We start from the raw sequence: 456,037 nt of genomic DNA, 5'->3' as shown, positions 1-456,037 counted from the left end.
AGATCGAGAAAGTCGAGCAAGTCGCGGTGGAGTACAACCCGCTGAGCCTGATCGTCGCCGGTGTGGCCATCGCGGCGGCGTTCATCATTCAGCTGCTGCTGGACTCGATGATCATTGGTGCGCTGGCGGGTTTCCTGATCTTTTCGGTGTCGGGCATTGTGAAGTGGCGCGACACTGACGACCTGTTCACCGAAGGCATGAAAATGATGGCGATGATCGGTTTCATCATGATCGCCGCCTCGGGTTTCGCCGAAGTGATGAAAGCCACCGGTCAGGTGCAGACGCTGGTGCAAACGTCGGCGTCGTGGATCGGGCACAGCAAAGGCGTCGGCGCGCTGTTGATGTTGCTGGTCGGCCTGCTGGTGACCATGGGCATCGGCTCGTCGTTTTCCACCGTGCCGATCCTGGCGGCGATCTTCGTGCCGTTGTGCGTGCAGCTGGGCTTCAGCCCGATCGCGATCGTGTGCATCGTCGGCACGGCCGGCGCGTTGGGTGACGCCGGTTCGCCGGCCTCGGACTCGACGCTGGGCCCGACCTCCGGTCTGAACATTGATGGCCAGCATCACCACATCTGGGACACCGTGGTCCCGACCTTCCTGCATTACAACCTGCCGCTGCTGGCGTTCGGCTGGGTGGCCGCGATGGTCCTCTGATTTCACTTCCGTAGGAGCCAGCGGTTCGGCGATCCGATGCCGCTGGCTCCTACAGTTTTTCGTTGGCGTGCCGTTAAAGCCTTAACCACGCCAACAAAATCAAAAGAGTGAACCGTCATGCGCATGAGCCTGAAGGCTAAAGTCCTGTCCCTTGCTGTCCTCCCGGTGTTGCTCTTTGCGCTAGTCATCAGCCTGACCACGCTGTTCATTCTGCAGGAGCAGGCCAGCAAGGAAGTCGAGGAAACCCGCCAGCGCCTGCTCAGCGATGCCAAGGCCACCCTGCAAAGTTACGTGGCCGTGGCCATGACCACGATCAAACCGCTTTACGACGCGGCCACCCCTGGCGATGACGCGGCGCGGGCGCAGGTGATCAAGCTGTTGTCGAGCATCACCTACGGCAAGGACGGCTACTTCTTCGGCTACGACTCCAACACCGTGCGCCTGTTCAAGGCCAACAGCCCGGAAGGCGTGGGCCAGAGCTTCAAGGACAACCGCGACCCGAACGGCGTCTACGTCAACCGCGACCTGGTCAAAGTCGCCAAAGACGGCACCCACTACCTGCAATACAGCTCGCCGTTGCCCGGCAACACTCAAGTGCTGGTGCCGAAACTGGGCTACACCGAATACCTGCCGAAGTGGGACATGGCGGTCGGTACGTCGGTGAACCTTGATGGTATCGAGGCGCAAGTCGCGCTGGTCCAGGCCAAGGTGCAGGAGCGGATGGAAGGCGTGGTGCTGACCATCGTCGGTATCGCCGTGGTGATGCTGCTGGTGATCGCGGCAGCCGGGATGCTGCTGGCCAATACCATTCTGCGTCCGCTGAACCTGATGAAAGCCAACCTCGATGACATCGCGGCGGGCGAGGGCGACCTGACCCGTCGTCTGACCATCACCAGCCAGGACGAACTCGGTGAACTGGCCGGCTCGTTCAATCGCTTTGTCGACAAGATCCACGGCCTGGTGCGTCAGATCACCGAAATGACGTCGCAACTGACCGGCCTGGTGAATCAGGTCTCCGACCAGGCCCAGCGCTCGGATCAGGCCATGGAGCGTCAGCGCCACGAGACCGATCAGGTCGCCACGGCGATCAACGAAATGTCGGCGGCGGCTCAGGAAGTGGCGAAAAGCGCACAAAACGCGGCGGTGGCGGCTCAGCAGACCGACGAAGAAGGCCAGGCCGCCAAGCGTGTGGTGGCCGGTAGCATCGTCAAGATTCATGCGTTGGTGAACGACATCCGCAGCAGTGGCGTGTCCCTCGACAGCCTGCAAAAGGACGTTTCGTCGATTGTCAGCGTGCTGGGGGTGATTCGTTCGATTGCCGAACAGACCAACTTGCTGGCACTGAACGCCGCCATTGAAGCCGCGCGTGCCGGTGAAGCCGGTCGTGGTTTTGCGGTGGTGGCCGACGAAGTGCGGGCGCTGGCCAGCCGCACGCAGATCAGCACCCAGGAAATCCAGGGCATGATCGACCGCTTGCAGGCCGGGACCCAATCGGCGGTGGAAGCGATGCGTCGTTCCAGCGAAGCGGGCGATGGCACCTCGGCCCAGGCCAATGAAGCCGGCGCATCGCTGGACACCATGGCCCAGCTGATCGGCACCATCAATTCGATGAACGCGCAAATCGCCAGCGCGGCTGAAGAGCAGACCGCCGTGGCCGAAGAGATCAACCGCAGCGTGCATCAGATCGCCGTGGCGGTGGACAGCGTCGCCGACGAAACCCAACTCGGTGCCCAGACCTCACGCAGCCTCGCCGACCTCGGCCAGCGCCTGGGCAAACTGGTCGGCCAGTTCCGGATCTGACAAGCGACGCGAGCCTGCTCGCGATAGCGGTCTGTCAGCCAATATTAACGTTGGATGTGCCGGCCCCATCGCGAGCCGGCTCGCTCCCACAGGGTTTGCGGTGTCAGGGTCTGTCCCAGTAGGGCACCGTTCCGAAGCACTCCACGAAGAAATCAATCACCGTGCGCACCTTCACCGACAACCGTCGGCTACCTGGCCACAGCACCGCAATCTGCTGCGGTTCGAGGCTGTTGGACACCTGATATTCCCCCAGCACCGGCACCAGCGTGCCGTTGCGCACCGCCTCGCCGATCAGCCACGACGGAAACATCACCAACCCCAGGCCTTGTTCGGCGGCTTGCGTGAGCGTGTCGGCGTGGTTGCCGGTGATCGGGCCTTTGACGGAGTAGGGCGTCCAGTCCTGCGCGTCCTTGCGGAAAAACCAGCGTTGCTGCCCGGCCACGCCCTTGTAGGCCAGGCACTGATGCGCCGCCAATTCTTCGGGATGGTGCGGCGTGCCATGGCGTTTGAGGTAGGCCGGGCTGGCGGCCACTTGAAAGCGATGGGGCGCCAGGATCCGCGCCTGCATGCTCGAATCGTGCAGCGGGCCAATGCGAAACAGCAAATCGGCGCCTTCCTGCAACGGGTCGACGTAGCTGTCGGTTTGCTGGATATCCAGTTGCAGTTTCGGATAGCGCTCGCACAACAGCCCCAGCCACGGCGTCAGATGCCGTTGCCCGAAGACCACCGGCGCATTGATCCGCACCAGCCCGCCGGGTTCGCTTTGCTGCTCCTGCAAGGCCTGTTCGGCTTCCTCCAGTTGCACCAGCACCAGCCGCGCATGATGACCGAGCATGCGGCCGGCTTCGGTGGGCGTGACGGCGCGCGTGTGGCGGTAGAGCAATTGCTGGTTCAAGGCTTGTTCCATCAACTGGATCTGCCGGGAAATCGACGAGGGCGCCAGGCCCTCGCGGCGGGCGACTTCGGAGAAGCTGCCATGGTCGAGCACCGCGACAAACAGCCGAAGTGCCTTGAATCCAAGCTCGTTGAGGCCATGCATGGTCGATCCTGCTGTGCGAGTTGCGCAAAAGTGTTGTCTGGATGCTCCCATTTATCGCAAAGGATCGCCAGCCGATAATGCCTGCCACAACAGCCCCTTGGTAGGAGCGAAGCTTGCTCGCGAAGGCGGCGTGTCAGGCGCCGGAAATGTCAACTGATATGACGCCTTCGCGAGCAAGCTTCGCTCCTACCGGGGCCGTATTTATCTGACGAGCAGGTTTTCCTTATGCAATCTTCTTCAATCGACATCGCTTCAGTGCCAGCGGCCAAACCAGGGCTGCGGCTGTTGCTGCTGCCTCTGGTGATCCTCGCCGGCATGGGCCTTTCCGTGGAGGCCGGTCTGCTCGGGCCGCTCGGGGTTCAGGTCGGGCATTTATGGGCGACGTTGAGCATCTTCGGCGTCGGCTCGGCGATTCTGTTTCTGCTGTTGTTGTTCAGCGGCAAGCAACAAGGTCCGGCGTTGAACACCTTGCCGCGCTGGCAGTTGATCGGCGGCTTCCTCGGGCCGATCTACGTGGTGGTGCTGACCCTGGCCACGCCGCACATCGGGATCGCGATGACGATGATCGCGATCCTCTCCGGGCAGGTCGGCAAAAGCGTGTTGATCGACCACTTCGGATGGTTCGGCGCTACCCGCAAAAAGGTCAACGGTGAGCGTTGGCTAGCGTTGCTGCTGATTGTCGCGGCACTTGTTCTGATTGCTCGGGGTTGATGATGAATCTGATTATTTTGTTGGCCGTGGTGGTGGCCGCCGGCGCGGTGTTGAGTATCCAGGCGGCGATCAACGGGCGCCTGGGGGAAACCGTCGGCGTGTTGCGCAGCAGTTTGCTGACCTTCGCAGTGGGCGCGGTGGTCACCGGGTTGCTGATCCTGTTTTTTGAACCGGCCCATGCCGTGAGCCTGCTGGACGTACCGAAATGGCAACTCAGCGGTGCCTTGTTCGGCGTCGTCTACATGATGGTCATGGTCGGCGCGGTGCCGCGGGTCGGCACGGCGGTGGCAACCGTGGCGGTGATCGTCGGGCAGTTGGGCATGGGGATGTTGATCGATAACTTCGGCTGGCTGGGTAACCCGGCGATCGAGTTGTCGAGCAGTCGGTTGCTGGCGATGGTGTGCCTGGCGCTGGCGTTGCTGTTCATGTATCGCAGCAGCACCCGAAGCGAGTAACTGCGCGCCATTTTGTAGCTCCTACACTGATGAGTGAAGTGCGCATTTGCCGCACGCGACGACCACACCCAAGGAGTCAGACTCATGATCGACAGTGAAAGTACCTGCGACTGCCCCAAATGCTCCTGCAAACTGGGCGAGCACCCGATAGCGCGCCACGGCAAACACTATTGCTGTGAAGCGTGCGCCAAGCACCACGAACATGGCGAGGAGTGTGCGAGCAAAGGTTGCAAGTGCGCACACGCCAAATAGCTCATCAACATGAAGTGGAGCCTCTCGGGCTCCACTTTCAATGTCGGATGACTACCCCCTGTAATGCTCAGCCCGCCGGTCGCCACGTCACATTTTCGATGCCGAATTTCTCCGCCAGCGGCTTGCTGGTTTTTTGCACCTTCTCTCGGCCAAAGCGGGGTATTCGTCCAACCCCTGCGTCACAACTGGCCCAGTGCCAAGCCTCCGCGTTGTCCATTTTGTCCAGGCGGATAATGAAAGACTTTGGCGCGCCATGAAGGGTGTATTCAATGACGAAAAGTTTTGCGTTGTTCATAAAGCCCGTATTCCTCCCTGTGGTAATACAAGGATCGTTGGGGTTAAGGAAAATTCATTCGGATTGTCAGACGGCTGCCGCCGGTGGCGACAAGGTGAGTGGCCCGTTACCATGCAAGACCTGAAAACCCCAATGATCATTGCCCATGGCCCTTGCCGCCCCGCCAGACCTGAGTGACACCGATGTGCCCGTGCAACCGCTGGCACGCACTTACTCGCGTGGCTTGTACATCGAGCCCCACGAGCATGAATGGGGCCAATTGCTGTACGCCATGAGCGGGGTCATGTGGGTGGAAACGCCCCAAGAGGCGTTGGTGGTGCCGCCGCAACGGGCGGTGTGGCTGCCGCCGGGCGTGCCGCATGGCATCCGCGTGGTCTCGGACCTGCAGATGCGCAACATCTACCTTCGGCCCTCATTGGCGGTCACGTTGGATGACAGTGTTCAGGTGATCGAAGTCGGCGGGCTGCTGCGTGAGCTGATCGTCGGGCTGGTGGAGCAGGGCGATGATGGCGCGCCCGAGTACTACGAGGCGCTGGTCGGCCTGGCGTTGCTGGAGCTTAGACGAGCCAGGCGTTCGCTGTTGAAAATCCCGTTGCCGGATGATTCCGACCGACGCCTGATGAACCTGTGTCAGGCGGTCATGGCCGCGCCTTCGCTGGCCATTCCCTTCGAGCAGCACGCGGAAAATGCCGGTGCCAGCGTGCGCACCCTGGCGCGGCTGTTCAAGGAAGGCCTGGGCATGGGCTTCGCCGAATGGCGGAGGCAGGTGCAATTGGCGACCGCGGCGGCGGAGTTGATTCAAGGCGTGCCGGTCAGCACGATTGCCCGCGAACTGGGCTATTCGCCGAGCAGCTTCAGCGACATGTTCCGCCGGGAACTGGGTGTCGCGCCTTCGCAGTTTGCGGCGAGCCAACACCCCGTCCAGCCATGACGCACCCCTGTAGCAGAGCGAAAACCTTGTAGGCGTGAGCCTGCTCGCGATAGCGGTGTATCAGGTAGCACAGATGTCGACTGACACTCCGCTATCGCGAACAGGCTCACGCCTGCAGGGCTCCGCCGCTACACAATTGGCAGTGCACCCGCCGCGCTTTGGCCGATATTCAGAAGCACTTGGCCGATGCCCGCCGCCAACGCTCTTTAGACTTCAGGCATACCTTGTTTGCCCACGGAGTCTGCCATGAGCTACCTCATCTCGCTGGTCATTGGTCTGGGCGTCGGCCTGCTCTACGGCGCACTGGATTTTCGTTCGCCCGCCCCACCGGCGATTGCCCTGGTGGGCCTGCTGGGCATGCTCGCCGGCGAAAAGTTGTGGCCCATGGGCCGGCAACTGGTGGCGGGCTGGGTCTCCTGAAACCCCTTTCTTTATGCGATGGACACTCCCATGAAAGCACTGCAATTCGACCAGACCGGCGACCTCTCGGCCTTGCGTTATGTCGATGTCCCGACCCCCGTTCCCGGCGCCGATGAAGTGCTGGTGCAGATCAAGGCGGCCGGCCTCAACCCCAGCGATGTGAAGAACGTGTTGGGACGGTTTCCCTACACCACCTTGCCACGGATTCCCGGTCGGGATTTCGCCGGTGTGGTGGTTGAAGGGCCGCAGGCACTGATCGGTCAGGAAGTCTGGGGCACCGGTCGTGAACTGGGTTTCTTTGCCGATGGCTCCCATGCGCAATTCGTCAAACTGCCGGCCAATGGCGTGGCGCTCAAACCCACCCATCTGAGCTTCGCCCAGGCCGCCAGCCTCGGCGTGCCCTACACCACGGCGTGGGATGCGCTGGAACGCAGTCTGGTGACTGCTGCAACGCGGCTGTTGGTGATCGGCGGCGGAGCGGTCGGCAGTGCCGCGCTGGCGTTGGCCAAGGTGCGGGGTGCTCAAGTCCTGGCGGCGGCGCGGCGACCCGAGCAGGTCAAGGATCTCCAGGCGCAGGGGTATCAGACGCTGCAACTGGATAAACCGGACGAGCTGGGGGCGCAGGTGCAGGCCGTGTATACCGGCGGCGCCGACGTGATTTTCGACACCACCGGCTTCTGGCTACCGGCCTCGGTCCCGGCGCTCGCGGCGTTCGGCCGCATCGCGATCATCGCGGCGCCGGTCGACGGCATGGTGCAACTGCCGGCGCTGGCGTTGTATCGCAAGGGCGGTTCGGTGGTGGGGATCAATTCGTTGTTGTATGGCGTGCAGGCGTGTGCGGCGATGCTCGATCAGTTCGGCAAGTTCTTTGATCAGGGGTTGTTGCCGTTGCCGGAAGGGTTGTTTGAATCGCCGCTGGCCGAAGGGCTGGAGCGGTATGAAGAAGTGAACCAAGGTGCTGGGGACAAGGTGATTTTGTTGCCGTAACGCCGATCAAAATGTGGGAGTGAGCCTGCTCGCGATGACGGAGTGTCAGTCGACATTTGTGTTGCCTGATACACCGTCATCGCGAGCAGGCTCGCTCCCACAGGGTTTTGCATTGTCAGATCAAGCCTCGGGAACACCATTCTCCCACGCCGACCAATTGTTCAAGATCTCCAGCACCAACGGATTCCCCGTCCGGTACAGGTTCTCCAGTGCCGGCACAAACCCGCCCTGATCCGCATACTTGAGCAGGTTGTCCACCTCGCTCTGGCCCGGGGCCGGTCGATCAAAGTCGGAGCCCGCGCGCACCACCGCCAGGCGTTGCACATCCACCAGACCCTCGCGACTGGCCCGCAGCAGCGCTTCGTAGGTGGAGTTATCTTCCTGTTGCGTCGTGCAGTATTCGCCTTTGTCGTCGGTCAACAGCTTGGTCCAGACCTCGGCACGTTCACTCAAGCGCGTCCCGGAAAACCAAGTATTACCGGCCAGCGTGTCGCACTTCGTCACCGTCGGTGGCTGATTGGCTGGGGCCGACGGGTATTTCAGGCGCCATGCCGCCGATTCCTTGCTCTCGCTCAACTTGACGTTGTGCGTCAGGGCGAATGCCTTGGCCTGCAACTTCGGATTGAGCTCGAACACTTCGGTCTTGTAGTCCAGCGGCGGTTTTTGGTTCGGGCCTTGGGTGTTGATGCCGATGTATCCGGTTGGCCAGTCTTTCGGCGCGTCTCGCGAATCCAGTTCCCACTGGGTGCCGAACTCCACCAGGTAATGGGCCCACGCGGCGGTGCCAATGGTCCCGTGTTTCGGGCTGATGCCGGCAATGCCGGCGATCAGGAAGTAGCTTTTACGCAGGTCGAATTTCGGCGACAGTGCCAGGGCCAGTGTCGAAGCTGCGGCGTTGGTCTGGCCCATGCCTGTGACCATCAGGCACACCTGCTGCGTGTTGCAGCGAATGGTCGGGTACTCGGCGGACAGGCCCGGCACTCGAACTTCCTGCTTGAGCTCCAGACGATCGATCCAGTTTTGCGCCTCGGGGGCGAACATGGTGATCAGCATCACTTTCGGCTGGATCGGTGCTTCGCTTGCCCAGGCAGTGGAAGAGAGCAGGGCGGCACAGGCCAGGGACATACGCGTCATTGCATTCATAAAACCTCCAGGTTCAATCAAGCCTCAGAACTGATAACCGATGCCGGCGTAGTAACCCCAGCCATCGGAGCGAGCGCGGAAGTCGCCGTCGCCGAAATTCAACTCGCTGCCATCCTCCCAGTTGCCGCCGTTGTGGAAGTAACGGCCGACCAGGGTGAAGCGCAAGTGTGTGAACGAGTACAGCAAGACGTTGGTGGCGACGGTGGCGTTGGCGGTGCGGGCCGGGTTGTCCTTGTGCAGGTCGGAGCCGAAATCGAAGTTGGTGAAGCCGATGTACGTCAGTGACGCGCCGTTGCTGAAGCTGCTGATCGGCACGATGTATTTGAGCTGGGCACGGTAGCCGTCCCACGAATACTCGTTGCTGGCGCCGTAGTTTTCCCACTGATAACGCCCGTAGAAGTTCGCCGACAAGTTGACTCGCGAGTGGGTGTCGATGTCGGTGCCCAGGCCGCTGTAAAGCGTATTGGCGCGGTTGGCGCTGTTGCTGCCGTGGTCGTAGATCCAGTCGAACGCCACGTACCATTCTTTGAACGGCCCGATGGCCAGGCTGCGGCCGGCAAGGTGGTCGATGGAAATGCGCGGTTCGTGCTCCATGAACACCGGCGAACCGTGGTCCCACACGCCTTTGTCATGACTGTTGCCGATGTCGAAGATCTTCGGGATGTCGATGTAGCCGTACAACTCGAACGGCCCTTTGCGCCCGAAGTACTCGTACTCCAGGTAAATATCGTCGGCCGGTTGCGGGCCGAAACTGATGTCTTTGCTGCCGATGACGGTCAGGTCCTGGTTGAACCAGTCCGACAGGTAAACGCCTTTTTTCGGCGGGCTGGCTTCGGGACTCAGGGTTTCGCCCTGGGCGGATTCTTCGGCGGGTGCGGATTGCGCCAAAACGGTGCTGCTGAGTAGTCCTGTAACGCTGGCCAGCAGCAAGGAAACAGCAAGAGTGCGCGAGCAAGTCACGCGGCTGGACGTGCGGTGCATTAAAAGTCCCTTTTCGTGCGGATCAAAAGCCCGATTCTTCGGGCTTGCGCGGTTATGTCGCGAAAACGTCTATATCAGCGACTCGCAAACGTTTGCATAACAGATGCCAATTATTTCAATTCCATGAAAAATCGACGAAATAAGGTTTTTTATTGTCGGGTTGGTCAGTTACGCGAACTGACACTTCTGTAGCTGCTACAAGGCAGGTGGTGTTGCGCCTTGGATTGACCGCCAGTGGTAGACTCGCCCCCATTGTCTTCACGAGGTATTCCCATGAGCGAGCCGATTCGTCTGACCCAATACAGCCACGGCGCCGGCTGTGGCTGCAAAATTTCGCCGCAAGTGCTTGAGGTGATTCTGGCCGGCAGTGGCGCGCAGAACCTCGATCCCAGGCTTTGGGTCGGCAACGCCTCGCGCGATGACGCGGCGGTGTACGCGATCGACGAAGAACGCGGCGTGGTCTCGACCACCGACTTCTTTATGCCGATCGTCGACGACCCGTTCGATTTCGGCCGCATTGCCGCCACCAACGCCATCAGCGATATCTACGCCATGGGCGGTGATCCGCTGATGGCGATTGCGATCCTTGGCTGGCCGGTGAATGTATTGGCGCCGGAGATTGCCCGGGAAGTGATTCGCGGTGGACGTTCGGTGTGTGACGAGGCGGGCATTCCGTTGGCCGGTGGGCATTCCATCGACGCCCCGGAGCCGATCTTCGGCCTGGCGGTGACCGGGCTGGTTGAAAAGCGCCACATGAAGCGCAACGACACCGCCACCGCCGGTTGCCTGCTTTACCTCACCAAACCGCTGGGCATCGGCATCCTCACCACCGCCGAGAAGAAGGGCAAGCTGCGCACGGCCGACATTGGCCTGGCTCGCGACTGGATGTGCACCCTGAACAAACCCGGCAGCCGTTTCGGCAAGCTCGACGGCGTGACGGCGATGACCGACGTCACCGGTTTCGGCTTGTTGGGGCATCTGGTGGAAATGGCCGACGGCAGCAACGTCACCGCACGCATCGAATACAACCGTGTGCCGCGTCTGCCTGGTGTCGAGTATTACCTCGACCAGGGCTGCGTGCCGGGCGGCACCCTGCGTAATTTCGACAGTTACGCGAGCAAGGTCGGGCGCGTGCAGGAACTGCATAAACGGGTGCTGTGCGATCCGCAGACCAGCGGCGGCCTGCTGGTGGCGGTCACGCCCGAAGGCAACGAGCAATTCCTCAAAGTGGCCAGCGAATTGGGCCTGGCCCTTGAGCCAATCGGTGAGCTGGTCGAGCGACAGACCCACGCGGTCGAGGTGTTTTGATGTCAATCGACTTCACCGACTACCGCGACATCTTTCTCAACGACCGGCCGATGCTGGATGCCCGCGCGCCGATCGAATTCCACAAGGGCGCGTTCCCCGGGGTGGTCAATCTGCCGCTGATGAACGACCACGAGCGGCAGCGGATCGGCACCTGCTACAAGCAACACGGCCAGCAAGCGGCGATCACCCTGGGGCATCAACTGGTGTCCGGCGAGATCAAGGCCGAACGCATCCAGGCCTGGGCCGATTTTGCCCGGGCGCACCCCGAGGGCTATTTGTATTGTTTTCGCGGCGGCTTGCGTTCGCAGATCGTCCAGCAGTGGCTCAAGGACGAGGCCGGCATCGACTATCCGCGCGTCGGTGGCGGCTACAAGGCCATGCGCAGCTTCTTGCTGGACACGGTCGATCAGGCTGTTGCCCAGTGCGATTTCGTATTGCTGGGCGGCATGACCGGCACCGGCAAGACCGAGGTGCTCACGCAGCTACGCAACGGCCTGGACCTCGAAGGCCACGCCAATCATCGCGGTTCCAGCTTCGGCAAACGCGCCACCGTCCAACCGTCCAATATCGACTTTGAAAACCGCCTGGCGGTAGATGTGCTGAAGAAACGCGCTCATGGCATCGAGCAGTTTGTGCTGGAAGACGAAAGCCGGGCGATTGGCAGCTGCGCGTTGCCCTTGCCGCTGTTTCAGGGCATGCAGCAGTACCCGATGGTCTGGCTGGAGGACAGCCAGGAAGGGCGGGTCGAACGGATCCTGCGCGATTACGTCGTGGACTTGTGTGCCGAGTTCATCAGCGTGCATGGCGATGAAGGCTTTGCGCTGTTTTCCGAGCGTCTGCTGGAAAGCTTGAACAATGTGCAGAAGCGCCTGGGCGGTGAACGGCACCGGCGGATGTTGATCTTGATGGAAGACGCGTTGGCGGAGCAGGCGAACAGCGGGGCGGTGGATTTGCACCGGGGCTGGATCGAAGGGTTGCTGCGTGAGTATTACGATCCGATGTATGCCTTTCAGCGGGAGAAGAAGGGCGCGCGGATTGAGTTTGCCGGGGAGCGGGAAGCGGTTCTCGAATACTTGCTAGAGCGCATCAATCAGCGAGGGTGAGGTTGTTTTTGCCGGCCCCATCGCGAGCAGGCTCGCTCCCACACTGGATTTGTGTCGCGCCGGAGATCCAATGAGGGAGATCAACCGACAGTGATGTGTTGGTTTTTCTGGCCCCATCGCGAGCAGGCTCGCTCCCACACTGGATTTGTGTCGCGCCGGAGATCCAATGTGGGAGATCAACCGACAGTGATGGGTTGGTTTTCTGGCCCCATCGCGAGCAGGCTCGCTCCTACACTGGATTTGTGTCGCGCCGGAGATCCAATGAGGGAGATCAACCGACAGTGATGTGTTGGTTTTTCTGGCCCCATCGCGAGCAGGCTCGCTCCCACACTGGATTTGTGTCGCGCCGGAGATCCAATGTGGGAGATCAACCGACAGTGATGTGTCGGTTTTTCTGGCCCCATCGCGAGCAGGCTCGCTCCCACACTGGATTTGTGTCGCGCCGGAGATCCAATGAGGGAGATCAACCGACAGTGATGTGTCGGTTTTTCTGACCCCATCGCGAGCAGGCTCGCTCCCACACTGGATCTGTGTCGCGCCGGAGATCCAATGTGGGAGATCAACCGACAGTGATGTATTGGTTTTTCTGGCCCCATCGCGAGCAGGCTCGCTCCTACACTGGATCGGTGTAGCGCCGGAGATCCAGTGTGGGAGCGAGCCTGCTCGCGATAGGGCCCAGACAGGCGCTATAAACTTTAATGCCTGGAGGGTATCGACTGCTTACGTCGGACACGTCTCCCGCCCATTATCGAGCCCTTGCTTGTAGCTATGGCTCTGCAGGCTCGCCTTGCCGTTATGCCAGGTCAGCGTGAGCACAAACAGCGAGTCGTAGTCGCTGGATTCCCAGTCTTCGGTGATCTTCTGTTTCTTTCCGACTGCATCTCCCGCGACCTTGTTGATCAGCTCGGGCAGGTAACCGTGGGACCAGGCGGTGTAGATGACCGAGTTGTGGTACTTGTCGTGGAGCAATTCATCGGCCAGGTCGCTGGTGTCGTTGGCTGAAAAGTTGATGTTCACCGGCAAGCCGAGCTTGATCGCGCTGGGGCTGATGGTCATCAGGGGGCGAATGTAGCTGTAGGAATTGTCCAGTTCGCCTTCCTCGACATTACGTGTCGGGTTGGCGGCAAAGACGTAATTGGCCTTGCCGAATTTTTCCGGCAGCAAGGTGGCCAGGTCGATGGCACGGTTCAGGCCCTGGCAGTTGAGCTGGCCCAGACCACCTTCGGGTTTTTCCGCGTGACGCAGGAATACCAGGGTCTGGGTGCCGTCTGCCGGTTGGGCGCGGCTTTCACTGGACTCCAGCGACAAAAACAACGCGCTCATCGCCAGCAGGGAGGGCAGGACGACATACGCGCGTTGCTTGAAGCGATCGGCAAATTTGAAAAGGTTCATCATTTAATAGGTGATCTTCAGCGCATTCGGTTAAGGCTGACAAACCTTTACACCACGAGCTCCCAGCATCGGGTGTTTTCCATGTCATTGGGCCGGTCCGTTTCCGAAAGGGCAGTTCTCAGAGTCCTCTGAAGCCCATTTGGTTCGATTCCGGCGAGTGCGCCGCAATGTACCGGTAACCTTGCATGGGTTGGAGCAGAGGTTATCGACAGGATGTTGCGGATTTATGGACACGGTACAGGTAGCGGCGCAGAACGATGACTGCAATGTTTTGATCTTCTTCATCAACAAGATTGATACGCAAAAAACCAGTCTCCTCCATTATGATCAGCGCTTACTGTTCACTGTGGATGCTCCCCATGACCGATCTGTCCGCGTTCCCGATTACCCAAAAATGGCCGGCCCACTACCCGGACTGGATTCAGCTGTACTCCTTGCCGACCCCCAATGGCGTCAAGGTCTCGATCATGCTCGAAGAGATCGGTCTGCCCTACGAACCCCATCGCGTGGGCTTCGACAGCAACGATCAGATGTCCCCCGAATTTTTGTCGCTGAACCCCAACAACAAGATTCCGGCGATCCTCGATCCCCACGGCCCTGATGACAAACCCCTGCCGCTGTTCGAGTCCGGGGCGATCCTGATTTACCTTGCCGACAAGAGCGGCCAGTTACTGGCGCAGGAGTCGGCGGCGCGTTACGAGACGATCCAGTGGCTGATGTTCCAGATGGGTGGCATCGGGCCGATGTTTGGCCAGCTCGGGTTCTTCAATAAGTTCGCCGGCAAGGACTACGAGGACAAACGTCCCCGTGACCGCTACGTCGACGAAAGCAAACGCCTGCTGAAAGTACTGGACAGCCGTCTGCAAGGGCGCGACTGGATCATGGGCGAACGCTACACCATTGCCGACATCGCGACCTTTCCGTGGGTGCGCAACCTGATCGGCTTCTATGAGGCTGGCGATCTGGTGGGCATCAAGGATTTCCCCAACGTCACTCGCGTGCTGGAGCGCTTCCTGGCGCGGCCGGCGGTGATACGCGGGCTGGAAATTCCCAAGTAAATATCTTCGACTCTCTCAAGACCAAGGCAGGCAATGAGCTCATTCGATTTCAAACAAGTAGATGTCTTCAGCCAGGTTGCACTCAAGGGCAATCCGTTGGCAGTCGTGTTCGACGCAGACAGGCTCAGCGATGAACGCATGGCGGCGTTCGCAAGCTGGACCAACCTCAGCGAAACCACATTCATCCTCGAACCGCGCGACCCTCGCGCCGACTATCGGGTACGGATCTTCACCACCCTCACCGAGTTGCCGTTCGCCGGTCACCCGACCTTGGGCACTTGCCATGCATGGCTTGAGGCCGGGGGCGTGCCCAAGGGCGAGGAGATCATTCAGGAGTGCGGCGTCGGTCTGGTGCGGGTCCGCAGGCAAGGCGCGGAGCTGGCCTTTCTCGCGCCGCCACTGATCAAGACAGGGCCGGTGGACGCTGACGTCGTCGAGCGCGTGCGCCGAGGGCTGCGACTGGAGCCGGGGGCGATTGTCCGGGCTCAATGGGTCGATAACGGTGCCGGCTGGTTGGCGGTGATGGTCGAGGACCGCCGACAGGTGCTGGATTTGCAGCCGGATCATTCACAGATGCTGGGCCTGGCCGTCGGCGTGATAGCGCCATGGCATCCTGAGCGCGATGGCGATGTTGCGCAGTTTGAAGTGCGCGCTTTCATCTCCGGCGATGGCATGCCGGAAGACCCGGCTACCGGCAGCTTGAACGCCGGGATTGCGCAGTGGTTGCTTGCCGAAGGCTTGGCGCCGGCGTCCTACGTGGTCAGCCAGGGCCTGACCATGGGCCGCGCCGGGCGCATTCAGGTGGAGCAGGTGGGTGATGAGATCTGGATTGGTGGTTCGGTGGTGACCTGCATCAGCGGTGTGCTGGAAATCTAAAACTTGTGGGCGCGGGCTAGCGCGCGAAGGCGGTGCGTCAGATACATCTTTGTTGGATGTGCCGCCGTCTTCGCGAGCAAGCCCGCTCCCACAGGGAACCGCGTTATATCGCGCGATTATTGCGGCCTCGGTAACGCAGTCTTGGGCGATCGAGGTTTGTGCCCCGCGCCTTTGAGGGCATAAGCTTCGCCCCCTACGACTTTCATCTCGACCTCCGTTTTTCAGGAACCCCTCATGTCCAGCCAGTTCCCCGAAGCACGTCCACGCCGTCTGCGCCGCAATGCGAGCCTGCGCAGCCTGTTCCAGGAAACCGAGTTCAGTCTGAACGACCTGGTGCTGCCGATTTTCGTCGAGGAAGAAATCGATGACTTCGTGCCGATCAAAAGCATGCCCGGCGTGATGCGCATTCCAGAGTCGAAACTGGCCGGTGAGATCGAGCGTTACGCCCGCGCCGGGATCAAGTCGGTGATGACGTTCGGCGTGTCCCATCACCTGGACAGCAGCGGCAGCGACACCTGGAGCGACAACGGCCTGGTGTCGCGCATGTCGCGCATTGCCAAGGACGCGGTGCCGGAGATGATCGTGATGTCCGACACCTGCTTCTGCGAATACACCGACCACGGCCATTGTGGCGTGATGCACAACCATGAAGTCGACAACGACCAGACCCTGATCAACCTCGGCAAACAAGCCGTGGCGGCGGCCCGGGCCGGTGCGGATGTGATTGCACCGTCAGCGGCCATGGACGGGCAGGTGCAGGCCATTCGCCGGGCCCTCGACCAAGCCGGTTTCACCCAGACCGCGATCATGGCCTATTCGACCAAATTTGCGTCTGCGCTCTACGGCCCGTTCCGCGAAGCTGGCGGCAGCGCGTTGAAAGGCGACCGCAAAAGCTACCAGATGAACCCGATGAACCGCCGCGAAGCGGTGCGCGAGTCTCTGATGGACGAGCAGGAAGGCGCCGATGCGCTGATGGTCAAACCGGCCGGCGCGTACCTGGACATCATCCGTGACATCCGCGAAGTGTCGCGTTTGCCGCTGTCGGCGTATCAGGTCAGCGGCGAGTACGCGATGATCAAATTCGCCGCGCAGGCCGGGGCGATTGATGAGGACCGCGTGGTGCGTGAAAGCCTTGGCGCGATCAAGCGGGCGGGGGCGGATCTGATCTTTACCTACTTCGCGATGGACCTGGCCCTGGCCGGGATCTAAGAAACACCTCGGAACCCCTGTAGGAGTGAGCCTGCTCGCGATGGCGTCTTGTCATTCGACCCATGTATTGACTGATACGCCGCCATCGCGAGCAGGCTCACTCCCACAGTAAATACTGGGGGCTCAGGGGCTGCCGAAAAACGGCCGGATCCCGTGCTCCTTGAAATACCGCTCAATCACCTTGGGGTCCGCCGAGCTGTCGGCAATCGCCACATACGTATCCGGACGCAGCAGATAAAAGCCGTTACGCCCCAACCCCGCCGCTTCAAACGCCGGCCGCCAGTCGAACACGTGCAACGGCAGGTGATGCTCGTGGCACCAGGCGATCATTTCGTCACTGGTGTCGCCATACACATGCACCTGCCAGGTCAGACACTTCAGCGATTCGAAATTGTCCCCCTCACCGTCGTGAGCCCAGGGCAGGCGGTCGCCGCCATGAACGTGGCCCGCGACCCCCGTGCTCAATGCTGTCCCACGATAGTTCAGGGTGATCTGCGACACCGTGCGAAACAGAAACTCGCGGGACGTTTCGAATGAGGCCATTTTAGGGATCAGGAACGGTGCCAGACGGGTGCGCAACAAATCGGCCATGCGCCCTTCGGCAGTCACGAAGGTGAAGACCCGGTCGGTGGTGGCCACCAGTTTGCGGGCGAAGGTGATGCGTTCGGTTTCGTAGGTGTCGAGCAGCGTGGCTGTGGCGCCGCCGCTCAAGACGGCCGCCAGCTTCCAGGCCAGGTTGATGGCATCGCCGATCCCGGTGTTCATGCCCTGACCGCCCGCCGGGCTGTGGACGTGGGCCGCGTCGCCCAATAGAAAGGCGCGACCGTTGCGAAAGTGATCCGCCACCCGATGATGCACACGATACGTCGAGAACCAGTTGACCTGCTCAATCTGCACCTTCAGGTGTTCGATGGCCCGACTGCTGACGTCGGCAAACCCGAGGGTTTCAGCACGGTCGGCGCGCTCGTCGCGCACGGTGCCGATCAAGCGGGCGCGGCCTTCGCCGGCTAACGGAAACACCGCGAGAAAGTCCGCTTCATCCAGGTCCAGGTGCAGTTCGCCGTTGAACGTCGGCCCGTGAGCCTGCACGTCCGCCACGTAGAAAACCTGCTGGTAGGTGCCGCCGGGAAAACCGGTGTCGAGGGTCTTGCGCACGATTGACCGGGCGCCGTCGCAACCCGCCAGGTAACACGCCTGGCAGATTTCCTGTTGGCCATCGTGCAAGCGCAGCCTTGCACTGATGCCATCGCCGGTCTCTTCAAAACCCTCCAGTTCGGTGCTGCGTTCGACCTTGATACCGAACCCTTCGAGGCGTTCAATCAGCAATTGTTCGTGCTCATCCTGAGGGAGCATCTCGAGAAACGCGTAAGGCGTCAGCCCCTCGCCGATGCCGGTCAATGGCAAGCGCGCTACGGGCTCGCCCTTGACCCAGAAATTCGCTGCGTCCACCCGGTGGCCTTTTTGTACCACGGCATTGCTGAGGTCGAGCTGACGGTAAAGCTCCAGCGTCCGTGCCTGGACCGCCAGCGCCCGGGACGTGGTGCCGGGGGCCGACGTCTTGTCGATAATCCTTACCACAATCCCCAGTTTGCTCAGCCACAGCGCCAATACCAGCCCGGTCGGGCCGGCGCCGACGATCAGCACGTCGCTACGGTTCATGAGCCTGTCCTCCTCGGTGTGTGGCACAAGTATGGTCCAGCGCGGGGATATGAAAAGGCAGGCCGCCCAACGGAAAAGGCCCGCAACCGTGAAGTGGTGGGGGATGAAAGGGGAACGGGGCGTTGCGGCAGCAGTCATAGCCTGCGCCATGCCTTTGATCGTATGGTTAACCCGGTTCAGAAGAGTTGATGGAGCACCATGCAAGCCAATCGATTGATCATGAGTCTCGCGGCGCTGCTGGTGCTGGCGGGTTGCGGCACCCAGCGCACTCAGGAGTTGCCGGCCCGCAAACCCGCCGAGGTCAAGGCCGAGATCGTGCGCCTGCTGCCGGCGAAAACCGTTGACCGCCAAGGCTGGGCCACGGACATCTACGCCGCTTTTGCCGCGCAGAACATCTATCCCTCCACGCAAAACCTGTGTTCGGTGCTCGCGGTCACCGAGCAAGAGTCGACCTTCCAGGTCGACCCACCCGTGCCGGGCCTGGGCAAGATCGCCCGCGAAGAGATCGACCGTCGTGCCGCTAAAGTCCATATCCCCAGCCTGCTGGTCAGCGGTGCACTGCAGGTCAGTTCATCCAACGGTAAAAGCTACAGCGACCGGCTGAATGCGGCGCGCAGCGAAAAAGAACTCAGCGCGATTTTCGATGACTTCATCGGCATTGTGCCCATGGGGCGGACCTTGTTTGGAGGGCTCAATCCGGTGCACACCGGTGGGCCGATGCAGGTCAGCATCGACTTCGCCGAGCAACAGGCACGGGATTATCCGTATCCGGTGGACGGCTCGATCCGTCGTGAAGTGTTCAGCCGTCGCGGCGGCATGTACTTCGGCATTGCTCACTTGCTCGGGTACCCGGTGAGCTACAAACAGCCGCTGTATCGCTTCGCCGATTTCAATGCCGGTTGGTACGCCAGCCGCAATGCGGCGTTTCAGAATGCGGTGAGTCGAGCGTCAGGCATCCCTTTGGCGCTGGATGGTGATCTGGTGCGCTATGACGCGATCATGCCGGGCACCACGGAATTGGCGGTGCGCAGCCTTGGCAAGCAATTGGGCATGCGCAACACGACCATTCGCGATCAATTGGAGGAGGGCAAAAACCTGCAGTTCGAGGACACCCAGCTTTATGCGCGGGTGTTCGACCTGGCCGAGAAGGCGGAAGGTCGGCCGTTGCCTCGTGCAGTGTTGCCGGGGATCGTGCTGCAAAGCCCGAAAATCACCCGCAAACTCACGACGGCTTGGTTTGCCAAGCGGGTGGATGAGCGTTATCAGCGCTGCATGACACGGGCGGGCAAGTGACCGGCCGCAAAAAACAGGCAAAAAAAACCCGGCTGATGAGGCCGGGGTTTTCATTGAGTACCGCGGTAAAACCCTTCATTTATACAGCGCGGCTTTCGATCAGACGATCCGAACCACCTTCAGCGACGCGGTTTTCGATGAGACGGTCGGAACCACCTTCAGCAACGCGGTTTTCGATCAGACGATCCGAACCACCTTCAGCGACGCGGTTTTCGATCAGACGATCCGAACCACCTTCAGCGACGCGGTTTTCGATCAGGCGATCCGAGCCACCTTCAGCAACGCGGTTTTCGATCAGGCGATCCGAACCACCTTCAGCGACGCGGTTTTCGATCAGACGATCCGAACCACCTTCAGCAACGCGGTTTTCGATCAGACGATCCGAACCACCTTCAGCGACGCGGTTTTCGATCAAACGATCCGAACCACCTTCAGCCACACGACTTTCGATCAGGCGATCCGAGCCGCCTTCAGCGACAACCGGGTGAGCAGAAGAAGCGGCGAAAGCGTTAACTGCAAAAACCGAGAAAGCGATGCTGAGAAGGATTTGGCGTTTCATGATGGTGTGCTCCGGGGTGTAGTTGTTTGGTATGGAGGCGATGTTACGCCGCGGATTTTTTATGAGAACTTCATTGAGGTGATGGTGAACATCGACGGCATTGATAGGTGACACTATCCCCCTCACGCGGGCGTGATGGTTCAGTCGTCGGATGGCGGCGGCGGGGTCGATCGGCGCTTCTACACTGGATAGCTGGCGCGTGCCTTTGCCTTCGAGGAGTCGATCATGAGTGCCACTTCCTATGCTCCCGAGCACACCGGCCTGCTGCTGGTGGATCCTTACAACGACTTCCTCAGCGAAGGCGGCAAACTGCATGGCCGCGCTCAACCGGTGGCTGACAGCGTCGGTACGCTGGCCAACCTGAAAACCGTGGTGGCGGCTGTTCGCAAGGCCGGCATCCAGGTTTTCTATGTTCCGCATCACCGCGCCGAGCCCGATGAACTGGCGCACTGGAAACACCCCACTCCCTATCAACAAGGCGCCAGCCGTGCGCAGGTATTTGCCGCCGGAACCTGGGGCGGGGAATGGCACCCGGATTTCCAGCCACAGGCCGGTGACGTGATCGTCAAGGAACACTGGGGCGGCAGTGGTTTTGCCAACACCGATCTGGACTATCTGCTCAAACAGCACGGGATCAACAAGGTTGTGGTGGTGGGGATGCTCGCCAATACGTGCATCGAAAGCACCGCCAGGTTCGCCGCCGAACTGGGCTATCACGTCACGCTGGTGCGCGACGCCACGGCCGCGTTCAGTGCCGAGGCCATGCACGCCGCGCATGAGATCAATGGACCGACGTATGCCCACTCGATTGTCACGACGGCGGAGTTGATCGCGGCGCTCGGTTGATCGCGCTCAGATGACTTTCACTGCCCGACCGATGAATTGAATCGGCCCGGTCGGCTTGCCGATCGGTGAGCCCTGCGGATTTTCCAGGGTCAGCTCGAACAGTTGATTGGGTTGCAGTGGCGGCAATTTGTCGAGCGGAATCGATAGGGTCTGTCCCGGTTTGACCAAGCCCAGAGACACCGGTCCTTGCCAGTCATCGGCCTTGGTCCAGAACTCGAGCGCCTTGTCGGCCGGGACCTCAATGACACCCAGCGGAATCAGCTGGATTTCCCTCGGGTTGCTGGCCTGGATCACCCAGCCAGGTGCCTTGTCCTGAGGACCGACCAACACCACCAGATAGGTAGGCTTGACGGTGGTTTGCGTCAGCATCAATGCGCCGAGCAGCAACGTGGCCGCCAGCCCTGCACCGGCGAGCCCGCGCCAGAGCGGCAACAGATTCCACCAGGATAAAGACTGAGCCGCGATGAGCGACGGTGGCCGTGTCACCTTGTTCACGCTGCGCTCGATACGCTGCCAAAGGTAGGGTGACGGCGGGTGAGGTTCTGCCAGATCGGTCAGGCCGAGCAGGCGACGCTCCCAGGCGTCCACGGCGGCCCGCAAATCAGGTTCGTCGCGCAGGCGCTGTCGGACCTGGGTGCGAAGCTCTGCGGACAGGGTGCCCAACACATATTCGCTGGCCAGTTCGTCGAGTTCTTCCGGGGTTTCATTCGTCAGTTTGCTGATCATCCCATGCACTCCCGCAGTGCCGTCAGGCTCCGCTTGATCCAGGCTTTGACGGTGCCCAGCGGGGTGCCGAGTTTGTGTGAGATTTCAGCATGAGAATATCCGTCGACGTAGGCATGCAGGATACAGGCGCGCCTTGCAGGCTCCAGTTGTTCCAGGCATTGATGAATGCGCCCGGAATGAGCCTGGGCATCGAAGGTTGCCGTGTCGTCCACCCCATCGAAATCACCTTGAATCTCGCGGCTGTTGTCACGGATGAAATTCAGGGCCAGATGCCGCGTCAAACTGAATATCCACCCCCGCGCCGACCCTCGCGCCGGGTCGAACTGCGCGGCGCCATTCCATATCTTGATGAAGGCATCGTGGACGATGTCTTCCGCCAGCGCAGTGTCACGCACCAGGCGTTTGGCAACGCCCAGCAGGCGCGGACTCTCCTGCACATACAAATCACGCAGGGCCTGACGCTCACCGCGAGCGCAGGCGGCGATATGGGCTTCGTAATCGAAAAGAGTTTCGGGTAAGGACACTGAGTTCAGCCGTCAATAATGGGCAGCAGCCCCGGGCCATCGGACCGGGGCCAGTGCTGAGCAGCGTAGACCAATTTCCCGCAGGCCTGGTTTCAGTTGGCCGCCCAGAAAATATAATCCGCCTGGTACTTCACTATTTCTTGCTTGCCCTTGTTGGCCGCCGAGCATTCAGCGCTCGGAGCCACGCCACCTTTGAGGGCGACGCGCTGGATGTAGCTGACGCCGGTCATTGCGCCTTTTCCTTCGGCCGGGTTGGCCTTGACCAATTGATAGGGCAGGTTGCCCGGACTCGAAGGCGCGACAGCCAGTTGAGTGCCGGTGACTTTCGAACCGTCTTTCGCCTGCCAGGTGGCGGGCGGTCCGAAATAGGTGCCGACCTGTTTGCCGCTGCGATCATTGAGTACCGCTTTGGGGCCGACAAAGAACCATTCGGTCTGGCCGGCGGCATTGACCTTGTCACGGCATTCGTAAGTGATCTCGCCGACACCGGTGGTTTCCAGGGCGACCTTGTGCCCGTCCGGGACCTTGATGCTGTCGGGCAGACCTGACTGGGCGTAGGCCATTGGGCCCGCGACGAACAAACCGGCAAGGCAAATCAGCTGTTTGGCATTCATGAATAGCGCTCCGTAAATGAGTAATCTGCTCGGCAGCCTCAGGGGCTGTTACTGGTACTACCCATCGGAAAGCGATTTGGATGCAGTGGCATAAAAAGAAATTTTCCAGCATGGTCAGTATCAGATGCTACAAAGAGACACTCTTGAAGGGGGGTGCTTATGTACCAGCTCTACGGACACCAGAATTCCGGCGCCGCCGCGATAGAGGCCGCCCTCGAACTCTGTGAAATCCCTTATCGTTTTATCGACGTCGAGTCGTCTGCGGAGGCTGCCAAAGCCCTGGAGAAACTCAACCCGCTCAAGCAGATTCCCACCTTGCAATTGCCCGACGGCAGCGTCCTCACCGAAAGCGCGGCGATCCTGATTCATCTGGGGCTCGCGTTTCCCGAGTCAAACCTGCTGTCGAACACGCCCGCCGAGCGTGATCAAGCGATCCGGGGCCTGGTGTACATCGTCAGCAATTGCTATGCGGCCATCGGCATCATCGATTATCCCGAGCGCTGGCTGATCGAGCCGAATCAATCGGCCATGGAAAACCTCATGGCTGGCGCCCGTCGACGGTTGCACTGGAGTTGGGAGGTGTTTGCCGATCAGTTCTCGGGCGAGTTGTACCTGGACGACGAGACGCCTGGGGCACTGGATGTGCTGGCGGCGGTGGTGACGCGATGGGCGGGCAGTCGTGAGCATCTGCGCAATGCCCGACCCGGTTTTTATGCGTGGCTGACGCGAATCGACCGCCACCCGACGCTGGCACCGGTTTTCGCCCGGCATTGGCCAACCTGAAAACCACGCAAATCAAAAGTGGAAGCGAGCCTGCTCGCTCCCACAGGGGAACTGCGTAATTTCAGAGTCACTCGCCGCGAATGTACTGCTCCAACTGGCGAATCAATTCAGCCTGTTCGGCGATGGCTTCCTTGACCAGGTCACCGATCGACAGCAAGCCGATCAACTTGCCGTTTTCCACCACAGGCAGGTGGCGCAGGCGTCTGTCGGACATGATGCCCAGGCAGGTATCAACGGTTTGATGAGTGTCCACTGTGATCACCGGCGACACCATGATGTCGCGAACCGGCGTGCCCACCGAAGAACGGCCATGCAGCACCAGTTTGCGCGCATAGTCCCGCTCGCTGATGATCCCCAGCACTTCGTCATTCTCCACCACCAACAAGGCGCCGACGTTCTTTTCGGCCATCTTCATCAGGGCTTCGAGCACCATGTGATCGGGTTTGATCTGGTGCACTTCCTGATTTTTCTGATCTTTCAACTTGAGCAGTTGGGCGACGGTTTTCATGATGGCTTCTCAGGTGTTGTCGTTGTTATTGAAGAATCGTAGACCCAGGCGCCGAGGGCAAGGCGGAAAGCGGCAGATAACGCGCAAAAAACGTCATTCGGCGGATTTTCTTCGATTAACCGGAAGTTTTTCGCTGATCCATGGGCTGAACTCAGCCCCCTGTGGGAGTGAGCCTGCTCGCGATAGCGCAGGGTCAGCCAATACAAGCGGCGACGGATGCACCGCCATCGCGAGCAGGCCCGCTCCCAAAGGGGTTGCATTCAGCTCAGAGAGGGCTATCCCCCGCGATGACGCGTAGAATTGCCGCTTGAATCAAATCTTGAGGTTGCAGTGGTGGATTTACAGCAGGGCTTCGTCCTGACCCGGCATTGGCGCGACACCCCGGCCGGTACGCAAGTCGAGTTCTGGCTGGCGACCGACGCCGGTCCCCAACGTATCCGTCTGCCACATCAACCGTCGGTGGCATTTATCCCGGCGGCCCGGCGCGAGCAAGCCGAGGCTGTTTTGCGCGGCGAAAAAAATGTCGAGCTCAAGCCATTGGCCCTTCAGGATTTCGAGCACCGCCCGGTGCTCGGCCTGTATTGCCAGCAACACGGTCAGTTGATGCGCCTGGAAACCGCGCTGCGCAAAGCCGGCGTCGAGATGTTCGAAGCCGACGTGCGCCCGCCGGAACGCTACATGATGGAGCGCTTTATCACCGCGCCGGTCCTTTTTGGTGGCACGCCAGGGACCGAAGGCCTGCTGCTCGACGCGCAGATGAAGCCCGCTCCCGACTACCGGCCCAACCTCAGGCTGGTGTCCCTGGACATCGAAACCACGGCTCAGGGCGAGTTGTATTCCATTGCCCTGGAAGGCTGCGGCGAGCGCCAGGTCTACATGCTTGGTCCGCCCAATGGCGATGACAGCGCGGTGGATTTCCAACTCGACTACTGCGACTCCCGAACCGTCCTGCTGAAAAAGCTCAACGAATGGTTCGCCCGCCATGACCCCGACGCGATCATTGGCTGGAACGTCGTGCAGTTCGACCTGCGCGTGCTGCACCAGCACGCCCGTCAGCTGGGTGTACCGCTGAAACTGGGGCGTGGCGGCGAAGAAATGCAATGGCGCGAGCACGGCAGCCGCAACCATTACTTCGCCTCCGCCGCCGGCCGGTTGATCATCGACGGCATCGAATCCCTGCGCTCGGCGACCTGGAGCTTCCCCTCGTTCAGCCTGGAAAACGTCGCGCAAACCCTGCTCGGCGAGGGCAAGGCGATCAGCACGCCGTACCAGCGCATGGACGAAATCAACCGCATGTTCGCCGAGGACAAGCCGGCACTCGCCACGTACAACCTCAAGGACTGCGAGCTGGTGACGCGGATTTTCGCCAAGACCGAGCTGCTGACCTTCCTCCTGGAACGGGCCAGCGTCACCGGTTTGCCGGCGGACCGCAGTGGCGGTTCGGTGGCGGCGTTCACCCACCTGTACATGCCGCTGATGCACCGACAGGGGTTTGTCGCGCCGAATCTGGGCAACAAGCCCGCGCAGGCCAGCCCCGGCGGTTTTGTCATGGACTCGCAGCCGGGCTTGTACGAGTCGGTGCTGGTGCTCGACTACAAAAGCCTCTATCCGTCGATTATCCGCACTTTCCTGATTGACCCGGTCGGGCTGATCGAAGGCTTGCAGCATCCCGAAGACAGCAACTCCGTGCCGGGTTTTCGCGGTGCGCGTTTTTCCAGGACCCGGCATTGCCTGCCGGCGATCGTCGCGCGGGTAGCCGAAGGCCGCGAGACCGCCAAGCGCGAGCACAACGCGCCGTTGTCGCAAGCGCTGAAGATCATCATGAACGCCTTCTATGGAGTGCTCGGTTCCAGTGGCTGCCGCTTCTTCGATACGCGTCTGGCGTCGTCCATCACCTTGCGCGGCCACGAGATCATGCTGCGCACCCGGCAGCTGATCGAAGCCCAGGGGCACACGGTGATTTACGGCGACACCGACTCGACCTTCGTCTGGCTGCGTCGCGCTCACGGTCAGGACGAGGCCGCGCAGATCGGCCGCGCGCTGGTGGACCACGTCAACCAGTGGTGGCGCGAGCATGTGCAACAGGAATACGGGCTGGAAAGCGCTCTGGAATTGCAGTTCGAGACCCACTACAAACGCTTTCTGATGCCGACGATTCGCGGCGCCGAGGAGGGCAGCAAGAAGCGTTACGCCGGGCTGGTCACCCGCGCCGATGGCACTGACGAAATGGTTTACAAGGGCCTGGAAACCGTGCGCACCGACTGGTCGCCGCTGGCCCGGCAATTCCAGCAGGAACTGTACTCACGGATTTTCCATCGCCAGCCCTATCAGGATTACGTGCGCGACTACGTGCGCAAGACCCTGGCCGGCGAGTTCGACGACCGCCTGATCTACCGCAAGCGCCTGCGCCGTACTCTGGATGACTATGAACGCAACGTGCCGCCCCACGTCCGTGCGGCGCGGATCGCCGATGACTACAACGACCAGCAGGGCCGCCCCCGGCAATACCAGAACGGCGGCTGGATCAGCTACGTGATCAGCGTCGCCGGGCCCGAACCGCTGGAGATTCGCAGCGCGCCCATCGACTACGACCATTACGTCACCCGGCAACTGCAACCGGTGGCGGATGCGATTCTGCCCTTCGTGGACGACGACTTTTCAACCTTGATTGGTGGGCAACTGGGCTTGTTTTGAGTCCAGCAGCTGCAGCGTCCAGTCATCCCGTATGCCGTGAAAGTATTGATCCAGTGCCTTATGGAACACGCTGCCCTTGGGGGCGATTTGGGCGAACAGGGTCATCGACGAGTGAAACTTGAGGTTGTCGGGGTGTCCGAAAATCTCGGCGATCGAGCGTTGTTTGATGTCCAGGACCAATTGAGTGCAGGTTCGCAGGCGAGCGCCCAGCGTTGGATGCGCAAGGTAGGCCACGGCTTCCTCGCGGGAGCGGATCGCGTAATGTCGAGACATCTGGCTACCGCCCAATCCGGCGAACTGCGGAAAAACGAACCACATCCAGTGCCGGCGCTTGCGGCCGGCTTTCAACTCTTCCCGGACCCACTCGAACACGGGGTCTTGTGCTTGCACAAAGCGTGGCAAATTGAAGTCGTCGAGCTGATCAGTGCTTCTCATGCAGAAGCCCTCTGACAGTACCGCGATGGCTTAGACCATGGCCAACCGGTGCTTGCGTTGTGGCGCGTGAAACGCGTGGTCCAGCGCCTTCAAGTCCTCGTCGTCGAGCCGCAGTTGTGCGGCCTGCGCATTCAGTTGCACATGTTCAGGAGCGACCGCTTTGGGGATGGCGATCACGCCTGTCTGTCGCAGAATCCATGCCAGTGCTATCTGAGCCGGCTTCGCGGCGTGACGGGCGGCAATCTGGCTGAGCGCCGGATGGGTCAGCATCGTTCCTCCCTGACCGATGGGACAGTATGCCATCAACGGCTGCTGATGCTGTTGACACCAGGGCAGAAGATCAAATTCGATGCCGCGCTCTTCCAGGTTGTACAGCACCTGGTTGGTAGCGCAGGCCGGTGAGTTCAATTCCTCCAGGTCGTCAACGTCGAAATTGGACACGCCCCAACGGCCGATTTTGCCGTCTTCTCGCAGGCGTTCGAAGGCTGCGACGGTTTCCTCGAGCGGATACTGGCCGCGCCAATGCAGCAGGTATAAATCGATGTAATCGGTGTTCAAGCGCCGCAGGCTGCGTTCGCAGGCCTGGGGGATGCCTTTGCGGCTGGCGTTGTGCGGGTAGACCTTGCTGACCAGGAAGACCTTGTCGCGCAGGCCTGTTATGGCTTCACCCACCACTTCCTCCGCGCCGCCTTCGGCATACATCTCGGCGGTGTCGATCAGGGTCATGCCCAGCTCGATGCCCAGGCGCAGCGCGGCGACTTCCTTGTTGTGTTGCGAGGGATCTTCGCCCATGCGCCAGGTGCCTTGACCGATGACCGGTACGTCGACGCCGGCCAGTTCGAGGGTCCGCATGAAAACCTCCTTTTTCGAATCGATAGATACTCTCCAGTTGGCAGCAGAATACCCCGGTGGTTCCGTGGACGTGTAGCAGCTGCTCGGCAGCTGCTTGATTGTGGGGGGATGTTTAGTGGGCCGAAAACTTCAGCACAGTGCTCTGGGTATAGGTCTTGCCCGGGTCAAGTCGGGTGGACGGGAAGTTCGGCTGGTTCGGTGAGTCCGGGTAGTGCTGGGTCTCAAGGGTAAACGCGCCCCAATGCGGATAAACCTTGCCGCCCTTGCCCTTGACCGTGCCATCGAGGAAGTTGCTGGTGTAGAACTGCACGCCGGGTTCGGTGGTGTAGAGCTGCAAGCGGCGCCCGGAGAGTGGGTCGCTGACATCGGCCGCCAGCTTGCCCACATCACCCTTGGCGTCCAGGGCCCAGTTGAAGTCAAAGCCGCCCTGTTTCGGCTCGGCGAATTTCAGTTGCGGGTGATCGGCCTTGATGTTTTTGCCGATGGCGGTGGGTTGTGTGAAGTCCATCGGCGTACCCGCGACCGGGGCCAGTTCGCCGGTCGGAATCAGTTTGGCGGTGACCGGCGTGTAATGGGTCGAATGCAGGGTGACGAGCTGTTTCAGAACATCCCCGTTGCCCGCGCCGGCGAGGTTGAAATAGCTGTGATTGGTCAGGTTCAGTACGGTCGGTTTATCAGTGCTGGCCTTGTAGTCGATGCGCAGTTCATTGTTCTCGGTGAGGCTGTAAGTGACCTCGGTCTTGAGGTTGCCGGGGAAGCCCATTTCGCCGTCCGCCGACAGATAGGTCAGGGTAACGCCCACAGAATCCTTGCCTTTGCTCGGCTGAGCTTTCCACACGTGCTTGTCAAACCCTTGCGGGCCGCCGTGCAGCGAGTTGGAGCCGTCGTTGAGCGGCACCTGATAGCGTTTGCCGTCCAGTTCGAACGCGCCGTTGGCCAGGCGATTGCCGAAACGCCCGATGGTCGCGCCAAAGTAAGCGGTGCCGCTCTGATAGCCCTGAACGTCGTCAAAACCCAGCACCACGTCGTCGAGCTTGCCGTTTTTGTCCGGCACCTTCAGCGACTGCAAAATGCCGCCGTAGGTAATGATCGTGGCTTGCAGGCCATGGCTGTTGCGCAAGACGTATTGCTCGACGGGTGTGCCGTCGTTGGTCTTGCCGAAGGCTTTGTGTTCGCTGGACAGACCAGCCGCTTGAGTGGGGAGGGTAGCGATCATCAGGGACAGTCCGAGGCCGGAGAGCAGGTGTCGGGAGTGCAGCATGGTTGACCTTCCTTTTTGTTGTTTTTGGCATGTAGTCATACTAATGATCGATTTTGATCGTCGATCAAGGAAGGATTTATAGCTGATATGTGAAGTGTTGCAATTAAAAGTATGACTAATTTGTCGGTGTTTGTTATGGAGGCCAGGGTTTACGGACCATCGGCACTGCACTTTTTCAGCTTTGGCGGCTCTATCCTTGGCCAGCCTGCGGCGATCCCCTCCGTCGGCCAATGCCCAAGTTCAAGCACCCATGGCTCGAGTTTTACCCTTCTTCGCTTCACTTCTACGGCGCCGATGCCTGCTGCTGGCCAGCCTGTCGATGCTCTTCGCCAGCGGTTGCAGCCAGCAACAGGGTAGCGACATCGTCAACCAGTTCCGCGAAGGCACGCCCCAGGAATTCCTCCAGACCAGCGTCGACCGCATGGCGACCCTGGCGATGCGCGACAACCTCGACAGCCTCTACTTGCTGATGAGCAAGCTCTACCTGCGTAACCCGGACGAGTTGAAAAAATCCGGCTTCCTCGACGCCCGCACCGCCGGTAAACAAGTGCGCCTGGCCATCGAACAACAGCAGCCGCTGCCGACCCTCGGTGGCAAGAAGGACCTCGCGGCGCTGAGCTACGCCATGAGTCCTGAGTTTCTCGGCGACCGGGTCGGCGCCTTCATCTACGCCATCGGCAGCATGCTGGTCACCGCTCACGGCAACCGTCTCGAGTTCTATATGACCGATGCTATCAACCCGACCTTCGTCAATAACGCCGCCCGCAACATCGAGAAAGCCACCTGGATCCTGAGCCAGCGGCAAAACAAAAACGGCGAGCCCTTGCTGTTCTCCAACGAAATTTCGGAGGAGGGCAGCAACCTGAGTTTTGCCGTGGAGTTCGGCAAAATCGTCGCGCGGCTGGATCTGCTGACGCAGATGCTGGACGAGCGTTATCGGCGGATCGGCCTGAACTACGCGCAGAGCTTGCTGTTTTTGAATTTCCTGCCCGTGCAGTAAATCAACCCCACCGCACTCACTGACACAGCAGATCCCTCTGTAGGAGCGAGCCTGCTCGCGATAGCGTTGGCACATTCAATATCACGTGAATGAAACATCGCCATCGCGAGCAGGCTCGCTCCCACAGGGGGGGTTGAGTAAATAGGAAAAGTAGTAAGTTGTGGAATAACGATAGTTCGCATCGATATAACTGGTTATAAGAAAAATCGCTATGCTGCGGTCCAGTTTTTCCATGCGTTTTATTGCGGGCGTGTTAATGGATTTCGTTAACTTCGGGTTGGTGGTGGCAGGGTTGGTCGTCGGCTTTATCGTCGGCATGACCGGGGTAGGCGGTGGGTCTTTGATGACCCCGATTCTGCTGTGGTTCGGTATCAATCCGGCCACGGCGGTGGGCACCGACTTGCTGTACGCGGCCATTACCAAATCCAGCGGTGTGCTGGTTCATCGCAAGAACAACAATATCGACTGGGCGATCACCGGTTGGCTGACCCTCGGCAGCGTGCCGGCAGTAGCGCTGACGTTGTGGTTCCTGAGCAGTTTGCAGACTTCTCCCGACGCGATGAATGCCGTTATCAAACAAGCCCTCGGCTTCGTTCTGTTTGCCACGGCCCTGGCGATTTTCTTCAAAAAACGCCTGCTCGACTTCGCCCACAAACGGGCTGGCGGCCATTACAACCCCAGCGGTTCGCGCCTGAATGTGTTGACGGTCATCACCGGTCTGGTCCTGGGCACCATGGTCGCGCTGACCTCGATCGGTGCCGGCGCCCTCGGCACCGTAGCGCTGTTCATCCTCTATCCGTTGTTGCCGACCCGACGCCTCGTCGGCACGGAAATCGCCCACGCCGTGCCGTTGACCCTGGTCGCCGGCCTGGGCCATGCCAGCATGGGCAACATGGATTGGCAGGTGCTGGGTTACTTGCTGGTGGGTTCGCTGCCGGGGATTTACCTGGGCAGCCACTTGACCGGTCGTATCTCCGACGAAGTGCTGCGTCCTTGCCTGGCCACGATGCTGGTGTTGATCGGCTACAAACTGGCGTTTTAGCGTGTACCCCAGATAAAAATGTAAATTGTCTAGTCTTGAAGCAGGGCTACGCCTGTTTCACCCGAACGCCCGATGCACCGCATCGGGCGTTTTGTATTTTAAGGACAGGTGTGGGCACTCTTGGTTGTCGATAAAGATCGCTGCCGCACCCTCTGCTCAAAAAGTGCTGCGCAGGTGAACGTCAGTTGGTGACCAACAGTTCCGGGCCGAGGTAGTCGTTGATGTGGTCAATATCGTCGTCGCCCAGACTGCCCACCGAAGAGGCCAGGCGCAGGCGCGACATCAAGTAGCGCAGCTTGGCCTCGAACAAATCGTGGCGCGCATCGAAGAGCAGCTCTTCGGCATTGAGAACGTCCGAGTTGGTGCTGGTGCCGCCTTCTTTGAAGCCTTTGCGTGTCGAAGTCAGTGAGCGTTCGTTGGACTCCACTGCTCTCTCCAGCGCGCGAATACGTTGGGCGCCGCTCTCTACGCCGCGATACTCACGGGTGGTACCGGAGATGACTTCCTGGCGCGTAGCGTCGAGTTCGTCCAGGGCCTTATAGCTATTGGCACTCGCCTGGCGCGTCAACGCGCTAGTGCCACCACCGTTGTACAACGGGAAGTTTGCCTCCAGCCCGATTGAGGCGTAGCGGTTGCGTTGATTCAGCTCGGAGATTGATTGGCTATCGCCCGCGGTGTAGCCGGCAACGAAATCAAGTGTCGGCCAGTGACCAGCCCTGGCGCGCTTCACTTCTTCTTCAGCGAGGTCGCTGCTATGACGGCGCGCATGGATCAGCGGGCTGTCAGTCTGAGCCTTGATTAACCAGTCCTGCAGGTTGCTCGGTAGCAGCGGTGGCGTATTGAAGGTCGGACGCAAGGTGGTAAGGGATTCGGGGGATTCTCCGATGTATTCCTCAAGCTTGCGGCGCGCGTTGACCAGGTTGTCCTGCGCTTCGATCAGCTCAACCGCGGCGAGGTCGCGGCGAGCGATCGACTCGTCGATGTCGGTGACGGTACCGGCCCCCAACTCCATGCGTCGTTTAGCCGAAGCGAGTTGCTCGTCAAAGGCGTTTAACTTGGCTTTGGCAAGGATGATGGTTTCGCTGGCCAGGAGCACGTCGAAATAGCTTTCGGCCAGGCGCACTGCGGCGTCCTGACTCTTGGCATCGAACACCGCGACGCTGTAGTCGGCACGCTGTTTACCCTGGCGGAACTCGGCCATTTTCTGTTTGTTGAACAGCGGCTGGCGCAAGCGCACGTTAGCGCCCTTGGAGTCGTAGTCGAGATCCCTTTCGATGCCGCTCTGGCGCTGGGTGCCATTGACCTTGTTGTCGTAGGCCGAGGCACTGATCTGCGGTAGCAGGCCGGCCTGGCCAATGGCGCGGTTTTCCAGGCCGGCCTCTTTTTCATGTACGGCGGCGCGATAGACGGGGCCTTGGTACTGCAACAGATCCCAGGCTTGCTTGAGGTCCATGGCGCCAACCGGGAAGGACAGCGCAAGCAGGCAAAAGATCAGGCAATGACGGTCCATTTCATTGTTCCTTGAACGAGCTGTCGACACGCTCGAGCATTGGTTTGAGAAGATAGCTCATCAAGTTGCGCTCGCCGGTCTTGATGGTGACGCTGGCGGGCATACCGGGACGAATGTGATTGCTGCCAAGCTGGCTCATGCCATCGGGAGTGACTTCTACCTGTGCCAGATAGAACGGTTGCTTGCTTTCCTCGTCGAGCAGGCGGTCGGCGGAGACTGTCTTCACACGGCCAGGGATGTTGGGCGTCTGGGCATGGTTGAAGGCCGGAAACGCAATGTCCACGGCCAGGCCGGGGACCATCTTGTCGATCGCCTGTACCGGAATCATCGCGTCAACCTGCAGCGGTTCATTGTCCGGAACGATTTCCATGATTTTGAAGCCGGGCTGAATGATCCCGCCGATGGTCGCAATGCTCAGTGAATGGACGATGCCATCAATCGGCGAGCGAATCACCGTGTGGGTCACTTCATAGTCCAGCGCACGCAAGCGGTCGGCCAGGGTGGTATTTTCCTTGGCGGTGTCGGTGAGCTGCGATTCGACTTCCTTCTGGTAATCGTGCTGGCGCTGAAGGATGCGCAGCTTGATTTCGGTGGTCTGGCTGCGTATGCGGGCGATGTTGTTGAGGTTTTCGGCCTGGCCGGCGGAGAGGTCGGAATTGCTGCGTTCCAGCTCAAGCAGGCGGTTGCGTGGCACATAGCCTTCGGCCGCCAGCACGCGGGTACCTTTTAGTTCCTGGTTGAGGAAGTCGATCTGCGAGGCGCGGGCGCCATAGACCTGCTGCAGGCCCTTGAGCTGCACCGCCGACGCCGCGAGGTTTTCCTGAAGGATGCTGATTTCGCCAGCGAGGCCGGCGCGTCGGGTATCCAGCAGGCGTTGTTGCAGATTCATGGCGGCCACCAGGCGGTGGTCATTCCCGAAGCGCTTGAGCAATTCGGGGTCGTAGTTCACCACGTCGCGACCGTCGCGTTCCGCTTCCAGACGGTTTTCCACCGTCTTGCTGACGATGTACTGGGCGCTGACCGCACCCTGTTCGGAGGCGGCGCGCAGCGAGTCGAGGCGGACCAGCTCCTGGCCTTTTTTCACTGCATCACCTTCGCGAACAAGAATGGCCTCCACAGTGCCGCCGGTCAGATGCTGCACGGCTTTACGATTGCTGGTGACTTTGACCGTGCCAGTCGCGACCACGCCGGCATCCAGTGGCGCCAGCCAGGACCACAGGAGGAAGCCGCCGAAGCCGGCGAGCATCAGCAACATGCCCCAGCGCACGGGTTTACCGACGTCCAGATCCACCACGTTCCTGGGATCGGCGAGAATCATCTCGGTGTGTTGGCTCATTTGCATGATCGGTCACTCCCGTGATTTGACGGAGGCCAGCGGAGTCGATGCGCCCGCAGGCATCACACTGGCCTTGCGCAGCGCTGCAAATACTTCGTCGCGAGTACCGAGCATCTGCACACCGCCGTCGCGCAGCATCAGCACCTTATCGACGGCGCAGAGCACATTGGGACGGTGGGAAATCAGAATGACGGTGGCGCCGCGGTTTTTCAGTTGAGCCAGCGCCTCGACCAAGCCCTTTTCACCGACGTCGTCGAGGTTGGCGTTCGGCTCGTCCAGCACAATCAGATTGGGTTCTCCATACAGCGCGCGAGCCAAGGCGATGCGTTGCTTCTGGCCTCCGGACAGCGGGCTGCCATCGGTGCCCAGACGGGTCTCATAACCCTGCGCCAAACGCAGGATCATCTCGTGCACTCCAGTCGTCCTGGCGGCGCGTATGACCGCATCGCTGTCCACTTCGCCAAAGCGCGCAATGTTGTCGGCGATGGTGCCCTCGAACAGCTCCACGTCCTGTGGCAGGTAACCGAGCCAGGGGCCAAGTTCGCCCTTGTTCCAGGTGAATATGTCCGCGCCGTCCAGGCGCACCTTGCCGGCCTGCGCCGGCCAAACGCCAACCAACAGACGAGCGAGGGTGGATTTGCCCGAGGCGGATGGACCGATAATGCCAAGGCTTTCGCCGGGGGAAAGGTTGAAGCTCACTCCGCGCAGAATCGTGTTGCTGGTGCCGGGCGCACCGGCATACACATTCTCCACCGCCAGCATGCCCAGCGGCCGCTGCAGCGACATGCTCGGTGGCCGGCGAGGATAGTCGTTCAGCATCTCGTTCAACCGGGCCCAGGCCGAACGGCAGCCAAGCAATTGCTTCCACGACGCGATGACTTGTTCAACCGGGGCCAGCGCGCGGCCGGTGAGGATCGAGCAAGCAATCATCATCCCCGGGGTGATCTTGCCTTCGATCGCCAGCAACGCGCCGGCGCCGAGGATCAGCGATTGCAAAGTGATGCGCACGAAGCGCCCGGTACTGCTGATCAGGGCAGCACGGTCGGAAGCCAGGGTCTGCATTTCCAGAATGTGCAAATGGCTTTGGTACCAGCGCTTGCCGATCGAAGGCAGCATGCCCATGGCCTCGATAACCTCGGCGTTGCGCAGGTTGTTGTTGGCGTAGCTGGCGGAGGTGAGGGCAGCCTGATTGGCTTCGGCCAGTGGCTTTTGCGTTGCCTTCTCGGTGAGATAAGCCAGGCCCACCAGAATCAGCGAGCCGATCAGCGTGACCAGTCCGAGCAGCGGGTGGATCAAATAGGCGACCAGCAGGTAGATGGGGGTCCAAGGCGCATCAAAGAATGCGAACAGACCATTGCCGGTGAGAAATTGACGCACCTGTGCGAGATCTTGCAGGGCCTGGGCCGGATTACCTCCGGCGCGGCTCAGGTTGCGCTCGAATGCTGCGGTGAAAATGCGTCGATTGAGGTCCATGTCGAGGCAGTTGCCGACTCGGATCAGCACGCGGGTGCGGAACATTTCCAGCGTGGCCATTAGCAAGAACAGGCCTATCACCAGGAAGGTCAGCATCGTCAATGTTGTGACGTTACGACTGACCAAGGCCCGATCGTAGACCTGCAGCATATAAATAGCTGGCGTCAACATCATGACGTTGATGACGCCGCTGAATCCGGCCAACGAGTAAAAACTGCGGCGAAGTCGAAAGAGCGCGTCGGCCAGTTCGGATCGGGTACTTGAGAGCTTGTGCATTTGATAGACCCTCACCGAAAAGCCGGGTGTGCTTGCGGCAAAAAGCAGCAAGGAAAATGTGTGAAAAACCATAGATGTAGTTGCGAATGCTTCTCGCGGACACAAGCCATAGCGTTCCTGGAAAAGTTCCGTAAATTTTTATGTTCACATGCAGCAGCGTAGGTGGCGTTTGTCTCTCTAGCGATACAGTTTGAAATAACATTTCGCTCTAGTAGTTCGTATGAATATTTATATATCGTTTAATAACAGTGAGTTGGCATGTCCAATGACGATGATATTTTTTTACGTCGTAATATTGACAGCGCATTGCTATAGAACTTTAGTCATGTTCAAGGGCGCCCGTCTGAATCTTGCCATCGCTTCGAAAGTGCAGGGCACGGTGGTCCTGAAGGAGCACGGCATGTCGATCATTTTGTTCTGTTGCACCGTGACGGAGCTGTTCAGGAAGTTCGCTTCGACTTCCCGATTCCATGGCCCACCAGTGGCTCGGAATCGCTCTGCCTAAACGCTCAGCGAGCAATTTCATCCAGCGAATTCCAGGCGCGCATTCACCGGCGCAGGGGACGGCTTTGCCTGCCCCACGCCTGCTCTCGCCAAACACTGAACCAACGAACTGCGCAAGCCAGCACGTGACTTGGCGCGGGAGGATTTATTCGTCCCGAGCCTTTCCCATATAGATCGAGGGCAATCGAAATGGCCAATTTCAACAAGTCGGACCTGGAGTTCATTCTCAAGCAAATCTTCATCGCAGAAGCGCATGCCGACGGCGCCAGCCTTAGTGATTTGCTACCCAACAGTCAGGTGCCATACGGCCTGCGAACCGTCGATGGCAGCTACAACAACCTGGTCGCCGGACAAAGCGAATTTGGCGCTGCGGACAATTCCTTCCTGCGCCTGCTTGACGCTTCGTATCGTGCGTCGTACGCCGGGACAGGGACTGTGGTCGATCCGCAGCCACGGATTATCAGTAACCTGATCAACGACCAGACCGCCAACAACCCGGCCGCTGTCGCTGCGAACGGTGGTGCTGACCCAGTGATCAGCCCCGGTCTGGACGGCGTGTTCGGCACGGCCGACGACAAGGAAGTATTCTTCATCCCCAACGAGTCGCCGGACGCCGGCCTGACCGCCGGCTTCAACTCGTGGATGACCTTCTTCGGCCAGTTCTTCGACCACGGCCTTGATCTGCTCAGCAAGAGCAGTACCGACGTTGTGTTTATTCCGCTGCAGCCGGACGATCCGTTGTTTGTGCCGGGCAGCCCGACCAACTTCATGGTGCTGCCACGTGCAGTGCGTACGGCCGGCGCGGACGGAATTGTCGGCACTTCCGATGATGGTCAGCCCAACACCACCTCACCGTTCGTAGACCAGAGCCAAACATACAGCTCGCACCCGTCGCACCAGGTGTTCCTGCGTGAGTACGTCCTCAACGCGGCCGGTGACCCTATTGCAACGGGGCGCTTGATTACCAACCGCGATCTCGGCGCTGATGGCAAATTCGGCACGGCCGATGATGGCGACGGCGAAAGCGGCGGCATGGCGACCTGGGCAGTGGTAAAAGCCCAGGCCCGTGACATTCTCGGCATCAACCTGACCGACCTCGATGTGCACAACGTGCCGTTGCTCGCGACTGATGCCTATGGCAGCTTCATCCGGGGGCCGAACGGTATGCCGCAGGTGGTGATGCGCACCAGTAACGGTACCGACGGTATTGCCGGGACGGCTGATGACGTCACGCAACTGGTCGAAGGCAACCGGGATGCGCCGATCAGTCTGGCCAACGCCGTAAGCACCGGACATGGTTTCCTCGACGACATCGCCCACAATGCCGCGCCGGTCGTCGTCGGTGGGGTTCTGCAAGCGGATGCCGACGCCGATGTCGGCAATGCGCAGCCCGTGGGTGCGGGCGGCAACAACCTGACCTATGACAACGAACTGCTCGACGCCCACTACATTGCCGGCGACGGCCGGGCGAACGAAAACATTGGCCTGACCGCCGTGCACCATGTGTTCCACTCCGAGCACAACCGCCTGGTCCAGCAATCCAAGCAAACCATCCTGGCCGCCGGCGATCTGGCGTTTCTCAATGAGTGGCTGGTGGACGACGTCGCCGCAATGCCTACGACACTCGCCGAAATATCAGCCTTGGTGTGGGACGGCGAACGCCTGTTCCAGGCCGCCAAGTTCGGCACCGAGATGCAGTACCAGCACCTCGTCTTCGAAGAGTTCGCGCGGACCATTCAGCCGCAGGTTGACGCATTCCTTGCCCCCAACGGGTATGACACCTCGATCAACCCGGCCATCCTCGCCGAGTTCGCCCATGTGGTGTATCGCTTCGGTCACTCGATGTTGACCGAGACCGTCGATCGTTTCGACCCCGAATTTAATCCGCTGCTCACTGACCCGAACAACCCGGATTCGCAAATGGGTCTGATCGCGGCCTTCCTCAATCCGCTGGCGTTCGCCGGCAGCGGGGCCACTGCGGACGAAGCGGCAGGGGCGATCATTCGCGGTGTGACCCGCCAGCTCGGCAACGAGATCGACGAGTTCGTCACCGAAGCGTTGCGCAACAATCTGCTCGGTCTGCCCCTCGATTTGCCGGCCTTGAATCTGGCGCGTGGTCGCGACACGGGTATCCCGACCTTGAATGAGGCGCGGCGTGAGTTCTACTCATCAACCGGCGACAGCCAACTCAAGCCGTACATCAGTTGGGCAGACTTCGCGGACAACCTCAAACACCCCGAGTCGTTGGTCAACTTCATCGCAGCCTATGGCACGCATGAAACGATTACGGCGGCGACCACGCTGGCAGACAAACGCGCTGCAGCCCTGGCGCTGGTATTCGGTGGCGATGATGCGCCGGCTGACCGCCTGGACTTCCTCAACAGTACCGGCGCCTATGGCAACGTAACGCTGGCCGGCAAGGATGGGCTGCTGGGTACTGCCGACGACGTGACGGGTGTAACGATCACGGGCGTCGACGATATCGACTTCTGGGTCGGTGGCCTCGCCGAGCAGAAGATGCCGTTCGGCGGTATGCTCGGTTCGTCGTTCAACTTCGTGTTTGAGACCCAGATGGAGGCGTTGCAGGACGGCGACCGCTTCTACTATCTGTCACGTACCGCGGGCCTGAACTTCGGCACCGAGTTGGAAAACAACTCCTTTGCCAAGCTGATCATGCTCAACACCGATGTCACACACCTGTCGAACACCGTGTTCCTGACGCCTACTTACACCCTGGAAGTGAATCAGGCCAATCAGTTCACTGGCCTTGGCGCGGGCAGCGCCGATCCAACTGGCGGCCTCATGATCAACGGTGTGGAAATCGTGCCGCTGGTGATCCGCGATAACCCCGACACCGTGGGGGCGGACAGTAATTATCTGCAATATACCGGCGAAGACCATGTCGTCCTGGGTGGCACCGCTGGCAATGACATCATCGTCTCCGGTGAGGGCGATGACACCCTTTACGGCGACGGTGGCAACGACCGCCTCGAAGGCGGCGCCGGCAACGATGCGGTACTGGGCGGCGCGGGCGATGACATCATCACCGACTCGTTCGGTGACAACCGTCTGGAAGGTAATGCCGGTAACGATGTGATCGTCGCCGGTAGCATGCTGGTTGGCGGCAACCTGATCCTGGGGGGCGATGGCCAGGACTTCATCATCACCACCGAAGACATCAGCACCACCTTCGGCGGTCAGGGTGACGATTTCATCCACGGGGCCAAGACCAACCTGCCAGCTACGGGCAACGAAGGTGATGACTGGATCGAGAGCGGTACCCAGGACGGTGCGCCAGGCGATAACGCCTCGCCGTTGCTCAATGACGACGTGATCGGCAACGATATCTTTGTCGGTGGTGGTGGCTTCGACGAAATGATCGGCGAGGGTGGCGATGACATCTTCGTCGGCAGCGATGCCCAGGACAATATGGACGGCATGTCCGGTTTCGACTGGGTGACCTACAAAAATGACAGGGTCGGTGTGACCGTTGACCTGACCATGGCCACGCTGGCGCAACCACACGGCAACGCGCCAAACCAGAACAACGGGCCGTTCAATCCGGTCGGTGCCTCACCGACCTCGATCCTCGACCGTTTTGCCGAGGTCGAAGGCTTGTCCGGTTCGCAATTTGGCGATGTGCTCAAGGGCGATAATGTTGATGCGGTCACGATTGCCGACCACGGCGGGACCACGGGCAGTGCGCTGACCAATGTGGCGTTGATTCGCGGACTGGAGCAATTCCTGGCCGATGCCGGCTTGCCGACCACTGGTTTTGCCACGGGCAATATCATCCTCGGTGGCAATGGCAGTGACCTGATCGAGGGGCGTGGTGGCGATGACCTGATCGATGGCGACAAATGGATCAACGTCAGAATTGCGGTGTATGGCCCCAACGACGTCAACCATACCGGCCCTGAAATCGCCACCTTCGACAGCATGGTCGATATGATTCCGTTCATGATCGACGGCACCTATAACCCAGGTCAGCTCAAGGCCGTGCGAGAAATCCTGCCCGGCACTTCGACAGGCGGGGCGGCTTTCGACACTGCCGTTTTCTCCGGCCTTCAGTCTGAGTATGTGGTGACGCGTGACACCCGAGGCACGGCCAATGTGGCGGACGATGTCTGGACAGTGACCGATACCGAAGCGGGTCGCGACGGCACCGATACCTTGCTGCATATCGAACGCCTGCAGTTCGCCGATACCCAGCAAGTGCTGGTGCCGGATCTGAACGCACAACCGTTGGGCAGACCGACCGTCGCGGATGGAAACGGCGGCGCGATCACAGTGGGCGACACATTGACGGTGAGCATGGCCGGAGTGCGCGATTCCGACAACATCACGGTGGGTAACCCGCAGGGTTTCGTCAACAATGCCTCGGTGTCCTACTATTGGCAGTTCGAAGCCGACCCCGGCACCGGCGTGTTCGAAGACATCATCCAGCTGCCAGCGGGTGACCTGGCGTTCCAAAGTGCCGACGGCACCACGTTCAAGGTCTCGCCGGATCTTGCCGGGCTGGCACTGCGGGTCAAAGCGATCTACCAGGATGGTCACGGCACGACTGAAGTGGTGTTCTCGCAACCGACTGATGTGGTGGCTCCCGGCGAGCCGGTTGTGCCGACGGCGCAGACACCGGTAGTCAATGCCACTGCGGGGGGCGAGGGCCTTAACATGGTCCGCTCCGACCTCAACTTCATCCTTGATCAGATCAAGATTGCCGAGGCTGATGCGGCCGGTCAGGACATACTCTCGCTGATCCCGAATATCCGCGCGCCGTTGGGCCTGCGTGCGGTCGACGGCTCGAACAACAACCTGATGAACCTCAACGGCATCAACAACACCGAGTTTGGTGCCGCGGATAACACCTTCCCGCGCTTGACCGATCCGGTCTTCAATCCGGCGGAAGGTGCTCCTGCCGGCTTCTTCGGCCCCGGCTCGCCGGCCATTCCGGGATCGTCGTATCAGCAGAACAGCGGCTTTGTGTTTGACTCGCAGCCGCGCACAATCAGTAATCTGATCGTCGACCAGACGTCGAACAACCCGGCGGCCTATGCCACTGCTTACGACCCGGGTGCGGACGGTGTGCTCAACTTCGGCGCAGAGGGGAACGACGACGTGCTCAAGGATGGCACTCGAATAGTCGCCAGCCCCGGCATGGATGGTCAGTTCGGTACTGCCGACGACCATGATGTGTACCTGTTCGAGAACACCGCGTCGGACGCAGGGTTGTCCGCGCCGTTCAACGCCTGGATGACCTTCTTCGGGCAGTTCTTCGATCACGGTCTGGACCTGGTGACCAAAGGCGGTTCGGGCACGATCTTCATCCCGCTGCAACCGGATGATCCGCTGTATGTGCCCGGTGGCAACACCAACTTCATGGTGCTGACCCGCGCGACCAACCTGCCCGGGGCGGATGGCGTTCTCGGCACGGCCGACGACATCCATGAGCACACCAACACCACGTCGCCATTCGTGGATCAAAACCAGACCTACAGCTCGCACCCATCACACCAGGTTTTCCTGCGCGGTTATGAGCTGACCGACAACGGCCCCATCGCGACCGGCAGATTGATCACTAACCGTGACCTGGGGGCGGATGGCAAGTTTGGTACCGCAGACGACACCGAAATCGGTGGTATGGCGACCTGGAAAGTGGTCAAGGCGCAGGCCAACGACATTCTGGGTATCCGCCTTACCGACGCCGACGTCGACAACTCCCCGCTGTTGGCGACCGACGCTTATGGCAATTTCATCAAGGGGCCGAACGGCTTCCCGATGGTCGTGATGAAGGGCGCTGACGGTCTTGGTGGCACGGCTGATGACGTCCTTGTCGAAGGCAATCCGCTTGACCCCATTAGCCTGACCAACGCTGTGCGTACCGGTCACCAGTTCCTCGCCGACATTGCCCACAATGCAGCGCCGGTGTTCAGCGGTGGCGTGCTCGTGCCTGACGCGGATTCGGATACTGGCAACGCAGTGCCGTTCAATCCGCAGACCGGGGCCAACCTGGCCTACGACAACGAGTTGCTCGATGCGCATTACATCGCTGGCGACGGCCGGGTCAACGAGAACATCGGCCTGACCGCGGTGCATGCAATCTTCCACTCCGAGCATAATCGGCTGGTCGCGCAGACCAAGGACACCGTGCTTGATTCGGGTGACGTAGCCTTCCTCAACGAGTGGCTGCTCACTCCGGTGAGCGCTTTGCCCGCCAACCAGGCTGAGATCGATGCGCTTGTGTGGAATGGCGAGCGCTTGTTCCAGGCTGCCAAGTTCGGCACCGAGATGCAGTATCAGCACCTGGTGTTCGAGGAGTTTGCGCGGACCATCCAGCCCAACGTTGACCTGTTCTTTGCACCGACCCAGGTCTATGACGTTGACCTCGATGCCTCGATCGTCGCCGAGTTCGCCCATACCGTGTACCGGTTTGGCCACTCGATGCTGACCGAGACCGTCGATCGCTTCGACGTCGACTTCAACGTGATCGGCGATCCGAACAGCGCTGATCCTGATCAGCAACTCGGCCTGATCGCGGCGTTCCTCAACCCGTTGGCGTATGCCGCCAGTGGCGTGACGCCCGAAGATGCGACCAGTGCGATCGTGCGTGGGATGACTCGGCAAGCCGGTAACGAAATCGACGAGTTCGTCACCGAGGCGCTGCGCAACAACCTGCTCGGCCTGCCGCTCGACCTGCCAGCGATCAACATTGCCCGTGGCCGCGACGTGGGGATTCCTTCGCTCAATGCGGTCCGCCGCGACATCTACAGCCAAACCGGTGATACCCAACTCAAGCCTTACATCAGCTGGGTCGACCTGGTGCAGCACCTCAAGCATCCAGAGTCGTTGATCAACTTCATCGCAGCCTATGGCACGCATAGCACGATCACGGAGGCGACCACACTGGAAGCCAAACGCGCTGCAGCCATGGCGCTGGTATTTGGTGGTGATGATGCGCCGGCTGACCGCTTGGACTTCCTCAACGGAACCGGTACCTGGGCCAACGTCACGCTGGCCGGCAAAGATGGGGTGATGGGAACTGCCGACGATCTGAAGGGAGTGACGATCACGGGCGTAGATGCCATCGATCTCTGGATCGGCGGCCTGGCCGAAGAGAAAACCCCGTTCGGCGGCATGCTCGGCTCGACCTTCAACTTCGTGTTCGAGAACCAGCTGGAAAAACTGCAGGACGGCGACCGCTTCTACTATCTGGAGCGTACGGCTGGCCTGTCGATGAATGCCGAACTGGAAAGCAATTCGTTCGCCAAGCTGATCATGGCCAACACCTCGGCTACGCACTTGCCGGGCCTGGTGTTCTCGGACCCTGGTTTCTATCTGGAAAGGGACCAGAGCAAGCAGTACAACGATGGCCTGGGCAACGCTGATCCGCTTGGCGAGAACGGCGAGCAGGTCGTGTTCCGCGACAACCCGCTGACCGCAGGACCGGACACCAACTACATCAAGTACACGGGTGATCAGCACATCGTGCTGGGCGGCACCAACAATGCCGACATCCTCATCGCCAGTGAAGGCGATGACACGGTCTGGGGTGACGGCGGCAACGATGTCATCGAAGGCGGTGACGGCAACGACCAACTGCGCGGTGGCGCCGGCGACGACATCATCACTGACCGCGGCGGCGACGATAACATCCAGGGGGGCGACGGCAACGACGTGCTGCACGGTGGCAATGGCGTCAACCTGATCATCGGCGGGTTCGGCAATGACTTCATCGTGACCGGCGAGGACGCCTCCGAGGCTATTGGTGGCCACGGCAACGACTTCATTCTGGGCAGCAAAGCCAACGAACAGGACATGGGTAACGAAGGCGACGACTGGATCGAGAAGGGCACGTCGGACGGTGCACCTGGCGACAACTTCGACCCGCTCGGCAACGACCCGATAATCGGCCACGATGTGTTCATCGGCGCTAGCGAAAACGACAAGTTCAACGGCGAGGGCGGCGACGACATCATGGTCGGCAGTCTCGGCCTGGGTGACCGCTATATCGGTGGCTCCGGCTATGACTGGGCAACCTTCAAGGGGCTCGCCCAGGGCGTGACCATCGACTTCACCGATCGCTTTTTCGATGTTCCGCCGGTGCCGGGTTCGGGGGCTTCGGCGCTGGTGCGGTTCGACATCATGGAAGGTTTGTCGGGTTCATCACACGGGGACTACCTGCGCGGTGATAACGAAGATGCCACAACACTGCCCGGCGCCGGAGCAACTGGCAGTGTGCTGACCAACATCAACCTGATCGACGGCCTGGTTGATCTTCTGCCCGCCGGAGCAACGTTCTTCGACGGCGGCAACATCATCCTCGGCGGCAGCGGCAGCGACCTGATCGAAGGTCGCGGTGGTGACGACATCATCGATGGTGACAAGTGGCTGAACGTGCGTATAAGCGTGCGGGAAAATGTCGATGGTACTGGCGAGGAAATCGCCACGTTCGACAGCATGGAGCCGCTGGTGCCGTTTATGTTGAACGGTACTTACAACCCGGGCCAGTTGGTCATCGTGCGGGAGATTCTGACCGGCAATGACAGCTACGACACTGCATTGTTCTCCGGTAATTTGGGGGAATACGGCATCGAGATCGATGGCGACACTGTCATCGTGACCGACTCGGTGGCGGGGCGTGATGGCGTCGATCGCCTGACAGGCATCGAGCGTCTGCAGTTCGCTGACGTGGCGCAATCGTCCGGAGTGGGCACCGCTCAAAACAACGACCCATCGGGTCACCTGGCAATCCTCGATGCTGCAACCGGTGTGCGTGACGAAACGCCTGTTGCCGGCCAGTTGCTGCGAGTCAGTGATCGGGCGGTACACGACGCGGACAACCAAAACGGGACCAACCCGACGGGTGCGGTGACTGGCGGGGTGGCTTACTACTGGCAGGTCGAAACCATTGCCGGCACGGGCGTTTATGATGACATCACCTCCCTCGCTGCGGGCGAGGCAACGCGGGCGATCGGCACCACCTACCGGGTGACGGACGATGTGGCAGGTCTGAACATCCGCGTCCGGGCGGTGTACCAGGATGCCAAGGGCACGCTGGAGATCGTCGATTCGTCCGGGAACAGCACACCGACCGAAGGGCCGACCGTTACCGGGCTTGCCGTGCAGAACCAGCTGTTGACCGCTGACCCGTCGAGCATCATCGACCTCGATGGCCTGAGCAATCCGCAGTTCACCTATCAGTGGCAGGCGAACGACGGGCTTGGCTTCGTCAACATCGCCGGCGCTACCGGTAGCACGTTCGCGCTTGGCCAGGCTCAGGTCGATCAGGAAGTGCGCGTGGTCATCGGTTACGTAGATGCTTTCGGTGTGGCCGAAAGCGTTTCGTCCAACATCCTGGGGCCGGTGGAAAACGTCAACGATGCACCGACTGCAGGGCCAACCTTAACCGGGCTTGCCGTGCAGAACCAGGTGTTGACCGCTGACCCGGCGAGCATCATCGACGTCGATGGCTTGAGCAATCCGCAGTTCACCTACCAATGGCAGGCGAACAACGGGTCTGGCTTCGTCAACATCAACGGCGCTACCGGTAGCACGTTCGCGCTTGGCCAGGCTCAGGTCGGACAAGCAGTGCGCGTGGTCATCGGTTACGTGGATGATTTCGGTGCGGCCGAAAGCGTTTCATCCAACACCCTGGGGCCGGTGGCCAACGCCAATGATGCACCGACAGGCGCATTGCTGATCAGCGATACGACACCGAATCAAGGGCAGGTGCTGACCGCGCTGACGGGCGAGATTGTCGATGCGGATGGGCTGGGCGCCTTCAGCTTCCAGTGGCAGCAAGGTGTCGGTGTGTCCTTCACTGATATCAACGGTGCGACTGCTGCGACCTTCACCCCGGGTGCGGCGCAAGGCAATCTGCAACTGCGAGTGATCGTGCGCTACACCGATGGCTTCGGCACGCTGGAGTCGGTGACCTCTGCGGCGACGGCGGCAGTAACGGTACTGAGTGGCGTGGTCCTGCAGGGCAATGCGTTTGCGAACACCCTCACCGGCACTGCGGGTAACGATGTGCTGATTGGCCTGGGCGGGAGCGATACGCTGAATGGCCTGGCCGGTATCGACCAGTTGTTTGGCGGCACGGGCAACGACATCCTCAACGGCGGAGACGACAACGACGTCCTCAATGGCGAGGACGGCACCGACACCCTCAACGGTGGGCTCGGCGCGGATACCATGAACGGCGGTGCCGGCAACGACACGTTTGTGGTCGACAACGTCGGTGACCTTGTCACCGAGGCGCTGGGTGGTGGTACCGATCTGGTGCGAACCAGTCTGACGAGCTACCAGCTCGGTGCCAACGTCGAGAACCTGACCTATACGGGAACCGCAAACTTCACCGGTACCGGTAACGCGCTAGCCAACATCATCACCGGCGGGGTGGGTAGCGACCTCCTCAATGGCGGTGCAGGTGCTGACCGGTTGGTGGGGGGCGCCGGCAACGATACCTATGTCGTCGACGCAGCCTTGGACGTGTTGGTCGAGGTGTTAGGTGGCGGTACGGACACCGTGCAGACCTCGCTGGCCAGCTACACGCTTGGCGCTAATGTCGAGAATCTGACCTACACCGGAGTCGGCAACTTCGTCGGCAACGGCAACGGGTTGAACAACGTCATCACCGCCGGAGCGGGTAATGACACCCTCAATGGTAACGACGGCAACGACCAACTGTTCGGTGGCATTGGCACCGATACCCTGAACGGCGGCAATGGCGATGACAGCCTCGACGGCGGTGATGGGGCGGATGTCTTGAATGGTGGATCAGGCAACGACACGCTGCTCGGTGGTGACGCTAACGACATATTGTTGGGTGGAACCGGCATTGACTTTATCGATGGCGGAATTGGCAACGATACGGTCACTGGCGGTGCCGGTAACGACATGATGGTTGCCAGCAGTGGCAACGATATCTTCATGTTCGCAGCGGGCTTCGGGGCCGATCAGATCATCGGCTTCGATGCCGACGCGGTGGGAGGCCAGGACCGGCTCGATATTTCCGCGTTCGGCGTCACTGCTGCGACCTTTGCCGGCATCGTTATCATCACCGATATCGGTGCGGATACCTTGATCAGCTCCGCAGGGCCTGAATCCATCCGCCTGGTCGGTGTGGCCGATGCAACAACCGTCACTGCCGCAGACTTCATTCTGGCCACTTGAGGTTCTGATCAGCAATGTCGCAGGGAGCGTGGACATCGGAGGGGAGGGCAATGGATGCCCTCCGTTTTTTTAAAACTCTGGCCGTTTGTTCGGCCGAAAATGCGTGAACCACTCTGCCACGCCGGTATGTCGGTTCGTGGGAAACGCTCGATCAACATTTGACCAGGGAATGGAAATAGGGGAGCCCGACCTTGAACATTTCAACGACCTGCGCCATGAGCAGCCTGTTGGTTTCGCTCACCGCTTCTGCTACCGGGATCATTCCGGTCTTCGAGCTGGACTTCACCCGATCCGCAACAGAAACGCTGCAAAAAATGGGCATCAACGACGCTTGTATTATCGCCGCTTCACATCCCGCTGAATTTACCTACTGCCGAGAAGGATCTTCAACGCTCTGGAAGTATCAGGCGTTGGATCTAGAGCAACAGGCGGCGATCCAAATTGGCCAAACGCGGTCTTCGATGGATCATCAGCGAATTACTGTCGCGCAATTCAATAGCACTGCCTGCGAAGAAGATCACCTTGAGCCAGTGGTAAATCCGGCGATTAGTCTTGGGTTTGTCCTCGGCTTGTTCACCCTGTTTCTGTTGATCGGTTTTCGACGCGCCCGCCACCTGTAATCCAAACGTGATGAATGCTTCCCACGGACTCTTGACTGCTGAACAAGCTGATAAGACGCCGGGCTGTTCCTGTCGCAAAAATCCTGGAGCAACGCAGCCTGGCGTTCCGGCCTTTTTTCACCACCAGGCAAGGTGGCCTGGTGCAGGTCAAGCGGATGATGGAGCGGTGCGGCGGGGTGTTCAGTCGGGAAAGTCGCGAGGGCGACGGCACGGTGTGTCCGCCTGTTGTTCAAGCGAATTCCCTGAATATGGGGAAGAACTTTACCCAGTAGCGGGTGCCATGCCCCAGTCGCTTTCGGGCATGGCAAATTGATGTTGATAAGCCATTGTTCTGCTGGGTATTGATGCTTTGTATAGAACATTACGAATCTGGCGAACTCCTTGCACTCCTCCCATTACCCCCTTCACGATTTAGAGGCGGCTGGTGATGGACAGAAAAGCGCGGCACCCCTGCAAATGGTTTGGTCTCCTGACGCCCCTGAGCGTCCTTCTGACAATGACGCTCGGCACAACAAACCTGCGCGCCAGCCCGATCGACGACGAACGACAGCCCGAACCCTCCGACCCTTCAGCGTACTACGACGAACCGACTGACAAAGTAGGCGCCTTGAACGCCATTTTGACCATGCCCCCGGCTAACCTCGATTCCTTCGACTTGCCGGGTGGCGTCAAAGGCAGCAAAGACACCACGCGCAAGGAAAACATCCTGCCGCCAGCGCTGCAGACCAGTTTCAATTACCCCACCAACGGAAAACCCAGTCCGCTGTATGGTGCTCTGCCGTTCACTCAACCACTGGCGCTGTTCGAAGAATTCGGTGTGGAAAAACTCGACCCCACCACCCCGGCGGCACTGTTGCCGTTTCCACCCGCCGCCATTGGCCCGCTGCCACAACAAGATCCCACCAGCGTCGCACGCAGCGCTCCGCCGAGTGCGGCGCTCGACGCGTTCTTGCGTCAACCAGGCCTGACTCCGTTCCCCAGCCAGTATTCCAACGTGGTCGACCGCAACCCTTGGCAGAAGCAGATTGAATTTTTCCTCAACCGCCGTATCGGCTCGTCGGCTGAAGGCCGTCCGCCAGGAAAAGGCTGGTCGCACCAGCGCTGGAACGAGTTTTACCCGCAGGTGGCCTACAAGACCGTGCAAGCCGGCGCACGGGTGAATACCGGTTTGCGTGACAGTCGCCAGATGCACCGCTATGCCGTGGGTGAGTTCGGTCCCAGTGGTCTCTATTACAATGTGGCGGGCGTGCCAGCGACAGCAGGCACCTCCAAAGGATCTGAACCGCGTTTTCATCCGAAAATGCCGGTGCAGAAACTCAACTCGCTATGGACCTTCGACGGCACCTTGCCGCCAAAATTGCTCATGGTGCGGTACGGGCAACCTGTGTTGATGCGTCATTACAACGGCTTGCCGATCGACCCGTCGGCGAACATGGGGTTTGGTCTGCACACCATCACCACCCACGAACACAACGGTCACGCACCGGCGGAAAGCGACGGTTACACCAATGCGTTTTTCTTCCCCGGGCAATTCTACGACTATCGCTGGCCGATCCAGTTGGCCGGTTACGACAGCATCAACACCAAGGCTGAAGACCCGCGTGCAGCGTTTCCGTGCTCGCCGGGCGAAACCCTGTGGACTAACGACCTCGCCCCCGGCCGCAAAACCTGCGACAACGGGATGATCAAAATCCGCGGTGACTGGCGCGAAACCATGAGCACCCACTGGTTCCACGACCACATGCTCGATTTCACCGCGCAGAACGTCTACAAGGGCAACGCGGCGATGATGAACTACTACAGCGCCCTGGACCGCGCCAATGAATCGGTGAATGACGGCGTCAACCTGCGCCTCCCCAGCGGCAGCGCCTTGCCCTGGGGTAACCGCGACTACGACGTCAACCTGATGTTTGCCGACAAGGCGTGGGATAAGAACGGTCAACTGTGGTTCAACCCCTTCAACACTGCCGGCTTCCTCGGTGACCAGGTGCTGGTCAACTGGAAATGGAAACCAGTCCTGGATGTGCGCGCCCGCAGCTATCGCTTGCGCATGCTCAATGGCTCCGTGTCGCGCTACTTCAAGATGGCGCTGGTGCGCGAGATCAAGGGCACCAGTGGCGAGTTCCAAGGGCCTGTCGGGTCGGGCGTGTCGTATGCCCGGGTGCCGTTCCACCTGATCGCCAACGACGGCAATATCATGGAACACGCCGTGCCGTTCGACGGCACCATGGACCTGGATGCCGACGGTGACAAACAGAACCACAACGCGATCCTGCCAACCCTGGGCATCGCCGAGCGTTTCGACATCATCGTTAACTTCTCGAAAAACGGGATCAAACCAGGCGACAAGCTGTTCTTCGTCAACCTGCTGGTGCACCAAGACGGCAAGGGTCCGGAAGAACCCGTCGCCCTGGCTGACGTGCTGTCCGAGAAGTACCGGGCGATCATCAAGCAAACCAGCAAGGGGCCAAAGTGGGAGGACGGTGATCCGGCGGTAGGCAAGGTGTTGCAACTCAACGTCAAGGCTTACACCGGTCAGGACCTGGCCATGGACCCGGCCGCTTATGAGCCGGCCAAACCGGGCAAGGCTGAAGGCCTGTTTATGATCCCGCTGAAAATCCATCGCGACAATGCGGCCGACAAGGCGCTGCTGGCTCAGGCTCGTCACCGCACCTTTACCTTCGGCCGTTCTGATGGCACCGATGAAGCACCCTGGACGGTCAAGACCGACGGCGGTTTCGGGTTTCGCATGGACCCACGTCGGCTGAACACCTCGACCAAACTGGCCAGCGGTCCGACCGACGCCGGCGCCACGGGCTTCGGCACGCTGGAAGTGTGGCACATCAAGGGTAATGACACGGGCTGGGGCCACCCGGTGCACGTGCACTTCGAGGAAGGGATCATCCTCAGCCGTGGCGGCAAGCCACCACCGGAATGGGAAAAATGGGCACGCAAGGACGTGTATCGCGTCGGTTCGGAAAAGGATGGTACGGACAATGTCGAGATTGCGATCCAATTTCGCGAATTCGCCGGCACCTACATGGAGCACTGCCACAACACTCAGCATGAGGACAACTCAATGCTGTTGCGTTGGGACGTTGAAAAACCCGGGCAAGTGCAGTTGATGCCGACTCCATTGCCGAGCTGGGATGGCGTGCGCTACGTGAACTCCGCTGCGCTGCCAACCTTCCGCACCGGCGACGGCTACGGTACCAAAGCAGCGGTCACACCATGATCCGCAGGGGAGCCGACATGACATCAACTACGCCGCGCTCCCGCGCCCTGGGCATGCACCTGATTTTGCTGCTGGTCACCGGCGTGCTGGCCGCTTGGCTGCTGCTCGCTCATGAAGGTGCACCGTCGCCGACGGAATCGGCGACACCCTGGGGCGGCGATTACTTCCCCAACACCTTGCTGACCGATCAGGACGGTCGGCAGGTGCGTTTTTTCGAGGACCTGATCAAGGGCAAAGTGGTGGTGATCAACTTCATCTTCACCACGTGCAGCGACTCCTGTCCGCTGGAAACCGCGCGCCTGCGCCAAATGCAACAGTTGCTCGGGGACCGGGTCGGGAAGGATATCTTTTTCTACTCGATCAGCATTGACCCGCTGAGCGATACCCCCGAGGTGCTTAAAGCCTACGCCCAGCGCTTCAAGGTGGGACCGGGCTGGCAGTTTCTCACCGGCGAATTCGAGGCCGTTACCGACCTGCGAAAAAAACTCGGGCTGTTTATCGAAGGCGTCGACAACGGACGCAGCAAGGATCACAACCTGAGCCTGATCGTTGGCAACCAGAGCACCGGTCGCTGGATGAAAGCCTCGCCGTTCGAGAACCCGTGGATCCTCGCCGATCAGTTGGCCAATACCTTGCAGAACTGGAAGCAGGCCAGTGCCGAAGGGCGCTACGCCAATGCGCCCGAGATTCGTCCGCCGAGCAACGGAGAAGAATTGTTTCGCACCCGTTGCGCGTCGTGTCACAGCCTCGGGCCGCAAGACGGGCAGGGCATCGGCATGCGCAGCATCGGCCCGGACCTGATCGGCGTGACCCGTCAGCGAGACCCCGTCTGGCTCAATCGCTGGATCCGCGAACCGGACCGCATGCTTGCCGAAAAGGACCCGATTGCGCTGGAACTGTTTGAGCGCTTTGACAAGATTCCAATGCCCAACCTGCGCCTGGATGAAGACGCAGCGCAGTCCATCATGGATTTTTTGCAGGAAGAAACTGACCGTCAACAATCGTTGCAGGCGGCGCAGTTGCAATAGCAGCTGAATACAATCATTGAGCCGTCGGGCTCGATCAATGCCACCTGCACTGATCCGATGAAAAGGCTTCGTCCAGTACTCAGGAGCCACCCATGCAGATACTCCAGCGCCAAAAAGTACCTGCGCTGCCGCACACGGCGGCAGGAGAAGGCACGGGCTTACGTGGCCAGTTCAATCTGCTGCGCTGGTTTTCCCTGGGCAGTTTTTTCATCATCGCCGCCGTGGCGCTGGGGCTGGGTTATATATCTACGCGCTTCGTCGTCGAGGAAAGCATCGAGCGCGATTCCATGCTGACCGCGCAATTCATTCAGGCCATTGGTGATGCCGAAATCCGCCACGCCTCGATTACCCCGAACAGAACCATGGGCGAAATGCTCGATCCTCGAGGTGACAATGCCTATTCCGACGTCGATCCGGGCTCTCGTGCGGCTGCCCGCACAGAGTTTCTCGATCATGTCGCACACTTGCCGGACACGCTATTGGCGGTGGTGTACGCTCTGGATCGCACGGTGGTCTGGTCGACCAACCCGGAGTTGGTCGGCGTGCGCATTGAAAATGATAAGGAACTGGACGAATCCTTTGAGATGAAGGAAACCGTGTCCACCAGCTACCACCAGATCGATGAAGAACGTCCCGAACAGATGCTGCTGCGCGAACCCAAGTACTTGTTCATCGAGAACTACATCCCGATGTTCAATGCCGACAAAAGCAAAGTGATCGCCATGGTGGAGATCTACAAAGAACCTGCGGACCTGGTGGCGCGCATCCAGCGTGGTTTCAAGTCGATCTGGCTGGCGACCCTGCTTGGTGGTGTCGTCATTTACCTCGCGCTATTCTGGATTGTCTGGCGTGCGTCCGAGCTGCTCGAGAGCCAGCAGAAACAGTTGATCGCCAACGAAACCTTCGTGGCGCTGGGTGAAATGTCCTCGGCCGTGGCCCACAGTTTGCGCAATCCGCTGGCGAACATTCGCTCGAGCGCCGAACTGGCCCAGGAAATCGCCAGCCAGAATACGCAAAAGAACATCGGCGACATCATCAATCAGGTCGATCGCATGTCGCGTTGGGTTCGTGAATTGCTGATGTCGTTGCGGCCGATGAATGACGACTATGAGGCGGTGGATCTGGTATTGATCATTGATGACACCCTGGGTGCCTTCGACGCGCTGATCAAACGCTCCGGCGTTGAAGTCCGTTTCACACCCAAGGTCTGCCCGCCAGTGGTTAGTCAGCAGGTGTTGCTGACGCAAATTCTCAATAGCCTGATTGCCAACGCCCTGGAAGCCATGCCCAGGGGCGGCGTGCTGAGTATCGAGATTGAATCGCCGCAGACCGGCCATGTGTGCATGATCCTGAGCGATACCGGCAAGGGCATGACCAAGCAACAGCAACAAATGGTCTTCAAGCCGTTTTTTACCACCAAACAAGGCGGGTTGGGCGTAGGCCTGGCCCTGGTCAAAAGGATAATGGAACGCTTAGAGGGCTCGGTCGAGCTGACCAGCCAGGAGCAGGCAGGAACCCGCGTTTGTCTCAACTTTAAAGTGGCAACGGGGGGAGAGTACTGAGCACAGCATACCGCTGGTCGAGGATGATGGAGCGCTCATGGCGGGTTCTCACGGCGGATCAGGTGTATCGTCATAAGGGATGAGATTAGCTCAGCCTGTTGCGCAATGACCGCCCTGACCTAAGCTTTGGTCAAGGCGGAACACAATTGCGGTGCGTCACCCGGAACGATCGCCGCGATGCGCAATCATTAGAGCGTGGATATCAAAAGGAGATGCGCATGCTCATCAGGTCTTTGACCCTGACTACCTTGCTGGCTTTCGCCGGCCCCTTGCTCGCCGCCGAAGACGGCTCACCGCTGGACAATGACAAAGGCAGATCCCGGCCACTGATTGTGATTGCTTCGAGTACCGTTGACCCGGTCTGGGTGAGCCTGAAAAAGGCGATGGACGATCCGGCCAACAAGGATGGCGTCAAGCAACGCAATATCAGGGTGTACACCGTGCTGAACATGTTCGGTCAGCTCGACGGCAAGGATCTCGGCCAGCAGGACACCATGGCGCTGATCCGCTCGCTGAAACTCGGCGCGGGGGCGTTTCCCAAAGTCATCCTGGTGGGCAAGGATGGTGAGAAGAAGTTCGAGAGTTCGGGGGATGAATCGAAGTCGGTCGACTTGAAGAAGATTTTCGACACCATCGACGCCTTGCCAGCCGCCGAAAAAGAAGCCGCACCGCCGACAGTCGCAACGCCCGTCGTCGCCGAACCGGCCGCTAAAGGCGCCAAGGGTGCAAAACCGGGAAAACCGGCGAAACCGGCCAAGCCTCCTGAAATGCCGGATGATTGAATCCCTATTGACCCCGGGTGAGCAGACTCCGATTCTTGTAAACGTCGCCACCCACTGTGGGCGCGAGCGTGCTCGCGAAAGCGGTCTGGCAGGCAACCTTGATGTTGGATGTGCCAGCTCCTTCGCGGGTAAGCCCGCTCCCACAGGGATGCCCTTTTGGCACAAGGGTTGGGGGCGTTACCAGTTGTAGCGATAGCCGACCGTCAGCGCCCAAGGCTGTTCGATATCGTTGCCTTTGGTGTAGCCCGCTTCGGCGAAGAAGTTGTGTTTTTCAACCGCCGTCACAGTGACGCCACCCGCTACCTCGGCTCGTGAACCCGGCAAGCGGCTGTCGAGTTTTGCCCCGTTGACGTTCACTGTGCTGTCACCTGCATGTTCGGTGATCCAGGCGGCCTTGACGTAAGGTTTCACCGCAACGCCATTGCCTGGCTGCAGATTTCGCCCGAACGCCCCGCCAACACGGCTTTGCAGCGAAACCATCGAATCCTGTTTAACGCTCAGGCCATTGCTCGCCGTGTAGCTGCCGCCACTGATGCGCGCTACCTGCAGCCCCGCTTGGGGTTCAACGAACCAGCCCTGGCTTAGGTCGATAGTCTTGCCGAGTTGAACGTCAGCACTCACGGCGTGGTTCTTGTAGCGCGCCTTGACCTTGTCGCCGAGGTTGCTGGTGATGTCGACGTCATTGTTCAGGTGGCTGTATTTCAGCGCGCCATCGACATACATCCCGCTGCGGTCCAGATAGGCGGCATAACCCCCCAGCGTCGCGCTGTCGATCGTGCCATTGCTGGCCTCGCCAAAGTGTTGCCGCGCCTGACCCTTGCCAAGCAAGCCGCCCACATACAGCGTACCGTCGGCAAAGGACAGGGCCGTGTCGGCGCCGATTTCCAGGCCGTTGACCTGTTGCTGGAACGCGCGACTGGCACCTGTGTCCAGGCGTTGTTCAGTGCCATAGCCACGGATCCACAGACCTCCCTGATCCTTACCCGAACGAAGATCGCCCAAATGCTGGGTCGTCGCATTCATCTGCGCGCCGATCAGCGCAGCGGAGGCGGCGTGGCTGGCGACCGCCGCGTTGGCGCCTTTGCTGAGAACTTTTGCCTGAGGAACAGGGTGAGTCTGGATCGGTTGCGGCGTTTGCGGTGGCGGGGCGATGACTGGCTTGTCTGGCTGTTCAGTGACGGGTGGGGTCACCGGGTTGACTGGATCGACCGTATCGATCGTATCGATCGTATCGATCGTATCGATCGGATCTGCCGGATCTACGGGATCTACCGGATCTGCCGGATCTACGGGATCTGCCGGATCTATGGGATCTACCGGATCAACCGGATCCAGATCAGGTGTGTTTTCGCCTGGTTTGGCCAGGAACCAATCGTCGTCGTGCTGTTGCAGGGTGTAGCGGTAGGCGCCGGCATCGACGGTCCCGCCATGGAGTTTAAAATCACCGCTGCCACCGTTGCCATCCACCAGCATCAGTTGCTGCTGCTGCTCGCCGCTCGGCGCGTTCCCGGAGTCGGCAACCACCAGGGTGTGGCTGTCGCTGATCGGCCCTTGCACCTTGATCAGGTCGCCTTGCAGTGAGGCCAGGTCCGTGTTCATCAGGAAGCTGCCATTGCCGGTCAACGGGCCTTTAATCGTCAGCGTGTGAAAACCGTTGATGGCCGGATCGGCGAACGTGACTTGACCGGTGATATGGTTCGCGCCGCCCAGCACTGCATCACCCTTGAGTCGCAGAACACCACCCGAATTGATCGTTGTGTCACTGGCTTCGGCCAGGTCGCCGAGCACCATGAGGCCACCCTGATTGACGGTGGTGAAGTGGATATGCGGGCCAGCCCCACTATCCATCATCCCGCCCTGATTGACCACGGTGTTGATGACCGAGGCGTTCTCGCTGAGGGAAAGTTCGCCACCGTCATTGACCGTCGTGCGGTCGGCATTGCCGTTTTCGTAAACGGTCATCTGACTGTTGTTGACGAAAGTGTTCTTGGCGGTGGCATCGGTATACACCCACATAGTGCCGCCTTTGAGCTGGGTATCACTGACCACCGCGTTCTGCGCCACCTCCAGGTTGCCGTCGTTGACGATGGTGCGCAGGGCTGTGGCTGAACCGACGACGACCATGGTGCCGTTTTCAACGACGGTGCTGAATGCCGCCGCAGAGTCATAGACACTCAGCCTTCCACTGCCATCGACTGTGGTGCCGTTCGCGCGCCCGCCGTCCAGAAGTTGGATGAACCCATTGCTCACGGTGCTATCGGTCAGAGTGCCGCCCGTACCGACGTAAATCGTCGAGCCATCGTTCACCGCTACATTGGCCTGAGGCGTTGTCAGGCAGTTGAGCGAGTCGCAGCTGGCAGCAAAGGCGCCGGCAGGCGCGCAGCCCAGCATCAACAATGCCCCGGACAGGGAGACACGAGAAAACGGTACACCAAAAGTAAACATAACGATCCGCCGACTGCATGGAAATGAGCGCGGATTCTCCGGGTGTGGGCGAGGCGGATAACGCAGCCGCTTCCTATCTTTTTGTAGGACGCGTCCTACAAAAGTCGACCGTTGAGGTGCTCTTGAAGGCTGTTTTGCAGGCGTTGCATCTGCTTGGCAAAGGCCTGATGCAGGCGACTCAAGGCGTCTAGCGGAATCGACTGGCCACACGCCTGCTCCAGTTCCTCGCAAGCGCTGATCAGCGGCGCCGCGTGGATGATCCGCGCGCTGCCGAGGATCTTGTGACTGCGCCGCCCCATGGCGCTGTAATCGCCAGCGGCATACAGCGCCTGCATGGCGTCGAAGTCTTCCTGATTAGTGCGCAGCACCGTGGCCAGCAACTGCCGAGTCATGGCCGCATCACCCGCCGTAATATCGCTGACCTTCGAGATATCGAAGCAGGGGGCCGCCGCCTGTTGCACTTGTTCGACCTGGCGAAGATAGCGCTCAAACGCCGAGCGGGTGACGGGTTTGAACAGGCAGTCGTTCATGCCGGCATCCAGGCAGCGCTGGATTTCCTGAGGCTGAGCATTGGCCGTCAGTCCGACCACATGGGTTGCAGTTCGTCCTTCCCGGGCCTCGACCGACCTGAGTTGGCGGGTCATCTGGTCGCCGCTCATTTGTGGCATGTTGCAGTCGGTGATCACGTAGTCGAAGATTTCCCGGTCCCACACCCGCAATCCCTCGAGCCCGTTCTCGGCGCACGTCACGCGCATGCCCAGCGACTCCAGTTGACGTTGCAGCACCACGCGGTTGAACTCGTGATCTTCGACGATCAGGATATCGCGCGCTGGCAGCGGTGCCAGGTGTTCAGTGCTGTCCAAAGGCGCCGGGGCGTCGTCAGGCGCCAGGTCCGCGTCGAGTTCCAGGGTAAAACACGAGCCTTGTCCCGGCGCGCTGACGCAGCTCAGTCGCCCGCCCATCAACTGCGTCAACTGCTGACAGATCGCCAGGCCCAGCCCCGTACCGATCTGCAACTCGCTGTCGCTGGATGCGAACTGGGTATAGGGCTGGAACAGCCGCTCGCGCTGTTTATCATCCATGCCGACACCGGTGTCTTGAACACTCAGGCGCACGTGGGCGAGGTCGCCTTGCGGTTCAATCAACAGCTGCACCATCACCGAACCTTGCGGAGTGAATTTGATCGCGTTGCTGATCAGGTTGGATGCAATCTGGCGGAACCGCAGCGAGTCAAGCTCCACTGCGGTATCGAGCCCTTGGTTGATGAATTCCAGCGCGACGTTTTTCTGCTGCGCAAGGCTGGCGAAACTCTGAATCACCGTGCTGACCAATCGCTCGGGATGGCAGGTGCCGCTGCGCAGCTCGAACTTGCCGGATTCGATTTTCGACAGATCAAGAATTTCGCCGATCAGCTCCATCATGCCGCTCGCGGACTTTTGTGCGATGTCGATCAGCTGCGCGTCGGAGCGATGGTCGCGCATCAGTTCGAGCACGCCGATCAAGGCGCTCATCGGCGTGCGGATCTCATGGCTCATCACCGCGAGGAAGTGACTCTTGCCCCGGTTGGCTGCTTCTGCCAGGTCCTTCGCCTGATGCAGTGCGTGCTGCAAATGCTGCTGCTCGGTAAGGTCGATCCAGCCGCCGATCACCCCGGTCATGGTGCCGTCGGAATCGCGGTAGGGCAGTGCCCAGTGGTAAATGTGATACGTCTTGCCGTTGACGGTCATGGTGAAGTTGTCGAAGGACGGCTCGCCGCTGTCGAGCGTCGCGCGATGAATGCGCTTGTAGCTCCAGGCGTCGTCGGGGGCAAGAATGTTTGCTTCGATCAGGCCTTTGCCCTGCACCTGCTCCAGTTCGATTTCCATCACTTGCAGGTAGGCGCGGTTGCAGGTCAGCAGCAAGCCTTGGCGGTCGCGCACGTAAATCGGATGCGGCGTGCCGTCCACCAGCACTTTCATGAACTCCAGTTGGTCATTCAGGGCTTTTTGCGCTTTCTGACGTTCGGCGATTTGCCGGCGCAAGCCGCGGTTCCATGCCAGGATCGCCAGCACTACCACCAGTAGCCCCAGCACCGCTTTATAGAACCAGCTTTTGTAAGCGCTCCAGCCGCCCTGACTCTCCTGCGGGTTCTGCCAGCGGTTGGCCAGGTCGCTGAACTTCTCGGGACGGATATCGAGCAGGGCCTTGTTGAGGATCGAGACCAGTTCGGTATTCTGATGCCCGGTGGCAAAGCCGATCAGCGCGGGTTGGGAGCCGATCACCGAGTCGATTTGCAGTCGGCCACGGAAAAAACGGTCGATCAGGTACGTCGCGCCCAGTTGCGGCTGGATGACGCCCTCGACCCGGCCTTCAGCGAGCAATTCATACGTCTCGATGGGCGCGTCCACTGCGACCTGTTGAATGTCCGGCCACTCGCGTTCCAGCCAGTTGGCGGCGGCCGAGCCTTTGACGAGCGCGACTGGCCGGCCTTTCATGCCCGTCAGGCCCGAATGCTCGGGTTGCGTGCGTGTCACCAGCACAAAGGGGTTGATCACGTAGGGGCGGGAGAACATCAGGCCGGGTTCGCGGCGTTCACTGTAGGTCAGCGCGGCAATGATGCTGACCGGGTCCCGTTGTGCCCGGCTGGTCATGGCATCGACGGAGGTGATTTTGCTCGGACGGAACACCAGCCCCGTTCGGTCATTGATCAGTTCGAGCAAGTCCGCCGCCATGCCGCGGAGTCGACCTTCCGCGTCGAAAAAGCTGAAGGGCGAATACAAGTCGTTGGCCAGCACATCGATCTGCGGGTGATCCTTGATCCATTGCTGTTCCACCGGCGTCAATTGCAGACGGCTGTAACCCAGCCTTGGATTGGCGCCGATGCCCCAGCGCCGGGCAATCACGCCGCGTTCCTGGGGGGAAATGTTCGCCAGGGCACTGTTGAGCAGCGTGCGCAACGGCGTGTTCCCGCGCTGTACCGCAAAGCTGAAGCCCAGGCCTTCGGAGTCGCGCTGGATCGTCTGCTTAAGGCTTTGCTGATAGCTGCGCTCCACCAGGTACTGCGCGGAAATGGCGTCGGTGAGCAGCACCATTCCTTCGCCATAGGCAACCCGGCCCAAACCTTCATCGGTCGAGTGCACCGACTCGACCTGCAACTGCGGGAACAATGAGGCAACCCGTTCCCGCTGAATCCAGTCGGGATCGAACAATACGGTAGTGCCGGCCGGGGGGTGGTCTGCGGGCCAGTGCGTACCGAACTTGCTGATCAACACCGCCTGGTCGTAGGCGTAAGGTGCACTCAGCAGCAGATCGGCACGGACGGCTTCGAGGTGATTGATTCGCGGCACCAGATCGACTTCGCCCTGTTGCAGCGCGGCCAGCGCCTGTTCCTGGCTGGCATAGCGATTAACCTGCAAACGTACACCGAGCCCACGGGCCAGCACGTCGAGGTAATCGGCGGAGAGGCCTTCGTAATCCTTTTGATTGGCGGTGATATCCAGCGGCGGCCGGTCGGGCAGATACACGCCAACCCGCAGCACGGCATTTTGATGGAGCCACTGGCGTTGCGCGGCCGTGAGTGTGAGCGCGACGCTGCTGTCCGCGGCGCGGCTGAGCAATGAAAGCGGTTCTGCGCACGCGCTATAGGACAGGAGCATCAGCACGCCCAGCAGCACTCGGCGGATCGCGGTCATGAGTCAGACCAGATCATTGCGTTTGGCAAATTCGATCAGCTCCAGCAGCGTCGAGACGTTGAGCTTTTCCATCAGGCGGGTTTTATAGGTGCTGACCGTCTTGTTGCTGAGCAGCATGTCGTCGGCGATTTCCTTGTTGCTCTTGCCCAGTGCCAGACCGTGCAGCACTTTGAGTTCACGGCGGGTAACGGCGCTCAGGAGCTGCGCATCGTTGTGGGCGAAATCGCTTTTGCGCACCGAATCGAACGTGCTGACCGGAAACCACGTCTTGCCGCTGGCCACGGCTTTGAGCGCGGCGACGATTTCTGCCGGATCATCGATTTTCGACAAAAAGCCCGATGCGCCGGCCCGCAGGCACTGCGCCGCGTAGGCCTGGCTTTTCAGCCCGGTGTGCACCAGCACATGGGCCTGGCTGCCGCCGATGCGCAGCCGGTCAATGACTGCCATGCCGTCGAGTCGCGGGATGTCGAGGTCCAGCACAATGGCATCCGGCTTCAGCTCGAATGCCTTGCTGAGGGCGTCTACACCGTTGTCGCACTCACCGACAATCTCATGGCCCTCACGGGCCAGAATCATCCCGATTGCCATGCGCACCACAGCGTGATCATCGACCAACAGTACTTTCATGGGTCAGCCCTTAATGCTCTGATTCAGCATAGTCCTGTCGCAGATAAGCGGTATGGAGGGCTGATGCGTGGTGGTGGGGTGAGAAAAAAGAGGGCGATGCTACTTGGTTTGGGTGGGGTATGTAATCTTTAACGAGGGGGCCATTGTGCAGCACCACAGGTTTTGCATTGGTCGACAATCGGGTTCAAATCGATCCTCCACAGCGGCTATAAAAACCGCGTGTACCGCTGGGGGCCTGATTTCATTGGTCTCGGAAATTTCCTGCAAGTCCTGTCGGACTTCATGAACTGGTTTCTGTCAGAGCGCGCCGTTAGCCTTCGTCAGCCACCGCAACCATCGCGGTCGGACGTGGGAGTCCGCAACACTGAGGGATCCAGGGACGAAATAACCAATGGCCAGAAAGGAGCCTCGTCTATGAAGAAGTTCGGCAAAAATGATCCGCAACGCCCAACCGATGCCACTCACCTGAAGCTTGTCCGGGCGGGCGACACGACCGAGCACGACACCCGCATTCGAGTGCGCAAGCCCAGACGTTCCGTCCCGATCAACCAGATCTTGTCTGTTGCCCCGGGCGTCGACACCCTCACTCTCTTGCATCAGGCCAGCGAAACCCTTGCGTCGCTGAATGCGGTGCTTGTGAATTTTGCCGTCAAGCTGGATGGCTCGAACAGGGTGATGCTGGGGGCGATTCAGCAGTTGGCGGGGATTGCAGAGTTGTTGGTGGCTCAGGCTCGGGACAATCTTGATCCGAGGAACGATGCGCCTGACGCTCCAGCGCCGACTCGGCATTGAGCCGACGTAATAACGACAATGGGCGACCCCAAAGAGGTCGCCCATTTTTATTGCCAGCATTGACCCCTGTGGCGAGGGAGCTTGCTCCCGTTGGGCTGCGAAGCGGCCCAAGGCCATTTACCTCGGTGTATCTGATAAACCGTGCTGAATAGTTTTGGGGTGGCTGCGCCACCCAACGGGAGCAAGCTCCCTCGCCACAGATAAGCGGCGAGGATTACTCGGTAAGGGCACTCACTATGTTGTGAGCGATCTTGATTCGCTCGGCGTTCGGGTAATTCTTGTTCGCCAGAATCACGATACCGATGTCTTCCGAAGGCACGAACGCGACATACGCGCCGAAACCACCCGTCGACCCGGTCTTGTTGAACCATGCCGCGTCTTGTGCAGGTTGTGGCGGGTTCAGCCACTGGACTTTGTGCGCCTCCATCGCCATCTCCGTCGAGTTGCCACTCAGTAACGTTTCGAGGCTGGCCGGATAGTGGTAGTGCTCCCAGCCCAAGCCCTGCCTCATCTCGCCCACGGTGTAGTAACCGCTGTGAGTGAGGGCGATCGCTTGTTGCAATGGCTTCTCCAGCGTCGCCGGTTTCAGGTTCGCTTCAACATAACGAAGCAAATCCGCCGCGCTGGTTTTCACCCCATACGCCTCCGAATCCAGCGCTCCCGGGCTCACCCGCACCGGTTTGCCATCCTTGCCGTAACCCTGGGCGTAAAGCCCCATCTGATCCTGCGGCACCTTGAGATAGGTGTGCTTGAGGCCGAGTTTGGGCAGCAGGTTTTTTTCCATCAGCTCATCGAACGGCTGGCCCATGCTTTTGGCCGCCAGATAACCGGACAGCCCAAGGCTGGGGTTCGAATACTGGCGGTGGGTGCCTGCGGCATAAACGGGCTTCCACTGTTTGAAGTAGGCGAGCATTTTGTCTGGATGATCGGCCTCGTCAGGAAACTGCAGCGGCAACCCGCCAGCGGTGTAAGTGGCGAGTTGCAACACGCTGATGGTGTCGAATGCACTGCCGCGCAGATCAGGCCACACCTGGCTGGCCCGGTCAGACAAAGACAGTTTGCCGCTCGCCTGGGCGTAAGCCGTCAACGTGGTGGCAAAGGTTTTACTCACGGAGCCGATTTCGAACAGCGTGTCTTTGCTGACGGGTTTACCGTCCTCTTTCGACGCCATGCCGTAATTAAAGTAATGCTGCTGACCCTTTAAGGTGATCGCGACCGCGACGCCAGGGATATTCTGTTGTTGCATGACCGGCCCGATGGCGGCTTTCACCAGGGCGTCGAGCTGATCGTCGGATTTTGTTGCGGCCATACAGTGACTTGCGCCGAGGAACAGGGCGAAAGCGCTGAGGGACGCCAGTCTTGGCAGTTGAAATTTGAACATGATTGGAATCACTCTCCATGAGTTGCCATTACTTTAACCGCTACACTCCGTCCGGATCCAACACCGGATGGCTGATGGGCGCGCCAAATCTAGGCAGTCGGGCGAGAATCGACAAACGACGATATTTCGGGTTAGCCATTAGAAAAATTTGGGAGTGGGCATGATTCGTCCTCATCTGCCGCTGAACGCATTGCGTGCCTTCGAGGCTTCCGCACGCCATTTGAGCTTTACTCGGGCAGCGGTGGATTTGTTCGTCACGCCGGCGGCGGTCAGCCATCAAGTCAAAAGCCTTGAAGCCCAGCTTAACGTAACGCTGTTCAAACGCTTGCCCCGCGGCCTGATGCTGACCAGTGAAGGCGAAACCTTGCTGCCGGTGTTGCGCGAGTCCTTTGACCGGATTGCCGAAACCCTTGAACGTTTCGAGGGCGGGCATTTTCGTGAAGTGTTGACCGTGGGTGCCGTGGGGACCTTTGCGGTGGGTTGGCTGTTGCCGCGACTGGCGGACTTCCAGTCGAAACATCCATTCATAGATTTGCGCCTGTCGACTAACAACAATCGGGTGGATGTGGCTGCCGAGGGCCTGGATTACGCCATCCGGTTTGGCGCCGGCGCATGGCACGGGATCGAGGCGTCAAAGCTGATCGAGGCGCCGTTGTCGGTGCTCTGCGTCCCGGAAATAGCCGGGCAGTTGCAAGAACCTGCGGACTTGCTCAAGCAGACGCTGTTGCGTTCCTATCGCACGGACGAGTGGCCCGAGTGGTTTCTGGCCGCCGGGTTACCGGCCAATACGCCGGCGCCTAGGAGCATCGTCTTCGACTCCTCGCTGGCCATGATGGAGGCGGCGCTACAAGGCGCCGGCATTGCCTTGGCGCCGCCGCTGATGTTCGCCCGGCAACTGGCGGCGGGGGCGATCGAGCAACCGTTCGACATCGGTATCACCACCGGCTGCTATTGGCTGACCCGCTTGCAGTCGCGTCCTGAAACGTCGGCGATGACGATGTTCAAGGAGTGGCTGCTGCAAGCGGCCAGGACACACTGACGAATACCATTTCCCCTGGAGGCGTGAGCCTGCTCGCGATGGCGGTGTAACAGTCAACGATGAGGTTGAATGTTATGGCCTCATCGCGAGCAGGCTCGCTCCCACAGGGGATTCTTGGTGCTGCGAGGGTTTAGCGCACCAGGCACGGCCGCTTGTTATCGAACTTCCACCCCGGAATCAGAAATTGCATCGCCACGCTGTCATCCCGGGCGCCCAGTCCCATGCCTTTGTACAACTCATGAGCCTTGGCCAGTTGATCCAGATCCAGCTCAACCCCTAACCCGGGCTTCTTCGGCACCTGCACGCACCCCCCGACGATTTGCAGCGCAGCCTTGGTCAGGCGCTGACCGTCCTGCCAGATCCAGTGGGTGTCGATGGCCGTGATTTCACCCGGCGCAGCCGCGGCGACATGGGTGAACATGGCCAGGGAAATGTCGAAGTGATTATTGGAGTGCGAACCCCAGGTCAGGCCCCATTCGTGGCACATCTGCGCCACGCGAACCGAACCCTGCATCGTCCAGAAATGCGGGTCGGCCAGCGGAATATCCACCGATTGCAACTGGATGGCGTGGCCCATTTCCCGCCAGTCGGTGGCGATCATGTTGGTCGCGGTTTTCAGGCCTGTGGCACGGCGGAACTCAGCCATGACTTCTCGACCCGAATACCCGTTTTCCGCCCCGCACGGGTCTTCGGCATAAGCGAGTACGTGATGCTGGTCGCGGCACAGTCGAATGGCTTCCTTGAGTGACCACGCACCATTCGGGTCGAGGGTAATGCGCGCATCGGGAAAGCGTTCGGCCAGCGCGGTGACGGCTTCGATTTCCGCGTCGCCGCTGAGCACGCCACCCTTGAGTTTGAAGTCCTTGAAGCCGTAACGGGCGTGCGCGGCCTCGGCCAGGCGCACCACGGCATCGGCGGTCATGGCTTTGTCATGGCGCACGCGGAACCAGTCATTGTCGGCCTCCGGTTCGCTGCGATAGGGCAGGTCGGTTTCATTGCGGTCACCGACATAAAACAGGTAACCGAGCATCTTCACTTCGTCACGTTGCTGGCCTTCACCGAGCAGGGCCGCAACCGGCACGTCCAGATGCTGGCCGAGCAAGTCGAGGAGGGCGGCTTCCAGGCCCGTGACCGCATGAATGGTGATGCGCAGGTCAAACGTCTGCAAACCGCGACCGCCAGCATCACGGTCAGCAAAGGTCTGGCGCACCTGATTGAGGATCTTCTGATACGTGCCGATCGGACTGCCGACCACCAGCGAACGTGCATCTTCCAGCGTCTGGCGAATGCGCTCGCCCCCCGGCACTTCGCCGACCCCGGTGTGCCCGGCGTTGTCCTTGAGAATCACGATATTGCGGGTGAAAAACGGGCCGTGGGCGCCGCTCAGATTGAGCAACATGCCGTCATGACCGGCCACCGGCACCACTTGCATGCTGGTGATGATCGGGGCTTTGGCGGTGTCTTGTGGGTTCATTGTCTTGTCCTTCAACACAGAGATTCAGGCGTGATTGGGCGCTGGTTTGCCCAAGGCAACGGCGGGTGCGGTTTTCGGTGTGTTGCGCGCGGCGAAGACGATGATCGCGGCGATGATCGATGTCGCGGCCAGGCCATACAGCCCGCCCTGAATCGACCCGGTATGTTCTTCCAGCAGACCGAACGTGGTCGGTGCCACGAAGCCGCCAAGGTTGCCCACCGAGTTGATCAGCGCGATGACGCCCGCCGCGATTCGCGCATCCAGATAAGCCTGAGGAATCGGCCAGAACAGCGACGAGGCCGACTTGAAGCCCAGCGCCGCGAAGCAGATCGCCACGAAGGCAAAGATCGGCCCGCCCGTGGTCGACATGAACATCCCGGCTGCCGCGATCAGCAGGGCGGCGGCGACCCAGGCCTGCTGGTGTTTCCATTTCGCCGACAGCGAAGCGAAGGCGTACATGCCGACGATCGACAGCAACCACGGGATCGAGTTGAAGAGCCCGACCTGAATGTCGCTGAGGTCGCCCATCTTTTTGATGATGCTCGGCAGCCAGAAGGTCGCGGCATAAATGGTCAATTGGATGAAGAAGTAGATCAGGCAGAACAGGATGATCTGGCGATCTTTGAGCAACGTGCCCAACGACGGCTTGATCGGTGTCGCTGCTTCCCGGGCCAGTTGTTCGTCATCGATGGCTTTGACCAGCGCATCTTGCTCGGCGCGGGTCAGCCATTTGGCGTCGTGGGGTTTGGAGTCCAGCCAGAACCACACGAACACGCACAGCCCGACTGAAAACATCCCCTCGATGAAATACATCCACTGCCAGCCATGCATCCCGAATCCGCTGATCTGCAACAGCAAACCGGACAGCGGGCCGGAGATCAGCGAGGCAATGGCCGAACCGCTGAGGAAAATGGCAATCGCTTTGCCACGCTCGACGCCAGGCAACCAGCGCGTGAAGTAATAGATCACCCCGGGAAAGAACCCGGCTTCAGCCACGCCCAGCAGGAACCGCAGGATGTAGAAGTGGGTTTCGTTCTGGATGAAGGCCATGCCGGCCGCGACCAGGCCCCAGGTCAGCATGATGCGGGTCAGCCAGATGCGGGCGCCGACTTTTTGCAAAAGCATGTTGGAGGGGACTTCGAACAGCGCATAGCCGATGAAGAACAGGCCGGCGCCGAGGCCGTAGGCGGCAGCTCCGATGCCCAGGTCCTGCTCCATGTGGGCGCGGACGAAGCCGATGTTCACGCGGTCTATGTAATTGACGATGAACATGATGACGAAGAGCGGTAGGACATGGCGTTTCACTTTCGAGATGGCGGACTTCAGGACCGAATCGGCGCCCTCGTGCATCCCGGATATGGAGGTATTCACTTGGTTTTCTCCCACTGATTATTTTTATGCGGGGTGTGGCTGGATGTTGTTGTGTTGATAGACATCATACAACTACATTTTTTTGTCCTGCAAGCAGTCTGACCTAATAAAATGGCGTTTATTTTCGCTGTGCTCACTTTTTTGCTGATGAGTGGCGCCTTAAATAACGGTCTTTTTTAGCCGATTGTTGAGTGTTGTCATACAAGTTGGTCGTGGTTTTCTTGGGATTCCAGCTGAGCGCAGTGCTACGATTCCGTTAGCCCTGCTTCCGGATGATCGCCATGCAAGAAGACCTCGACGCGCCTGCCCGCAAGCGCACCCACAACCTGGCCCATGACCTGGTGGCCAAACTGAGCCAGAGCATCTTGCTCGGGCAGATGTTGCCGGGAGACAAGCTGCCGTCGGAGAACACGATTGTTCAGGAGCACGGGGTCAGCCGCACCGTGGTGCGTGAGGCGATCTCGAAGTTGCAGGCCTCAGGCCTGGTGGAAACCCGTCACGGCATCGGCACCTTCGTGCTGGAGCGCGCACCGGAGCAGGGGCTGCGATTGAATGTCGATACCGCGCTGGGAGTGCGCAGCATTCTGGAGTTGCGCATGGGCCTGGAAACCCAGGCCGCCGCGCTGGCGGCGAGCCGTCGTACCGATCAGCAGTTGATGCAGATGCGCGAAGCGCTCGACGACTATCAGAGCCTGCTCGCCAACAATGACAGCTGCGTCGAGGCCGACAAGCGCTTCCACCTGCTGATCGCCGAAGCCACCGGCAATGTGTGCTTCACCGAAATCATGCAGCACCTGGGCAGCGCCATGATTCCCCGGACCCGAGTCAATGCCGCCGAACGTGGCGCGGCGGATTTGAGCAAACTCGGGCAACTGGCCAACCTCGAGCACGAGGCAATTCTCAACGCGATCAAACGCCAGGATCCGGACGCTGCGCGGGCCGCCATGTGGCTGCACCTGACCAACAGCCGCGACCGGTTTTCGGCCGGTGCCTGACAACCGTTTGTCCAGTTGATAGCACGCTATTCCCGCACCCGCTTCCAACGAGTATGGCCCGGATTTTCTGGACCTCATCAGTGAGGTGCGTCATGGCAAACGACTCAATGCTCCAGGGTGGAACACCCAATACCGACCCCACCAGACCCATGCCTGGCACTGACGAGCCGACGCTGGATGACGATGCTCCGCCTGGCAGGGACCCTTCACTGGACCCGGCGGCCGCAGACGCCGATCGACCCGAAGACTGGAAGGATCCGGCTGCTGACGAGGACGTACCGCCGGCGGATGAGCCAACCCCTTTATCCGATGACAGGCGATAAAAAGAACCCGGCCACTGTGCCGGGTTTTTCTTTACTGTTCGACCTTGACCAGCCTGACTCGACTCTCGGTGCCCCCTAACGTGGACGAGGACACAAAGAAGTAAGCGTAGTCTTCAAGGTAGAAAATCTTGCTGTCACGTTTGAGCTTCTGGCCAAGGTCAAACTGACAGCGCAGTTCTTTGGCGGGGCCTTTCAGTTCGCTGTTGACCTGGGCTGCGTCGAGCACACGCTGCACGGTGCACTGCACACTTTCCCGTTTCATTGTTTCGTCGTCGAGGGTGCTTCGTTCCCGTTTGCTGGCACGCATTTCCAGTGACGCACCCACCGGCATGCGTTGCCAATCGCCGGTGAAACTCAATTGCTGAGTGTCGGTGACGGTGGATAACGGTGGTCTGTTTCGCTTGCTCTCTGTCAGCGAGTATTGTTCTGCCAGTGGCAACAAGCCCCTGAAACTGACGATGTACCGGCCGACGGGAGCCTGTTCCCGGCGCTCGCGCAATTGTCCGCTCTGAGCGTCGGTGTCGAACACCAGCGCATTTTCCGTGCTTGAGTTTGAAAAATAAAAGTGCGTGTTATTGATCTTCGACACCGTGCGCTTGAGTGTCCGGGTGGGCGGCGCAAGCTTTAAATCGGTGATGGCTTTCAATACCGAAGCGGACACAGGTTCTATCTGGTAGCTCAGCGGAAGTTTGGCGCGGGCGACATACGCAGGCAGTGTCGAGCGCTGCGAGGGTGCGGTGCACGCAGCGCTCAGCAAGGTCTGGGTGTCCGCGCTGCCTTGGACGAAGGCCTGCGACGGGTTGTTCAGTACCCCGCCCATGGACACCCGATCATTCGGGCCAAGCTGGAATGAGCTCAACACTCGATAGGTCTTGCGTGCGCAATCGACTTCGTAGCGCTCGCGAGTCTGTCCGAACAGTTGCAGGTTGGGCTTGTCGGTGAGCAGCACGGGTTCGTCGAATCCGCCCCAGAACCGCCTGACGTTGCCCTCGATTTTCAGGCTGTTGACGTCGATCATCACCCAGCGAGCGGCTTCAGTGCGATGGACAATGCGCCAGTCCGACGCTGCGGTGCGCGTACAGGCTTCGCTGAAGTGCGGCTTGCTGGCCAGTTCGGTTGCCAGTTCCTTGGGAATCAGTACGGTCAGCGGTGTGTGTTGGTGGCTGCCATCCGTCGTCGCGATGGGGAAGTTGTCGAGGAACAGTAGTTTGACATCGGGCACCTTGCAGTCCGCTTGCAGCTGTACAACGCTCGGTAAACCATCGCGAGTGTAAGCCGGTGTGTGGACTTGAAAGCTGAGGGTATCGCCGTTACGCATCACCGAGTTTTCCAGTGGCGTTTTCTTGAACACTTCTTGCACCGTCAGTACCGGCTGCCGGTAGGGAGGTGTGGCGGGAGTCGCGGGTGGCGGGCTGGCGCAACCGGACAATATCCCTAGCACACAGGCAGCAGCGAAACGGTTCATAAGCATTTCCAGGCGATAGCGTCACGTTCATGTGAACAGAGGACGTCGGCATCGCCAGGCGATTCTTTAATTCGCATGGCGTGCAGTCATGGCCGGGCGGGCGGCGCCGCGATGACGGCGGAACGCCGCTCCAGATTCAACGCCAGCACGCTGATCAGCACCACCATCGCACCTATCCCGACCATCAACGTTGGCTGCTCGCCCAAGGCAAACGCTGCAATCGCCATGGCGGTGGGCGGAATCAGATACAGCGTCATGGTCGCGCGACTCAAATCGATGTGGGCCAGTACAAATGCCCAGGCCAGGTAGGCGAGGGCGCTGGGAAACACGCCCAAGGCAACCACGGTCATTTGCACCTGCATCGGCGCGCTGGCGACTTTGCCGGCCAGCCCCGGCAGGTAAATCAGCAACAGCGCCGTGCCCGACCAGACCGTGTAGCAGACCAGCGTCAACCCGTTGTAGCGAGCGCAATGATGCTTTTGCAAGGCGAAGTAGAAACTCCACGACACCGCCGCCAGCAAGATCAGCAACCCGTGCGCATCCATGCTGCCCAGCCCTCGATCACCGGCCACCACAATCACCACGCCGATCAATCCCAACAAGACACACCCCCAGCGCCAGGCGCTGACCCGGTCCTTGAACACGAAACGCGCCAGCAAGGTACTGAACAACGGGGTCGATTGCGCCAGCACACTGGAGGCGCCGGCGCTGACATTTTGCTGGCCGATATTCAAGGCGACGTGGTGAAGGCTCACGGCAAAAAAACCAAGGACGAACAGTAACGGCAGATCGCCAAGCTTCGGCAGACTGATGCCTTTGAAGGCGGCGACGACCGCCAGGAACACCGATGCGATCAGAAAGCGCAGCAGCGCCAAGTGGCCGGGGTCGTACGCCTGCAAGCCGATGTGGATGCCGGTCGGTGAGAAGCCCCAGCAGGCGACGACAAACGCCATGGCCAGGAGAATTTTCAGGGTGTGCGTGGAGGGCTTCATGGTCGATTCCCGGTGGGTTGATGCACCGAGTATCAGAAGTCTGATCATTCGCAACAACTGACTTATACTGCAACAACTGTTCACTTTGGGTGATGTATGGAATTGGCGCAGATTCGCATGTTCAAGACTGTTGCCGAGGTCGGCAGCATCGCCCGGGCGGCGGAGCTGTTGCATTGCGTGCCGTCGAACATCACGGCACGCATCAAGTCGCTGGAAGCCGAGTTGGGGGTGGCGCTGTTTCTACGCGAGGGCCGAGGCTTGCGTATCAGCCCGGCGGGCCAGACGTTTCTGTCATACGCCTCGAAAATTCTGGCGCTGACTGTTGAAGCCAAACGGGCGGTGGACCCTTCGGCCGAACCGTCCGGCCCGCTACGCATCGGCGCCATCGAATCCTCGGCCACCGGTCGCCTGCCGCGTCTGCTGGCCAAGTTTCACAAGCGATATCCTGGCGTCGCGTTGGAACTGACCACCGGAACCTGGAGCCAGCTGCTCGATGACACCCTCAATCATCGGCTCGACGGCGCGATCGTCGCGGTGGATGTCGAGCGCTCGCAACTCAGGCGCACACCGATGTACCGCGAAGAGCTGCTGCTTATAGCCTCGACATCCCTGGGACCGGTGCGCGATATCGCCGACTTGCAGGGCAAGACCGTATTCATGTGGCCGCAAGGCTGTCCTTACCGGGCGGCGCTGGAGCACTGGTTGTTGCGGCAGGGGCAGGCGCTGCCGATTGTCAGTCTGGCCAGTTATGGCGCGATAGTCGGGTGTGTCAGCGCCGGGGCCGGCGTCGCGCTGGTGCCCAAAGGGGTGTTTGAACAGTACGCCAAAGGGGCGGGGTGCGCGGGGTTTGAGTTCCCTGAGCTGACGGCGATCGACAACCTGTTTTACTGGCATGAAAACGCCGGGGTTCACCCGGCGCGGGAAGCGTTTGTGGCGATGTTGCGTGAGGAGTTTGCGTAGGCGCGGGCGCAGACGGCGATCTTTGGTACGGATCTACACGCCCACATCCCGCATCAACAACCCGAACTTCAAATCCACCGCATCCGGAATCGGCACATACACCGTGTGCCCATCCCCCGGCGCCACTTCGATCGCTTCACCTTTGATGTTCTGCAACTGATGCAGATCGAAGTGGAAATTACCCTGGGGCGTCATCAGTTCCATGTGATCGCCCAGGCTGAACCGGTTCTTGACCTTCACTTGCGCCAGGCGATCACGGCGCTCGCCGGTCAACTCGCCGACAAACTGCTGGCGCTCTGAAACCGAGCTGCCGTGCTGATAGTTCTGGTATTCGTCATGCACATGCCGACGCAGGAAGCCTTCGGTGTAGCCGCGCTGGGCCAGGGACTCCAGATCCGTCATCAGGCTGCGATCAAATTCGCGGCCGGCCACGGCATCATCAATCGCCCGGCGATAGACCTGCGTGGTGCGTGCGCAATAGAAGTGCGATTTGGTCCGGCCTTCGATCTTCAGCGAGTGCACGCCCATCTGCGTCAGCCGCCCGACATGCTGCACGGCGCGCAGGTCCTTGGCGTTCATGATGTAGGTGCCGTGCTCGTCCTCGAAGGCCGGCATCAATTCGTCCGGGCGATTGGCTTCCTGCAACAGGAACACCTGATCGGTCGGCGCGCCGATGCCCAGGGTCGGCTCGGGCTGGAATTGCTGAACGATTTCACCGAGCTGATTTTCCGTGGCTTGCGTCGCCGAATACTTCCAGCGACAGGCGTTAGTGCAACTGCCCTGATTGGCGTCGCGCTTGTTCATGTAGCCCGATAACAGGCAGCGGCCGGAATAGGCCATGCACAGCGCGCCATGGACAAAGACCTCCAGCTCCATCGCCGGGACGTGCTGGCGGATCTCGGCGATTTCTTCCAGTGACAGTTCCCGGGACAGGATGATCCGGCTCAAGCCCTGTTGCTGCCAGAACTCGACACTGGCCCAGTTCACCGTATTGGCCTGCACCGACAGGTGAATCGGCATCTGCGGGAAGTGTCGGCGCACCAGCATGATCAGGCCCGGGTCGGACATGATCAAAGCGTCCGGGGCCATGGCAATCACGGGGGCCAGGTCGTTGAGGAAGGTCTTCAGCTTGGCGTTGTGCGGCGCAATGTTCACCACTACATAGAAGCGCTTGCCTTGGGCCTGTGCCTCTTTGATGCCGAGCGCGAGATTGGCGTGGTCAAATTCGTTGTTGCGCACCCGCAGGCTGTAACGCGGCTGGCCGGCGTAGACCGCATCGGCACCGTAGGCGAAGGCGTATCGCATGTTTTTCAAGGTGCCGGCGGGAGCGAGCAGTTCTGGGGCAAGGAGCGTCATGGCAGTGTCGATCGCAAAAGTCCGCGAGGGTAATCGCCTTGCCCGCGAGGTTCATTGATCTGGATCTATGCTTGATGAACAAACGGATGGCACTCGCGCGAACCGTGGCGGACTAAGCATCAGCACGGCTCTTCAATACGAGAGCGCACTGACATGGATCGGACATGAACGAACAGACGGTACACAACAAATCGCTGGTGATCTTGCTCGGGGTGGTCACCGCCGCTTTTATCTGGATTTTGCTGCCGTTCTACGGCGCGGTGTTCTGGGCGGTGATCCTCGGGATTCTGTTCGCGCCGCTGCAACGCCGGATACAACTGAAGTTCAGCTGGCCGCGCAACCTGACGTCGTTGCTCACCCTGAGCATCTGTCTGGTGATCGCGATCCTGCCGGTGATTATCCTCAGCATCTTGCTGGTTCAGGAAGGGGCTGCGTTGTACAAGAGCATCGAAAGCGGCGAGCTGGACATCGCGGGGTATGTGACGCATTTCAAACACAGCCTGCCGCCGTACTTCCAGCATTTGCTGGATCGGGCCGGGCTCGGCGAGCTGGACGGGCTGCGGGAGAAAATCATCAAGAGTGCGGTGACGGGCAATGAGTTTGTCGCCACGCAAGTCTTCAGTTTCGGTCAGGGCACGTTCGATTTTGTGGTGGGTTTTTTCATCATGCTCTACCTGCTGTTCTTCTTCCTGCGAGACGGTGCGGAACTGGCGCGTAAAGTTCGCTCCGCCGTCCCGTTGCAGGAGCACCAGAAACGCCGTTTGCAGCTGAAGTTCAACCGTGTGGTGCGGGCGACCGTAAAGGGCAACCTGCTGGTGGCGATTACGCAGGGCGCATTGGGCGGTTTGATTTTCTGGTTTCTGGACATCCCGAGCGCGTTGCTCTGGGCGGTATTGATGGCGTTTCTATCGCTGTTGCCAGCCGTTGGGGCCGGGATTGTCTGGGCACCGGTGGCGGCGTTCTTCCTGTTCACCGGGGCGATCTGGCAAGGGGTGGTGCTGGGGTTGTTCGGGGTTTTTGTGATCGGCCTGGTGGATAACGTGCTGCGCCCGATCCTGGTGGGCAAGGATACGAAGATGCCGGACTATCTGATCCTCATCTCGACCCTCGGCGGTCTGGCCATTTTCGGCCTGAACGGCTTTGTCATCGGGCCGCTGATTGCAGCGCTGTTCATGTCGAGCTGGGCGATCTTCATCGAAACCAAACCAAGGGTGCAGCTGCCTTAAGCGCTGAGCTGCCCCTGGCCGATTTGTTGCGACAGTGCCTTGGCGGCCGGCAGCGAAGTGAGCGGTCCGCTGATCGGTTCGCCGTCCTGCACCAGATACCAACAGGCGAGCAATCCTAGCTCTCTGAGCGGTGCGGGAACGGCGCTGCCAATTACGGACATGATCTGAACCTGGGACATAAATACCTCCATCAATCGATGGAGCTACCTTACGGACCTGCCTCGCGAACGGACAATCAACGCTTTCGATAGTCGTCATTGACGCCAATGAGTTTTCAGCTCAGTCGACCACCAGGTCAAGCATATGGACCACTTCCTGCTCGTTGAGCAGGCCTTTGCGCACCAGGTTTTCGGCCAGCAGCGAAAGAAACTTGGCACTGCGATGGCCTTCCAGGTGCTTGAGTTCGGTCAAAGCGTTGTACACCTTGCTGGAAGTGCACAAGCCGACAATGCGGTGCGGGTTTTGCGTGGGCATGAGGTCGTCCTTGTTTTTATCAACCTGTTGTTTACGTACAGATCCAAGCTTGCGGAGCTGACATGACATAAATATGACCGTTTTTCCCAAGTCGGGGGAAGGGCGGTCGAGTCAATCTTGCCAACTTGAACCGTCCACACTGTCTCCACAGCGACATTGGCGCGATTTTTCCAGACCTTCGCCGACGAACGGTCACAAAAAAGCCCCGCTGATTAGGCGGGGCCTGATGAGTCTGTTACCAGCGGCCATAACCGTGGGGATGGCCGTAGTAACCGCGCGGTGGACCGTAATAACCACGGGGCGGGCCGTAGTAAACCGGCGGTGGTGCGTAGTAGACCGGTTGCTGCACGTAGACTGGCGCAGGCTGGTAATAAACCGGTGGTGGCTGTTGTATGTAAACCGGCTGAGGCTGGGCGTAGACCGGTTGCTGTACATACACCGGTCGGTTGCTGTTAATGATGGCCGAGCCGACGATCGCCGAACCAACGATCGCGCCAAATACCGCTGGACCCTGCCAACCGTGACCGCCGCCAGCCTCTGCCTGCCCTGTGATAGCAAGAGCACCGAGCAGCAAGGCAACTGTGGGGATTTTACGGATCATGATAATTCCTCGGTTCTTCGACCCGGCGCTTGCGTCTGCAATAGACCCAAGGATCGTCGCGGGGATACCTCTAAGACAGCGTTTTTTTGAAAATCAGCACAGCCGTTGGGTAAATTTTGTGTAAGGTCTGTACCGGCTTCTTTACGGCCGCTGCCACCCTGCGCGGGCACGCCGTTATGATCGATCAGAATTCGATGGAATGGCTCATCCCGTCCATCTGAAAGTGCTTATGAAGGAGATATTTCATGCAGATGAACCCCAACCGAGACACCCAGCTGTGCATGTCGCTTTCCGGGCGTCCCGGCAATTTCGGCCTGCGGTTTCACAATCATCTGTATGAACAGTTGGGCCTGAATTTTTACTATAAGGCGTTCAGCAGTCAGGATCTGCCGGGTGCTGTTGGCGGCATTCGTGCGCTGGGTATTCGTGGCTGCGGCGTGTCGATGCCGTTCAAGGAGGCCTGCATTGCGCTGGTCGATGAGCTGGACGCGTCCGCAGCGGCCATTCAATCGATCAATACCATCGTCAACACCCATGGCCATCTCAAAGCCTACAACACCGATTACATCGCCATCGCCCAGCTGCTTGAAACCCATCAGGTGCCGAAGGAATCGACCTTTGCCCTGCGCGGCAGCGGCGGCATGGCCAAAGCCGTGGCCAGTGCCTTGCGTGATGGCGGCTATCAAAACGGCGTGATCGTGGCCCGTAACGAACAGGCCGGGCGGGCGTTGGCTGAATCACTGGGCTATCAGTGGCAGGCGGAACTGGGCTCTCAGCGTCCGCAGATGTTGATCAACGTCACGCCGATCGGCATGAGCGGCGGTCCCGAGGCCGATCAACTGGCGTTCGACGCTGAAACCATCGCGGCTGCCGAAACTGTCTTCGATGTGGTGGCGATTCCCTCGGAAACACCGCTGATCGTGCGCGGTCGCGCCGAGGGCAAACGCGTCATTACCGGGTTGGAAGTGATCGCGATCCAGGCGCTGGAGCAGTTTGTCCTGTACACCGGCGTGCGGCCGACGGATGAGCAGTTCAAGAAAGCGGTGGAGTTTGCTCGCGGTTGATCCTTCAGATTATTGGTTGGCTGTACCGGCCTCATCGCGAGCAGGCTCGCTCCCACAGTGGATTGGCGTCGTACACATTTTTTGTGTCCGACAGAAAACCCTGTGGGAGCGAGCCTGCTCGCGATGGGCGCAACTCGGTCTCTCAAGTGCATCTGCCGCCTATACTCCCCGCCAGCAATGAATTGCCGCCCCAACCAACAAACCGTGCCCGAGGTTCCCATGCATCCCCCCATTCTCAACCTGAATCAGGTCGAACTCGAACCGTTGCCCGAAGCCCTGGCGCCCACCGGTGATACCGCCGGCCGCTACCAGCAAAGAATGGCCCGTGTCGGCCAGCAGTTGGGGTCGCAAAAGCTCGGTTATCGGTTATACGTGCTGGAACCAGGCATGCGTGGCAGCCCGTTTCACAGTCATCGGGTCAACGAGGAGATGTTTTACGTCGTGGCCGGGGAAGGGGAGGTGCGCCTCGGTGCCGAACGGTTTCCGATCCGCGCCGGCGACGTGATCGCCTGCCCGCCGGGCGGTCCTGAAGCGGCGCACCAGATCATCAACACCAGCAAGGGCGAACTGCGCTACCTGGCGGTCAGCACCCAGCAATCGCCGGAGATTTGCGAGTACCCGGATTCCGGCAAATACGTGGTGATGGACCACTTCAAGGTCGACGCCGAAGGTAATCCCTCAGGCTTCGTCGCCATCGCCCGGCCGGGCGATGGCGTGGATTACTGGGACGGCGAGTAGCACTCCCTTTAGTAGGCGCGAGGCTTGCCCGCGAAGGCGATTTTCAGTTCGACGATAATGTTAAATCGCTTTCGCGGGCAAGCTCCTACAAATCACAACGTTGGTTATTCGAGGCGCGCCAGGCGTTCTTCGAGTGCGGCAATCCGCGCTTCGAGCTCTTCGATTCGTTCAACCGACACACCGCTACCGGCACTGCGTTCGGCCGGGTTTTGCCGGGCGGCGAGGATGACTTCGATATCCGCCGGATCCCCCAGCGCATGCATATAGCGGTCTTCCCGCTGGCCGGCCTGACGCGGAATCAGCAGTGCCAATCCGCGAGCAATCAGACGTTCCAGTTGATGCACAACCTGCTCGGCATCTTCAAACTCATGCATGCGTGCGCTGCGGGTCAGCAGTTCATTGACCGTCTGCGGACCGCGCAAAAACAAAAGCCCCGTCAGAATCACCTGGGCCGGCACCAGTTCAAGCGCCTTGTCGACCTTATGTTCCCAGCGATCGGCACGGCTGCCCATCACCAGTTTGGTAAACCCGCGGCCTTCAAGGGCGCGCAGGCTCTGGCCGACCTGACCCTGAGTGAGGTTCACCACCGGTTCGCGACTGGTTTTCTGGTTGCAGGCAATCACCAGCGCATTGAGGGTCAGCGGATAGGTTTCCGGGCTGGTGGCCTGCTTCTCGATCAACGAGCCCAGAATGCGGATTTCCGTGCTGTTGAGGCGCGGCTCGTCGAAGGTCGTTTCTTGCTCAGTGCTCATCGCGCTTTTCCCTATGCAATCGAAGCATGCAGTCGAAGCCGCCTAGCCTAATCCTTGCTGGATAAAAGACAAGCCGCAGGAGGGGCGGGCATGGCTATAATCGGCCCACGTTTTCCTCCTGTCACCACACGAGACTGTCATGACTATTTCCCTGTATGCCGCTTCCGTTCCTGTTTTCAAACAAATGCTCAACGCCCTGAGCGACGTTCTGAACAAGGCCGAAGCCCACGCCACCGCCAAGAACATCGACCCGAACGCATTCCTGCAAGCCCGCCTGTACCCGGACATGTTCCCGCTGGTGCGTCAGGTGCAGATCGCCGTTGATTTCGCCAAAGGCGTGTCCTCGCGCCTGGCCGAGATCGAAGTGCCGAAGTACGACGACACCGAAACCACCTTCGCTGAACTGCAAGCCCTGATCACCAAGGTTCTGGCCTACATCGGCGAGATCAAGCCAGAGCAGATCGACGGCAAGGAAGGCATCGAGATCGTGACGCGTCCAGGCACGCCAAAAGAGAAGCGCTTCAGTGGCCAGGCTTACCTGCTGACCTACGGCCTGCCGCAGTTCTTCTTCCACGTCACCACCGCTTACGCACTGCTGCGTCACAACGGTGTGGAAGTGGGCAAGCGTGATTACATGGGCGCGTTCTAAACCGCCCGCGCACAAAAAAGCCCCCGCAGCCTGACGTTGCGGGGGCTTTTTCATGGGTAAGTATTATTCAACGATGCCGCAGATCCTGTGGGAGCTAGCCTGCTCGCGAAGGCGGTACATCAACCAACATCATCGTTAAGTGTTGGTCGGCATTCGCGAGCAGGCTCGCTCCCACAGAGATGTGGGTCAGGCCAGGCGTTCGGCTTTTGCTTCTTCACCCAGGCAAGCCGCGGCGGTGAACAGCACATCAGTGGAGGAGTTCAGCGCCGTCTCCGCAGAATCCTGCAACACACCAATAATGAAACCTACCGCTACCACCTGCATGGCGATTTCACTCGGAATGCCAAACAGGCTGCACGCCAGCGGGATCAGCAACAACGAACCACCGGCCACGCCCGAAGCACCACACGCACAGATCGCCGCCACCACACTGAGCAGAATGGCTGTCGGGATATCCACGGCGATGCCCAGGGTATGCACGGCCGCGAGCGTCAGCACGGTAATGGTGATCGCCGCGCCGGCCATGTTGATGGTCGCACCCAGCGGGATCGATACCGAGTAAGTGTCTTCATGCAGGCCCAGGCGCTTGCTCAATTCCAGGTTGACCGGAATGTTCGCCGCCGAGCTGCGGGTAAAGAACGCGGTGATGCCGCTTTCTCGCAAGCACATCAGCACCAGAGGATACGGGTTGCGGCGCAGTTTCCAGAACACGATCAGTGGATTCATCACCAGCGCGACAAACAACATGCAGCCCAGCAGCACGGCCAGCAGATGCACGTAGCCGATCAACGCCCCGAAGCCAGACGTGGCCAAGGTCGACGCGACCAGGCCGAAGATCCCCAGCGGTGCGAAACGAATCACCAGGCGCACGATCAGGGTCACGCCATTGGACAGGTCGCCGAGCACTTCGCGAGTGGTGTCACCGGCATGGCGAATCGCAACGCCCATGCCGATCGCCCAGGCCAGAATGCCGATGAAGTTGGCGTTCATCAGCGCACTGACCGGGTTGTCGACCACGCTGAGCAGCAGACTTTGCAGCACTTCGCTGATGCCGCCCGGCGCAGTCACGGCGACGTCATGACTGGACAGCACCAGACTGGACGGGAACATCATGCTGGCAACCACCGCGACAACCGAGGCGGCAAACGTCCCCAGCAAGTACAAAAACAGAATCGGCCGGATGTGGGTTTCCTGGCCGTGCTTATGGTTGGCGATCGACGCCATCACCAGCACGAACACCAGAATCGGCGCGACGGCTTTGAGTGCCGAAACGAAGACCTTGCCGATGAATGCCGTGGATTTCGCCACCTCAGGCGCGATCAGCGCCAGGGCAATCCCGGCGATCAGGCCGATGACGATTTGCGAGACCAGGCTCAAGCGTTTCAAGCGTTGCAATAGCGAAGGGGATGAAGCAGTCATAAAACGGCATCTCTGATTATTAGGTGCGGGGGTGTCGCGACATCAATGCCAGTGAATGGCCGATGAACAAGGTGTACGTATCGCAGGGCGCGGACTTTATCACAGCGTGGTCTTGATCCTTCAGACCTGTGACGATCTGCCGCCCGCGTGATCAACGAGATCGGCAGGTTCGTGCAACCCTGATCGGAAACACTCTGTTAAGATTGCGCATCCTCATTTTCAAGTCATGCCAGTGGGCCTTCGGGTTATCGCTGGTGTCGTCGTTTTCTGGAGTTCTGCATGCTGTTGCCCATCCTTCTGTTGTCGGCCGCCGGTTTTACCGTGCTGACCACGGAATTCGTCATCGTCGGCCTGTTGCCGGCGATTGCCCGAGACCTTGAAGTCAGCATCCCCCAAGCAGGTTTGCTGGTGACCCTGTTCGCCTTTACCGTCGCCGCGTTCGGGCCGTTCCTGACCGCGTACTTCGCAAGGTTCGAGCGGCGCAAGCTGTTCATCTCGGTGCTGATCATGTTCGGCCTGGCCAACACCCTCGCGGCGTTTGCGCCGAACATCTGGGTGATGGCCATCGCCCGCTTGATCCCCGCGTTGGGGTTGCCGGTGTTCTGGGCGCTGGCCAGTGAAACCGCCGTGGACATCGTCGGGCCGGATTACGCCGGGCGGGCAATTGCCAAAATCGGTTTCGGCATTGTCTGTGCCACGGTGTTCGGCATTCCGGTGGGCACGTTGATTTCCGATGCGTTCGGCTGGCGCAGTGCCTTCGGCATTCTGGCGGTGATCGCCTTTGCCAAGGCGTTGCTGCTGTTTATCTACCTGCCGAAAACCAACCTGCATCAGCATCAGGTGAGCTTCCGTTCGCAGTTCAAGATCTTGCGCAGCCCGTTGATGCTGGGCCATGTGCTCCTGTCGATCCTGGTGTTCAGCGGCATGTTTACCGCTTACACCTACCTGGCAGACATCCTTGAGCGCCTCGCCGGTTTCAACGGTACGGTGGTCGGCTGGTGCCTGATGGGCTTCGGCGCGGTCGGTCTGATCGGCAACTCGTTGGGTGGTCGCGCGGTGGATCGTCATCCGTTGATGGCTTCGATGATGTTCTGCACGTTCATGATCGCCGGCATGGTGGCGTTGGTACCGAACATTCATTCGCCGCTCGGTCTGGCGGCAGCGATGGGCATCTGGGGCGTGACTCAGGCGGCGTTGTTCCTGGTCAGTCATGTGCGATTGATGAAGGCCGCGCCCGAGGCGCCGGCCTTCGCCGCGTCGCTGAACATCGCCGGGGCCAACCTCGGGATCGGCCTGGGTGCGATGGTCGGCGGGCGTGTGATCGACAGCGTCGGCCTGGGCGGGCTGGGTTTTGCGGCTGCCGCGTTTATCCTGGTTTCGATTCTCCTGGCCATGGCGCTGATGACCATGAAACCTCGCGAAATCTGCGCCTGACCTTCACAGCTCGGTAAACAGCTCGCGTCGGGCACCTTCGGTAATCGCCACGATGCCGGGGTGCTTGACCTTGCGTTCCACTGAAATGGCGTAGAACGACTCCGTCACGGCGTCGGTCTGGCCAATCAACTCCACGCCGTATTGGCGTTTCACTTCGTCGGCAATCACGCTCGGGCCGATGAAAATCCCGCTGCCCGATTGACCGAAAGCCTGCATCAGCGCGCTGTCGTCGAACTCGCCGACAATGCGCGGCTGGATTTGCTGCTCGGCAAACCAGCGCTGCAAGCGACTGCGCACCACGGTTTCCGGCCCGGGAATCAGCAGTGGTGCACCGTGCAGGCTGCGTGGGAAATCCTGACCGTACTGTGCCGCCAGTTCGGCGGTGGCGAAGAAGCTGATCCCGCATTCACCGAGTTTCTGGCTGTAACCCTTGATGTCCAGGTGCGAGGGCATCGGGCTGTCGGAAATCACCAGGTCCAGCCGCTGGATCGCCAGGTCGGCGAGCAGCCGTTCCAGTTTGTCTTCGCGGCAGGTGATGCGCAGCGGTTCACTCAGCTCCATGGTCGGTGCGATCAGGCGATAGACGATGGATTTGGGCACCACATCGGCGACGCCCACCCGAAACAGGATCTGCTGTTCATTGGGTTGCGCCCGCAGCATCAACTCCAGTTCGCCGCCCAGCTGAAACATTTGCTCGGCGTAGGGCAGGGTCTGACGCCCGGCCTCCGTCAGCTCAAGCTGGCGACCGACCCGCCGGAACAGCTCGATGCCATAGGTTTGTTCGAGCAGGGAAATCTGCCCGCTGATGGTCTGGGGCGTCAGGTTCAGCTGCTCGCAGGCGCGCACGATGCTGCCGGTCTTGGCCACCACCCAGAAGTAATGCAATTGGCGATAGTTGAGCATGACGGCCTACAGTTCGTAAAAAACGAAGTATAACCGCTAAAAATACGAATTTTCCTGAAGTGTTTGCCTCCCTAGAATGCCTCGCTATCAACGGGCCATCGTTTCGGCCCGTTTTGTTCTATCGAGGAAAGCATCATGAAGCTTAAAACCACGGCACTGTTGATTGCGTCTTTACTGGTATTGGCCGGTTGCGACCAGGCCGAGAAAAGCGCGCAGCAATTGATGGGCAAGGCTGCCGAATCCGCCAAACAGGCGATCGACGACACCCACAAAGCCGCCGAACAAGCGATCAGTGATGCCACCGGCGGCCTGATCAGCAAGAAAGAACCATCGGCCGAAGACCAGCGCAAAACCGAATCTTCGTCCCAGGAAATCTAAACCGTCTACAACGAGTCAGGACTGACCCATGGAATACCTTTTAGAACTTGCAGCAAGCCCCACCGCCTGGGTCGCCCTGGCCACGTTGATCGTCATGGAAATCGTGCTCGGCATCGATAACCTGATCTTCATCTCGATCCTGACCAACAAGCTGCCCGAGCAGCATCGGCAGAAAGCACGCCGCATCGGTATCGGCATGGCGCTGATTCTGCGACTGGGCCTGCTGAGCACTATCGCGTTCATCGTCCAGTTGACCGAGCCTGTGATCGATATTCTCGGCCATGCGTTCTCCTGGAAGGACATGATCCTGATCGCCGGTGGCCTGTTCCTGTTGTGGAAGGCGACTACCGAGATCCATCACAGCATGGACCCGGCCCCGGATGATCCGATGTCGGCGACCTCGACCGTGACCCTGGGCTTTGCTGCCGCGATCGGTCAGATCCTGATGCTGGACATGGTGTTTTCCATCGACAGCATCATTACCGCTGTGGGCATGACCGAGCATTTGCCGATCATGATCATCGCCGTAGTGGTGTCGGTGCTGGTGATGTTGCTGGCGGCTGATCCTCTGGCCAAATTCATCAACGACAACCCGACCGTGGTGATGCTGGCGCTGGGCTTCCTGATCATGATCGGTATGACACTGATCGCTGAAGGTTTCGGGGCTCACGTGCCTAAAGGCTACGTCTATGCGGCCATGGCTTTCTCGGCGACCATCGAGGGCTTGAACATGATGTCGCGTCGGGCCAAGCAGAAGAAAATAGCGGCTGAAGCTTAACCCGCGGAAAAACGAAACGGCCGCCTGCGCTCGAAAGAGCCCAGGCGGCCGTTTTTGTTGGCGAATCCGAAGGATCAGTGCGCGGTCGCGTGGTGGACCGGTGGTTTATCGGTCTTCGCCAAAGGCGCCGATTGAACGGGGTGGTGATGGTGCCGACGGGTAATCCGCAAAACGCCCCACAGCATGGCGGCGGCCACGGCCAGCCAGCCGGAAATCAACATCACGATTGTCATTGTCAGGCTCATCAGTGCCTCCTCTTTGCCCTGCATCGGGCACACACTCTTTGCAAATGACAGTCTAGTCGCTGCTGTGTTTCAGGCTATTGACCAAAGGTCGGCTGTCATCAACCAGTTCGCTCTATCGAATGCACTCAACTGTAGGTTAAGGCTATACCGCCGCCGCGTGGCGTCCTATGATCGACGGCCAAGCCGGGAGCGTATTGACTGGCGTCTGAACAAGAGAGTGATGATCGTGCGGGTATTTTCTCGAATTCGAGCGGCGGCGCTGATTGTCGGCTGCGTTGCAGGTTTGGCCGGATGCGCAGGGAGTGTGGCGCCGGAGATCAAGCGGTTGCCCGAGCGGGTAGAACTCAGCGGCACGTTCTACCGTGGCCAGGACTATCAGAGCGGACCACAGGTATTGGCCAGCATGCTGGCACAGCAGGGCATCGTGATTACGCCCGGGTTGCTGCAAAAACCCCTGCACTTGCCCGGCGCCGAAGCACAACTGCAACAGAACATGCAACACCTGGCGCGTGAGTACGGGATGGTGGTGTATCCCCTCGACAGCCATTTGCCGGCGCTGTTGACCCAGGTCGCGGCCGGTTATCCGGTGATGGTGCGCTTCACTGAAGGCTCGGCGCTCTGGGCTGAGCCGCGTTATGCCATTCTCGCCGGATACAATCGCCAGAAGCAGACGGTGTTGTTGCGTGCCGGGATGAATCGCCGGAATTTGATGAGCTTCAGTTCGTTTGAGTCCTCTTTCAAGGATGCCGGCGGCTGGGCCGTATTGATTCAGAAACCCAATCAGATCCCTGCCAACGTTGATCAGCAGCGCTGGCTGAAGGCGGCGAGCGATCTTGGCCAGGCCGGTCAGGAACAGGCTGCTGCCCGCGCGAAGAAGGCGTTGACCGCACAATAAGCTTCCGTTCGTCATGTGCCCGGCACCGTCGGGCATGCCTGGCCTCTAAAGGACAAGACCCGGTTTCTCCGGGCCAGATCCCAGGAGGCGCCCCATGGCACATTCCAATACCCCCGACGGCCCGCATTCATCCGAACATTCTTCGGGCGACGAATTGGGATTCGACCCCGATTCGCCGGACCTCGCCGATCCTCAGGTCGATCCCATCGGCCCCGCCAAGGCGCCGAGGGATGTAAAGCCGGGCGACAATCCCAAGGCTCCGGCGAAGCCTTACGACCCACTCGCTGATCTGAAACCCTAACCCTTGGTGAGGTGCGTATGTCTACTGATTCGAGTTTCAACGACAAACGTCCGGACAGTGTTCCAACGACCCCTGAAGAGGGTGTTGATCCGGTGATGGATCCGAACGATCCGTTAAGGGATCCGTTGGCCCGTCCGATGGTGGTCCCGACGGAGCATCCCCATGGCATGAAAGATCCAAGCGCCGGGGATGGCATTCCGGATGACGATCAGATGCCGCTGCCCAACGATTAACGCCAGGCGAAAAAAAGCCCCGAATGATCGGGGCTTTGTTTTTTCTGTCGCTGACTTATTTCGAGGCTTCAACCACACCGCTCTGGCGGTGCTTGAGGTTCTTGTCCGACTTGTACTGCAAGGCTACCGACGGCACGTCTGCGCCTTTGCCGGTTTCCACCCAGCTGCGGATGCGGGCGGCATCGGCAAAATGCGTGTACTTGCCGAAGGCGTCGAGAATCACCAGCGCCACTTGGCGATTGCCCATGCTGGTCACCAACACCAGGCAGTGACCGGCTTCGTTGGTGAACCCGGTTTTGGTCAGCTTGATGTCCCAGTTTGGCTTGCGGACCAAATGGTCGGTGTTACGGAAACCCAGGCTGTAGTTGGGTTTGCGGAAGGTGACGGTTTTTTCCTTGGTGGTGCTCAACTCGGTCAATAACGGGTATTTGTGTGCGGCGATCAGCAATTTGCTCAGGTCGCGGGCGGTAGAGACGTTACGCGGGGAGAGGCCCGTCGGCTCGACGAAGTGGGTGCTGGTCATGCCCAGCGCCTTTGCCTTGGCGTTCATCGCGGCAATGAATGCGACGTAGCCACCCGGATAGTGATGAGCCAGGCTCGCCGCTGCACGGTTTTCCGAGGACATCAGGGCGATCAGCAGCATTTCCCTGCGCGGCAATTCACTTTTGAGTTTGACCCGGGAAAACACGCCTTTCATTTCTGGCGTGTCGCTGATGTTGATATTGATGTACTCGTCCATGTTCTGCCTGGCTTCGACCACAACCAGACCGGTCATCAATTTGCTGACCGAGGCGATAGGGACAACCACATCGGGGTTGCTGGCATAGATGACTTTGTTGGTCTGCATATCCAGCAGCAAAGAGCTGCCGGAAGCGAGCTTGAGTTGTTTCGTGTCTCGGGGGGCTGCGGTGGTCTCCGCGGCGCTGGCGATTGGCGTGATGAACGTCCCTGTAAATACAAAAAATAGGCTCAGGATGGAAAGACGGATTTTCACGCTGGCGGACTCATAAGGTGTTGATAAGCCGTTATGTAACGGGTTATTTCGTAAAAAGCGCGACATTCTGGAGTATGGCTGAATAACTGTCGATGGTTGTTCAAGGAGGAGGTGAAAGTCCTTGGAAACATGAAAAAAAAGTCATTTTCCGGCGGATGGTCGATCTTTTACCCCAGGCAAAAAGAACCCCGCCATTGGCGGGGTTCTTTTGTTCATCGCTTATGTCGAAGCGCGCACTCAGCTGTGCAGTGTTTCTGCCGCGTACAGCGTGTTTTCCAGCAGGCAGGCACGCGTCATCGGGCCGACACCGCCCGGTACCGGCGTGATCCAGCCAGCGCGGGGCAGGGCGGTTTCGTAGATGACGTCACCGACCAGTTTGCCGTCTTCCTGGCGGTTGATGCCGACGTCGATCACGATCGCGCCTTCCTTGATCCACTCACCTTTGACCAGACCCGGTTTGCCGGCGGCGACGACAACCAGGTCGGCACGGCCGACGTGGCCGGCCAGATCCTTGGTGAAGCGGTGGGTGACGGTCACGGTGCAACCGGCGAGCAGCAATTCCATTGCCATCGGACGACCAACAATGTTGGAGGCCCCGACAACCACCGCGTCCATCCCGTAAAGGTCGACACCGGTGCTTTCCAGCAAGGTCATGATGCCTTTGGGGGTGCACGGACGCAGCAACGGGATGCGCTGGGCCAGGCGGCCGACGTTATAAGGATGGAAACCGTCGACGTCTTTATCCGGACGAATGCGCTCCAGCAATTTGGAGGCATCCAGGTGCTCAGGTAAAGGAAGCTGAAGCAGAACGCCGTCAATTGCCGGATCGTCGTTCAGGCGATCGATCAGGTCGGTCAGTGCTTCTTGAGTGGTTTCGGAAGGCAGGTCGTAGGCTTGGGAAATGAAGCCGACCTCTTCACAGTCTTTACGCTTGTGCGAGACATAAACCTGAGAGGCGGGATCGCTGCCGACCAGGATCACCGCGAGGCCCGGGGTGCGCAGGCCTTGCTCGCGACGCTCGGTGACTCGTTTGGCGATCTGCTGGCGCAGGCTGGCGGCGATCGATTTGCCGTCGATTAGTTGTGCAGTCATTGCGCGTGATTAACCATCGAGAGGGGAAAAAAAGAGAACGCATTCTCGCATGTCATGAGGTGAGGGCAAAGGCGCTTGGTCTGCAAATTCCTCTAAGCCCTTTAATTAAATGAATTTTTTATAAAAAGCATTTGACGGCCTTCGGGGCGCTCTATACTATTCGTCGCACTTGTCGGGCACAGCCTAGCACTGGATGAGAAGGTCAAGCGGAATTACGGTTCTGCGAGACTGGAAAGCTCTTAGTTTGTAGTCCTCCAAGAGTACAGATTAATAAGGCGCCCGTAGCTCAGCTGGATAGAGCATCCGCCTTCTAAGCGGATGGTCGCAGGTTCGAGTCCTGCCGGGTGCGCCATTAGGCAGCTTTGGCACAAGTAGCGCGATATGGTGGGCGTAGCTCAGTTGGTAGAGCACGGGATTGTGACTCCCGTTGTCGAGGGTTCGATCCCCTTCGTCCACCCCATATTTCAAAAGGCGCCAGATTAACAGTCTGGCGCCTTTGCTTTAACAGCTTCAAACGCGGATGTGGTGGAATTGGTAGACACACTGGATTTAGGTTCCAGCGCCGCAAGGTGTAAGAGTTCGAGTCTCTTCATCCGCACCAAATAAAGCTTCACTCAAGCCGGTTGGCCTGGTTGGGGCGCAGCAAGGGAGTTGATTGGCTTCTTTGCAAGGCAATATGGTGGGCGTAGCTCAGTTGGTAGAGCACGGGATTGTGACTCCCGTTGTCGAGGGTTCGATCCCCTTCGTCCACCCCATATTTCGAGAGGCGCCAGATTTAACAGTCTGGCGCCTTTTTTGTTTTAGCGGTTCGAGTGTCAAGCGGCTGCATGTCCTGGGTCGCAGGGGTGGGGTGTTTCGTCGTATTTATGTTTCTCGATGATGCCGCGCCGCCCGCCGGCTTGCTCGCAAGACCGGCTGTCAGGGAGATGATTGGCAACTTCTTCTATATATAGAAGGATTGGTGCAGAGCCCTGGCGTGACTGGCTGTAATTGCTAACAGGGCGAGGCACAACCGTTTGTCCCCGCCTATAAATTGCCTGCTGCTTTTTTACCCGTTTTCAGTAGGGTGACTTCTTGAGTTTGACCCACTAGAATGCATGCCCTTGATTCTGGGGTCGGAAACGGCCGGCTAACGTCTGTGCAACGAGGAATATCCATGCAAGTTTCTGTTGAAAATACTTCTGCTCTTGAGCGCCGCATGAGCATCACCGTGCCGGCTGAGCGCATCGAGACTCAGGTCAACAAGCGTCTGCAGCAGACTGCCCAAAAGGCCAAGATTGCTGGCTTCCGTCCAGGCAAAGTGCCAATGAGCGAAATCAAGCGCCGTTTCGGCGCTGATGCGCGTCAGGAAGCTGTAGGCGACGTGATCCAGTCTTCGTTCTACGAAGCTGTTGTCGAGCAAAAGCTGAACCCGGCTGGCGCTCCTTCGATCGAGCCTAAATCGATGGAAGCTGGCAAAGATCTGGAATACGTTGCAGTTTTCGAAGTGTTCCCTGAGTTCACCGTTGCTGGCTTCGACGGCATCACCGTAGAGCGCCTGAGCGCTGACGTGGCTGACGCCGATCTGGACAAGATGCTGGACGTGCTGCGCAAGCAGAACACCCGTTTCGAAGTGGCTGAGCGCGCCGCTCAGAACGAAGACCAACTGAACATCGATTTCGTTGGCAAGGTTGACGGTGAAGTGTTCGCTGGCGGTTCTGCCAAGGGTACACAGCTGGTGCTGGGTTCCGGCCGCATGATCCCTGGTTTCGAAGACGGCCTGGTCGGCGCTAAAGCCGGCGAAGAGCGCGTGCTGAACCTGACCTTCCCAGAGGACTATCAGAACCTCGACCTGGCTGGCAAAACCGCTGAGTTCACCGTGACCGTGAACACTGTTTCCGAGCCGAAACTGCCAGAACTGAACGAAGAATTCTTCGCTCAATTCGGCATCAAGGAAACGGGCCTGGAAGGCTTCCGCACCGAAGTTCGCAAGAACATGGAGCGTGAACTGCGTCAGGCGATCAAATCCAAGGTCAAGAATCAGGTAATGGACGGTCTGCTGGCCACCAACCCGATCGAAGTGCCTAAGGCGCTGCTGTCCAACGAAGTTGACCGTCTGCGCGTGCAGGCTGTTCAGCAGTTCGGCGGCAACATCAAGCCTGACCAACTGCCGGCCGAGCTGTTCGAAGAACAAGCCAAGCGCCGTGTTGTTCTGGGTCTGATCGTGGCTGAAGTGGTCAAGCAATTCGACCTCAAGCCTGACGAAGCTCGCGTTCGTGAAATGATTCAGGAAATGGCTTCGGCCTACCAAGAGCCTGAGCAGGTTGTGTCCTGGTACTACAAGAACGACCAGCAACTGAACGAAGTTCGTTCGGTTGTGCTGGAAGAACAAGTTGTGGATACTGTTCTGCAGAAAGCTAGCGTGACCGACAAATCGGTCTCTTACGAAGAAGCAGTCAAGCCGGTAGAAGCTCCACAAGCCGACTGATCGTTTTTGCGGTAAGAAGCACACACCATAAGCCAGCCTTCGTGCTGGCTTATGCGTATTCAAGACATAACTATTTGGGAGTGACTGCAGAGCATGTTCCGTAATTCGTATATTCAGCAGAACTCTGATATCCAGGCCGCTGGCGGCCTGGTCCCGATGGTTGTCGAGCAGTCTGCTCGTGGCGAGCGCGCCTATGACATCTACTCGCGCCTTCTCAAGGAACGAGTGATTTTTCTGGTTGGCCCGGTAGAGGACTACATGGCCAACCTGATTTGTGCGCAATTGCTGTTCCTTGAAGCGGAAAACCCGGACAAGGACATCCATCTCTATATCAACTCCCCGGGCGGTTCGGTGACAGCGGGCATGTCGATCTATGACACCATGCAGTTCATCAAACCCAATGTATCGACCACCTGTATTGGTCAGGCCTGCAGCATGGGCGCCTTCCTTTTGACGGCCGGTGCCGCCGGCAAGCGTTATTGCCTGCCGAATTCGCGCGTGATGATTCACCAGCCACTGGGCGGTTTCCAAGGCCAGGCTTCGGATATCGAAATCCATGCCAAGGAAATTCTCTTCATTCGTGAGCGTCTCAACACGCTGATGGCCAAGCACAGCGGCCACACACTTGAAGAAATCGAGCGCGATACCAACCGCGATAACTTCATGAGTGCAGAAGCCGCGCGTGAGTACGGGTTGATCGATGAAGTGATCAACCAGCGCCCCGCTTAAATTAAGCAGCTCAAAATAGGGTGGGTCGGCTGGTCCGATCACCGGCGGGCTTGAAAAAGCCCGCAATAGCCTTCATCTTGTGTTGCAAGCCTATCGGATTTGGATCGAACGAATGACTGACACCCGCAACGGCGAGGACAACGGCAAGCTGCTCTATTGCTCCTTCTGTGGCAAAAGCCAGCATGAAGTACGCAAATTGATTGCCGGCCCCTCGGTCTTTATCTGCGACGAGTGCGTCGACCTGTGCAATGACATCATCCGAGAGGAGGTGCAGGAAGCCCAGGCCGAAAGCAGCGCGCATAAATTGCCTTCGCCTAAAGAAATCAGCGGCATCCTTGATCAGTACGTGATTGGTCAGGAGCGTGCGAAAAAGGTTCTGGCCGTAGCGGTGTACAACCACTACAAGCGTCTGAACCAGCGCGACAAAAAGAATGACGACGTCGAACTTGGCAAAAGCAACATCTTGCTGATCGGCCCGACAGGCTCGGGTAAAACCCTGCTTGCCGAAACACTGGCCCGCTTGCTGAACGTTCCGTTCACCATCGCCGATGCAACCACCCTCACCGAGGCGGGTTACGTGGGTGAAGATGTCGAGAACATCATTCAGAAGCTGTTGCAGAAGTGCGATTACGACGTGGAAAAAGCCCAGATGGGCATTGTCTACATCGACGAAATCGACAAGATCTCGCGCAAGTCTGACAACCCGTCGATCACCCGGGACGTTTCCGGTGAAGGCGTGCAGCAGGCCCTGCTCAAGTTGATCGAAGGCACGGTCGCTTCCGTTCCGCCGCAAGGTGGTCGCAAGCATCCGCAGCAGGAATTCCTTCAGGTCGACACCCGTAACATCCTGTTCATCTGCGGTGGTGCGTTCTCCGGTCTGGAAAAGGTTATTCAAAACCGTTCCACCAAGGGCGGCATCGGTTTCAACGCGGAAGTTCGCAGCAAGGAAGAAGGCAAGAAGGTGGGTGAATCCCTGCGTGAAGTGGAGCCTGACGATCTGGTCAAGTTCGGTCTGATCCCGGAGTTCGTCGGTCGTCTGCCGGTCCTTGCCACGCTGGACGAGCTTGATGAGGCTGCGTTAATGCAGATTCTCACCGAGCCGAAAAATGCTTTGACCAAGCAGTATGCCAAGCTGTTCGAGATGGAAGGTGTAGACCTGGAATTCCGGGCCGACGCGCTGAAATCGGTCGCCAAACGTGCCCTGGAACGCAAGACCGGTGCCCGTGGACTGCGTTCGATTCTCGAAGGTGTATTGCTCGACGCTATGTATGAAATCCCCTCGCAGTCCGAGGTGAGTAAAGTGGTGATCGACGAAAGCGTTATAGAAGGCAAGTCCAAGCCACTGTATATCTACGAAAACAGTGAGCCGGCTGCCAAGGCTGCGCCAGACGCTTAAGCGTCCGGCAGCTGGAGCAAAGAAGGGGCCTTCGGGCCCCTTTTCTTTTAAAGCGTTTTTAACACCCTCTTTGCGCTTGTTTTTTTTCAAAGCAGCCCCCATCTTGGTTTCAAGCTTACTTCCATCTGTTTACGGCCATATGGCCGCCGTAGAGGCGAAATCATGAAGACAACCATCGAATTGCCTCTCCTGCCATTGCGTGATGTTGTGGTTTATCCGCACATGGTTATCCCGCTGTTCGTGGGGCGCGAGAAATCCATCGAAGCCCTCGAGGCTGCGATGACGGGCGACAAGCAGATTCTTCTGCTGGCTCAGAGAAACCCTGCTGACGACGATCCCGGTGAAGATGCACTTTATCGCGTAGGCACCATTGCGACCGTTCTGCAGCTGCTCAAGCTGCCTGACGGCACGGTCAAGGTTCTGGTCGAAGGCGAGCAGCGGGGCGCCGTGGAGCGCTTCAGCGAAGTGGACGGCCACTGCCGTGCCGAAGTCTCGCTGATCGACGAAGTCGACGCGCCTGAACGCGAGTCGGAAGTGTTCGTCCGCAGCCTTTTGGCTCAGTTCGAACAATATGTGCAGCTGGGCAAGAAAGTCCCGGCTGAAGTCCTCTCGTCGCTCAACAGCATCGACGAGCCAGGTCGCCTGGTCGACACCATGGCCGCTCACATGGCCCTGAAGATCGAGCAGAAGCAGGAAATCCTCGAAATCATCGATTTGTCGGCCCGGGTCGAGCACGTTCTGGCGTTGCTGGATGCCGAGATCGACCTGCTGCAAGTCGAAAAACGCATTCGCGGTCGCGTCAAGAAACAAATGGAGCGCAGCCAGCGCGAGTACTACCTGAATGAGCAGATGAAGGCCATTCAGAAAGAGCTCGGTGACAGCGACGAAGGCCACAACGAAATCGAAGAGCTGAAAAAGCGCATCGATGCCGCGGGCCTGCCGAAAGATGCCTTGGCCAAGGCCCAGGGTGAACTGAACAAGTTGAAACAAATGTCGCCAATGTCCGCGGAAGCGACCGTGGTGCGTTCGTACATCGACTGGCTGGTTCAGGTGCCGTGGAAGGCCCAGAGCAAAGTGCGCCTGGACCTTGCGCGCGCAGAAGACATTCTTGATGCAGACCACTACGGTCTGGAAGAAGTCAAAGAGCGGATCCTCGAATACCTCGCCGTGCAAAAGCGCGTGAAGAAAATTCGTGGTCCGGTGTTGTGCCTGGTCGGTCCTCCAGGGGTGGGTAAAACCTCTCTGGCAGAGTCGATCGCTCACGCCACCAACCGCAAATTTGTCCGTATGGCCCTCGGTGGCGTGCGTGACGAAGCGGAAATTCGTGGTCATCGCCGGACTTACATCGGTTCGATGCCAGGAAGATTGATTCAAAAGATGACGAAGGTGGGCGTCCGCAACCCGCTGTTCCTGCTCGATGAAATCGACAAAATGGGCAGCGACATGCGTGGCGATCCGGCGTCGGCGTTGCTGGAAGTGCTCGATCCGGAGCAGAACCACAACTTCAACGATCACTATCTGGAAGTCGACTACGACTTGTCCGATGTGATGTTCCTGTGCACCTCGAACTCCATGAATATTCCACCGGCGCTGCTCGACCGGATGGAAGTGATTCGTCTGCCTGGCTACACCGAAGACGAAAAGATCAACATCGCCGTCAAATACCTCTCGCCCAAGCAGATTACTGCCAACGGCTTGAAGAAAGGCGAGCTGGAATTCGACGCCGAAGCGATCCGCGACATCATCCGCTATTACACCCGCGAAGCCGGTGTGCGTGGGCTGGAACGCCAGATTGCGAAGGTTTGCCGCAAGGCGGTCAAAGAGCACGCGCTGGAAAAACGCTTCTCGGTGAAGGTCACTGCAGAGATGCTGGAACACTTCCTGGGTGTGCGCAAATTCCGCTACGGTCTGGCTGAATCGCAGGATCAGATCGGTCAGGTCACCGGTCTGGCATGGACTCAGGTGGGTGGTGAATTGCTGACCATCGAAGCTGCTGTCGTGCCGGGTAAAGGCCAGCTGATCAAGACCGGTTCGCTGGGTGATGTGATGGTCGAATCGATCACGGCCGCGCTGACCGTTGTGCGCAGCCGTGCGAAGAGCCTGGGGATTCCCCTGGACTTCCACGAGAAGCGCGACACGCACATCCACATGCCGGAAGGGGCGACCCCGAAAGACGGCCCTAGCGCCGGCGTAGGCATGTGCACGGCCCTGGTGTCGGCATTGACCGGGATTCCAGTACGTGCGGATGTTGCCATGACAGGCGAAATCACCTTGCGTGGCCAGGTGTTGGCGATTGGCGGATTGAAGGAAAAACTGCTGGCTGCTCACCGTGGCGGGATCAAGACCGTGATCATTCCTGAAGAGAACGTGCGCGATCTGAAGGAAATTCCTGACAATATCAAGCAAGATCTGCAGATTAAACCGGTTAAATGGATTGACGAGGTCCTGCAAATTGCGCTGCAATACGCGCCGGAGCCGCTGCCAGATGTGGTTCCAGAGATAGTTGCAAAGGATGAAAAACGCGAGTCTGACTCTAAGGAAAGAATTAGCACGCATTAGTACGCATTTGCCTGAGTGGCTTGTTGACAGCTTTTTAGAGCCCTTGTTATAAAGCGGCTCTTAAGTGTCTGTAGGCCATTCAGCACTCGTTTTTGCTTTCACCAAAAAACTTAGAATCATACTCAAATAGATATAAGGGGACTTAGAGTGAACAAGTCGGAACTGATTGATGCTATCGCTGCATCCGCTGATATCCCGAAAGCTGCTGCTGGCCGTGCGCTGGACGCTGTAATCGAATCCGTCACTGGCGCTCTCAAGGCTGGCGACTCTGTTGTTCTGGTTGGTTTCGGTACCTTCTCCGTTACCGATCGTCCAGCTCGCATTGGTCGTAACCCACAGACCGGTAAGACGCTGGAAATCGCAGCAGCCAAAAAACCAGGTTTCAAAGCCGGTAAAGCACTGAAAGAAGCTGTCAACTAAGTTCGTTTCAGGTTTTTGCCTATCCGGGTCGGGGTCATGCCTGACCTGGCAGCGGAGCGGTAGTCCAGTCGGCAAGTTGCCGGTCCGAGACGCCGAGGGTCGCAAGTTCGAACCCTTGGTCCGCTCCGCCAGTTACGAGAAGGCGCATCCTCGGATGCGCCTTTCTTCTATCCGGATTCTACCCACGCTCCACGGTTGCCTAATTTTGAAGTTCAACCGTTTCTGGGGGACGCATGCTGCAGAATATCAGGGACAATTCACAAGGCTGGATTGCCAAGACCATTATCGGGGTCATCGTTGCACTGATGGCTTTGACCGGTTTCGACGCCATTTTTCAGGCCACCACCAGTCGTAATGATGCGGCCAAGGTTAACGGCGAAGAAATCAGCCAGAACGAGCTGAGCCAGGCGGTCGATATGCAACGCCGTCAGCTGATGCAACAGCTGGGCAAGGATTTCGACGCTTCCTTGCTCGACGAAAAAATGCTGCGCGAATCGGCTCTCAAAGGCTTGATCGACCGCAAACTGCTGCTGCAAGGCGCAGAAGAATCGAAATTCGCTTTCTCCGAAGCGGCCTTGGACCAAGTGATCCTGCAAACACCTGAGTTCCAGGTGGATGGCAAGTTCAGTGCTGAGCGCTTCGATCAGGTGATTCGTCAACTGGGCTACAGCCGCATGCAATTCCGCCAGATGCTGGCTCAGGAAATGCTGATCGGTCAGCTGCGCGCTGGCCTGGCGGGTAGCGGTTTCGTCACCGACGCACAGGTTCTGGCCTTCGCCCGTCTGGAAAAACAGACCCGCGATTTCGCTTCCCTGAACGTCAAGGTTGACCCGGCAGCGGTGAAGCTGACCGACGATGAGGTCAAGGCCTACTACGACGAACATGCCAAGGAATTCATGACGCCGGATCAGGTTGTCATCGATTACCTGGAATTGAAGAAGTCTTCCTTCTTCGATCAGGTCAGCGTCAAGGACGAAGACCTGCAAGCGGCGTATCAGAAAGAAATCGCGAACCTGTCCGAGCAACGCCGGGCTGCGCACATTCTGATCGAAGTGAACGATAAAGTGACCGAGGCGCAAGCCAAGGCCAAGATCGAAGACATTCAGGCGCGTCTGGCCAAAGGCGAGAAATTCGAGGCGCTGGCCAAGGAATTCTCCCAGGACCCGGGTTCGGCGAACAACGGCGGTGACCTGGGCTACGCAGGCCCTGGCGTATACGACCCTGCATTTGAAACCGCGCTGTATGCGTTGGCCAAGGATCAAGTGTCGGCACCGATTCGCACTGACTTCGGCTTCCACCTGATCAAGCTGTTGGGCGTTGAAGCACCGGAAGTGCCGACGCTGGCCAGCCTGAAAGACAAGCTGACCCGTGAGCTGAAAACCCAACAGGTCGAGCAGCGTTTTGTCGAGGCGACCAAGCAACTGGAAGACTCTTCGTTCGAGTCCTCCGATCTGGCCCAGCCGGCGCAAGACCTGAAGCTGACTGTCCACACCTCCAAGCCGTTTGGCCGCGAGGGTGGCGAAGGTGTGGCGGCTAACCGTGCCGTGATCACCGCGGCGTTCAGTCCTGAAGTGCTGGATGAAGGTGCCAACAGCACCGCCATCGAGCTGGACCCGGAAACCGTGATCGTGCTGCGCGCCAAGGAACACTTGAAGCCTGCGCAACTGCCGCTGGAAAGCGTCAATGCCAGCATTCGTGCGCAGTTGGCCAAGGAGCACGCCAGTGCTGCCGCCAAGACCAAGGCTGATGAGTTGATCGCCAGCCTGCGCGATGGCAAGACTCCGCTGGACAAGGCGATTGACGGTCAGAACTGGAAAGTGACTGAAGCGGCAACTCGCGCTCAGGAAGGGATTGACCCAACCGTGCTGCAGGCGCTGTTCCGCATGCCAAAACCTGTCGCCAAGGACAAGCCGACCTACAGCAGCGTGACCCTGACGGATGGTAGTCTCGTGATCGTGCGCCTGAACGGCGTGAACGAAGCCGCCGCGCCGACCGAAGAAGAGAAGGCCCAATACCGTCGCTTCCTCGCCTCGCGCATTGGCCAGCAGGACTTTGCGGCCTACCGCAAACAGCTGGAAAGCCAGGCCGAGATCAAGCGTTTCTGATGCTTGACTGAGTTGCCCGTTCCACAAAGACCCCGGCCGAAAGGCCGGGGTTTAATGAGATGGTCAGCCTGACCGAGAAGCCCTGCAGGTTTACGCTTGCAGGGCTTTTCTCGTTTTCGGCGGAGGATCTCTCATGAACACGATGACGCTTCTCGGTATCGACATTGGCAAACACAGTTTCCACCTGCATGGCCAGGACGCCAAAGGTCATCAGGTATTGCGCAAGAAAACCAACCGCGGCCAATTGCTCAGCACATTGGCCCAGTTACCGGCCTGCACGGTGGTGATGGAGTCGTGCGGCGGCGCCCACTGGCTGGCTCGACAGATCGGTGCATTGGGCCACGAGGTGAAGCTGATCGCCCCGCAGTACGTCAAACCGTTCGTCAAAGGCAACAAAAACGACTTCATTGATGCCGAAGCGATTTGCGAGGCGGCGAGCCGCCCCGCGATGCGCTTCTGCTCGATCAAAACCGCAGAGCAGCAAACGCTTTCAGCCCTGCATCGTGTCCGAGATTCCTTGATTGGCCATCGCACCGTCGCGACCAACCAGATTCATGGCTTTTTACTGGAATTCGGCATCAGCCTGCCCATTGGCGCAACTGCATTGCACCGCGTGCCGGCGCTGCTGGACGATGCACAGCACCCGGTTCCATTGCGTCTGAAGGGCGTGGTGATGCGCCTCCATCATCAAATTCAACTGCTGAATGATGAAATCAAGGACATCGAGTCCGATCTAAAGCAACAGTTGAAAGAAGACGATGCCGGAAGTCGTTTGCAGAGTATTCCTGGCATCGGCCCCATCACCGCCAGTGCGGTATTGGCCGATGTAGGCGATGCGTCGAACTATCGAAGTGGACGCGATTTTGCCGCTTCGCTAGGGCTGGTGCCGAGGCAATATTCGACGGGCGGAAAGACAGTGCTTCTGGGGATCAGCAAGCGCGGCGACAAGCACATCCGCCAACTGCTGGTGCAGGGCGCGCGATCCATCATGCAGCATATCGATAAGCGGGAAGACGCCATTGGGCCTTGGGTTCGGGAGCTGCTGACGCGTCGACACTCCAATGTCGTCGCGTGCGCGCTGGCGAACAAACTGGCGCGAATCGTGTGGGCGGTACTGGCCAAAGGCGGCCAGTACGACCCACATCCGAACGTTTGAACGTACAGCTTTACCACCGGCTTTTGCGACGTCACTGACTGATGACAGTAAACGGCAAACGGCCCGACTGAGAACCTGGCAATAAAATCAGCTTTAGAGGCTGAGGGTTTTTTCAGGACAGTCGGGAGCGGCTACTCATCAAGGGCCGAGCGTTGTTGACGCAACACTCACGACGAGCCCGAATACATTAGCGCAAGCCAGCTTTACCGAAAACAGCCCATGAGGTTGCAGGAGATGGGCTGACCATACATTTTATGTGTGCGATCCAGGCCGCGACTTCCGAGGGGCCCTTCGGTCAATCAGACGGGACTTTTTCCCATAGCTGACAGTCAGTAGCCTTGTAAATGTTTTAAGACACTAATCGATGCTCCGCTAAGCATCGATCTGTTGCACAATACGCCCCGGACCGTTTCCCTCAGGATGTTCAATGTTTAAATCAATTCCCATGCGTGTTGCCGGGCTGGCGTTGTTGCTGGCCGCCGCTGCCGGCTGCTCGTCGAAGAAAGCCCCCATCTACGAGCATGAGAACTTCGATGACTCCGGGACGTTTTCGCGCAATTACCCGGTGACGGATGCGCAGACCTGCGAAGCCGCCCGTCGGGCGTTGCTGAGCCAGGGCTATATCATCACCAGCGCCGACCCGAAGCTGGTCAGCGGACACAAAAGCTTCCAGCAGACCGGCGAGACCCACATGGAGATCAGCTTCAGTGTGGTGTGTGCCGATGATGGCAGTGAGGGCCATCATGCGACCATGTTCGCCAACGCCCTGCAGGACCGTTATGCGCTGAAGAAAACCAATAACTCGGCCAGTGTGGGCGTGGGTGTGTTGGGTTCGGTGTCGATGCCGATCGGTTCCTCCGACGATTCGATGGTCAAGGTTGCCAGCGAAACCGTCTCGTCGGCCAAGTTCTACGAGCGTTTCTTTGCGCTGGTGGAGTTGTTCCTGCCGCCGGAAGCGAAAAAGGCTGCACACATCCCCGAGAAACCCAAGACCGACCTGGGCATGCCGGAAGCCAAGGCTGCTCCGGCGCCTTTGGCCCCAACGCCGGCCCCTGCTGCGGAGCCTGCGCCAGTGCCTGCGGTTGAACCTGCTCCAGCCCCCGCGGCCTCGGAACCCGTCGCACCACCGCCTGAAACAGCGCCGATCACCCCGGTTGAAAACCCGGAGCCGGTTCCGTCCCCGGAAACCGTTACGCCACCGCCGCAATCCAGCCTGCCGCCACCGAGCGAGCCTATTTCGGCCATGCCGGCTGCCAGCCAGTAATCGATGTACATTTCGGGATCGTGTCAGATGGCACCGTTCCCGAAATGGCTGTTAGTTTGATTCGCGTCAACCAGGCTGCAGTCCTACAGCCTTTATCGAAAAAATCCTGTGATAAATTCCTGACCGCCTGCTACGTTTTATAAGTAGCCGCTGAGCGGTGCGCCCGCGTCATTTTTCTTTCACGCGGGCACTTTATGCTCGGGGCGTTGGTCATTTATTCAGGCATTTTTAAACGAGCGGTAGGGGGATTTCACAATGGACGATTATCAAGAAGAGCTGCTCGAGTATCAGGCATTTGAACTGGACCCATTGGAGCCAGCGGAAGACGCTACAGAGCTTTGAGCATCACGCGGATTGGCGATGGCTGCGGCGAAACTCGCCGGGTGTCTGGCCGTTCCAGCGTTTGAAGGCGCGTTGGAAAGCTTCGGCTGAGGCAAAACCCAGCAGGTAGGCGATTTCACCGAACGCCAGTTCCGTGTCGCGAATGTAGGTCATGGCCAGGTCGCGGCGCGTGTCATTGAGAATGGCGCGAAATTGCGTGCCTTCCTCGGCGAGTTTGCGACGCAAGGTCCAGGTCGGCAGCTTCAGACGTGCCGCCACTTCTTCCAGGTCGGGTTCCCGGCCACCATTGAGCAATGGCCCCAGCAACTGAGTGATGCGTTCACGCAGGCTGCGGGTGCGTGTCAGTTGCTCCAGTTCCCGCTCACAGAGTTGCAGCAAGTGTCGCCAGGTACTCGGGCAGTGCTCCGGGTTGCGCTGGGCGAGGCTGGCCAGGCTCAGGCGCAGTTGATTCTGTTCGGCGCCGAACTGAATCGGACAATCGCCCAGCGCGGCATATGCTTCACGATAATCCGGTTCGGCAAACTCAATCTCGATCCGTTCGGCGCGAAGCGGGGCAGGGCTCACGCTGGACAATTGCTGCAACCACCCGGCGATGATCGAATCCACCACGAAGCGGTTGTAGGCGTTGTAGGGACTGATGGAATAGAACCGCAGCCACGCGCCCTGAGCGTCTTCATGAAAGCTCGATTGACCACGGTAGTTGGAGCCATACAGGGCTTCAAAACGAATCAGGCAGCGCGCCGCTTCGCGAACCGTCGGCGCCTGGGCGGCGGTGACTCCGGCCAGGCCGGCCTGACTCAGACGACTGAGCTGGCCCATGCGCAAACCCAGCGCCGGGTTATCGGTCAGTTGAATGGCTCCGTGGCCCAGGCGCATGTAGCGCGGGATCGACAGCCGGGCCCCCGCTTCGGCCAGGCGCGCGGCATCGAGGCCGTATTGCTCAAGCAACGGTTGCGGGTCCACACCGTGACTGCGCACGGCGTCGGCCAGGCTGTGAACAAAGCCCACCGACAGATCCCCAAGGCGCATCGGCAGCGGTTTCATGGGTTACAACCAGAGGTTCAGCAAACGCGCGCCACGGGCGTTGCCGTCGGCGAACTGCTGCCCGTTGTTGCTGAGAAAACTTTGACCCGCGCTGCCCTTGTCCCAGAATTGACCGCGCAGGAACACGCTCATGCCGGCAATGGCCCGGCTGCTGGGCGGCTGGCCGGTCAATGTCAGACGATGCCAGGCCTGGCCTTCACTGAGTTCACCGGCCTTGAGGCTGACCGAGCTGGGCGTCGACAGCCCCTTGTAACCCCGCCACGGTTTGTCCCAGGTGTCGCGGCCAACGACATACGCCGGAACAGCCACCAAATGGGCGCCCTGAGCGTCGAGTTTGCGGTAGTTATCCGGGTACCAGCTGTCGCTGCCGATCAGTACGCCCAAGCGTCCAGCCGGTGTGTCGACAACGTTGAGCGTATGCTCGCCATTGGCCTGGATGACGTCATGGTCAGCAAAGACCGGATGCATCTGGCGTTGCGGCTGGCCGATCGGCACACCGTCGCGACCGAACACCACGCTGCTGTTGTACAACGCACCGCGGCCGACTTTCAGTGTTCCGTCGATGATGCTCGGTTCGGGCAGCACGATAGTGCCGGCCACCAGGGTCACGTTGAACGCCTTCGCCAGCCCCCCGAACAGTGCCTGATAATCCTTGGCCATGCTTTTGGCCTTCATTCGCAAGTGAGCGTCATCGAGACGACTGTCGCCCTTGGCGCTGATCAACGCACGGACGAACTGCACAGGATTGCTCACCGCCAGCCAGTTCATGGCTTCCTCAAGTGTGGTCGCCTGGTACAGCTCATCTTTCTCGCCGCTGACCATCAGCCAGGTGCCGATATGTTCAGGCAGCACGACGATGGTCTTTTCATTGAGCAAGCCTTGGTCCTGGGCCTGCTGCAAATAGGCGGCGAGCTTGCGGTGCAGGCGTTCGGGGCTTTGATAGTCGGTGGGAAACAGCTCGGGCTGGATACCCAGCAGATTGCCGCGATCGGCGGGTGTGCCTTGATCGACCGCGAGTTGGATGCGCAGGTCCGACAGGTAATGACCCACCGGACGGTCCGCGGCCCACATGGCGTAGGTCGTGAGGGCGGCAATCAATGCCATGGAGAAAGTCAGGTACAGAAGTTTGCGCATGGAAAACAGTCGACAGCCGTGTGCAGGGTTCGCGACTAGGGTAGGGCCCATGCCGACGCTTGCCAAGGGGCGCTGCACATTTGGATCAATAAGTTGTCAGTTTCGGTCATTGAGTGACGGGGGCGCGACTCTTAGTCTGTCCAACATGACTGACGGGGGCCGAAGAGCTCCTGCATTTTTTCCGTGATCGCTCGATGTGGAGTTACAAATGGCCGCCGCTCATTACCCGCACCTGTTGGCCCCGCTGGACCTGGGTTTCACCACGCTGCGCAACCGCACCCTGATGGGTTCGATGCACACCGGTCTTGAGGAAAAGCCTGGTGGTTTCGAACGCATGGCGGCGTACTTCGCCGAGCGTGCTCGCGGCGGTGTCGGCCTGATGGTCACCGGCGGCATTGGTCCGAACGATGAGGGCGGGGTGTATTCCGGCGCGGCCAAACTGACCACCGAGGAAGAAGCGCTCAAGCACCAGATCGTGACCCGTGCAGTGCACGAGGCGGGCGGCAAGATCTGCATGCAGATCCTCCACGCCGGTCGTTATGCCTACAGCCCGAAACAGGTCGCGCCGAGTGCCATTCAGGCGCCGATCAACCCGTTCAAGCCTAAAGAGCTGGACGAGGAAGGTATCGAGAAGCAGATCAGCGATTTCGTCACGTGCTCGACCCTGGCGCAAAAAGCCGAGTACGACGGCGTCGAGATCATGGGTTCGGAAGGTTATTTCATTAACCAGTTCCTCGCCGCCCACACCAACCACCGCACCGACCGTTGGGGGGGCAGCTACGAAAACCGTATGCGCCTGCCGGTGGAAATCGTCCGCCGTGTACGCGAAGCGGTCGGCCCGAACTTCATCATCATCTTCCGCCTGTCGATGCTCGACCTGGTGGAAGGCGGCAGCAGCTGGGAAGAGATCGTGACCCTGGCCAAAGCCATCGAGCAGGCCGGCGCGACCATCATCAACACCGGCATCGGCTGGCACGAAGCGCGGATTCCGACCATCGCCACCAAAGTGCCGCGTGCGGCGTTCAGCAAAGTCACGGCCAAGCTGCGTGGTTCGGTGAGCATTCCGTTGATCACCACCAACCGCATCAATACGCCAGAAGTGGCCGAGCAGATTCTGGCCGAAGGCGATGCCGACATGGTGTCCATGGCGCGGCCGTTCCTCGCCGACCCGGACTTCGTCAACAAGGCGGCCGCTGGCCGTGGCGACGAAATCAATACCTGCATCGGTTGCAACCAGGCATGCCTGGATCACACCTTCGGCGGCAAGTTGACCAGCTGCCTGGTGAACCCCCGTGCTTGCCATGAAACCGAGCTTAACTACCTGCCGGTGCAGCAGATCAAGAAAATCGCCGTGGTGGGTGCCGGTCCTGCGGGCCTGTCCGCGGCCACTGTGGCGGCCGAGCGTGGGCACTCGGTGACGCTGTTTGATTCGGCCAGCGAGATTGGCGGTCAGTTCAACATTGCCAAGCGTGTGCCGGGCAAGGAAGAGTTCGTCGAAACCCTGCGCTATTTCAACCGCAAACTGCAAACTACCAACGTCGAGGTGTGCCTGAACACCCGTGTCGACGTGGCGAAACTGGTTGAGGGCGGTTACGACGAAATCATCCTGGCCACCGGCATCGCCCCAAGAACCCCGGCGATTCCCGGCGTTGAAAACGCCAAGGTGCTGAGCTACCTGGACGTGATTCTCGAGCGTAAACCGGTGGGCAAGCGTGTCGCGGTAATTGGCGCAGGCGGTATCGGTTTCGACGTGTCGGAATTCCTGGTTCACCAAGGCGTTTCCACCAGTCTGGACCGCGATGCGTTCTGGAAGGAGTGGGGCATCGACACGCATCTTGAAGCGCGCGGCGGTGTTGCCGGCATCAAGGCTGAACCCCATGCGCCGGCTCGCGAGGTGTTCCTGCTGCAACGCAAGAAATCCAAAGTCGGCGACGGCCTGGGCAAAACCACGGGCTGGATTCATCGCACCGGTCTGAAGAACAAGCAGGTGCAGATGCTCAACAGCGTCGAATACTTGAAGATTGATGATGAAGGCCTGCACATCCGCATCGGCGAAACCGGTGAGCCGCAGGTGCTGCCGGTGGACAACATCGTGATCTGCGCCGGGCAGGATCCGCTGCGTGAATTGCAGGAGGGGCTGGTGGCTGCCGGGCAGAACGTGCATTTGATTGGTGGCGCGGACGTGGCGGCGGAGTTGGATGCCAAGCGCGCGATCAATCAGGGTTCGCGGTTGGCTGCTGAGTTGTAAGCAACTCAATCCCTGTGGCGAGGGAGGTTGCTCCCGTTGGAGTCCGAAGGACTCCCTCTATCAGCGATCGTGGTGTGTCAGGTTAATCACTGTCGCCAGTTTTGCGGCCGCTGCGCAGCCGAGCGGGAGCAAGCTCCCTCGCCACACATTGGCTGCTAAGATGCCGACTCTTCACCCAGAGCCGGCATTGATGCTTCTCCCTCCCAACGACTGGCTACCCCAAGCCCCGCTCCAGCCCCTTGACCTCGACTGGCTCACCACGGCCAGCATCGAAGTCGCCATCCTGCGTCTCGACCGGATCGACCCACTGATCAGCGGCAACAAGTGGTTCAAACTCATCGAACACCTCAACGCCGCTGACCGGATCGGCGCCCAAGGCATCATCAGCCTCGGCGGTGCCCACTCCAATCATCTGCATGCACTGGCAGCTGCCGGCAAACGTTTCGATTTCAAAACGGTCGGCCTGCTGCGCGGTCACCCGCTGGAAACACCGACGGTGAAGGACTTGCAAGCGTTCGGCATGCAGTTGCACTGGTTGGGTTATGGCGGTTATCGAGCGCGGCATGAAGCGGGTTTCTGGCTGCCCTGGCAGGTGCAATATCCCGACCTGTATCCGGTGCCTGAAGGCGGCGGCGGTCTTCGGGGGGCGCGGGGTTGCAGGCAGTTGAAGGCGATGGTCCTCGATCAACTCGGCGACCTGGGCTGGAGCGATTACGACGGTTGGTGGCTGGCTTGCGGAACCGGCACGACCCTGGCCGGCCTGACGCTGGCGGAGGCGGGCGAACACCCGGTGTATGGCGCGCTCGCGGTGCCCGACGATCATGGTGTGGCACAGCAGGTTGAATCGATTGTCCGAGAGGCGGGTAGTCATGACGTGGCTTACGAACTGTTCGATGCCAGCCGTGGTGGCTTTGCCAAAGTCGATCCGCTGCTGCTCAGTTTCATCGACCAGGCGGAACAGGCTTCGGGAGTTCCCCTCGAACCGCTGTACACCGGCAAGGCGCTGCTGATGCTCAAGCAGCAAGTCGAGGCTGGAACATTTGAAAAGGGCACACGGCTGATCTTCGTCCACACGGGCGGATTGCAGGGCTGTCGGGGGGGCAGCTCGAAAACCTGAAGCCCCTCGCCATAGGGATCAGTGTTTTTCACCCGCGCTTGGGCATCATCCGCAGCAGCGTGTTATCGCGCACCACATAGTGGTGATAAATCCCCGCCGCCGCGTGCAGGCCGATCAGCCAATAGCCGATGGTGCCGCCGAGTTCATGCCATTCCTCGATTTGCTTGGCCAGCGTCTTGTCCTCCGGGATCAGCAGCGGTAGGTCAACGCCATAAAACATCACCTGATGCCCCTTGGCGCTGGTCACCAGCCAACCGAGTATCGGCATCGCGATCATGAAAATGTACAGCGCCCAGTGCATCAGTCTGGCCAGCACGGTCTGCCAGCGGGGCGAGGCCGGGAAGATCTGTGGTGCCGGGCCCAGGCTGCGCGCGAACAACCGCAGCCAAACCAATACGAACACCGTCAAGCCGAGCATGAAGTGCGATTCTGTGATCAGCGTCCGGCCACCGCTGCCTTTGGGAAAGATCCCGCGAAATTCGATACAGGCGTAAACCAGCGCCAACAGGACCAGCATCAACCAATGCAGCGTGATCGATACAGTGCTGTAGCGTGATTCGGAGTTCTTCCAGGGCATACGGTGTTCCTCACAGGTCTGGTCAAAAAGCCCACCGTTCTTGTTCGACGGTGTTTTTTAACTGTAAACCGCTTTGGTCGATTTGCCTGTGGCTGTTTGGGCATTCAATGCTCTGGCTCAAGTGATCACCCAAAAAAAGCGCCAGTTCCGAAACGGAGCTGGCGCTTTTTTATGAATCAGTAAACGTTATCAACTGCTTTGTGGCATCTCACCCTTGGCCAGACGCTTGTTGATGTCGGCGATCACTTGCGGCAAGTCGGTGATGGTGTCGATCATGTAGTGCGGCCGCGAACCTTCGAACATCGCGTGGATGCGTTTGCGTTCACTGTCGAGTTGCTCGCTGCCCAAGGCGCGGAAACCTTTGTAATCCAGCCCCAGCGCGTTACCGGAGCAGATCAGCGCCACGGTCCACATGCCGGCGCGACGTCCTTCGAGAATACCCGGCACAGTGTCATCGATCTTCACGCAGGCCGCGACGTCGTCGATGCCCAGCGCAATCACGTTGGCCAAGGCCTGTGCCGGCCATGGACGGCCGTTAGGCACTTCGTCGGTGGCGACCACGTGATCGGCCACGTAACCGTTGGTAGCGGCCAGTTCGACCACCTTGTCCATGACCTGTTTCGGGTAGCCGGAGCAGGAGCCGATCTTGATCCCTTGCTGACGCAGGTTGGCGATGGTGTCGAGTGCACCCGGAATCAGCGCCGAGTGCTCGGCGATTTTCTCGATCTGCAGCGGCATGAAACGCTTGTAGATGGCGGTGACATCATCGTCGGTCGGGGTGCGGCCGAACACGGCGCGATAACGCTTGGCAACTTCCGGCTGATCACACAGGGTGCGAATGTGGTCCCACTTGCCCATGCCCATCGGCCCGCGGGCTTCTTCGATGGAGACCTGGACGTCGAACTCGGCGAAGGCTTCGACAAAAATCTGCGTCGGCGCGAACGAGCCGAAGTCGACCACGGTGCCGGCCCAGTCGAGGATGGCGGCCTGGAGTTTGGTTGGGTTGTTGTAGTTCATGTGTTGTGTCCCTTGTAGGAGCGAGGCTTGCCCGCGAAGAACGATAATTCGGTGTGTTCGAAGAACCGCGTCGTCTGCATTCGCGGGCAAGCCTCGCTCCTACAGGATCAGCGGTGCCTGCTCATTCAGATTTCGAGGACTTCCATCTCGCGCAGTACGTCGGCGACCGCCGCTACCGCTGCGTGCATCTCGGCCTAGTTGACGTGTCCGATGCAGCCGACGCGGAAGGTTTCGACCTGGGTCAATTTGCCGGGGTAGAGGATGAAACCCTTGGCCTTGACGCGTTCGTAGAACTCCTTGAACTGATAGCGCGGGTCTTTCGGCGCGTGGAACGTGACAATGATCGGGGCCTGGATCGCGGCGGGCAGGAAGCTGCGCAAGCCGAGTTTGGCCATGTCATCAAGCAGCACCTGGCAGTTGTTGGCATAGCGCTGATGCCGCGCCGGCAAACCACCTTCTTCGTTGTATTGCAGCAAGGCTTCGTGCAGCGCGGCGACCACATGGGTGGGCGGCGTAAAGCGCCATTGGCCGGTCTTGGCCATGTAGGTGTGCTGGTCGAACAAATCCATCGCCAGCGAGTGCGAATTGCCAGCGGCGTTGGCCAGTGCGTCTTTGCGGGCAAAGACGAAACCCATGCCCGGTACGCCTTCCAGGCATTTGCCCGAGGCGGCGATCAGCGCGTCGAACGGCACCTGTTGCGCATCGATTGGCAGCGCGCCAAAGGAGCTCATGGCGTCGATGATCAGGCGTTTGCCGTGTTGCGCAATGACGTGGGCAATCTCCGGCAGCGGATTGAGGATGCCGGTGCTGGTTTCGCAGTGAATCAGCGCAACGTGGGTAATGCTGGCATCGGCGTGCAGCAGACGGTCGACGTCGGCGGCGGTGGTCGGTTCGTCTTCGGCGGTTTCGAAGGTGCTGAAGGAGCGCCCGAGCACTTCGCAGATTTTCGCCAGGCGTTTGCCGTAGGCGCCGTTGATCAGCACCAGCACTTTGCCGTCGCGAGGCACCAGCGTGCCGATGGCCGCTTCGACCGCGAACGTACCGCTGCCTTGCAAGGGCACGCAGTGGTGGCTGTCGCTGCCGTTGATGATTGCCAGTAATTGCTCGCACAGGCTGGCGGTCAGTTGATTGAAGCGGTCATCCCATGAACCCCAGTCGACCATCATCGCCTGACGGGTACGGGCCGACGTGGTCAGTGGGCCGGGGGTGAGCAGGATTGGCTCGGCAGTGCTCATTCTTGTGTCCTCGCAAAAGCTCTCTGTGGGATGAAGCTACGGGGCATAAATTGCAATTTCGGGTGCTATCAATCAAATTGTTTGTTGTTATGCCAGCCATCAGTGAGAGTTATTCATGAACCTGTTCCAGCTTCGAGCCTTCGACGCCGTGGCCCGCGAAGGCAGCTTCACCCGTGCGGCCGAGCGGCTGTTCATCAGCCAACCGGCGGTCACCGGGCACATCAAGGCGTTGGAGGAGCATTATCAAATCACCTTGCTGCGCCGCACCGCGCGACGCGTGGAGCTGACGGAGGAGGGCACCAAGCTGGCGGCGATCACCCGGGCGATGTTTGGCCTGGCCGAAGAAGCGCAAGTGCTGCTGGAAGCGAATCGACAGTTGCTGACCGGGCGCCTGGAAGTCGCAGCGGACGGGCCGCACATGGTGATGCCGATGCTCGCCAGTCTGCGCGCGCGATACCCCGGAATTACCGTGAATCTGCGCTTGGGCAATGCTCAGGAAACCCTGGCAGCGTTGTTGTCCGAGCATGCCGACGTGGCGGTGTTGACTGAAGTCGAGCCGCGCAAAGGCCTGCATCTGCAAGCGTTGAGCGAATCACGGATTTGCGCGCTGGTGCCTGACAGTCATCCCTGGGCCAAGGCGTCCAAGGGCGTGAAGCTCAAGGAGCTGGATCAGGTGATCATGGTGTTGCGTGAGCCGAGTTCGATTACCCGGCGGACATTCGATGAAGCTTGCGCGTCGGCATCGGTCAACCCGAGGGTGTTGCTGGAGCTGGACAGTCGCGAGGCGGTGACCGAGGCCGTGGCCGCCGAGTTGGGGGTTGGCGTGGTGTCTTCGGTTGAGGTCAGTCATGACCCGCGGGTGGCGGCAGTGCCGATTTTGGGTGAAGGGCTGGTTAACCGGCACATGATCGGGTGCATGGAACGGCGGCGGGATTTGCGTTTGATTCGGGCGTTTTTTGAGTTGGCGCCTATCCGATAAACCGAGGCGCGGCCTTCGCGGGCAAGCCTCGCTCCCACAGGTTATGCGTCGTATACAAGATCTGCGGCCAGCATAAACCCCTGTGGGAGCGAGGCTTGCCCGCGAAGAGGCCAGACCTGCCTACACCAGACTCTCGCGCACCATCTCCAGAAACGTCGCCACCACCCGCCGTGAACTTTGCTCGCGCAAGCACACCAGCGTTTCGGTCAATCGCCGTGTGCAATCGGTAATCGGCAACGCACACACCCGCGAATCCGCGCCAAACTCGGCGGCGGACACCACGCCCACCCCGATCCCCACGACCACCGCCTCACGCGCCGCTTCCCGGCCTTCAACCTGGATCGCCGGGCGGATGGAAAACCCGGCCTGGGCCATTTCCTCTTCCAGTGTCTGACGCGTCACCGAACCGATTTCCCGCAGCACCAGGGGCGTGTCGTGCAAATCCGCCAGGCAAATCGATTCGCGATCCGCCCACGGATGATTGTGTGAAACGAAGGCCACCATCGGGTCATTGCGCAGCGGCAGCGAGATCAGCCGCTCGTCACTCACATCCCGACCGAGCAACGCCAGGTCGGCCTGATAGTTGAACAGGCGAAACAGCGATTCGTCGGTGTTGCCGGTTTCGATTTTTACGCTGATGCCGGGGTAGCGTTCACAGAAACGCGCAATCTGCGGCAGTACGTGCACCGGCGCATCCACCGCGAGAATCAGGCTGCCGGTCTGCAAGGCCCGGGAGTCATGCAAGAGCTCCTGCGCCTCGTCCTCGATGACGAACAGGCGCTGGGTAATGCTCAACAAGCGTTCGCCCAGATCCGTCAGGCGCACCGAGCGTTTGTTGCGGTGAAACAGCAACACCCCGAAGCGCTCTTCGAGCTTGCGCACTTGGTCGGAAATCGCCGGTTGCGTAAGAAAAAGCCGCTCGGCGGCTTTGGTAAAGCTTCCGTGGACGGCCACGGCGTGGAAGGCTTTGAGTTGGGCGTGGGAAACCGACATCGAAACCTCCAGTAACAAGTCGAGCCTATATTGGAAATACGATAAATCGATTTCACTTATTAATCAGTAATTGTTTTTATCGAACTGAGCCCCGGTGACTGATCAGTCGAACAGCGTCGGTGGCCATGAGCCTGCGCGTGCAGTTACAGGCCTCATCTGACCGGTATCGCCTCAGGGAAGCAGCGGTATCGAAGTGCTCAACAATAAAAAAACAGGCGTTATTTCTCAATTTCTGCCGGCACACTCACACCCTGAGGTCAGAAATCACAATGAACAACTCCATCGGCACCATCAAGCGGTGGCGCGTGCAGATCTTCGCGATCACCTGGCTCGCCTACGCCGCTTTCTACTTCACCCGCAAAGCCTTTTCCGTGGCCAAACTGGGGATCGCCGAAGACCCCACCTTCATGCTCGACAAAATGGCCATGGCCAACCTCGACGCCCTCTACCTGACCGCCTACGCCTTCGGTCAATTCACTTGGGGCATCCTCGCCGACCGCTTTGGCCCTCGGGTCGTGGTGCTTGGCGGATTGCTCATTTCCGCGGCGGCCGCCCTGGTGATGGGCAGTTTCGCGACGTTACCGATCTTTGCCACCTGCATGCTGATTCAAGGCCTGGCGCAGTCCACCGGATGGTCGGGGCTGTGCAAGAACATGGGCAGTTTTTTCCCTGCCCGGCAGCGCGGAAGGGTGCTGGGGCTGTGGAGTTCCTGCTACGCCTTTGGCGGTCTGGTGGCCTCACCGTTTGCCGGCTGGTGGGCGTATACGCTCATCGGCAGCTGGCACGCGGCGTTCATTTCCAGTGCGGCGGTGGTTGGGCTGGTCGCCGTGCTGTTTTTTATTTTCCAACGCAATAAACCGCAAGACGTCGGCTTGCCCGCAGTGGAGCCGGAACTGACAACGAAAGAGGCCTGCGCGCAAAGCAAGACCAGCGTGCTTGAACCGTTAAAGGAAATCCTGCGCAACCGCACGGTGCTGGTATTGGGCCTGGCGTATTTCCTTTTGAAACCGGCGCGCTACGCGATTCTGCTCTGGGGGCCGGTGATCGTCTTCGAGCAGATGCCCTCGGTGGGCAAAGTGGGCGCGGCAATCATTCCTACCGCGTTTGAACTGGCCGGGCTGCTGGGGCCGATCCTGCTCGGGCTGGCCTCGGACAAACTGTTCGGCGCCCGGCGCATGCCGGCCTGCGTGATCAGTCTGTTGGCATTGACCGTTTCCCTGGCGCTCTTCATGGGCGCTCTGCACACCGGCAGCGTGCTGTGGGTGGTGGCGCTGCTGTTTGTCATGGGCCTGACCTTGTACGGGCCGGATTCGATGATCAGCGGGGCGGCAGCGATTGATTTCGGCACCGCCAAGGCGGGCGCCACGGCCGCCGGGTTCGTCAACGGTTGCGGCTCGGTCGGGGCAATTCTCGGCGGATTGCTGCCGGGTTACTTCGACTCGGTCACCGTGTTCATCGTCTTCGCCGGCTGCGCATTGTTCTCCGCCCTGGTGCTGATCCCCCACTGGAACAGCCGTCCGACTGGCCTGCGTGTCGAAAGCGCTTCCGTGCCTAACCAGGCGATGACCGTAAAACCCCTGCGTACCTGAGGAAAAACCGATGAGTCCTTTCTGGCTGAAACAGGCGCTGGAGGCCTGGTCCTGCGTGCCGTAAAAACATACAGGAACCTGCAGGAGCGAAGCTTGCTCGCGAAAGCGCTGTGGATGTGCGCCTGACCAGGTTCGCGGCGGCTGGCAAGGCTGACAAGGGCTGATCAGTCCCGACGGTTGACCAGCCAATCGAGCAACAGAAGGCCATCGCTGCGTGGCTGGCGAGTGGGTCGAGGCGCTGGCGGGTTGCTCGCCGCCGCACACAACACAGGACGATCCGGGTCGCTGTCGAGAAAACTGATGAGCACGTCAGTGCCGGCGAGCGGCAGCCTGGACGGATCGATCCGACCGTCCGGCGCGGCGAGGGCCACGGGTAGCCAGAGGCCGGTGGATTCCTTGTCGTCGGCTTGCGCGGTGGGCCACAATCGGACCTCAATCCGCCCTTCAGCATCCAGCACCGCGGGTTGCCCGACAGCGCCCAGCACTCGCGCCTTCTGATAGCCCGGAATGCTCGGTCTGGCCTGTGTGAGCGCTGGCCGGAACACCGTGGACCACGGAATCGCGCTGAACTGATTGCTGTAACGCCGGAGCTTGTCGGCGGTGTCCTCGGCGAGAATCGACGGCTGTCGGCCCTGATGCCGGATCTCGGTCAGCAGCCATTGATCGTTGAAGTTCGCGATGGGATGTTCCGACACTTGCACGATGCATCCGCCGCGCAAATCACTGTGATTGCTCTGCCCCTGAATCTGCCGATGCCGGCAGCGCAGCCGTTCCAGTGATCGACGGCTCGATTGCTCGCGCTGGAGCTGTTGCGGTGCGGGCGAGGCATGGCGCTGGAACAACTCAGTGATCACCGGCACGCTGGCGGGGTCGGCCGTCTCGCCGTGAAAGGGCATCAGCAGCGGTTCCTGGGGAAAGCTCAGGCTGTCATCCGCCAACACCAGCACATGGCCGTCGTGCTGATGTTCGAAGTGATAGTGGATGCCTTCTTCTTCGCAGAGCCGTTGCAGGAACGCCAGGTCGGTCTCATCAAACTGAATGCAGAACGGTCGCACCGCATAGCGTCCGTTGGGCAGTTCAAAACGGAAGCTGTCTTCGGCGATCGCGTTTTCGGTGAGCAACTGGCGCAGGATGGCGGGCGCGTCGAGTTGATGAAAAACCCGACGGCAAGGGTGTCGGTCCAGTTGCTGCAACCAAGGCACCAGCACCAGATGGTAGCCGATTCGGTGCGGGCCACGGTGCTCGCGACTGGCGCTGTGCAAGATGCCGTGAATGCCGCTGTCACCCCTCAGGCTCAGGAACGCCGGTTGCTGCAGCAACTGCTCGAGGTTCATGGCGGGTGCCAGGCCGATTACTTCGATCTCGAAACGATAGGGCTGGTTGAGACTTTCTCGGCCACTGAACTGCAACACCTGCAGAGTCAATCCACTGTCCAGGAGGGTCAGGGTGTAGGGACTTTCCTTGTCGTTGTGCATCGAACGCGCTTCTGCCATGGAATATGGGCGCAGAGGGTACGAAACCACGGACCTTTATGGTCACCGCAAGTGAACATTTCAGAATCGCCCTACAACCGCCGGTGAAGAAGTCGATTGGTCATGCCGGTGAGCCGGGGTGGATTTTTTGGTCGATTGCCAACTTTAGGCCGTATAAACTTGCGCAAAGCGTCGGCCAATAGATGTCTCGGCGCCACAGATAAGAGAGTGAGTAATGGGCGCACAGTGGAAGGTTAAACACAAAGAAGCGGCATCTAACGCCAAGGGCAAGATCTTCGGCAAACTGGTGAAAGAAATCACTATTGCTGCCCGCAACGGTGCCGATACCGCCACCAACGCACACCTGCGTCTGGTGGTCGAGCAGGCGAAAAAAGCCTCGATGCCCAAGGAAACCCTGGATCGTGCGATCAAGAAAGGCGCGGGTCTGTTGGGCGAAACCGTGCAATACCATCGTGTGACGTATGAAGGTTTCGCTCCGCATCAGGTGCCGCTGATCGTTGAATGCGTCACCGACAACATCAACCGCACCGTCGCGGAAATCCGGGTGGCTTTCCGCAAGGGCCAGTTGGGCGCTTCCGGTTCGGTATCGTGGGACTTCAACCATGTGGGCATGATCGAAGCGTCTCCGGACAGCCCTGACGCCGATCCGGAAATGGCTGCGATTGAAGCCGGAGCCCAGGATTTCGAGCCAGGAGACGAAGAGGGCACGACCCTGTTCCTGACCGACCCTGCGGACCTGGACGCCGTTCAGAAAGCGCTGCCTGAGCAAGGTTTTACCGTGTTGTCGGCCAAGTTGGGGTATCAGCCAAAAAACCCGGTAAGCGGTTTGAGCGATGAGCAGATGGCTGAAGTCGAGGCGTTCCTGGAAGGCCTCGATAACCATGATGATGTGCAGGATATGTTTGTGGGTTTGGCGGGTTAAGCCGAACCGGTTGTAATTCTATTTGTGGCGAGGGAGCTTGCTCCCGCTCGGGTGCGTAGCAGCCGTCGTTTTTGGGACGGCTGCGCCGTCCAGCGGGAGCAAGCTCCCTCGCCACAGGTTTTGTACTTGCCTTTAGCTCAGTTGAACGCGGCTAACGCCTGTCCTATCTCACTGAACCCCGGCCGCGCCAGCACCTGCGGCTGGCAGCAGCGCTGCTGTAACGCCTCCAGCTGCAAACGCCTTTCATCACTCAACCCAGAGTCGATCCGCTCCAGCAATTCCCCCAGCAAAACCCCGAATGCCCGCACTTCGATCCGTTGCAGCGCACGGCTTTCAAGGCTGTCGCACGTCGCATGGAAAGACGCCGCGCCAAAGTCCCCCAACAGGCAATTACCGTGCTCGTTGCACAAAATATTGTGGCCATAGAGATCGCCATGGGTGATGCCCTGGTGATGCAAATGCTCGGCCACCGAGGCGATTGCGCGGGCCATGCGCAGTGCTACGTGCGCACTGAAACGGGTGCCATCGGCATAGACGTCACGGGTACAGGACGCCAGGCTCGGCAGCCCGGCCAGGTTGCGATAACTCGGATCAATCAGTTGCATCACCAGCCCTGCCTGCTCTTCGGGATGCCCGACGATTCGGCCTTCGACCCGGATCAGATTGGGGTGAAGACCGGCGGTAATGCAGGCGTTCATTTCGTGCAGCGGTGAACCGTCGCTGGTCATTTCGCCTTTGTAGAGTTTGACCGCAACCTGGGTGGCCGGTTGACCCGGTTGCTCCCACGCCGCCCGATGAATCACTCCCGAAGCACCTTCGCCCAGCTGTTGCTCCAGGCGCAGCTCGGACCACGCAATACTCGCCGTGGCATCGAGGGCTGCGGCATCGGCTTCGGTTTCCAGCGGGTTACCGGCATAGGCCAGCCAGGTCAGGCTTGGCAGGGTCAGCAGCCACTCGGGCAGCTCAGTCAGTTGGTTGGCGGCGATGCGGATCAGTTCGAGTCGATGGCATTGGCTCAGGCTTTCGGGCAGGCGCTGCAAGCGATTGCCGGCAAGCATGAGTTTTTGCAGGTGTGGGCGCTGGCCCAACTCGGCGGGCAATTCACTGAGGCGGTTATCGGTCAGGATCAACCAACGCAGCAATGGCGGCAGCGCAGCGGCGGGCACCGTCTCGATGGCATTGGCCTTGAAGCCGATCATCGTCAATGCGGTGCATTGGCCGAGGCACGCGGGCAGTTCGGTGAACAGGTTGTCCGAGCAAAACAGCACGCGCAAGCGGGTCAGGCGGTGCAGATCATCTGGCAGCCGGCTCAAGGCGTTGCCGCTGAGGTTGAGCACTTCGAGCGAGTCCGCCAGGTCGAAGATTTCTCGCGGAAATTCAGTCAGGCCGCAGGCCAGGTCCAGGCGGGTGATACCTGTCAGTTGACCGGCGCGCAGTTGGGCAAGGGTATCCATGGGCGGGTTCGCTATTGATCGAGGGGAGGGCGCGGGGGCTTGGAAATGGGCGACATGATAGCGGTAAAGGTGTGCAGCCGGTGCTGCAACACACAATTTACGGCGGCCCGACTTTCACCAACCGTGTGCAACAAACCTTCCGACGGATAATGGGCGCTCGCCCTCAGCAGAATGCCCCGTTGGGCTGCTTCGCAGTCCAACGGGGTGATGCGGCGTGTCAGTCACTACCGCTCGATACTGCGATTCCACCGTGCATTCCACGCCGGGCGCTGTTCATTGACCTGATCCCAGTCAACGGCAATCGCGGTGGTCAGATACTGTTTCATCGCCTCGACCTGACCCCGGGTTTTGTCGGTGGTCGGCGTATTCGGGTTGGACGGGATCTGGTCGCCATCCTCCAGCGCCGTGGCCTGGGCTTGCGGCGTCAGCAAAAACGCCGCGAGTTTCTGTGCCAGTTCCGGCTGCGTGTTGTTGGCGATGGCGCACTCGGCCACGTTGAGCACCACGGCGCCTTCCTTGGGCTGCGCGTATTCCACCGGCATGCCTTTGAGTTTCAGCGCAGTGACTTGGGTCGGGGTCAGCGGGAACAGCGCGGCTTCGTCGGTCTGGAGCATTTCGGAAATCTTCGCCGAGCTCGGAATGTATTCCAGCACGTTGCGGCCGACGGTGTTCGGCCAGGCCTTGAAGCCTGGCTCGACGTCGGTTTCGCTGCCGCCCTGAATCCGGTTGAACATCAGGAAGCCATGCAGGCCGAAGGTCGAGGAGGCCATCGACTGGAACACCAGCTTGTCCTTGAAGCGCGGGTCGGCCATGTCCATCCAAGAGGTCGGCGCCGCCCAGCCTTTTTCCTTGAACAGACGCGTGTTGTACGCCAGCCCGGTCACGCCGAGGCTGACCGCCACCGCTTGATCCTTGATGCGACCCTTGGCCGGAATCTGCGCCAGCGGTGCGCTGTCTTCGAGTTTGTCGCACAAGCCCATGGCGATGGCGCGGTACATGATGCCGTCGTCGAGGAACATCACGTGCATCTGCGGGTTGCCTTTGCTGGCCTGGACCTTGGCCAGGATATCGGCGGAAGTCCCCGGTACGATCACCACTTTGACGTTGTTGGCTTTCTCGAACGCCGGCAGCACCTTGTCGGCGTAGAGCCGCTCCATGGTCCCGCCGTTCATGCCGAGATAAAGCGTGGGTTCGGCCTGTGCCTGGGTGACCGTGAGCAGGGCAGTCAGACAGGAGAAACCGAGGAGTGCAGTGCGTTTGACGTTATTCATTGGCGCGACCTTCCTCTATCAAGCAACGGAGATGGAGTGAAACCGGGTGATGGAAAACGCATCCAGTGGCGTCTTGGAGGCGCCACTGCAGATGATCTCGGTGAGCGCCTGGCCCACCGCAGGACCGATCTGGAAACCCGCACCGGCAAAGCCGAAGGCGTGCAACAGACCGGGTTGAGTGCTGCTATGACCGATCACCGGTTGGCGATCAGGCAAGTAGCCTTCGGTACCGCTCCAGGTGCGAATCGCCTGGGCGCCTTGAAGAAACGGGTAGAGTTCGACGGCCTGGCGCAGGATCTCGATCACGGCGTGTTGGCCGGGGCGTGCGCGCGCGTCATCGAGGGCAAAACCCTGGCCGCCACCGAGCACGCAATTGCCACGTGCCACCTGACGCGCATAGATGCCGCCACCCTCGACGCCGGTGCTGGCATTCATCACCCATGGCAACGGCTCGGTGACCAGCATCGCCGGGTGGCCGGCGTGCATCGGCACCGCTTCGCCGAATTGTTCAGCCAGGCGTCCGGCCCAGGCCCCGGCGCAGTTCAGCAGCCAGGGCGCGTGCAATTCGAGGCCGGTTTGCGTGCGGACGCGAAAGCGCTGACCGTCGTGTTCTACCGCTGTGACGGCGCATTGTTCATGGACTTGCGCGCCGTGCCGACGGGCCGTTTGAGCAAAGGCGGGGGACACCAGGCGCGGGTTGGCGTGGCCGTCGTCCGGGCAAAACGATGCGCCGACCGCGACGTCGCCGACCCACGGAAACCGCGCGCGCAATTGATGGCGGTCGAGCAGCTGCAAATCGAGGCCGAAGCCCTGGCTGCTGACGGCATAGTGCTGCAAGGCGTTCAGGTCGTTGAGGCTGCGGGCCAGTTTCAAGTGACCGCTGCGTTGATATTCGCCGTCGATGCCGATCAGTTGCGGCAACTGTCCCCAGAGCTCGTGAGCCCGTTGCGACAGCGGCAATTGCGACAGTGGGCGCCCCTGACGCCGAACACCGCCGTAGTTCACGCCGCTGGAATGCGAGCCGCAAAAGTCGCGCTCCAGCAGTGCAACGCGCCGGCCGGCCTTGCTCAGGAACAGCGCGGCCGAGGCCCCGACAATGCCGCCGCCAATGATCACTGCATCGACTTCGATCATGCCTCGACCTCCAGGCCAAACGGCAGTGGTTTGATCGGCGCCTGCGCCCGCAAGCGACCGATGTCCGAGACCGGGCGCCGGCTTTCGCAGGCGATGATTTCCGCCGCTGCGGCGCCGCACATGCGCCCCTGACAACGGCCCATGCCAATGCGGCAATGCGCCTTGACCCGATTGATTTCCCAGTGACCTTCGCGCACCACCTGGCGGATGTCGCCGGCCAGCACTTCTTCGCAACGGCAGACCATCACCTCATCGGCGGTTTCGCTGGCCCAGTGCTCGGGGAAGGCGAAGGCGCGCTCCAGTCCGTTGCGGAATTCGCCGATGCGCTGCAGGGCGCGTTCAAGGTGGTCGGGATGTTTTGGCGGAATCAGGTAACCGATGTCTTCGAGCAACGCCAGCGCCGCCCGTTCGCCCGCCATTTCAGCGGCGTCGGCGCCCATGATGCCGGCGCCATCACCGGCCAGATAAACCTCGGCGACACTGCTGCGACCGGCGGGGTCACGTTGCGGTAGCCAGGCGCGGTTGAGTGGGTTCCAGGCGAATTCACAGCCGAGCAAATCGGCGAGTTGGGTTTCACTTCGCAGGCCGTGGGCGAAAGCAACGGCGTCGCAATCGAGCAGATGTTCGCCTTTGGCGTTGGACCAATCCACTGATTGCACGCGCTGTTCGCCATTGATGCGTTTGAGGGTTGCGCCCTGATGCACCGGGATGCCGTGGGCGGTCAGCCAGCTGCGGTAATAAATGCCTTTGGCGAGTGTGGCCGGTTGCGACAGCAGGCCGGGCAGGGCGCGGGCCTGAGCGCTGAAGGGTGAGCTGTCGAGCACCGCGAGCACTTTCGCACCGGCCTTGGCGTATTGATACGCCACCAGGTACAGCAATGGGCCGCTGCCAGCGAACACCACCCGCTCACCGATGGCGCAGCCCTGAAACTTGAGCGCGATCTGCGCTGCGCCAAGGCTGTAGACACCCGGTAGCGTCCAGCCTGACACCGGCAGAATCCGGTCGGTGGCCCCCGTGGCGACGATCACTCGGGAGAATTCCAGTCGTGAGGCTCGGCCCTCATGCACCGTGTCCAGCGCACCGTCTTCGGCGTTCCACACCAGCGTCTCGGGGCGGTAGTCGAGTTGCCCGCGTAGCGTGTCGATCGTTTGATGCAAGGCACTGGCCTTGCGCGCTTCAAAGCCGTACAGCTTGACCGCCGAGCGCTTGAAATTCTCCGGCTGACGTCGATAAATCTGCCCGCCACCGCGCGCCGCTTCGTCCAGCAGCACCGGACGAACACCATGCGCCACCAACGTCTGCGCCGCACGAATCCCGGCCGGGCCTGCACCAATGATGACCACAGCCTTCATACCCACCTCATCCATGAGCACTGCAAATCCCCTGTGGGAGCGAGCCTGCTCGCGATGGTGGCGGCACATTCAACAGATGTGTTGGCGGACAAACCGCTTTCGCGAGCAGGCTCGCTTCCACAGAGGATTCCGGTTCTGCGGGTAGTCAATGTATTCATAGGGTGCGTCCCGGTTCGCGGCTTATTTGTTGGCCTGCTTCGAGCAGCGTCGAGCAGGCCCGCACGCGGCGGCCGTCGCCCATGCGGACCCAACAGTCCTGACAGGCGCCCATCAGGCAGAAACCGGCGCGGGGTTCGGCGCTGAAGTCGCTGCCGCGCAGGTGTTCGCTGCAAGTCAGCACTGCGGTCAGCAAGGTATCGCCGAGCAGGCCGCTGGCCGGTTCGCCGTCCAGGGTAAATTCCACAGCCGGGCGATCGCCTTCGGCCAGTCGTTTCAGCAGAGCCATGGCGCCCTCATTGTTTACCCACCAGAACCCGATCCAGGCCGTACACCCGATCGAGCAGAATCATGGTCAGCGCGGTCAGGCCGATCACCAATGCCGACACCGCCGCCATCATCGGGTCGATGGACTCGGTGGCGTAGACGTACATGCGCACCGGCAGGGTTTGCGTGGCCGGCGAGGTGACGAAGATCGACAGCGTGACCTCGTCAAAACTGTTGATGAACGCCAGCAGCCAGCCCCCGGCAACCCCCGGCAGAATCATCGGCAAGGTGATTTCCCGGAACAGCGTGAAGCGTCCGGCACCCAGCGACTGCGCGGCGTGTTCGGCGCTGCGGTCCAGGCCAATGGCCGACGCCAACACCAGGCGCAGCACATACGGCGTGATCACCAGCACATGGGCGAAGATCAGCCAGGCGAAACTGCCGTTGACGCCCATCAGCGCAAACAGACGCAACAACGCCACGCCCAATACCAGGTGCGGAATGATGATCGGTGACAGAAACAGGCCGTTGAGAAAGTCCCGTCCAGGGAACTCGAAGCGCGTGATCGCCAGCGCCGCCGGCACCGCAATCAGCGTGGCAATACTGGCCGCGCAGAACGCCAGGATCAGGCTGTTGTAGAACGCATCGACAAAGTCGGCACGCTCGAACACCGCACGAAACCATCGCAACGAAAACTCGGTGGTCGGCAGGCTCAGGGTGTTTTCCGGGGTGAAGGCCACGAGGCACACCACCACCAGCGGCGCGAGCATGAACAGCACCACCAGGGCATGGAACAGCAGGGCGAAAGGACCGTTCTTGGACATGACGAGTTATCCCAATGACTTCTTGTAGCGGCCTTCGATCATCCGGTTCCACGACAGCATGATCAGCAGGTTGAGCAACAGCAGCGCGACCGCGATGGCCGCGCCCATCGGCCAGTTGAGCTCCGACAGGTATTGGTCGTAGATCAACGTGGCGACCATCTTCAAGCGACGTCCGCCGAGCAGACCGGGAATGGCGAACGAACTGGCGGCCAGACCAAACACAATCAAGGTGCCCGAGAGCACGCCGGGCATGATTTGCGGCAACACCACCTTGCGCATCACCGTGAAGTGGCTGGCGCCCAGCGACAGCGCGGCCTGCTCGGCGGCGGGGTCGAGTTTTTGCAGCGAGGTCCACACCGGAATGATCATGAACGGCAGCATCACGTGCACCAGCGCAATCACCACCGCGAATGGCGTGTACAGCAACTTCACCGGTGAGCCACCAAAGGCTTGCAGGGTCTGATTGACCAGCCCGTCGGCACCCAGCAGCAGGCTCCAGCCGAAGGCACGTACCACCACCGAAATCAGCAGCGGCGTGAGGATCAGAATCAGGAAAATCGAGCGCCAGGGTGCGCCCATGCGGCTGAGGATGTAGGCCTCGGGTACGCCGATCACTACGCAGAGCAGGGTGGTCAGGGCGCTGATCCACATCGTGCGCAGGAAGATCTCGTAGAAGTACGGATCGCCCAGCAAGCTGCTGTAGTGGTCGAGGGTGAAGGCGTCGCCGTTGATCCCCGAGCTGTAATCGAAGACGTTGAACGACAGCACCAGAGTTAGCAGCAGCGGGATGATCAGCAGGCCGAGGTACAACGCCAGGGCCGGTGCCGACAGCCAATACCCTTGGCGTCCCTGGCGAATGGCAGCAAGCGTACTCATGCCGGCACCTCATCCACGCTCAGTACCCGCAGCAAGGTCGCGTCCCAATCGAGTCCGACTGCTGTGCCTTCGGTCAAGGGTGCCGAGCCGTCGTTGCGGCGCACCACGCTGAGTTCGCCCAAGTTCGTCGAGACGCCGTACAACCATTGGCTGCCAAGGAAGAAACGGCTGACGATCTGGCCTTGCAGCCGACCTTGGCCGTGCTCCCGCAGATCGATTTTTTCCGGGCGCAGACTCAGGGTCAGTTCACCGCCCCTTTGCACCTGGACCACGCCCGCGCCATCACGCTCGCCGGGCAGCAAATTGGCTTTGCCGACGAACCCGGAAATGAACTCGGTGCGTGGGTGTTCATAAAGGGTGTAGGGCGCGTCGATCTGGGTGATGCGCCCGGCCTGCATCACCACCACGCGGTCGCTGATGGACAGCGCTTCGGACTGATCGTGGGTGACCATCAACGTGGTGATCCCGACTTCACGCTGGATGCGGCGGATCTCGAACTGCATCTCTTCGCGCAGGTTGGCGTCGAGGTTGGACAGCGGTTCATCGAGCAGCAGCACGGGAGGTTCGATCACCAGCGCCCGGGCCAGCGCGACACGCTGACGCTGGCCACCGGAGAGTTCCCGTGGGTAACGCTCGGCGTGCTGATTCAGGCGCACTAGTTTCAACACCCGATCCACTCGTTGCTGCAACTCGGCGCCTGGCACTTTGCGCATCCGCAGGCCGAAGGCGACGTTGTCTTTGACAGTCATGTGCGGGAACAGCGCGTAACTCTGGAACACCACGCCCAAGCCACGGCTGGCGGGTTTGGCGTGGGTGATGTCGCGACCGTCGAGCAGGATGCGTCCGCTGCTGACTTCGACGAAGCCGGCGATCATTTGCAGGGTGGTGGTTTTGCCGCAGCCGGAGGGGCCGAGCAGGGACACGAACTCGCCTTTCTCGACCGAGAGGTTGGTGGCGACGACGGCGTCGATCTCGCCGTAACGTTTGCCGAGTCCTTCAAGTTGCACAAAAGCCATGACTGCGCTCCACCTGAGATTGTTATGCGTCGCCCGAAGGCGCGCTTTTTTGTATGGGCAGATACGAAAAGATGTTGCGGGGTGCGTTGGCGCTCGACTTCAGTCGGCTGCCGCTGTTGTTCGAATCGCCCCTGTCTGGACGCAGAGTAGGACGAAGAATAGGATGGGCTCAATGGCCTATTTCACTGAAGCGATGACTATTTTCAGTTTCATTCGGTGAGTAAATTTGTTGTCGAGTAATTACATGCCTGATTCCACTGAGCGGAATGAAAACAAAAATGAAGTCGGTGTCGGGGCTGTGTCCAGACTGTTTGCCGTGTTGCGCAGTCTGGGTGACGCCGTCGAGGGCGGGGAGCGTGTGACCCAACTGGCCCAGCGTATCGGCCTGTCGCAACCGACCACGCACCGTTTGTTGCGCAGCCTGATGGACGAAGGCATGGTCGAACAGGACGCTCGCAGCAAACGCTATCGCTTGAGCCTGGATTTTTTTGCGTTGGCGGCGCGGGCCGGCAACACCGGGAATCTGCGCGAACTGGTGCGACCGTCGTTGCTGCGACTGTCGGCTTCGTTGGGGGATTCGTTGTTTTTACTGGCGCGCAGCGGGTTTGATGCAATCTGCCTGGACCGCAGTGAAGGACCGTTCCCGATCCGGACCTTTACCGGTGATATCGGCGGGCGGGTGGCGCTGGGCGTCGGCCAGGGCAGTCTGGCGATTCTGGCGTTTCTGCCGGAAGAAGAGCGCGATACGGTGATCCATTACAACTTGCCGCGGCTCAAGGATTTTCACCTGTACGACGAGGTGTTCCTGCGTTCGGAAGTCGAGAACGTGCGCGCGCTGGGTTACGCCGGGCGCAACACTGGCGTACTGCAAGGCATGGCCGGCGTGGCGGTGCCGATTCTCGATCGGGAAGGACGGGCCGTGGCGGCGTTGAGCGTGGCCACGGTGAGTGATCGCCTGGGGCCGGATCGTTTGCCGACGGTGGTGGAGATGCTCAAGCGCGAAGCGGCGCTGATCGGGCCGCGGATCAATCCGTTTGATCCGCTGCTGCGTAGGCCTTCGCAGGTGTTCGGGCAGGGCTGAGCGCATTCTCCAAATAACCGCCGCTCCCCCTTTAGGAGTGAGCCTGCAGGGGAATGCGGTGGTGGTCAGAATTGGGTGGTTTGCTTGAGCCTCTGCGCCGCTGGCGTATCGCTCGGGCTGACCATCGCATAGTTGTAGCCGGCGCCGGACCAATACTCGGCCTGCAACTCGCCATCGCTGCGACTGCCCCGAGGCAGCAGGTTGTTTTTCGGTCCTGGTGGTCGCACGTAGAAGCTGATCTTGTGACCGCCCTGGTCTTCGTAAACCACCATCGCTGCCGGCCCTTGCTCGGTGCTGAGCAAGCGACCACTGACCGGCTTGTACCCCGAATCCGTCAGGTCCGGCAGTCGATTGGCGCGGGTGAAATAACGGTCGAGCCAGGCCTGCATGTCACCGTCGTCGCTGACCTTGAAGTCGGCCGGCAGAATGCCTTGCTGGGCGATCAAGCGGTACGCCTGCAGGGCATCGGTCATCGGCGGTTGCGCGCTGACCAGTGTCATTTCCCGCGCCTGCCAGCCGCTCAGTCCACCGACGCTGACGGCGATCAAGAGCACCGCGGCGCTGGCCAGATGACGGCGGGACTGGCGTTTGATCCGCTGGCGAATCAGCGCCGGGTCGAGGTCCGGGTTGGCCGTATGGTGCAACGCGCCGCTCATGGCCGCGCGCAGGTGCTGGGCGTCCTGCTGCCAGGCGCGCACTTGCGCGGCGGTTTGAGGGTTGCTGGCCAGGTAAGTCTCGACCAGGCGTCGGTCGGCGTCATTGAGTTGATGATCGACGTAGGCGTGCAGGTCGCGTTCGCTCGGGGGCATGCTGATCATTTGAGTATCCGCAGAGAAGGGCTGGTGATTTCGCCGTCGCTGAGTTGGCGCAGGGCCTGACGGGCGCGGGACAGGCGGGACATCACGGTGCCGGTGGGGACGTCGAGAATCTCGGCGACCTCTTTATAACTCAAACCTTCCACCGACACCCAGAGCAGCAGCGCGCGCTGTTCGGTGGTGAGTTGGTCGAAGGCTTGCAGAGTCGATTGGGCGAGCACGGTACGTTCTACCGACGGTTGCGCATCGTCACGACCGGTAAAGAATTCGAGCATCCGCGCATAACGCCGGGAGCGCCGGTGGGCGTCGAGAAACTGCCGATAAAGGATCGAAAACAACCACGCGCGCAAGTCGCCCTCTGGGCGTTTGTCGCCCCAGCTCGACAGGGCGCGCTCCAGGCTCGACTGCACCAGATCGTCGGCGCTGCTGGGATTGCGGGTCAGCGACACGGCAAATCGCCGCAACCTGGGAATGATTTCTCTGAGTTGTTCGTCGATATCGTTCATGAAGTTCTGACTAGTCACTACGCTGTGGACTAGGAAGACGCCCGGCATTGGAGGTTATTCCACGTCCGGAAAAATAAATACCGGGCGATGGAATAAAGCGCTGTGGCGTACGTCTGCTTGGTTCTTCTCACTTGTGGCCGATGGCCCTGGAGTCATTCATGGTAGATCGTTCATCACCGCCCACCCGGCCACCGCTGAGTGCTGCAAGCCTGACGTTACGCCTGGGCGGCATTGCCGTGGTAGTCGCGGCGCTGGCCGGTGCTTTTGCCTACGTCAACGGCACGCTCGACCCACACCGCCTGACGCCGAAAAAGCTGATCAATGTGCTGGAAACCAACAACGGTGTGCACCCCGGATTTCGCCGTAACCACTCAAAAGGGGTGTGCGTGATCGGGCATTTCGAAAGCAGTGGCGAGGCGCGCAGCTATTCCAGCGCCCAGGTCTTCAACGAGGCGCAGACCCCTGTGGTCGGGCGTTTCGCGTTGCCCGCCGGCAATCCCTATGCACCTGACAGCAGCGTCCCGATCCGCAGCATGGCGCTACGTTTTACCCAGGCCAACGGCCAGCAATGGCGCACCGGGATGAACAGCATGCCGGTGTTCCCGGTGGGTACGCCTGAAGCGTTCTATCAATTGCAGCAAGCGCAATCGCCGGATCCGGCCACCGGCAAGCCCAATCCTGCGGCGGTTCCGGCGTTCTTTGGCGCTCACCCGGAAGCCGCGCCATTCCTGGCCTGGATCAAGACGGCCAAGCCGTCGGCCAGCTATGCGACGGAGACGTACAACAGCGTTAACGCGTTTTACCTGGTGAACGCGGCCGGCCAGCGCCAAGCGGTGCGCTGGAGCATGACGCCGATAGCGCAGGATGCTGCGGGTGCCACGGCGCCTGAAGGGGCTGACTTTCTTGAAAAAGACCTGGTTCAGCGTTTATCCGCCGGGCCGCTGCGTTGGCAGTTGAACATCACCCTGGCTAACCCCGGTGATCCGGTCAACGACGCCAGCAAGGCCTGGCCTGACGGTCGCAAAGTGGTGAATGCCGGCACCTTGGTGCTGGAACGCACCCAGCCGCAACTCGATGGCGAATGCCGCGACATCAACTATGACCCGCTCGTATTGCCGGCCGGTATCGAAGGCTCCGACGACCCATTGCTCGCCGCTCGCTCGGCGGGGTACGCCAGTTCCTATCTGCGCCGCACCAGTGAAGTCAAACAGTTGCCTGCCGCCAACGCTAAACAGGAGGCTCATCAATGAGTGCTCAACCGAATCATTTCGCGCCGTTGGCGCGGCTGCTGCATTGGCTGATGGCGCTGATGGTCATTGCAATGCTGTTTATCGGCGCAGGCATGGTGGCCTCGGTGTCCGAGCGGCATGAGTGGCTGATCCATCTGCACAAACCGTTGGGGATTGCGATTCTGCTGCTGGTGATCGTGCGCCTGGTCGTTCGTTTTTCCACTCGTCAACCACCGTTGCCGGCGGATTTGCCCGGATGGCAGGCACTGGCGGCGAAGGCTTCGCATGTCTTGTTGTACGCACTGATGTTCATTTTGCCGCTGCTGGGCTGGGCGATGATTTCAGCGGCCGGGGATCCGGTGATGCTCAGCAATTCGTTCCAGTTGCCGTCGATCCTGCCCGCCAATGCGCAGATGTTTGCGTTTTTGCGCAAGGCTCACGGGTATCTGGCGTACTTGCTGTTTCTGACCGTGTTGCTGCATCTGGCGGCAGCGTTGTTTCACGGTTGGGTGCGGCGTGATGATGTGCTGGACAGCATGTTGCGCGGGAAGGATCGCGGCTGAAGGCATCATGGCTGCATGCCGGGCATGCAGCCATTGAGGGCGATCAGCGCAGGGTATCGATCATATCGGCAACGGTCGTCAGCACGTCCTTGCCCAACTGCTTGGAGCGCTTGCCCGACCAGCCGGTCAAGGCGTTCGGCGCATCGTTGTTGTCCTTGAAGGGCATCTCCAGGGTCAGCGACAGGCAGTCGAATTTCTGACCGACACTGTTACAGGCCAGCGTCATGTTGGCTTTGCCCGGTTCGTCGCGGGTATAGCCGTGCTTGGTCTGGAAGTCCTTGGTCAGGTGTTTCAGATGGCTGCGGAAATGCTCTTCGAGTTTTTCGATCCGCGGCGTGTAGCCCGGGTTGCCTTCGCAACCGGCGGTGAATACGTAGGGGATTTCTTCATCGCCATGGATGTCGAGGAACAAGTCGACGCCGTACTTTTCCATCTGCTGCTGAACGAACAGCACTTCCGGGCTGATGTCCTGGCTGGCGCTCTGCCAGGCGCGATTGAGGTCCTGGCCCATGGCGTTGGTGCGCAAGTGACCGTGGAAGGCGCCGTCCGGGTTCATGTTCGGCACCAGGTACAGGTCGGCGCTGGTCAGCAGTTTGTTCAGTACCGGGTCGTCGTGCTTTTCCAGGCGTTCGATCACGCCTTCCATGAACCATTCGGCCATGTGTTCGCCGGGGTGTTGCTGGGCAATCATCCAGATTTTGCGCTGACCTTCGGCGCCGCTGCCTTTACGCAGTAACTGGATGTCACGACCTTCCACGCTTTTGCCGGTGGCGAGCAGTTCGGTGCCAGCCTTGGTCAGCGCCTGTTCGATCAACCAGTCGTGACGGCCACGGCTGTAGGGTTCGAAGTAGGCAAACCAGGCGTGGGTGGCCGTCGCTTCGAGGCTGAAGCGCAGGCAATCGCCTTCGAAGATGGTCGGTACGCGGAACCAGTTGACGTGGTCGTAGGACGCCACCGCCTGATAACCGTCCCAAGCCTTGTTGTACGAGGATTTGCTGGCATTGTTCAGACGAAACCAGTGCTCCTGACCGACATGCAGACCGCTGGCCTTGAAATGAAACCACTGGAAATGCTGGCTGCGGGTGTCCGGTTTGATGGCCAGCAGGGCTTGAAGTGGATTGCTGATGTCCAGCACTTCAATGTTGCCGCTGTCGAAATTTGCGCTGATGTCGAATGAGGATTTAGCCACGGTCATAGTCGATTCCTGAATATGATTTTTATGGCTGCTACTTTACACGCTGGGAAGGGAAAAACCGGGGGAAATTGCGGGGTAAAAGGGGGGCGTCTTCCTTGACGCAGACGCAGCTTAGAGACTGTGTGATTGATTCTCAAGCGCTATTTTTCATTAGTTTGGGCCAATGATGCCGGGCTTCTCTTGCCAATGGATATTCTTTTGATATCATCCGCGCCAATCGAATTCGCAACACCTGAAGACTTCATTAGCCTGAAGCCAAAGCCAGAATAACTGGCAAAAAAAGACCCGGCAAAAAGCCGGGTCAAAAACCGTGATTAGCCTGATGAGGAGATAGTCCAGGAGACCGACCTAAGGTCTCTTGGTCCATCGACTGATCTCGCGATCAGCTGCATGCAATAATAATCATTCTCGTTTGCAAGTCAAATGATTTTATCTGCTCGATTGGAAAATTCTTTCCCGTCTTTCCTCAAAAGTGCGTCCGGCTCAAACGCGCTGACCCTGTAAAGAACGATCAATCATCGCCTTGGCCATATCGATCATATGCACCGTCGAAAAGGCCAGGTCCCGACTTGCGCCGTGCAAGTTGCTGGCCGACTCGTAGGCGGTCGCTGCGGCACAGCGCAACAGATCCGACGCATGCACCAGCGCTTCTTCACCGCTGACCGCAGGGTTCACATCAAAAAATCGCTCCTCGACCACCGCTTCTGACACAGTTGGTTTCAAGTAATAGTCCAAGGCTTTTTGCGCGGCGGCGTTGCCTTTGGGCGAGGTGAGGGTAGTGTCCATTTGCATATCCGACAGGTCATTGCGGGGTAACGTCATGGCGATGGCAAGCTCCGTGATAGATTCAGATCCGTGAACCAATCCTAGTACTAACTGTATTTGTGACGAGAATTTAAATACTACAATTTGTGTTTTGTTGCCCGGAGTCCGCCACGTATCGTGCCGCCCATGGATAAATGGATTGAGTTGGTCAAAGCCAAGATGAGTGAGTTGAAAGTCACTCAGGAAGTACTCGCCGATCGCCTCGGGATGTCCCAGGGCGGTGTGGGTCACTGGCTGAATAAGCGCCGTCAGCCGAGCATCGAAGACATGAATCGTGTCTTGCGGGCGCTCGGGATGGATTTTCTGGAAGTGGCGATGGTCATTCGGGAGCCTTTGGTCGTATCGGACGACGAGATGCCCCTGACGCAAAAGTACAACCCGTACTTCCGTTACCCGGTCAGTGACTGGCGCGAGCCTGCGCAGCTGCGTGACGGTGAGCTATCGGTCTACGGCAAGCCGCGTTTCGAACTGACCGATTACCACGCTCAGGGCGCGGCCTTCTGGCTCGAGGTGGTCGGCGACGCGATGACCGCGCCCAGCGGAATCAGCATTGCCGAAGGCATGATGATCCTGGTGGACCCGGCCATTGTGCCGGAACCCGGAAAGCTGGTGATCGCGCAATGGGCGGGCAGTGTTGAAGCGATCTTTCGCAAGCTGATCGAAGAGGGCGGGCAGCGTTACCTGGTCCCGCTCAATCCGACATATCCGAAAGCCCTTTTCACCGAAGAGTGTCGAATCCTCGGGGTGGTGGTTCAGGCAACGGCCAAATTCTAATCAGATCGGTCCTCACAATGCGTAGGACCGATCTTCATTTCACGCTTCTTCCAGTTCGACCAACGCACTGCCTTCGCTGACCATCTCGCCTTCCTGGCAGTACAGCGCCTTGATCACCCCGGCATGGGGCGCGCGAATGCTGTGCTCCATCTTCATCGCTTCCAGCACCACCAGTTGCGCACCGGCCTCAACCGTTTGCCCAGCCTCGACCAGCACGCGCACGATGCTGCCGTTCATGGGCGCGGTGAGCCCACCCTGATGACTGTGACTGGCTTCGACGGCGCTGATCGGGTCGTAAGCCTCGATGCGGCGCAATTCCCCTTCCCACTGCAGATACACAACCTCGCCACGGCGAATGACCCGGTGCTGGCGGCGCACTCCGTTGTGCTCGGTCAGCAGCTGTTCGCCCTTGAGCTGTGCGGTGTGGGCATCAACGTTACCCAGCGTCAGCGCCCGGTCTTGTCCTTCACAACTGAGGTGGAGGGTGATTTCCCTCGGCAGTCCAGCACGAAAACCATTGCCCACAGCCCAAGGCGAGCTCAGGTCATCAGCGCGCGGAGAACCTGGCTGGCTCTGGGCAAACGCCTGAGCAGCGGCTTGCCAGAACTCGTCACTGAGGTCCGCTGGCTCTGGCAACAATTGCTCCTGATAACGCGGAATAAACCCGGTATCAAGTTCTGCCGCAGCGAATGCCGGGTGAGCGATGATCCGGCGCAGGAAGTTGATGTTGGTCTTCAGCCCGCCGATCGCAAACTCATCGAGCATGCTCAACAATCGCAGCCGCGCCTGCTCACGGTCCTCGCCCCAGGCAATCAGCTTGCCGAGCATCGGGTCGTAGAACGGCGAGATCTCGTCGCCTTCTTCCACACCGCTGTCGACCCGACGTCCCGGACCTTCGGCCGATTCGCGATACAACGCCAGGCGCCCGGTGGCCGGCAGGAAATCATGGCTCGGGTCTTCGGCGTACAGCCGCACTTCAATCGCATGGCCGATCAACGGAACCTGCTCTTGAGTCATCGGCAACGCTTCACCGCGCGCCACACGAATCTGCCACGCCACCAGATCGAGGCCGGTGATCGCTTCGGTGACCGGGTGCTCAACCTGCAGACGCGTGTTCATCTCCATGAAGAAAAACTCGCCGCGCGAATCCAGCAAAAACTCCACGGTGCCGGCGCCGACATAGCCGATGGCCTGTGCCGAACGCACGGCAGCTTCGCCCATGGCGCGACGCAGTTCCGGACTCAAGCCGGGAGCGGGCGCTTCTTCGACGACTTTCTGATGGCGACGCTGAATCGAGCAGTCACGTTCATTGAGGTACAGGCAGTTACCGTGCTGATCGGCGAACACCTGGATTTCCACATGACGCGGCTTGAGCAGGTATTTCTCCACCAGCATCCGCGAATCGCCAAACGAGGATTTCGCTTCACGCTGCGCCGAGGCCAGGGCTTCGGCCAGCTGGCTGACGTCCTCAACCACTTTCATGCCTTTGCCGCCGCCACCCGCTGTCGCCTTGAGCAACACCGGATAACCGATGCGTTCGCAGGCATCGCGGAAGGTATCGAAGTCCTGGGCTTCGCCGTGGTAGCCGGGCACCAGGGGCACACCGGCGGTTTCCATCAAGGCTTTGGCGGCCGACTTGCTGCCCATCGCGTCAATGGCCGAGGCGGGCGGGCCGAGGAAGATCAGGCCAGCGTCTTCAATGGCGCGGGCGAAACCGGCGTTCTCGGACAAAAAGCCATAACCGGGGTGAATCGCCTGAGCGCCGCTGGCCTTGGCCGCAGCGATCAATTTATCGATTTGCAGATAGCTGTCAGCGGCTTTGCTGCCGCCGAGGTCGACGCGGATATCCGCTTCGCGGCTGTGCCGGGCGTCGCGGTCAGTGGCGCTGTGCACGGCCACGGTGGTCAGGCCCAACGCCTTGGCGGTGCGCATCACCCGGCAGGCGATTTCGCCACGGTTGGCCACCAGCAGAGAGGTAATCACAGGTGCGCTCATCAACGCGGCTCCTTGGGGGTGGTCGGTGCTTGCCAGCTCGGCGGACGTTTTTGCAGAAAAGCCCGCAGACCTTCCTGGCCTTCGGGGCTGACGCGGATGCGGGCGATGGCATTCTCGGTGTAACGGCGCAGCGCCGGGGTCAGCGCGCCGTTGCCGACTTCACGCAGCAAGTCCTTGCTGACGCGCATGGCGGCCGGGCTGTTGAGCAGCAGGTTGTCGATCCACTTCTCCACGTTCTGCTCCAGCTCAGCGACCGGATAGCTCTCCGACAACAGGCCGATTTCCCGCGCCCGTTGCCCGCCGAAACGTTCAGCCGTCAGGGCATAACGGCGTGCTGCGCGCTCGCCGATGGCTTGCACCACGAACGGGCTGATCACCGCCGGCGCCAGGCCGATGCGCACTTCTGACAGACAGAACTGCGCGTCATCGGTGCCAATCGCCATGTCGCAGCAACTGATCAGGCCCAGCGCGCCGCCGTAGGCCGCGCCTTGCACCACGGCCAGGGTCGGGATTTTCAGCTTGGCGAGGTTGTACATCAATTCCGCCAGTTCCCGGGCGTCGTCGAGGTTGGTGTGGTAATCGAGCTCGGCCGATTGCTGCATCCAGGCCAGGTCGGCACCGGCGCTGAAATGCTTGCCGCGGCCGCGCACCAGCAGAAACCGCAGGCTGGCATCGGTTGATACTTTGTCCAGTGCGAGGATCAGTTCGCGGATCATCTCGGCGTTGAACGCGTTGTTCTTTTCTTCACGGCTGAGCCACAGGGTCGCGAAACCTCGCGGATCGGTCAGCAGTTCGAGGGTGTTGAAGTCGCTCATGTTTGTCCGTCTCCACAACTCTATTCTGTGGGAGCGAGGCTTGCCCGCGAAGGTGGTTTGTCAGTCACATCGATGCTGGATGTGCCAATGCCTTCGCGGGAAAACCTCGCCCCTACAGGGTCGGATCACATCCGGAACACGCCGAAGCGGCTCGGTTCGATTGGCGCGTTCAGCGACGCGGACAAGGCCAGGGCCAGCACGTCGCGGGTCTGCGCCGGGTCGATGACGCCGTCGTCCCACAGCCGTGCGCTGGAGTAATAAGGGTGGCCCTGTTCTTCGTATTGATCGAGGATTGGTTGCTTGATCTCGGCTTCCTGCTCGGCGCTGAAACCCTGGCCACTGCGCTCGGCCTGCTCGCGCTTGACCTGCACCAATACGCCAGCCGCTTGCTCGGCCCCCATCACGCCGATGCGCGCGTTCGGCCACATCCACAGGAAGCGCGGATCGTAGGCGCGTCCGCACATGCCGTAGTTACCGGCGCCAAAACTGCCGCCGATGATCACGGTGAATTTCGGCACCTTGGCACACGCCACGGCGGTCACCAGTTTTGCGCCGTGCTTGGCGATGCCGCCGGCCTCGTATTTCTGGCCGACCATGAAGCCGGTGATGTTTTGCAGGAACAGTAAAGGAATGCCGCGCTGGCAAGCCAGTTCGATAAAGTGCGCGCCTTTTTGCGCGGCTTCGGCGAACAGGATGCCGTTGTTAGCGAGGATCGCGATAGGGTAACCGTGCAGATGCGCGAAGCCGCACACCAGCGTGGTCCCGAACAGCGCCTTGAATTCGTCGAACACCGAACCGTCGACCAGCCGCGAGATCACCTCGCGCACATCGAACGGTTGCTTGGCGTCGGCCGACACCACGCCGTACAGCTCATCGCTGGCGTAGAGCGGGGCGATGGGTGTGCGCTGCTGCAGTTCGCCGAGCTTGCGCCAGTTGAGGTTGGCGACGCTGCGCCGCGCAATGGCCAGCGCGTGTTCATCGCTCTCGGCGTAGTGGTCGGCGACACCGGAAATCTTGCAATGCACATCAGCCCCGCCGAGGTCTTCAGCGCTGACCACTTCGCCGGTCGCGGCTTTCACCAACGGCGGACCGGCGAGGAAAATGGTGGCCTGCTGGCGCACCATGATCGCTTCGTCAGCCATCGCTGGCACATAAGCACCACCCGCCGTGCAGGAGCCCATGACCACGGCAATTTGCGGGATGCCCATGGCGCTCATGTTGGCCTGGTTGAAGAAGATCCGTCCGAAGTGCTCGCGGTCTGGAAACACTTCATCCTGACGGGGCAGGTTGGCGCCGCCCGAATCCACCAGATAGATGCACGGCAGGCGATTCTGCTGGGCGATGGTCTGGGCACGCAGGTGTTTTTTCACCGTCAGCGGGTAATACGAGCCACCTTTCACTGTGGCGTCGTTGGCGACGATCATGCACTCGACGCCTTCGACACGGCCGATCCCGGCAATCACGCCCGCCGCCGGAACGTCTTCGCCGTAGACCGCGTAGGCCGCCAGTTGGCTGATCTCTAAAAACGGTGAGCCCGGATCGAGCAGGCGATTGATCCGTTCACGCGGCAGCAATTTGCCCCGCGAGGTGTGACGTTCTTGCGCCTTCGGACCGCCACCTTGCTGCACTTGGGCGAGCAGGGTGTGCAGGGCGTCGACCTGTTTGAGCATCGCCGCGCTGTTGGCCGCGAACTCCGCCGAACGGGGGTTGAGCTGGGTATGCAGAATCATGGGGCTACTCCGTAGCAGCTTCGAGTTGCAAGCGACAAGCTACAAGTTGAAGCAAGAGCACGGTCCTCTTGCAGCTTGAAACTTGCCGCCTGCCGCTGACGAAATTTATTTCGTTTCGTTGAACAGTTCGCGACCGATCAGCATGCGACGGATCTCACTGGTGCCAGCGCCGATTTCGTACAGCTTGGCGTCACGCAGCAGACGACCGGCCGGGAATTCGTTGATGTAGCCGTTGCCGCCAAGAATCTGGATCGCGTCGAGGGCCATTTGCGTGGCGCGTTCGGCGCTGTAGAGGATCACGCCGGCGGCGTCCTTGCGGGTGGTTTCGCCACGCTCGCAGGCTTGGGCCACGGCATACAGATAAGCGCGGCTGGCATTGAGTTGGGTGTACATGTCGGCGACTTTGCCCTGGATCAGCTGGAACTCACCGATGCTTTGGCCGAACTGCTTGCGGTCGTGGATGTAGGGAACGATCAGGTCCATGCAGGCCTGCATGATCCCGGTCGGGCCGCCGGACAGCACGACGCGTTCGTAGTCGAGGCCGCTCATCAGCACTTTCACGCCGCCGTTGAGCACGCCGAGGATGTTTTCTTCCGGCACTTCGACGTCATCGAAGAACAGCTCGCAGGTGTTGGAACCGCGCATGCCGAGCTTGTCGAATTTATTGCTGCGGCTGAAGCCTTTCGAATCACGTTCGACGATGAACGCGGTAATGCCGTGGGGGCCTTTTTCCAGGTCGGTCTTGGCGTAGATCACGTAGGTGTTGGCGTCGGGGCCGTTGGTGATCCAGGTCTTGCTGCCGTTGAGCACGTAGTGATCGCCACGCTTGTCGGCACGCAGCTTCATCGACACCACGTCGGAACCGGCATTCGGTTCGCTCATGGCCAAGGCGCCAATGTGTTCGCCGCTGATCAGCTTCGGCAGGTACTTGGTTTTCTGTTCGTGATTGCCGTTGCGGTTGATCTGGTTGACGCAGAGGTTGGAGTGCGCGCCGTAGGACAAGGCGACTGACGCCGAGCCGCGACTGATTTCTTCCATCGCGACCACGTGGGCCAGGTAGCCCAGGCCAGCACCGCCATATTCTTCCGCGACGGTAATGCCCAGCAGGCCCATGTCGCCGAATTTGCGCCACAGGTCAGCCGGGAACAGGTTGTCGATGTCGATCTGAGCGGCGCGCGGGGCGATCTCTTTGGCGACGAAGGACTGAACCTGATCGCGCAGCATGTCGATGGTTTCACCGAGGGCAAAGTTCAGGGATGGGTAGCTCATGGGTCACCTTTTGGCTTTTTTGTCGGTTGGTGAGGCCGTCAATTGGCTCTCACCTTTACGTTAACGTAAGCCTGTGACGAATGGCTGTCAATCACCCTTTACGTTAACGTCAACTTGAGCGACAGTAGGGCCAGTTCAAGATCGAACAGCGGCAAATCCTGTAGGAGCGAAGCGTGCTCGCGAAAGCGTCAGATCAGTCGACATCAGTGTTGAATGTACTGGCTTCTTCGCGAGCACACTTCGCTCCTGCAGGTTGGGTCGCCCACCCGCAAATAAAGACAATAGGGGTCGTCATGGATCAACCCAGTGCAAGCCCGCAGCGCAGCTATACCCGTGGTTCCCAGGAAAAAGCCTTACTGGCGATGACCATCGGTCAAGCATTCGACAACACCGTCGCGCAATACCCGGCCGGGGAGGCGCTGGTCGTGCGCCATCAACAGTTGCGCTACACCTGGCAGCAACTGGCCCAGGCTGTCGACCTGCACGCCAGAGCTCTGTTGGCGCTCGGCTTGCAGACCGGTGACCGCCTCGGTATCTGGGCACCGAATTGCGCGCAGTGGTGCATCAGCCAATTTGCCAGCGCGAAAATCGGTGTGATCCTGGTCAACATCAACCCGGCCTACCGCAGCTCCGAACTTGAATACGTGTTGAAGCAATCCGGCTGCCAATGGCTGGTCTGCGCCGGTGCGTTCAAGACCTCCGACTACCACGGGATGCTGCAGGGCCTGGTGCCTGAGCTGGCGGAGCAATCCATCGGAAAGCTGCACAGCGAACGTCTGCCAGACTTGCGCGGCGTCATCAGTCTGGATGCACAACCCCCGTCGGGCTTCCTGCCGTGGTCGCAACTGGGCGATCTCGCCGCCAGCGTGTCCGCCGAACAATTGCGTGAGCGCCAGGACAGCCTGCATTTCGATCAGGCGGTGAACATCCAGTACACCTCCGGCACCACCGGTTTCCCGAAAGGCGCGACCCTCAGTCACTACAACATTCTCAACAACGGGTACATGGTCGGCGAAAGCCTCGGGCTGACGGCCCATGACCGCCTGGTGATCCCGGTGCCGTTGTATCACTGCTTCGGCATGGTCATGGGCAATCTCGGCTGCATCACCCACGGCAGCACCATGATCTACCCCAACGATGCGTTCGACCCGCTGCTGACCCTGACCACGGTGGCCGAAGAAAAAGCCACTGCACTCTACGGCGTGCCGACCATGTTCATCGCCATGCTCGATCACCCGCAACGTGCCGACTTCGATCTGTCGAGCCTGCGCACCGGGATCATGGCCGGGGCGACCTGTCCGATCGAGGTCATGCGCCGGGTCATCAATGAAATGCACATGAGCGAAGTGCAGATTGCCTACGGCATGACGGAAACCAGCCCCGTGTCGTTGCAGACCGGTCCATCGGACGAGTTGGAACTGCGCGTCACCACCGTCGGCCGGACTCAGCCGCAGCTGGAAAGCAAGATCATCGACGAGGCCGGCAACCTGGTGCCGCGTGGCACCATCGGCGAACTCTGCACCCGCGGTTACAGCGTGATGCTCGGTTACTGGAACAACCCGCAAGGCACCGCTGAAGCCATCGATCAGGCGGGCTGGATGCACTCCGGCGACCTGGCGAGCATGAATGATGAGGGTTACGTGTGCATCGCCGGGCGCAACAAGGACATGATCATCCGCGGCGGTGAGAATGTTTACCCCCGTGAGCTGGAAGAGTTCTTTTTCACCCATCCGGCGGTGGCGGACGTGCAAGTGATCGGAATTCCGTGTTCGCGCTATGGCGAAGAGATTGTCGCCTGGATCAAATTCCACCCGGGCCACAGTGCGACAGAACAAGAGCTGCAAGCGTGGTGCAAGGAACGCATCGCGCACTTCAAGACGCCGCGTTACTTCAAGTTCGTGGAAGAGTTTCCGATGACCGTGACCGGTAAGATCCAGAAATTCCGGATGCGCGAGATCAGTATCGAAGAATTGCGCGAAAAGCAGGTCTGACAAATTCGCCCTTGTGGGAGCCAGCAGGCTGGCTCTCACAAGGGACGGTGGTGAAAACCTGGATTGCAGAAAGCACAAAGGGGAGCCGAGGCTCCCCTTTAATTTTCGTCGCACGTGCTCTTTTTTTATTATTGAGGGGCGGTCTGTTGTTGTTTTTAGTGACCGTGACCCTTTACCGCTGTTTTTGTCGATCCCCATCCGGGATCAAGAGCAAACGTATTTTTTTGAGCGCTGATCTACTTTTTCGCTGAGCGATCCAACCAGTTCGGGAGCTACCTGAAGGTAGTTTTATTGTTCTCTGCCCGGTTGCGGGTTACTCCGAAAAGCACCCTGAAAAGCACATCCTCTCCAAAAAAATCTGTTAGCTGCGTCTCTGCCGTGTTGTTTTTGTTATGTCAGAGTCGTTACGTCTTATTTTTATTGGGTTTGCCGCTTTTTTTGTTCTTGTTATGCAGTAGAGATAGCAGAAGCCGTGCCAACTTTAAAAAATCCTTACAAATCAACTATTTAACTTTTTGTGAGATTTTTCCTTCGGATGAAACCAGACAATTTGTTTCCGTGTTACTCGCTTGTGCCCCACGTTTCAGGCACAGCGGTAACACCCGCACGCCTCACTGTGCGCTGCGAGCCTTGGCCACGCGCGAACCGGTCGGTCGCCCCAGCACGGAGCAAATCTGCTGGCCGGCCAAAATCAGAGCGTCCAGATCAATGCCGGTCTCAATACCGAGGCCGTTGAGCAGGTAAACCACGTCTTCGGTGGCGACGTTACCGCTGGCGCCCTTGGCGTAAGGGCAGCCGCCGAGACCGGCGATGGAGCTGTCGAACACCGCGATACCCTCCAGCAGGCTGGCATAGATGTTGGCCATGGCCTGGCCATAAGTGTCGTGGAAGTGCCCGGCCAGTTTTTCACGCGGCACTTGGGCCGAAACCACCTCGAACATCTTGCGGGTCGCGCCGGCGGTGCCGGTGCCGATGGTGTCACCCAGGGAGACTTCATAGCAGCCCATCGCGTAAAGCTCGCGGGCGACGTGGGCGACTTGTTCGGGAGCGACGTTACCTTCGTAAGGACAGCCCAGCACGCAGGACACGTAGCCACGCACACTGACGCCGTGTTGCCTGGCCGCATCCATGATCGGCACGAAGCGCGCCAGGCTTTCGCTGATCGAGCAATTGATGTTGCGTTGCGAAAACGCTTCGGAGGCCGCGGCGAACACCGCGACTTCCTTGACCCCGGCCGCGATTGCATCCTCAAACCCGCGCAGGTTGGGGGCGAGTGCGCCATAGGTCACACCCGGTTTGCGCTGGATTTGCGCAAAGACGTCGGCGGAGCCGGCCATTTGCGGCACCCACTTGGGTGAAACGAAACTGCCGACTTCGATATAGCCAAGGCCCGCAGCGGTCAGCGCGTCGACCAGTTGCACCTTGTCCGCAACGCTGATGGGTTGGGCTTCGTTCTGCAGGCCATCACGGGGACCGACTTCGACCAAACGTACATAAGAGGGTAGGGACATGGGAATCGACCTGCTGTAATTGTCTGAATGTTCAGCGAATCCCGTAGGAGCGAAGCTTGCTCGCGAACGCGGTTATGTCATTCAACGTTGGTGTCGACTGATGTGGCGCTTTCGCGAGCAAGCTTCGCTCCTACAAGTATCCGGAATGTTTATTGAGCGGGTTGCTGGCTCTTGATCGTCTGCTCCAGCGCCTGGGTGCAGCGCTCCTGCGCGGTGTCCAGTTCCAGTTTCATCTGCTCGATGTCGAGCATCTGCTGCTCCAGCTGTTCGCGGCGCTCGGCGATCTTGCTCAGCATGGTTTGCAGCTGTTTCTGGTTGCCGCCGGTGGGGTCGTAAAGTTCGATCAGCTCGCGGCATTCAGCCAAGGAAAAGCCAATGCGCTTGCCCCGCAGGATCAGCTTCAGACTGACCTTGTCACGGGGCGTATACACACGTTCCTGGCCACGGCGCTCAGGGCTGAGCAGGCCTTGCTCTTCATAAAAGCGAATGGCCCGCGTGGTGATGTCGAGCTCGCGGGCGAGGTCTGAAATGCTATAGGTCTGGCTGCTCATGGAAGCGCTCGAAGAAGGTCATGGCGCTAAGCTAATGGCAGGTTGACGTTTACGTCAAGGGGCGTGAATTGCTGGTGTCCTTGCTGGCCTCTTCGCGAGCAGGCTCGCTCCCACATTGGATCTGCAAGGAACACAACATCTGTGTGTGCAGAGATCCCTGTGGGAGCGAGGCTTGCCCGCGAAGAACGATGACGCGGTCCGGAGCCTTACACCTTATCGAGCTTCTTCTCATGCGCCGTCACTTGCTGGCACAACTCGATCATCTGTTCGCGCATCCAGCGGTTGGCCGGGTCCTGGTCAGTGCTTTCGTGCCAGTAGAGGTGCGTTTCCACCGGCGGCACGTCGTTGACCGGCAGGTTCACCGAATACAGGTCATGACGACGGGCGAAGCGCTCCGGCACGGTCATGACCATGTCGGTCTGCTGCAACACCTGGGACGCCATCAGATAATGCTGGGAGCGCAGGGCAATCTTGCGCTGGATGCCCATTTTCCCCAGGGCCAGGTCGACGTGACCCAGACCGCTGCGGCGGCTGGAGATATGAATGTGCGTCAGCGACAGATAATCATCGAGGGTGAATTTCTCCTTGCCCGCCAGCGGATGGCCCTTGCGCATGGCGCAGACGTAGCGGTCTTCCATCAACTTGACGTGACGCACCTGCGGGTCAGTGTTGAGTGGCGCATCCACGGCGAAATCGAGACGCCCGGCCGCCAGTTCCTTGGTGGTCTCGCGGCGCTTGGACAGAAAGCTTTCGATGATCACCGTCGGCGCCAGGCGGCGCAGGCGCTGGAACAGCGGTGGCAGAATCACCGCTTCGGTCAGGTCGGTCATGCTGATGCGATACGTCTTGACCGCTTGCAGCGGGTTGAAAATCCGGCTTTCCTGCACCGACACCCGCAGCAGGGAGAGCGCGTTACGCACCGGTCCGATGATGTTTTGCGCCATCGGTGTCGGCACCATGCCTTGCGCCGTACGCACGAACAATGGGTCGTTGAAGGTCTCGCGCAGGCGGGCCAGAGCGTTCGAGACGGCTGGCTGAGTAATGCCGACAATCTGCCCGGCTCGGGTCAAATTGGCTTCGGTGTAGATCGCGTCGAAGACGATGAAAAGGTTGAGGTCGACCTTGCTCAGATTCATTGCGCTGCACTCTTATTGTTGGTTCTCAATCAGCCGATCATATATCGGTGATGAATGTTAATACACGCCGAGAATAGGCTAGGTAAATTATCAACGCTGTTCTAGCATCGATGCATGACCTAAAACAACCTCTGCCCAAGAAGGTAATTGCTCATGGATTTCGCTTATTCGCCCAAGGTTCAGGAACTGCGTGAGCGCGTGACCGCGTTCATGGACACTTACGTTTATCCCGCCGAAGCCGTGTTCGAGCGCCAGGTCGCCGAAGGCGATCGCTGGCAGCCGACCGCGATCATGGAGGAGCTCAAACTCAAGGCCAAGGCCGAAGGGTTGTGGAATCTGTTTCTGCCTGAGTCCGAACTCGGTGCCGGCCTGACCAACCTCGAATACGCGCCATTGGCGGAAATCATGGGCCGCTCGCTGCTCGGTCCTGAGCCCTTCAACTGCTCCGCACCGGACACCGGCAACATGGAAGTGCTGGTGCGTTACGCCAACGAAGAACAGAAACAACGCTGGCTCGAACCGCTGCTGCGCGGCGAGATCCGCTCCGCGTTCGCCATGACCGAACCGGACGTTGCTTCGTCCGACGCCACCAACATGGCTGCCCGCGCTGTGCGTGACGGCGACGAGTGGGTGATCAACGGTAAAAAGTGGTGGACCTCAGGCGCCTGCGACCCGCGCTGCAAGATTCTGATCTTCATGGGCCTGAGCAATCCTGACGCGCCACGCCACGCCCAGCACTCGATGATCCTGGTGCCGGTGGATGCCCCGGGAGTGAAGATCGTTCGTCCGTTGCCGGTGTTCGGCTACGACGACGCGCCTCACGGCCACGCCGAAGTGCTGTTTGAAAACGTTCGCGTGCCGTATGAAAACGTCCTGCTGGGCGAGGGACGCGGCTTCGAAATCGCCCAGGGTCGCCTTGGCCCGGGTCGGATTCACCACTGCATGCGCTCGATCGGCATGGCCGAGCGTGCGCTGGAGTTGATGTGCAAACGTGCAGTGAGCCGCACCGCGTTCGGTAAACCGTTGGCACGCCTGGGCGGCAACATCGACAAGATCGCCGACTCGCGGATGGAAATCGACATGGCACGCCTGCTGACATTGAAAGCGGCGTACATGATGGACACCGTCGGTAACAAGGTGGCGAAGAGCGAGATCGCGCAGATCAAAGTCGTCGCGCCGAACGTGGCCCTGCGGGTGATCGATCGGGCCATCCAGATGCATGGCGGGGCAGGGGTTTCCAACGATTTCCCGCTGGCCTATATGTATGCGATGCAACGCACTCTGCGCCTGGCCGATGGCCCGGACGAAGTGCACCGCGCGGCAATCGGCAAGTTCGAGATCGGCAAGTACGTGCCGAAAGAGATGATGCGTAGCGGGCAGTAAAACAGCGTCATCGTTCTTCGCGGGCAAGCCCCGCTCCTACAGGGATCACTATTCTCTGTGGTAGCGAGGTTTGCCCGCGAAGGCGTCGACCCATTCAACACAGCAACATCTGACTCAATACACCCAAACCTCAACCCGCCGATTCTTGATCCGCCCCTCATCCGCGCTATTCGCCGCCACCGGCATTTCGGCGCCAAAGCCGCGAATCTCGCGAAACACCACGCCGCTTTTCACCAGTTCCCGCCGCACCGCCATGGCCCGCAGTTTCGATAATAGATCGGCACGCGCCGGATCGCTCTTGGCATCACCAAATCCCACCAGCGTCACCTGCCGATTGGTTTTATCGTGCTGCTTTATATAGTCGAGCACCCGCGACAAGTCTTGTCGGGCCTTGTTGTCCAGCGTCGCGCTGCCTTCCTCGAAACGGAAATTCACCGACAGCCGCTGGGCGTGGCGACTTAGCGCCTGATATCCCTCGGGCATCAGTGCATTTGGCGTAACCGTCATGGCCTGGACGGTCTGCGCGATAAAACCATTGGCTGCGACGATTTCCTGCCCTTTGCTGCTTTGCGCGAACGCCACCAGCGCTTGTGCCCAAGGATTTTTCCCGGTGGGCGGCAGGTAAAAGAACAGCCGCCGGGACAGCGGATAGTCTTCCGTGGCAATAAGGTTGTTGAGCGGCAGCATGGCCTGGGATTGGCCATCGGCAATCGCCACGGCTTTGGCCTGGCGCACGTAGGGCAAACCGATAAAACCGATGCCTTGCCGATCCAGACTGACGGCGTCGGACAATTGCTCGCTGGATTCGAAGCGTTTCGCGGCGCTGTTGAGCGTTTTCCCGCGGCGGCTGAGGACCAATTCCTTGAAGGTGTCGTAGGTGCCCGATTGGTCATCCCGCGCATACAGGTGAATTGTCCCGCCGCTGCCACCGAGCTCTTCCCAGGTTTTTGCCTCACCGCTGAAAATTCGCGCCAATTGGTCGGTGCTGAGCTGGTTCAGCGGATTTTGCGGATGGAGGATGATCGCCAGGCCATCGATGGCGATGACTTGTTCGGCGCCGGGGCTTTTGAAGTCGCCCAGGGTTTTGAGCTCGACTCGTTCGCTGTCCTTGATCGGGCGTGACGAGGCGGCGAGGTCGGCGGATGCGGTTTTGAGGGCGCTGAACCCGGTGCTGGAACCATGAGCCGCGACGTCCACTATCACCCGTCGTCCCTGAACCGTTTCGCCGACGATACGTTGTTCGTTGGCTTTGTCCGGGACTTCACTGCGGACCTTGAGCAAGCCTTGTTCGCGCATCAGTCCTTCGACCAGCGCCGGCCCCAACGCGGCGCCGATGGTGTTGGAACCCTGGATGCGCAGGACGGGGCTGTTTTCGGGCGTCGGCAGATCGCCCGCTGAGGCGGTGAAGGGCAAACAGGCACACAGCGTCAACAGGAACGATCTGCACAGCGTCATGCCGGCACCTTGTTTGGCCAAAGGAAGTGCCGGGAGAATAAGTCAGTGAGATTTCTAAAAGATGACAGTCACTGGATGTGGGAGCGAGCCTGCTCGCGATGAGGGCTTAACAGTCAACACTTGTATTGAATGTAAGTCTGCTATCGCGAGCAGGCTCGCTCCCACAATTTGATCTGTGTAAAGCCTGGGGGAGTCAGCTCAACTCAAGCCAGATCGGCGCATGATCCGATGGTTTTTCCATCCCACGCAGTTCGTAGTCCACTCCCGCATCCTTGACGCGCGGCAACAACCCATGGGACGCCATGATCAGGTCAATCCGCAGCCCGCGCTTGGGTTCGTCTTCAAAACCGCGGCTGCGGTAGTCGAACCAGCTGAACCGGTCGGCCACGTCCGGGTTCAAGTGACGGAAACTGTCGACCAGGCCCCAGTTCTTCAAGCGGGCCATCCACTCGCGTTCTTCCGGCAGAAAGCTGCATTTTCCGGTTTTCAGCCAGCGTTTCATGTTGTCCGGGCCGATGCCGATGTCGCAGTCTTCCGGAGAAATGTTCACGTCGCCCATCACCACCACTGGCTGTTCATTGCTGAACTGGCTTTCCAGCAACTGCTGCAGGTCGCCGTAGAAACGCTCCTTGGCCGGGAACTTGGTGGGGTGATCGCGGCTTTCGCCCTGTGGGAAATAGCCGTTCATGATGGTCACCGGCACGCCATTGGCGTCGGCGAACGTGCCCCAGATGAAGCGTCGTTGGGCCTCTTCGTCGTCGGTGGCGAAGCCTTTATGCAGGGCAATCGGTTCTTTACGCGAGAGCAGTGCGACGCCGTAATGGCCTTTCTGCCCGTGGAAATACACGTGATAACCCAGCGCCTGTACCTCGGCCAACGGGAACTGGTCGTCGTGAACCTTGGTTTCCTGCAGCCCGATCACGTCCGGCTGGTGCTTGTCGATCAGCGCCGCCAGCTGATGCGGGCGAGCGCGCAGCCCGTTGATGTTGAAGGAGACGATCTTCATGGTCGGCAGTCCTGGCAAAAGGGCGATGCTAGCTGACCTGTGGGAATCGGGCCAGTGTTGGGGTGAGGGGATTCACTGTGTTTTGTCAGATCTGTATTGGCAGTCAGGGCCTCATCGCGGGCAAGCCACGCCTGCAAGGTTCTCCAGCGGACACAAATTTTGTGTACGCCACAGAACCTGTGGGCGCGTGGCTTGCCCGCGATGAGGCCCGTCCAGTCGATGAAGAGCCCGCCTTGGTCTATACCTGTGGGGGAACTGTATTGCCACCCAAAGGCTCGTACCAATAAGAGCGCCGCCATTTTGAGCAGCGCCCCGGGGAGATCTACCGTTATGCCCGAAACCTCGACCGCCATTGCCGATATCCACATGCTCGACAGCGGCTACGCCCACGAAGCGCGCTCCCTGCTTTACCACGCTTACCGGCACGAACCGACCTTCGGCTATTTGTTCGAGGCCGAACGTCCCGGCTATGAGCATCGTGTGCGAGCGACCGTGCGGGAACTGGTCAAACAACACTTTCTTCAGGATCTGCCGGCCATCGGCCTGCTGGTCAACGACCGCCTGATCGGCATCGCCCTGATCGCTCCACCGCAACGTCGATTGGGCATCACCGAAAGCTGGGCCTGGCGCCTGCGCATGGTGCTCAGCGCCGGTTTTCGTTGTACCCGTCGTTACCTCGATTACCACGCTGCTGTTGCCGCTTGTGTGCCGTCCGACTCGGTGCATGTCCTGCCGTTGCTGGGGATTCACCCGCAGTTCCAGGGCAAACACTTCGGCGAGCAACTGCTGCAAGCGGTGCATAACTGGTGTGCCGTGGATGAAACCTCCCAGGGTGTGATTCTGGACACCGGGAATCCTCGTTATCTGGAGTTCTATAAGCGTCAGGGCTACGAGGAAATCGGCGAGGTAGCGGTAGGACCGATCCGCGAACACGTATTTTTCCACGCCAATCCCCAGGTGTTACAAACAGCAACGGCATAAACGTAAACTTTCGGTAGAACTTTCACTGCATGCCAGGCTCTATCACGCTCCCAAGCTCGTGATAGCATCCGCGCCTATGAAGTTTCCAGGAAGAATTACCAGTGGCGTGCTGATGCTGTTCACCAGCTGCGCGGCACTGGCGCAAAGTGAATTGGATGTGCGGATCAAACCGTCCAACGATGAACTGAAAGCCAATATAGAGGGCTATATCGGCAGCCTCGGCGATCGTGACGAAGAAGCCTTGCTGCGCTTCAGTCGTGGCGCCGAGGAACAGGCGCGCAAGGCCGCCCAGGCGTTGGGGTATTACCAGCCGCAGATCGACAGCGACGTGAAGGGCGGCGAGACGCCGCGCCTGATCCTCAACATCGATCCTGGCGAGCCGGTGCATTTGCGCAATGTCACGATTCGCGTCGACGGCCCGGCGGCCTCGCTCAAATCCTTTCGTGTCCCCAAAAGCGCTGCGCTGAAAACCGGCGCGGTGCTGAACCATGGCCGTTATGAAGACGCCAAGAAACTGATCCAGAATCAGGCCTCGCGTTATGGTTTCTTCAGCGGCCACTTCACGCATCAGACGTTGTCGGTGGACCCACGCGCCGGTGTCGCCGACATCGACCTCGTCTATGACAGCGGCCCGCGTTATGCCCTGGGCAAGGTCAGTTTCGAGGGAGACACGCCGTTCGACGAAGACTTGTTGCGGCGCATGGTGCCGTTCAAGGAAGGCGCACCCTATGACTCTGAACTGATTGCCGAACTCAATCAGGCGATGCAATCGAGCGGCTATTTCGAAAGCGTGCGGGTGGACGCGGCGCCGACGGCGTCCAAGAACGATGTGATCCCGGTCGACGTCAAGCTCGAAACCCGCAAACCACGGACCATGGGCCTGGGGCTGGGTTATTCCACCGACGTCGGTCCCCGGGTCAAGGCCAACTGGACCCGGCACTGGGTCAACCCGCAAGGGCACAGCTATGGCTGGGAGACCGAAATATCGGCGCCACGGCAGAACGTCGGGGTGTTCTACGACATTCCCCTGGACCCGCCGCTGACCGACAAATTGCGTTTTGCCGGTGGTTATCAAAACGAAGAAATCGCCGACAAGGACTCCCTGAGCAAACTCCTGACGGTTGGCCCCGAATGGCACAGCAAGTTGCCCAGTGGCTGGCAGCGCGTGGTGTCGCTCAAGTGGCAACGCGAGGAATACCGGCTCGGCGATGACTCCGGACTCAGTACCCTGCTGATGCCCGGCGTCAGTTATTCCTACCTGAAAAGCGACAACCGCATCGACCCGCACAATGGCTATCGCCTGGAATTCGAGAGCAAAGTGGCGAAGGAAGGCTTGGGGTCCGACAACAACCTGATCTACGGCACGGCGCTGGTCAAAGGCTTGACCACGGTCTTCGATAAACACCGTTTCCTCGGTCGGGTTCAGGTCGGCGGCAGCGCCACCAACGGCTACAAATCGATACCGCCGTCGTTGCGCTTTTTCGCCGGTGGCGATCAGAGCGTGCGCGGCTATGACTATCAAAGCCTGTCCCCGGAGAACTCCGACGGCGACCGCATCGGTGGCCGCTACATGATCACCGGCAGCGTCGAATATCAGTACTCCGTCGCCGAAAAATGGCGGGTCGCGACCTTCGTTGACCAGGGCAACTCCTTCAATACACTCGAACTGCCGAACCTCAAGACCGGCGTGGGCATCGGCGTGCGCTGGGTGTCCCCGGTGGGGCCGATTCGTCTCGACCTGGCCCACGCGATGGACGACGACGGCGGCATTCGACTGCACTTTTCCATGGGGCCCGAGCTGTGAAGCGTGGTTTGAAAATAACGCTGCTGGCGATTCCGGCGCTGCTGATGCTGGTCGTTCTGGCCGTGACCACGGTGCTGGGCACTGCGGCGGGCAGTCGCTGGGCGCTCGGCTGGGTGCCGGGCCTGACCGTGGAGAATTTCCAGGGCCGATTGGGCGGGCAGTGGAGTGCCGATCATCTGGTGTGGCAGCAGGACACCCGTCGGGTTGAGCTCAGCAAACCGATATTCGCCTGGTCGCCGTTGTGCCTGATGCGCATGACCTTGTGCATCGAGCAATTGAAGGCCGATCAGGTCAGCCTGCAATTCCCGCCGGGCAACGAAGAAGACAGCGGCGGGCCAATCACGCTCCCGGATCTGGATTTGCCCCTGGCGATCGAATTGGGTGATGTGCAAGTCGGCAGTCTGCTGTTCAACGGCAGCGAAGAACTCAAAGGCCTGCAACTGGCCGCGCACTGGACGGTGCAAGGCTTGCAGATCGACTCGGTGAAGTTGCAGCGTGACGAGCTCAGCCTGAACCTGTCAGGCCTGCTGCAACCCAGCGGCAACTGGCCGCTCAAGGCTGAAGGTACGTTGACCCTGCCGGCCCCCGAGCCTTGGAGCCTGGCGTTGAAGGTGGACGGCGACCTGCTGAAAACCCTGAACCTGAAAGCCGACAGCAGCGGTTACTTGAATGGCCAACTGACCGGCGAGCTGCAACCGCTGGTCGACAACCTTCCGGCCAAAGTACGGATCACCGCCGACGGCTTCAAACCCAGCGCCGACCTGCCGGACACCTTGCAACTCAATCAACTCGAGCTCACCGGTGACGGCGACCTGAAAAACGGTTACCAGTTGCTCGGCAAAGCCACGCTGCCCGCTGAAAAAGGCCCGGTGGCGCTGGTGCTGCAAGGCAAGGTCGATGCCAGCGGCGCGCAGATTGCTGCCCTCGACCTGACGGCCAACGACAAGCAATCACTCAAGCTCTCCGGCAACCTCGACTGGAGCAAAGGCCTGAGCGCCGACGCGAAGATCGACTGGCTGGATTTCCCGTGGCACCGTCTCTATCCGTTGATCGACGAGCCAGAAGTGGCGTTGCGCCGCTTCAACGGTGAAGTCTCCTACACCGACGGAAAATACATCGGTCACTTCAAATCAGCCCTCGATGGCCCGGCAGGTGCGTTCAGCCTCGAAAGCCCGTTCAGCGGCGACCTGACGAAAATCTATCTGCAACAGATTCAACTCGAAGCCGGGCAGGGCAAAGCCATCGGGCATCTGAACCTGCAGTTTGCCGATGGCATCGGCTGGGACACCGCGCTCGATCTGTCGGCGATCAACCCGGCGTATTGGGTCGCGGAGTTACCGGGTACGTTGGCCGGACCGTTGCGCAGCAAAGGCGAGATGAAGAATGAAAAACTCAGCCTGGACGCCGACCTCGACCTCAAAGGCAAACTGCGCGGCCAACCGGCGGTGATCCAGGCCAAGGCCGACGGCGGCGGTGAGCAATGGAACCTCAATGCGCTGCAAATCCGCCTCGGTGACAACAGCATCACCGGCAAGGGCAGTCTGCAACAGAAGCTCGCCGGGCAGATCGACATCAAGCTGCCACGTCTGGCCCAACTCTGGCCGCAACTGCGCGGACAGCTCAACGGGCGCATTGATGTCGCCGGCACGCTCAAGGCACCGCAAGGCAAGTTCGGGCTGCAAGGCACGCAGCTGGCTTTCGAAGACAATCGCCTGCAAAGCCTGAACCTGGACGCGACCCTCGATGGCGCGCAGCGGGCGAAAATCGACCTCAAAGGCAGCGGCATCCAGGCCGGCGACACCTCGCTGGGCACGCTGACCGCCAGCGGCCAGGGCGATATCAAAAACCAGAAACTCACCCTCGATCTGCAAGGGCCGAAGCTGAAACTGGCGCTCGGCCTGGACGGTAATCTGGACAAGGGCAACTGGCGCGGACGCCTGGCCAGCGGTGATATCCGGGCCGGCGGTCAGGACTGGAAGCTGCAAGGCCCGGCGAAACTTGAACGGCTGGCGGACGGCAAGATCAACTTCGGCGCCCATTGCTGGATGTCCGGCCCCGCCAGTCTGTGTGGCGAAGACCAGCGCCTGATGCCGGAACCGAAGCTGCGTTATCACCTCAAGCAATTCCCGATCGAAAGCCTCGCGCAATGGTTGCCGAAAGATTTCGCCTGGAAGGGCCGGCTCAATGCCGACCTGCAACTGGACCTGCCGGCCAGCGGCCCAAACGGCCAGATCAGCGTCGATGCCAGCGGCGGTACGTTGCGCATCAAGGAAAAGGATCAGTGGCTGGACTTCCCGTACCAGACCCTGAAGCTCACCAGCAAACTCACGCCCAAACGCATCGACACCGACCTCAATTTCGTCGGCGGCAAGCTCGGCGAACTGAGGGTGCAGGCGCAGATCAATCCGCTGCCGAAAAACAAACCGCTCACCGGCTCGTTCCGTCTCAGTGGCCTGGATCTGTCGGTGGCGCGGCCATTTGTGCCAATGGTCGAGAAACTCACCGGGCGCTTGAACGGCAGTGGCACGCTGTCCGGCGATCTGCTGGCACCGCAGGTGAACGGCAATCTGCTGCTCAGCGATGGCGAAGTGTCCGGGCCTGAATTGCCGATGGAGTTGCAGGGCTTGCAGCTTCAAGCGCAGATCGCCGGCGAAACGGTGCAGTTGAACGGCGGCTGGAAAAGCGGCAAGGCCGGGCAGGGCAGTCTCAACGGCCACATCGCCTGGGGCCAGGCGCTGGTGGTGGACCTGACGCTCAAGGGCTCACAGTTGCCCGTCACCGTCGAACCCTATGCCAAACTCGAAGTGGCGCCGGACCTGAAGATCTCGATAAAAGACGAGCAACTGGCGATCGCCGGCAAAGTGCGGGTGCCCAAGGGTGAAATCACCGTGCGCGAGTTGCCGCCGTCGACGGTCAAGGTTTCCGATGACACGGTGATCGTCGGCCAGCAGACCGAAGAGGGCAAACCGCCGCTGGCCATGAAAATGGACATCGACGTGGTGGTGGGTGAGGACAAACTCAGCTTCGCCGGGTTTGGCCTGACCGCCAACCTGCAAGGGCATGTGCACATTGGCGACAACATGGACACCCGAGGCGAACTCTGGCTCAACGACGGGCGTTACCGGGCGTACGGTCAGCGGCTGACGGTGCGGCGTGCGCGGCTGCTGTTCGCCGGCCCGATTGACCAGCCGTACCTGGACATCGAAGCCATTCGCCGGACCGACGACGTGATCGCCGGTATTCGCCTCAGCGGCAGCGCCGAGCAGCCGACCACGCAGATCTTCTCCGAGCCGGCCATGAGTCAGGAGCAGGCGTTGTCCTATCTGGTGCTGGGGCGTCCGCTAAGCACCAACGGTGAAGACAACAACATGCTGGCCCAGGCTGCGCTCGGGTTGGGGTTGATGGGCAGTTCGGGAGTGACCGGCAAACTGGCCAACGACCTGGGGATTCAGGATTTCCAGCTCGACACCCAGGGCAGCGGCAATACCACCAGCGTCGTGGCCAGCGGCAATATCTCCGAGAAGCTCAGCCTGCGCTATGGCGTGGGCGTGTTCGAGCCGGCCAACACCATTGCCTTGCGCTACAAGCTGAGCAAAAAGGTCTACCTCGAAGCCGCCGGCGGCGTGGCCAGTTCGCTGGACATCTTCTACAAGCGGGATTTCTAAAACCCCGTCTTCTCCCAAACCGAGTCGCTGCCATCGCGAGCAGGCTCGCTCCCACAGAGATCACACCGAACTCTGTGGGAGCGAGCCTGCTCGCGATGGGCGTGCTGCGGTCATCGATCCGGAGCAATTTTTTTCGTAAGCCATTTATCGACTAAATAGAAAGCTTCCTAACTATTACGTTGACATTCGCTGCCTAGGCAGTAACATCTTGTCATACATTCTCTGCCTAGGCAGCTAATTGGTGGCCAGATGAAACACTTCACCCCAGACGAATTCCACACGTGCCATCTCGGCCTCCTGCTCGGGCGCGCTGCGCTGCTCAAGGACCGGATCATCGACACGCACATGGAGCCCCACGGCATCACCGCCGCGCAGTTCAAAGTGCTGATCATCATGGCCCAGTTCGGCGTCGATACCCCGGCCGAGCTGTGCCGTCACCTGTCGCTGGACAGCGGTTCGATGACTCGCATGCTCGATCGTCTGGAACAGAAAGGTTTCCTCGCCCGCCAACGTTCCGAAGCGGATCGCCGTCAGGTGCAACTGGTGCTCACCGAGCAAGGCCAGCAATTGACCGACCGTCTGCCGGAGATCGGCGCCGACGCCATGAATGAACTGGCCGGCGCGATCACCCCGGATGAGCTGAAAACCCTGGAGCAGATCCTCAAGAAAATCCTTGTGGCAGCCGGTGACTCGATCACCTTGCTGCGGGTAGGTGACAAATGAGCAGTAAAACGCTGCGTGCCGGCCTGAGCCTGGTGCTGGCGGCCATGACCCTGGCCGGTTGTGCCAGTTACAGCGGCCTGAACACCGAAGGCGTCAGCCTTGATGCGAAAAACCTCAAGGCCGGGCAATCCCTCAGCGGCGTGACTCTGTCGCCCGCGGCCTGGCCGAAAAGCGACTGGTGGAAAAGCCTCGGTGACCCGCAACTCGATGGCCTGATCCGCGAAGCCCTGCACGACAGCCCCGACATGCAGATCGCCGACGCCCGCGCCCACCAGGCCAGCGCCGCCGCGTATGCCGCCGATGCCGCGCGGATGCCGACCCTCGATGCCAGCGCCGGAGTCAGCCGTTCGCGCCTGGCACGAGATCAAGACCCGAGCGGGCAGGGCGGTACGTATTCCACCGTGCGCAACATCGGCGCCAGTTTCAATTACAACTTCGACCTCTGGGGCGGTCAGCGGGATGCCTGGGAAGCTGCATTGGGCGAGGCCCGTGCGGCGGAAGTCGATCAGCAGGCCGCGCAGCTGACCTTGTCCGCCGACGTCGCCCGAGCCTATAGCGACCTGGGGCAGGCGCACATCGTCTATGACCTGGCCAATGAAGACCTCAAGCGCACCAAACAAATGCTTGAACTGAGCCAGCGCCGCCTGAGCTCGGGGATCGACAGCCAATACCAGTTCCAGCAAACCGAAAGCCTGGAAGCCAGCTCCGAAGCGAGCCTGATCGACGCCGAAAAACGCCTGCAAAGCGCAAAAATCGCCTTGGCCGTGCTGCTCGGCAAAGGCCCGGATCGCGGCAATGAAATCGCCCGGCCGAAGATCCTGCAAGCCAGCGCCGTGGCGTTGCCGTCGGTGTTGCCGGCCGAGCTGCTCGGTCGTCGTCCAGACCTGGTCGCCGCGCGCTGGCGGGTCGAGGCCGCGAGCAAGAACATCGCCGCCGGCAAGACCCAGTTCTACCCCAACCTCAACCTGAGCGCCGCGGCCGGTGCCGAGTCGTTGCTGGGGGATGCGATGTTTGGTTCGGCCAGCCGTTTCTTTAACGTTGCGCCGACTGTCTCCGTGCCGATTTTCGACGGCGGCCGCTTGCGTGCCGACCTCGATTCCCGCGACGCCGATTACGACCTCGCGGTGGCGCAGTACAACAAAAGCCTGGTGAAAGCCTTGGGTGATGTCAGTGACACCATCAACCAGTTGCGCGACATCGGCCGGCAGATCGGGGCGCAGCAACACGCCACCGACATTGCCCAGGATTCTTACAACACCGTGGTCCAGCGGTACGGTTCCGGCATCGGTAACTACCTGGACGTGCTCAGCATAGAGCAGCAATTGCTCCAGGCCCAGCGCCAGCTGGCCAACCTGAATGCCGAGCAGATCGACCTGTCGATCCAACTGATGCAGGCGCTGGGCGGCGGCTTCCAGGGCGAAACCCTGACCGCAGCCAACGCACTCCCAGCCACGCAGCACAATTAATTCAAGGTATTGGTCATGGCCACTGCAGAACACACACAAACCCCTGACAACACTCCTGACACCAGCAACCCGCGCAAACGCAAAGTCATGCTGGTGGTGCTCGCGATCGTGGTGATCCTCGCCGGTGTCGCCGTCTGGGGATATCACGAATTCTACGGGCGCTGGAATGAAAGCACCGACGACGCCTATGTGAACGGCAACGTGGTAGAAATCACCCCGCTGGTCACCGGCACTGTGGTCAGTATTGGCGCGGATGATGGCGACCTGGTCCATGAAGGCCAGGTGCTGATCAATTTCGACCCGAACGACGCCCAGGTCGGTCTGCAAAGTGCCCAGGCCAACCTGGCCCGCACCGTGCGTCAGGTGCGCGGTTTGTACAGCAACGTCGACGGCATGAAAGCCCAGGTCAACGCCCAGCAGGCGGAAGTACAGAAGGCTCAGGACAACTTCAATCGCCGGAAAAACCTCGCCGCTGGCGGGGCGATTTCCCAGGAAGAGCTGTCCCACGCTCGCGACGACCTGACCTCGGCGCAAAACGCCCTGGCCAACGCCAGACAGCAACTGAAAACCACCAGCGCCTTGGTGGATGACACCGTGGTCTCGTCGCACCCGGACGTGATGGCGGCGGCCGCGCAATTGCGTCAGGCCTACTTGAACAATTCCCGCAGCACCTTGATCGCGCCGGTCACCGGGTACGTGGCCAAACGCTCGGTACAACTGGGCCAGCGGGTCCAGCCGGGCACGGCGCTGATGGCGGTCATTCCGCTGGATCAGCTGTGGATCGACGCCAACTTCAAGGAAACCCAGCTGCGTGACATGCGCATCGGCCAACCGGTGGATATCGAAGCCGACCTCTACGGCAGCGACGTGAAGTTCAGCGGCACCATCGACAGCCTCGGCGCCGGTACCGGCAGCGCGTTTGCCTTGCTGCCGGCGCAGAACGCCACCGGTAACTGGATCAAGATCGTGCAGCGGGTGCCGGTGCGGATTCACATCAACGCCGAAGAACTGGCCAAGCATCCATTGCGGGTCGGCCTGTCGACTCAGGTCGATGTGAACCTGCGCGATCAGAGCGGCCCGGTGCTGGCGCAACAGCCGCCGCAAAAGGCGTCCTTCAGCACCAACGTCTACGACCGTCAGTTGGCCGAGGCCGACGCGATGATCACTCAGTTGATCCACGACAACAGCGCGGCGGCCAGTAAAACCGTCCAGCGCTGATACCTCCCCTGTGGGAGCGAGATTTTGTGGCGAGGGAGCTTGCTCCCTCGCCACAAAAGCTCGCTCCCACAGGGTCAGCGGCGCCCTTTGAAAGGCGCCGCGCCTGCCCAGCTTCAAGGGATTCACGATGAGCAATAACGCGTCTTTCACGCCGCCCAGCCTGCTGCTCAGCACCATCGGCCTGTCGCTGGCGACTTTCATGCAGGTGCTCGACACCACCATCGCCAACGTGGCACTGCCGACGATTTCCGGCAACCTGGGCGTGAGTTCGGAGCAGGGCACCTGGGTGATCACTTCGTTTGCGGTGAGCAATGCGATTGCGCTGCCGCTGACCGGCTGGCTCAGCCGCCGGTTTGGCGAGGTGAAGCTGTTTCTCTGGGCGACCATTTTGTTTGTGCTGGCCTCGTTTCTCTGCGGTATCTCGACCTCGATGCCAGAGCTGATTGGCTTCCGGGTGTTGCAAGGCCTGGTCGCCGGTCCGTTGTACCCGATGACCCAGACGCTGCTGATCGCGGTCTATCCGCCGGCCAGGCGCGGCATGGCCCTGGCATTGCTGGCGATGGTCACGGTGGTGGCGCCGATTGCCGGTCCGATCCTCGGCGGCTGGATTACCGACAGTTACAGCTGGCCGTGGATCTTCTTTATCAACGTGCCGATTGGCATTTTCGCGGTGATGGTGGTGCGCCAGCAACTCAAGGCGCGTCCGGTGGAAACCAGCCGCCAGCCGATGGACTACGTCGGGCTGATCACCTTGATCATCGGCGTCGGGGCGTTGCAGGTGATCCTCGACAAGGGCAATGACCTCGATTGGTTCGAGTCGAACTTCATCCTCATCGGCGCGGCGATTTCAGTGGTCGCGCTGGCGGTGTTCGTGATCTGGGAAATGACCGACAAGCACCCGGTGGTCAATCTGCGGCTGTTTGCGTATCGCAACTTCCGCATCGGCACCATCGTGTTGGTGTTGGGTTACGCCGGGTTCTTTGGCATCAACCTGATCCTGCCGCAATGGCTGCAAACCCAGATGGGTTACACGGCAACGTGGGCGGGGCTGGCGGTGGCGCCAATCGGGATTCTGCCGGTGCTGATGTCACCGTTTGTCGGCAAGTACGCGCACAAGTTCGACCTGCGGCTGCTGGCCGGACTGGCGTTCCTGGCGATTGGCCTGAGCTGCTTCATGCGCGCCGGGTTTACCAACGAAGTGGACTTCCAGCACATCGCGCTGGTGCAATTGTTCATGGGCATTGGCGTGGCGCTGTTCTTCATGCCGACCTTGAGCATTCTGATGTCCGACTTGCCACCGAGCCAGATCGCCGATGGCGCGGGCCTGGCAACGTTCCTGCGGACCTTGGGCGGCAGTTTTGCGGCGTCGCTGACCACGTGGATCTGGATTCGTCGGGCGGATCAGCATCATGCCTATATGAGCGAAAGCATCAGCACTTATGAGCCGGCGACACGCGAGGCACTGAATGCCCTGGGCGGGCCGAGCAACCCGGCGTATGCGCAGCTGGATCATGTGCTGACCAGTCAGGCATACATGCTCTCCACCGTGGATTACTTCACGTTGCTGGGTTGGGCATTCATGGGCTTGATCGTGATCGTGTGGCTGGCGAAACCGCCGTTTGCGGCGAAGGCGGGGCCGGCGGCCTCCGGCCACTAAGCCAAACATATTCCCCTGTGGGAGCGAGCCTGCTCGCGAAAGCGTCCTGTCAGTCAACATCTATCTCAACTGACACACCGCCATCGCGAGCAGGCTCACTCCCACAGGGCATTTTTCGGCGACACAGGATTTACGTCTCATGAAGATCAAAAATGTGGGAGCGAGCCTGCTCGCGATAGCGTCCTGTCAGTCAACATCTATCTCAACTGACACACTGCCTTCGCGAGCAGGCTCACTCCACCGGGTATTGTCGGCGACACATAATTTGCGTCTCATGAAGATCAAAAAGTAGGAGCGAGCCTGCTCGCGAAAGCGTCCTGTCAGTCAACATCTATCTCAACTGACACACCGCCTTCGCGAGCAGGCTCGCTCCCACCGGGTATTGTCGGCGACACAGGATTTACGTCTCATGAAGATCAAAAATGTGGGAGCGAGCCTGCTCGCGATAGCGTCCTGTCAGTCAACATCTATCTCAACTGACACACCGCCATCGCGAGCAGGCTCGCTCCCACAGGGTATGGTCGGCGACACAGAATTTGCGTCTCATGAAGATCAAAAAAGTGGGAGTGAGCCTGCTCGCGAAAGCGTCCTGTCAGTCAACATCTATATCAACTGACACACCGCCTTCGCGAGCAGGCTCGCTCCCACAGGGTATGGTCGGCGACACAGAGTTTGCGTCTCATGAAGATCAAAAATGTGGGAGCGAGCCTGCTCGCGAAAGCGTCCTGTCAGTCAACATCTATCTCAACTGACACACCGCCTTCGCGAGCAGGCTCACTCCCACAGGGTATTGTCGGCGACACATAATTTGCGTCTCATGAAGATCAAAAATGTGGGAGCGAGCCTGCTCGCGAAAGCGTCCTGTCAGTCAACATCTATCTCAACTGACACACCGCCATCGCGAGCAGGCTCGCTCCCACAGGGTATTGTCGGCGACACAGGATTTGCGTCTCATGAAGATCAAAAATGTAGGAGTGAGCCTGCTCGCGATAGCGTCCTCTCAGTCAACATCTATCTCAGCTGACACACCGCCTTCGCGAGCAGGCTCGCTCCCACAATGGGGTCTGTGGTGGCCTTTTAGTTCGTGGGGGCTGCGAGTTGTGGCGGTGGGGCGAAGTCGAAGGGGGCGAGGGCAAACCCTTGCTCATCCACTTGCAACGCCCAGCCCTGACGGTCCCAATCCCCCAGCACAATGCGCTTGGCCGCTTGCTCGCCAATCTGCAACTTGTGGATGGCCGGGCGATGGGTGTGCCCATGGATCAAGGTTTTTACGCCAAATTCCTGCATGATCCGCGGCACTTCGTCCGGCGTGACATCGACGATGTCATTGGCCTTCATCCGCGTCTGGGCCCGGCTTTCACTGCGCAGTTTGCGCGCCAGTTTATGCCGCGTGCGCAACGGCAGGTGCCGCAGGATGAACAGGGTGATCGGATTGCGCAGGTAGCGACGCAGCTTCATATAAGCTTCGTCGCGGGTGCAGAGGCTGTCGCCGTGCATCAAAAGCACCGGCTCGCCGTTGAACTGCACGACACTCGGGTCCTTCAGCAACGTGCAGCCGGCCTGTTTGCAGAAGGCCTGGCCGAGCATGAAGTCGCGATTGCCGTGCATCAGAAATATGGCCGTGCCGCTGTCGCTAAGGGTGCGCAGGGCCTGGCAGATGGAACGCTGGAACGGCGTCATGGCATCGTCGCCAATCCACGCCTCGAAAAAGTCGCCCAGAATGTACAACGCACTCGCCGAGCGGGCGCGTCCGGCGAGCAAATCCAGAAACGCCCGGGTGATGTCCGGGCGCTCCTCTTCCAGATGCAAGTCTGAAATCAGCAGTATCACGCTTCGATGATCTCGGCTTTCTCGATGATCACGTCTTCTGCTGGCACGTCCTGGTGGCCGGATTTCATGGTGGTGGAAACACCTTTGATCTTGTCGACAACGTCGGTGCCTTCAACGACTTTGGCGAATACCGCGTAGCCCCAGCCCTGAGTGGTCTTGGCGCTGTGGTTCAGGAAGCTGTTGTCAGCCACGTTGATGAAGAACTGGGCGGATGCCGAATGCGGCTCCATGGTGCGGGCCATGGCGACGGTGTACTTGTCGTTCGGCAGGCCGTTGTCGGCTTCGTTCTGGATGCTTGGGCGCTTGTCTTTCTTTTCTTTCATGCCTGGCTCGAAACCGCCGCCCTGGATCATGAAGTTACCGATGACGCGGTGGAAAACGGTATTTTCGTAGTGACCGGCTTTGACGTACTCGATGAAGTTGGCAACGGTCAGCGGTGCCTTTTCAGCGTTCAGTTCCAGGACGATGTCGCCATGGTTGGTGGTCAGTTTGACTTTGGTCATGATTACTACTCATTCAATGAATTCGTGGGTTTCGGGGCATTTAAGCCCTCAACCGGTCCGGCCAATGTCGGCCAAGGTGCGCAGTTTAGCGTGCCGGGCGCGAATTTCGAGGCTGTTTTTCATTTGCATCCGATTAAATGCACCCGTTTTCGGGCCTGCTCTGTCAGCGACTTGACGGCATCGGCTATGATAAGCCCCTTTGTTTTAACAGCCGCTTTGATTTGGCCAACTGGCCGCGCACTTGTACGTTCAAGGATCCTATGAGCAAGCCCACTGTCGACCCTACCTCGAATTCCAAGACCGGCCCTGCCGTGCCGGTCAATTTCCTGCGCCCGATCATCCAGGCGGACCTGGACTCGGGTAAGCACACGCAGATCGTCACCCGTTTCCCGCCTGAGCCCAACGGCTACCTGCACATCGGTCACGCCAAGTCGATTTGCGTGAACTTCGGCCTGGCCCAGGAATTTGGCGGCGTCACGCACCTGCGTTTCGACGACACCAACCCGGCCAAGGAAGACCAGGAATACATCGACGCGATCGAAAGCGACGTCAAATGGCTGGGCTTTGAATGGTCCGGCGAAGTGCGCTATGCCTCGCAGTATTTCGACCAGTTGCACGACTGGGCCGTCGAGCTGATCAAGGCCGGCAAGGCCTACGTCGACGATCTGAGCCCTGAACAGGCCAAGGAATACCGCGGCACCCTGACCGAACCGGGCAAGAACAGCCCGTTCCGTGATCGCTCCGTGGAAGAAAACCTCGACTGGTTCGCCCGCATGCGTGCCGGCGAATTCCCGGACGGCGCACGCGTGCTGCGGGCCAAGATCGACATGGCCTCGCCGAACATGAACCTGCGCGACCCGATCATGTACCGCATCCGTCACGCCCATCACCACCAGACCGGCGACAAGTGGTGCATCTACCCGAACTATGACTTCACCCATGGTCAGTCGGACGCCATCGAAGGCATCACTCACTCGATCTGCACCCTGGAGTTCGAAAGCCACCGTCCGCTGTACGAGTGGTTCCTCGAGAACCTGCCGGTCCCGGCAAAACCGCGCCAGTACGAGTTCAGCCGTCTGAACCTGAACTACACCATCACCAGCAAGCGCAAGCTCAAGCAACTGGTCGATGAAAAGCACGTCTTCGGTTGGGACGATCCGCGCATGTCCACGCTGTCGGGCTTCCGTCGTCGTGGCTACACGCCGAAATCGATCCGCAACTTCTGCGAAATGGTCGGCACCAACCGTTCCGACGGCGTGGTCGACTTCGGCATGCTCGAATTCAGCATCCGTGACGACCTCGACCACAGCGCCCCGCGCGCCATGTGCGTGTTGCGTCCGCTGAAAGTCGTGATCACCAACTACCCGGAAGGCCAGGTCGAGAACCTCGAACTGCCGTGCCACCCGAAAGAAGACATGGGCATGCGCGTCCTGCCGTTCGCCCGTGAGATCTACATCGACCGTGAAGACTTCATGGAAGAGCCGCCGAAAGGCTACAAGCGCCTGGAGCCGAACGGCGAAGTGCGTCTGCGCGGCAGCTACGTGATCCGCGCCGACGAAGCGATCAAGGACGCCGAGGGCAACATCGTCGAACTGCGTTGCTCCTACGACCCGGAAACATTGGGCAAGAACCCTGAAGGCCGCAAGGTCAAAGGCGTGGTGCACTGGGTGCCGGCCGCGGCCAGCGTCGAGTGCGAAGTGCGTCTGTACGATCGCCTGTTCCGCTCTGCGAACCCTGAGAAGGCCGAAGACAGCGCCAGTTTCCTGGACAACATCAACCCTGACTCGCTGCAAGTCCTCACCGGTTGTCGTGCTGAACCCTCGCTGGGCAATGCACAGCCGGAAGACCGTTTCCAGTTCGAGCGCGAAGGTTACTTCTGCGCGGATATCAAGGACTCGAAACCAGGTGCTCCGGTATTCAACCGTACCGTGACCTTGCGTGATTCGTGGGGCCAGTGATTCAAGGAAACTAAAGTGCTTACGATCTACAACACGCTCACCAAGAGCAAAGAAGTCTTCAAGCCGCTGGATGGCAACAATGTGCGCATGTACGTCTGCGGGATGACCGTGTACGACTACTGCCACATTGGCCATGGCCGCAGCATGGTCGCGTTCGACCTGGTGACCCGCTGGTTGCGGTTCAGCGGTTATAACCTGACGTATGTGCGCAACATCACCGACATTGAAGACAAGATCATCAATCGGGCCAAGGAGAACGGCGAACCGTTCGACGTGCTGACCGAACGCATGATCACCGCGATGCATGAGGACGAGGCGCGCCTCAATATCCTCAAGCCGGACATGGAGCCGCGGGCCACCGATCACATCGCTGGCATGCAGACCATGATCCAGACCCTGATCGACAAGGGTTACGCCTACGCTCCGGGCAATGGCGACGTGTATTACCGCGTCGCCAAGTTCATGGGCTACGGCAAGCTGTCGCGCAAAAAAATCGAAGACCTGCGCATCGGCGCGCGGATCGAAGTCGACGAGTCCAAGCAGGACCCGCTGGACTTCGTGCTGTGGAAAGGCGCCAAGCCGGGCGAGCCGAGCTGGCCTTCGCCGTGGGGCGACGGGCGTCCGGGCTGGCACATTGAGTGCTCGGTGATGTCGACCTGCTGCCTCGGCGAGACCTTCGACATTCATGGCGGCGGCAGCGACCTCGAATTCCCGCACCACGAAAACGAAATCGCCCAGAGCGAAGCGGCCACCGGCAAGACCTACGCCAACGCGTGGATGCATTGCGGCATGATTCGCATCAATGGCGAGAAGATGTCCAAGTCCTTGAACAACTTCTTCACCATTCGCGACGTGCTGGAAAAGTACCACCCGGAAGTCGTGCGTTACCTGCTGGTGTCGAGCCACTACCGCAGCGCGATCAACTATTCGGAAGACAACCTCAAGGACGCCAAAGGCGCACTCGAGCGTTTCTACCATGCGTTGAAAGGCCTGCCGAGCGTGGCGCCAGCTGGCGGTGAAGCCTTCGTCGAGCGTTTCACCCAGGTGATGAACGACGACTTCGGCACGCCGGAAGCCTGCGCGGTGCTGTTCGAGATGGTTCGCGAGATCAACCGTCTGCGCGAGAGCGATCTCAATGCGGCGGCAGGTTTGGCGGCGCGCTTGAAGGAACTGGCCAGCGTGCTGGGCGTGCTGCAGCTTGAGGCCGATGACTTCTTGCAGGCCGGCGCTGAAGGGCGCGTGGATGCGGCTGAGGTTGATGCGCTGATTCAGGCGCGTTTGACTGCCCGTGCCAACAAGGACTGGGCTGAGTCCGACCGTATCCGCGACCAGTTGACCGCGATGGGCGTGGTGCTGGAAGACGGGAAGGGCGGCACGACCTGGCGGTTGGCTGACTGACTGCTTCGAATGCCGCAAAACAAAACCCGCCTTGTGCGGGTTTTTGTTTTTGGGCAGTCCGCGAGGTTATGTGGTGTTTGATCTGGCGCCTTCGCGGGCAAGCCTCGCTCCTACAAGGTCGCGTCGTACACAATATTGGCGAACGACGCGCCCCTGTAGGAGCGAGGCTTGCCCGCGAAGGGTCTCCAGCCGGCCCCAGCCACGACTGCTCACTCGTCAATCAGCCTGGCGCAACCGCTTGTAAAGAGTATTGCGGCTAACGCCAAGACGCCGGGCGAGGTGCGAGATATTCCCCCCAGCCGCCTGCAACAACCGGTTCAAATCCTCGGCATCATTCAAATCCACCGCCAGCGGTTCCGGCGAATCCACCGGCTCCATCTCCAGATCGACAAAAAAATCATCCGGCAAATGCTCCGGCCGCACCGGTTGTTCTTCGGCCATGGCCAGCGCCACCTGCATCACGCTGCTGACCTGCCTTAAATTCCCCGGCCACGGATGACGGCCGAACAACTCCATCACCTCACGGCTCAACCCGGCCCACTGCGATGGCTCGCGATGCTGTTCCCACAAGCGCTTGAACAGCGCCTGTTTGTCGGTGCGTTCCCGTAACGGCGGCAATTCCAGGGTCAAACCGCCGATTCGGTAATAAAGGTCCTCGCGAAACCGCCCGAGCTGCACTTGCTCGCGCAACGAACGGTTGGTCGCGGAAATGATGCGGATGTCCACCGGGAACAACTCGCTGCTGCCCACCGGTTGCACGCACCGTTCCTGCAAGACCCTTAGAAGGCGAGCTTGTGTCGGCAATGGCATGTCACCGATTTCATCAAGGAACAGGGTGCCTTTGTCGGCCTTGCGGATCAGTCCGATGCTGCCTTTCTGATTGGCGCCGGTGAATGCGCCTTTCTCGTAGCCAAACAGCTCGGACTCCACCAGTTCGGCGGGGATCGCTGCACAGTTGACGGCAATGAACGGTTGTTTGCTTCGCGAACTGGCCTGATGCAGCGCTTTGACGAAGACCTCCTTGCCGACCCCGGTTTCACCGTGGATCAATAGCGGAATATCTTTTTCCAGCAAGCGCTCGGCCTGGCGCACGGCTTTTTCCACGCGACTGTCGCCGAAATGCAAGGTGCTGAGGCTGATTGTGGCGGGCATGGTCGCCGCCGGTTGCGCGCTCTTGGCCTCAGAAAACAGTCGAGCCTGAATCGACACCTGTTTCGGCCGCTTCAACAGGCATTGAAAACGGTTGCGCCCGGAGGCTTGCAACGCAAAAGGCAGGCCTTCCGGCTGGTTCAGCAACTCCAGCAACGACACCTTGAACAGGCTTTCGACACTGACCCGTGACAGGCTGATCCCCAGCAGATTGTCTGCCCGGCGGTTAGCCGACAGCACCTGGCCGGTTTCATCGAAGATCAGCAAACCGGCCCATTGGCTGTCGAGGTTGTTCAGCCCGGTGTTGAAGGTCAGTTGAAAATGCTGGCCGTGAAAGAGGTTGAGGATCAGCCGGTTTTCCACGGTCTGGCTCATCATCTTGACCATGCCAAGGGTGTGGGACGGCGGCAGGTAGCTGTCGCTGGACACGTCCAGCACCGCGATTACCTTGCGCTCGGCATCGAAAATCGGCGCGGCGGAACCGGTCATGAAGCGGTTGGCCTTGAGGAAATGCTCATCGTGCTCGATGTGCACGGCCTGCTCGCAGGCGAGGGCGGTGCCGATGGCGTTGGTGCCGCTGCAACGCTCCATCCAACTGGCCCCGGCGCTAAAGCCGCGGGTCAGGCTCGGCTCGATGAAGCGCTGGGTGCCCCAGGACGTCAGCACTTGGCCCTGATTGTCGGCGAGCATGATCAGGCAGTTGGAATTGCTCAGGATGTTTTCGTAATACGGCAGGACTTCCTGGTGCGTGGTCTGCACCAGCGAATGCTGGCTTTCCAGCAACTGGGCGATGCCATCGGCAGGCAACTGATCGAACGCCGGTGCGCTTTGATGATTGAGGCCGAACGCGCGGCAACGGGACCAGGAGTCCTGGATGATGGTGTCGTGGGACAAAACGGGGGCAGGTGCGGCCATGACAGTCAGCCTCTGAATAACGCTTTTATTGTTGTTATAGGTATTCCCTTGTGGGAGCGAGCCTGCTCGCGATAGCGGTGGGTCAGTCAATACTGATGTCGAATGATCCACCGCTATCGCGAGCAGGCTCGCTCCCACAGGTTTTTGCTCGCGGGAAGGCAAAAAGCATCCGTAGAGTGTTGTTCACTATTGTTCATTGTCAACGGCTGGATTGTTCAATTGTTCAGTCGCCGTTGTTCATTTCTGTTCAGCAACGAACGTTGATTTGTCATCACTTCAAACATTTTCAAAGCAGATCAATAGGTTGCATTTTCTGGCATGAAACTCGCTCTACAGCCTGGGTCGCTTGACTCCAAATAATAAAAAGGCCGAGCCATGTCATTAACCCTGGAGCACGTCAGCCGTACCGTCGAGGGCCAGACCTGGATCGACGATGCGTGCCTGAGTTTCGAACCCGGATCCTTCAACGTTTTGCTCGGGCGCACGCTGTCCGGCAAGACCAGTCTGATGCGCCTGATGGCGGGCCTGGACAAGCCCGACAGCGGCCGGATCCTGATGAACGGTGTCGATGTCACACAACGCCCGGTGCGTTTGCGCAACGTGTCGATGGTCTATCAGCAGTTCATCAACTACCCGACCATGACCGTCTTCGACAACATCGCTTCGCCATTGCGCCAGGGCGGTGTCTCCAACGAGTTGATCCAGAGCAAAGTGCTGGAAACCGCGAAGATGCTGCGCATCGAGAAATTCCTCAAGCGCTATCCGCTGGAGCTTTCTGGCGGCCAACAGCAGCGCACCGCGATGGCCCGGGCGTTGGTCAAGGATGCCGAGCTGATTCTGTTCGACGAGCCGCTGGTGAACCTCGACTACAAGTTGCGCGAAGAACTGCGCCAGGAAATGCGCGAGCTGTTCAAGGCCCGGCACACCATCGCCATCTACGCCACCACCGAACCCAACGAAGCACTGGCATTGGGCGGCACCACCACCATTCTTCACGAAGGCCGGGTGGTCCAGAGCGGTAAATCCTCCGAGGTCTATCACCAGCCAAAAACCGTGCTGGCTGCCGAATTGTTCTCCGAGCCGCCGATCAACCTGATGCCGGGACGGATTGCCGGTAACGAAGTGAGCTTCGCCAATTTTGTGCACTTCCCGTTGAACGTCGATTTGCGCCCGGTGGGCGAGGGCGAGTTCCGTTTTGGCGTGCGCCCAAGCCATATCTCACTGGTGCCGAGCAACGACGATGACCTCGAACTCGCGGTGACCGTCGAGGTCGCCGAGATCAGCGGCTCGGAAACCTTCCTGCACGTGCGCAACGAGCATTTCCTGCTGGTGCTGCACTTGCCCGGCGTCCACGAATACGACGTCGACGCGCCGATCCGCATCTATATCCCGACCCATAAACTGTTTGTATTCGATGCGCAGGGGCGGCTGGTCCAGGCGCCCGGTCGCCGCATCGCGAGGGTTGCCTGATGGCCGAAATCCGTTTGCAGAACCTCGCCCACAGCTACACCAGCACGCCGACCGGCCCCGAGGATTACGCGATCCGCGAGATGGACCACGTCTGGGAACAGGGCGGTGCTTATGCCTTGCTCGGGCCTTCGGGCTGCGGCAAGTCGACGCTGCTCAACATCATTTCCGGGTTGCTCAGCCCGTCCCAGGGCCAAGTGCTGTTCGACAGCAAAGTGGTCAATGACCTGACTCCCGAAAAGCGCAACATCGCCCAGGTTTTCCAGTTTCCGGTGGTCTACGACACCATGACGGTGTTCGACAACCTGGCGTTTCCGCTGCGCAATCAGGGCATGGCCGAGGCGAAAATTCACAGCAAGGTGCAGGAAATTGCCGAGGTCCTTGACCTCCAGGCGCTGCTGAGCAAAAAGGCGCGCAACCTCACCGCCGACGAAAAACAGAAAGTCTCGATGGGCCGTGGACTGGTCCGCGACGACGTTTCGGCCATCCTCTTTGATGAACCGCTGACGGTGATTGACCCGCACCTGAAGTGGAAACTGCGGCGCAAGCTCAAGCAGATCCACGAGCAGTTCAACATCACCATGGTCTACGTCACCCACGATCAACTCGAAGCGTCGACATTCGCCGACAAGATCGCGGTGATGTACGGCGGCCAGATCGTGCAATTCGGCACCCCGCGCGAATTGTTCGAGCGGCCGACCCACACCTTTGTCGGCTATTTCATTGGCAGCCCGGGGATGAACCTGATCGAGGTGCAGCCACAACCGGGCGGCGTCGGTTTTGCTTCGACGCATCTGCCTTTATCCGACGCACAACAGAAACGCATCGCCGAGTCCGAGTGGAAAACCCTGAAGGTCGGCATCCGTCCGGAGTTCGTGCACGTGTGGGACGAGCCGTTCGATGACGCGATGCAGGCACAAGTCGTACACGTCGAAGACCTCGGCACCTACAAGATCATGACCCTGAACCTCGACGGTGCGCCGTTGAAAGTGCGCCTGGCCGAAGACAAACCGGTACCGGAAGGCACGGCCTGGATCAGCTTCCCGGCGCAGTGGTTGATGGTCTATGCGGACGATTACCTTCTGGAGGTGCAGCCATGAACAAGGTGCAGAACAACAAGGCCTGGTGGCTGGTCCTGCCGGTGTTTCTGCTGGTGGCGTTCAGTGCGGTGATCCCTATGATGACCGTGGTCAACTACTCGGTGCAGGACATCTTCGACCAGTCCAGCCGCTACTTCGTCGGTGCCGACTGGTACAAACAGGTGTTGCTCGACCCACGGCTGCACGACTCGCTGCTGCGCCAGTTCATCTATTCCGGCTGCGTGCTGCTGATCGAAATCCCGCTGGGCATCGCCATCGCCCTGACCATGCCGACCAAGGGCCGCTGGTCATCGCTGGTGCTGATCATTCTGGCGATTCCGCTGCTGATTCCGTGGAACGTGGTCGGCACCATCTGGCAGATTTTCGGTCGGGCCGACATCGGTCTGCTCGGTGCCAGCCTCAAGGCCATGGGCATCAACTACAACTATGCGGCCAATACCATGGACGCCTGGGTCACGGTGCTGGTGATGGACGTCTGGCACTGGACGTCGCTGGTGGCGCTGTTGTGCTTTTCCGGTTTGCGGGCCATTCCGGACGTGTACTACCAGGCGGCGCGGATTGATCGGGCCTCGGCCTGGGCAGTTTTCCGACATATCCAGTTGCCCAAGCTCAAGAGCGTGCTATTGATCGCCGTGATGCTGCGGTTCATGGACAGTTTCATGATTTACACCGAGCCCTTCGTCCTCACGGGCGGTGGTCCGGGGAATGCCACGACCTTCCTGAGTCAGACGTTGACCCAGATGGCCGTAGGGCAATTCGACCTCGGCCCGGCGGCGGCTTTCTCGCTGGTGTACTTCCTGATCATCCTGTTGGTGTCCTGGCTGTTCTACACCGCCATGACTCACTCTGACGCCAACCGCTGAGGTCCGCCATGAGCAAGAGAAAGCTTATTCCGTTGCTGATCTACATCCTGTTCCTGCTGGTGCCGATCTACTGGCTGCTGAACATGTCCTTCAAGAGCAACACTGAAATCCTCGGCGGTCTGACGCTGTTTCCGCAGGATTTCACCTTCGCCAACTACAAGGTGATCTTCACCGATCCGAGCTGGTACAACGGCTACCTCAACTCGCTGTACTACGTGAGCCTGAACACGATCATTTCCCTGAGCGTGGCGTTGCCAGCGGCTTACGCGTTCTCGCGCTACCGCTTTCTCGGTGACAAGCACCTGTTTTTCTGGCTGCTGACCAACCGCATGGCGCCGCCGGCGGTGTTCCTGTTGCCGTTCTTCCAGCTGTATTCCTCGATTGGTCTGTTCGACACGCACATCGCCGTGGCGCTGGCTCATTGCCTGTTCAACGTGCCGTTGGCGGTCTGGATTCTGGAAGGCTTCATGTCCGGCGTTCCGAAAGAAATCGACGAGACCGCCTACATTGACGGCTACAGTTTCCCCAAGTTCTTCGTGAAGATTTTCGTCCCGCTGATTGGTTCCGGGATCGGCGTCACGGCGTTCTTCTGCTTTATGTTTTCCTGGGTCGAACTGCTGCTGGCGCGAACGCTGACATCGGTGAATGCCAAGCCGATCGCGGCGGTGATGACTCGCACGGTCTCGGCGTCGGGCATCGACTGGGGCGTGCTGGCAGCGGCGGGGGTGTTGACCATCCTGCCGGGCATGCTGGTGATCTGGTTTGTTCGCAACCACGTGGCCAAGGGCTTTGCCCTGGGCCGGGTCTGAGGAGCTGATGATGGAATGGATGAGCTGGACGGTCCCCACTGCGGCGTTCTTCATTGTCATTGGCCTGATTCTGACGGGCATGACGACCTGGGAATTACGTTCGCCGAGTGTCCCTCGGCGTGGTTTCTTGCCGATTGCCACCACCCGTGGCGATCGGCTGTTTATCGGTCTTCTCGGCAGCGCCTACCTGCATTTGCTGGTAATCGGCGTCACCGACTGGAGCATCTGGGTTGCGTTCGCGTTGTCCCTGGTGTGGCTGTTGGCTGTGATGCGTTGGGGCTAGTCGAAATCGATCGGCAATGTTGCTCCGAAAACCAAACAGGAGGTCTCTATGTTCGACAAAAACAATAAGCTGCGACATAGCATTTCATTGGCAGCCATGCTGGCACTCAGCGGTCTGAGCGCTTCGGCCTGGGCCGATGCCTACGAAGACGCCGCGAAGAAATGGATTGGCAGCGAGTTCAAGCCGTCCACCCTTACGCCAGAGCAGCAGCTCGAAGAGCTGAAGTGGTTCATCAAGGCCGCCGAGCCGTTTCGCGGGATGAGCATCAAGGTGGTTTCGGAAACCATCGCGACCCACGAATATGAATCCAAAACCCTGGCCAAGGCCTTCACCGAAATCACCGGGATCAAGCTGACCCACGACTTGCTGCAAGAAGGCGACGTGGTGGAAAAGCTGCAAACCCAGATGCAGTCGGACAAAAACATCTATGACGGTTGGGTCAACGACTCGGACCTGATCGGTACGCACTTTCGCTACGGCAAGACCGAATCGATCACCGACCTGATGGCCAACGAAGGCAAGAACTTCACCTCGCCGACCCTGGACCTCAAGGACTTTATCGGCATTTCGTTCACCACTGCACCGGACGGCAAGATCTATCAATTGCCTGACCAACAGTTCGCCAACCTGTACTGGTTTCGCGCCGACTGGTTCGAGCGGGCGGATTTGAAAGCGAAATTCAAAGAAAAATACGGTTATGAACTGGGCGTTCCGGTGAACTGGTCGGCCTATGAAGACATCGCCAAGTTCTTCAGCGAAGACGTCAAGGAAATCGACGGCAAGCGCGTCTACGGTCACATGGACTACGGCAAGAAAGACCCGTCCCTCGGCTGGCGCTTTACCGATGCCTGGTTCTCCATGGCCGGTGCCGGCGACAAAGGCATTCCCAATGGCTTGCCGGTGGACGAGTGGGGCATCCGCGTCGAGGATTGCCACCCGGTCGGTTCCAGCGTGACCCGTGGTGGCGACACCAACGGCCCGGCGGCGGTCTACGCGACGCAGAAATACGTCGACTGGCTCAAGGCCTACGCGCCACCGGAAGCAGCGGGCATGACCTTCTCCGAATCCGGCCCGGTGCCGTCCCAAGGCAACATCGCCCAACAGATCTTCTGGTACACCGCGTTCACCGCCGACATGACCAAACCGGGCCTGCCGGTGATGAACGCCGACGGCACGCCGAAATGGCGCATGGCGCCATCGCCACGCGGACCGTACTGGGAAGAGGGCATGAAGCTCGGTTATCAGGACGTGGGTTCGTGGACGTTCATGAAGTCCACGCCTGAGAAGCAGAAACTGGCGGCCTGGCTTTATGCGCAATTCGTCACGTCGAAAACCGTGTCGTTGAAGAAAACCATTATCGGCCTGACGCCGATTCGTGAGTCGGACATCAACTCGCAAGCCATGACCGACCTGGCACCGAAACTCGGCGGTCTGGTCGAGTTCTATCGCAGCCCGGCCCGCGTGCAATGGACCCCGACCGGGACCAACGTGCCGGACTATCCACGTCTGGCTCAACTGTGGTGGAGCCACATCGCGGAAGCGGCCAGCGGCGAGAAGACTCCGCAACAGGCGCTGGATGGCCTGGCCAAGGATCAGGACGCGATCATGGCGCGTCTGGAACGCTCGAAGGCTCAAGCCACCTGCGCACCGAAAATGAACCCGGAGCGCGATGCTCAATACTGGTTCGATCAGCCGGGTGCACCGAAGCCGAAACTGGCGAACGAGAAGCCCAAGGGTGAAACCGTGAGTTATGCCGAACTGCTGAAATCGTGGGAGGCGGCGCGTAAATAAATAGCTCGATCGTGTGAAGCAGAACGGCACCGAGAGGTGCCGTTTTCTTTAGCGTCTGATCCATTGCCATCGCGAGCAGGCTCACGCCCACAATGAGATGCGGTGTTCACAGCCTGTGTGACCGGCTCAGCGCTCCACCCCGTCAACCGCAGGAAATCCCAACCGAAACACCGTCATCGCACCCGGCAAGCTCTTCACCTCGGCCACACCCTGATGAAGGCTCATGATCGACCGCACTATCGCCAACCCCAGCCCGGTGCTGCCTTGTGAACGCGAGCGGCTGCTATCGACTCGGTAGAACCGATCAAACAGGTGCGGCAGATGCTGTGCCTCAATCCCCACGCCCGGGTTGCTGACCAGCAACGAAACCTGGGTCGCGCCGCGCTCAATCAGCAGCGTCACGGTTTTCCCGACCGGGCAGTGGCGTAGCGCGTTGGACAGCAAGTTCGAGATCGCGCGTTGAATCATCAACCGGTCACCCATCACCCGCGCACGGCCGACCACGTTCAAATGGATCTGCTTGTCCTGCGCCGACAGGAAGAACATCTCGGCGACTTTCCAGGCTTCTTCTTCCAGGGCAACCGACTCGAACGGCACGAGTGCCGACGGGTGACTGACCTGTGCCAGAAACAGCATGTCCGAGACGATCCGCGCCACGCGCTCCAGTTCTTCAGTGCAGCACACCAGCACATCCTTGTACTCATCCACGCTGCGTTCGCGAGACAACGTCACCTGCGCCTTGCCCATCAAATTGTTGATCGGCGTGCGCAGCTCATGCGCCAGATCATCGGAAAACTGTGACAGCTGCTGCACACCGGTATCGAGGCGATGCAGCATGAAGTTGATGCCCTGCGCCAACTCACTCAGCTCCTGGGGCATATTCACCACCGACAGCCGATGATCCAGATCCTGAGTCGAGACCATCGCCGCCACTTTGCGAAACTCGCGCATCGGCGCCAGACCACGCTGCACCGCACCCCAGGCACTCAGTCCGATAAAGATCAGCAGCAACGGCAAGGCAATCAGGGTCGAGCGCAGGTAGGCGCTGAGCAAGGCCTCATTGTGAGCGTTGTCCATCGATAACAGCACCGGGACACGGGTGCCGTCCTTGAGGCTGATCAGCCTGGACGCCGTGAGGAATTTCGCCCCCTCGGCGTCAGTGCTGGTGGCGTAGGCCAACTCGTCGCTGACGGCCCGCACCACCTTCAATTCAAGTCGTGGATCGGCCATGCCGGTGCCGGACTTGAGCAGTTGCGTGCGCAGGTTGCTGCGGTCGTAAATCGTTAGTGTGAGGTTGTCATGGCCCATGACCTGATCGAGCAGAATGTGCGGTTTCGCACTGATTTCGCCGGTGTCGGTGTACAGCGACAGGCTGTGTTCGACCTGCTCCATCTTCTTCTCCAGACCGTCCCTGGATAACGCGTTCAGCTCATGGGTCAGTGCGAAATACGCCAGGATCGCCAGGGACACCACCAGCAGCGCGCCGAGAATACTGACCGTCAGCCCCAGCCGCATCGACAGGCTGGCCGGCTTCATTCCCGCGACTCCAGCACGTAACCGACACCGCGCAGGGTGTGGATCAACTTGTTGTCGAACGGGTCATCGATCTTTGCCCGCAAACGCCTGATCGACACTTCGACCACGTTGGTGTCGCAGTCGAAGTTCATGTCCCACACCAGCGAAATGATCTGCGTGCGTGTCAGCACCTCGCCGGACTGGCGCATCAACAGATGCAGCAGGGCGAACTCCTTGGTGGTCAGGTCGATGCGTTGCTTGCCACGAAACGCACGATGACGGCAGGGGTCGAGTTCCAGATCGGCGACTTTCAGTACCTGTGGCAGCGGGATGTTCTCGCTGCGGCGCATCAGGGTGCGCACCCGTGCGAGAAGTTCGGGAAACTCGAACGGCTTGACCAGATAATCATCCGCACCCAGATCGAGGCCACGAATCTTGTCCGCCAGACGCCCGCGCGCCGTGAGCATCATCACCCGGGTGGAGTGAGTGCGGCGCAGTTGTTCCAGTACGTCCCAGCCGTCCAGTTCCGGCAGATTCACGTCGAGAATAATCAGGTCATAGGCCTGCTGTTGCGCCAGATGCAATCCATCCGCGCCGGTGGCCGCGTGGTCAACGATATAACCACTTTCGGTCAAACCCTGATGCAAGTATTCGGCAGTTTTAAGCTCGTCCTCGACGACAAGGATTCGCATGATCTATCACCACTTTTATTTAAGGGATATTTAATTAAGTTGAGCGGGAAGTTGTTGTTTTGGTAAAGGGTCCGAATGAGTTTCGATCACTGAATGGCGGATACGGTAAAGGCTGTAGTGGCTACAGGGTCAACGTCCGAGGCCTTTAAATCGGCGGTCTGCGACAGCCTGTCGCAGCAAGAATGCGTCAATAGCCATGTATTGCATCCAGCAAGTGCTGTTCGGCAGATAAGTGCCGAGTATTTGTTTCCATACATTGCGACAAAGCCCTGGTGCACTTCGCATCCTAGAACAAAACAACTTCAGCCAACCGTGGATAACGGATTTGTAATGCTCCTGTCACCTTGTCGATAAGTTCAAAACCCTACCGTGGCGGCATCAAAGATTCTTGAATAAAGGAAGACTTCCAATTGCCCGGTTTAACACACCTGACGGCGCGGTCACGCCTGAAAAAAACAGCCAGCAGCATTCTGTTGTTGGCCAGTACAAGCCTTGCGGGGGCATCGACCCTGACCCTGGATCAGGCCCTGCAAACAGCCTTTGCCGGCAACCCGGATCTGGCCGCGGCCCAATGGGAAATTGGCATCGCCGAGGGTGAGCGCAAACAGGCCGGACTGATCCCCAATCCCGAATTGTCGTGGGAAGCCGAGGACACCCGCCGCGATTCGCGCACCACCACCGTGATGCTCAGCCAGCCGATTGAGCTGGGTGGCAAGCGCGGTGCGCGGATCGATGTCGCCAGCCGCGCCCAGGACGCCGCCGGGATCGAACTGGAGCGCAAACGCAATGCCTTGCGCGCCGATGTGATTCAGGCGTTCAACCGTGCGCAAACCGCGCAGCAAAGACTGCAACTGTCCCGCCAGTCGCTGCAACTGGCCGAGGATGGCTTGCGCGTGGCCAATGGGCGAATCGAGGCGGGCAAGTCGTCGCCGGTCGAAGGCACGCGGGCGCATGTGCAACGCTCGGAAGTACGCCTGGAACTGAGCCGCGCCGAGCGCGATCAGACCAACGCTTATCAACAACTGGCGCAGGTCATGGGCGCACCGTTGCCGACCTCGGCCACCGTACAGACCGCCACGCAAAACCTGCCGACAGTGCCGCCGCCGACCCGTTTGCTTGAGCGTCTCGACGAGACCGCCGAGCTGCGCCTGGCCAAGCTCCAGATCAGCCAGCGCGAAGCGTCGCTGGGGCTGGAAAAGTCCCTGCGCATCCCCGACCTGACCGTGAGCATCGGCAGCCAATACAGCGAAACCGAGCGTGAGCGGGTCAACGTCGTCGGCCTGTCGATGCCGATTCCCCTGTTCAACCGCAATCAGGGCAACGTGCTGGCGGCGGCACGCCGCACCGATCAGGCGCGGGATCTGCGCAACGCCACCGAACTGCGCTTGCGCACCGAAATCCAGACCACCCTTGAGCAGTGGCAGACCGCCAACGGCGAAGTCCAGGCGTTCAATCAGACCATTCTGCCCGCCGCACAAAATGCGGTTGAGAGCGCCACGCGCGGCTTCGAAATGGGCAAGTTCGGTTTTCTCGACGTGCTCGATGCCCAGCGCACTCTGATCAGCGCCCGCAGCCAATACATCCAGGCCGTCAGCGAGGCGACAGACGCTCGCGTGCGCATCGAACGGATCTTCGGCGACCTCGTCGTCAACCCTTGAATTTCACCCTTTTGATCACTGCGCGACGGTACGGCGCAGAGGAGTTTCCATGGATAAAAAACTGATGGGTGTCGTGGTGGCGACGTTGGTGCTGGGCATGGGTATCGGTTCGATGTGGGCGGGCAAGGCACCGCTTGAGGCCCACGCCGATGAAGCGGCCGAACACGCGGATCACGCTGAAGAAAACGCGGCAGCCGAGGGCGAGCATGGCGAAGAAGGGCGCATCAAGTTGAGTGCCGAACAGATTGCGGCGGCGGGTATTGAACTGGCCGAAGCGCGGGCGCAGAGCATCAGTTCCGGCCTGTCGTTCCCGGGCGAAGTGCGCTTTGACGAGGATCGCACCGCCCACGTTGTGCCGCGGGTTCCCGGGGTGGTCGAGTCGGTGGCGGTCAACCTCGGGCAGCCGGTGAAAAAGGGCCAGTTGCTGGCGGTGATCGCCAGTCAGCAGATTTCCGATCAGCGTAGCGAACAGGCGGCCGCGCAACGTCGTTTAGCCTTGGCCCGCACCACCTATGAGCGCGAGAAAAAGCTATGGGAAGACAAGATCTCCGCCGAGCAGGACGTGTTGCAGGCAAAACAGGCGTTGGAAGAAGCCGAAATCGCCGTGAACAACGCCCGACAGAAAATCAGCGTGCTCAGCGGGAGCGTGGTCGCCACCGGCGGCAATCGCTATGAACTGCGCGCGCCGTTCGACGGGATGGTGGTGGAAAAACACCTGGCACCGGGTGAGGTGGTCGATGAAACCACGGCGGCCTTCACGCTCTCGGATCTGTCGCGGGTCTGGGTGACGTTCGGCGTTTCGCCCAAGGATCTGAACAAGGTGCAAGTGGGCAAAGCCGTCACCGTCAGCGCGCCGGAACTCAACGCCGAGGTCACTGGCACGGTGGCCTATGTTGGCAGCCTGCTCGGCGAACAGACCCGCACGGCCACCGTACGTGTGACCCTGGAGAATCCGCAGGGTTCGTGGCGTCCGGGGTTGTTCGTCACGGCGCGTGTAGCGACCGACAGCCGTCAGGCCAGGGTCACCGTGCCGGAAGCCGCTATCCAGACCGTCGAGGACAAACCCACGGTGTTCTTGCGCACCGACGATGGCTTCAAGGCGCAGGCGGTGGAGTTGGGCAGCCGCGCGGCCGGTTTGGTGGAAGTCACTCAAGGGCTGGACGCCGGTGTGCAAGTCGCCAGCGCCGGCAGCTTCGTTCTCAAATCGGAACTGGGCAAAGCCTCGGCCGAGCACAGTCATTAAAAAGCGCGCTGAAGACGCCCATTAATCCGTGGAAGGTTCTCATGTTCGAACGCCTGATCCAGTTTGCCATCGAGCAGCGCATTATCGTGCTGCTCGCCGTTCTGCTCATGGCCGGCCTCGGGATCGCCAGTTATCAAAAACTGCCGATCGACGCCGTGCCCGACATCACCAATGTCCAGGTGCAAATCAACACCGGCGCCGCCGGGTTCTCGCCGCTGGAAACCGAGCAGCGCATCACCTTCCCGATTGAAACCGCCATGGCCGGTCTGCCGGCGCTGGAACAGACCCGTTCGCTGTCGCGTTCGGGGCTGTCGCAAGTCACGGTGATTTTCAAGGACGGTACCGACCTGTTCTTCGCCCGGCAATTGGTCAACGAGCGGTTGCAGATCGCCAAGGAGCAATTGCCCGAGGGCACCGAAGCGGTGATGGGGCCGATTTCCACCGGCCTCGGCGAAATTTTCCTGTGGACCGTGGAAGCCAGAGACGGTGCGCTCAAGGATGACGGTAGCGCCTACACACCGACGGATCTGCGGGTGATTCAGGACTGGATCATCAAGCCGCAACTGCGCAACGTCCCTGGTGTGGCCGAGATCAACACCATCGGCGGCTTTGCCAAGGAATACCAGATCGCTCCCGATCTGAAACGGCTGGCGGCGTACAAGCTGACCCTCACCGACCTGATCACGGCGCTTGAGCGTAATAACGCCAACGTCGGCGCCGGGTACATCGAGCGCAGCGGTGAGCAGTTGCTGATTCGTGCGCCGGGACAAGTGGCGAGCACCGAGGACATCGCCAATATCGTCATGGCCAACGTCGATGGCACGCCGATTCGGGTGAAGAACGTCGCCACCGTGGACATCGGCCGCGAGCTGCGCAGCGGCGCGGCCACGGAGAACGGCCGTGAAGTGGTGCTCGGCACCGTGTTCATGCTGATCGGCGAAAACAGCCGCACCGTGTCCCAGGCCGTCGCCAGCAAGCTGGAACAGATCAACCGATCGCTGCCCAAAGGCGTGATCGCGGTGCCGGTGTACGACCGCACGCACCTCGTGGACAAAGCCATCGCTACCGTGAAAAAGAACCTGATTGAAGGTGCGATTCTGGTGATCGCAATTCTGTTCCTGTTCCTGGGCAACATCCGTGCGGCATTGATTACCGCGATGGTGATTCCGCTGTCGATGCTGTTCACTTTCACCGGCATGTTCAGCAACAAGGTCAGCGCCAACCTGATGAGCCTGGGGGCCCTCGACTTCGGCATCATCGTCGACGGCGCGGTGGTGATTGTCGAAAACACCCTGCGACGGCTGGCCCATGCGCAGCAGCATCACGGACGATTGCTGACCCGTTCCGAGCGCTTCCATGAAGTGTTTGCGGCGGCCAAAGAGGCGCGGAGACCGCTGATATTCGGTCAGTTGATCATCATGGTCGTGTACCTGCCGATCTTCGCCTTGAGCGGCGTCGAAGGGAAAATGTTCCACCCGATGGCGTTCACGGTGGTGATCGCGTTGCTCGGCGCCATGCTGCTGTCGGTGACCTTTGTGCCGGCGGCGATTGCGTTGTTTGTCACCGGCAAGGTCAAGGAAGAAGAGGGCATCGTGATGCGCGGTGCGCGCCGGGTGTATGCGCCGGCGCTGGCGTGGGTGATGAACCATCGCGCCGTGGCGGTGGGCGCAGCGCTGGGTGTGATCGTGCTCAGCGGCGTGCTGACCAGCCGCATGGGCAGCGAGTTTGTGCCGAGCCTCAGTGAAGGTGATTTCGCCCTGCAAGCCTTACGTGTGCCGGGCACCAGCCTCACGCAATCGGTGGACATGCAGCAGCGTCTGGAGACGTTGATCCTCAACAAAGTGCCGGAAGTCGAGCGGGTGTTCGCCCGCACCGGCACCGCGGAAATCGCCTCCGACCCGATGCCGCCGAACATCTCCGACAGCTACGTGATGCTCAAGCCAAAAGAGCAATGGCCGGACCCGGGCAAGTCTCGCGAAACCCTGATGGCGGAACTGCAACAGGCCGCTGCGACGTTGCCGGGCAGCAACTATGAACTGTCGCAGCCGATCCAGTTGCGCTTCAACGAATTGATCTCCGGTGTGCGCAGCGACGTCGCGGTCAAAGTGTTCGGCGATGACATGGACGTGCTCAACGCCACGGCAGCGAAGATTGCCGCCGCGATGCAGAAGGTCAACGGTGCGTCCGAGGTCAAGGTCGAACAAACCACCGGGCTGCCGGTGCTGACCATCAACATCGACCGCGACAAGGCAGCGCGTTACGGGCTCAACATTGGCGATGTGCAGGACACCATTGCCGTCGCGGTGGGTGGGCGTCAGGCCGGCACGCTGTATGAGGGCGACCGACGGTTCGACATGGTGGTGCGATTGTCCGATGCCATGCGCAAGGACATCGACGGTTTGTCGGCGCTGTTGATTCCGGTGCCGGCACCGCTCAATGCCGCGGCCGATCAGATTGGTTTTATTGCCTTGAAGGAAGTCGCCAGCCTTGATCTGGTGCTGGGACCCAATCAGGTCAGCCGTGAGAACGGCAAGCGCCTGGTGATCGTCAGCGCCAACGTGCGCGGGCGCGATATCGGTTCGTTCGTCGCAGAGGCGGGCGAGGTGATCGAGCGAGAGGTGCAGGTGCCCGCGGGTTACTGGACAAGTTGGGGCGGGCAGTTCGAGCAACTGCAATCGGCGGCCAAGCGCCTGCGGATCGTGGTGCCGGTGGCGTTGCTGCTGGTGTTCGGGTTGCTGTTCATGATGTTCAACAACCTCAAGGATGGCTTGCTGGTGTTCACCGGGATTCCGTTTGCGTTGACCGGCGGGGTCATGGCGCTGTGGTTGCGGGATATTCCGTTGTCGATCTCGGCGGGGGTGGGCTTCATCGCGCTGTCGGGGGTCGCGGTGCTTAACGGGCTGGTGATGATCGCGTTCATCCGCAACCTGCGGGAGGAGGGGCGTTCACTGTCTGATGCGATCAACGTTGGAGCGCTGACACGTTTGCGCCCGGTGTTGATGACGGCGCTGGTGGCGTCCCTGGGCTTTATTCCGATGGCCCTGGCGACCGGTACTGGCGCGGAAGTGCAGCGACCGCTCGCAACCGTAGTGATCGGTGGAATCCTGTCCTCCACCATCCTGACGTTGCTGATCTTGCCGGCGTTGTATCAGCTCGCCCATCGCCGCGATGAGGACACGATCCCCACCCAACCGTGAACACAAACCCTGTGGCGAGGGAGCTTGCTCCCGCTGGACTGCGCAGCAGGCCCCGCTTTTCAGATGAAGAGCGGGGGCCGCTTCGCGCCCCAGCGGGAGCAAGCTCCCTCGCCACAGTTCTTTCTCAGGCCTGACCTGCCTACCCCACATAACGGATATGTAATTTGTGCGCCACCGTCACGAAAGGTTCGGATTGTTACCTTGATTCCGTCAGCTACCAAACGAGGAATCAAACATGAAATTTGCACACATCAGTACCTTTGCAGCAGCGTTGGCGATGTCTTCTCTGGCCTTGGCCGAAGGCGGCGGTGACCGAACGTTCCAACGCATGATGACTGCCAATGACCGATCCGTAGAGCTGTTCGTCGCAAAGGAAAAGGCGCGCGACCCGGTCGTCGTCAATGAAAAGAAAGACGACAACACCAACGACTTGTAAGCGCATCGCACTTGAACAGGCCTGTCATCGAGTCCCGATGCCGGGCTTTTTTTTGAGCCAGGATTGGAAGGGAGTGGATATGAAAGTACTTCAGTTGATGACGTTCGCCGGCATGCTGGCGATGTCCCTGAATGTGTTTGCCGAGGGGGGTGGTGACCGGACGTTCGAGCGGGCGCTGAGTGCTAACACCAAAGCCATGGAGCAGTACGCGGCCAACCAGGGAAAACCGGCGCCGCAGGTCAAGGACTACGAATACGGAATGAAGCTGGACGTGGCTAAAGTGGTCAGCGTTGTGCGTCCGCAAGTGGCTTGCGCTGTGGTGCCTGCCGCCATGACCTATGAAGACTCGAAAGGCCAACTCAACACCATCAGATACACCGTGGCGGGGGATTGCCGCAATCGCGGCAGCTGACACCGCCCTGATGGCCAGGGCCGGATTCCCTGCAGGCGCTGCCGAACCTTCGGCAACGCCTGCAGGTTTTACTCAGGCATAAAAAAGGCGCCCCGAAGGACGCCAAAGATTCACCTCTTACCAAAGGAGCAAGGAGCTTCTAAAGGTGAATGTGTATCAGCCGCTTGATCAGAGAATCGCCAACGGGTACTCGACAATCACCCGCACTTCATTCAAATCCGATTCAAATGCCGTGGCGCGCGTCGTGGCCTGGCGCAAACGCAGCGACAGGTCTTTCATCGAACCACTCTGCACCACGTATTTGACTTCGACGTCACGTTCCCAGCGCTTCTGGTCGGTCAGTGGATTGCCGTCAGCATCGCGGCGCATGTACACGGCGTTGGCGTTGGTGTAATCGGCGTCGGTGCCTCGGGCGTAACGAGTCATGAACGAGAGCCCCGGTACGCCGTAAGTAGTCATGTCGAGGTCGTAGCGCGCCATCCACGAACGTTCCTTGGGCGAGTTGAAGTCGTTGTACTGGATGGAGTTGTCGAGGAAGATCGAGTCGGATTGACGCAGGTAATCGAAGTCGTCGTTGCCGTTGTTGCGCTGGTGTGAAAGCGCAACGGAGTGCGCGCCGAGTTTCACGCCGACCCGGCCGCTCCAGATGTTGTTGTCGAACTTGCCGAGCAGTTGTTTGCCTTCGTCGACCGCCTTGTAATAGTTCAGGCCGCCAAACAGTGACAGGTCATCCGATAGCGGATAGGTCCAGGCAGTGCCGGCGTAGTACTGATTCCAGGCATCCTTGAGGCGGCTGGAGTACAGGCTGAAGCTGAGGTTCTTGTTCAGTGCATAGTCGCCGCCACCGTAAGCGATCCATGGCGAATTGACCGGGCCGGCATAAAACGTGGCGAAGTTCTCGCGCATATCGCTGGACACGGGTTGGCTCATCGCATGCAGCCGACCGCCCTGAACCGACAGACCCTCGAGGCTGGTGTTGACCGCCGTCACACCGCGAAAGCTCTCCGGCAGCAATCGCGAGTCACCTGCCGCCACCACCGGGTTGGCCGGGAACACGTCACCGACCTTGACCACCGTATCGAAGGCTCGCACTTTGGCGGCTCCACCGACCTTGGTGTACTCGTCCCGCGCCTCGCCATCACTGTTGACGGGCAGCACATCAAACGAACTACGGCCACCGTTGCGCCCGTCACCGGTGTCGAGCTTCAAGCCGATCATCGCAAACGCATCGACACCGACGCCGACAGTGCCTTGGGTAAACCCGGATTCGAACTTGCTGATCACTGCATGGGCCCAGGTTTCTGAATAACCATTGCCGGTGGGGCTGGACTGGCCATTGCGGTGATCACGGTTGAAGTAGAAATTACGGTTGAGCACCGTCAGGCTGCTGCCCTCGATAAACCCTTCGGCTTTATCATCCGCCATTACCATGGACGGTCCGGAGCCGACCACCACCGCTAAAGCGGCCATCGACATTTTTGTATTGTTAACCATCAATCACTCCTTGGGTTCGGCAGACGGGAACGTGCTTCGGCGTGGGTTTTATTGTTCGGCGGAGAAGGCCCGCCGGCATGGTCGCCGGGTGACATCGTTGCAAGCTGCGGATAACGCCAAGGTGATGGGGGAATTACAATTTCGTTATGTGGCTGGAGTAACAGCCCTGAGCATTCAGGTCAGGGCTGCGAGCTGTTCGATTGTCTGCGGAAAGCGTTCAACCAGACGTATCAGGGTCGTGGCTTGGGCATTGGGTATTGCCCGTCCCTGTTCCCAGTTCTCAAGGGTTCGGGTGTTGGTGCGCAGATACATGGCGAACACTGGCCGGGAGAGGTTGAGCTGTTGGCGTATGGCAACCACTTCCTCGGCCGTGATGGGCATCAGTTTTGGCAGCTGGACCTTGTGGGTGCGCAGAGTGATCTTGCCTTGGCGCTCTTCGGCCAGCGCTTCGAGGCCATCCATCAGTTCGGAAAAAATGTCACGTTTCATAGTGGGATCTCGTGTTGATTTCTCTATCTAGCGCTTGTCTGAAAATGTTTTTCTGGGAGGGCGACAGGTCGTCTTGCTCGTTTTTGCTATACACGGTGAACAGCCAGAATTGATCGAAGCCTGACCACCCGTAATAAATCACCCGCAATCCGCCGCGCTTGCCCTTGCCTCGTCGTTGATCGCAGAAGCGGATTTTGCGCAGCCCACCGGTGCCCTCAATGAGATCGCCCGCTTCTGGATTCTTCAGCAACTCCAGTTGAAAGCTGCGAAACAGATCGTCATCCAGGTACTCGTCTCGATGTTTCTGGAACATACGTAATTCGATGAAAAGAGCATCCATGTTCTGTACGCTACCTACGTATAGTTTTGTCTCGATAAACGAATAGGTCAAGGCATTGAAGCCATCCTTTTCATTCCCGTTTTCAACGGTAGACCCCGGTTGTAAAAACACCTGTAGGACGAATCGACCCGTGCGGTGAGAGCGTTCGATAAAAGAGAGGGGATACTTCGCAGTGGGACTGACCTCTGAGGCGGTGCATAAAACGATGCCTGAACATCACGATCCCACAAACGCAAAAACGGCACCCGAAGGTGCCGTTTCTGTTTTCTACCGAGTGTCGCTATGCGATCAGCCCGCCAGACCCGCCTGCTGAACCAGGGTCAGCAATGGCTGCGGGTAGACGCCGAGGAAGAATGCCACCAGAGCGATGGCCAGCAGCATCACGCCGCCTGCACGTTGTTCCCAGTGCAGTTGCGCATCGTGGCGGCGCAGGTTCGGTTCGATCAGGTACAAGGTGACCATGACGCGCAGGTAGTAGAAGACGCCGATGGCGCTGCCCAGTACCAGGGAACCGACCAGCCACCATTGGTGCGACTCGACACCGGTGGCGATGATGTAGAACTTGCCGATGAAGCCCGCGGTGAGCGGGATACCGGCCAGGGACAGCATCATCACGGTCATGACGGCGGTCAGGTACGGACGGCGCCAGAACAGGCCGCGGTATTCGTACAGGGCATCGGCGTCACGGCCGTTGTACGGCGAGGACATCAGCGTGATCACGCCGAACGCGCCGAGGCTGGTGATGACGTAGGTGACCAGGTACACGCCGATGGCTTCCACGGCCAGACCCTTGCTTGCCACCAAGGCAATCAGCAGGTAACCGAAGTGAGCGATGGACGAGTAACCCAGCAGACGCTTGAGGTTGCTCTGGGTCAGTGCCAGCAGGTTACCGAACAGGATCGACGCAATGGCGATGATGGTCAGCACGTCGCTCAGCACACCGCTGCTTGCCGCCGGGGAGATCTGGAACAGACGCACCATCACCGCGAACACAGCCACTTTGGATGCGGTCGCCAGGAACGCCGCCACCGGTGCCGGAGCACCTTCGTAGACGTCCGGGGTCCAGAGGTGGAACGGAACCAGCGACAGTTTGAACGCCAGACCGATCAGCATCATGCCCAGGCCCAGTTGTGCCAGCGAGCTTGGCAGGCCGGTGGCCGCGAGGGCCTGGCCGATACCGACGAAGCTCAGGCTGCCGGAGTCGGCGTAGAGCAGGGCCATGCCGAACAACAGGAACGCCGAACCGGCCGCCGACAGCACCATGTACTTGATACCGGCTTCCAGCGAGCGCTTGTTGAAGAAGGCATAAGCCACCAGACCGTAGACCGGCACCGAAAGCAGTTCCAGACCGATGAACAACCCGGCCAGGTGCTGCGCGCTGACCAGGACCAGGCCACCGGCGGCGGCCATCAGGATCAGCAGGTAAAGTTCTTCACGGTTGCCCGGGTAACCCGAACCGCCATCGCCAAGGTAGGCGTGGGCGAGGGTTACACAGGCGAGGGTGGCGACCAGGATCAGCGCCATGTACAGGCAAGCGAAGGTGTCGATCTGCAGCAACGGAGTCACGGCCAGGGGCGCGACTTTCAGGGCTGGCAGGATCGACAGCAACGCCAGGTTCAGACCCGCCACGGAGATCAGGAAGGTCTGTGAGTGGTTGCGGCGCCAGGCGATTGCCAGCATCACCACGATGATCGTGGCGCTGGTGATCAACAACGGCGCAAGCGCAATAAAGTGTTGAGTCGTGAATTCCATAGCGCTCTTACCGGGCCGAAGCGAGTTGAGTGAAGGCGGTGCCGAGCCATTGCTGCACGCCATGCATCGTCGCAGCAGAGGTATCGAGGAACGGTTGCGGGTACACGCCGATGTAAATCAGCAGTGCCGCCAGACCGACCACCATGATCAGTTCGCGACCATCCATGCCATGCAGCACCGCGTCCGATTTGGACGGGCCGAAGTAGGCACGGTGGATCATGATCAGCGAGTAGACCGAACCGAACACCAGACCGGACGTCGCGATGATCGTGATCCATGGGGCGGCCGGGAACGTGCCGATCAGGATCAGGAACTCACCCACAAAGTTACCGGTACCCGGCAAGCCCAGGGACGCGGCGGCAAAGAACAGGCTGATGGCAGGCAGGTAAGCGATCTTCGACCACAGGCCACCCATTTCACGCATGTCGCGGGTGTGGGTGCGTTCGTACAACTGACCGCTGAGGATAAAGAGTGCCGCGGCCGACAGACCGTGCGCCAGCATCTGCATCACCGCGCCCTGCAGCGCCAGTTGGCTGCCGGAGTAGATGCCGATCAACACGAAGCCCATGTGGGAAACGGAGGAGTAGGCGATCAGACGCTTGATGTCGGTTTGGGCGAAGGCCAGGAACGCACCGTAGAAGATCCCGATCAGACCCAGGGTCATGGCAATCGGCGCGAACTCGGCCGAGGCATTCGGGAACAGCGGCAGGGCGAAACGCAGCAGACCGTAAGCCGCCGTCTTCAACAAGATACCGGCCAGGTCGACCGAACCCGCTGTTGGTGCCTGGGCGTGAGCGTCAGGCAGCCAGGAGTGGAACGGCACCACCGGCAGCTTCACCGCGAAGGCGATGAAGAAGCCGAGCATCAGGATGTACTCGGTGGTGAGCGACATCTTGGTTTTCAGCAGGTCGGCATAGTTGAACGTGATCACGCCGGTGCTGTTGAAGTTGACCAACACCAGACCCAGGATCGCCACCAACATGATCAGGCCGGACGCCTGAGTGAAGATGAAGAACTTGGTCGCCGCGTAGATCCGGGTTTTCTTGCCGTCCGAAGAACTGTGACCCCAGAGCGCGATGAGGAAGTACATCGGCACCAGCATCATTTCCCAGAAGAAGAAGAACATGAACAGGTCGAGGGCGAGGAACACGCCGACGACACCGCCCAGGATCCACATCAGGTTCAAGTGGAAGAAGCCAACGTGACGCTGGATCTCTTTCCACGAGCAGAGTACCGAGAGGATACCCAGCAGACCGGTCAGCAGGATCATCAGCAGCGACAGGCCATCGAGCGCCAGGTGCACGCTGATGCCGAAGCGCTCGATCCAGATGTGCTTGAACTCAAGCGCCCAGGTCGGATCGGCGCCAGGCGCCGGAGCAAATGAATAATTACCGTGGGCCCACAGCCAGAGGCCGAGCGCGAGTTCCAGGGTCATGGTCAACAGCGCAATCCAGCGGGGGAGGGTAGCGCCGAAGCGCTCACCCATCCAGCACAGCAGGCCGCCGATGAAGGGGATCAGGATTAGCCAAGGCAGAATCATGACGGGCTCAATTCCTTTCGCAAGTTCGCAAGGTTCATATTCAGACCGCTACCAGCACGATGGCGCCGATGACCAGCACGGAGCCGGCTGCCATCGATGCCGCGTACCAACGCAGTTGACCGGTTTCGGTACGGCTCAGGGCGGTGTGACCGCCTTTGGCCATACGCGGGATCAGACCGATGGTCTGGTCGAGCGGGTCTTTGCGCAGTGCGTGGCTGATCGCAAGGTATGGCTTGACGAACAGTTTGTCGTAGATCCAGTCGAAGCCCCAGGCAGCGAACCACCAGGCCGAAAGGAAGCGGCCGATGCCGCTGTTGGCGATTGCAGTGACGAAACGACGCTTGCCGAGGAACAGCAGCGCGGCCAGCAGGATACCGGCCAGGGCGATGGCGCCCGAGGCGATTTCCAGGCTGTGCTTGGCTTCGCCGCCGGCATGGCCGACGCTTTCCGGCAGCACGCCGTGCAGCGGTGGAACGATCATCGCGCCGACGAAGGTCGACAGCACGATCAGCACCGACAGCGGCAGCCAGTGAGCGATGCCGTGACCGGCGTGCGCTTCAGTCTTCGCTTCACCGTGGAACGCGATGAAGATCAGGCGGAAGGTGTACAGCGAAGTCATGAACGCGCCGACCAGACCTGCGTAGAGCAGACCGTGGTTGCCGCTGGCAAACGCTTCCCAGAGGATTTCGTCCTTGGAGTAGAAGCCTGCGGTCACCAGTGGCAGGGCGGACAGTGCCGCGCCGCCGACGATGAAGCTGGCGTAGGCCAGCGGCAGTTTCTTCCACAGGCCGCCCATCTTGAAGATGTTCTGCTCATGGTGGCAGGCAACGATCACCGCACCGGACGCAAGGAACAACAGTGCCTTGAAGAAGGCGTGGGTCATCAGGTGGAAAATCGCGCCATCCCATGCGCCAACGCCCAGCGCCAGGAACATGTAGCCGATCTGGCTCATGGTCGAGTAGGCGAGGATACGTTTGATGTCGGTCTGGACCAGTGCGGCAAAACCGGCGAGTACCAGGGTTACGCCGCCGACGATGCCAACGAGCTGCAGGATGTCCGGCGCCAACGCAAACAGGCCGTGGGTACGGGCAATCAGGTAGACGCCCGCGGTCACCATCGTTGCGGCGTGGATCAGTGCCGAAACAGGGGTAGGACCGGCCATTGCGTCCGCCAGCCAGGTTTGCAGTGGCAGTTGCGCGGATTTACCGACAGCGCCGCCCAGCAGCATCAGGGTGGCCATGACCATCCAGAAGTCGCCGGCCTGGAATTTCTGCGGTGCCAGCACCAGCAGTTCCTGGATGTTCAGCGTGCCCAACTGTTGGAACAGGATGAACAGGCCGATCGCCATGAACACGTCGCCGATACGGGTCACGATGAAGGCTTTGAGTGCCGCGTTACCGTTGTTGCGGTTGCTGTAGTAGAAACCGATCAACAGGTACGAGCACAGGCCCACGCCTTCCCAACCGAAGTACAGGAACAACAGGTTATCGCCCAGGACCAGGAACAGCATGCTGGCGATAAACAGGTTGGTGTAGGCGAAGAAGCGCGAGTAACCGGCTTCACCGCGCATGTACCAGGACGCGAACAGGTGGATCAGGAAGCCGACACCGACGACCACGCCGAGCATGGTCACGGACAGGCCATCCAGGTACAGCGCGAAGTTCGGCGTGAAGCCTTCCACCGCCATCCACTGCCACAACACTTGCGTGTAGTGACCGCCTTCAGGCGGGGCGACGTTGAATTGCCAGATCACGTAGGCCGTGACAATGGCAGACAAGCCGATGGAACCGACGCCAATCAGCGCCGACAGGTTTTCCGAGAAGCGGCCGCGTGAGAACGACAGCAGCAGGAAACCTATGAGAGGGAATACGAAAGTCAGATAGAGAAGATTCATCCGCGCATCTCGCTGGCAGCGTCGATATCGAGAGTGTGGAAGCGGCGATACAGCTGCAACAGAATCGCCAGGCCAATACTGGCCTCGGCGGCTGCCAGGCTGATCACCAGGATGAACATGATCTGTCCATCCGGCTGACCCCAGCGGCTACCGGCGACGATGAAGGCCAAGGCGGAGGCATTCATCATGATCTCCAGGCTCATCAGCACGAAGAGAATGTTGCGCCGGACCATCAGGCCGACCAGACCGAGGCAGAACAAGATGCCGGCGACCGCCAGACCATGCTCCAAAGGGATAGCAGGCATCGTCATTGCTCCTTGGCTTCGTTGCGGCCCAAGTGGAACGCCGTGACGGCTGCGGCAAGCAGCAGCATCGAGGCGAGTTCGACCACCAGCAGATAAGGACCGAACAGGCTGATGCCCACGGCCTTGGCGTCTACGGTGGTGTGGCCGATGGCCTGGCCGCTGGCGTCGCTGAACAGTACGTACAACAGTTCAACCAGCAGCAGGGTGCCGAGGGCGACCGGTCCGAGCCAGATGCCGGGCTTGAGCCAGACGCGCTCTTGCTGAACCGAGGCCGGGCCCAGGTTCAGCATCATCACCACGAACACGAACAGCACCATGATGGCGCCAGCGTAGGCGATCACTTCCAGCACACCGGCAAACGGTGCGCCGAGGGCGAAGAACGTCATGGCCACGGCGATCAGCGAAATGATCAGGTAGAGCAGGGCGTGCACAGGGTTAGTGTTGGTGATCACGCGAAGCGTGGACACCACAGCGATACCCGATGCGAAATAGAAAGCGAATTCCATCTTTCTTCCTTAAGGCAGCAAGCTCTTCACGTTGATCGGCTGGGCTTCATTCTGCGCGGAGCCTTTAGGCTTCCCGGCAATCGCCATACCTGCAACACGATAGAAGTTGTAATCAGGGTTTTTACCGGGGCCGGAGATCAGCAGATCTTCTTTCTCGTAAACCAGGTCCTGACGTTTGAACTCGGCCATCTCGAAATCCGGTGTCAGCTGGATCGCGGTGGTCGGGCAGGCTTCCTCGCAGAGGCCGCAGAAAATGCAGCGCGAGAAGTTGATGCGGAAGAAGTCCGGGTACCAGCGACCGTCTTCGGTTTCAGCTTTCTGCAGCGAGATGCAGCCAACCGGGCACGCCACGGCGCACAGGTTGCAGGCGACACAACGCTCTTCGCCATCAGGGTCGCGGGTCAGGACGATACGGCCACGAAAGCGCGGCGGCAGGTACACGGCTTCTTCCGGGTACTGCAGCGTGTCGCGCTTGCGGAAGGCATGGCCGAAGATCATCACCAGGCTGCGAAGCTGGGTGAAGAAGCCATGCACGATGTCAAATATGTACTTCATGATTCTCTATCCTCACTGAGCCGCGACGGCGGGCGTGTTGAGCAACACGATCGCAGCGGTCACCAGCATGTTGACGAGGGTCAGCGGCAGGCAGAACTTCCAGCTGAAATCCATCACTTGGTCATACCGTGGGCGCGGGATCGAGGCGCGCAGCAGGATGAAGAACATGATGAAGAACGCGGTTTTGAGCGCGAACCAGATGAACGGGATCTGCGGCAGAATGCCGAACGGACCGTGCCAGCCACCGAAGAACAAGGTCACCAGCAGCGCCGAAATCAACACGATGCCGATGTACTCGCCGACGAAGAACATGCCCCATTTCATGCCGGCATATTCAATGTGGTAACCGTCGGCCAGTTCCTGCTCCGCTTCCGGCTGGTCGAACGGGTGACGGTGAGTTACGGCGACGCCGGCGATGAAGAAGGTCAGGAAACCGAAGATCTGCGGAATCACGAACCACAGGTTCTGCGCCTGGTATTCAACGATGTCGCGCATGTTGAACGAGCCGACCTGGATCACGATGCCCATCAGCGACAGGCCCATGAACACTTCGTACGACACGGTTTGCGCCGAGGCCCGCAAGCTGCCCAGCAGGGCGAACTTGTTGTTACTGGACCAGCCGGCAAACAGCACCGCGTAGACCGACAGACCGGCCATGGCGAAGAAGAACAGGATGCCGATGTTGATGTCCGCCACACCCCAGGTCGGGGTGATCGGGATGATCGCGAAGGCAATCAGCAAGGCGCTCATGGCCACGACCGGTGCCAGGGTGAAGATCACCTTGTCGGCGAACGGTGGCGTCCAGTCTTCCTTGAAGAACATCTTGATCATGTCGGCTGCAATCTGGAATGCGCCGAACGGGCCGACGCGGTTCGGACCGTAACGGTCCTGCCAGAGGGCGAGCAGACGACGCTCGACCCAGCTCAGCAGCGCGCCGCACACCACCACGGCGAGCAGAATCACGATGGCCTTGAGGACCGCGATGATCACGTCAATCACTTCAGGCGTGAACCAGGTCATTGAGCTGCCTCCTGCAGACCGTCAACGGTTTTGCCAAAGATCGCTGGCGGAATGCCGGCGATACCGGCCGGCAGTGCGACCAGACCGGCACCCAGCTCTTCGTTGATGCGCAGCGGCAGACGCAAGGTCTGGCCGGCCACGTTCAAGCTGAGCAGGGCGCCGTCATTGACACCCAGGCGATCGGCTTCGGATTTGGCCAGCGACACGTAAGCGGCCGGGATGCGTTCCTGAACCGGCGCGGCTTTGGAAGAGGTCTCTTCGCTGCCGAACAGGTGGAAGAACGGCACAACCTGCCAGGTGCCCGGCGCCGGGTTGAATGCACGTGGAACAGCCGCGAACCAGTTCAGCGAATCACCGGTGCTTTCGATCAGGCGGGTGCCCGGGTCGCCAGCGCGGATGTGACCACCGACTTCGTCCTGGAACTTGTTCCAGGCTTGCGGCGAGTTCCAGCCCGGAGACCAGGCGAATGGCACTTGCTGACGCGGTTCGACCGAGCCCGAGTAACCTTCCATGGAGAAGGAGAACGCGGTGTCGATGTCCTGGGAAGTACGCGGTTCGTGCACGCTGATGTCGGCGCGCATGGCGGTACGGCCGGAGTAACGCAGCGGTTCGCGAGCCAGTTTCAGGCCTTTGATGCGGAACGCGGCGGACGGCGCAGCGTCGACGATGCCCGCCAGTTGCGGTGTGCTGGCGGCGACGGCGGCGGTGACGTGGTCCAGTTGGGTCCAGTCGATCGGCTGGTTCAACAGGGTGGCGCGCAGGGCATGCAGCCAGCGCCAGCCTTCGTGAACCAGGATGCTCGCGTCGAGGTAAGTCGGGTCGAACACCTGGAAGAAGCGCTGGGCGCGACCTTCCTGGCTGACCAACGTACCGTCGCCTTCAGCGAAGCTGGCCGCTGGCAGAACCAGGTGCGCGCGATCGCTGGTGGCGGTTTTCTGATGGTCTGCAACGATCACCACTTTCGCGGCGGTCAGGGCAGCATCAACCTTGGCTTTGTCGGTGCGGGTGTACAGATCGTTTTCCAGCACGACGAGGGCGTCGGCCTTGCCGTCGATCACCGCTTGCAGCGCTGCGTCGACCGAGTCACCACCGAGCATGGCCAGGCCGAGGCTGTTGGCCTCTGGCACGATCAGGCTGATGGAACCGTTCTTCTCGCGCAGCTTCAAGGCTTTGGCGATGTTGGCGGCGGCTTCGATCAGGGCTTTGGAGCCCAGGGAAGTGCCGGCAATGATCAGCGGGCGCTTGGCCGCGAGCAGGGCGTCGGCGATGCGCTTGGCCAGTTCGAGGGCTTCAGCATCGAGGCCTTCAACCGCCGGGGCGCTGGCGTCGAGGGCGTGAGCCACGGCGAAACCGATGCGCGCCAGGTCGTCTGGAGCGGCGTGAACGCATTCTTCAGCGATGTCGTCGAGCTTGGTTTCAGCCAGGCTGGCGATGAACAGCGGGTTCAGCGCGTGCTGACCGATGTTCTTCACTGCCGCGTCGAGCCAAGGCTGAACGCGCATGGCATCGGCCATGTCTTCGGCTTTGCCTTTGACCGATTGACGCAGGGACAGGGCCATACGTGCAGCGGTCTGGGTCAGGTCTTCGCCGAGGACGAAAATCGCATCGTGGTCTTCGATGTCGCGCATGTTCGGGATCGGCAGCGGGCTGTCTTTCAACACCTGCATGACCAGGCGAATGCGTTCCAGCTCGGCGGCTTCGATACCGGAGTAGAAGTGCTCGGCGCCGACCAGTTCGCGCAACGCGTAGTTGCTTTCGAGGCTGGCACGTGGCGAACCGATACCGACAATGTTGCGACCACGCAGCAGGTCGGCGGCTTTATCCAGCGCTTCGTCCAGGCCCAGCTTGGCGCCGTTGGCCAGCAATGGCTGACGCGGGCGGTCTTCGCGGTTGACGTAGCCATAGCCGAAACGGCCACGGTCGCACAGGAAGTACTGGTTGACCGAACCGTTGAAGCGGTTTTCGATACGACGCAGTTCACCGTAGCGCTCGCCCGGGGAGATGTTGCAACCGCTGGAGCAGCCATGGCAGATGCTCGGCGAGAACTGCATGTCCCACTTGCGGTTGTAGCGCTCGGAGTGAGTCTTGTCGGTGAACACACCGGTCGGGCAGACCTCGGTGAGGTTGCCGGAGAACTCGCTTTCCAGGGTGCCGTCTTCAACGCGACCGAAGTACACGTTGTCGTGGGCGCCGAACACACCGAGGTCGGTGCCGCCGGCGTAATCCTTGTAGAAGCGCACGCAGCGGTAGCAAGCGATGCAGCGGTTCATTTCGTGGGAAATGAACGGGCCCAGTTGCTGGTTCTGGTGAGTGCGCTTGGTGAAGCGATAACGGCGCTCGTTGTGGCCGGTCATCACGGTCATGTCTTGCAGGTGGCAGTGACCGCCTTCTTCACAGACCGGGCAGTCGTGAGGGTGGTTGGTCATCAGCCATTCGACGACGCTGGCGCGAAACACTTTCGCTTCTTCGTCGTCGATGGAGATCCAGCTGCCGTCGGTGGCGGGGGTCATGCAGGACATGACGATCCGACCACGCTTGTCGTTCTCGTCGGTGTACTGCTTGACCGCGCACTGGCGGCAAGCGCCAACGCTGCCTAGGGCTGGGTGCCAGCAGAAATAAGGGATATCGAGGCCTAGCGACAGACATGCCTGTAACAGGTTGTCTGCCCCATCGACTTCGAGCTCTTTGCCGTCTACGTGGATAGTGGCCATGGTTCAAAGTTCTTCGTTGGCCCGGTGTCAGCGGGCGTGGCTAATGGAATCTTGTTATTCGCGTGAATCAACACAGCCGTTTACGGCGTCATCACACGACAAAGCGAAGGGCACGGACCCTTCGCTTTTTTAAGCGTTTACGCGCCGACTACGATCGGCCTTGCCAGAGGCGGGACGACGGCGCTGGTGGGCGCGATGCCGGCTTCGAACTCGTGGCGGAAGTATTTGATTGCGCTGCCCAACGGCTCCACGGCGCCCGGTGCGTGAGCACAGAAGGTCTTGCCTGGGCCGAGGAAACCGACCAGACCCAGCAGGGTCTCGATATCGCCGGCTTGCCCTTCACCGTTTTCGATGGCGCGCAGAAGCTTGACGCTCCACGGCAAACCGTCACGGCACGGGGTGCAGAAACCGCACGATTCACGGGAGAAGAACTCTTCCATGTTGCGCAGCAGGGACACCATGTTGACGCTGTCGTCCACCGCCATGGCCAGGCCGGTACCCATACGGGTGCCCACTTTGGCGATGCCGCCGGCGTACATTTGTGCGTCCAGGTGTTCCGGCAACAGGAAACCGGTACCGGCGCCGCCTGGCTGCCAGCACTTGAGCTTGAAGCCATCGCGCATGCCGCCGGCGTAGTCTTCGAACAACTCGCGACCGGTGACGCCGAACGGCAATTCCCACAGGCCCGGGTTCTTGACCTTGCCGGAGAAGCCCATGAGCTTGGTGCCCATGTCTTCGCTGCCTTCGCGGGCCAACGATTTGTACCAGTCCACGCCGTCGGCAATGATCGCCGGCACGTTGCACAGGGTTTCAACGTTGTTCACGCAAGTTGGCTTGCCCCACACGCCAACGGCGGCAGGGAAGGGCGGCTTGGAGCGCGGGTTGGCGCGACGGCCTTCCAGGGAGTTGATCAGTGCGGTTTCTTCACCGCAGATGTAACGCCCGGCGCCGGTGTGGACGAACAGCTCGAAATCGAAGCCGCTGCCCAGGATGTTCTTGCCCAGCAGACCGGCTGCCTTGGCTTCTTCCACGGCACGGTTGAGGTGCTTGGCGGCGGTGGTGTATTCGCCACGCAGGAAAATGTAGCCACGGTAGGTTTTCAGCGCGCGAGCACTGATCAGCATGCCTTCGATCAGCAGATGGGGCAGTTGCTCCATCAGCATGCGGTCTTTCCAGGTGTTCGGTTCCATCTCGTCCGCGTTGCACAGCAGGTAGCGGATGTTGATGGATTCGTCTTTGGGCATCAGGCCCCACTTCACGCCCGTGGGGAAGCCTGCACCGCCGCGACCTTTAAGGCCGGCGTCTTTCACGGTCTGGACGATGTCGTCCTGAGCCATGTCAGCGAACGCTTTGCGCGCTGCCGCGTAACCGTTCTTGGCCTGGTACTCGTCGAGCCAGACAGCTTCGCCGTCGTCGCGCAGACGCCAGGTCAGCGGGTGAGTCTCGGCCGAACGCTTGATGCGGTTGGCTGGACCGAAGGAAGTCAGGGTCATACGTAGCCCTCGAGCAATTTGGCAACGCCGGCAGGCTGCACATCGCCGAAAGTGTCGTCGTCGATCATCAACGCCGGCGCCTTGTCACAGTTGCCGAGGCAGCAGACCGGCAGCAGGGTGAAACGACCGTCGGCGGTGGTCTGACCCAGGCCGATACCCAGATTGCTCTGGATTTCGCTGACCACCGATTCATGGCCGCCGATGTAGCAGACCATGCTGTCGCAGACGCGAATGATGTGACGGCCCACTGGCTGACGGAAGATCTGGCTATAGAACGTCGCCACGCCTTCAACGTCGCTCGCCGGGATGCCGAGGATCTCGCCGATGGCGTAGAGCGCGCCGTCAGGCACCCAGCCACGTTCCTTCTGGACGATCTTCAGGGCTTCGATCGACGCCGCGCGCGGGTCTTCGTAGTGATGCAGCTCGTGCTCGATGGCCGAGCGCTCGGTTTCACTCAAGGTGAAACGGTCTGTCTGGATAAGCGTGCTGTTCATGCTTAGCGGTCCACGTCGGCCATAACGAAATCGATACTACCCAGGTACGCGATCAAGTCCGCGACCATGCTGCCTTTGATCACCGAAGGGATCTGCTGCAGGTGCGGGAAGCTTGGGGTGCGAATCCGGGTGCGGTAGCTCATGGTGCCGCCATCGCTCGTCAGGTAATAACTGTTGATGCCCTTGGTCGCTTCGATCATCTGGAAGGATTCGTTGGCCGGCATGACCGGGCCCCACGAAACTTGCAGGAAGTGCGTGATCAGGGTCTCGATGTGCTGCAGCGTGCGTTCTTTCGGTGGCGGCGTGGTCAGCGGGTGATCCGCCTTGTACGGGCCTTCCGGCATGTTGCGCATGCACTGCTCGATGATCTTGATGCTCTGGCGCATTTCTTCGACGCGCACGATGCAACGATCGTAGGCATCGCCATTGACGGCCAGCGGCACTTCGAATTCGAAGTTCTCGTAACCGGAGTACGGGCGCGCTTTGCGCAGGTCGAAGTCGCAACCGGTCGAACGCAAGCCTGCACCAGTGACGCCCCATTCGAAGGCTTCTTTGGTGTTGTAGGCGGCGACACCGATGGTCCGGCCTTTGAGGATGCTGTTGTCCAGCGCGGCTTTCTGGTATTCGTCCAGGCGCTTTGGCATCCACTCGACGAAGTCTTTCACCAGTTTTTCCCAGCCGCGCGGCAGGTCGTGAGCGACGCCGCCGATGCGGTACCAGGCCGGGTGCAGACGGAAACCGGTAATGGCTTCGATCACCGTGTACGCCTTCTGACGGTCGGTGAACGTGAAGAACACCGGGGTCATGGCGCCGACGTCCTGGATGTAAGTCCCCAGGAACAGCAGGTGGCTGGTGATCCGGAAGAACTCGGCCATCATGATGCGGATGACGTCGACCTTCTCGGGCACCTTGATGCCGGCCAGCTTCTCGACCGAGAGCACGTACGGCAGGTTGTTCATCACGCCGCCGAGGTAGTCGATACGGTCGGTGTACGGAATGAAACTGTGCCAGGACTGACGCTCGGCCATCTTCTCGGCACCACGGTGGTGGTAACCGACGTCCGGCACGCAGTCGACGATCTCTTCACCGTCCAGCTGCAAGATGATGCGGAACGCACCGTGCGCAGAAGGGTGGTTAGGACCGAGGTTGAGGAACATGTAGTCCTCGTTCGCCCCGGAACGCTTCATGCCCCAGTCTTCAGGCTTGAAGCGCGCGGCTTCTTCCTCAAGCTGTTGCTTGGCCAGGGTGAGGCTGAACGGATCGAACTCGGTGGCACGGGCCGGGAAGTCCTTGCGCAGTGGGTGACCTTCCCAGGTCGGCGGCATCATGATGCGGGTCAGGTGCGGGTGACCGGCAAAGTTGATGCCGTACATGTCCCACACTTCACGCTCGTACCAGTTGGCGTTCGGCCAGATACCGGTCACGGTCGGCACGCTAAGGTCGCTCTCGGACAAGGCGACCTTGATCATGACGTCACTATTACGTTCGATCGACATCAAGTGATAGAACACAGTGAAGTCGGCGCCGTTTGGCAGCCCTTGACGCTTGGTGCGCAGACGCTCGTCCACGCCGTGCAGGTCATAGAGCATGACGTACGGCTTGGGCAGGTTGCGCAGGAAGGTCAGGACTTCGACGAGTTTGGCACGGGCAACCCAAAGCACCGGCATGCCGGTGCGGGTAGGCTGGGCGGTGAACGCCTCGGGGCCAAAACGGTTGTTCAGTTCGACGACCACATCCTGGTCGTCTGCCTTATAAGGCGGGATGTACAGAGCACTGCCTGTAGTCATGGTTATTTATCGCTTTCGGTCAACGTAAAGAATGAAGCCAGTTTCTCGTTCTATTAAAGAAGCAGAGCTGGATCAGACTTCGTCGGGGCTGCGCAGGTTGGTGACTGCGATTCGCTGTTCGCGGCGCTGTTCCTTTTGCGAAGGCATCTCGGCGCGGTACACGCCTTGATCACCGACGACCCAGGAAAGCGGACGACGCTCCTGTCCAATCGACTCTTGCAAGAGCATCAAGCCTTGCAAAAAAGCTTCAGGGCGGGGCGGGCAGCCAGGCACGTAGACGTCCACGGGCAGGAACTTGTCCACCCCTTGAACGACGGAGTAGATGTCGTACATGCCACCGGAGTTGGCGCACGAACCCATGGAGATAACCCATTTAGGTTCGAGCATTTGCTCGTAGAGACGCTGAATGATCGGCGCCATCTTGATGAAGCAGGTACCAGCGATAACCATGAAATCCGCCTGACGCGGCGATGCCCGGATAACCTCGGCGCCAAAGCGCGCGATGTCGTGGGGCGCCGTGAAGGCGGTGGTCATTTCCACGTAGCAGCACGAAAGACCGAAGTTATACGGCCACAGGGAGTTCTTGCGCCCCCAGTTGACTGTGCCGTTAAGCACGTCTTCGAGCTTGCCCATGAAGATGTTTTTGTGGACTTGATCTTCTAACGGATCGGAAACGGTTTCCCGTTCGCCAATCGGATACTGCTCGTTAGGAGCATCGGGGTCGATCCTGGTGAGATTGTATTGCATTGCCAAAGCCTCATTGTTTCAGCTTCGCCTGCCGCTTGCGACGAGCTTCCGGAGCCCAGTCAAGGGCGCCCACTCGGAACAGGTAGACAAGACCTGCCAACAGAATTGCTATGAAAACGAGAGCTTCGACGAATCCGGTCCAGCCGCTTTCGCGGACGGACACAGACCAGGCAAAGAGAAAGAGGGCTTCGATATCGAAGATCACGAAGAGCATCGCGACCAGATAGAATTTGGCTGAGAGCCGCAAGCGGGCGCCACCTGTAGGTAGCATGCCTGACTCGAACGGTTCGTTTTTGCTGCGGCCCCAGGCTTTTGACCCGAGGAGGCTGGAGACGCCGAGCATGAAGGCGCAGAGGCCGACAACGCCCAGAAGGAAAATGGCAAAGCCCCAGTTGTGGGCCATGAGTCCTGTCGCTTCGGGCATGCTGGAAATCCTTAACAGAGAGCAAAGGTCTCTGAGCTTGAAAAAGAAACAACGCAGTGACGATATGTCGCAGCAATCAATCCCGCTGATTTTATGGCACAACACCGTGCAAGTAAAATTCCTATAGCGAAATTATTTACAGGAATAAGGACATAGCGCACCTCCAAAGCCACGCAGCCCATGCGTTGCGGGCATTAGCCGGGTTTTCATCAATATTGTTTTGTAGGGAATGTAACGAACATAGTTGCCGCCAAATGACAATCATTATTGTTTGCGATGGTTTTTAAACTGGTTATCCAGGTTGGGGCGGGGAAGTTGTCTTATATGCGCGTTACTACAAGTAGCGGGCGGGGTTGTTTTACCCTGCTTTCCTGATCTTGAAACTGCTCTGAATCAAGGTTTTTGGCTGCACGCGTTCCCCCGTAGGAGCGAGGCTTGCCCGCGAAGAATACGCCGCGGTGCTTCAGACTTACCGCGTCATCGTTCTTCGCGGGCAAGCCTCGCTCCTACGGGGGGGGCGGTGGTGTTTCAAAAAATGCAGGCAAAAAAACGCCCCGAACCAGTCGGGGCGTCAGATGTGCGACGTTGCGGTTAGCTTTCTATTCGGTCCGCAACGGCCGTTTGCTCAGGCGAATCGGATCAGTGGAACTGTTCTTCTTCGGTCGAACCGGTCAGGGCGGTTACCGAAGACGTGCCACCTTGAATCACGGTGGTCATGTCGTCGAAGTAGCCGGTGCCCACTTCCTGCTGGTGAGCCACGAAGGTGTAGCCCTTCGAAGCGTCAGCGAACTCTTGCTCTTGCAGTTTCACGTAGGCAGTCATGTCGTTGCGGGCGTAGTCGTGCGCCAGGTTGAACATGCTGTGCCACATGTTGTGAATGCCGGCCAGGGTGATGAACTGGTGCTTGTAACCCATGGCGGACAGTTCGCGCTGGAACTTGGCGATGGTCGCGTCGTCCAGGTTTTTCTTCCAGTTGAAGGAAGGCGAGCAGTTGTACGACAGCAGTTGGTCCGGGTATTCCTTTTTGATCGCTTCAGCGAAACGACGAGCTTCGTCCAGGTCCGGCTTGGCGGTTTCGCACCAGATCAGGTCGGCGTACGGAGCGTAAGCCAGGCCGCGAGCGATCGCCTGGTCCAGGCCGGCGCGTACTTTGTAGAAGCCTTCCTGAGTACGTTCGCCAGTCACGAACGGCTGGTCGTATGGGTCGCAATCGGAAGTCAGCAGGTCAGCCGCGTTAGCGTCGGTACGAGCCAAAATGATGGTCGGTGTGCCAGCAACGTCAGCTGCCAGACGAGCAGCGGTCAGCTTCTGTACAGCTTCCTGGGTAGGAACCAGTACTTTGCCGCCCATGTGGCCGCATTTTTTCACGGAAGCCAGTTGGTCTTCGAAGTGAACGCCGGCGGCGCCTGCTTCGATCATGCTCTTCATCAGCTCGTAAGCGTTCAGAACGCCGCCGAAACCGGCTTCAGCGTCAGCCACGATCGGTGCGAAGTAGTCGATGTAACCTTCGTCGCCCGGGCCTTTGCCGGCTTTCCACTGGATCTGGTCGGCACGACGGAACGAGTTGTTGATGCGCTTGACCACGGTTGGAACCGAGTCCACCGGGTACAGCGACTGGTCCGGGTACATCGATTCGGCGGAGTTGTTGTCCGCAGCAACCTGCCAGCCCGACAGGTAGATCGCCTGGATACCGGCTTTGACTTGTTGTACAGCCTGGCCGCCGGTCAGGGCGCCCATGCAGTTGACGAAATCTTTATCAGGACGGAAGGATGGCTTGGCGCCCTGGGTGACCAGGTTCCACAGCTTCTCGGCGCCCAGTTTTGCAAAGGTGTGCTCAGGTTGAACCGAGCCACGCAGGCGGACGACGTCAGCAGCGGAGTAAGCGCGTGTCACGCCTTTCCAGCGTGGGTTTTCAGCCCAATCTTTTTCGAGGGCTGCAATTTGCTGTTCGCGTGTCAGTGCCATGGAGATAAACCTCGTCGCATAGGTCTGTGTGGAAAATTCCTGCTCCTGCCAAGTACGCGATTCAATTGGGGCGTAAGAGGCTGCTCGCTGACCAGAAGCTTAGGTGGTCAAGTCGGATTCGGCGGGATTGGCGACGGGATGAACGATGGGCTCGAGGGGAAGTGAGCAGGTAAGGGCGAACTGGCGAGCGCATTCGGGCGTCGTGGGCCTTGGTACGAACTTCAGTGTGGAGCCGGGTTACCTAATTACGCTTCCGTCCCTCGGGACAACTTCGTTCCAGTCGGCAACCTCGTCAAACACACCTTGTGGGCGGTACAGACACGAAGCGGCTCGCGGGGTAGATGCGAGCAGCGCCTCGAAGGCCCTTGCCAGGGCCCCTGATTAGCGGGAGCGAGGCCATCATGCCTTTGCTTTTTTGTATCGTCAAACGTTTTGTAGTGCTTTTTTTCGGGCACTACATCTTTGGTCTAATACGACTAATCAGTCAGTTTTCGGTGGTTTAGTCCAAAGTATCGACTTTCACCCGCAACGTCATGTCATCCCGGCCCTGAGTCGAGTAGCTGCGGGTCTGGCCCTGTTTATCGGCTTGGGTCTGACGGTTCACACCGGCCAGGGTGATCCACTCGCCCAAGCGTCCCGTGACAGTTGTGTCGGTACTTTGCACATTCACTACATCTGGACGTTCCTGGCTCATGCGGTCACGGTTGGTACTGATCGCCAAGTGAACGATGTCGCCGGTAACGCTGGCGGTGACGTAGAAGCCCTGAGTGACGTTGCGGTACTCGGTCTGGCTGCGCAGATCACCATAGGAATCGGTCTGAGTGCTGGTGAGCGGGACGCTTTGGCCGACCTGAATCAGCGCCGGTGTGCCTTCGCTGGCCTGAATCTGCTGGATGCCGCCATCGCGGCTGTCGGTGCTGCGATTGATGATGCGCGTCTGGCTCGGTTTGGCGCCGTTGACCGAGTAGCCTTGGTCGCCCTGGAAGTTGTTTTCGTTGGTGTCGACCGTGATCAGCAGGCGCTTTGCGGCAACGTCGAGTTGTGCGACAAGGGCCTTAAGTTCGTCGATCTTGCGCTGTTCTGCGTTGACAATCAGTTGGTTGCCGTAAGCGCTGACCTGGCCGTCCTTGCCGATGAAATCCTGTGCCATGGGTAGCATGTCGGCGCTGGTGTGGTAATTCAGGGGCACGATCTCGGTGGCTGCCATGACTGAAAAACTGCACGTCAGCAGCAGCGTGGTGAGCAGGGTGCGTAGGGACATATCCGTTATCTCCGACATCTTGAAGTGTTGATATTGCCAGTTTGTCGGCCCGGCGTGGGGCAAGTTGAATCGTAGACAGCAAAACGCCCCGGCATCGGTCGATGGCGAGGCGTTTTGTGGTGTTCTGGTGGGCTTTTGTGGTGAGGGCGGCTGCTCCCGCTGGGCTGCACAGCAGCCCTAAAAATCTTGGGAACGCTTCGCGCCCCAGCGGGAGCAAGCTCCCTCGCCACAGTAATCTCCCATCACAGGGAATTAAGCGGAGTGCCGCACCATGTCCACATGCGGAATCCCGGCTTCCAGGAACTCCTCACTGACCAGGCTGAAGCCCAGGCGCTCATAGAACGCCGTGGCCTGGACCTGTGCGCTCAGCATCTGCTGCTTCAGATCGCGCTTCTCGGCTTCACCGATCACCGCTTGCATCAGCGCATCGCCGACTTTCAAACCGCGCCAGTCTTTCAGCACCGAGACCCGGCCAATGTGCCCATCGGGCAGCAGGCGGGCGGTGCCAATCGGAAAGTCGCCTTCGAAGGCCAGGAAATGCACCGCCGTTGCGTCATCCGCATCCCATTCCAATTCTGGCGGAACGGATTGCTCGGCAATGAACACCGTCTCACGAATGCGCCGGATCTCGGCGTTGTCCTTTTGCCAGTCTGCGACACGAACGTGAATTTTATTCATCGGCAAACCCCAGGCTTCCTTGCTTGATCAGTTCGCACAGCAAGCCGCGGCTGTCTTCGTCGGTCAGCCACTCGCCCAGATTGTCGGCGTGCAGGGAGTCGGCAGCGCAGATCATTTTCAGCAGCTCACGCAGCTTGCCTGGCAGATAACGGCTCTGGCCGCTGGCGAACAACAACAGGTCGTCATCGACTTCGGACCAGGCCAGGCGTGCGCTCGGGTTGCGGATCAGTATTGCGCCTTGCTCCAGGCTGGCAAGCAGGTCGTCTTCTTCGATCTCTTCCGGGCCTGCCACGAGTTCCGGGTAGCGCGGCTCGGTCATGTACTGGCCAAACCAGGTCAGCAGCAGGCGCTCGTCGCTCATGTGCTCGGCCAGCAAGGCTTTCAGGCGATCAAGGGCGTCGTGCTGAATCTGGTGCGGATCGACCGCCGGCAGGGCGTCGGCATCGGTGTAGCGCTCTTCATCGGTCAGGAACTGGCTGAGGAAGTCAGTGAAGTGAGTCAGCACTTCAGAAGCGCTCGGGGCGCGGAAGCCGACCGAGTAGGTCATGCAGTCATCAATCGCAACACCGCAGTGGGCCAGGCGCGGCGGCAGGTAGAGCATGTCGCCAGGTTCCAGGACCCACTCATCGGTGGCTTCGAAATCAGCGAGGATGCGCAGGTCCGCGTGTTGCAGCAACTTGCTCTCGGAATCGCACATCTGGCCGATTTTCCAGTTGCGCTTGCCGTGACCCTGCAGCAGGAACACATCGTAGTTATCGAAGTGCGGTCCGACGCTGCCACCCGGGGCGGCGAAGCTGATCATCACGTCGTCGACGCGCCAGCTCGGCAGGAAGCGGAAGTTTTCCAGCAGCTCAGAAACTTCCGGAACGAACTGGTCAACCGCTTGAACCAGCAGGGTCCAGTCACGTTCCGGCAGTTTGCTGAATTCGTCTTCGGCGAACGGACCGCGACGCAATTCCCAAGGGCGCTCGCCGTTTTCGATTACCAGGCGCGATTCAACTTCTTCTTCCAGCGCCAGGCCAGCCAGTTCGTCGGCGTCAATCGGGCTTTCGAATTCAGGAATCGCCTGACGGATCAGCAGGGGTTTTTTCTGCCAGTAGTCGCGCAGGAATTCGCGCGCCGTGATGCCGCCCAGAAGTTGAAGAGGAATGTCAGGATTCATGTGTAACCTATTGAAAAAATGCACTTTTCAGACGGGAATAAAAACGCCCGGCGCTGCCGGGCGTCTCAAACGGGTAAAACGGTCGATCAGATGCGTTTGGCTTGTGCCACGGCGTTACCGATGTAGTTCGCCGGGGTGAGCAATTTCAGCTCGGCCTTGGCAGCGGCTGGCATGTCCAGGCCGTCGATGAAAGTTTGCAGTGCTTCAGGGCTGATGCCCTTGCCACGCGTCAACTCTTTCAGCTTTTCATACGGGTTTTCGATGTTGTAGCGACGCATCACGGTCTGGATCGGCTCGGCCAGCACTTCCCAGCACGCGTCCAGGTCAGCTGCGATCTTCTGAGCGTTGAGCTCCAGTTTGCTGATGCCCTTGAGGCTGGCTTCGTACGCGATCACGCTGTGGGCGAAGCCGACACCGAGGTTGCGCAGCACGGTGGAGTCGGTCAGGTCACGCTGCCAGCGGGAGATCGGCAGCTTGCTCGCCAAATGCTGGAACAGCGCGTTGGCGATACCCAGGTTGCCTTCGGAGTTTTCGAAGTCGATCGGGTTGACCTTGTGCGGCATGGTCGACGAACCGATTTCGCCAGCGATGGTGCGCTGCTTGAAATAGCCCAGGGAAATGTAGCCCCAGATGTCGCGGTCGAAGTCGATCAGGATGGTGTTGAAGCGGGCGATCGCGTCGAACAGCTCGGCGATGTAGTCGTGCGGTTCGATCTGCGTGGTGTACGGGTTGAAGCCCAGGCCCAGCTCGTCTTCGATGAAGGCGCGGGCGTTCTCTTCCCAGTCGATCTCAGGGTAGGCCGACAGGTGAGCGTTGTAGTTGCCGACAGCGCCGTTGATCTTGCCCAGCAGCGGAACGGCAGCGACTTGAGCGATCTGACGCTCCAGACGGTAAACCACGTTCGCCAGCTCTTTGCCCAGGGTGGTCGGCGAGGCCGGTTGACCGTGGGTGCGCGACAGCATTGGCACGTCAGCGAAACGGATGGCCAGTTCGCGGATGGCTTGAGCGGTCTGGCGCATCAGCGGCAGCATCACGTCATCACGACCTTCGCGCAGCATCAGGGCGTGGGACAGGTTGTTGATGTCCTCGCTGGTGCAGGCAAAGTGGATGAACTCGCTGACCTTGGCCAGTTCCGGCAGCTTGGCCGCCTGCTCTTTGAGCAGGTATTCGATGGCTTTGACGTCGTGGTTGGTGGTGCGCTCGATCTCTTTGACACGCTCGGCGTGCTCCAGCGCGAAGTTCTCCGCCAGGGTGTTCAGCACCGCGTTGGCTTCGGCGGAAAACGCCGGCACTTCGCTGATGCCTGGGTGAGCGGCCAGGCGCTGGAGCCAGCGCACTTCAACCAGAACGCGAGCACGGATCAGGCCGTACTCGCTGAAAATTGGGCGCAGGGCCTGGGTTTTGCCGGCGTAGCGGCCGTCAACAGGGGAAACCGCAGTGAGCGAAGAAAGCTGCATGGGGTGTTCTCGGACAGTCGGGCAACGAAATGGGGCGCGTATCATACATGAAAAAATCCGCCGGTCCGTTGCCAACTGACCGGCGTATTACGCGTTACAGATCTAAAGCGGTGTTGCGGGCGCGGTTCAGCTGCTGCGCATCAGCGGGTAAAGCTCTTTGAGCAACTTGCGACGGCTGATCACCAGCTGCCAGCGATGGCCGCCCAACTGCCGCCACAGGCGCGCCGAACGAATCCCGGCCAGCAACAGGGCGCGGATTTTCGAGGCGTTGCTCGGTTGCTGCAGGTTGCGCATGTCGCCGTGGACCTGAATCCGTTGGCGCAAGGTGCTCAGGGTGTCCTGGTACAGCGCACCGCAGGCCGCAATCACGTTTTCGTGGGCCGGGCCGAAGTGCTCGACCTGGGATTGAATCTGCGGCAAACGCTTGCCGATCACATCGAGCAAGTCGTCGCGCTTGGCCAGCTGACGTTCCAGGCCCAGCATGGCCAGGGCGTAACGCAGCGGTTCGCGCTGCAGGGTGCTCGGGTCGCGTTCCAGGGCGCCGATCAATGCGCGATAGCCTTCGCGCAGATTGAGGTCGTCGCCGCCGTACACTTCCAGGGTGTCCTTGGGGTCGCGGATCAGCAGGCTGCCGAGCATGCAGGTCAGGCCGGCTTCGGTGGTCTGGCCGGTCTTGGCAATCTTGTCGACGAGGACGGCGGCGAGAAACACGCCGCCCAGCGCCGTCAGTTGCTCCTGAGTGGGGTTCATGCCTTGCTGCTCCATGGCTCTGCGACTTCAATCACGCCGCCGCCGAGGCAGATTTCACCGTCGTAGAACACCACGGACTGGCCCGGGGTGACCGCGCGCTGTGGGTCATCGAAGGTGGCGCGATAGCCGGTGGCGGTTTTTTCCAGCGTGCAGGGCTGATCGCTTTGGCGATAACGAACCTTGGCAGTCAACTTGCGCGGCTCGGTCAGATCGATCGGGTTGACCCAATAGATGTCCGAGGCGAGCAGGGCGCGGGAGAACAGGTAAGGATGGTCATTGCCCTGGCCGACGATCAGCTCGTTGTGTTCCAGGTCCTTGATCAGCACGTACCATGGCTCGTCACCGGCGTCTTTCAAGCCGCCGATGCCCAGGCCCTGACGCTGGCCGATGGTGTGATACATCAAGCCGTGGTGACGGCCGATGACTTCACCTTCGGTGGTCTTGATCTCGCCCGGTTGGGCCGGCAGGTATTGCTTGAGGAAGTCACTGAAGCGGCGTTCGCCGATAAAGCAGATCCCTGTGGAATCCTTTTTCTTCGCGGTGGCGAGTTCGTGTTTCTCGGCAATCGCGCGCACTTCGGGCTTTTCCAGTTCACCGACCGGGAACAGCGTCTTGGCGATCTGTTCGCCGCCGACGGCGTGCAGGAAATAGCTCTGGTCCTTGTTCGGGTCCAGGCCCTTGAGCAGTTCAGTGCGGCCATCGATGTCGCGGCGGCGCACGTAGTGGCCGGTAGCGATCAGGTCGGCGCCGAGCACCATGGCGTAGTCGAGGAACGCCTTGAACTTGATCTCGCGGTTGCACAGGATGTCCGGGTTCGGCGTGCGACCGGCCTTGTACTCGGCCAGGAAGTGCTCGAACACGTTGTCCCAGTACTCGGCGGCGAAATTGGCGGTGTGCAGCTTGATGCCAATCTTGTCGCATACGGCCTGGGCATCCGCCAGGTCGTCCATGGCGGTGCAGTATTCCGTTCCATCGTCTTCTTCCCAGTTCTTCATGAACAGGCCTTCCACCTCATAACCCTGCTCGATCAGCAGGAGAGCGGAAACGGAAGAGTCCACGCCGCCGGACATGCCGACAATGACGCGCTTCTTTTGTGTGTCAGAAGGGGCTGGATCACGCATAGGGATTCAATGAGTGTCTTGAAAAAGGACGCGATTCTAACAGGCCGAAGCCCGCAAGGCTAAAGAGAAGGGCGGATCAGTTCGAGACTGTAGTGCTGGCCGTCCAGATAATCATCGATACAGCGGATGATCAGCTCACTGCGCCAGTTTGCGCGCTGTGCCAGCAATTCGTCACGCGTCAGCCATTTTGCGCCGACGATGCCGTCATCCAGTTGATAGTCGGGGTAGTGTTTGAGCGGCTTTGCGGTGAAACAGACCCGCTGGTAGGTCACGCCGTTGCTGGGGGCGGTGTAGAGGTAAATGCCCACCACGCCCGTCGGTTCGACGTCCCAGCCGGTTTCTTCCAGGGTTTCGCGCACGGCGGCTTCGATCAGGGTTTCGTCCGGGTCCAGATGGCCGGCCGGCTGGTTGAGCACCGCTTGTCCGTGCTTGAGTTCTTCGACCATCAGAAAGCGACCATTGTCTTCGACGATGGTGGCGACGGTGATGTGGGGTAGCCAATCCATGAAGCTTCCTCGGTTTCTAATATTGGAATAAAGAACAGTGTGGGAGCGAGCCTGCTCGCGATGACGGTGGGTCAGTCGACATCAATGTTGAATGATATATCGCTATCGCGAGCAGGCTCGCTCCCGCATTGGTGCGTATTTCATAGATGAAAAGTGTGGGGCACAAACAGAAACCCCGGCACTGGGCCGGGGCTTCTTTGCATCCTTACAACCTTAAACCAACGCAGCGATCGCGGCGTTGAAGGTGTTGCTTGGGCGCATGGCCTTGCTGATCAGCTCGGCATTAGCGTGGTAGTAACCGCCGATGTCCACTGGCTTGCCCTGAACGGCGTTGAGCTCGGCAACGATGGTTGCTTCGTTCTCGGCCAGGGTCTTGGCCAGTTCGCCGAACTGCGCTTGCAGTGCAGCGTCTTCGGTCTGGGCGGCCAGGGCCTGGGCCCAGTACAGCGCCAGGTAGAAGTGGCTGCCGCGGTTGTCGATATTGCCGACTTTGCGCGATGGCGACTTGTTGTTGTCCAGGAACTGGCCAGTGGCCTGATCCAGGGTCTTGGCCAGCACCAGCGCTTTCGGGTTGTTGTAAGTAACACCCAGATGCTCAAGGGAAGCGGCCAGGGCCAGGAACTCGCCCAGGGAATCCCAGCGCAGGAAGTTCTCTTCCAGCAGCTGTTGAACGTGCTTCGGTGCCGAACCGCCGGCGCCGGTTTCGAACAGACCGCCGCCATTCATCAGCGGAACGATCGACAGCATCTTGGCGCTGGTGCCCAGTTCCATGATCGGGAACAGGTCGGTCAGGTAGTCGCGCAGTACGTTGCCGGTCACCGAGATGGTGTCCTTGCCTTCGCGGGTGCGGCCCAGGGTGAAGGCCATCGCGTCGACTGGCGACATGATGCGGATGTCCAGGCCGGAGGTGTCGTGATCCTTCAGGTAGGCCTGAACTTTCTCGATCACTACACCGTCGTGGGCGCGCATCGGGTCCAGCCAGAAAATAGCCGGGGTTGCGCTTGCACGGGCACGGTTGACGGCCAGTTTGACCCAATCCTGGATCGGCGCGTCTTTGGTCTGGCACATGCGGAAGATGTCGCCGGCTTCAACCGACTGCTCCAGCAGAGTGCGGCCAGCGCCGTCGGAAACCCGAACCACGCCGTTGGCCTTGATCTGGAACGTCTTGTCGTGGGAACCGTACTCTTCGGCTTTTTTCGCCATCAGGCCAACGTTTGGCACGCTGCCCATGGTGGTCGGATCGAAAGCGCCGTGCAGCTTGCAGTCTTCGATCACCGCCTGGTAGATGGTGGCGTAGCAGCGATCCGGGATCACCGCCTTGGTGTCGTGCAGCTGACCGTCAGTGCCCCACATTTTGCCGGAGTCACGGATCATCGCCGGCATCGAGGCGTCGACGATCACGTCGCTCGGCACGTGCAGGTTGGTGATGCCTTTGTCGGAGTTGACCATGGCCAACGACGGACGAACGGCGTAGACCGCCTGGATGTCCGCTTCGATCTGCGCTTGTTGCTCGGCCGGCAAGGCCTTGATGCGAGCGTACAGGTCGCCGATGCCGTTGTTCAGGTTGAAACCGATCTGTGCCAGCACGTCAGCGTGCTTGGCCAGTGCGTCTTTATAGAACTCGGCAACGATCTGGCCGAACATGATCGGGTCGGAGACCTTCATCATGGTGGCTTTCAAGTGAACCGACAGCAGCACGCCTTTTTGCTTGGCGTCTTCGATCTCGGCAGCGATGAAGCTGCGCAGAGCGTTTTTGCTCATGACCGCGCAATCGAGGATCTCACCGGCTTGCACGGTGGTTTTTTCTTTCAGGACGGTGGTGGTGCCGTCTTGAGCGATCAGTTCGATTTTGACGGCATCAGCGGCGTCGATCAGGGCGGCTTTTTCGCTGCCGTAGAAATCACCGGTGCTCATGTGTGCGACATGGGACTTGGAGTCCGCAGCCCAGGCGCCCATTTTGTGCGGGTGCTTGCGTGCATAGTTCTTGACCGACAGCGGTGCACGACGATCAGAGTTGCCTTCGCGCAGAACCGGGTTCACGGCGCTGCCCTTGATCTTGTCGTAACGCGACTTGGCGAGCTTGTCGGCGTCGGTGGCCACGGTTTCCGGGTAGTCCGGCAGGGCGAAGCCCTGGGCTTGCAGCTCTTTGATTGCGGCTTGCAGTTGCGGAACCGAGGCGCTGATGTTCGGCAGCTTGATGATGTTGGCTTCAGGCGTAACGGCCAGATCGCCCAGTTCGGCGAGGTGGTCGGCTACGGCTTTGTCACCCAATTGCTCGGGGAAGCTGGCCAGGATGCGCCCTGCAAGAGAGATATCGCGGGTTTCCACGGCGATATCAGCCGAAGCGGTGAACGCTTCTACGATAGGCAACAGTGAATAGGTGGCGAGGGCGGGAGCTTCGTCGGTGAAGGTATAGATGATCTTCGAGCGGGTGGGCATATTCGGATTAACTCTCTCTTCTTTGCTAAAGCGTGCGCAGAAACTCGAGGGGCGCCGGGTAAGCGCGTTCGTTCAAAGTCATCCATGAGCCGAATGTCGAGGTTTCTTTGCGGTGATGTTGGGTGCATCGGTCGAGCGTCAAGCGGGTGGGTTGCGGTAACAACCCTGCTTTTTCAGGCCCCAAGCCTCGTAGTAGAGAGGTCGGCCATCGTGACTCTGCGGTCAGCGGGCGGCATTATACATAGGTAGCTGGCAATCTGCCGATGGTTCATATGCAACGATTCTCGTCCATTGGTCTAAAGGTCGCAGGGGCGAGGGGGGCGTAGAGTCTTGCACCGTGCTTGAGTTTGGCGCTTTTCCCTTTGCTTTCAGGCTTGTACGTCGCGAACTGTGCAGCTTTGCGGCAGATGGATGGAACATAGGGTTTGCGTGCCGATTTAACTGGGGTACGCTCGAACGAAGCCAGATGTTCAATCCAAACAATGGAGTTCAGCATGGGATACAAGAAGATTCAGGTTCCAGCAGTCGGCGACAAAATCACCGTCAACGCGGACCATTCTCTCAATGTTCCTAACAACCCGATCATCCCCTTCATCGAAGGTGATGGTATTGGCGTTGATATCAGCCCGGTCATGATCAAGGTTGTCGATGCTGCTGTTAAGAAGGCTTACGGCGGCGAGCGCAAAATTTCCTGGATGGAAGTCTATGCCGGGGAGAAAGCGACTCAGGTTTACGATCAGGACACCTGGCTTCCCCAGGAAACCCTGGACGCAGTCAAGGATTACGTGGTTTCCATCAAGGGCCCTCTGACCACCCCGGTCGGTGGCGGCATCCGTTCCCTGAACGTGGCCCTGCGTCAGCAACTCGACCTTTATGTATGCCTGCGCCCGGTGCGCTGGTTCGAAGGCGTACCTAGCCCGGTCAAGAAGCCAGGCGATGTCGATATGACGATCTTCCGTGAGAACTCGGAAGACATCTACGCCGGTATCGAATGGAAAGCCGGTTCGCCGGAAGCGACCAAGGTCATCAAGTTCCTCAAAGATGAAATGGGCGTCACCAAGATCCGTTTCGACGAAAACTGCGGTATCGGCATCAAGCCGGTTTCCCTGCAAGGCACCAAGCGTCTGGCGCGCAAGGCGTTGCAGTATGTGGTCGACAACGACCGCGACTCGCTGACCATCGTGCACAAAGGCAACATCATGAAGTTCACCGAAGGTGCCTTCAAGGAATGGGCCTACGAAGTGGCCGCTGAAGAATTCGGTGCGACCCTGCTCGACGGCGGTCCGTGGATGCAGTTCAAGAATCCGAAAACCGGCAAGAACGTCATCGTCAAGGACGCCATCGCCGACGCCATGCTTCAGCAGATCCTGCTGCGCCCGGCCGAATACGATGTGATCGCGACCCTGAACCTGAACGGCGACTATCTCTCTGACGCCCTGGCGGCGGAAGTGGGCGGTATCGGTATTGCACCGGGCGCCAACCTGTCCGACACCATTGCCATGTTCGAAGCGACCCACGGTACTGCGCCGAAATACGCCGGCAAGGACCAGGTCAACCCGGGTTCCCTGATCCTGTCCGCAGAGATGATGCTGCGCCACATGGGTTGGACCGAAGCGGCAGACCTGATCATCAAGGGCACCAACGGCGCGATTTCCGCCAAAACCGTGACCTATGATTTCCATCGTCTGATGGAAGGCGCGAAGCTGCTGTCTTCTTCTGCGTTTGGTGATGCGCTGATTTCGCATATGTAAGCGAGTTCCCGCATAACAAAAACCGCCCGATTCAGTGATTGAGTCGGGCGGTTTTTTTATGACTGAATGATGCGTCAGCTCGTTACTGTTTCCTGCGGGGTGACAGCGGCAGTCTGTTCATTTTCGGTTGTCGCAGCCTTGATTTCGACGGCATGCAGCCCCTTGGGGCCCTGAACAATCTGGAAACTCACGATTTGCCCGGCCTTGAGGGTTTTATATCCGTCCATCTCAATGGCCGAGTAGTGGGCAAAGAAGTCGATATCTTTTCCATCTTCGTCACGACCTTCTCTGGCGTCGGTGTTAATGAAACCGAACCCCTTGGCATTGTTGAACCATTTCACCTTGCCGACTGACATACCCATATCCCTCTGCAACAGACTCCATCACTGGAGTATCATCCAGTACATCCGCAGTCGAATCTCGAAATAAGATTGACTCCGCGGACCTTTTTTACCCACTGTGGGCTCTATTGGTTGTAACACCGTTTTGCCGATAGTCAAGGTGACCGGGCGGTCGGAGTTGAAATCGTCCATAGCCGCCCCCACCACTGTATTTGAACAACTGACGAACCTTTCTTTCCATGCATGCAATCAGCCAGATTCGACTAACATTCAATCAGGATCGCCCGGCTCTCCAAAAAGATCACCCGGAGCCCCACGACGACGATTCCGCAGGCATTGCTGTTCAGGAGGCAAAGCCTGCATTACAGGCGCCGCCGATGTACAAGGTGGTTTTGTTCAACGATGACTACACACCGATGGATTTCGTCGTCGAAGTGCTCGAGGTGTTTTTTAACCTGAATCGGGAGCTGGCGACCAAGGTCATGCTGGCCGTCCACACAGAAGGACGGGCAGTATGTGGAGTGTTTACCCGCGACATCGCCGAGACTAAGGCCATGCAGGTCAACCAGTACGCCAGGGAAAGCCAGCATCCGCTACTCTGTGAAATCGAGAAGGACGGTTAATCGCCGACCACTTGGGTATGAGGTGAAGCTATGTTAAACCGCGAGCTCGAAGTCACCCTCAATCTTGCCTTCAAGGAGGCTAGATCGAAGCGTCATGAATTCATGACCGTCGAACACCTCCTGCTGGCCCTATTGGACAATGAGGCTGCCGCCACCGTTTTGCGTGCCTGCGGCGCAAACCTCGACAAACTCAAGCACGATCTGCAGGAGTTCATCGACTCCACCACGCCCTTGATCCCCGTCCATGACGAAGATCGCGAAACCCAGCCAACCCTGGGCTTCCAGCGTGTCCTGCAACGTGCTGTTTTCCACGTACAGAGCTCGGGCAAACGCGAAGTGACTGGCGCTAACGTGCTGGTCGCCATCTTCAGTGAGCAAGAGAGTCAGGCAGTGTTCCTGCTGAAACAGCAGAGCGTTGCGCGCATTGATGTCGTCAACTACATCGCCCATGGCATTTCCAAAGTGCCGGGGCATGGCGATCACTCTGAAGGTGAGCAAGATATGCAGGACGACGAGGGCGGTGAGTCTTCTTCTTCAGGCAATCCTCTGGATGCTTATGCCAGCAACCTCAACGAACTCGCGCGCCAGGGTCGTATCGATCCGTTGGTAGGCCGTGAGCTGGAAGTCGAGCGTGTCGCGCAGATCCTGGCGCGTCGTCGCAAAAACAACCCGCTACTGGTGGGCGAGGCGGGCGTGGGTAAAACCGCGATTGCCGAAGGCCTGGCTAAACGCATTGTCGACAACCAGGTGCCGGACTTGCTGGCCAACAGCGTGGTCTATTCCCTCGATCTGGGGGCCTTGCTGGCCGGGACCAAATACCGTGGCGACTTCGAGAAGCGCTTCAAGGCGCTGCTCAATGAGCTGAAAAAACGTCCGCAGGCGATCCTGTTCATCGACGAGATCCACACCATCATTGGTGCGGGTGCCGCGTCCGGTGGGGTCATGGATGCCTCGAACCTGCTCAAACCGCTGCTGTCGTCGGGCGATATCCGTTGCATCGGCTCAACCACGTTCCAGGAATTCCGCGGGATCTTCGAGAAGGACCGTGCCTTGGCCCGGCGCTTCCAGAAGGTTGATGTGTCGGAGCCTTCGGTTGAAGACACCATCGGCATCCTGCGCGGCCTGAAAGGGCGTTTTGAAGCGCACCACAACATCGAATACAGCGATGAGGCGTTGCGTGCCGCCGCTGAACTGGCGTCGCGCTACATCAATGACCGGCACATGCCGGACAAGGCCATCGACGTCATCGACGAGGCGGGCGCCTATCAGCGTCTGCAGCCGATCGAGAAACGCGTGAAACGCATCGAGGTGCCTCAGGTCGAGGACATCGTTGCGAAAATCGCGCGGATTCCGCCTAAGCACGTCACCAGCTCCGACAAAGAGCTGCTGCGCAACCTTGAGCGTGACCTGAAGCTGACGGTATTTGGCCAGGATGCCGCGATCGATTCGCTGTCGACCGCGATCAAACTGTCTCGTGCTGGCCTCAAGTCGCCTGACAAGCCAGTCGGTTCGTTCCTGTTCGCAGGGCCGACCGGCGTCGGTAAAACCGAAGCGGCGCGTCAGCTGGCCAAGGCGTTGGGCATCGAGCTGGTTCGTTTCGACATGTCCGAGTACATGGAGCGCCACACCGTATCGCGTCTGATCGGTGCGCCTCCAGGTTATGTCGGGTTCGATCAGGGCGGTCTGCTGACCGAAGCCATCACCAAGCAGCCTCACTGCGTGCTGTTGCTCGATGAGATCGAGAAGGCGCATCCGGAAGTCTTCAACCTGCTGTTGCAGGTCATGGACCACGGTACGTTGACCGATAACAACGGGCGCAAGGCGGATTTCCGTAACGTGATCGTCATCATGACGACCAACGCCGGTGCCGAAACAGCAGCGCGTGCTTCGATCGGTTTCACCCATCAGGACCACTCGTCCGATGCGATGGAAGTGATCAAGAAGAGCTTCACGCCGGAGTTCCGCAACCGTCTGGACACCATTATCCAGTTTGGTCGCCTCAGCCATGAGGTCATCAAAAGCGTGGTGGACAAGTTCCTTACCGAGCTTCAGGCGCAGCTGGAAGACAAGCGCGTGCAGCTGGAAGTGACCGACGCTGCGCGAAGCTGGCTGGCAGCAGGTGGCTACGACTCGGCAATGGGTGCTCGACCAATGGCGCGTTTGATCCAGGACAAGATCAAGCGTCCGCTGGCGGAAGAGATCCTCTTTGGCGAACTGGCCGACCATGGTGGCGTGGTGCACATCGACCTCAAGGACGGCGAGCTGACCTTCGAGTTCGAAACCACGGCCGAAATGGCCTGACGTTAACCGCGACAAAGCAAAAGGCGCCGAGAGGCGCCTTTTTGCTGTTCGCCGAATTTGAACGCCTGACACCTCGCCCTGTGGGAGCCTGCTCGCGATGGCGGCGGGTCAGCTTGCATTGATGTTGAATGCAATGCCGCTATCGCGAGCAGGCTCGCTCCCACTGGGGGATGGTGTTGATCCATCAAATCGCAGACAAACAAAAACGCCCGGCATAAACCGGGCGTTTTGTATTGACTTGATTAGCGAGCGCGGTAAGTGATACGCCCTTTGCTCAAGTCATAGGGCGTCAGCTCGACGCGCACTTTGTCACCGGTAAGAATACGAATGTAGTTCTTGCGCATCTTGCCGGAGATATGCGCGGTTACGACGTGCCCATTTTCCAACTCCACACGAAACATGGTGTTGGGCAGGGTGTCGACGACAGTGCCTTCCATTTCGAAGCTGTCTTCTTTCGACATGCAGTAAAGCCCTCGGTGTCCAATGAATGGCCCGGTGCAACTGCGCCAGGCAAAAGCGGCGTGCATTGTGCCCGAAAAATGGGGTTTAAGCCAAGGGGTTCTAGTTCAGGATGACCCAGCGCTGATTAATCAGCAGTTCGATAGGTCGATATTGCGTCTTGTAGCTCATCTTTTTGCAGTTTTTGATCCAGTAGCCGAGGTAGACCGCTTCCAGTCCAAGGCGCCGGGCCTCGCCGATTTGCCAGAGGATCGCGTAGCGACCCAGGCTGCGACGTTCTTCATCGGGCTCGTAGAAGGTGTAGACCGCCGACAGACCGTTCGGCAGCAAATCGGTAACGGCCACTGCCAGGAGCCGGCCTTCGAGACGAAATTCGTAGAATCGGGAGAATGGCAGGTCGCGCACAAGGAACGTCGAAAACTGGTCGCGACTCGGCGGGTACATGTCGCCATCGGCGTGACGCTGTTCGATGTAGCGCTGGTAGAGATCGAAATACTCTTCGCTGAATTTCGGCCGGGCCGGGCGCACTTGCAGGTCGGCGTTACGTTTGAAAATGCGTTTCTGCTGACGGTTGGGCGAAAATTGCGCCACAGGGATGCGCGCCGGGACGCAGGCATTGCAATTCTGGCAATGAGGCCGGTAGAGATGATCGCCGCTGCGACGAAAACCCATTTCAGACAGGTCTGCGTAGACATGCACATCCATGGGCTGGCTAGGGTCGAGAAACAGGGTCGTGGCCTGCTCCTCGGGCAGATAGCTGCAAGAGTGGGGCTGAGTGGCATAAAACTTCAAACGCGCCAACTCGGTCATGATCAACCCTCGGGAATAAGCTTTGGATTAAGTGTAAGCCACACGGGCAAAAGTCGCTCAGCAAACCCAGGTTGCACGGCTGGGTTGATCCAGATGTTGTGCGAGGAAGTTGGCGAAATTGCGCCGAGGAATCGCTCGGGCGCCGAGGCTGTGCAGATGGTCGGTCGGCATCTGGCAGTCGATCAGCACAAAGCCTGAGTCTTTCAGATGTCGCACCAGCGTGGCAAAGCCATATTTCGAGGCGTTGTCGGCGCGGCTGAACATGGATTCGCCGAAAAACAGCTGACCCATCGCCAGGCCATAGAGCCCGCCGACCAGCACGCCATCATCCCAAACCTCAACGGAATGCGCGTAGCCACGTCGATGCAGCTCGAGGTAAGCCGTCTGCATCGCGTCAGTGATCCAGGTGCCGTCGGCGTAGTCCCGAGGCGCGGCGCAGGCGCTGATCACCGAGGCAAAGTCCTGATCGAAGGTCACTTGATAGCGTTGCTGGCGCAGCAATTTATTCAGGCTGCGCGAGACATGCAGTTCGTCGGGAAATAAGACGGTGCGCGGATCCGGCGACCACCAAAGGATCGGCTGGCCTTCCGAGAACCATGGAAAGCAGCCGTGGCGATAAGCCTGAATCAGACGATCGGCGGACAGATCTCCGCCCGCGGCCAGCAACCCGTTGGGGTCGCGCATGGCTTTTTCCAACGGCGGGAACGTCAGGGTGTTGCGTTGTAACCAAGTCAGCATGGCATCCGGGCTTGCAGAAGGGGAGGGCGGTGACGGGCTGGCGGCCCGCCGTGAAGTGTGCCGTCAAACGGTGGGAATGTCGTCGAGGTATTTCTCGGCGTCCAGCGCGGCCATGCAGCCGGCCCCGGCGGAGGTTACGGCCTGTCGGTAGACGTGATCGGCCACGTCGCCGGCGGCGAACACGCCCGGGATCTCGGTAGCTGTGGCATCGCCATCGCTGCCGCCCTTGACCAGCAGATAGCCGTCGCGCATTTTCAACTGGCCCTCGAACAGGTCAGTGTTGGGCTTGTGGCCGATCGCGATGAACACACCGGCCAGTGGCAATTCACGGGTTTCGCCTGTGTGGCTGTCGCGCAGGCGGGCGCCGGTCACGCCACTGGCATCACCCAGCACTTCATCGAGATTCTGGTTCCAGTGCAGGCGGATATTGCCGTTGGCGGCTTTTTCGAAGAGTTTGTCCTGGAGAATCTTCTCCGAGCGCAACTTGTCGCGCCGGTGAATCAGGTGGACTTCCTTGGCGATGTTCGACAAGTACAGTGCTTCTTCAACCGCAGTGTTGCCGCCGCCGACCACCGCGACCACTTGGTTGCGATAAAAAAATCCGTCGCACGTGGCGCAGGCCGAAACCCCTCGGCCGGCAAACGCCTCTTCCGAAGGCAGCCCCAGATATTGCGCCGAGGCGCCGGTCGCGATAATCAGCGCGTCGCAGGTGTATGTGCCGCTGTCGCCGATGAGCTCGAACGGGCGTTGTTGCAACTTGGCGGTGTGGATGTGGTCGTAAACGATCTCGGTGGCAAAGCGCTCGGCGTGTTTTTGCATGCGTTCCATCAGCACCGGGCCGGTGAGGCCTTCAACGTCGCCGGGCCAGTTATCGACTTCGACGGTCGTGGTTAGCTGGCCACCTGCCTGTATGCCGGTAATGACAACGGGTTTGAGGTTGGCGCGGGCGGCATAAACGGCTGCGCTGTATCCGGCAGGGCCGGAACCCAGAATGATCAGGCGGGAATGCTTCGGTTCGCTCATAAAAACACCTCATAAGCCTTTGTCACAAAAGAGAATGCATGCTCAAATTGAAACGCGCGTAACGTGCTTTTGGCTATGCTACACCGAAGGGCTTCAAGCATGGCATCGGGCGAACAAACCCGTACAATGCCGTCTGTAACAGTGATTGAAACAAAATAAGCTGTGCGTACCGTGTTTATAAAAACCGGGGTGCAATGTTAAAAGTAGTCCCAGTTGCGCGTGTTAACTTTTTTACCTGCCTGGATTGGGCAGTTTTTTATAGTCATTCAACAGATGGACGCGCCATGGGCGCAGGAAAAGAAGCGTTTTGAAGAAATCCACCGCAGCACCCAAAACAGTCGTCGTTCCACTCTGGCGCCAGCACTTGCACTACCGGCTCAAGGAAGGTGCATTGATCGCCATCGGTGGCCTGTGCCTGTTCCTGATGATGGCCTTGTTGACCTATGGCAAGGACGATCCGGGCTGGAGCCATAACAGCAAGATCGACGACGTACAGAACTTCGGCGGGCCGGTCGGCTCCTACAGCGCCGATATCCTGTTCATGGTGCTGGGTTACTTCGCCTATATCTTCCCGTTGTTGCTGGCGATCAAGGCCTATCAGATCTTCCGTCAGCGCCACGAACAGTGGCAATGGAGCGGCTGGCTGTTCTCCTGGCGCCTGATCGGCCTGGTGTTTCTGGTGCTGTCGGGCGCGGCACTCGCGCATATCCATTTCCATGCGGCGACCGGTCTGCCGGCCGGTGCGGGCGGCGCGTTGGGCGAAAGTCTTGGCGACCTCGCCAGGAACGCGCTGAACATCCAGGGCAGCACGCTCTTGTTCATCGCGCTGTTCCTGTTCGGCCTGACGGTGTTCACTGACCTGTCGTGGTTCAAGGTGATGGACGTTACCGGCAAGATCACCCTCGACCTTTTCGAACTGTTCCAGGGCGCGGCCAATCGCTGGTGGAGCGCCCGTGTCGAGCGCAAACAACTGGTGGCGCAGCTGCGTGAAGTCGACGATCGCGTGCATGACGTGGTCGCCCCGACGGTCACGGACAAACGCGAGCAAGCCAAGGTCAAGGAACGCCTCATCGAGCGTGAGCAGGCCCTGAGCAAGCACATGTCGGACCGCGAGAAGCAGGTGCCGCCCGTCATCGCGCCCGCACCGCCCAAGCCGGCAGCGCCGAGCAAGCGCGTCGAGAAAGAGAAGCAGGCGCCGTTGTTCGTCGACAGCGCCGTCGAAGGCACCTTGCCGCCGATCTCGATTCTCGACCCGGCCGAAAAGAAACAACTTAATTATTCTCCAGAATCGCTGGCCGCCGTCGGCCACTTGCTGGAAATCAAGCTCAAGGAATTCGGCGTCGAAGTCTCGGTGGATTCGATCCATCCGGGCCCGGTCATTACCCGTTACGAAATCCAGCCGGCCGCTGGCGTCAAAGTCAGCCGCATCTCCAACCTGGCGAAAGACTTGGCGCGATCCCTGGCCGTGACCAGCGTTCGTGTGGTGGAAGTGATTCCGGGCAAGACCACCGTCGGTATCGAGATTCCCAACGAGGACCGCCAGATCGTGCGTTTCTCCGAAGTGCTGTCGACCCCTGAGTACGACAACTTCAAGTCGCCGGTCACCCTGGCCCTGGGCCACGACATCGGCGGCAAGCCGGTCATCACTGACCTGGCGAAAATGCCGCACTTGTTGGTGGCCGGTACGACCGGTTCCGGTAAGTCGGTGGGTGTGAACGCGATGATCCTGTCGATCCTGTTCAAGTCCGGCCCGGAAGACGCCAAGCTGATCATGATCGACCCGAAAATGCTCGAGCTGTCGATCTACGAAGGCATTCCGCACCTGCTATGCCCGGTCGTGACCGACATGAAGGACGCGGCCAACGCCTTGCGCTGGAGCGTGGCGGAGATGGAACGTCGCTACAAACTGATGGCGAAGATGGGCGTACGAAACCTGTCGGGCTTCAACGCCAAGGTCAAGGAAGCCCAGGACGCGGGCACGCCGCTGACCGATCCGTTGTACAAACGCGAAAGCATTCACGACGAAGCGCCGCTGCTGACCAAACTGCCGACCATCGTCGTGGTCGTCGACGAATTCGCCGACATGATGATGATCGTCGGCAAGAAGGTTGAAGAACTGATCGCCCGTATCGCTCAGAAGGCCCGTGCGGCCGGTATCCACTTGATCCTCGCGACCCAGCGTCCGTCGGTTGACGTGATCACCGGTCTGATCAAGGCCAACATCCCGACGCGCATGGCGTTCCAGGTATCGAGCAAGATCGACTCCCGGACGATCATCGACCAGGGCGGTGCCGAGCAACTGCTGGGCCACGGTGACATGCTCTACATGCCGCCGGGCACCAGCCTGCCGATCCGTGTCCATGGCGCGTTCGTGTCCGATGACGAGGTTCACCGGGTGGTTGAAGCCTGGAAACTGCGCGGTGCACCGGAATACAACGACGAGATCCTGGCCGGTGTTGAGGAGGCCGGTAGCGGTTTCGACGGTGGCAGTGGCGGTGGCGACGAAGACAGCGAATCCGATGCGCTTTACGACGAAGCGGTGCAGTTCGTCCTGGAAAGCCGTCGTGCGTCCATCTCTGCGGTTCAGCGCAAGCTGAAAATCGGCTACAACCGCGCCGCACGCATGATCGAAGCCATGGAAATGGCCGGGGTCGTGACGTCCATGAATACCAACGGTTCGCGTGAAGTCCTGGCGCCTGGCCCGGTACGCGACTGATTTGATTTTGAAAGGATGGCGCAGTGATGCGCCACCCGAACTCCCACGAATGTTATGAGGACTCCCATGCGTCTTATCCGCATGCTGTTGCTGCCGGTACTGGCTTTGACCACGCTCTCGGCCCACGCCGATGACAAGGACGTGGCGCGTCTGACCCAACTGCTGGAAAAATCCCAGACCCTGACTGCGCGCTTCTCTCAGCTGACGCTGGATGGCAGCGGCACCCAGTTGCAGGAAACGGCCGGGCAAATGTCCCTGCAGCGTCCTGGCCTGTTCTACTGGCATACCGACGCACCGCAAGAGCAATTGATGGTTTCCGATGGCAAGAAGGTGTCCCTTTGGGACCCGGACCTGGAACAGGTCACCATCAAGACCCTTGACCAGCGCCTGACCCAGACACCTGCGCTGCTGCTGTCTGGCGACGTGTCCAAGATCAGCCAGAGCTTTGACATCAGCGCCAAGGAAGCCGGCGGCGTGATCGACTTCACCTTGAAACCGAAAACCAAGGACACCCTGTTCGACAGCCTGCGCCTGTCGTTCCGCAATGGCCTGGTCAATGACATGCAACTGATCGACAGCGTCGGTCAGCGCACCAATATCCTGTTCACCGGCGTGAAGGCCAACGAGCCGATCCCGGCGTCCAAGTTCAAGTTCGACATTCCCAAGGGTGCCGACGTCATTCAAGAGTAAGACGCAAAACCTGTTGGAGCTGGCTTGTGTGGTGAGGGAGCTTGCTCCCGCTTGAGGCGCGAAGCGCCCCCCGAAATGGGACCGCTGCGCAGTCCAGCGGGAGCAAGCTCCCTCGCCACAGGATTTCGCCAGACTTGAGAACTGCGTAATAAAGCGAGGTTTCAACCGCACGTGATGGACCTGTTTCGCAGTGCCCCGATCGCTCAACCCTTGGCCGCCCGCTTGCGCGCAGCCAATCTGGACGAGTACGTCGGTCAGGAACACCTGCTGGCTCGCGGCAAGCCTTTGCGCGAAGCCCTGGAGCAGGGTGCCCTGCACTCGATGATTTTCTGGGGCCCGCCGGGCGTGGGCAAAACCACCCTGGCGCGGTTGCTCGCGGAAGTCTCGGATGCGCACTTTGAAACGGTCTCGGCGGTACTGGCTGGCGTGAAGGAAATCCGTCAGTCGGTGGAAATCGCCAAGCAGCAGGCCGGCCAGTACGGCAAGCGCACCATCCTGTTCGTCGATGAAGTGCATCGCTTCAACAAGTCGCAGCAGGATGCATTCCTGCCGTATGTTGAAGACGGCACGCTGATTTTCATCGGCGCAACCACGGAAAACCCTTCCTTCGAACTCAACAACGCGTTGCTCTCCCGGGCACGCGTTTACGTGCTCAAAAGCCTCGACGAAGCGGCCCTGCGCAAACTGGTGCATCGGGCGCTGACCGAAGAGCGTGGCCTGGGCAAGCGCCAGCTGACCCTCAGCGATGAAGGCTTCCAGATGCTCCTGTCGGCTGCCGATGGCGATGGCCGGCGGCTGCTGAACCTGCTGGAAAACGCTTCGGACCTGGCAGAAGACAACAGCGAGATCGGCATCGATCTGCTGCAAAGTCTGCTCGGCGATACCCGCCGTCGTTTCGACAAGGGCGGCGAAGCGTTCTACGACCAGATTTCCGCACTGCATAAATCGGTGCGCGGCTCCAATCCCGACGGCGCGTTGTACTGGTTCGCGCGGATGATCGACGGCGGTTGCGATCCGCTGTACCTGGCCCGGCGCGTGGTGCGCATGGCCAGCGAAGACATCGGCAACGCTGACCCGCGGGCCCTGAGCCTGTGCCTGGCGGCGTGGGAAGTGCAGGAGCGCCTCGGCAGCCCTGAAGGCGAGTTGGCGGTGGCCCAGGCCATCACTTATCTGGCTTGCGCGCCGAAAAGCAACGCGGTGTACATGGGGTTCAAGGCCGCCATGCGCAGCGCCACCGAACACGGTTCGCTGGAAGTGCCGCTGCATTTGCGCAACGCACCGACCAAGCTGATGAAGCAATTGGGTTACGGCGATGAATACCGTTATGCCCACGATGAGCCGGACGCCTATGCCGCTGGCGAAGACTATTTCCCGGAAGAACTCGAGCCGCAACCGTTCTATCAGCCTGTGCCTCGCGGCCTGGAGCTGAAGATCGGCGAAAAGCTCAATCACCTTGCACAACTTGACCGTCTAAGCCCCCGGCAGCGGAGAAAATAAGTGATTCCTTTGGTTATTGCGGTCTCCGTTGGCGGTGTCGCCGGGACTCTGTTGCGCTTTGCCACCGGTAATTGGGTCAACGCTAATTGGCCGCGGCACTTCTATACCGCGACGCTGGCCGTTAATATCGTCGGCTGTTTGCTGATCGGCGTTCTATACGGTCTGTTTTTACTACGCCCGGAGGTGCCGATCGAGGTGCGCGCCGGGTTGATGGTCGGCTTCCTCGGGGGGCTGACGACTTTTTCATCCTTTTCACTGGATACGGTGCGCCTGCTCGAAACCGGGCAAATGCCGCTGGCCCTGGGCTATGCTGCCATCAGCGTATTCGGCGGGCTGCTCGCCACCTGGGCTGGCCTGTCCTTGACCAAACTTTGATAACGAGAGACCGACATGCTCGATTCCAAACTGTTACGTAGCAACCTTCAGGACGTAGCGGACCGCCTGGCATCCCGTGGCTACACGCTGGATGTTGCGCGCATCGAAGCGCTGGAAGAACAGCGCAAGACCGTCCAGACCCGCACCGAAGCACTGCAGGCTGAACGTAACGCGCGCTCCAAATCCATCGGCCAGGCAAAGCAGCGCGGCGAAGACATCGCGCCGTTGATGGCCGACGTCGAGCGTATGGCGAACGAATTGAGTGCCGGTAAAGTCGAGCTGGACGGGATCCAGACCGATCTGGACTCGATCCTGCTCGGCATCCCGAACCTGCCGCACGAATCCGTGCCGATCGGTGATGACGAAGACGGCAACGTCGAAGTGCGCCGCTGGGGTACCCCGACCGCGTTCGATTTCCCGGTCCAGGACCACGTGGCCCTGGGCGAGAAGTTCGGCTGGCTGGACTTCGAAACCGCCGCCAAGCTGTCCGGCGCCCGTTTCGCCCTGTTGCGCGGCCCGATCGCCCGTATGCATCGCGCCCTGGCGCAATTCATGATCAACCTGCACACCAGCGAACACGGTTACGAAGAGGCTTACACGCCGTATCTGGTCCAGGCCCCGGCGCTGCAAGGCACCGGCCAACTGCCGAAGTTCGAAGAAGACCTGTTCAAGATCAGCCGCGAAGGCGAAGCCGATCTGTACCTGATCCCGACTGCTGAAGTGTCGCTGACCAACATCGTCGCCGGCGAGATCGTCGATTCGAAGCTGCTGCCGATCAAGTTCGTCGCCCACACGCCGTGCTTCCGCAGCGAAGCCGGTGCCTCGGGTCGCGATACCCGCGGGATGATCCGTCAGCACCAGTTCGACAAAGTCGAGATGGTCCAGATCGTTGAACCGTCGACCTCGATGGACGCGCTGGAAGGTCTGACGGCCAACGCCGAGAAAGTCCTGCAACTGCTGGAACTGCCTTATCGCACGATTGCACTGTGCACCGGTGACATGGGCTTCAGCGCAGTCAAGACTTACGATCTTGAAGTGTGGATTCCGAGCCAGGACAAGTACCGCGAGATTTCGTCGTGCTCCAACTGCGGCGACTTCCAGGCCCGTCGTATGCAAGCGCGTTTCCGCAACCCGGAAACCGGCAAGCCTGAACTGGTTCACACCCTGAACGGTTCGGGTCTGGCAGTCGGTCGTACCCTGGTGGCGGTGCTGGAAAACTACCAGCAAGCCGACGGTTCGATCCGTGTGCCTGAAGTGCTGAAACCTTACATGGGTGGCCTCGAGGTCATCGGCTAAATGGACTATCTGCCGCTGTTCCATAACCTTCGCGGCAGTCGTGTGTTGGTCGTTGGTGGGGGGGAGATTGCCTTGCGCAAATCCCGCCTGCTGGCCGAAGCCGGTGCGCTGCTGCGGGTGGTCGCACCTGAAATCGAACCGCAACTGCGCGAGCTGGTTGTCGGCAGCGGCGGCGAGTGCCTGTTACGGGGCTACGTTGAAGCGGACCTGGACGGTTGCGGGCTGGTCATCGCCGCCACCGACGACGAACCGCTGAACGCGCAAGTTTCCGCTGATTCCCATCGGCGTTGCGTGCCGGTCAATGTGGTGGATGCGCCGGCCTTGTGCAGCGTGATCTTCCCGGCGATCGTCGACCGTTCTCCCTTGATCATTGCGGTGTCCAGCGGCGGCGATGCGCCGGTGCTGGCGCGGCTGATCCGCGCCAAACTGGAAACCTGGATTCCGTCCACCTACGGTCAATTGGCCGGTCTGGCGGCGCGTTTTCGCAGCCAGGTCAAACGCCTGTTCCCGGACGTGCAGCAGCGTCGGGCATTCTGGGAGGATGTGTTCCAGGGGCCGATTGCCGACCGGCAACTGGCCGGGCAGGGTGCTGAAGCCGAACGCCTGATGCTGGCGAAGATCAATGGCGAAGCGCCGGTCGCCACCGGTGAAGTGTATTTGGTGGGCGCGGGCCCCGGTGATCCTGACTTGCTGACCTTCCGTGCCTTGCGCCTGATGCAGCAAGCCGATGTGGTGCTCTACGACCGCCTGGTCGCCCCGGCGATTCTCGATCTGTGCCGTCGCGATGCCGAGCGGGTCTACGTCGGCAAGCGTCGCGCCGATCACGCGGTGCCGCAGGACCAGATCAATCAGCAATTGGTCGACCTGGCCAAGCAAGGCAAGCGGGTCGTGCGATTGAAGGGCGGTGATCCGTTCATCTTCGGTCGTGGCGGTGAAGAGATCGAAGAACTGGCGGCCCATGGCATCCCGTTCCAGGTCGTGCCGGGTATCACCGCCGCCAGCGGTTGCGCGGCATATGCCGGGATTCCGCTGACCCATCGCGATTACGCGCAGTCGGTGCGATTTGTCACCGGGCACTTGAAGGACGGTTCCACCGATTTGCCGTGGGCCGACCTGGTTGCGCCGGCACAAACCCTGGTGTTTTACATGGGGCTGGTGGGCTTGCCGATCATCTGCGAGCAACTGATCAAGCACGGTCGCGGGGCGGACACCCCAGCGGCGCTGATTCAGCAAGGCACCACGGTCAATCAGCGGGTATTTACCGGCACGCTGGCTGATCTTCCTCGACTGGTGGCGGAGCATGAAGTGCATGCGCCGACGCTGGTGATCGTTGGGGAAGTGGTGCAATTGCGCGAGAAACTGGCCTGGTTTGAAGGGGCTCAGGCGCAAGTCTGATCGGACCGAGCCGGTCGAGCGCGACCCCGGCCCATCGCTGGCAGGCTAGCTCCCACAGGGGATTTGAGAACAACACAAGTCCAGTGTGGGAACTAGCCTGCTAGCGATTGGGGGCCTCAAAAACGGCACAAACCTCAGGCCCTGCGCCAAACCCCTTTCCCGCTCAACCGCGCCCGATCATGGGTTGCTGTGAAATCCTGCGCCGGCCCTTTCGGCACAATCCCGGTCGGGTTGATGGTCTTGTGGCTGCCGTAGTAATGATTTTTGATGTGCTGAAAATCCACCGTCTCGGCAACGCCCGGCCATTGGTAAATCTCCCGCAGCCAGTTCGACAGATTCGGATAATCGGCAATCCGCCGCAGGTTGCACTTGAAGTGGCCGTGATACACCGCATCAAAGCGAATCAGCGTGGTGAGCAGCCGAATATCCGCTTCGGTCAGGTACTCGCCGGCCAGGTAACGGTTGGCGCCCAGCAGTTGCTCCAATCGATCCAGTTCGGCAAACACATCATCAAACGCTTCTTCATACGCCTGCTGTGACGTGGCAAACCCTGCGCGATAAACGCCGTTGTTCACGGCCGGATAAATCCGCTCATTCAACGCATCGATCTCGCCGCGCAGGGGGGCCGGGTAGAAATCCAGGTCATTGCCGGTCAGGTCATCGAAGGCGCCGTTGAACATGCGGATGATCTCCGCTGATTCATTGTTGACGATGCGGTTTTGCTGTTTGTCCCAGAGCACCGGCACGGTGACGCGGCCGGTGTAGTCGGCGGTATCGGCGGTGTAGCGCTGGTGCATGAAATCGAAATGATCGAGTTTGTCGCCGGTCGAGCCCAGGTTCTGGTCGAAGGTCCAGCCGTTTTCCAACATCAACCAGCTGACCACCGAGACGTCGATCAGGTTTTCGAGGCCTTTGAGTTTGCGCAGGATCAGCGTGCGATGCGCCCACGGACAGGCGAGGGATACATAAAGGTGATAGCGGCCAGCTTCGGCTGCAAAGCCACCGACGCCCGTCGGGCCGGGCTTGCCGTCGGCGGTCAGCCAGTTGCGACGTTGCGCCTGTTCGCGCTGGAACGCGCCGTCCTTGCTGCTTTCGTACCACTGGTCCTGCCAGCGACCTTCAACTAACAAACCCATGTTCAAGACTCCTCAATCAATAAGCGTTGGAGAGGAGTCTATTCATATAGGTTCGATTAAATAGCGCAAAGGTTCGAGGGTTATGATCGGTTAAATCGATCTGTCCCGAGCGTCCCAATACTGCTGCGCCGTTTCGAAGGCGTGTTCTCGGGTCTGACCGAGGCCACGCAATGCGAGGGCCATGGTCGAGATCAAGGCCATTTGCGGGTAGCTGTCGACCACGTCACCGCGCCAGACGGCTTTCAAATGTTCAGGATCGAGCGAGGCGGGTTTGACGTGGCGTTGACTCGACAACTGCGGCCATTCCTCGTCCCAGCTTTCGCCGCCGGTGGTGCCGTACAGGTGGCTGTCGGCATCCGGGTTGATCTCGATTTCGCCACCGTCGCCCTTGACCACAATCGCGGTGTCGCCGAGCAAGCCGCTGGCATCGCGATGCACCGCCTGGTAACCCGGGTGGAAAATGCTTTGCAGGCCGCAGCGAGCACCCAACGGGTTGAGAATGCGGGTGAGGGAGTGGATCGGCGAACGCAGGCCCAAGGTGTTGCGCAGGTCGATCATGCGCTGCAACTGCGGTGCCCAATCCACCAGCGGCATAAACGCCAGGCCGCCGTTATCGAGCGCCGAGCCGACCTGTTGCCAGTCGCGGCACAACGGGATGTTCAACCCTTCCAGCAGTTGTTCGCTGTAGAGCCGGCCGGCCGTATGGGCGCCAGCGCCGTGCATGAAGATGCGCACGCCGTTTTGCGCCAGGCATTTGGCCGCCAGCAGGTACCACGGCAGGTGACGCTTCTTGCCTGCGTACGTCGGCCAGTCCAGGTCTACCGCCAGGGCTGGCGGATTCAACCGTTCGCGCAGGGCCTCGGTGAAACCGGCCATTTCCTCGGCGCTTTCTTCCTTGTGCCGCAACAGCATCAGGAACGCGCCGAGCTGGGTGTCCTCGACTTTGTCGTCGAGCACCATGCCCATGGCTTCACGCGCTTCGGCCCGGGTCAGGTCGCGGGCACCGCGCTTGCCTTTGCCGAGGATCCGCACGAACTGGGCGAACGGATGTTCGGCGGGGGTTTCGAGGGTCAGCGCTGGAAAGTCAGTCATAAGCAATTCGTCGGTTTGGGCAGGCCCGCCAGTTTTGCGGCGAGTTTGGCAGGGGTGCCTTTGAACAGTCGGTTGAGGTGCAGGCTGTTGCCTTTTTCCGGGCCGAGCTTCAACGCGGTGTACTTGATCAGCGGTCGGGTGGCCGGGGATAGCTGGAATTCGGCGTAGAAGTTGCGGAGCAATTCGAGGATTTCCCAGTGCTCCGGGCTCAACTGGATGTCTTCGGCGGCGGCGAGGGCGCTGGCCACCTCGCTCGACCAGTCACTCAGTTCGACCAGGAAACCGTCCTTGTCCAACTCGATGGCGCGTGCGCCGACTGTCAGGGAATTCATAGCCAACTGTTCACCTTGTCGTAGTGAATCGACAACTCGACGAAGGCGGGGTAATCAATGGCTTTGGCCGCGTCAGGAACCGCCAACGCACGGGCCTGGGCGTCTTCGGCCAGTACGAACAGTTTCAACGGGCGGGCATTCAGCGCGTTGAACGGCGCGGTGCCCGGTTGCAACGCATAGACGGCGTCGCCGGTCAGCAGCAACGCGTCGTTTGTGCCGATCACGCGCAGGCAACTGGTCAGGCGGTCATCGCCGAACGGGGAATGAGACAACACATGCAAAGTCGACATCAGAGGGTGATCACCTGGTCGTAACGGTCAATAAGTGCGGTGATTTCCTGGGTGGCCAGCACCCGGGCTTCTTCAAGCGACCGACCGTTGAGGTCCAGACCTCGTTCGGCAGCGCTGTGGCCACAGACATACAGGTCTTCCACACCGAACATCGGCAACGCTTGCAGGTTGGCGCTCAGGTCTTTTTGTTGCAGGGCCTTGGCGTCCTGTTTCGCAGCGAGCTGGAACACCCCGTCATCGAGAAACAGCAAGCCAATCGGCAGGTCGAACGCGCCACCAGCCAGCACGATGTCCAGCGCTTCCCGAGCGTTCGGCCCGGACCACGGGGCCTGGCGGCTGATAATCAACAAGGATTTAGCCATCTCACGCGCCTCCGAAACAGATCAGGCGGTCAGCGTCTTGCACCGCGTCATGCAACTGGCCGAGGCCGGACAATTCCCACGGCGCGCCCACGGCAACGGCGTCACGCTGATAGCGTCCGGCTTCCTCTGCGTTCAACACGCCACGGCGCAGGGCGGCGGCAATGCACACGACGCCATCCAGCTGATGCTCGGTGACAAAGGCGCGCCATTGCTTGGGCAGGTCCTGCTCATCCTGCGGCGTGACCACGCTGCCGGAGGCGTTGTAGACGCCGTCCTGATAGAAAAACAGCCGGACAATCTCATGCCCGCCGGTCAGCGCTGCCTGGGCAAACAGCAAGGCACGGCGCGAGGAGGGCGCATGGGCGGCGGAAAACAGCGCGATGGCGAACTTCATGACGGACTCGATCAGCAAAACTGCGGTCATGATAAAGCTTTATCGCGAGTGCGGCGAAGGGGGTTTACTCGTAGACCGAGTCGCGGCCATCGCGAGCAGGCTCGCTACTGCAAGGTATTTGGTGGTGCATGACACTGAAATCCACCACAGAACCCTGTGGGAGCGAGCCTGCTCGCGATAGCGGTCTGTCAGGCGACATCAATTCGGAACGTGATAACCCGCTCAACGCGGCATATACCCCAACTGCCATCGCCGCGGAATCTTCAGCGACAGCAATCCAATCGCGCCCGCCAGCAACCCGCTGACAAACAACGCCTTGAGCCCAAGGTGGTGTTCCAGCACCGCGCCGAGCACGGCACCGGCAAACATCCCCGTCCAGGGAATCAACTGAACCCGCCAGCCATTACGCCGCTCACCGAGCATCCGGCGCCCCAGCCCACGCCCGAAGCGCGACAGGGCGCCGGTGACGTAAGTGAGGCCGACCGGCAAGCCGTTCACTTCCTCCACCGCCGCGTTGAGCATGCCCATGGCGATGATTGTCGCCAGCAGTGCCGGTAATTGTTCGTCAAAAGGCCAGGCCGCGGCGCCGCAGAGCAGCATTGCGATGCCCAGCAGCAAGGGCAGCGCCCGGCGGCCACCGAGGCGGCTGACAACAATGCCCAAGGCGTTGCCGACAATGAAGGTGGTCACGAGAATCAGCAGGCGCAGGGTCAGCCCGAGATCGCCGTCGCTGATGGCCACGGCGAGGCGGGTGGTGTTGCCGCTCATGAAGGAGACAAAGTCGCCGCTGGCCATGAAGCCGATGGCGTCAGTCATGCCGGCGAGCACCGAGAGCGCGGCCACCAGCACCATGCCGATGCGTCCGCGCCATTTCTGGATATGAAGATGGCCCGGGCTGGCGCGAGAAGTCGAGAGGGATGGCAACATCGGCGAAAGTCGTCCTCAGGCAGCGACCATCAGGGTCACTTGATCAATCCATGTAGTTCGCAATACTCCAGCCAGTCCATACCGGCCATCTCGGCCACTTCCTTGTGCACTTCAAGACGCTGAGAATCGTAGTCTTCAGGCGTCACGGCGGTCAATTGCAATGTCAGCTCCCAGGCAAACAGACCCAGGCGCTCGGCTTCGGCCTCGAAGGCCTCATGCAAGCGCTCGTCACGATATTGCGCCGCGGTCTCGCCTTTGGCCTGGGCCAACAGCGGGTTGAGGTTGTCGAGCTCATTGCGCAGCTCAGGACGCTCATCGAGAAACTTCTTCAGCGCTTTCTCGTGTTGCTGTTCGGTTGCCGCCATGGTCGCTCCTTGAGGCCCGGGTTTACGAAGATTGCTTCTTGCTGGCCTTGGCCGCAGCCGCCAGGCACTCGAGGGCAAACTGCTCGGGGTAGGTCATCTGGATCGGCGTGGTCTCGCCTTTGACGGTGCGTTCGCCGTCGAGGATGTAACGGATTCGTTTGTCGGTGACGCCAATGCGCTTGGCGATCCAGGACGGCGTCTGACCGATCTGGCTGATCAGCTTGTCAGCGTATTCGGCGGTCGGTTTGTAATACTCGGCGTTGGGTGTCATGACCTTTCCAGAAAATGAGCCCGAAAAAAACGGGCGATGCGACGTTAATGGCGCGACAGGGTGCGCGAATCGTCACGCGATGTCGCGGTATAAATGAAGTAAAGCAGAACGATACGCCGTGCCACGGTGATACAGTCCGCTTTTTCTTGATGAGCGAACACAATGCGAATTCTGATGGTGGCGCTGGCCGTGACGTTGCTGGCGGGATGCGCCGGCTCGGTGATGAACGATGCCCGCACCAAAGCCCCTTACAAAACCCTGAAATCGGACAAGCCGGAAAAAGTCGTCGCCCAGTGCGTGCAGTTTTCCTGGCAGGACGAGGCGGTGTTCGGTGTCGATGCCGGCGCGTATTTGCAGCCGGGAGAGAAGGGTGGGTCCACCGTTTACACGCGTTCTGCGGAGTCCTTTGTCGACGTGACCACCGATGCGTCAGGCACCGTGTTGAGTTACTACGCACAGCAAGATGACTTTGTGGCCAAGCGCCGCCTGGCGGCGCTGGCGACCTGCCTCTGACCTGAGGCGTTGACCTCCATCCCCTGTAGGAGTGAGCCTGCTCGCGATAGCGGCGGGTCAGTCGACATCAATGTTGGATGTCACTCCGCGATCGCGAGCAGGCTCACTCCTACAGTTGGATGGTGTGGATCATACGAGCAGGTTATGCGTCGTTGATCAGGCGCTTCTGGAAAAAGAAGCGCTTATGCCCCGGCGGGTAGTCGACAATCTGCCCCACCTCGCTGTAGCCCAGCTTCTTGTAGAACTCAGGCGCCTGGAAGTCGAAGGTGTCGAGCCAGACCCCGATGCATTCCTTCTCCCGCGCCACGTCTTCGGCCATCCGCATCAACTTCGAGCCTATGCCTTGTCCCCGACCCTGTTCCGGTACCGATAGCAACTCGATGTACAACCACTGATAAAAAACCCGACCATACAGACCGCCAAGAATCTCGTCATGCTCGTCGCGAATCAGCAAGGCAATGGGCTCCTGCTTCGAAACGCCGGCCTTTGAAGCGTTATAGGCGCGCAACGGCAGCAGGATCGCCTGCTCCTCGGCTTCGGTGGGGTTTTGCGACTGTTCGATACGCAGTTCCATCAGCTCAATCCTTATGGCCATGAGGGGCAACAGCCGCAAGCCTAACGCGACCCCCTGCGGTTGTTCCAGCCCCTTGAGTGGAACCCTCGCTCGCGCCCGGATGTCTAGCCTGAAGAGCGTCCTTCCGGAACGCGGCCAATGAGGATCACCCGTGAATATTTTTGAAGCCCTGCGTGAAAGTCACGACCGCCAGCGCACCTATGCCAAAGCGCTCATCAAGACCAGCGGCGACACCGCGGAGCGGGTCGAGGCTTACAAGCAGCTCAAGTCTGAACTCCAGGCCCACGAAACCGCCGAAGAGCGCCATTTCTACATCCCGCTGATGGCGTTCGACAATGGCGTCGATCTCAGCCGCCACGCCATCTCCGAACACCATGAGATGGACGAAATGATGGAGGAGCTGGATGAGACACAAATGTCCAGCCCGGCCTGGCTGGCGACCGCCAAGAAGCTGTCCGAGAAGGTTCATCATCACTTGGAAGAGGAAGAGCAAAAGTTCTTCCAGATGGCCGGCAAGCTGCTCGACGACAAGCAGAAAGAGGCCCTGGCCGGCCAATACGAAAAGGAATACAAGGCACAGCTTCCCTAGTCGGTACGATGCCCCGATTGCTACCTGGTGATGTAATCCTTTTGCTACACAGGACGTAGGACTTGGATCAGGGTACTGGTTTTATATCCAGTATTTGCGAGTGATCTGCGAAGGCGGGTTCATTCGGGGCTCAAATGGGCTGATGGACAAAAAAAACAGCGCCGTTAGGTTGGAGGCCTCTCCTCAGGAAGGAGAGTTCTCAAAATCAACGGAGTGAAAAAATGAACCAACCACAGACTCAACCTCAACTTCGACACGGTCGTGTCACATCCCCCTCCAGCCGCGGTGCGGTCGCCGTAGAGCTGGGGTTGCTGAGTAGCTGGCAAGTCAACGAAATGGAAGGCGGCAAAAACTTCCCTTCGCTGACGGCGGGGCCCTTCGCGGCGCCGTATCAAACCGACAGCGACAGTGTCACGCCACCTGCCGACCGCTACATCCTCAGCGGTGGCAAGACGGATGCCCGAGACTGCATCAACTTCACCAACAAGGAAATGAGCCTCAAGCTCGGCCGCCCCTTCACCTGGCCTTTGTTGAACGTCGATCCGGGCCAGACCTTCAAGGTCACCTGGGAATACACCGCGCCCCATGTCACCCGTGGCTACAGCTGGTTCATCACCAAGGATGGCTGGAGCCCGGAACAGCGCATCGGCCGTGCGCAATTGGAGCCGACATCGTTCTTCGACGACTTCTACACCCAGGTCCCGTACTACAGCCATTCCGCCGAGATGAAAGCCAAGATCAACCACGAAGTGAAATTGCCGGGCAACAAGAAAGGCCATCACGTGATCGTGCTGATGTGGATCGTGGCCAACACCGGCAACGCCTTCTACCAAGCGTTTGACGTGGACTTCAAGTAAGCCCGCAGCGTTAATCCCCCCACACGTTCTGAAGGAATAGAACATGTCAAAATTCGACTTTACGTTATTGAAATCACCACTCGCCGACGCCGCTTCGTTGATGCCGAGCATTGCCGGCAAAAAGATCCTCATGGGCTTCTGGCACAACTGGCCCGCCGGGCCGAGCGACGGTTATCAGCGTGGACAGTTCGCCAACATCGCGCTGCAGGATGTGCCCAAGGATTACAACGTGGTGGCCGTGGCCTTCATGAAGGGCAACGGCATCCCGACCTTCAAGCCGTACAACTTGTCCGACGCCGAGTTCCGTCGCCAGGTCGGCGTGCTGAATAGTCAGGGCAGGGCGGTGCTGATTTCCCTCGGTGGCGCCGACGCGCACATCGAGTTGCACAAAGGTAACGAACAGCCGCTGGCCAACGAAATCATCCGTCTGGTGGAAACCTATGGCTTCGATGGGCTGGACATCGATCTTGAACAGAGCGCGATTGATTTCGCCGACAACAAGAGCGTCCTGCCTGCCGCGCTGAAGCTGGTCAAGGACCATTACGCCGGTGAAGGCAAACACTTCATCATCAGCATGGCGCCGGAGTTCCCGTACCTGACCACTGCCGGCAAATACGTCGGCTACCTCCAGGCCCTGGAAGGCTATTACGACTTCATCGCCCCGCAGTATTACAACCAGGGCGGCGACGGAATCTGGGTGCCGGAAGCCAATAGCGGCAATGGCGCGTGGATTGCCCAGAACAACGACGCGATGAAAGAGGACTTCCTGTTTTACCTGACCGAAAGCCTGGTGAGCGGCACTCGCGGGTTCACGAAGATCCCGGCGGACAAGTTCGTGATCGGCCTGCCTGCCAACGTCGACGCGGCGGCCACCGGTTACGTGATCAATCCGGCGGCAGTGGTGAATGCCTTCAAACGTCTGGATGCCAAGGGGCTTTCGATCAAAGGCCTGATGACTTGGTCGGTGAATTGGGACAACGGGGTCAATAGGGACCACGTGCCTTACAACTGGGAGTTCAGCCGTCGTTACGGGCCGTTGATCAATGGCAAGCAGCTCTCTTCACAGGAAGACAGCGCGATACCTGACGTCATCAGCCAGCAGTAAAAAGAAGCCCGGCAGAGATGCCGGGCTTTTTGGTTTTCGCCTACCATGGGGACCTTCTGACGAAAAAAGGATGCGTTGTGATGGCGAACACAGCCGAGCGGGTCAACATCATCGAGTCCCAGGTGTTGTCCCACGACTGGTACTTGCTGAAGAAAATCACCTTCGACTATCTGCGTAACAACGGCGACTGGCAGCGCCAGACCCGCGAGGTGTATGACCGTGGCAATGGCGTGGCGATTCTGTTGTTCAACCGCGAGAAAAGAACCGTCGTCCTGACGCGTCAGTTTCGGTTACCGGTGTTTGTCAACGGCCACGATGGTTTGCTGATCGAAGTGGCGGCGGGGCTGCTTGAAGGCGCGGCACCTGAAGAACGCATCCGCGCCGAAGCCGAAGAGGAAACCGGTTATCGCGTGCACCACGTGCAAAAGGTGTTCGAGGCCTACATGAGCCCAGGCTCGGTCACCGAAAAACTGCACTTCTTCATCGCTGAATATGACGCGGCGTCGAAAGTCAGCGAGGGTGGCGGGCTGGAAGAAGAAACCGAAGAACTGGAAGTGCTGGAGTGGACATTCGACGAGGCGCTCGAGGCGTTTTATCGCGGGGAGATCTGCGATGCGAAGACCATCATGCTGCTGCAGTATGCGGCGATGAAAAATATCTTCACCGCTACCTGAGACCTGAGTCCCGAGATCTGAACCCTTAACCCTGTGGCGAGCGAGCTTGCTCGCGCTGGGCTGCGAAGCGGCCCCAAAATACTGGCTTAGTCGGAGATTTTTGCCAGTGCTGCGCACTGGAGCGGGAGCAAGCTCCCTCGCCACAGAGATCGGGGGGCAGTCGGCTTAAAACAGCTCGCCCGTCCGGCTAGCCCCGGACCACTCGCAACCTTCCAGCGTCAACAACCGTTCCTTTGCCTCAAGTCCGCCGGCAAACCCCGTTAACTTCCCCGACGCCCCAATCACCCGATGGCACGGCGCAACAATCGAAATCGGGTTCTTGCCATTCGCCGCGCCCACCGCCCGGACTGCGCTTGGATTGCCGATCTGCTCGGCGATCTCGCTGTAACTGCGCGTCTCGCCAAACGGAATGGTCAGCAGCGCCTGCCACACCTTCTTCTGAAAGTCCGTCCCGGCAAAATCCAGTTCCAGATCGAAGCTATTGCGCGTGCCGGAAAAGTATTCCTGCAACTGCTGAACGGCGCGTAGGAGGATCGGGTTATCCGGTGTCTGGCTCATCGGGCCAAGCCGAACCCGGTTCGGCTTGTCGTTTTCCCAGAGGATGGCGGCCAGTCTTGAATCTTTCGCAACCAGTTTCAGCTCGCCGACCGGGGACGCCAGAGTGGTGAAGGTGTAAGTCATGCCGGCGAACTCCTCAGAAGGGGCTGAACAGCGGCCAAGCATACTGCCTCGGCGAGGAGGCGCAAAACGCAATCCCGGCCATACTTGCGTCTGCTTTGAAGCGTTTTCTCCGTTTTTAAACAGAGCCTAAAAACAAAAAGAGACCGACTCATGAAGTTCGAACCTTTTGCCAAATCGCTGATTGCGACCTCATTGGCGCTCAGTTGCCTCAGTGCTTACGCAGCCTCCGTGGCCCCGGTCGCGGCCGAAAACGGCATGGTTGTCACGGCCCAGCACCTGGCCTCCCATGTAGGCGTCGATGTGCTCAAGAACGGTGGCAACGCCGTCGATGCTGCTGTCGCCGTGGGTTATGCGCTGGCGGTGGTTTATCCCGCTGCGGGTAACCTGGGGGGCGGTGGATTCATGACCGTTCAACTGGCGGACGGGCGCAAGACTTTCCTCGATTTCCGCGAAAAAGCGCCGCTGGCCGCGACAGCAGACATGTACCTCGACAAAGAGGGCAACGTCGTGCCGGACCTGAGCACCCGTGGTCACTTGGCCGTTGGCGTGCCCGGCACCGTGTCCGGCATGGAACTGGCGCTGAAGAAATACGGGACCAAACCGCGCAAGGAAGTAATCGCCCCGGCGATCAAACTTGCCGAAGACGGTTTTGTGCTGGAGCAGGGCGATGTCGAATTGCTGGAATACGCCACCGACGTGTTCAAGAAGGACATCAAGGATTCCGGCGCGATCTTCCTGAGTAATGGCGAACCGATGCAGGTCGGGCAAAAACTGGTGCAGAAGGATCTGGCCAAGACCCTGCGGGAAATTTCCGAGAAGGGCGAAGACGGTTTCTACAAAGGTTGGGTGGCCGACGCCATCGTCACTTCCAGCCAGGCCAACAAGGGCATCATCACCCAGGCCGACCTCGACAAATACAAGACCCGCGAACTGGCGCCGATCGAGTGTGACTACCGCGGTTATCACGTGGTGTCGGCACCTCCGCCCAGCTCCGGTGGTGTGGTGATCTGCGAGATCATGAACATTCTCGAAGGCTACCCGATGAAGGATCTGGGCTACCACTCGGCCCAGGGCATGCATTACCAGATCGAAGCGATGCGCCATGCCTATGTGGACCGCAATAGCTACCTCGGCGACCCGGACTTCGTTAAAAACCCGATCGAGCATCTGCTGGACAAGAACTACGCGACCAAAATCCGCGCGGCGATCAATCCGCAAAAAGCCGGCGTGTCCCGCGAGCTCAAACCCGGCGTAGCACCCCATGAAGGCAGCAACACCACGCATTACTCCATCGTCGATAAATGGGGCAACGCGGTGTCAGTGACCTACACCCTCAACGACTGGTTCGGTGCCGGTGTGATGGCCAGCAAAACCGGGGTCATCCTCAACGACGAAATGGACGACTTCACCTCAAAAATCGGCGTGCCCAACATGTACGGCCTGGTGCAAGGCGAAGCCAACGCTATTGCGCCCGGCAAGGCACCGCTGTCGTCCATGAGCCCGACCATCGTCACCAAGGACGGCAAAGTGGTCATGGTTGTCGGCACCCCCGGCGGCAGTCGCATCATCACCGCCACCTTGCTGACCATGCTCAACGTGATCGACTACGGCATGAACATCCAGGAAGCGGTCGATGCACCGCGTTTCCACCAGCAATGGCTGCCGGAAGAGACCAACCTGGAGACCTTCACCACCAGTCCGGACACGGTGAAGATGCTTGAGAGCTGGGGCCACAAGTTTGCCGGGCCGCAGGATCCCAACCATTTGGCGGCGATCCTGGTGGGCGCGCCTTCGCTGGAAGGCAAACCGGTGGGCAAGAACCGCTTCTATGGGGCCAATGACCCGCGCAGGAATACGGGGTTGTCGCTCGGCTACTAAGGCGTAAGTCCATGGCCACCCTCAAGCTGCGAGGGTGGCCCGACCGAGAAAGTTATTCGTCGGGCTTGGTGACGAGGTTATCCGCCTCGTCCACCTGATACGGCACATGCGCTTCCACGCCATCCTTGCCGGTATGCGCCACGACATTCTTGAATCGCTTGCCGTTCCAACATCGGAAAATCAACGTCGCATTCTCGCCTCCGGTCAACGTTGAACCCAGGCTGCCGATGAGCTTGCTGCGGGCGCCGCCCACCAGGATGCTGTTTTTGCCCGCCGTCAAAACGCTTTTATCGCCGCCCATCAACGTACAGTCATCGCCCGCCGTCAGCTTGCTGCGATCACCGGCCGTGAGGTGGCTATTGCTGCCAGCCAGCAGTTTGCTGCGGTCGCCGGCGATCTGAGTGCTGTCCTTGCCGGCGATCAATTTGCTGCGATCACCCGCCGTCTGGACGCTGCCGGCGCCCGCGATGAGGGTGCTGCGATAACCCGCGGTCTGTGAGCTGTCCTTGCCGGCAATCAACATGCTTTTGTGCCCGGCAATTTGCGTGCTGTCGGGACCGGCGATCAATGAGCTTTGATAACTGGCGATCTGGTTGCTGCCGTATCCGGCGGTCAGGGTGCTGTGCATGCCGGAGGTCAGGCTGCTGCCATAACCGGCGGTCAATACACTGCGCAATCCGCTGATCAATGTGCTGCCGTATCCGGCCGTGAGGAAGCTGCGGATGCCGCTGGTCAGGCTACTGCCGTAGCCGGCGATCAGGGAGCTGTCCTGGCCCGCGGTTTCGGTGCTGCCGTAGCCGGCGGTGAGGGTGCTGTTGTGCTGAGCGGTAAGGGTGCTGCCGTAGCCAGCGATCAATGTACTGTCGTAACCCGCTGTTTCGGTGCTGCCATAACCGGCGGTAAGGGAGCTGCTGTCCTGAGCGGTGAGGGTGCTGCCGTAACCCGCCGTCAGCGTGCTGTCGTAACCGGCGGTTTGCGTGCTGCCGTAACCGGCGATCAACGAACTTTCGTAGCCGGCGGTTTCGGTGCTGCCATAACCCGCGGTGAGGGAGCTGTTGTCCTGAGCGGTGAGGGTACTGCCATAACCTGCCGTCAGCGTGCTCTCGTAGCCAGCGGTTTGCGTGCTGCCGTATCCGGCGATCAGCGAACTGTTGCTGCCGGCGGTTCCGGTACTGCCGTAGCCGGCGGTGAGAACACTGCTTTCCCGTGCGGTTTGCGTACTGCCATAACCAGCGGTCAGAGTGCTTTTGTAACCCGCCGTCTGGGTGCTGCCGTAGCCGGCCGTGAGTGAACTGTTTTCCCGAGCGGTGAGGGTGCTGCCGTAACCTGCCGTCAGCGTACTGTCGTGGCCGGCGGTTTGCGTGCTGCCGTAGCCGGCGATCAACGAGCTGTCGCCGCCCGCCGTCGCGGTGCTGCCATAGCCAGCCGTCAGGACACTGCTTTCCCTTGCGGTTTGTGTGCTGCCATAACCGGCGGTCAGGTGGCTTTCATATCCCGCCGTCTGGGTACTGCCGTAGCCGGCGATCAGCGAACTCTCATGCCCGGCGGTTTCCGTGGTCCCGTAACCGGCCGTGAGAGAACTGCCGTCCTGCGCGGTGAGGGTGCTGCCATAGCCGGCGGTCAGACTGCTGTCATAACCGGCGGTCTGAGTGCTGCCGTAGCCAGCGATAAGCGAACTGTCGCCGCCGGCGGTTTCCGTACTGCCGTAACCGGCGGTGAGGGAGCTGCTTTCCTGAGCGGTGAGGGTGCTGCCGTAACCCGCCGTCAGACTGCTTTCATAGCCTGCGGTCTGGGTCGTGCCATAACCGGCGATCAGGGAACTGGCGTACCCGGCGGTTCCGGTGCTGCCATAGCCTGCCGTCAGGGAACTGCTTTCCTGGGCAGTCTGAGTGCTGCCGTAGCCGGCGGTCAGCGTGCTCTCATAACCGGCCGTTTGCGTACTGCCGTATCCGGCGATCAGCGAACTGTCGTGCCCGGCCGTTGCGGTGCTGCCATAGCCTGCGGTGAGCGAACTGCTTTCCTGTGCGGTCTGGGTGGTGCCATACCCGGCGGTTAGCGTGCTTTCATGACCGGCAGTTTGTGTACTGCCGTAACCGGCAATCAACGTACTGTCCGATCCCGCCGTGGCGGTGCTGCCGTACCCGGCCGTGAGGGAACTGTTTTCCTGGGCGGTTTGGGTGCTGCCATACCCGGCGGTCAGGGTGCTTTCGTGGCCGGCTGTTTGTGTACTGCCGTAACCGGCGATCAAGGCGCTATCCGATCCGGCTGTTTCGGTGCTGCCGTAGCCGGCGGTGAGGGCGCTGCCCTCTTGGGCGGTTTGAGTGCTGCCATAGCCTGCGGTCAGCGAGCTGTCGCTTCCCGCCGTTTCGGTACTGCCGTAACCGGCGGTGAGGGTGCTGCCGTCCTGGGCTGTCTGGCTGCTGCCGTAATCGGCGGTCAGTGTGCTTTTCTGCCCGGCGATCTGGGTGCTGCCGTACCCGGCGATCAGCGAGCTGTCATCGCCAGCCATTTCCGTACTGCCATACCCGGCGGTCAATGAGCTGCTGTCGGCGGCCGTCAGGGTGCTGCCGTAACCGGCAATCAATGAGCTCTGACCGCCGGCTGTTTCCGTACTGCCGTAACCCGCCAGCAGATAACTTTGATGCCCACCCGTGAGCGTACTGCCGTACACAGCAGTTTCGAAAGTTTGCGAGGCGTCGGTTTTAGCGCCGATGCCGGAAGGACTGTAACCCTGTGCTCGCCGACTTTCGAATTCGCGACTGGAGGTTTTATTTGGTGATTCAAGTGGGGTGTCGATTAAAGGGATGTTTGCTGATTGATAGTGTTCAATGTGCGCTGCAATGTAATTGATCGAACTGTCTTGAGTGCCCGTGTGAACAACTTCCGCCTCCGGGAACTTGATCATGCCGTCTTCATCAAGTTTTATAATCTGATCAATATGAACTTCGCACACAACCCATTTGGCATCGGCTCGCAAACTCAGTTGAGTAGAGGAACCTTCTCCCCACAATAAGCCGACCAGGCCGTTCTCGAGTTTCTTGCTGGGCTTCCAGTGTTTGCACACCACCAGGCCGGCGTCCGGCCAGACTTGGCCGGCATGGTCCGACATGTCGTTGGCGCAAGTGCGCAAGACAAGGACTTTGTTGTCACTCATATCATATGTGCTCAATGAATATAACGGCATCAGCGGGAATCAGGATTGTAAGTACCCATAGCGTTCAAATAGAACGGTCAGGTATTACTTACACGTCACTGGCTGAAATCCATTAAGAGCCAGCGGCAAAGCCGCAGTCCTGTCATTAAACAGGTCGCAGTCCCTGGCGAAACTTCTCGATATCGAAGATTCACCCTAAAGCAATGACTCGTGTATGACCACACTTATTGTGCTTTGGAAGTGTTTAATGTTGTTCGTTACAATAGATAAAGTAATACCGTAATAGTTGATGTGGTTTAATGAATTTTCAATTCAGCTTAGCGGTGTTGGGGCGGGCTGTGTCCGACTGGATAAATTCGCGGACAGGCAGCGATTTCAAGCTATTCCATCGTAGGTGTTTTGCGGCATTATCGACGGTACGCACTCTTTGCTCGGCCCCAGGGAGCAGGTGGCGTACCCCTTAATCTGAAGGACTACTTTAAGGCCTGAGCCCATGACCACTGCATTGCTGATCATCGACGTCCAGGACGCCTTGTGCACTGGCGAGTACGAATGTTTTAAGATCAAACGCGTCATCGAGAATATAAACGGCCTGAGTGCCAAGGCCAGGGAGGCAGGGATTCCGGTCATCCTCATCCAGCACGAAGAAAAGGGCGACCAGCTGCAACATGGTTCTGAAGGCTGGCAACTGGCCGAAAGCCTGAAGACTTCACCGCAAGACCTTCGGGTGCGAAAAACCAACCGAGACTCGTTCTACCAGACCCACTTACAAGCCCTACTGCAAGATTTTGGCTCCGACCGCCTGATCATCTGCGGGCTGCAAACCGACTATTGCGTCAACGCCACCGTCCGCCAGGCCCTGAAGCTGGGCTATGACGTGGTGCTCGCCGCCGACGCGCATTCCACCGTCGACAACGGCAACCTCGCCGCCGAAGACATCATCGCCCAGCACAACGCGGAGCTGGCGCACTTGACGGGGCCCGTGGCACGGATCGACGTCATCCCGGCCAGCGAGATAGCGATTAAGAACTGAAAATATCGATTAGCTCATTCAGGAACGCACTCACCAGATCCCGCTGCCGCGCCGAATGCCGAACCGCCGCATGAAACCCCACCTCATAACGCAGCAGCTCGGGATTCAGCGGATGCAACTGCCCCAGCTGTTCATGCTTCGCCGCATAGTGCTGCGGCAAAAAGCCCAAATGCTGGCCTGACAGAATGAGCAGTGCCGCGCCGTCCATGCTGTCGGTGAGCACGGTCAGGCGTTCGATCGAGGTGGGTGCAGGCATTTCCGGCAAGGGGTGACTGGGCCATACCCAGTCGTAATCGCGGACGTCATCCCGGGTCAGATCCCCCACGTGCTCAAATAGCGGGTGAGCCGGGGCGCAGTAGGCGATCTGGGTTTCCTGGAACAAGGGGAAGTAATCGATGTTGGGCAAGCGGTGCCAGAAGTAACCGATCGCCAGATCGATATGGCTATTGATGATTTTCTCTTCCAGCAGCGACGAAGACAGTTCCGTGAAGTGGAAATACAGGCCTTCATGACGAGCCCTTAAACGCGCGATGGCCAGGGCGATTTTCTTGTTGGCAAAAGGATCGATCTGGCCGAGCAAACCGATATTGATGTTGCCCGACACTTTGCGATTGATGTGCTGGACCTCAACCCGGAAACCTTCGGCTGCCGCCAGCAATCGGCGGGCCGCTTCGACAAACTGACCACCCTTGGGCGTCACCGAAAATCCGCCGCGACCGCGCTCGCACAGTCGAAATCCCACCCGCGCTTCCAGCGTCGCCAATTGCGCACTGATGGTCGGTTGAGTGGTGTTGAGCGCAGTTTGCGCGGCCGAGATGCCGCCCGCTTCAACGACGGTCAAAAAGACCCGGATCAAACGCAGATCCAGTTCCGATACAGTGCCCAGCATGGGTGTCCCTCAATGTTCATTCACATAGACGCGGATCTATGTAAACAGTGTGCCTGCGATATTTTATAGCCCTGACCCAGGCCCTACATTGCAATGAAACCGGCGCTTTGCCCATAAAAACAACAATCAACTGCATAGGAACAATCGTATGTCAGGGTCTCCTCATTCTGCGCACGCCCTCGAGGCGAGTGGCGGGTTGGCCATCGAAGGCCACTCGATCGATTACATTCCGGAAAACGAACGTCACGCCAAGCTCAGCAGCCAGGGCCCTTTCTGGTTTTTAGGCAACTTCCACTTCTTCACCATCTCCATCGGTTTTGTCGGCCCAAGCCTTGGCTTGTCGGCGCTGTGGACGATGCTGGCCGGTGCGCTCGGGATCATGTTCGGCACCATCTTCATGGCTTTTCACGGCTCGCAAGGTCCCGAAATGGGCCTCCCGCAAATGATCCAGTCCCGTGCCCAGTTCGGGTATCGCGGAGTGATCCTGGCCTTGATGGCGACGATGTTTGTGTTCGTCGGCTTCAACGTGGTGAACATCTCGCTGATCATGAACGGCCTTGAACACGTTTTCGGCATCGACCCGACCATTGTCGCCATCGTCGTGGTGCTGATCGGCGCGCTGCTGTCGATCTACGGCCACGACCTGATGCACAAAGCCTTCAAATGGGCATTGCTGGCGACCTTGCCGCTGTATGCGCTAGTCACCATCGCCCTGATGTTCGGTGCAGGCCAGGAAGGCGTCGCCCCGGCGACCGACCTGGGCTTCAGCTGGGTTGCGTTCGCCACGCTGTTTGCCATCGGCGCGAGCTACAACATTTCCTACGCGCCCTATGTCTCCGACTATTCCCGTTACCTGCCGAAAAACACCAGTCGGCCAAAACTGATCGCCGCCGTGTTCATCGGCGCATCGTTGTCGGGGAGCTGGATGATCGGCCTCGGCGCCTGGCTCGCGCAGCAGTTGAAAGCGGCGGATGCGCTGGTGGCGCTTAACCAGGTCGGATCGTCGATGATCCCGGGCCTGGGCAACGTGTTGGTCATCGTCTCCGTGGCAGGCTTCCTGCCGATCATCGCGCTCAACACTTACAGCGCCATGCTGACGTTATTGACCGGCGTCGACTCGATCAAAAAAATCACGCCAACCCCTCGCGCCCGGGTCATGTCGATCTCCGCGATCAGCGTCATCCTGTTGACCTGCGTGCTGTCGATCAAGGGCGATGGCATCGCGCTGTTGAACACCTTCCTCGTGCTGCTGTTGTACTTTCTCGTGCCCTGGACCGCGGTCAATCTGGTCGACTACTTCTTCGTGCGCAAAGGCCGCTACGCGATCCCGCATTTCTTCACACCGAAGGGCATCTACGGCGCCTGGCAATTCCGAGGGATCGTTTCGTACCTGATCGGATTTGCCGCGATGGTGCCGTTCTTCTACATCTTCGATGCCGCCGCCGGCAAAGAAGTGTTCGTCGGGCCGCTGGCGCGCATGCTCGAAGGCGTGGACATCGCCTGGCTGGTCGGCCTGGTGGTTTCGGGCCTGGCGTATTACCTGCTCAGCCGTTCGATCGACCTTGAATACGAACGCCGAATCATCGACTCGATCACCGAGAGCGACATTGTTGCCATGGCTCATCAGCCAGTGGAGGAGGGACGTTGAACAGCGTGAAAAATACCGTGGTCGCCTGCTGCCAAGTGGCACCGAAAATAGGCGACCTCGCTTACAACCGGACACTGACAGAACGAGCGATTCGCTCGGCGGCGTTGCAAGGCGCCCAAGTGGTGGTGCTGCCCGAACTGGTGCAGAGCGGCTACCTGTTTGCTGACCGCGACGAAGCGTTGTCCCTGTCCGAAACAACCGACGGACCGACCCTGCGCCTGTGGACGGCGTTGGCGAAAGAATTGAATGTCGTTGTCGTGGGCGGATTCTGCGAACGACTGCAAGGCGATGCACTGGCCAACAGCGCGGCGATGATCGACCCCCAAGGCCTGCGCGCCGTGTATCGCAAGGCACACCTGTGGGACGCGGAAAGCGAAATCTTCAGACCCGGCAACGAAGCGCCGCCGGTGGTCGAAACGGTCCATGGACGGATCGGCATGCTGATTTGCTACGACCTGGAGTTTCCGGAATGGGTGCGACTGCCGGCGCTGGCCGGTGCAGAATTGCTCTGCGCTCCCGTCAATTGGCCCGATGGACCGAGGCCACCAACCGAGCGCCCGGCCGAGGTGGTGCGGGTTCAGGCCAATGCGTCGGTGAACCGGATGTTTATTGCCGCGTGTGATCGGCATGGGCATGAACGCGGGGTTGGATGGGTGCAAGGTTCGGTGATTGTCGATGCTGATGGTTATCCGTTGGCGGGGCCGGCGGAGCAGGGGGGAGAGCAGATTTTGTTGGCCACACTTAACCTCGCTGAGGCGCGGAATAAGCGGATTAGTGCGCGTAATGATTTGCATCGGGATCGGCGGTTGGGGTTGTATGGAGGCGGCGAGGAGTGAAGCGGTAGGCTGTGCCTATTGGCTATCCGCCCATACTGCTTCTGGCCGATTTTCTGCCTGGTACGAAGGACAGCAATCGGCCAGACGTTCAAACATAGACCGGGGATGTCTACCAGAGCGGAACAGTTCAAGCAGTCATTCAGTACATCGACAAAAGTAGGGGTGATTCAGCTGGATGAGTTTGTTTGATTTCAAACCCTTGCCAATGCTAATAGATTATTTATTGAACATTTCGTAAAAAAGCGTAGCATTGCCGACCATGATACTCGAACAGCTCAAAGCCCTGGCCAATGACACTCGCATGCAAATGATGGAGTGGCTCAAAGACCCACTTAATAATTTCCCACCTCAGGATCATGGAGATCCTGCGATAGGGGTGTGCGTAACCCATTTGCAGCACAAGGCAGGGCTTTCACCTTCTACCGCGTCTGCACACTTAGCTATCTTGCAGCGCGCAGGCTTCGTGCTAACCACCCGCATCGGAAAGTGGACTTACTACCGGCGCAATGAGCAGGCGATTGACGACTTTGCGGCCAGGTTGATCATCGAATTGTAATTTTTAAACTTTCATTTCGTTATTTCGCGTAATTAGAAAACATAAGGAACCCCCTATGAGCAGCAAAACGATCTTCGTCCAACCCGGTGGCGGCTATGAAAACGTTGTGGTTGGCAGCAGCGAAGTCCAAGCCGCAGCGCTTGGCGAAATCACCGTACGACTTCACGCCAACTCGCTCAACTACCACGACTTCGCGGTGGTCAGCGGTATGTGGGGCCCTAGCGAAAAACGCATCCCCATGGCCGATGGTGCAGGTGAAGTCATTGCTGTCGGCCCTGATGTCACTGAATTCAAGGTGGGTGACTCGGTCGTCAGCACCTTCTTCCCGGAGTGGATCGACGGTGTGCCACTGGTTGAAGGCTTTGTCAGCGTGCCAGGCGATGGCATTGACGGCTACGCTCGTGAGCAAGTGACGGCCAAAGCCACATCGTTTACCCTCGCGCCTACTGGCTACAGCCATGCTGAAGCGTCGACGCTTACCACCGCTGGCCTTACTGCATGGCGCGCCCTGATGGCCGATGACTCACTCAAGCCGGGCGACACCGTGCTCGTCCAAGGCACTGGTGGCGTTTCAATTTTCGCCCTGCAGTTCGCTAAAATGGCCGGTGCTACCGTCATTGCTACCTCTTCAAGCGACGAAAAACTTGAACGTCTGAAAGCTCTAGGCGCCGATCATGTCATCAATTACCGCAAAGACCTTAACTGGGGCGAAACTGCACGCGCTCTAACGGGTGGCCGTGGTGTTGACCACATCATCGAAGTCGGCGGCCCTGCGACGCTTGAGCAATCGATGATTGCAATTCGGGTTGCTGGTCACATTTCCGTCATCGGGATATTGAGTGGCGTAAGCGGTGCAATGAATTTTGTACCGGCACTGATCAAGCAAGTGCGTCTGCAGGGTGTATTGGTGGGTAGCCGCAGCCAGCAGCAAGACATGATCCGGGCCATCAATGCTAATGGCATGCGCCCGATTATTGATCGTCATTTCCCTTTGAGCGAGATTGTCGAAGCGTTCAAGTATCAGGAAACCAACCAGCATTTCGGCAAAATTTGTCTGGATATCTAAGCCCGCATGAATGGGCATGATCCATATGCCTATCTCAAAGAGCCCATTGCTCCCTGTCGCACCGGCAGCTATGTGTAAAAGGGGGCTGATTTATTTGTGATCCAGGTGCCTGAAGCGCTGTTAAAAATAAATCCGTCCCCTTTTTTCAAAGGAAATTACTGGCGTGGGATGAGGTGATTTGTGAGGTAACGCTGTTGTTCCGAAAAGTTCGGGCCCGCCACATTACTTCCTGTCACGCCATCGACTTCGGGCGTGGAGATACGCCGTCAAATCGCTGTAGCCTAGTTGAGCTGCAATCTCCGTTAATGACTCTCCTTGCAATTCAAGATGCAGTTCCAATTCTGCGCGAATCTGATCGAGCAATTGCCTGAAGGTTGTACCTTCCTCTTCCAGTCGTCTCCGTAAGGTCCTTGGCGTCTGGTGCAGCGCCTTCGCCAGATTGTCCAGATTGGGAGTTTCACCTCTCGCTAGAGATCGTCGCGCTCCTTCAGCAACCTTGGCTGACCAACCGCTGAAATTCCGATGCACGGCGATCCGTCGATCCAGTTCCTGGGTCAATAACTCAAGCATCCCGTGATGACGTGTCTGCATCGGCAGGCTCAAGCTTCGAGCATCGAAATAGAAGCAGTTAATCGGACAGTCAAACTCGACACGACCCCCAAACCATTGGGTGTATTGCTTGTAATACGACGGACGAGCGTGAGTAAATCTTGCCAGGACCGGCTGCACCTGCTGCCCTGTTCCACGCCGCAACTGCGCGATGGACATTGCGCCGTAGTGCTCAATGACATAGCGCGCCAGCTCACTGGGCGCATCGACGCACAGCTCGATGCCGACGCCGTTTTCATCATTGAGCAGTCTCACCGTGTCTGTGTCCGCCGCAAGCCGCGCGTACCGGGCCCAAAGCTTCATGGATGATAAAACGTCGGGGCTGTACAAGCACAGATAGGCCAGGACGTGCCAGTCCTGAGGCGTGAATAGCGTGAACAGTTTCAACCCGATCGCCGGATCGATGCGCGCCGCCTCGCGCCAAAGCTGATCCAGCTCGATCAGGCTGTAATCCCTGTTTTCTCTCAGGGCCTGGCTATCCAGGAAACGCTCCAGCACCTGGCCCAGTTTGCCGCGGTGAAAGCGCTGGGGCGAACGATTGACCTGTTCTCGCTCAATTTTGTCCGTTTCGCGCATAGGGACGGCTTACTCGTTGGCTTCTAATGAAATGGCATTGCCCGCAAGGGCCTTAATCGAGAGTGCCATGAATACAATAATGCTCGCCAACAATCCTTCCGTAGTAGTGGCCGGGATATTCCTTGCCTTCATCTTGCTGGAACTCGCGTGTTCTTCGCTCCGACACCCGTTGAGCGGGAAGCGTGACGTACTGATCGAAGTCATAGGCTCCGGGATCCTGGTTGCAATCACGTTCCCCAGTGTCATGTGGCTCAGTGGAAAAATCCTGAGCCTGGCTGTTCCGGAAATGAAAGGCGCCCTGGCCACCATTCCTTGGGTCGCAGGGTTCGTGTTGTTTCTAGTACTGGATGACATGACTCAATACTGGTGGCATCGACTGACACATCGGGTCCCGGCACTTTATGCGCTGCACCGCGCTCATCACTCCGCGCCCTACATGAGTGTCCGCATCGTTTATCGAAACAACAGCTTCTACTACATGCTGATGCCCGGCATCTGGCTGTCCGGCATACTGATCTATCTAGGGCTTGCGCATATTTACTATGTTTATCTGATCCTGAAGATGATCGTCATCTTCGCAGCGCACAGCAGCGTTGCGTGGGATGACAAACTGTATGGCATCCGTGTGTTGCGTCCTATTGTCTGGGTTCTGGAGCGAACGATTTCCACCCCCTCCACTCATTCAGCCCATCACGGCTTGACTGCCGAGGATGGTGTCACGCATTACAAGGGCAACTTCGGCAACCTGTTGTTCTTCTGGGACATCCTGTTCGGTACGGCCAAAATTACCCGCCGGCGTCCGCCCTTATACGGTATCGAACACTTGTCACCGATCAGCTGGAAAGAAGAGTTGTTCTGGCCCATCGTGCGTTCACGCCGTGTCGCCCCCAAAGCACACAAGGCTAAACAGAAGGTGGCGCAATGAGCCGTCATATCGTTCTGCTGTCTGGATCGAATAGATCAAACAGCCAATCACTCAAAGTCGCAAAATACTTGCGCGACCGATTAGAGCAACTTGGTCTTTGTGATTCAGGCGAACTGCTGAACTTGGCTTCCAGTCGGCTACCGCTGTGGCCAGAAGAAGACATTGATGGAATCTGGAATGTCCAGCAAACCATCCTCAAAAAAGCTACCGCACTGATCGTGATCAGCCCGGAGTGGAATGGCATGGCTTGCCCGGCGCTGAAAAATTTCTTTTTGTACGCAGGACTCGGTGAACTTGGACACAAGCCTGCGCTCCTGGTGGGGGTTTCGGCTGGGCTCGGGGGAGCCTATCCAATTGCTGAATTGCGTGCTTCGAGCTACAAAAACAGCCGGATCATGTATTTGCCTGAACAACTCATCATAAGAAATGTTGAATCGATGATGAATAGCGAAATTCCCTCAGACGAAAATGATATTCGCATCCGCACACGTATCGACTGGGCTTTGCATTTACTTTGTCAATACGATGACGCCTTACGCACGATACGAACTGCAATCAAACACCCACCTGAGTTCTCTACGGGGATGTAAAACTGTCGCACCTCAACGAATTGAATAAATAAACCTTGCGCTAATGTGTGCATTTCAACCACGTCGATGCAAAAACATTCAATATTGAGCCAGCAGGGTGTTGCATCGACGGGATGATCTAAGTCAAACGGATACGCGGTTGGCATGGTTAAAAACCACCATCAACGCACCAGCAATTAAGATGCAGCGATTAATTACAAATGCGATTGTTTACAGGCTCTTCGCATTTAAGGGTGTAGCTGATTTCTAAACCCTCCTGACTTCAGCAAGCACCTGGCTATGTAATTGGTTAAATTTCTAAAGCCCAAGGCGGTACCTCGTAAGTGCTCAAGTCGCCCGTTGATAGCTTCTGTTGGACCGTTGCTGGTTCCTGGCCGGTCGAAGTAGGCAAGGATGCTCTCAGCGTATTTTTTCAGCGTTTCCCCCAAGCCTTTCACCTCGATGAGCGCTTTGGGCAAGTCGCTGGCTGTAATGATATTTATGACCTCTTCCATGAGTTTTTTACCACGTTTTCGATCCGGCTCGTTGTAGGCGCTGACCACCCGTTGGTACATGCTCCAGGTGCAATCCACTTCGAGGTGGTGCTCATCTGCAAACAGCTGGAACAGTTGCTTTTTGTTGGCGTCAGACAGGTAGCTGATCCGAGTCAGTAGCGTTCGACGGCTTTTGTAGAGCGGGTCATTTTTACGCCCTCTGCGGCCCAGGATGTCGTGTTGCACACGCCGGCGGCATTCATCCAGCATGTTGCTTGCCCAGCGCACGACATGGAAAGGATCCAGCACGGTTTGGGCTTGAGGCAGGGCTTCTTGCGCTGCAGATTTAAACCCCGTAAAACCGTCCATGGCAATGCTTTCGATCTGGTCACGCCACGATTTGGGGCGACTCTGTAGCCATTGCTTAAAGGCTTGTTTGGAGCGGCCTTCCAGCACATCGAGCAAGCGGGCCGGCCCGTTTTTGTTACGCACGGGCGTAAGGTCAACCACGATGGTGACGTACTTGTCACCACAGCGTGTATGTCGCCAAACATGCTCATCCACGCCCAGCACGGTCACACCGTCAAAACGTGTCGAGTCATTAAAAAGCAGGCGCCGTCCTTCGTTGATAATGGCATTATTAGCGGTGTGCCATGCAACATCAAGCTGGCTCGCAACACGAGATACCGACAGATGATCCAGCACGATGGCAGCTAATGCCCAGCGTATCGCCCCATATGAAAGCTTTGAACGTGGAGGTGCTGCACTGTTTGTATCTTCATGCCAGAAACAGCCGCAAGCACAACGCCAGCGACGGATACGCAGCAGCAATCTGGTTGGTCGTTGTCCGTAAGGTGTGTGAGCAAGATGCCTATCGACAGTACCGCGTGAAACACCAGCAGCCCCGCACTTGGGGCATGGCTCGGGTGCTTTGGTTAAACGACATTCGATGACGGCGCGCTCTGCACAAAGATGTTGTCCAGTGGCAGTCAGGCCGAGGTTATTCAGTTGGCAAAAGCTGGAAAGATCAGGGCTAGAAAAGGTAAGATTGTTCACGTCGGGGGCTTAGTTTTTGTTGGTGTGAGAGCTTACATTTTCTAAGATCCTCGACTCCTTTTCCAGCCGGTCAGATTTTTTCTACACCCTTAAATGCGAAGAGCCTGTTTACAACTCAATCTTAATAGCTCATGACGCTGGAATAACTATTTCGCGACAGACAACCGTCGGCCAATAATTGCCTGTTATGAATGTCCGTTTAGGGCCGTTTTCTACCCGTCGCGAAGGGCAGTTATCGACCCAAAGCTGACCTTCAGATGGGTAAATTTTTGTCACCTCGTGAATGGCATCTTCAAGGACTTCGCGATCCGACCTAAAATTTTTATGCATTTTTCAGAAACAACGAGCGGTGGTTCGTTAATCATGTAAAGCAGGTGTTCGAACGCTACTCCAGCCTCGTTGTGATCGACATAATCCAGAACTATTTCACCACCATTCTCTAAACCTGCCTGAGCTAATGCATGGTCTTCCGGTACAGGGCCGAGCTGGTCGTATGCAATGGACATCAGCGTCGAGATTTCCTCAAGTGCCTCAACGAAATCGGCCCTCAAGTCGTTGTTAAGGTGGCTCATAACAAACATTCCTTCGATTATGGTGACCTGCGTTCCGTTCCCGTCTGGTCGATTGTTGCCCAAGACCTGGTCTTTGCGCACTGAGCCGATGGACCTGCGTGCCGGTACCGAGACGGCATTGGGCCGGGTGATCGCATTCTTTGGTCGCAAGGAGGCGATCGGCAAGTGAACACAGTATTGGCGCAATTGCTAAAAGCCAACGCTGAATCGGACTTGTGCAGTGTCTGGTTGGCTAGCGTCACCGATGAGTGTAATGCTGCTGTATGAAGTCGTGATCGACTTCGACCAGTCGAGGGTATCTGCTTTCGTCAAGCGTTTCGCGAAGTCGCCTAGAGTAGCTTGCCTGCTCAAAGGCAACTTGGCACCTGGCGCTGTCAAAGAATGACCGGAGATGGGCGAGTGCCTGATCAAATGCAGGGCTTTCAATACGCAGAAATAGACCTGTCAAATCTTGCTGGTCCGTGAGTTCTCGATACAAGTCGATTGCGAAAATACTGCCTCCGTTATTTTGAGCATGATACACATGCACGTCGCCGTAGCCGTTGTAAAGGTGGGCGAAATACAACTCGTGGAGTTCGATAATGTTGACGGGAATTTCAAGGGTGGTAAATACCGCCTGCAGGTCGGCGCTGGGAGCCTTCCGGTCACCTTCCCAGGTTACTAAATCTGACATCGAAACACAGATGTCGAATTCTTTGGCATAGATGGTTTTTTTGGACATTCTCATTCCATCGCTGAGTGTTGGAATTTTTAAGGGTGGAGCTTCATAAGGCATCGACTACGGGTTATGCCTGATATCGACCGGACGAAGCATCAGCTCATCACAGAAAGAACCAGCGGTCGCTATTCTATCTCCGCGAGAGGCCGGAAATGACCTATTGCTGCCTCACAAGAGGATCCCCTACGCTTGCAAAAATCGATCGGGCCGGCATGGGCAAAGGGAACTGGACGCCTTGTCATCGATGATCTCCTCGCTGGCCAGACGTCCCACTATTGCCGCCAAAGTAATTCCGGGGTGCATTGCACAAACATAGACGCCACCTACTTTGGGTAGATAACCGATGATGGGGATGCCATCGGCAGGCATGGGCCTGAGTCCGACACAAGCCCATTCCGGATCTATGGAAACAACACCATGGAGTTCGTTCTGGATTGTCTTGGCAGTTCGAAGCGCTATCGCTGCCGGCTGATTTTCCATGGCGTCGTCCAGGTAATCTTCTGCCGCCAGCAACGCACCATCCGAACTTTGCCTCACTTCCATTTCAGGGCTGGAGATGAGGGTGTGCACGAGGTTGGGTTGTGACTTGTAACGGATGAAAATGGCAGGCGAGGCCTCTATCGGCAGGGACACTCCAAGCATGTCTGTCAGCTTCGTGATGCCTGTCCCGGCTGCCAATACGACAATATCGGCATCGATGATGCCTATTGTTGTTTCGACTCCGGTCACCGTTGCACTCTGGGTTACAAAACCGAGCACTCGCGTCTGAGTGAGAATCTTCGCCCCATACGCCTGGGCACCTGCGATCAACGCATGCGTAGCTGCCACTGCGTCCAGCGCTCCTTCTTCAGCCGCATATAGAGCAGACTGGGGAGGGTTCTTGAGATTTGGTTCAAGGTCGAGAATCTGCGATCGAGACACCAGATTTGCCGAAGCTTGGTGACCTGGGATCGGCAGCGCTCCAATCGCCATCACGCTGTAAGACAAGGCACCTGTCCATCGTATCTCCAGACCAGGCAGCTGCGTTTCGAGTCGGCGGTACTCCTTGATGGCAGAACCGCGCAGTTGCGCAATTGGATCAGGTTCGGGGTGTGAGGTATTGAGCCAAGCGAATGAGCTGCCAGTCACTCCCGAAGCTATATCTTCAGCCTCTACCAAGGTGACATTCGCGCCTTTACCGGCCAAGTGATACGCCAATGACGCGCCAACGATGCCTGCACCAATGACAACGATTCGTCTGCCCTGACCACTTCCCATATCAACCTCCGTTCTGTCGATGTGACGATGGTACGACAGCTGGATGATTTCATGACATGAGAACCTGATCGTCCAGGACGCTTTTTGAGTGTCTGCTTTTGGTCGATAACAGGCTGATTCAAGAGACCACGTTGCTATCACACTTGCGACGGTCATCTTGTAAATACGGCAGTGGCTTCCTGAGTTTTTTTCGAAGCTTTCACCGCCTGTAGGAAGCGCGTATCAGCTTTTTCAACACCCCTTGAGCGCGCATGTTTAAACGCCCTCAAGGTTACGTCCTGAAAGCTACAAAACCTTGCGCCGTTGCCTACGGCTGCACCAGAATCCGCCGGCTTGTGCGCTTTTGGGCTGCTCGGTAACTTGATTCCCGTCACTGCCCTTCAGTGATCGGGTTTAGCAGCCCGGGGTTACAAGCAAGCTGCACGAGCTCTTGTCAGTCAGGCATTCCCACGCCTGCACTTGATGGTGGTTGTGCGCAGGGCGCCTTCGGGCGCGCCGGCTTTGCTAGCTTCCCCGGTCTGCTAACCTGCGTACAGCTGCCTCCCTCTCGTTTAGCAGCAAGAAGGTTGGCGCTCAATTTGAGAAGCGAGCTTATGTTCAAAATTACACCTAACCCACCAGACACCGATCCAGTGTCCCCCTACGAACCCGATTCAAAAAAACTCAACGAAGCCGCCGAACGCGCCCTCGATTTCCACTTCCCATCAAGCGCCGATATCAAAGCCACCCCGCGTACCTCCAGCAAACTGTTTTCCGTAGACCCGGAGGCCACAGCCGAAACCCTGGCGGTTTTTTTGGTCGAGACGTTGGCGTCGGTCGACGTGATGGTCCATCAGTTGGTGGATCATCTGGAGGGGGAGTCGCGCTATGCCTTGCTGGGCATTTCAAACAGCATCATGGTGGCGGAGATTACGGCGAACCGGGTGTTGGATAGGGTTGAGCCGTCTAAGTAGTTGCTGACCTGTGGTGAGGGGGATTGCTTGCACTGGGTGGCGAGGCGGCCTTAACAGATGGGCCTGCTGCGCAGGCCAGCGGGAGCGAGCTCCCTCGCCACAGGTTGTTTGTTGTTTGTTCTATTTGTGTTTGTAAAAACGGGACGCTTGGCGTCCCGTTTTTTAGGGCGGTGGTATCAGCCTCCGGCGTGTTTATTTAACGCCTCTGCCGCTGCAGCGATTCCAGCCTGGCGCCTGCGCGAGCCAGCAGTCAAGCAGCGGCAAGCCCGCCATCAATCAGGTAGATCGCAAAGGAGAACGTCACGATCGACAGCACGGTGCTGACCAGAATGGAGGTCGCGGCTTCGCTTTGATAGGCGCCGGTCTGGTTCGCAAACATCGCCGGGATCGTCGCCGATGGAAGGGCGCAAAGCAGGATCATCTGTTGTGCGTACAGGCCATGAGTGCCGAGCAGTACCGTGGCGCCGAACATTAACACCGGGTGAATGAGCAGCTTGAGCCCAAGGTTGCCCCAGACTTCACCGGACATTTTCAGTTTCTCCGACGACATGATCAGTCCCAGGCACAGCAGGGATACACCGGGCGTGGCCTTGCCGAGAAGGGTGAAAGACTCCGCCGCAAGCGCAGGCAACTCGACCTGCAGCACGGACAGTAGAATCCCCAGGGCCGGCGCCCACATCAGCGGACGACGTACCGCCCCTGAAAGGCTCGACAAAAACGCCTGGCCGCCATTGGCCTTTCCATCAGCGATGGTGAGCAACATGGTCGTCAGCGGGATCATCACCAGGCTCGCGACCAGGTTGAGTACCAGCACCGAGTAGATGCTGCCCGCGCCGAACATTGCACCCAGGATAGGGATGCCCATGAAGGCGGCGTCTGGATAACCGTTCACGAAGCCCTTGAGCGTTGCCACCTTGAGATCGCGAGTGCTGAACCAGCCGATCGCCAGCGCTATCGTGTACATGCCCATGATGCCGATGAACGTCGCCACGATGAACTTGAAGTCGAAGAGCTGTTCACGGGGCGTGCTCGCCATCCCGACAAAAAGCAGCGCCGGGAATATCCAGCCCAGCACCAGGCGGCTGATCAGCAGGCTGTCCGAATGGGTCAGCCGTCCGCGCTTGCCGGCGATATAGCCCAGCGCGATCACAAAGGCGACGGGCAAGATGGGTCCTACGATCCTGTCTAACATGTCATCAATCCTCGTATTTATTTTTATCAAGAATGTCGTCATGGCTGATCGAGGCCGACACGTCGGCGTCGATCAACGTTGCAATGAGCCAGCGGCTTATGGGGTCAAGGTTTGAAGCGGTAATCCCGGATGACGTCCTGGTCAGGCTCGATGCCGAGTCCCGGCCCTTGCGGTACGTCGATGCGTCCGTTACGCGGGATGATGGCGTCGCCATAGAGTTGCGCTTCGAGGTCGAAGTAACGCCATTCGACCAGTGACTTGGCGCCGCCCAGGGCTGCACTTCCATGCACCGCCGCCAGCAGGCCGGGGCCGTCATAAAAGGCGTGGACCATCACGGTGACGCCATGGGCGTTGGCCAGTGCATAGACTTTTTGCAGTTCGGTGATGCCGCCCATTTTGGCGGGGCTTGGCTGCACGAAATCCACCGCGCCGGCCTCAAGCAGGTGCTGGAAGTCCATGAGCGTCGAGGCATTTTCGCCAGCCGCAACCGGGATGCCGCCGTGTGCGCGCACCCTTGCCAACCCCGAGTAGTCTTCCGGCGGCCACACCGGTTCTTCGATCCAGCGCAGGTTCAACGGGCGAAGTTTCTCGGTCATGTCCAGCGCTTCGCGCACCGTCCACGGAGCGTTGACGTCGAGGGTGATTTCCACGCCGGGGCCAGCGGCTTCGCACGCAGCGCGGATGACGTCGATATCCACTTCGTGCAGCTTGAGGTGGCGGAAACCGCTGTTGACTGCGCGCTGCACATTGACGCGGATGAGTTCGGGGTCTGCATACCGGATCAGGCTTGCGTACGCCGCAAGAGACGTGGCCTCACTGCCGCCCAGCAACTGGTAAATCGGTTTTTCGGCGGCTTTGCCCGCGATATCCCACAGCGCGATGTCAATCGCCGAGAGGCCATAGATGAACGCGCCGCTGCGACCGAAAACGTGAAACTTCCTCTGCAGATCGCCCTGTAATTTCTCCCGTCGAGTGACATCGCTGCCAATCAGTTCAGGCGCAAGGATGGTGTCGATCACCACTTTTACCGCCGGGATAGCGGTGAAGCCGAAGGTTTCGCCCCAGCCAACGATCCCGTCGTCGGTGGTGATCTTGACCACGAGAGAGTCGACCATTTGCAGGTCTTTCGGCCCCCAGACCCCGCCGGCCGACGGGCCGCCCGTGGTGAAGGGAATACGAAGCGGAATGGTTTCAATGCTGGCAATTTTCATAGGATTGCGCCTCAAGCGGGTTGCGAAGCTGACACGGCAATTTTTTATTCGTCCGTATCAGGTTGAGGGCAACGTACATCACATCCTGTTGTCCTTCAACAGAACAACTGCGGTATTTCAGCAAGCTTTAACCTATTTATTAGATAAGTCCTTGTTTTAATTGGATTAAATGGTTGATGTGTTTTGCGAATTTCAGTTTCAACTGTCAGGAACAAGTCTTCTGATGTAGATTAAGTAGACAAGTAAGGGGAGAAAAAAGAATGAGTGAAATGAATGTGCAACCCGTAACCCGCCGACCTCATCTGGCCGAGCACATCGCCCGCTCGCTGAGCGATGAGATTGCTTCCGGGCGGCTGCGGCCGGGAGACCGTTTGCCCACTGAACAGTTTCTCTCGCAGAACTTCGGCGTCAGCCGCAACGTGGTGCGCGAGGGCATCGCCACGCTGCGGGCGCAGGGGCTGATTCAGTCTCGCCAGGGCGTAGGCGTCTTCGTCTCCGCCACCTCCCAAGCGTCAGAGCCTTTGGCACCGCAGGCGAGTGCGCCGATGCTGGACGGTGACAACACCATCCGAAACATGTTTGAAGTGCGGGCCGTCCTGGAAAGCCAGGCCGCCGCGCTCACCGCCTCGCACATGACCCCGGCCAAGTTGAAAGTCATTCAGGCCGCGGTCTTGCGCATGCAATACGAAGGCGAACCGACCCTGGAAACGGTCAACGCCGACCTCGATTTTCACAGGGCCGTTGCGGCAGCGTCGGGCAACGACTATCTCGAGACGATGATTCGCACAGTGCTCGAGCCAATGCGCGCACTGATCACCATGAACTTCGCGCGGCGCGGCCCGGTGTTCAGCAACATTCCTCACGCGGCGCGCGGGGAGCATGAAGAACTCGTGCAGGCTTTTATCGATCGAAATGCGACGGCGGCACGCCAGATCATGGGGGAACATATCGTCAACGCAGCCTCGCGATTCGGCTACGAGATCACATTTTTCTGATGGTTTGAGCCGAGCGGATCTTGTTTCGTTGTTCTACAACCTGGGCAGGTTGTTCCTTTGGCCTTCCGAGCATCTCGAACGCGTCTGTTCCATCAGGAGAGAAGGCGAGGGAATAGGGATGACTTGTCTCTGGTCAGGCACTCGGCACTCCCGTATCAGACGCAAACATCGGCAAGCGCTGCAACATCCAGTTCAGTAGCTCTTGAGCAGGGGCGGCCAACGGTCGGCCGGATTTCACCAACAGTTTTGCTTCAACCCCAAGAAACAACGGATGGTCGATCGATACCGCCGCCAGGCTGCCGTTGGCGATTTCCCGATAGGCCGCGAATTCGCCGAGCAACGAAGCAAAACCGCCGTCCTCCACCATGCGCTTGAGCGCCGCGAGGGAGTTGCTGACGAGTACCGGGCGGATCTCGATTTTCTCGGCATACTCGAGCATCTTGATCGCATGACCGATACCGAACGTCGTGGGTGTCAGGACCAGTTGGCAGGCGAGGATATCCTCGACGGTTGCCGCCGCGCCCCGCGATGCCAACGGATGATCCGGGCGAACCAGCAGCATCACCGGTTGCGAAAACGTCGCGCGGTAGTCGATGTGCGGATGCGGCGGCGGATTGTACGCAAGGCCGATGTGCGCACGGTTTTCGGCGACTTCGTTGAGGACATCGTCGACGGGCAGAATGTCCAGCCGCACATCGAGCTTGGGGTACTGCTTGCAGAACGGCGCGAGCACGTTGTCGACCAACGCGTCGACATAGCCCTCGCTGATGACGACGCGTACATGGCCTTGCTGCAGGCCCTTGATCGCTTGCAACTGATCTTCGAGTTTCTCCTGGTGCGATCGATAGCCGCGCCAGAACTCCAGCAAGTGCGCCGCGGCCTCGGTGGGCTGAACACCGCGTGCCTGGCGCTCGAATAGTTTGGCGCCGATTTCCTCTTCCAGCAGCTTGATCTGGCGCGTGATCACCGAGGGCGACGTATTGATGTTGTCGGCCGCGCCACGAATCGATCCGTGAGTCAGCACCTCATGAAAATACCGAAGCCGTTGTTGATTGATTTCGCGCATGCCGGGAACTCTCTCCAGAGATGTTGCGTTGTCTGTAGAGCAACACTACACGAACTTAGTTGCTCTTGCTGGTCATGAGGTGCCGGTGCAACATTCTCTGACACGAACTCGGACCAACAAGAATAACGGGAGATTCGCATGTCAATTCTTCAGGCGCCGGCACGAAGTGATGCCATTTCAGCCCTTTACCGCAAGCTCAACTGGCGACTGCTGCCGCTGCTGTTCATCTGTTACGTATTTGCGTATCTGGACCGGATCAACGTCGGCTTTGCCAAACTGCAGATGCAAAATGACCTTGGGCTTTCCGATGCGGCCTATGGTGCGGGCGCCGGTATTTTCTTTCTGGGATACGTATTGTTCGAGTTGCCGAGCAACCTGATGCTGCCGAAGGTCGGTGCGAGGAAAACCTTCAGCCGTATTCTGGTGTGTTGGGGCATCACCTCGGCCTGCATGTTGTTCGTGCGCAACGTGCCGATGTTTTACGCCATGCGCTTTCTGCTGGGTGTGTTCGAAGCCGGTTTTGCACCGGGCATGATTTATTACCTGTCCTGCTGGTACGGTCCCAAGCGTATGGCGCGGGCCATTGCGATCGTGTTTATCGCCGGCCCCATTGGCGGCATTGTGGGCGGCCCACTGTCTGCGTGGTTGATCACCACGTTCGAAGGCGTTGGTGGTCTGGCCGGCTGGCAGTGGATGTTTTTGATTGAAGGCTTGCCGTGCGTTTTCCTCGGTGTGCTGACTTTTTTCATCCTTTCCAATCGACCCGCTGAGGCGCGCTGGCTGAGCCAGGAAGAAAAGGCCTTGCTGGCCAGTGAGCTGGGTGAATCGACCGGGCGCGTCCATTCGTTCCGTGCAGTGTTGCGCGACCCGAAAATCTACATTCTCGCCAGCGCCTATTTCTGCATCATCTTCTCGATCTATGCCATGAGTTTCTGGCTGCCGGCAATCCTCAAGGCCCAGGGCGTCAACGACACCATGCAACTGGGTTGGTACGCCGCGATTCCCTATGTCGCCGCCGCTTGCGGCATGTACTGGATAGGGCGCCGGTCGGACCGTGTCGGTGAAAGACGCTATCACTGCGCAGTGCCGGCGGGGATCGGCGCGATCCTGCTGCTTATGTACCCTTTTGCCGACGGCAACCTGATGGCCGCGCTGGCACTGCTGACCGTGGCAACCGCCATGATGTTCATGGCCTACACCGTGTTGTGGGCGATGCCCTCCGAACACATCAAGGGCGAGGCGGCGGCAGGGGGCATTGCCTTGATTAATACCATCGGTCTTTCCGGCGGCTTCTGGGGGCCGGCCATAATCGGCTGGGCAAAAACCGCAACCGGCAGCGCAAATCTTGGCGTCGTTATCGTGGGTTGCGTATTTTTGTGCGCAGCATTGGTGATCCTGTCGACCAAGCCGAAAACGCGTGACGGCGCGATTCCGGAATACAGTGCGGGTTGATCTGTTGCCACCCGCGTCCTTTGTCATGTTCCGCAAGGAACCCTTTAAAAGAGAGAACTCAAATGCTTTTACACCTGTCGACCTGGGCCGAGATCGGCCAATTTCTTCAACGCAGCCGCACCATCGTGATCCCGATTGGTTCGAACGAACAACACGGTCCTACCGGTCTTCTGGGAACCGACTGGATGTGCCCGGAAATCATTGCCGGTGAAGCGCAAAAAAACGCAGACATCCTGATTGCACCGACCTTCAATATCGGCATGGCCCAGCACCATCTTGGGTTCCCTGGAACCATCTCGCTGCGTCCGTCGACCTTCATTGCGGCGATTGGCGATTGGGTGCGCTCGCTGGCCGCTCACGGGTTTGAAAAAATCCTCTTCCTCAATGGCCACGGTGGCAACGTTGCATCGATTGAGGCGGCGTTCTCTGAGCTCTACGCCGAAGCCAGCTTCGCTCGACGCCCAGCAGGGTTCGCGCTGAAGTTGTGCAATTGGTGGGACCTTGAGGGGGTAGGGGAGCTTGCGCGCGAGCAGTTTCCTACGGGGCACGGCGTTCATGCCACGCCGTCCGAGATTGCGGTCACACAATGGGCCTACCCGGATTCGATCAAATCGGCTGAATACTCGCCGCAGATCGCCCCTTGGGGCCCGATCCGCGAAGCGATGGACTTCCGCGCACGCCACCCCGATGGCCGCATGGGTTCGGACCCGGCGCTGGCGACGCCAGACAAAGGTCGTGAACTGGTCATGCTGGCAGCACAGAGCCTGGTGCGGGAGCTGGACGCTTTCAGCCGCGAATCAATGCCTGGCTGAACAATCACAGTCTTTTCAATTGGCCAACGCCCGGTATTTCCGGGCGTTGGCACGTCCTGTTTGAGGAAATCCCTACGATCGTTGATACGGAGGGTTATCCATGCCCCGGAGTTTTCACCGAGAAAATTTCAACCACAGGCCTAGCACTTCAGCGACAGCAAGCTCCAACTATTGATTACCCAGTGTAATAAGTGAAATTCAATTCAGGGGCTCTATCACTCTCTGCTCTAGTAATAAGATGGCGCCAACAAACCATTGCTACTGGAGAATCGCGTGAAAAAAACCATTATTGCCGCCCTGCTAACCGCTGCTGCTAACTATGCCAACGCCGGCACGGTATTGGTTGTACTGTCGGATCAGGCTCAACTGGACCTGAAAGACGGCAAGGTCATGCAAACAGGCTTCTTCCTGAACGAATTAATGCAACCGGTGCAGACCTTCATCGAGGCGGGTCAAACCGTCGTATTTGCCACCCCTAGCGGCAAGGCGCCAACCGCAGACCAGAAATCCAATGATGTGAGCTTCTGGGGCGGCGATGAAAAGGCCCGTCAGGAAAGTCTTGCGCTGCTGGACACGCTGAAGCTGACCTCGAAGAGCGGCTCGCCGGCAATCAGCTTCGCGCAGGTTCAGAAAATCGGCTACGACAAGTTCGATGCCGTATTCGTGCCTGGCGGTCATATCCCGATGCAGGATCTGCTGAAGGACAAGCAACTGGGCCAACTGCTGACCAACTTCCATGAAAAAGGCAAGATCACCGGCTTCACCTGCCATGGCACCATAGCCATGTTGTCGGCGATCCCGGATGCGCACGGTTTTGTCTCCGCACTGGAATCGGGCAAACAGCCGGCAGCGCCAGCCAATTGGATTTACAAGGGCTACAAAGTCACCGCCTTCACCGACGCGGAAGAGGAGCAGGCCAAAGGTTTCCTCGGCGGCGGCCATATGAAACTGTTCCCGCAGGATGGCCTGACGGCAGCCGGTGCTAACTTCTCCGAAGCCAAGCCATGGAGCGAGAACGTGATCGAAGATCGCGAAGTCATTTCCGGCCAGAACCCACAGTCGGCCAAGGCAGTCGCCGTGGCCATGGTGGCGAAACTGAAGTAATCCTGGGCGGCCGTTCCGGGCAAACCGGGCCGTAGGTGCTGGGGTCGATCTGCATTGGCTCCAGCGCCACCGTCTATCCCGACACGCTGCACGCTAATGTGTCGGAAGACGATACCCGCACATTTCGTCCAAGCCCAAGGGCCGCTCGTAATGCCCTCGTTTAGAGATTTTACCGCCCGATAGTCGTTGTTCCCGCCTTCCAATGCCCTGCATCAAAGGCGGTAACCGCATTCGATCCAACACAACCCCCATCCCATCCGCCGCGTTAATAGAAAGCCTCACCGCGTAGAGCATTCAGAACGAGCGAGAAGGCTGGAGTCGGCAAACGACGGCTTGGGTAGTACAGGTGATAACCCGGGAATAAAGGGCACCAGTCTTCCAGTACCCGCACCAAGCGGCCCTCTTCAATGTGCGGTGCAAATTCTTCCTCCGGTAAGTATGCGATGCCCAAACCGTTAACTGCCGCTGCCGGGACATGTGCGCTGGTATTCACAATGACCTGGCCCACGACACGCACGTTGATCTTTCGACCACGCTTTTCGAATTCCCAGGCGTCAACTCCGCCAAGGGTTGGATAGCGTATGTCGATGCATGTGTGATTCACCAGATCCTGCGGTTTCTTGGGCATGCTGTTGCGTGCGAAATACGAAGGCGATGCCACCGCAGCCATCCGTACTTCAGGTCCGATAGGCGCGGCGATCATATCTTTATCGACGGTGTCGCCGAATCTGATGCCCGCATCGAAGCGATCAGCAACGATGTCCCGGAAGCCATAGTTGATATCAAACTCAACCTTGATATCGGGGTATTCAAGGAGCAAAGGCGTGAGTCGCGGAAGGAGAATTGTCTTCAGGACAAAATCGCCGCAGGTAATGCGCACCGTGCCCGCAGGCTTGTCACGAAGTTCGGTCAAAGCATCCAGTTCAGCCTCGATCTCGTCAAAACGATGACCAATGGCTTGCATCAGGCGTTCCCCCGCGCTCGTCGGCGAAACGCTGCGAGTGGTACGCGTCAGTAGGCGAATTTTCAGGCGCTTTTCAAGCCCGGAAACAGTCTGGCTCAGGGCGGATTGCGTGACACCCAAGAGGGCGGCCGCTCGGGTGAAGCTGCCTTCCCTGGCGACCGTCACAAAGGCCAGAAGGTCGTTCAAATTATGTCGTGGCATCGGAGCCTGCCTATCGCAATTGATTAGCTGTGCTTATAACTTCAACAAGCTTTCATTAGATTATCAAGCACTGCGTATTCCCAGAGAATAGGGCAAGCCTCACCTGTGGTCACAGGCAGAGCCCACACGATCCGCTGATCCAGGCCCGGCAACCATGTCGATCAGCACCTATTCACTGATGGGAGCAGCACATGAGAAAACTCGTTATCTTGCTCGGCCTTCTGATGGCGTCGCTCTCTGCACTGGGAGCCGACATGTCTAACGGAGCCAATAATTTTTACAAAAGTGAGAAGGTCACGATGACGAAGGTGACCTTCAACAATCAGTACCAGATGAAAACTGCAGGGAATCTGTTTGTTCCTAAAGATTTGAAACCAGGCAGCAAAAGCGCAGCGATCATCGTTGGCCATCCCATGGGCGCGGTCAAAGAGCAGAGTTCGAACCTGTATGCCCAGAAACTGGCGGAGCAAGGTTTCGTGACCCTTGCCATCGACCTGTCGTTCTGGGGCGAAAGCGATGGGCAACCGCGCAACGCGGTCTCGTCAGAAATTTATGCTGAGGACTTCAGTGCCGCTGTTGATTACCTTGGCACACAGACGTTCATTGATCGGAACCGGATTGGTGTCCTGGGCATTTGCGGTAGCGGCAGCTTCGTCATCAGCGCTGCCAAGATCGACCCTCGGATGAAGGCCATTGCCACGGTCAGCATGTACGACATGGGCGCGGCCAATCGAAATGGCCTGAAGCATTCCGTCACTGTCGAGCAGAGGAAACAAGCGATCGCCGCTGCTGCCGAGCAGCGCTATGTCGAGTTCATCGGGGGCGAAACCCAGTACACCAGCGGAACTGTCCATGAGCTGACGGACAAGTCCAACGCTATCGAGCGCGAGTTCTACGATTTCTACCGCACGCCACGCGGTGAGTTCACCCCCAAAGGGCAGTCGCCGTTACTGACCACTCACCCGACGCTGGCCAGCAATACCAAGTTCATGAATTTCTATCCGTTCAACGATATCGAGACGATCTCGCCACGTCCGATGCTGTTTATCGCCGGTGAAAACGCTCACTCCCGTGAGTTCAGTGAAGAGGCCTATCGTCTGGCTGGTCAACCCAAAGAGCTTGTCATCATTCCAGGTGCGGGCCACGTGGATCTCTATGACCGGGTCGATCTTATCCCGTTTGCCAAGCTGACCTCGTTCTTCCAAACCAACCTTAAGTGACACTGATCGTTGGGCTATCAGGCCATGCGCTCTCAACAGGCATTGGCGCTTTACGTATTGAAGGAAATCAGATGAGCAGCACTGCCTTACCTATTCAAGCCGCGAGCCGACAGGTATGGGGCGCCGTCCTGGCGATGTCGCTGTGCGCCTTTGCGTTGGTGACATCGGAGTTTCTGCCGGTGAGCTTGCTCACACCGATTGCGACGGATCTCGCGCTGACAGAGGGGCAGGCCGGACAAGCGATTTCAATTTCCGGCCTCTTCGCGGTTGTCACCAGCCTTTTCATCTCTTCAGTCATTCGCCGGCTCGACCGAAGACCCGTTTTGCTTTTCCTGACGGCCTTGATGATTGCCTCTGGCACGCTCGTCGCTTTTGCCCCGAACTACTCGACACTGATGGTGGGTCGAGCCATTTTGGGGATCGCCATTGGTGGCAGTTGGTCAATGTCGACCGCCGTCATGATACGGATTGCTCCCGAAAGTTTTGTGCCTAAAGCCATCGCTTTGATTCAGGGCGGTACCGCACTCGCCACTGCAGTCGCAGCCCCCATTGGCAGTTTCATGGGCGGGCTGATCGGCTGGCGAGGTGCATTCTTCTGCGTGGTTCCGCTTGCCGCTCTGGCGCTCTGTTGGCAAGCATTCACGCTGCCGAAAATGCCTGGGCAAATTGAGTCTGGATCTGCACTTGATGTGTTTCGGCTGTTAGGTAGCGCCAACGTCTCGCTGGGCATGGCCGCAGTGGCATTTTTGTTTATGGGGCAGTTCGCGTTATTCACCTATCTGCGTCCGTTTCTAGAGTCGGTGACCCGCGTTGATGTGTCTGGACTGTCACTGCTATTGCTGATTATCGGAATGGCCGGATTGGTGGGCACCATGGTGATCGGCCCGGTGTTGAACAGAAGCCTTAATCGAGTGCTGATGATCATTCCACTGCTGATGTCGGGGATTGCTGTGGCTCTACTCGTCTTCGGCAACTCGATGTGGGCGACAGCCGTTTTGCTGGGTGTGTGGGGCCTGATTGCTACGTGCGCGCCTGTGGGCTGGTTCACATGGCTATCACGCACGCTTCCCCGTGATGCCGAAACCGGAGGCGGTTTGATGGTGGCGGTTATTCAGTTGGCTATCACACTCGGCGCGACGCTGGGTGGGCTGCTTTATGACGGAGCTGGCTACCAGGCTACGTTCATCGCGAGTGGACTATTTCTTCTGGTGGCTGCCGTGCTTGCACTGTTCGTATCACGATCGGATCTGCCCCCATTACGATGACAATGCCGCTGTTGCGTGGGGGGAAGTGTGAGAGGAAAAAAAAGGCAAAAAAAGGGGACGGATTTATTTTTCCATCGAACGCCCGGTAGATCCGGGCGTTGGCACATCTGCTTGAAGGCATCCCATCACTGAACGCTTTTCCCGTCGCTGCATTGATTTTTGTCAGAAATGCCAATGCCATCTGGTGTTAGCGTTTTGATGAACAATGGCTACGGCCTTGCCCTGATATGGCTCATTACAACCGTGGTTGACTCAATGGTGCCCCAGAGAACAAAGGAGCGGACATGTCTCGCAACAAGCAGAGTCCTATCAAAGGTACGTTGAAGGACGCAAAAGGCATGGAGAACGATGAACCGATTTTTCGCTCGCGCAAGGAACGACTGGAAGCAGGTGAGCGTTTATCCGAGAGCGTGCCGCACGCACTTCACGCCGTTTGGAAGCCGAAGCGTAAACACCGCGACCCTATTGAAATCCTGGAAGCGTCTAACCGATATCGCCTGCCCAATCTGATTCCGGTTCGCTACGGGCGCATGTTACGCAGCCCGTTTACCTTTTTGCGTGGCTCTGCCGGGGTGATGGCTCATGACTTGGCTAATACGCCGAACACAGGCATTCAAGTCCAAGCCTGCGGGGATTGTCATCTTTTGAACTTCGGACTTTTTGCCACTCCTGAACGCAACCTGATTTTTGACATTAACGATTTCGACGAAACGCTTCCAGCCCCTTGGGAATGGGATGTAAAACGCCTCGCAATCAGTTTCGTCGTGGCTGCCCGTGACAACCGGCTCAGCGACAAAGACGCCCAGGCGATAGCGGTCCAGTGTGTTCGTGCTTACCGCGAGCGCCTGCGCAAACTGTCGAAGATGAGCCCGCTGGACGTCTGGTATGACCGCCTGGACGCTCAAACGATCATCGACATGGCCCCCAACGCCAAAATCAAAAAGAACCGAGTTCAGCTGATTGCCAAGGCCAAAGCACGCATCGGCGAATACCTTTATCCGACAATCAGCAGCGTAGTAGCGGGACGTCGACGCCTGCTCGATCAGCCACCGATACTGTTTCATATCTATGAAAAGGACTTTGCACAACGTGTGCAGGTGGCGCTGCAAGACTATCGATTATCGCTACCGCTTGAACGGCGTGTGCTGTTCGATCGTTACCGTCTCGAAGACTTTGTCGTCAAGGCTGTCGGGATCGGAAGCGTCGGCACCTATTGTTTTGTCGGCCTGTTCTTTTCTGCTGAAAATCACCCGTTGCTCCTTCAATTCAAGGAAGCCTGTCCTTCGGTGTTGGCTCCTTTTGCGGGCAAGAGTGACTTTGAGAATCAAGGTGAGCGCGTGGTCACCGGGCAACGCCTGATGCAGGCCTCCAGCGATATTTTCCTGGGCTGGACACAGGGGGAAAATGGCCGGCATTTCTTCGTACGGCAGTTGCGAGACATGAAAATGGCGGCCCCTGTCGAAGGCGCGACGGTCGATCAGATGAAGCTGTATGCCGAGTTGTGCGGTCTCACACTGGCCCGTGCCCACGCCAAATCCGGGGATGCTGCGCTCATCAGCGGCTATTTGGGCAAGTCGGACACCTTCGATCTGGCTATTGGCGAATTTGCCCAGAGCTACGCCAAGCAAAACGCGAAAGACCATGCCTCGTTGGTGGCCGCTGAAAAATCGGGGCGCATCAAAGTGTTGAGAGAAGAAGACTTATGAAACCGATCCAGTGCGCAGATCATTACCTCGCGTGCTGAACCCGATTGCCCAGTGCAACAGAACAATACGTTGTGAGGCAAGGTCATGGATCACGATCTTTCAACGGCGAAGACCAGGCTATTGCCGGGCCGTACTCGTCAAGTAGCGCTCTTCTTCGTTGCCTGCTGCGTGACCGGGTGCACAACGATGGGACCGAACTCGATTCAACGTGACCGTACAGATTACAGTGCAGTTATTGCCTCGACCTGGAAAGAACAGACACTGCTCAATATCGTCAAATTACGCTACGCAGATGCGCCCGTGTTCCTCGAGGTTTCCTCGGTCATCGCCTCCAGTGCGATGCAGAGCCAGGTCAGCCTCGCAGCGAGTTGGTATTCTGGACTTCCCAGCGATGGAAACAGCCAGGCCATAGGGGCATCCGGGGTGTACACGGATCGTCCGACGATCAGCTACACCCCGCTTTCCGGGGAGAGATTCTCTCGCTATTTACTGCAGCCCCTATCGCCGGCTGCCGTGTTTTCCCTGATTCAGGCCGGCTATCCTATTGATCGCGTCCTGCAATTGACCACCAGCGCCGTTAATGGTGTCTATAACCGATCCACATCCCCCTCGCGTTTTCGAGCAGCAGATCCGCGTTTCTACGAGTTACTGGAGGCCTTCAGACGGATCCAGCGCTCTGAGTCGCTAGGGATGCGCATCAATCAACGAAGCAACGATGAAAGCATGCTCGTCCTGATCTCGCGGGACGTCTCCGACGACATCGAGAACGATCGCCGAAAGGTGCGCGAACTCCTTCACTTGAGCCCCGATGCCAGCGAGCTGAATCTAAAGTTCGGCATGGTGCAGCAGGATGATACCGAGGTCGTGCTACTCACTCGTTCCATGTCGGAAATCTTCGTGGAGCTGGCCGCTACCATCGAGGTTCCACCTGCCCATGTGCAAGAAGGACGTGCAAACCCGGCGCCTGCCGCGCCTGAGCATCCAAGCCCATGGGACGAACCATTAGTGCGCATTCACTCAAGCAGGGAGCGGCCAATCGATGCCTATGCAGCCGTTCGCTATCGCGACTATTGGTTCTGGATCGATGACCGTGACATGAAATCCAAATCGGAGTTCTTGTTTATTCTTGTACTGTTTTCGCTGGCCGAAACGGGCGTGGCGCCACAAACGCCTGTGATCACCGTGCCCGCAAACTGAGCGACTAGGGGGGTAGCCTCAAGCCGCTTTTCCATAACGATGGTGTGCTCAGCCCCATGGAACTCGTCGCGGATGTTCTGATAACCCAACGCAGCGTAAAACTCCTCTGCTGTAATCGACGACGGTACCCGCACAGCGCCAACACACCTCGGGATTGCTGCCGGGGAACAGGCTCAGGCGGTAGTGGCTTTGTGGGCGTTGTCGAAGCTATCAGTGCCTGTAGGAAGTGAATGTCAGTTTATTAAACAACTCCTGATCTATCTGTTTTCATAAAACGGGACGCTTGGCGTCCCGTTTTTATGGTGGTGGTATCAGTCTCCGAAACGTTTGTTCAGCGCCTCTTCCGCCGCAGCGATTTCGGCCTGACGCCTGATGATCACGTCGCCCACCGGCGGCCCCTGGAAGCGGCGGGCTTCAAAACCGAACCAGACAATCGCCGTCAGCACCAGAAAGCCGATGGTGATGTACAGCGCCCAATCGTTCGGTGGCTGGATGCCGATGACGAAGATGATCACCATCGACAGGATCGAGAGGAGGGCGAACACGGTGAACCAGAAGCGTCCCATGTTCCACGGTCCCATGGTTGGCCACCTCGAGGTCCCGTAGGTGAACAGGCCGAGCACGATAGGGATGATGAAGGAGAAGAACAGGAAGATCACCGTGCAGGACACGACGATGGTGTAGACCGGTGTTTCACCGATCGAGATCACCGAAGAGCCCCAGACGAACAACACCGCGAGGGTGGCGCCGGTCCAGATTGCCGCCACCGGGCTGCGCAGGGTTGGCGAGACCGATGACAATGCTCTGGAGAAGGGCAGGCCTCCGTCGCGGGAGAAGGCGAAGATCATGCGCGAGACCGAGGTCACGGTCGCCAGTCCGCAGAGGAATTGCGAGATGAAAATGGCCACGTACAGCGCCGTTTTTACCGTCGGGTTCACTTGCGTGTCCATCGCCCAGAAAAACACGGTCCAGCCATGCTTCGCCGCTTCGTCCATGCTAGGCAGCATCAGCACGAACGAGCTGAGCATCACCCAGCCGAACAGCATCGACCAGACCACCGACATGACCATGCCCCGTGGCACGGACAGGGCGGCATTGCGGGTTTCTTCGGAGGTGTGCGCGGAGGCGTCATAACCGGTGATGGTGTAGATCGGCAAGAGCAGGCCGAGCATGAAGATCCAGCCGTTCGAGACCTGCGGCCAGACGTTGCCGCCTGCTTCGCCGGAGTAGTTGCTGAAGGTCCATAACCGGGCAAACTCATAACTGGGCGCCGAGATCAGGCAGACGATGGTCAGCGCCAGTGCAGTGGCGAAGATCAGATAGCCCGAGAAATCGGTGAGCTTCGCGGTCAGGCCAATCCCCAGGTGGTTAAACAAGGCCTGCAACCCCGTGAGGATCGCCAGGAAAATCATCCGTGTCGTGATGGTGTCTTCCATCCCCAATGCGGGTCCGAAAGCACCAAAAAAGAAGTAGTAAGTGCCGACGTTGATCGCGCCGAGCACGGTCACCAGCCCCAACAAGTTGAACCAGGCCGTCAGCCACCCGGTAAAGCGGTTCCCGAGAATCGAGCCCCAGTGATAGAGGCCGCCAGCGGTTGGGTAGGCTGATGAGATCTGCGCCATGGCCATGGCGAAGACCCCGGAGATCAGGCAACCGACCGGCCAGCCGATGCCGATGGACGCACCACCCGCGCCCGAGGTGCCCTGGGCGAGTGAGTTGATGCCACCCGAGAGGATGCAGATGATCGAAAAGGAAATGGCAAAGTTGGAGAAAACGCCCATTCGTCGCGAGAGTTGCTGGGCATAGCCCATGCTGTGCAGCACCTTGACGTCATCGTCGTGCGACGCGTTGGTGCCGGCTTGGCTTGCTGGCTTCATGTTGTGTGCCCCTTCAGGTTTTGATACGCATCCATCCGTGTCCCGGATGGGCTGGCTTTCAACCCCTTGTCGTACTGCTCCTTTTCCAACCGGTACACCCTGTCCATGCCCATGTCTGGACAGACAACTGCTCTAGATACGGCCGTGATAAGCCGCGTCGAAAATGCTTGCCGCGCCAGCCCGGGTCAATGGCAGCGGGTTGCCGCCAGCAGAGGGGTCGACAATGGCCATGTCCGCGATCAGGTCGGCCTGTTGGTCATCCACGCCCAACTCGACCAGCGTGTGCGGCACGCCGATGTCTTTGCGCAGTTTGAGGATGAAGGCCAGAAAGCTGTCGAAGCCGGGCGAGGGCAGACGCAGATAAGCCGCCAGGCGCGTGATGCGTTCTTCGATGGCGGGGCGATTGAATTGCAGTACGTAGGGCATGAAGGTGGCGTTGGTCATGCCGTGATGGGTGTCGTACAGCGCGCCGACCGGATGCGAGAGGGCGTGCATGCCGCCCAGGCCTTTCTGGAATGCGGTGGCGCCCATCGCGGCGGCGGCGAGCATTTGCGCGCGCGCATCGAGATCGGACGGGGTGTGGACTGCCCGCACCAGCGCGTTGGCCACCAAGCGGATGCCTTCCACTGCGATGCCATCGGCCAGTGGGTGAAAACCAGGCGCGCAGTAGGCTTCCAGGCAGTGCGCCAAGGCGTCCATGCCGGTGCCGGCGGTGACTTTGGCCGGCATGCCGACGGTCAGGGCCGGGTCGCTGATGACCACGCGCGGCATCATTTTCGGGTGGAAGATGATGCGTTTGGTGTGGGTGCGTTCATCGATAATCACCGCTGCGCGGCCTACTTCCGAACCGGTGCCCGCCGTCGTCGGCACCGCGATAACCGGAGCGATTTGGCTCTCGTTGGCGCGTGTCCAGTAGTCGCCGATGTCTTCGAAATCCCAGACCGGCCGGGTCTGGCCGCTCATGAAAGCGATGAGCTTGCCCATGTCCAGGCCGCTGCCGCCGCCAAAAGCCACCACGCCATCGTGTTTGCCGGCGCGCCAGGCATCGAGTCCGCCTGCGAGGTTGGCTTCGACAGGATTGGGCTTGAGGTCGCAAAACAGCGCGACGCCGAGGCCGGCGGCACGCAAGGAATCCAAAGCCGCCGTGGTGATCGGCGCGCGCCCCAGGCCGCTGTCGGTGACCAGCAACGGTCGCTGGATACCCTGGCTGCGACAGACCTCGGCCAGTTCGCCGATGCGACCGACACCGAAGCGGATGCTCGTGGGGTAGTTCCAGTTTCCGGTCAGGCTCATGGCTCAGATCTCATGGCGCAAATGGAAGGATTTTGCTCGGGTCAGATGCTCGTAGCCCAGGCGCGATAGCGTCACGCCGCGACCGCTGTTCTTGACACCGGTCCAGGCCAGGGCCGGGTCCAGGTAATCGCAGCGGTTCATGAACACGGTGCCGGTGTCGATCGCGTTGCCCAAGCGTTCGGCGGCGGCGAGGTCCTGAGTCCAGACGGAAGCGCTGAGCCCGAACTCGCTGTCGTTCATCAAGGCAATGGCCTGGTCATTGCTGGTCACCGGCATGATGCCGACCACTGGACCAAAACTTTCTTCGCGCATCACCGACATGTGATGGCTGACATCGACCAGCACCTGGGGCGCGAGGTAGGCGCTGCCGGGTGCGTCGAGGGGAAAGGCCTTCGGATCGATCAGCGCTGTTGCGCCCTTGGCCAGCGCATCGGCGATTTGCCCGCGCACAAATTCAGCCGCGCCCGGATTGACCAGCGGACCGAGTGTGGTGGCTTCGTCCAATGGATTGCCCAGTACGTATTGATTCGTCAGCGCGACGAATCGCTCGACAAACGCCGGGTAGATTTTTTCATCGACATAAATGCGCTCGACGGCACAGCAGCTTTGCCCGGAGTTGAAGAAGCTGCCGTCCACCAGGTTTTCCACCGCGTGGTCGAGGTTGGCGTCTGCGCGGACGTAGGCCGGGTCCTTGCCGCCGAGTTCCAGGCCCAGGCCGAGGAAGTGGCCTGACGCTGCGCTTTCCATCGTTTTGCCACCGCCGACCGAGCCGGTGAAGTTCACCTGCTGCACGCGGCCAGAGGCAATGATTGCGGCGGTCTGGTCATGATTGAGCAGCAGGTTATGGAACAGGCCTTCGGGCAGATTGGCGCGGCGAAACGCTTCGGCGAACCGTTCGCCCACCAGCAGCGTTTGTGAGGCGTGTTTGAGGATGACGCTGTTGCCGGCCATCAGTGCCGGAATAATCGTATTCACTGCCGTCAGATAGGGGTAGTTCCAAGGGGCGACGACCAGCACCGTACCCATCGGCTCGCGCTTGATACAGCGGCGGAAACCGGTGACAGGCGTGGGTTCAATGGCTGCCAACGCTTCGGGTGCAATGGCGATCATATGCCGGGCGCGCTCTTCGAAACCGCGCAGTTCGCCCGCGCCAAAGCGCACGGGGCGGCCCATTTGCCAGGCCAGTTCCGGGACGATTTCGTCCTTCATGGCCAGCATCGCGTCAACGGCGGCACCGCAAAAGTCGGCGCGCTCGTTCAGCGGTCGGTGCTTCCATTGCGCCTGGGCCGCTGCGGCAGCCGCCAGCGCCTGCTCGATCTGCGCAGCATCGGCGCAGCGACGTTCGGCATAGACCCGGCCATCGACCGGTGAAATGAGTTGAATCGTTGCAGTCATGATGGCGGTCTCAATAGCGCTCGAAACCGCGCTGCAATTCCCAGTCGGTGATGCGCCGGTCGTACTCTTTCTGCTCCCACTCGGCGGTGTGCACGTAGTGGTCGATCACTTCATCACCGAATGCCTCGCGCAACATGGTGGAGCCCTGAAGGGCGGCGCAGGCTTCGCGCAGTGTCTTCGACACTTCAGGCAAGTGTTCGTCAACGTAGGCATCGCCTTCAAAGGGCGGCGTGAGGTTGAGCTTCTCGTCGATACCGGCCAGCCCCGCAGCGATCAACGCGGCAAAGGCCAGATAAGGGTTGAGGTCGGCGCCGCCGATGCGGCATTCGATGCGGATGGATTTGCTGCTTTCTGCACACAGACGAAAGCCTGCGGTGCGATTGTCGCGGCTCCAGACCGCACGGGTCGGCGCAAAGGTGCCGGCCTGAAAGCGCTTGTAGGAGTTGATGTACGGCGCGAGAAAGCAGGTGATGTCGTTGGCGTATTTCAGCTGGCCGGCCACCCAGGCACGCATCAACTTCGACATGCCAAACTCGGCCTTGGCGTCGAAGAACAGCGGCTTCTTGGCGTTTTTGTCCCACAGCGAATTGTGAATGTGGCTGCTGGAACCGGCGGCGTCATACCGCCACTTGGCCATGAACGTGATCGCCTTGCCTTGCAGCTGCGCGATCTCTTTGCAGGCGTGCTTGATGATGACGTGGTGGTCGGCCATGGTCAGCGCATCGGCGTAACGAATGTTGATCTCTTCCTGGCCCGGGCCCCATTCACCCTTGGAGTTTTCCACGGGAATGCCGGACGCCTGCAGATGCTTGCGAATCGCCCGCAGCACCGGCTCCTCGCGGGTGGTCTGGAGGATGTTGTAATCCTCGATGTAGTGGCCGGCGGTTTTTGGTTTGAGGTAGTTGCGCTCGTGGATGGCCTCGTAGCTCTCGTCGAACAGATAGAACTCCAGTTCCGAGGCGAACATGCCGGTGTAGCCGCGTTCGCGCAGTCGCTCGATCTGCTTTTTCAGAATCGCCCGCGGGCTGTGCGGCAGGTCCCGCCGATGGTGGTGATCGAGGACATCACACAGTACCAGCGCCGTGCATTCCAGCCAGGGCACCCGCCGCAAGGTCGACATGTCGGGTTTGAGGACGAAGTCGCCGTAGCCTTTGCTCCAACTGGCGGCGGCGTACCCCGGCACGGGTTCCATGTCGATGTCGTCGGCCAGCAGGTAATTGCAGCAGTGGGTTTCTTCGTGGCCGCTGTCGATGAAAAACTCGACCTGGAATCGCTTGCCGACCAGTCGGCCTTGCATGTCGACCATGCAAACCAGAACAGTATCAATCTCGCCGGAGGCGGCAGCACGTTTGAGTTGATCAAAACTGAGGAGGGGCTCGGTCATCACGTAGTCCTGCGTGAATAGGTTGGGCCTGTCTGAAATAGCTGTTGCAGACGCTCTCCAGAACAACCCCAAACCTGCAGACGCGAGCATCGTGTGCAATAAGCTGCTCTAAGCTTAGCTTACGGTTGCTGAACGCAAGTTTTGTTGATCGACGCCGGGTAGAGGGCATTGCCGTGCATGCCCTCGGTGCAGGCTAATTCACTGCCGACCAGAGTTGGCGGTACGCGGCCACCAGTTGGTCCAGGGTGAAGGCGAGATTTCGCCCGCTCGGGTTGGGCAGGACCCAGACCTGGGCATTACCAAAGGTGTGTGCCTGAAGCCCCCAGGCAATGGTTCGCTGGCCGGATAGCGCGCTGTACGCCGACTTGCCGAGAAACGCGACGTAGCGTGGCGCATAGCGAGCGATCTTCTGTTCAAAACTCGCGGCGGCGGCGGTGAATTCGTGCAGGGATAACTGATCCGCCCGCGCCGTGGGCCGATCCACCACGGCCGTCAATCCGCAGTGATAATTCAAGATCGTCCGGTCGTTTTCCGGGCGCACCTCCTCCGGCGTGAAGCCTGCCAGATGGAGCGTGCGCCAGAAACGATTGTTTCGTCCGGCAAAGTGGTGCCCTTGAGCGGCGGCCGTCATGCCCGGGTTGATGCCGCAGAAAATCACCGCCAGATGTTCCGCCAGGATGTCTTCAAGTCCTTCACGCACCGCACATCACCCCGACCGCATTGCGTGCCAGTTCCGTCAATTCCTCTCGGGATTTGCCTGCCCGCGCGCGTATCGAAATGCTGTGCAGCAAGGAAGACGCGAGGACGGCGAGGGCGGCGGCGTCGACGTCGGCTTTCAGTTCGCCGGAATCAATGGCCGTGCGCAGGCGTGTTTCCAGATCGGCATCGAGCCTGCTGAGCCGCTCGGAAAGCACTTCACGAATTTCCGCATCCTCGACCGCTTCGGTGGTCGCCGTGCCAATCGCAAAACAGCCGCGCGGTTGGCCGTCACCCGAGAAGTAGATCGATAGCTGCCCCTCGTAAAAACGCATCAAGGCATCGCGCAGGGGCAGGGTGGTGTCCGTCAGCGCTTCATGCATCGCCGCCGCAGCAAATTCCCAATATTGCTCAAGCGCTTTTATGTAGAGCGCGTGTTTGTCGCCGAATGCGGCATAGAGGCTGGGGCGATTCATGCCCGCTGCCGTGGCGATGCTGTCCAGCGAAGCGCCGGAATAGCCGGTGCTCCAGAACACACCAAGCGCTTGCTGCAGCGCAGTCTGCGGGTCGTACGCGCGAGGGCGGCCGCGACCTTTTCCTTCGGTAATCTTTTTTTGTGCCATGTCGTATAAAAACCTTGATGGAGGGTAGGCGTGGGGATATTCTTACACCATCGCACAAAATTAAGGAACCAGAAATTCCTTGGTTTACGGTTTGTTGAAGCGGAACTCGAACTGAGTGTTGCGGCGACGAAACAGGTGCGGCGGAGCGATCCTCCAGTCCGTGCTCGGGCTTGATTCCTCACAGCAACTATTGACGTCGGGGCCGCCGCATTGTTTGCCGGCCCGATGTCCCGGTGAAAGGTGTATTCGATCATGACTAAACAGTTCGACATCCCGGCTTCGCAGAGCTTCGAGCACCCCGCGCCGAACCTTGGCGATACGCCTATCAAGAAACCCTTCAAACAGAAACTGCGGCCATTGCTGATCATCGGTCTGCCGCTGATTGTCGCCGCGGTTGGCTATGCCCACCATCAAGCGGGCGCGGCGATTGTTTCGACCGATAACGCCTACGCCCGAGTGGCCAAGGCATCGATCAATGCGCGGATTTCCGGGCAAGTGGTCGAGATCGCCGTCGAGGACAATCAGCGCGTACACAAAGGCCAGGTGCTGTTCCGCATCGATCCGAAACCGTTGCAGATTGCCGTCAACCGTGCAGAAGCACAGATCAGCGTGGCGCGCCTGCGGATCGATGGACTCAAGGCCAACTACCGGCAGCAGCAGGCTGAGCTGCAATCGGCGAAAGAGTCCGCCGATTTCGATCAACGTGAATTTGCCCGGAAAAAGGCGCTGGTCGCGACCGAGTTTGTCTCGCGCGCCATTTACGAGCGCGCCGACACGGACCTTAAAGTCGCCCGCCAACGGGTCACGTCAATCGAGCAACAGATCGCCAGCACCGTCGTGGCCTTGAACGGCAATCCAGACATCGACGTTAATGCCCACCCGACGGTTCGCGAAGCCAAGGCGCAGCTCGACGAAGCGCAGCTCTACCTGTCGTACGCGACGGTGTATGCGCCGGATGACGGCATCGTCGCCAAGGTCGACGATCTGCAGGTCGGCAACTTCGTCAACAACGGTGCGCCAGCCTTTGCCCTGCTGTCCGAACGCGATATCTGGGTGGAAGCCAACTTCCGCGAAACCGATGTCACTCACATGCGTCCTGGCCAGGAAGCGACGGTCAGTATCGACACCTACCCGGATCACGTATTCAAGGCCCACGTGACCAGCATGAGCCCGGGTGCCGGCTCGGACTTCGCCTTGCTGCCGCCGGAAAATGCCACCGGCAACTGGGTCAAGGTCGTGCAGCGTGTACCGGTGCGGCTCGAACTCGATCAGACCGACCCCACATTGCCGCTGTTCTCGGGCACCAGCGCCACGGTCAAGATCGATACCGGCTACCGCACGCCGTGGTGGCATCCGCTCAAGGCTTTGCTGACCGCAGGTAACTTCTGATGAACGCTCATCTTGCCGGACCTCAAGGTGCGGGAACGTTAAGGTTCGCTGCGTTGCTTGCAACGTATATGCAGTCGGCGAACCTGCCACTTCCCAATGCCGTGCTCAGGTTGATTCAGGGCAGCCTGTCGATGACCGACGATCAGGCGGGCTGGATTTTCACCTCGTACCTCGCCGCGAGCGCCATCACCCTGCCGATCGCGCAGTGGCTCGCCGGGCGATTTGGCCTGAAGCGGGTGTACCAAGCCGCGCTGGCGTTTTTCGTCCTCGGCTTGCTGCTTGCCACCCAGGCCACGACGCCCTTGGAGTTCGTCGGTGCCCGCATTATTCAGGGCCTGGCGAGTGGGGTGCTGGCACCGCTGTCGATGGCGATTTCGCTGGAGACATTGCCCCTTGAGAAGCGCGCGAAGTTTGGCGCGACCTGGACGGCCATCGTGCTGTTCGGCATCGTCAGTGGCCCGAGCATCGGTGGCTGGATCGGTGAACATTACGGCTGGCGGCCGACGTTCTATCTCAGCCTCCCGTTGTCGGCGTTTATCGGCCTGGTGATGACGTTGTTGCTGGCCGAAAAGAAAGCCGAGAAGCGGCCGACGTTCGATTTCTTTGGTTTTGGCAGCTTCACGCTGGGGTTGATCAGCCTGCAAATGCTCCTCGACCGTGGTGAACGCCTCGACTGGTTTGCCTCGACCGAGATCTGGCTGGAAGCAATCGGCTGTGCATTGGGGTTCTACCTGTTTGCGGTGCATGTGCTGACCACGAAGGTGCATTTCCTCAATAAGCGTTTGTTCAACGACCGCAACTTCGTGCTGTCGACGATCATCTTTTTTGCCGTCGGTTTCGTGCTGTTGTCGACCATGGCGCTGACCTCGCCAATGCTCGACGAGATTCTCGGCTACCCGCCGGACACCACCGGTTCTTTGACCATCCCCCGGGGTATCGGGCTGGTCGGTGCGTTCCTGCTGATGGGCCGTGTGCCTGAGCGTTTCGACCGTCGGCTGTTCGTGGCGGCAGGGGTTGGTGTGGTGATCTATGCCAACTGGCTGATGCTCGGTTATTCGCCGTTGATGGACTGGTCGCCCGTGGCGGTGGCCGGTGCGATCCAGGGGATTGGCATCGGCATCTTGATGCCGTCGCTGACCAACGTTGCGTTCAGCACGCTCGATCCGACGCTACGTCCTGAAGGCACCGGTCTGTTCAATCTGTCCCGTGTGTACGGCAGCACTTTGGGCGTGGCGATTGTGCAGTTGTATTTCTTCAACAACACACAAGCGATGCACCTGGCGCTGGCGAGCAACCTGACCCCGTACCGCGTCGGCCCGATGTCCCTGCAAGCCTTGGCTGGCCTCAACGAAATGATCACCGGCCAAGCGGCGTTTATCGCGGTGGTCGACCAATTCAAGATTTTGATGGTGGCGATGCTGGTGGTGAGTCCACTGGTTGTCTTTCTTCGCAAGCCCGTTCCGACCAACTAGTTTTCGTGGAGTTTGCCCAATGAAATCCTCTGCACGCTTCATCAACAGACAACTGTTCAAGACCACCTTCGGTGCGGCATCGGCGCTGGCATTCCTGACCGCTTGCACCGTCGGCCCTGACTATCAAATGCAGCCGCCGAGTCTGTCGCAGCATTACGATCAACAGGCCGAGCAACGCCTCGGTCAGGGCGGCAACACGCCCGGTGAACAGCATATCGACCTGGGTAAAAAGGTCCGCGGTGACTGGTGGACAGCTTTCCAGTCGCACAAGCTCAACAGCGTGGTGCGTCGCGCCATCGAGGGCAATCTTGAACTCGTGGCAGCGGACGCAACAATCCGGCAAGCCGCGTCTTCGGTAGCTGCCGCGGAAGGTGCGTTGTATCCGCAAGTCGATTTTGGCGCGACGGCAGGCCGCCAGCGGGTACACAACGCCAAGGAGCCTGCCACCTCCAACTTCTATGCAATCGGGCCGCGGGTTGGCTTTGACCTTGACGTGTTCGGCGGCAACAAGCGCGTGATCGAACAGCAAGAAGCGTTTACCGCGCTGCAGAAGCATCGTTATGAAGCGGCGTACCTGACCCTGACCGGCGACGTTGCCAGCCAGGCATTGTTGGTGGCTTCCGCCAACGCGCAGATCGCGGCCGTCGAGAAGCTGCTGGCCAATGACGCCAAGAACCTCGACCTCGTGCGCATGGCCCACACCAACGGCACCACCACGCAGATCGACGTTTCGTTGGCCGAAACCCGGCTCGCCCAGGACCGCACGCTGCTGCCGCCCCTCGCTCAGCAGCGCGATGCGGCACGCCACGCGTTGTCGATTCTGACGGGCAAAGGCCCGGGTGACTGGAGCGCGCCGGACTTTGATTTTGCCGAGTTCGTATTGCCGGCGAACGTGCCCGTCAGCGTGCCCTCGGAAATGGCCCACGGCCGGCCGGACGTTCTGCAAGCCGAGGCCGAATTGCACATGGCCAGCGCGGCCGTCGGCATCGCCACCGCCAATCTTTACCCGCGCGTCACGTTGTCCGCGTCGTTGGCCCAGGCCGCCTCAGGCAATGGCGGCGCTGCACTCTGGGGTTTCGCGGCGGGGATCGCGGGGCCGCTGTTCGATGGCGGAACGCTCAAGGCTGAACGTCAGGCGGCCGTCGACGGCTACAAGGCGACGCTCGCTGGCTACCAGCAGACCGTCATTCAGTCGTTCGGCCAGGTCGCGGACTCGCTGCAGGCCATCAACCATGACGCCGAGCAAAACCTGGCGCAGGAAGACGCGTTACGCGCCGCCGACACCAGTTTGCGCTTGAACCAGCAAGCCTATGCGCAAGGCGAGAACAGCATCCTTCAGGTGCTGGAAGCGGAGCGTGCCTATGAGCAGGCGTTGCTCGGTCAGATCCGCGTGAAGACCGCGCAATACCTCGACACCGTGCGGCTGTACGTGGCGCTCGGCGGTAATTCCGTCGGCGCGTTCGAGCAGCGCGTTGCCAGCCGCGAAGCCCCGAAACCTTCGTATCAATAGCCCCAGAGATTGGAGTACAGACATGACTTACGAGCACTTTAACGATGACCTTCGTGACACGAAATTTCCGTTGAATCACGGCTCCGGCGCAATGCCGGCCGTGGGATTCGGCACCCTGTTTCGCGACCTCAGCGTCACCACCCAGGCGGTCAAGGACGCGCTGGAAGCAGGCTTTCGCCATTTCGATTGCGCCGAGCGTTATCGAAATGAAGAACAGGTGGGCGTGGCCTTCAAGGAAATGCTGGACGCCGGAAAAGTCCGCCGCGAAGACCTGTTCGTCACCACCAAACTGTGGAACACCAACCACCGTCCCGAGCGCGTCGCACCGGCGTTCGAGGCCAGTTGCCGACGCCTCCAAGTTGATTACATCGACTGCTACCTGATCCACACGCCGTTTGCCTTTCAACCCGGCGACAACCAGGACCCGAGAGATGAAGAGGGCCACGTTATCTACGACGACGGCGTCACGCTGATCGAGACCTGGCGGGCGCTGGAGCGCCTGGTGGATGAAGGCCGCTGCAAGTCGATCGGCTTGTCGGACATTACCCTGGAAAAACTGCGAGAAATCGTCGAAGTGGCGCGGATCAAACCGGCCGTGGTGCAAGTTGAAGCTCACCCGTACCTGCCGGAATGGGAACTGCTCGAATTCTGCAAAGAGCATGGGATTATCGTGCTTGCGTTTGCGCCACTGGGCCACGGCATGGAGCCCAATGTATTGGAAGAGCCGGTGATTACCCAGATCGCCCAACGTGTGCAGAAAACCCCGGCGCAAGTGGCGCTGGCCTGGTCGGTGCAGCGGGGCGTGGCGTTCCTGACCACGTCGGCGACACCGAGTCACATCCGGGAAAACTTCGATATTTCGACCTTGCCGCAACGGGCCATGGTTGAAATTCAGGAGGACATCACGACCCGGATTCGATTCAACTCTGTAGTCGAAACCGGCGTCCCAGGATTTATTCCGCGCAAGAAGTAACCCATGATGAAGAGGCAGCCTTGCAAGGCCGCCTCTTTTTTCCATCCCCCGAGGTGAAAACGATGGACGTGTTCCAGACCCTGCGGTTTTTCGTGGCGGTGGCCCAGAGCGGCAGCTTTACGGCGGCGGCGCAGGTATTGGACACCAACACCACCAACGTCTCCAAAGCGATCTCCAGTCTGGAAGCCAGGCTGCAAACCCGACTGATCAACCGCACGACCCGCCGTCTGGCGCTGACCGAAGCCGGCCTGCGTTACCTGGAACGCTGCGAGAGGATTCTTGACGAGGTGCGGGAGGCCGACGAGGAAGCAGTCACCGCGAACACCCAGCCTGTAGGGCGGCTGAAAATCCATGCGATGTCCGCCGTTGGCAATCATTACGTGATCGACGCCATTGCCAGATACAGAGAGCTGCACCCTACGGTCATGTTTGATTTGACCCTGACTAATCGACTGCCGGATTTGCTGGAGGAGGGCTACGACATGTCGATCGTGCTGGCCCGGGACTTGCCCGATTCAGGCTTCGTGGCGCAGCGCCTCGGCGTCACGTACAGCATTCTCTGCGCGTCGCCGGCGTACTTGAAAAAACGCGGACATCCGGATTCCCCGGCCGCGCTCGCTGCACATGACTGTCTGAAAATCGTGAACACCGTCATGCCGGTTGAAAACTGGGTATTGGACGGGCCCGAAGGCGTGGAAACCGTCAACGTGGCGTTGTCACCGTTTCATATCAACACCGCCGATGGCATGACCGTCGCAATCACCAATGGGATGGGGATTGGTATCCAGCCCATTGCATCGGCGGTCAATGGCTTGCGGGCCGGCACGTTGGTGCGTGTATTGCCCGGCCATCACCTTGAAGCGCTGAATCTGTATGCGATCTATCCGTCACGAAAGTTCGTCGATGCAAAAATAAAGACCTGGGTAGCGTTTCTCAAACACTCCATTCCGGTCGTGTTGGCCGCGGATGAAAACATCGTCGGCTCAGCGAAAAAAAGTTGATTCACACAGGCTGCAGGCATGGAGTGTCGACCCTCCATCATCCTGGCAGCGTTCAACCATTTGAACATCCGGTGCCCATCACCTGGTACTGAAGGACATGGCGTTGACCGTTGGAATCTTCATAGGTCATTTGCGCCGGGACGGGGCCGCACTCGTTCGCAATGTCGGTCACGGCAATGACTTTCTTGATGTCCAGTTGGGTGCTGTAGGTGTAGCGTTCAACCGGCGTCTTACCGGCTTCGGCCGTTGACTGGCTGTCGTTTGCAAAGGACTGTGCGGCGATACCGCCCAGCGCCAGGAAAAGCGCCACTTTCAGTATTTTCATTTTATTCACCGTCTCGTCTGGGTTGCTCCGGTGTCGCCATTGGCTTACCGGGTAGAGACGATGCTAGGGCGTTACCCCTCCCTCAAACAGCGGCCCGCTGGACAAACACTGTTGCTGGATTACGCATGAATGGCCGGCGTCGAAAAGCCTGAGACGCATGCTGGCACGTCGCGCTGGCGGTGTTGCCTGACAGCGTACGGAGGCCTGAATCAACGACTTACAAAGTGAATGCGCCGGTCACCGGCAGGTCTTGAAGCGTCTCCTATACTGATCCGCGTTGATCGGTTCAACACAGATCCCGAATGCCGTTGGAACAGCGACTGGCGTTGCGACGGCCTCCCTACAAGCTCACAGTCAGGAGAACGATATGACCATCCGCATTGGCGACGAAGCACCGGACTTTACCGTCGAAAGCACCGAGGGCACGCTGCATTTCCATGAGTGGATTGGCGACAAGTGGGCGATCCTGTTCTCGCATCCCAAGGACTTCACCCCGGTGTGCACCACTGAGCTCGGTTACATGGCAGGGCTCAAGCCAGAGTTCGATAAACGCAACACCAAGATCGTCGGGCTCAGCGTCGACCCCGTCAGCAATCATGCGAGCTGGGCCAAGGACATCGAAGAAACCCAGGGGCATGCGGTCAACTACCCCATGATCGGCGACGAAAATCTGGTGGTGGCCAAGCTCTACGACATGATCCATCCGAATGCCAGCGGCGGCGCACGCACCGCCGTGGACAACGCCACGGTGCGTTCCGTGTTCATCATCGGGCCGGACAAGAAGGTCAAGGCGATGCTCATCTACCCGATGAGTGCCGGGCGCAACTTTGATGAGGTATTGCGTCTGCTCGATGCACTGCAACTGAACGCCAAGCACACCGTTGCCACGCCGGTGAACTGGCGTCCGGGTGAGGATGTGATCATTCCGACTTCCGTCTCTGACGAGGACGCGAAGAAGAAATACCCGGATGGTTTCAAAACGGTGAAACCTTATTTGCGCACGGTGGCGCAACCCAAGTAACCCCTAGGGAGACCCCAGGCATGGCCGTCCAAGTCTTGCGCGTCGAGGCAACGCACATCGACAAAATCGCCCCCCTCTTCGACGCTTATCGAGGCTTCTACGGCCAGCCCTCGAACCTGCCGCAATCCCGTGAGTTCATTGCCGAACGCATTGACCGGGATGAGTCCGTGATCTTTTTCGCATCGGACCTTTCCGGTGATGCGCTGGGGTTCGTCCAACTGTACCCGACATTTTCCTCCATCGACGCCCACCGCACCTGGTTGCTCAGCGACCTGTTCACCAAACCCGAATCCAGGGGGCAGGGCGTGGGCCGGTTGCTGATGAACGCTGCCCGAGCCTTTGCGCTGTCGACCGGCGCCAAGGGCATGGTGCTGGAAACGGCCACGGATAATTTCGGCGCGCAGCGGTTGTATGAGTCGTTGGGTTACGTGCGCGACACGGGGTATTACACCTACTGCCTTGATTTGAAGCAGGGCTGACCAAGTCAGCCGCTATAGGTCTCCATGATTAGCCGGCCGGAACCTGTTATCCAGCACTCGATTCACCTCTTCCATCAACGCCGAGGCAATTTCCATCGCTCGCGCAATTGCTCATATTCCCCCTCAGGCATCTGCACCAACACCGGAGACTCACGGGGATTCAGCCACTCGAACAACCGCGAAATATCCCCCTGATCCATTGCCGTACACCCCAACGTAGGCGAAGCAGGTCCCCGCCAGATATGGAAAAAGATGCACGAACCTGCACCCGGTGACGCTGGCGTGTTGTGCTCGATCAAGATCCCTTTGCGATACCCAGCCTCTTCGCGCATCTGCTCGGAACTGTTCCAGTCCTTGGCTATCGCCGCGCCGTCGACCAATTCGTTGTAACGTTCGGATTTTCTGTCATCCACACACTCTGTGGTCGAGGTCAGCGCAAGATAAGGCAGCTTTGTCGCGGCCGTCGCGTCATAACCAAACGCAGTCCCGAGTCTGAAGATCCCGGCAGGTGCTTTCCCATCACCTTCACGTTTGACCGGTCCTTCACCAGGCTCAACGTTGCCCAACCCTTTACCCCACGCCATCCCGTTCTTGCCGACCACCACCGCAAAGCCGTCGCCGACTTTTCGAAAGCTGGCCCCGTCTCGTTCATAGCGCTGGGCGATGCCCTGAATGTCATCCCAGTTTTTTGTGGTGACCACAATCAATTGGTGACTGCTGTCCAGTACCTCGTTGGTACTCAGCGGTGTGATGGGAAAATCCATCACGCTCTTCGGCGCTCCGTCTCCACCGAAAGTGAAGTGCCACCATTCTTTCGAGTAACCGGCGAAACCCTCTTTCTCCATGGCGCTGCTGAGCCGCTGACGGTTTTCCTTCGCCGTCGCATTGATCGTCGGGTTGGCGGTGTGCGCACGCTCATCGAAGCAATCGTACCCGGTGCCCATGTCGAGTGCGCCGTCGCGCCAGCGCTGGGCATAAGGCGCGGTGCAATCGACTTGCGCGGCCTTGGGTATCCAGGTGTCGGCGGTCAGAGCCTTGGGGCCGATGAGCGTCAGGTCCACGGTTGAGCCTCTGGAGTGATTCGACACCCGCGCCACATACCCCAGCCGCCAGAAGTCCTGCTTGTCGACGCGCGGATAGAACTCGGCTTTGCGCGGGTTCCCCGGCTCAGTCGCGAAGCGGCCCATATCGGCCACCGCACGGCTGGGTCGATAGCAGTCGAACACCTTCAAGCCGTAGCCTTGCTTTTGAAGTGCCCGTTGCACCCGGGCGAGGGCCTGGGCGGTGTCCAGCGACAGCAGGCACTCGGCGGCATCGTATCCGTCGAGCGAGTGTCCGGTGAAGTTGTGGGCGCTGGCGTAGCGGATATCTTGCTCGATGGTGGGGTCAATCGTGCGCAGATAAACCATGTTGTCGGGTCTGGGCCCGGCATTGGCGATGCCTGGCAGGATGGCGCTCAGCAACAGCAGTGACCGCAGCCACGTGCGGGCGGGCTGGCGGGGGCATTGAACCGGCAAGGGTAGCGAGGAGGGCATACGAACCTTCAGGTTTAAGCGCATGAAGTGGTTATCAAGTCCGGAGGACGCTTCAAACGATCTTAAACCATGACCGCCAGTGTCTGGCTGATTCATATCAGGGTGCAGGCATTACGATGGTAAACGCAAACTGCCGCGACACTGGCGTTGACCACCCATTCGACGCCCAGGTGTTCGGACGCTTCGATGATGGAGGGACGAATGCCGTCACCCATCGTCGCGCCGATCTGCGGCGCACGGTCGACAATGATCACGCGCACATCCTGATCGTCGCCGAGCACGGCCCGCAGGCGCGCCGGCATTTCGGTGCCGGTCTCGATGCTGTTGTAGACGCTCAAGCTGCAATAGCTGAAAAAGAGGCAATTTGCTGGCCCCGAAGCGTCACGGTTGTCGCCAAAATCCACTTCATTTTCAGGTGGTTAGGCGGAATGCAATTGCGAAGAGTATTTGTCACGATGATCTCGTTTGCCCTGGCCAGCGTTGCAGCCTCTGCCCAAGCCAAGGAACTGGCGTCCAATGACCGGTATATGTGCAGCTGGGGGGCGGGCACGGCGGCGAGGGCTCAGGAACTCAAGCTGGCCGGGGTCTCCCTGTATGCCGCCCGGCAGAAGCTACAGGCCTACAAATTCAGCAAGGCGTGGATGCGCATGATGGCGATGGGCATCACCGAACAGACTTACGACAGCAAGTCGCGGTTCAAGCCAGCGGATGTCCGGCAGAATTTTTATGAAGAGTGCGTGCGATACAAATTGGCGCGCAAGTAAAACTGAGGTGTAGGACCCACCGCAATTCCCTGTGGGAGCGAGCCTGCTCGCGATAGCGGTGTGTCAATCAACATTGATATCAGATGATCCACCGCATTCGCGAGCAGGCTCGCTCCCACAGGGTTATGCGGTGTTGATCGGGTTTTCAGTTCAGTTCAGACACTGCGCGCCGGCCTTGGCCACTTGTGCATCCTGCTCGGCCTTGACGCCGGACACGCCGACCGCGCCGATCACCTGGCCATCGACGATGATTGGTACGCCACCTTCCAGGGACGTCAGCAACGGCGCGGACAAAAACGCGTAGCGTCCACCGTTGACCATCTCTTCATAGCCTTTCGATTCCCGTCGGCCAAGGGCTGAGGTGCGGGCCTTTTCGGTCGCGATGTAGGCGCCGATCGGGGCGCAACCGTCGAGGCGCTCCAGGGCCAAAGGATGGCCTCCGTCGTCGACAATCACGATGGTCACGGCCCATTGATTATTCTGTGCTTCGTTGCGTGCGGCGCTGAGAATCCGGCTGACTTCGGTCTGGCTGAGGACGGCTTTGCTTTTCATGGGGATACTCCGGGGTTCGATGAGGGCAACGCGGCTTCGACCAGTTCGATCCAGTGGCGCACAGGGGTTCGGCCCGCACCGTCAAGGTGGGACTGACAGCCGATATTGGCCGTGACAATGACTTCGGGATGACCGCTTTCCAGCGCATTGAGCTTGTTGTCGCGCAGTTGCCGGGACAGCTCCGGTTGGGTCATCGAATAGGTGCCCGCCGAGCCGCAACACAGGTGACCGTCGGGAACGAACGTGAGGTTGAAACCCAGGCGCGTCAGCAGCGCCTCAACCGCACCGCCGAGTTTCTGTGCGTGCTGCAAGGTGCAGGGGCAATGGAAGGCCAGGCGCTGGTCGCTGTGGATGCCGAGCTGGTCCAGCGGCTCCTCGCGCAACACTTCAACCAGATCCTTGGCCAGTGCGCTGACCTTTCTGGCCTTCTCGGCATACGCCGCATCGGTGCTGAGCAGGTGGCCGTAGTCTTTGATGAAGGCACCGCAACCGCTGGCGGTTTGCACGATGGCCTCGGCGCCTTGTTCAATGCTCGGCCACCACGCGTCGATATTGCGGCGCGCGCGATCAAGGCCGGCCGCCTGGGCGTCCAGGTGATAATCGACCGCGCCGCAGCAACCGGCCTCGCGCGCCGGTGTCACGCTGATCCCCAGTCGATCCAGGACACGCGCGGTGGCCGCGTTGGTGTTCGGCGACAGACTCGGCTGCACGCACCCTTCGAGCATCAGCACCTGCCGGGTGTGGCGGGCGGTCGGACGTTGTTTGGCCGGATACACACGGCGCGGCAGCTTGGCTCGCAGCGTGTTGGGCAGCAGCGCACGGAACACCTGACCGCTGCTGAGCAGTGCTTTGAACAACCCCGGGTTGGGTACGACGCTGCGCAAGCCTTCGCGCAACAAGCGTTGGTCGAGCGAACGCGGCACAGCCGCATCGACCACCGCGCGGCCGATGTCGAGCAAGTTGTGATAGTCGACGCCCGAGGGGCAGGTGGTTTCGCAGTTACGGCAAGACAGGCAGCGATCCAGATGCTGTTGGGTCTTCTGGGTGACCTCGTTGCCTTCCAGCACCTGTTTGATCAGGTAGATGCGCCCACGCGGCCCGTCCAGTTCATCGCCGAGCAGTTGATAGGTCGGGCAGGTGGCGTTGCAGAAACCGCAGTGCACACACGTGCGCAGGATGCTTTCGGCTTCTTCGGCGCGGGGCAGTTGGCGGGCCTGTTCGCTCAAGGTGGTCTGCATGGGTCAAAGCTCCGCGTACAGGCGACCGGGGTTGAAGATGCCCCGTGGATCGAGTTGGTCCTTCAAGTTGCGGTGATAGCGCATCAGCGCGTCCGGCAACGGTTGGAAGGGGCTGTCGATCAGGCCGTGGCTGTAGCAGGTCACGTGCCCGCCGACTTCAGCGACGACCTTGCGGATGAACGCCGCTTCGGCATCGGATTTGAGCCAGCGCTGGGCGCCGCCCCAGTCGATCATTTGCAGGCCGGGCAGGGACAGTCGAGGCGTGTTGTGCGGGACCGACAGGCGCCACAGCGGCTGGTCTTCATCAAAGAAGCTCAGTCGATGTTCGTTGAGATCCGCCCAATACGAAGCGTCCAGCACTTCGCCACCCAAGCGGTCATGCGCCGCTGCCACCGAACCTTCGCCACCTTCAAGCCGCAAGTGCAGGCGCTGACCGTCGTGGCACGCGGCGCTGATCGGCAGCGGTTGCTGGCCCCATTCGGCGAGGCGCAGCAAGGCACGATCGCTGTCCATTTCCAGGCTGATGCTTAACGCTTGCCGAGGTTTCGGCAGCACTTTCAGCGAGACTTCAGTGATCACACCCAGTGCCCCATAACTGCCGGCCATCAAGCGCGACAAATCGTAGCCGGCGACGTTTTTCATGACTTCGCCGCCGAAGCGCAAATGCTTGCCGTGGCCGGTGATGACCCGTGTCCCGAGCACAAAGTCCCTGACCGAGCCTGACCACGGGCGCCGCGGCCCGGACAGTCCACTGGCAATCATCCCGCCCACGGTGGCGCCGTCTCCGAAGGAGGGTGGTTCGCACGGCAGCATCTGCTGCGCCGCATCCAGCACATCGGCCAGTTCTGCCAACGGCGTGCCGCAGCGTGCGGTGATCACCAATTCGGTCGGGTCGTAGCTGACGATGCCTCGGTGGCTGCGGGTGTCGAGCACTTCGCCCGCCGCGATACGGCCCAGAAACGCTTTGCTGTTGGCGCCCTGGATCCGCAGGGGCGTGGCGTTTTGCAGGGCCTGATTAACCTGGTCCAGTAGCGCGCCGCTGTCATCGATGTCGTGTTTGCTGCGCATCAGAATCGCTCCAGATCAGGGAAGGGCATCTGACCCAGGTGAACGTGCATCGCGCCGAATTCGGCGCAGCGATGCAGCGTCGGGATGTTCTTGCCAGGGTTGAGCAGGCCGCCCGGATCGAACGCGGCTTTGACGGCATGAAACAGGGTCAGCTCATCGCTGTTGAACTGCGCGCACATCTGATTGATTTTCTCGCGGCCGACCCCGTGTTCACCGGTGATGCTGCCGCCGACTTTCACGCACAATTCGAGGATCTTGCCGCCCAGGGCTTCGGCGCGGTCGAGTTCGCCGGGTTGGTTGGCGTCGAACAGAATCAGCGGGTGCATGTTGCCGTCACCGGCATGGAAAACGTTGGCCACCCGCAGGTCGTATTCAGCCGACAGCGCGGCAATCGCCTGCAGCACGCCGGGCAGCTCGCGGCGCGGGATCGTCCCGTCCATGCAGTAATAATCCGGCGAGAGGCGGCCCACTGCCGGGAACGCATTCTTGCGCCCGGCCCAGAAGCGCACGCGTTCCGCCTCATCCCTGGCCTGGCGGACTTCGGTGGCGCCGGCCTGTTCCAGCACCTGGCGCACACGGTCGCAGTCATCGTGGACGTCGGCTTCGACGCCATCGAGCTCGCACAGCAGAATGGCTTCGGCGTCGACCGGATAACCGGCGTGAATAAAATCTTCTGCAGCGCGAATGGCCAGGTTGTCCATCATTTCCAGACCGCCCGGAATGATGCCGGCGGCAATAATGTCGCCGACTGCACGACCCGCCTTTTCGACGGAATCGAACGCTGCCAGCAGCACCTTGGCGGTTTGCGGTTTGGGCAGCAGTTTGACCGTGACTTCGGTGATCACCCCCAGCATGCCTTCGGAACCGGTAAACAATGCCAGCAGGTCAAACCCGGGCGAGTCGAGGGCTTCGGAACCCAGGCTCAGGTGTTCGCCATCGACGGTGAGGATGTCGACTTTGAGCAGGTTGTGCACGGTCAGGCCGTATTTCAGGCAATGCACGCCACCGGCGTTTTCGGCCACGTTGCCGCCGATTGAACAGGCGATCTGCGAGGAGGGGTCCGGCGCGTAATACAGGCCGAACGGTGCGGCGGCCTGGGAAATCGCCAGGTTGCGCACACCCGGTTGAACCCGCGCCGTGCGTGCGGCGGGGTCGATGTGCAGGATGTTGTTGAAACGCGCCATCACCAGCAGTACGCCTTTTTCGAGCGGTAGAGCACCGCCGGACAAACCGGTGCCGGCGCCGCGAGCAACCACCGGGACGTGAAACTCATGGCAGAGCTTAAGCACACCCTGGACTTCGTCGATATGGCGCGGCAGCACCACCAGCATCGGCGTAGTGCGGTAAGCGGATAGTCCGTCGCATTCATACGGCTTGAGTTCTTCGCGCTGATGCAGGACTTCCAGGTCCGGCAGGCGAGCGCTCAGTGCCTGGAGCAGGGCGGCTCTGTCGACATCAGGCAGAACGCCGTCGACGCGTTCATCGTAGAGGATGTTCATAGGCGGTTCGCGACCCTCCGTTTGTTTTTATTAGAGGTCTGTTTGCGGTGAAAGCTCACTTGCATCATTGGCCTGACGCGACCTACTGTCCATGTGTTGTTTGAGTGGTCGAACCAGTTCTTCAGGGGTTGTTTCTTCGATTTTGAGAAAAATAACTGCCTATACATAAACTTAGGGTCGTATTCGAACGTGACGGGTTTTGCCGGTGAGGCTGGTCATACCAGTGGGAGGTTCGATGGAGAGTGCGAAAGTGACCCGTAATCCTCAAGTCGCAGACGTGGTCTGTGAGCGCATAGAACGCCTGATCGTCGACGGGGTCCTCAAGACCGGGCAATTGTTGCCTTCGGAACGGCGCCTGACCGAAAAACTCGGCGTCTCGCGCACGGCGCTGCGCGAGGGCCTGAAGTTGTTGCGCGCCCGGGGGATTATCAAGACGGAGCAGGGCAAGGGATCCTTTGTCGCTGATCTGTCGGGCCACGGCGCCGCATCGCCGCTGATGCATTTGTTCAGCTCACAACCGCGCACACTTTACGATTTGTTCGAGGTGCGCAGCCTGCTTGAGGGAGAGTCCGCTCGCCTGGCCGCCTTGCGCGGGACCGAGGCGGATTTTGTCCTCATCACCCGCAGCTATGAAGCGCTGCTCGATGCCCGCACGCGGTCGATGGAAGCGAGCGAACACGCCCGGCTCGATCATGCCTTTCACTTGGCGATCTGCGAGGCCTCGCACAACCCGGTGCTGGTGCAAACCTTGCGCTCGCTGACGGACTTGCTGCTCAACACCGTGTTTGCCTCGGTCAACAACCTCTACCACCGCGCACCGCAAAAACGCCAGATCGACCGTCAGCACGCCCGGCTCTACAACGCCGTGACCGGCCGCATGCCGGAGCAGGCGCGCAAGGCGGCCATCGCGCACATCCAGAGCATCTGCGAGAACCTCAGGGAAATCGAAAGCGAGGAGCAGCGTCTGGTCCGGGCCACGCTGCGCCTGGAAGGGTGGGCGTGAGGCCTGCCGTTTTTGAGTGATGGCCTTTTACTATTGCTGGCAACGCTCTAGAATTCGCGGCCGCCCTCTGGTGTGGAGGCGCAATGCCATCATTTAAAGGAGTTGTCATGCAATTTGGGAAAATTCTAGGGTTGGCCTTGGTGCTCGGGCTAAGTGGTTGCGCCAGCTTTACCAAAGACGAAGTCGCTCCGGTCAATTTGCCGTCGATGGCCAGTTATTCGAACAAACCGAATGTCTACGTAGACTTCGATTTCTATCAAGGCGAGCCGAAAAGCGCTTCAGCCGTTGAAATGCCGCAAGCACGCGACATGCTAAAGCCGGAGCTGCAAAAAGTGCTGACCGATTCCGGTCTGTTCGGTCGCGTCACACTGGACGAGTTCCAGAAGCAGCCGGGTGATTACAACCTGCGCTTGAAGGTTTACAACCATCCACCGGGCGGTGGTCAGATGGTCATGGCCTTTATCAGTGGCCTGACGTTTACCGTCATCCCGACACTGGCGACCGACCAATACACCATGAGCCTGGAGACGCTGGATTCCCAAGGGCAGACGCTGACCAACGCGAGCAACCATGACGGAGTCAATACCTGGATGGGCATCTGGTTTGTGCCGTTGATGGCCAACACCCCGAAAGAGGCAATCAGCGATACCTTCAGCCGCCAGGTCAATGCTCTGCTCAAGCAAGTCGTCGAGAGCAAAAGCCTGAAATACTCGGCACTCGATGCACATGTGCCGCGGGCCTGACAAAAAACAAGAGCCGCACAAGCTGCTCTTTTTTTGCCCTTACTTGAGGGCTTGAATGAACTGCGGGTCGCTGTACAACGTCTTCAGCAAATCACGAACCATCGGGTTGTAGGCATTGGCCGCATTGGGGATCGCAATGGCGCCGAAAAAGCTGCTGTCCCACTGGCGGCTGACATCCTTGGTCGCGTCGTAAACCACCTCGTTGCCCTTGAGCAATGTAAAGCGCGCAGCAAGCTGGCCCGTGCCAGTGCCCATGCCTGCGGTCAGTTCATTCTTGACGACCAGCACATCCAGATGTCGCTGAGCTTGCGGGTTCAGCAGGCCCGCCCGACCCAGTTCTTCGGTAATCGCGTCCTGTATATGTTGCGTGATACTGCCGCTCGGCGAGCTGATCGGGTTGGCCCGGACTGTCAGTGAGCCCTGACCGGCATCCGCCTTGACCTGAGCATTGCTGATCGATTGCAGGGGTGGGGTTTGCTTGAGCTGTTGGACGTTTTCAAAGCTCGGCTCATAACGGGTCATGGTCACGCCACAACCTTGCAGCAGCAGGACGAACAGAGGGACCAACAATAGAAGTTTTTTCACGGCGTTTCCTTACGTGAGTGTTACCGGGGGCAGGATTATCGACTGATGGCAGATGGCTAGCAACTCGCTTTTAAACGTCGCTCAGAGAAGCGTTGTGCATTTGCCCGGCAGGGCAAAAAAAGGGCGCCTTCTTCAAAGCGCCCGTTTTATGCGGTATGTGATTTGATTTCGCGAACCCTCAAGCTTCGTTCCTGGACAAATCCTCGGTTCTGTTCATGACGATGATGGCGTCGCCTCCACCCAAAGAGCTTGCCTTGCGCGGCCAGCGCGCTTTGAGAAATCGATCTTTGCCTACCCAAGTCAGGCACACCTTGTCCGTTTGATTGCCGCCCAGAATCCGGTACGCGTTGCTATCCTCGCCGGTATAGAACCCGACATGACCCTTGCCACTGTTTTTTGATTCACGCCAGAAGACCATCACCGCGCCGAGTCGTGGCACGGTGGATTCGCCAAATTTTTCCCATTGCCGCGCACCCAGGGGATTCGAAGGAAGCACTTCTTCGGGCATCGTAGAACCCACGCAATGCGCAACAAACAGACCGCACCAAGGCACCTCGTCGCCGGGGTAGTGAAGGTCGAGATCGTCGGCCCAATCCAGAATGGTGGGATTGTTCTTGTCGCCAAGGACTTCCCTGGTACCGATCAAGTTTTCCGCTTCCGCCAGCCACGGTAGAAGCGGGCCCGCAGGGACATGGTCAACATCAGAAAACAAGGCGGCGGAGGTCTTGGGACCGACGATGCCATCGGCCTCCAGTCCAACGCTGTCCTGAAAGGCTTTCACTGCGGCGATGGTTCTTCTCCCCCAGATCCCGTCGACTTCGCCGGGAAAAAAGCCGTCGGCAATCAATGCCTGTTGAATACTTCTTACCGTTTCACTGCTCATATCAATCTCCAGACGATGGCGACTCAGGGAACGACTTTGCCGAGCAAATCCTTCGGCCCGACGATCGCCGGCTTCTGGTCATAACCCAGCTCGGCCAGGAGCTTGCCAGTGGCTCGAACCAGGGCATTGAACGTCGGTCTCTGCTTGGATGAGCGCAGCGTTTGGGCAAGCGCGTAGGTGAACGCACCGTATGAAATAACGCCGTGGCGGTATTCGTAAGACAGCTGGGATTCGCCGCAGGCGTACATGAGGATCGGCAGAAAGGGCCCTTCGTGTTTATAAGCGGCGCGTCGTTTGTCGTAGAGCTTATCGTCGTAACCGCGCACCGCGATGGCCTGGCCGACCCTCCGGATGCCGTCGCGATTGCTCACGGTATTGGCCGATTCGGCCTTCTGCGCACTTTTGCGGGCCCGTTTCACCCAGTCACGTTCCACCCACATTTGCAGCCCGGGCTCCCAGCGCAACGCGCGATGGCGGATGTCATCCGGCGGCGTAAGTCCGCGAGCACGCCGAGCGCCGTCGCGCGTCATGCCGCCCGAATGGCAGCAATCGAAGATCGTTATGAACTGCGTGTCATACGGAAGCTGGATGTAGAGGTCGCGAAAGTCGTTGTCGACGATGGCGTGTGCCGGCGTCCAGTCGAAGTCCCACGGGCACAGGCATTCGTCGATGCGGTCGGCTTCACCCGTGGCATTGGCGTTGGGAATCTGCGCACCGTGCCCAGAATAAAAGAGCACCCGGCGGTCACCGGCCTGGGCGTCGTCGAGCAGCCAATGCAGGCGATCGCGAATGCCAGCAGCGGTAGCGCGGTCATCGAGTACGACGCGGATATCGTCCGGCGAAAACTTCGACTCTTGCAGCAAAGAACTCATCAGGAAAACGTCATTGACGCAACCTTCGAGTCGATCGGACGGATTGGGGTAATTGTTGATGCCGATCAGCAACGCCTTGTCCCGCGAGCGCCGCACCGTGCGCGCCTTGGGGACAGCAATGCCCAGTGACTTGTCGACGGCGGCGAGCCGTTTGTCGAAGCCTTTCGCTTTGCCGGCCTGCAACAGGGGGCCCCAGACATTGGTCACGGTCTCGGCATGGCCGAGGTAGTAAGTCGCGTCATGATTGAGGACGTCGTCGGGCTTATCGAACGGTGTCATGACCTGGGTGAAGTTGGTATCGCGCAGATACAGCGGCGCGGTAAAAACCTGATCGTGTTCGTTGTAGAGGTGGTACCACTTGCGCGCATCGTCGATGCCTTCGATGCGCCCACCAAATGTCTCGCGCACTGCCGGGTTGGCAATCTGTGAGCCGAACGTGATCAGCGCCCGGTTGTTCATCAGGGAGGGATCCCGACGGAACGTGTCGTAGGCGACCAGCGTACCCAGACTGTGCGCACAGACGATGTCCGGTTGCGAATCGCTGATAACGCTGGCGAGGTCCTTACGCAGAGTGGTCCGTAACGCTTCGTCCGCAGACCATTGGGCGACCATGCCGGCCGTCCAGCGCAGGCGATCGGAAAACTGCCCGATGCCGCGATTGCGCCTGAACACGTCACCCACTGAATGGATGACCGCGCTGGTCAGAAGGCGCAGCGTGGCCTCGGCGATGTCGGCTGCCCCCAGTCCACTGGAGGAAAAGCGCTCGTCGTATTGAAGATAATTCAGTTCGACGTCGGTATTTGGCGCCACGCGCGCCACTGCCGTGGTAATCGCCCGGTGCCAGGACTCCTGAAAACTCTCATCTGCCTCTTCGTGGCCTATGCCATGTATACATAGAATTTTGATTTTCATGTTCATTCCCTTGCGCTGACAGCAAACTTGCCGGCGACGTAGAAAAAGGATGTTTCTGCGTAGTGGACTGTTAACACTCCAATGGTGGAAATAAGTATTCATTCCTGGTGTTGCGGGAAGCGTTGTTTAAATGTGCTTCTCAGAGGTTTCTGAGTTGAGCATATTAGAGGAGTTAAAATCGTTCGAATTTTTTTTATGATCAAATGGAATGAAGAAGCTTGTTTTCAGTTGAGTCAGTGATTGAGGGTGGCTACTGTTATGTAATTTGTTGATTTTAAATAAATAATTAATATACAAAGGAGTGTTTGTGTTGTCCGTTTAAGTGGCTATTTGAGTTCGAATATACAATTGTTTTTAGGGGGCTATTACGTTCTGAAGTTTCTGGTTTTCTACTGTCTTACTTGCGTTACAGTCAAGTGTGCCAACGTTGAAACAATAGACTCATTTCTGAAACAGATAATGCCGGATTCAGGTGTTGAAAAATAGGCAGTGGATAAAAAGGCGCGGATTTCTTTTTGGCCATCGGCTACCCAGTCTTCATGTTTTGAAAAATGTCAGATTGTTTATTGCTGCTGTGGCCAACTTCGAACGAACGACCAGACCCTGCGCTCACGACAAGATCTCCGGACCTAGAAACGGCACGACTGTCGTAAAAACGACCTGTTTACGCTGAACGCGAACCCTGTTCACTTTTCTGTTGAACGAGTGTTCAGCTTCGACTATGTTCGTTCCACCTCCCCGGCTGGTTGCGCGGGCTTGCGTTTCTTCTTTTCGAACGAGGCACTGGCATGCGGTTTTCACCCTTTGTTGAGCGGATTTCAGGCGACGGTGTAGCGGCCTGGGATATTCACAATGCGGCATTTGAAGCCCAGCGCCGTGGTGAGGATGTGATTATTCTCAGTGTCGGCGACCCGGATTTCCCCACCCCCGACTTCATCACCGATGCCGCGATTCATGCGCTGCGCGAGGGTGACACCCATTACACCGAGATCGCCGGTCGCCAGGCTTTGCGAGAAGCCATTGCCGCTCGGTACAGCGTGCTGTTTGACCGTGAGGTGACGGCGCCAAACGTCATCATTTCGGCGGGGGCACAGAACGCGCTGTTCATCACCTCGATGTGCCTGCTCAATACCGGCGACGAAGTGATTGCCCTGGACCCGATGTACGTGACCTATGAGGCAACGCTCAAGGCGTCCGGCGCCACGCTGGTGCGCGTGCCGTGCTCGGCGGATTCAGGTTTCCGGCTCGATGCCGCCGTACTGGCCAAGGCCATCACCCCGCGCACCCGGGCGCTGTTCTTCTCCAATCCGAATAATCCGACCGGTGTGGTGCTCAACCGCGAAGAGCTGCAAGCCATCGCTGATCTCGCCATCGAGTACGACCTGTGGGTCGTGGTGGACGAGGTCTATGAAAGCCTGACCTTCGAACGCGAGCACCTCAGCCTGGCCGCGTTGCCGGGCATGGCCGAGCGTTGCGTGGTGATCGGCAGCCTGTCCAAATCCCACGCGATGACCGGCTGGCGTACCGGTTGGATCGTTGCCGATGAAGCCCTCGTGGCTCACGCCGAAACCCTGGTGTTGAGCATGCTTTACGGTTTACCGGGCTTTGTCATGGAGGCTGCGCTCAAGGCAGTTCAAGCCCATGAAGAGGTGACCCACGACATGCGCGACATCTATCGCCGTCGTCGCGATCTGGTGGTGACCAGCCTGTCGGATTGCCCGGGAATTTCCGTGCTTACTCCCGATGCCGGCATGTTCGTGCTGGTGGACGTGCGTGACACCGGCCTGACCTCTCTGGAGTTCGCCTGGCGGCTGTTGCGCGAGGCGCGTGTCTCGGTGCTGGATGCGGCGGCGTTCGGCGAGCCGGCCCAAGGCTTTGTGCGGCTCTCGTTCACTCTGGGTGAAGAACGACTGGCCCAGGCTTGCCAGCGCATTCGCGACTTTGTGCGGGTGTTGAAAGGCGAAGCGCCGCGGCCGGTGATCAGCCGTGTGATCTGCGAAGCGGCGGTTGAGCCGGTCAAGCCCAAAACCATGATCGAAGTCGATGGCCTGCACAAACGCTTTGGCAATATCGAGGTCCTCAAAGGCGTTTCCCTTACTGCTCGCGAAGGTGATGTGATCTCACTGATCGGTGCCAGCGGCTCGGGCAAAAGCACCTTGCTGCGCTGCATCAATATGCTCGAAGTGCCGGACCAGGGGCGCATTCTGGTGGACGGCGAAAGCATTCACCTGAACTTCGATCGTCCCGGCACGCCGCTGGTGAAAGACGCCAGGCAACTGGTGCGTATCCGTTCGAGCCTGGGCATGGTGTTCCAGAACTTCAACCTCTGGCCCCATCGCACGGTGCTGGAAAACCTCATCGAGGCGCCGACCCAGGTCCTGCGTGAAAGCCGTGCGGAGGCCACTGAACGGGCCGAAGCCTTGCTCGAACGCGTGGGGCTGGCGGCCAAGCGCAACGAGTACCCGGCGTTTCTCTCCGGGGGACAGCAGCAGCGGGTGGCCATCGCCCGGGCCCTGGCCATGCGGCCCAAGGTCATGCTGTTCGATGAACCCACCTCGGCACTCGACCCGGAACTGGTCGGCGAAGTGCTGCGGGTGATCCGCTCCCTCGCGGAAGAAGGCCGGACCATGATCCTGGTGACCCATGAAATGGCTTTCGCCCGCGATGTCTCTTCCCAAGTCGCCTACCTGCACCAAGGGCTGATCGAGGAAACCGGTTCGCCGGACGACGTGTTTGTACACCCACGCAGCGAGCGTTGCCGACAATTCGTCAACGCTCATCAGACTCGCTGAAAACATCATAAAAAGACGGGGAAAAATCATGGGAAATCGACGTTTGGCAAACTGGATGACGGGCGTGGCCTGCGTATTGCTGGCCGGGATGAGCGCGGCACAAGCACAACCTATACGGTTCGCAGTCGCAGCCGAACCCTATCCGCCGTACACCGAGAAGCAGGCCAACGGTGAATGGAAAGGCTTTGAAGTCGACCTGATCCACAAGCTGTGCAGCGAAATGAAAGCCGAGTGCGAGATCAAGGAAGTGGCGTGGGATGGGATCATTCCATCGTTGCTGGCGAAGAAGATCGACGTGATTTTCTCGTCGATGTCGGTGACTGAGGAGCGCGAAAAACAGATCGCCTTCAGCAAGGCGTATTACGACTCCGTGATTGCGATTGTCGGGCCGAAGGGCTCGTCGGTGAAAACGTATCCGGATGACCTCAAGGGCAAGATCATCGGTGTGCAGAACTCGACGGTGAGCGCCAGTTACCTCAAGCAGTACTACGAAAAAATCGCTGACGTGAAGTATTACGACACCCAGGACTCGGCCAACGCCGACCTGATTGCCGGTCGCATCGACCTGATGATGGCGGACGGTACGGCGATGGCAGCCTTCGTGCAGACCCCGGATGCCCGCAACAGCAACCTGGAATACCTGGGCGCCGTGCCGTATGACCCGATTTTCGGCAAAGGCGTGGGCGCCGGCCTGCGCAAGGATGACGCCGAACTCAAGGCCCGACTCGACAAAGCCATCACCTCTTTGCTGGCCAGCAAAGACTACGACGACCTGTCCCAGCATTACTTCGGCACCAGCGTGAAACCCGCGTTCTGACGGCCACACGCTAAACAACTCCATGGAATGAAATTTTCCTGAGGAAACACCCATCCCCGTAGGAGCGAGGCTTGCCCGCGAAGGGGCCCTTGAAGCGGCCAAAAGCTTCGCGGGCAAGCCTCGCTCCTACAAGAGGGCGGTGGTGCGTCCAGGCCACCGATTGGAGACTGAAATGCCAGCCATGTTCGAATTGATCAACTTCAGCGAAACAGGATGGGGCAGTGCGCTGTTGAAGGGTCTTTGGATGACCCTGCAAATCTCGGCCGGGGCTTTTGTGGTCGGGCTGTTCATCGGTCTGGTGGTGGCCTGCCTGAAGCTCGGCGCGCCAAAGCCGATTGCGGCGCTGATGCGTGGTTACACGACCTTGTTCCGGGCGATTCCGGAGTTGCTGTTGATCCTGCTGCTGTACTACGTCGGCTCAATGCTCCTCAATTCGCTGATGACGCAGATGGGCTACGGCGTCGTCAATGTCAGCGGTCCGTTGGCCGCCATCGTGGTGCTGGGGCTGGTGCAGGGCGCCTACGCCTCGGAGATTTTCCGCGCGGCGATCCAGGCGATCCCCTTCGGCCAGATTGAAGCGGCGAAGGCCTTCGGGCTGAGCGGTTTCGGTCTGTTCCGACGCGTCACGCTGCCGATCATGGCGCCGTATGCGATGGCCGGCATGGCTAACCTGTGGATCAACCTGATCAAGGACAGCGCCTTGATCAGTGTGGTCGGCACCAACGAGTTGTTGTACACCGCCAAGCAAGGGGCGGGTTCGACGCGTCATTACTTGTTGTTCTACCTCACGGCCGCGGCGTTGTATTACGCGGTGACGTTGGTGTCCAACTACCTGTCTGGACGGCTCGAGCGGCGTATTCGTCGCTGGATGCCTTTGGCTGAGTGAATGAAATGATTCCAGCGTGGATAGTTGAATACGCGGCGCTGTTGGGCCGGGGACTGCAAACGACCATCACCATCCTGTTAATTTCCAGTGTGCTCGGTTTTGCGCTGGCGGTGCTGGTGGCGCTGGCGCGAATCTCGAAAAACAAGGGGATCGCCAAGGCCAGCCAGTTCTACACCAGCGTGTTGCGCGGTACGCCGTTGCTGATCCAGATCTACATCTTCTACTACGGGCTCGGCAGCGTGTTTGCGCAGTTCCCGCTGATACGCGGCAGTTTTCTCTGGCCGTATTTGCGCGACGGTTACTGGTACATCGTGTTCGCCCTGGTGTTGTCGGTGGGTGCGTATGTCGGCGAAGTGATTCGCGGCGGGCTGCTGGCGGTGCCAAAAGGCGAGATGGAAGCGGCCTCGGCGTTTGGCATGACACCGCGCCAATCGCTGCTGCGGGTGCGATTGCCTCGGGCGCTGCGGTTGCTGTTGCCGACACTGGCCGGGGAAACCGTGATGTTGCTGAAATCCACGGCGCTGGCCTCGACGATTGCGATTGTCGATCTGCTGGGTGCCGCGAACGTGGTGCGGGCGCAGACCTTGCAGGTTTATGAACCGTTGTTGCTGGTGGCCGGGGTCTACGTCTGTCTGACGTTCCTGATCGAGGCGCTGTTTGCCTTTGCCGAACGGCGCGGGACGCCTGTGCGCAGGTCGGTGTAATGAGCACCTCGCAGGTCGTCGACCGTTCGCTGCAGGGCATCGGCCTGTGCACCTTGGGGTACATGTTTCTGACGTTGCAGGACGCGGCCATCAAGTGGCTGGTGACCGATTATTCGGTGGTCACCATCCTGTTCTGGCGCAGCCTGGTGGTGGTCGTCGCGTGCCTGTTGGCCGGGCGCCTGCGCCTGGTCCAGCGGGCCTGGCGTTCGCCGAGCCGGCGCTTGCTGGTGGTGCGCGGTTTGTTGTCGATCGTGGCATGGCTGCTGTATTACACGGCCGCCCGGGACCTGTCGCTGGCGGAAATGACCACCCTGTATTTTTCCGCGCCGATCATGGTCACGGTGCTGGCGGCGGTGATTCTCAAGGAACGGGCCAGCGGCTGGCAGTGGTTTTCCCTGATCCTGGGGTTTGTCGGGGTGATCATCGCTTGTCGTCCAAGCAACATCGCCGATCCGTGGCCCATCGTGCTGACGCTGCTGGCGGCGATGTGCTGGGCGTTCACTTACATCCAGTTGCGTCAGGTGGATGACCAGACGTCAGTGCTGGAGCAGATGCTGATCACCAACTTGGTGTTCGTGCTGTGCATGACCGTCGCGCTGCCCTGGACGTTCACCCTGGCACCGACGCCGGCGTGGCTGGGCATGCTGGTTGCCGGTCTGGTGGGTGGTATCGGTCAGTTCCTGCTGTTTGCCAGTTTTCAACGGGCCACTGCCACCTTGCTCGCGCCGTTCGAGTACACCGGGTTGATCTGGGCGTTCCTGCTGTCGAGTCTGATCTGGGGCACATTGATGGATGTGTCGCTGATGATCGGTGCCGGCCTGATCGCGGTCAGCGGCACCCTGGCGATGATCTTCGGGCGCCACCCCTCACAGGATGTCGTCGGTGCTGAATGCTCCGTGACGCAGCCCCTTTATCCAGCAGCGACAGATGTGGAGGCCGTTGGCGGGGCTGAAGGTTTCGGGGTTGAGGCACCACTCGATCCAGAGTCCGTCGAGCATCGCCGATAAACCGATGGCGGCCAGGCGTGTGTCGTGGATCACGAAACCTTCGCTGGCGGCCATGTCATCGAGCAACTGGCGCAGCAGATCGAGGTAGGCGCGGTAGCTTTTTTCGTGGGACTGGCTGACGTGTTCGGAGTGCCGAATCAGGCTCCAGAACACCACCCAGACGCCAAGCAATTGCGGGTCCATGACCCTTGGCGAAAAAGAACCGACGAGAAACGCGTCCATTTTTTGCGCCGGGGTGGCGGCCTGCTGGATTTCCTGGCGCAGGGCGGTGGTCAGTTCGCTGGCGATCTTCTGGTACGTGTCGGCAATCAACGCATCGATGCTGCCGAAATGGTGATTGAGCAGGCCGACGGACACCCCGGCTTCGGTGGCTATACGGCGCACGGAAATGCCCGCATGGCCGTCGCGGACCAGGCAACGCAACGTGGCGGCCACCAGCATCTCGCGACGCTCATCGGGCTCCGCGCGACGGTTTTTTGGGGAGGGGGTTGTCACACGGGAATCCTTGGGTGCAGTGCCAGGTTGGCGAGCTTAGTTGAACATGCGTTCAATCTCCAGTGTCGGCCGCAGTGATGCACCGGTTTTTAACGTTCATGACGGGGGAGGACAAGCAGATGGCGCAGGATATTTCGTTCAGTGTTCGCAACAACAATGGCGATCCGGTGCAGGTCGGCGCGTGGCGTTTCGGGGGCGACGGCAGCGGGCCGATGGTGCATTTGCAGGCGGGAGTGCACGCCGATGAAATCGCCGGGATGCTGGTGTTGCATCTGTTGATGCAACGGCTTCTAGTCGTCGAGGCCGAGGGCCGGCTCAAGGGCAGTGTGACGGTGGTGCCGCAGGCCAATCCCCTGGGTATCGGGCAGTTTCGCCAAGGGCGGATTCTCGGTCGCTTTCACGATGCGACCGGGCATAACTTCAACCGCGCGTTCGACCAGTCAGCCGCGATGGAGCAACCTTCGACCAACGTCCAGGAGTGGCAGAAAAGCCTGGTGCAACTGGCGTCCACGGCGCAGGTGATGCTCGACCTGCACACCGATGACGAAGCCTTGCCCTACCTCTACGTGCACCGTAGTTTCTGGCCCCGTGCCCGCGAATTGGCGGCGGCGATGAAGATGGACGTGGCGATCATCTGGGATGACGGCGGCGACGGCTCCTTCGAAGAAACCATCATCGCACCGTGGCTGCGTGATGGCGTCACCGCGCAACGCATGGCCGCGACCCTGGAGCTGCGTGGGCAGGGCGATGTCAGCGATCGGTTGGCCGAGCAGGACGCCGCGGGACTGTACGCCTGGCTGTGCAGTTGCGGGGTCATCGACGAGGCGTTGTCACCCGGTGACTGGCCCGTCGAAGTGATGGAAATGGGCCAGATGGAAACCATCCTCGCGCCGCAACCCGGGGTGTTGATCTTTGAAAAGGAACTCGGTGACTTCGTCGAGGAAGGGCAGCGCTTTGCGCGGATTCTGCGACGGCCCGGTGATCCGTCTTCCGAAGTGGTGCTGGTGGCCGAGCAGGCGGGGCGGATGGTCACACGCTATCGGGACCGGCTCGTGTCGCAGGGCATGGTGGTGGCGAAATTCACCGGGAGCCGGATTTCGCGCAACTGGAGTGGCGGGTTGCTGGACCCGAACTAGGCGCAGAGCATTCGTTCAGCCTGTTGGCCACCTCCGCTGAAGATAAGCGGGGTGGCCTTCACGCTAGTTCCCATCCGCCACTTTGCGTTCTATCTCATCTATCTTTCGTTGGAGCGCCTCGGCTTCATCCTCTTCGGGATGCGTTTCTGAATCGAGCTCTTCGGCGTCCTTGTCTTTCCGATCCCGTTCGATGTCACTGTCATCGCTGTTCATCGCGTGTACCTCCGTTGACTTACACATTGGATGCAGGGGCGCAGAGGGAGTTCGAGATTTTTTTTGCCGGGGTTCAAGCGCACATGCAATCCCGGCTTCGGCCTGTAAACTGTCCGCGCTCAAGGCATCGACCGCCTCGTTATTCCTTCAAGAAAGAGATCCTCCATGGCAAACCAAGACATCACGTTCACCCCTGATCCCGACGCGGATTCCATCTCCTCCGACGTCGCCGGTTTCGGCGGCATGCTGGTCTCCACCCAAATCCCCACCCGCGCCGACGGCAGCCTGGAACTGGGCGATATCACCCTGCAGAGCGAGTGCACGCTGCAGGCGCTGAAGGTCGCGCTGGAGCGTGCCGGCAGTTCCATGGACCGGGTGCTGCACCTGACCATCTACCTCACCGACATGGCCGACCGCGCCGCGTTCAACGAGGTTTATAAACGCTTCTTCGCCAAACCGTGGCCGGTTCGTGCCGCCGTCGGTGTGGCCGCCTTGGCGGTCGAAGGCATGCGCGTGGAAGTCACCGCGATGGCCGCCAAAGCCTGACGGTGCGGGTCAGGTGTGATGAAGATCCGCCTGACCCGGTTTCAAAAACAACGACCTTGCATGCCTCCTCGCGATACCCCTTATCCCTCTACGAATTTAGTTTCGCCTCCCACAGAAAAGCAGATCATCACTCCGTTGGAACTCCCCATCACCCCCCTTCGTCATCTGCAGTGAGGGAGGCTGCACTCACTGCGAACTCCCGGAACGCTTGATTACAGACAGAAGGCGAGGGATGACATGAATACTTCAGACAGCACCACCGGGAGTCAGCCAGACAAGCCCGATTCCCCAGGGCCGGAGCCAGGCTTTGAGCACTTGAAGGAGGACGTGACGGAGGCACTTGAGGGGGCACGACAACAGGCGGACGCTCAGTTCGGGCAATACCGCGACACCGCCGCCGATCAGATCGAGGCTTTGGCCAAGGGCGCGAAATCGGTTGTCTCCGAACTCGAAAGCAAGGACACCCTCGGCATGTCCGACTACCTCGCCGACATGGCGGAATCCATGAGTGGTCTGGCCGGGAACTTGCGCGGCAAAAGTGCCGAACAGCTGCTGCATGACGGGGCCGAGCTGGCCCGCAGCAATCCAGGGCTGTTCATTGCCGGCAGCATCGCGCTGGGCTTCGGCCTGTCGCGATTCCTGAAGGCCGGCAGTTCCCCGGCGGCCACCTTCACCGATGCCAACAACCCGGCAGCCGGCCACTCGATGCCTCCGCCAGGCGGTTTTGGTGCGCAACGCCCCTATGAAACCTCCGTCGCGTCACGCACTGACAACACGCCGGCCCCACCGAGCGAGCAAGACCACCCTTCGAACTTCGCGACGACCTCCACACCGGGTTCGACAAACGTCAATGGAGCACTGTGATGAACAGAGAAGATCCAGATTTTCCAGGCTCAAGACCGGTACACGCGCCGGACCATGACGCTTCGGTCGTCGGTCTGTTACGTCAGTTATCCCGTGAAGTGCCCGCGCTGTTCACCAAGGAACTGGCGCTGGCCAAAGCCGAACTTCAAGCCAGTCTCACAACACTCAAAGCCGGCATCGCCGGGGTCGCGGGAGGGGCGATTGTCCTGTTGGCGGGGTTCATCATTCTGTTGATGTCCGCAGTCTATGGCCTCAGCACCGTGATGGCGCCGTGGCTGGCGGCGCTGATTGTCGGCGTGGTGGTGATGATCGTCGGGTTCGCCATGCTGCAGTCCGGGAAAAAACAATTCGAGCCGTCCCACTTCAAGCCTGATCGCACGCTGGATGCCTTGAACAAAGACCAGGAAGCGCTGCGGAGGAAAGTCTCATGAACAGTGAATTCGACATCGAAGCGGCAAAAAGCCCTGAAGCCATCGAGCGTGAAATCGATGCTCAGCGGGCGAGTATCGGCAACATCGTCGATGCGCTGGAAAGCAAGTTCACCCCTGGGCAGATGTTCGATCAGGCGCTGACGATGATGCAAAGCAACGGCACGACATTCCTGACTAACCTGGGCACCAGCGTTCGCAACAATCCGGTTCCCGCCGTCATGACATCCGTCGGTTTGCTGTGGTTGATGATGAGTCAGAATCGCCCGCCGTCACCCCGTCCAGGCTATCGCGTGGGCCCGGATCAGAACAAAGTCGGCGAGTGGGCCGACGGTCTGGCTGATGGCATCGACAGTGCCCGTGACCATTTGCACCAGACGGCTGACACGCTCAAGGACGGTTATCAGACCATCAAGGGCAAGGCCGCTCACATGGGCGACAACCTGGGTGCTGCTACCGACACCATTAGTCATGCCGTGCATGATGCCAGTGACCGGTTGGTCCGCAGTTCGCAGGTGCTGGGGACTCAATTCAGTCAGTTGTTGAAGGAGCAACCCCTGATGGTCGCCGCCGCGGGCATCGCGTTAGGTGCCATGCTGGGTGCGGCATTGCCTTCGACAGCGACCGAGCAACGCTACATGGGCAAAACCAGCGCCGGCCTGGCCGATAAGGTAAAGCAACAGGCGAGGGAGGGGTTCGAGGCTGTGCGCGACACCGTGACCAAAACCACCGATCACTCGGACGTAGAAACGAAACCGCAAGGGGAATACCACGCGGCCTCCGATACACCAGCCGATCTGTCACGAGGGTTGGGCACCTCATAATCCGGCGCTTCATAAAGGGCTGCAAAAAACAGCGGGAGGCCTGACACAGACCTCCCGTTTTTTTCCGCTTCTCAAGCGCCGTCGAACGATGAAAAACAGGTGTGACAGCGGTGGAGATCTGGCGACCGATAAAAGTTTGAATCGATTGATTGATCGCCGACGACTGGTGACAAAAGCATGCCAAAACCCGCCTCCAATGCCGCCTGTCGCGAGTGGCCAATCTTTTTAAAATTTTCTCAGGCGCGGCACCTTCAGATAACTGTGGGCGGCGCATTTGGTCATTTGCCGGATGGGTATCGACGCCCCTTCAGGCCTGAGGAGATTCGTCATGTTTCTACATAACAAACGACTTCAATACACCGTGCGTGTCGCCCAACCCAACCCGGGGTTGGCGAACCTTTTGCTCGAACAATTCGGCGGCGCCCAAGGCGAACTGGCGGCGGCGTCCCGCTACTTCACCCAGGCTTTGGCCGAGGATGATCCGGGAAGAAAGGATCTGCTAATGGACATTGCCACCGAAGAGCTCAGTCACCTGGAGATCGTCGGATCGATCATCGTGATGCTCAACAAGGGCGCCAAGGGTCAACTGGCAGAAGGGGTGGACGAAGAAGGCGAGCTGTACCGCGCGATCAATGGAGCGGGCAATGACTCGCACATTACCAGCCTGTTGTACGGCGCCGGGGCACCGCTGACCAATTCGGCCGGAGTGCCGTGGTCGGCCGCGTATGTCGACACCATCGGTGAGCCGACCGCTGACTTCCGCTCCAACATCGCCGCCGAGGCTCGCGCCAAAATCGTCTACGAGCGCTTGATGAACATCACGGATGATCCCGGGGTGAAAGAGGCGCTGGGGTTTCTGATGACGCGCGAGATCGCCCATCAACTCTCCTTTGAAAAAGCCCTGCACGCGATCCAGCCGAACTTTCCGCAGGGCAAGCTTCCCGGCATGCCGGAATTCAGCAACGTCTATTTCAACCTGTCCCAAGGCGAAGGCAGCACTCGCGGGCCATGGAACCAGGGCGAGGACTGGAATTACGTGGACGATCCACAGCCGGCAGTCGATGGCGGGGACGGCACGGCAAGCGTCCAGCTCAGCGCCGAAGACGAGGAGCTGTTGCTGGCCATGAAAGTCCGCACGATGTCTGACCCTGAAAGCGATCCGATCACGGGTGCTGACTTGGGGGCGGGCCTCTACGGAAAACCCGATGCGTGACGAGGGTCACCGCACGCCACCCGGCGTGCGGTTTTTTGTGGTGCTGGAGAGTTGAGGTGAACCCCATGAATTCCAATCCAGACGCTTTTTCCGCAGAGGCTACACAGGACTTTTATCGGCTGTTCAATACCACTGCAATGGCGTTCGAACGAGACGCTTTGCGGATATCAAAACAGATCCGGATGGCTGCGCCTGAAGCGACCCGTAAGCGCTCCAACGGAAAACAGGTGTCCTGATGTCGGACCATTCTTCGCCTGCAAGAGGCCCCTGGCGCGCCTGGTTTGCCCCAGGAAAAAGCGGCAGTTGGCTGAGCATTCTGTTCTGGTCAACTCTGGTGGGTGTCACCGCTCTGCTGCTGGTCAGCGGCTACAGCGCCTTGACCGGGGCGGATCGAGTCAACTTGCGGTATGCATTCCTGGGCGGCGTCTCGGGTTTCGGCGCGACCGCACTGGGCGCCGTTTTAGCCGTGGTCTTGCGTGACATTGCCGCACGGACTCAGGACATCATGCTGGGTTTCGCCGCGGGCATGATGCTCGCGGCCAGCTCGTTCTCTCTCATTCTTCCTGGTATCGCGGCGGCGCAGGCCATTTGCGGCAATAAGCTGCTGGCGGCGTGTGTCGTGGTCCTTGGGTTGGGTTTGGGCGTGGCTCTGATGATCGGGCTGGATCGCTTTGTCCCCCATGAGCATCAGAAGATTGGTCGCAAGGGCCCGCACGCACAGCGCATCAAGCGAGTCTGGCTGTTCGTGTTGGCTATCACGCTACATAACTTGCCGGAAGGCATGGCCATCGGCGTCAGTTTTGCCAACGGGGACATGAAGGTGGGTCTGCCATTGACCACCGCGATTGCCATCCAGGACATCCCCGAAGGACTGGCCATTGCACTGGCGCTGCGAGTGACGGGTGTGTCGACGTTGCGGGCGGCGCTGATCGCGGTCGGCTCAGGGCTGATGGAGCCATTGGGCGCTGTCGTGGGACTGGGCATTTCCACCGGCTTCGCGCTGGGTTACCCGGTTGCCCTGGGCCTGGCGGCGGGCGCGATGATTTTCGTCGTCTCCCACGAGGTGATTCCCGAGACACACCGCAATGGACACGAAACCCCGGCGACGCTGGGCCTGATGCTAGGGTTCGGGCTCATGATGTTTCTCGATACGGCGTTAGGCTAGGCTTGATTCAAGGGCAAGGTGAGGGGTGAGGCGATGGACAGGCACCTGAAGTTTGGCATTGAAGAGGAATACTTCATTACGGACCTGGCCACCCGGCGCATGGCCGAGAATCCTCCCGACGTATCGATTGAAGCGTGTCAGGGGGTGCTCGGCGATTGTTTCGCCCATGAAATGTTCAAGGGGCAGATCGAGGTCGCGTCCCCCATCTTCACCAGCGTCGCGCAAGCAGCGCAGTACCTGTTTTCTGCGCGCTCAAGGTTGCGGGGGACGCTCGAACGTCACGGTCTGGGACTGCTCAGTGCCGGCAGCCACCCATTGAGCGATTGGCGTTTGCAGCACGCCACCGACCATCCTCATTTTGTTCAACTGTTTGAAGACTACCAGCACGTGGCAAGGCGCAGCGTGCTGTCCGGCCTGCACGTGCATGTTGAAGTGCCAGGGCACGTGGACCGTATTCAAGTGATGAACGAAGTCCTGCCGTGGTTGCCGCTGTTGTTGGCACTGAGCACATCGTCACCTTTTTGGGACGGCGCCGACAGCGGCTTCATGAGCTACCGTCAAACGGCGTGTGATGAATGGCCGCGGATGGGCATTCCTGAATTCTTCGAAGATCAAAGCGCCTATGAAGCCTACGTCGCCATGCTGATCCGCACGGGCACGATCAAGCAGGCGGGCGATTGCTGGTGGGGCTTACGACCTGCCGCGAAATACCCAACGCTGGAGATGCGCATGACGGATGCCTGTCCGCGCCTGGATGACGTCTTGTGCATCGCCTCTTTGTTTCGCTTGCTGGTGGCCCATGCCATTGACCAACCTCGCCCGGGATTGAGCTATTCGCAAGTGTCGCAATGGATCCTCAAGGAAAATCGCTGGCGGGCGAAACGGTCCGGCATCCACGCAGCCTTCATCGTTGAAGGCTACGATCGACCGTTCTCTGCGGCGCAATGGCTGTTCAGGGCGCAACAGATTCTTGGAGACACGGCGCAGAAGATGGGCGTGGAGGATGTGTTCGCCCAGGCCCGCCGGATTCTCCGGGACGGCACCAGTGCAGACCGGCAGCGGAGAGTGTATGCGCGAGCCTTGCGTGGGGGAGGGGATGTTGACGCCGCGTTGTCGCAAGTCGTGGATCAGCTGCTGATGGAAACGTCGCAGGCGCCGTGCATCAGTGAAACGGCGCTCACCTAAGACCGAAGATAATCTCCAGCCGAACAAGCCCCCTGTGGCGAGTAATGCTGTTCACTTAAACGCAACGTCGTATCTGTGGCGAGGGAGCTTGCTCCCGTTGGACTGCGCAGCAGGCCCTTTTTGGGGGCGCTTCGCGACCCAGCGGGAGCAAGCTCCCTCGCCACAGGGTTCTTGTTCGACTGGAGATTGTCTTGGATCAGTGAAGGTTTGAGTTTTGGAGTCCGGGTGAATTGATGACAAGGCGGGATTGGAGCCTGCACTGGCCCAATCCCGCGCGCTGCTATTTCAGCCCTGCAACGGCGGTGTCCGAGGCGGGATCATTCGTTTGCTGCCGGCCGACTCAAACGCTGAAGCGAAGCGCAGCAGCGCTGAGTCGTCATAGGCACGACCGGCAAAGGTCAGCCCGACCGGCATGCCGATGTCCGGCATGATGCCCATCGGCACCGTGACCGTCGGCACACCGAGGTGGCGGATGGCGAGGTTGCCGTTGGCGACCCACACACCGTTACTCCACGCGATGTCCGCCGACTGCGGATCGACATCGGCATTTGCCGGCCCGACGTCGGCCACTGTCGGGAACAGCACCGCATCGAGCTTCAGCCGGTCCATCCAGTCTTCAAGGTCGATTCGACGTGTTTCTTCAAGCCCGCGCAGGCCGTCCGGCAGCGTGGTGATCTGATCCCACGGCGTGATGCCACGCTCGGCCATCTTCACGTATTCGTCCATGCCGGCGGCAAGGTCGTCTTCGCGATTGGGCAGGGTGCCTGGGTCATGCGGGAAGATCAGCGGCCCGTCGACATCGGCCAGGCGATTCAGTTTCGGATCACCGTTGGCCCGCAGAAAATCATCGAACGCCCAAGCCGACAGGTCCCACAACTCATGGTGCAGGAACTCCTTGGACACCAGGCCGCGGGTGAACACGGTCGGTGTGCCCGGACGATCGCCTTCGCAATTCGATACCAGCGGGAAGTCGACTTCGACCACCTCGGCACCAGCGGCTTCGAGTGCCCGCCGGGCGTCTTCCCAAAGATCGATCACGCTAGGGCGGGTATTGATTTTCTGCCCCGTCGGGCCACCGATGCCCGGCGCCTCGCTGGTGCCCGCGTCAGGGTCCGCGTTGATGTACATGCGCGGCACGCCGAAGCGTTTTCCAGCGAGCGCACCGGTGGTCGCGGCCAGCCCGGCGTAGGACGCGGGGCGCACCGACGCGACGCTCGGTATCGGCACCCAGGGTTGCATTCGCCACAGATCGCCGCGTGTGTCCGGGTCTTGCGCCACCACCACGTCGAGCACCTCAAGCAGGTCGGCCATGGTTCGCGCGTAGGGCACAACCACGTCCATCGTCGGCGTCAGCGGCCAGTTGCCGCGCACCGAAATCACCCCGCGCGAAGGGGTATAGGCGCACAAGCCATTGTTCGAGGCCGGACCGCGCCCGCTCGACCAGGTTTCTTCGGCAAGGCCGAAGGCCGCGAAACTGGCGGCGGTGGCCGTCCCGGCGCCGTTCGATGAGCCCGATGCGAAAGGCGCCGTCAGGTAGTCAGCGTTGTACGGGCTCTCGGCACGGCCATAGACCCCGCGCTGCATGCCGCCATTGGCCATCGGCGGCATGTTGGTCTTGCCCAGGCAGATGGCACCGGCGGCGCGCAGCCGTTCGATGGTGAAGGCATCGCGATAGGCAATCAGGTTTTTGAAGGCCGGACTGCCAGAGGCCGCGGTGAGGCCTTTCACCAGATAACTGTCCTTGGCCGTGTAGGGAATGCCATCCAGCGGGCCGAGCGTTTCGCCCTTGGCCCGACGGGCATCGGACGCTTGCGCTTCGTTGAGCGCCTCGGGGTTGCGAACCACCACCGCGTTGAGCGCGGTTGGCGTGTCGGGGCCGTCGTAGGCGTCGATCCTGGCAAGGTAGGCCTGGACCAACTCAACTGCCGTGGTCTGGCCAGACTCCAGCGCCGCTCGCAATCGGGCAATGGACACTTCGGTGACTTCGATCATGCTGTTACCACTGACGGCTGATGGGGAAGGAGGTGGCGGTTGGCCTCTTGCCAGGTCTTGGGCTCAGGGGTATCACTTGTCTGAAAATGGGTGTTCATATCGATTTCTCGTTTCACGGCAATACACGACAGGGTCTGGACTTGAAACCTGGGCTGCCTATTTAGCACCAAGGAAGGCACGGAGGGAAACGGTGCAGCGGATTGTGCCGGTTACGACACCTTCTGTTCCATCCCGTCGTGTTTGATTCAGAGGAGATGCAACATGGACCGATTCACCGGTGGCTGCGTGTGCGGCAATGTTCGAATCGAGGCATCAGGAAGGCCCTACCGGGTCGGCCTTTGCCACTGTCTCGATTGCCGCAAGCATCATGGGGCCCTTTTCAATGCCAGCGCGATCTTCCCTCAGGCGGCGGTGACGATCGAGGGCGAAACACGCGACTACGCCGGTCGGCATTTTTGTCCGCGCTGTGGATCGTCCGTTTTCGCACGCACCGCCGATGAAATCGAAGTGAACCTGGGGTCTCTCGATGCCCCTGATCAACTGACGCCAACCTACGAAAGCTGGATCGTGCGTCGCGAGTCCTGGTTGCCGGCGTTTGCGCTCATCAGGCGCTACGAACACGACCGTGAGGGTACAGGGCGTTTGGAGGAGTAGGGCGTTCTGCGAAAGCAGTCAAGCCTTGACCCAGCGTTGACGGCTCCAACTGCTCAATGAATCGACGGCGATCACCAGTAGCAACATGGCCAGGATTACCGTGCTGGCTTGAGCTTCCTGGAACAGGCTGAGGCTGACATACAGCATTTGCCCCAAACCACCGGCGCCGACGAATCCGAGCACACTGGCCATGCGAATGTTGTTTTCCCAGCGGTACAGGATGTAAGCCAGCAGCTGCGGCAACAGGTTGGGCAGGGTGCCGTAACAGAACGCCGAGATGGCATTGCCGCCCTCCAGGCGGATGGCATCGGCCGGTTCGGGCGGGGTGTTTTCCAGAGCTTCTGCAAACAGCCGGCCGAGTACGCCGGTGGTGTGCAGGGCCAAGGCGAGGGTGCCTGCATTGGGGCCGAGTCCGGCGGCCAGCACCATCAGCGCCGCCCATACCAGTTCCGGGACCGCGCGCAAGGCATTGAGGACCAGGCGCGATGCACTCTGCAACGGCCAGCCGAAACGCCCGGCCGCGGGCAATGCCAACAGCAGCCCGAAGACCGCCGCGAGCAGGGTGCCCAAGGCGGACATGGCAATGGTTTCCAGCGCGCCGTGACCGATGGCTTGCAGATGACCCGCGCTCAGGTCCGGGCTCAGGAAACGCTGCACATAGGCAGCCATCTGCTTCAGATTGCCGGCGCTGCCGAGTTCGCCAAGGTCGATACCCAGGTAGATGAACGAGGCGACTGCCGCGGCGCCAATGCTCAGGAGCAGCACCAGGTTGATCAGGCGATTCATGTCAGCCTCCAGCGCAGCAGGCGGCTGAGTTGATCGGCGAGCAGCACCAGGACGAGGAACGTCAGTAACAAACTGGCCACTTCACCCCCGGCGAACATGCGTAGCGACAGATCCATTTGCTGACCCAGACCGCCGGCACCGACAAAGCCCATCACCACCGAGGCGCGGATCGCGCACTCCCAGCGGTACACCGTGTACGACAGCAGCTCCGCCGCGACATTGGGCAAAATCCCGTAGCAAAACGCTGCCAGTCGACCGCTGCCTGAACGCAGTAATGCATGGGCCGGTCGCTGGTCGACCGACTCGAAAATTTCTGCGTAGACCTTGCCCAACATGCCGCTGTAGGTAATCGCAATAGCCAATACCCCGGCGGTCGGGCCGAGGCCGACGGCTCGCACGAACAGCAGGGCCCAGACGATTTCCGGCACGCTGCGCAGGAAGATCAACAAACCGCGTACCGGCCAACGCAGCAGTTGGCCGCCGAAGCTTGGGTGACCGGCACGGGATGCGGCCGACAGCGACAGGGCGCGACTGGCCAGCAGGCTGGCAGGGACGGCCAACAGCAACGCCAGGGCCATGCCGGCCGTGGCGATGGCCAGGGTCTGCAGAGTGGCTTGCAACAGCAGTTCGATGAACTCGGCGTCATGGGCCGGAGGCCAGAAGGCGGAAACAAACCGGCCCATCTCGCTCTGACTGTCACTCGCCACTAAAACGCCGAGGTCCAATTCGCTGAAGTGGATGCCGGGCCACAACAGGGCGATCGCCAGCAGGGTGAGGAGCAAACGGGGCAGGGCGGCGGGATCGCGCGAGGCAGACGTCAGCATCGGGGAATCTGCACACTCATGGACACTGGAGGCACCGGTGAGGTGTGCAACTGCTCATTGGCGTAGAGCGTGTCGAGCAGCTCGCGGTCGACGTCGCCGGCCGCAAGGTCGAACAGGATCTGCCCGTCACGCAGGCCGATGATCCGCGAAAAGTGCGCCAGAGCCAGCTCCACCGCATGCAGGCTGGCGATCAGGGTGACGTTGTGCTCCCGGGCGTGGCGGCAGAGCACCGAAAGCGTGTGTTCGGCCAGCACCGGGTCCATGGCAGAAACCGGCTCATCGGCCAGCAGCACCTCGGGCGCTTGATACAACACGCGGGCAATGCCCACGCGCTGTAGCTGGCCGCCGGACAGTTGCTGGCAGTGTGCGAACAGTTTATCGCCCAGGTCCAGCCTGGCCAGCGCCGCGCGGGCGCCCGGAATATCCAGAGGATGCATCAGGTTCAGCAGGCTCTTGCCCAGGCCCCACTGACCCAACTTTCCGGCCAGCACCGCGGTGACCACACGCTGGCGCGGTGGCAGGGGCGGCGATTGATGGATCAGACCGATGCGTGCGCGCAAACGCTGGCGCTGCCGGGCAGACAGCTGCCACGCTCGCTCGCCGAGCACCTGCAACTCGCCGTTGTCCGGTCGCAACGCGGTAGCCAGCAAGTTGAGCAGGCTCGACTTGCCAGCGCCGGACGGGCCGATGACGGCAACCTGCTCGCCTGCACCGATGTGCAGGTTCACCTCTCGCAATGCCTTGACGCCGTTGGCATGGGTCAGGCTGGCCTGGGTCAGACGCAAGGTCATTTCAGCAGGTCGGCAGCGCGTGCGGCTTCCTCGATGCCTTTGTAATTGTCAGGGCTGGTTTCGATGAACCGGCTGGCCGCCTGCAAATCGAGAATTTCCTTGTCCTTCGGGTTAGCCGGATCGAGTGCCAGGAAGGCCGCCTTGATCTTCGCCGCCAGCGCCGGGTCGAGGGTCCCGCGCACTGTCCAGTTGTAGTCGAAGTAGGCCGGGGTGGTCGCAAACACTTTGACTTTGGCGGTGTCGACCTTGCCGGCAGCGACCAGTTTTTCCCACACGCTGGCGTTCAGCACCCCGGCGTCCACCTTGCCGGCCTGGACCCAGGCGACGGTGGCGTCATGGGCGCCCGAGTAGCCGACGCGGCTGAAGTAGGTTTCTGGCTTGATGCCATCCTTGAGCATGAAATAGCGCGGCATGAGACTGCCCGACGTGGAGGACACCGAGCCGAACGCGAAGGTTTTGCCTTTCAGGTCGGCGAGGGATTTGACGTTCGGGTCGGCGGTGATGAATTTGCTGGTGAACTGGGCATCCTGTTCGCGCTGCACCAGCGGAATGGCATTACCGGTTTTCAGGCGTGCCTGCACAAACGTGAAGCCGCCCAGCCAGGCCAGGTCGATGCGGTCGGTGGCCAGCGCTTCGACCACGGCCGGATAGTCGCTCACCGGAACGAACTCAACCTTCATGCCCAGCTTTTGCTCCAGATAAACGCCCAGCGGCTTGAACTTGCGCAGCAGTTCAGTAGGGGCTTCATCGGGAATCGCGCTGACTTTCAAGGTGTCGGCGGCCTGCGCCAACAGGCTGCCAAATGTCAGGGTAAGGCCGACGGCCAATGCCAGGGTACGCTTGAGCATGGAAGCTCTCCGGTGAATGAACTGAAAAATGATCGATGCGCCTGACGCAAGCTGAACTTGCTTGGCGCTTTGTGAGGGTAGACGAAGCGGGGGCATATTAACCGGTTTTGACCTAGTCAATATGTGTCGTGATGGACTGCACAACCATTGCTCGAACTGAACCTTGACTACGCCGTTGGCATTTAACCGGCATTTTAATCGCTCTCATTGTTTTCTGACGCAAACAGGCCTGCGTGTACGCTTTTGGGCGAGCGCTACGCGTCGCTGTTTTTTGAGTGCTTTAAACATGTTTGGGCGCGCGCGTTTAAAGACACTCGGCGTTACGTCCTAACGGCTACAACGCCTTGCGTCGTTGCCTACGCGTGCGCCAGAATCCGCCGGCTTGTGCGGCTTTGGGGTGGGCTATATCGTTTCCTGGTCACTGAAAAACAGTGATCGGGTTTGGTAGCCCGCTTGTGACAGTCGCATGGCGACACCTCAGGCAGTCCCTTCTTTCGGACTCTGCTTTTATGGTGGGCATGCGTGGGGCTCCTTTGTGAGCGCCGGGTTTCCTGTCGCAACCGGTCTACCAACCCACGTATGGCCGCCACCCTCGTTTGGTAGCGAGAGTGATGGCTCCTTATATTTGTGACGGGAGCTTCATCTATGATCAAACCAACACCCAACCCACCGGACACCAATCCGGCATCCCCCTACGAATCCCTCGATTCCAGAAAACTCCACGAAGCCGCCGAACGCGCCCTCGACCACTACCTCAATCCGGGCGCCCACATCATGGCCAGCAACCACGAACCCGAACCCATGTTCCTCGCCAACCCGGCATACGACACCGAGTCCCTGCTGGCCAACGCCAGCGAATCACTTGGCTCGGCCACTACTATGCTCAGCAATTTTGCGGCGTTATTGGATAACTCACATCGCAAGACGCTGTTGGGGATTACCCAAGTGGTGATGTTGGGGGAATTGGCGGTGAATCAGGCGTTGGATAAGGTTGAGGTGAAAGAGTAAGAGTGCACCCTCTGTGACGGTGGGTTAACCCGTCGTCACAGAGGGGAGGTGACTGCATCAGAATCAAAGGTCCGAACCGGAGGGTATTCGGTTATGAAAGATTTGCACGAAGTTGCCCAGCCTATTGCCCAGGTGTGTTCGTCCCTCTTCCTTCCCGTTCGAAGAACCGTTGCACTGGCGGGATGAGCGGGGCCGCATCGCCCCCTGACGCGAGGCCCCTGCAAAAAATAACGACGAATTTGCCTCGACACGCATCCCGCGCTTTGGGTCGACTGCGGCTTTTCGTGACTGACTGCAGTCGGCCAAAAGTGAACGGTGGACACGGTGATGGCAAATGGATAGCTTCGTTCGAGGGCTGCAGTCCTTGCGGTCAACCATGCTGCGTTTCTCCCTCAGCAATGTCGCATTTGCCGCGACCACTTCTAAACCACCTTACCGTTACGGAGCATATAAGACATGTCAAACATCGTCGCATGGACCCTGTTCTCCTTGGGTGTGCTCCATATTCCATTCGGTATTTTCAAGTTCAAAGCAGCATTCGCCGCCGCTGTAAATGCTGGCTTCGTTGACCAGTTCAGGGCGCACGAAGATCGGCGTGCAGCCCTCTGGTTTACCATGCTGGGGCCGCTTTTTATGCTCGCAGGGCAGACAGCGATCCACGCCGTAGCCGTTGGCGATCTTGCGCTACTTAAGATTGTTGGCATCTATGTGCTGATGATCTCGATCATTTGCGTCATTGCTGTTCCAAAATCTGGGTTCTGGGCAACGCTCCTGGTTTCTCCGCTGATCATCGCGGCAGGGTATGGCTTGTATGCCTGACAAACGGTTCATCCTTCACGACAGGCAACAATCGGCCAAAAGCAGTCGGTCGGTCTAGTCTACGAAATCTTGGTTATTCAGAGCGTTCAAGGTTGTTCTAGTGAAGTCACATCGCAATTGTCATCCGGTTGGCCGAGTATTACCGCATAAACTCGGCGGTTACCCTTACCGGACACGACATATCTGACGTTGTCGAAGAAGTGGGGCCGGGTGTGATGGCCTTCGCACCAGGAGACGAAGTCTGGTACACCCCGCAAATATTCGACGGGCCAGGAAGTTATGCCGAGTGCCACGCTGCTGCAGAAAGCATTATCGGGAAGAAGTCTCCCTCGCCGAGCCATCTTTAGGCGGCAAGCCTGAGCCTGGTCGGCGGAACGGCGGGGGGGGGAGGCGTCCTCTCTAGCGATATAGCTTAGTTTCTCTTTTTGATTAGTTTGTTCAAATAGTACTTGAGGCTTAAACGATCTTTGGGCCTTGGCTTGTAATGTGTTTTATTTCTTTGTGCGGGATCGGCCGCCATGGTTTGTGCGGTGTAATAATAAAGCGCTATAGACCTGCGCGTGATGTGCTCCGGAGTCGTTAAAGGCTCGGGGTGCCCATGATTACTGTCTTTGTCTGTGTTGAAAATGACACAGCGGTTATAAATTGGCAGCACTTTTTTAAGACAAGTCTTCATGTCGATATCCCAAAGTTCCAGGTTGCCGCCGTACTCCTCTTGCCAGTCTTCATTCAGATAAATTATGGCATTCAACCTGCGTTCAATATTAAGCTTTTTGTTGAGTCTGAAGTCCGAATGAACACCTAGGAAGCCACCACTTTTCGTTTCATGCAGCCCGCCACCGGTAAAGTAGGGGTCGGGTATCAAACCTTCGATGCCCGTGAGCTTTTCAAGAAACTGCAACATGGGGGCCGAGTTAAAGGCGTTGAAAACAGTCTTCAAATAGGGGGCGCATTCGTTGGGACTGATTTGTCGTTTGCGCTGACCTTTATAGCCACGCTCGTAGAGCATTTCGTTGTTAGTTGGCTCGACTGGGAAGTGCGAACAGATACTCGCAATCAGGTCTTCCTGTAAAAAGTTATCGATGACTATATGCGGAAATGGCGTAGCCTGGATATAGCTACTGGCTAGCGAGTCACCCAAAGCGCTGGCGGCGCTCTGGTCGAAATCAAGCTCCGGGGAGAGGGTGATAGGTAGTGTTTGAGTGATGGGGGCCATTACCGCTCCAATAACTTAATATAAAACCCAAGGATAATTTCAAGCCGTGTCGCACACACTACTCGCTGCGTGCCTTCAACGCTTAGCTTTGGCTGTTGTCTTTGTTAAGACGCTTGAGAATGTTGTTGTACATTTTGGTTCGTCTATGAGTCTTTTCATAGCCACCAGCCGCTGCGACAGTGCCGGACTGAATGTGATCTAGATAGCTGAAAATTTTACGCGGCGATAACATTTCAATGACATAGCCAAGCTCGGTCATGCGGTCTTGGAGGGTGTAGCCGGGCACACGATCATCCATCGAGAAACGCAAGCCGTGCTGTTTGATAAGTTTGCAGTTCCACAATGTACAGAAACTCTTCAAGTAGACTTCTCTGTACGGTTTTGGTTCTCTGGAACGTAATCCCAAGGAGATTTTCAGGCGTCTGAAATGGTGCTTTAACAATCGTGAGCTAAACCGCCAAAGGGTTCTCGTGGTCCCACGATTTAGTTGCTCTACACAACCGACGGCTACAATGTTGGGGTTTTTCATGCATTTATTTAGCATCATTGGAAAAACATTTTTATCGAAAATAAATGTATCGGTGTGCATCAGGAGTAAATAATCAGACTCAATCCGCTCCAACACCATGTCAAGTGCTTTACCATGGGCGATATGGCCCTGCTCTGGTTCAGAAACAGTACGCTCGATTAAGTTGATCCAGTCAAGAGTCCGCAAGTACTCAGTACTCTCATCGGCGGAATAGTTGTCAACTACCCATATTGGAACGATACCACCCACATGCTGATGCAATAAATCCAAACATATCTTGGTGATTTCTGGTGTCTTGTAATTCACTATCACTATACTGAAGCTCTTAGCGCTTTCACCCAGAAAGCTAGTGTTATTCATCGCTCAGGCACCCAACGGTATTGTATGTGAATATAGAAATAACTGACCTATGGACAGTTGCCGCTTATTTGTCTGCGAAAAATTTTGCGTGACTATAAAACACAATTTGTTAATCCGTTTTGTCATACACCGAATAACCATAGCTTACTCAGACGTGATGGGCAGGAATAAATGCGGACTCCATCGTATAAGGACCTACTCCATCGGTAAATATCCGTGAATTAATTCGTCACATAAGGAGGCTGGTCAGGCGAGCTTCTCGGGGAAGGGTGAGCTGAGCTTACGTGTGGCGTTCACATTCGGTGTGTTAGCACCTACAGAGTCTTCCCAAGCAGGGTCGTCATGCGTGTGCCGCGTTTGAGCGTGCATAGGGTGCACGCGATCCATTTTTAGGGTACGCCCACATCAGTGAATGTAACTTGGGGTTAAGACACAAGCAGCGTCTGCTCTTGGCCGTTTTTTGCCCGTCGCCACCGTCTGCAATGGGGCAATCCGAGTCATACAGCCGCCAATCATCCACCCCGTGAAAGGCTTCGTTGGAACCCTTTTCTGAGAGCGCTGAAGGGTGCACGTGTCAGTAAGACGCGTGCATGGGCGTTCCCTTGTGGTTCTAATATGACGTCCGGGCGACTAGCGTCAAATTTGTCGAAGATTAGCGCCATGGGCCGGCAGTGCCCGGGGCAGGATGCCTTCCTGGAATTCACAAGTCCGGCAGTTGCTGCGGGTACGATGAGGGCTTAGTTAACCAACACCTCGTCCAATGCCTGCTCGAGGGTGCGGACCGTGCGCTCGATATTGTGCAGCTTTTCGAGTCCGAACAGACCGATGCGGAAGGTCTGGAAGTCGGCCGGCTCGTCGCATTGCAACGGCACTCCGGCGGCGATCTGCAGGCCGTGGTTGGCAAATTTCTTGCCGCTCTTGATGTCGGCATCATCGGTGTAGCTCACCACTACGCCAGGCGCCTGAAAGCCCACTGCGGCCACGCTTTTGATGCCTTTGCCGGTCAACATTGCGCGCACCCGATCGCCCAGGGCCTGTTGTTCGTCGCGGACCTTGTCGAAACCGTAGGCTTGCGTCTCTTTCATCACTTCGTTAAATCGCGCGAGGGAATCGCTGGGCATGGTCGCATGATAGGCATATCCGCCCTGTTCGTAGGCCTGCATGATCTGAAGCCACTTTTTCAGGTCGCAGGCGAAGCTGCTGCTTTGCGTCTGCTCGATGCGCTCGAGGGCCAACGAACTGAGCATCACCAGTGCGCAGCAAGGGGAGGCGCTCCAGCCTTTCTGTGGTGCACTGATCAGCAAGTCTACCGCGCATTGCTGCATATCAACCCAAAGCGTGCCTGAGGCGATGCAGTCCAGCACGAACAGGCCACCCACCGCGTGCACGGCGTCGCCGACGGCCCGCAGGTACTCGTCGGGCAGGATAATCCCTGATGAGGTTTCAACGTGGGGGGCGAAGACAATCTGCGGCTTCTGCGCCTGAATGGCTGCCAGCACTTCGTCCAGAGGGGGCGGGGCGTAGGCCGCCTGGCGACCAGTCTCGACCGGTCGGGCTTTCAGCACCGTGGTGGCCGCCGGGATGTTGCCCATCTCAAGGATCTGGCTCCAGCGATAACTGAACCAGCCGTTGCGTATCACCAGGCATTGCTGGTCGGTGGCAAACTGGCGCGCCACCGCTTCCATGCCAAATGTGCCGCTGCCCGGAACCACCGCAACAGCCTGGGCGTTGTAGACCTGTTTCAAGGTCCTGGAAATGTTCTTCATCACGTCTTGAAATGACTGCGACATGTGGTTGAGCGAGCGGTCGGTGTAGACCACTGAGTACTCGACCAACCCCTCGGGATCGATACTGGGATATACCTTTGACATGGGGTGACTCCTTTGGCAGAGATGTCAGTGGTATCGACCCTGCCCTAAGCCTTGGCAAATGACAAGATTGCTCGGGATCGAATTGCGATTTCTGTCGAGCGGCTGGCATCACCTGTGGGCGGCAACGGGTTCTAACTGCGTAGATTGCGCACATGAAATACAACGGTAAAAAGCAGGCAATTACCGATAACGAGTAAAACGGTGCAACTGCCCCCAGTCCGGTTGGCCGACAACGATTGTGCAACGCGGCAATCAGGTTACAACCAGTCTGTCCACTGACTGCTTATGACCGATTACAGCCTGTCGCGAAGGGCAGCAACCGACCCATTGCAAATATTCATGTCTGCCTCTACAGAGGAATTTAGGGCTCAAAATGCGATTCATGGATTGAGTCATCATTTTTCGATAGCGGAACTTCAGAAACGCCACGTCATGTTGCCGGTCAGGGCTTGAATCCAGGCATCGTCGAACTGACCGGAGACTCGGTTGCCCGAGATCGACTTGGTCTGGTCCACCGGCATGTCGCCGAGCCAGACCATGGCCCAACTGACGTTGATGTCGGTGTCTTGGTTCAGAGCATAGGTGGCGCCTGTGGCGATGCGCCAGGACTCGCCCATAGGTACGATCACGCTGCGTTTGCTATCGGAGACAGCGCTGCTGTCGTAGGCCACGCCGACATTCCACAGCCATTGCTCGGTGGCCTGGTACTGCGCGCCAAGGGACAGGTGCCAGGTGTCCTTGAAACCGGCATCGACCGATTTCGACTGCGCGCCAAACGCCGTGGTGTCGACCTGTACGCCGATCTCACCGAATTCCGACCAGTCCTGCCAGTTGGCCGAGGCCAGCAAGGCCCATTGCCGGTCCAGTTGCTGGAACAGGCTGAGGGTCACGGTCTGCGGCACGGTGGTGTCGAGTTTGGTGTTGGTGTCGCTGATGCGTTCCAGCAAACGGCCGTCGCCTTTCACATCCAGCCGGTCTTCGAAGTCCAGGTCGACTTTGCTGGTGTAGGCCAGGCCAATGCGGGTGCCGGATTGCGGGGCATAGATCACCCCGACGTTGGCGCCATAACCCCAGGCACCATCCTTGTACTTGTACTGACCGTCAGCGCGATCGGTGAAACCGAAGGGAGAGCGGTCGATGGCGGTTTGCGCCTGCAACATGCCGTACATGGCCTTGACGCCAACGCCCACCGACCATTGCTCGTTGAAGCGATACGCCACGCTGGGCACCAGGGACAGACCCAGCAGACTGGAGTTCTGCGCGAAGTAGCGGCCGGACCAATCGTTGTCGTAGTTGACCGCCAAGCCGAAGTCGCCGTACTGGCCGAAGCCGACGCTCCAATGTTCATCCAGTTCATGGCTGATGAAGAAACTGCCACCGGGGATCGGTTCGAGGGCATTGCCACTGCCGCTGCCGGCCACATTGCTGCCGGCGTCGCGATCGAAGCTCAGGTCGCCATACAGCACTTGCAAGCCGCCGGTGATCTGCGTGCCCGGCAGGTAACTCATACCCGCCGGGTTACTGGCGATGGTCGCTGGGCCTTGGGCCCGGGCGGCGGCACCGGCGTTGGCCAGGCCAGCGTTATCGGTGCCGATTTCGTAGAGCATGATGCCGCCGGCCCAGGCTTGCTGGCAGCACAGCGCGAGGAGCGTACAAGCAGGCAGGGCAGTGGTTTTGGTTGGCATGGTTAACCTCTATCCATTTTCGAATTAACGTAGCGCACGCACGCATGTCCATGGAGTAACAGCAGGCATCCCACGCGCCTTCTCAAGTCGAATTGATACTAGTCGAGAAAACCTGAACTAAGCTCTCCGGGTCGCTTCGCATCGAGGCGGCACAACCGCAGTGGTAGTGCATATTCTCGTTATCGAGAAGGAGCTACTGATGAGCAAAGTCGTCCACCTCATGCCTGTCATTGCCCTGGTAATTATCTGGCCCGATACCGGCAAAACTGCCGATAGCCAGGCCGAGCTGGCCAAACAATCACTGAACCCGGTTGCTGCGCTGTACAGCGTGCCGATTCAGTACAACTGGAACCAGAAACTTGGCCCCAGTGGCGAGGGCTACCAAAGCGTCACCAATATCCAGCCGGTGCTGCCCTTTACCCTCAATGACGAGTGGAACCTTATTTCCCGAACCATCCTGCCAGTTATCGATCAACACGGTCTGGTACCGGGTGGGCAGGCGGACAAGTCCGGGGTCGGTGATGTGACCCAGAGCTTCTTTTTTTCACCCAAACACCCGACACCGAGCGGCTGGATTTGGGGGGCAGGACCGGTAATCCTGGTGCCAACCGGCAGTGATGAGCTGTTGAGTGGTGAGCAGTGGGGGGCGGGTCCTACCGTGGTTGCCCTCAAGCAAAGTAACGGCTGGACCCGCGGTATCCTGGCCAATCACATTTGGTCGCTGGACCACAGCCCTCCCGATGAAAAAGACAAAATCAACCAGACCTTCCTGCAACCGTTCTTCAGCTACACCACCCCTACCTACACCACCTTCGGCATCAACACTGAGTCCACCTACGACTGGAAAACCCGCGAATGGTCAGTGCCAATCAACCTGTTCGTGACCCAGCTGTTCAAAGTGGGTCATCAACCCATGAGCTTGCAAGTGGGCCCACGGTATTGGGCTGAAAGTCCGAAAGATGGCGCACAAGGCTGGGGGTTTCGGGTGGCGTATACGCTGTTGTTTCCAAAATGATTCCAGCTCCGCTGATGCATCTGTAGGCGTCACGAGTGGTCGCTGCTCGCAAACGTCAAAATGGCGAAGTGGCGACCTCTGATGAAGCCGCCATGTTTCTCCTGTCTGATCAGTTACCTGCTGGCATCGGCAGGTTGATGCCTTCCTTTTTCAAGGTGTCACGCACGGATTGGAATTTCTGGTATTGCGACAGCTCGATCGGCCCGTCATAACCCATGCTTTGCAGTTTGCGTGGTGGGTAATCGACGTAGGTTTTCATTAGCTTCATGATCGCGCCTGTGATCGGCACCATCGTCCAGGTACGCTCAGTAAAGTTGTTCATGAACAGGTCATAGCGCTCTTGCGGGTCTTGCCACAAGTCAAAGACCTGCGGCACGGTAGCTACATATTTTTCTGCGCCTTTCCATCCCAGGTTAGTGTCCACCGCCAGGCCGCCAGTTTGCGCGCCATCATCGCCGCGCAGGTTGAATACGGCCTTGTAGTTTCCGACACGCGCCGCACCCGGGGACAGTTCGTTCTCGGTGAAGTAGAACCACTCCTTGCGCGGAGAAGGGCCACTGCCGGTGAGTACAGGGGTCATGTCGTAACTGTCGAAGATGATTGGCTGACCTTCGCGATCTTTTTCCGGCAGCTTCACGCCAGCGACAGAGGCGAAGGTCGCCATCAAGTCCAGGCCACCGAGCAGCTCGTGGTTTTTTGTGTCGGGCTTGATCTTGTCTGGCCAGACGGCAATGGCTGGTACCCGGTTACCGCCCTCACGCACTGTGCCCTTGGTCCCGCGGAACGGGGTGTAGCCGGCGTCCGGATAAACATCCTGCCAGGCACCGTTGTCAGTGGTGTAAACCACAAGCGTGTTCTTATCCAGGCCCAGTGCCTTGAGCTTGTCCAAAATGCGGCCGATGTGGGTATCGAGTTCGACCACCGAGTCGGCGTACTTGGACTTAGACATGGATTTATGCACGAACTCCGGTGCAGGCATGTTCGGCTGGTGCACTTTCATGAAATTGACGTTGATGAAAAACGGCTTGTCCGATTTGGCTGCCGTGTCGAGAAACTCCAGGGCAGCTTTTTCGACATAGTTGTCAAAGAACGGAATGCCGACCACGCCGGGTTTTCCATCCACGACAGGCGTGTCCACGTACTGGCCGTTGACCTTGAATTCTTCGATCGGTTTTTCCCCGGCCTTGCCGGACAATGCGCCCTTGGTCACCTGTTGGAACATGGCGCGGGTTTCCGGGTCCATGTCCGGGAACCAGGTCGGATCGGCGTAGGTGTAAGCGTTGAGGTGATACAGGCCGACGTATTTCATCACGTCATAACCTTGCGCATTGGGTAGCGCATAATCGGCTTCGCCCAAATGCCATTTGCCGGTGAAATAGGTGTCGTAGCCACCGGTTTTCAGCACCGATGCCAGCGTCCACTCGGCTGCTGGCAGGCCACCGCCCTGGCCCTGGAAGGCCACGGTGGTCATGCCGCTACGATTAGGAATACGCCCGGTTTGCATGGCTGCCCGACCCGGTGTGCAGCTTGGCTGGGCATAAAAAGAGTAAAAAGTGACCCCTTCCGCCGCCAGCTCATCGATGCTAGGCGTCGGCATGCCTCGACCGACCCCACCGCCGTAAGGGCCCAGGTCGCCATAGCCGGTATCGTCGGAGACGATAAACAGAATATTGGTCTTTTCCGTCTGAGCCGCATGGGCAAGTCCGTTCAGTGACAAAAGCGCAGCAAACACTATTGATAGTTTGAAACGATCCGATAGCTGTTCCATACCAGGATTCCTCGTTGTTTCATGGTGCTGGCAACCGGTGATGGTGCACATCAACATTGACCCATGGTGCATTGACCACCGAGTAATTAGCCTAGGTACTGCGTACAGAATCATTTCCCCCTGTGGCATGACCATGCACGGGTTAAGGCGCAGGAAGGAGTCTAGTGCGGTTTTTTCAAATCAACGGGGCGATAGCCGTGTTTTGTTGGTGTATGTAACGCCAGGATTACAAACTGAATAGATACCAACCATGAACGCGGTAAACACAATCGCCACAAAGCGCGACTCGACTTAAAAATGACTACCGACGGTTCATCGAGTCGCGTGTGCAATATCGCCGCAGAAAATATCGGCGCTGCCATCCTCGGGTGAAGTACGCACGACAACGGCGTACTTGCCGGAAAGCAGGTCTGGCATTGTAATGGGCGCGCTTCTGTAAAAGGTCCATCCACCGGTGCCTGCATTGGGTTCGGTGTTGACCTTATCGTTCATTGCGTACGCGACTGGCCCGGGTTGCTGGCAACTGCCTTTGTTGATGAAGGTGTAGATGCGCGGCGGCAGGATGGTCCCGTTTGGAACGCCGGTAATGTAGAAGTCAAAGTTGGTTTGATTGCCTTCGCCAGTCAATGTAGTCGTGGCGGTATGACCAGGGTTTTTATGGGTCGCTGCCAACGGAAGATTCATTGATTGGTGTGAGGAGCTGGTGCAGCCGAAGAGACTTGCGGTAGTCAATAGCACTGACAGGGGGAGACGGAATTTCATTGCCAACCTCCAATATTGGAAGTAGTGCGGTGGGGGGACTATTGGGTATAGCTCAATAACGTCGCTGTGCGTTCTTGAACGTCTACTTTTATAGCCCGTTAAATCCCTGAATCCCCCCGGTTTATCAATCAGACGTTGTGAGCTCGCATGCTCACACGCTTGAGCACCTGCAAGTAGGTGGGTGGTTGCGGCACGATGCCGCGCTGGCGCTAAAGTGCATGCAATTTAGGCAAGCGGAAATAGGGCGCTGACGCCATCAGATGATGCTCAATATGAAAATTGACCCGGATCGGCGCCACGCAAGCGCGGGCGATCCAACACGGACTGTGTGGTTCAGGTACTGAGCAGTACGTCCGGGCTTGATTCCAGGCAGGCCTGCTCCGCCATGGAGCGAATGTGTCTCACTGATCGAACAGACCTGCTGGCAATTGGCGGCTGCGAAGGACTCTGCGTCGAATTGCGTCCAGAAGGCCTTCAGCCACAACGTGACCATCCCGCGTAACCCGCAATCCGGTCAGGCAACCGGCCAGAAAGAAGAAAGGGACAGATTTGTTTTCTGTACTTTTGACCGGCAGCTTCTGGCCGAGAGTGTGTAAAAACGTCAGATTTGGTTTTCTACATCGACGCCAGGAGACCGTGCTGACGTTTCGCAAACTGATCAAGTCCGTGACGTTTCCACGAACAGTTAAAACCGCTCAGCAAGCTCTTAAAGCCCTTTGGATGGGGCAAAAAAAGACCGGTTTTTACGCCGTTAACGCTTTCATCAAGCCAGTGGTGCATATGGGGCGAGAGGGCACCGTCCTTCTTTGTTCTGATATCGGCGAACGACGCACCTGCCAGCGTCGGTAATGGAGTGACCATCAGTTTCGAAGCGCCGCCCCGTGCCGCCATCGACGCATTCCATGCAGCCGCTTTGGCCGCTGGCGGTACCTGTGAATGCCTACGCTGCCTATGCCCGTGATCTGGACGGCAACAAACTGGCGGCCTATTGCTTCAGTCCCGATTAAAACCCGGTTCGCCTTGATTTTCGCCACCATGATCCTGTTGGACATACCCAGCAGGGCGTAGCGCGATTACCCCACTAGATGATCCACCAACGGGTGAACCGTCTCATCGACCGAGACCGGAGTCTGGACCCGCTGTCATTGGTCGGGCGCTAGCCATGTATCCACCACCCGCCGATCCAGCTCCTCCCAATCAGCCATGCCCAACACCCGCGTGGTGTTCAGCCCGCGCAAATAACCACGCAGCTGGTTGGCGGTGGCACGGGTTAACTCCCGGTCGGGCGGGTTTTCGCACAGCAGTACAGTTTCGTACTGGATCAAGTACTCGGCCACCCGGTCACGGAACTCGGGCAGGACGGCGTCGCGGATCAGGTCAAACGTTCTCAAGGAGAGGCCTCATCAATGTATTTCGGTTGTGATTGAGTGTGTACGAGTCTGCACGGCGCGCAACTATTGCGTGAGGTAATAGTGACAATCACGAAAGACAAGTTCTGCTTTGTCAGTAATCACCGGAAAATCGCCCCCATCGAACACAGCCCGTGACGCTGACCCGTCACGCGATGAACCGGACTTTTTATTTTCAGGATGACATCCATGCGCCCTTTATTTGTGCCTGCCATGGCGTTTGCCTCTTTATTGCTCGCCGGTTGCGCTTCTGCACCGAACGACCCGACGCTGACCCTGCAGACCAGTAAGACACCTGCGCAATACGCCGACTGCGTCGTACCGAAATTGCAGGGCAGTGCGTTGAGCCCGACCGTCTCGCAGACCCAGCGCAGCTACCGGATCGTGGTGCCGAGCAAAGTCTCTGCGGACAACGTGCTGGAAGCCTACAAGTCCGGCAGTGGCGGCAAGGTGTTCATCTACGAGCGGCACTTGCTGGCCTCGAACTTCCTGCCGTCGAGTTTCGGACGCGCCGCCCAGGATTGCATCTGACCCCGGCCCGTAAACGTTTTTCAAGCGCTCCTTTGGTTGGCCGCAACCAACCAATTTTTTGCCCCGCACCGCCTTTCGGTCGCGGGGCTTTTTTTTGTCAGGACCAATTCGAATCGCCATACGGCACGGATTGCCTGGTCGATCTCACACGAATGTAAACAGGTTCCCGCAGCACGAAATAATCCTGTTCTCAGGACGCAAAGCATCGTAGTTTACGCGCCATAAATACAAGGACGTCAGGAGTGTAAGTGGGCGCTTATCGTTTGCTGTTGGCTATTCTTGTGGCCGTTTCTCATATGGGCAAAACGTTCGCGGGGCTTAACCCTGGCGTGGTTGCCGTGATTTCCTTTCTGATCATCAGCGGCTTTGTAATGACCTCGCTCATTGAGCGCAATTACAAGGCGCCGCAGAAAATCGGGCTGTTCTACATGGACAGGGCCTTGAGGCTTTACCCTCAATTCCTGTTCTACTTCCTGGCATCGTGCGCCGTGATTTATTGCCTGCTGCCCGGCACGCCTCAAGCCGCCGAGCTGACGCTCGGGAACATCGCGGCGAGCCTCACGATGGTGCCCCTCGGCTTCTACATGTTCGGGCTCGCCGGGCCGCTGATTCTGCCGCCGGCCTGGTCTCTGGGGCTGGAGATGTGTTTCTACCTGGTGATTCCATTCCTGTTGATCTACAAGGCGAGGGGCGTTGCGTTTGTCTTGTCTGTCGCCGTATTTATGACTGCGTGTCTTGGTTTCCTCAACACCGATGTGTACGGCTATCGCCTGTTGCCGGGCGTCTTGTTCATGTTCCTGTGCGGCAGCTACCTGTACAAACCGCAGGCGAAGGGTTTAGCGATCGCTGCCGGCACTGCCGTGGTGGCTGCCTTGATGTTTGCGGCCATCGAAGCGGGACTGATTGAGCGTCGGCCGTTTAACGCGGAGGTGACGGCGGGCATCGCCTTAGGCATCCCGGCCGTGTACGTGCTGACGAAACTCAAGTTTCACCGGGTTGACGAATTCCTCGGGGACATCAGCTATGGCGTGTTTTTGAATCACTTTGTGGTGATGTACTTCCTGCGTGCTTTCTGGCCGGTTGCCTACGACGCGCACATCGTTGCCGCCGTTCTGATCCTGTCGTTCGGGTTGAGTTGCGTTTCGTACTACAGCATCGAACGGCCGGCGCTGAAACTCCGCCATGCGCTTCGGGCGGGCGCGAGGTTCAGCGTGGGTAAACGGCGAGGCGGCGAAAAGGTGGCTTAGTGCGTGTGACTTCGTAGAGCCATCCTGGTCGACGCTGGGCTGGGTGGGCAGTTCCCCGGCTTTCCGCGGGCCGGGCAGTTCCCCAAGCGTCTGGAGTCGGCCGGCATCGACCTGGCGTCGGTGACCGACGTGGTGATCACCCACATGCACATGGACCATATTGGCGGGCTGCTCGTCGATAAGGTGAAGAACCGGTTGCGTCCTGATGTGCGAATTCACGTTTCGGCGACCGAGGTCGATTTCTGGGCGACTCCCGACTTCACCCAAACCACCATGCCGACGCCGGTGCCCGACGTTTTGCGGTCCACGGCCCAGCAGTTCATGGATGCCTTCCACAACCAGCTGAAGACGTTCGAAGACGAATATGAGGTGGCACCGGGCGTGGTCGTCAAGCTGACCGGCGGCCACACTCCGGGGGGCACAACTTTTACCGGGCCAGCGCTAACCTGGCCCAATGCGTATCAGCACGACGCGATGTCGGGCACCCAGTCAGGCATTCTCATTCTCTGATCGGATAATGCGATCTCGAACAACTGCCTCGCAGGGCAACAGCCGATCGGCCTCGTCGAGTTCCATCGCGTGATGGACGCCCCATTCGATCAACAATTCGAGGATGGGCCGCAGGCTTTCGCCCAGCGGGGTGAGCAGGTATTCGACCCCCTGACGATCCCGGGCGCTGGGTTGCCGGCTCACCATCCCGTGTTCCTCAAGCGCTCGCAGTTGCTCGATCAACACCTTCTGTGAAACGCCGACGATGCGCTTCTCCAGATCACAGGTGCGTTGCGGTCCGTCCAGCAGCACATGAAGGATGACTCCCTTCCAGCGCCCGGAGAGCACAGCCAGCGTGCGCTCGATCGGCAAGCCCGGCAGTCTATTGATTGTCTTCATTGGGTACCACTGACTAAACGGTGGGTAGATAGGCCCGATTTAGGAACAGTACGCTTTCCTTCCGATCAGATCCGACCCGAAGGAAGCCCAATGATAGACCTGTTTGAATCTCAGTTGGTTGGCGGCACCCTCAGACTGAAAAACCGTATCGTCATGGCGCCCATGACGCGCACGCGGACGTCCGAGGGTGACGTCCCCAATGAATTGATGGCCACCTATTACGGGCAGCGAGCCAGTGCCGGCCTGATCGTCGCCGAGGCAACGGACGTTGCGCCTTCCAGCAATGGCTACGCCATGACACCCGGTATCTACACGCCAGCCCAACGGCAAGGCTGGAGCCTGGTGACCGATCAGGTTCACCGCAACGGCGGCACGATATTTCTGCAACTGTGGCACGTCGGCCGGATGGCCCATCCATCGCTCATGCCGAACGGCGAGGCGCCTTGGGGCGTGACCGACGAAAGGGCTGAGTCGCAAGTGTTCGCTCACGGCCCGGATGGCAAGTTGGACCACATCCCGGCGGGCCAGCCTCGGCGCCTGACGTCAGAGGAGGTGATGGCATTGGTCGACACGTTTACACAAGAGTGCATCCACGCCCGGGAGGCCGGGTTTGACGGTGTCGAAATCCATGGTGCCAATGGCTATCTGGTCGAGCAGTTCATGAACTCGGTGCTCAATACGCGCACCGATTCATATGGAGGCGGCAGCTTGGAAAACCGTACACGGTTCCTGCTGGAAGTCGTTGAAGCGGCGGTGCGTGAGTGGGGGCCGGGGCGTGTGGGTGTGCGCCTGTCGCCGTTTGGCAAGTTCAACGGTATTCCGGCGGACCCGCTGACCGAGGAAACCTTGCTGTACGTGGCTGAGCGTCTGGGTCGTCTCGGCGTCGCCTATCTGCACCTGGTCTACGAGCTGATGCCTGAGGAAAACATGGAGTTGGCCGAGTTCAAATCGAACCACCTCGACCACGCTCTGCTGGCCAAGGTTCGGGCCGCGTTCCCTGGCGCAATCATCTGGTGTGGCGGGTTCACTGATCGCAACAGCGCGCAGGCTGCGCTCGACACCGGGTTGGTGGACTTAATTGCCTTCGGCAGACCCTTTATCGCCAACCCGGACCTTGCAGAGCGTCTCAAGCACGGCTGGCCGTTAGCCGAAGCGGACCGATCAGCGTATTACACCCGCCGCGGCGAGGTCGGTTATACGGATTTCCCCGCCTATTCCCTGGGGTAGTGCTTTTCGCAGCCTTGGACTGATTGCGGCGGTGGCAGGCGTTCGGTGGCGGGCGGTTCTGCCAGCGCCTGCGATTTGTCGTCAATTGCCCGCGTTGTGCACCCTGCGCGCCCCCCGGGGATCGGGTCCGGCCATTTAAGCTGATATCATTCGGGCGCTGACACACCGAGTGGAAAACCATGAATCGTCAAAAAAAAATCAAGCAGCTATTAAAGGCGCATGCCAAAAAAGCCAGTGCCAAACTGGCACCGGCAAGCAAGTCTAAATACATCAGCAAGGCTGATCGATTGAAGCTCGCGGCTGAATCCACTCTCGACCCCACCACTTCCTCTGAGAGCGAGTGAGTTGCAGGAAACAGTGGTCTGTCGTGTCCAGCGATGTTTTGCCGACACGCCGATTCACTGTTAGCGCCGCATCCGTCCCTGGAGCGTCCAATGCCGTCCATCATCACGCGCCTGGTGGCGCTTGTTGTTCTTTGCCTGACGCTTGAAGTGCCAGCCCAGACCGGCGCCTGCCCGGCTGGCGAGAAGCAAGTGTGCCTGGACGGCTGCATCTGCCTGCCAGATATGGGACTGACGGATGACCTTTACCAGATCGCCGCGCCAGCCTTGGCGCTGTGGCTGACCCAGGCCCGCGCCGACGCCGCCGTCACCGGCCTGCAACCCATTCCACCGCACATCCGGGAGCAATTGCTGCGCTGGTACGATCCCGTCGTCCTCGATGCCGCGCGCTACAAAGTCAGCGATAGCGGCCAGTTCAACGCCGCCACTGCCATGCTGCAAAACCCCGATGTCGGTGCCGTGACGCTGATCGACATCATCCTCTTCCGGGATGCTGAAAGCGCAGAGCAGAACATCGTGCTCTGGGCTCACGAGCTCAAGCATGTGCAGCAGTTTCAGGAATGGGGGGTAGAAGGATTTGCCCAGCGGTATACACAAGATTTCAATGCGGTGGAGGCGCCGGCTTATGCCATACAGGCTGAGGTCAGGCGGACGTTGCGGGACGGAGCTGTCACTCATCCTTGAACCTGATCTGGAGCGGCGCATGAAAGTTGGTGTGATTTCCGATACTCACGGCTTGCTCCGTGCCGAAGCCCTGGCTGCCCTGGCGGGTTGTGAGCGGATCATTCACGCGGGCGACATCGGCAACGCCGACATTCTCGATCAACTCAAGGCTATCGCCGCGCTGTACGTTGTCCGCGGGAATAATGACCTGGACGCCCCGTGGGCAGAAAAACTTCCTGACCTTCTTCGTTTTGATCTCGACGGATGGGAAACGCTGCTGGTGCATGACGTCGCCGATGTCCCGGCCGCGCTCGACTCAGCCATCAAGCTGGTGATCACCGGTCATTCGCACAAGCCACGGATAGAGTGGCGTGGCGACCGGCTTTACCTCAATCCCGGCAGTGCGGGGCGGCGGCGTTTCAAGCTGCCGGTGACGCTGGCGCTGCTGGATGTGTTCGAAACGTCCCTGGAGCCGCGTCTGGTGTCTTTGCTGGAATGATGTTCAGAACGGGGTCGGCGGAATTTTTTCCAACATAAAACGGCTCGTTGATCAAACGAGCCGTCGTTGTGAAAGGACTATTTCAGATCGGCCTCAAAGGTGATCAGCATCAATCACCGCCTTGGCGAACGCCTGTGGATCTTCCTGCGGCAAGTTGTGACCGATGCCGCCGCTGATCAGCCGGAACTCGTATTTGCCGGTGAAGCGCTTGGCGTAATCCTCGGGGGCTGGGTGCGGCGCACCGTTGGCATCGCCTTCAAGGGTGATGGTCGGCACGCTGATGGAGGGCGCCGTGGCCAGTTTCTGTTCGAGCGCCTCGTATTGAGGCTCGCCCTGGACCATGCCCAGGCGCCAGCGGTAATTGAAGACGGTGATCTCGACGTGGTCGGGGTTGTCCAGGGCCTTGGCGCTGCGGTCAAACGTGGCGTCATCGAACGCCCATTTTGGCGAGGCCAGTTGCCAGATCAGCTTGGCAAAATCATGAGTGTTTTTCTCGTACCCGGCACGACCACGGTCGGTGGCGAAGTAAAACTGGTACCACCACTGCAATTCGGCCTTGGGTGGCAGCGGGTTCTTGCCGGCCGCCTGATTACCGATCAGATAGCCGCTGACCGAAACCAGCGCCTTGACCCGCTCTGGCCACAGCGCCGAGACGATGCCGGCGGAACGCGCGCCCCAGTCATAGCCACCGAGCACCGCTTGTTTGATCTTCAGCGCATCCATGAAATCAATGACGTCACTGGCCAATGCGGCCGGTTGGCCGTTGCGAAGGGTTTTATCGGACAGGAAATGCGTATCGCCATAACCACGCGCATACGGCATCAGCACGCGATAGCCCTTCGCTGCAAGCAGCGGGGCGACTTCGTCATAGCTGTGAATGTCATACGGCCAGCCGTGCAGAAGGATCACCACCGGACCATCAGCCGGGCCTGTTTCGGCGTAGGCCACGTTCAGCAGCCCTGCCTTGATGTGCTTCAGCGGGCCGAACGGGGAGGGTGTGGCCTGAGCGGCGTCGGCCTTGACCGCCGCCGGCTGCACGGTGGCGCTCGTTTGTGCGTGGGCCGCACCGAGCGCGCCGAACAGGGCGAATGCCAGGATCGACGAGCTGACCAGGTGGCGACGAGTCATGCCGGTTTTGTTCTGCATTGCCATCTTCATGGTGATGTCTCCGTTGCAAGGCGTTGGCCAGGGGTTCTGGCTGAGCCCCTTGAAACCTTGAAAACATTTGAACGCGGCGACGTATCTGGCCTGTGTCGAAACGCAGGCCCGGTGAAAACGCATGTATCAAGAGGGTAGCCGTACACACTGTGATACACAGCGACGCAGGGGGGGGCGGTGTCATCTTGGTGTCACCTAAGGCATGGCAGGATCATCACAAACCATCTTCAATACCCAGCGCACCCGCCCGCGGGCTGATGAATCTGCCAGGAATCCCCACCATGAAAGGGAACGCCTCTCTGTTTGCGGCCATTGACCTGGGCTCCAATGCGTTTCGCCTGATGATTGGCCAGTCGGTCAGACGCAACCAGCAGATTGTGATCCAGGAAGTCAAAACCCTGCGCGAGCCCGTCCGTTTGGCGGAAGGATTCCAGGGCGGCGCGCTGGATGAGTTGGCGTTGGATCGAGGGTGGCAGGCGCTCGCGCGATTCGGCAAAAAGCTGCGCGGCTTCGAGGCCGGACGGGTGCGGGCCGTGGCGACCAGCGCGGTGCGCGAAGCCGACAATGCCCAGTTGTTTTTGACCAGCGCCGAGCGTCACCTGGGGTTTCGGATTGACGTGATCTCCGGGCATGAAGAAGCCCGGCTGGTGTATGCCGGGGTTGCCCACACGACACCGAGTGCCGCGAGTATGCGGCTCGTGGTGGACATTGGCGGCGGCTCCACCGAGTTGATTCTGGGGCAGGGCGCACAGCCCCTGTTGACCGAAAGCATTGCCATTGGCAGCAGCACTTTTGGCATGCGTTATTTTCACGGAGGCTGCATTACGGCTCAGGGCCTGCTGGAAGCCGAGCGCGTCGCTACGGTGCAGTTTGAAAAGGTCGCACATCGTTACCGGGCGCTGGGTTGGCAGCAGGCCATCGGCTCTTCAGGCACCGCGCGGATGCTCGCCAAAGTCCTCAAGGCCAACGGCTTGAACGATGATGACCAAGGCGGAATCACCTACGGCGGCCTGCTGCGCCTGTCGTTGCGCCTGCTTGAAGCGGGGCAGGTCAATCAACTCAGGCTGGCGGGTTTGCAACCCCATCGCCTGAATAGCTTGCCTGGCGGACTGGTGGTCATGCTGGCCGCGTTCAAGGTTTTTGGCCTGTCGCAAATGACGCCTTCGGAAGCGGGTTTAAGGGTCGGGGTGTTACATGGGTTGATGGCCAGGCATTGACTGGATTCTGATGACTGACTGCAGTCATTACCGGTCAGGGACGCAAGCCGTCAGTCAGCGCGCCTCAAAGGCGGGTGAACGCCATCTATCATGAACCGGGCGAATCCATCCTGAAGGAGGCGGTTATCTCATGAACAAGGAACCCATCGGCTCAAAGAACGCAGAGGACGAAGGCGCCTCTGCGCTGATAGACGCGAGAATCAAAGAGCTGAGTGACTGGCGGGGCGAAACGCTCGCCAGGATTCGAACGATCATCCAGCACGCCGACCCCGATGTGGTCGAGGAATGGAAATGGCGGGGCGTTCCGGTGTGGTCACACGCGGGCATCATCTGCACCGGCGAGACGTACAAGAACGCCGTGAAGATGACCTTCGCCAAGGGCGCTTCGCTGGAGGATCCTTCGGGACTTTTCAATGCCAGTCTTGAAGGCAATACCCGACGGGCGATTGATGTGCATGAAGGCGATGAGATTGATGAGGAAGCGTTGAAGGCGTTGATTAACGCTGCCGTCGCGCTCAACTTCTCGCGAGCTGCCGCGCGTGCCAAACCGGTGAAATGAGCAAAGAACTGATGCCGATCAGTGAGTCAATCTCTACGGCTATGCCATTTCAATCCCCATGGCGGCGGTTGGGGCCGATGCTGGCAATGTTATCAAGCTGGACGACGAGCCTGTTTCATCTGCGCATTCACCGGCTGCGATAACTCAGAGCTGAGGCGCGACGTTTCACTCTCTCGAACAAAAGCCGCCGCCAACCAAGGGGCGGCCAATCACCTGCTTTAGCTGATACCAATTGGCCACCTCATCCGTTAGAGTGTGCGCCGCCCGAGAGATGGATCCCGGGCAATATCTCATGGAGCTTTTTCAGTGAAGTACGTTAGTAAAGTTGTCGCAGTAGCCCTGTTCGGTCTGGTTCTGGCGGGTTGCACCGGCACGCCGATGAACACCCAGCATTATGAAAGCAGTCAATACACCGTCCTGGGCCACAGTGAAGCGAGCGCCACGGGCCTGCTGCTGTTCGGCGTGATCCCGATCCAGCAGAACAACCGTTTTGTTCGCGCTCAGAACGCGGCGATCAAAGCCAAGGGCGGTGACGCGATGATCAACACCCAGGTGCAGGAAAACTGGTTCTGGGCGTGGGTCCTGACCGGCTACACCACCAAGATCTCCGGTGATGTGGTCAAGCTGAAAAACGTTCAGTAAGCCCAATACCCGGTCTTGATTGCGGATGCGCAATTGTGGCGAGGGGATAAGTCCCCTCGCCACAGGTTGTCTCTCAGCTGAAGATGTTCTTAAGTGAATAGCCTTGCGGTTTAACCGGGTTTTCATCAGTGGAAGCTGGAGGTCAGTGGCGTTCCGTCACGCGAGCCTGCGGAGCCACCCGATTCCTTCCCGACCACTTCGCCTGATAGAGCTGTTGATCGGCGCGTTTGATCAGCGCGGTGGTATTGCTGTCCGATATCTCGGCCAGGCCAATGCCGATGCTGACCGTGACGTGCCCGACCGTAGCAAAAATGGCTGCGGCAATCGCGGCGCGAATCTTCTCGGCAACGACCTCGGGGCTCTCGGGTTCCTCGACTTCCGGTAACAGCACCGCAAACTCCTCGCCACCGTAACGGGCCACGAAGTCAGTGGCGCGGGTGTTGTCCTGGATCAGCCGGGCGAGTTGGTGCAGCACCTCATCGCCGATCGCGTGGCCGTGGGTGTCATTGATTTGCTTGAAGTGGTCGGCGTCGATGAACAGCAACGCAAAGGGCCGTCCGGTTCGTTGAAACAGCAGGTTGCACTCATTCAGTTTCTCGTCGAATCGGCGCCGGTTGTACACGCCGGTCAGTGCGTCGTGGGTGGCCAGTTTCAACAGATCGGCGTTGGCCTGGGTGAGGGCGGCGGTGCGTTGCGCGACCGTGGCTTCCAGCGACGCATTGGCTTCCTGCAACTCGCGCTCCTTGCCGAGCAAGGACTCCGTCATGCCCTGGAGGGATTGGCCCAGCTGGGCAATTTCTCGCACCGAATGGTCCCGCGGAAACGTCACACCCGGTTGTTGGTTTTGTACCCGTTTGGCTGACTTTGCCAGCTGTTCGATCGGGCGGCTGAGGTACAGCGCCAGGTAGTACGCCACCAGAGCAAACACGATGGCGGCAATGACCCCCAACACCAGCAATTTGTAAAACAGGATACGTGCGGGTTGAAGCGCGATATCCAGTGGCTGGCGGACCGCGATGTACCACGTCAGGTCCGTGCTCGAGGGCGTGGGGACCGCGACCACGCTGGTCAGGTAACCGTCGCCGACTGACCAGCCGGCGTTGTCGGAATGGTTTTCCCGGGCGACCGGCATGTTCGCCACACGTTGCCCCATGAGCGCTTCCGGATAGAGCACTTTGCCGTCGTGGTCGACGATCAGCGCCTCCACCTCGGGCGTCATGTCCTTGCGCAGCACGGCCGCGTCGACAATCCGCGTCGCCCAGCTCCAATGGGCATGGGCGCCCAGCACACCGATCACCTGGCCCTCGGCATTGCGGATCGGCGCGGCGAAATCGATGAAGCGCAAAGGCTCGCCACTGGCGGTTCCGGGCAGCAGTTTGGCCAGCAGGACCGCCTCATGAGGATCGCCGGTATAAGCACCGCGCAACCCGGCCTGGAACCAGGGGCGCTCCTTCACCGATTGATTGACCAGAAGACCGTTCACGGCTTGCCGTACACGCCCGTTGGCGTCAGCCACGCCCATCCAGGCGTACTCGGCACGGGATTGCGAACGCAGCTCCATCGACGACAAGATATCCGGATCGCCCAGGTCGCCGTGCTTGAATAACGGCGCTCGACTGAGCAGAGACACTTCGAGCTGACGCTCATGCAGTTGTGCGCCCAATAGCTCGGCCGCCGACCTTGCCGTACTCAACAACGCATTGCCGCTGGCCTGCTTCATTTGCTCGGTGGCGATGTGGCCCACGTAGAAACCCACACTCATCAGCGTGAGCAACGACAGACCGGCAAACCAGAGTGTCAGGTGGCTTCGCAAGCTGGCTTTGATCATGGAAGACACCTGACGGTTTGAAGTCGCAGCATGGTATGCGCAATGGTCGGGTGGGGGCCAGTGGCGGCGCTTTCATGGCATCGATCGGTACACGCATTCGCCAACGCGATGACAAGAAACAGAGTCAGTCGGACCGAAGCGTCCTCAGTCGGCACGTCCGCGCAGTTGCGCGAGAATCCGCGCGGCATCCCGGGCCGGAGGCAAACCGAAAACGCGGGCGTAGTCCCGGCTGAATTGGGTAGCGCTTTCATAGCCGACATCGAACGCGGCGCTGGTGACGCTTTTAGCGTTCGCCACCAACAAAGTCCGCGCCTGAAGCAGCCGCACGCGTTTTTGATACTGCAAGGGGCTGAGCGTGGTGACGGCTTTGAAATGGCGGTGGAACGCTGACACGCTCATCGACGCCGTGCGGGCCATGTCCTCGACCCGCAGCGGCTCGGCGAAGGCGCGGCGAATCCACTGGATCGCGAGGCTGACACGGGCCATGGCCGTATCGGGCGCGGCAATCTCGCGCAGCATCCAGCCGTGCGGTCCTTGCAAAACCCGATAGAGAATCTCCCGCTCGTACACCGGGCTCAGGGCCGCGATGTCCGCCGGCCGGTCCATCAATCGCAGCATGCGCACCCAGGCGTCCATCAGCTCGGGTGTGACCGCGGCCACTGAGAAGCCGGCCTCCTGTTCTGACGGTGCGACAGGTTTTGGCAGGTCTGTCAGTAACGTTGCCAGTACGGCAGGGTCCAGCGTCAAGGCGACGGCGAGGTACGGCTCGCCGGACGTGGCCGGGTGCACACTGCCGACCGCCGGCAGTTCAATCGAAATCACGAAATAGGTCGCCGGGTCATACCTCAGTGTGCGATCACCGACAGTGATGGTCTTACTGCCTTGCAGGATCAGGTTGATCATCGGCTCGTAGACAGCGGCCAACTGATGTTCGGGAATCGCACCCTGGACCATGGCCACGCGCGGAATGCCCGTCTCTGTACGCCTGTTTTCGGCCCTGGCGGCAAGGGTTCTGAGTTCATGCAGTTGGTTTTCCATGGGGAGACATCTGACCGCAGGGGGACGCACGGCGCAAGCGAAAAGCAGAAACAGGCAGGATTGGAGTAGTAACGGCTGCGCTCGCCCGAGGGTCTATGGTTACCGTGGTTGCTCATCTGATTGACAGTGGAGCAAGCCATGAGCGTTATCGTCATTACCGGCGGCAGTCGAGGCATTGGTGCCAGCGCCGCAGTGCACTGTGCCCGGCGTGGAATGGGCGTCATCCTGACCTACAAGAGCAACGTGCAAGCGGCGGATTCGGTGGTTCAGCGCATCAAGTCCGAAGGTGGTCATGCCGTCGCCCTTGAACTGGATGTCAGCCATGCCGGGCGCTTCGGCGTGTTCGTCGATGCGGTACGAGAGGCGCTGCAATCGAACTGGCAAACCACCACCTTGGGTGGTCTGGTCAACAATGCCGGCCACGGCCTGTTCAATCCGCTTGAGACGGTCACCGAGGCGCAGTTCGACGACCTCATGAACGTTCACCTCAAGGGCCCGTTCTTCCTGACCCAGGCCTTGCTGCCGCTGATGGAGGAGGGCGCAAGCATCGTCAACCTGACCAGCGCGACGACACGGGTGGTCACGCCAGGCGTGGCGCCTTATGCCGCTTTCAAGGGCGGACTGGAAGTACTGACTCGCTACATGGCCAAGGAGTTTGGTGAGCGACGCATCCGTGCCAATGCCGTCTCGCCCGGCGCCATTCGCACCGAACTGGGCGGCGGCTTGAGCGAAGAATTCGAGACGCTGCTGGCCTCGCAAACGGCGCTCGGTCGCATCGGCGAACCGGACGACGTCGGTCGAGTGATCGCCACGTTGCTGTCCGAAGAAAGTGCCTGGATCAACGCGCAATCCATTGAGGTTTCCGGCGGTTACATCATCTGAACCAGCGAGGCGCATTCCATGCTTGATCATGTGTTTATCTCAGTCAGCGACACCCAACGCTCCGTCAATTTCTATACCGCGGCGCTCACACCGCTCGGCATCACTCACTCGCTCGATTTCGACGGCAAGGATGGCCCGCCGGGCCACCCGGATCTCAAGGGTTTCGGTGCGCAAGGCCGGGTGTTTTTCTGGCTGCGTGAAGGGGTGGTGGAGGGGCGGGCTGCGCATGTCGGGTTCGTTGCGAACAGCAGGGGCGAGGTCGATGCGGCCTATGCCGCTGCGATGAAAGCAGGCGCTACCGATAACGGCGCTCCCGGCGCACGGTTGCATTACGACCCGAATTATTACGCGGCTAACGTCCTGGACCCGGATGGCTACAGCCTCGAATTCGTCTATAAAAACTGGCAGCACCGACAATGAGCAAACTTCTGATTTATGGCGCAACCGGGTACACCGGCCGAATGGTCGCGGCACAGGCGAAGGCCGCCGGGCTGGACTTCGAAGTCGCTGGACGTGACGCGACAAGGGTGGCTGCGCTTGCCCGGCAGCTGAGCGTGCCTTATCGCACCTTCACGGCCGACGCTCAAACGGCGCAAGCGCTGAGCGGCGTCACGCTGTTCGGAGTCGAATTCGCCGAGAGCATTGCCGGGACGGTGATCGTTGATCTCTAAGGCTGGCGCTGAAGGCACAGCAAGCGCTCGATCTGCGCTAACTCCCAGGTGCTGAGCAAACTGACCGGGTCGGTGCCGTAACGTTGCCAGCGGTCGAGTTCACCCTCGCGGCCGTCCGGGGCCAGGCAACGTTGGCAATGCAGCAGACGGGCGCCGTCGACACCGAGGCTCAGGCGCCAGCCTTCGATATCGACGTGCACGTGGCCGGGCTCGGGTTGTCTGGCGAGGCGCGATAGCGGCCGGAGTTCCAGCGCGGCGTCGCGCAACTGCTGGTAAACCTCGCGGGCGGTCAAGGGTGGCACAGGGCATCTCCGGTGGAATCGCAGGGTTGCACAGGATAGAGTCTGCGCTTGCCGCTGTCAGCGGATAGCGGGGTCGTTATTCCACCCGTCTGCCGGCGGCTTATTGGAAGTAGGTTCAACCGGGTGCGAGCTGATTTACGTGCGCTTGGCCACAAATGATTTGGAGCAGGACATGAATAAAGCCGCAGCCCTCATGGTGCTTATTGCGGGGATGTTCGGCGCGCAAGTCCAGGCGGCCGGCGATGCTGAAGCCGGCGCGACACTGTTCAAACGGATATGCGGCGGCTGCCATCAAGTGGGGGAGTCGGCGCGGGGTTCGTTCGGGCCGCAACTCAATGGCATTTTTGGACGCCCGTCAGGTAGCACGACGGATTATCAATACTCCGACGCCATGAAATCGGCCGGCATTGTCTGGACCCGCGAGACCCTGATCGCGTACCTCGAAGATCCAAAGGAAGTAGTACCCGGTACCCGGATGATTTTCTGGGGGCTCAGCGATCCGGAGAAGATTGAAAACCTGTTGGCGTATCTGCAGACCTTTCAGCCGCAGTAGGGCTTCCCGACATCTGCCAAGGATAAGTAAAGCAATGCAACGAACCACCTCGCGATTGCTTTCAAGGCCTCTCCGAACTGAAGACCTGGCCAGCCTGTTCGCGATCTACGGCGACCTTGCGACGAACCGATACAACCCGGCCGGGCCTTTGATCCATATTGACCAGGCTCAAACGCTGCTGGATGACTGGATTCGCCATTGGTCCGTCCACGGCTACGGGCTGTGGACCGTCGCTAGCCGCACTGACCCGGATGATGTCATTGGTTTTGGCGGAGTTGGTTTGCGAGCGTTTGGCGAGGTCGAGCTGCTGAACCTCGGTTATCGATTTGCCGTGACCGCCTGGGGCCAGGGCTACGCGACTGAGTTGAGCAGGGCGGCGCTTGAATATGGATTCGAAGAGCTGAGGGTGCCTGAGGTTTTTGCGCTGGTCAGGCCTGCCCACGCCGCCTCGATAGGCGTGTTGGAAAAGGTCGGTATGCAACGTGTCGATGTGCTCGATGACGTACCGGGGCAGGTGCCGAGTTTTGTTTATCACACAGTCGTGGCCAGTGGGTGCGCACCTCAGCGAGACGAATTGGATATTTCCTTTTCTCACCTTTAGACGGGGCGCGCTTCGCGTTCATACGGACTTAATCGAAACTTTCGCTCCAGCCGCCTCAAGCTCGATTTTTGCCTTTTCAGCCTCCTCTGTCGGTACGGTCAATACAACAGTCGGTGCGCGGTCAACGAGATTCTTGGCGTCGGTCAAGCTCATTTCCATTTCAGTCAACATTCTTAATGATTTGATTACGCTAACTTTGTTGGATCCGACCTCTTCGAGGTGGATGTTTGATTTCGGTAGGTTTTCTTTTGCTTTTGATAAAGCTTCAAGTTCTTCTAATAATAATAAGGTTTCAAGTTCTTTGGGGGATAGTGTTGAGAGTTGTTCGGGAGTTAAATTCATTTGGAATTGTCCTTGTGTTGTAGCGCCTTTTGGGTATTGGTTTTTTCAGTGAGAGGGTAGACGATGATGTTAAGGTGGGAACCTGTTAAATCTGACAGTTTTTAATATCATTTTGCGATAAGTGACAAATTAAATTTGATAAAAAAAGATCAGGCGGAGATAGGTTTCATTTACGTAAAAAAGCCCGGAGGCCCCGGCCGAATGTGCCATCGAGTAGTGTGTTGATGGTGGCTATCGACGTCACGGCATTGAACGACAAAAGGCCTCAAGGAGGCAGGGCTCAGGTGTTCGCGGCTAGGCATAAGAGAAGTGCTGCGTGATGCAGCCTGATCGTCCGCCGAAGATTTTTTATGAGAACTTCATTGAATTGATTGTGCCTATCGATGCCGGCAATGAATGCAGGAAGGGTCAAGACGACAGTGCGTACCATGGTGATCGGTACGTAGGATGACGCCTACAAAAAACTCACCGAACGGTGATTTTTCCCACGTTTATCGAACTTGATATTCGTCTGGACAGGCAGTTTTACTTCGTTAGGATGTGTCAGTTTCCTCCCGGTATTGACTTCGATGTTTCAGGGGGAGAGTCTTGGCGTCGCTGGAACCCGTAGCTGAAACCGGATAGAAATGCTCTTGCCAAATAGACTCGAAGATCATCGTGTCTCTAGTGCAGAAACAAAACATTCTGGTTTTCTGGCCGTGAATGTTGTTTTTAATGCGCTATGAATACACCGTTTTTTGTTAGCTGCGAGCTGTCTGGGATGGGCGTTTTAGGTGGCATTGGTTACATGTGATAACACGGGTAAGAGGGGGTGGCGGATATGCCTGCCCTAAATAGTTAGTTCTAATGATCGACGCGTTGCCATTGGATAGTTTGCGGCAGATGGCAGGTTGGATTGATTAGATAATATTCCGAGGACTGCACTTGCATGATGCAAGTGCGAACAATCGATAGAAGTGAGTTTGTTCACTTCTGGAGGCAAGGATGCACGACCAAGTTACGTCTGAATTTTCTGTTCATCTGTGTATTCATCAACTATTCGAAGCCCAGGTTGCACGCAGTCCTGAAGCCACGGCGCTGGTCTTTGAGGGTGAGACGCTCAGCTATGGTGAACAACTGCCTCGCTTGCTTGCTGGTTCACATGTGCCATTGAGTCGCCGATAAAGCGCCCGCAACAGTTTGCGGGCGTGCAGCGGGGTACCCATCGGCGAAGCATTATAAAAAGGAGAAATCATGGCAAATCCCTACCGCGAACTGCTCACTACCCCGGGCGTCATGGGGTTGGTGATCGCGAGTTCCATTGCCCGTCTGCCGCAGGCAATGATCGGCATCGGCATCATTACCATGTTGGTGCAGCAGACGGGACTTTATTGGCTGGCTGGCTCGGTCGCCGGTACCTTTACCCTGGCAAATGCGCTGATCGGCCCGCAGGTGTCGAAACTCGTCGATCAGCGGGGGCAGAGTCGAGTGCTGCCCTTAGTCACCACCTTCAGCATTGGCATGTTGCTGGCGCTGATCGTTGCCGTCTCTATGAGGGCGCCGACCCCGCTGTTGTTTATTCTTGCGGCACTGGCGGGCACGATGCCCAGCATGCCCGCGATGATAAGAGCACGCTGGACACAGCTTTTCCGTGGCAAGCCGCAGTTGCACACGGCTTTCTCTCTGGACACGGTGCTGACTGAGCTCGCTTTCATTATCGGTCCACCCCTGGCCATCGGTCTGAGCGTCAGTTTTTTTGCCGAAGCCGGACCGCTTGTCGCGGTCTTGCTGCTGGTCATCGGCGTGAGCGCTTTTCTTCTGCAAAAGCAGACAGAACCTAAGGTCGTCGTGGGCGTCAGGAAGAGCACCGGCTCTACCTTGCTGATTCCCGGCGTTCGCACCATCGTTCTGGCACTCCTGGCGATGGGGGTGATTGGCGGATCAATCGATGTGGCGGTGGTGGCCTTCGCCAACGCACAAGACTGGCCAGCGTCCGCCAGCTTCATCCTCGCAGCCTATGCGCTCGGCTCAATGATCGCGGGCCTGACGTTCGGCGCGTTGAGGGTCTCCTTGTCGATTGAAAAGCAGTTCTTCGTTGGCGTTCTGATCACGGCAGTTACAGCCGTCTTGCCCATTTTCTCGCCGGACGTCTACATCCTTTCCGGGATGCTGTTTGTGGCAGGCATGTCATTCGCACCAACGATGGTCGTCGTCATGAACCTTGGTACGATCATCGTTCCACCGTCCAGGATCACCGAAGGCCTGACGTGGATGACGACGGGCATCAGCATCGGAGTGGCGCTCGGTGGCGTACTCGCGGGGCTGGTCATCGACGCCTATGGCGCACGGGCAGGGTTCGGCGTCGCCATCGGCGCGGGGCTGGTCATGGTGGTGATCGTGCTGTTGGGGCTGCGTACACTTCGCGCCACATCAGCGGTTTGCGCCGAGCCGAGTTTCCAGTAATCAGCACGCTGGACTTCGTTACAGCGTTGATCTGCCGACAAGGGGCATGGCCCTCTTCGTGGTCCATCTGGTCGCTCAGCTAGAATGACCATTCATTCCCCATTGATGGAGAACCAGAATGGTCAGCAAAAACACGATTTGCCTCTGGTACGACGGCGCCGCACTGGAGGCCGCGACGTTCTACGCCAAGACGTTTCCCGACAGCGCGGTGGGCACCATCCTTCGCGCGCCTGGCGACTATCCTGCGGGCAAGCAGGGCGATGTATTGACGGTCGAATTCACGGTGATGGGCATTCCGTGTCTCGGCCTGAACGGGGGCTCGGGGGTCAAGCACAACGAGGCGTTCTCGTTCCAGGTGGCGACTGACGACCAGGCCGAAACCGACCGCTTGTGGAGCGCGATTGTCGGAAACGGCGGCCAGGAAAACGTCTGCGGCTGGTGCCAGGACAAATGGGGATTGTCGTGGCAGATCACGCCCCGCGTCCTGACGGATGCCATCAATAATCCCGATCAAGCAGCGGCCAAGCGCGCGTTCAACGCGATGATGCAGATGGGGAAAATCGATGTCGCGGCGATCGAAGCGGCGGTCAAGGGTTAATCCGACCTGACGCTGATGATCTACGTTATCGCGCCAGTTGCTCCACCAGCTCAGGCGTCACGTAGTGCGGTCCGTCGAACAGGTACAGCGGATAACCGTCATAGGCCGCCAATTGCGGCTTGAGCTCGGCGGCGGTGGCGGAGCGAAAGCCGCCGCCGAAGTTGGGGCGAAAGGCTTCGACGATGATGCGCACCCGGTCTTTGCCCAGACGCTCGCGCAACGCGTCGGCGTAGGTCCTGGCGACCGGTGCGGTGCGGGCGTAGACACCGACGCCGTCCTGGAAGAACACGCCAATGTCATTCGGCAGCCACTGCTTGAGCCATTCTGCCGTGGCGACAGGACCGATGTTCGCACCGTCATATACGCTGATCCATAACGGTCGTGGCAGCTTGGCCAGCAGGGCGGGCAGTTCTTTGGCGCGGGTCCAGCTGGGGTCGACTTCGGCGGGGAAATACCAGCCGGTGACGTGCAAGGGCGTCGGCAATTTGGCGATGCGTGCCGAGACTGCCGCCAGTTGCTCGATGTTGTCCCGTGAGCGGTTTTCGCTGAAATAGCCGGCCAGTCCAAGGATGACGTCTTGCGCCCAAGGGGCCTTGGCGATGCGTGCCCAATCGGGCAGAACCGGCACGCTGGGCAGGCCGGAACCGGCAACGAATGCCTGATCGTCGACGACAGTCCATTGCACCAGCAGCTCGCGGGCCCCCAGCTTTTCCCAGTGGCCATTGATGCCGACGGTCTTGTTGTCCGGCTGCCAGACGATGCCGACGATCCCTGGGGTCTGGGCCTTTTTGTCCGTCACGTAGAGCACGCCGGTCCCGGTGCCGAGAATGGCGGCAAACAACAGACCCGCAATGGTCGCGCGACTGGCGGTGTAACCAAGAATGTTCACGGAAGCGCCTTATTGATGCGCTGATGCCATTGGCTCAGCGAGGTGACGCCTTTGGCGTTCCAGTTAGCTGCGGCATCGGGGCCGAGGTGGAACTGGCCCTCGTTGAATTGCCAGACGATCACTTGCGGTTTGTGTTGGGCGAAATCCGCAGACTCCAAGTATTGCAGCAGCGTAGCCCATGGGCCGACATCGCCAGGATTCCAGGTCAGCGCGACGGGACGGTCCAGGGCATTGGAAAGCTTTTGCGTAAAGCCCAGGTAAGGTTGGACAAAGCTGTTGCCGATCACCTGAACCGGTGCCGGTGCGTCATCGATCAGCAAGTCGTTCTGGGCCTGATGGCGAACGGTGTAGATGTCGCGACCAATCGATTTACGTTTGATCGCCGGCAGGAAATTGCTCGCCAGATCGCCGAACGCGCGTCGGTCGAACCACTCGCCCAGCGCCGCGCCACCGCCGGGTTCGCCTTGCAGGCGGTAACGCTCGGTAATCAGTTGCGCCGTGGCGTCGGCGGTGTTTTCCGCGCTCCAGGCGGTCCAGTGGTAGTCGGCGCGATAAAACGCGGTCTGTTTGCCGTGTTCAGTGCGTTGCAGGACGGGCTTGATGTTCAGCATGGTCAGGCCTGCTTGAGTCAGCTCGCTCTGCAAGAGCTCGTAGCGCTGCATCACGGCCGGGCTCAAGGGCTGACTGGCGGGCAGGCGCGAGGCATAAAACGGCGCTTTCATCGGCACTACCAATACGACCAGACTGATGTGTTCCCGCGCAAGGTTCTGCTGGAGTTGTTTCACCAGCGCAATGTTGCGAGTCGTGCCGGGGTTATCGACCTTGCTCAGGCTTTCCCAGGCCGGGAACAGCCAGCCACCTTCGCCGGTAATGACCGCCGAGGCCGCTTCAACGCCGGTGCCTGACAGGCTCAACAAGACACCGGCGATCAGGGCGGAAACCGGCCAGCGAGATTTCCATTGAAGGGTCATGGCGCGGTCTGGTCGACAAGGCCGATCAGGCGTGGAGCCTGCCGGGAGCCGACCAGGAACAGGCTGTAACGATCGCCGGCCTTGAAGGGCGCCAGCTTGAACGGCAGGCTGATGTTCTGCTCGCAATTGGCAACCAGCGTTGCTTGCACCGGGTTAATCGTGCGCTGGGCCTGACCGTTGAACGGCACTTGATTGAACACCGGGGCATGGTTAGCCAGTTTCACCCCGGCCTTTTCGCAACCGCTGGCCAGGTTGTAGAGGTTGAGTTCGGCACGCAAGTCTTTGCCGCGCAGCGGCGGGTCGATGACCAGACGGGGTGCCCGCGCCGGGTCACTGTCGAGAATCAGCGTGACCCACGCACTTTTCGGTGCACTCAGGCCCTTTATCTCGCGACCGTTGACGGTCACTTGCAGCGGCTGTCGCGAGTCCACGACCTGAAAAGGACTGGCCACCGTCGCCTGGGTCGAGAGGGCGAAACTCGCGCCCTGGCCCACCTGGACCTGCATGGCAGTGTCGGAGGGGTTGACCACCCGCACCCAGGCCGAACCCTCCGGCAGTTTTGGCGCGTACAACTGGGCAATTTCAGGGGCGGCGTTTGCCCCCATCGGGATCAGGCCAAGTCCCAGCCACAAACAGAATCGAATCTTCATGCAAGTCCTCAATAGGAATAAGTCAGGCGACCGAAGACACCTTGAGCGCGATCATCGCCCAGCACCTTGACGCGGTACTGCAGGGAGAAGTCGAGATAGGAGCGGGGCGCGTTGTACGCATCTTCGCGGAACCAGTAGCGCACGTTGTTGCCGACACCGATGCCACCGGCCTTGCCGGACGATGAGTCCGATTTGCCATCGGAGTCGGTGCCACTGTTCATCTTCGAGTCGTAATCGAACGCGGCCACCACATGGGGGAACGTCACCCAGCGTGAGCCCGCGCCACCGATGGCATAGCTGCGGCCGACCTGCCATTCGCTGTTGAAATAGTCCCGCGAGTCGTTGACGTAATGTCCGGCTTCAGCGAACAACTGCGAAGTCCACCAGCTGGAGGCATCGACCCGCAGATCGGTCCCGACGCTTGCGCCATAGCCCAGACGCAGCAGCCAGTCACCGTCGACGTCCGACGATCCCAAGGGGAATGTGCGCTCGACGGCGGCCATCACGTTCAGCGACGTGAAGGGTTTGACCCGTACACCCACCGCGCCTTGCAGCGCATCGAAACCGGTGTCCGAATCGCTGTTCTTGCTCCACAGCGTGTCGGTGACGCGTCCGTAGAGTTCGACAAAGCGTGCATTGCGATAGCCCAACGGGCGCCAGGACAATTCGGTGCTGTTTTGCAGGCTGTCATTGCTGCTATTGCCGCCGCTCGGCGCTGAGCTCAGGCCGCTGCTGGTGCTGTTGCCGCGGTAACTGGTGGTGTTGGTCAAACCCCAGGTGCGCGAGACATCGGCCACGGCGCGACGGGTGTCGAACAGCTGCTGCGGGGACAGGTCCGGTTCACCGGCATTGTTTGCGTCGATGACGCGCTTGAAGTAGCTGACGGCTTGTTCGTCATCATTGACCCGCATCGCGTTATAGGCCGCGTCCTGAGTGGCTGTCGGCGTCAGTCGCGTCTCGGCATCGGCCTTGCGGAACGATGCGTGGGCACCCTCATCGTCGCCGGCCTGGACCGACAAGTAAGCGATCTGCAGGTCGCTCATCGATTCCAGTTCACCCGTGTCCCGCGCTTGTTGCAGCCGTTCGCGCGCGGTTCGGCGCTGGCCGATGGCGCTGTACAGACTGGCTTCTTCATAAGCAGGCAGGCTGCCCAGTGCCAAGGCCTGGGTAAAGTCCTGGCGAGCCCCGGCGTCGTCACCCGATTGCTGGCGCAGACGACCGCGTTGGGCCAGCAGTCGGGCGTCGTCGCCTGTGAGCCGGAGCCCCTCGCTGGCCGCCGCGATGGCTTCGGGCACTCGTTTCTGATCACTCAAGGCGCTGACGAGCAACCGTCGATACGCTGGATTCTGCGGCGCACGGGCAATGGCTTCGTTGGCCAGGACGACGGCCGAGGCGGGGTCCTTGCTGGCGAGTGCGGCGTAAGCCTGACCGGCCTTGTCGGTTCCGCCGTCGCGCTGGTTGCCCGGCCAGATATCGCAGACCAGGCCAAAAGCGGTTTCCTGACAGTTCAGGGCCGGGGCCGGAAACTGGGCGACAGCGTTCAACCCGTTGTTTTTTTGCCTGAGGGCCATTCGGGCGGCTGTGCGTCGACGGGCCACTTCGCCGCCTTCGTCATCGGCCAAAGGTTGCAGCTGATCAAGCGCCCGCTGAGGCTCGCCATGGGCCAGCGCAGCGTCGGCGGCGAAGAAGCGAATGTCGCGGGTTTCGGTTTCCAGCAGGCCATCGATGGACAGGGCGTGATTCAGGTCAGCCTCGGCTGCCGCTGTTTTACCCTGACGATCAAGGGCGTAGCTGCGCAGGATCCACGGTGCGATTTCGCCATCGTCCTGAGCCAGTGCGCCAGACGCGGCCACCTCGGCCCCTCGGTAATCCTTGGCTGCGAGCAGGGCGCTGATCAGCAGTTGCTGATTGGCGCCGATTTCCGGTGCCCAGGCGACGGCTTTCCGGGCCTTATCCACGGCCAGCGGCATCTGGCCTTGCTCCAGGGCGCGATAACTTTCGACGGCCAGCGGTGCGGCCAATTGCCGACGAATCGCTTCGCGGCGCATCAGCAACGTATCGTCGTCCGGGAACACGGCCAATGCCTGAGTGGTGGCCTGATCCGCTTCTTGAAGATGTTGTTGACGCTGCAACGACTCGATCAGCAGCAGTCGATAATCCATGCGTTTGGGTGCCTGAGCGATGGCTTTGCGTGACGCCTGTGCCGCCGCGCCGAAATCATCGCGATCATAGGCCTTGAAGGCCTGGGCGGCGGCGCCGAAGCCTGGAGCCTGACGTGACTGTGGGTAGCGCTTGGGATGATCACGCAGATCCTTGTCCCGTTGAGCCAGCACGATCAGCCTGTTCAAACGGGTGATGTCGGCGCGCTGACGCAACGCTTCGCGGGCCTTGGCGATGGCCAGGTCGTAGTCTTTGCGCTCGTAGGCGCTGTAGGCTTCGTTGGCGGTGACGTAGGCCGGACCGGTCAACGGTAATGGCAGTGTTTCGGCATGAGCCAGCGCAGGTATCAGGCTCAGCCCCGTGGCCATGAGGGTCAGCAAGGGGCGATTCATGCCGGAAGCTCCGCAGGGTAGTGGCTGTGCTGACGTGCCACGGCCTTTTCGATGGTGGCGCGGGGCAGCACGCCGCTGTCGACCAGATAGTCGCCGATGCGTCCGTGACGCTGCGGGCGGTACTGCAACATGGTGCGGTTGAACACGTCGCGATCCAGCAAGCCCATTTCGATCAACAGGTCACCCAACAGTGGCGCGCGGGCATCTGGTACCGACTGGCCTTCGCGCACATTCATCAGGCGCAACTGCGCAACGATTTCGCTTTCACGGGCAATCAGCTGCACCGGCTCGCTGCCCAGTACCTCGCTGACTTGTTGCAGACCTTCGGCCGGCAACGGACTGGCCACGGCCAGTTGGACTCGGCCGTCGGCATTCAAACCCACCGGCACCACACGCCAGCGCAGGGCGAACTCATCATCCAGGGTGAGGGTCGACGCCTGCGCCTTGTGGGCCACATCGAACACCCGCGGCAGGTCATTCTGGAAGGCGATGGCTTCGGCCAGCGTCTCGTCGTCCAGCCAGCCATTGCTGAGCAAGATCCGCCCCAATGGCATGTGCCGGGTTTTCTGTTCGGCGAGGGCGCTTTGCAGGTCGGTTTCGTTGATCGCCTGCCAGGACAGCAACACGCTGCCCAGCTTGCGCGGGGCGGCGGCGACCAGGTCGGTGGACGGGAAGTCGTGCATGGTCTTGTCCCACACCAGTTTGCGGTTCATGACCTTGCCGACCAGGAACATGCGCCAGGCCCGTGACGCGGCCATGAAGTTGACGAAGTTGCCCACCACCATGCGCGGGATCGACAGCAAACCGTGCTGCCAGCCGTACAGCACGGTGGTGAAGTAACAGCGATGCGCGATGCGCCAGGCCAGCGCAACACCGTTGGCCAGCAGCAAGTATTTGATGAAGCCGTTGGTTTCGAACGGCGTGGGGAAACTCACGTCCCACAGGCCGCTCTGGCGCAGGATGATCAGGCCCAACAGTTGGACCAGAATCACGTAGGCGATGATGCTGACAAACGCCGTCACTACGCCTTTGCGGTCACGGAACAACAGATATCGGTTGGCCAGCGAACCGTTCCAGCCCATTTGCTCCCAGCCTTGCAGGCCGATGCCCAGCGTCCAACGAGCCTTCTGCCGGAACGCGGTGCGGAAGGTATCGGGAAAGAATTCGCGCACACACAACGGCATCTTCAGCGTCGATTCGTAAGGCTTGCGAAACCAGGATTTGCGCAGCACACGAAACTGCACCGGGAAGCGCACGAAGATCGCGTTCATGCCGACCTTGGCCAGGCGTGCGCCGACGTCGTAGTCCTCGGTGAGGCTGTCAGTGTTGAACGGCTGGTTCTGGGTTTCCCCGGCCAGCACACGCAGGGCGCGATGGGAAAAACAGGTGCCGACGCCGGCAGACGGCACCGTGTCGGTCATGCTTTCACGCACCACCAGGTCCTTGCCGTGCCATTCGGCGAACTCGTCCATGTAGGTGCCGGCCACCCATTCGTACCAGTTGCGTTCCAGCGAAACCACGGGCAACTGGATCATGTCCTTGCGCGGCAGCAAGTAGTTGAACAGGCGCAATTCCATCGGGTGCAGCACGTCTTCGCTGTCGTGCAATACGACGCCGGCGAAGGTCATGCCGTGGGTTTTCTCATGCAGGAAGATCGCCTGGATCACCCAGTTCAGGCAGTCGGCCTTGCAGGTCGGCCCGGCGTGCGGGACTTCCACGCGGTGCAGCTGCTTGTAGCGCCGACGCATGCGCTCCACTTCGTCAATGGTGCGCTGATCGTTGATGTAGGTGCCGACGAAAACCACATAGTTCTGGTAATCGAGGGTCGACACCATGTTTTCGATCATCGGCGCGATGACGTCATATTCCAGCCAGGCCGGGACCATGATTGCCAGCGGCTGCTCATCCCGGGCCATCAACTGCTCGGCGGTCAGCGGCCGGTATTTGCGGTCCGCGGTGAACTTGCGAAACAGGCGGCGCGACCAGTACCACAGGTCAATGAACAGGTCGTCCAGGCTGGAAATCAGGATCAGCACCGCGACCACGATGGTCGAGATCTCCAGAAAGCTGTAGTAGTGAGCCAGCCAATAGGGCCAATAAAGCGACGTCATCGAAGGGTTCCGTTACTGGCGATTGCGACGGGCGTTACGGCCAGCCAGCAACAGGATGAGAACCAACAGGATGCCACCCGGAATCAGCCACAACAGCGACGGTGTCCGCCAGGCGTCCAGGCCCTTGGGTTCTTCGTTGTCGATCAATTGGCTGCCGCTTGGATCCTGAGTGTCGAAGGTCGTCAGGGCACCATTGTCGCCGAGGATGGCCACATCGCCGCGGGTCAGCAGAATCTGTTTGGCGAAGCGTGGCGAGTCATTGCCCAATGCGCGATAGACCATACCGTGCTGGCCGCCGGCATCGACCACTTGCAACGAGGCAAGGTGATTGAGCGGATGCACGTCAAGCAACACTTGATCCTTGTGATTGATGCGCAGGCGCCCCTGCTCGTCGACCTGCACGGACTCCTTGCTGTCTTTGATCGGCAGCTCGAAGGCGAGGAAGGCCTTGTCCAGCGTGACCGAGGCTTTCGGATCTGTGATGACCTTCAATTGCGCACGCAGCGGCGAGACCCCGGCGGCATCGGCGACTGAAATCACTTGCGGCAAGCTGCTCGCCGGATGATCGAGGTAGGCCTGAGGCACCAGGAGTTGGGTGTCCACGGCAAAGCGCGCGGCCATGCCGGAGAAGTCATCACCCAGCGCGGTTTTTTCCAGCACGATGTGGCTGGTCGGCAGCACGGAAACCGGGAAGGCTTGCGGCGTTTCCAGGCAGCGATCACTCACGGGCTGGCGCTGGAACGACACGCGTAGCACGTTGGTCGCGCCCACGGCGTAACGCGGGATGCGCGCTTCGATGCGTTGTTTTTCACCGTTGGCTACCAGCTGCTGCGCGCCAATCAGGTAGTCATTGAGAAACAGCGAGGCCACCGGCGCAGTGTCAGAAGCGCCGGGCGCGGCAGACACGTCGACCACAGCCTTCACCGGCAAGCGACCGTCGTAAGCCACGCTGCCCAGAGGGAATGACGTGCTCCAGTCAGACTTGGCCAGCACGTCGATGGCGCCGGGATTGCCGCCCAGGCGAGACAGGGCGACACGGCCGTCGGTGCTCAAGGGCAGCTGCGCTTCGCTGACGGTCAATTGGCGACTGCGTGCCAGTTTGTTCCAGGCGCTACTGAACAAGGCCAGCGCCTTGTCGGTGGCATGCGGCGCAATCATCAGAACCGGGCGCGTGCCCACGAGGGCCAGGCGCACATTGTCAGTGCCATTGGCGGCAAGGCCGGCATTGATATGCGTCTCACGCCATTGCGTGAACGCGTTGGCCGCCGTGGCATCGAAGCCCTGGATCTGGCTCTGCAGCGCGTCGAGGGATGCATTGATCGCTGTGAGCAGTTGCGGGTCGTTGACCGCCAGATCCGCCTGGACGTTCGGCGTCTGGCCCAACACCAGCAACGCGCCGATCTCCGCCGGGTTCGCCAGGGTGTGTCGACCTTTGCCGTTGAGGCTGGCGAACGCTGGAATACCTTGCAGTTCGGCCGGAATGCGCAGGCCGCTCAGGTCGACGCTGTCTTGTACGGCAGGGAAGGGCAGGATTTGACTGCGCTTGCCAATCCGCTCCAGTGCCACGCCCAGACGCCATGCCGAATCGTAGCTTTCAGCGGATAAGGTGCCGGGCGCGACCATGATCCCCGGCTTACCAGGCAAGGCCGTCCACGCAGCGCCGACGTCGCGCAACTGGCTGGCGTCATAGCTGTAAGTCAGGCGGGTGTCGGGTTCGATACGTAGAACATTGCCGATGGCGCGTTCGTCTTCGCACAGCACACGGGACACGATCGACGACCAGGCGATGCCCAGGCGCAGCGAGCCGCTGTCCCGCGCTTTTTTGTCCACGCCCAGCGTGACGCTGGCGTCACCCTGGGGTTCGCTGAGCCCTTCGGCACGCACCGGATAACCGTCCAGCGACAGCAGCAGCGTGTTGCGGCCGCCTTCGCCATTGAGGTAACTGGCGTCGAAATTCAACGTCGCATCCGTCAGCGGAACACCTGCCGGCACCGGCAGATACAGTTCGCGGCGGGCATCGGTGGAGCCGAGGATGATCGGTGCATCGATCCCCAGATCGCTCAAGCGCACCTCCCGCTCTTGTCGGGTGTCGGCGTTGAGCCGGTTGATCGCCTGGGTGAGCGGACTGTCCGCGGCCAAGGCAAGGGTCGGCATGAGCGCGAGCAGGCTCACACCACAGGCAAGGGCGCTGAGGGCACCCGTATGGATGGCAACGGAAGACTTCATTCAGGTAGATCTCGAGCTGATAAGGGGAGGAACGGTTTGGTTTATCGAGAGGTAAAAGCGGGGTAATGCTTCTCGGGCGCAGGCTGTGCAGACGGGTATTGCAGGAACTTGGGCAAGGACTGGCCGGCCACGATGAAATCGTCCACCGGACGGCCCATCAGGGCATCGACGATGCGCGCACTGGCCTTGCCGTCGCCGTAAGGGTTGGCCGCCTGGGAGCAGCGGCGCCACAACAGGTCGTCATCGAACAGCGCGTTAACGCCAGCGATGATCGAGCCCGGCGAGGTACCGACCAGGCGCACAGTGCCCGCCGCCACAGCTTCCGGGCGTTCGGTCACATCACGCATGACCAGCACCGGTTTGCCCAGGGACGGTGCTTCTTCCTGCACGCCACCGGAATCGGTGAGGATCACATGGGCCCGTTGCATCAGGCGCACGAAGGCCAGGTAGTCCAGCGGCTGGATCAGGTGCACGTTGGGCAGACCGCCCAGATGCTCGGTGACCGGGCCCATGACATTGGGGTTCAAGTGCACCGGGTAAACGATCTGGATATCCGAACGCCGAGCCAGATGACTCAGGGCCTTGCAGATATCCAGGAAGCCTTCACCGAAATTTTCCCGACGATGCCCGGTCACCAACAGGACCTTGCGGCCGGTCTGCAGGAACGAAAACTGCCGGTCCAGGCTTGCGCGCAGGTCGGCATCCTGTTCAATGCGCCGTGCGGTCATCTGCAGCGCGTCGATCACCGTATTGCCGGTGACGAAGGTGCGACCCTGTAGGCGTTCGTCGAGCAGGTTCTGGCGCGACTCGTGGGTGGGCGCAAACAGCATGTCCGCCCCCAGGTCGATGCAGCGACGGTTCATTTCTTCCGGCCATGGGCTGTAGATATCACCGGTTCGCAGCCCGGCTTCCACATGGCCGACCGGGATCCGTCGATGGAACGCCGCCATCGCAGCCACCATGGCCGAGGTCGTGTCGCCGTGCACCAGCACCCGGTCCGGGCAGGTCATTTCCAGCACCGGGTCGATCGCCCCGTAAAGCGCCGCCGTCAGGGAGTTGAGCGTTTGCTGCGGGGTCATGACATCGAGGGTGTAATCGGCCTTGAGGTCGAACAGGTCAAGCACCTGTTTGAGCATGCTTTGGTGTTGGCCGGTGATGCATATCTGCGAATCAATGCCGGGTTCCGCAGCGAGGGCTTTGACTAACGGCGCCATCTTGATGGCTTCTGGACGGGTACCGAAGATCGAAAGGATTTTAATCCTTGAATGATGACGAGCGATGATGCCTTCCTCGCGCAGTTTTAGTGCGCAGCACAATGCAGGCCCAAGTTTTATTGAACTTGAGCAAGCCGGTGTTATTTGAATTTGATTAATGCCGGGGATCAGCGTTGATGCTGATATTCACTTCGTGTGAGGGGGAGAGCGCCTGTAAGCCCGGAAGCGGCGGAATTATTAGCATTGAAGAGAGATGTTTTAAAGCGTTACATGGAATTTATTATTTATTAAATGAGTTTGAAACTTTTATAACTGATCCCTGTCTTTTTTTGGTTTTGTGTTTTTCTGAAGGGGTTTTGTTTTAGTTGGTAATAGAATATTAAGTTATTGTTTTTAAATGATTTAAATATTTAAAGTCCATTCGTCGGTGTGTTTGAATTTTTGAATGATTGTTGCAGTCTCGGTCGGCGGCATTAGCGAGTGTTTTTTGTGAAATACAAGTCACTTAAATGGCGCCTGAATAATGTCATGGCGCACTGGAAGTTCTTTTGAACTAATTAAGTTTCTTGTAAGCGACTATCTCTCAATAGCACTAGGTTGAGTGTTCTGTTGTTCAATATGAGCTTCATCAACGGACTTGGCTGAGAATACTGGCCATTAGCCGAGTCCCCTTTCATATTGCAAGTGCGGGAGACGTCTGGCTCTTTGCGTCCAGGTTACTCAACAGCCACTCGACGAAGCTTCGCGCCAGCGGATTGTTCTCGCTGTCACGATGGGTCAGCAAGGCCCAGTTCGGGCCGCGAATGGTGTCTTCCACCAAGGGCTGCAACAGTCCGCTGTCACGTGCCGGCCGACTCAGCAACTGACTGACCAGGGCGATGCCGAGCCCCGCGCAGGCGGCGTCCAGCAGCAGGCCGGGGTCGGAGAAATTCAGCCCCTGATCCTTCTGCCCGACATCAATCCCGGCCTCCACCGCCCAATGACTCCAGTCCATCTCCCGCTCTCCGTGAAGGGTGGTGCGCTGCTCGACGGGCACCGTCAACACGTCTGGATGACACGCCGGGTACAGGCGGTCGGCGTGCAACACCTTGAAGCTGCACTCGGCCTGGGAACTGATGTCGTCACGCACCGCGAGGTCGATGGTCTGGGTGGTCATGTCCGGGACTTCATCGGTGCTGAAAATCCACAGGTCGACCTCCGGGTGCTGACGACGAAAATCCCCCAGACGCGGCAGCAACCAATGACGGGCGAATGTCGGCGTGGTGTTGAGCACCAGTTGGTTGGGTTTCTGGTATTGCCCGAGGCGACGAATGCCGACCGCCAGTTGCTGCAATAACGCCTGGGTGGTGCTGAGCAGATCGTGGCCGGCATCGGTCAGGCTGACGCTGCGCCCACTGCGAAAAAACAACGGCTGCTCAAGGTACGCCTCAAGCGTGCGGATCTGCTGGCTGATCGCCGATTGGGTCAGGTGCAGCTCGTCGGCCGCCTTGTGAAAACTGCCCAGGCGGGCGGCGGCTTCAAAGCCACGAAGGGTGTTGAGCGGAGGCCAGTGCTTGAGCATATCGATAAGTTCCTCTAATCACTTTTCTACAAAATCCATCGTTTGTTGGCCTTGTTTTACGGCCGTAGCATGCATGCCAAGACCGCGAAGGCAGTTTTCATTGAACACAATGACTTAACTCAAGGGTGCTTGTCATGCAGCAGAACGAACTTCAGAACAGTGGCTGGTGGATGCCGGCAGAGTGGGTGAAGCACGCCGCGACCTGGATGGTCTGGCCACACAACCAGGCGCTTTGGGAGTCGGGCTGGGGCGTCACCTTGCCGTTGGTGCAGGAGGATTTCGCCCGGGTGGCCAACGCCATTGCCCGGTTCGAACCGGTGAAAATGGTGGTCGACCCGTCGGCCGTTGCGAGTGCCAAAGCGCTGTGTGGGCCCAACATCGAATTGATCGAATTGGCCGTGAACGACAGTTGGTGCCGCGACTCCGGCCCGAGCTTCGTCTGCCATCCGCAACACGGTCTGGGCGGGGTGAGCTGGCGCTTCAATGCCTGGGGCGGCAAGTCGCTGCATAACCTCGACGAAAGCCTGGCACGCCGCGCACTCAATCGCCTCGGCGTGCCGTGCTTTGGCACCCCGCTGAGCAACGAAGGCGGTGCGATTCATGTCGACGGCGAGGGCACGCTTATCACCACCGAATCTGTGTTGCTCAACCCCAATCGCAACCCGGGCATGACCAAGGCCGAGATCGAGGAAATCTTCACCCGTCTGCTGGGGGTGAAGAAAACCATCTGGCTGCCGGGTGACCCGGACTACGTGACGGGCGACATGACTGACGGCCACGTCGATGGCGTCTGCGCCTTCGCCCGCCCCGGCGTGTTGCTGGTGGATGCCACCCACGACAAAGATTCGGTGTACGCCGAGGTTGCACGGGAAAACCGTCGCGCACTGGAGCTGGCCACCGATGCCCATGGGCGCACGTTCGAGCTGATCGAGCTCTATGAAGCCACCGATGCCGTGGACACCGAAGCCGAAGTGTTCTGTGCCTCGTACACCAACTTCTACATCGCCAACCACGCGATCATCATGCCGGCCTATGGCATCGACGCCGACCATGCGGCGGCCGAAGTGTTGGCCCGGGCGTTCCCGGAGCGCGAGGTGGTGCCGGTGCGGATCAATCACTTGGCCCATGGCGGCGGCGGGGTGCATTGCATCACCCAGCAGCAGCCCGCCTGGCCTGTGCAGGAGTGATGCCATGACCCTGTTGACGATTGCTACCACCCAGATGCCGTGCACCTGGGACTTGCCGAACAATCTCGATCAGGCCGAGCGACTGATCCGTGAGGCGGCCGCGAAGGGCGCCCAGGTCATTCTGTTACAGGAGCTGTTCGCTACGCCGTATTTCTGCATCGAGCAAAGCCATAAACATTTGGCGTTGGCCGAAGAGTATCGATACAGCGGCGTACTCAAACGCTTTGCTGCGCTGGCCAAGGAGTTGGGGGTGGTGTTGCCGCTGAGCTGGTTCGAGAAGGCTGGCAATGCCTACTTCAATTCCCTGAGCGTGGCCGATGCCGACGGGCGCTTGCTGGGGGTGTATCGCAAGACCCACATCCCCAACGCCATCGGTTACCAGGAGAAGGAGTATTTCAGCCCTGGCGACACCGGTTTCCGTGTCTGGGACACGGCGTTCGGGCGCCTCGGCGTCGGGATCTGCTGGGATCAGTGGTTCCCCGAGACCGCCCGCTGCCTGGCGTTGATGGGCGCCGAAGTCTTGCTGTTTCCCACCGCCATCGGCTCTGAGCCGGGGTGTGCAGCGCTGGATTCCCGTGACCACTGGCAGATGACCATGCGTGGCCATGCCGCTGCGAACATCCTGCCGGTGGTGGCGGCCAATCGCGTCGGTCGCGAGGTGGCGACCACCGATGCGGCCTTGCAAATGAGCTTCTACGGCTCGTCGTTTATCTGCAACCACAAGGGCAAGTTGCTCGCCGAGGCTGATCGCGACAGCAGCGGCGTGCTGGTCCACAGCCTGGACTTGCACGCCATGCGCGAAGAACGCCTGAGCTGGGGCATCTACCGCGACCGTCGCCCGGACATGTACGGGGCGTTGCTGAGTCAGGACGGTCGTCACCTTCATGCACGCTGGAACACTCAAGGAGTTTGATATGCGCATTCCCCGCAAGCTGTTGCTCGGCGCCTTGGGATGGGCAATCGCCTCGTCGCCGCTGCACGCCGAAGAGAAGACCCTGCGGCTCTACAACTGGGCCGATTACTTCGCCGAAGACACCCTCGCCAGATTCACTGCCGAAACCGGGATCAAGGTGATCTACGACGTCATGGACGGCAGCGAAACCCTGGAGGCCAAGATGCTCGCCGGCGGCAGTGGTTATGACCTGATCTTCCCCGGCGACACCGTCGCCGAACGCTTGATGCGCGCCGGCAGTCTGCTGCCGCTGGATCGCTCAAAACTCACCGCTGTGGACGACATCGAACCCGGTTTGCAGAAGCTGCGCAGGCAGTACGAAACGTCGAGCCAGGCCACCGTCCCCTACACCTGGGGCACCATCGGCCTGACCTACAATGACGAACAGGTCAAACAGCGTTCGCCCGACGCCCCGGTCAACAGCCTGGACATGCTGTTCAAACCGGAACTGGCGGCGAAATTTGCCGATTGCGGCATCTCGATAATCGACTCGCCGGACGAAGTGCTGGCGGTGGTGCTCAACTACCTTGGGCGTGAACCGCGCAGCGCCAAGCCTGAAGACCTGGCCGCAGCGAGTGAGTTGCTGATGAAGCTGCGACCGCACATTCGCAAGTTCCAGTCGCAACCCGTGACCGATCTGGTCAACGGCAACCTGTGCCTGTCCCTCGGTTACAGCGGCGACATGACCCAGGCACAACGCACCTCGGACAGCGCCGGCAAGCACACTCGTTTCGAGTACCGCATTCCCCGCGAAGGCACGACCGTGTGGATGGACACCATGGCCATTCCGGTCGACGCCAAACACCCGGAGTACGCCTACGCGTTCATCAACTTCGTCATGCGCCCGCAGAACATGGCGGCCATCAGCAATTTCACCGGCTACCCGACATCCAACGCCAAGGCCCGCCCGGACGTCGATGCGACGATGCGCAACAACCCGGATATTTACCTCGATGAGGCCACCTATGCGCGGCTGATTCCGGGCAAGGACATTCCCCAATCCGACATGCGGGCGCGGATGCGCACCTGGACCAAATTCAAGACGGCGACAGCGAAATGAGTGCTTCAGACAAGGATCAACACAGCCCGACACGTCGGGATTTCATCAAGCAGGTGTCGGTGATTGCCGGTCTCGGCGCCGCAGCTTCCCTCGGCTTCAGCTTTGCGCCCGTGCACGCGGCGACACAAGGTCGTTGGCGCATGCCGGACGAGGGCGACCGACACGAACGGGCCTTCATCGCGTTCGGCGCACAGAGCGCCATCTGGGAGGATTTCACGCCCGAAGTGCAAGCGACCATGGGCCTGATCGCCCGCACCATCGCCCGCTATGAGCCGGTCACCGTGTTCTGCCGCCAGGGCGAGCGGCGTCTGGCCGAACGACAGTGCGGCACGGCCAATATCACCTACGTCACCACTGAGCTTGACGACATCTGGATGCGCGATATCAGCGCCAATTTTGTCATCGATGGCGAAGGCGGACTCGGCGCCGTTGATTTCAACTTCAACGGCTGGGGCAACAAACAGCAGCATGACGAGGATGCGCAAGTGGCCGCTTTGGTGGCCGAGACTACGCAGGCACGTTATCTGCGCAGCGAACTGGTGGGCGAGGGCGGCGGTATCGAAGTGGATGGCCACGGCACGGGGATCATGACCGAAAGCAGCTGGATCAACCGCAACCGCAACCCCGACTGGACCAAAGCCGAGGTCGAGCAGGAACTGAAAGACCGTTTGGGGTTGCGTAAAATCATCTGGTTGCCGGGCATCAAGGGCAAGGACATCACTGACGCCCATGTCGATTTCTATGCGCGTTTCGTCAAGCCGGGCGTGGTGGTCGCCAACCTCGACAACGACCCCGATTCATACGACCGGAACGTGACATTGGCGCACCTGGACATCCTTAAAAACGCCACCGATGCGGATGGCCGCAAGCTGCAGGTGCATACCTTGTCGCCACCGCTCAATCCGCGCAAAAGTCAGTTCACCCGCAACAACCCGGACTTTGCTGCCGGATACATCAACTACTTTCTGGTGAATGGCGCGGTCATTTCCCCTGAGTTTGGTGACAAGGCGGCGGATACGAAGGCCTTTGAACTGTTGTCGCAGCTGTACCCGGACCGGGAGGTGGTACAGCTCAATATCGACGCCGTCGCGGCGGGTGGCGGAGGGATTCACTGTGTGACCAGTCATCAGCCGGCGGTTTGATCGCAATGGAAGCGAGTCCAGGTTGAACCGACTGGCTCGCATCGCTCATTCAATGGGCTTTGGTGAACGGCAGGGAGGCGTGGGGACCGTTGCGATTGAACAGGGTCATCGCCGAACCGCGACGGTATTCACTCGGGGTCTGGTCCATTTCGATACGGAAGTGCCGATTGAAGTTGGACAGGTTTTCATAGCCCACTTCAAAACAGATGCCCGCCACTGACATCTCGGTTTGCAACAGTAGCCGGCAGGCACGCTGAACCCTGAGCTTGCGCATCAGGTCGATGAAACCGTGGCCGGTGACTCGCTTGAAGAAGCGCGAAAAACCGGGCTCGCTCATGTTCAGGCGCTGGGCAATCACCGATAGGCGAATGTCGCCTGTGAGCTCGGTCAACAAGTAGTCAAAGGCCTTGTGGATGCGCTCGGAGCTTTGGGCATCCAGGGTTGGCGCGTAGTAAGCGCTGGCGAGCACATGGACGTCTTGGGAGGGCGCTTTCATCAGTGCATTGATCAGTTGCAGAAACAGAATCAGGCGTTCGAGCCCCTGAGCGGGGCCAATGTCTTCCAGCAGATGTGCGGCCTGCACAGCCGTTGCGCCGCAGAACTCCAGGCCCCGGCGTGCACGTTCAAACAGGTGCTGAAGCTCGCCCAGTTCGGGCATCGTTTCACGCAAGGCCAGAATCGCGGCACCGTCGAATTGCAGAACCACATCGCGTCCTGCCAGGAACTCGCCGGGTGCCAGATCGCCTATCCAGTCATGGGGCAGATCAGGGCCGATCAGCGCCACATGTCCGGCACCGAATGCGCCGATGTAATCGCCCGCAACCAGCTTGCCGCTGCCTTGGCGGATCAGGTGGATTTCGAATTCCGGGTGGTGATTCCAGCGAGCCAGGGAGTAGGGGTAGTCGTGTTCATACCAGCGAAAACAATGATCGGGCTCGGGAAGAATGACCTCCAGTTCGGCGGGGCGCTGTTCAAACAGCGCGGCTCGGCTATCAGGCATGGCAGGTCTCTTTCTTTGTTATTTGTTGTTCGTATGCAGGCAACATACGCCTTCCTGCCTGGCGCTTGCTAGCTCGGGGATTGCTTGGCACTGATACTTTTTTGATCGCCAGGCTGTGTCCCGGGGACGGTAAAAAAAGTATCGGGTTGCCGTCCTCTGTGCGTTTGTCCGGGGTTTTCCAAGCTGGTGTAATCAAGCCGTCCACCATGGCTGCGCAGCTGTATTTGCCCGGCAATGGTTAACAACAAAAATAATAGCTTCCGTCGTCCAGGGCGCGAAGCGGAGAGCACTACGATGACCATCCCGAAAGCACTGTACATTTTTGCCGGCCTGTCTTTTGCCCTCGTCAGTCATGCAGCCGAAACGGTCACCATCGCCACTGTGAACAATGGCGATATGATCCGGATGCAGCGGCTCTCCAAGATCTTTGAACAGCAGCACCCCGACGTGAAGCTCAACTGGGTGGTGCTGGAAGAAAACGTCCTGCGTCAGCGCCTGACCACCGATATCGCGACTCAGGGCGGGCAGTTCGACGTGCTGACAATTGGTACTTATGAAACACCGCTGTGGGGTGCCAAGCATTGGCTTGAGCCGATCACGGCACTGCCGCCGGCCTACGATCTGCAAGACATCTTCCCCTCGGTACGCCAGGGCTTGTCGGTCGACAACACGCTCTATGCTTTGCCTTTCTATGGTGAAAGCACGATCACTTATTACCGCACCGACCTGTTCAAGGGCGCCGGGTTGACCATGCCGGAGCATCCGACCTGGACGCAGCTCGGCGAGTTCGCCTCCAGGCTGCACGAACCCGATAAAGGACAGTACGGCATGTGCCTGCGGGGCAAGGCAGGGTGGGGTGAGAACATTGCGTTGTTGAGCACCATGGCCAATGCCTTTGGCGCCCGCTGGTTCGATGAACAGTGGCAGCCGGAGCTGGCCAGCCCGGAGTGGACCGCCGCGGCGCACTTCTACGTCGACACCCTGAAAAAGTATGGGCCACCCGGTGTGTCGAGCAATGGCTTCAACGAGAGCCTCGCACTGTTCAACAGCGGCAAGTGCGCGATCTGGGTGGATGCCAGCGTGGCGGGATCTTTCACGACGGACAAGGAACAGAGCAACGTCGTCGACCGCGTTGGCTTTGCCCCGGCACCGACGCAGGTCACCGACAAGGGTTCTTCGTGGCTGTATGCGTGGTCGCTGGCGATACCGGCCACCTCCAAGCATAAAGAGACAGCCAAGGCGTTCATCACGTGGGCCACGTCGAAAGAATACATTCAGCTGGTCGCTGAAAAAGACGGCATCGCCAATGTTCCGCCTGGCACGCGTCAATCCACGTACAACGAGGCCTATCTGCAAGCGGCGCCTTTCGCGCAAGTGACATTGCAGATGATGCAGCACGCTGACTCTGCACACCCCTCGATCAAGCCGGTTCCTTATGTCGGCATCCAGTACGTCACGATTCCTGAGTTCCAGGCGATAGGCACCTCCGTGGGGAAACTGTTTTCCGCTGCGCTGACGGGGCAAATGTCGGTCGATCAGGCACTCGCTGCCGCACAGACCTCCACCGAACGTGAAATGAAACGCGCCGGTTATCCCAAGTAGCCAACGGTGCATCGGGGCCACTGTCCTGGTTTGTCTGGACACCGAGTGGCCTCCATCGCGGACAAGCCACGCGCCCACAGGATTGCGCAATTAATGTGGGAGCGGGTCTGTCCTGATGCGTCCCGCTGCCTGAACGCTACACCCCGCCTGCCCTTGATCGGGCTTACCCGAATGTTAGAAAACGGATGAACCATCAATGAAACGACTCGAAGGAAAAAGCGCGCTTATCACAGGGGCCGCCCGAGGCATTGGACGTTCCTTTGCCCAGGCTTACATTCGCGAGGGAGCGACTGTCGCTATCGCGGACATCAACCTGGAGCGTGCCCAAGCCACGGCCGCCGAGCTGGGGCCTGACGCATACGCTGTCGAGATGGACGTTACCCGCCAGGCGTCCATCGATGCGGCCATCGCCGCTGTCATCGCGCAGACCGGCAAGCTGGATATCTTGATCAACAACGCCGCACTGTTCGACCTTGCACCCATTGTCGATATCACCCGCGACAGCTTCGAGCGTCTGTTTTCGATCAATGTGGCAGGAACGCTTTTCACCCTGCAGGCAGCGGCCCGTCAGATGATCATTCAGGGGCATGGCGGCAAGATCATCAACATGGCCAGCCAGGCCGGACGAAGAGGGGAGGCCCTCGTGGGGGTGTATTGCGCGACCAAAGCGGCGGTGATCAGCCTTACCCAATCCGCAGGGTTGGACCTGATCAAGCATGGGATCAATGTGAACGCCATCGCCCCAGGTGTCGTCGATGGCGAGCATTGGGACGGCGTCGATGCAATGTTTGCCCGCTATGAGAACCGGCCATTGGGTGAAAAGAAAAAGCGCGTGGGGCAGGAAGTGCCTTTTGGGCGGATGGGCAACGCTGAGGACCTGACGGGCATGGCGATTTTCCTCGCGTCGTCCGAGAGCGAATATGTGGTGGCCCAGACTTACAATGTCGACGGCGGTAACTGGATGAGCTGACCTGTTTTTGCGCCGTCGTGGCGACGGTGCGATGCCTTCGCCCCGCCGGGTTCAGGGGGGCGTCGGTGGCGGGCCGCTATCGACCCTCGGCGTCCGTTGGCAGGGATAGCATCGCTCCAGCTCGCGTGCCAGATGAAACGTCAGCACATCATCAATGACTTCCCCGCCACACAAACGTAATCTTGCCGATTCGCGTATCAAGAAAAACAAAAAATCAGGAGTCATTGATGCAACCGATCCGTCTCGGTCTGGTGGGCTACGGCAAGATTGCCCAGGATCAACACGTCCCCGCTATCAACGCCAACCCCGCGTTCCAGTTGGTTTCTGTCGCCACGCAAGGGCAGCCCTGCGCCGGGGTCGAGAACTTTCGGTCCCTGGGTGAGTTGCTCGACAAGGGCCCGCAGGTCGATGCGATTGCGTTTTGCACTCCGCCGCAGGGGCGCTTCGCGCTGGTGCAACAAGCGTTGTCCGCCGGCAAACACGTGCTGGTCGAAAAACCGCCGTGCGCCACGCTGGGTGAAGCCATGGCATTGGTGAGCCAGGTGCAGGAGCAAGGCGTCAGCGGATTGTTCGCCTGGCATTCACGCTATGCGCCCGGTATCGAAGCCGCCCGTGCGTGGCTGGCTACCCGCACCCTGCAAAGCGTGCAGATCGACTGGAAGGAAGACGTACGCAAATGGCACCCCGGTCAGGCGTGGATCTGGCAACCGGGCGGCCTGGGCGTCTTCGATCCCGGTATCAACGCGTTGTCGATTGCAACCCATCTGTTGGCGCTGCCGCTGTTTGTCGAGTCTGCTGAACTGCGAGTCCCCAATAACTGCCAGTCGCCGATTGCCGCTTCGATCAAAATGTCTGACGCGCGTCACCTCGACGTGCGCGCAGAGTTCGATTTCGACCACGGTCATGACGAACTCTGGAGCATCGAGATTCGCTGCACCGAAGGCACCCTGCGACTGGACAACGGTGGCGCATTGTTGAGTATCGATGGCGTGCGTCAAGCCGTCTCGGAGGAGGGCGAGTACGCGGCGGTGTACCGACATTTCCAACAGCTGATTAGCGACAAAACCAGTGACCTGGACCTCCAGCCGCTGCGACTGGTGGCTGACAGCTTTTTTGTCGGCAGTCGGGTATCGGTTGAGCCGTTCTACGATTAACGGCTGCTCGGTCAAAGGGTGAGGCAAGCGTCAGCCGCTTGCTCTCGTATTAATGTATTGACATATCGGTAAATGTCGATATCTTCGAGTTATGGAATTACTCGAAATATTCAAAGCCCTCTCAAACCGTACACGCCTTGAAATCTTGAAAGGTTTGAAGGATCCAGCCAAGAACTTCCCTCCGCAGGATGAAGGTGACGTTCATACGGTGGGCGTCTGCGTCAGTAGTATTCAAGAAGGCGTCGGCCTGTCGCAGTCGACGGTGTCTGATTATCTGGCAACGCTGCAACGAGTGGGCCTGGTCGAGGTCAGGCGCATCGGTCAGTGGACCTACTACAAGCGCAATGAAGCAACCATCAGTGCTCTAGTCGAGCTCATGGGGAAAGAGCTGTAGCTTTTTTACCGTAAGATATCGAGAAATCCCGATATCCCTTTTTATCGAAACGAGGATTGACCATGAAAGCGCTCATACTCAAATCATTTGGCGGCCCGGAATCGTTCGAACTTCGTGACGTGCCCAAGCCAGTACCGAACACAGGACAGGTCCTTGTCCGGGTACACGCAACCTCCATCAATCCGCTGGATTACCAGGTACGACGTGGCGATTATCCCGATCTGGTGCAACTGCCAGCCATTACCGGACACGACGTATCTGGCGTTGTCGAAGCCGTTGGGCCGGGTGTGACGACCTTCGCCCCGGGAGACGAAGTCTGGTACACCCCGCAAATATTCGACGGGCCAGGCAGTTATGCCGAGTACCACGTTGCTGCCGAAAGCATTGTCGGAAAGAAGCCTTCCTCGATCAGCCATCTTGAGGCGGCAAGCCTGAGTCTGGTCGGAGGAACGGCGTGGGAAGCACTGGCTGTGCGTGCTGAGCTCCGAGTGGGGGAAAGCATCCTGGTCCACGGCGGCGCGGGAGGCGTCGGTCATGTGGCGATCCAGCTGGCAAAAGCCATGGGCGCAAGGGTGTTCACGACTGTGCGCGAAGCAAACGTTGAGTTCGCTCGAAGTATGGGTGCCGACGTGATCATCGACTACGAAAAGGAGGATTACGTCGACGCCATCATCCGGGAAACCGGTGGTCGCGGAGTCGATGTCGTGTTCGACACCATCGGCGGCAACACACTGTCGCGCAGCCCCGACGTGCTCGCACAACTGGGCCGCGTTGTCTCGATTGTGGACATTGCCCAGCCACAAAACGTCGTTCAGGCCTGGGGCAAGAACGCGAGTTATCACTTCGTTTTCACAAGACAAAACCGCGGCAAGCTTGATGAGTTGAGCGCATTGATAGAACGCGGTCAGCTGCGGCCGCACGTTGGCGCTGTCTATTCGCTTGCCGACATTGCGCTCGCCCATGCCCTTCTGGAGAGGCCCAACAACGGTGTTCAAGGAAAAATCGCGATTGCAGTAGGGCCATCGTCCCATCTCGTCAGTGCGTAATTTTGACCGTTGAACTCACTTTAAGGGAACGCCATGATTTACGAAATCGCTGTGCTACCCGTGCACAAAGAACAGATTGAAACGTTCAGGCGTGCATTTGCCGAGGTCGCTCCTTTGCTCAGCCGCGCAAAGGGTTACCGCGGTCACTTGCTCGCTCAAGGGATCGAAACTCCCCAGCTATTCAACCTGATCGTGCGATGGCAATCACTCGAGGATCACACGCCGGGCTTCGAGGCGAGTGAAGACCATCGGATATTCATGATGGGCTTGGAGGAATATTTTTCGGAGGAACCGACGGTCTATCACCTCGAGGGTGGACCCTTTGCTACAGGCGAATATGATGATCCGAACAGCGCCGCCGGCATGGGGAATGCTGTTGCCTGAGGTGTTTTTAGCTTTGCCGGATCACCGCTCTGCACTGTTCGCGTAAGCCCTGCACAATCTCAAGCCAGCAGCTCGGTGATCCATCGGGCCTGCCGGGCGATCTCTTGCAGCTTCGCCTCGGGCACGGCCTGCCGCGCACGGGCGAAGTGGGTCAGGGTCTGCTGCTTGTGGCGCAAGATGCGCTGCCACTTGAGCAGGAACGCCGGGCTACGTGCCTGCATCTGCAGCGGGCCGAAATACAGCTCCTCGGCGGTGTACAGCACCGGAGCGGCACGCTCGGCGACGATGATTTCGTAGTCAAAGCGGTTTTCCCGCAGCAGTTCCTCGCAGAGGATGCGGTAACCGTTGTCCATCAGCCATTGGCGCAACGGCTGCTCGCCGCCGTTGGGTTGCAGGATCAGGCGTTCCTGGCCGCTCAGGTGCGCCTTGCCGCTGTCGAGGATGTCGCGGATCGTCTCGCCGCCCATGCCGCAGATGCTGATCGCCGTGATCCCGTCTTCCGGCTCGATGGCCGCCAGGCCATTGGCCAGGCGCACGGTGATTCGCAGGTCTTGACCGCTTTCGCGCACGGTGCGTTCAGCCGAGTGGAACGGCGTCAATGCCACCTCACCGGCCACCGCCGATGCGATGACGCCCCGGCGCATCAACGCCACCGGCAGGTAGCCGTGATCCGAGCCGATATCGGCGAGGCGCGCACCGGCTGGCACATGCGCCGCCACGCGTTCCAGGCGCATGGACAATGTCTGTTCGTTCAACCGCAACCCCTTTTCACCACAAACGACCGGCACTTTGGCCGAATCGGGGCGCCATTCTGTCGAGCAACGCCGTGCATTTCAAATTCCTGCGACCGGGGCCATGGATCGCCCGGTGCCTTGGCGCTCGAAGCGAACCTGAATCCGAGCACTTTCTGTCATTGCTGAGTCAGTTCGGCGGTGCAATCGGCCAGCAGCCGGCCAGCAGCGCCTTACCTCAATTTCACAAAACCCTCAAAGCAACCGTTCAATGGCAGAATCTCCCCCACTTGATCGTTTTGGAGAACACCATGCTTCGTGCGTTTGAACGAAGACTCGACCCTTTTCCTCCTGACGAGGTACCACCACCACCCGCCGGTCTGGCTCGTTTCCTGTGGGCCTGTACCCGGGGCGCCCGCGGTTACATCCTTGCGCTTGCGTTGCTCAGTGCCTGTGTATCGATCTACGAAGCCTGGCTGTTTTCCTTCCTCGGTCAGGTCGTGGACCTGCTCTCGACCTGGCAGGCGGGCGGTGAAGCGGCGGCGCAGGAAAGTCGCGTGTTGTGGGGCATGGGCATCGTCATGGTGACCAGTGTCGGGCTGGTGGCGTTGCGCACCATGGTGCAGCACCAGATATTGGCGATTAACTTGCCGTTGCGGCTGCGTTGGGACTTCCATCGCCTGATGCTGCGGCAAAGCCTTTCGTTTTTCTCCGATGAGTTTTCCGGGCGAGTCACTACCAAGGTGATGCAGACGGCGCTAGCGGTGCGCGACGTGCTCTTCACCCTGATCGAGATCGCACCCGGGATCGGGGTGTATTTCATCGCGATCATCGCACTGGCCGGCGGCTTCGCGCTGAAACTGATGCTGCCGTTCGTTGCCTGGGTCGTGTTGTTCGGTCTGGCCATGCTGTACTTCGTACCCCGTCTGGGGAAAGTCGGGCAGGAACAGGCCAATGCGCGGTCGATGATGACCGGGCGTATCTCGGACGCCTACACCAACATCACGACGGTCAAACTGTTCTCCCACTCCAATCGTGAAGCGCACTTCGCGCGTGCCGCGATGGAGGATTTCAAGCAAACCGGCTTTCGCCAGATGCGTCTGGTCAGCCAGTTCGAGATCGTCAACCAGGCATTGGTGGTGGCGTTGATCATGGCAGCCGGTGGTTATGCCCTGTGGCTATGGCACCTGGGTGAGGTTGGCGCGGGTGCCGTGGCGGCAATCACCGCCATGGCGTTGCGGATCAACGGCATGTCGCACTGGATCATGTGGCAAATGACCTCGCTGTTCGAGAGCATCGGCACCGTACAGGACGGCATGGCAACACTGACCCTGGGCGCCAAGGTGCAGGATGCACCGGGCGCGGGCGCGCTGGTGACCTCTGGGGGCGCAGTCACCTTCGATAAGGTGAGCTTCAACTACAATGGCGAACGCCAGGTGCTCGATGGCCTGAGCCTGAGCATTCGCGCGGGCGAAAAAATCGGCCTGGTCGGCCGCTCTGGCGCTGGCAAATCCACGCTGATCAACCTGCTACTGCGCTTCTACGACGTCGACAGCGGGGAGATTCGCATTGACGGCCAAAACATTGCACACGTGACGCAAGAAAGCCTGCGCGGCTCCATCGGCATGGTCACGCAGGACACCTCCCTGCTGCACCGTTCTATTCGCGACAACATCGCTTACGGCCGTCCCGATGCGACCGAGGCGCAAATTCGCAGCGCCGCGGCCAATGCCCAGGCCGATGGATTCATTAGCCAACTGAGCGACCGGCAGGGCCGTACCGGCTACGACACCCTTGTGGGTGAGCGCGGCATCAAGCTGTCGGGCGGCCAGCGCCAACGCGTCGCGATTGCCCGTGTGATGCTCAAGAACGCCCCGATCCTGCTGCTTGACGAGGCCACCAGCGCCCTGGACTCGGAAGTCGAAGTCGCCATTCAGGAAAGCCTCGATGAAATGATGCAGGGCAAGACCGTGATCGCTATCGCCCATAGGCTGTCCACGATTGCGGCCATGGACCGACTCATCGTCATGGATGACGGACGCATCATCGAACAGGGCACTCACAGCGAATTGCTTGGGAAGAACGGCGTCTATGCGCGGCTGTGGCAGCACCAAAGCGGCGGATTCCTGGGTGAGGACAAGGGTGTGTTCGAGGCGATGGATCAGGTGTGAGGGGGGAGGGTGAGCGTCCGGGCGAACTGTTGGTTGGCAAGAGCCCGGACTGAATTCATCCCTCCGTTGGAGGTTGTGTCAGCGCAGACGCTCGCGAAGTGAAAGGGCTCGCCATCGCCGTGAGTCGGGGGGCTGTTATGACACCTGTTATTGAATTGATTACATTGCGTATCAACTGAAATACGCATCAGCGGCATTATCACAGGCGATCGCCACCCCTACAGTAGAGAGGACATTTTTCTCAGGAGCCTCCCATGATTCAGAGCATTATGAAAACTGCTTGCCTGACTACGTTTCTTGCCCTGTGTACAACCCTGTCGGTGGTTCAAGCACAACCATTGCCGCTCGGTAAAACCGGTGCTTTGTATAACGAAGACGTGGAGTGGCGTAGCTTTCCAGCGTTTCCGCAAGCAGTAAAACTGGCTGTATTGGTCGGTGATCCTGCCAAGCCAGGCCCCTACGTCGTGCGAGTCAAAGTACCGAATGGCACGAAGTTAATGCCCCATACCCATCCTGAAGACCGTATATACACCGTCATGTCCGGTGTGTTTTACATTGGTTTTGGCTCTGTGTTTGATCCGGACAAGTTGGTCGCTTATGGCCCGGGCAGTGTCGTGGTGCTCCCGGCTAATACGCCGCATTTTCACTGGGCCAGATCGGGGGAATATATTTCTCAGGTGTACGGAACAGGTCCGCTGGGGCTTGAGTACATTGACCGTCGTGACGATCCTCGTCATGCGTCAAAGTGAAGAAGAGGGGCAGGGCAGGCTCACCCCTTGGCCCGGAGACGCAAGCGCGAGTATGAAATCAGCATGCTGGTCAGCTCCTGCGTGAAAGTGATCTGAACCGCGCGATCAAGGGGCGTTCCCGTTGGACCGGTCGTCGGCCTTCAAAGGCCTGATCGACCTGAAAGCGCCGGCCGTAGCAGTGAGCACTTCCGATGCCATCGCATGCGACGTATAGTCTGACCTTGCAGTCCATCCGTCTTTGGCCACAGAGAACGCTCATGAAATCCACCGAAAAGACAGCCGCCCTCGACCTGAAGCTTTCCGACTTCCTGTGCTTTGCTGTCTATTCCTCTAACCTCGCTTTCGGCAAGGCATACAAGCCAATGCTTGAACGGCTCGGACTTACCTACACGCAATACATCACCCTTGTGGTGCTGTGGGAAGAAGACAACCAGACCGTTGGCAGCCTTGGCGAAAAGCTGTTCCTCGAATCCAACACCCTCACGCCGATCCTGAAGAAACTGGAGGCGATGGGTTATCTGCTGCGCCAGCGCGACCCGGAAGACGAGCGGCAGGTTCGCATCCGCCTCACAAGCGAGGGGCGAAAACTGCGTGAAGGCCTCACGGAGGAAGGCTTCCCGCAAACCGGTCTTGATCCCGACGAATTCGTGCAAATGCAGAAAGCCATTGTGAAATTACGGGACAACCTCATCCGTACTACGAAAGACAGGGAATAAGCCGTTTCGAATGGCTACTTCACTGCGCCTCCCTGCTTGATGTCACCGCAAAAAATATCGACGTTGCCACTCTCCGGAGCCGTTCGCACGACGATGGAATACTCGCTGGAAAGCAGGTCTTGCAGGGCGATCGGTGCACTTCTTGAGAACGACCAGCCGCGTACAGGTTCGCGCAGGGTGTTGACCTTGTCGTTCATTGCAAAGGCCACTGGCCCGGGCTGCTGACAGGTGCCTTTATGGATGAAGCTGTAGAGACGCAAGGGCAAAGTCGCTCCGCTGGGAGCTCCCGTGATGAAGAAGCTGAGTCCGGTCTGTTTTTCCCAGCTTGTCAGCGTGACGTTGCCGATCTGGCCGGTGTTCTGTCGGGTGGCGACCAAGGGGACAGACACGCCATGGTCTGTTGAAGTGGCGCAGCCGAAAAGGCTTACGCTGATCATTAGGGTTGCAAGTGAGCATCTGAAGTTCATTGCCAACTCCTGCGTAAGAACTGCAATGGGTGATTAGCCGGTATAGAGCGAGGTGCTCGGGTTGCCTGTCGGCCCCCTGCAGCACCGCGCCCCAACCGATGCTTTGCAATCAGGCTTTGCTGGCGGCCAGAAAAGCGCCAAGTCGTTGTCCCATTTGCTCGCCCAAGGCTTGCAAGGCACTGAATGGGCGAACCATCACCTCGAATTCGACGATTTTTCCGTGTTCATTGAAGCGGATCATGTCGATACCCTTTAACTCTTTACCGTTCACTTTGGCGCTGAACTCCAGGACGACGCTCAAGCCGTCGGCCGTCGACAGTTCCCGGTGATAGGCAAAATCCTCAAATACGTTGACTACCGTGTTGAGAATCATCGATACCACGGCCGCTCCCGGGTAGGGCGTGTGGGCCATCGGTGAGCGGAATACTGCCTGTGGGTCCAACAACTCCGGCAGGGCGCTCAAGTCACCCTTGCGGATCATGTCGTGCCATTGCTTCAGGGAGTGTGCGGCGTTGGGGTGCAGGTTCAGCTCAGACATTTTCAACTCCTGTATTTTTGTTGTTCTGTAGAACGTTTCAGTGTTGCACATGCAGTGTCGCCCGATGGCTTGCGGCAAGACCCTGATAGTGCCGCGAAGATCGACTGACGGCTATGCGAATGTACTAAAAGTAGCTCACGAAAAAGCCCGGCGGGTCAGGCCGGGCTTTTTGATGGGTACCGCTGTGAAGCCATTCATTCAGGCGACGCGGTTTTCAATCAGGCGGTCGGAACCACCTTCGGCGACGCGGTTCTCGATCAGACGGTCGGAACCACCTTCAGCAACGCGGTTTTCAATCAGGCGGTCGGAACCACCTTCAGCGACGCGGTTTTCGATGAGACGGTCGGAACCACCTTCAGCAACGCGGTTCTCGATCAGACGGTCGGAACCACCTTCGGCGACGCGGTTTTCAATCAGACGGTCGGAACCACCTTCAGCGACGCGGTTTTCGATCAGACGGTCGGAACCACCTTCGGCGACGCGGTTTTCAATCAGACGGTCGGAACCACCTTCAGCAACGCGGTTTTCGATCAAACGATCCGAACCACCTTCAGCCACGCGACTTTCAATCAGACGATCCGAGCCGCCTTCAGCGACAACCGGGTGAGCAGAGGTAGCGGCGAAAGCGTTAACTGCAAAAACCGAGAAAGCGATGCTGAGAAGGATTTGGCGTTTCATGATGGTGTGCTCCGGGGTGTAGTTGTTTGGTATGGAGGCGATGTTACGCCCCGGAGTTTTTAAGAGAACTTCATTGAGTTAATGGTGACTATTGATGCAGTCAATGGCTGCCCGAGACTACCGTCGGCCTGTCACTGATCGGCGACACACAGCTCCCCGGTCGCGCGTATCAATGCCTGACCATGCAGTTGGTCCTTGATCAGGCCGGCGCGTGCCTCGCCCAGCCAGTTGGGGCAGTTCGGGTCTTTGCGATAGGGCGCGAACTCAGCGTATTGCTGCAACAGCCGGTTTTGCAGCTCATCCAGTTGGGGCCTGATCTGTTTGGCAAGGTCCGGCCGCGGTGTGTCAGGCGCCTTGCCGGCCGCCCGCCAATTGGCGAGCAGTCCGTACTGCACGAGCTTGTTGGCTTCGATCTGTGCGGCGATCAACTCGGCGACCTGTTCCGGGTCCAGTTTGCGTTTAACCGCCATCTTCCTGGCATTAGCAATGACTTGCGCTTCTCGGGCACTGTCCTGGATGGGTTTGCCGCTGTCCCACTTGGCCAGCGCCACCAAATCACCAATGTTCAGTCGCTCATTCATCGTCACCAGCAGCGGTTGCAAACTCTCGGGCGCTGGGGAGGGCGTGCTCGCCTGTGCGCCGCCAGCGAATAAACCGATCAGGGCGCAGGCCAGCAGTTGCGGGATGCGTGGGGAGTGGGGCATAAGCAAAACCTCGTCAGAACTCAGGACTCACACAATCAGGTGTTGTGTATCACACAGGTGCGCCAAGCATACAACGCCTGGAGCGCCCGCCGCGTGGGGAAAGGACCCAATCGGACCGCAACCCCCTCGGTGATATGCTATTTCGTATCTACACCTCGCCCAGAGATCGCCCATGGATCGCTTGTCTACACTGTTGTCGCAGTTCGGCGTGCGCGCCAACCTCTTTTACAACGGCAAGCTTTGCGGCATGGCGTCTTACGACGGTGCTGACACGCGAGGTCATATTCACCTGCTTCAGGCCGGTGCCCTCACGTTGCAGGGGCTCGATCGCAAGGACTTGCTGCTGACTCGGCCCAGTCTGATTTTTCTGCCCCGACCACGCCGGCATCAACTGTTTGCCAATGAACCCGAAGGGGCTCAACTCCTGTGCGCATCAATGGAGTTCGAGGGTGGGGTCGATAACCCGCTGTCGGCTTCGTTACCCGACCTGCTGGTGCTGCCCCTGGATGAGCTACCGATGCTGGCCGACACGTTGAGATGGATGTTCGTTGAGGCGGCGGGCGGACATTGCGGCAGGGAGGCTGCGCTGGATCGCTTGTTCGAATTGCTGATCATCCTGTTGTTTCGGCATCTGCTCGACCACCACCAGTTGCACACCGGAATGATGGCCGGGCTGGCCGATTCACGATTGGCGCGCTCCCTGGTCCAGATTCAAAACGCACCGCATCGTCCCTGGTCGATTGCCGAGCTTGCGAGCGAGTCAAACATGTCGCGCGCGGCCTATGCCGTGCATTTCCGGGCCGTCATCGGGCAGACACCGGCCGATTATCTGTTGAGTTGGCGTATCAGCCTGGCGCAAAAGCGTCTGCGTGAAGGGCGACCGATCACGCTGATCGCCGCCGAGGTCGGTTATGAAAGTCCTTCGGCGCTTGCCCGCGCTTTTCGTCGCAAGACGGGCTACAGCCCCCGGGACTGGATGAAGGATTCGGCAGGAGAGGCTGATAGCGAAATGGCCTGAAAACCTCGAGCGGTTTCAGGCCATTCCTGGAGGACAAATCATCGGTTCAACGCGATTCCAGTGCAGTCAGAGAATGGCCGGCCACGAAAACCGAAGCGGCAAGCAAGCCGATATCCTTCAGGAGAAACTGACCAGGTGCAACCGAAATGGCCGGGAAACCGAGGCCGGGTTCAATCACGCCAGGTGTCGACAACATGAAGCTCAAGGTCGTGAAAAACAATCCGGCAGACAACGCACCCCCGATCAATGAAAGCTTGGGTGACAGCAGGCGCCCCGCAATAAGGAGACCGATCGAGACTTCCAGGATACCGAGCAGACTGGAGAACGTATCCACACTGAAAATGTTGTAGACCCAACCGAGGAAAGGGCTGTTGCTTACCAACGGGACCAGGCCCTCGGCTTCATAGTGCGTGAACTTCATGCCGCCGAACCAGAAGTAAATGATGGCCAGAGCAACGTAAGCACCGTAGGTCCCGATCGCCGTGGTTCTAACCCCGAGCGATACTTTCTGAGTGACGCCGGTCGTTCTGCAGTTCTCATTGTTCAAGGTAGTCATGATTCAGGCTTCCAATAATGTGGGGATTCAAACCCAGCGCGGTTTACGTTGGGAGTGGACACAGTGTTGCCTTTGACTCCACGCTCTTGGCTTCTGAACGTATTGAGAACTGTGCAGATCGTCTTGACTCACTTCAGGTCTTGAAAAGAGGAGGGCGGCTGGACCATCGCGTCCATACGCCTGCCCATGACACTGGACAGCCTGTTGCTGTCCCTGGAAATGATCTTCGCGACCTGCCTGGGGCTGCTGTTGTACTTACCAGGGCCCTCGGTGCCGGAGGGGCATTGCACTGATTGTGGTGGGAGCCGTCACCGCGATCATTTGGACAAAGCGACCGCCATGGCGAATTCCCCAACGCTGTATTCATGAGTCATATCCGTCGCTGACCGGCGCATGGTGTGCCATCAGCTCAGCGACCCAATCGATGAACACGCGCAGTTTGATACTGATATGCCGATTTGGCGGAAATGCCACGTAGATGGGCATCGGATCGAGTTTCCAGTTCTCGAACAGGGGCACTAACTCGCCGCGTGCTTCGAAGGTCTTGGACATGTACTTTGGCAGCCAAAGCACGCCCAGTCCGGCAAGGCCGGCCGCGAGGTAGGCATTGCCATCGTCGACTGCCAGCGCGTAGCGACCTTTGATTCGGACACTCTCAACGTCGTTGTGCAGGGCATAGGGCACGGCTTTGCCGGTGCGCGCCCACAGGAAACCGACGATACGGTGATGCGAATCTTCCAGCTCCCGCGGATGCGCAGGCGTACCGACGCGTGCCAGGTAGCTGGGCGCTGCAAAAACACCAAGCTGGAGGTCGCCTACTCGTCGGGCCATCAACGACTGATCCGTCAGCTCGCCGCCGCGCACCACGCAATCGACGTTCTCATCAATCATATCCACGATACGATCGCTGACGCCCATGTCGATCTGGATGTCTGGGTACCGCTCGTAAAACGCAGGCAACGCGGGTACGAGAATCATGCTGGCCAGCGGGCTCGGCACATCCACTCGCAACCGGCCCCTGGGCAGCGTCGAGGCGCCGGACAGGCTGGTCTCGGCGTCGTCCATGTCGGCCAGCAATTGGAGCACTCGCTCGTAATAAACGGCACCGTCGGCGGTGACGTTGACTTTGCGAGTCGTGCGGTTAAGTAATTTGACGCGCAACCGTGCCTCAAGCTGCTGGACCAGTTGTGTCACGGTGGTCTTGCTCATGTGCAGTGTTTCGGCTGCCTTGGTGAAGCTGCCCGCTTCCACCACTCGAGCAAATGCCTGCATTGCATCAAAACGGTCCATTGCTGCCCCGGCTATCGATCAGATTGTTTGGATTTCACAAACAGTGATAGCTACGGTTGCTTGTTTATCGCTCAGGCACAAGTCCTTACAGTCTCGACATCGTTTGTTCCGGGTCTGATTAGACCCATTGATGGAGGCACCTATGACACAGCGTGATGTTGTTTTTCCACCCGGACGCCAGGCGCTTTATGAGCGCAATCGCTATTCGCCGGCTATCAAGTCCAATGGTTTCTTATTCGTGTCGGGACAAGTCGGCAGTAACGAAGACGGCTCGCCCGAACCCGATCTGGAGGCCCAGGTTCGACTCGCGTTCAACAATTTGAATGCAATCCTGGGCGCTGCCGGTTGCACCTTCGACGATGTGATTGACGTCACCGTCTTCATCGTCGATCCCGAATCAAAGTTCGAGACGATCTGGAAGGTTCTGCCAGAGTTCTGGGGTAATGCGCCGCACCCGACGCTGACCGGCGTCGGCGTCACGTGGCTCTACGGTTACCAGTTCGAGATCAAGGTGATCGCCAAGCTTCCAGAAACCACGGGATGAGCTGAGATCTGACGTATCGACAGCTCGCCCGTGGTTGATTTACTGAAACGCAATTTTCGTCCCGATCCTGACAGTCAAACCTGCTCTTAGACCCCATTGTGTGTCCGGGGCTGAGTGGCCAATTGCGAGCGGGGCGTCAAGATGGCCAAGGCAACCGCCACGATGAAAAGCGCCGGCACGTCACCTGTCAAGTGCCCCATTTGCCCCGGCTGGGTGAGCGCCTGGACGGTCATGATTCCTCCGTGAACGGCGCTAGACCATACGGTGAACCAGATTAGGCTCAGATTGGCTAATGGGTCGCGTGCGGCCAGGATCAAGAACACCCCAAGTGTGGCGTAGAGGCCAACGATCATCATCGGGTAGTCCGAGTGACCGACGTGCCAGGCCCAGCCGGATGGCCACAACATCAGTGGGTAGAGCGCAAGGCACGCGAGGCCAGCCAAAACTAGAACGACGCGCAAATACCTGAGGCGATCGACTACGGTCATGGCGGACTCCTCTTTGGGCCTAACTCTAAGTTGACCTCAAGTGGGGTGATAACACCTTCACGGGCTTGGTCGACTACATTCCTTGCTCTGTCATCTTGCCTGGCTAGACCGGGCATTGTGACTGTCGGGCGACCGCTGAAGGGGGTTATACACCATGGTCGGAAAGCCCCATCTGCTCAATCAGTTCCGGCAGTAGACCAAGCATAGCTACTCATTAGCTATCGCTTCGTTCACCGGCTGCTGTTGGCCGATAGTTGCCTGTCGCGAACAGCAGCAACCGACCCGATATAGCCGGTCACGTGTCTACGAAATCAAGGGCGATTCAAAAAGCCTTGCTCTAGAATGGCCCCAGATGAGCGTGGAACGCTTGTCTAGTATTCACTCAAAGGATGAACACGATGGGCCGCACCGACCATATCTGCCAGATGGCTATCTATAACGATTGGATGAACGCAAAGGTTTATGAGGCGGCCAGAAGTCTGACAGATGAAGAGCTGTCAGTGGATAGGAAAGCATTCTTTGGTTCTATTCTCGGGACGTTGAATCACCTGGTGGCCGGGGACACTATCTGGCTAAAGCGATTTGCCAGGCACCCGGCGAATCAGTTGGCTCTGGAGCCGATTCGACAGCTCCCGGCCCCCAAAAGCCTCGACCAGTTACTGCTCTCAAATATCCGAGAACTTTCGGCACATCGCGTTTGGCTCGATCAGGTGATTGTCGAGTGGTCTCGCTCGATTACAGAGGCGGATTTAGATTACACCCTCAATTACACAAGCATGAAAGGAACCCCCGCTGACAGGAGCTTTTATGGCTTGGTCATGCATTTCTTCAACCACCAGACTCATCACCGAGGCCAAGTTACTACTCTGCTGTCACAAGCGGGTGTCGACGTAGGCGATACTGATCTGGTCCTCCTCATTCCTTCCGAGTCCCGCGCATAATCTAAAAACCAGCGCTAGACCGGGATTTTCATGTCATACCGGGCTGGTAAACCAGCGTGGCCATCTGCAACACTCCTTTTGCTTACACAGAATTTAGATGTGTTGCATCGACCGGTTGAATCCACAGCCGATTGCAGTCTGTCGGCAAGAGCAACTTCTGTCCCGAAACATCCATCAGCTTTTACCGCCGAGCCTGCCGAGCCTCCGACCGAACCACCATCCAGATGCCGACCCCGGACACTGCCATGCCTGACACCATCTGCCATGACAACGGTTCGTTGAACATGGCCCAGGCCCAAAGCATCGTGACGGGCGGGCTCAGGTACAAGACGCTGGCCACTCGTGTGGCTGTCGCCCGGCGCAGGCAGACCCAATAAAGCCCGTAGCCGCCTAACGTAGACAATCCCACCGTCCACAGTACGCTCAGCGCAAACCCCATGCCGGGTATCGGCGCCAGGCTACCTTGCGTGCCCTCGATCAGGGCGAATGCAAAACTCGACACGCAACATTGCAGCCACAGGTTGGGCAGCAGGTCCAGCGATTCAGAGGCGTGCAGATGCTTCTGCCAGAGTGTCGCGATGGCGAGCGAAAGCGTACCGAGCACCGGCAGGCCATACGCCCAGAGGGGCGCGCTACCCCAGGCCAGCGCGCCAAGCGTCACCACCCCAACCCCAACCAGGCCGATGCCCAGCCCTGTCCAGACTTGCCAGGCCAGTTTTTGCCCCAGCACGCCAGCGGCCAGCAATGCGACCGCCATCGGCAGCAGGTTGGCGAACACCGCGGCAAGGCCCGCCGGTACGCCCAGGGCTATGCCTTGGATGACGCCGGCCAGATAGCCGGCCATGGCCAGAAGACCGATGCCGGCGTTTTTCAGCAACACGGCAGGGGAGGTTTGCCGCAATTGCCTGGCGACGAAAGGAAACAGGATCAGCGTGACCACGACGCAGCGCCAAAACACCACCAACAAGGGGGGCGCATAGTCCATCGAGAATCGCGCGCCGACGAATCCGGAACTCCAGGTCAGAATCAAAGCCGCCTCGAGCAGCGGCAGCGGCATCTTCTGGCGCCAGTGGGGGATGACTTGCTGCTGACAGGAGATCGGTGTGGGCTGGTTCATTGCCACAGGCTATGAAATCGGCCTAATCTAATAAATCAAAATAAAGTGCAGCAGTCATTCACGAAGATTAAATCATGACGGCGATACTCGATATCGAGCTGGTACGTACATTTCATGCGGTGGCGCGGATTGGCAAATTCAGTGCGGCGGCCGAGCAGCTGCATAAAAGCCCGGCGGCGGTGAGCGTGCATATCCAGCGGCTTGAGGCAGTCGCCGGGGGGCGCTTGCTGAATCGCGATAATCAGTCCGTCTCCCTGACCGCACTGGGCAAGCGTTTGCTTTTGTCGACGACAGAACTGCTGAGCACCCATGACCGGGTGCTGGCCGACCTGCATGGAAACCACCTGGCAGGACGCATTACCCTGGGTGTCCCCGACGAATACGCCGCCCATGTCATCCGCGACATCCTGCCGACATTCGCCGCTGCCTGGCCCAACGTGGTGCTGGAGTTGAAGACAGCCCCCAGTGATTCGCTGCGTGACCAGGTCCAGCGTGGAAAGCTTCAGGCCGCGGTGATTGCCCAAGCCAGGGGGCAACTGACCATGCAGGCGCAATTTCTCGTCGCCACCACGCCGATCTGGGTGGGGCCGGCAAACAAGTCGCTGGCCTCGATGGATCCGCTGCCACTGGCCGTGCATGCGGCGCAATGCCCTTATCGGCAAGCCATGGTGGCATCACTCAAACAAAGCGGCCGCCGGTGGCGCGTGGTGCTGGACAGTCCGTCCAACCAGGCCGTCAGCGCCTGCGTGGAGGCCGGGTTGGCGATCAGTCTGATAGACCGCGCCCGGGTGACGGAAAGTATGCAGATTCTCGTTGGTTTGCCCGTCATACCGGAGCATGAGGTCGTGTTTGTCCGATCGCCGTCTTCAGATGGGGATGAAGCGGTGGATTTGCTCTCCCAAGCCATGCAGCAGCACTTTCGGCTCTAGTCCGCGAGCAAGGGAAACTGTCAGGCTCGATCGTCCCATGCTGAATGGCATTGCGAGCAAAGCTGCACTACCGTGTAGGTGTAAGCCTTCGTGCCGCAGTCCTATTCTGGTTGAGAGGTGGATTTCATGAACAACATCATCTACATCGTCGGGTTAGTGGTGGTCGTCGTGGTTATCCTGTCGTTCCTCGGCTTTGCATAGGTTTCAATGCCTGCACTCCGCCAACACCACTTGGCAGGTAGTCGGCGTGCCACCGGATCGGCCGGCATAGCGGATGCAATTATCCATGGATTTTTTACGCGCCATGCTCAAGGTGGAGCCCCAAGCCAGTCCACCCTCGCCAGCGGTGGGAAGCGCTTTTGCATAGCAGGCTGAGCCCACGCTTGAAGTTGCATAGCGAGCGGTGGACGCTTTGCCGGAACATCCCGCGATCAGCGCCAGGTTGATGGCGAGCAGGGAGGGTATGACCCATGACGAGCATTGGCGCGCTGTTCTATTGGCCATCCCATTTCCCCTGTATCAAGAGGCGAGCCGTGTGGGGTTGTGCTTCATTGAGATTAGACGGTGTTGGACCTGACCCTCTATTGATTTCAACACTAACGAGCTTCAGCGCAGGTCGCCTCTACATTCTGACAAAGCTCACCGACGCCCCGTCGTTGCTTGAGGTCGGCCTCACGCCAGACGCCGCTGAGCGGGCCGCCCGGCAACCCCTCATTGGCGCGCGCCAGCGGGAACAGCACCGGTACAAACCCGGCATCACGCACTAACCGGACGCCGATATCCCGGGCCTGGGCATCGTCGGCGAAAACAGGAATCGCCTTGTTTTTGCCGGAAAGGCCTTTCATTGAGGCGAAGCCAATGGCGTTGAACGCCCGCACCAGGTGCACGCCGGGCAGATACTGCTGATCCGCCAGGGCCACGCCCATGTCCAGCGCCTTGCGCCCGACATCTGCGTCACGGCCGCCAAATGGATTACTGGTGCTGAATATCACTTTGCCGTCCAGTTTGCCCTTCAACTGTTCGGACAGCGCCGGCATGGCGCCATAGGGAACACTCAACACGATCACATCGCCCCAGGCCGCGGCCTCGGTGACCGAGCCGGCCCGCGCGTTGGGGCCGGCCTCCTTGACCAGGTCCGCCAGCGCCTCGGGGTGGCGTGATGAAAACATCACCGAGTGCCCGGCCTTTACCCAGAGCGTGCCAAGCGTACCGCCGACCTTGCCGGCGCCGATCACGCCGATCTTGAGGGTGTCTGCCATCGCCGGGCTGGTATACAGAACCAGGCCGGCGAGCATCAGAGAGAAGATTCTGGACATGCACTGGGCTCCTCGGTTGGACAGCGGTCTTGGAATCACCGTAGTTGAGCTTACGTCTAAACGAAAGCTGCGGAGGGAGGCGGCGGACGAGCAGGGGTATTTGATGAGCGGCGTGAGGGCTGTTCAGCAAGGGAAGCTATTGTCTATGTGTTCGCCTCGCCAGTTGCCGTCCAACCAGCTCGTCCCTGAGGCGGCTGGCGAGGTGGACCCTCCTGGCCGATTGCTGCCTTTTGATTTCGCTTGTACTGGACTGGACAGCTGCCATGCCGACTCTCGCCAACTGCGAAGATGGTCTATTCACCCTCCAGGGTTGCGGCCACCCGCGCCACTTTCCACGACCCGCCTAGCTGGTCAGTGTAATGGCGACGTCCAGGGCAGAAATGGGCACATAAATCAGGGTGATCGTCGAATACGCTTTGCGCGATTTGGCCTTGAATGCGCAGACCGGGAGAATAATCATGACGACATCCAGCGCCCCCCAAAGCGCCATCGGCGATACCTGAAAGAAGAGGACGTTCACGATGAGGCCGAGCACGAGGTAGGTCGAAAACGATAGAAGGGCGTAGCGCCCATCCTGTTCGAAGTAAACGCGAAGCCCGCTTTGCTCGTCCTCACTTCGACTGGGCAGCAGTAACGCGGCAGAGACAAAAAGCGAGAGCGCCAGGAGCACCAGCAATAAAAACTCGGCAAACGAAAAGGTCGCTTTGATCGTCGGCAACGCGTTGACCGCCCACCAAAAATCCAGCTGGGACGTGAAAAGCATGACCGCCCAGACCAGCGCCACCCAATCAGGCGCGGCGACGCGGCGGATGCGGAACACCGTCAGCGCACCCATCAGCAGGCGAGTGACGGAGAGCCCCAATATCATCGCGAGTACCGTGGCCACGATGGGGAAGTTGCTCATGACACCTCCTTGTAAATTACGCGACCCACACGCAGGATCGATTCCGCTTTCGGTTAGGTCCTACCGACTGTGCGCCGCCGCCGCCAATTGATCGGTATCCACGCGGACAAAAACGGAATCGCCAACCGCCGTGAGTACGTCCCCGGCATAGACCTCGCAGATGACACGGGTTTTGCGTCCGACATCGCCTTCCACTCTGGCACGCAGGGTCAATGGCACACCCATCGGTGTCGGTTTGATGAACTTGATGCCAAGGTTGCCGGTGACGCAATTGATCCGGGGCAGGCTGGCGACTTCGCGGTTTTCCTCACGGTAGTGATAAGCCATCGCCGTCCAGTTGGAATGACAGTCCACCAGCATCGCGATCAACCCGCCGTACACCAACTCCGGCCAGCCGCAATACATGGGATCAGGCACGTGCTCGGCCATGACATGCACGCCGTCCGCATGCCAGAAGCTCTTGATGTGCAGCCCGTGCGGATTGCTGCTGCCGCAGCCGTAACAGACGCCGTCAGGCGCGGCGGTGTCTTGCAGGGAGTTGTCGAGACTGGACATGACAGGCGCTTCCTCATACGAATGAACTCAACCGTCGGATTCTAACGCTGGTATCGGGGTGCGGTCACTTTGGTCATCCGTTAGCGCGCCCTGACAACTGCGGTGCTGTTGCGCAACGTCAACTTGAACGGCAACACCACATGCCGCTGTTCGATCGGTTTCCTCTCGATCAGCGCGATCAACATCTCGACGGCTTTCTGACCGAATGTTTCGGCGGGTTGCGAGATGGTCGTCAGCGGCGGGTCGCAGTACGCCGCGAAGGGGATGTCGTCGAAGCCCACCAATGAAATGTCCTCAGGAACGCGCAGGCCTTGTTGCTTGATGCGTTTCAACGCGCCGATGGCCATTTCATCGTTTTCGCAAAACAACGCCGTGGGGCGGTCGGGCAATTCCAGCATCGCGGCGGCGCCGTCATGTCCGGCCTTCAGACTGAAATCGCCATGGCAGATCAGCGCGGCATCCGACGTGATACCGGCCTGTTGCAAGGCGTCCTGATAACCGGCCACGCGATCGCGGGTCAGCGGGCTGCTTTTCGGGCCTTTGATCAGGCCGATCCGGCGGTGGCCGAGTTCGATCAAATGTTCGGTCATGGCCTTGGCAGCCGCGCGGTTGTCGAGGCTGATGGTGGGATGACGGCCGCCCTGAATCACCTCGCAGGCATTGACGATCGGCGGTAAATCGGCGCTGGGGAAGGGCGCTTCGAAAGGGTCATAGGCGCGTAACTGGATCACGCCATCGGCCTGATGGGCGTAGACCAATTCGGCAAACTCCCGTTCCACTTCCTCGCGGCCCTGGGTGTCGCACAGCAACAGCCGATACCCGGCGAGCTGGGCGGCTTGCTGCGCGCCGCTGATCACCTTGGCGAAAAACGTGTTGGCGATGGTCGGCACCAGAATCACCAGGTTGCCGGTTCTGCGCGAGCGAAATTGCACCGCCATCTGGTTCGGTCGATAACCGGCTTTTTCCACCGCGGCGTTGACCTTGTCGCGCGTGTCGGGGAGCACGCGTTCAGGCGACTTCAGCGTCCTGGACACCGTGGCGACGGAGACGCCGGCCAGCCTGGCTACTTCGCGGATATTGGACAAGACCACCTCGTTATCGAACTGTGCAGGGGCGAGCTTAACGCAGGTAAGCCCACCCCTGAAATTTTCCTGGAGATTCATCCGGGGTTTGACACCTCGTCAAACAGGGCCTAGATTTCCGTCATGATGTAACCGGTTACATCGACTTTTGGATGCATTCCTGTAAAGCCGCCGAAAACCGCCTCAAACAGAGAAACGTTGCGATGAGTGTTGCCGTGAAAAAAATAAGAATGGGTTTTGTCGGTGGTGGGGAGGGCGCCTTCATCGGTCAGGCCCACCGTCAGGCCGCCGGGCTCGATGGCCGTTTTGAGTTGGTGTGTGGCGCGTTCAGTCGCGACGCCCGCAACAATCAGGACACCGGCGCCGCGCTGGGATTGTGCGCTTCGCGTTGCTACAGCGACTGGCGGCGGATGCTGGAAGCCGAGCGCGCGCTGCCGGTCGATCAGCGCATGGAGCTGCTGATCATTGTCACCCCCAATCACCTGCACGCGCCGATTGCCAGCCAGGCGCTGAGTGCGGGATTTCATGTGTTCAGTGAGAAACCGGCGGCGTTGAATCTGGCCGAGTTGCTGCCGCTCAAGGCTGTGCTTGAACGCAGCGATCGCCTCTATGGCCTGGCCCACACGTACCTGGGCTATCCGATGGTCTGGCAGGCGCGGCAGATGGTTCGCGACGGGGTGATCGGCTCCGTGCGCAAGGTGATTGTCGAGTACCCCCAAGGCTGGCTGAGCGAGGATGTGGCGGGGCAGGGCAACAAGCAGGCCGGCTGGCGCGACCTGCCTGAGCAGTCCGGGTTGGGCGGCTGCATCGGCGATATCGGCACCCATGCCTTTTCATTGGCCGAATTCGTGGCGGACCAGCCCATCCAGCACCTGTGCGCGATGTTGAATACCCACGTTGCCAGCCGGCAACTGGACGACGATGCCGCGATGCTGTTCAAGATGGCTGACGGCGCGAGTGGTGTGTTGATTGCCAGCCAGGTCTGCGCGGGTGAAGAGAACCCGTTGAAAATCCGCGTCTACGGCGACAAGGGCGGCCTGGAATGGCGCCAGGAAGAGCCGTCGAGCCTGATCCATCGTTCCCTTGACCAACCAATGCGCGTGCTGCGTTCCGGTGTCGGCCAACCCTGGTTGTGCGACGCCGCGACCCGGCGCATGCGTCTGCCGGCCGGACATCCCGAAGGCTATCTGGAAGCCATGGCCAACCTCTACGGCGATTTCGCCACGGCGATTCGCAGCAACGTCGACGGCAACGTGGCCCCCGGCGTGCCGGGCATCGACGTCGGGCTGCGCGGCATGGCCTTCATCGAAACCGTGATCGCCAGTCATCGTGGCGACACGAAATGGACCGAACTGGTCTGCCCTCAATGAACCCGGAGCACTCGCCCGTGAACCCTACTTCTCAAGCAGGCCTGCGCGGCCCGGGGATCTTCCTCGCGCAGTTCATGTCCGCCGAAGCGCCCTTCGACACCCTGGCCAATATTGCCCAGTGGGCGGCGTCGCAAGGCTACAAGGCCATTCAGTTGCCGACCTTGGGCACGCAATACATCGACCTGGCGCGCGCCGCTGAAAGCCAGGAATACTGCGACGAATTGAAGGCAGTCTGCGCAAAAGCGGGCGTCGAGATCAGCGAGTTGTCGACGCACCTGCAAGGTCAACTGGTGGCGGTGCATCCGGCGTTCGACGCCCTGTTCGACGACTTTGCCCCGGCGCATCTACGCGGCCAGCCGCAAGCACGCACCGAATGGGCCATCGAGCAGTTGAAGCTGGCAGCCCGGGCCAGTCAGCGCTTGGGACTGAAGGCCCACGCAACCTTTTCCGGTGCGCTGCTGTGGCCGTATATCTACCCCTGGCCGCAACGCCCAAGCGGATTGGTCGAACAGGGTTTTGCCGAACTGGCCAAACGCTGGTTGCCGATTCTTGATTGCTTCGAGGAGGCCGGTGTCGACCTGTGCTACGAAATCCACCCCGGTGAAGACCTGCACGACGGCGCCTCGTTCGAGCGTTTTCTGGAGGCGGTGGATCACCATCCACGCGCCGCGATTTTGTATGACCCCAGCCATCTGCTGCTCCAGCAAATGGACTACCTGGGCTTCATCGATCGCTACCACGCGCGCATCCGCATGTTCCACGTCAAAGACGCCGAGTTCCGGCCCGATGCGCGTTCGGGCGTCTACGGCGGTTACCAGGGCTGGGTTGAGCGGCCGGGGCGTTTCCGTTCCCTGGGCGATGGCCAGATCGACTTCAAATCGATCTTCAGCAAACTGACCCAATACGACTTCAGCGGTTGGGCCGTGCTTGAGTGGGAGTGTTGCCTCAAGGACTCCGCCCAGGGTGCCGCAGAAGGGGCGGCGTTCATCGAGCGGCACATGATCAGCAAGACGCAGAAGGCCTTCGACGATTTCGCCAGCGTGCAGTCGGACGAAGGTTTCAATCGACGATTGCTGGGGTTGCCCGAAGCCTGATCAAAAAGTTATTCGCTTCTCTCTCCAACAAGAAAAACAATAAGACGGTGACTGTTATGTCCACGATGACCGCGCGCCTGAGCGCCATGATGTTCCTGCAATTCTTTATCTGGGGCGGATGGTTCGTCACCCTCGGTACGTTCCTCGCCAGTAACCTGGGCGCCAGCGGCGGGCAGATCGGCATGGCGTTCTCCACCCAGTCCTGGGGCGCGATCATCGCGCCCTTTGTGATCGGCTTGATCGCCGACCGCTTCTTCAATGCCGAACGCATCCTTGCGGTGCTGCACCTGGTGGGCGCCGTGTTGCTGTATCAGCTGTATCGAGCGCCGGACTTCAGTACGTTTTACCCTTACGTGCTGGCGTACATGATGATCTACATGCCGACCCTGGCACTGGTGAATTCAGTGGCGTTCCGGCAGATGAGCGACCCGGCCCTCGAGTTTTCCCGCATCCGCGTGTGGGGCACCATCGGCTGGATCGTGGCCGGCGTGGTCATCAGCTTTGTGTTTGCCTGGGACTCCCAGGCCCTGATTTCGTCAGGCGGGCTGCGCAACACCTTTCTGATGTCGGCGATTGCGTCTCTGGTGCTCGGCCTCTACAGCTTCACCTTGCCGCGCACCGCGCCACTGAAACCGGAGGTGGGCCGCAGCGGCCTCAAGCAAATGCTCGGGCTGGATGCGTTGAGTTTGCTGAAGGACCGCAGTTACCTGGTGTTCTTCATCGCCTCCATTCTGATCTGCATTCCGTTGGCGTTTTATTACCAGAATGCCAATCCGTTTCTGGCGGAAATCGGCGTGACCAATCCGACGGCGAAAATGGCCATCGGGCAGGTTTCCGAAGTGCTGTTCATGCTGCTTCTGCCGCTGTTCATTCACCGCTTCGGGATCAAGATTGCGCTTTTGGTGGGGATGTTGGCGTGGGCCTTGCGCTACTTGCTGTTCGCCTACGGTAACAATGGCGACCTGGCGTTCATGTTGTTTACCGGCATCGCCTTGCACGGTATCTGCTACGACTTCTTCTTCGTGTCCGGCCAGATCTACACCGACGCCAAAGCGCCGGAGCGTTTCAGAAGCTCGGCCCAAGGGCTCATTACTTTGGCGACCTATGGCCTGGGCATGCTGATCGGCTTCTGGGTCGCAGGGCAGGTGACCGACCACTATGCGCTGACGGGCAGCCATGACTGGAAGAGCATCTGGTTGTTTCCGGCGGGGTTCGCCCTGGCGATCTTTTTCTGCTTTGCGCTGGCGTTCAAGGGGCGGCAGGCAGCGGTTGTTCAATCGACCGTCTGAACAACGCCTTGCCCGCTTTCGGCCACCAACAGCAACGACTGCGGCACCGGACTTTGCGGGTGCTGCGGCTCTTGCAGGACGGCCAGCCGAAAGCCGGCCATGTCCAGCGCATTCAGCCAGCTGGACAAGGTGCGGAAGTACCACGGCATGGGCTGCCACTGGCCCTTGAACCCGGCAAAGGTTTCTTCCCGCCAGCCATCCTGATAGTCGCCTGCCGCGACAGCCCACGGGTGCAGTGTCTGGATCACCAGTGCACCACCAGGGCGAAGCAGGGCGTTCATGGCGGCGAGCAGCGGAATGATGTCCTGGTGCAACAGGGCGAAGTTGGCGCAGATCAGGTCGTAGTCGCGGCCGATGTCCACCTTGGCCTCCACCAATTCTTCATAGCTCGCCACATGCACCTGCGATGACCCCGACGCCCGCGCCGCGTCGACCAGCGTCGCATCGCCATCCACACCGACGGCCGTGATGCCCCGTTGAGCCAGCGCGCGCAGCAACCAGCCCTCGCCGCATCCGAGGTCGAGCACGCGCTCGGGTTGGCGGCCCAGCACGGCCAGCAGGATGGCCTGGTCGGTCACCGTGAGGCGGCTTTCGATGGCGCCGCTGCGGATAGCTGTGATCCAGGCGTGGGCGTTGTGGTGCCAGCTGTCGAGGAGGGTGGATTCGGAGGCGGGCATGTTGGCGTCTGGCGTGGTGGGTTGGTTAGAAGGATAGGACACGTATCAAGGAAACGGGCTGGGTCACCCCAGCCCGCCAGGCAGGATCAGCTTTGGCAGAATCGAATGCGATTGCCGAAGGGGTCATGGACTTCCAACACTTGCCCCCAACCTTGCTGAACGATATCTGGCCGTCCGTATCCGTAGCGTTTGCCCTGTAATTCGTCGCGCAACAGTTCGATATTGTGCATAGGGACAAATATCGTCGATCCCGGGCTCGCATCGCCATGATGTTCGGAAAGATGGAGCTGCAGACCGTTTCGGCTGATGCCCAAGTACAGCGGCAGATCTGCTTCGAAGCGGTGCTCGAATTCGACGCTGAAGCCTAGAAAATCAAGGTAGAACTCGCGCGCCTTGGTTTCGTCAAACATCCGCAGTATCGGGATGGCTCTGTCGAAGGTAATGGCGGGTTGATCAAGTTCCTGGGGAAGCGTCGCAGACGCTGTGTTCCAGTCCTTGTAGCCCAGTTGATGCGCGACCAGCTCAAGCGCGGTTGAGTGAGACGTCGCTTGATTGCGCCCCTCAAGCGAGGCACGCAGCCTCTTGGCCATCTGCTTGGCTTGTTCGATTGAAAACATCGTTCCTCCTGTAGCCAAGGCATTCTGGTGCTCGCGTTGCCAAACCTCGGCTCTCAAGAGATACGACAGGATTTGGGGGAGAAGCAATGCTTTCACCTTTCCCTTCGGGAGCGAGCGGCGGGCAGCATCGGCCCGGGACTGATGATACACAGCGGTCAATGAGTGCGGAAGCCAGGAGCAGGTGAACGAGAGAATGGGCTATTTATTCGACATGAGGCGAGGACGCTTTCGTGTTTGTCCGTAGTCAAGAAGTGCAACACCGGCGCGAGGCCGGTGTTGTGTTGGCAGAGTGCAGCGCCACCCGATCGGGTGCCTTAGAAGCGGTACTTCGCCGAAGCCGTAATGCTACGCGGTGCACCGTATGTCAGGGCGCCGTAGGCATCGAAGATGTCGAAGTACTTCTCGTCGGTGACGTTGTTGGCATTCACCTGGCCCGAGAGGTTTTCGGTGAACTCGTAGCGAGCCATCAGGTTGACTAGGGCATAGGCATCCTGCTGGATTTTTTCGGAGTTGCCGGCCGGGTTGACGGCGTAGGTGTAGATCGAATCCTGCCAGTTAACCCCGCCGCCGATGGTCAGCTTGTTGAAAGCCCCTGGCAGGCGGTAGGTGGTAAAGGGGCTCTTCGCATTTAAGGGTGTAGAAAAAATCTGACCGGCTGGAAAAGGAGTCGAGGATCTTAGAAAATGTAAGCTCTCACACCAACAAAAACTAAGCCCCCGACGTGAACAATCTTACCTTTTCTAGCCCTGATCTTTCCAGCTTTTGCCAACTGAATAACCTCGGCCTGACTGCCACTGGACAACATCTTTGTGCAGAGCGCGCCGTCATCGAATGTCGTTTAACCAAAGCACCCGAGCCATGCCCCAAGTGCGGGGCTGCTGGTGTTTCACGCGGTACTGTCGATAGGCATCTTGCTCACACACCTTACGGACAACGACCAACCAGATTGCTGCTGCGTATCCGTCGCTGGCGTTGTGCTTGCGGCTGTTTCTGGCATGAAGATACAAACAGTGCAGCACCTCCACGTTCAAAGCTTTCATATGGGGCGATACGCTGGGCATTAGCTGCCATCGTGCTGGATCATCTGTCGGTATCTCGTGTTGCGAGCCAGCTTGATGTTGCATGGCACACCGCTAATAATGCCATTATCAACGAAGGACGGCGCCTGCTTTTTAATGACTCGACACGTTTTGACGGTGTGACCGTGCTGGGCGTGGATGAGCATGTTTGGCGACATACACGCTGTGGTGACAAGTACGTCACCATCGTGGTTGACCTTACGCCCGTGCGTAACAAAAACGGGCCGGCCCGCTTGCTCGATGTGCTGGAAGGCCGCTCCAAACAAGCCTTTAAGCAATGGCTACAGAGTCGCCCCAAATCGTGGCGTGACCAGATCGAAAGCATTGCCATGGACGGTTTTACGGGGTTTAAATCTGCAGCGCAAGAAGCCCTGCCTCAAGCCCAAACCGTGCTGGATCCTTTCCATGTCGTGCGCTGGGCAAGCAACATGCTGGATGAATGCCGCCGGCGTGTGCAACACGACATCCTGGGCCGCAGAGGGCGTAAAAATGACCCGCTCTACAAAAGCCGTCGAACGCTACTGACTCGGATCAGCTACCTGTCTGACGCCAACAAAAAGCAACTGTTCCAGCTGTTTGCAGATGAGCACCACCTCGAAGTGGATTGCACCTGGAGCATGTACCAACGGGTGGTCAGCGCCTACAACGAGCCGGATCGAAAACGTGGTAAAAAACTCATGGAAGAGGTCATAAATATCATTACAGCCAGCGACTTGCCCAAAGCGCTCATCGAGGTGAAAGGCTTGGGGGAAACGCTGAAAAAATACGCTGAGAGCATCCTTGCCTACTTCGACCGGCCAGGAACCAGCAACGGTCCAACAGAAGCTATCAACGGGCGACTTGAGCACTTACGAGGTACCGCCTTGGGCTTTAGAAATTTAACCAATTACATAGCCAGGTGCTTGCTGAAGTCAGGAGGGTTTAGAAATCAGCTACACCCTTAAATGCGAAGAGCCGGTAAAGGTGCGCAGCAACTTGGTCGGGTACAGCGTGTTGACGTCGTCGCCGTTGGCATCTTCGGCCGTGAACTGGGTGTAACCCATCGATGCATTCCAGTCCGTTGCGAGCTCGCCGGAAACTTCCAGCTCGAAACCCTTGCTGGTCGCGCCTTCACTCGCCTCGTAGGCGAAACCGCCAACCGGGTTTGAAGGATCGATCAGCGCGCCGGTGTTCTGGCCCAGGTTGTCTTGTTTGATCTGGAAAACCGCTGCGGAGGCGTTCAAGCGGCCACCGAAGTACTCACCCTTCAGGCCCAATTCAGTGCTCTCGCCAACGATCGGTTCCAATGTCTGGCCACTGCGGTCGCGTACCGATTGCGGCAGGAAAATTTCTGTGTAGCTGGCATAAGCCGAAAGGTTGTCGGTGAGGTCGTAGACAATACCTGCATAGGGTGTCAGCTCATGATCGACATCGATCTTGCTCACTTCCGAGAAGACGTCATCACTGGTCTTCTCGTACCAGCTTTCACGCGCGCCAAGGATCACTTTCAAATCGTCGGTCACGTTCAGGCGGGTTGCCGCGTACAGGCCCTTCTGGCGGGTCTCGCTGTAACCGTAGTCGGTCCTCGGGCCCCATACCGGTTCTGCGAAATTACCGTTGTAGGAATCGAAATCGGCGACACCGCCAAAGCCTGTTTGCGCGTCGAGTGAATCGGTGTCGAACTTCTGCTTGCTGTCCACATAGCCGAAGGCCAATTCGTGCTCGCGACCCAGGAACGAGAACGGGCCATTGAAGCGGATGCCGTAGTCGTCCTGGGTGGTCTCGGTCTTGTAGGTCGCCGGGAACGAAGACATCGCGGAGCTGCCGTTCCTGCCTGGATTGCCGGACAGGTACAGCAGGGAGGAGTCGCCGGTGCGTTCGCCACGGTTGTAGCTCAGATTGACTTGCCAGTCGTTGGCAAAGGTGTGATCAAGATTGACGAAGTAAGTCTCGTAGGTCGTGTCCCACTTGCTCCATTTGGCGGAGGTCGACTTCGAGCGGCTCCAGTTCGTGCGGCCGCCGTCTGCGTACCAGACTGGCAGGCCACCCCACATCGGCGAGTCGGCGTTGCTTTCTTGCCGGCTCAAGCCGAACCAGAGCGTGGTGTCGGGCGTCAGGTCGATATCCATCGTGCCGTAGAGGGTCTGGCGCTTGTTCGAGTTCATATCGATCCACGTGTCGCCCTCGTTGGTCTCCCCGACCAGCCGCGCGCGAATGGTGCCTTCCTCGTTCAGCGCCGTGGACACATCAGCCTCGACGCCGTAGGTGTCCCAGGTGCCGGCGCTCAGTTCTACAGAACCCTTCAGGTCTTTACTGTTGGCGCGCTTGCGCACCATGTTGATGGAGGCGGATGGATCGCCGGCACCGGTCATCAGACCGTTGGCGCCGCGTACTACTTCGACGCGGTCATACATGGCCAGGCTGCTGAAAATTTCCCCCGAACTCCATGGCTGCTCGTAGATGGTGGGCACGCCATCGATCATCAGCGAGTTGAGCTCAAAACCTCGGGCGTTGAACTGCGCCCGGCTGGTCTCATAGCGGTTGACCGACACACCGGTGGCATTGTTGACCACGTCGAGGATCGTATGCAGGTCCTGGTCCTGTATGCGTTGCTGGGTGATGACGCTGACCGACTGCGGCGTCTCCCGCAGCGACATGCTCAACGGCGTGGCCGTGCGTGCAGCCTCCGTCGTGTAAGAGTTGGTGTCTTCGGTGACGGCACTGCGTTCGCGAATGGCCGTCTCAGTGATCGCGATAGGGGCCAAGGTCACAGAGCTTCCAGTCTCCGTCTGCTCAGTCTGTTCCGCTGCCTGCAAGGAGGGCGCAGTCATGGCGATACCGGCTGCCAGCATGTGCACTGCGAGCGCCAGGGGGCGCAGGGTCGAAGGCATGCGCGGCGTCACGGAGGTTTGTGTACACAGGGAGATGGGGGCGGTCATGCGAACACTCATTTGATTTTGCTGTTATTGAGAATCCGTATCATACGCAATAGCAATTGATCCTGGAATAGGATTTATACTCATTTGAGAGGGTTTATCAAATGAGATGTGTCCAGCGCATTGCGTGCACGCCTGGAGCGAGGCTGCATCGGCCGTTGACACAGGCTTGATCATGACGGAGGCAGCAATCGATCCGAGGCAGAGTCACCCCGGACCGATACGCTGCCCAAAAAGCGGGGACGTGTTTGGCGCGTCAAGACAGGCGCGATTCGCCTGTCGGGCTGCTCAGGTACACGGTTGTCACACCGATGCGCGAGAACACCAGCCACACAAACAGCAGCACACTGCAACCGATGAGGAGCGAGGCGACGCCAATCAACGGCTCGACTGACGGGAAGCCCTTGAGCCGCAGCGTCAGCGCGCCGAGCATCAGCGGGACGCCAAGGTTGTATATCCAGAACTGCGCTGCGGCCACGCGCCCTTCGGTGATGGACGGGTGGGCTGTGCCGATGATGCCGAACAGGGCCATCGACACCCATCCCAACAGATTGATATGGGCATGTACCGCGAAGAGCGAATGATCGCCGGAAGCGCCCATTGCCACGCCCAGCATCACGCCAATGGCAAAGTAGAGGGCAGCGAGCCGAAACCAGGTCCGCGAACGGGGGTTGTGATTCATGGCATTCACCTCATGCGCCCTGGGGCGCGTTCAGTTGCTCAAACAATTGATTTGAAGTCGTCAGGCGCTCCTGCGTGCGACTTCTTGTGGGTTGGATATCGAGTGTCTATTATGAGACTCGTGTCTCACGACAAGACAGGATCTCATTTACTCCATGCCAATTTCCAAGTCAAGCCCGTCCAGCGGAGACGGCGATCAGGGCCGCGACAACCAGAAGCGCCGCACGCGTCAGGCGCTGGTCGATGCCGCCATCGCCTTGCGCGACGAGGGCCATAACCCGACGGTTGCGCAAGTGGCCGAGCGGGCGATGGTGTCGCGCGCCACGGCGTATCGCTACTTTCCCTCGACGGAGGCGTTGATCAGCGAGACGGCGGCAGACCGAGACATGACGCCGCTGGAGCAGATCTGGCGGCCGGGGGACGATCCGGTAAAGGGCATCGGTCTGGCGGCGAACGCGTTGAACAAACTGTTGATCGACGACGAGATTGGTCTGCACGTGATGGTACGTTCGTTCATGACGGTGTGGCTCGAAAACGAATCCCGTGAGGCACTGCGACCAGGCCGACGCATGAGCTACATCGAGCCGATTGTCGACTCGCTGAAGGACGTGCTCTCACCTCGGGCGCGAAAGCGATTGAAGCAGGCGCTGTCGATCGTCATGGGCACCGAGGCGTTGATCGCCGTGCGCGATATCAGCCGCGCGAGCGTCGCAGAATCACTCGACGCCGCCGCCTGGGCGGCTCGGGCGCTGGTGCGTCAGGCACTGGCGGAGGATGAAGAGGCACGACGAAAACGCAACGCTTCGAGCGCGCGGTCTTCGGCTCCTTGACACCGCATATCCCTAAACTGCCTGTAATCCGGGCCGATACCGATCAAACTTAAAGACGGCGGCGTCTCGCTGGTCAATAGAAAACCGCAACGATAATTCGCCACAGTCTCCAAGGACGGTACTTTGAATCACATCAACACCTGCGCGGTCTCAAACATCCACCATCGTGTCGCCCTTGGTTTGGTTGTCGGTATTGGCAAGCGTGCTCATCGCCGGCTGTTCCAGTCCGCCTCCACCGGTCAGCCCGGTCTACCGCGATCCCTGCCTGGAGGATGGCCCTGTCAACAGCGCGGCCTACGATACGTGTGTGCAAGATCGGGAATCCGACAAAGCCTTGGCATACAAAGCACTTTTCGAAGATCTCGGGCCCTCTTTCCGGCACAGACACCCGAAGCACCGATGCTTTCATCGCTCGGGCACAGGCCGCCTTGGCACCGACCGGGCCATATCCTGTCGAGTTGAGCGCAGGCAAAGAACCCGCGTGGCACGCCGACGAGCTCACGGGAGATAACCTGCATCGGGAAATCCGGATCACGCCAAAACGGTGCGTGGAGTGATGTAAACCTGGGTGCAAATCACGCCCGCCCAATACGACAATGGGCAGGCCCGGGCAACGCAGCTTCAGCGTAATTTGATCAGGCGATCAGGCGATCGTTTCAAGCCTCGCTGATCTTGCTGACGCTGGTGACCTGACCATTCCAGACCATCTCGTAATGCGCAGTTTGAATGATTGATTGAACCGGCTTGGGCGTCATCAGCGCCCAGCAATAACTGCCTTGCATCCGCACCGAGTGGTAACGAATCCCTGGACAGCGCGCCTCTTTGACGGACCTGCCCAAGCGCCGCGAGTGCGTGTAGTCGTCAGGGTCATAAACCGGATCAGTCAGCGCAATGGCAGCAGCGTCTTTCATTGCCACATCCACGAAGGCGCAGGACAACCCCCGGAACACAAACCGCTCATAATTGAGGCTCGGCACATTTGACCAATAAAGACTCTGGTGATGCCGAACCTCGGCCAATGCCGTGTCCATGGAGTCCGCCAGGTACAACACCCCAAAACGACCATCGCTGAACCGCGAACCCGCCGGGTTGACGTGGGTAAACGGCGCCGTCGCATAAGAGCAGCCAGGGATGCCGAACGGGATTTGATCCCGCGCAATCAACTCAAGATGACCCACTTCATTTTTCAGCCGGGGATTGGTCAGCGCCTGAATCTGATACAGCACCTCAAACTCGTCCGCATCCGCCACGTCATCAAACATCGCAATCGGTGGAAACTTCGAATTGACCAGTCGATAAGCCTGCAGCTGTTCGCCAGCCAGTGCTGCCAGTTCGCTCACCGTCACCATTGCGCACCACGCAGCACGTCAATGCGCTTGAAGGTTTCATACAAGGAAATCATGTCGCCCTGAGCCATGATCTCCAGCGGACTGCGCCCATTGAAAAACTCGTTGTGGTTGGCCATCGACGGGAAGCCGTAGACGTTGTCCGGGTTGTCGAAGACTAGGCGCAATGCGGCGTGGATGTTGAGCACGAAGCTGATGCGCTGCATCTGGTCCGAATCGAGCGTCACGGACCATGCGGGATCGCGCTGCCGGGCGCGGGTGTAGGTGCTGCGGGAAATGCGCAAGATGCGACAGGCCTGATCGCTGGAGGCGCTCCACTTTTCGAGGATGCCGACGGCAGCGCGCAGACCTGTTACGCATTGGGCTTTGGTAAAGGCTTGTTCCTGGAGGGGGACTGCCATATTCAATAGCTCTTTCTGAATCTGTAGATTCGAAGATAGGTTTAATGAATCTATAGAGCAAGTCTGCTTCGACCAATGGACATTGAAGTCATTGTTATTGGTTAAATACTTTGGCGACAGGAAGGGAACCAATCTCCTCAATAACGACTAAATTTTAACGAGGGATATTTCCCCCTTACTGAAGGAACGACCCAATGTTCACATCACGCTCATTGATTGCCGCTGTCACAAGTCTTGCACTGGTCTGCGGCTCGGCAACGGCATTGGCCGATCCGGGTAATGGAAAGGGCCAGGGGAACGGCAAGGGAAACCCGCAAAACGGCCAGGCCCATGGCAACCAGGGAGGCCAGGCCGGCCAAGGCAAAAACACCGGGGGCGGCGAATGGGGTCATGGCCCGAGTATCAATCACAACAGTATTCTGGGGATTGTCGGCGGCTATCGGGACTACTGGAGCCCCGGCCCTGCGTTGCCACCGGGTATCCAAAAGAACCTCGCGCGCGGGAAGCCGCTGCCCCCCGGCATTGCCAAAAAACTGGATGGCCGCCTGGTTGGCAGGCTGCCTCATTACGACGGATACGAATGGCAGCAAGCGGGGACCGATTTGATCTTGGTGGCGCTGGCCACCGGGCTGATTTATGAAGTGTTGAACGGTGCGTTTGATTAGCACTTGAGTGGCGAATGCGATTGGAATCCACTGACAAAAGACCCGTGGTTCATTCCAGGCTCTGATGCTGATCAGAGCCCGCATCCATTGCAGTCCGTCCGTCGCAGGGCCAGGAACCGAAATGGGATTCTTGCGTCCTATGGCATGCGATATCAACCTACGGAAGCCACCATGCTTTTAAAGAACAAGAGTCTTTTTGCTGTCATGTCCTGCGCCCTGATGCTTGCGGCTGCGCCATTGCTCCCCGTTGACCTGTCCGTCATGAACTCCGCCTATGCGAAAGAGGGTGGTGGTGGTGGTGGTGGTGGTGGTGGTGGTAATGGAGGAGGTGGCGGTAACGGCGGTGGCAATGGAGGTGGCCATGGCGGTGGCACGGGTGGTGGTCACAGCGGGTCCGGTCACGCCGGCAACGCTGACAGCAGTGGCCGTGGAAAGGGACTGTCCAGCGATCATGCCGGCAAGGCCGTTCGCGACCGTGGTGAAAGCGGAAACCACTATGGCAGTGAACGCAACGGTGATCGCAGTAAAGGCTCAACGACTTCAGGCATCGCCCAATCCAGAGATACGCGCGGCGTCACCAAAGCCGGTGCGATTTCGACCTCGACTCCAGGCGATCACAACGCGAAAGGATTGAGTAACGCGGCTTCCTCGGGATCAAAAAACCCGTACTGACCCGCGAGGCTGAATCGGTCTGCTGCCTGGCCGGGCGTTGAAGCCGTATCGGTTGATGTAAGCGACTACACCGAAAAAAAACGGGCGCCTTTACGGTGCCCGTTTTCAGTTGTGCCGCTGCTTGAGCGCCGATCAGGTAGCAACCGGCATAAGCTGCAATCCCGGACACTTCTTTTGCCAGCACTATTCCTCCACGATGATCCCCGATCCCCCTGACTCGCCGGGAACATCCTTCAGCTTCGGCAATCCATCCTTGAGCCGCAGCACCATCTCCTGATAGTGCACGTGGACAGCCGGCGAGTACGCGAGATCCGGAATGACCGCGGCATACACGTCAATCAGCCCCATCTCGGGGTGGTCCGTAAAGAGGTGCCCGCCACACGTCTTGCACCATTTGCGGTAGCTGCGCGGTGTCTTGTTGTAGGTGCCGATGTTGTCGGCACCCCGAGTCACTTGCACCGCGTCGGGTTTCCACAGCGTGAAGGCATTGACCGGTCCTGCTGACCAATGCCGACACGACTCGCAATGGCAATAGCCCATTGCGGCCGGTTCGCCGCTGACGGTGAACTCGACTGCACCGCAGAAACAACTGCCTTTGTACGACCGTTCAATGCTCATGGCATGACTCCTTTATCAATGGCCGATACAGCGCGGATGGCTGTTTTCACTCGTCGATGTAGTGAACCGGTATCGCTGGCGAGCGCCGCACGTGCAGTTCGAAAATGTCAGGGCGCGCGTAATGCCCGGTGACGTCGAGCGCCCGTCGCGCCGGCGCCACGAGTGCGACGTCAATGTCGGCATACAGAATGCCGGCCTCCCGATGCAAGGGGCCGGCCACAATCCGGCCTTGAGGACTGACCACCACCGAGTCGCCATCGTTGATCCATTCGTCCGGATCGGCAAACAGTTGCATACGCGCTGGAAAGTCCTCGGGAATGTCACTGCCGCGCAGCGCGGTGCCGCTGCCGAGCACCCAACAGCGGCCTTCAAGTGCAATGTGCCGCATCGTGCTGATCCAGCCTTCGCCGGTGTCGTAGGTGGGCGCGATATAGATCTCCACCCCTTGGGCATACAGGGAATAGCGCGCCAGCGGCATGTAGTTTTCCCAGCAGATCAGCGCACCGACGCGGCCGACCGGTGTATCGACCGCACGCAACCCGGACGCATCACCGAAGCCATGCACCATGCGTTCCGGATTGGTCGGCATCAGCTTGCGATGGCGGTTGAGCACTGCGCCATCCGCACCGATAACGACTACGCTGTTATAGAGCGTGCCGCCTCCCGTAGAGCGGTCGCATTCATTGATGCCGCACACAATCGTCACGGCGTGAACCCTGGCGGCTTCGCATAATTCGCCCAGATCACCGTTGGCGATATCGACCGCGTTGGCCAGCAGCCGCGTGTGCAACTGGCCCATGACAGCCCCGTCCTTGCCCGCCGCCAGTCGCCAGATCCACGACGGGTAACCGGGAATGAACGATTCGGGCAAAACGATCAGCGAGGCGCCTGCTGCCGCCGCCTCGGCGACCGATTGCACGGCCCGGGCGATCGTCGCGCTGCGATCGAGCAGCACGGGCGGGCGCTGAATGATGGCTACCTTGGTCATGGCGTTCTCCATTGGCTTTTGGCTTTCGAAGGCTTGAGCGTGCGCGTGGCGAAGGGGCCGGGCTAGTTCAAAAAGTGAAGCGTTGCAGTTGCGGAGTCCAGGCAATGGAAGAGAGCTACGGCCAGTTCTGCACAGTCGCCCGCGGTGCTGAAGCCCTGTGCGAGCGCTGGACACCGTTGGTGGTGCGCGAGCTGCTGTGCGGCAGCAAACGCTTTAACGAACTGCACCGTGGCGTCCCCCGAATGTCCACCAATCTGCTGGCACAACGGCTACGCCATCTGGAAGACATCGGCGTCGTACACCGCACGGCCACCGGCAAAGTCTGGGAGTACAGCCTGACCGCGGCGGGCGAGGAACTGCGCCCCATCATCATGGCGCTGGGGCACTGGGGAGCGCGCTGGATCGGCAGTCGCCTGCGCGATGACCAACTCGACGCCGGCCTGCTGATGTGGGATGTGCGGCGGTTCGTGCGCATTGAGACGTTTCCGTCGCGACCGGTGGTCATCCAGTTCACGTTCCGCGACGCGCGGCCCGGCGAGCAAGCCTGGTGGCTGGTGGTGGAGCAGGGCGTGGCGGATCTATGCCGCGATGACCCGGGCCGCGAGCTGACGCTGGTCGTGGACTCCAGCGTGCGCGCGTTGACCGAAGTGTGGGCGGGCGACCGCACACCGCGGGAGGTGCTTGAGTCGCAAGAGCTGCGTGTGGATGGCGCGGTGAAGGACGCGGAAAACCTGTGGCGCTGGCTGGGGACGAGTGCGTTTGCGGGGACCAGGAGGGCGGCAGTCACTCGTTAGCTTGGCGAAATAACCATCAGCGCTGGCCGATCTGAGCATGATCTGACCGGCCTCAGTTCCTTATGTTGAAGACTCAGATCAAATCGTGTCGGCAGTCCTCACTGTAGAAACTTTACCCAGCCAGCAACGGCAAGTAACACGAAACAAGTCCAGCCTGAGAGAAGCCAGCGCCAGACGAGCATCCGCGGGACAAAACCCACACCTTTCACAAAGGCCACGCTCATGGCTGCGAACAATGCTGTAGCCAGCGCGTGGTCAGGCTTCCCGTCAGGAGCGGCCATCATGGGAGGATAGAGCGTACAAGCGAGCATGATTGCTAAAGCGATCACCAAACTCGGCAAATGAAGGTGTGAGGTTGGTTGAGGGTTAGCGACGCGCGGCATCATGACAGCGTCTCGTCGTTGTCGCTCAAGGCTCGGCCAACTTCGTTCTCGCCCCACATCGCGTTCAATATAGCCAGTAGCAATGCAAAACCGACCCCCAGCATCCAGGCGAAATACCACATGTTCATTACTCCTTTGCCGGCACTAATAGGCAGAATGTTCGTTGGCTTTGATCTTCGCGATGGTGACCTTCCCCCGCATGACGCGATACGCCCACGAGGTATAAAGCACAATCAGTGGCATGAAGATCAACGCGGCCCAGAACATGATGGCCAGGCTTAAGTGACTGGCGACGCTGTCCCACACGGTGAGACTTGCCGCAGGCATCGTTGATGACGGCATGACGAACGGAAACATCGATACGCCGGCCGTGCAGATAACACCGATGACTGAAAGCGATGACGCAATAAACGCTGAAAGTGTATGGCGCGCCATCAACAGTACGGCGGCACCTGCTGCGCCGATCAATCCCAGTGCGGGCAGCAGCCACAGCAAAGGATAATGGCCATAGTTGGCCATCCAGGCTCCCGCTTCGCGCACCACGGACTTGCTGAGAATGTCAGGCAGTCCTGCCGTATCAACTACCGATGTAATGCGATAGCCATCAATCCATTGCAGCCAGATGCCGGCAACGATAAATGAACACACGAGCACGATCGCTGCACCCACCCCGCCTTTGATTGCCCTCGCCTGGATAACCCCTTCAGTGCGATGTGCCAGATGAGCACCACCTTGCAGGGTGATCATTGCGCTGCTTACAACGCCGGTGAGTAACGCGAAGGGGTTGAGCAGTTGCCAGAAGCTGCCGGTGTAGGTCGAAACCAGCAGGTCGTTAAAGTGGAACGGCACACCTTGCAGCAGGTTGCCAAACGCAATCCCGAACACCAGAGGCGGCACTGCTCCACCCACAAAGAGTCCCCAATCCCAAGTACTGCGCCAGGTGGAGTTGTGGATCTTGCTGCGATAGTCAAAACCCACCGGGCGGAAGAACAGCGCCCAGAGGACCAGAATCATCGCCCAGTAGAATCCGCTGAATGCGGTGGCATACACCACAGGCCACGCCGCAAACAATGCGCCACCCGCAGTAATGAACCAGACCTGATTCCCATCCCAATGCGGACCGACGGTATTGATAACGACGCGCCGCTCCATGTCATTGCGGCCGACAAAGGGCAGCAGCGTGCCGACTCCCATGTCGTGGCCATCCATGATGGCGAAGCCGATCAGCAATACACCGACCAGCACCCACCAGATAATTTTCAGGGTGAAGTAATCAAGCATGGTGGAGTTCCTTCAAATGGGCATCGTGTACATAACGGCCAGTACCGAGGCTGCCAGGACCTTGACGGGCAAACTTGACCATCAGGAACATTTCAACCACCAGCAGCACGGTGTAGAAAACGATGAATCCCGCCAGCGAACCATAGAGGTTGTTGACGCTAAGCGTGGATACGCTCATGTGGGTCGGCAGCACGCCGTAAATGGTCCAGGGCTGGCGGCCGTATTCAGCGACGAACCAGCCCAGCTCGCAGGCAATCCATGGCGCAGGCAGCATGCAGAGCGCCCAACGCAGTAACCAGCGGCGTCGTGTGCAGGTCGACTTCAAGGTGCTCCAAAAGGCAAGTCCGAAGAGCACAAGCATGGCAAAACCTAGCGCGACCATGATCCGGAACGCCCAGAACATAGGTGTCACGCGCGGTACGGTATCGTTTACGGCCTTTTCGATAATGGCCGGCGTGGCCTGGTTGACGTCCTCGACATACTTCTTGAGCAACAGGCCAAAGCCCAGATCGGTTTTGTATTCATCGAATGTCTTCAGAGCTGCCGAATCGGTGCGATCGGCTCTGACGGCTTCAAGGGCATTGACGGCGGTAATACCTCGGAGAATTCGAGCGCGGTTCTTTTCTTTGATCTCATGAATGCCTGGAATCTGCTTGCTGACTGATCGTGTGCCAATCAGGCCCATCAGCCACGGCACTTCAACTTCCCAGTTATTTTTGGACTCGGCTTCATTAATACTGGCCACCAATGTCAGGCCAGCCGGAGCAGGCTTCGTTTCCCACATGGCCTCCATGGCTGCCATCTTGGTTTGCTGCGCCTCACCCACCGTGTAACCCGACTCGTCACCCAACACGATCACGCTCAGCACTGATGCGAGACCAAAGGCCGCCGCCACCCGGAAACTGCGTTTGGCAAACTCGACATCACGATTCTTGAGCAAGTACCAACTGGAAATCGACAGCACAAACATCGAACCGGTGACGTAGCCGGCTGAGACGGTGTGCACAAACTTGGCCTGTGCTACCGGATTGAAAACCACTGCCCAAAAATCAACCATCTCCATGCGCATGGTGATGTAACTGAATTCTGAACCTACCGGGTTCTGCATCCAGCCATTGGCGATCAGAATCCACAAGGCTGAAAGGTTTGTACCAATCGCCATCAGCAGCGTGACCAGCAAGTGGTGCTCTTTCTTCAGACGATCCCAACCAAAAAAGAACAGGCCGATCATGGTCGATTCAAGAAAGAACGCCATCATGCCCTCGATCGCCAGTGGGGCTCCGAAGATGTCGCCGACGTAATGCGAGTAATACGCCCAGTTGGTACCGAACTGAAATTCCAGGGTGATGCCCGTAGTCACCCCCAGGGCGAAGTTGATGCCGAACAACTTGCCCCAGAAGCGCGTCATGTCTTTCCAGATAACATTACCGGTCATCACATAGACACTTTCCATGATGACCAGCAGCCAGACCATGCCAACCGTGAGCGGTACAAAAAGAAAGTGATAAAGCGCAGTGGCTGCAAACTGCAGCCGAGACAAATCCACCAGGTGTTCTGAAATCACTTGCTTGCCCCTTGAGTCGAGGTGGGTACACCGAAACGGTTTCCGATGGTGTTCGAGTCGACACTGACGTGCGAATCCCGGATGAACAGCCACCACAGCACTGTCAGCACCAGTAGCTTGATCACTACTGCTGTGAGCAGATGGCGTCGCAGTCGTTTGTCGGAAATGGTCATGACTATGCAGTTAGCACACGGCATGCCAAGGGGGAGAAGTAAGTTTTTATCGTTTTAAAACAGTTGGTTAGATGCTAATCCAGCGATGCGTGAAATGTGTTGGCAGGTCAGTGCGCTGCCAATCTGCCAGGGTTGGCAGTCATTGGCAGTCTTACGGCGCGAGCACTCACTACTAGGCCAAACCTTGTTCTTTCAATCGTCTGTACAAAGTACGTTCGCTAATTCCAAGGTGCTTGGCCAGTTCAGCGCGGGTACCTTTGAACGTAGCCAGTTCCTGTACCAGCGAGCTGCCATCGAAAGCAGTTGAAGTCGAGACCTGAGCAGATGCCACCACGGATACCTGAGGCAAATGTATGGAGCGAATCACACCATCGTCAGTAAACAGACTGGCTCTTTCCAGAACATTGCGTAACTCACGGATATTGCCGGGCCAGGAAAACCGCTGCAATTGCGTCAGCGCATCAGCGTCTATTGTCAGTCGGCGCTTGCCTGAACCGGCGCGTTGCAGAAATGAATTCACCAGCAACCCAATGTCTTCAATTCGGTCGCGCAAGGGAGGTAACTGAATGGGAAAGGCGCTGATGCGGTAGTACAGGTCCTGCCTGAACTCACCTTTCTCCATCATTTTTTCCAGTGGTTTGTGGGTCGCCGCTATTAATCTGAAGTTAGCGTGAAGGGTCTCGACACCCCCGACACGGCGATAGGTGCCCGATTCGATCAGGCGCAACAGTTTCACCTGCATCGCCAGCGGAACATCGCCAATCTCATCGAGAAACAACGTGCCGCCCTGGGCCGTTTCAACCAGGCCAGGCTTACGCATGGTGGCACCGGTGAAGGCTCCTTTTTCATGGCCGAACAACTCGCTCTCAAATAACGTTTCAGTCAAGCCAGAGCAATCAACGACGACAAAGGGTCCAGTGGCCCGCTCGCTGGTTTCATGTACGGCGCGGGCGAACAGTTCTTTGCCCGTACCGGACTCACCGAGCAGCAGCACCGGCAGCATTGAGGGTGCCACCCGCTGCAGCTCCGACAGGGCACGGTTAAAGGCGGGTGAACGGCCGACCAACCCTTCGTTGCTGGGCCGCGCTGATGCGCTGCGAACCAGTGTCAGACGCTCCACATAGGCAGTAATAATACCGTGCTCATCTAGAATCGGGCGTAATTCGACGTCGACATGCTCTGGACCGCGAGGCGTGTGGTGAATGTGCAAAACGCGATCCGGTCCGCGCATTTCCTGCGCCTTTTTCATCGGACAGTTCTCACCCGCCTGATCACAGGGGACATCGTAATGGTGTGAGATTTGATAACACTTATGGCCGATAAAGGGCTTGTCAGCACTGCCAAACTGTCGCTGATAGGCCGTGTTGGCAGCCAGAATGTTGTAGTCCGGATCGAGCACGATCATCGGCTGGGGTTCGTACTCAAGAAACGAAACAAGTGACTGAACTTGATCCGAGTGCGGGAGTGAGTGGGGTGGGGCGGGCAGGATAGTCTTCATCGTGGCTCCTGAGAATCCATCCATCCTGTTGTGGCACTGCCACCTCTGTCAACAAGCACTGCCAATGGCAGTAAATCCAGGTGAATGTAGAAGAACTAAAACCATACTGAAAAAAATAAACTTAATGAAATCAAATAGGTAGGAGCATATTTTTGTGCGGGTCGGGCTTGGCAGACTTATTGCTATATCTGCCTCAGTGTGAGCGGCTTGGTAAAAGCCCCCTAAGGAGACAGGCCAATGAGTGTAAAACTTCACGTCGAAGGATTCTTCGATTCTGCTACCAATACCGTCAGCTATCTTGTGCTGGATGAGGCGACCCACCACTGCGCTTTGATCGACAGCGTACTTGATTACGACCCTAAGTCCGGCCACACCAGCACAACGTCTGCCGACAAGTTGATTGCGAGGGTGAAGGAACTCAATGCGAAGGTCGACTGGATTCTTGAGACTCACGTCCACGCAGACCACCTGACGGCCGCGCCCTACCTGAAGGAAAAGCTCGGTGGGAAAATAGGGATCGGCAGTCAGATTTCTACGGTGCAGGAGGTGTTCGGCACGCTGTTCAATACAGGTCGCGATATGGCCCGCGATGGAAGCCAGTTCGATCACCTGTTCGTCAATGACGAGCCGTTTGCCATTGGCACGCTGCAATGCCACGCGCTCCATACACCCGGCCATACACCCGCCTGTATGACGTATGTCATCAGCGATGGGATCGAAACGGCTGCCTTCGTTGGCGATACCTTGTTTATGCCCGACTACGGCACTGCACGCTGTGACTTTCCCGGCGGCAATGCGCGCACGTTGTTCCAGTCAATCAACAAGGTGCTGAGTCTGCCGGCCAATACCTTGCTGTACATGTGTCACGACTACCAGCCGGGTGGCCGCGAGGTGCAGTTCGTCAGCACCGTTGCAGACCAGCGCGCGCACAACGTTCATGTGCGTAATGGCATCAGCGAAGAGGAGTTTGTGGCGATGCGCACAAAGCGTGATGCATCGTTGGAAATGCCGACACTCATCCTGCCATCGGTTCAGGTCAACATGCGAGCAGGGCACTTGCCCGAGCCTGAAGCGAACGGAACGCGCTACCTGAAAATCCCGCTCAACGTCGCCTGACGTTGCCTTTCCCAGAAAACGCATAAGAAAAATACCCATAACGGAGATCCTTATGGACATTCGCCACCTTGCGCCCGGACTGTCGGTATCAGAACAGATTTTCCCCAACCAATTGGCTGAACTCAAAGAAGCCGGTTTTCGCACCGTCGTGTGTAACCGTCCCGATGGCGAAGGCAGTGATCAGCCCTTGTTTGCCGAAATCAAACGAGCCGCCGAAGCGGCCGGCATCGAGGCGCACTACCTCCCCGCTGAGTCAGGCAAAGTCACTGACGAGCAAGGTATTGCCTTCGGCAAGCTCCTTGAAACACTGCCAAAGCCGGTGTTGGCCTATTGCCGTTCCGGCATGCGCTCGACAACGATGTGGGCACTGTCACAAGCGGGCCAGCAACCCCTGCCACAGATCGTCGAGACCGCCAAAAAAGCCGGGTTCGATATGAAAGGCGTCATTCGCCGGATCGCGAATCAGGGGCGCACGCCGGTCGAAGTGGCCGAGGCGCAGCATACCGTGGTCATCATCGGGGGCGGTGCGGCAGGTATCGCGACCGCTTCCAGTTTGCTGGCACGAGAACCCGGACTCGACGTTGCCATCATCGACCCGGCCGATGTGCACTACTACCAGCCTGGCTGGACACTTGTCGGCTGTGGAGTCTTCGATGCGCCACAAACTGCCCGAACGATGGGCACGACCATCCCTCGCGGTGTGCATTGGATCAAGTCGGCGGTCGCTGCTTTCGAACCCGAGAGAAATGCCGTCATTCTTGATGGGTGCAGAGTCGTCAAATACGAGCAACTGATCGTGTGCCCTGGCCTCAAGCTCAATTGGCATGCAATCGAAGGTTTGTCGGACACCCTGGGCCGCAACGGCGTGACCTCAAACTACCTGTATCAACTCGCCCCCTATACGTGGGAACTGGTGCAGCAACTGCGTGGTGGCCGAGCCATTTTCACGCAACCGCCCATGCCGATCAAATGTGCCGGGGCGCCGCAAAAAGCCATGTACTTATCTGCCGATCATTGGAAACGTAGCGGTGTATTGGACAAAGTCGAGATCGAGTTTTGCAGCGCCGGCGCGGTGCTGTTCGGAGTTCCCGACTACGTGCCCGCACTGATGGAATACATCAAGGCCTATGGTATCGACCTGAATTTCGGCAACACACTCACCAGCGTGAATGGGCCTGCACGGACTGCAACGTTCAACTGCGTCAAGCCGGATGGCAGCGCCCATCTTGTTACGCGCGACTTCGATCTACTTCATGTGGTGCCACCGCAGATTGCACCCGATTTCATTCGCGTCAGCCCTCTCGCTGACGCGGCGGGCTGGATTGATGTCGACCCAGCCACGCTGCGGCATAAAACCTGGGTCAATATTCACGCGCTGGGCGACGCCACCAACACCAGCAACGCCAAGACCGCGGCTGCAGCACGCAAGCAGGCGCCCGTCGTTGCCCATAATGTGTTGGCCGCAATGGGTAAAGCCAAAGGCAGTGCCCATTACGACGGTTACGGCTCCTGCCCGCTGACGGTTGAACGCGGCAAGATCGTATTGGCTGAGTTCACCTATGGCGGCAAGGTCGCCCCCAGCTTTCCATCCTGGCTGATTGACGGTACCCGGCCATCGAGGCTGGCATGGCTGCTCAAAGAGCGGATTCTTCCACCGCTGTATTGGAAGGGAATGCTCAAGGGCCATGAGTGGATGGCAAAACCTGAGTTGGCTGACGTATGAAATCAGACCTGAAAGCAAGGAGACTGAGATGACCGTCGTCTTACTGCTCGGGCTGACTGTTGGCGTCATTCTGGCGCTGACCGGCGCCGGTGGAGGAATACTGGCTGTTCCATTACTGGTGTTTGGAGTGGGATTGAGCATGGCCGAGGCAGGGCCAATCGGTTTACTGGCTGTCGGTTTAGCCGCGACCCTGGGTGCCGTAATGGGACTCAAAAACGGCACCGTCCGCTATAAAGCGGCGCTTTTAGTTGCAGGCGCGGGGATCGTCTGTTCTCCACTTGGCCTTTGGCTGGCGCAACGCACGCCTAACCGTCCGTTGACGATCATGTTTGCCTTCGTGCTGATGTACGTTGCGTTCCGGGTCTATCGACGATCGCTCACTCCCTCCACGGAGTCGAAGACCCCCGTCACATCCAAACCACCGCCTTGTCTATTGGACGTGAACCGAGGAAAGATTAACTGGACGGGGCCGTGTGCATGGGCACTCACCGTTTCCGGCATTGTCGCGGGCGGGCTTTCCGGCTTGCTCGGCGTGGGCGGTGGCTTTGTGATGGTGCCGGCACTCCAGCGATACACCAATTTGACAGCGCAGTCGGTGCTTGCAACGTCTCTTGCCGTTATTGCGCTGGTTTCCATTTCCGGCGTTGCTGCAAGCTCCGCAGCCGGGCATTTGCAGTGGGCGGTCGCCCTTCCGTTTTCCATTGGCGCATTGGTCGGAATGGTGTGCGGGCGTCTGATCGCTGCACGGCTGGCGGGTCCACACTTACAAAAAGGCTTCGCCGCAGTTTCCATGGTGGTGGCGGTGGCCTTGCTAGTGAAAGCTATTTAGTCATGTGCATACGTCGCCGTGACGCAAAGCAGGTGTTCGATCGCATCGGCAATCCCGCTGCATTGGCAGTCATCCACACCCTCTATCAACCATTTCGTGCCGGAGAATCTTCATGAATGTCGACGGGCTCAACTTCACCCCTTGGTCATCCCTTGCCGGTGGCGCACTGATTGGCTTGGCGGCCAGTCTATTCGTCGTCGCCAACGGGCGTATCGCAGGCATCAGCGGTCTGATCGGCAGTCTTTTACAGCGTGGGAGCGAGGGGGTGAGTGAGAAAGCACTTTTTCTCCTGGGCCTGCTCATCGCACCGATTCTATGGGGCTTGTTCGCCACGCTGCCGCAGATCGAATTCAAAACTGGCTGGTTCGGGCTGATCGTCGCCGGTGTATTGGTGGGCATCGGCACACGATACGGTTCAGGTTGCACCAGTGGCCATGGGGTGTGCGGCATATCGCGCCTTTCGCCGCGATCGATGGTTGCCACTGCGTGCTTCATGTTCAGTGGTTTCGCCACAGTGTTTGTCCTGCGTCATCTTCTGGGAGGTTGGACATGATCAAACTGAGTGCATTCATTGCGGGTCTGCTGTTCGGCTTGGGTCTGCTTCTGGCCGGCATGGCCAACCCGAGCAAAGTACTCGCTTTCCTGGATCTGACCGGTGCCTGGGACCCTTCCTTGGCGTTGGTCATGGTCGGCGCAATCGGCATAGCCATTGGCCCGCTGACCTGGGCACGCCGGCAATCCAGTTCGCTGCTGGGAAAGCCAATGCAGCTACCGATCAAACGTGAGTTGGACCCACGCCTGATTGGCGGGAGCCTGTTGTTTGGCATCGGCTGGGGAATAGCAGGCATTTGTCCTGGCCCCGCAGTGGCCATTCTGCTGACAGGACGCTGGCAAATAATCGTATTCATGTTGGCGATGCTGGCCGGCATGTTGTTGTTTACTGCGCTGGAGACCCGGCGCAACCATTGATCGGGAGATCGCCATGAAAGCGAATGTCGGAACCATTGATCGAACCCTGCGCATTGTCGCCGGTCTGCTTCTCATTGGCCTCAGTCTGTCCGGGGTGATCGGCGTATGGGGCTGGATAGGTTTAGTGCCGCTGGCCACAGGCATTTTCCGTTTCTGCCCTGTCTATACGTTGCTCGGCATCAAATCGTGCCAGTCGACCTGTTCGGACAGCAGAGAACGGCCATAAGGGTTTAGTCTCGCAGGCCGTGCTTCAAAACCCTCAGATACCTGCTGCCATTATTGCGGGGGAGGGGATGAAGCGGTCTGCCAGACGCCTGGCCTGCTGAGTCGCGGCCTCACGCGCACGCAGGTCAACGTCTTCCCCCAGGATGGTTTTCTCCACAATCACCGAATGCACATCCGTGACGCCGATAAATCTCAGCCAGGCTTCCACGTAGGGCTTCTGAAAGTCGAAGCGCTCCGCCGGTGTGATCGACTGCGCCGAAAAATCCAGGCCGCGGGCGTACATCACCACGGCGCGTTTGTTGTGCAGCATGCCTTCCAGACCGCGTTCCGGGTCAACGCTGAACAGGATGTCCTTCTGCGAAATCAGGTCGATGAAGTGCTTGAGTTTGTAAGGGATGCTGAAATTCCACAGCGGTACGGACATCACCAGTACATCGGCGCGGTGCAGGTGCGCAGCCAGTTCTTTCAACGTGTTCCAGGCCTCCTGTTGCGCTGTGGTCAACGGCGTGCCACTGAGCCCGGCGTATTTGGCCTCCATCGCCACATCATCAAATTCCGGCAGCGCCATGTTCCAGAGGTCGAGGGTGACGATTTCTGTGTCCGGGGTGTTTGCTTGATAACGCGCAATGAAACTGCGAGCGACTTCGAGGGAAGCCGAGCGCTGTTTGCGTGGAGAGCATTGAATATGCAGAAGGGTTGTCATGGCACACCTTGAATGATGAGGGCGGGGCAGGTGACGCATTGCAACATAGTTGTATTTGAAATATAAATCGTAAATTCCAACTAGATTAATCACGAATAAAACTATGTTCGACACGTTGCTGCTCAAGACATTTGTCACGGTCGTCGATGAAGACGGCTTCAGCCGTGCCGCCCAGAAGCTGCACCTGACTCAGTCGGCGGTCAGTGGTCATGTGCGGCGATTGGAAGAGCAGATTGGTAAGCCGCTGTTGACGCGTACCACCCGTTCCCAGCAACTGACGGCCGATGGCGAGCGCCTGGTCGCTTACGCACGCACGATCCTCACGCTGAACCGTGATGCCTGGACTGACCTGACACGCACACCGTTTCACGGGCGGTTGCGGATCGGGTTGTCCGAAGATTTTGTCGAGTCTCGATTGCTGCGCACTGTTCAGGATTTCGCGGCGCAGTACCCCGGGATGGAAATCGAGGTGCAGGTGAACATCCCCGGTTCGTTGCTGGCGCTGATGAAGCAAGGGCAACTGGACGTGGTCATCGGTTCGTTGTGCGAAACCAGCGAAGCGGGGTTGCTGCTGTGGCAAGAGCCGCTAATGTGGGCGTGGTCGGCGCAACCCGTCACCGGGTTACCGACGCCGTTGCCGCTGGCCCTGTTCCCCGCGCCGTGCCCTTATCGCGAAGCCGCGTTGACGAGACTGGCGCAGGCGGGAATCGCCCAACGCACGGCAATGTTGTGCAGCAGCACCGCCGGGTTGCGGGCGGCGGCACTGGCAGGCTTCGCGATAGCGCCCATGCCTCTCAGTCAGTTGGGGCAGGGGCTGGCGGTTATCGGGGCTGAACAAGGATTGCCGGCATTGCCGGATGCGCAATGTCGGCTGTTCGCCTCACCTGAAGCGGATCAGGCGATGGTGGCAGCGGTCACTCAGCTCATTGTGGAGTATTGCTCCACGCGCAGGGCTTGATTGGCATGGGCGTAGCGGCATCCATTTGAGTCAGTGATTGCAAGCTTGGATGGGCGCCTGTATCTCCTAAATGCGGGGCATCTGTATCTATCGAGAATCCCACTGGAGCGGTACGGTCCACAGATCCTCTATCATTGATGAGCCACCCATGGATCTAACGGATGTTCCCTTTGGTACGACCGATTGGTCGACTGTCGAACCTGTCCAGTACGCCGGACAGACGGGCACTGCCTATTGGCGAACCTGCCAGTTTGGTTCGACGCGTGTGCGGATGGTTGAATACAGTCCTGGTTATCTGGCCGATCACTGGTGCTGGAGAGGGCATATCCTGTTGTGCCTGGAAGGCGAGTTGCACACGGAACTGGAGGATGGTCGCCAATTCACGCTTACAGCGGGGATGAGCTATCAGGTGGGAAACAACGCTGAGGGGCATCGATCTTTCAGCACCACAGGCGCGAAGTTGTTTATCGTGGATTGACTCTGTACCAACCACGATCGTCCCATTGCAGAGTCAGGTGCTCATCGAAGGACGTTTGTGGCAGCACTGTGCGCCCGTTCTGCCTGTCCAGAGCTTGACTGAGTAAAAACAGAGTGTAAAAAAGCCCGGCATGTCAGGCCGGGCTTCTTGTTGGATGCCGCAGTAAAGCCGTTCATTCAGGCAGCGCGGCTTTCGATCAGACGGTCAGAACCACCTTCAGCGACGCGGTTTTCGATCAGACGGTCGGAACCACCTTCAGCGACGCGGTTTTCGATCAGGCGATCCGAACCACCTTCAGCAACGCGGTTTTCGATCAGACGGTCGGAACCACCTTCAGCGACGCGGTTTTCGATCAGGCGATCCGAACCACCTTCAGCGACGCGGTTTTCGATCAGACGATCGGAACCACCTTCAGCAACGCGGTTTTCGATCAGACGATCCGAACCACCCTCAGCCACACGACTTTCAATCAGACGATCCGAGCCGCCTTCAGCGACAACCGGGTGAGCAGAAGAAGCGGCGAAAGCGTTAACTGCAAAAACCGAGAAAGCGATGCTGAGAAGGATTTGGCGTTTCATGATGGTGTGCTCCGGGGTGTAGTTGTTTGGTATGGAGGCGATGTTACGCCCCGGAGTTTTTAAGAGAACTTCATTGAGTTGATGGTGACTATCGATGGCAGCAATGGATGCGCCTCACGCCCGTGCCGTCCGCGCAAGCCACCGGACTTATTGCCCGTTTTGCTGGGCAAGTCGGGCACCATCGGGCGGGATCTGGGCTGAGGGTTGGAGCGGCTGCGGGGCTGAGGTTGTTTGCTCATGATTCGGCTCCAGACGTGTCGGCATTTCGCGAAGTAATCCCCGATTAAAGCTGCCGCCTGAACATCGCGATGAAATTCGTGCGATTTCGCACATGCCTCGGTTTTCTGATCTGGCGCAAAGTATCTACCGTCCCTGAGCGTAGTGTTGGCAATAACGTTTCGTAGACACGCCGGAAATTGGTGCTCACATCCTTTACGTTTTTCAGTGTGTTTTGAGATGTCTTTGCCTTTTTCATACTTTCAAGGGTGTCCCATGAAAACCTCATATTTCGTAGCAACGACAATCCTCGCCGCAGGCTTGTCCGCCATTGCATCTCCCGCGAATTCGCAGACACTCGAAAAAGTTTCCGACAGTAACAAAATCACCGTGTCTTACCGGGAGGCGTCGGTACCTTTCAGCTACTTGATCAGTCCTGCCGAAGCCGTAGGTTTCTCAGTCGATTTAACCGATGCCATCGTTGATGATGTGCGCAGGAAGCTCAACAAGCCGAACCTGGAAGTGGCTCACATTCCAGTGTCTTCGCAAACCCGCATTCCGTTGCTGGTCAATGGCACATACGATCTGGAGTGCGGATCCACCACCAACAACGCTGCCCGTGGCAAGGATGTGGCTTTTGCAATTAGCCATTTCTACACAGGCACGCGCCTGTTGACCAAGAAGACCTCCGGCATAAAGAACTACGCCGATCTCGCAAAGAAGACTGTCGCCAGTACCGTTGGCAGCACGAACGAGAAGGTCCTTCGCCAATACAGTGCCGACAACAATCTAGACGTACAGGTCGTCTTGGGCAAAGACTATGACGACTCCATGGCGCTGGTTGAAAATGATCGTGCCGTGGCGTTTGCCATGGACGATATCCTGCTGTTTGGCCTCATGGCGAACTCGAAAAATCCTGATTCGCTCGAAGTCGTGGGTGATGCGCTGCAAGTCGAACCCTACGGCTGCATGCTTCGCAAAGATGATCCTGAATTCAAGCAATTGGTCGATGGCACCATAGCCCGCCTGATGGAGTCGGGCGAATTCGAAAGGCTATACACCAAGTGGTTTCAATCACCGATTCCTCCAAAAGGAATGAACCTGAACATGCCGATGAGCGAACAGCTCAAAGCCAATCTCAAGGCGCGCAGTGACAAACCAGCGCTGTAAAGCTTGACGAACTTTGCTCGACTTCAGCGTCGCGCAGACAGTTGTTGCGGCGCCAAAAACGCATCGTGGAAGTAATTACGAAACGCCTGCATGGCCGGGCTGAATTCGCGCTCGCGATGCCACGCCAGACCAACGCTCATGGGCGTCACTTTATCGGTGACGGTGAGGGTCTCGATGCGTTTTCCTTCCAGTGACCAAGGGCGGTGCACCAGGTCCGAAAGGATCGCCACGCCGCTGCCATTGGCGACCATGCTGCGCACCGCTTCCACTGAACTGGTGCGCACCCGCACGTTCGGCTGTTGGTGCGCGTGTTCCCAGTAGCGCATGGCGCTTTGTTCGGCTTCGTCGACGGTCAGCAGGATGTAGGGTTCTTTCGCCACGTCGGCGAGGCTGACCGCCGAACGTTCGCACAGTGGATGGTGGCTGGGCAGCCAAAGCCGTCGTTCGGAGTTGAAGAGGATTTCCGAGACGATGTCCGGGTGAGTGAGGTTCGCGGTAAGCACCACGGCCATGTCGAATCGACCCTCCAGCAAGCCTTCTTCGATGGCCGTCCGTTCCTGTTCGTGGACTTCGATGGCCACGTCAGGATGCCAGTGTTCCAGGCGTTGCAGGTGGTGCGGCAGGAAGTAGCCGATCACCGTGTAACTTGCTGCCAGACGCAGCACGCCACTGGCGCGAATGTCCGGCAACGGACTGTTCATCGCATCATCGACACTGCGCAAAATCACATACGCGCGATTCAGAAAGTGCCGCCCGGCATCGGTCAGGCTCATGCCCTGGGCCGAGCGCTGGAACAACAGCGCACCCAGCATACCCTCCAGTTCCTTGATCGCCGTGGTCACCGCCGACTGGGAAATATTCAAATGGATCGCGGCCTGGGAAATTTGCCCGATCTCGGCGGTGGCGACGAAATAGCGGACCTGGCGCAGGGTCAGTGACATGGGCACTCCGGATGACGAGGTATCTGTTTTTCAGAAGATACCCTATCTGTTAATAGATCTTCCCAAGGGGTACGGAGGAATCTAACTTGGCCTGCATGAAGTCACAAGTGTCAGGAGCAAGCGTCATGCAAGCAGTAGATTTCAATTCGGACATGGGCGAAGGCTTCGGCCCATGGACCATCGGCGATGGCGTCGACAACGAACTGATGGGCTTCATAAGTTCAGCCAATATCGCCACCGGTTTTCATGCCGGCGACCCCGGCACCATGCGCCGCACCATCGAGCAGGCCAAGCGCCTGGGCGTGGCCATCGGCGCGCACCCGGGGTTCCGCGACCTGGTTGGATTTGGCCGCCGGCACATCAATGCACCGGCCCAGGAGCTGGTCGACGACATGCTCTACCAGTTGGGCGCCCTGCGTGAACTCGCCCGGGTTCAAGGCTTAGCCCTGCAACACATCAAGCCCCATGGCGCGCTCTACATGCACCTGGCCCGGGACGAACAGGCCGCCCGTCTGCTGGTGGAAAACCTCCAGCGCCTGGAGCCTGAGTTGCTGCTGTATTGCATGCCCGACTCGGTGATCTGGCGGGTCGCCAAGGAGCTTGGCCAACCGGTAATCCGCGAGTTCTACGCCGACCGCGAATACGACCTCACGGGCTCCATCGTCTTCACCCGCAACGTACGAGCCTACGATCCGGCGCAAGTGGCCGCGCGAGTACTGCGTGCCTGTCAGCAAGGCGTGGTGCGCACGGTCGAGGGTGAAGACCTGGCGATCGAATTCGATTCGATCTGTTTACACAGCGACACCCCTGGCGCCCTGGCGTTGGTCGAAGCCACGCGCAGTGCCCTCGACAGCGCCGGGATCGAGGTTCGTGCACCGCGCTAAATCAGGACGAGACACCTGGCACACAGATGCCAGGGCTTGCACACCGATTCATTTTTGCCTGCCTTTCTACAACTATTCCAAGAGGAACAGACATGGCCGAACACACTGTAATCACCCCGTTGCCCGGGACCTTCTACCGCAAAGCGACTCCTGAATCGGCGAACTTCGTCGAGGTGGGCGCGCAGGTCAGTGCCGACACGGTGATTGGCCTGATCGAGGTCATGAAGCAGTTTTCCGAACTGACCGCCGGAAAGGCCGGTCGCCTCAGCGCATTCCTGGTAGAAGACGGCGATCCGGTGGAACCGGGTCAGGTCGTCGCAACACTCGACGACGAGTGAGGGCGCGATCATGACTCAAGGTATTCGTAAATTATTGATTGCCAACCGTGGCGAGATCGCCGTGCGGATTATCCACGCCGCCAAAGCGTTGGGGATCCCCACCGTTGCGGCATGCAGCGAGGCAGACGTCGATTCCCAGGCCGCGCGCATGGCCGATGAAGTCCACGTCCTTGGCCCGGCCCGTGCGGATAAAAGTTACCTGAACGTCGAAGCGTTGCTCGGTGCCTTGAAAACCACCGGCGCCAATGCAGTACACCCCGGTTATGGTTTTCTCTCGGAGAACGCCGATTTTGCCGAAGCGGTCCTTGCCGCCGGCGCCATTTTCGTCGGCCCGAGCCCGGACACGATCCGGCGCATGGGCGACAAAGCCGAGGCCCGGCGCACTGCGCAAGCCGCCGGCGTACCGGTGGTGCCGGGTTCCCCCGGTGAATTGTTCGACGTCGAATCGGCGCTTAAGGCCGCCGAAGCCGTGGGCTTCCCTCTGTTGATCAAAGCCTCGGCCGGTGGGGGCGGGCGCGGCATTCGCCTGGCGGAAAACGCCCAGCAACTGACAGAAGAGTTTCCCCGCTCACAGCGTGAAGCCCAGGCCGCGTTTGGCAATGGCGCGGTTTACCTGGAGCGGTTTATCAGCAAGGCCCGGCACATTGAAGTGCAGGTCTTGGGCGACGGTCAGCACGCCGTGCATTTGTTTGAGCGGGAATGTTCCCTGCAACGTCGCAGGCAGAAAATCTTTGAAGAAGCGCCGTCACCGGCCCTCAGTCAGCAGCAACGGGAAACCCTCTGCGCCAGCGCCGTGCGCCTGACCGAATCCCTCGGCTACAAGGGCGCCGGGACGCTGGAGTATCTGTATGACGACGCCACCGGCGAGTTTTTCTTTATCGAGATGAATACGCGGATTCAGGTTGAGCACCCGGTCAGCGAATTAATCACCGGCATCGATCTGGTCCAGGCCATGTTGCGCATTGCCGGGGGTGAACCGCTGGGCTTCAAGCAAAGTGATATCCAGCTCAACGGCGCCGCCCTGCAAATGCGTCTGAACGCTGAAGACCCGGCGCGGGATTTCTTTCCCAGCCCGGGGCTGGTCGAGGAACTGATCTGGCCGCAGGGTGAGGGCATTCGCGTCGATACTCATCTGTATCAAGGCTACCGTGTGCCGCCGTACTATGACTCGCTGCTGGCCAAGCTGATCGTGCATGGCGCTGATCGCGCCGAAGCCCTGGCCCGTGCGCGGGTTGCGGTAAGGCGAACCACGCTCACTGGCATGGCCAGCACCTTGTCCCTGCACGGCGTACTGCTGGAGCAACCGTGGCTGCACAGCGCCGACTTTCACACCGGCACCCTGGAAACCTGGCTGGCCGAGCGCCGTTTCGGAGGTGAAGTATGAGCACTCCCATCCGCTACAGCTTTGGCGCCGATGAGCACCTGTTCGCCGAAGTCAGCGACAGCATGTCCCTGGACGCGTTCTTCAAGGGCCTGGCCGTCACTCGCGCGGTGGAACGGCTGGCACTGGATGGCGTGCTCGATATCTGCCTGGCCAACGCGTCATTCCAGATCCGTTTTGACCCGGATCGCATCGCCCCTCATACCTTGCTCGAAGCGGTAAAGATCGCCGAAGTCGGGGCCGTCGCCGAACGCACGTTGCAGACGCGGATCATCGAGATTCCGGTGCTGTACAACGACCCCTGGACCCACGAAACCCTGATGCGCTTTCGCGACCGGCATCAGGACCCGAGCGCCACGGACCTGGAATACGCCGCACGGATCAACGGCCTGGCGGACGTCGACGCGTTTATCGCCGCCCACAGTGGTGCGCCGTGGTTTGTCTCGATGGTCGGCTTCGTCGCCGGGCTGCCGTTCATGTTCCAGATGGTCGAGCGCGAGCGGCAGTTGCAGGTGCCCAAATACCTGCGCCCGCGTACCGACACGCCAAAACTGACCTTGGGTCATGGCGGTTGCTTTGGCTGCATCTACTCGGTGCGCGGTGCCGGTGGATATCAGATGTTTGGCGTCACGCCGGCACCGATCTACGACCCACAGCAGAACCTGGCGTACCTGAAAGAGCACATGGTGTTTTTCCGCCCCGGTGACATCGTGCAGTTCAAACCGATGGACCGTGAGGCCTATGACCACGCGGTGGCCGAAGTGGAAGCCGGTTGCTTCGATCTGCGGATCCGGCCGGTGGAGTTTTCGCTGGATGCGTTTCTGGCCGATCCCGTTGGCTATCCCAAGTCGCTGCAGGAGGTGTTGGTATGATCAAGGTACTCAAACCCGGTCTCGCCACGTCGGTACAGGACCTGGGCCGCGAAGGGTATTACCACTTGGGCATTCCGCCCTCCGGCGCGCTTGATCAGTACGCCTTGAGTGCGGCCAATCAACTGGTCGGTAACCCGGCGGGGGCGGCAGCACTGGAATGCACGTTGCTGGGGCCGGAGCTGGAGTTTCAACAAGACGCGCTGGTGGCTGTGTCCGGCGCGCACATGACGCCACGGGTCGACGGCGTGGAAATGCACCACGACACGGCGTTTGCGGTGAAGGCCGGGCAAGTGCTGCGCTTTGACTTTCCCAAGGCTGGCGCCCGCGCTTACGTGGCGGTGGCCGGCGGCATCGATGTGCCGATCGTGCTCGGCAGTCGTTCCACTTATGCGCTGGGTGCGCTCGGTGGTTTTCAGGGGCGCAGGCTGGTGGCGGGTGATGAACTGCCCGTCGGTATCGCCAGCGGCAAGAGCCGAGCCGGGGCCAGTTTGCCCATGGCGTTGCGCCAGTCCTTGGGGGGCGAAATCACTCTGCGGGTGGTGCCGGGTCTTTACTACCACCGCTTGAGCGAATCCGCCGCGCATAGTTTCTTTGCCGAACCCTGGACGGTGGGCTCGGAAGCAGACCGCATCGGCTACCGCTTCAAGGGCGGCAGCGCGCTGAGCTTTGAGCCCCGCGAGCAACCGTTCGGCGCCGGTTCTGATCCGTCGAACATCGTCGACAGTTGCTACCCCATTGGCTCGATCCAGGTCCCGGCCGGGCTCGAACCGATCGTGTTGCATCGCGACGCCGTGTCCGGCGGAGGCTACGCGATGATCGGCACGGTGATCAGCGCCGACCTCGACTTGATCGGCCAGATGCAACCGAACCAGAAGGCCCGCTTTGTCGCGGTGACCCTCGAAGAGGCGCTGGAAGCGCGACGTTCCTATAAGAAAAAACTCAGCTGCCTGAGCAAGCTGTTCCCTTCCTGATTCTGCCCGCCGCATTGCGCGGGTAATGCCAAACGGTAAGCCAACGCCGCACTTCGGTGCGGTGGCGGCTGCCCGCGCTTCAACCTTTGACTGGTTTTGGAGTTCACGCACATGGCTGCTTTATCGCAATCGAGTCAAACCGGGCAAGACCCGGCCAATCAACCCGTTCCAGCCGAAGCGCGCATGGGGCGATTGTCCCTGACCATGGCCTGGTGGGCGGTGTGCAGTGCGATGTTTTACATCGTGGTCGGCGCCTCACTGGCGTTGTCGTATGGAGCCCGCAACGCACTGATCGGCATGGTTCTGTCGGTGATCAGCTATGGGCTGGTCAATAGCGTGCTCAGCCGCTTTGCGATCCGCAGCGGCTTGTCGGTGGCGTTGTTTTCACGGTTGCTGTTCGGCAGTACCGGGGCGTGCCTGGCAACGTTGATCTTCTTTTCCACGGCGATCTACTACGCGGTATTCGAAGGCTCGGTAATCGCCGTGGCGCTCAATCACCTGTATCCGGAGCTGGTTTATCCGCTGGCCGCATTGGCGGTGGTGCTCTACAGCGTGCCAATGATTCTGGGCAGCGTGCAGCATTGGCTGGACAAGCTCAACGGCGTGTTGTTGCCGGTGTATCTGGGCGGTTTGCTGGTGGCGGTCGGGCTCTCGATCAGTCGATATGGCTACCAGCCGCAATGGCTGGATTTCGGCCCGGCAACACCCAGCGCCTTCGGCTGGTGGGACTGCTTTGTCGCTTACATGGGGGTCTGGGTGCTGATGCTGTTCACCTTCGACTACGCGCGTTTCGGCAAGCCTGAAGACGCCGAGTATCACGGGCGCTGGAACTTCGGCATGCCGTTCTACGCGGTGACCTTCCTGCTCAATGGCGCGGCGGGCATCTATCTGGTCAGCAGTATTCCCCACGAAGGTGCGCTGAACGAAGTCTCTGTGGTGATGGCGATTCTGCAATTGATGGGCTTGTGGGGCTTGTTGTTTGTCTGGGCCACGCAAACCCGGATCAACACCGCCAATTACTACCTGGCGACACTGAACATGCAGGCGTTCTTCGGGCGTTTTGGCCTGCGCGGTTCGTACTTGATGTGGGCACTGGTAGTGGGGGTGATCGTCTACGGCTTGATGCTCGCGGACGTGTTTGCCTACCTCCTCAAAGCGTTGGCCTATCAGGGGATCTTCGTGGTGGCCTGGGTCGGCGTGGCGTTGGCGCAGATACACTACGGGCGCAATGAAATGGCGGCACTCGAACGGGGGCCCGCGTTCAATTCCGTGGGTTTGACGGCGTGGTTTGGTGCCACCGCTTTGGGGCTTGCGTTGATGTTTGTTGGCGGTGGCCTGAGCAGTTTTTCCGCACCCTCTACGGTGATCGCTGCATTTGCGTTGCAGTCGGGCTTATCCCATCGGCACCGGTTAGTGTTGGCTGAGTAGGATTTTTCAGTCACGCGTTGTGTGCCTGCCTGCTCTAGCACGTTAGAGCAGGCATCGGACGCTCATGACGAATCCGCTGATGAATGGTCCAGGGCTGCTGATGGCACAACCGTTATGGTTTCACTGCGTGGCGTTCTTCAACATGAGGAGCGTCCGCTGGGTTCTTCTGCGGAACGACAAAGTTCACCACCGTACTGGTCAAAATCTTATGACTCGGATCAGCCACTTCAAGTAGAACCTTGTGAGCGCCCGGCGTCAGCCCAACCAAAATAATCGGGTCTTCACTGGTGTGCGCCCAAGTACCTTTCCAGTCGTCGACGGTCACGTGAAGGTGGCCGAGCCGTGGTGATACTTCGACAGCCGTTTTGCCAAATACCGGCATGATCCGGGCGTGCTCGGTTCGATACTGAATAATGACAACCCCGCGGGCCAGCGGCGCGGCGAGCGGCGGGTAGGCAATGAGTTTTGGTCCTGCCTCAGACTCCAATGGGAGTATGGCCGGTGGCTGATCGGTGTCTGCTACCCCTTGACCCCACGCGGCTACGCAAAGGAAGGCACCCAACGCAAAGGTAGATAGATTTCTGAGAGCAAGGGACATGGTGTTTTTCTCCCGCGTGATCTCATCCAAGGCTAGATCAAACCGGGCAGTTGTCTATGCCCAAGCTGCCTCTCTCTGCAAAACAGCCGAGTGGGGAAGGGCAGAAAACGGGTGTTGAATACGAGCCTTTTAATGACGGTGATCGGCTAAAAACAGCCAGTAAATGGAGCGACGCAAAATGACAGCTAAGCTTCCTTCTACTGTCGGGCTTATTGAGCAGACCGGGTTTTGCGGCCATGGCGTGTCGCCGCCTTCAGCGGTCACCACGTCGTTACAACAGCCAGCCCGATCTTGAGCGTCAGCCCTTCACAACAGCCTCGGAGGGGAGCCAATGAAACGTTTCGTCATGCTCATCGCGATCTCTTTGCTGACCACTGCTTGTCAGAGCACAAATGATAATGGCGTCACCCGACTAGACAATTGTGTCTGCTATAAATCGACCGAGGCACAACATTTGCCAGCATCGCAAATGGCATGGACAGACCCCGAAACGTTGCAGGAGCAATTCTCACATTGCATTTGCCGGGCCTTGGTTGACCTGAAGAAGGTCGATGATCCCGGCAAATTTTTCGTACCCGGAACCGAAATAAGAACGGAACTGAAATAAAACATGATCGGGGTTGTGAGCCATCCGTACGCTTTGGTGTTTGCGATCACTCGCTCGGGGTGGTGCAGCGTGCGAAACAGACCAGAACCGTCTGGGCTCAACGTCCATATTCAACGTAAGGGCCCAAGTAGAAAGCTTGCGTATCCCAATTGATTCGATAAATCACTTCTTTGCCTGGCTTGATCCTGGCCGCGACCGTTTTGATCGCGGCACCCGAACATAATCCAGACTCGGCGAGCCCGGCACCGAGATTCACTTCACCGGCAGGCAAAACGAAAGATGCCTTTTGACCGGGGCCTATCTTGGCTGCGCGCTGACCATCGATGTAGAACATGGCGTCACATCCCGCACCGACAAACCCGTCATCACGGACAATAGTCAGGCGTCCAGGCGCTTTCGTGCCCTGGCTTTTGAACGCGTACATCTTGTCGGCCGGCACTGGCCGGGCTTCAGAAACCGGCAGAGGTGAGGTTGCGCACCCGCCCAAAGCCAGCAAGAGCGCCCCCGTTGCGATACTCCTTCGCATCGTTTTTCCTCCCGAAAAGGGCGAATGCATCAGGCGCCATTCTGTATTGCTTGATGACGCCATTCGCCAAAAACGCTTTAAATGGATTTGTTACCTTTTACTAAACCTTGCTCTTGGCGTCTGTGTTTTTTCGGGCCTTCACCAACAGGTTAAAGGCGTCAGTATCAAGTGGCCGACTTAGAAAGAAACCTTGGCCTTCATCGCACGACACTGCTTTGAGCAAATCCAACTGTTCGGCAGTTTCAATCCCTTCCGCCGTAACGGTGAGTGATAACGCGCGGCCCAAGCCCACAATCGCCTGGATGATGGACTCATCATCACTTTCGACCAGTTTGTTTAGAAAGCTCCGGTCTATCTTCAGGCCATCGAAGGGGAACGTGCGCAAATAACTCAGTGAAGAATACCCCGTGCCAAAGTCGTCCATGCATATGCGCACGCCCAGGCGCTTCAATGTACGCATCAGCTCTAGTGCGCCGGGGGCATCTTCGAGCATGACGTTTTCAGTAATCTCCAACTCTACCCGGGTAGGCGCGATTCCTGAGTTGTGAAGTGCTTTCTGCACACGCTCCACCAAATTGCCTCGCTTGAATTCGCTAGGTGAAAGGTTGACGGATACAAACAAGTGTTCCGGCCACCGTGCGGCGCAACGGCAGGCGGTGTCGATGACCCAGTCACTCAAGAAAAGAATCAGGCCGGATTCTTCAGCGATGGGGATGAACGTATCGGGAGGTATTAACCCGCGCTCAGGATGTTGCCACCGTATCAACGCTTCAGCGCCGACCATCTGCCCGTCTGAGATTCGGTAGCGCGGTTGGAAGTGGAGTCGAAGTTCTCCATTCTTTATTGCAAAGCGCAGATCACTTTCCAGACGACGCCGCTCAATAATCCTGGCGTTCATATCCCCCGCATAGAAACGCCAGGTATTACGACCTCCAGCCTTGGCTTCATACAACGCAATATCCGCATAACGTAGCAGCTCAGTCGCCTCGCTAGCGTCATTTGGCGCCATCGCGATACCAATACTGGCACTGACAAATACCTCTTGCTCATTGATTTGAATCGGCTGCTCGATGGACTCGATCAAACGGCGACAAAGCGCCTCGACTTCCTCCTGGGAACTGACATCGGTGAGTATCAGTACAAACTCGTCCCCCCCAATCCGAGCGACAAGATCACCGTGGCGAACACAGTCTGCCAAGCGGCTCGACACCTGGTTAAGCACCAGGTCACCTGCGGCATGTCCTAACAGATCATTCACTGGTTTGAATCGATCAAGGTCCAGACTGAGCATGACCAAGGGTTGTTCTAGTGTCGGCAACGCTTTGAGTTTGCCATCAAGAAACTCCTGTAGTCGTGTCCTGTTGGGAAGGCCGGTCAGGGCATCATGTTGTGAGAGGAATTCGATTCGTCGACGGGCTTCAACTTCCTCCGTGACGTCGGTTGCTGTCCCCCGGAATCCTCCTCCTGCCATGACTCGCGCCGAAAGACGGGTGATTCGCTCTTGGCCATTTGTATCCACGTAGCGGCACTGAACACTGATATCCGGACGACGATTCGGAATACTGAGCCACTGAGATAAAGTGCCTAATTCAGTGCGCAGCAGATCATCCATCGCCGCACCAATCCATGCAGTCCTGGAAAAGCCCGTGATATCTTCAAATCGCTCGGATAGATAGGTGAAGCGCCAACCGGCGTCCATTTCCCATACCCAATCCGAACTGGCCTCAACAACATCACGAAAGCGCGCCTCACTGGTGGCAAGGTCGGTCTGACTGCTTTGCAGCGATGCATAGCTGGCGTCAAGCGCCTGCGCAGCGGCCGTCGTACGACGCAAGATCACCCACGTCATCAGGCACACCAGCAGCGCAGCGAGTCCCACCAAGGGCAACCCCAGCGCCAATAATTGCAGCCCTGGTTTGTGCGGACTCCATTGCAGGACGCCTGCTGCACCGGCCTCGCCCAGGGGATAGGCAGACACCAAGGGGATTTCGTCGGGAGCGGCCGTGTGCAGGCCATCTACCCCGAAATCCCGGCCTATTGTTGCGAGCTTGGCGCTGTCCAACATGTCAACGAATATCAACACCGACGCCGATCTATCATCCGCTATGACCGTTGGATCGGTTCCGGGCGTAATCGCAGCCGCAGCGACGAGGGCAGGTATCCCTCCCACATTGATGAACGTAGTCGTCGGCGTTTCGGTTTCCGCTCCCTCACGTGCTTTATCGAGAATCGCATCAACAGACTGTTCGAGCCATTGTTCGACTTCAACTGACACCCTCTGACCCTTGACCAAGGAATAAACGGTACGATTGACATCGTTGACTACAAACACTCCCCGAAACCCAAACTCTGTATAAAGTGTCGTCCCGAGATTTTGCCGTACATACGCCCAGTCCACGTCTACCTGAGTATGCAAGTGCTTGTAAGCATCGCCCCAAAAGGCGTAATCCTTGACGGTCGAGCTCAGCGATTTTTCCAACGATTCCACGGCTTTCTTCGTGTAAAACGCACTGTCACGCTCCTCCGTCCGATCTAGATTTTGCGCAACATAAACAAGTGAAAAGCAGGCAAATAAGAAAACCCCCGCCAAAAGACCCACAAACTTGAATAGCGAAGTTCGAGTCAGGGCCACGCTTGAGCGATTGGTTGAAGAACAAGAGATGGTGGGGAGAGCGTTAGGCATAAATGACCGGTACTCGTTGAAGCTAGTTATTTACATATCAGGTTGTCGGCAGTCGACGCTAAATAGTGAGCGCCCGTCCGTCGCGCCAAGCAGGTCTGCCCAGTCTGCCGGAGACGAGATATCACGAAGACGCGTTGCGCTACCGATGCAATAGGCCTGTTGCCAACGGCGAGGGGCAGTCATCGGCCGAACCAGCAACTCAAACGACTACTGATCTTTCTATGGCAGTACTCGCCGCCCCTTTGGTGGGTATTGGCCTCTCTATCTTCATCCCCCCATGTACTTTTTAGACTCAGCCCTCGACAAGGTGGGTCAATATTTCCAGAAAACTGGAGTGACAAGTACCAGCACCGTCAGGATTTCCAATCTTCCCAGAAGCATTCCAATGGTCAGTAGCCATTTGGCCGCATCAGGTAATGTTGAGAAATTACCGGCGGGCCCAATGATCGTGCCCAGCCCTGGCCCGACGTTACACACCGCAGTAGCGGCACCGCTTAACGCTGTAGTCCAATCAAGCCCAATCAGCGCCAGGCCCAAGGCGATGGCCGCAATAGTGATCGTGAAGAAGAACGAGAAGGTCAAAAGCGAGCGCACGATTTCCTCGTCGATCGGATGACCGTTGTACTTCTTCTGTATCACGGCTCGAGGATGGATCAACTGCTTCAAGCTACTGACCAGGAGAGCGGCTGCAACCTGGAAACGGAAGATTTTAAGGCCACCTGCCGTTGAGCCTGAACATCCACCGACGAAGGTCAGGTAGAAAAAGAGCAAGACAGCGAAGCTGCCCCACAAGGTGTAGTCGCCAACCGCAACTCCGGTGGTCGTGACAACCGAGGTCACGTTCACTGCCACGATACGAAACGCGTCCCACCATCCGTAATCGCTGTGAAAGTACAGCCAGGTGCCCACGCACAGTGATGTGACGAACAGGAACCCAATAAATCCGCGGACCTGGTGATCCTTGAGCAGCGCGCGCCGATTGCCCCGCAATGTCGCGACGTACAAGGTGAAGGGCAGGCTGCCCAGAATCATGATGGCCACCGCTACCCAGTGAATCGCTGGTTGCGTCCAATGCCCAAGTGAGGAGTCCGAAGTCGAAAATCCCCCGGTGGAGATCAATGACATTGCGTGGTTGACCGCTTCGAATGGCGTCATTCCAGCGAGCCAGAGCGCCAGGGCTCCGATGCCAGTGAGCCCAAGGTAGAGCAAAAGAATGTACTTGGCTGCCATGTGGGAGCGAGGTGTCACTTTCTCCGACCAATCTGAGGACTCTGTCTGGAACAGACGCATGCCGCCTACTCGCAACAGCGGGAGGATCGCCACCGCCATGCCGATGAAGCCGATGCCTCCCAACCAATGCAGCATGGAGCGCCATATCAACAAGCCGGGAGATGAGCTATCCAAACCGGTGAGGACAGTCGAGCCAGTGGTTGTGATACCAGACATCGTTTCAAAGAATGCATCGGTGTAGCTGATATCGCTGATGAACACCATTGGCAACGCTGCGAAGGTGCACACGACTACCCAGCTTCCGGTCGTCAGCAGGTACATATCCCTGGGACGAAGCTGGCCAGTATCCGGGCGTCCCCTCACGATTAACAGGAGGCCACAGATAAAGGTAATCAAACTCGACCAGAGAAATGCTGACAGATCGTCGCTACGCTCATAGACCACCAGTGTGATCATGGGAATAGCCATGCTCACGGCCAGCGTGATCAGAAAAAGCCCTAGGATGAATCCGATAAGCCGAATGGCTGCGAGGGACATAACAATAACGTTCCAAATTTGCACCGCGCAGTATCGGATGCGCACCCCGTCAAACCCGTAAATTTTGCGTAAAATTTCTGCCAGCGACCCGTCGGGATAAGTGAGGCTAGCAAGAGCGCCCTGTTGCGATAATCCTTCGCATAATGCTTTCCTTGCTGAAAAAGGGCGAATGTATCAGCGTGTCATGTTGCTTTGCTTCATAAAACCATTCGCCCAAAACGCTTTAAATAGATCTGTCACCTTTCATGGCCACCTTTCATCTTCAAGGCTTCTTCGGCGGGTAGTTACCGCGCAAGCCCCCGGACTTGTTGCCGGTTTTGCTGGGCAGGTTAGGTACGACCGGGCGGGACTTGGGCTGAGGGTTGGAGCGGCTACGGGGTTGAGGTTGCTTGCTCATTTGCGCCTCCTGAATTGCGGCAATTCGCGAAAGGGCCTACTCATTCAGCTTAGCTGCCTGGCGAAATGGGCTGCACCGTTCGGCACTTGGGAAAAGTGCTGCAGCCCCAAAACTGTTGACCGCTCCTCGGGCCACCGTTGTATGTCCGCACCACCAGCGCACTGCCGCAGCGCGGGCATTGGCGCGAGGCCGATGGATCGTCGCGTTGCTTCAGGCGTAGCACATGTTCACGCCGGGTAGCGAGCGTCGGCGCCAGGCGACCTGCTTGCAAGGTCTGCAACATGGCCGTCACCTGCGCCTCGCTGAACACCGTTTGCTGGAAAGACTTGATGTAATGGACCCAGCCACCGCCTCGGGTGACATTAGCCGGCATCCTGGTCTTGAAAGTGCTTGGGCCGACAAACACGATGACCGAATGCACAAAGTCCGGGCCGATGCCCAACGCCGCTTGCAGGGCCTTCAAGTGTTTGTAGTTCTGGCGGTTCGGATTCTGGAAGGCGAAGCGCTTCTTGTAAATCAGCTGCGTCCACTGAGCCTGCTTCTCACCACCGAAGATCCAGCCTTTCATGTGCTTGGTCTCCAGCACAAAAATGCCGAAGGGCGACACAAACACATGGTCGATCTGCGTGGCGCCGTCCGGGGTGATCAGTGTCACGTCATGCAGGCGACGGTAAACCTGACGATCCAATCTAAAGTGTGCGCGCAAACGCACCAGACGTTCACCGAACCAGCCTTTGAACAGGCGCGTGCGCAGCAGCGTCCATACCAGCAGCAGTGGTAGTAGCCAGACCAGGATGTTGAGTAAGGGGTGCAGGATAACGGAGATGTTCACTTGGCAGTCCTTTGCAGTGAGGGGAGGGGTGTTGAGTTGTCCGATGCTACGTCCCCGTAAAGCATTCCGGACCGCAAACAAAACGGGCGCCCGATAGGCGCCCGTTTTCATTTACTCCGCCGCCTGCGCCCGCAAGCGTCGGCCGATCACATCCATCAAGTCACAGCCATCGCGCAATGGGATGGCCAGCAATTTCGAGAAGTCTGTCAGCACCACCGTGTCACAACCGAGCTCGGCGCGGAAGGCGATGTTTTCCAGCACCTGCGTGACGGTGCGGATGCGGTAGTCGGCCATGGCTTGAAGGACGTCGAGTGGAGCTTGGGTGTCGATGAGCAGGGAGGCCGGGATCAGGTCGATTCCGGTGAGAGGCATGTATCTATTCATTTGAAGATCTCTGTTTGATTGGCTCAAGGCCGACACTCAGTCGTCGCCAAACGATTGGGTGGCAGCTGTGCGCAGGTTGGCGAACCGGCACAGAGAAAACCGGCAGACCCGAAGGTCTCCCGCGCACAGCCGCCATAACAGCGGCTTTGCGGGTGCAATGACCCCTGCAATAAAGCGGACAGCCCTCGCATTCTCTATGATCAGGTCGCCAAACCTGAATCGCCATTTTGGGCGACGGGGCGGACTATAAACTTCATCGCAACGACGGGCAAGGTTAGGAATTCCGAAGTTTATGTAGGAGATTAATGGCGGTCCTAGGACCGTTACATACCTTCTGTGAGCGACTGCTATCGGCCCAGAGTGTGTAAAAACGCTGCGCCAAAATTGAAGTGTGCGCGTCTATGCGAAATCTGAGAATTATCGGCTGCTCAGCCGATCTGGATTTTGCGTAGAAACGCGATTTTCAGTCCAACACTGGGCTCCAATTGCACTGAAAAACGTTTTTACACAGCCTCGGCCAGAAGCTGCCGTTCACAGCGGGCAGTTCGTAACCAAAAGCACTCATTCGAAAAACATATGGCAGTACGACCATCCAGTGCATCGTCTACACTTGTGCAAATTTAGAACAACAAGGACGTCGACAATTGCAAACTATGAAGCCGGCTATCGTTTACCTCGACAGTTGCGATTACTCCGCGCTGAGCAAACCTCAACTCACTGAGACTGAAGCGCAGCAGCTGGCAACCCTTCGAGAGCTTAAGCTCAGTAGGACGGTTCTTTTCGTATACTCCGGTGCGCACATCTCAGAGATGTCTCCTCTCGATCAGAAGTACGCAACTGCCGCAGTAGAACGCACTAGTTTGATGGTGGAGCTTTGCGGACGTAATACATTGATTTCCTTTGACAGACTAATCAAGGCTGAGCTTTCTCGTTTGGTCACGCGAAGCTCCCAATCCGTGACCGTCCTTGATAGGAATGGCGAATGGTTTCCAGATTTGGGATCACTCATGAACCCCATCGATGAGATTGACGTCGCAGGAAAATTACGGCAGGAAATGGAAAAGCATGCACTCAATCGGAAAGCGCGGAGGATGGTCAAAGCAACTACAACCAACAATAGCGGCAGACTTCGTAGCGATGTTGAAAAACGCTTTGGCCAGGCAGATTACAGCGAGTTGATCGATAGGGTACCGATGCGACCTCGTGACTTTACGGTGCTCAAGAATTATGTCTTGGGCCGAGCGTCACGGGGAGAAGCCAATAGAGCTTTTCTAGAAAGCTTGCGGGATCCCGACTACATGGCTCAATGGTTTATCCACAATCATCACCAGTTGGGCCCTATCGTGGATTGGGTAAGACGTCCAGCCCGCCAACTTCTAGAAAGCTGCGAAAAAACTATAACGGAACTGCGAACACACTTGGCCAATTTGCCAGAAAGTGATCGTCCTGCAGCTATTAGGAGCGTAAACGGCGCAAGCTGGGAAAAATTGAAGCAGCAAGGGATGATCGATATAGTAAATCGCTTGCTCACGCAAGTATTCCCCGGGACGTTGGCATGCGATAACGCGCAGGATATCGAAGATTTTTGCCCTGGAGTTCACGTTTGCATCAACACACTTTACAACTCGCTTCAGAACTCCTTTACAGAAAGCCCACGGGTCATGAAAGCTAGCGATTTCGTGGATATAATTCATGCTCTCTACGTTCCTTACGTCTCATATTTCAGAGCTGACAGATACATGTGCAGTGTCGTGCAGCCGCTGATCCCCAAGCGATTTGGGACGCAGGTGGTGGCCTCTCCAGGGAAACTACTTATGGCACTTGGAATTCAAGAGGGTTAAAGAATCACGCCACTATGCCGCATCACGGACGGTAAATCGGTTTTTTCTACTCCAAATGTCTGCCTCTGGCTGGATACTTAATTTCACGAAATGTTGCTCAGATCAAATGATGGCATAAGCGAACCAAACCTCAGTCTCACTGGAATATAATTGGTATAGGATTATTAATTCGATTAGGGGGAAAAATGAATTTTCTAAGTGCTTATGGCAAGGAAATCGTTTCGCTTATCGTGCCATTGCTAACTTGGCTTCTCAATTCGGGACTCAAGGCGAAAGCAAAGCTGGTGTGGACTAGTCCTCACTCATTCCACTTTTTAGTCCAAGAGCCTCTTAAGGATCCCGACGGCCAGATTCTTAGTACAACCCAGCGTGTATGCACTGCGTCAATCAGGGTAATTAATTCTGGAAGAGAGACCGCTAACAAAATTGAGTTAGTGTTCAACTGGAAGCCCCAATACATAAATATCTGGCCTGTCCGACATTACGAGCATAAAACGGACCAGGACTCTCGCCACATTTTGATTTTCGATAACCTATCCCCCAAGGAGGAAATTGGTATTGAGATAATGTGCATCAACGCAGACTTACCGGCCCTCCTTGTGGTCCGGTGTGCAGAATGTACCGCTCAGAACGTTAGGCTTTCTTGGTTTCGATATACTTCCCCCCTGAAAATCAACATCGCGCGAATGTTGATGTTTTTGGGTGCCAGTACCTTCCTTTATTGGGTGATCGTACTGGTTCAATTTCTGGTCCTTCGAACACCGAACTGATCAGAAGGTAAGCTCGACTGTTCGAATTGAAAACACAAGACGGCCAATGATCTATAATGCCTGCTTTTATTCGTAACCCGCCTTCTCCGAAGGGCAGCTAAGGGTTGTGGATTCAACCGGTCGCGACAGGCAGAAAACGGCCAGAAGCGGACGTCCAGCCCACCACTTTTCTTCAGGCAAAAGCTGCCGACAGGAAGGCAATCTTGAAAAGGATTTAAACTCGCCTGGCGATTTCCCAAACGTCAACATACGGAAATAGATTCGTGCAGATTCATATTATCTACACCCGAACAGTCATGTTGCTCTCCAAGCATCCTTACCAATCATGGAGAGAAATTCAAAATCAGTACCCTGACTACATGACTTCGCTCGGCCCTTGGGAAGAAGATACGGTCATCCAATACCTTGCAGATGAATACCCAGAGCTTTCCCCGCATCCGCAAGAGCAAGTCAATGCGTTCATAGCAGATACTCAAGAGGCAAGAGTGCTTACTTTTGCCGCGTAAATCGTCTTATCGACCATTCTCAGAAGCTCGCCCTCGACGTCCGCTTTGGGTCGATGACTGCCCTTCGCGACGGGCAGAAATCGGCCAAGAGCGGACTGCCTGCCCTATTGATAAATCTGAGAATTATCTGGCCGGCCTCGTAAATCAGGATCCCGCCAGCCCAGGCATTACTGCCCAATAGGGTCAAAACAAGGATCAATGGAGCAATATTCAGTCGGCGAGCGTGGCTGCTTCGATACATAGCGCACCCTCTGAGATTCATCAGGCAAACCAATCAAACCCATTGCCTGAGTGCCAAGCGCATAAGCGCTACGGTTCCGCGATGGTGAACCAGAAATCGAACTTGTCGAAATGGGTCAGCATGTCTTTAAATTTGTCCTTGTCGCCTTCGATTTTCACTTCGCCACTGTCCGATAAGTTGCCCAGTTTCAGTTTGCCCAAGGCGATGTCATCGAGGGTGGTCCGGTTAAGAGTGACCGTGCCGTCGGTCTTATCCAATGGCTTGCCTTTTTTGTAGTTCATGACGCCGTTTTTTACAGTCAATACGTACGTGGCGTTGGTGTCCGGGAAGTTGAGGTTGAACGTATAGGACTTCTCGCCGACTTTCGGGCCATTCAAGTGAATGGCAAGGAAGTCGAGAAACATTTCAGTGGTCATGCCGCGAATGATGTCAGGTGAACTGGTATTGGGCGTGACCATTTTCTTGACGCCCCCCCGCAGTTCTTGGGCGCCGGACAGATAGAAGTTACGCGCAGGCCCCGATTCAGCCTGGTAACCCATCTGTTCCAGGGCGTCAGCCTCGACAGAACGAGCAGCCTGGTTCTTCGGATCGGCGAACACTACCTTGTTGGCGACAGTCGCCGCCCAGCGGTAGTCGCCTTGGGCATAGGCTTCCTGAGCGGTTTTGACCATCTTGTCGGCACCCACCATTTCGACGTACTTCTTAGCCTCCTCGGTTGGTGGTAATGGATCGAAGTTGGCCGGGTTACCGTCCCAGAAGCCCAGGTAGAGTTGATAGGTCGCGCGCACGTTATGTTTGAGATTGCCGTAGTAGCCGCGGTTATAGAACTCTTTCGCCAGGCTGTCAGGCAGGACGAACGCCTCGGCGATCTCGTTCATGGTCATGCCCTGGTTGGCCATGCGCAGCGTCTGATCGTTAATGTACTTGTAGAGGTCGCGCTGTTTCTCCAGATGCTGCACAACGCGATCATTACCCCACTGCGGCCAATGGTGGCTACCGAACGACACCACGGCATCCGCCCCCCACAGATCAATGGTTTGCCCCAGGGCACTCGCCCACTTTTGCGCGCTGCGAACTTTTGCACCACGCAGGGTCAGAATGTTGTGCAAGGTGTGGTTGCCATCCTCGGCCAAGTCAATGGCTTTGAATTGCGGGAAGTAGAACAGCATTTCAGCCGGAGCTTCTGTGCCGGGCGCCATTTGGAACACCACCTCGATCCCGTCGACGGTGAGTGTTTCTCCGGTTTTCTCGATCAGTTTGTTCGGTTCGAGCAGGGTGATGGTGCCTGCTGCTGTGGTTATACCCAAGCCACCACTGACCGTCCCTTTGGGGTCTTTTGGCAACAGATTGCCGTACATGTAAGAAGCGCGACGGCTCATCGCGGTGCCGGCAAACACATTTTCACTGACCGCTTCTTCCATAAAGCCTTCAGGGGCGATCAGCGGCACTTTGCCGGACTTCACATCGGCGTCGTCGACCATCGCGCGCACGCCAGCGAAGTGGTCAACATGCGAGTGAGTAAATATCACGGCAGACACTGGTAGTTTTTCAACTTTGTCATTGACCAGCCCCAGCGCCGCTTTGGCTGTTTCCGCCGAAGTCAGTGGATCAATGACGATCCAGCCAGTCTTGCCACGGATGAAGGTGATGTTGGCCAGATCGATATTGCGTACCTGGTAGATGCCATCCACCACTTTGAACAACCCTCGAATCGTCAGCAACTGCGATTGCCGCCACAGACTCGGGTTGACGGTGGCCGGTGTCGGGCCTTCTTGCTTGAGAAAGTCGTACTGAGACAGGTCGATAACGGTATTGCCTGCATCGCCCTTGATCACAGGACTGGGTAAATCGGCAACGAAGCCGTGGTTCGCATCGTCGAAGTCTTGTTTATTGGCAAAGGGCAAATAGCTGAGCAAAGCATCGTTGGCTTTTCGAGTTGCATCGGTGGCGTCGTTAGGTGCGGCCTGCACCGCGCCGATTACCACGCAACTCGATAACACCGCGAGTACTATTTGTCTGGGAAGCAGAGCTAGCATGTCGTGTCTCCTCATGTTTGCAAGCACACTCCCGAAACAGCTTCTGACGTCGGGAATAATTTCGTACAAAGAAATGAAAAACGCAGGTCATAACAGGGTGGCTGCATGGCGCATTGGGGGCTGTGCGACGGTGCTCCACTGACTCGATACTCTAGCTCCGCACCCTGGTCCGCATTTATTGTGTTCACCCTTGGAGTATTACGACGCCAAGGCCTGCAGAGTTGAGATAAATCAAGCAGTCAGTGATCGTGTATGCGGTTAGTGAGGACGGGAGAACGCCCGTGGAATTGACAGGCAGCTTCTGGCCGAAAGCACACATCACTCACGCGTTCAAATCCGCGAAATCGAAAGGGCAGTGCCCAGCCCCCTAGCGTAGAATTCCCAAACCGCGCCCACCCCGAGACGGATCCTCAATGCAAACCCCAGCCCCTCAACATCCCCTCTGGAAAACCTACCTCCTTTTCCTCGCCCCCATGGTCCTCTCCAATTTCCTCCAATCCATGTCGGGCACCATCAACAGCATCTACATCGGCCAAATGCTCGGCACTCAGGCCCTGGCCGCCGTGTCGGGCATGTTCCCCATCGTCTTCTTCTTCATCGCCCTGGTCATTGGCCTCGGCGCAGGTGCTGGCGTGCTCATCGGCCAAGCCTGGGGCGCGCGCGAGCCGCACTTGGTGAAAACCATCGCCGGCACCACGTTGCTCCTGGGCGCAATGATCGGACTGGTAGTGGCGATTTTGGGCAGCGTCTTCGCACGGCCCGCCCTGCAAGGCCTCGGCACACCGGCCGACGTGATTGACGATGCGGTGTCTTACGCCCACGTGATGATGTGGATCATGCCGTCGCTGCTGGTCTACGTGCTGTTCACTCAGTTGCTGCGCGGGGTCAGCGATACGGTGTCGCCGTTGATTGCGTTGGTGGTGTCGACGTGTATCGGGTTGGCGCTGACGCCGGCGTTGATTCGGGGGTGGTTCGGGTTGCCGATGATGGGGATTCAGAGTGCAGCGTATGCGGGGCTGGCGGGGAATTTGTCGGCGATGGGCTGGTTGGCGTGGCGCTTGATTCGCAAGGGGCATCCGTTGGCGCCGGATCGGGAGATGTTTGCGGCGATGCGCCTGGACCTGGTGATTCTCGGCAAGGTGTTGCGCATCGGTTTGCCGACCGGGTTGCAGATGGTGGTGTTGTCGGTGTCGGAGTTGGTGATTCTGGCGCTGGTGAATCGGCACGGTTCACAGGCGACGGCGGCGTATGGGGCGGTGACGCAGATCGTCAATTACGTGCAGTTTCCGGCGTTGTCGATTGCGATCACCGCGTCGATCCTTGGCGCTCAGGCGATCGGGGCAGGGCGGCTTGAGCGCATGGGGCCGATTTTGCGCACGGGGCTGTTGATCAATGTGTGCCTGACCGGTGGTCTGGTCGTGTTGGGGTATTTGCTGTCGCACTGGTTGCTGGGGTTGTTTCTCACCGAGGATTCGACCCGGGCGATGGCGGAACATCTGTTGCACATCATGCTCTGGAGCCTGTTGGTGTTTGGCTTTCAGGCGATTGTCGGTGGCATCATGCGCGCCAGCGGTTCGGTGCTGGTGCCAATGGCGATTTCGATTTTCTGCGTGGTCGGCGTGCAGTTGCCGGTGGCGTATGTGCTGGACGGGCAGTTTGGGTTGCAGGGCGTGTGGATGGCCTTTCCCGTGGCGTACCTGGGCATGCTGGTGTTGCAGACGGCGTATTACAAAAAGGTCTGGAAGCATCAGGCGATCGAGCGGTTGGTGTAGCGCCGCGCCATAAAAAATGGGCTGCCGTGCAAACGGCGGCCCATTTTTTTGGATGGCGCGCGGTCGTTGCTTATTCCTCGATGACTTCCGGCGACACCACCCACACGCTGCACGGCATTTTGTACAACAGGTGTTCCACTGTGCTGCCGATCAGCCGCCCGATGCCGCGGTGGCCAACCCGGCCCATGACGATCACGTCGACGTTGTAGGCATCGGCATAACTGGACAGGACTTTGGCCGGGTTGCCCATCACCATGTGCCGCTGTTCCGGCGGAATGCCGTTGCGTTCGGCCAGCGCGTTGAAGGCTTCACCTTGGGCGTCGAACAGGGTTTTGGCCTTGGTCGAGGAGAAGAATTTGGTGGCGTCGCCGAAACCGAACTCATCGGCACCGATGGACGACAGGTCATAGGCGTACACCACGTCGACCTGGGCGTTGCAGGCCGTGCCCAGCTTCACCGCCTCATGCAGGATGCGGTCATTGAAGCCTTCGTATTGGCCATCGCGATGGAACGGGTCGACGGCCGCGACGATCCGGCGCGGCAAGGCGTGTTGCACGTTGCTGACAAAATGCAGGGGCACCGGGCATTCGCGCAGCAGGTGGATGTCCAGCGGCGTGAACATCATCCGTGAAAGCAGCGATTCGTGTTGCAGCGCCTTGATCACGAGGGTCATCGGCTGCTCTTTGAGGTGGATCAGGATTTCCTGCAACGGACGTTCGACCCAGACCACTTCCGTGGTGACGGTCACGCCGATCTTGCGCAAGGGCCGGGCCTGATCTTCCAGCCACTGGCGGTGGCGCTCGACGTACCCCAGGCGCATCTGCTCCAGAGCGTCGCGGTTGACCAGGCTGGCGGTGGCCAGGCCTTCCAGGAAATCGAACGCGACGATGTGCAGCGCCGCGTCTTGCGCCTTGGCCAGCGCGGCGGCCCGGTCGAACGCGGGGCTGTTTTCCATCAGGGGCGAGGCAATGAGCATGAAGCGTGCTTGTTCGGTCATGACAATTCTCCCTTGGGTCTTCACACAGACGCAGGCCTGAAGTGGCCGCGAGGGTTGGCTGGAGCGTTTACCTGAAGTCCATAGTGGCAATGGTGAGGATGGGCCGCTTGATCTTTGTCAAACCTGCGCGTGTCGGCGCGAGGGCGCCCGACGTTTGGTTGCCTGGGCCATACTCGGAGAGGTTGATCATGATCAACCTGGGCATGAACGGTTTGGCGCACGCTGGCGTCAACTGAATGCAGATCCCCCCGGCCTGGCCGGATTGAGAGTCCAATGAATGAAACCCTCGGCGGCATGACCGGCGCGGCGGCTGCGCTGGGGATCGGCATGCTCATCGGCCTTGAACGCGAACGGCACAAGGGGCGAGGGGACAGCCGTGCCTGTGCCGGTTTGCGCACGTTCGCGATTACCGCGTTGCTGGGGTATGGCGCGATGCAAGTGGGCGGCGGCTTGCTGTTGGGGATCATGGCCACCTGTGTGGCGTTGCTGGTCACGGTGGCGTACTGGCGCAGCCTGAGCGATGACCCGGGCGTGACCAGCGAAGTGGCCTTGTTCACGGTGTTGGTGCTGGGCGGGTTGTGCGTTACCGCGCCGGCGCTGGCCACGGCCATCGGTGTGGCGATGGCGGGGTTGCTGGCGTATCGGCAGAAATTGCATCACTTTGCGCGCAGTCAATTGACCGAGGCGGAAATGCGCGACGCGCTGGTGCTGCTGGTGGCGGTGCTGGTGGTATTGCCGTTGGCGCCGGACCGCTTCATCGGCCCCTATTCGGCAATCAACCTGCGAACCATTTGCGCCTTGACCGTGCTGCTGATGGCGATAGGCGCAGTGGGCCATATTGCCGTGCGAACGCTCGGCAGCCGTTACGGCTATGCGCTCAGTGCCATCGCCTCCGGGTTTGCCTCCAGCACTGTGACCATCGCCACGATGGGGCATCGGGTCAGCGCGGAGCCCGGCAACATCAAGATCCTCGGCGCGGCGGCGATTTTCTCCAACCTGGCCACCTTCACGCAGGTCGGCCTGATCCTGGGGGCGGTTGAACCCGATCTGCTGCGTCACGTGTGGGGACCGCTGTTGTGCGGGACCATCGCCACCGCGCTCTATGGCCTGGGTCTGATGTTTCACAAGCCGGTGGCCGGCCCCAGCCAGCCGATCAAGGTCGGTGGGGCCTTCAACCTCAAGCTGGCCGTGGTGGTCGCGCTGGCCATGACCGGTATTACCTTTCTGTCGTCGATGATGCTCAACTACTTCGGCGAGGTGGGGGTGATGCTGACGGCGGTCTTTACCGGGTTCGCCGATGCGCATGCCTCGACGGCCTCGATTGCGGCCCTGGCCAAGTCCGGGTTGTTGCCGTTTGATGTCATTGCCGCGCCTGTGCTGCTCGCGGTCAGCAGCAATTCCCTGAGCAAATGCGTCGTGGCCTGGGTCAGCGGCGGGCGCCGGTTCGCCGTGTATGTGGTGCCCGGCCAGGTGTTGCTGACACTGGCGATGTGGGCGGGCCTCTGGTTGCTCTGAGGCCCTGTTTGCGATCTAGTCATCGGGCGACAGTCGTTTGAAGCGGCAGGCGTTGCCACCGGCTCGCTTGGCCAGGTACATGGCCCCGTCAGCCTGTTCGAGCAGGTCTTCGACACTCGCGCCATTGGCAGGAAACAGGCTGATCCCGATGCTGATGGCCGTGTTGATGCGGTGCGCATCGATCATGAACGGCTCACCGATCGCGGCGATCAGCTTGTTGGCCAGGGCTTCAAGCTGGTCGACTTGTTCCATGCACGTGATCAGGATTGCGAACTCGTCGCCACTCAAGCGAGCGACCACGTCAGACCTGCGCACGGACTGGCCCAGGCGCTCGGCGACGGCCACCAGCAGCTTGTCGCCACAGGCGTGTCCCAACGTGTCGTTGACCGATTTGAAGTGGTCCAGGTCGATAAACATCAACGCCAGCGGCTGCTGGTGTTTGGTGGCGTGGTTGATCGCCTGATTGAGCAGGTTCAGAAACAGACTGCGGTTGGGCAATCCAGTCAGGGCGTCATGGAACGCCAGTTGCTGCATGTTGGCGCGTTCTTCATCCGTGACCTTGAAATTGTGCAGGATGGCGATGAAATGCGTCACCACGCCATGAGGGTCGAGCACGGGGGTGATGATCTGATTGACCGTGCAGCTGGCGCCGTCCTTGCGTCGCTCGACCATTTCGCCCTGCCAGGGCAGGCCCGCCAGAATCGTCAGCCACAGGTCACGGTAGAACGTGGAACTTTGTCGACCCGAAGACAGCAGGTGCGGGGTTTTCCCCACCAGCTCCGGCTTGGAATAGCCGCTCAAGCGACAGAACGCATTATTGATCCAGACGATGCACCCCGTGCGCTCGGTGATCAACACCGGGTTAGTCGCAGCGTCCCATGCTCTTGCCAACACCTGCTGGTCATAATCGATCATTGCCCCCTCCCATGTAGCCCTGGACGCATCAGGCCTTGATTCAGGCTAAGAGGAAGGGGCCGGGAATCTGTTGATCAAAATCAACTTTTACGGACGCAACGGGCATCAAAAACGCGCGTTATAGCTGATAAAGATCAAGTTGCCCGAAGCAGGAACGCTCACTCTGAATACCTGTTCATTCCATTGAAACGACCACGTGCCGAGGTGCCCCATGTCGCAGACTCAGCGTTTACTGTTAATCGCTCCCCAAAACATGACCCACACGCCGGCCTTCGCCCGTGCCGCCGCGTTGTCGCTGGCCATGCAGATGCCCTTGCACATCGTCGCCTTCGATTATTTGCAGGCCCTGGCGGTGGCGGGGTTGTTCGCCCCCGAACAGATCAGCCTGGCCCGTGACGGGTATTTGCAAACCCATCGGGAATGGCTCGCCGAGCAAGCCGCGCTGATGAGAAAGCACGGCGTCGAGGTCACCAGCGAGGTGGTCTGGGTGCAGCATCCGTATGAGGAGATCCTGCATTTCGTCAACGAGATGTCCTTGGCGTTGATCATCAAGGATGCGCAGGAAGAGTCAGCCTTGAAGCGCGTGTTTTTCACGCCGCTGGACTGGCAGTTGTTGCGCGATTGCCCGGTGCCGGTGCACTTGGTGACCAACGCCGTCAACCCTAAGCCGCACAACGTGCTGGCCATCATCGATGTGTTGCGCAGCGAGGACCAGGACCACGTGTTCAACGACCAGATCATCGACGCCGCAGCGAAGCTGGCCTCCGTGTGTGGTGCAACCCTAGAGCTGGTGCATGTGTATGACTGGACGGCCGTGTACGCCCAGGACATTGGCTTTGGCGCGCTGCCATTGGCCGTCGGGATTTATGAAACCCTGGGCAGCGCCCAGCACGAAGCGTTTGCGGCGATTGCCGAACGCCACGGGGTAGCGCCGCAAAATCGCCATTTCATCGAGGGCGCGCCGCTGACGAGCATTTGTGATTTTGCTGCTGAGCACCGCACCGATGTCATCGTGATGGGGACGGTGCAGCACAAGGGGCTGAACAAGCTGTTGGGGACCACGGCCGAGCAACTGTTGCATCGGGCGCCTTGCAGCGTATTGGCCATCAAGCCGGGCCGGGTTTTACAATCCTGAAGGCTGGATCGTCCCGCGATGAACCGTTGGCCTGAACATCGCGGGACGATTTTTTACAGGGCTAGACGGTGAATGACCTGACGCGTGTCATCGGGATCGTTGTGTGTTTCGAAACCCAGCGCTTTGGCCAGGTCACGCATCGGCGTGTTGCTGGCGGCGTCCACCGAATACATCTGGCGGAAACCGTTCTTGCGCGCGGCTTTGATCAAATGCTCCATCAACAAGGTGCCCAGGCCCAGGTGCATCCATTCATCGGCGACGGTCACGGCGCATTCACATTCATGTTCCCCCGTAGCGGCATAGCGGCTGACACCGATCTCGATCAGTTGGCCATTTTCGTGGACCAGCGCAATGAAAGCCGTGCGCTGTTTGTTATCGGTGTCCATCAGCTGGTCGAGCATCGCCGTGCCGGGTTCGTTGATTTGTGCGAGAAAGCGCATATGCCGGGACTCGGGCGACAGGCGCTTGATAAACGCGCGTTCACGTTCGCGGTCTTTTTCCGCCAGTGGCCGGATCAGCACATGACGCCCGTCCTTGAGCGCTTCGATCCAGTATTTGCCGGTGACGGCGGCATAGGCCGCAGCGGCTCGGTCATTGTGGTCTTTGACAGTCAGCATGGGGTATTCCTCCATCCGGTTTGAAAGGTGTGCGGCACGATGACGAGCCGTTCGGTGACTTCCTTTCTACGCCGTTGGCGACGCCTGAATCTGATCTGGATCAGAGAGTCGCGATGGCAGGCGTTGATTGGCTCATGTTTGATGTAAATCAAGCGGGAGGAGGGGGCGAGGAGCGCAGTCTTGGACACTTGCCGGCGTTTGATGACCGGTGTCGAGCCGAGGTGTGTGATGGGCCAATATCAACGTTTGTTGCTGATCGCCGACCAAACCCTGCATCAGTCCCCCGCCATGTTGAGGGCCGTCGCGCTGGCGAGGGCGAGCGGGGCCGAACTGGCGGTGCGGGCCTTTGTCGAGCCGGCGCCGGTGGTGCATGTGTGGGAAGACAAAATCGACGACGCACGCTATCAGGGCTATCTGCGCCGCTACCGTCGCTGGGCCGCCGATGAAGTCGAACGGCTCAACGAGATGGGGCTGGACGCAACGGTCGAGGTGGTGTTCACCACCCATCCGCTGCTGGACATTCTGCGAACGGTCGAAGACTTCAAGCCGGATCTGCTGATCAAGGATGTCACCTTCGAACCGTTGCTCAAACGGGTGTTCATCACACCGCTCGATTGTCACTTGCTGCGCGAGTGCTCGGTGCCCGTGCACTTGGTCAACCAGGCGCGTTACGGCTTGCCGCACCGGGTCGTGGCGGCGGTGGACCCGTTCGACCCGTCGACGCAAATCAATGGCTTGAATGACACGATCATCCAGACCGCGAACGCCCTGGCCCTGCAATGCGACGCTCCGCTGCACCTGCTTTACGCCTACGACTTGTCACCGGCGTTCAACGGCGATGCGCCGTTGGCCAGCGGTGGCTGGGACGTGGATTTAATCGAGGAACTGCGCCAATCCTTGCACCAGGCCTTTGTCGCCCTGGCGGATCGCTACGGTGTACCGCCAGAGCGGCGGCATTTCGTGATGGGCCTGCCCGTGCCGGTGATCAGTGAATTCGTCGAGCACTACCTGGCGGATGTGGTGGTGATGGGCACGGAGCACAGAGTGGGGATCGACCGGTTGATCGGCAGTAACACCGAGCGGGCGCTGTACTCGGTGCCGGGCAGCATTCTGGCCGTCAGGTCGAACGTCAGGGGGTGAGCACGATGGCACCCTTGAACTGCCCGGCCCGTAAACAGGCGAGCGCTTGGTTGGCGTCTTCCAGGGCAAAACGGGTGACGTCGCAATGCACTGGCGTGTGTTGCAGTTCTTCGAAAAACGCGGTGCCGTCTTCACGGGTCAGGTTGGCCACCGAACGCACGCTGCGTTCGCCCCACAGCAGCCGATAAGGGAACGCGGGGATGTCGCTCATGTGAATACCGGCGCAAATCACGCAGCCGCCCTTGGCAGTGACGGCCAGTGCCAGCGGCACCAGCGCACCGACGGGGGCGAAAATCAGGCTGGCATCGAGCAGGTGCGGCGGAGGCTGGTCCGAGGGACCGGCCCACTCGGCGCCCAGTGACCGGGCATAGGCCTGGCCTTCGCTGTCCTCAGGTCGAGTGAAGGCCGATACCCGTTGACCCCGGCCCCGCGCCACCTGAATCGCCAGATGCGCGGCGGCCCCGAAGCCATAAAGGCCCAGGTGCCGAGCGCCCTTGGCCATTTGCAACGCGCGAAAGCCGATCAGCCCGGCACACAGCAATGGCGCGGCCTGGAGGTCCGAGAGCACCTCGGGAATGGGGAAACAGAAACGCTGGTCGGCCACGGTGTACTCGGCATAACCGCCGTCCAGGTGACAACCGGTGAACTGCGCGTGGTCGCAAAGGTTTTCCCGGCCCGAAGTACAGAACGCGCATTCACCGCAGGTCCAGCCCAGCCACGGAACGCCGACCCGCCGGCCGATCCAGTCGGGCGCGACCTCGCTGCCCACCGCCGTGACTTCGCCGACGATTTCATGGCCGGGTACCCGTGGCAGCACGGCTTGCGGCAATTCACCGTCCACCAGGTGCAGGTCGGTGCGGCATACGCCGCAGGCGAGCACTTTAAGCAGCAATTGATGTGGGCCAGGTATCGGGATGGGACGTTCTTGCAATTGCAACGGTTGGCCGGGAATAGTCAGAACCATGGCGCGCATGACAAAGCTCCAGGCGGGCGAAATCAGCGAGGTTGGCGATGACAGCCGGCGATCATTTGCTTGAGCCCTTCCATGTCCAGGATCTTGACGTCGCGGCCGGCGATTTCCACCAGCCCCTGGTCCCGCAGGTGCGCAATGCCCCGGCAAATGGTTTCCAGGCGTAGCCCAAGATAGGAGCCGATTTCTTCGCGACGCATTTTCAGCACGAACTCCTTGGATGAATAGCCACGGATGCTGAACCGTTGGGACAGGTTCAGCAGAAAAGCCGCCAGGCGCTCATCAGAGTTCATGTTGCCCATCAACATCAGCATGCTGTGATCGCGCACGATTTCGCGGCTCAGCAGTCGGTTGAGGTTGTGCTGCAACGACGGCAGGGTTTGCGCCAGTTTTTCCAGCTGCGCAAAGTGAATGGGGCAGACTTCGCTGTCCTCCAGGGCAAACGCCGTGCAAGCGTGCGCATCGGCACTGATGGCATCCAGACCGAGCATTTCGCCGGGTATGTGAAACCCGGTGACTTGTTCACGGCCATCGACGGACACCACACAGGTCTTGAATGAACCGATACGCACTGCGTAAAGCGAACGCAGAGGGTCACCGGTGCGGTACAGCGCGGCGCCCTTTTTGACCTTGAAGCGTTGCACGATCAGCGTATCGAGCCGTTCGACCTCCTCTCCGGTCATGCCAATGGGAAGACACAACTCCAACACACTGCAGCTGGAACACGCAGACTTGAGGTGATGAACTTGCAGTGGACGAATTTCAGGCATGAGAGGAACGCCGTCTGGGAGTCGTTTAAGCATAGTTGGTGAGCCATCGGGGGGAGGGTTCATTCGAATGTTTGACGGGGTAATCGACGAACGGGGAAAACCGTCCCTTACGGTTTGATTTTCATGGCATTTCAACGCCCTTCAACTTGAGCGCCGACGGCAATACTTGATGTAAATCAAGTCTTGAGCGTTCCAGACTCCCAGAATTGGTCAAGGATTGCCGGCCGGTCGGATCTTTTAAGGAGAACTTCATGAGCGATTTCCTCAGTGATGAGCAACTGGAGGGGCTGGACGCCTATTGGCGGGCATCCAATTACCTGGCCGTCGGGCAGATCTACCTCAAGGACAACCCGCTGCTGCACCAGCCTTTGACCCTGGCGCACATCAAGCCGCGTTTGCTCGGTCACTGGGGCACAACGCCGGGGCTGAACCTGATCTATACGCACCTCAACCGGCTGATCAAACAGTACGACTTGAACATGCTGTTCGTCGCAGGCCCTGGTCACGGCGGCCCCGCCGTGGTGGCGCAGACTTACCTGGAAGGCACCTATACCGAGTGTTACCCCTCGGTGGAGCGCGACATCAATGGCCTGGTTCGTCTGTTCCGCCAGTTTTCCTGGCCTTACGGAATCTCCAGCCATGTGTCGGCGCAGATTCCGGGCTCTATCCACGAAGGCGGCGAACTCGGTTACAGCCTGGCCCACGCCTATGGCGCGGCGTTCGATAATCCCGATTTGATCGTCGCCTGCGTGATTGGCGACGGTGAAGCCGAAACCGGCACGCTGGCGGCGAGCTGGCACTCCAACAAGTTTCTCAACCCGGCGCGTGACGGGGCGGTATTGCCGATCCTGCACCTCAATGGTTACAAAATCGCGAACCCCACGGTGCTGGCCCGAATCAGCGAGGATGAGCTGTCGGCGCTGATGTATGGCTATGGCTACGACCCGTATTTCGTTGAAGGTGATGAGCCGGCGCAGGTGCATCAGGCCCTGGCCCGGACGCTGGACACGATGGTGCTGAAAATCCGCGAGATTCAGCGCGAAGCACGCCAGCCTCGGTCATCGGAGGCGCCAGAGCGGCCGCTTTGGCCGATGTTGGTGTTGCGCACCCCCAAAGGCTGGACCGGACCGAAATTCGTCGATGGCCATCGTGTCGAAGGCACCTGCCGTGCGCATCAGGTGCCCTTGGCCGATTTCCAGCAACCGATCCATCTGCGGCAACTGGAGGAATGGCTCCACAGTTACCGTCCCGATGAGCTATTTGATGCCAATGGTGCGTTGTTGCCCGACATCGCGGCGCTGGCACCGACCGGGCATCGGCGCATGAGTGCCAATCCCCATGGCAACGGCGGCGCGTTGTTGCGACCGCTGGACCTGCCGCGATTTGCCGACTACGCGGTGAAACTCGAGGCTCCCGGCAGCCTGCGCGCCGAGGCCACGCGCGTCTTGGGCACGTTTTTGCGCGACGTGATGAAAAACAGCCTGGCCTCGAACAACTTTCGCCTGTTCGGCCCGGATGAAACCGCCTCGAACCGGCTGGACGCGGTCTACGAGGTCAGCGCCAAGACATGGATGGCGCCACTGGAGGCGGACGACAACCATTTGGCCGCCGATGGCCGGGTCATGGAAATCCTCAGCGAACAGGTGTGCGAGGGCTGGCTCGAAGGCTATCTGCTGACCGGGCGACATGGCCTGCTGTCCTGTTACGAGGCGTTCATCCATATCGTCGATTCGATGGTCAATCAGCACGCCAAATGGCTGAAAACCGCCAGCGAAGTGCCGTGGCGCAAACCGATTGCTTCGCTCAATTATTTGCTGACCTCCCATGTCTGGCGTCAGGACCATAACGGCTTCTCCCACCAGGATCCGGGCTTCATCGATCTGGTGGCGAACAAAAAATCGGACGTGGTGCGCATCTACCTGCCGCCCGACGCCAATTGCCTGTTGTCGGTGGCTGACCATTGCCTCAAGAGCTGCAATTACATCAACGTCATCGTCGCCGGCAAACAACCGGAATGGCAGTGGCTGGACATCGATGCCGCCATTTGTCATTGCCAGGCCGGCGTTGGTCGCTGGGCGTGGGCCAGCCAGAACGATGACGACCCCGATGTGGTCATGGCCTGCGCCGGTGACGTGCCGACCCTCGAAACCCTGGCCGCCGTGACGCTGTTGCGCGAGTACGTGCCGGACTTGCGGGTGAGGGTGGTCAATGTGGTCGACTTGATGGTGTTGCAGCCGTCCTATCAGCATCCCCACGGGATGTCGGACTCGGCGTTTGATGAGCTGTTCACCGTCGACAAACCGGTGATTTTCGCCTTCCACGGTTATCCCGCGCTGATCCACCGCCTGCTCTACAAACGCACCAATCATGACAATTTCCACGTCCGGGGCTTCAAGGAGGAGGGCGCGACCACCACCCCGTTCGACATGGCGGTAATCAACAATCTGGATCGGTATCAACTGGCGCTGGACGTTGTCGAGCGGGTGCCGCGGCTGCGCGATCAGCTGCAAACCGCGCGGTCGCGCTACTGGTCGACGATGGAGCGGCACAAGCTCTACCTCATCGAACACGGGCAAGACATGCCCGAGGTGCTGAACTGGCAATGGACGCCGGCAAATCCCTGAGTCTTGCCGCGCCGCGGTGCGTGTCGAATGTTCACCTGACGGGAGTCACATCATGAGCCAGTATCAACGCTTGTTACTCATCATCAACCCGGCCCTGCGCCATTCCCCGGCGATCAAACACGCGGCGGCATTGGCCAGGGCCAGCGGCGCGAGCCTGCATATCGCCGCTTTCATTCCTTCGTTCAAATTGTTGTCGCTGCTGGAGGAAGGTGATCGGGAACAGGCCCGTCAGCGCTACCTGCAAGACCATCGTGATTGGCTCCAGGTGCAGGCCGAGACGCTGCGTTGCGAGGGCATCGATGCGACCACGGAGGTGGCCTGGGCCGAGGATATGGAGCAAGACATCCTCGATCACGTCACGGAAATGCAGCCCGACCTGTTGATCAAGCAGGTGCAGCACGAGTCTGCGCTCAAGCGCGCCTTTTTCACCCCGCTGGATTGGTACTTGCTGCGCCACTGTCCGATGCCGGTGTATCTGGTGGGCGGGCGCGGCGACGGCTGGCCGCGCAAGATCGTGGCCGCGGTGGAAGTGTCCGACACCGAGTCCCCCGACAATACGCTGAACGACCGCATCATCAGGCAGGCCAACAGCCTGGCCATCCAGTGCGATGCCGAATTGCATTTGCTGTACGCCTGTGACATTTCGGCGGCCTTTCTGGCGGACATGGATGGATTGACCCTGGCGGACCTGACCAAAGCACTGCGCAAGGACCTGCAGCAAGCCTTCGTGAAACTCGCCGGCCAATACGGTGTGCCTGCGGATCGTCGTCACCTGGTGTCCGGCCATCCGGTCAAGGCGTTGAGTGAATTTGCCCACGAACACGAGGTGGATGTGATCGTGATGGGCAAGGTCCAGTCCTCCGGCGTCGACAAGCTCCTGGGCAGCACCACCGAGCACATTTTGTATCAGGTGCCGTGCAACGTGCTGGCGGTCTAGAGGCCCCGGGGGGCTGCGTGCCTTCGGGCCGGCTATTTGCGCTTCCAGTACTTCTGCATTTCAAGAAACAGGAAGGACGCCGTCCAGGTGATGAGTACCAGACCGGTCAAGGCTTGCAGGCCGGTCAGGTATTTGAGGTTGCCCACCGGTGAAATATCGCCGAAGCCGATGGTCGTATAGGTGGTGAAGGAAAAGTACACGCAGTCCATGAACGAGCCATCGAAGTTACCCGTCAAGGTGCCCCATTCGCCGGAACGCACCATCAGGTAATAGACCAGTGCGAAGCACCAGACTTCTGTTGCGTGGGCAAACAGGGCTCCGAATACCCCGACGACGATCCTGAAGCGGCTCCAGAGTCTCAGGCGGGGCAGCCAGTCGTTCAGGCGTAACAGGCATTCGTAGTGGATGATCACGACGATGATCACCACCAGTGTATTGATCAGCGTGACTGCCAGCATGGCGAACCTCTAGCGATCGCGCAGTGTCACGGCGAGGGGGAGTGTCAGGACCGGCTTCATGGGCTGAAGCGGGGGGAACTCTTCAGGGGTCAAGGTTTCTTTCTCCAGCAAGAGACGGGCCCCGGCGTCCAGATCGGTGCGGCGGCTCTGCAGCAACGCTTTGGCTCGGGTGTAGGCTTCGTCGAGCAGGGCACGGATGCCCAGGTCGATCTCCCTGGCGGTTTGTTCCGAATAGTCTTTCTCACTGACGCCCTGCATGCTGTCGCCAAGGTAGGTGGCCGTTTTTCGCTCCAGCACCGCCAGACCTAGTTCGGCGCTCATGCCAAACCGGGTGAGCAATTGACGAGCAATATCGGTGGCGCGGGCCAGGTCGTCGGCCGCGCCGGTGGAGATCTGGCCATACGCCAGGAATTCGGCGGCTCGACCGGCCATCAGCACGGCAATCCGGTCCTTGAGCATCTGGCAGCTGATGAGGAAGTGATCTTCAGTGGGGCGCTGCAGTGTATAGCCCAGCGAGCCAATGGCCCGGGGCACAATCGAGACTTTATGCACGGGGTCCATGGCCGGCAGACTGCTGGCGGCCAGGGCATGCCCCATCTCGTGATAGGCCACCACCTGACGCTCGTCGGCACGCAACACGCTGCTCTTGCGCTCGACCCCGGCGACAATGCGTTCCACCGCTGCGGTGAAGTCTGCAAGATTGACCGCATCAGCGCCGCGGCGAGTAGCGACGATGGCCGCTTCGTTGACCAGGTTGGCCAGGTCAGCGCCCGTGAAGCCCGTGGTGATGTCGGCAATCTGCTCGCTGTCCAGCGTGGGCTCCACGACGATTTTTTGAAGATGAACCTTGAGGATGGCCTGACGGCCTTTGCGGTCTGGGCGATCGATCAGCAGCTGGCGATCGATCCGACCCGCTCGCAGCAGGGCGGGGTCGAGAATTTCCGGGCGATTGGTCGCGGCGAGTAGAACGACGCCTTCACGCGGGTCGAATCCGTCCAGTTCGGCAAGTAACTGATTGAGGGTTTGCTCTTTTTCATCATTGCCGCCAAATGCACCGACGCCACGCATTTTGCCCAAGGCATCCAGTTCGTCGATGAAAATGATACAGGGCGCCGCTTCCCGAGCCTGTTCGAACAAGTCGTGCACGCGGGCGGCGCCGACGCCGACGAACATTTCGACGAACTCAGACCCCGAGATCGAGAAGAACGGCACACCGGCTTCACCGGCGATCGCTTTAGCCACCAGCGTCTTGCCAGTGCCGGGCGGGCCGACCAGCAACGTACCCTTGGGAATGTGCGCACCCAGGCGTGAGTATTTGGCCTTGTCCTTGAGGAATGAAACGATTTCCACCAGTTCGGCCTTGGCTTCATCGATGCCGGCGACATCGGCGAAGGTCACCCCGGTATCGCGCTGGACGAACACTTTGGCGCGGGACTTGCCAATGCTCATCAGCCCGCCCATGCCTTGTTTTTCCGCCAGCCCGCGAAACAGGAAATGCCAGACCACCATGATCAGCACAAAGGGCAACAGCCAGCCCAGCAGGCCACTCAGGAAAGTATTTTCATTGATGCCGGTAAAGCCGACACCTGAATGCGCGAGGTCGCTCGCCAGTGCTGGATCGACCCGCACCGTCGAGAACTGCAGGCGTCCGTCGATGGGCTCTTGAAGCTTGCCGCTGATCTGGTCCTTCTCGATCCGCAAATCGCTGACTTTCTGTTCGCTCAGCAGTTGCAGGAACTGACTGTACGGAATGCTCTGCACCACACGCCGTTCGATAAACAAAAACTGAACGAGGGTCAGCACGACAAACGCGATGGCGAAGTAAGACAGGTTCCATTGGTGGGTTTTTTTCATGGCCGTGGCTCAGAGAAGGGGCCGCGGCGGGGATGGCGCAACCGTGAGTCTGGTCAGTGTTTTCTACGCCTGAGCGACAAAAAATCATTGAGTTAAATCAACAATGCTTCTGTGCGCCCGAAGTCGATGGGGACGCCCGCCGAAAGCCTTCCATTAGTTGACAAAGATCAGAGCCACCACGGGATAACGCCTGATACTCAAACAACAGCTTTCCAGCCGCCATCAGCCTGTAGAGCTGCACAAACGCCGACAGGAATCGGGTTTGCGGTAAGGCAATAGGTCGATCCCAGGACGAGGTAGGTGATGCTGAATATCAAACGTATCTTATTGATTGCCCCTTCCGAGATGGTCCGCACCCCGGCATTCGACCGCGCACATGCACTGGCCTGTGCCACCGGTGCTTTGCTGCACATCGTTGCCTTCGACTATGTGCAGGTGCTGGCGGTTGCCGGACTGTTTGACCACGATGCGATGGCTCAGGCGCGGGAAGGCTATTTGCAAGTGCACCGTCACTGGCTGGAGCAGCAGGCCCGGTTCCAGCGGTGCATCGGGTTGCAAGTGACCACTGAAGTGGTCTGGGCCAAATCCAGCCGGGCGAACGTGCTTGAGTACGTCAACGATTTCCATCCGGACCTGGTGATCAAGGACACCCACCATGTACCGGCACTCGACCGCGCGTTCCATCGGCCACTGGACTGGCTGTTGCTGCGCGACTGCCCGTCCCATTTGCATTTGGTCACCGAGGCCAGGAATCCCAAGCCGTTGAACATTCTTGCGGTCATCGATCTGTCCCATCTGGAGGAACTGACGCAAGGTCTCAACGACCGGATTCTCGACCTGGCCTCGACGCTGGCGGCCTCCTGTGGCTCAACCTTGCAACTGCTCAACGTCAGCAGCTGGTCGGTGGTGGGCGACGCAACGATGAGTGTGCCGACGCTGAGTCTGAATGACAGCCTCAGAGATGCGGTCAACGATGCGCAGGAAGAGGCCTTTGAGGCGCTTGCCGAACGCTATGGCATCGACAGGCAACGCCGACACCTGCTGACCGGCATTCCGCACAAAGTCATCGGGTTGTTCGCCAAACGGCACGCATTCGACATGGTGGTGCTGGGGACGGCCTATAGCCATGGGGTTGACCGGTTCATCGGCAGTACCGCCGAGAGCGTATTGAACCGCGCACCGTGCAGTTTGATGTTCGTCAAGCCACGCCCCTGGCTCGACTGAACGGCTACCCGTTGCGCCACAGTTGATAAAAATCAACAGCCCTTGAGCCGAAAGGAGCGATCAATAGCGCTTCCATGAATGTTCAAGGAGACGGCCATGCGAATGACATTTCTTGGTGCTGCGGGCACCGTCACGGGCAGCAAGTACTTGCTGGAGCATCGCGATCAACATGTGCTGATCGATTGCGGATTGTTCCAGGGCTACAAGCAACTGCGCTTGCACAACTGGGACCCTTTCCAGCTGCCGGTTCGCGACCTCCAGGCCATCGTGCTGACCCATGCCCATCTGGATCACAGCGGCTACTTGCCGGTGCTGGCGCGCAATGGTTATCGCGGCCCGGTGTATGCCACGCCCGCCACCTGTGAACTGGTCAAAATCCTGCTGCGAGACAGTGGTCGCTTGCAGGAAGAAGAGGCCGAATTCGCCAATCGACACGGCTTTTCAAAACACGCCCCGGCGTTGCCGCTTTATACCGAGCAGGACGCCGAACGCGCACTGAAGCTGTTGCATCCGGTTGAGTTGCATCACCGGGTCACGATTGTTCCGGGGCTCAGTATTCTGTTGCGCGGGGCCGGGCATATCCTGGGCGCCGCGACCGTTGAAATCGTCGCCGATGGCATCACGCTGGTGTGTTCCGGGGACCTGGGGCGGCCGAACGATCCGTTGATGTTCGCCCCGGAAACCATCGAACAGACCGATTACCTGCTCATAGAGTCGACCTACGGTGACCGTCGTCATCCTGAAGAGTCGCCAGAGAAACAACTGGCCGAGGTCATCACCCGCACCGCGCTGCGCCATGGCATCACCCTGGTGCCCTCGTTTGCGGTCGGGCGAGCGCAGTTGTTGATGTATCACTTGTACCGACTCAAACAGCAGCACGCGATCCCGGACCTGCCGATCTACCTCAACAGCCCCATGGCGACGGATGTCACGCGCTTGTATCAGCGTTTTCGCAGTGAGCACCGGTTGTCGCTGGAGGACTGCGAAGGCATGTGCCAGGGCACGCATTTTGTGCGGGCGACCCGTGACTCGATCGAGTTGGATCAGCAACGCACCCCGGCGGTGATCATCGCCGCCAGCGGCATGGCGACCGGAGGACGGGTGCTGCACCACCTCAAGGCGCTGGCGCCCAATCCGCTCAATACCCTGCTGATCCCGGGCTTTCAGGCCGGCGGCACCCGCGGTGCGCAGATCATCGCCGGTGCGCCTTCGGTGCGTATCCACGGCAAGGAGGTGCCAATCCGGGCCGAGGTGGTGCCGATGGAAACCCTGTCGGCGCACGCCGACGCCGACGAGATCATCGAGTGGTTGCGCGGGTTCAAGCGGCCGCCGAAACACACCTATGTGGTGCACGGCGAGCCCAATGCCTCGGATGTCTTGCGCCGGCGCATCAGCCTGGAGCTGGGCTGGTCGGTGTCGGTGCCGGAGTACCGTGACAGCGTCGAGCTCACGCCCATCGATCCGTCTTCAAGTTCATCGTCCTGATAAAAAGCCCCCTGGCCGGTTTTCCGGCCAGGGGGCGAGGGCTGCTCGGGACTTACTCGCCCTTGATCGGCACGACTTTGTCCGCTTTCATCGCGTCAGGCTTTTTCGGCAGCGAGATGCTCAGCACGCCTTTGCTGAAACTCGCGTCGATCTTCTCGGCATCGACGCCTTTGGGCAAGCTGAACACCCGTTCGAAGGAGCCGTAATGGCGCTCACTGAGGTGATAGCCTTTGCGTTTTTCCTCCTTGTCTTCTTTCTTTTCCCCTTTGATGATCAGGCTGCCGTTGGACAGTTTGATCTCAATGTTTTTCTGATCCATGCCGGGCAGTTCGGCGGTGATTTCGTAGCTTTTGTCTTTCTCGGTGATGTCCACGGCCGGCAGGCTGGGGACCGTCAACTCCTGCGACCATAAAGGCTCGACATCGAACAGCCCACGACTGAAGGGGGATAGCCCCCGGCCGTGACCAAAGTCTGAGAACAGTTGATCGACCTGCTGCCGGAGTTTTTCCAGAGGTCTCCAAAGGTCTGTCGTGACGGAGGGCTGATTCCCTTTTTCCTCAGTCTTTATCGGCATTTTTTTCACGGAATTGCTCATTTTCAATACTCCTCTTGGGATTGAAGGGTGGACTGAACATCCCTCGCTGCATTCCACCCGGAAAACACTAAGCAGGCCCTTGCGTTACAAGGCCAGCGTCCCGGACCACAGCATCCACCCGGCAAAGGCGGCTGCCGTCCAGATGATGATTAACAGCCCGGTTTCAGGGCCGCTGAGCGGTTGGCCCTGGCGAGACTTCATCGTGACCAGGTAAATCAACGAGCCGGGGGCGTAAAGCAACGCGCTGAGCAGCATGTATTTAGGCCCGGCGGCATACAGCAGCCACGTGCAATACAGCGTGGCGACCAGGGCGATGGCCATGTCGCGCAGTTGCAGGCCCCTGTGACCGGCGTAGGTCTGGCCCTGCCAGGTCAATTTCAGCGCGTACAGACCGCTGAACAGGTACGGCAGCAGAATCATCGACGTGGCCAGGGAAATCAGCGCGAGGTAAGTGGCGCTCGAATACAGCGTCAGCAACAGGAACAGTTGAATGCAGCCGTTGGTGATCCACAGCGCATGGGCCGGCACGCCTTGGGTGTTCTCCACGGCGAGTGTCCCCGGCATGACGTTTTCCTTGGCCGGTGTGAACACCGATTCGGCTGCCAGCAGCGTCCAGGCGAGCAGGGCACCGCCCACCGAAATGATCAAGCCGATGCTGATCAGCACCGCGCCCCATGGCCCGGCCGCCGCCTCAAGCACGCCAGCCATCGACGGGTT

General features: G+C 59.2%; 415 protein-coding genes, 4 tRNA genes and 12 pseudogenes (2 of these 431 cut by a window edge). 215 read left to right on the top strand and 216 right to left on the bottom strand.

The window, feature by feature from the left end; genetic code table 11:
- The 3 genes and pseudogenes from BLU63_RS32600 to BLU63_RS33940 form a co-directional block, all read left to right on the top strand.
- Positions 1–653, top strand: the 3' end of a protein-coding gene (locus BLU63_RS32600) for a Na+/H+ antiporter family protein (RefSeq protein WP_162179694.1). Its footprint begins 664 nt before the window's first position; the window shows 653 of its 1,317 coding nt (coding positions 665–1,317); the start codon falls outside the window, past its left edge; the stop codon is at positions 651–653.
- A gap of 117 nt (positions 654–770) precedes the next feature.
- Positions 771–1,547, top strand: a pseudogene (locus BLU63_RS33945) (cache domain-containing protein); the annotation flags it as partial.
- Between the two features lie 84 nt (positions 1,548–1,631).
- Positions 1,632–2,453: a methyl-accepting chemotaxis protein gene (locus tag BLU63_RS33940; RefSeq protein WP_371860812.1), complete on the top strand. Its 822-nt coding sequence runs from the start codon at positions 1,632–1,634 to the stop codon at positions 2,451–2,453.
- Between the two features lie 103 nt (positions 2,454–2,556).
- Here the strand turns inward: BLU63_RS33940 and BLU63_RS32590 are convergent, their stop codons facing one another.
- On the bottom strand, positions 2,557–3,492 hold the full coding sequence (locus BLU63_RS32590) for a LysR family transcriptional regulator (protein WP_083377228.1): 936 nt from the start codon (positions 3,490–3,492) through the stop codon (positions 2,557–2,559).
- 225 nt (positions 3,493–3,717) lie between these two features.
- Between BLU63_RS32590 and BLU63_RS32585 the strand changes: the two genes are divergently transcribed.
- The 3 genes from BLU63_RS32585 (at position 3,718) to BLU63_RS32575 (ending at position 4,910) form a co-directional block, all read left to right on the top strand.
- Complete coding sequence (locus tag BLU63_RS32585; protein WP_010458572.1) at positions 3,718–4,203, top strand: DMT family transporter; 486 nt, start codon at positions 3,718–3,720, stop codon at positions 4,201–4,203.
- Entirely contained in the window at positions 4,203–4,658 is a 456-nt protein-coding gene (locus BLU63_RS32580; RefSeq protein WP_010458574.1) for a DMT family transporter, read from the top strand. The genes BLU63_RS32585 and BLU63_RS32580 overlap by 1 nt, the downstream gene beginning before the upstream one ends.
- Positions 4,659–4,742: 84 nt before the next feature.
- A complete protein-coding gene (locus BLU63_RS32575) occupies positions 4,743–4,910 on the top strand; it encodes a metallothionein (RefSeq protein WP_010458576.1) in 168 nt (55 codons plus the stop codon).
- 67 nt (positions 4,911–4,977) lie between these two features.
- Here the strand turns inward: BLU63_RS32575 and BLU63_RS32570 are convergent, their stop codons facing one another.
- On the bottom strand, positions 4,978–5,205 hold the full coding sequence (locus BLU63_RS32570) for a DUF6555 family protein (protein WP_010458578.1): 228 nt from the start codon (positions 5,203–5,205) through the stop codon (positions 4,978–4,980).
- Between the two features lie 145 nt (positions 5,206–5,350).
- Between BLU63_RS32570 and BLU63_RS32565 the strand changes: the two genes are divergently transcribed.
- The 3 genes from BLU63_RS32565 (at position 5,351) to BLU63_RS32555 (ending at position 7,543) form a co-directional block, all read left to right on the top strand.
- Positions 5,351–6,136, top strand: coding sequence for an AraC family transcriptional regulator (locus BLU63_RS32565; protein WP_077748862.1), 786 nt, complete (start codon positions 5,351–5,353; stop codon positions 6,134–6,136).
- 246 nt (positions 6,137–6,382) lie between these two features.
- Positions 6,383–6,556 (top strand): DUF1427 family protein, encoded by a 174-nt coding sequence (locus tag BLU63_RS32560; RefSeq protein ID WP_010458583.1) that lies wholly within the window; start codon positions 6,383–6,385, stop codon positions 6,554–6,556.
- Positions 6,557–6,586: 30 nt separating this feature from the next.
- Positions 6,587–7,543 (top strand): quinone oxidoreductase family protein, encoded by a 957-nt coding sequence (locus BLU63_RS32555; RefSeq protein ID WP_083377227.1) that lies wholly within the window; start codon positions 6,587–6,589, stop codon positions 7,541–7,543.
- A 120-nt stretch (positions 7,544–7,663) separates the two neighbouring features.
- On the opposite strand, the gene BLU63_RS32550 is transcribed toward BLU63_RS32555, so the two are convergent.
- Together BLU63_RS32550 and BLU63_RS32545 are read right to left on the bottom strand one after the other, a co-directional pair.
- On the bottom strand, positions 7,664–8,686 hold the full coding sequence (locus BLU63_RS32550) for a purine-nucleoside phosphorylase (protein WP_083377226.1): 1,023 nt from the start codon (positions 8,684–8,686) through the stop codon (positions 7,664–7,666).
- Positions 8,687–8,710: 24 nt separating this feature from the next.
- A complete protein-coding gene (locus BLU63_RS32545) occupies positions 8,711–9,667 on the bottom strand; it encodes a nucleoside-specific channel-forming protein Tsx (protein WP_083377225.1) in 957 nt (318 codons plus the stop codon).
- A gap of 273 nt (positions 9,668–9,940) precedes the next feature.
- On the opposite strand from BLU63_RS32545, the gene selD reads away from it, so the two are divergent.
- Together selD and mnmH are read left to right on the top strand one after the other, a co-directional pair.
- Positions 9,941–10,975, top strand: coding sequence for a selenide, water dikinase SelD (gene selD / locus BLU63_RS32540; protein WP_010458591.1), 1,035 nt, complete (start codon positions 9,941–9,943; stop codon positions 10,973–10,975).
- The gene (gene mnmH / locus BLU63_RS32535) at positions 10,975–12,078 is read left to right on the top strand and encodes a tRNA 2-selenouridine(34) synthase MnmH (RefSeq protein WP_077748858.1); all 1,104 of its coding nucleotides are present in this window, start codon (positions 10,975–10,977) and stop codon (positions 12,076–12,078) included. The genes selD and mnmH overlap by 1 nt, the downstream gene beginning before the upstream one ends.
- 720 nt (positions 12,079–12,798) lie before the next feature.
- Here the strand turns inward: mnmH and BLU63_RS32530 are convergent.
- The gene (locus BLU63_RS32530; protein WP_010458594.1) at positions 12,799–13,473 is read right to left on the bottom strand and encodes a hypothetical protein; all 675 of its coding nucleotides are present in this window, start codon (positions 13,471–13,473) and stop codon (positions 12,799–12,801) included.
- A 356-nt stretch (positions 13,474–13,829) separates the two neighbouring features.
- Between BLU63_RS32530 and BLU63_RS32525 the strand changes: the two genes are divergently transcribed.
- The 3 genes from BLU63_RS32525 to hemB all read left to right on the top strand — a co-directional run bounded on the left by BLU63_RS32525 (position 13,830) and on the right by hemB (position 16,613).
- A complete protein-coding gene (locus BLU63_RS32525; protein ID WP_083377224.1) occupies positions 13,830–14,528 on the top strand; it encodes a glutathione binding-like protein in 699 nt (232 codons plus the stop codon).
- Positions 14,529–14,561: 33 nt separating this feature from the next.
- Entirely contained in the window at positions 14,562–15,404 is an 843-nt protein-coding gene (locus BLU63_RS32520; protein WP_083377223.1) for a PhzF family phenazine biosynthesis protein, read from the top strand.
- Between the two features lie 234 nt (positions 15,405–15,638).
- Positions 15,639–16,613, top strand: coding sequence for a porphobilinogen synthase (gene hemB / locus BLU63_RS32515; protein WP_077750523.1), 975 nt, complete (start codon positions 15,639–15,641; stop codon positions 16,611–16,613).
- A gap of 123 nt (positions 16,614–16,736) precedes the next feature.
- On the opposite strand, the gene BLU63_RS32510 is transcribed toward hemB, so the two are convergent.
- Positions 16,737–18,272 (bottom strand): FAD-dependent monooxygenase, encoded by a 1,536-nt coding sequence (locus tag BLU63_RS32510; protein WP_083377222.1) that lies wholly within the window; start codon positions 18,270–18,272, stop codon positions 16,737–16,739.
- 198 nt (positions 18,273–18,470) lie between these two features.
- On the opposite strand from BLU63_RS32510, the gene BLU63_RS32505 reads away from it, so the two are divergent.
- Positions 18,471–19,565, top strand: coding sequence for a DUF1615 domain-containing protein (locus BLU63_RS32505; protein ID WP_083377221.1), 1,095 nt, complete (start codon positions 18,471–18,473; stop codon positions 19,563–19,565).
- Positions 19,566–19,644: 79 nt separating this feature from the next.
- Here the strand turns inward: BLU63_RS32505 and BLU63_RS32500 are convergent, their stop codons facing one another.
- Entirely contained in the window at positions 19,645–20,124 is a 480-nt protein-coding gene (locus BLU63_RS32500) for a phage infection protein (RefSeq protein ID WP_083377220.1), read from the bottom strand.
- Between the two features lie 225 nt (positions 20,125–20,349).
- Between BLU63_RS32500 and BLU63_RS32495 the strand changes: the two genes are divergently transcribed.
- The gene (locus tag BLU63_RS32495; protein WP_083377219.1) at positions 20,350–20,970 is read left to right on the top strand and encodes an isochorismatase family cysteine hydrolase; all 621 of its coding nucleotides are present in this window, start codon (positions 20,350–20,352) and stop codon (positions 20,968–20,970) included.
- A gap of 6 nt (positions 20,971–20,976) precedes the next feature.
- Here BLU63_RS32495 and BLU63_RS32490 read toward each other — a convergent pair whose 3' ends face one another.
- The 3 genes from BLU63_RS32490 to BLU63_RS32480 form a co-directional block, all read right to left on the bottom strand.
- The gene (locus BLU63_RS32490) at positions 20,977–21,696 is read right to left on the bottom strand and encodes an anti-sigma factor (RefSeq protein WP_010458611.1); all 720 of its coding nucleotides are present in this window, start codon (positions 21,694–21,696) and stop codon (positions 20,977–20,979) included.
- Complete coding sequence (locus tag BLU63_RS32485; protein ID WP_083377218.1) at positions 21,693–22,220, bottom strand: sigma-70 family RNA polymerase sigma factor; 528 nt, start codon at positions 22,218–22,220, stop codon at positions 21,693–21,695. Before BLU63_RS32485 ends, BLU63_RS32490 begins: the two co-directional genes overlap by 4 nt.
- A gap of 92 nt (positions 22,221–22,312) precedes the next feature.
- Positions 22,313–22,834, bottom strand: a complete 522-nt coding sequence (locus BLU63_RS32480; protein ID WP_010458614.1) for a DUF3455 domain-containing protein — start codon at positions 22,832–22,834, stop codon at positions 22,313–22,315.
- Between the two features lie 159 nt (positions 22,835–22,993).
- On the opposite strand from BLU63_RS32480, the gene BLU63_RS32475 reads away from it, so the two are divergent.
- Positions 22,994–23,617 carry a glutathione S-transferase gene (locus tag BLU63_RS32475; RefSeq protein WP_010458616.1) on the top strand — a complete coding sequence of 208 codons (624 nt, stop codon included), beginning with the start codon at positions 22,994–22,996 and terminating at the stop codon, positions 23,615–23,617.
- A 67-nt stretch (positions 23,618–23,684) separates the two neighbouring features.
- Here the strand turns inward: BLU63_RS32475 and BLU63_RS32470 are convergent, their stop codons facing one another.
- Positions 23,685–24,125 (bottom strand): CBS domain-containing protein, encoded by a 441-nt coding sequence (locus BLU63_RS32470; RefSeq protein ID WP_007944798.1) that lies wholly within the window; start codon positions 24,123–24,125, stop codon positions 23,685–23,687.
- A 333-nt stretch (positions 24,126–24,458) separates the two neighbouring features.
- Here BLU63_RS32470 and BLU63_RS32465 point away from each other — a divergent pair, with 333 nt between their 5' ends.
- Entirely contained in the window at positions 24,459–26,819 is a 2,361-nt protein-coding gene (locus BLU63_RS32465) for a DNA polymerase II (RefSeq protein WP_167362287.1), read from the top strand.
- Here the strand turns inward: BLU63_RS32465 and BLU63_RS32460 are convergent.
- From BLU63_RS32460 to BLU63_RS32450, 3 genes are all read right to left on the bottom strand, one after another.
- Positions 26,784–27,254, bottom strand: a complete 471-nt coding sequence (locus BLU63_RS32460; RefSeq protein WP_083377216.1) for a DUF1810 domain-containing protein — start codon at positions 27,252–27,254, stop codon at positions 26,784–26,786. The genes BLU63_RS32465 and BLU63_RS32460 overlap by 36 nt on opposite strands.
- A gap of 30 nt (positions 27,255–27,284) precedes the next feature.
- On the bottom strand, positions 27,285–28,106 hold the full coding sequence (locus BLU63_RS32455) for an aldo/keto reductase (protein ID WP_083377215.1): 822 nt from the start codon (positions 28,104–28,106) through the stop codon (positions 27,285–27,287).
- Positions 28,107–28,218: 112 nt separating this feature from the next.
- Positions 28,219–29,367 carry an aldose epimerase family protein gene (locus BLU63_RS32450; RefSeq protein ID WP_010458621.1) on the bottom strand — a complete coding sequence of 383 codons (1,149 nt, stop codon included), beginning with the start codon at positions 29,365–29,367 and terminating at the stop codon, positions 28,219–28,221.
- A 250-nt stretch (positions 29,368–29,617) separates the two neighbouring features.
- On the opposite strand from BLU63_RS32450, the gene BLU63_RS32445 reads away from it, so the two are divergent.
- Together BLU63_RS32445 and BLU63_RS32440 are read left to right on the top strand one after the other, a co-directional pair.
- The gene (locus BLU63_RS32445) at positions 29,618–30,367 is read left to right on the top strand and encodes a hypothetical protein (RefSeq protein WP_083377214.1); all 750 of its coding nucleotides are present in this window, start codon (positions 29,618–29,620) and stop codon (positions 30,365–30,367) included.
- A 256-nt stretch (positions 30,368–30,623) separates the two neighbouring features.
- Positions 30,624–31,409, top strand: a complete 786-nt coding sequence (locus BLU63_RS32440) for a sulfite exporter TauE/SafE family protein (protein ID WP_010458623.1) — start codon at positions 30,624–30,626, stop codon at positions 31,407–31,409.
- A gap of 181 nt (positions 31,410–31,590) precedes the next feature.
- Here the strand turns inward: BLU63_RS32440 and BLU63_RS32435 are convergent, their stop codons facing one another.
- The 3 genes from BLU63_RS32435 to BLU63_RS32425 are packed head-to-tail and all read right to left on the bottom strand — an operon-like array spanning position 31,591 to position 36,004.
- On the bottom strand, positions 31,591–32,919 hold the full coding sequence (locus tag BLU63_RS32435) for a TolC family outer membrane protein (protein WP_083377213.1): 1,329 nt from the start codon (positions 32,917–32,919) through the stop codon (positions 31,591–31,593).
- A 1-nt stretch (position 32,920) separates the two neighbouring features.
- Complete coding sequence (locus BLU63_RS32430) at positions 32,921–34,261, bottom strand: HlyD family type I secretion periplasmic adaptor subunit (RefSeq protein ID WP_077750010.1); 1,341 nt, start codon at positions 34,259–34,261, stop codon at positions 32,921–32,923.
- A 6-nt stretch (positions 34,262–34,267) separates the two neighbouring features.
- Complete coding sequence (locus BLU63_RS32425; protein ID WP_010458626.1) at positions 34,268–36,004, bottom strand: type I secretion system permease/ATPase; 1,737 nt, start codon at positions 36,002–36,004, stop codon at positions 34,268–34,270.
- A 693-nt stretch (positions 36,005–36,697) separates the two neighbouring features.
- On the opposite strand from BLU63_RS32425, the gene BLU63_RS32415 reads away from it, so the two are divergent.
- The 7 genes and pseudogenes from BLU63_RS32415 to BLU63_RS32385 all read left to right on the top strand — a co-directional run bounded on the left by BLU63_RS32415 (position 36,698) and on the right by BLU63_RS32385 (position 54,910).
- Positions 36,698–47,683 (top strand): peroxidase family protein, encoded by a 10,986-nt coding sequence (locus tag BLU63_RS32415; RefSeq protein ID WP_083377212.1) that lies wholly within the window; start codon positions 36,698–36,700, stop codon positions 47,681–47,683.
- A gap of 215 nt (positions 47,684–47,898) precedes the next feature.
- On the top strand, positions 47,899–48,303 hold the full coding sequence (locus BLU63_RS32960) for a hypothetical protein (protein WP_154504030.1): 405 nt from the start codon (positions 47,899–47,901) through the stop codon (positions 48,301–48,303).
- An 86-nt stretch (positions 48,304–48,389) separates the two neighbouring features.
- A pseudogene (locus BLU63_RS33935) lies at positions 48,390–48,549 on the top strand (two-component sensor histidine kinase); the annotation flags it as partial.
- A 181-nt stretch (positions 48,550–48,730) separates the two neighbouring features.
- Positions 48,731–51,538 (top strand): multicopper oxidase domain-containing protein, encoded by a 2,808-nt coding sequence (locus tag BLU63_RS32400; protein WP_083377210.1) that lies wholly within the window; start codon positions 48,731–48,733, stop codon positions 51,536–51,538.
- 17 nt (positions 51,539–51,555) lie between these two features.
- Positions 51,556–52,566, top strand: a complete 1,011-nt coding sequence (locus BLU63_RS32395) for an SCO family protein (RefSeq protein WP_144443469.1) — start codon at positions 51,556–51,558, stop codon at positions 52,564–52,566.
- 92 nt (positions 52,567–52,658) lie between these two features.
- A complete protein-coding gene (locus tag BLU63_RS32390; protein WP_083377208.1) occupies positions 52,659–54,128 on the top strand; it encodes a sensor histidine kinase in 1,470 nt (489 codons plus the stop codon).
- A gap of 218 nt (positions 54,129–54,346) precedes the next feature.
- Positions 54,347–54,910, top strand: coding sequence for a DUF4174 domain-containing protein (locus tag BLU63_RS32385; protein WP_083377207.1), 564 nt, complete (start codon positions 54,347–54,349; stop codon positions 54,908–54,910).
- Between the two features lie 177 nt (positions 54,911–55,087).
- On the opposite strand, the gene BLU63_RS32380 is transcribed toward BLU63_RS32385, so the two are convergent.
- The 3 genes from BLU63_RS32380 to BLU63_RS32370 form a co-directional block, all read right to left on the bottom strand.
- Complete coding sequence (locus BLU63_RS32380; RefSeq protein ID WP_083377206.1) at positions 55,088–57,355, bottom strand: autotransporter outer membrane beta-barrel domain-containing protein; 2,268 nt, start codon at positions 57,353–57,355, stop codon at positions 55,088–55,090.
- 95 nt (positions 57,356–57,450) lie between these two features.
- Complete coding sequence (locus BLU63_RS32375; RefSeq protein ID WP_083377205.1) at positions 57,451–61,026, bottom strand: ATP-binding protein; 3,576 nt, start codon at positions 61,024–61,026, stop codon at positions 57,451–57,453.
- A 3-nt stretch (positions 61,027–61,029) separates the two neighbouring features.
- On the bottom strand, positions 61,030–61,653 hold the full coding sequence (locus BLU63_RS32370; RefSeq protein ID WP_083377204.1) for a response regulator transcription factor: 624 nt from the start codon (positions 61,651–61,653) through the stop codon (positions 61,030–61,032).
- 414 nt (positions 61,654–62,067) lie between these two features.
- On the opposite strand from BLU63_RS32370, the gene BLU63_RS32365 reads away from it, so the two are divergent.
- A complete protein-coding gene (locus tag BLU63_RS32365; RefSeq protein ID WP_042932867.1) occupies positions 62,068–62,445 on the top strand; it encodes a DUF6124 family protein in 378 nt (125 codons plus the stop codon).
- A gap of 214 nt (positions 62,446–62,659) precedes the next feature.
- On the opposite strand, the gene ampC is transcribed toward BLU63_RS32365, so the two are convergent.
- Positions 62,660–63,826, bottom strand: a complete 1,167-nt coding sequence (ampC, locus tag BLU63_RS32360; RefSeq protein WP_083377203.1) for a class C beta-lactamase — start codon at positions 63,824–63,826, stop codon at positions 62,660–62,662.
- A gap of 160 nt (positions 63,827–63,986) precedes the next feature.
- Here ampC and BLU63_RS32355 point away from each other — a divergent pair, with 160 nt between their 5' ends.
- Positions 63,987–64,865, top strand: a complete 879-nt coding sequence (locus tag BLU63_RS32355) for a LysR family transcriptional regulator (RefSeq protein ID WP_083377202.1) — start codon at positions 63,987–63,989, stop codon at positions 64,863–64,865.
- 130 nt (positions 64,866–64,995) lie between these two features.
- On the opposite strand, the gene gudD is transcribed toward BLU63_RS32355, so the two are convergent.
- Together gudD and BLU63_RS32345 are read right to left on the bottom strand one after the other, a co-directional pair.
- Positions 64,996–66,339: a glucarate dehydratase gene (gene gudD, locus BLU63_RS32350; RefSeq protein WP_010458646.1), complete on the bottom strand. Its 1,344-nt coding sequence runs from the start codon at positions 66,337–66,339 to the stop codon at positions 64,996–64,998.
- A 24-nt stretch (positions 66,340–66,363) separates the two neighbouring features.
- On the bottom strand, positions 66,364–67,710 hold the full coding sequence (locus BLU63_RS32345; protein WP_042932191.1) for an MFS transporter: 1,347 nt from the start codon (positions 67,708–67,710) through the stop codon (positions 66,364–66,366).
- A gap of 281 nt (positions 67,711–67,991) precedes the next feature.
- Here BLU63_RS32345 and BLU63_RS32340 point away from each other — a divergent pair, with 281 nt between their 5' ends.
- On the top strand, positions 67,992–68,705 hold the full coding sequence (locus tag BLU63_RS32340; protein ID WP_010458651.1) for a FadR/GntR family transcriptional regulator: 714 nt from the start codon (positions 67,992–67,994) through the stop codon (positions 68,703–68,705).
- Positions 68,706–68,797: 92 nt separating this feature from the next.
- Positions 68,798–69,028, top strand: a complete 231-nt coding sequence (locus BLU63_RS33930; protein WP_010458652.1) for a hypothetical protein — start codon at positions 68,798–68,800, stop codon at positions 69,026–69,028.
- A gap of 31 nt (positions 69,029–69,059) precedes the next feature.
- On the opposite strand, the gene BLU63_RS32330 is transcribed toward BLU63_RS33930, so the two are convergent.
- Both BLU63_RS32330 and BLU63_RS32325 read right to left on the bottom strand, forming a co-directional pair.
- The gene (locus BLU63_RS32330; RefSeq protein WP_144443470.1) at positions 69,060–70,493 is read right to left on the bottom strand and encodes a hypothetical protein; all 1,434 of its coding nucleotides are present in this window, start codon (positions 70,491–70,493) and stop codon (positions 69,060–69,062) included.
- 86 nt (positions 70,494–70,579) lie between these two features.
- Positions 70,580–71,485: a DMT family transporter gene (locus BLU63_RS32325; RefSeq protein ID WP_077749989.1), complete on the bottom strand. Its 906-nt coding sequence runs from the start codon at positions 71,483–71,485 to the stop codon at positions 70,580–70,582.
- A gap of 96 nt (positions 71,486–71,581) precedes the next feature.
- Here BLU63_RS32325 and BLU63_RS32320 point away from each other — a divergent pair, with 96 nt between their 5' ends.
- Positions 71,582–72,445 (top strand): LysR substrate-binding domain-containing protein, encoded by an 864-nt coding sequence (locus BLU63_RS32320; RefSeq protein ID WP_083377200.1) that lies wholly within the window; start codon positions 71,582–71,584, stop codon positions 72,443–72,445.
- Between the two features lie 33 nt (positions 72,446–72,478).
- Here BLU63_RS32320 and trhP read toward each other — a convergent pair whose 3' ends face one another.
- Positions 72,479–73,801 (bottom strand): prephenate-dependent tRNA uridine(34) hydroxylase TrhP, encoded by a 1,323-nt coding sequence (trhP, locus tag BLU63_RS32315; protein ID WP_010458660.1) that lies wholly within the window; start codon positions 73,799–73,801, stop codon positions 72,479–72,481.
- Positions 73,802–73,965: 164 nt separating this feature from the next.
- Here trhP and BLU63_RS32310 point away from each other — a divergent pair, with 164 nt between their 5' ends.
- Positions 73,966–75,027: an AI-2E family transporter gene (locus BLU63_RS32310; RefSeq protein ID WP_077749986.1), complete on the top strand. Its 1,062-nt coding sequence runs from the start codon at positions 73,966–73,968 to the stop codon at positions 75,025–75,027.
- On the opposite strand, the gene BLU63_RS32305 is transcribed toward BLU63_RS32310, so the two are convergent.
- From BLU63_RS32305 to BLU63_RS32295, 3 genes are all read right to left on the bottom strand, one after another.
- Complete coding sequence (locus BLU63_RS32305; RefSeq protein WP_010458664.1) at positions 75,024–75,206, bottom strand: hypothetical protein; 183 nt, start codon at positions 75,204–75,206, stop codon at positions 75,024–75,026. The two genes, BLU63_RS32310 and BLU63_RS32305, sit on opposite strands and share 4 nt — an antisense overlap.
- A gap of 100 nt (positions 75,207–75,306) precedes the next feature.
- Positions 75,307–75,501: a hypothetical protein gene (locus BLU63_RS32300; RefSeq protein ID WP_003179723.1), complete on the bottom strand. Its 195-nt coding sequence runs from the start codon at positions 75,499–75,501 to the stop codon at positions 75,307–75,309.
- Between the two features lie 235 nt (positions 75,502–75,736).
- Positions 75,737–76,102 carry a hypothetical protein gene (locus BLU63_RS32295; RefSeq protein WP_010458670.1) on the bottom strand — a complete coding sequence of 122 codons (366 nt, stop codon included), beginning with the start codon at positions 76,100–76,102 and terminating at the stop codon, positions 75,737–75,739.
- Between the two features lie 245 nt (positions 76,103–76,347).
- Between BLU63_RS32295 and BLU63_RS32290 the strand changes: the two genes are divergently transcribed.
- Both BLU63_RS32290 and BLU63_RS32285 read left to right on the top strand, forming a co-directional pair.
- The gene (locus BLU63_RS32290; RefSeq protein WP_010458672.1) at positions 76,348–77,166 is read left to right on the top strand and encodes a shikimate 5-dehydrogenase; all 819 of its coding nucleotides are present in this window, start codon (positions 76,348–76,350) and stop codon (positions 77,164–77,166) included.
- A gap of 219 nt (positions 77,167–77,385) precedes the next feature.
- On the top strand, positions 77,386–77,904 hold the full coding sequence (locus BLU63_RS32285; protein WP_010458675.1) for a cupin domain-containing protein: 519 nt from the start codon (positions 77,386–77,388) through the stop codon (positions 77,902–77,904).
- A gap of 104 nt (positions 77,905–78,008) precedes the next feature.
- On the opposite strand, the gene BLU63_RS32280 is transcribed toward BLU63_RS32285, so the two are convergent.
- Positions 78,009–78,656: a YceH family protein gene (locus BLU63_RS32280; RefSeq protein ID WP_083377199.1), complete on the bottom strand. Its 648-nt coding sequence runs from the start codon at positions 78,654–78,656 to the stop codon at positions 78,009–78,011.
- A gap of 139 nt (positions 78,657–78,795) precedes the next feature.
- Between BLU63_RS32280 and BLU63_RS32275 the strand changes: the two genes are divergently transcribed.
- Entirely contained in the window at positions 78,796–79,305 is a 510-nt protein-coding gene (locus BLU63_RS32275) for a DUF1993 domain-containing protein (protein ID WP_010458678.1), read from the top strand.
- 186 nt (positions 79,306–79,491) lie between these two features.
- Here BLU63_RS32275 and sstT read toward each other — a convergent pair whose 3' ends face one another.
- The gene (sstT, locus tag BLU63_RS32270; protein WP_083377198.1) at positions 79,492–80,724 is read right to left on the bottom strand and encodes a serine/threonine transporter SstT; all 1,233 of its coding nucleotides are present in this window, start codon (positions 80,722–80,724) and stop codon (positions 79,492–79,494) included.
- A gap of 279 nt (positions 80,725–81,003) precedes the next feature.
- Between sstT and BLU63_RS32265 the strand changes: the two genes are divergently transcribed.
- A complete protein-coding gene (locus BLU63_RS32265; protein ID WP_010458683.1) occupies positions 81,004–82,158 on the top strand; it encodes an MFS transporter in 1,155 nt (384 codons plus the stop codon).
- Positions 82,159–82,161: 3 nt separating this feature from the next.
- Here BLU63_RS32265 and nhaR read toward each other — a convergent pair whose 3' ends face one another.
- On the bottom strand, positions 82,162–83,061 hold the full coding sequence (nhaR, locus tag BLU63_RS32260; RefSeq protein ID WP_010458685.1) for a transcriptional activator NhaR: 900 nt from the start codon (positions 83,059–83,061) through the stop codon (positions 82,162–82,164).
- Positions 83,062–83,196: 135 nt separating this feature from the next.
- On the opposite strand from nhaR, the gene BLU63_RS32255 reads away from it, so the two are divergent.
- Together BLU63_RS32255 and BLU63_RS32250 are read left to right on the top strand one after the other, a co-directional pair.
- Positions 83,197–83,439 (top strand): hypothetical protein, encoded by a 243-nt coding sequence (locus BLU63_RS32255; RefSeq protein ID WP_010458687.1) that lies wholly within the window; start codon positions 83,197–83,199, stop codon positions 83,437–83,439.
- 28 nt (positions 83,440–83,467) lie between these two features.
- Positions 83,468–84,217 (top strand): TerC family protein, encoded by a 750-nt coding sequence (locus tag BLU63_RS32250; protein WP_010458689.1) that lies wholly within the window; start codon positions 83,468–83,470, stop codon positions 84,215–84,217.
- A gap of 74 nt (positions 84,218–84,291) precedes the next feature.
- Here the strand turns inward: BLU63_RS32250 and BLU63_RS32245 are convergent, their stop codons facing one another.
- Positions 84,292–84,462 carry a hypothetical protein gene (locus tag BLU63_RS32245; RefSeq protein ID WP_178082292.1) on the bottom strand — a complete coding sequence of 57 codons (171 nt, stop codon included), beginning with the start codon at positions 84,460–84,462 and terminating at the stop codon, positions 84,292–84,294.
- A 167-nt stretch (positions 84,463–84,629) separates the two neighbouring features.
- Here BLU63_RS32245 and BLU63_RS32240 point away from each other — a divergent pair.
- The 3 genes and pseudogenes from BLU63_RS32240 to BLU63_RS32230 all read left to right on the top strand — a co-directional run bounded on the left by BLU63_RS32240 (position 84,630) and on the right by BLU63_RS32230 (position 85,891).
- Positions 84,630–85,357: pseudogene (locus BLU63_RS32240) on the top strand (peptidase C39 family protein).
- Between the two features lie 94 nt (positions 85,358–85,451).
- A complete protein-coding gene (locus BLU63_RS32235) occupies positions 85,452–85,658 on the top strand; it encodes a DUF6021 family protein (protein ID WP_010458694.1) in 207 nt (68 codons plus the stop codon).
- A 17-nt stretch (positions 85,659–85,675) separates the two neighbouring features.
- Entirely contained in the window at positions 85,676–85,891 is a 216-nt protein-coding gene (locus tag BLU63_RS32230) for a hypothetical protein (protein WP_010458697.1), read from the top strand.
- A gap of 55 nt (positions 85,892–85,946) precedes the next feature.
- Here BLU63_RS32230 and pbpG read toward each other — a convergent pair whose 3' ends face one another.
- Together pbpG and folD are read right to left on the bottom strand one after the other, a co-directional pair.
- Positions 85,947–86,885 (bottom strand): D-alanyl-D-alanine endopeptidase, encoded by a 939-nt coding sequence (pbpG, locus tag BLU63_RS32225; protein ID WP_010458699.1) that lies wholly within the window; start codon positions 86,883–86,885, stop codon positions 85,947–85,949.
- A 237-nt stretch (positions 86,886–87,122) separates the two neighbouring features.
- Positions 87,123–87,977: a bifunctional methylenetetrahydrofolate dehydrogenase/methenyltetrahydrofolate cyclohydrolase FolD gene (folD, locus tag BLU63_RS32220; RefSeq protein ID WP_010458702.1), complete on the bottom strand. Its 855-nt coding sequence runs from the start codon at positions 87,975–87,977 to the stop codon at positions 87,123–87,125.
- Positions 87,978–88,252: 275 nt separating this feature from the next.
- Here folD and BLU63_RS32215 point away from each other — a divergent pair.
- The 12 genes from BLU63_RS32215 to BLU63_RS32160 all read left to right on the top strand — a co-directional run bounded on the left by BLU63_RS32215 (position 88,253) and on the right by BLU63_RS32160 (position 100,073).
- A tRNA-Arg gene (locus BLU63_RS32215) sits at positions 88,253–88,329 on the top strand.
- Between the two features lie 32 nt (positions 88,330–88,361).
- A tRNA-His gene (locus BLU63_RS32210) sits at positions 88,362–88,437 on the top strand.
- A gap of 56 nt (positions 88,438–88,493) precedes the next feature.
- A tRNA-Leu gene (locus BLU63_RS32205) sits at positions 88,494–88,578 on the top strand.
- Between the two features lie 78 nt (positions 88,579–88,656).
- Positions 88,657–88,732, top strand: a tRNA-His gene (locus BLU63_RS32200).
- Between the two features lie 401 nt (positions 88,733–89,133).
- Positions 89,134–90,444: a trigger factor gene (gene tig, locus BLU63_RS32195; RefSeq protein ID WP_010458704.1), complete on the top strand. Its 1,311-nt coding sequence runs from the start codon at positions 89,134–89,136 to the stop codon at positions 90,442–90,444.
- A 93-nt stretch (positions 90,445–90,537) separates the two neighbouring features.
- Positions 90,538–91,173 (top strand): ATP-dependent Clp endopeptidase proteolytic subunit ClpP, encoded by a 636-nt coding sequence (gene clpP / locus BLU63_RS32190; RefSeq protein ID WP_010458706.1) that lies wholly within the window; start codon positions 90,538–90,540, stop codon positions 91,171–91,173.
- Positions 91,174–91,285: 112 nt separating this feature from the next.
- Positions 91,286–92,569, top strand: a complete 1,284-nt coding sequence (gene clpX / locus BLU63_RS32185) for an ATP-dependent Clp protease ATP-binding subunit ClpX (protein ID WP_083377197.1) — start codon at positions 91,286–91,288, stop codon at positions 92,567–92,569.
- Between the two features lie 162 nt (positions 92,570–92,731).
- Positions 92,732–95,128 (top strand): endopeptidase La, encoded by a 2,397-nt coding sequence (lon, locus tag BLU63_RS32180; protein WP_010458711.1) that lies wholly within the window; start codon positions 92,732–92,734, stop codon positions 95,126–95,128.
- 147 nt (positions 95,129–95,275) lie between these two features.
- The gene (locus BLU63_RS32175; RefSeq protein WP_002552737.1) at positions 95,276–95,548 is read left to right on the top strand and encodes an HU family DNA-binding protein; all 273 of its coding nucleotides are present in this window, start codon (positions 95,276–95,278) and stop codon (positions 95,546–95,548) included.
- A gap of 233 nt (positions 95,549–95,781) precedes the next feature.
- A complete protein-coding gene (locus BLU63_RS32170; RefSeq protein WP_083377196.1) occupies positions 95,782–97,653 on the top strand; it encodes a SurA N-terminal domain-containing protein in 1,872 nt (623 codons plus the stop codon).
- Between the two features lie 133 nt (positions 97,654–97,786).
- Positions 97,787–98,809: an IS110 family RNA-guided transposase gene (locus BLU63_RS32165; RefSeq protein ID WP_083375053.1), complete on the top strand. Its 1,023-nt coding sequence runs from the start codon at positions 97,787–97,789 to the stop codon at positions 98,807–98,809.
- A 427-nt stretch (positions 98,810–99,236) separates the two neighbouring features.
- On the top strand, positions 99,237–100,073 hold the full coding sequence (locus BLU63_RS32160; RefSeq protein WP_010458715.1) for a DUF2242 domain-containing protein: 837 nt from the start codon (positions 99,237–99,239) through the stop codon (positions 100,071–100,073).
- A gap of 345 nt (positions 100,074–100,418) precedes the next feature.
- Here the strand turns inward: BLU63_RS32160 and BLU63_RS32155 are convergent, their stop codons facing one another.
- Together BLU63_RS32155 and BLU63_RS32150 are read right to left on the bottom strand one after the other, a co-directional pair.
- Entirely contained in the window at positions 100,419–101,459 is a 1,041-nt protein-coding gene (locus BLU63_RS32155; RefSeq protein ID WP_010458719.1) for an AraC family transcriptional regulator, read from the bottom strand.
- A gap of 3 nt (positions 101,460–101,462) precedes the next feature.
- Positions 101,463–102,593, bottom strand: coding sequence for a carbon-nitrogen hydrolase family protein (locus tag BLU63_RS32150; RefSeq protein WP_083377195.1), 1,131 nt, complete (start codon positions 102,591–102,593; stop codon positions 101,463–101,465).
- Positions 102,594–102,801: 208 nt separating this feature from the next.
- Between BLU63_RS32150 and BLU63_RS32145 the strand changes: the two genes are divergently transcribed.
- Together BLU63_RS32145 and BLU63_RS32140 are read left to right on the top strand one after the other, a co-directional pair.
- On the top strand, positions 102,802–104,841 hold the full coding sequence (locus BLU63_RS32145; RefSeq protein ID WP_077749744.1) for an oxidoreductase: 2,040 nt from the start codon (positions 102,802–102,804) through the stop codon (positions 104,839–104,841).
- 190 nt (positions 104,842–105,031) lie between these two features.
- A complete protein-coding gene (locus BLU63_RS32140) occupies positions 105,032–105,958 on the top strand; it encodes a 1-aminocyclopropane-1-carboxylate deaminase/D-cysteine desulfhydrase (RefSeq protein ID WP_083377194.1) in 927 nt (308 codons plus the stop codon).
- Positions 105,959–105,986: 28 nt separating this feature from the next.
- Here the strand turns inward: BLU63_RS32140 and BLU63_RS32135 are convergent, their stop codons facing one another.
- From BLU63_RS32135 to BLU63_RS32125, 3 genes and pseudogenes are all read right to left on the bottom strand, one after another.
- On the bottom strand, positions 105,987–106,535 hold the full coding sequence (locus tag BLU63_RS32135) for a cytochrome b (RefSeq protein WP_083377193.1): 549 nt from the start codon (positions 106,533–106,535) through the stop codon (positions 105,987–105,989).
- Positions 106,536–106,724: 189 nt separating this feature from the next.
- Positions 106,725–107,552 (bottom strand): phosphonoacetaldehyde hydrolase, encoded by an 828-nt coding sequence (gene phnX, locus BLU63_RS32130; RefSeq protein ID WP_083377192.1) that lies wholly within the window; start codon positions 107,550–107,552, stop codon positions 106,725–106,727.
- Positions 107,553–107,677: 125 nt separating this feature from the next.
- Positions 107,678–108,787 (bottom strand): annotated as a pseudogene (locus tag BLU63_RS32125) (2-aminoethylphosphonate--pyruvate transaminase).
- 115 nt (positions 108,788–108,902) lie between these two features.
- On the opposite strand from BLU63_RS32125, the gene BLU63_RS32120 reads away from it, so the two are divergent.
- Positions 108,903–109,766, top strand: a complete 864-nt coding sequence (locus BLU63_RS32120; RefSeq protein ID WP_010458735.1) for a LysR substrate-binding domain-containing protein — start codon at positions 108,903–108,905, stop codon at positions 109,764–109,766.
- 120 nt (positions 109,767–109,886) lie between these two features.
- Here BLU63_RS32120 and BLU63_RS32115 read toward each other — a convergent pair whose 3' ends face one another.
- Positions 109,887–110,759, bottom strand: coding sequence for a LysR family transcriptional regulator (locus BLU63_RS32115; RefSeq protein WP_077749747.1), 873 nt, complete (start codon positions 110,757–110,759; stop codon positions 109,887–109,889).
- 269 nt (positions 110,760–111,028) lie between these two features.
- Here BLU63_RS32115 and BLU63_RS32110 point away from each other — a divergent pair, with 269 nt between their 5' ends.
- Positions 111,029–112,348, top strand: a complete 1,320-nt coding sequence (locus BLU63_RS32110; RefSeq protein WP_083377191.1) for an MFS transporter — start codon at positions 111,029–111,031, stop codon at positions 112,346–112,348.
- A gap of 164 nt (positions 112,349–112,512) precedes the next feature.
- Here BLU63_RS32110 and BLU63_RS32105 read toward each other — a convergent pair whose 3' ends face one another.
- Positions 112,513–113,823 (bottom strand): type VI secretion system Vgr family protein, encoded by a 1,311-nt coding sequence (locus tag BLU63_RS32105; RefSeq protein WP_083377190.1) that lies wholly within the window; start codon positions 113,821–113,823, stop codon positions 112,513–112,515.
- A gap of 232 nt (positions 113,824–114,055) precedes the next feature.
- On the opposite strand from BLU63_RS32105, the gene BLU63_RS32100 reads away from it, so the two are divergent.
- On the top strand, positions 114,056–114,763 hold the full coding sequence (locus BLU63_RS32100) for a YebC/PmpR family DNA-binding transcriptional regulator (RefSeq protein ID WP_010458744.1): 708 nt from the start codon (positions 114,056–114,058) through the stop codon (positions 114,761–114,763).
- A 137-nt stretch (positions 114,764–114,900) separates the two neighbouring features.
- On the opposite strand, the gene BLU63_RS32095 is transcribed toward BLU63_RS32100, so the two are convergent.
- The 8 genes from BLU63_RS32095 to BLU63_RS32060 all read right to left on the bottom strand — a co-directional run bounded on the left by BLU63_RS32095 (position 114,901) and on the right by BLU63_RS32060 (position 123,113).
- On the bottom strand, positions 114,901–116,217 hold the full coding sequence (locus BLU63_RS32095) for a leucine-rich repeat-containing protein kinase family protein (RefSeq protein WP_083377189.1): 1,317 nt from the start codon (positions 116,215–116,217) through the stop codon (positions 114,901–114,903).
- Between the two features lie 224 nt (positions 116,218–116,441).
- A complete protein-coding gene (locus tag BLU63_RS32090) occupies positions 116,442–117,488 on the bottom strand; it encodes an ABC transporter substrate-binding protein (protein WP_010458748.1) in 1,047 nt (348 codons plus the stop codon).
- Between the two features lie 18 nt (positions 117,489–117,506).
- On the bottom strand, positions 117,507–118,622 hold the full coding sequence (locus tag BLU63_RS32085; protein ID WP_083377188.1) for an NAD(P)/FAD-dependent oxidoreductase: 1,116 nt from the start codon (positions 118,620–118,622) through the stop codon (positions 117,507–117,509).
- Entirely contained in the window at positions 118,619–119,974 is a 1,356-nt protein-coding gene (locus BLU63_RS32080) for an FAD/NAD(P)-dependent oxidoreductase (protein ID WP_083377187.1), read from the bottom strand. The genes BLU63_RS32085 and BLU63_RS32080 overlap by 4 nt, the downstream gene beginning before the upstream one ends.
- A 154-nt stretch (positions 119,975–120,128) precedes the next feature.
- Positions 120,129–120,419 carry a (2Fe-2S)-binding protein gene (locus BLU63_RS32075; RefSeq protein WP_083377186.1) on the bottom strand — a complete coding sequence of 97 codons (291 nt, stop codon included), beginning with the start codon at positions 120,417–120,419 and terminating at the stop codon, positions 120,129–120,131.
- 7 nt (positions 120,420–120,426) lie between these two features.
- Entirely contained in the window at positions 120,427–121,221 is a 795-nt protein-coding gene (locus BLU63_RS32070; protein WP_077749753.1) for an ABC transporter permease, read from the bottom strand.
- A gap of 6 nt (positions 121,222–121,227) precedes the next feature.
- Positions 121,228–122,097, bottom strand: a complete 870-nt coding sequence (locus BLU63_RS32065; RefSeq protein WP_083377185.1) for an ABC transporter permease — start codon at positions 122,095–122,097, stop codon at positions 121,228–121,230.
- Positions 122,094–123,113: an ABC transporter ATP-binding protein gene (locus BLU63_RS32060; RefSeq protein ID WP_010458760.1), complete on the bottom strand. Its 1,020-nt coding sequence runs from the start codon at positions 123,111–123,113 to the stop codon at positions 122,094–122,096. The genes BLU63_RS32065 and BLU63_RS32060 overlap by 4 nt, the downstream gene beginning before the upstream one ends.
- A 244-nt stretch (positions 123,114–123,357) precedes the next feature.
- Between BLU63_RS32060 and BLU63_RS32055 the strand changes: the two genes are divergently transcribed.
- On the top strand, positions 123,358–124,194 hold the full coding sequence (locus tag BLU63_RS32055) for an IclR family transcriptional regulator (RefSeq protein WP_083377184.1): 837 nt from the start codon (positions 123,358–123,360) through the stop codon (positions 124,192–124,194).
- Between the two features lie 65 nt (positions 124,195–124,259).
- Here the strand turns inward: BLU63_RS32055 and BLU63_RS32050 are convergent, their stop codons facing one another.
- Together BLU63_RS32050 and BLU63_RS32045 are read right to left on the bottom strand one after the other, a co-directional pair.
- Positions 124,260–125,012, bottom strand: coding sequence for an anti-sigma factor family protein (locus BLU63_RS32050; protein ID WP_010458764.1), 753 nt, complete (start codon positions 125,010–125,012; stop codon positions 124,260–124,262).
- A complete protein-coding gene (locus BLU63_RS32045; protein ID WP_010458766.1) occupies positions 125,009–125,515 on the bottom strand; it encodes an RNA polymerase sigma factor in 507 nt (168 codons plus the stop codon). The genes BLU63_RS32050 and BLU63_RS32045 overlap by 4 nt, the downstream gene beginning before the upstream one ends.
- A 158-nt stretch (positions 125,516–125,673) precedes the next feature.
- Between BLU63_RS32045 and BLU63_RS32040 the strand changes: the two genes are divergently transcribed.
- Positions 125,674–126,765, top strand: a complete 1,092-nt coding sequence (locus BLU63_RS32040) for a catalase family peroxidase (RefSeq protein ID WP_083377183.1) — start codon at positions 125,674–125,676, stop codon at positions 126,763–126,765.
- Positions 126,762–127,307, top strand: coding sequence for a cytochrome b (locus tag BLU63_RS32035; protein WP_010458769.1), 546 nt, complete (start codon positions 126,762–126,764; stop codon positions 127,305–127,307). Before BLU63_RS32040 ends, BLU63_RS32035 begins: the two co-directional genes overlap by 4 nt.
- A 43-nt stretch (positions 127,308–127,350) precedes the next feature.
- Here the strand turns inward: BLU63_RS32035 and BLU63_RS32030 are convergent, their stop codons facing one another.
- Together BLU63_RS32030 and BLU63_RS32025 are read right to left on the bottom strand one after the other, a co-directional pair.
- Entirely contained in the window at positions 127,351–128,502 is a 1,152-nt protein-coding gene (locus BLU63_RS32030) for a M14 family metallopeptidase (RefSeq protein ID WP_083377182.1), read from the bottom strand.
- A gap of 483 nt (positions 128,503–128,985) precedes the next feature.
- Positions 128,986–129,324, bottom strand: a complete 339-nt coding sequence (locus tag BLU63_RS32025) for a DUF6124 family protein (RefSeq protein WP_010458773.1) — start codon at positions 129,322–129,324, stop codon at positions 128,986–128,988.
- 129 nt (positions 129,325–129,453) lie between these two features.
- Here BLU63_RS32025 and BLU63_RS32020 point away from each other — a divergent pair, with 129 nt between their 5' ends.
- The gene (locus BLU63_RS32020) at positions 129,454–130,101 is read left to right on the top strand and encodes a LexA family protein (protein WP_010458775.1); all 648 of its coding nucleotides are present in this window, start codon (positions 129,454–129,456) and stop codon (positions 130,099–130,101) included.
- A gap of 39 nt (positions 130,102–130,140) precedes the next feature.
- Here the strand turns inward: BLU63_RS32020 and BLU63_RS32015 are convergent, their stop codons facing one another.
- The 4 genes from BLU63_RS32015 to BLU63_RS32000 all read right to left on the bottom strand — a co-directional run bounded on the left by BLU63_RS32015 (position 130,141) and on the right by BLU63_RS32000 (position 135,910).
- Positions 130,141–132,096, bottom strand: a complete 1,956-nt coding sequence (locus tag BLU63_RS32015) for an acetyl/propionyl/methylcrotonyl-CoA carboxylase subunit alpha (RefSeq protein ID WP_010458777.1) — start codon at positions 132,094–132,096, stop codon at positions 130,141–130,143.
- Positions 132,096–132,911 carry a gamma-carboxygeranoyl-CoA hydratase gene (locus BLU63_RS32010; RefSeq protein ID WP_010458779.1) on the bottom strand — a complete coding sequence of 272 codons (816 nt, stop codon included), beginning with the start codon at positions 132,909–132,911 and terminating at the stop codon, positions 132,096–132,098. Before BLU63_RS32010 ends, BLU63_RS32015 begins: the two co-directional genes overlap by 1 nt.
- A 125-nt stretch (positions 132,912–133,036) precedes the next feature.
- The gene (locus BLU63_RS32005; protein WP_010458780.1) at positions 133,037–134,641 is read right to left on the bottom strand and encodes a carboxyl transferase domain-containing protein; all 1,605 of its coding nucleotides are present in this window, start codon (positions 134,639–134,641) and stop codon (positions 133,037–133,039) included.
- 105 nt (positions 134,642–134,746) lie between these two features.
- On the bottom strand, positions 134,747–135,910 hold the full coding sequence (locus BLU63_RS32000; protein ID WP_077749759.1) for an isovaleryl-CoA dehydrogenase: 1,164 nt from the start codon (positions 135,908–135,910) through the stop codon (positions 134,747–134,749).
- Between the two features lie 293 nt (positions 135,911–136,203).
- On the opposite strand from BLU63_RS32000, the gene BLU63_RS31995 reads away from it, so the two are divergent.
- A complete protein-coding gene (locus BLU63_RS31995; protein WP_083377181.1) occupies positions 136,204–137,901 on the top strand; it encodes an AMP-binding protein in 1,698 nt (565 codons plus the stop codon).
- A 611-nt stretch (positions 137,902–138,512) separates the two neighbouring features.
- On the opposite strand, the gene BLU63_RS31990 is transcribed toward BLU63_RS31995, so the two are convergent.
- The 3 genes from BLU63_RS31990 to BLU63_RS31980 form a co-directional block, all read right to left on the bottom strand.
- Entirely contained in the window at positions 138,513–139,412 is a 900-nt protein-coding gene (locus BLU63_RS31990; RefSeq protein ID WP_077749761.1) for a hydroxymethylglutaryl-CoA lyase, read from the bottom strand.
- 149 nt (positions 139,413–139,561) lie between these two features.
- The gene (locus BLU63_RS31985) at positions 139,562–139,963 is read right to left on the bottom strand and encodes a MerR family transcriptional regulator (protein ID WP_010458788.1); all 402 of its coding nucleotides are present in this window, start codon (positions 139,961–139,963) and stop codon (positions 139,562–139,564) included.
- A 206-nt stretch (positions 139,964–140,169) separates the two neighbouring features.
- A complete protein-coding gene (locus tag BLU63_RS31980; RefSeq protein WP_008148497.1) occupies positions 140,170–141,099 on the bottom strand; it encodes a LysR family transcriptional regulator in 930 nt (309 codons plus the stop codon).
- A 153-nt stretch (positions 141,100–141,252) separates the two neighbouring features.
- On the opposite strand from BLU63_RS31980, the gene BLU63_RS31975 reads away from it, so the two are divergent.
- On the top strand, positions 141,253–142,482 hold the full coding sequence (locus BLU63_RS31975) for an acyl-CoA dehydrogenase (protein ID WP_010458791.1): 1,230 nt from the start codon (positions 141,253–141,255) through the stop codon (positions 142,480–142,482).
- Positions 142,483–142,596: 114 nt separating this feature from the next.
- Here the strand turns inward: BLU63_RS31975 and BLU63_RS31970 are convergent, their stop codons facing one another.
- Together BLU63_RS31970 and xthA are read right to left on the bottom strand one after the other, a co-directional pair.
- Positions 142,597–143,937 carry a substrate-binding domain-containing protein gene (locus BLU63_RS31970; RefSeq protein ID WP_083377180.1) on the bottom strand — a complete coding sequence of 447 codons (1,341 nt, stop codon included), beginning with the start codon at positions 143,935–143,937 and terminating at the stop codon, positions 142,597–142,599.
- Positions 143,938–144,130: 193 nt separating this feature from the next.
- Entirely contained in the window at positions 144,131–144,943 is an 813-nt protein-coding gene (gene xthA / locus BLU63_RS31965; RefSeq protein WP_010458795.1) for an exodeoxyribonuclease III, read from the bottom strand.
- Between the two features lie 330 nt (positions 144,944–145,273).
- Here xthA and BLU63_RS31955 point away from each other — a divergent pair, with 330 nt between their 5' ends.
- From BLU63_RS31955 to BLU63_RS31925, 7 genes are all read left to right on the top strand, one after another.
- Complete coding sequence (locus BLU63_RS31955) at positions 145,274–145,924, top strand: GNAT family N-acetyltransferase (RefSeq protein WP_010458800.1); 651 nt, start codon at positions 145,274–145,276, stop codon at positions 145,922–145,924.
- A 76-nt stretch (positions 145,925–146,000) separates the two neighbouring features.
- Positions 146,001–147,728: an autotransporter assembly complex protein TamA gene (locus BLU63_RS31950; protein WP_077749765.1), complete on the top strand. Its 1,728-nt coding sequence runs from the start codon at positions 146,001–146,003 to the stop codon at positions 147,726–147,728.
- The gene (locus BLU63_RS31945; protein WP_083377178.1) at positions 147,725–151,393 is read left to right on the top strand and encodes a translocation/assembly module TamB domain-containing protein; all 3,669 of its coding nucleotides are present in this window, start codon (positions 147,725–147,727) and stop codon (positions 151,391–151,393) included. Before BLU63_RS31950 ends, BLU63_RS31945 begins: the two co-directional genes overlap by 4 nt.
- A 249-nt stretch (positions 151,394–151,642) precedes the next feature.
- Positions 151,643–152,116: a MarR family winged helix-turn-helix transcriptional regulator gene (locus tag BLU63_RS31940; RefSeq protein WP_010458806.1), complete on the top strand. Its 474-nt coding sequence runs from the start codon at positions 151,643–151,645 to the stop codon at positions 152,114–152,116.
- Positions 152,113–153,582, top strand: a complete 1,470-nt coding sequence (locus BLU63_RS31935; RefSeq protein ID WP_083377177.1) for an efflux transporter outer membrane subunit — start codon at positions 152,113–152,115, stop codon at positions 153,580–153,582. Before BLU63_RS31940 ends, BLU63_RS31935 begins: the two co-directional genes overlap by 4 nt.
- 15 nt (positions 153,583–153,597) lie before the next feature.
- On the top strand, positions 153,598–154,800 hold the full coding sequence (locus BLU63_RS31930; protein ID WP_083377176.1) for an HlyD family secretion protein: 1,203 nt from the start codon (positions 153,598–153,600) through the stop codon (positions 154,798–154,800).
- A 127-nt stretch (positions 154,801–154,927) separates the two neighbouring features.
- A complete protein-coding gene (locus BLU63_RS31925; RefSeq protein WP_077749769.1) occupies positions 154,928–156,457 on the top strand; it encodes a DHA2 family efflux MFS transporter permease subunit in 1,530 nt (509 codons plus the stop codon).
- A gap of 1,077 nt (positions 156,458–157,534) precedes the next feature.
- On the opposite strand, the gene lpxH is transcribed toward BLU63_RS31925, so the two are convergent.
- Positions 157,535–158,287, bottom strand: a complete 753-nt coding sequence (lpxH, locus tag BLU63_RS31915; RefSeq protein ID WP_077748731.1) for a UDP-2,3-diacylglucosamine diphosphatase — start codon at positions 158,285–158,287, stop codon at positions 157,535–157,537.
- Positions 158,284–158,790, bottom strand: a complete 507-nt coding sequence (locus BLU63_RS31910) for a peptidylprolyl isomerase (protein WP_077748732.1) — start codon at positions 158,788–158,790, stop codon at positions 158,284–158,286. Before BLU63_RS31910 ends, lpxH begins: the two co-directional genes overlap by 4 nt.
- A gap of 260 nt (positions 158,791–159,050) precedes the next feature.
- Between BLU63_RS31910 and BLU63_RS31905 the strand changes: the two genes are divergently transcribed.
- Together BLU63_RS31905 and cysS are read left to right on the top strand one after the other, a co-directional pair.
- Entirely contained in the window at positions 159,051–160,748 is a 1,698-nt protein-coding gene (locus tag BLU63_RS31905; protein ID WP_010458817.1) for a glutamine--tRNA ligase/YqeY domain fusion protein, read from the top strand.
- Positions 160,749–160,763: 15 nt separating this feature from the next.
- Positions 160,764–162,146 (top strand): cysteine--tRNA ligase, encoded by a 1,383-nt coding sequence (cysS, locus tag BLU63_RS31900; RefSeq protein WP_010458820.1) that lies wholly within the window; start codon positions 160,764–160,766, stop codon positions 162,144–162,146.
- A 216-nt stretch (positions 162,147–162,362) separates the two neighbouring features.
- Here the strand turns inward: cysS and BLU63_RS31895 are convergent, their stop codons facing one another.
- Entirely contained in the window at positions 162,363–164,210 is a 1,848-nt protein-coding gene (locus tag BLU63_RS31895; RefSeq protein ID WP_083377174.1) for a sigma-54-dependent Fis family transcriptional regulator, read from the bottom strand.
- 375 nt (positions 164,211–164,585) lie between these two features.
- Between BLU63_RS31895 and BLU63_RS31890 the strand changes: the two genes are divergently transcribed.
- From BLU63_RS31890 to BLU63_RS31865, 6 genes are read left to right on the top strand one after another with little or no spacing between them, the layout of a single operon-like run.
- The gene (locus tag BLU63_RS31890) at positions 164,586–165,680 is read left to right on the top strand and encodes an ABC transporter ATP-binding protein (RefSeq protein WP_010458822.1); all 1,095 of its coding nucleotides are present in this window, start codon (positions 164,586–164,588) and stop codon (positions 165,678–165,680) included.
- Complete coding sequence (locus tag BLU63_RS31885) at positions 165,680–166,777, top strand: ABC transporter ATP-binding protein (RefSeq protein WP_077748734.1); 1,098 nt, start codon at positions 165,680–165,682, stop codon at positions 166,775–166,777. The genes BLU63_RS31890 and BLU63_RS31885 overlap by 1 nt, the downstream gene beginning before the upstream one ends.
- Positions 166,774–167,640: a carbohydrate ABC transporter permease gene (locus tag BLU63_RS31880; protein WP_010458824.1), complete on the top strand. Its 867-nt coding sequence runs from the start codon at positions 166,774–166,776 to the stop codon at positions 167,638–167,640. The genes BLU63_RS31885 and BLU63_RS31880 overlap by 4 nt, the downstream gene beginning before the upstream one ends.
- A gap of 8 nt (positions 167,641–167,648) precedes the next feature.
- Entirely contained in the window at positions 167,649–168,449 is an 801-nt protein-coding gene (locus BLU63_RS31875) for a carbohydrate ABC transporter permease (RefSeq protein WP_010458825.1), read from the top strand.
- 10 nt (positions 168,450–168,459) lie between these two features.
- Entirely contained in the window at positions 168,460–168,732 is a 273-nt protein-coding gene (locus BLU63_RS31870) for a DUF2160 domain-containing protein (RefSeq protein ID WP_010458826.1), read from the top strand.
- A gap of 48 nt (positions 168,733–168,780) precedes the next feature.
- On the top strand, positions 168,781–170,523 hold the full coding sequence (locus tag BLU63_RS31865; protein WP_010458827.1) for an ABC transporter substrate-binding protein: 1,743 nt from the start codon (positions 168,781–168,783) through the stop codon (positions 170,521–170,523).
- Between the two features lie 126 nt (positions 170,524–170,649).
- Here the strand turns inward: BLU63_RS31865 and BLU63_RS31860 are convergent, their stop codons facing one another.
- Entirely contained in the window at positions 170,650–172,059 is a 1,410-nt protein-coding gene (locus tag BLU63_RS31860) for a heavy metal sensor histidine kinase (protein WP_083377173.1), read from the bottom strand.
- Complete coding sequence (locus tag BLU63_RS31855) at positions 172,056–172,730, bottom strand: heavy metal response regulator transcription factor (protein WP_010458829.1); 675 nt, start codon at positions 172,728–172,730, stop codon at positions 172,056–172,058. The genes BLU63_RS31860 and BLU63_RS31855 overlap by 4 nt, the downstream gene beginning before the upstream one ends.
- 410 nt (positions 172,731–173,140) lie before the next feature.
- Here BLU63_RS31855 and BLU63_RS31850 point away from each other — a divergent pair, with 410 nt between their 5' ends.
- From BLU63_RS31850 to BLU63_RS31830, 5 genes are all read left to right on the top strand, one after another.
- The gene (locus BLU63_RS31850; protein WP_083377172.1) at positions 173,141–174,388 is read left to right on the top strand and encodes a TolC family protein; all 1,248 of its coding nucleotides are present in this window, start codon (positions 173,141–173,143) and stop codon (positions 174,386–174,388) included.
- A gap of 49 nt (positions 174,389–174,437) precedes the next feature.
- Entirely contained in the window at positions 174,438–175,631 is a 1,194-nt protein-coding gene (locus BLU63_RS31845; RefSeq protein ID WP_083377171.1) for an efflux RND transporter periplasmic adaptor subunit, read from the top strand.
- A 41-nt stretch (positions 175,632–175,672) separates the two neighbouring features.
- The gene (locus BLU63_RS31840) at positions 175,673–178,828 is read left to right on the top strand and encodes a CusA/CzcA family heavy metal efflux RND transporter (RefSeq protein WP_083377170.1); all 3,156 of its coding nucleotides are present in this window, start codon (positions 175,673–175,675) and stop codon (positions 178,826–178,828) included.
- A 235-nt stretch (positions 178,829–179,063) separates the two neighbouring features.
- Complete coding sequence (locus BLU63_RS31835) at positions 179,064–179,264, top strand: co-regulatory protein PtrA N-terminal domain-containing protein (RefSeq protein ID WP_010458836.1); 201 nt, start codon at positions 179,064–179,066, stop codon at positions 179,262–179,264.
- Between the two features lie 79 nt (positions 179,265–179,343).
- Positions 179,344–179,676 carry a DUF2790 domain-containing protein gene (locus BLU63_RS31830; RefSeq protein ID WP_077748809.1) on the top strand — a complete coding sequence of 111 codons (333 nt, stop codon included), beginning with the start codon at positions 179,344–179,346 and terminating at the stop codon, positions 179,674–179,676.
- A 168-nt stretch (positions 179,677–179,844) separates the two neighbouring features.
- On the opposite strand, the gene BLU63_RS31825 is transcribed toward BLU63_RS31830, so the two are convergent.
- The 25 genes from BLU63_RS31825 to BLU63_RS31700 all read right to left on the bottom strand — a co-directional run bounded on the left by BLU63_RS31825 (position 179,845) and on the right by BLU63_RS31700 (position 208,566).
- The gene (locus tag BLU63_RS31825) at positions 179,845–181,170 is read right to left on the bottom strand and encodes an OprD family porin (RefSeq protein WP_077748738.1); all 1,326 of its coding nucleotides are present in this window, start codon (positions 181,168–181,170) and stop codon (positions 179,845–179,847) included.
- 174 nt (positions 181,171–181,344) lie between these two features.
- Positions 181,345–181,659, bottom strand: coding sequence for a helix-turn-helix domain-containing protein (locus tag BLU63_RS31820; protein ID WP_010458842.1), 315 nt, complete (start codon positions 181,657–181,659; stop codon positions 181,345–181,347).
- Positions 181,649–181,999 carry a type II toxin-antitoxin system RelE/ParE family toxin gene (locus BLU63_RS31815; protein ID WP_083377329.1) on the bottom strand — a complete coding sequence of 117 codons (351 nt, stop codon included), beginning with the start codon at positions 181,997–181,999 and terminating at the stop codon, positions 181,649–181,651. Before BLU63_RS31815 ends, BLU63_RS31820 begins: the two co-directional genes overlap by 11 nt.
- Before the next feature lie 288 nt (positions 182,000–182,287).
- Positions 182,288–183,751, bottom strand: a complete 1,464-nt coding sequence (gene nuoN / locus BLU63_RS31810; protein ID WP_010458846.1) for an NADH-quinone oxidoreductase subunit NuoN — start codon at positions 183,749–183,751, stop codon at positions 182,288–182,290.
- Between the two features lie 7 nt (positions 183,752–183,758).
- Positions 183,759–185,291, bottom strand: a complete 1,533-nt coding sequence (gene nuoM, locus BLU63_RS31805) for an NADH-quinone oxidoreductase subunit M (RefSeq protein ID WP_010458848.1) — start codon at positions 185,289–185,291, stop codon at positions 183,759–183,761.
- Positions 185,292–185,331: 40 nt separating this feature from the next.
- Positions 185,332–187,185, bottom strand: a complete 1,854-nt coding sequence (gene nuoL, locus BLU63_RS31800; RefSeq protein WP_010458850.1) for an NADH-quinone oxidoreductase subunit L — start codon at positions 187,183–187,185, stop codon at positions 185,332–185,334.
- On the bottom strand, positions 187,182–187,490 hold the full coding sequence (nuoK, locus tag BLU63_RS31795) for an NADH-quinone oxidoreductase subunit NuoK (RefSeq protein WP_010458852.1): 309 nt from the start codon (positions 187,488–187,490) through the stop codon (positions 187,182–187,184). Before nuoK ends, nuoL begins: the two co-directional genes overlap by 4 nt.
- 2 nt (positions 187,491–187,492) lie before the next feature.
- Entirely contained in the window at positions 187,493–187,996 is a 504-nt protein-coding gene (gene nuoJ, locus BLU63_RS31790; protein WP_007905076.1) for an NADH-quinone oxidoreductase subunit J, read from the bottom strand.
- Positions 187,997–188,005: 9 nt separating this feature from the next.
- Positions 188,006–188,551: an NADH-quinone oxidoreductase subunit NuoI gene (gene nuoI / locus BLU63_RS31785; protein WP_007905075.1), complete on the bottom strand. Its 546-nt coding sequence runs from the start codon at positions 188,549–188,551 to the stop codon at positions 188,006–188,008.
- 12 nt (positions 188,552–188,563) lie between these two features.
- Positions 188,564–189,571: an NADH-quinone oxidoreductase subunit NuoH gene (gene nuoH / locus BLU63_RS31780; protein WP_008146046.1), complete on the bottom strand. Its 1,008-nt coding sequence runs from the start codon at positions 189,569–189,571 to the stop codon at positions 188,564–188,566.
- On the bottom strand, positions 189,568–192,282 hold the full coding sequence (nuoG, locus tag BLU63_RS31775) for an NADH-quinone oxidoreductase subunit NuoG (RefSeq protein ID WP_083377169.1): 2,715 nt from the start codon (positions 192,280–192,282) through the stop codon (positions 189,568–189,570). Before nuoG ends, nuoH begins: the two co-directional genes overlap by 4 nt.
- A 137-nt stretch (positions 192,283–192,419) precedes the next feature.
- Positions 192,420–193,775 carry an NADH-quinone oxidoreductase subunit NuoF gene (gene nuoF, locus BLU63_RS31770; RefSeq protein ID WP_010458862.1) on the bottom strand — a complete coding sequence of 452 codons (1,356 nt, stop codon included), beginning with the start codon at positions 193,773–193,775 and terminating at the stop codon, positions 192,420–192,422.
- A complete protein-coding gene (gene nuoE / locus BLU63_RS31765; protein ID WP_007946422.1) occupies positions 193,772–194,269 on the bottom strand; it encodes an NADH-quinone oxidoreductase subunit NuoE in 498 nt (165 codons plus the stop codon). Before nuoE ends, nuoF begins: the two co-directional genes overlap by 4 nt.
- 2 nt (positions 194,270–194,271) lie before the next feature.
- The gene (gene nuoC, locus BLU63_RS31760) at positions 194,272–196,056 is read right to left on the bottom strand and encodes an NADH-quinone oxidoreductase subunit C/D (RefSeq protein WP_083377168.1); all 1,785 of its coding nucleotides are present in this window, start codon (positions 196,054–196,056) and stop codon (positions 194,272–194,274) included.
- Positions 196,057–196,128: 72 nt separating this feature from the next.
- A complete protein-coding gene (locus tag BLU63_RS31755) occupies positions 196,129–196,803 on the bottom strand; it encodes a NuoB/complex I 20 kDa subunit family protein (RefSeq protein ID WP_010458867.1) in 675 nt (224 codons plus the stop codon).
- A gap of 10 nt (positions 196,804–196,813) precedes the next feature.
- Positions 196,814–197,227, bottom strand: coding sequence for an NADH-quinone oxidoreductase subunit A (locus BLU63_RS31750; protein ID WP_003223812.1), 414 nt, complete (start codon positions 197,225–197,227; stop codon positions 196,814–196,816).
- Positions 197,228–197,866: 639 nt separating this feature from the next.
- Complete coding sequence (gene aceA / locus BLU63_RS31745) at positions 197,867–199,192, bottom strand: isocitrate lyase (protein WP_010458877.1); 1,326 nt, start codon at positions 199,190–199,192, stop codon at positions 197,867–197,869.
- Between the two features lie 499 nt (positions 199,193–199,691).
- Positions 199,692–200,453 (bottom strand): secretin N-terminal domain-containing protein, encoded by a 762-nt coding sequence (locus BLU63_RS31740; protein ID WP_077748740.1) that lies wholly within the window; start codon positions 200,451–200,453, stop codon positions 199,692–199,694.
- Positions 200,454–200,705: 252 nt separating this feature from the next.
- Positions 200,706–201,131, bottom strand: coding sequence for a GNAT family N-acetyltransferase (locus BLU63_RS31730; protein WP_083377166.1), 426 nt, complete (start codon positions 201,129–201,131; stop codon positions 200,706–200,708).
- Entirely contained in the window at positions 201,124–202,293 is a 1,170-nt protein-coding gene (locus tag BLU63_RS31725) for a ribosomal protein uL16 3-hydroxylase (RefSeq protein ID WP_083377165.1), read from the bottom strand. The genes BLU63_RS31730 and BLU63_RS31725 overlap by 8 nt, the downstream gene beginning before the upstream one ends.
- A gap of 86 nt (positions 202,294–202,379) precedes the next feature.
- Positions 202,380–203,750 (bottom strand): adenylosuccinate lyase, encoded by a 1,371-nt coding sequence (gene purB / locus BLU63_RS31720; RefSeq protein ID WP_010458886.1) that lies wholly within the window; start codon positions 203,748–203,750, stop codon positions 202,380–202,382.
- A 126-nt stretch (positions 203,751–203,876) separates the two neighbouring features.
- A complete protein-coding gene (hflD, locus tag BLU63_RS31715) occupies positions 203,877–204,500 on the bottom strand; it encodes a high frequency lysogenization protein HflD (RefSeq protein WP_010458887.1) in 624 nt (207 codons plus the stop codon).
- On the bottom strand, positions 204,497–205,621 hold the full coding sequence (mnmA, locus tag BLU63_RS31710; protein WP_010458889.1) for a tRNA 2-thiouridine(34) synthase MnmA: 1,125 nt from the start codon (positions 205,619–205,621) through the stop codon (positions 204,497–204,499). Before mnmA ends, hflD begins: the two co-directional genes overlap by 4 nt.
- 59 nt (positions 205,622–205,680) lie before the next feature.
- Positions 205,681–206,127 carry an NUDIX hydrolase gene (locus tag BLU63_RS31705; RefSeq protein ID WP_083377164.1) on the bottom strand — a complete coding sequence of 149 codons (447 nt, stop codon included), beginning with the start codon at positions 206,125–206,127 and terminating at the stop codon, positions 205,681–205,683.
- A 213-nt stretch (positions 206,128–206,340) separates the two neighbouring features.
- Positions 206,341–208,566: an NADP-dependent isocitrate dehydrogenase gene (locus tag BLU63_RS31700; protein ID WP_083377163.1), complete on the bottom strand. Its 2,226-nt coding sequence runs from the start codon at positions 208,564–208,566 to the stop codon at positions 206,341–206,343.
- Positions 208,567–209,060: 494 nt separating this feature from the next.
- On the opposite strand from BLU63_RS31700, the gene icd reads away from it, so the two are divergent.
- On the top strand, positions 209,061–210,317 hold the full coding sequence (gene icd / locus BLU63_RS31690) for an NADP-dependent isocitrate dehydrogenase (protein ID WP_010458895.1): 1,257 nt from the start codon (positions 209,061–209,063) through the stop codon (positions 210,315–210,317).
- A 74-nt stretch (positions 210,318–210,391) separates the two neighbouring features.
- Here the strand turns inward: icd and BLU63_RS31685 are convergent, their stop codons facing one another.
- Positions 210,392–210,673, bottom strand: a complete 282-nt coding sequence (locus tag BLU63_RS31685) for a cold shock domain-containing protein (RefSeq protein ID WP_042932186.1) — start codon at positions 210,671–210,673, stop codon at positions 210,392–210,394.
- 224 nt (positions 210,674–210,897) lie between these two features.
- Here BLU63_RS31685 and clpS point away from each other — a divergent pair, with 224 nt between their 5' ends.
- Positions 210,898–211,281 carry an ATP-dependent Clp protease adapter ClpS gene (gene clpS / locus BLU63_RS31680; RefSeq protein WP_010458899.1) on the top strand — a complete coding sequence of 128 codons (384 nt, stop codon included), beginning with the start codon at positions 210,898–210,900 and terminating at the stop codon, positions 211,279–211,281.
- A 30-nt stretch (positions 211,282–211,311) separates the two neighbouring features.
- Entirely contained in the window at positions 211,312–213,582 is a 2,271-nt protein-coding gene (gene clpA / locus BLU63_RS31675) for an ATP-dependent Clp protease ATP-binding subunit ClpA (RefSeq protein WP_007946437.1), read from the top strand.
- Positions 213,583–213,824: 242 nt separating this feature from the next.
- Here the strand turns inward: clpA and infA are convergent, their stop codons facing one another.
- The 4 genes from infA to trxB all read right to left on the bottom strand — a co-directional run bounded on the left by infA (position 213,825) and on the right by trxB (position 216,612).
- Positions 213,825–214,043, bottom strand: coding sequence for a translation initiation factor IF-1 (infA, locus tag BLU63_RS31670; RefSeq protein ID WP_002553999.1), 219 nt, complete (start codon positions 214,041–214,043; stop codon positions 213,825–213,827).
- 100 nt (positions 214,044–214,143) lie between these two features.
- Entirely contained in the window at positions 214,144–214,851 is a 708-nt protein-coding gene (locus BLU63_RS31665) for an arginyltransferase (RefSeq protein ID WP_010458901.1), read from the bottom strand.
- Between the two features lie 57 nt (positions 214,852–214,908).
- Positions 214,909–215,589 (bottom strand): leucyl/phenylalanyl-tRNA--protein transferase, encoded by a 681-nt coding sequence (gene aat, locus BLU63_RS31660; RefSeq protein ID WP_083377162.1) that lies wholly within the window; start codon positions 215,587–215,589, stop codon positions 214,909–214,911.
- A gap of 63 nt (positions 215,590–215,652) precedes the next feature.
- Positions 215,653–216,612, bottom strand: a complete 960-nt coding sequence (trxB, locus tag BLU63_RS31655) for a thioredoxin-disulfide reductase (protein ID WP_077748745.1) — start codon at positions 216,610–216,612, stop codon at positions 215,653–215,655.
- Between the two features lie 307 nt (positions 216,613–216,919).
- Here trxB and BLU63_RS31650 point away from each other — a divergent pair, with 307 nt between their 5' ends.
- The 6 genes from BLU63_RS31650 (at position 216,920) to cysG (ending at position 224,581) form a co-directional block, all read left to right on the top strand.
- On the top strand, positions 216,920–219,328 hold the full coding sequence (locus BLU63_RS31650) for a DNA translocase FtsK (protein WP_010458906.1): 2,409 nt from the start codon (positions 216,920–216,922) through the stop codon (positions 219,326–219,328).
- A gap of 66 nt (positions 219,329–219,394) precedes the next feature.
- Positions 219,395–220,018 (top strand): outer membrane lipoprotein chaperone LolA, encoded by a 624-nt coding sequence (gene lolA, locus BLU63_RS31645; protein ID WP_007904916.1) that lies wholly within the window; start codon positions 219,395–219,397, stop codon positions 220,016–220,018.
- 174 nt (positions 220,019–220,192) lie between these two features.
- Positions 220,193–221,515 carry a replication-associated recombination protein A gene (locus tag BLU63_RS31640; protein ID WP_083377161.1) on the top strand — a complete coding sequence of 441 codons (1,323 nt, stop codon included), beginning with the start codon at positions 220,193–220,195 and terminating at the stop codon, positions 221,513–221,515.
- Complete coding sequence (gene crcB, locus BLU63_RS31635; protein ID WP_010458911.1) at positions 221,516–221,890, top strand: fluoride efflux transporter CrcB; 375 nt, start codon at positions 221,516–221,518, stop codon at positions 221,888–221,890.
- 15 nt (positions 221,891–221,905) lie between these two features.
- Positions 221,906–223,186 (top strand): serine--tRNA ligase, encoded by a 1,281-nt coding sequence (gene serS, locus BLU63_RS31630; protein ID WP_010458913.1) that lies wholly within the window; start codon positions 221,906–221,908, stop codon positions 223,184–223,186.
- A complete protein-coding gene (gene cysG, locus BLU63_RS31625) occupies positions 223,187–224,581 on the top strand; it encodes a siroheme synthase CysG (RefSeq protein WP_010458915.1) in 1,395 nt (464 codons plus the stop codon). It abuts the gene before it with no gap.
- Between the two features lie 134 nt (positions 224,582–224,715).
- Here the strand turns inward: cysG and BLU63_RS31620 are convergent, their stop codons facing one another.
- The 9 genes from BLU63_RS31620 to BLU63_RS31575 form a co-directional block, all read right to left on the bottom strand.
- Positions 224,716–225,717: a glutathione S-transferase family protein gene (locus tag BLU63_RS31620; RefSeq protein ID WP_083377160.1), complete on the bottom strand. Its 1,002-nt coding sequence runs from the start codon at positions 225,715–225,717 to the stop codon at positions 224,716–224,718.
- 90 nt (positions 225,718–225,807) lie between these two features.
- Entirely contained in the window at positions 225,808–226,809 is a 1,002-nt protein-coding gene (locus BLU63_RS31615) for a glycosyl transferase family protein (protein WP_010458919.1), read from the bottom strand.
- A complete protein-coding gene (locus BLU63_RS31610) occupies positions 226,806–227,141 on the bottom strand; it encodes a TusE/DsrC/DsvC family sulfur relay protein (RefSeq protein ID WP_010458921.1) in 336 nt (111 codons plus the stop codon). The genes BLU63_RS31615 and BLU63_RS31610 overlap by 4 nt, the downstream gene beginning before the upstream one ends.
- The gene (gene tusB, locus BLU63_RS31605; protein WP_077748748.1) at positions 227,138–227,431 is read right to left on the bottom strand and encodes a sulfurtransferase complex subunit TusB; all 294 of its coding nucleotides are present in this window, start codon (positions 227,429–227,431) and stop codon (positions 227,138–227,140) included. Before tusB ends, BLU63_RS31610 begins: the two co-directional genes overlap by 4 nt.
- Positions 227,431–227,793: a sulfurtransferase complex subunit TusC gene (gene tusC / locus BLU63_RS31600; RefSeq protein ID WP_077748749.1), complete on the bottom strand. Its 363-nt coding sequence runs from the start codon at positions 227,791–227,793 to the stop codon at positions 227,431–227,433. Before tusC ends, tusB begins: the two co-directional genes overlap by 1 nt.
- 1 nt (position 227,794) lies before the next feature.
- The gene (gene tusD, locus BLU63_RS31595; protein ID WP_083377159.1) at positions 227,795–228,187 is read right to left on the bottom strand and encodes a sulfurtransferase complex subunit TusD; all 393 of its coding nucleotides are present in this window, start codon (positions 228,185–228,187) and stop codon (positions 227,795–227,797) included.
- Positions 228,188–228,409: 222 nt separating this feature from the next.
- Positions 228,410–229,114, bottom strand: a complete 705-nt coding sequence (locus BLU63_RS31585) for a YoaK family protein (RefSeq protein ID WP_083377157.1) — start codon at positions 229,112–229,114, stop codon at positions 228,410–228,412.
- A gap of 35 nt (positions 229,115–229,149) precedes the next feature.
- Positions 229,150–229,479, bottom strand: coding sequence for a DUF6388 family protein (locus BLU63_RS31580; protein WP_077748751.1), 330 nt, complete (start codon positions 229,477–229,479; stop codon positions 229,150–229,152).
- A gap of 22 nt (positions 229,480–229,501) precedes the next feature.
- Complete coding sequence (locus BLU63_RS31575) at positions 229,502–229,750, bottom strand: hypothetical protein (RefSeq protein WP_008154823.1); 249 nt, start codon at positions 229,748–229,750, stop codon at positions 229,502–229,504.
- A gap of 162 nt (positions 229,751–229,912) precedes the next feature.
- Between BLU63_RS31575 and BLU63_RS31565 the strand changes: the two genes are divergently transcribed.
- On the top strand, positions 229,913–230,263 hold the full coding sequence (locus BLU63_RS31565) for a hypothetical protein (RefSeq protein ID WP_010458939.1): 351 nt from the start codon (positions 229,913–229,915) through the stop codon (positions 230,261–230,263).
- Between the two features lie 142 nt (positions 230,264–230,405).
- Here the strand turns inward: BLU63_RS31565 and BLU63_RS31560 are convergent, their stop codons facing one another.
- Entirely contained in the window at positions 230,406–230,837 is a 432-nt protein-coding gene (locus tag BLU63_RS31560; RefSeq protein WP_010458941.1) for a GNAT family N-acetyltransferase, read from the bottom strand.
- Positions 230,838–230,988: 151 nt separating this feature from the next.
- Between BLU63_RS31560 and BLU63_RS31555 the strand changes: the two genes are divergently transcribed.
- From BLU63_RS31555 to BLU63_RS31540, 4 genes and pseudogenes are all read left to right on the top strand, one after another.
- Positions 230,989–231,426: a hemerythrin domain-containing protein gene (locus BLU63_RS31555; RefSeq protein ID WP_010458944.1), complete on the top strand. Its 438-nt coding sequence runs from the start codon at positions 230,989–230,991 to the stop codon at positions 231,424–231,426.
- A 221-nt stretch (positions 231,427–231,647) separates the two neighbouring features.
- Complete coding sequence (locus tag BLU63_RS31550; protein ID WP_083377156.1) at positions 231,648–232,283, top strand: lytic polysaccharide monooxygenase auxiliary activity family 9 protein; 636 nt, start codon at positions 231,648–231,650, stop codon at positions 232,281–232,283.
- Positions 232,284–232,326: 43 nt separating this feature from the next.
- Positions 232,327–233,361: pseudogene (locus BLU63_RS31545) on the top strand (chitinase); the annotation flags it as partial.
- A 107-nt stretch (positions 233,362–233,468) separates the two neighbouring features.
- Positions 233,469–234,062, top strand: a complete 594-nt coding sequence (locus tag BLU63_RS31540) for an NUDIX domain-containing protein (protein ID WP_077748757.1) — start codon at positions 233,469–233,471, stop codon at positions 234,060–234,062.
- A 165-nt stretch (positions 234,063–234,227) separates the two neighbouring features.
- Here BLU63_RS31540 and BLU63_RS31535 read toward each other — a convergent pair whose 3' ends face one another.
- Positions 234,228–234,743, bottom strand: a complete 516-nt coding sequence (locus tag BLU63_RS31535; protein WP_083377154.1) for a methylated-DNA--[protein]-cysteine S-methyltransferase — start codon at positions 234,741–234,743, stop codon at positions 234,228–234,230.
- Positions 234,744–234,893: 150 nt separating this feature from the next.
- Between BLU63_RS31535 and ggt the strand changes: the two genes are divergently transcribed.
- The gene (gene ggt / locus BLU63_RS31530; RefSeq protein ID WP_010458954.1) at positions 234,894–236,621 is read left to right on the top strand and encodes a gamma-glutamyltransferase; all 1,728 of its coding nucleotides are present in this window, start codon (positions 234,894–234,896) and stop codon (positions 236,619–236,621) included.
- Positions 236,622–236,673: 52 nt separating this feature from the next.
- Here ggt and BLU63_RS31525 read toward each other — a convergent pair.
- Positions 236,674–239,298, bottom strand: a pseudogene (locus tag BLU63_RS31525) (beta strand repeat-containing protein); the annotation flags it as partial.
- 970 nt (positions 239,299–240,268) lie between these two features.
- Between BLU63_RS31525 and BLU63_RS31520 the strand changes: the two are divergent.
- Positions 240,269–240,808 (top strand): cysteine hydrolase family protein, encoded by a 540-nt coding sequence (locus BLU63_RS31520; protein ID WP_083377152.1) that lies wholly within the window; start codon positions 240,269–240,271, stop codon positions 240,806–240,808.
- On the opposite strand, the gene BLU63_RS31515 is transcribed toward BLU63_RS31520, so the two are convergent.
- Positions 240,798–241,697: a LysR family transcriptional regulator gene (locus BLU63_RS31515; protein ID WP_083377151.1), complete on the bottom strand. Its 900-nt coding sequence runs from the start codon at positions 241,695–241,697 to the stop codon at positions 240,798–240,800. The two genes, BLU63_RS31520 and BLU63_RS31515, sit on opposite strands and share 11 nt — an antisense overlap.
- 148 nt (positions 241,698–241,845) lie before the next feature.
- Between BLU63_RS31515 and BLU63_RS31510 the strand changes: the two genes are divergently transcribed.
- The 4 genes from BLU63_RS31510 (at position 241,846) to BLU63_RS31495 (ending at position 245,803) form a co-directional block, all read left to right on the top strand.
- Positions 241,846–243,345: a purine-cytosine permease family protein gene (locus BLU63_RS31510; protein ID WP_083377150.1), complete on the top strand. Its 1,500-nt coding sequence runs from the start codon at positions 241,846–241,848 to the stop codon at positions 243,343–243,345.
- Positions 243,342–244,181, top strand: coding sequence for a nitrilase family protein (locus tag BLU63_RS31505; RefSeq protein WP_083377149.1), 840 nt, complete (start codon positions 243,342–243,344; stop codon positions 244,179–244,181). Before BLU63_RS31510 ends, BLU63_RS31505 begins: the two co-directional genes overlap by 4 nt.
- A gap of 259 nt (positions 244,182–244,440) precedes the next feature.
- Positions 244,441–244,737 (top strand): ArsR/SmtB family transcription factor, encoded by a 297-nt coding sequence (locus BLU63_RS31500; RefSeq protein ID WP_010458965.1) that lies wholly within the window; start codon positions 244,441–244,443, stop codon positions 244,735–244,737.
- 55 nt (positions 244,738–244,792) lie between these two features.
- The gene (locus BLU63_RS31495) at positions 244,793–245,803 is read left to right on the top strand and encodes a zinc-dependent alcohol dehydrogenase family protein (RefSeq protein ID WP_083377148.1); all 1,011 of its coding nucleotides are present in this window, start codon (positions 244,793–244,795) and stop codon (positions 245,801–245,803) included.
- Positions 245,804–246,025: 222 nt separating this feature from the next.
- Here BLU63_RS31495 and BLU63_RS31490 read toward each other — a convergent pair whose 3' ends face one another.
- Entirely contained in the window at positions 246,026–246,988 is a 963-nt protein-coding gene (locus tag BLU63_RS31490; RefSeq protein ID WP_083377147.1) for an AraC family transcriptional regulator ligand-binding domain-containing protein, read from the bottom strand.
- 67 nt (positions 246,989–247,055) lie between these two features.
- On the opposite strand from BLU63_RS31490, the gene BLU63_RS31485 reads away from it, so the two are divergent.
- Together BLU63_RS31485 and BLU63_RS31480 are read left to right on the top strand one after the other, a co-directional pair.
- A complete protein-coding gene (locus BLU63_RS31485) occupies positions 247,056–247,913 on the top strand; it encodes a sterol desaturase family protein (protein ID WP_083377146.1) in 858 nt (285 codons plus the stop codon).
- Positions 247,910–248,503, top strand: a complete 594-nt coding sequence (locus tag BLU63_RS31480; protein WP_010458976.1) for an NADPH-dependent FMN reductase — start codon at positions 247,910–247,912, stop codon at positions 248,501–248,503. Before BLU63_RS31485 ends, BLU63_RS31480 begins: the two co-directional genes overlap by 4 nt.
- Before the next feature lie 227 nt (positions 248,504–248,730).
- On the opposite strand, the gene BLU63_RS31475 is transcribed toward BLU63_RS31480, so the two are convergent.
- The 4 genes from BLU63_RS31475 to BLU63_RS31460 form a co-directional block, all read right to left on the bottom strand.
- Positions 248,731–250,032, bottom strand: a complete 1,302-nt coding sequence (locus tag BLU63_RS31475) for an ISL3-like element IS1411 family transposase (RefSeq protein WP_011920678.1) — start codon at positions 250,030–250,032, stop codon at positions 248,731–248,733.
- 272 nt (positions 250,033–250,304) lie between these two features.
- Positions 250,305–250,604 carry a hypothetical protein gene (locus BLU63_RS31470; protein ID WP_083377145.1) on the bottom strand — a complete coding sequence of 100 codons (300 nt, stop codon included), beginning with the start codon at positions 250,602–250,604 and terminating at the stop codon, positions 250,305–250,307.
- 238 nt (positions 250,605–250,842) lie between these two features.
- Entirely contained in the window at positions 250,843–251,325 is a 483-nt protein-coding gene (locus tag BLU63_RS31465; protein ID WP_010458980.1) for a hypothetical protein, read from the bottom strand.
- Between the two features lie 180 nt (positions 251,326–251,505).
- Entirely contained in the window at positions 251,506–252,579 is a 1,074-nt protein-coding gene (locus BLU63_RS31460) for an NAD(P)/FAD-dependent oxidoreductase (RefSeq protein ID WP_083377144.1), read from the bottom strand.
- Positions 252,580–253,172: 593 nt separating this feature from the next.
- Between BLU63_RS31460 and BLU63_RS31455 the strand changes: the two genes are divergently transcribed.
- Positions 253,173–253,532: a DUF6124 family protein gene (locus BLU63_RS31455; RefSeq protein WP_010458984.1), complete on the top strand. Its 360-nt coding sequence runs from the start codon at positions 253,173–253,175 to the stop codon at positions 253,530–253,532.
- A 250-nt stretch (positions 253,533–253,782) separates the two neighbouring features.
- Here the strand turns inward: BLU63_RS31455 and BLU63_RS31450 are convergent, their stop codons facing one another.
- Both BLU63_RS31450 and BLU63_RS31445 read right to left on the bottom strand, forming a co-directional pair.
- The gene (locus BLU63_RS31450; protein ID WP_231990928.1) at positions 253,783–254,766 is read right to left on the bottom strand and encodes an AEC family transporter; all 984 of its coding nucleotides are present in this window, start codon (positions 254,764–254,766) and stop codon (positions 253,783–253,785) included.
- Between the two features lie 62 nt (positions 254,767–254,828).
- Positions 254,829–255,935 (bottom strand): mandelate racemase/muconate lactonizing enzyme family protein, encoded by a 1,107-nt coding sequence (locus BLU63_RS31445; RefSeq protein ID WP_083377142.1) that lies wholly within the window; start codon positions 255,933–255,935, stop codon positions 254,829–254,831.
- A gap of 260 nt (positions 255,936–256,195) precedes the next feature.
- Between BLU63_RS31445 and BLU63_RS31440 the strand changes: the two genes are divergently transcribed.
- A complete protein-coding gene (locus tag BLU63_RS31440) occupies positions 256,196–256,930 on the top strand; it encodes a FadR/GntR family transcriptional regulator (RefSeq protein WP_010458990.1) in 735 nt (244 codons plus the stop codon).
- A gap of 133 nt (positions 256,931–257,063) precedes the next feature.
- Here the strand turns inward: BLU63_RS31440 and BLU63_RS31435 are convergent, their stop codons facing one another.
- Positions 257,064–257,996: a LysR family transcriptional regulator gene (locus BLU63_RS31435; protein WP_083377141.1), complete on the bottom strand. Its 933-nt coding sequence runs from the start codon at positions 257,994–257,996 to the stop codon at positions 257,064–257,066.
- Between the two features lie 138 nt (positions 257,997–258,134).
- Here BLU63_RS31435 and BLU63_RS31430 point away from each other — a divergent pair, with 138 nt between their 5' ends.
- The 3 genes from BLU63_RS31430 to BLU63_RS31420 all read left to right on the top strand — a co-directional run bounded on the left by BLU63_RS31430 (position 258,135) and on the right by BLU63_RS31420 (position 261,364).
- Positions 258,135–259,448, top strand: a complete 1,314-nt coding sequence (locus BLU63_RS31430; protein ID WP_077748771.1) for an MFS transporter — start codon at positions 258,135–258,137, stop codon at positions 259,446–259,448.
- Positions 259,449–259,510: 62 nt separating this feature from the next.
- Complete coding sequence (locus tag BLU63_RS31425) at positions 259,511–260,260, top strand: creatininase family protein (RefSeq protein ID WP_033038802.1); 750 nt, start codon at positions 259,511–259,513, stop codon at positions 260,258–260,260.
- A gap of 273 nt (positions 260,261–260,533) precedes the next feature.
- A complete protein-coding gene (locus tag BLU63_RS31420; RefSeq protein ID WP_083377140.1) occupies positions 260,534–261,364 on the top strand; it encodes a type 1 glutamine amidotransferase domain-containing protein in 831 nt (276 codons plus the stop codon).
- Positions 261,365–261,629: 265 nt separating this feature from the next.
- On the opposite strand, the gene BLU63_RS31415 is transcribed toward BLU63_RS31420, so the two are convergent.
- On the bottom strand, positions 261,630–262,529 hold the full coding sequence (locus BLU63_RS31415) for a LysR family transcriptional regulator (RefSeq protein ID WP_010459000.1): 900 nt from the start codon (positions 262,527–262,529) through the stop codon (positions 261,630–261,632).
- Between the two features lie 191 nt (positions 262,530–262,720).
- Between BLU63_RS31415 and BLU63_RS31410 the strand changes: the two genes are divergently transcribed.
- The 4 genes from BLU63_RS31410 (at position 262,721) to BLU63_RS31395 (ending at position 267,917) form a co-directional block, all read left to right on the top strand.
- Positions 262,721–263,749: an alpha/beta hydrolase gene (locus tag BLU63_RS31410; protein WP_083377139.1), complete on the top strand. Its 1,029-nt coding sequence runs from the start codon at positions 262,721–262,723 to the stop codon at positions 263,747–263,749.
- Between the two features lie 71 nt (positions 263,750–263,820).
- The gene (locus tag BLU63_RS31405; RefSeq protein ID WP_010459004.1) at positions 263,821–265,014 is read left to right on the top strand and encodes an MFS transporter; all 1,194 of its coding nucleotides are present in this window, start codon (positions 263,821–263,823) and stop codon (positions 265,012–265,014) included.
- Positions 265,015–265,544: 530 nt separating this feature from the next.
- Positions 265,545–266,720: a DUF2252 domain-containing protein gene (locus BLU63_RS31400; protein WP_306461189.1), complete on the top strand. Its 1,176-nt coding sequence runs from the start codon at positions 265,545–265,547 to the stop codon at positions 266,718–266,720.
- 84 nt (positions 266,721–266,804) lie between these two features.
- On the top strand, positions 266,805–267,917 hold the full coding sequence (locus BLU63_RS31395; protein ID WP_083377138.1) for a hypothetical protein: 1,113 nt from the start codon (positions 266,805–266,807) through the stop codon (positions 267,915–267,917).
- Positions 267,918–267,937: 20 nt separating this feature from the next.
- Here the strand turns inward: BLU63_RS31395 and BLU63_RS31390 are convergent.
- The 7 genes and pseudogenes from BLU63_RS31390 to BLU63_RS31360 all read right to left on the bottom strand — a co-directional run.
- A pseudogene (locus BLU63_RS31390) lies at positions 267,938–268,060 on the bottom strand (GNAT family N-acetyltransferase); the annotation flags it as partial.
- Between the two features lie 168 nt (positions 268,061–268,228).
- Entirely contained in the window at positions 268,229–269,794 is a 1,566-nt protein-coding gene (locus tag BLU63_RS31385) for an amino acid permease (protein ID WP_083377137.1), read from the bottom strand.
- Positions 269,795–269,926: 132 nt separating this feature from the next.
- Positions 269,927–271,087: an iron-containing alcohol dehydrogenase gene (locus tag BLU63_RS31380; RefSeq protein ID WP_083377136.1), complete on the bottom strand. Its 1,161-nt coding sequence runs from the start codon at positions 271,085–271,087 to the stop codon at positions 269,927–269,929.
- A 3-nt stretch (positions 271,088–271,090) separates the two neighbouring features.
- Positions 271,091–272,482 carry an aldehyde dehydrogenase family protein gene (locus tag BLU63_RS31375; RefSeq protein ID WP_083377135.1) on the bottom strand — a complete coding sequence of 464 codons (1,392 nt, stop codon included), beginning with the start codon at positions 272,480–272,482 and terminating at the stop codon, positions 271,091–271,093.
- A gap of 10 nt (positions 272,483–272,492) precedes the next feature.
- Positions 272,493–273,866 carry a glutamine synthetase family protein gene (locus tag BLU63_RS31370; protein WP_083377134.1) on the bottom strand — a complete coding sequence of 458 codons (1,374 nt, stop codon included), beginning with the start codon at positions 273,864–273,866 and terminating at the stop codon, positions 272,493–272,495.
- Positions 273,867–274,059: 193 nt separating this feature from the next.
- Complete coding sequence (gene mug / locus BLU63_RS31365; protein ID WP_010459017.1) at positions 274,060–274,566, bottom strand: G/U mismatch-specific DNA glycosylase; 507 nt, start codon at positions 274,564–274,566, stop codon at positions 274,060–274,062.
- Complete coding sequence (locus tag BLU63_RS31360; protein WP_010459018.1) at positions 274,559–275,185, bottom strand: TetR/AcrR family transcriptional regulator; 627 nt, start codon at positions 275,183–275,185, stop codon at positions 274,559–274,561. The genes mug and BLU63_RS31360 overlap by 8 nt, the downstream gene beginning before the upstream one ends.
- A 252-nt stretch (positions 275,186–275,437) precedes the next feature.
- Here BLU63_RS31360 and BLU63_RS31355 point away from each other — a divergent pair, with 252 nt between their 5' ends.
- The 5 genes from BLU63_RS31355 (at position 275,438) to BLU63_RS31335 (ending at position 281,530) form a co-directional block, all read left to right on the top strand.
- Positions 275,438–276,574: an HlyD family secretion protein gene (locus BLU63_RS31355; RefSeq protein WP_083377133.1), complete on the top strand. Its 1,137-nt coding sequence runs from the start codon at positions 275,438–275,440 to the stop codon at positions 276,572–276,574.
- Entirely contained in the window at positions 276,574–278,046 is a 1,473-nt protein-coding gene (locus BLU63_RS31350; protein WP_083377132.1) for a DHA2 family efflux MFS transporter permease subunit, read from the top strand. Before BLU63_RS31355 ends, BLU63_RS31350 begins: the two co-directional genes overlap by 1 nt.
- A gap of 19 nt (positions 278,047–278,065) precedes the next feature.
- Complete coding sequence (locus tag BLU63_RS31345) at positions 278,066–279,556, top strand: efflux transporter outer membrane subunit (protein WP_083377131.1); 1,491 nt, start codon at positions 278,066–278,068, stop codon at positions 279,554–279,556.
- Positions 279,557–279,578: 22 nt separating this feature from the next.
- Entirely contained in the window at positions 279,579–280,529 is a 951-nt protein-coding gene (locus BLU63_RS31340; RefSeq protein ID WP_083377130.1) for an aldo/keto reductase, read from the top strand.
- Positions 280,530–280,591: 62 nt separating this feature from the next.
- A complete protein-coding gene (locus BLU63_RS31335) occupies positions 280,592–281,530 on the top strand; it encodes a LysR family transcriptional regulator (protein ID WP_010459023.1) in 939 nt (312 codons plus the stop codon).
- Positions 281,531–281,582: 52 nt separating this feature from the next.
- Here the strand turns inward: BLU63_RS31335 and BLU63_RS31330 are convergent, their stop codons facing one another.
- Positions 281,583–281,855 carry a DUF2790 domain-containing protein gene (locus BLU63_RS31330; RefSeq protein ID WP_083377129.1) on the bottom strand — a complete coding sequence of 91 codons (273 nt, stop codon included), beginning with the start codon at positions 281,853–281,855 and terminating at the stop codon, positions 281,583–281,585.
- 367 nt (positions 281,856–282,222) lie between these two features.
- On the opposite strand from BLU63_RS31330, the gene BLU63_RS31325 reads away from it, so the two are divergent.
- Both BLU63_RS31325 and BLU63_RS31320 read left to right on the top strand, forming a co-directional pair.
- Positions 282,223–282,876: a peroxiredoxin gene (locus BLU63_RS31325; protein WP_010459028.1), complete on the top strand. Its 654-nt coding sequence runs from the start codon at positions 282,223–282,225 to the stop codon at positions 282,874–282,876.
- A gap of 20 nt (positions 282,877–282,896) precedes the next feature.
- Entirely contained in the window at positions 282,897–283,355 is a 459-nt protein-coding gene (locus tag BLU63_RS31320; RefSeq protein ID WP_083377128.1) for a GNAT family N-acetyltransferase, read from the top strand.
- Between the two features lie 74 nt (positions 283,356–283,429).
- On the opposite strand, the gene BLU63_RS31315 is transcribed toward BLU63_RS31320, so the two are convergent.
- Positions 283,430–284,890: a M15 family metallopeptidase gene (locus BLU63_RS31315; protein ID WP_083377127.1), complete on the bottom strand. Its 1,461-nt coding sequence runs from the start codon at positions 284,888–284,890 to the stop codon at positions 283,430–283,432.
- 128 nt (positions 284,891–285,018) lie between these two features.
- Positions 285,019–285,219, bottom strand: a pseudogene (locus tag BLU63_RS31310) (NAD(P)/FAD-dependent oxidoreductase); the annotation flags it as partial.
- A gap of 99 nt (positions 285,220–285,318) precedes the next feature.
- Here BLU63_RS31310 and BLU63_RS31305 point away from each other — a divergent pair.
- Positions 285,319–285,654 carry a hypothetical protein gene (locus BLU63_RS31305; protein WP_370693274.1) on the top strand — a complete coding sequence of 112 codons (336 nt, stop codon included), beginning with the start codon at positions 285,319–285,321 and terminating at the stop codon, positions 285,652–285,654.
- Between the two features lie 150 nt (positions 285,655–285,804).
- On the opposite strand, the gene BLU63_RS31300 is transcribed toward BLU63_RS31305, so the two are convergent.
- Genes BLU63_RS31300 through glcD form a run of 4 tightly spaced genes read right to left on the bottom strand, consistent with a single transcriptional unit; the run spans position 285,805 to position 290,011 of the window.
- Positions 285,805–286,206, bottom strand: coding sequence for a heme-binding protein (locus BLU63_RS31300; RefSeq protein WP_010459048.1), 402 nt, complete (start codon positions 286,204–286,206; stop codon positions 285,805–285,807).
- Entirely contained in the window at positions 286,203–287,444 is a 1,242-nt protein-coding gene (gene glcF / locus BLU63_RS31295) for a glycolate oxidase subunit GlcF (RefSeq protein ID WP_010459050.1), read from the bottom strand. Before glcF ends, BLU63_RS31300 begins: the two co-directional genes overlap by 4 nt.
- A gap of 3 nt (positions 287,445–287,447) precedes the next feature.
- The gene (gene glcE, locus BLU63_RS31290; RefSeq protein WP_083377126.1) at positions 287,448–288,512 is read right to left on the bottom strand and encodes a glycolate oxidase subunit GlcE; all 1,065 of its coding nucleotides are present in this window, start codon (positions 288,510–288,512) and stop codon (positions 287,448–287,450) included.
- A complete protein-coding gene (gene glcD / locus BLU63_RS31285; RefSeq protein ID WP_010459055.1) occupies positions 288,512–290,011 on the bottom strand; it encodes a glycolate oxidase subunit GlcD in 1,500 nt (499 codons plus the stop codon). Before glcD ends, glcE begins: the two co-directional genes overlap by 1 nt.
- A gap of 235 nt (positions 290,012–290,246) precedes the next feature.
- Between glcD and glcC the strand changes: the two genes are divergently transcribed.
- Positions 290,247–291,014, top strand: a complete 768-nt coding sequence (gene glcC, locus BLU63_RS31280) for a transcriptional regulator GlcC (protein ID WP_077748786.1) — start codon at positions 290,247–290,249, stop codon at positions 291,012–291,014.
- 107 nt (positions 291,015–291,121) lie between these two features.
- Entirely contained in the window at positions 291,122–291,757 is a 636-nt protein-coding gene (locus tag BLU63_RS31275; protein WP_083377125.1) for a hypothetical protein, read from the top strand.
- Between the two features lie 39 nt (positions 291,758–291,796).
- Here BLU63_RS31275 and BLU63_RS31270 read toward each other — a convergent pair whose 3' ends face one another.
- The 3 genes from BLU63_RS31270 to BLU63_RS31260 form a co-directional block, all read right to left on the bottom strand.
- The gene (locus tag BLU63_RS31270; protein ID WP_010459060.1) at positions 291,797–292,342 is read right to left on the bottom strand and encodes a hypothetical protein; all 546 of its coding nucleotides are present in this window, start codon (positions 292,340–292,342) and stop codon (positions 291,797–291,799) included.
- Between the two features lie 178 nt (positions 292,343–292,520).
- Positions 292,521–293,225, bottom strand: coding sequence for an NlpC/P60 family protein (locus tag BLU63_RS31265; RefSeq protein WP_010459062.1), 705 nt, complete (start codon positions 293,223–293,225; stop codon positions 292,521–292,523).
- A gap of 23 nt (positions 293,226–293,248) precedes the next feature.
- A complete protein-coding gene (locus tag BLU63_RS31260) occupies positions 293,249–295,009 on the bottom strand; it encodes a caspase family protein (RefSeq protein ID WP_010459064.1) in 1,761 nt (586 codons plus the stop codon).
- Positions 295,010–295,797: 788 nt separating this feature from the next.
- On the opposite strand from BLU63_RS31260, the gene BLU63_RS33590 reads away from it, so the two are divergent.
- The 5 genes from BLU63_RS33590 (at position 295,798) to BLU63_RS33505 (ending at position 301,215) form a co-directional block, all read left to right on the top strand.
- A complete protein-coding gene (locus BLU63_RS33590; RefSeq protein ID WP_083377124.1) occupies positions 295,798–297,801 on the top strand; it encodes an aminotransferase class I/II-fold pyridoxal phosphate-dependent enzyme in 2,004 nt (667 codons plus the stop codon).
- Between the two features lie 28 nt (positions 297,802–297,829).
- Positions 297,830–298,618, top strand: coding sequence for a transporter substrate-binding domain-containing protein (locus BLU63_RS31250; RefSeq protein ID WP_010459068.1), 789 nt, complete (start codon positions 297,830–297,832; stop codon positions 298,616–298,618).
- 172 nt (positions 298,619–298,790) lie between these two features.
- On the top strand, positions 298,791–299,504 hold the full coding sequence (locus BLU63_RS31245) for an ABC transporter permease (protein WP_077748790.1): 714 nt from the start codon (positions 298,791–298,793) through the stop codon (positions 299,502–299,504).
- A gap of 5 nt (positions 299,505–299,509) precedes the next feature.
- On the top strand, positions 299,510–300,208 hold the full coding sequence (locus tag BLU63_RS31240) for an ABC transporter permease (protein WP_010459072.1): 699 nt from the start codon (positions 299,510–299,512) through the stop codon (positions 300,206–300,208).
- Positions 300,208–301,215, top strand: a complete 1,008-nt coding sequence (locus tag BLU63_RS33505; RefSeq protein WP_083377123.1) for a DMT family transporter — start codon at positions 300,208–300,210, stop codon at positions 301,213–301,215. The genes BLU63_RS31240 and BLU63_RS33505 overlap by 1 nt, the downstream gene beginning before the upstream one ends.
- Here BLU63_RS33505 and BLU63_RS31230 read toward each other — a convergent pair.
- Positions 301,171–301,656, bottom strand: a pseudogene (locus BLU63_RS31230) (TetR family transcriptional regulator C-terminal domain-containing protein); the annotation flags it as partial. The gene BLU63_RS33505 and the pseudogene BLU63_RS31230 overlap by 45 nt on opposite strands.
- A gap of 173 nt (positions 301,657–301,829) precedes the next feature.
- Here BLU63_RS31230 and BLU63_RS31225 point away from each other — a divergent pair.
- On the top strand, positions 301,830–302,846 hold the full coding sequence (locus BLU63_RS31225; RefSeq protein WP_010459077.1) for a M14 family metallopeptidase: 1,017 nt from the start codon (positions 301,830–301,832) through the stop codon (positions 302,844–302,846).
- A gap of 63 nt (positions 302,847–302,909) precedes the next feature.
- On the opposite strand, the gene BLU63_RS33130 is transcribed toward BLU63_RS31225, so the two are convergent.
- A complete protein-coding gene (locus BLU63_RS33130; RefSeq protein WP_162179681.1) occupies positions 302,910–303,059 on the bottom strand; it encodes a hypothetical protein in 150 nt (49 codons plus the stop codon).
- 165 nt (positions 303,060–303,224) lie between these two features.
- On the opposite strand from BLU63_RS33130, the gene BLU63_RS31220 reads away from it, so the two are divergent.
- The 8 genes from BLU63_RS31220 to BLU63_RS31185 all read left to right on the top strand — a co-directional run bounded on the left by BLU63_RS31220 (position 303,225) and on the right by BLU63_RS31185 (position 309,284).
- Entirely contained in the window at positions 303,225–303,605 is a 381-nt protein-coding gene (locus BLU63_RS31220) for a RidA family protein (RefSeq protein ID WP_010459079.1), read from the top strand.
- Positions 303,606–303,842: 237 nt separating this feature from the next.
- Positions 303,843–304,469, top strand: coding sequence for a hypothetical protein (locus BLU63_RS31215; RefSeq protein ID WP_083377122.1), 627 nt, complete (start codon positions 303,843–303,845; stop codon positions 304,467–304,469).
- Positions 304,469–304,900: a phage holin family protein gene (locus tag BLU63_RS31210; protein WP_083377121.1), complete on the top strand. Its 432-nt coding sequence runs from the start codon at positions 304,469–304,471 to the stop codon at positions 304,898–304,900. The genes BLU63_RS31215 and BLU63_RS31210 overlap by 1 nt, the downstream gene beginning before the upstream one ends.
- Positions 304,897–305,721 carry a DUF3618 domain-containing protein gene (locus BLU63_RS31205; RefSeq protein WP_083377120.1) on the top strand — a complete coding sequence of 275 codons (825 nt, stop codon included), beginning with the start codon at positions 304,897–304,899 and terminating at the stop codon, positions 305,719–305,721. The genes BLU63_RS31210 and BLU63_RS31205 overlap by 4 nt, the downstream gene beginning before the upstream one ends.
- A 328-nt stretch (positions 305,722–306,049) precedes the next feature.
- Entirely contained in the window at positions 306,050–306,934 is an 885-nt protein-coding gene (locus tag BLU63_RS31200) for a manganese catalase family protein (protein ID WP_083377119.1), read from the top strand.
- 65 nt (positions 306,935–306,999) lie between these two features.
- Entirely contained in the window at positions 307,000–307,170 is a 171-nt protein-coding gene (locus tag BLU63_RS31195; RefSeq protein WP_154504182.1) for a hypothetical protein, read from the top strand.
- Positions 307,170–308,099: a ZIP family metal transporter gene (locus BLU63_RS31190; RefSeq protein WP_083377118.1), complete on the top strand. Its 930-nt coding sequence runs from the start codon at positions 307,170–307,172 to the stop codon at positions 308,097–308,099. The genes BLU63_RS31195 and BLU63_RS31190 overlap by 1 nt, the downstream gene beginning before the upstream one ends.
- 33 nt (positions 308,100–308,132) lie before the next feature.
- Positions 308,133–309,284, top strand: a complete 1,152-nt coding sequence (locus BLU63_RS31185; RefSeq protein ID WP_083377117.1) for a carboxylate-amine ligase — start codon at positions 308,133–308,135, stop codon at positions 309,282–309,284.
- Between the two features lie 285 nt (positions 309,285–309,569).
- Here the strand turns inward: BLU63_RS31185 and BLU63_RS31180 are convergent, their stop codons facing one another.
- Positions 309,570–311,276: an amidase gene (locus tag BLU63_RS31180; RefSeq protein WP_083377116.1), complete on the bottom strand. Its 1,707-nt coding sequence runs from the start codon at positions 311,274–311,276 to the stop codon at positions 309,570–309,572.
- 261 nt (positions 311,277–311,537) lie between these two features.
- Here BLU63_RS31180 and BLU63_RS31175 point away from each other — a divergent pair, with 261 nt between their 5' ends.
- The gene (locus BLU63_RS31175) at positions 311,538–311,930 is read left to right on the top strand and encodes a GFA family protein (protein ID WP_083377115.1); all 393 of its coding nucleotides are present in this window, start codon (positions 311,538–311,540) and stop codon (positions 311,928–311,930) included.
- A gap of 18 nt (positions 311,931–311,948) precedes the next feature.
- Here BLU63_RS31175 and phnE read toward each other — a convergent pair whose 3' ends face one another.
- The 4 genes from phnE to BLU63_RS31155 are packed head-to-tail and all read right to left on the bottom strand — an operon-like array spanning position 311,949 to position 315,179.
- On the bottom strand, positions 311,949–312,716 hold the full coding sequence (gene phnE / locus BLU63_RS31170) for a phosphonate ABC transporter, permease protein PhnE (protein WP_083377114.1): 768 nt from the start codon (positions 312,714–312,716) through the stop codon (positions 311,949–311,951).
- Complete coding sequence (locus BLU63_RS31165; protein ID WP_077748803.1) at positions 312,713–313,540, bottom strand: PhnE/PtxC family ABC transporter permease; 828 nt, start codon at positions 313,538–313,540, stop codon at positions 312,713–312,715. The genes phnE and BLU63_RS31165 overlap by 4 nt, the downstream gene beginning before the upstream one ends.
- Positions 313,534–314,331, bottom strand: a complete 798-nt coding sequence (locus BLU63_RS31160; protein ID WP_083377113.1) for a phosphonate ABC transporter ATP-binding protein — start codon at positions 314,329–314,331, stop codon at positions 313,534–313,536. Before BLU63_RS31160 ends, BLU63_RS31165 begins: the two co-directional genes overlap by 7 nt.
- Entirely contained in the window at positions 314,328–315,179 is an 852-nt protein-coding gene (locus BLU63_RS31155; RefSeq protein ID WP_010459090.1) for a putative selenate ABC transporter substrate-binding protein, read from the bottom strand. Before BLU63_RS31155 ends, BLU63_RS31160 begins: the two co-directional genes overlap by 4 nt.
- A gap of 645 nt (positions 315,180–315,824) precedes the next feature.
- On the opposite strand from BLU63_RS31155, the gene BLU63_RS31150 reads away from it, so the two are divergent.
- The 3 genes and pseudogenes from BLU63_RS31150 to BLU63_RS31140 form a co-directional block, all read left to right on the top strand.
- Entirely contained in the window at positions 315,825–316,187 is a 363-nt protein-coding gene (locus tag BLU63_RS31150; protein ID WP_010459091.1) for a DUF6124 family protein, read from the top strand.
- 456 nt (positions 316,188–316,643) lie between these two features.
- Positions 316,644–317,006 (top strand): DUF6463 family protein, encoded by a 363-nt coding sequence (locus BLU63_RS31145; protein ID WP_010459092.1) that lies wholly within the window; start codon positions 316,644–316,646, stop codon positions 317,004–317,006.
- Positions 317,007–317,170: 164 nt separating this feature from the next.
- Positions 317,171–317,350: pseudogene (locus BLU63_RS31140) on the top strand (alcohol dehydrogenase catalytic domain-containing protein); the annotation flags it as partial.
- 68 nt (positions 317,351–317,418) lie between these two features.
- Here the strand turns inward: BLU63_RS31140 and BLU63_RS31135 are convergent.
- The 4 genes from BLU63_RS31135 to BLU63_RS31120 all read right to left on the bottom strand — a co-directional run bounded on the left by BLU63_RS31135 (position 317,419) and on the right by BLU63_RS31120 (position 322,667).
- A complete protein-coding gene (locus tag BLU63_RS31135) occupies positions 317,419–318,222 on the bottom strand; it encodes a 2OG-Fe(II) oxygenase (protein WP_077748806.1) in 804 nt (267 codons plus the stop codon).
- Positions 318,223–318,304: 82 nt separating this feature from the next.
- Positions 318,305–319,111, bottom strand: coding sequence for a glycosyltransferase family 2 protein (locus BLU63_RS31130; protein WP_083377112.1), 807 nt, complete (start codon positions 319,109–319,111; stop codon positions 318,305–318,307).
- A 737-nt stretch (positions 319,112–319,848) separates the two neighbouring features.
- On the bottom strand, positions 319,849–320,982 hold the full coding sequence (locus BLU63_RS31125; RefSeq protein WP_083377111.1) for an aminotransferase class V-fold PLP-dependent enzyme: 1,134 nt from the start codon (positions 320,980–320,982) through the stop codon (positions 319,849–319,851).
- Between the two features lie 416 nt (positions 320,983–321,398).
- Positions 321,399–322,667, bottom strand: coding sequence for an OmpP1/FadL family transporter (locus BLU63_RS31120; protein ID WP_010459098.1), 1,269 nt, complete (start codon positions 322,665–322,667; stop codon positions 321,399–321,401).
- 220 nt (positions 322,668–322,887) lie between these two features.
- Between BLU63_RS31120 and BLU63_RS31115 the strand changes: the two genes are divergently transcribed.
- A complete protein-coding gene (locus BLU63_RS31115) occupies positions 322,888–323,682 on the top strand; it encodes a hypothetical protein (RefSeq protein WP_083377327.1) in 795 nt (264 codons plus the stop codon).
- 109 nt (positions 323,683–323,791) lie between these two features.
- Here BLU63_RS31115 and BLU63_RS31110 read toward each other — a convergent pair whose 3' ends face one another.
- The 3 genes from BLU63_RS31110 to BLU63_RS32950 form a co-directional block, all read right to left on the bottom strand.
- Entirely contained in the window at positions 323,792–325,450 is a 1,659-nt protein-coding gene (locus BLU63_RS31110) for an arylsulfatase (protein ID WP_083377110.1), read from the bottom strand.
- Positions 325,451–325,762: 312 nt separating this feature from the next.
- A complete protein-coding gene (locus BLU63_RS31105; RefSeq protein WP_077750077.1) occupies positions 325,763–326,212 on the bottom strand; it encodes a hypothetical protein in 450 nt (149 codons plus the stop codon).
- Between the two features lie 615 nt (positions 326,213–326,827).
- Positions 326,828–327,103: a hypothetical protein gene (locus BLU63_RS32950; protein ID WP_144443435.1), complete on the bottom strand. Its 276-nt coding sequence runs from the start codon at positions 327,101–327,103 to the stop codon at positions 326,828–326,830.
- Between BLU63_RS32950 and BLU63_RS31095 the strand changes: the two are divergent.
- A pseudogene (locus BLU63_RS31095) lies at positions 326,991–327,219 on the top strand (VOC family protein); the annotation flags it as partial. The gene BLU63_RS32950 and the pseudogene BLU63_RS31095 overlap by 113 nt on opposite strands.
- Before the next feature lie 135 nt (positions 327,220–327,354).
- On the opposite strand, the gene BLU63_RS31090 reads toward BLU63_RS31095, so the two are convergent.
- Positions 327,355–327,603, bottom strand: a complete 249-nt coding sequence (locus tag BLU63_RS31090) for a hypothetical protein (protein WP_010459104.1) — start codon at positions 327,601–327,603, stop codon at positions 327,355–327,357.
- A gap of 207 nt (positions 327,604–327,810) precedes the next feature.
- Here BLU63_RS31090 and BLU63_RS31085 point away from each other — a divergent pair, with 207 nt between their 5' ends.
- From BLU63_RS31085 to BLU63_RS31075, 3 genes and pseudogenes are all read left to right on the top strand, one after another.
- On the top strand, positions 327,811–328,152 hold the full coding sequence (locus BLU63_RS31085; RefSeq protein WP_010459105.1) for a YajG family lipoprotein: 342 nt from the start codon (positions 327,811–327,813) through the stop codon (positions 328,150–328,152).
- Positions 328,153–328,400: 248 nt separating this feature from the next.
- On the top strand, positions 328,401–329,399 hold the full coding sequence (locus BLU63_RS31080; protein ID WP_010459106.1) for an acyltransferase family protein: 999 nt from the start codon (positions 328,401–328,403) through the stop codon (positions 329,397–329,399).
- Between the two features lie 15 nt (positions 329,400–329,414).
- A pseudogene (locus BLU63_RS31075) lies at positions 329,415–329,870 on the top strand (MBL fold metallo-hydrolase); the annotation flags it as partial.
- 18 nt (positions 329,871–329,888) lie between these two features.
- Here the strand turns inward: BLU63_RS31075 and BLU63_RS31070 are convergent.
- On the bottom strand, positions 329,889–330,260 hold the full coding sequence (locus BLU63_RS31070; RefSeq protein WP_231990927.1) for a winged helix-turn-helix transcriptional regulator: 372 nt from the start codon (positions 330,258–330,260) through the stop codon (positions 329,889–329,891).
- A 117-nt stretch (positions 330,261–330,377) separates the two neighbouring features.
- Here BLU63_RS31070 and BLU63_RS31065 point away from each other — a divergent pair, with 117 nt between their 5' ends.
- The 4 genes from BLU63_RS31065 (at position 330,378) to BLU63_RS31050 (ending at position 333,017) form a co-directional block, all read left to right on the top strand.
- Complete coding sequence (locus tag BLU63_RS31065; protein WP_010459109.1) at positions 330,378–331,514, top strand: alkene reductase; 1,137 nt, start codon at positions 330,378–330,380, stop codon at positions 331,512–331,514.
- A gap of 179 nt (positions 331,515–331,693) precedes the next feature.
- Positions 331,694–331,858 (top strand): DUF2986 domain-containing protein, encoded by a 165-nt coding sequence (locus BLU63_RS31060; protein ID WP_010459110.1) that lies wholly within the window; start codon positions 331,694–331,696, stop codon positions 331,856–331,858.
- Positions 331,859–331,948: 90 nt separating this feature from the next.
- Positions 331,949–332,539 (top strand): eCIS core domain-containing protein, encoded by a 591-nt coding sequence (locus tag BLU63_RS31055; RefSeq protein ID WP_083377108.1) that lies wholly within the window; start codon positions 331,949–331,951, stop codon positions 332,537–332,539.
- A gap of 19 nt (positions 332,540–332,558) precedes the next feature.
- Complete coding sequence (locus BLU63_RS31050) at positions 332,559–333,017, top strand: metallophosphoesterase family protein (protein WP_077750085.1); 459 nt, start codon at positions 332,559–332,561, stop codon at positions 333,015–333,017.
- A 93-nt stretch (positions 333,018–333,110) separates the two neighbouring features.
- Here the strand turns inward: BLU63_RS31050 and BLU63_RS31045 are convergent, their stop codons facing one another.
- A complete protein-coding gene (locus BLU63_RS31045; protein WP_077750086.1) occupies positions 333,111–334,175 on the bottom strand; it encodes an alpha/beta fold hydrolase in 1,065 nt (354 codons plus the stop codon).
- A 281-nt stretch (positions 334,176–334,456) separates the two neighbouring features.
- Between BLU63_RS31045 and BLU63_RS31040 the strand changes: the two genes are divergently transcribed.
- The 3 genes from BLU63_RS31040 to BLU63_RS31030 all read left to right on the top strand — a co-directional run bounded on the left by BLU63_RS31040 (position 334,457) and on the right by BLU63_RS31030 (position 336,593).
- A complete protein-coding gene (locus BLU63_RS31040; RefSeq protein ID WP_083377107.1) occupies positions 334,457–335,392 on the top strand; it encodes a Ppx/GppA family phosphatase in 936 nt (311 codons plus the stop codon).
- A 130-nt stretch (positions 335,393–335,522) separates the two neighbouring features.
- Positions 335,523–335,951 (top strand): DUF1801 domain-containing protein, encoded by a 429-nt coding sequence (locus tag BLU63_RS31035; protein WP_077750088.1) that lies wholly within the window; start codon positions 335,523–335,525, stop codon positions 335,949–335,951.
- Positions 335,952–336,257: 306 nt separating this feature from the next.
- Entirely contained in the window at positions 336,258–336,593 is a 336-nt protein-coding gene (locus tag BLU63_RS31030; protein ID WP_010459119.1) for a hypothetical protein, read from the top strand.
- Between the two features lie 142 nt (positions 336,594–336,735).
- Here the strand turns inward: BLU63_RS31030 and BLU63_RS31025 are convergent, their stop codons facing one another.
- Both BLU63_RS31025 and BLU63_RS31020 read right to left on the bottom strand, forming a co-directional pair.
- Complete coding sequence (locus BLU63_RS31025) at positions 336,736–338,421, bottom strand: sensor domain-containing diguanylate cyclase (RefSeq protein WP_083377106.1); 1,686 nt, start codon at positions 338,419–338,421, stop codon at positions 336,736–336,738.
- 144 nt (positions 338,422–338,565) lie between these two features.
- On the bottom strand, positions 338,566–339,459 hold the full coding sequence (locus BLU63_RS31020; protein WP_083377105.1) for an AraC family transcriptional regulator: 894 nt from the start codon (positions 339,457–339,459) through the stop codon (positions 338,566–338,568).
- Positions 339,460–339,597: 138 nt separating this feature from the next.
- Between BLU63_RS31020 and BLU63_RS31015 the strand changes: the two genes are divergently transcribed.
- Genes BLU63_RS31015 through BLU63_RS31005 form a run of 3 tightly spaced genes read left to right on the top strand, consistent with a single transcriptional unit; the run spans position 339,598 to position 341,012 of the window.
- The gene (locus tag BLU63_RS31015) at positions 339,598–340,341 is read left to right on the top strand and encodes an SDR family NAD(P)-dependent oxidoreductase (RefSeq protein ID WP_083377104.1); all 744 of its coding nucleotides are present in this window, start codon (positions 339,598–339,600) and stop codon (positions 340,339–340,341) included.
- 18 nt (positions 340,342–340,359) lie between these two features.
- A complete protein-coding gene (locus tag BLU63_RS31010) occupies positions 340,360–340,761 on the top strand; it encodes a VOC family protein (RefSeq protein WP_083377103.1) in 402 nt (133 codons plus the stop codon).
- Positions 340,758–341,012: a hypothetical protein gene (locus tag BLU63_RS31005; protein ID WP_083377102.1), complete on the top strand. Its 255-nt coding sequence runs from the start codon at positions 340,758–340,760 to the stop codon at positions 341,010–341,012. Before BLU63_RS31010 ends, BLU63_RS31005 begins: the two co-directional genes overlap by 4 nt.
- On the opposite strand, the gene BLU63_RS31000 is transcribed toward BLU63_RS31005, so the two are convergent.
- Positions 341,009–341,314 (bottom strand): DUF7693 family protein, encoded by a 306-nt coding sequence (locus BLU63_RS31000; protein ID WP_083377101.1) that lies wholly within the window; start codon positions 341,312–341,314, stop codon positions 341,009–341,011. The genes BLU63_RS31005 and BLU63_RS31000 overlap by 4 nt on opposite strands.
- A gap of 172 nt (positions 341,315–341,486) precedes the next feature.
- On the opposite strand from BLU63_RS31000, the gene BLU63_RS30995 reads away from it, so the two are divergent.
- Both BLU63_RS30995 and BLU63_RS30990 read left to right on the top strand, forming a co-directional pair.
- On the top strand, positions 341,487–341,867 hold the full coding sequence (locus BLU63_RS30995) for a c-type cytochrome (RefSeq protein WP_010459129.1): 381 nt from the start codon (positions 341,487–341,489) through the stop codon (positions 341,865–341,867).
- A gap of 34 nt (positions 341,868–341,901) precedes the next feature.
- The gene (locus BLU63_RS30990; protein ID WP_083377100.1) at positions 341,902–342,468 is read left to right on the top strand and encodes a GNAT family N-acetyltransferase; all 567 of its coding nucleotides are present in this window, start codon (positions 341,902–341,904) and stop codon (positions 342,466–342,468) included.
- A gap of 18 nt (positions 342,469–342,486) precedes the next feature.
- Here BLU63_RS30990 and BLU63_RS30985 read toward each other — a convergent pair whose 3' ends face one another.
- Positions 342,487–342,810 carry a ribosomal protein L7/L12 gene (locus BLU63_RS30985; RefSeq protein ID WP_083377099.1) on the bottom strand — a complete coding sequence of 108 codons (324 nt, stop codon included), beginning with the start codon at positions 342,808–342,810 and terminating at the stop codon, positions 342,487–342,489.
- 984 nt (positions 342,811–343,794) lie between these two features.
- Between BLU63_RS30985 and BLU63_RS32945 the strand changes: the two genes are divergently transcribed.
- The 3 genes from BLU63_RS32945 (at position 343,795) to BLU63_RS30975 (ending at position 345,850) form a co-directional block, all read left to right on the top strand.
- Entirely contained in the window at positions 343,795–343,974 is a 180-nt protein-coding gene (locus tag BLU63_RS32945; protein WP_144443436.1) for a hypothetical protein, read from the top strand.
- Positions 343,975–344,043: 69 nt separating this feature from the next.
- Complete coding sequence (locus BLU63_RS30980) at positions 344,044–345,252, top strand: MFS transporter (protein ID WP_083377098.1); 1,209 nt, start codon at positions 344,044–344,046, stop codon at positions 345,250–345,252.
- A gap of 118 nt (positions 345,253–345,370) precedes the next feature.
- Entirely contained in the window at positions 345,371–345,850 is a 480-nt protein-coding gene (locus tag BLU63_RS30975) for a VOC family protein (protein ID WP_010459133.1), read from the top strand.
- 25 nt (positions 345,851–345,875) lie between these two features.
- Here the strand turns inward: BLU63_RS30975 and BLU63_RS30970 are convergent, their stop codons facing one another.
- The 8 genes from BLU63_RS30970 to BLU63_RS30935 form a co-directional block, all read right to left on the bottom strand.
- Positions 345,876–346,739, bottom strand: a complete 864-nt coding sequence (locus BLU63_RS30970; RefSeq protein WP_077750097.1) for an alpha-amylase family protein — start codon at positions 346,737–346,739, stop codon at positions 345,876–345,878.
- Complete coding sequence (locus BLU63_RS30965) at positions 346,736–347,710, bottom strand: alginate O-acetyltransferase AlgX-related protein (RefSeq protein ID WP_083377097.1); 975 nt, start codon at positions 347,708–347,710, stop codon at positions 346,736–346,738. The genes BLU63_RS30970 and BLU63_RS30965 overlap by 4 nt, the downstream gene beginning before the upstream one ends.
- Positions 347,707–348,360: an alginate O-acetyltransferase AlgF gene (locus BLU63_RS30960; RefSeq protein WP_083377096.1), complete on the bottom strand. Its 654-nt coding sequence runs from the start codon at positions 348,358–348,360 to the stop codon at positions 347,707–347,709. The genes BLU63_RS30965 and BLU63_RS30960 overlap by 4 nt, the downstream gene beginning before the upstream one ends.
- Before the next feature lie 8 nt (positions 348,361–348,368).
- Positions 348,369–350,912, bottom strand: coding sequence for an NfrA family protein (locus BLU63_RS30955; protein WP_083377095.1), 2,544 nt, complete (start codon positions 350,910–350,912; stop codon positions 348,369–348,371).
- Positions 350,909–353,023 (bottom strand): glycosyl transferase family protein, encoded by a 2,115-nt coding sequence (locus tag BLU63_RS30950; RefSeq protein WP_083377094.1) that lies wholly within the window; start codon positions 353,021–353,023, stop codon positions 350,909–350,911. Before BLU63_RS30950 ends, BLU63_RS30955 begins: the two co-directional genes overlap by 4 nt.
- A gap of 12 nt (positions 353,024–353,035) precedes the next feature.
- Entirely contained in the window at positions 353,036–355,249 is a 2,214-nt protein-coding gene (locus BLU63_RS30945) for a hypothetical protein (protein WP_083377093.1), read from the bottom strand.
- A gap of 41 nt (positions 355,250–355,290) precedes the next feature.
- Positions 355,291–356,529: a non-hydrolyzing UDP-N-acetylglucosamine 2-epimerase gene (gene wecB, locus BLU63_RS30940; RefSeq protein WP_081854013.1), complete on the bottom strand. Its 1,239-nt coding sequence runs from the start codon at positions 356,527–356,529 to the stop codon at positions 355,291–355,293.
- A 607-nt stretch (positions 356,530–357,136) separates the two neighbouring features.
- Positions 357,137–358,024 (bottom strand): LysR substrate-binding domain-containing protein, encoded by an 888-nt coding sequence (locus tag BLU63_RS30935; RefSeq protein ID WP_077750103.1) that lies wholly within the window; start codon positions 358,022–358,024, stop codon positions 357,137–357,139.
- A 134-nt stretch (positions 358,025–358,158) separates the two neighbouring features.
- On the opposite strand from BLU63_RS30935, the gene BLU63_RS30930 reads away from it, so the two are divergent.
- The 4 genes from BLU63_RS30930 to BLU63_RS30915 are packed head-to-tail and all read left to right on the top strand — an operon-like array spanning position 358,159 to position 362,365.
- Complete coding sequence (locus BLU63_RS30930; RefSeq protein ID WP_083377092.1) at positions 358,159–359,211, top strand: agmatine deiminase family protein; 1,053 nt, start codon at positions 358,159–358,161, stop codon at positions 359,209–359,211.
- A 4-nt stretch (positions 359,212–359,215) separates the two neighbouring features.
- Positions 359,216–360,124, top strand: a complete 909-nt coding sequence (gene aguB, locus BLU63_RS30925; protein ID WP_077750105.1) for an N-carbamoylputrescine amidase — start codon at positions 359,216–359,218, stop codon at positions 360,122–360,124.
- Between the two features lies 1 nt (position 360,125).
- Positions 360,126–361,223 (top strand): extracellular solute-binding protein, encoded by a 1,098-nt coding sequence (locus BLU63_RS30920; protein WP_083377091.1) that lies wholly within the window; start codon positions 360,126–360,128, stop codon positions 361,221–361,223.
- On the top strand, positions 361,220–362,365 hold the full coding sequence (locus tag BLU63_RS30915; RefSeq protein ID WP_083377090.1) for an agmatine deiminase family protein: 1,146 nt from the start codon (positions 361,220–361,222) through the stop codon (positions 362,363–362,365). Before BLU63_RS30920 ends, BLU63_RS30915 begins: the two co-directional genes overlap by 4 nt.
- A 49-nt stretch (positions 362,366–362,414) precedes the next feature.
- On the opposite strand, the gene BLU63_RS30910 is transcribed toward BLU63_RS30915, so the two are convergent.
- A complete protein-coding gene (locus BLU63_RS30910) occupies positions 362,415–363,365 on the bottom strand; it encodes a helix-turn-helix domain-containing protein (protein WP_010459147.1) in 951 nt (316 codons plus the stop codon).
- A 294-nt stretch (positions 363,366–363,659) separates the two neighbouring features.
- On the opposite strand from BLU63_RS30910, the gene BLU63_RS30905 reads away from it, so the two are divergent.
- The 6 genes from BLU63_RS30905 (at position 363,660) to BLU63_RS30880 (ending at position 368,915) form a co-directional block, all read left to right on the top strand.
- Positions 363,660–364,967, top strand: coding sequence for an ABC transporter substrate-binding protein (locus tag BLU63_RS30905; protein WP_083377089.1), 1,308 nt, complete (start codon positions 363,660–363,662; stop codon positions 364,965–364,967).
- A 196-nt stretch (positions 364,968–365,163) separates the two neighbouring features.
- The gene (locus BLU63_RS30900) at positions 365,164–365,937 is read left to right on the top strand and encodes an L-iditol 2-dehydrogenase (RefSeq protein ID WP_083377088.1); all 774 of its coding nucleotides are present in this window, start codon (positions 365,164–365,166) and stop codon (positions 365,935–365,937) included.
- Positions 365,938–366,164: 227 nt separating this feature from the next.
- Positions 366,165–367,091, top strand: coding sequence for a Gfo/Idh/MocA family protein (locus BLU63_RS30895; protein ID WP_083377087.1), 927 nt, complete (start codon positions 366,165–366,167; stop codon positions 367,089–367,091).
- A gap of 91 nt (positions 367,092–367,182) precedes the next feature.
- Positions 367,183–367,485 carry an ArsR/SmtB family transcription factor gene (locus tag BLU63_RS30890; RefSeq protein WP_010459152.1) on the top strand — a complete coding sequence of 101 codons (303 nt, stop codon included), beginning with the start codon at positions 367,183–367,185 and terminating at the stop codon, positions 367,483–367,485.
- 62 nt (positions 367,486–367,547) lie between these two features.
- On the top strand, positions 367,548–368,531 hold the full coding sequence (locus BLU63_RS30885) for a zinc-dependent alcohol dehydrogenase family protein (RefSeq protein ID WP_083377086.1): 984 nt from the start codon (positions 367,548–367,550) through the stop codon (positions 368,529–368,531).
- Between the two features lie 33 nt (positions 368,532–368,564).
- The gene (locus BLU63_RS30880) at positions 368,565–368,915 is read left to right on the top strand and encodes an antibiotic biosynthesis monooxygenase family protein (protein WP_083377085.1); all 351 of its coding nucleotides are present in this window, start codon (positions 368,565–368,567) and stop codon (positions 368,913–368,915) included.
- A 59-nt stretch (positions 368,916–368,974) separates the two neighbouring features.
- Here the strand turns inward: BLU63_RS30880 and BLU63_RS30875 are convergent, their stop codons facing one another.
- The gene (locus BLU63_RS30875; RefSeq protein WP_304362802.1) at positions 368,975–369,670 is read right to left on the bottom strand and encodes a tRNA (adenine(22)-N(1))-methyltransferase; all 696 of its coding nucleotides are present in this window, start codon (positions 369,668–369,670) and stop codon (positions 368,975–368,977) included.
- Positions 369,671–369,957: 287 nt separating this feature from the next.
- Here BLU63_RS30875 and BLU63_RS30870 point away from each other — a divergent pair, with 287 nt between their 5' ends.
- The 3 genes from BLU63_RS30870 to BLU63_RS30860 all read left to right on the top strand — a co-directional run bounded on the left by BLU63_RS30870 (position 369,958) and on the right by BLU63_RS30860 (position 373,282).
- Positions 369,958–371,817, top strand: coding sequence for an ABC transporter ATP-binding protein (locus BLU63_RS30870; RefSeq protein WP_077750115.1), 1,860 nt, complete (start codon positions 369,958–369,960; stop codon positions 371,815–371,817).
- A 254-nt stretch (positions 371,818–372,071) separates the two neighbouring features.
- Positions 372,072–372,566 carry a cupin domain-containing protein gene (locus BLU63_RS30865; RefSeq protein WP_010459158.1) on the top strand — a complete coding sequence of 165 codons (495 nt, stop codon included), beginning with the start codon at positions 372,072–372,074 and terminating at the stop codon, positions 372,564–372,566.
- A 257-nt stretch (positions 372,567–372,823) separates the two neighbouring features.
- Positions 372,824–373,282 (top strand): MarR family winged helix-turn-helix transcriptional regulator, encoded by a 459-nt coding sequence (locus BLU63_RS30860; RefSeq protein ID WP_010459160.1) that lies wholly within the window; start codon positions 372,824–372,826, stop codon positions 373,280–373,282.
- Between the two features lie 14 nt (positions 373,283–373,296).
- On the opposite strand, the gene BLU63_RS30855 is transcribed toward BLU63_RS30860, so the two are convergent.
- The 4 genes from BLU63_RS30855 to BLU63_RS30840 form a co-directional block, all read right to left on the bottom strand.
- The gene (locus BLU63_RS30855) at positions 373,297–373,749 is read right to left on the bottom strand and encodes a hypothetical protein (protein ID WP_077750118.1); all 453 of its coding nucleotides are present in this window, start codon (positions 373,747–373,749) and stop codon (positions 373,297–373,299) included.
- 109 nt (positions 373,750–373,858) lie between these two features.
- Entirely contained in the window at positions 373,859–374,287 is a 429-nt protein-coding gene (locus BLU63_RS30850) for a nuclear transport factor 2 family protein (protein WP_010459164.1), read from the bottom strand.
- A gap of 198 nt (positions 374,288–374,485) precedes the next feature.
- Entirely contained in the window at positions 374,486–374,965 is a 480-nt protein-coding gene (locus tag BLU63_RS30845; protein WP_083377083.1) for a phage infection protein, read from the bottom strand.
- 131 nt (positions 374,966–375,096) lie between these two features.
- On the bottom strand, positions 375,097–375,669 hold the full coding sequence (locus BLU63_RS30840) for a chorismate mutase (RefSeq protein WP_083377082.1): 573 nt from the start codon (positions 375,667–375,669) through the stop codon (positions 375,097–375,099).
- A 172-nt stretch (positions 375,670–375,841) separates the two neighbouring features.
- On the opposite strand from BLU63_RS30840, the gene BLU63_RS30835 reads away from it, so the two are divergent.
- Positions 375,842–376,687 (top strand): helix-turn-helix transcriptional regulator, encoded by an 846-nt coding sequence (locus BLU63_RS30835; RefSeq protein ID WP_083377081.1) that lies wholly within the window; start codon positions 375,842–375,844, stop codon positions 376,685–376,687.
- Positions 376,688–376,733: 46 nt separating this feature from the next.
- On the opposite strand, the gene BLU63_RS30830 is transcribed toward BLU63_RS30835, so the two are convergent.
- Positions 376,734–377,243 (bottom strand): YkgB family protein, encoded by a 510-nt coding sequence (locus BLU63_RS30830; protein ID WP_083377080.1) that lies wholly within the window; start codon positions 377,241–377,243, stop codon positions 376,734–376,736.
- 363 nt (positions 377,244–377,606) lie between these two features.
- Positions 377,607–378,533 (bottom strand): LysR family transcriptional regulator, encoded by a 927-nt coding sequence (locus BLU63_RS30820; protein ID WP_083377078.1) that lies wholly within the window; start codon positions 378,531–378,533, stop codon positions 377,607–377,609.
- Positions 378,534–378,675: 142 nt separating this feature from the next.
- On the opposite strand from BLU63_RS30820, the gene BLU63_RS30815 reads away from it, so the two are divergent.
- Positions 378,676–379,077 carry a RidA family protein gene (locus tag BLU63_RS30815; RefSeq protein ID WP_010459176.1) on the top strand — a complete coding sequence of 134 codons (402 nt, stop codon included), beginning with the start codon at positions 378,676–378,678 and terminating at the stop codon, positions 379,075–379,077.
- A gap of 86 nt (positions 379,078–379,163) precedes the next feature.
- Here BLU63_RS30815 and BLU63_RS30810 read toward each other — a convergent pair whose 3' ends face one another.
- Positions 379,164–379,565, bottom strand: a complete 402-nt coding sequence (locus BLU63_RS30810) for a DUF6632 domain-containing protein (protein WP_083377077.1) — start codon at positions 379,563–379,565, stop codon at positions 379,164–379,166.
- Between the two features lie 398 nt (positions 379,566–379,963).
- Here BLU63_RS30810 and BLU63_RS30805 point away from each other — a divergent pair, with 398 nt between their 5' ends.
- Positions 379,964–380,506: a DinB family protein gene (locus tag BLU63_RS30805; protein ID WP_083377076.1), complete on the top strand. Its 543-nt coding sequence runs from the start codon at positions 379,964–379,966 to the stop codon at positions 380,504–380,506.
- A 181-nt stretch (positions 380,507–380,687) separates the two neighbouring features.
- Here the strand turns inward: BLU63_RS30805 and BLU63_RS30800 are convergent, their stop codons facing one another.
- Positions 380,688–381,623 carry a DMT family transporter gene (locus BLU63_RS30800; RefSeq protein ID WP_083377075.1) on the bottom strand — a complete coding sequence of 312 codons (936 nt, stop codon included), beginning with the start codon at positions 381,621–381,623 and terminating at the stop codon, positions 380,688–380,690.
- A 74-nt stretch (positions 381,624–381,697) separates the two neighbouring features.
- Here BLU63_RS30800 and BLU63_RS30795 point away from each other — a divergent pair, with 74 nt between their 5' ends.
- On the top strand, positions 381,698–382,552 hold the full coding sequence (locus BLU63_RS30795; RefSeq protein ID WP_083377074.1) for a LysR family transcriptional regulator: 855 nt from the start codon (positions 381,698–381,700) through the stop codon (positions 382,550–382,552).
- 204 nt (positions 382,553–382,756) lie between these two features.
- Here the strand turns inward: BLU63_RS30795 and BLU63_RS33500 are convergent, their stop codons facing one another.
- The 5 genes from BLU63_RS33500 to BLU63_RS30765 form a co-directional block, all read right to left on the bottom strand.
- Positions 382,757–383,056: a hypothetical protein gene (locus BLU63_RS33500; RefSeq protein ID WP_077750366.1), complete on the bottom strand. Its 300-nt coding sequence runs from the start codon at positions 383,054–383,056 to the stop codon at positions 382,757–382,759.
- Positions 383,057–383,148: 92 nt separating this feature from the next.
- On the bottom strand, positions 383,149–383,868 hold the full coding sequence (locus tag BLU63_RS30785; protein WP_083377073.1) for an NADPH-dependent F420 reductase: 720 nt from the start codon (positions 383,866–383,868) through the stop codon (positions 383,149–383,151).
- Between the two features lie 343 nt (positions 383,869–384,211).
- Entirely contained in the window at positions 384,212–384,772 is a 561-nt protein-coding gene (locus tag BLU63_RS30775; protein WP_077750368.1) for a hypothetical protein, read from the bottom strand.
- A gap of 60 nt (positions 384,773–384,832) precedes the next feature.
- The gene (locus BLU63_RS30770; protein WP_077750369.1) at positions 384,833–385,327 is read right to left on the bottom strand and encodes a PaaI family thioesterase; all 495 of its coding nucleotides are present in this window, start codon (positions 385,325–385,327) and stop codon (positions 384,833–384,835) included.
- Between the two features lie 80 nt (positions 385,328–385,407).
- Entirely contained in the window at positions 385,408–386,412 is a 1,005-nt protein-coding gene (locus tag BLU63_RS30765; protein ID WP_083377072.1) for a LacI family DNA-binding transcriptional regulator, read from the bottom strand.
- 227 nt (positions 386,413–386,639) lie between these two features.
- Here BLU63_RS30765 and BLU63_RS30760 point away from each other — a divergent pair, with 227 nt between their 5' ends.
- Genes BLU63_RS30760 through BLU63_RS30750 form a run of 3 tightly spaced genes read left to right on the top strand, consistent with a single transcriptional unit; the run spans position 386,640 to position 390,162 of the window.
- Positions 386,640–387,779, top strand: coding sequence for a Gfo/Idh/MocA family protein (locus tag BLU63_RS30760; protein ID WP_174604247.1), 1,140 nt, complete (start codon positions 386,640–386,642; stop codon positions 387,777–387,779).
- A complete protein-coding gene (locus BLU63_RS30755) occupies positions 387,776–388,873 on the top strand; it encodes a sugar phosphate isomerase/epimerase family protein (RefSeq protein WP_083377070.1) in 1,098 nt (365 codons plus the stop codon). Before BLU63_RS30760 ends, BLU63_RS30755 begins: the two co-directional genes overlap by 4 nt.
- 56 nt (positions 388,874–388,929) lie before the next feature.
- On the top strand, positions 388,930–390,162 hold the full coding sequence (locus BLU63_RS30750; RefSeq protein WP_077750373.1) for a nucleoside permease: 1,233 nt from the start codon (positions 388,930–388,932) through the stop codon (positions 390,160–390,162).
- Here BLU63_RS30750 and BLU63_RS30745 read toward each other — a convergent pair.
- The 3 genes from BLU63_RS30745 to BLU63_RS30735 form a co-directional block, all read right to left on the bottom strand.
- On the bottom strand, positions 390,147–390,839 hold the full coding sequence (locus BLU63_RS30745; protein ID WP_083377069.1) for a class I SAM-dependent methyltransferase: 693 nt from the start codon (positions 390,837–390,839) through the stop codon (positions 390,147–390,149). The genes BLU63_RS30750 and BLU63_RS30745 overlap by 16 nt on opposite strands.
- Positions 390,840–390,925: 86 nt before the next feature.
- The gene (locus tag BLU63_RS30740) at positions 390,926–391,456 is read right to left on the bottom strand and encodes a glyoxalase superfamily protein (protein WP_083377068.1); all 531 of its coding nucleotides are present in this window, start codon (positions 391,454–391,456) and stop codon (positions 390,926–390,928) included.
- A gap of 314 nt (positions 391,457–391,770) precedes the next feature.
- On the bottom strand, positions 391,771–392,103 hold the full coding sequence (locus BLU63_RS30735; RefSeq protein WP_083377067.1) for a TonB-dependent receptor domain-containing protein: 333 nt from the start codon (positions 392,101–392,103) through the stop codon (positions 391,771–391,773).
- Positions 392,104–392,177: 74 nt separating this feature from the next.
- Between BLU63_RS30735 and BLU63_RS30730 the strand changes: the two genes are divergently transcribed.
- Positions 392,178–393,479, top strand: a complete 1,302-nt coding sequence (locus BLU63_RS30730) for an ISL3-like element IS1411 family transposase (protein ID WP_011920678.1) — start codon at positions 392,178–392,180, stop codon at positions 393,477–393,479.
- On the opposite strand, the gene BLU63_RS30725 is transcribed toward BLU63_RS30730, so the two are convergent.
- Positions 393,468–395,453 carry a TonB-dependent siderophore receptor gene (locus tag BLU63_RS30725; protein WP_231990926.1) on the bottom strand — a complete coding sequence of 662 codons (1,986 nt, stop codon included), beginning with the start codon at positions 395,451–395,453 and terminating at the stop codon, positions 393,468–393,470. The genes BLU63_RS30730 and BLU63_RS30725 overlap by 12 nt on opposite strands.
- Positions 395,454–395,706: 253 nt before the next feature.
- Complete coding sequence (locus tag BLU63_RS30720) at positions 395,707–396,132, bottom strand: hypothetical protein (protein WP_083377066.1); 426 nt, start codon at positions 396,130–396,132, stop codon at positions 395,707–395,709.
- Positions 396,133–396,286: 154 nt separating this feature from the next.
- Here BLU63_RS30720 and BLU63_RS30715 point away from each other — a divergent pair, with 154 nt between their 5' ends.
- The gene (locus BLU63_RS30715; protein WP_083377065.1) at positions 396,287–396,961 is read left to right on the top strand and encodes a TetR/AcrR family transcriptional regulator; all 675 of its coding nucleotides are present in this window, start codon (positions 396,287–396,289) and stop codon (positions 396,959–396,961) included.
- Positions 396,962–397,617: 656 nt separating this feature from the next.
- On the opposite strand, the gene BLU63_RS30710 is transcribed toward BLU63_RS30715, so the two are convergent.
- Both BLU63_RS30710 and BLU63_RS30705 read right to left on the bottom strand, forming a co-directional pair.
- Positions 397,618–398,310: an RES family NAD+ phosphorylase gene (locus BLU63_RS30710; RefSeq protein ID WP_083377064.1), complete on the bottom strand. Its 693-nt coding sequence runs from the start codon at positions 398,308–398,310 to the stop codon at positions 397,618–397,620.
- Positions 398,304–398,708, bottom strand: coding sequence for an antitoxin Xre-like helix-turn-helix domain-containing protein (locus BLU63_RS30705; RefSeq protein ID WP_077750379.1), 405 nt, complete (start codon positions 398,706–398,708; stop codon positions 398,304–398,306). Before BLU63_RS30705 ends, BLU63_RS30710 begins: the two co-directional genes overlap by 7 nt.
- 194 nt (positions 398,709–398,902) lie before the next feature.
- Between BLU63_RS30705 and BLU63_RS30700 the strand changes: the two genes are divergently transcribed.
- Entirely contained in the window at positions 398,903–399,373 is a 471-nt protein-coding gene (locus BLU63_RS30700; protein WP_083377063.1) for an anti-virulence regulator CigR family protein, read from the top strand.
- Positions 399,374–399,544: 171 nt separating this feature from the next.
- On the top strand, positions 399,545–400,045 hold the full coding sequence (locus BLU63_RS33220; RefSeq protein ID WP_176580847.1) for a hypothetical protein: 501 nt from the start codon (positions 399,545–399,547) through the stop codon (positions 400,043–400,045).
- A gap of 183 nt (positions 400,046–400,228) precedes the next feature.
- Here BLU63_RS33220 and BLU63_RS30695 read toward each other — a convergent pair whose 3' ends face one another.
- Positions 400,229–400,663 carry a GFA family protein gene (locus BLU63_RS30695; protein WP_083377062.1) on the bottom strand — a complete coding sequence of 145 codons (435 nt, stop codon included), beginning with the start codon at positions 400,661–400,663 and terminating at the stop codon, positions 400,229–400,231.
- Between the two features lie 46 nt (positions 400,664–400,709).
- On the bottom strand, positions 400,710–401,651 hold the full coding sequence (locus tag BLU63_RS30690) for a carbon-nitrogen hydrolase family protein (protein WP_077750451.1): 942 nt from the start codon (positions 401,649–401,651) through the stop codon (positions 400,710–400,712).
- Positions 401,652–401,755: 104 nt separating this feature from the next.
- On the opposite strand from BLU63_RS30690, the gene BLU63_RS30685 reads away from it, so the two are divergent.
- Entirely contained in the window at positions 401,756–402,445 is a 690-nt protein-coding gene (locus BLU63_RS30685; RefSeq protein ID WP_010459223.1) for a winged helix-turn-helix transcriptional regulator, read from the top strand.
- 98 nt (positions 402,446–402,543) lie between these two features.
- On the opposite strand, the gene BLU63_RS30680 is transcribed toward BLU63_RS30685, so the two are convergent.
- The 6 genes from BLU63_RS30680 to BLU63_RS30660 form a co-directional block, all read right to left on the bottom strand.
- Positions 402,544–402,831: a cyd operon YbgE family protein gene (locus BLU63_RS30680; RefSeq protein WP_010459225.1), complete on the bottom strand. Its 288-nt coding sequence runs from the start codon at positions 402,829–402,831 to the stop codon at positions 402,544–402,546.
- Complete coding sequence (cydX, locus tag BLU63_RS30675) at positions 402,828–402,950, bottom strand: cytochrome bd-I oxidase subunit CydX (protein ID WP_010459227.1); 123 nt, start codon at positions 402,948–402,950, stop codon at positions 402,828–402,830. The genes BLU63_RS30680 and cydX overlap by 4 nt, the downstream gene beginning before the upstream one ends.
- 22 nt (positions 402,951–402,972) lie before the next feature.
- Positions 402,973–404,109, bottom strand: a complete 1,137-nt coding sequence (gene cydB / locus BLU63_RS30670; RefSeq protein ID WP_083377061.1) for a cytochrome d ubiquinol oxidase subunit II — start codon at positions 404,107–404,109, stop codon at positions 402,973–402,975.
- Positions 404,102–405,673 (bottom strand): cytochrome ubiquinol oxidase subunit I, encoded by a 1,572-nt coding sequence (locus BLU63_RS30665; protein WP_083377060.1) that lies wholly within the window; start codon positions 405,671–405,673, stop codon positions 404,102–404,104. Before BLU63_RS30665 ends, cydB begins: the two co-directional genes overlap by 8 nt.
- Positions 405,670–405,846, bottom strand: coding sequence for a cytochrome oxidase putative small subunit CydP (cydP, locus tag BLU63_RS33665; RefSeq protein ID WP_010459233.1), 177 nt, complete (start codon positions 405,844–405,846; stop codon positions 405,670–405,672). The genes BLU63_RS30665 and cydP overlap by 4 nt, the downstream gene beginning before the upstream one ends.
- A gap of 172 nt (positions 405,847–406,018) precedes the next feature.
- A complete protein-coding gene (locus tag BLU63_RS30660; protein ID WP_083377059.1) occupies positions 406,019–407,344 on the bottom strand; it encodes a sigma-54 interaction domain-containing protein in 1,326 nt (441 codons plus the stop codon).
- 237 nt (positions 407,345–407,581) lie between these two features.
- On the opposite strand from BLU63_RS30660, the gene BLU63_RS30655 reads away from it, so the two are divergent.
- From BLU63_RS30655 to BLU63_RS30630, 6 genes are all read left to right on the top strand, one after another.
- On the top strand, positions 407,582–408,460 hold the full coding sequence (locus BLU63_RS30655) for an MBL fold metallo-hydrolase (RefSeq protein ID WP_010459238.1): 879 nt from the start codon (positions 407,582–407,584) through the stop codon (positions 408,458–408,460).
- Positions 408,461–408,512: 52 nt separating this feature from the next.
- Positions 408,513–410,183, top strand: coding sequence for a bifunctional protein tyrosine phosphatase family protein/NAD(P)/FAD-dependent oxidoreductase (locus BLU63_RS30650; RefSeq protein ID WP_083377058.1), 1,671 nt, complete (start codon positions 408,513–408,515; stop codon positions 410,181–410,183).
- Between the two features lie 28 nt (positions 410,184–410,211).
- The gene (locus BLU63_RS30645; RefSeq protein ID WP_083377057.1) at positions 410,212–411,012 is read left to right on the top strand and encodes a sulfite exporter TauE/SafE family protein; all 801 of its coding nucleotides are present in this window, start codon (positions 410,212–410,214) and stop codon (positions 411,010–411,012) included.
- 112 nt (positions 411,013–411,124) lie between these two features.
- Positions 411,125–411,565, top strand: a complete 441-nt coding sequence (locus BLU63_RS30640) for a YeeE/YedE family protein (RefSeq protein ID WP_083377056.1) — start codon at positions 411,125–411,127, stop codon at positions 411,563–411,565.
- Entirely contained in the window at positions 411,562–411,981 is a 420-nt protein-coding gene (locus tag BLU63_RS30635) for a DUF6691 family protein (RefSeq protein WP_083377055.1), read from the top strand. The genes BLU63_RS30640 and BLU63_RS30635 overlap by 4 nt, the downstream gene beginning before the upstream one ends.
- Before the next feature lie 13 nt (positions 411,982–411,994).
- Positions 411,995–412,207, top strand: a complete 213-nt coding sequence (locus tag BLU63_RS30630) for a YgaP family membrane protein (RefSeq protein WP_010459248.1) — start codon at positions 411,995–411,997, stop codon at positions 412,205–412,207.
- A 33-nt stretch (positions 412,208–412,240) separates the two neighbouring features.
- Here BLU63_RS30630 and BLU63_RS30625 read toward each other — a convergent pair whose 3' ends face one another.
- Positions 412,241–412,909, bottom strand: a complete 669-nt coding sequence (locus BLU63_RS30625; protein ID WP_010459250.1) for an FMN-dependent NADH-azoreductase — start codon at positions 412,907–412,909, stop codon at positions 412,241–412,243.
- Positions 412,910–413,012: 103 nt separating this feature from the next.
- On the opposite strand from BLU63_RS30625, the gene BLU63_RS30620 reads away from it, so the two are divergent.
- On the top strand, positions 413,013–413,867 hold the full coding sequence (locus BLU63_RS30620) for a LysR substrate-binding domain-containing protein (RefSeq protein WP_083377054.1): 855 nt from the start codon (positions 413,013–413,015) through the stop codon (positions 413,865–413,867).
- 148 nt (positions 413,868–414,015) lie between these two features.
- Positions 414,016–414,345 (top strand): DHCW motif cupin fold protein, encoded by a 330-nt coding sequence (locus BLU63_RS30615; protein ID WP_010459253.1) that lies wholly within the window; start codon positions 414,016–414,018, stop codon positions 414,343–414,345.
- A gap of 176 nt (positions 414,346–414,521) precedes the next feature.
- Here the strand turns inward: BLU63_RS30615 and BLU63_RS30610 are convergent, their stop codons facing one another.
- On the bottom strand, positions 414,522–414,923 hold the full coding sequence (locus BLU63_RS30610) for a hypothetical protein (RefSeq protein WP_083377053.1): 402 nt from the start codon (positions 414,921–414,923) through the stop codon (positions 414,522–414,524).
- 492 nt (positions 414,924–415,415) lie between these two features.
- Between BLU63_RS30610 and BLU63_RS30600 the strand changes: the two genes are divergently transcribed.
- On the top strand, positions 415,416–416,309 hold the full coding sequence (locus BLU63_RS30600) for a transporter substrate-binding domain-containing protein (RefSeq protein WP_083377051.1): 894 nt from the start codon (positions 415,416–415,418) through the stop codon (positions 416,307–416,309).
- Positions 416,310–416,332: 23 nt separating this feature from the next.
- On the opposite strand, the gene BLU63_RS30595 is transcribed toward BLU63_RS30600, so the two are convergent.
- Complete coding sequence (locus BLU63_RS30595) at positions 416,333–417,250, bottom strand: LysR family transcriptional regulator (RefSeq protein ID WP_083377050.1); 918 nt, start codon at positions 417,248–417,250, stop codon at positions 416,333–416,335.
- A gap of 125 nt (positions 417,251–417,375) precedes the next feature.
- Here BLU63_RS30595 and BLU63_RS30590 point away from each other — a divergent pair, with 125 nt between their 5' ends.
- The 6 genes from BLU63_RS30590 (at position 417,376) to BLU63_RS30565 (ending at position 423,124) form a co-directional block, all read left to right on the top strand.
- Complete coding sequence (locus BLU63_RS30590) at positions 417,376–418,134, top strand: 5-oxoprolinase subunit PxpA (RefSeq protein WP_083377049.1); 759 nt, start codon at positions 417,376–417,378, stop codon at positions 418,132–418,134.
- Positions 418,135–418,226: 92 nt separating this feature from the next.
- Entirely contained in the window at positions 418,227–418,472 is a 246-nt protein-coding gene (locus BLU63_RS30585) for an acetyl-CoA carboxylase (protein ID WP_077749837.1), read from the top strand.
- Positions 418,473–418,482: 10 nt separating this feature from the next.
- Positions 418,483–419,856: an acetyl-CoA carboxylase biotin carboxylase subunit gene (locus BLU63_RS30580; protein ID WP_083377048.1), complete on the top strand. Its 1,374-nt coding sequence runs from the start codon at positions 418,483–418,485 to the stop codon at positions 419,854–419,856.
- The gene (locus BLU63_RS30575; RefSeq protein WP_083377047.1) at positions 419,853–420,725 is read left to right on the top strand and encodes a 5-oxoprolinase subunit B family protein; all 873 of its coding nucleotides are present in this window, start codon (positions 419,853–419,855) and stop codon (positions 420,723–420,725) included. Before BLU63_RS30580 ends, BLU63_RS30575 begins: the two co-directional genes overlap by 4 nt.
- Complete coding sequence (locus tag BLU63_RS30570; protein ID WP_083377046.1) at positions 420,722–421,696, top strand: 5-oxoprolinase subunit C family protein; 975 nt, start codon at positions 420,722–420,724, stop codon at positions 421,694–421,696. Before BLU63_RS30575 ends, BLU63_RS30570 begins: the two co-directional genes overlap by 4 nt.
- A 111-nt stretch (positions 421,697–421,807) precedes the next feature.
- The gene (locus BLU63_RS30565) at positions 421,808–423,124 is read left to right on the top strand and encodes a purine-cytosine permease family protein (protein ID WP_083377045.1); all 1,317 of its coding nucleotides are present in this window, start codon (positions 421,808–421,810) and stop codon (positions 423,122–423,124) included.
- A 112-nt stretch (positions 423,125–423,236) separates the two neighbouring features.
- Here BLU63_RS30565 and BLU63_RS30560 read toward each other — a convergent pair whose 3' ends face one another.
- Positions 423,237–423,722 (bottom strand): DUF6130 family protein, encoded by a 486-nt coding sequence (locus tag BLU63_RS30560; RefSeq protein ID WP_083377044.1) that lies wholly within the window; start codon positions 423,720–423,722, stop codon positions 423,237–423,239.
- A 331-nt stretch (positions 423,723–424,053) separates the two neighbouring features.
- Here BLU63_RS30560 and BLU63_RS30555 point away from each other — a divergent pair, with 331 nt between their 5' ends.
- Entirely contained in the window at positions 424,054–424,329 is a 276-nt protein-coding gene (locus tag BLU63_RS30555) for an META domain-containing protein (RefSeq protein WP_083377043.1), read from the top strand.
- A gap of 97 nt (positions 424,330–424,426) precedes the next feature.
- On the opposite strand, the gene BLU63_RS30550 is transcribed toward BLU63_RS30555, so the two are convergent.
- From BLU63_RS30550 to BLU63_RS30530, 6 genes are all read right to left on the bottom strand, one after another.
- On the bottom strand, positions 424,427–424,753 hold the full coding sequence (locus BLU63_RS30550; protein WP_224795472.1) for a hypothetical protein: 327 nt from the start codon (positions 424,751–424,753) through the stop codon (positions 424,427–424,429).
- A gap of 202 nt (positions 424,754–424,955) precedes the next feature.
- A complete protein-coding gene (locus tag BLU63_RS30545; protein ID WP_083377041.1) occupies positions 424,956–427,538 on the bottom strand; it encodes a bifunctional diguanylate cyclase/phosphodiesterase in 2,583 nt (860 codons plus the stop codon).
- A 312-nt stretch (positions 427,539–427,850) separates the two neighbouring features.
- Complete coding sequence (locus tag BLU63_RS30540; RefSeq protein ID WP_077749844.1) at positions 427,851–429,305, bottom strand: TrkH family potassium uptake protein; 1,455 nt, start codon at positions 429,303–429,305, stop codon at positions 427,851–427,853.
- A gap of 262 nt (positions 429,306–429,567) precedes the next feature.
- On the bottom strand, positions 429,568–429,702 hold the full coding sequence (locus BLU63_RS33585) for a hypothetical protein (RefSeq protein WP_255311816.1): 135 nt from the start codon (positions 429,700–429,702) through the stop codon (positions 429,568–429,570).
- Between the two features lie 49 nt (positions 429,703–429,751).
- Positions 429,752–430,498 (bottom strand): nuclease-related domain-containing protein, encoded by a 747-nt coding sequence (locus tag BLU63_RS30535; RefSeq protein ID WP_371859422.1) that lies wholly within the window; start codon positions 430,496–430,498, stop codon positions 429,752–429,754.
- A 147-nt stretch (positions 430,499–430,645) separates the two neighbouring features.
- Positions 430,646–430,918, bottom strand: a complete 273-nt coding sequence (locus tag BLU63_RS30530) for a hypothetical protein (RefSeq protein ID WP_077749846.1) — start codon at positions 430,916–430,918, stop codon at positions 430,646–430,648.
- A gap of 653 nt (positions 430,919–431,571) precedes the next feature.
- Between BLU63_RS30530 and BLU63_RS30520 the strand changes: the two genes are divergently transcribed.
- Together BLU63_RS30520 and BLU63_RS30510 are read left to right on the top strand one after the other, a co-directional pair.
- Positions 431,572–432,759 (top strand): hypothetical protein, encoded by a 1,188-nt coding sequence (locus BLU63_RS30520; RefSeq protein WP_231990975.1) that lies wholly within the window; start codon positions 431,572–431,574, stop codon positions 432,757–432,759.
- Between the two features lie 1,033 nt (positions 432,760–433,792).
- A complete protein-coding gene (locus BLU63_RS30510) occupies positions 433,793–434,035 on the top strand; it encodes a hypothetical protein (RefSeq protein WP_083377039.1) in 243 nt (80 codons plus the stop codon).
- 309 nt (positions 434,036–434,344) lie between these two features.
- On the opposite strand, the gene BLU63_RS30505 is transcribed toward BLU63_RS30510, so the two are convergent.
- Positions 434,345–436,312 carry an alkyl/aryl-sulfatase gene (locus BLU63_RS30505; RefSeq protein ID WP_083377038.1) on the bottom strand — a complete coding sequence of 656 codons (1,968 nt, stop codon included), beginning with the start codon at positions 436,310–436,312 and terminating at the stop codon, positions 434,345–434,347.
- A 413-nt stretch (positions 436,313–436,725) separates the two neighbouring features.
- Between BLU63_RS30505 and BLU63_RS30500 the strand changes: the two genes are divergently transcribed.
- Positions 436,726–438,084, top strand: a complete 1,359-nt coding sequence (locus BLU63_RS30500) for an MATE family efflux transporter (protein WP_042932146.1) — start codon at positions 436,726–436,728, stop codon at positions 438,082–438,084.
- 70 nt (positions 438,085–438,154) lie between these two features.
- Here BLU63_RS30500 and BLU63_RS30495 read toward each other — a convergent pair whose 3' ends face one another.
- Positions 438,155–439,081, bottom strand: coding sequence for a universal stress protein (locus tag BLU63_RS30495; RefSeq protein WP_077749851.1), 927 nt, complete (start codon positions 439,079–439,081; stop codon positions 438,155–438,157).
- Between the two features lie 273 nt (positions 439,082–439,354).
- On the opposite strand from BLU63_RS30495, the gene BLU63_RS30490 reads away from it, so the two are divergent.
- On the top strand, positions 439,355–440,596 hold the full coding sequence (locus BLU63_RS30490) for an MgtC/SapB family protein (protein ID WP_083377037.1): 1,242 nt from the start codon (positions 439,355–439,357) through the stop codon (positions 440,594–440,596).
- Positions 440,597–440,611: 15 nt separating this feature from the next.
- On the opposite strand, the gene BLU63_RS30485 is transcribed toward BLU63_RS30490, so the two are convergent.
- Positions 440,612–441,511: a diguanylate cyclase domain-containing protein gene (locus BLU63_RS30485; RefSeq protein WP_083377036.1), complete on the bottom strand. Its 900-nt coding sequence runs from the start codon at positions 441,509–441,511 to the stop codon at positions 440,612–440,614.
- A gap of 211 nt (positions 441,512–441,722) precedes the next feature.
- Between BLU63_RS30485 and BLU63_RS30480 the strand changes: the two genes are divergently transcribed.
- Positions 441,723–442,646 (top strand): universal stress protein, encoded by a 924-nt coding sequence (locus BLU63_RS30480; protein ID WP_083377035.1) that lies wholly within the window; start codon positions 441,723–441,725, stop codon positions 442,644–442,646.
- Positions 442,647–442,699: 53 nt separating this feature from the next.
- On the opposite strand, the gene BLU63_RS30475 is transcribed toward BLU63_RS30480, so the two are convergent.
- The gene (locus BLU63_RS30475; RefSeq protein ID WP_077749854.1) at positions 442,700–443,263 is read right to left on the bottom strand and encodes a GNAT family N-acetyltransferase; all 564 of its coding nucleotides are present in this window, start codon (positions 443,261–443,263) and stop codon (positions 442,700–442,702) included.
- A gap of 228 nt (positions 443,264–443,491) precedes the next feature.
- Between BLU63_RS30475 and BLU63_RS30470 the strand changes: the two genes are divergently transcribed.
- Positions 443,492–444,403, top strand: a complete 912-nt coding sequence (locus BLU63_RS30470) for a universal stress protein (protein WP_010459308.1) — start codon at positions 443,492–443,494, stop codon at positions 444,401–444,403.
- Here the strand turns inward: BLU63_RS30470 and BLU63_RS30465 are convergent.
- Complete coding sequence (locus tag BLU63_RS30465; protein ID WP_083377034.1) at positions 444,393–445,376, bottom strand: zinc-dependent alcohol dehydrogenase family protein; 984 nt, start codon at positions 445,374–445,376, stop codon at positions 444,393–444,395. The two genes, BLU63_RS30470 and BLU63_RS30465, sit on opposite strands and share 11 nt — an antisense overlap.
- A gap of 23 nt (positions 445,377–445,399) precedes the next feature.
- The gene (fnr, locus tag BLU63_RS30460; RefSeq protein WP_083377033.1) at positions 445,400–446,143 is read right to left on the bottom strand and encodes a fumarate/nitrate reduction transcriptional regulator Fnr; all 744 of its coding nucleotides are present in this window, start codon (positions 446,141–446,143) and stop codon (positions 445,400–445,402) included.
- Positions 446,144–446,394: 251 nt separating this feature from the next.
- Between fnr and BLU63_RS30455 the strand changes: the two genes are divergently transcribed.
- Positions 446,395–448,767: a phosphoketolase family protein gene (locus tag BLU63_RS30455; RefSeq protein WP_083377032.1), complete on the top strand. Its 2,373-nt coding sequence runs from the start codon at positions 446,395–446,397 to the stop codon at positions 448,765–448,767.
- 52 nt (positions 448,768–448,819) lie between these two features.
- The gene (locus BLU63_RS30450) at positions 448,820–449,704 is read left to right on the top strand and encodes a universal stress protein (protein WP_077749857.1); all 885 of its coding nucleotides are present in this window, start codon (positions 448,820–448,822) and stop codon (positions 449,702–449,704) included.
- 32 nt (positions 449,705–449,736) lie between these two features.
- On the opposite strand, the gene BLU63_RS30445 is transcribed toward BLU63_RS30450, so the two are convergent.
- Both BLU63_RS30445 and ftsH read right to left on the bottom strand, forming a co-directional pair.
- Positions 449,737–450,162, bottom strand: a complete 426-nt coding sequence (locus BLU63_RS30445; protein WP_083377031.1) for a potassium channel family protein — start codon at positions 450,160–450,162, stop codon at positions 449,737–449,739.
- 9 nt (positions 450,163–450,171) lie between these two features.
- Complete coding sequence (gene ftsH, locus BLU63_RS30440; RefSeq protein WP_010459316.1) at positions 450,172–452,016, bottom strand: ATP-dependent zinc metalloprotease FtsH; 1,845 nt, start codon at positions 452,014–452,016, stop codon at positions 450,172–450,174.
- A gap of 303 nt (positions 452,017–452,319) precedes the next feature.
- Here ftsH and BLU63_RS30435 point away from each other — a divergent pair, with 303 nt between their 5' ends.
- Both BLU63_RS30435 and BLU63_RS30430 read left to right on the top strand, forming a co-directional pair.
- Complete coding sequence (locus tag BLU63_RS30435; protein WP_083377030.1) at positions 452,320–453,240, top strand: universal stress protein; 921 nt, start codon at positions 452,320–452,322, stop codon at positions 453,238–453,240.
- 96 nt (positions 453,241–453,336) lie between these two features.
- Positions 453,337–454,725, top strand: coding sequence for an MBL fold metallo-hydrolase RNA specificity domain-containing protein (locus BLU63_RS30430; protein WP_169857274.1), 1,389 nt, complete (start codon positions 453,337–453,339; stop codon positions 454,723–454,725).
- A 52-nt stretch (positions 454,726–454,777) separates the two neighbouring features.
- Here the strand turns inward: BLU63_RS30430 and BLU63_RS30425 are convergent, their stop codons facing one another.
- Positions 454,778–455,320 (bottom strand): Hsp20/alpha crystallin family protein, encoded by a 543-nt coding sequence (locus BLU63_RS30425; RefSeq protein WP_010459321.1) that lies wholly within the window; start codon positions 455,318–455,320, stop codon positions 454,778–454,780.
- Positions 455,321–455,404: 84 nt separating this feature from the next.
- On the bottom strand, positions 455,405–456,037 hold the end of the coding sequence (arcD, locus tag BLU63_RS30420; RefSeq protein WP_077749859.1) for an arginine-ornithine antiporter. The gene runs 861 nt beyond the window's last position; the window shows 633 of its 1,494 coding nt (coding positions 862–1,494); its start codon lies off the right edge, out of view; it ends in the stop codon at positions 455,405–455,407.

It is taken from the genome of Pseudomonas mandelii (assembly GCF_900106065.1).
Lineage (GTDB): Bacteria > Pseudomonadota > Gammaproteobacteria > Pseudomonadales > Pseudomonadaceae > Aquipseudomonas > Aquipseudomonas mandelii.
The sequence above is the reverse complement of the archived record's forward strand: the minus strand, read 5'-3'. Positions and strand labels throughout refer to the sequence as shown.

Excerpts from the sequence above, each read along its gene's own strand:
- BLU63_RS33940 (WP_371860812.1), top strand. The coding sequence starts at position 1,632 with ATGACGTCGCAACTGACCGGCCTGGTGAATCAGGTCTCCGACCAGGCC.
- BLU63_RS32590 (WP_083377228.1), bottom strand. The coding sequence starts at position 3,492 with ATGCATGGCCTCAACGAGCTTGGATTCAAGGCACTTCGGCTGTTTGTC.
- BLU63_RS32585 (WP_010458572.1), top strand. The coding sequence starts at position 3,718 with ATGCAATCTTCTTCAATCGACATCGCTTCAGTGCCAGCGGCCAAACCA.
- BLU63_RS32580 (WP_010458574.1), top strand. The coding sequence starts at position 4,203 with ATGATGAATCTGATTATTTTGTTGGCCGTGGTGGTGGCCGCCGGCGCG.
- BLU63_RS32575 (WP_010458576.1), top strand. The coding sequence starts at position 4,743 with ATGATCGACAGTGAAAGTACCTGCGACTGCCCCAAATGCTCCTGCAAA.
- BLU63_RS32570 (WP_010458578.1), bottom strand. The coding sequence starts at position 5,205 with ATGAACAACGCAAAACTTTTCGTCATTGAATACACCCTTCATGGCGCG.
- BLU63_RS32565 (WP_077748862.1), top strand. The coding sequence starts at position 5,351 with ATGGCCCTTGCCGCCCCGCCAGACCTGAGTGACACCGATGTGCCCGTG.
- BLU63_RS32560 (WP_010458583.1), top strand. The coding sequence starts at position 6,383 with ATGAGCTACCTCATCTCGCTGGTCATTGGTCTGGGCGTCGGCCTGCTC.
- BLU63_RS32555 (WP_083377227.1), top strand. The coding sequence starts at position 6,587 with ATGAAAGCACTGCAATTCGACCAGACCGGCGACCTCTCGGCCTTGCGT.
- BLU63_RS32550 (WP_083377226.1), bottom strand. The coding sequence starts at position 8,686 with ATGAATGCAATGACGCGTATGTCCCTGGCCTGTGCCGCCCTGCTCTCT.
- BLU63_RS32545 (WP_083377225.1), bottom strand. The coding sequence starts at position 9,667 with ATGCACCGCACGTCCAGCCGCGTGACTTGCTCGCGCACTCTTGCTGTT.
- selD (WP_010458591.1), top strand. The coding sequence starts at position 9,941 with ATGAGCGAGCCGATTCGTCTGACCCAATACAGCCACGGCGCCGGCTGT.
- mnmH (WP_077748858.1), top strand. The coding sequence starts at position 10,975 with ATGTCAATCGACTTCACCGACTACCGCGACATCTTTCTCAACGACCGG.
- BLU63_RS32530 (WP_010458594.1), bottom strand. The coding sequence starts at position 13,473 with ATGATGAACCTTTTCAAATTTGCCGATCGCTTCAAGCAACGCGCGTAT.
- BLU63_RS32525 (WP_083377224.1), top strand. The coding sequence starts at position 13,830 with ATGACCGATCTGTCCGCGTTCCCGATTACCCAAAAATGGCCGGCCCAC.
- BLU63_RS32520 (WP_083377223.1), top strand. The coding sequence starts at position 14,562 with ATGAGCTCATTCGATTTCAAACAAGTAGATGTCTTCAGCCAGGTTGCA.
- hemB (WP_077750523.1), top strand. The coding sequence starts at position 15,639 with ATGTCCAGCCAGTTCCCCGAAGCACGTCCACGCCGTCTGCGCCGCAAT.
- BLU63_RS32510 (WP_083377222.1), bottom strand. The coding sequence starts at position 18,272 with ATGAACCGTAGCGACGTGCTGATCGTCGGCGCCGGCCCGACCGGGCTG.
- BLU63_RS32505 (WP_083377221.1), top strand. The coding sequence starts at position 18,471 with ATGCAAGCCAATCGATTGATCATGAGTCTCGCGGCGCTGCTGGTGCTG.
- BLU63_RS32500 (WP_083377220.1), bottom strand. The coding sequence starts at position 20,124 with ATGAAACGCCAAATCCTTCTCAGCATCGCTTTCTCGGTTTTTGCAGTT.
- BLU63_RS32495 (WP_083377219.1), top strand. The coding sequence starts at position 20,350 with ATGAGTGCCACTTCCTATGCTCCCGAGCACACCGGCCTGCTGCTGGTG.
- BLU63_RS32490 (WP_010458611.1), bottom strand. The coding sequence starts at position 21,696 with ATGATCAGCAAACTGACGAATGAAACCCCGGAAGAACTCGACGAACTG.
- BLU63_RS32480 (WP_010458614.1), bottom strand. The coding sequence starts at position 22,834 with ATGAATGCCAAACAGCTGATTTGCCTTGCCGGTTTGTTCGTCGCGGGC.
- BLU63_RS32475 (WP_010458616.1), top strand. The coding sequence starts at position 22,994 with ATGTACCAGCTCTACGGACACCAGAATTCCGGCGCCGCCGCGATAGAG.
- BLU63_RS32470 (WP_007944798.1), bottom strand. The coding sequence starts at position 24,125 with ATGAAAACCGTCGCCCAACTGCTCAAGTTGAAAGATCAGAAAAATCAG.
- BLU63_RS32460 (WP_083377216.1), bottom strand. The coding sequence starts at position 27,254 with ATGAGAAGCACTGATCAGCTCGACGACTTCAATTTGCCACGCTTTGTG.
- BLU63_RS32455 (WP_083377215.1), bottom strand. The coding sequence starts at position 28,106 with ATGCGGACCCTCGAACTGGCCGGCGTCGACGTACCGGTCATCGGTCAA.
- BLU63_RS32450 (WP_010458621.1), bottom strand. The coding sequence starts at position 29,367 with ATGCTGCACTCCCGACACCTGCTCTCCGGCCTCGGACTGTCCCTGATG.
- BLU63_RS32445 (WP_083377214.1), top strand. The coding sequence starts at position 29,618 with ATGGCTCGAGTTTTACCCTTCTTCGCTTCACTTCTACGGCGCCGATGC.
- BLU63_RS32440 (WP_010458623.1), top strand. The coding sequence starts at position 30,624 with ATGGATTTCGTTAACTTCGGGTTGGTGGTGGCAGGGTTGGTCGTCGGC.
- BLU63_RS32435 (WP_083377213.1), bottom strand. The coding sequence starts at position 32,919 with ATGGACCGTCATTGCCTGATCTTTTGCCTGCTTGCGCTGTCCTTCCCG.
- BLU63_RS32430 (WP_077750010.1), bottom strand. The coding sequence starts at position 34,261 with ATGCAAATGAGCCAACACACCGAGATGATTCTCGCCGATCCCAGGAAC.
- BLU63_RS32425 (WP_010458626.1), bottom strand. The coding sequence starts at position 36,004 with ATGCACAAGCTCTCAAGTACCCGATCCGAACTGGCCGACGCGCTCTTT.
- BLU63_RS32415 (WP_083377212.1), top strand. The coding sequence starts at position 36,698 with ATGGCCAATTTCAACAAGTCGGACCTGGAGTTCATTCTCAAGCAAATC.
- BLU63_RS32960 (WP_154504030.1), top strand. The coding sequence starts at position 47,899 with ATGAGCAGCCTGTTGGTTTCGCTCACCGCTTCTGCTACCGGGATCATT.
- BLU63_RS32400 (WP_083377210.1), top strand. The coding sequence starts at position 48,731 with ATGGACAGAAAAGCGCGGCACCCCTGCAAATGGTTTGGTCTCCTGACG.
- BLU63_RS32395 (WP_144443469.1), top strand. The coding sequence starts at position 51,556 with ATGACATCAACTACGCCGCGCTCCCGCGCCCTGGGCATGCACCTGATT.
- BLU63_RS32390 (WP_083377208.1), top strand. The coding sequence starts at position 52,659 with ATGCAGATACTCCAGCGCCAAAAAGTACCTGCGCTGCCGCACACGGCG.
- BLU63_RS32385 (WP_083377207.1), top strand. The coding sequence starts at position 54,347 with ATGCTCATCAGGTCTTTGACCCTGACTACCTTGCTGGCTTTCGCCGGC.
- BLU63_RS32380 (WP_083377206.1), bottom strand. The coding sequence starts at position 57,355 with ATGTTTACTTTTGGTGTACCGTTTTCTCGTGTCTCCCTGTCCGGGGCA.
- BLU63_RS32375 (WP_083377205.1), bottom strand. The coding sequence starts at position 61,026 with ATGACCGCGATCCGCCGAGTGCTGCTGGGCGTGCTGATGCTCCTGTCC.
- BLU63_RS32370 (WP_083377204.1), bottom strand. The coding sequence starts at position 61,653 with ATGAAAGTACTGTTGGTCGATGATCACGCTGTGGTGCGCATGGCAATC.
- BLU63_RS32365 (WP_042932867.1), top strand. The coding sequence starts at position 62,068 with ATGAAGAAGTTCGGCAAAAATGATCCGCAACGCCCAACCGATGCCACT.
- ampC (WP_083377203.1), bottom strand. The coding sequence starts at position 63,826 with ATGTTCAAATTTCAACTGCCAAGACTGGCGTCCCTCAGCGCTTTCGCC.
- BLU63_RS32355 (WP_083377202.1), top strand. The coding sequence starts at position 63,987 with ATGATTCGTCCTCATCTGCCGCTGAACGCATTGCGTGCCTTCGAGGCT.
- gudD (WP_010458646.1), bottom strand. The coding sequence starts at position 66,339 with ATGAACCCACAAGACACCGCCAAAGCCCCGATCATCACCAGCATGCAA.
- BLU63_RS32340 (WP_010458651.1), top strand. The coding sequence starts at position 67,992 with ATGCAAGAAGACCTCGACGCGCCTGCCCGCAAGCGCACCCACAACCTG.
- BLU63_RS33930 (WP_010458652.1), top strand. The coding sequence starts at position 68,798 with ATGGCAAACGACTCAATGCTCCAGGGTGGAACACCCAATACCGACCCC.
- BLU63_RS32330 (WP_144443470.1), bottom strand. The coding sequence starts at position 70,493 with ATGAACCGTTTCGCTGCTGCCTGTGTGCTAGGGATATTGTCCGGTTGC.
- BLU63_RS32325 (WP_077749989.1), bottom strand. The coding sequence starts at position 71,485 with ATGAAGCCCTCCACGCACACCCTGAAAATTCTCCTGGCCATGGCGTTT.
- BLU63_RS32320 (WP_083377200.1), top strand. The coding sequence starts at position 71,582 with ATGGAATTGGCGCAGATTCGCATGTTCAAGACTGTTGCCGAGGTCGGC.
- trhP (WP_010458660.1), bottom strand. The coding sequence starts at position 73,801 with ATGACGCTCCTTGCCCCAGAACTGCTCGCTCCCGCCGGCACCTTGAAA.
- BLU63_RS32310 (WP_077749986.1), top strand. The coding sequence starts at position 73,966 with ATGAACGAACAGACGGTACACAACAAATCGCTGGTGATCTTGCTCGGG.
- BLU63_RS32305 (WP_010458664.1), bottom strand. The coding sequence starts at position 75,206 with ATGTCCCAGGTTCAGATCATGTCCGTAATTGGCAGCGCCGTTCCCGCA.
- BLU63_RS32300 (WP_003179723.1), bottom strand. The coding sequence starts at position 75,501 with ATGCCCACGCAAAACCCGCACCGCATTGTCGGCTTGTGCACTTCCAGC.
- BLU63_RS32295 (WP_010458670.1), bottom strand. The coding sequence starts at position 76,102 with ATGATCCGTAAAATCCCCACAGTTGCCTTGCTGCTCGGTGCTCTTGCT.
- BLU63_RS32290 (WP_010458672.1), top strand. The coding sequence starts at position 76,348 with ATGCAGATGAACCCCAACCGAGACACCCAGCTGTGCATGTCGCTTTCC.
- BLU63_RS32285 (WP_010458675.1), top strand. The coding sequence starts at position 77,386 with ATGCATCCCCCCATTCTCAACCTGAATCAGGTCGAACTCGAACCGTTG.
- BLU63_RS32280 (WP_083377199.1), bottom strand. The coding sequence starts at position 78,656 with ATGAGCACTGAGCAAGAAACGACCTTCGACGAGCCGCGCCTCAACAGC.
- BLU63_RS32275 (WP_010458678.1), top strand. The coding sequence starts at position 78,796 with ATGACTATTTCCCTGTATGCCGCTTCCGTTCCTGTTTTCAAACAAATG.
- sstT (WP_083377198.1), bottom strand. The coding sequence starts at position 80,724 with ATGACTGCTTCATCCCCTTCGCTATTGCAACGCTTGAAACGCTTGAGC.
- BLU63_RS32265 (WP_010458683.1), top strand. The coding sequence starts at position 81,004 with ATGCTGTTGCCCATCCTTCTGTTGTCGGCCGCCGGTTTTACCGTGCTG.
- nhaR (WP_010458685.1), bottom strand. The coding sequence starts at position 83,061 with ATGCTCAACTATCGCCAATTGCATTACTTCTGGGTGGTGGCCAAGACC.
- BLU63_RS32255 (WP_010458687.1), top strand. The coding sequence starts at position 83,197 with ATGAAGCTTAAAACCACGGCACTGTTGATTGCGTCTTTACTGGTATTG.
- BLU63_RS32250 (WP_010458689.1), top strand. The coding sequence starts at position 83,468 with ATGGAATACCTTTTAGAACTTGCAGCAAGCCCCACCGCCTGGGTCGCC.
- BLU63_RS32245 (WP_178082292.1), bottom strand. The coding sequence starts at position 84,462 with ATGAGCCTGACAATGACAATCGTGATGTTGATTTCCGGCTGGCTGGCC.
- BLU63_RS32235 (WP_010458694.1), top strand. The coding sequence starts at position 85,452 with ATGGCACATTCCAATACCCCCGACGGCCCGCATTCATCCGAACATTCT.
- BLU63_RS32230 (WP_010458697.1), top strand. The coding sequence starts at position 85,676 with ATGTCTACTGATTCGAGTTTCAACGACAAACGTCCGGACAGTGTTCCA.
- folD (WP_010458702.1), bottom strand. The coding sequence starts at position 87,977 with ATGACTGCACAACTAATCGACGGCAAATCGATCGCCGCCAGCCTGCGC.
- tig (WP_010458704.1), top strand. The coding sequence starts at position 89,134 with ATGCAAGTTTCTGTTGAAAATACTTCTGCTCTTGAGCGCCGCATGAGC.
- clpP (WP_010458706.1), top strand. The coding sequence starts at position 90,538 with ATGTTCCGTAATTCGTATATTCAGCAGAACTCTGATATCCAGGCCGCT.
- clpX (WP_083377197.1), top strand. The coding sequence starts at position 91,286 with ATGACTGACACCCGCAACGGCGAGGACAACGGCAAGCTGCTCTATTGC.
- lon (WP_010458711.1), top strand. The coding sequence starts at position 92,732 with ATGAAGACAACCATCGAATTGCCTCTCCTGCCATTGCGTGATGTTGTG.
- BLU63_RS32170 (WP_083377196.1), top strand. The coding sequence starts at position 95,782 with ATGCTGCAGAATATCAGGGACAATTCACAAGGCTGGATTGCCAAGACC.
- BLU63_RS32165 (WP_083375053.1), top strand. The coding sequence starts at position 97,787 with ATGAACACGATGACGCTTCTCGGTATCGACATTGGCAAACACAGTTTC.
- BLU63_RS32160 (WP_010458715.1), top strand. The coding sequence starts at position 99,237 with ATGTTTAAATCAATTCCCATGCGTGTTGCCGGGCTGGCGTTGTTGCTG.
- BLU63_RS32155 (WP_010458719.1), bottom strand. The coding sequence starts at position 101,459 with ATGAAACCGCTGCCGATGCGCCTTGGGGATCTGTCGGTGGGCTTTGTT.
- BLU63_RS32150 (WP_083377195.1), bottom strand. The coding sequence starts at position 102,593 with ATGCGCAAACTTCTGTACCTGACTTTCTCCATGGCATTGATTGCCGCC.
- BLU63_RS32145 (WP_077749744.1), top strand. The coding sequence starts at position 102,802 with ATGGCCGCCGCTCATTACCCGCACCTGTTGGCCCCGCTGGACCTGGGT.
- BLU63_RS32140 (WP_083377194.1), top strand. The coding sequence starts at position 105,032 with ATGCTTCTCCCTCCCAACGACTGGCTACCCCAAGCCCCGCTCCAGCCC.
- BLU63_RS32135 (WP_083377193.1), bottom strand. The coding sequence starts at position 106,535 with ATGCCCTGGAAGAACTCCGAATCACGCTACAGCACTGTATCGATCACG.
- phnX (WP_083377192.1), bottom strand. The coding sequence starts at position 107,552 with ATGAACTACAACAACCCAACCAAACTCCAGGCCGCCATCCTCGACTGG.
- BLU63_RS32120 (WP_010458735.1), top strand. The coding sequence starts at position 108,903 with ATGAACCTGTTCCAGCTTCGAGCCTTCGACGCCGTGGCCCGCGAAGGC.
- BLU63_RS32115 (WP_077749747.1), bottom strand. The coding sequence starts at position 110,759 with ATGTCGGTTTCCCACGCCCAACTCAAAGCCTTCCACGCCGTGGCCGTC.
- BLU63_RS32110 (WP_083377191.1), top strand. The coding sequence starts at position 111,029 with ATGAACAACTCCATCGGCACCATCAAGCGGTGGCGCGTGCAGATCTTC.
- BLU63_RS32105 (WP_083377190.1), bottom strand. The coding sequence starts at position 113,823 with ATGCACAACGACAAGGAAAGTCCCTACACCCTGACCCTCCTGGACAGT.
- BLU63_RS32100 (WP_010458744.1), top strand. The coding sequence starts at position 114,056 with ATGGGCGCACAGTGGAAGGTTAAACACAAAGAAGCGGCATCTAACGCC.
- BLU63_RS32095 (WP_083377189.1), bottom strand. The coding sequence starts at position 116,217 with ATGGATACCCTTGCCCAACTGCGCGCCGGTCAACTGACAGGTATCACC.
- BLU63_RS32090 (WP_010458748.1), bottom strand. The coding sequence starts at position 117,488 with ATGAATAACGTCAAACGCACTGCACTCCTCGGTTTCTCCTGTCTGACT.
- BLU63_RS32085 (WP_083377188.1), bottom strand. The coding sequence starts at position 118,622 with ATGATCGAAGTCGATGCAGTGATCATTGGCGGCGGCATTGTCGGGGCC.
- BLU63_RS32080 (WP_083377187.1), bottom strand. The coding sequence starts at position 119,974 with ATGAAGGCTGTGGTCATCATTGGTGCAGGCCCGGCCGGGATTCGTGCG.
- BLU63_RS32075 (WP_083377186.1), bottom strand. The coding sequence starts at position 120,419 with ATGGCTCTGCTGAAACGACTGGCCGAAGGCGATCGCCCGGCTGTGGAA.
- BLU63_RS32070 (WP_077749753.1), bottom strand. The coding sequence starts at position 121,221 with ATGTCCAAGAACGGTCCTTTCGCCCTGCTGTTCCATGCCCTGGTGGTG.
- BLU63_RS32065 (WP_083377185.1), bottom strand. The coding sequence starts at position 122,097 with ATGAGTACGCTTGCTGCCATTCGCCAGGGACGCCAAGGGTATTGGCTG.
- BLU63_RS32060 (WP_010458760.1), bottom strand. The coding sequence starts at position 123,113 with ATGGCTTTTGTGCAACTTGAAGGACTCGGCAAACGTTACGGCGAGATC.
- BLU63_RS32055 (WP_083377184.1), top strand. The coding sequence starts at position 123,358 with ATGCCTGATTCCACTGAGCGGAATGAAAACAAAAATGAAGTCGGTGTC.
- BLU63_RS32050 (WP_010458764.1), bottom strand. The coding sequence starts at position 125,012 with ATGATCAGCATGCCCCCGAGCGAACGCGACCTGCACGCCTACGTCGAT.
- BLU63_RS32045 (WP_010458766.1), bottom strand. The coding sequence starts at position 125,515 with ATGAACGATATCGACGAACAACTCAGAGAAATCATTCCCAGGTTGCGG.
- BLU63_RS32040 (WP_083377183.1), top strand. The coding sequence starts at position 125,674 with ATGGTAGATCGTTCATCACCGCCCACCCGGCCACCGCTGAGTGCTGCA.
- BLU63_RS32035 (WP_010458769.1), top strand. The coding sequence starts at position 126,762 with ATGAGTGCTCAACCGAATCATTTCGCGCCGTTGGCGCGGCTGCTGCAT.
- BLU63_RS32030 (WP_083377182.1), bottom strand. The coding sequence starts at position 128,502 with ATGACCGTGGCTAAATCCTCATTCGACATCAGCGCAAATTTCGACAGC.
- BLU63_RS32025 (WP_010458773.1), bottom strand. The coding sequence starts at position 129,324 with ATGACGTTACCCCGCAATGACCTGTCGGATATGCAAATGGACACTACC.
- BLU63_RS32020 (WP_010458775.1), top strand. The coding sequence starts at position 129,454 with ATGGATAAATGGATTGAGTTGGTCAAAGCCAAGATGAGTGAGTTGAAA.
- BLU63_RS32015 (WP_010458777.1), bottom strand. The coding sequence starts at position 132,096 with ATGAGCGCACCTGTGATTACCTCTCTGCTGGTGGCCAACCGTGGCGAA.
- BLU63_RS32010 (WP_010458779.1), bottom strand. The coding sequence starts at position 132,911 with ATGAGCGACTTCAACACCCTCGAACTGCTGACCGATCCGCGAGGTTTC.
- BLU63_RS32005 (WP_010458780.1), bottom strand. The coding sequence starts at position 134,641 with ATGATTCTGCATACCCAGCTCAACCCCCGTTCGGCGGAGTTCGCGGCC.
- BLU63_RS32000 (WP_077749759.1), bottom strand. The coding sequence starts at position 135,910 with ATGAGCTACCCATCCCTGAACTTTGCCCTCGGTGAAACCATCGACATG.
- BLU63_RS31995 (WP_083377181.1), top strand. The coding sequence starts at position 136,204 with ATGGATCAACCCAGTGCAAGCCCGCAGCGCAGCTATACCCGTGGTTCC.
- BLU63_RS31990 (WP_077749761.1), bottom strand. The coding sequence starts at position 139,412 with ATGTCCCTACCCTCTTATGTACGTTTGGTCGAAGTCGGTCCCCGTGAT.
- BLU63_RS31985 (WP_010458788.1), bottom strand. The coding sequence starts at position 139,963 with ATGAGCAGCCAGACCTATAGCATTTCAGACCTCGCCCGCGAGCTCGAC.
- BLU63_RS31980 (WP_008148497.1), bottom strand. The coding sequence starts at position 141,099 with ATGAATCTGAGCAAGGTCGACCTCAACCTTTTCATCGTCTTCGACGCG.
- BLU63_RS31975 (WP_010458791.1), top strand. The coding sequence starts at position 141,253 with ATGGATTTCGCTTATTCGCCCAAGGTTCAGGAACTGCGTGAGCGCGTG.
- BLU63_RS31970 (WP_083377180.1), bottom strand. The coding sequence starts at position 143,937 with ATGACGCTGTGCAGATCGTTCCTGTTGACGCTGTGTGCCTGTTTGCCC.
- xthA (WP_010458795.1), bottom strand. The coding sequence starts at position 144,943 with ATGAAGATCGTCTCCTTCAACATCAACGGGCTGCGCGCTCGCCCGCAT.
- BLU63_RS31955 (WP_010458800.1), top strand. The coding sequence starts at position 145,274 with ATGCCCGAAACCTCGACCGCCATTGCCGATATCCACATGCTCGACAGC.
- BLU63_RS31950 (WP_077749765.1), top strand. The coding sequence starts at position 146,001 with ATGAAGTTTCCAGGAAGAATTACCAGTGGCGTGCTGATGCTGTTCACC.
- BLU63_RS31940 (WP_010458806.1), top strand. The coding sequence starts at position 151,643 with ATGAAACACTTCACCCCAGACGAATTCCACACGTGCCATCTCGGCCTC.
- BLU63_RS31935 (WP_083377177.1), top strand. The coding sequence starts at position 152,113 with ATGAGCAGTAAAACGCTGCGTGCCGGCCTGAGCCTGGTGCTGGCGGCC.
- BLU63_RS31930 (WP_083377176.1), top strand. The coding sequence starts at position 153,598 with ATGGCCACTGCAGAACACACACAAACCCCTGACAACACTCCTGACACC.
- BLU63_RS31925 (WP_077749769.1), top strand. The coding sequence starts at position 154,928 with ATGAGCAATAACGCGTCTTTCACGCCGCCCAGCCTGCTGCTCAGCACC.
- BLU63_RS31910 (WP_077748732.1), bottom strand. The coding sequence starts at position 158,790 with ATGACCAAAGTCAAACTGACCACCAACCATGGCGACATCGTCCTGGAA.
- BLU63_RS31905 (WP_010458817.1), top strand. The coding sequence starts at position 159,051 with ATGAGCAAGCCCACTGTCGACCCTACCTCGAATTCCAAGACCGGCCCT.
- BLU63_RS31895 (WP_083377174.1), bottom strand. The coding sequence starts at position 164,210 with ATGGCCGCACCTGCCCCCGTTTTGTCCCACGACACCATCATCCAGGAC.
- BLU63_RS31890 (WP_010458822.1), top strand. The coding sequence starts at position 164,586 with ATGTCATTAACCCTGGAGCACGTCAGCCGTACCGTCGAGGGCCAGACC.
- BLU63_RS31885 (WP_077748734.1), top strand. The coding sequence starts at position 165,680 with ATGGCCGAAATCCGTTTGCAGAACCTCGCCCACAGCTACACCAGCACG.
- BLU63_RS31880 (WP_010458824.1), top strand. The coding sequence starts at position 166,774 with ATGAACAAGGTGCAGAACAACAAGGCCTGGTGGCTGGTCCTGCCGGTG.
- BLU63_RS31875 (WP_010458825.1), top strand. The coding sequence starts at position 167,649 with ATGAGCAAGAGAAAGCTTATTCCGTTGCTGATCTACATCCTGTTCCTG.
- BLU63_RS31870 (WP_010458826.1), top strand. The coding sequence starts at position 168,460 with ATGGAATGGATGAGCTGGACGGTCCCCACTGCGGCGTTCTTCATTGTC.
- BLU63_RS31865 (WP_010458827.1), top strand. The coding sequence starts at position 168,781 with ATGTTCGACAAAAACAATAAGCTGCGACATAGCATTTCATTGGCAGCC.
- BLU63_RS31860 (WP_083377173.1), bottom strand. The coding sequence starts at position 172,059 with ATGAAGCCGGCCAGCCTGTCGATGCGGCTGGGGCTGACGGTCAGTATT.
- BLU63_RS31855 (WP_010458829.1), bottom strand. The coding sequence starts at position 172,730 with ATGCGAATCCTTGTCGTCGAGGACGAGCTTAAAACTGCCGAATACTTG.
- BLU63_RS31845 (WP_083377171.1), top strand. The coding sequence starts at position 174,438 with ATGGATAAAAAACTGATGGGTGTCGTGGTGGCGACGTTGGTGCTGGGC.
- BLU63_RS31840 (WP_083377170.1), top strand. The coding sequence starts at position 175,673 with ATGTTCGAACGCCTGATCCAGTTTGCCATCGAGCAGCGCATTATCGTG.
- BLU63_RS31835 (WP_010458836.1), top strand. The coding sequence starts at position 179,064 with ATGAAATTTGCACACATCAGTACCTTTGCAGCAGCGTTGGCGATGTCT.
- BLU63_RS31830 (WP_077748809.1), top strand. The coding sequence starts at position 179,344 with ATGAAAGTACTTCAGTTGATGACGTTCGCCGGCATGCTGGCGATGTCC.
- BLU63_RS31825 (WP_077748738.1), bottom strand. The coding sequence starts at position 181,170 with ATGGTTAACAATACAAAAATGTCGATGGCCGCTTTAGCGGTGGTGGTC.
- BLU63_RS31820 (WP_010458842.1), bottom strand. The coding sequence starts at position 181,659 with ATGAAACGTGACATTTTTTCCGAACTGATGGATGGCCTCGAAGCGCTG.
- BLU63_RS31815 (WP_083377329.1), bottom strand. The coding sequence starts at position 181,999 with ATGGATGCTCTTTTCATCGAATTACGTATGTTCCAGAAACATCGAGAC.
- nuoN (WP_010458846.1), bottom strand. The coding sequence starts at position 183,751 with ATGGAATTCACGACTCAACACTTTATTGCGCTTGCGCCGTTGTTGATC.
- nuoM (WP_010458848.1), bottom strand. The coding sequence starts at position 185,291 with ATGATTCTGCCTTGGCTAATCCTGATCCCCTTCATCGGCGGCCTGCTG.
- nuoL (WP_010458850.1), bottom strand. The coding sequence starts at position 187,185 with ATGAATCTTCTCTATCTGACTTTCGTATTCCCTCTCATAGGTTTCCTG.
- nuoK (WP_010458852.1), bottom strand. The coding sequence starts at position 187,490 with ATGCCTGCTATCCCTTTGGAGCATGGTCTGGCGGTCGCCGGCATCTTG.
- nuoJ (WP_007905076.1), bottom strand. The coding sequence starts at position 187,996 with ATGGAATTCGCTTTCTATTTCGCATCGGGTATCGCTGTGGTGTCCACG.
- nuoI (WP_007905075.1), bottom strand. The coding sequence starts at position 188,551 with ATGAAGTACATATTTGACATCGTGCATGGCTTCTTCACCCAGCTTCGC.
- nuoH (WP_008146046.1), bottom strand. The coding sequence starts at position 189,571 with ATGACCTGGTTCACGCCTGAAGTGATTGACGTGATCATCGCGGTCCTC.
- nuoG (WP_083377169.1), bottom strand. The coding sequence starts at position 192,282 with ATGGCCACTATCCACGTAGACGGCAAAGAGCTCGAAGTCGATGGGGCA.
- nuoF (WP_010458862.1), bottom strand. The coding sequence starts at position 193,775 with ATGACCCTGACTTCCTTCGGTCCAGCCAACCGCATCAAGCGTTCGGCC.
- nuoE (WP_007946422.1), bottom strand. The coding sequence starts at position 194,269 with ATGAACAGCACGCTTATCCAGACAGACCGTTTCACCTTGAGTGAAACC.
- nuoC (WP_083377168.1), bottom strand. The coding sequence starts at position 196,056 with ATGACTACAGGCAGTGCTCTGTACATCCCGCCTTATAAGGCAGACGAC.
- BLU63_RS31755 (WP_010458867.1), bottom strand. The coding sequence starts at position 196,803 with ATGCAATACAATCTCACCAGGATCGACCCCGATGCTCCTAACGAGCAG.
- BLU63_RS31750 (WP_003223812.1), bottom strand. The coding sequence starts at position 197,227 with ATGCCCGAAGCGACAGGACTCATGGCCCACAACTGGGGCTTTGCCATT.
- aceA (WP_010458877.1), bottom strand. The coding sequence starts at position 199,192 with ATGGCACTGACACGCGAACAGCAAATTGCAGCCCTCGAAAAAGATTGG.
- BLU63_RS31740 (WP_077748740.1), bottom strand. The coding sequence starts at position 200,453 with ATGTCCCTACGCACCCTGCTCACCACGCTGCTGCTGACGTGCAGTTTT.
- BLU63_RS31730 (WP_083377166.1), bottom strand. The coding sequence starts at position 201,131 with ATGAATAAAATTCACGTTCGTGTCGCAGACTGGCAAAAGGACAACGCC.
- BLU63_RS31725 (WP_083377165.1), bottom strand. The coding sequence starts at position 202,293 with ATGAATCCTGACATTCCTCTTCAACTTCTGGGCGGCATCACGGCGCGC.
- purB (WP_010458886.1), bottom strand. The coding sequence starts at position 203,750 with ATGCAGCTTTCTTCGCTCACTGCGGTTTCCCCTGTTGACGGCCGCTAC.
- hflD (WP_010458887.1), bottom strand. The coding sequence starts at position 204,500 with ATGAACCCCACTCAGGAGCAACTGACGGCGCTGGGCGGCGTGTTTCTC.
- mnmA (WP_010458889.1), bottom strand. The coding sequence starts at position 205,621 with ATGCGTGATCCAGCCCCTTCTGACACACAAAAGAAGCGCGTCATTGTC.
- BLU63_RS31705 (WP_083377164.1), bottom strand. The coding sequence starts at position 206,127 with ATGGATTGGCTACCCCACATCACCGTCGCCACCATCGTCGAAGACAAT.
- BLU63_RS31700 (WP_083377163.1), bottom strand. The coding sequence starts at position 208,566 with ATGCCCACCCGCTCGAAGATCATCTATACCTTCACCGACGAAGCTCCC.
- icd (WP_010458895.1), top strand. The coding sequence starts at position 209,061 with ATGGGATACAAGAAGATTCAGGTTCCAGCAGTCGGCGACAAAATCACC.
- BLU63_RS31685 (WP_042932186.1), bottom strand. The coding sequence starts at position 210,673 with ATGTCAGTCGGCAAGGTGAAATGGTTCAACAATGCCAAGGGGTTCGGT.
- clpS (WP_010458899.1), top strand. The coding sequence starts at position 210,898 with ATGCATGCAATCAGCCAGATTCGACTAACATTCAATCAGGATCGCCCG.
- clpA (WP_007946437.1), top strand. The coding sequence starts at position 211,312 with ATGTTAAACCGCGAGCTCGAAGTCACCCTCAATCTTGCCTTCAAGGAG.
- infA (WP_002553999.1), bottom strand. The coding sequence starts at position 214,043 with ATGTCGAAAGAAGACAGCTTCGAAATGGAAGGCACTGTCGTCGACACC.
- BLU63_RS31665 (WP_010458901.1), bottom strand. The coding sequence starts at position 214,851 with ATGACCGAGTTGGCGCGTTTGAAGTTTTATGCCACTCAGCCCCACTCT.
- aat (WP_083377162.1), bottom strand. The coding sequence starts at position 215,589 with ATGCTGACTTGGTTACAACGCAACACCCTGACGTTCCCGCCGTTGGAA.
- trxB (WP_077748745.1), bottom strand. The coding sequence starts at position 216,612 with ATGAGCGAACCGAAGCATTCCCGCCTGATCATTCTGGGTTCCGGCCCT.
- lolA (WP_007904916.1), top strand. The coding sequence starts at position 219,395 with ATGCGTCTTATCCGCATGCTGTTGCTGCCGGTACTGGCTTTGACCACG.
- BLU63_RS31640 (WP_083377161.1), top strand. The coding sequence starts at position 220,193 with ATGGACCTGTTTCGCAGTGCCCCGATCGCTCAACCCTTGGCCGCCCGC.
- serS (WP_010458913.1), top strand. The coding sequence starts at position 221,906 with ATGCTCGATTCCAAACTGTTACGTAGCAACCTTCAGGACGTAGCGGAC.
- cysG (WP_010458915.1), top strand. The coding sequence starts at position 223,187 with ATGGACTATCTGCCGCTGTTCCATAACCTTCGCGGCAGTCGTGTGTTG.
- BLU63_RS31620 (WP_083377160.1), bottom strand. The coding sequence starts at position 225,717 with ATGGGTTTGTTAGTTGAAGGTCGCTGGCAGGACCAGTGGTACGAAAGC.
- BLU63_RS31615 (WP_010458919.1), bottom strand. The coding sequence starts at position 226,809 with ATGACTGACTTTCCAGCGCTGACCCTCGAAACCCCCGCCGAACATCCG.
- BLU63_RS31610 (WP_010458921.1), bottom strand. The coding sequence starts at position 227,141 with ATGAATTCCCTGACAGTCGGCGCACGCGCCATCGAGTTGGACAAGGAC.
- tusB (WP_077748748.1), bottom strand. The coding sequence starts at position 227,431 with ATGTCGACTTTGCATGTGTTGTCTCATTCCCCGTTCGGCGATGACCGC.
- tusC (WP_077748749.1), bottom strand. The coding sequence starts at position 227,793 with ATGGCTAAATCCTTGTTGATTATCAGCCGCCAGGCCCCGTGGTCCGGG.
- tusD (WP_083377159.1), bottom strand. The coding sequence starts at position 228,187 with ATGAAGTTCGCCATCGCGCTGTTTTCCGCCGCCCATGCGCCCTCCTCG.
- BLU63_RS31585 (WP_083377157.1), bottom strand. The coding sequence starts at position 229,114 with ATGTTGCCATCCCTCTCGACTTCTCGCGCCAGCCCGGGCCATCTTCAT.
- BLU63_RS31580 (WP_077748751.1), bottom strand. The coding sequence starts at position 229,479 with ATGGCGGCAACCGAACAGCAACACGAGAAAGCGCTGAAGAAGTTTCTC.
- BLU63_RS31575 (WP_008154823.1), bottom strand. The coding sequence starts at position 229,750 with ATGACACCCAACGCCGAGTATTACAAACCGACCGCCGAATACGCTGAC.
- BLU63_RS31565 (WP_010458939.1), top strand. The coding sequence starts at position 229,913 with ATGCGAATTCTGATGGTGGCGCTGGCCGTGACGTTGCTGGCGGGATGC.
- BLU63_RS31560 (WP_010458941.1), bottom strand. The coding sequence starts at position 230,837 with ATGGAACTGCGTATCGAACAGTCGCAAAACCCCACCGAAGCCGAGGAG.
- BLU63_RS31550 (WP_083377156.1), top strand. The coding sequence starts at position 231,648 with ATGAACCAACCACAGACTCAACCTCAACTTCGACACGGTCGTGTCACA.
- BLU63_RS31540 (WP_077748757.1), top strand. The coding sequence starts at position 233,469 with ATGGCGAACACAGCCGAGCGGGTCAACATCATCGAGTCCCAGGTGTTG.
- BLU63_RS31535 (WP_083377154.1), bottom strand. The coding sequence starts at position 234,743 with ATGACTTACACCTTCACCACTCTGGCGTCCCCGGTCGGCGAGCTGAAA.
- ggt (WP_010458954.1), top strand. The coding sequence starts at position 234,894 with ATGAAGTTCGAACCTTTTGCCAAATCGCTGATTGCGACCTCATTGGCG.
- BLU63_RS31520 (WP_083377152.1), top strand. The coding sequence starts at position 240,269 with ATGACCACTGCATTGCTGATCATCGACGTCCAGGACGCCTTGTGCACT.
- BLU63_RS31515 (WP_083377151.1), bottom strand. The coding sequence starts at position 241,697 with ATGCTGGGCACTGTATCGGAACTGGATCTGCGTTTGATCCGGGTCTTT.
- BLU63_RS31510 (WP_083377150.1), top strand. The coding sequence starts at position 241,846 with ATGTCAGGGTCTCCTCATTCTGCGCACGCCCTCGAGGCGAGTGGCGGG.
- BLU63_RS31500 (WP_010458965.1), top strand. The coding sequence starts at position 244,441 with ATGATACTCGAACAGCTCAAAGCCCTGGCCAATGACACTCGCATGCAA.
- BLU63_RS31495 (WP_083377148.1), top strand. The coding sequence starts at position 244,793 with ATGAGCAGCAAAACGATCTTCGTCCAACCCGGTGGCGGCTATGAAAAC.
- BLU63_RS31490 (WP_083377147.1), bottom strand. The coding sequence starts at position 246,988 with ATGCGCGAAACGGACAAAATTGAGCGAGAACAGGTCAATCGTTCGCCC.
- BLU63_RS31485 (WP_083377146.1), top strand. The coding sequence starts at position 247,056 with ATGAATACAATAATGCTCGCCAACAATCCTTCCGTAGTAGTGGCCGGG.
- BLU63_RS31480 (WP_010458976.1), top strand. The coding sequence starts at position 247,910 with ATGAGCCGTCATATCGTTCTGCTGTCTGGATCGAATAGATCAAACAGC.
- BLU63_RS31470 (WP_083377145.1), bottom strand. The coding sequence starts at position 250,604 with ATGAGCCACCTTAACAACGACTTGAGGGCCGATTTCGTTGAGGCACTT.
- BLU63_RS31465 (WP_010458980.1), bottom strand. The coding sequence starts at position 251,325 with ATGTCCAAAAAAACCATCTATGCCAAAGAATTCGACATCTGTGTTTCG.
- BLU63_RS31460 (WP_083377144.1), bottom strand. The coding sequence starts at position 252,579 with ATGGGAAGTGGTCAGGGCAGACGAATCGTTGTCATTGGTGCAGGCATC.
- BLU63_RS31455 (WP_010458984.1), top strand. The coding sequence starts at position 253,173 with ATGTTCAAAATTACACCTAACCCACCAGACACCGATCCAGTGTCCCCC.
- BLU63_RS31450 (WP_231990928.1), bottom strand. The coding sequence starts at position 254,766 with ATGACGACATTCTTGATAAAAATAAATACGAGGATTGATGACATGTTA.
- BLU63_RS31445 (WP_083377142.1), bottom strand. The coding sequence starts at position 255,935 with ATGAAAATTGCCAGCATTGAAACCATTCCGCTTCGTATTCCCTTCACC.
- BLU63_RS31440 (WP_010458990.1), top strand. The coding sequence starts at position 256,196 with ATGAGTGAAATGAATGTGCAACCCGTAACCCGCCGACCTCATCTGGCC.
- BLU63_RS31435 (WP_083377141.1), bottom strand. The coding sequence starts at position 257,996 with ATGCGCGAAATCAATCAACAACGGCTTCGGTATTTTCATGAGGTGCTG.
- BLU63_RS31430 (WP_077748771.1), top strand. The coding sequence starts at position 258,135 with ATGTCAATTCTTCAGGCGCCGGCACGAAGTGATGCCATTTCAGCCCTT.
- BLU63_RS31425 (WP_033038802.1), top strand. The coding sequence starts at position 259,511 with ATGCTTTTACACCTGTCGACCTGGGCCGAGATCGGCCAATTTCTTCAA.
- BLU63_RS31415 (WP_010459000.1), bottom strand. The coding sequence starts at position 262,529 with ATGCCACGACATAATTTGAACGACCTTCTGGCCTTTGTGACGGTCGCC.
- BLU63_RS31410 (WP_083377139.1), top strand. The coding sequence starts at position 262,721 with ATGAGAAAACTCGTTATCTTGCTCGGCCTTCTGATGGCGTCGCTCTCT.
- BLU63_RS31405 (WP_010459004.1), top strand. The coding sequence starts at position 263,821 with ATGAGCAGCACTGCCTTACCTATTCAAGCCGCGAGCCGACAGGTATGG.
- BLU63_RS31400 (WP_306461189.1), top strand. The coding sequence starts at position 265,545 with ATGTTACGCAGCCCGTTTACCTTTTTGCGTGGCTCTGCCGGGGTGATG.
- BLU63_RS31395 (WP_083377138.1), top strand. The coding sequence starts at position 266,805 with ATGGATCACGATCTTTCAACGGCGAAGACCAGGCTATTGCCGGGCCGT.
- BLU63_RS31385 (WP_083377137.1), bottom strand. The coding sequence starts at position 269,794 with ATGAAGCCAGCAAGCCAAGCCGGCACCAACGCGTCGCACGACGATGAC.
- BLU63_RS31380 (WP_083377136.1), bottom strand. The coding sequence starts at position 271,087 with ATGAGCCTGACCGGAAACTGGAACTACCCCACGAGCATCCGCTTCGGT.
- BLU63_RS31375 (WP_083377135.1), bottom strand. The coding sequence starts at position 272,482 with ATGACTGCAACGATTCAACTCATTTCACCGGTCGATGGCCGGGTCTAT.
- BLU63_RS31370 (WP_083377134.1), bottom strand. The coding sequence starts at position 273,866 with ATGACCGAGCCCCTCCTCAGTTTTGATCAACTCAAACGTGCTGCCGCC.
- BLU63_RS31360 (WP_010459018.1), bottom strand. The coding sequence starts at position 275,185 with ATGGCACAAAAAAAGATTACCGAAGGAAAAGGTCGCGGCCGCCCTCGC.
- BLU63_RS31355 (WP_083377133.1), top strand. The coding sequence starts at position 275,438 with ATGACTAAACAGTTCGACATCCCGGCTTCGCAGAGCTTCGAGCACCCC.
- BLU63_RS31350 (WP_083377132.1), top strand. The coding sequence starts at position 276,574 with ATGAACGCTCATCTTGCCGGACCTCAAGGTGCGGGAACGTTAAGGTTC.
- BLU63_RS31345 (WP_083377131.1), top strand. The coding sequence starts at position 278,066 with ATGAAATCCTCTGCACGCTTCATCAACAGACAACTGTTCAAGACCACC.
- BLU63_RS31340 (WP_083377130.1), top strand. The coding sequence starts at position 279,579 with ATGACTTACGAGCACTTTAACGATGACCTTCGTGACACGAAATTTCCG.
- BLU63_RS31335 (WP_010459023.1), top strand. The coding sequence starts at position 280,592 with ATGGACGTGTTCCAGACCCTGCGGTTTTTCGTGGCGGTGGCCCAGAGC.
- BLU63_RS31330 (WP_083377129.1), bottom strand. The coding sequence starts at position 281,855 with ATGAAAATACTGAAAGTGGCGCTTTTCCTGGCGCTGGGCGGTATCGCC.
- BLU63_RS31325 (WP_010459028.1), top strand. The coding sequence starts at position 282,223 with ATGACCATCCGCATTGGCGACGAAGCACCGGACTTTACCGTCGAAAGC.
- BLU63_RS31320 (WP_083377128.1), top strand. The coding sequence starts at position 282,897 with ATGGCCGTCCAAGTCTTGCGCGTCGAGGCAACGCACATCGACAAAATC.
- BLU63_RS31315 (WP_083377127.1), bottom strand. The coding sequence starts at position 284,890 with ATGCCCTCCTCGCTACCCTTGCCGGTTCAATGCCCCCGCCAGCCCGCC.
- BLU63_RS31305 (WP_370693274.1), top strand. The coding sequence starts at position 285,319 with ATGCAATTGCGAAGAGTATTTGTCACGATGATCTCGTTTGCCCTGGCC.
- BLU63_RS31300 (WP_010459048.1), bottom strand. The coding sequence starts at position 286,206 with ATGAAAAGCAAAGCCGTCCTCAGCCAGACCGAAGTCAGCCGGATTCTC.
- glcF (WP_010459050.1), bottom strand. The coding sequence starts at position 287,444 with ATGCAGACCACCTTGAGCGAACAGGCCCGCCAACTGCCCCGCGCCGAA.
- glcE (WP_083377126.1), bottom strand. The coding sequence starts at position 288,512 with ATGCGCAGCAAACACGACATCGATGACAGCGGCGCGCTACTGGACCAG.
- glcD (WP_010459055.1), bottom strand. The coding sequence starts at position 290,011 with ATGAACATCCTCTACGATGAACGCGTCGACGGCGTTCTGCCTGATGTC.
- glcC (WP_077748786.1), top strand. The coding sequence starts at position 290,247 with ATGGAGAGTGCGAAAGTGACCCGTAATCCTCAAGTCGCAGACGTGGTC.
- BLU63_RS31275 (WP_083377125.1), top strand. The coding sequence starts at position 291,122 with ATGCAATTTGGGAAAATTCTAGGGTTGGCCTTGGTGCTCGGGCTAAGT.
- BLU63_RS31265 (WP_010459062.1), bottom strand. The coding sequence starts at position 293,225 with ATGAGCAGTGAAACGGTAAGAAGTATTCAACAGGCATTGATTGCCGAC.
- BLU63_RS31260 (WP_010459064.1), bottom strand. The coding sequence starts at position 295,009 with ATGAAAATCAAAATTCTATGTATACATGGCATAGGCCACGAAGAGGCA.
- BLU63_RS33590 (WP_083377124.1), top strand. The coding sequence starts at position 295,798 with ATGCGGTTTTCACCCTTTGTTGAGCGGATTTCAGGCGACGGTGTAGCG.
- BLU63_RS31250 (WP_010459068.1), top strand. The coding sequence starts at position 297,830 with ATGGGAAATCGACGTTTGGCAAACTGGATGACGGGCGTGGCCTGCGTA.
- BLU63_RS31245 (WP_077748790.1), top strand. The coding sequence starts at position 298,791 with ATGCCAGCCATGTTCGAATTGATCAACTTCAGCGAAACAGGATGGGGC.
- BLU63_RS31240 (WP_010459072.1), top strand. The coding sequence starts at position 299,510 with ATGATTCCAGCGTGGATAGTTGAATACGCGGCGCTGTTGGGCCGGGGA.
- BLU63_RS33505 (WP_083377123.1), top strand. The coding sequence starts at position 300,208 with ATGAGCACCTCGCAGGTCGTCGACCGTTCGCTGCAGGGCATCGGCCTG.
- BLU63_RS31225 (WP_010459077.1), top strand. The coding sequence starts at position 301,830 with ATGGCGCAGGATATTTCGTTCAGTGTTCGCAACAACAATGGCGATCCG.
- BLU63_RS33130 (WP_162179681.1), bottom strand. The coding sequence starts at position 303,059 with ATGAACAGCGATGACAGTGACATCGAACGGGATCGGAAAGACAAGGAC.
- BLU63_RS31220 (WP_010459079.1), top strand. The coding sequence starts at position 303,225 with ATGGCAAACCAAGACATCACGTTCACCCCTGATCCCGACGCGGATTCC.
- BLU63_RS31215 (WP_083377122.1), top strand. The coding sequence starts at position 303,843 with ATGAATACTTCAGACAGCACCACCGGGAGTCAGCCAGACAAGCCCGAT.
- BLU63_RS31210 (WP_083377121.1), top strand. The coding sequence starts at position 304,469 with ATGAACAGAGAAGATCCAGATTTTCCAGGCTCAAGACCGGTACACGCG.
- BLU63_RS31205 (WP_083377120.1), top strand. The coding sequence starts at position 304,897 with ATGAACAGTGAATTCGACATCGAAGCGGCAAAAAGCCCTGAAGCCATC.
- BLU63_RS31200 (WP_083377119.1), top strand. The coding sequence starts at position 306,050 with ATGTTTCTACATAACAAACGACTTCAATACACCGTGCGTGTCGCCCAA.
- BLU63_RS31195 (WP_154504182.1), top strand. The coding sequence starts at position 307,000 with ATGAATTCCAATCCAGACGCTTTTTCCGCAGAGGCTACACAGGACTTT.
- BLU63_RS31190 (WP_083377118.1), top strand. The coding sequence starts at position 307,170 with ATGTCGGACCATTCTTCGCCTGCAAGAGGCCCCTGGCGCGCCTGGTTT.
- BLU63_RS31185 (WP_083377117.1), top strand. The coding sequence starts at position 308,133 with ATGGACAGGCACCTGAAGTTTGGCATTGAAGAGGAATACTTCATTACG.
- BLU63_RS31180 (WP_083377116.1), bottom strand. The coding sequence starts at position 311,276 with ATGATCGAAGTCACCGAAGTGTCCATTGCCCGATTGCGAGCGGCGCTG.
- BLU63_RS31175 (WP_083377115.1), top strand. The coding sequence starts at position 311,538 with ATGGACCGATTCACCGGTGGCTGCGTGTGCGGCAATGTTCGAATCGAG.
- phnE (WP_083377114.1), bottom strand. The coding sequence starts at position 312,716 with ATGAATCGCCTGATCAACCTGGTGCTGCTCCTGAGCATTGGCGCCGCG.
- BLU63_RS31165 (WP_077748803.1), bottom strand. The coding sequence starts at position 313,540 with ATGCTGACGTCTGCCTCGCGCGATCCCGCCGCCCTGCCCCGTTTGCTC.
- BLU63_RS31160 (WP_083377113.1), bottom strand. The coding sequence starts at position 314,331 with ATGACCTTGCGTCTGACCCAGGCCAGCCTGACCCATGCCAACGGCGTC.
- BLU63_RS31155 (WP_010459090.1), bottom strand. The coding sequence starts at position 315,179 with ATGCTCAAGCGTACCCTGGCATTGGCCGTCGGCCTTACCCTGACATTT.
- BLU63_RS31150 (WP_010459091.1), top strand. The coding sequence starts at position 315,825 with ATGATCAAACCAACACCCAACCCACCGGACACCAATCCGGCATCCCCC.
- BLU63_RS31145 (WP_010459092.1), top strand. The coding sequence starts at position 316,644 with ATGTCAAACATCGTCGCATGGACCCTGTTCTCCTTGGGTGTGCTCCAT.
- BLU63_RS31135 (WP_077748806.1), bottom strand. The coding sequence starts at position 318,222 with ATGGCCCCCATCACTCAAACACTACCTATCACCCTCTCCCCGGAGCTT.
- BLU63_RS31130 (WP_083377112.1), bottom strand. The coding sequence starts at position 319,111 with ATGAATAACACTAGCTTTCTGGGTGAAAGCGCTAAGAGCTTCAGTATA.
- BLU63_RS31125 (WP_083377111.1), bottom strand. The coding sequence starts at position 320,982 with ATGTCAAAGGTATATCCCAGTATCGATCCCGAGGGGTTGGTCGAGTAC.
- BLU63_RS31120 (WP_010459098.1), bottom strand. The coding sequence starts at position 322,667 with ATGCCAACCAAAACCACTGCCCTGCCTGCTTGTACGCTCCTCGCGCTG.
- BLU63_RS31115 (WP_083377327.1), top strand. The coding sequence starts at position 322,888 with ATGCCTGTCATTGCCCTGGTAATTATCTGGCCCGATACCGGCAAAACT.
- BLU63_RS31110 (WP_083377110.1), bottom strand. The coding sequence starts at position 325,450 with ATGGAACAGCTATCGGATCGTTTCAAACTATCAATAGTGTTTGCTGCG.
- BLU63_RS31105 (WP_077750077.1), bottom strand. The coding sequence starts at position 326,212 with ATGAAATTCCGTCTCCCCCTGTCAGTGCTATTGACTACCGCAAGTCTC.
- BLU63_RS32950 (WP_144443435.1), bottom strand. The coding sequence starts at position 327,103 with ATGGCGGCACGGGGCGGCGCTTCGAAACTGATGGTCACTCCATTACCG.
- BLU63_RS31085 (WP_010459105.1), top strand. The coding sequence starts at position 327,811 with ATGCGCCCTTTATTTGTGCCTGCCATGGCGTTTGCCTCTTTATTGCTC.
- BLU63_RS31065 (WP_010459109.1), top strand. The coding sequence starts at position 330,378 with ATGATAGACCTGTTTGAATCTCAGTTGGTTGGCGGCACCCTCAGACTG.
- BLU63_RS31060 (WP_010459110.1), top strand. The coding sequence starts at position 331,694 with ATGAATCGTCAAAAAAAAATCAAGCAGCTATTAAAGGCGCATGCCAAA.
- BLU63_RS31055 (WP_083377108.1), top strand. The coding sequence starts at position 331,949 with ATGCCGTCCATCATCACGCGCCTGGTGGCGCTTGTTGTTCTTTGCCTG.
- BLU63_RS31050 (WP_077750085.1), top strand. The coding sequence starts at position 332,559 with ATGAAAGTTGGTGTGATTTCCGATACTCACGGCTTGCTCCGTGCCGAA.
- BLU63_RS31045 (WP_077750086.1), bottom strand. The coding sequence starts at position 334,175 with ATGAAGATGGCAATGCAGAACAAAACCGGCATGACTCGTCGCCACCTG.
- BLU63_RS31040 (WP_083377107.1), top strand. The coding sequence starts at position 334,457 with ATGAAAGGGAACGCCTCTCTGTTTGCGGCCATTGACCTGGGCTCCAAT.
- BLU63_RS31035 (WP_077750088.1), top strand. The coding sequence starts at position 335,523 with ATGAACAAGGAACCCATCGGCTCAAAGAACGCAGAGGACGAAGGCGCC.
- BLU63_RS31025 (WP_083377106.1), bottom strand. The coding sequence starts at position 338,421 with ATGATCAAAGCCAGCTTGCGAAGCCACCTGACACTCTGGTTTGCCGGT.
- BLU63_RS31020 (WP_083377105.1), bottom strand. The coding sequence starts at position 339,459 with ATGGAAAACCAACTGCATGAACTCAGAACCCTTGCCGCCAGGGCCGAA.
- BLU63_RS31015 (WP_083377104.1), top strand. The coding sequence starts at position 339,598 with ATGAGCGTTATCGTCATTACCGGCGGCAGTCGAGGCATTGGTGCCAGC.
- BLU63_RS31010 (WP_083377103.1), top strand. The coding sequence starts at position 340,360 with ATGCTTGATCATGTGTTTATCTCAGTCAGCGACACCCAACGCTCCGTC.
- BLU63_RS31005 (WP_083377102.1), top strand. The coding sequence starts at position 340,758 with ATGAGCAAACTTCTGATTTATGGCGCAACCGGGTACACCGGCCGAATG.
- BLU63_RS30995 (WP_010459129.1), top strand. The coding sequence starts at position 341,487 with ATGAATAAAGCCGCAGCCCTCATGGTGCTTATTGCGGGGATGTTCGGC.
- BLU63_RS30990 (WP_083377100.1), top strand. The coding sequence starts at position 341,902 with ATGCAACGAACCACCTCGCGATTGCTTTCAAGGCCTCTCCGAACTGAA.
- BLU63_RS30985 (WP_083377099.1), bottom strand. The coding sequence starts at position 342,810 with ATGAATTTAACTCCCGAACAACTCTCAACACTATCCCCCAAAGAACTT.
- BLU63_RS32945 (WP_144443436.1), top strand. The coding sequence starts at position 343,795 with ATGCACGACCAAGTTACGTCTGAATTTTCTGTTCATCTGTGTATTCAT.
- BLU63_RS30980 (WP_083377098.1), top strand. The coding sequence starts at position 344,044 with ATGGCAAATCCCTACCGCGAACTGCTCACTACCCCGGGCGTCATGGGG.
- BLU63_RS30975 (WP_010459133.1), top strand. The coding sequence starts at position 345,371 with ATGGTCAGCAAAAACACGATTTGCCTCTGGTACGACGGCGCCGCACTG.
- BLU63_RS30965 (WP_083377097.1), bottom strand. The coding sequence starts at position 347,710 with ATGACCCTTCAATGGAAATCTCGCTGGCCGGTTTCCGCCCTGATCGCC.
- BLU63_RS30960 (WP_083377096.1), bottom strand. The coding sequence starts at position 348,360 with ATGAAGATTCGATTCTGTTTGTGGCTGGGACTTGGCCTGATCCCGATG.
- BLU63_RS30955 (WP_083377095.1), bottom strand. The coding sequence starts at position 350,912 with ATGAATCGCCCCTTGCTGACCCTCATGGCCACGGGGCTGAGCCTGATA.
- BLU63_RS30950 (WP_083377094.1), bottom strand. The coding sequence starts at position 353,023 with ATGACGTCGCTTTATTGGCCCTATTGGCTGGCTCACTACTACAGCTTT.
- BLU63_RS30945 (WP_083377093.1), bottom strand. The coding sequence starts at position 355,249 with ATGAAGTCTTCCGTTGCCATCCATACGGGTGCCCTCAGCGCCCTTGCC.
- BLU63_RS30935 (WP_077750103.1), bottom strand. The coding sequence starts at position 358,024 with ATGCTCAAGCACTGGCCTCCGCTCAACACCCTTCGTGGCTTTGAAGCC.
- BLU63_RS30930 (WP_083377092.1), top strand. The coding sequence starts at position 358,159 with ATGCAGCAGAACGAACTTCAGAACAGTGGCTGGTGGATGCCGGCAGAG.
- aguB (WP_077750105.1), top strand. The coding sequence starts at position 359,216 with ATGACCCTGTTGACGATTGCTACCACCCAGATGCCGTGCACCTGGGAC.
- BLU63_RS30920 (WP_083377091.1), top strand. The coding sequence starts at position 360,126 with ATGCGCATTCCCCGCAAGCTGTTGCTCGGCGCCTTGGGATGGGCAATC.
- BLU63_RS30915 (WP_083377090.1), top strand. The coding sequence starts at position 361,220 with ATGAGTGCTTCAGACAAGGATCAACACAGCCCGACACGTCGGGATTTC.
- BLU63_RS30910 (WP_010459147.1), bottom strand. The coding sequence starts at position 363,365 with ATGCCTGATAGCCGAGCCGCGCTGTTTGAACAGCGCCCCGCCGAACTG.
- BLU63_RS30905 (WP_083377089.1), top strand. The coding sequence starts at position 363,660 with ATGACCATCCCGAAAGCACTGTACATTTTTGCCGGCCTGTCTTTTGCC.
- BLU63_RS30900 (WP_083377088.1), top strand. The coding sequence starts at position 365,164 with ATGAAACGACTCGAAGGAAAAAGCGCGCTTATCACAGGGGCCGCCCGA.
- BLU63_RS30895 (WP_083377087.1), top strand. The coding sequence starts at position 366,165 with ATGCAACCGATCCGTCTCGGTCTGGTGGGCTACGGCAAGATTGCCCAG.
- BLU63_RS30890 (WP_010459152.1), top strand. The coding sequence starts at position 367,183 with ATGGAATTACTCGAAATATTCAAAGCCCTCTCAAACCGTACACGCCTT.
- BLU63_RS30885 (WP_083377086.1), top strand. The coding sequence starts at position 367,548 with ATGAAAGCGCTCATACTCAAATCATTTGGCGGCCCGGAATCGTTCGAA.
- BLU63_RS30880 (WP_083377085.1), top strand. The coding sequence starts at position 368,565 with ATGATTTACGAAATCGCTGTGCTACCCGTGCACAAAGAACAGATTGAA.
- BLU63_RS30870 (WP_077750115.1), top strand. The coding sequence starts at position 369,958 with ATGCTTCGTGCGTTTGAACGAAGACTCGACCCTTTTCCTCCTGACGAG.
- BLU63_RS30865 (WP_010459158.1), top strand. The coding sequence starts at position 372,072 with ATGATTCAGAGCATTATGAAAACTGCTTGCCTGACTACGTTTCTTGCC.
- BLU63_RS30860 (WP_010459160.1), top strand. The coding sequence starts at position 372,824 with ATGAAATCCACCGAAAAGACAGCCGCCCTCGACCTGAAGCTTTCCGAC.
- BLU63_RS30855 (WP_077750118.1), bottom strand. The coding sequence starts at position 373,749 with ATGAACTTCAGATGCTCACTTGCAACCCTAATGATCAGCGTAAGCCTT.
- BLU63_RS30850 (WP_010459164.1), bottom strand. The coding sequence starts at position 374,287 with ATGTCTGAGCTGAACCTGCACCCCAACGCCGCACACTCCCTGAAGCAA.
- BLU63_RS30845 (WP_083377083.1), bottom strand. The coding sequence starts at position 374,965 with ATGAAACGCCAAATCCTTCTCAGCATCGCTTTCTCGGTTTTTGCAGTT.
- BLU63_RS30840 (WP_083377082.1), bottom strand. The coding sequence starts at position 375,669 with ATGCCCCACTCCCCACGCATCCCGCAACTGCTGGCCTGCGCCCTGATC.
- BLU63_RS30835 (WP_083377081.1), top strand. The coding sequence starts at position 375,842 with ATGGATCGCTTGTCTACACTGTTGTCGCAGTTCGGCGTGCGCGCCAAC.
- BLU63_RS30830 (WP_083377080.1), bottom strand. The coding sequence starts at position 377,243 with ATGACTACCTTGAACAATGAGAACTGCAGAACGACCGGCGTCACTCAG.
- BLU63_RS30820 (WP_083377078.1), bottom strand. The coding sequence starts at position 378,533 with ATGGACCGTTTTGATGCAATGCAGGCATTTGCTCGAGTGGTGGAAGCG.
- BLU63_RS30815 (WP_010459176.1), top strand. The coding sequence starts at position 378,676 with ATGACACAGCGTGATGTTGTTTTTCCACCCGGACGCCAGGCGCTTTAT.
- BLU63_RS30810 (WP_083377077.1), bottom strand. The coding sequence starts at position 379,565 with ATGACCGTAGTCGATCGCCTCAGGTATTTGCGCGTCGTTCTAGTTTTG.
- BLU63_RS30805 (WP_083377076.1), top strand. The coding sequence starts at position 379,964 with ATGGGCCGCACCGACCATATCTGCCAGATGGCTATCTATAACGATTGG.
- BLU63_RS30800 (WP_083377075.1), bottom strand. The coding sequence starts at position 381,623 with ATGAACCAGCCCACACCGATCTCCTGTCAGCAGCAAGTCATCCCCCAC.
- BLU63_RS30795 (WP_083377074.1), top strand. The coding sequence starts at position 381,698 with ATGACGGCGATACTCGATATCGAGCTGGTACGTACATTTCATGCGGTG.
- BLU63_RS33500 (WP_077750366.1), bottom strand. The coding sequence starts at position 383,056 with ATGGCCAATAGAACAGCGCGCCAATGCTCGTCATGGGTCATACCCTCC.
- BLU63_RS30785 (WP_083377073.1), bottom strand. The coding sequence starts at position 383,868 with ATGTCCAGAATCTTCTCTCTGATGCTCGCCGGCCTGGTTCTGTATACC.
- BLU63_RS30775 (WP_077750368.1), bottom strand. The coding sequence starts at position 384,772 with ATGAGCAACTTCCCCATCGTGGCCACGGTACTCGCGATGATATTGGGG.
- BLU63_RS30770 (WP_077750369.1), bottom strand. The coding sequence starts at position 385,327 with ATGTCCAGTCTCGACAACTCCCTGCAAGACACCGCCGCGCCTGACGGC.
- BLU63_RS30760 (WP_174604247.1), top strand. The coding sequence starts at position 386,640 with ATGGGTTTTGTCGGTGGTGGGGAGGGCGCCTTCATCGGTCAGGCCCAC.
- BLU63_RS30755 (WP_083377070.1), top strand. The coding sequence starts at position 387,776 with ATGAACCCGGAGCACTCGCCCGTGAACCCTACTTCTCAAGCAGGCCTG.
- BLU63_RS30750 (WP_077750373.1), top strand. The coding sequence starts at position 388,930 with ATGTCCACGATGACCGCGCGCCTGAGCGCCATGATGTTCCTGCAATTC.
- BLU63_RS30745 (WP_083377069.1), bottom strand. The coding sequence starts at position 390,839 with ATGCCCGCCTCCGAATCCACCCTCCTCGACAGCTGGCACCACAACGCC.
- BLU63_RS30740 (WP_083377068.1), bottom strand. The coding sequence starts at position 391,456 with ATGTTTTCAATCGAACAAGCCAAGCAGATGGCCAAGAGGCTGCGTGCC.
- BLU63_RS30725 (WP_231990926.1), bottom strand. The coding sequence starts at position 395,453 with ATGACCGCCCCCATCTCCCTGTGTACACAAACCTCCGTGACGCCGCGC.
- BLU63_RS30720 (WP_083377066.1), bottom strand. The coding sequence starts at position 396,132 with ATGAATCACAACCCCCGTTCGCGGACCTGGTTTCGGCTCGCTGCCCTC.
- BLU63_RS30715 (WP_083377065.1), top strand. The coding sequence starts at position 396,287 with ATGCCAATTTCCAAGTCAAGCCCGTCCAGCGGAGACGGCGATCAGGGC.
- BLU63_RS30710 (WP_083377064.1), bottom strand. The coding sequence starts at position 398,310 with ATGGTGACGGTGAGCGAACTGGCAGCACTGGCTGGCGAACAGCTGCAG.
- BLU63_RS30705 (WP_077750379.1), bottom strand. The coding sequence starts at position 398,708 with ATGGCAGTCCCCCTCCAGGAACAAGCCTTTACCAAAGCCCAATGCGTA.
- BLU63_RS30700 (WP_083377063.1), top strand. The coding sequence starts at position 398,903 with ATGTTCACATCACGCTCATTGATTGCCGCTGTCACAAGTCTTGCACTG.
- BLU63_RS33220 (WP_176580847.1), top strand. The coding sequence starts at position 399,545 with ATGCTTTTAAAGAACAAGAGTCTTTTTGCTGTCATGTCCTGCGCCCTG.
- BLU63_RS30695 (WP_083377062.1), bottom strand. The coding sequence starts at position 400,663 with ATGAGCATTGAACGGTCGTACAAAGGCAGTTGTTTCTGCGGTGCAGTC.
- BLU63_RS30690 (WP_077750451.1), bottom strand. The coding sequence starts at position 401,651 with ATGACCAAGGTAGCCATCATTCAGCGCCCGCCCGTGCTGCTCGATCGC.
- BLU63_RS30685 (WP_010459223.1), top strand. The coding sequence starts at position 401,756 with ATGGAAGAGAGCTACGGCCAGTTCTGCACAGTCGCCCGCGGTGCTGAA.
- BLU63_RS30680 (WP_010459225.1), bottom strand. The coding sequence starts at position 402,831 with ATGATGCCGCGCGTCGCTAACCCTCAACCAACCTCACACCTTCATTTG.
- cydX (WP_010459227.1), bottom strand. The coding sequence starts at position 402,950 with ATGTGGTATTTCGCCTGGATGCTGGGGGTCGGTTTTGCATTGCTACTG.
- cydB (WP_083377061.1), bottom strand. The coding sequence starts at position 404,109 with ATGCTTGATTACTTCACCCTGAAAATTATCTGGTGGGTGCTGGTCGGT.
- cydP (WP_010459233.1), bottom strand. The coding sequence starts at position 405,846 with ATGACCATTTCCGACAAACGACTGCGACGCCATCTGCTCACAGCAGTA.
- BLU63_RS30660 (WP_083377059.1), bottom strand. The coding sequence starts at position 407,344 with ATGAAGACTATCCTGCCCGCCCCACCCCACTCACTCCCGCACTCGGAT.
- BLU63_RS30655 (WP_010459238.1), top strand. The coding sequence starts at position 407,582 with ATGAGTGTAAAACTTCACGTCGAAGGATTCTTCGATTCTGCTACCAAT.
- BLU63_RS30650 (WP_083377058.1), top strand. The coding sequence starts at position 408,513 with ATGGACATTCGCCACCTTGCGCCCGGACTGTCGGTATCAGAACAGATT.
- BLU63_RS30645 (WP_083377057.1), top strand. The coding sequence starts at position 410,212 with ATGACCGTCGTCTTACTGCTCGGGCTGACTGTTGGCGTCATTCTGGCG.
- BLU63_RS30640 (WP_083377056.1), top strand. The coding sequence starts at position 411,125 with ATGAATGTCGACGGGCTCAACTTCACCCCTTGGTCATCCCTTGCCGGT.
- BLU63_RS30635 (WP_083377055.1), top strand. The coding sequence starts at position 411,562 with ATGATCAAACTGAGTGCATTCATTGCGGGTCTGCTGTTCGGCTTGGGT.
- BLU63_RS30630 (WP_010459248.1), top strand. The coding sequence starts at position 411,995 with ATGAAAGCGAATGTCGGAACCATTGATCGAACCCTGCGCATTGTCGCC.
- BLU63_RS30625 (WP_010459250.1), bottom strand. The coding sequence starts at position 412,909 with ATGACAACCCTTCTGCATATTCAATGCTCTCCACGCAAACAGCGCTCG.
- BLU63_RS30620 (WP_083377054.1), top strand. The coding sequence starts at position 413,013 with ATGTTCGACACGTTGCTGCTCAAGACATTTGTCACGGTCGTCGATGAA.
- BLU63_RS30615 (WP_010459253.1), top strand. The coding sequence starts at position 414,016 with ATGGATCTAACGGATGTTCCCTTTGGTACGACCGATTGGTCGACTGTC.
- BLU63_RS30610 (WP_083377053.1), bottom strand. The coding sequence starts at position 414,923 with ATGAAACGCCAAATCCTTCTCAGCATCGCTTTCTCGGTTTTTGCAGTT.
- BLU63_RS30600 (WP_083377051.1), top strand. The coding sequence starts at position 415,416 with ATGAAAACCTCATATTTCGTAGCAACGACAATCCTCGCCGCAGGCTTG.
- BLU63_RS30595 (WP_083377050.1), bottom strand. The coding sequence starts at position 417,250 with ATGTCACTGACCCTGCGCCAGGTCCGCTATTTCGTCGCCACCGCCGAG.
- BLU63_RS30590 (WP_083377049.1), top strand. The coding sequence starts at position 417,376 with ATGCAAGCAGTAGATTTCAATTCGGACATGGGCGAAGGCTTCGGCCCA.
- BLU63_RS30585 (WP_077749837.1), top strand. The coding sequence starts at position 418,227 with ATGGCCGAACACACTGTAATCACCCCGTTGCCCGGGACCTTCTACCGC.
- BLU63_RS30580 (WP_083377048.1), top strand. The coding sequence starts at position 418,483 with ATGACTCAAGGTATTCGTAAATTATTGATTGCCAACCGTGGCGAGATC.
- BLU63_RS30575 (WP_083377047.1), top strand. The coding sequence starts at position 419,853 with ATGAGCACTCCCATCCGCTACAGCTTTGGCGCCGATGAGCACCTGTTC.
- BLU63_RS30570 (WP_083377046.1), top strand. The coding sequence starts at position 420,722 with ATGATCAAGGTACTCAAACCCGGTCTCGCCACGTCGGTACAGGACCTG.
- BLU63_RS30565 (WP_083377045.1), top strand. The coding sequence starts at position 421,808 with ATGGCTGCTTTATCGCAATCGAGTCAAACCGGGCAAGACCCGGCCAAT.
- BLU63_RS30560 (WP_083377044.1), bottom strand. The coding sequence starts at position 423,722 with ATGTCCCTTGCTCTCAGAAATCTATCTACCTTTGCGTTGGGTGCCTTC.
- BLU63_RS30555 (WP_083377043.1), top strand. The coding sequence starts at position 424,054 with ATGAAACGTTTCGTCATGCTCATCGCGATCTCTTTGCTGACCACTGCT.
- BLU63_RS30550 (WP_224795472.1), bottom strand. The coding sequence starts at position 424,753 with ATGTACGCGTTCAAAAGCCAGGGCACGAAAGCGCCTGGACGCCTGACT.
- BLU63_RS30545 (WP_083377041.1), bottom strand. The coding sequence starts at position 427,538 with ATGCCTAACGCTCTCCCCACCATCTCTTGTTCTTCAACCAATCGCTCA.
- BLU63_RS30540 (WP_077749844.1), bottom strand. The coding sequence starts at position 429,305 with ATGTCCCTCGCAGCCATTCGGCTTATCGGATTCATCCTAGGGCTTTTT.
- BLU63_RS33585 (WP_255311816.1), bottom strand. The coding sequence starts at position 429,702 with ATGAGCAAGCAACCTCAACCCCGTAGCCGCTCCAACCCTCAGCCCAAG.
- BLU63_RS30530 (WP_077749846.1), bottom strand. The coding sequence starts at position 430,918 with ATGAATAGATACATGCCTCTCACCGGAATCGACCTGATCCCGGCCTCC.
- BLU63_RS30520 (WP_231990975.1), top strand. The coding sequence starts at position 431,572 with ATGAAGCCGGCTATCGTTTACCTCGACAGTTGCGATTACTCCGCGCTG.
- BLU63_RS30505 (WP_083377038.1), bottom strand. The coding sequence starts at position 436,312 with ATGCTAGCTCTGCTTCCCAGACAAATAGTACTCGCGGTGTTATCGAGT.
- BLU63_RS30500 (WP_042932146.1), top strand. The coding sequence starts at position 436,726 with ATGCAAACCCCAGCCCCTCAACATCCCCTCTGGAAAACCTACCTCCTT.
- BLU63_RS30495 (WP_077749851.1), bottom strand. The coding sequence starts at position 439,081 with ATGACCGAACAAGCACGCTTCATGCTCATTGCCTCGCCCCTGATGGAA.
- BLU63_RS30490 (WP_083377037.1), top strand. The coding sequence starts at position 439,355 with ATGAATGAAACCCTCGGCGGCATGACCGGCGCGGCGGCTGCGCTGGGG.
- BLU63_RS30485 (WP_083377036.1), bottom strand. The coding sequence starts at position 441,511 with ATGATCGATTATGACCAGCAGGTGTTGGCAAGAGCATGGGACGCTGCG.
- BLU63_RS30480 (WP_083377035.1), top strand. The coding sequence starts at position 441,723 with ATGTCGCAGACTCAGCGTTTACTGTTAATCGCTCCCCAAAACATGACC.
- BLU63_RS30475 (WP_077749854.1), bottom strand. The coding sequence starts at position 443,263 with ATGCTGACTGTCAAAGACCACAATGACCGAGCCGCTGCGGCCTATGCC.
- BLU63_RS30470 (WP_010459308.1), top strand. The coding sequence starts at position 443,492 with ATGGGCCAATATCAACGTTTGTTGCTGATCGCCGACCAAACCCTGCAT.
- BLU63_RS30465 (WP_083377034.1), bottom strand. The coding sequence starts at position 445,376 with ATGCGCGCCATGGTTCTGACTATTCCCGGCCAACCGTTGCAATTGCAA.
- fnr (WP_083377033.1), bottom strand. The coding sequence starts at position 446,143 with ATGCCTGAAATTCGTCCACTGCAAGTTCATCACCTCAAGTCTGCGTGT.
- BLU63_RS30455 (WP_083377032.1), top strand. The coding sequence starts at position 446,395 with ATGAGCGATTTCCTCAGTGATGAGCAACTGGAGGGGCTGGACGCCTAT.
- BLU63_RS30450 (WP_077749857.1), top strand. The coding sequence starts at position 448,820 with ATGAGCCAGTATCAACGCTTGTTACTCATCATCAACCCGGCCCTGCGC.
- BLU63_RS30445 (WP_083377031.1), bottom strand. The coding sequence starts at position 450,162 with ATGCTGGCAGTCACGCTGATCAATACACTGGTGGTGATCATCGTCGTG.
- ftsH (WP_010459316.1), bottom strand. The coding sequence starts at position 452,016 with ATGAAAAAAACCCACCAATGGAACCTGTCTTACTTCGCCATCGCGTTT.
- BLU63_RS30435 (WP_083377030.1), top strand. The coding sequence starts at position 452,320 with ATGCTGAATATCAAACGTATCTTATTGATTGCCCCTTCCGAGATGGTC.
- BLU63_RS30430 (WP_169857274.1), top strand. The coding sequence starts at position 453,337 with ATGCGAATGACATTTCTTGGTGCTGCGGGCACCGTCACGGGCAGCAAG.
- BLU63_RS30425 (WP_010459321.1), bottom strand. The coding sequence starts at position 455,320 with ATGAGCAATTCCGTGAAAAAAATGCCGATAAAGACTGAGGAAAAAGGG.